A 461,373-nucleotide genomic window follows, 5' to 3' on the forward strand; every position below is an offset into this window, starting at 1 on the left:
GGGCATGCTGGCCGGATTCTACCGGGGGGCGCTGGAAACGGTGGTGGGGGTGATGGTCGACGCTATTCTTGCATTTCCCGGGATTGTGCTGCTCCTGGCGATCACATTTTATCTGGGGCAGGGGCTGATCAACATTATCATCGCCCTGGCGGTGTTGACGATCCCGGTCTTCATCCGTGTGGCCCGGGCCAGTACCCTGAAGTTCTCCCAGCAGGCGTTCGTACACAGCGCGCGCATGCTCGGCCAGGGCGATATGAGTATTTTGCTGCGGGAAATATTGCCCAATATCATTTTGCCCCTGGTGGTCTATGGACTCCTCGTCGTTGCTTACATGATCGTTGCCGAGGGGGCGCTGAGTTTCATCGGGCTCGGCGTGCCGGCCCCGACGCCGAGCTGGGGCGGCATGATCGCCGAGGGCAAGGAGGTTCTGTCGCTGGCACCGCATGTCAGCCTGCTGCCATCGCTGGTCATGTTTGTGACGGTGCTGTCCTTCAACCTGATCGGCGACCGGCTGCGCGCAATCATCGATTTCAGGCAGGGGCAGTTATGAGCACGCGCAATGTTTCCAGCGACCCGCCTTTACTGAGCATCCAAGGACTGGGCGTCCGCCTGCCCACCCGCCATGGCGATGTGCGCGCCGTTGACGGGGTGTCCCTGACCCTGGCGCGCGGCAGAACTTTGGGGCTGGTCGGTGAATCCGGATGCGGAAAGAGTGTATTGTGCCGGGCGCTGATGGGCCTTTTGCCGGATGGCGCAACCCTCACCCCCGAGGCGGAAATCGTTTTTGAGGGCCAGGATCTGGCCGGGCTGTCGGAATCGGCCTATCGCCACATCCGCGGACGGCAAATCGCCATGGTGTTTCAGGACTGCCTTTCCTCCCTTAATCCGGTCATGACCATCGGCCGGCAGATTGCCGAAACACTGAGGGTCCATCTTCACATGGACTCGCGCACGGCCCGCGACCAGGCCATGGCGCTTTTGGATCAGGTCGACGTACCGGATCCGAAACAGCGTGTGGATTACTACCCTCACCAGCTTTCCGGCGGCATGCGTCAACGGGTGGCCACTGCCATGGCCATTGCCTGCCAGCCGGTGTTGTTGATTGCCGATGAGCCCACCACCGCCCTTGACGCCACGGTTCAGGAGGAACTTCTCAATTTGCTGTGCCGGCTGCAGGAACAGCGCCAGATGACCATGATTCTGGTGACGCACGATCTGAGCATGGCAGCCCGGCGGGCCCATGAGATCGCGGTCATGTATGCCGGCGGCATTGTCGAGAAAGCGCCGGCCGATCGATTTTTTGGCGGCATGCGCATGCCCTATAGCCAAGCATTGACGGATTGCATGCCGCGTCTGGATGCCCCGCCTCACTCCCCGCTGCGGTCCATCCGGGGGCAGCCGCCGGACCTGATACGGCCCATCCAGGGGTGTGCCTTCTCACCTCGCTGCGAGGTTGCGCACCCCCTCTGCTTCAGCAAACCGCCGCCGTTATTACCGGCGGCCGGGCATCCGGATCACTGGTTCGCCTGCTGGTATCCGCTGGCAAAAGGTGGGGCATGAAAGCAAAAATACCGATTTTAGAGGTCGTCGACCTTAGCGTCAGTTTCGATGTCGGCAGGAGAAAACGGCTGGATGCCGTGTGCGCGGTCTCGTTTGACCTGAAAAAGGGGGAGACCCTTGGATTGGTCGGTGAATCCGGGTGCGGGAAGTCTTCTCTGGCCAGGGCCGTGGTCCAGCTTCCCCGGCCCAGTGCCGGACGTGTTCTTTTTAATGGAGAAGATTTGGCACGGATCGGCAAAGGGCGCTTGAAACAGGTCAGGCCGCGCCTGCAATTGATTTTCCAGGATTCCATGGCGGCGTTGAATCCCAGGCGAAACGTCGGGCAAACCATTGCCATGCCGCTTGTTCTCATGAAAGAAGGGAATAACATTTATCGTCGATCCAAAGTGCATGAGATGATGGACGCGGTCGGGCTTGATCCGGATACCATCGATCATCGCCCCTTTCAGTTCTCCGGCGGACAGTGCCAACGCATTCAAGTGGCCAGGGCTTTGATGGCCCGGCCCGAGATTCTAATCTGTGACGAGCCGGTATCCTCATTGGATGTCTCGGTCCAGGCCCAGATCATCAATCTTCTGGAAAAGATGCGCGTTCGGTTCGGGCTCAGCATGGTCTTCATCACGCATGATATAGCCGTCTTGAAGCACATGGCCGACCGGGTGGCGGTGATGTATCTGGGCGAGATGTGTGAAATTGCTCCCAACGAAGCCCTTTTTGCCGCCCCCGCCCATCCCTATACGGCCGCATTGATGGCGGCGGTTTCATCATTTCCGGCAGACCGGGTACGGTGGCAAATGACACGACGCGATGCCAGGGTTCCGTCGGTGCTCGATCCACCGCCGGGGTGCCGATTCCATCCTCGTTGTCCCTGTTCCCGACGTGTTTGTACTGAGCGAAAACCGCAGTTGACTCGGATTGACGCAAAACGGCATGTGGCGTGTCACTTTCCATTGTCTTGACCCATTTTAGCATTTAAGGAGGTGGTCATGAGGGAGTGGATGATTCCCTGTTTTCTACTCGGGATCGTTTTATTTGCGCCTGGATGTGAAAAAAACGAGCCTTATCCGAAGGCAACCCCGTTGGTGGTAGAATTCTCATGGGAGGGAATGAAGCCTTGCGGGTGGGGCAATCCGGAAATTCATGTGGAGGGCATACCCTCCCAAACCCAATTTCTCGTCATCAGCATGTTTGATCATGCCTATAAGTATGACCATGGAACGGTTGTCATGCCGTTTACAGGTGACGGGAACATTACCCAGGATCGGTTCAAAGAAATCCAGGGGCCGTGCCCGTCCTGGACGCCCGGGCAGTATAAGATTACGGTCAAGGCCATTGACGATCAGGAAAAGGTTCTCGCCATCGGAAGCCATCAGCGACCGTTTCCGGAAAACGAGGAAAATCCGTAGATGCTATCATCCGAAAAAGGGAAGCAATCAAAATGCGACTACCCTAAAGGGACACCAAAAGTGACAAATCCGGCGGCATATACGGCGGATGAATCATAAAAACGAAAATGCGCGGTATCGGTCTGGTGGGTCAGGCCGGCCTGGATGTCGTGTACATCCTGCCCGATTTCTTTGAAGTACTGAATGCCCACCTGGGTGACCATGCCAGAAGGCATGCTCGAGCGCTTGATCAAGGTGTCCAGGTAGTCCAGATAGGCCGCGTTATTGACGTGGCCGTTGGGATCCAAATCCCCCGCGCGGGTTGTAATCGTCATCGTCTCCTTAAGGGGTGCGGCTTTGTCCACGGCAAAATCAATGGCTCCCGCACCGAGAACTTCTTCTGCCTCGGCCGTGTAAGGCGCTGATACCGCTTTGGGGATTTTGGTGATTCGTTTTTTGTTGAGATCGAAAAAGAGCCACTGGCTGGTCGCCGCGGCCACCTGCTCCTGATTGCAGAAGAGCTGATAATCCCTGCCGGCCCGAAATCCAACCGATCCCTTGTGCCAGGTACGCACGGTAAGCGGTTCCCGGTAGACCGGCAATCGCTGAATTCTCACGAGCATGCGGTTTAGAATCCAGACTGCACCGTCGGCCACCATCTTCTCATTACTCAATCCTACTGATTCAGAATGGTGCAGGGCCGCCCGCTGGAGCCGTTGAAACAAAACCGGCAATTTCATCCGAAAATCCGTATCCACGTCGTCGTATTGCACTGTTGTGGTTTGCTTGATTTTCATAGCTTTCCTTTTCAAACAGGCTCTTATCAGAAACGCACTACTTTTGCACCTTGCTGCCACACCCGGCTCTTCTTCAGCCATTGGTCACCGTCCACAGCGCGCGCCAGTTCCACGGCCAGATGGCGGATTTTAAGCCCCATTCCCTGGTTACGCCCCAGTCCGGAGATACAGGCCGGGCAGTTGGTGAGCACAAGCGTTTTACCTGCGGTTTCCTCCATCGCCGCTTTAAACGCATCTTTTTTGCGGGCGCGCATGGCTGCCGCGATATCCGGACGGCTCAGGGCCAGGGTCCCGGCCTCCCCGCAGCAATACGGGACAATAGTGGCCGGTTGTCCCAGCCGCTTGAGAAGGGCAGGACCTTCACCGTCCAGACTGTCGTGGCAGGGTGCATGATAGAGACAGTCGGGGGAAATGTCTGCCGTCAGGCCGCGGTCGATGAAAAGACGGCTGACATCGGCCATGGGGGCATCGAAAATGGCCGGGGCATTCATACCCACCAGCGCTTCCCGGCAGGTGCCGCAGCTCACCGCCACGGCAGTGAACTGAAAATGGCCGAACCGCTCGCGAATCTGGCTGAGGATGATGGCCACGCGCATGGCCTGGCTGCGGTGCAGTTCTGCTTTGGCGTTGACCTGGGCTGGAAAACCGCAGCATTGAAACGGTGGGGGCAGAATTACGCGAGAACCGGCATGGGTCAGAATGTGGATTGCAGCCAGGGAGATTTGTGAATAAAGGCGCTCGGAGCCGCAGCCGGGAAAGTAGAAAATCGTGTCCTTGGCTGGTTCTTCAGGCTCGATGATCACTGCCTGTCCGGTACCGCAGGCGGGCAGCCGACTGTAAAGGGTGCCCGATGGCACCGGCGGCATGGCCGATCGTAAAAGGGATGTTACGCCGCGACTGCTGGCTTTTCGCTTGCCGGGCAGCAGGTTCAGGGTCCAGGCTGCAAGGCGCTGCATGCGACTGCCCGCCCACAGGGCCGTGGGCCGTAAAACGGCATTGACCACCCGGGATTGGGTATCCAGAAATGCCAGGGCAAAACGGGTGGCTGGCGCGGTCTTGCGGTAGCGACGGTCGGTGAGAATCTGCCGCTCAAGCAGGGAAACAGCGCCGCTGTCGATGTCCACCGGGCAGGGCGGCTGGCATTTGTGGCAAATGGTGCAGTGATCGGCCACCTGGCCCAGGTATTTGAGGGCATCGAACCCGGTGGAACGAAAACGCTGGGTTTGGTACAGGATGGCTTCGATCAGGGCCACCACGGCCAGGTTCTTGTTGCGCGGATGGTAGAACAGATTCTCCTGGGGATGGAACACGCAGCAGGGTGTTTTGCAGCGTCCGCAGCGCACACAACCGGAGATCTGCTCGGCCAGGGCCTCCAGTTCCGCGTGGCGCAGAATGCTCGCCTCCAGTTCCAGCAGGTTGAATGACGGGGCGTACACCAAACCGGACGCCCGCGCATCTGCCAACTTGCCCGGATTCATGATCCCTTCCGGATCCACGCGCTGGCGGTACTGCCGCAAGGCCTCGATGCGCGCCTTGTCCAGGTATTTGAACTTGGTGAACCCGATGCCGTGTTCACCGCTCACCGACCCGTCCAGTTCCACGGCCTTGGCCATGACCGCATCGGCGGTTTCGGCGGCCCGGATCATCATCTCCCGGTCATTGGAAAAAACCGGAATGTTGACATGGATGTTGCCGTCGCCGGCGTGCATGTGGGTGGCGATGACGATCAGGCGCGAGCGGGTATCGGCGTAAATCTCTTCAATTTCCTGGTTGATTTTTACGTATCCGCTGAAGAGGTCTTCCAGCTCGGTCTTGAGCTGGCGGATATGAGTTTCCTCCTGCAGGTGATGCTTGCCGGCCAGCCGGATCCGCTCCAGGGCCGCCATGAACAGCTGTTTGGCGGCCGGCAGCTTGGCGGCCAGCCATTCGGGATCTTCCAGCGGCGTGGCGGTTTCCAGGTGCGTGCCCAGGCGAAATACCAGGTCCAGCTGATTTTCGCGCTGCTCTTCGGCATTGATATCATCGGCGAACTGGGCGAACTCGGCCAGAGCACAAATGGGCAGGACGATATCCTCGTTGAGCTTGAAGGACTGGGTCCGCCGGGCAATGGCCCCCAGCCGTTTGCGGTCCCGCCAGAAGCGCTCGGCTTCTGCATCATTTTCAGCGATAAACAGGTGCGTATTGGGGTAGTCGGCCATGAGCGTATCGAGTCGGTCAAGACCGCGCTGGATCTGAGCCTCGTCATGGCCCACCATGTCCACCAACAGTACGGCCTTGGGCAGGTCCTGGCGTGGGGCTTTGACCTTGTAGCCGATGGCGCGCACATAGGCATCGTCGAAATGCTCCAGGGCCATGAGGGTTTCTTCACCGCGGTTGGGAAACGCATCGCACATGGCGGCAATGGCCCGGCTGGCCTCGTCCATGTCCTCGCCGAAAAATTCCAGGCAGCAGGTGGCCTGAACCGGATAGGGGCGATGTAGAATAAAGCGTGCCGAGGTGATGATACCGTCGGTGCCCTCTTTCTGAAGCCCGGGTACACCGCCCAGGGCCTTGTTGGTGATGTCTTTGCCCAGGCCGGGCTGTCGAATGTCCAGACCGGTCAGGTCCACGGCGCGGACCACGGCGCCCGTGTCATCGATCACCTCGAAACGCAACCGGTCCCCAGGCAGAATGCGCCGCCAGGTAGGGGCCACGCGGCGGATCGTGTAAAGATGGCCGTCGGGCATGGCCATGGTGAAATCCAGCACATTGTCGATGGCCGTGCCCCAGAGCACGGCTTTTTTACCGCCGGCGTTTTCGGCGATATTGCCGCCGATGGTACAGGCCCAGGAACTGGTGGGATCGGTGGCAAACACAAATCCATGGCCTTTGGCATAGTCCATGGCCGCATTGGTGATTACACCGGTTTCCAGGTGCAAAACGGCCTCAGCCTCATCCGATGCCTGGCTGTTGTTCTGCTCGATGCCGTGGATGCGGTTGAGCCGTTCAGTATTGACGATTACACAGCCACCCGCCAGTGGCACGCTGCCGCCGGTTAGGCCTGTTCCGCCACCACGGGGAATGACCTTGAAACCGGCCGTGGCCAGGGCCTGGATCACCAACGGTACCTGAGCCTGGGTGGTGGGGCGGACCACGGCCACCGGCAGGCAAAGCCGCCAGTTGGTGGCGTCGGTCACATGGGCGTTGATGGTGAACGGATCGATAAAGACATTGTCGCGGCCGACGATGGGGGCCAATTGACGAACGATCCGACGTTGGCCGTCGCGAATGTTGCGGATGCCGGCATCGCTATCGGCCAGGCACCGGTGGCAGTCGTCGACCACCGGTGCGAGATCGGTGTGCTCGGCTGCCGCTTGTCGGACCATGTCCAGATCCTGCCCGATGGTACCAAAATAGTGGTGGTGAAAACGAGTGGAGGCAATCAGGTCGTGACGTAAAAACGGATTGCGCCGCAGCATGAACATATCGCCCAAAAAACGTGCCAGGGGGCGCTGCAAGGGCCCGCCCCGGTCAAGCAGGCGGCTTTTTTGAAGACGGTTAAAAGCGTCGTCGCCAATTAAAAGGCGAATGATCTGGCCATCATCGGCCGACGTGTAATTAAAAGGGATGATTCTTTCTTTTTTTGACATGTTGTGGACCACATATAGATCATATCGAAACGCCGGGTTGAAAAATTAGTATTATACTTCCATAAAAAAGATTCCAAAAAGGCGCCAGCGTCTAAGCTTAGTAAAAAACCGCTTCCAAATCACAATTCGAATCGTTTAGCAACTCTTTCAACTATTAAATGATAATGCCGATATTAAAAGAATCATGTATGCGTAAGTATTAATCAAGCAACGCCAAGGGGGAGAAAGACGGATGCAAGACGCAAACCAGGGAAAACGTTCCACTGATTTTGATCGTGAAACATACCTGAAGATACTGGTAACGATCGCACGGGCGGACAAGGATAATGGTCCTGCCGAATATGCCTACATCCGTAAACAAGCCATCGAGATGGGTGTAGACTACGAACTCGTGCTCAGAGATACCGACAATCAATTTGAAGTCGAGGCCCAAAAAGTGTCCCGCCTGACCGCGTTGCGCGTTCTTAAAGATGCGATCATGATTGCATCCATGGATGGCAACTTCAGCCTGCCTGAAAAACAAAAAGTTTACACCTACGCCGAAAAACTGGACGTTCCCCGGATCGATGTGGATAAACTGGAGGTGTTGGTGGGAGAGATGCGGGCGTTGGAAAACCGCTGGAACGATTTGGTCGCCGATCATTCGCATGAGTAACGGCACCATTGTCTCTCTTTCTCGACATCGTTAGTCATCTCAGCGCTTTTTGTAAAGCCGCGTTTATGCATGGGGCACAGGGGTATCGATTCCTTCAATCCCTGGATCCCTGGTTTTCGCTGCTGCTTTTCATTGCATGCTCCATGCTGATGGTTTATCGGCTCAACGTGCTGGAGCGCAAAGGGCTGGAAGGTACCGTGCTGGGGACCCTGGTCATGCCCTATGCATCCGGATTCCCCAACCTGATGTTCGCCTTTTCCCTGGGTCGCCAGGGAGGCAGCGGATCGGTGATTTTAGAGAACTGTATTGTCAATAACGTTACCAATCTGACCCTGCTGATTGGGTTGCCGGCCCTGGTGTGGACCCTCAATATCGTCCCCCGCCGTTCGGCCAAAGGCGGGCGCCGTCCCCCATCCAAATTGCAGCGCCTGAACAGCCTTAGTTTAGTGCTGACCATTGTCGCGCTTTTTTTCTTTACGGGGGCCCTATGGGCGTTGGGCCGTGACGGGCGGCTGGATTTTGGCGATGGTCTGGTGTTGGTGGGTATTTTTATCTTCTGGCAGGTGCTGCATGTATTCGACGTGCTCAAGTACAATATTCATAAGCGGCGCAGCCTGCCCTGGACCATTTGGGGCGATATCTTTCTGATTGTGCTTCTGGGTGCCGGCGTGTTGCATGGGGTCGACCGCCTCGTGGCCTGGGTCATGGCCCTTGGCCCTGGGTTTATCCTCTACGATCAGCTGGGGATGCTGAGCGGCTGCCTCATGGTTTTGCCCAATGCGACCCTGGCCGCTTACTATGCCTGGGCCGGCCGCGCGGACATTGTTTACAGCTCCCAGGTCGGCGACGGGCATATCTGTATTCCCATGTGTATCGGTCTGTTTGCCCTTTTTTGCGTGATTCAGGTCCCGGCCCAGATGATGATCGGAATTGTCATTATTTTGGCTGCCGGTTTGCTGCACCTTTTCTTTATTTCCGTCATGGGCCGCCTGCCGCGGTTCATGGGGGCCACGCTGACCCTTGCCTATGGGGTCTATTTTTACACCGGGTTCATGGGATAGACTTGTAACCTTATCGTAACCCACCTCTGTTATAATTATTTGACAATCATTTGGGGCGAATATCCGTCATTATTTAATTTGAAGGCCCGCTATGCAGCGCGTTGAAAAACAAATCCGAGCAGCATGCCTGTGCTTGACCATCGGCATGGGCCTCCTTTTGTATCCATTATCCGGGCGACAGGCTGCCTGGGCCGCGTCCTCCCGGATTGAAACCATGTCCATGGACGAGTTGAATCGGCTGATGGGTGGCGGACAGGGGATGTACCTGATGTTCTTCACCGCATCCTGGTGCGGACACTGTAAAACCATGCTGCCGACCCTCAACCGCCTGTACCAGCATTTTCACCAAAGTGGACTGCACTTTGTGGCCATCAGTATCGACGCCGGCGGACCGCAGGCCATGCAGCGGGTGTTAAGCGACCATCGGGTGGATTTTCCCGTTTACTGGGTGGGCGAATCCGCTGTCGATGCGCTCAGGTTGATCGGTATTCCAATGATTTTTTTAATCAAAAAAGATCATCGGGTTGAAAAAATACCCGGAACATGTTCCTATACATTTCTCGAAGCCAAAATTCAGGACTTGATCAAATGAAAAGATCCATCATCATTATTCTGGGGGTGTTGACCAGCATGATGATGGCCTGCACCAACACCCCTGAAGATCCCCTGTCCACCATTTTGTCCCCGGGGATTACCGATGACCAGGTGCGGGTCGGGTCTTCCCTGGCCCTGGGCGGACACGCCGGATACCTGGGAACCCAAACCCTGCATGGGGCCCTGGCCTATATTCAGCACGTCAACGATTTGGGCGGCATCCATGGCCGCAGGATTCATGTGAAGGTCTATGATGACGGCTATGATCCCCCCCGCTGTGTAACCAACACCCAGAAGCTGATTATCGAAGACAAGGTGTTTGCCCTTTTCTGCTATATGGGCACACCTACAACGGTCAAAATTCTGCCCCTGGTCGACGAGGCCAGAATCCCCGTGGTCGGCATGTTCACCGGCGCCAACGCACTCCGGGAACCCCACAACCGTTATGTGATCAATGTTCGTGCGTCCTATTACCAGGAGACCGGTGCGGCGGTGAAACATCTTGTCGAAGAACTCAAACTTGAACGGATCGCCGTCTTTTATCAGTACGATGCCTACGGATTCGACGGCCTGAAAGGAACGGAGATCGCCCTGCGCCCCTATGGACTGGTGCCGGTAGCCACGGGTACGTACATCCGCGGCACCCTGGATGTGGCGGAGGGCCTACGTAAAATCATGGCCAGCGGGGCCGAAGCTGTGGTGATGATCGGCACCTATGAGCCCTGCGCCAAATTTATCCGTCTGGCCAGCCAAAAGGGTTTTTCTCCTGTTTTCTATAATGTTTCCTTTGTGGGAGCCGACGAGTTGGCCCGGCTGCTCGGCGACGTTGATGAGAAAATTATCGTTACCCAGGTGGTGCCGCCGCCGGAGGTGTCCGAAACGCAGCAGCTCTGGGGTGCCCAGGAATATATCGAGCTGCTACGGCGCTACTATCCGGCGGATCGACCCAATTTCGTGAGCCTGGAAGGCTACATCAACGCCAAGGTATTGGTAGAAGGGCTCAAGCGGGCCGGGCGGGATCTGAACCGCGAAACCTTCATCAACAGCATCGAATCGATCCATAACCTGGATCTGGGCATTGACAACCTTTTGTCTTTCAGTGCCAGTGATCACCAAGGGTTGGAAAGGGTTTACTTTACCTACCTTCAGGATGGAAAATTTGTATGGCGCAACCACTGATCGACAGCATTAAAAATCGCAGCCTGAAGAATAAGATATTCTTCTCGGTCACGGTCGTGATTTTGCTGATCAGTGTGCTGATCGCCCTGTTCACGCGCTGGATTCTAATCTCCACGCTGACATCGGAACTCAAACTGCGCGGCCTGGGCATCGGTTACAGTATTGCTGAAAGCTGCAGAAGCGATCTGCTTACCGAAGACATCCCCCAGCTGACCAGCCTTATTTTCGATGCCCGGCTGGGCGCGCGCCGGGAACTGGTCGGCTATGTGTTCATTATAGATAAGCAGGACCGGATTCTGGCCCATACGTTTATCCGCGATTTCCCCGCACAAATCGCCACTGCCAATCGGATCGACCCGGAAAAAGACCACCGGATTCAGTTGATGACGATGGACAACGACAAGGTCTACGATGTGGCCGTGGCTGTCAACGAGGGGATCTATCGCATCGGCGCTGTGCATGTGGGACTGTACAAAAAGCACATTGATGTGCTGATCAACAAGCTGCGCACGACCTTTCTGGGGTTTGTGTCGGTGGTGATTCTCTTCTTCTTCATCATCAGTCATCATCTGGCCAAGACGATCACCCGCCCGATCGCTAAACTGACCCGGGTGTCCGACGAGATCAGCCGCGGCATTTTCGATATCGAACTGAAGATGGAAAGCGGGCTTGAGCGAAGCGGCGACAAGGATGAGGTCCGTCAACTGTCACGCTCTTTCATCAACATGACCAACCGGATCAAGGAATCCCAGGCCAAGCTTAAAGAATCGGACAACAAGTATCGCTCCCTGTTTGCCAGCGGTCCCAACCCCATTTTCGTGCTGGATCGCCAAAGCCTTAACATTCTCAGCGCCAACCCCAGCGCCGAGGAAACTTTTGGCTATACCCGGGAAGAACTGGTGGGGCGTCCGTTTACCGACCTGGGGCCGTTTGAGTTGAGTGCCGATCAGTTGCTGACGTTCTCCACCCAGCCGACCGGCCGCGTCACCAGCGTCAGTTCCAAGGTGCAGTATCTGAAGAAAAACGGCGAGGCGATCTATGTCAACGTACATGCCTGCCCGGTGCATTTCGAAAACAAGCAGGCGCTGATCGTGGCCACCACCGATATTTCCGAGATGGTGGAAAAGGACAGCCAGTTGATTCAGGCCAGCAAGATGACGACCCTGGGGGAGATGTCCGCCGGTATCGCCCATGAACTCAACCAGCCCCTTAACGCCATCAAAATGGGCAGTGATTTTCTGGAGATGATGATCGAAAAGGAAATGCCTGTGACTGAGCAGCAGCTCTTCCAGATCGTCCGTGAAGTGAGCAGCCAGGTCGACCGGGCGGAAGGGATTATCCGCCGGCTCAGGGATTTTGGCCGAAAAACCGATTTTACCAAGGAGAAGATTTTCATCAATGATCCCATCATCTCAGTACTGGACATCATCGGCCGGCAGCTTCGCCTGCAGAATATCGATGTCCAGCTGCAGTTGACGGAAAATCTGCCGGCCATACTGGCCCACCACAACCGCATGGAGCAGGTGATCTTCAACCTTTTAACCAACGCCCGGGATGCCATCAATCTGAAGGAAGAGTCAACCCTGCGCAACAACCAGCGCACCATTGTCATCAGAAGCTATACCGACAATGACCGGGTGGTGGTCTGTGTTTCAGATACCGGCATCGGCATCGATCCGACGGTCAAGGACCAGATTTTCGAAGCTTTTTTTACCACCAAAAAGATGGGCGAAGGAATGGGACTGGGGCTTTCCATCACCAACGGGATCGTTGAGGATTACGGCGGAAAAATCCAAATCGACAGCATTGAAGGCCGGGGGACCACCTTTCATTTGAGTTTCCCGATGGTTCCCTGAAGCGAAACCGGGCAGGAGTAAGCGTTCACAGGGCACCACATCTGCTTTGTTCCCGGGCACTTGAAGTACGACTAGTACGTCGGCGTGCCCGGCGCCGCCCATCTGCGGCACCCTGTAAACGCTTACAGGCCAGTATTTTACAATCAATTGGTCATTTTAGCCCCGTGAACATGTACGGGCAGGGAGTGTATGATGCAGGCGCACAAAGTTCTGGTAATTGATGACGAGAAACCGACCTTGAGCATGTTCCAGCTTTTTCTCAAGGCCTATGGGTACGACGTGCTGCTGGCCGAAAACGGTCTTCAGGGATTGGAGATGTTTGCCGCCGAGCGACCGGCGATAGTCTTCACCGACATCAAAATGCCCGGCATGGACGGTTTTGACGTGTTGGACCGCATCAAGGCCGAGGCGCCTCAAACCGAAGTGATCGTCATTACCGGCCACGGTGACATGGAGCTGGCCGTCAAGGCCCTGAATCACGAAGCCACCGATTTCATCAACAAACCCATTCACCGCTCCGCCCTGGACGCCGCCCTGCACCGCGCCGAAGAACGCATCCATGCGGCCAAGGCAGATACTACCGGCATCGACAGCCGCCAGGAAAACGATCTTCACATCATCGAGATTACGGGCCATGTCAGCGCCGCATCCGAACGGGAGCTGATGGATGCTTATGCCGGCGGGGAACCCAGCCCTAAAAGCAAGATTCTGCTGCGCTTTGATCAGAATACCACCATCAACGGCGCCGGACTCGGTGTCTTGATTCAATTGCTGTCGGAATGTCGCAAAAAGCACCAGGCGGTGGCGATCACCGGCATTACCGGAAATTTTGCCCAGATTTTTGACATGGTGGGCATCACCCAGCTGGCGGCGATTGCCGCCGATGAACAGGAGGCCAAAACCTACTTGAACGGTGAATGCAAATGAGGTGCAACCATGATGCAAGCAAGACGACTCATCTGGCTGTTTGGAATCGTTGCGGTGATTGCAGGATGGGGAGGCCCGGGGTTTTGCGAGGCGACCGCCACCCCCCGCAAGGGCGGGCAGCTGCCCCCGCTTACCCTTGGCGCACCGGCAACCCAGAAGGATTGTGATTACCTGGGCGTTGATGCCGGACAATCTTTTACCCTGGCCGATGTGAAGGCCGATTTTCTCGTTATCGAGATCATTGGTGTCTATTGCCCCCAGTGCCATCATCAGCGGCCGCACATCAACCGCCTGTATCATCGCGTTCAGAAGGATGCCCGGCTGGCGGCAACGGTCAAATTTATAGGGATCGCCGTCGGGGCCTCGGCCATGGAGGCGGCCTATCTGGTGCGCGATGCCCACATTCCCTATCCCATCATCATCGATGAATCCTTTGCGCTGCATAAACAGCTGGGCGAGCCGCGCACCCCCTTCAATCTGGTGGCCACCAGAGCGGGACAGGTGGTGTGGGACCACCTGGGCATCATCAAGGATATGGATGCCTTTTATGCCACCCTGAAATCCCTGGCTGGTCAGTAGACCGATGGACGCCTGTGCGCCAATGACCGCCACTTCCCTGGCCGATGACCGGCGGCGCTTCCTGCGCCAGGTCGTCCGCCAGGCCCAGGTGGAGTTCAGCCGTCTGGAATCACCCGCCAAGGTCATCGACAGCGTCCTGCTCACGGCCATGGGTGCGTTGGGGGCGGCGTGCGGATTCAGCAGCTGGTGCCGGTCGGGAGCAGAACGCCGTCATGTGGTCGGCCGCGGGCTGGATGACAAGACCCTTCTGGCCGTGGACCGCCGGTGGGACGATCTGATGGCCTGCTGCTTTGCCGCCGGAGACAATTCCCCTGACGCCGATTGCACCCGGGTTCGGATATTGCCGGTCAGTCCTGATCTTCCCCTACTGTCGTCTACTCCGGCGCTTTGCATTCTGATCGGTTGGCGATCGACCACCGATCTGGCCGGTCTGATGGGCATTGGGGAAGGCTTGAAGGGCGCACCATTTAGCGACAGCGATATCGATTTTCTCTACCACCTGGTGGACCATATGCTGATGGAAATGCGCGCCATGGCGGACAATGCCCTGCTGCATTCCCTGACCAACGAATTGAATCAGGCCAGGCAAAAGGCGGACGAGGCCAACCAGCGCAATGACGTCCTCAAGACGGAATTGGAGGAGGCCGGCTTCAGGCTCTCCGGATTCAACGATATCTTCCACGAACTCAGCGGCCTGACCGAGAGTACCAAGATCATGGATGCCTTCTTGCTGGTCATGCTGGGCATTTTCAGTGCCCGGAGCGGCGCTATTTTCTACGCCGACCCTGTTTCCGGGAAAACCCATGCCGCCTTGCGGGGATCCGGCGATAGCCTTGGCCCCGCTGGGCCGGACGAGGTTAGCAACCTGCTGGCGGCGATATTTGGGTCGAGTTTCGGCTTGCATGGCGAAACGGCGCAGGCGGCTGCCATGCCACCGGAGCAATTCAAGAGGCTTGATCGGTTTATCCCGCGCATCAAGCTGGGGGTGCTTTTTCAGATCGATGGACAGGCAAAGGGGGTGGTATGCCTGGGCCAGCGGCTGGTGGAACATCCTTACGAGGCCAATGACCAGAAACTGCTGCAGGTGTTTACGCACACCTTTCTGGCGTTTTTGAAAAACAGCCGATCCTTTGAGACGATTACCCATCTGCATGCCGAGCAGCAGCAAAAGACCATGGTTCAGGAAAAAACCGTCCAGGCGCTTTCCGAATGTCGTCTGGCCATCGATGGCATGGAAAAAGCCGGTGAGCGGATCAAGGCCGCCATCACCCGGGCCCTCAGGCGAACGACCCGGGTATCGGTTTTCGATATTGTTCTCATGGTGGTGGCCGGTACCATTCTGGGGGTGATCTACAATTATGCCAGTCCGTCGGGCATCCCCCTGGCGCCCCGTGTCTGGCAGTACCCGGAGCCGGCCAGTATCGACATTCATGACGCCAGAAGGCGGATGGATGCTGGAGAAATACTCATGGTCGACGCCCGGCCCACGGAATTTTTCAACCAGGGGCATATTCAGGGTGCGCTGAACCTGCCCCTGGCTCTTTTCGATTTTGTCTATATGATGCGCTTCAGCAAGATCGACCCTCAGCGGCCCATCGTGATCTATGGCCGGAACGTCAGCCGCCACTATGATGAGGAACTGGCGTTTCAGCTCGCCCAGCGCGGCCACGCGCATGTATTTGTGCTGCGCGGCGGATTAACGGCGTGGCGGGCCAGCGGGTTTGAGGTGGGGCCATGATGGCGACCTTCAAACGGATGCTCACCCACCCCCTTGTCGCGCTGATCCTGCGCCTTTATCTTGCCGGCCTGTTCATTTATGCCGGCATGGTGAAGATCAACTATACCGCCGAATTTGCCGAGACCATCGCCAGCTATCGCATGGTGCCCCACTGGGCCGTGAACGCCATGGCCGTCGCCATGCCATGGGTCGAACTGGTCAGCGGCATTCTACTCTTATGTGGGATCCGTGTGCGCTCGGCGATCGTGGTGATCGGAACGCTGCTGATCATGTTTACGGCCGGCATTGCCGTCAACCTGATCTGGAAGGCTCCCATTGACTGCGGCTGTTTTCACACCCTGGGGGATAGCATCAGCTGGAAAACCCTGGTGCGGGATCTGATTTGGGTTGTTATGGCCGTGCATGTCTTTTTCTACGACCGCTATTTTCACTTGGAATATAAACTCGACAGGATTGCCAGGGAGATGGAATGAAAACCAATCGCTCTCAAGCGGTGGCGATGGGCCTTGTTTTGTTGATCACATGCATGTCATTTCTATGTTTGCATTGTGACCGGCATGAGACCATCGTGGGCAAATACCAGGCGGTAGACACCGGCCAGCCGGACCGGCCGTCGGCCACGCTGGAGCTGCAGGCAGGCGGAAAGGGACTCTGGTCCATCGAAACGGACAACGCCCCATTCCGGTGGAGCTTGCACGAGAAGACCATTCGACTGCATACCCAGGCCGGCGGTATCATCCAGGGTGTCATCGACGGTGAGCGCATCCGTATCGATATGCCCGGCACGGGTGTGATTCTCTTCGAGCGCCAGGAGTAGTACCATCCATCCGATCTATGCGGTTGTGGGGGGATCCGCTTCCATCAGGTGGTGGTAACCTTTCTCGGCCGCCAGCATATCCAGATGCAGGGAGGCCGCCTGTTCCAATGGTGCATAGAAACAGCGGTCCATTTTGCGGACATCCACCACCTTCAGGTAGTGCCGGCACTGGCCGCAAAGATTGACCCGGTATTCGGGTTCGGCATCACTGAAAAAATACGACAGATTTTCGCTGTCGCTGTTGCTGCACAGCGGGCAGGCCATTCGTCTGACTGGCCAGCGATGCCCGCACAGGCCGCAGTGCAGCCATTGCCGGCCTTCATCATCCAGTTCGCCGATGAGGGGCGGCTTGCCGCAGATCGGGCAGCTGCTTTTGTCGGTCTGGTCGTCGGCCAGGCGGTCGGCGAGCTGTCGGGCACTCTTTTCCACACTGGGCCGGGCCGCCAGCTGAAAAAAAAGGCCCAGCATGTCTGCACAAACGCCCAGCTCAAGGGCCAGCGAAGCGATTTGAGCGTCCTTCAGAAGATATTGATCCAGGCTGCCATCGGCAACCACGCCGTCATCCATTGCCTTCAGCAGGGCCAGACCGGCATCTTTGAGTTTTTCTCCGGAAGATACCGCAATGCGGCAGATGATCCTCAGCAGTTTCCCGGCCGCCGGAAGATCCATGGGAAAGGCGGCCGGGTCGATAAGAGAAAAATCTTGGTTGAATTGCATGTCCAGGTGGGATTCGTCGATGCACATTGCCGGCGGGGATGTTTTTGCCGCTGCTTCAAGCTGGGCCCGGTAGACCGGACCGTAAAAACCGAGGATGGCGGCATAGGCCGGCCGCTGTTTGGAGAGACGGGCGACCGCCGCATCAATCGCGGCTACATCGATAATTGGACGGGAATTGGTCATACGAGAGAGCCCTTTTTCATTTTTCGGATGTTCTCGGTTGCGAGTTAAACGATGATGATGCCATGGTGGCTCCGTAGGGGCACCCCCCTGTGGGTGCCCTATTTATCAGGGCAGGCACGAAGGGCCTGCCCCGTCGAAAAACGAAATGCCATAACACCTATGCCAACTGCTGCATTGCCCGGGTAAACGGACGTATCATTTTTTTCAGGGCCATGGTCCGGGTGATGCCATGATTGCCGGTAGACGCCATGAGGTACTCGTAGTATGCGCTTGGCTTTTCGGCGATCAGATAGATCACGCCCACACTGTCCGCATCCACCAGCTGGGCGCCGGCATGCTTCTGACCGACCGTAGCCAATCGCTTTTCGGCCAATTCGAGCATTTTGTCCCGCTCACCGAAGTTCATGGTGCCGGTGGGACAGGTCTGTACGCAGGCCGGCAGCAGACCGTTGCTCACGCGATCGTTGCACATGTCGCATTTAGCCAGGGTGCCGTCGGCCGCCCGGCGCGGAATGTTGTACGGACAGGATTCGATGACATCGTCAATGAATAATTTGCTGGTGTTGGCCGTAAAAATGACCGCTCCGGTTTTCTCATCCTTGTAAATGGCGCTTTCATCCATGGCCGTGTCCACACACGGCGGCTCAATGCAGTGACGGCACTGCTCCGGGAAAAACAGCCATTTCAGCCGGCCGTCGATCTGGGCTTCCTCCATGCGGACCAGTTTATAGGTGGTGAAGGAGAGATCCTCTGGGTTCTGAAAGGTGCCCCGATTGGTCGTCGCTTCGGCCGGCAGGTCGTGCCACTGTTTGCAGGCCACCTGGCAGGCCCGGCAGCCCGTGCATCGGGTGGTGTCGATAAAAAATGCGTAACTCATGCCGTCCCTCCTTTTAGCGTTTCGCCACGTTGACCATGAAGGCTTTGGTTTCCGGAATACGGGTATTGGGATCACCGGCCGGCGGCGTCAGCAGGTTGGCGCTTTCCTCCTTGCCGTTGGACGGCCATCGCCAGCCATAATGCCAGGGAATGCCCACCTGGTGGACTGTCAGACTGCCGATTCTGAACGGCTTGAAACGCTTGGTGACAATGGCGCTGCACTCCACCTGCCCGCGGGCCGACCGGACCATGACGCGCTGGCCGTTCTGGATGCCTTTGAGCCGTGCCAGCTCCTCGCTTATTTCGACGAACATCTGGGGTTGCAACTCCATGAGCCAGCTTTGCGTACGGGTCATCAGTCCGGTTTGCCAATGTTCGCTGACCCGGTAGGTTGTGGCCACGTAAGGGAAGCGCGGATCGCAGGTGGCATGCGCATCGGCCGCAGTGGCGTAAATCGCCGCCGTGGGATTGAGCATCTGGGGGTTCATGTAGTTCTTCTCTACCGGGCACTCCAGGGGCTCGTAATGTTCGGGGAAAGGACCGTCGGCCAGTCCCGGCCCAAAAATCTGGCCATGGCCATGCTTGCGCATGATAAACGGATATTTGGTATCGTCCCGCCAGCTGCCGTCGGGGTTCTGCATGGGATACCAGCCACCGTCGGGCACGTCCCCCAGCCATTTTTTGGAGACATACTTGCCGTCCTTTTCATCTCCCCTGAAGTAAATCACCCAATCCCTGCGGTCCCAGGGCACGCCCTTGGCATCCACGGAGGCGCGGTTGTAGATGATGCGCCGGTTGACCGGCCAGCACCAGGCGAACTCGGGATAAAGGCCGATCTGGTTGACCGCGTCTTTGTGCTTGCGGCGGGCGGCCATGTTGCCCTTTTCCGTGTAGCTGTTGCAGTAGAGCCAGTTGCCCGACGAGGTGGATCCATCGGCCTGGAGAAAAGCAAAGCTGGGTACCAGGCTGCCTTTTGGATAGGTTGTGTCCTTGATGGTGACATCCTTGAGAAAATAGCCGTTGATCTCTCTGGCCACTTTATGCGGATCGTACACGCCGTTTGTAGTGTAGTCCCATTTCAGGTTGGCGATGGGCTCGGGAAAGACGCCGCCGTCCCGGTAGACTTCTTTTATCTTCTCTCCCAAGGCCAGGATGATGTCGCCGTCCGGCCGGCTGTTGCCCATGGGGTTGGGGCCCTGGTAGCGCCACTGCATCCAGCGGCCGCTGTTGGTGATGCTGCCCTCCTTTTCCACGGATACGCAGGCCGGCAGCATAAATACTTCGGTTTTGATGTCGCCCGGCGTCATTCCCGGCCCCTGCCAGAAGGATCCGGTTTCGTTGTCAAAGAGGTTGACGTTGACCATCCAGTCCAGCTTGCCCATGGCCTCGCGGATCTTGTTGGCGTTGGAACCGCTGCAGGCCGGATTCTGGCCCCAGGCGAAAAAGCCCTTGATTTTCTCCTTGTACATGGCGTCGAACAGATCGAACCATGAATAGATCGCCCCGTCGTCCACCTTTGGCAGCCATTCGTAACCAAAATCGTTCGCCGCACCGGCCTTGTCGCCGAAAAATGATTTTAGCAGGGAAACACTGTATTTGGGATAGTTTTGCCACCAGTTGGCCGACAGGGGATCATTGCTGGACGGGGTCCATTTCTCGTTGTAGGCGGCCAGGGTGGTGTTGGAGGCGCGTGGGGTCTTCAGGTAGCCGGGCCAGATATGCCATAACAGACAGTGATCCGTGGAGCCCTGAACATTGGATTCGCCGCGCAGGGCGTTGACGCCGCCGCCGGCCACGCCCATGTTGCCCAGGAGCAGTTGAATAATCGACATGGTGCGAATATTTTGCGTACCGGTGGTGTGCTGGGTCCAGCCCATGGCGTACATGATCGTCCCGGCCTTGCCGCGTGCACCGGTGGTGCTGTACACTTCATAGACCCGTTTCAGGTCCGCTACGGCGGTCCCGGTGATTTTGGAGACGGTTTTCAGATCGTAGCGTTGATAATGTTTCTTCAGCAGCTGGAATACGCATCGCTTGTGTTTGAGGCGGCGGTCCATCCGGGGCACGCCCTTCTCGTCCATCTCGAAGGCCCATTTGCTCTTGTCGTATTTTCCGGCGGCCGGGCCCTTGGCGCTTTTCTCATAGCCGGAGAAGAGTCCGTTTTTGAAATTGTACGATTTGCCCACAATAAAGGGGGCATTGGTGTAAAGCGATATGTATTCCTGGTTGAAGCGCCCGTTGTCCAGGATGTATTTGATCATGCCGCCCAGAAAGGCGATGTCCGTGCCCGAACGCAAGGATGTGTAAATATCGGCCTTGGCTGAAGTCCGTGTAAAACGGGGATCCACGCTGATCAGTGTGGCGCCGTTTTCCATGGCCTGGGTGACGTACTTGAAGGAAACCGGATGATTCTCCGCAGCGTTGCTGCCCATGATAAGAATGCAGTCGCTGTTTTTGATATCGATCCAGTGGTTGGTCATTGCACCGCGTCCGAACGACTCTGCCAGAGCCGCAACCGTGGCGCTGTGTCAAATGCGCGCCTGGTGCTCGATATACACCAGTCCCAGGGCCCGCATGAGCGCCTGATAGGTCCAGCACTCCTCATTGTCCATGGCCGCACTGCCCACCGAGGCGATGGCCGTGGTTCGGTTGACGGTCTGGCCCTTTTCGTTTTGCAGGGTAAAGCTGGCGTCGCGGGTCTTCTTGACGCGCTCGGCAATGTGTTCCAGGGCCCAGTCCCAGGAGACCGATTGCCATTTATCCGCGTAAGGGGCCCGGTACATGGGCTGGGTGAGCCGGTTCTCGTTTTCAACCAGCTGCTTCAAGGAGGCGCCTTTGGAGCAGAGCGCACCCCGATTGATCACGTGATCCGGATCTCCCTCGATATTGAGCACCCGGCCGTCATCCCGTTTGCTGGTATGCACGATGGCACCGCACCCCACCGCGCAATAACAACAGATGGTCGTGGTCTCCTTGGCATACTTGGTCTTCAGCATGCCGGCATGGGCTTTGACCGGTGCCAGGTCAAACCCCAGTCCGCCTACGGCCAGTCCTGCAGCCGTGGCACTGCTGATCTGGATAAACTGCCTGCGGTTGACATCCATGGTCCTCTCCTTTTCGATAACCGGTTTCTTTTTCCGAAAACGCTAGCATGGGTGCGGTTACACCAAAGATACGAGATGGATACTATCTGGGGTTACGAGGAGCGGGGACGTCAATCGGAGGGAAGGATTTTCTCATATAACCGGGTGGTTGCCGGATCGGGGGTAGTGTCCAGCTCTGTTGCCAATACTTTTGCCAGCGCGTGGTAGACTTTCAGGGCCGCACTGCGTTGGCCCTGCCGGACGTGCAGGCGCATCAACCGCTGATACGCCGCCTCGGTCAATGGATCCACCTGGATGACGGTTTTACAATAGCGTGTGGCCTGGCTCAGCTCGCCGTCCTGTTCAAGAATTCCGGCCGCCTCCATGAGAACGGCGATGAATTGATCCTTAAGGGCGGCGCGTCTGGTTTCGGCGCCACTCAGGTAAGGCTCTTCCGGCAGGAATTCGCCCTGGTAGATATCAATGGCGTCGCGGCAGGCGGCCAGACGCAGCGGATCATCGTCGTCATTTCTCAGCTGCCGGACCTTGTCGCAGGCCGCCAGGAAATCGTTGACATCCACACGGCAACAGTCCATGTCCAGGCTGATGCGGTTTTCCTTGAGCAGGATACAGGATGCGCCCGTACGCGAGTCGATGTCCGGGTCCAGAATTTTGCGCAACCGGTGAAGGGTTATCTTAAAGCGTTTCAATGCCGCCTCATAACCGCTTTCCGGCCACAGGGCATCCATGAGAATATCTTTGGGAATTTCCCGGCTGCCGTTCACAACGATCGCTTTGAGCAGAAGCTTCTGGCGCAGGCCGGACCACTGGGTGTCGGTTACCACCCGCCCGTTCTTGCGGACCTCGAATCCGCCCAGGGTGCGGATGTCGAGATGCGGTGGAAAGGCCCGGGCATTGACGGATTGGACTGGATTGGAAATGGGGGCCGTTTGACCGGATGACCTGGTGGAAAAACCGATGCGTAAACGAGACACCAACCGGCGGGCCAGCAGCGCGGTTTCCTGATTCTTGCTGTGAACGGCCGGTTCGCAGGCGGCCGCGATGTCACCCGCAGATAGAATGGAAAAGGCTTCATATCCTTTTGCCCTGGCAAGGTCCAGGGCCGATTCGCGGGCGCGTTTGGCACTCGACTGATTGGCAAGTACCGTTGCCACCAATGACAGGCCCAACCGTGCTTCGACCAGTGACAAATAGCTGGAAACGCGGTCGAAGAAATGGCAAGCCGATTCCAAGGCCTGCCGGGCGGCAGGCAGGTCGCTGAGATGGTAGGCCACCATGCCTAATATCAGGCGGCAGCGATAAAGGTGAACGCTTTCTTCCCCCAGGCTCTGGGTGATTATCGTAATGGCCTTCTCCGCCCATGTGCGGGCCTGCTCAAAACGCCCCTGATGATAAGCGTTGAGCGCCCGCAGACGAAAGGCAAGACCGCTGTAAAAGGGATTGGCGGCCAGTGTGGCCACATCCATCAGATGGCTGGCCGTGCGGCCCAGCATCTCGAAGCGCTGTTGATGAATGTGTAATAGCCCCGACAGATCCACGTGAATGGGGTAGAGAAAAAGCAGGCCGAAGCGGTCGATGGCTTCCTGATTGGCACCCTGCAGGAGCTGGGCCTGTTCCAGATTGCCCTGCGACAGGGCCAGTTTCATACGCACGATATTACGCAGGGCACGATACTCCGGGTATGCGGCAGCCACCAGATGGCTGATATGGGCCAGCGATTTTTCAGCCGCGGTAAATTCTCCACTCAACGTGAGTCCGAAAACATGGACAATGGTGGCGTTGACCGTAAGAATATCGTCTTGCAGGGTATTGGCCAGCAGCATGGCGTTACGGCAGGCGGAGAGCCCTTTTTGCAGATCGCCGGCACCAGTGATGTATCCAAAGGCTACCTGCATCCATAATGTGGCTTTGGCAAAGGGATAGTAATGATTTCCACTGACCTTTTCGAGCAGCGTCCAGGCCGTTTCCAACCAGCCTTTCAGGTCGGTTGCCGGATGGCCGGTGAAAATTGCCGCTTCGATGAGATAGGATAAGGCCAGCAACTGGCCCCGTTGATTGCCGATGGCGTTGAACTGATCAAAGGCGTTGGTAAAAGCCGGGATATTTTTCCGTCCACCGCGGATGCGCTTTCCCATCAATCGATAAAATGCCAGCCAGGGGTCGTTCTGAACCATGGCATCGGGTAGAACGTCGATCCATGCGGCCAAATCGGAGAAACGCCCCTGGGCGCAGAGCCCCATGGCAATTTTTTTGATTCCCGCCGCCGCTTTGCCGTAGCTTTGCGCCTGCAGGAAAAAGCGGATGGCGCTTTCAAAATCGGATTCCCTCCAGGCCAGATCAGCGGCCCGCATCAAGAGGGTCTGTTGTTCCGTCGTGCCGATCGTCGTATGAAATTGATCGAGCAGAAAATCGCGAAACAGTTGGTTGTAGCGATAGCCCCAACCGGTTTGGGCGTCAAACAGCGGGTGGATGAACAGATTGCGTCTCACCAGTGTGTCAAGGATTGCCTGGGTTTGTTCAACCGGCTTGTTTCCCAAGTAGCGGGCAATCGATTTGGGGGCGATGGTGTCGAAAATCGCCGAATGTACCAGAAAATGGCGTATGGGATCATCCAGACCGGAAAACACCGTTTCAGAAAAATAGGTCAGACGGTCACCGCGCATGGCGGCGGGGAGACCGCTGTCGATAAATGGCAGCCGCTGATCCTCAGGGATCTGGCTCAGGGCTTCCCATGCCAGGACCAGACCACCCGTCCAGCCGTCCGTAATTTGTCGAATTCGGGTCGCTTGGGCCGGTGCCAGGCACAGGTCATGCAGCTCAAGAAAAAACTGGGTGATTTCCTCGTTGCTAAACATTAACGCCGCATTATCCAGAACCAGCAGTTCCTGACGCATGCGCTGATCTTCCAATTCCAGCGGCGGTAGTCCCCGGGAGACGAGAATCAGGCAACTGGGCGGATAAATGACATCGCGAATCCGGTGGACCAGGGATAAGCTGTCTGCGTCTTTGGCAAGGCTGTCCAGACCATCCAGAACAAGTCGAACCGGAGCTTTGGCGATGACCGATTGGATGAACACGCCGGCCTGTTCTACAATCCGATCCGGACCGGATTCCGGTCCCAGAGAAATCCCCGGGGTTTTTAGAAATGACGAAACGTCCAATTCCGGGCGGGCGGTTTTAAGGGCCTGAACCAGCAAACGGAAAAAATTTGCCGGATCACTGTCACTCGCATCCAGATGCATCCATGCCCCGGTCGAACCGTCTAAACGAGCAATATTGGCGGCCAGCGTCGATTTGCCCTGGGCTGCCTGTCCGGTAATCAGGATGACCCGCGCCGTTGTCGCCCTTATGACCTGCTCGATCAATCGTGGACGGGGAATCGTCCGGGCAAGGTCCGGAAGAACGGTTTTTGAGATGATGCGCGTATTGGACATGGTATTTTAGGTCAGTGGTTCCATAAGGACTTACATCGATTCGTCATTATCGGCTATATACCACTTTGTATGATTGGTGCAAACAGCATGAATCGGGTGTAATTGTTTATTACCTGTACCCTAAAGATGTGTTATAGCAATATTTGATTCAATCACCCTGGGGAATGATGGTTGCCATGAATGCGACAAAAACGGTTCTGGTCATTGACGATGAAACAGCTACGCTGACCATGTTTCGCCTGTTCCTCAATGCCTATGGTTACACGGTAATGATCGCTGAAGATGGAAACACCGGCCTTGGTCTGGTCCGTGAGCACCGCCCGGATATCGTCTTTACCGACCTTAAAATGCCTGGCACAGACGGATTCGAGGTGCTCAAGCAGATTAAAAAAATGGCTCCGCGAACCGAGGTCATTGTCATCACCGGCCACGGCGATATGGACCACGTCATCCACGCCTTGAACCTTGATGCCACCGATTTTATCAATAAGCCCATTGGCCGAAGCGCACTTGATGCGGCGCTCAAGCGGGCCGAATCGCGGCTTTCGGGTGACCGACGGAATGCCTGCGCGTTAACTTTACAGTTTACTGACAACGTGGGAATTCTAACCATTGACGGCACTCTGTCAGGCGAGCACAAAGCTGAGCTGGCGACACTGCCGGAGCGCGTAACGGCGGCCGGCGCCAAGGGTATCGTCGTCTGCTTTGACGAGCATGCAGCCGTCAACGGTGCCGGCCTGGCTTTACTCACCCGCTTGATTAGCGAGGCAAAGTCCGCTGCCATACCGGTTTCCATCGCCGGGCTGTCGGAAAATGTCGAGACGATTTTCGACATGGTTGGGATCACCAAAGTTGCGCCCTGCGTCAAGACATTGGAAGCGGCGGTATTGGTCATTGACAAAGTGTCATCAGCGTGATTGCCTGTTTGTGGCTGTTGTGCGTCAGCTAAAAACAAGCTTGCGGTTTTGAATTCGAATCAGTATATAAACCAAGATCATCTCAGCAAGCAAGAGCATCGTTCACATCCATTCTAATACAAATCGTTTTTTTGTCGTAGCGCACCAACGAGGAGGCACTATGGTTGATTCCCAAAGCTGGGACTGGGACCCTGGTGAAAAGAAGATTTCAATAGGTTCTTGGAAAGACGAATATCAATGGGTTGAAGAACCGTATGTGAGCCCTGATGGCGAGAAAGTCGCCGCCATTGTCAATATTGACGAAGGAGAATTCACGGTCTGTGTGAATGGTCAGACCTGGGGAGAAACGGTTTTTGATAAAATATGGCATCTGCGCTTTGCTCCAGATGGCCGTCTGACCGCCATTGTCTCTGAAATGGGAGAATGGACCATGGCTGTGGACGGTGTGGCATGGGAAAACAAATTCGGCTATGTCTGGGAGCCCCGCTTCAGCAGTGATGGTGCCAGCATCGCCGCGGCCATTCAGCAGGACATGAAATATGCCATGGTGCTCAACGGCACGCCATGGGAGCAGATGTTCAGCAATATGACCTATTTTGCCCTGAGTCCGGATGGCCAGCACACCGCAGGGGCGGTTCAGGTGGAGAATGTGGATTCGGGTGAAATTCATAAATTCCAGGAGGGATCGTTTACGGCTGCCATGGATGGCAACCCGTGGGATGCCCGTTTCGTGAACGTCTGGAACCTGGCCATCAGTCCGGATGGGCAGCATCTGGCCGCTGAGGTGCGTCTGAACCTGTATGAATATACCATTGCCGTGGATGGGGTTGCCTGGCCCACGCGTTACACCACCGTCTGGGAGCCGGTGTTCAACCCCACCACCGGAGCGGTGGTCGCGCCGGTGCGGGAAAAAGGCCAGTGGACCATGGCCGAAAATGGAAACACCCTCTGGGACCAGCGATTCGTTCAGGCTTGGCACCAGATGTTCAGTCCCGACGGCAGCCGCCTGGCCGCCATCGTGGCGCCCAAATACGGCCGCTGGACCGTTGCCGTGGACGGCGTGGCCTGGCCGGCGACCTTTACCAAACTGGTCACCGATGTCGTGTTCAGCCCGGATAGCCGGCGCATCGCCGCCCTGGCCAAAGATGACGAGACCTTCCGTGTGGTGGTGGATGGCAGCCCCTGGTCGGATCGATGGGACATGGTCTGGAAACCGGTTTTCAGCCCTGACGGCAAGGATGTGGCCGCCAAGGTAGAGAAAAACGGTCAGTATACTTTTGTTGTCAACGACCGGGTCTGGTCGGGGTCCGTTGATGCCGCCTGGGAGCCGGTTTTCAGCCCCGACGGCAAGCACTTGATGGTGCGTACGATCGAATCCGGCGAGTACGTGCGCCGGGTCATGCCGGTCTCTGAGATTACCGGTTAACCGGTTTGAATCCGTATCATGATCGGCAATCACCTTGGGAGAGCAGATCACTGAGGAGATAATTTGATGCATAGCTTATACAACCTTGCAAGCGGACCACTGGCCTGGGTGGCCTTTTTGCTTTTCTTTGGCGGCAGCGTCTATCGGATTGTCCGGATGCTGGTGCTAGTGGCTCAAAAAGAGAATTTTATTTTCACGTATATGAGCTGGCGTTACAGTCTGCGGTCGATCCTGCACTGGATCACCCCCTTTGCCACGGTCAACTGGCGTCGCCAGCCGGTGCTCACCGTGGTAACCTTCGCCTTTCATATCTGTTTGCTCGCCGCACCGATTTTCCTGATGGCCCACGTCATGCTCTGGGAGGAATCCTTTGGCCTGAGCTGGTGGACCCTGCCGGATGCCGTGGCCGATTGGATGACCGTCATCGTTGTTCTGGGGGCCATTTACTTTCTGGTGAGAAGATTGACCCAGCCGGAAGTAAAGTTTGTCACCTCGGCCTCGGATTTCGTTATTCTGGCCATTGTGGTCGCACCGTTTATCACTGGTTTTCTTGCCTACCACCAGTGGTTCTCATATCCGCTGATGATGAGCCTGCATGTGCTGGCCGGTGATATCATGCTGGCGGCCATTCCCTTTACGCGCCTTAGCCATATGATTCTTTCGCCCTTCACCCGGGCTTATATGGGATCGGAGTTCGGCGCGGTCCGTCACGCCCGGGACTGGTAAGCCGCATTGCATGCTAAAGACGATGGGCCGGTAAATGTAATCGGCTTCAGCTAAAAAGGAGTTTTCAAGATGGCGGAACCGTCAAAAAAGGAACCCACCACCGTCGTGGATGATGGCATCGACGTCGGCATTTCGCGCCTTACCGTTGATAAAATCGAGTCGGTGATAAACAGCGTCATCAATGACGAGACCGGTGCCCGGTTGAAAACCTATGTGGACACCTGCATCCATTGCGGATTGTGCTCGGAGGCCTGCCACTACTATCTCTCCCATGACAAAGATCCCCACTATTCACCGGTGGGCAAGGTCAAGCAGACCATCTGGGTGATGATCAAAAAGAAGGGGCGCGTGAGTCCGGAATTTATCCGGCAGGCAGCCATTATCGCTCATACCCAGTGTAATCTTTGCAAACGCTGTGCTCAGTATTGCCCGTTTGGCATTGATATCGCCTATATGATGTTGGTGGTCAGACGCATCATTCACCGTCTGGGAGTCACGCCACTTTACATTCAGGACACGGCCCACAGCCATAGCGTGACCATGAACCAGATGTGGGTCAAAGGCGATGAATGGCCCGATACGTTGCAGTGGCAGGAGGAGGAAGCCCAGGCGGAGATTCCCACCCTGCGGATTCCTTTGGAAAAGGAAGGCGCGGACATTATGTACAGCGTCATTGCCCCGGAACCCAAGTTTCAGGCCCAGCTGATTTATCAGACCGCGGTGATCATGAACGTGGCCGGTGTCGACTGGACCATGCCCGCCTCTGTGGGCTGGGACAACAGTGACATGGCCATGTACACCGGTGACAATGAAATCATGGGGCGGGTCAAACGGGCGCATTTTGAGACTGCCGAGCGCCTCAAGGTAAAAAAAATCGTCATGGGCGAATGCGGCCATGCGTTTCGCAGTGTTTACGATATGGGCAACCGCTGGCTGGGATGGGCCATGCCGCCGTTTACCATCGTCCACGCCATCGAGTTCTATTACGATCTGATCAAGTCCGGGCGGATCAAAATCGCCAAAAAGTTCGATCGGCCGATTACCCTCCACGATCCGTGCAATGTGGTGCGGGGCGGCGGATTGCACGAGAAAGCCCGTTATGTGGCCCATGCCATTTGTGAAACCGTTGTCGAGATGCATCCCAACCGCGAGCACAACTACTGCTGCTGTGCCGGTGGGGGGGTGATCAATACCGGCCCCCCATTCAAAATGACCCGTATCGAGGGCAACCGGGTCAAGGCCGAGCAGCTTTTCGGGGCCAAAACCAATGGGGCCGAAGTGCTCGTGGCGCCTTGCCACAACTGCCACAGCGGGCTGGAAGACATCGTCCACCATTATGAAATCGGACTGGATATCAAATTCTTTGGGGACATCATCTACGAAGTCATGGAAAAGCCGGAGTGAGGCCAGGAGGAAGCATGAATATCGTCAAACGGATTGCCTTGCCACTAACGTTAATCGTTGGAATCGTTTTCATCCTGACCACGGCTTGGTCCCAGGACGAAATGACCGTTGTAGATAACTCGGTCTTCGACAATCCCCAACGTCCCGTTTCCGTGTTTGAGCATGACCTGCACAACGAAGCCGCCGGGATTGATGAATGCAACGTATGCCACCACGTCTATGAAGACGGTCAGCTTGTGGAGGATGAATCCTCTGAAGATATGAGCTGTTCCGATTGTCATGACCTTGAAACATCCGATGGCCAGCCGCCGCTGATGAGCGCCTTTCATGCCAATTGCAAGGGCTGCCATGAAGCAGAAGGCAAGGGACCGATCATGTGCGGAGAGTGTCACATCAAATAACGAATCGACGGATGATCGATCGCTTGACGTGGATACGGGGTGTTGCGTATATTTTAATTGAATATAGCATTCAAGATAATGTTTTTGGGCTGCGTTATCGGTCGTCGCGGTATTGATTATACAGCTTTCTCCCTCTGGCCTTGCCAAAAACATTATCTTAAACACTATAAAACGATGATGCTAACCATTCAGCATCCAAGGGAAGGTGGCTATGCCCAAGAAAATTCTCATCATCGACGACGATCCCATTGTCGTGAAATATCTGGAGGCCGTGTTCAGCGACAACGGCTATGAGACCTGCACGGCCAGCAGCACCATGGAAGGTCTGGACGTGGTGAAAAAGGAAAAACCCGACCTGATCACCCTTGACCTGCAGATGCCCGGTGAATGGGGACCCCGCTTTTACCGCAAACTGCGCAAGGACAAGGAATTACGTGAAACACCGGTGATTGTGGTCAGCGGCATCGATGGGGATCATGCCATCAAGGATGCCATCGCTTTTGTCAAAAAGCCTTTTGATCCGGAAAAGCTGGTGGGGATTGTAAAGAACACCATCGGGTAGGGTAAACGCCCGGCCGCCAGCCATGACTAAACGGCCGATGGCTGGCGGCTTAAAAGAAGACTCCCTTTCAATAAAGATCTTTTTGACCCGGCATTACTACTTGGTCAATTTTTGCATATTTTTTGATATGCTTTCATCAGTCGTACTGAATTCCCTAAAAATATAAACACATTTGAAAATCTTAACGATCTCACTTGTCGCGTTTTTTTTGATTCAGCCAGCCCAAGTCCTCTTTGCTGATGATTTTTATCTGGATAGTGAACGCAACAGCCGAACCCTGCGCTTTGAGATTGACAATGATATTGTCTGGAACGATGACAGTGGATTCACCAATGGGTGGAGCCTTCAGTATCATTCACATCGTTCAGCCCGTTGGGAGGACACCAATACGGTCGAGCCGGTAAAATGGGTGGGGCGCCATTTTCCAACGCTCAACGATGAAAATGCCATTGTCCGCATCAGTCACGGGATCGGTCAAAATATGATTACCCCCGGAGAAATCCAAGCGGAAATCCCCCAAGATGGTGATCTGCCCTATGCCGGTACCCTGACGTATACGCTTGGCTGGCAGAACTTTAACCGGCAGAAAGCCTCGAATTTTCAGATCTCTGTCGGTGTTCTCGGACCGGAGTCCTTTGCCGAGCAATTTCAAAAGTTCATGCACAATGATCTGGGTTTTGGTGAGCCCCCCAATGGATGGGATACGCAACGCGACACAGAACCGATCCTGAATTTAGGCTATCAGTATGCCTATTGTCTGGCGAGAATCGGCCGATATGAGAACGGCTGGGCGGGACAGCTGGCCGTGGCGCCGAGCGCCTCTTTAGGAAATCTTTTCACCGCGGCTGAGCTTATTTTGGCGGTGCGGTTCGGGTGGAATATGCTCGAGGGGTTCAATACCTATGCCGCCCCGCCCGGTCGCGGGTTTTTCCATGCCGCCTATCTTCCCAAACCCACATCGGCATCCCCCCATGCCATAGAATTCGTATTGGGGGGGCGGGGCACGGGCCTGGCCTATTCGGTCATTTACGATGGCAGTCTGATAACCGAGGACGATAGAGATGTGGACCGGAGGGGATTCTTCTTAACGGCTGGTTTCGGTATCTACTATCATTATTACGATTATCTGTCTATCAGAGCGACCATCCAGAAATCCTCCGATCTTCTTAAAACGGACGCCATTCCGGATCCTGTGCCGGGTAGAAACAAGACTGACGAGGATGTCTCATTTGGGTCTTTGATCATCGATTTTCATTTCTAAGCCGTTTTGATAGAGGCCGGTGCTGCTGAAAATCATCTATATAGTAAACCTAAACGGGGCGCTTACAATCTTCGCAGTATGGTGTATTTTTTTGAGACCAAACTAGTCTTTCTCCACACATATTACAGATGCTAATCTGTTCAAACTCCCAGGTATGACAACAAGAAAGACATATCCATTGGTCCTTCGTTTGAAGCACGCCATGAGAAGAACAATTGAGGCAATCAAATGGTCCCACATAATTCAAATCAGACCCACATTCTAGTGCGAGTTGTTTCCAGTGAGTGGTGTTATTGCAAAAGGCACAACTGTATTTTGGATCGCTATTCGGCAATAATGGGATTGCATCTTGTAGACACACAGGACACTTAAGTGGTTTGGCGTAAAAAGATTTTTTCAATTGGTTTAACAAAACGTCGTTGATTTCATTTTTTTTATCTCGAATAAATTTTAAATGCGTATCCATTATTTCACAAGTTTGGTCAAACAGGTTCGTTGAATACGAGTCATTGGAAAGATTCATGTGTTTTGAAATAAAATCAACGATAAATGGCCAAACCTCAACTAAATTGCTTGTAATTTGAACCTTTGACCCCCTAAATTTAGAATGTTCAATTTTATCGTAATCTTTTCGAATTTTATTTAAAATATAATCGTATTTATCAATATCCATTCCGCAAAATGCATATAACTTCTCTTTTAAATCCTTAAAATCTAAGGGGGCGTCCCAACCTGTGTCAACGTTGATTTTTGGGTGATGCGTATCCTTTTTATTACTATGGATATGGGACCGATGTTCGTCAGACAGCCTTTTTTCCAATAACAGCCTTATTCCACTCCATAGATGGAATACAGAATATTTTAAGGATATTATATCTGGTATTGTTTCATCGAGCCGATCCACTGCATCCAATAGATGAATCAAACTATTTTCCAACAAATTGGATTCCATAGTATCCTCCATTGATAAAAAATCTTTGAAGATCCGCTGAATAGGCTCAATTAATTTTCGTTCGAGTGCGAATACAGATGTATCAATTTTCAGTTAATCAAATTTCCAGGCAGGAATGTCGGTTTAAATTGCATATTCTATATCGCGTCGGCTTGCAGAGATACTACAATGCGTGGGTCGGGCGTGTCAAATATTGTGATAGACGGGATTTATTTCTTAGCATCTTGAATATTGCTGCCAAACTGATATGCTAGTTGAGTACCTCTCTAACGGCATAGTTTTTTGACTTAACTGAATAATACCGAGTCAAAAGTGCAAACGAAAACCAGAGAACAATATAACTCTCATCCACTCATCCAAACAAAGCTATTTATACCCCACTTTGGCCCGTTTGCGCGCTCGCAATCAAATGAGTGAGTTGCGGGTTACTGATCTGAGTTTTACCCATGACGAAACGGCTGCCTTTTTAAATGAAATGATGAAACTGGGGCTCACCGAGCAGGAGCTCGCCATTCTCGAATCCCGCACGGAAGGATGAATTGCAGGACTGCAACTGGCAGCGTTATCCATGCAGGGTCACAAAGACATATCGGCGTTTATAAAAACGTTTGCGGGAGATGAACGCCATATTGTGGATTATTTGGCAGAGGAGGTATTGAATCTTCAGCCGGCGCATGTGCAGGATTTCCTCCTGCAAACGTCTATTCTCAACCGATTATCAGGATCGCTCTGTGATTTTCTTACCGGTCAAAAAGGCAGTCAGAAAATATTGGACGACCTGGAACGCGCTAATCTGTTCATTTTGCCGTTGGACAACAAACGCTGCTGGTATCGGTATCACCACCTTTTTGCCGATTTGCTTCGCCAGCGATTGAACCAGGCACATCGCGTTCGTATACATGACCTGCACACCCGGGCCAGTGAATGGTATGAGCGTAATGAGTTTAGCGAGGAAGCCATAGAGCATGCGTTAATGGCCAAGGATTTTAAACGGGCAGTGCGTCTGGTTTTGGGACTTGCTGAAGTCATGTGGAAGCGCGCTAAACCGGCAAGGCTGTTTCGATGGTTAAAAGCATTGCCTGATGAATATGTCCTATCGAGCCCTACGCTTTGTATCATATACGCTTGGATACTTTGTGATAACGGTCAATACCAGGCCGCCGAACGGCTATTACAAACGGCTGAAAGGATCCTTGATTCCATTAATACTGGAAATACAGCAAACCCTCAAATTGAATCAAAAAGCCAGCCTTCCTTAACGGTTCGGGATTTGCAGGGTAGAATCGCTGCCGTTCGGGCATACATGGCGACCGGCCAGGGGGACGTGCAACGTATCGTGAACTTCTCTGAAAAGGCGCTTCAATTCCTCCATCAGAACGATGCAACATGGCGTGCCGGTGTTGCGATGTCCTTAGGTATGGCGCACACGATCAAGGGCGATAACGGTTCGGCCGTCAAAGCGCTTTCAGAAGCTGTGTCCGCAAGCAAAACAGCAGGCAACGGCTCTCTTTATCTGATCGCCAATATCTGGTTAGCCGTTCGCCTGAAAGATTATGGCCAACTCCCGCGAGCGATTGACATATGCAAGCACCTCTTCGGAGTCCTGGCTGAAGAAAAACTGACAAATACTGCAGCGGAAGGCGGATTGATCAGCATCTGGGGAGAAGTTTTATACGAATTGAATGAACTGGATGAGGCACTGCGCTATGAAAAAAAAGGTCTTCTTCTATTGGAGCAAGGACACCATGTTGGTGCCCGCGGTTGGGCCTATTTGTGTCTGCTGAAAATTTTAACCGCCAAAAAAGATTTTTCCGGCATCGAAGAATTAATTCGGGAAATAGAGAAACTAGAGCAGACATCTGATGTGCCACCCTGGATTACTCCCTGGACCGAAGCCTGGAAGGCACGCATATGGCTGATGCGTGGCAACTTGGACAGAGCCGTCAGTTGGGCGGAAGAACGCGGATTAAAACTGGATGACGATCTGAATCCTTTGCGCGAACCTGAATATATCATGTTTGCAAGAATTCTTATCGCCGATGGCCAATTGAATGATGCGATGGAATTGTTGGAACGTCTGAGCAAAGCGGAGGAAAAGGACGGTCGTATTCTGAGACAGATTGAAACGCTGATTCTGAAAGAACAAAAGAACATAAACGAAAGCTTAATCACCCTTGGGACAGCCTTATCTCTGGCCGAATCCGGAGGCTATATCCGCATTTTTTTAAATGAGGGTCCCCCAATCGCCCAATTGTTGGAAAAAATTCTCGATGGAAAAGCCGATGTTTCACGGGCATATGTTAAAAAATTACTGTCCGCATTCCGGGCGGAAAAAATCATTGAAGCAGAAGAGGGACTGGCTGAAAATTTAAGTGACCGGGAATTGGAGGTGCTGCGGCTCATCGCGGCCGGCCTGTCCAATAAAAAAATCACAGAAGCACTCTTTGTTTCATTGAGCACCGTTAAAACCCACCTCAGGAACATCTATGCCAAGTTGAACGTGCATAGTCGCACCGAAGCCATCGTTAAGGCGAAAACACTGGAATTATTATAGTGCCGATCATTTTACCCTCCTGTACCCTTACCTGAAAAATCATCCCTGAAAATCATCCTTTCGGACGATTACATCTCCCGCCCGACGTTATACGTTCATATACAAACAAGCGGTATTTTTCTTTGAAGGGGGCCTTTAGATGTCAACAGACAACGCTTGGCATGGTCCGGCGGACTATCAAATAAAGGTAAAAGGATGCCTTGGAAGCCAGTGGTCCGATTGGTTTGACGGCATGACAATTGAGCCTGAGGGGGCTTTCACAACCATAACGGGAAAAGTGCTGGACCAGCCTGCGCTGCACGGATTGCTCGTTCGCATACGGGATCTGGGCTTGCCTTTGATTTGTGTCAAGCGCGTTGAATGAGAAAGGAGACCTCATGAAAGACATGAATCATGAAAATATCAAACGACCTTTGCAAAACATTATCTTCCGCATCCTGACGTGCATACTCATTCTGGCTGCCGGTATTATCGGCATTAAAGGGCTGGCCGGCATGAAAAAACCGCCCGCCACAGCCAGAAACGAGGAGTACGCCCTGCAGGTGGAGGCCATCCGGGCGCAGCCGGCTGATGCGCCGGTGCGCATCACGGGATATGGAGAGGTCCACGCCCTTACCGTGGTGCCCATCTCGCCGGCAGTCTCCGGGACGATCGTAGAGACTCATCCCCGTTTGGACGAGGGGGAGATCATCCCCATGGGGGAAACCCTGTTTCGGATCGACCCCCGTAACTATGAGGCCGCTGTGAAAGAAGCGCGTGCAGTGGAAACCCAATGGGAAAACACCATTCGGCGCCTTAAGAAGCAGTTTGCGATCGATCGGCAGCGCCTTTGTACATTGCAGCGCAACCGAAAGCTGGCCGAAATGGAATTTCACCGATTGCGGGACCTTTTTCACAAAGATAAGGTCGGTACCCGTTCCAATGTGGAGAAAGCCGAAAAAGCCTTCAACGCGGCCATGGACCAGGTTGATCAGCTGAACCAGGCCCTGGCGCTGTATCCCATTCAAATCAGGGAAGCACTCAGCAGTCTCGCCTCGGCCCGGGCCCGATCGTCGCTGGCGGTTGCCAATCTCGAGCGCTGCACGGTGGCGGCTGATTTCGATGCCCGGGTGAAATCGGTATCGATCGAGAAGGGGCAGTATGTGGCCCCTGGCCAGAAGGCGCTTACCCTGGCCGATGATTCCACACTGGAGATCCATGTCCCCCTGGACAGCCGCGATGCCCGCCAGTGGCTGCAGTTTGCCGGCAGCCGTAAACGGGGGGAAACAGCCTGGTTCAACGGGCTGGTACCTGTGATCTGCAGCATCCGATGGACCGAAGCGGATGGCCGCATCACATGGCAGGGACGCCTGCACCGTGTGGTGCGTTTTGACCAGCAAACCCGCACCCTCACCGTAGCCGTTCGAATCGATTCGAATGATGCTGCCGTAAACGACGTAAAGGGTTTGCCGGTAGTGGAGGGGATGTTCTGCTCGGTGGATATTCCCGGAAAGACGCTCAACAATATCTACCGTCTGCCCAGCTGGGCCGTGAGTTATAAAAATACCGTCTACAAAATCCAGGACAGCCGCCTTACCACTGTACCTGTCACGGTGGCACGCGTTGACGGTGACACGGCGATTGTATCGGAAGGGCTCCAGCCGGAAGATCTGGTGGTTTCCACCCGGCTGGCCGATCCTTTGGAAAATATCCTCCTGGAAATTACCAATGTGGATACATTAAGGAGGTCGTCATGAAGCGCATTCTGGCTGCTTTTGCCGGCAATCGTGTTTTTGCCAACATCTTCCTGGTGCTGATTCTCATGGCCGGAACAATCGCGACCCTTTCCATGGTCCGGGAAAATTTTCCTGAATTCTCAGTCGACATCATCACGATTTCCGTAGCATATCCGGGCGCTGATCCCGAAGAAGTTGAAGAAGGCATCAGTCTCACAATCGAGGAATCCCTTGAAGGATTGGAGGGGGTCAAGCAGACCACCACCGAGTCCCGGGAAAATACAGGCGTGACCATCGTAGAGGTAAAAGCGGACTATGATACAGGCGATGTCCTGGAGCGGGTGCGGGCCAGGGTGGATGCGATTTCCACCTTTCCAATGGATGCCGAAAAGCCGGTTATCACCGAGCTCACCGTCAAGGAGCCGGTGGTGATCCTGTATCTTTCCGGCGATATGAGCGAACGTGGCATCAAGGAGTGGGCCGAGCGGATTAAAAGTGACGTTCAGCAGATCCCGGAGCTGTCGCAAGTCACGGTGTTCGGGGCTCGCGACTATGAGATTGCCATCGAGGTCTCCGAAGCGCGGCTGCGAGAATACAACCTGACCTTTGACCAGGTGGTAAACGTTGTGCGCCGCAGTAATCTTAACCTGGCCGGCGGCACCATTCGCAGCCAGGGCGAAGAGATCCGCGTACGGACCGTCGGTCGTAAATATACGGACAAGGAATTGTCTCAAATCGTGGTCATGGCCAGACCCGGGGGCGAAATCATCACCCTGGACCGCCTGGCCGTCATCAATGACGGTTTTACCGAAGACCCCATCAAAGCCCTGATCAACGGTGAACCATCTACGTGCATCGCCAAAGCGGCCTGCCGCCGCTAAAAGCCGCGGTGGAGGGGGCCTGTGAGGTGGGGATGCCGGTGACAGCCGCAGTGCTCACCACCATTGTGACTTTTTTGCCCCTGGCCTATGTGGGCGGCGTCATGGGAAAATTCATCGCTATCCTGCCCGCGGTGGTCATCGCCTGTCTGACCATTTCTCTATTGGAATGCATCTTTCTGCTGCCTGCGCATTTGAGCCATCTGCCGGATCCCAATATCAATCACCATAAATTGAGCCCGATCAGTCGCGCCATGGGCCAGATCCACGACCTGACCAACCGGGGCATGGAATGGCTCGTGGCCCGCATCTACGCCCCCTTTTTAAGCAAAGCCCTATACTGGCGTTACATTACGTTTTGCGCTGCTGTTGCCATCCTCTTTTTGACTTTTGGGTTGGTTCGCGGTGGATTTGTCAAGTTTGAAGTGTTTCCAGGCGTTGATGGGTATATCATGACGGCCAGCCTTGAATTTCCCGAAGGCACCCCGGCGGACGTCACCGAAGACGCCCTGCGCCGGGTGGACGATGCCCTGCTGCGACTGGCCGAAAAGACCGACACCCGAAGCGGCGAGCCATTGCTTAAGGATCGCATATTTCTGGTGGGCCAGACGCTGGAGGACATTCCGCGAACAGGCCCGCATTTAGGATCGGCCCAGGCCACACTGCTGCCTTCCCAGCGCCGCGGCATTCACTCCAAAGACCTGATGGTGGCGTGGGAAAAAGAGATCGGACCGATTCCGGGCGTCAAATCGTTGATCGTAGAAGGCCATCAGGCCGGTCCGCCGGGATCCCCCATCGAGGTATGGATCCAGGGTCACGAAATGGATGTCATCCTGGCCGCTGTCGACGATCTGAAAAAATGGCTGTCCCGCATCGACGGTGTTTACCAGATCCGCTCGGATTATGCTCCGGGGAAAAATGAGGTGCAACTGACGCTCAAACCCGAGGCCCGCACGCTTGGGCTCACTGTGGATGACCTGGCACGGCAGGTGTACGCCGGCTATTTTGGTGATGAAGCCGCGCGTCTGCAGCGTGGCCGGGATGATATCCGGGTCAAAGTGCGCTATACTACCAATGAGCGCCGACGCCTCACCTCTCTTGCGGCGGATGCGGATACGTACATCCCAGGGCCATGAGGTGCCGCTGACGTCAGTTGCCGATATCACGTTTGCGCCAGGCTACGCCACCATTGTTCGTACCGACGGTATGCGGCGGGTAGCGGTCAGCGCCGATGTGGATACCAGCCGAGCCAATGCCAATGAAATTTTCGCCGCGTTCAAGACCGATTTTCTCAAGGAGATGAAAAGCCGCTATCCCGGGCTGCGTGTGGCGCTGCAGGGGGAACAGAAAAAAACACGCGAAGCCCTGGCGAGTCTTTTCATCGGGTTTCCCCTGGCCATGGTAGGTATTTTTATCATCATCGCCAGCATGTTCCGGTCCTACGCCCAGACGTTTGTCATCATGTTCACGGTCCCCTTTGGCATCATTGGTGCGGTGTTCGGGCATATCCTACTGGGGTATAACCTTACCATGATGAGCCTTTTCGGCATCGTGGCGCTTGCCGGCGTGGTGGTTAACGATGCCATCGTACTCATCGAAAGGGTCAACGAAAACCTTGCCGCCGGCATGGCGTTTTTTGAATCCATCATCAAGGGTGGGGCGAGGCGATTCCGGGCGATTTTTCTGACCACCATCAGTACTGCGGGAGGTCTGCTGCCCCTGATTGCCGAAAAGGACTTGCAGGCGAAGTCCCTGATTCCCATGGCCTTATCTCTGGCGGCCGGGGTCATTTTCGCCACGGTGCTGACCCTGGTGCTGATCCCCAGCCTGATGGCGATTTTAAATGATCTGCGGCTGCTGTTGTATCGGCTGCATCGCGGAACCTGGCCCAGACGGGTTGCCGTGGAGCCGGCCCGGAATCGGAACCGTAAACTGAATGAGGCCATTTCAAAGCTGCACCAACCGGATATCAGCCAGAGCGAGTATTCCATTCGACAGGTGGAAGCTCAGTCGGGAGGTTTTTCATGAAAATATATCCTATGATCATTTTGCTCTCCATTTCCTGCAGTATCCCTTTCATGACGATTCATAGGGTTGAAGATAAACAGGCTGAAGCACGTGCAACACACGGTTTGACGGACGTATCTAGGCGGAAGGTCGAGTTCGACTATCTACGTGCATTTGTTATTATCCTCGTGTTGTTCGTTCATGCGTCTCTCGCCTACACCACATCTGCTTTCATCAATTTTGAGAATCCGATCGCGAACTCCAATCCGGTCGTAGACGAACAGCGCTGGATCGGATTTGATATGATTGTGGCGTTAAACGAAACGTTTTCCATGTCGCTGCTGTTTTTTGTTTCCGGCATATTTGTTTGGCAGAGTTTGGTAAGGAAGGGTGGCCGGAAATACTTTGGAGATCGCCTGAAAAGGCTTGGCCTTCCCTTTGTCATCGGTGTTTTTTTCCTGATTCCCCTGGCATACTACCCCGCGCTGCTTGAATTGGGGCGGATTACTGAAAAGGACACCAGCTATGGTGTATTTTGGCTCGGAATGGTCCGATCCGGCTTTGGAACTGCCGGCCCGCTCTGGTTCTTGTGGCTGCTACTGGCATTCAACTGCCTGTCTACCTTTTTGTACCGAGTAACTCCCCTCCTTGGAGGTGTTTTCAGAGGTCAGTTGAATATTATTCTTGGTCGCCCCGTAGCGTTTTTTGGTGTACTGCTTGGAATCTCAATAATTGTGTACCTGCCTGTTGCAATCATTTTCGGGCCGCTGCGGTGGATTGGCCACGGGCCCTTTCATGCACAGGCTGGCCGGATATTGCTTTACCTGGTGTACTTCCTAACGGGCACTGCGGTCGGGGCAATCGGCATTGACCGCAGTGTCTTCAAAACTGACGGCGCACTCGCAAAGCATTGGTGGGAGTGGGTAGCTGTTGGCCTGATGTCTTTTACCGTTATATTTTCCCAATATCGCCACAACTATTGCAACCCAATATCCAGTTCCTCACTGATCAAAAGCGATAATTCCAAGAATGACTTCCTTGTTGCATTGAGCCAATCTGATAAATCCATATTGTTTTGGGTCATCGCTTCGTGGATTTGAATCGAATCCTGTGATGGAATCATTCCCAGAAGTCTTGATAATGTGGCAATTTGCATTTTGATTCCCATTTTACGGTCTTCACTTTTTTCTTGTGCGTCACTCATTTTACGATTTCCTTTCTCTTTTTTTCCAAAGCATCCTTTTCCAACGCCGTTAGCGGGCCTTAGACGGATTTACCAAACAGGCTCTAAATTTATTTTCCATTCTTTCTGTATGGTTTGTAAAGCGTGCCGAAGCGTTTTCCAATAGGGGGGGCTTACTGGAGCGCTTGCGCAAAAACGAGTATGCTTTGAACGCGCTGACAAAGGGACTATTTTGCTGAATGAAATCGGTGGGCTGCCACCGGCTGCGCAGGTGAGACTGAGACTCCTGAGCGTTCTGCAGATCAGGGAGATTGAACGGGTTGGCGGGACAATGACGATTCTCTTGAATATACGGATTATTGCCGCCACCAATCGAAACCTGGAAGAGATGGTGAAGAAAAAACGATTTTGTGTGGGATGAAACAGGCCTCCCCGGCATGGACCCGATGTCCAGGCCGGGGATAAACGAGCCGATCCATGTGATGCGATGCTGCTTTCTTAAACGATAATCAAATCACCTTGTATGGGGTTTAGCCTGCGGTGACCGCAATCTGGCGTGGCATCGCTTTTTCAGCCTTGGGCAGCGTCAAGCGAAGCACACCGTCATCAAGCTTGGCCTCGATCTTCGATTGGTCGATTGCCTCTGAAAGTGTAAACTGCCTGGCATACCTGCCGATTTCAAATTCAACGATAACATTCTTCTCGTTGTCATCCTTAAAAGGCTTAACCTCTCCGGTAAGACTCAGCACGCTGTCATTCAGATCAATAGTGATGTCTTCGGGGGCCACACCAGGCATATCCGCAAGCAGCGTGATTTGACGTTCATCTTCGAAAATGTCTACCTCCGGTGTAAAGATGATGCCGGGTCTGGTCTGCTCCGCCGGGCTGGCGACCTCTTGCTTGTTTTTTACCTGAAGTTCTTTAAGGTCAGTCATTTCTCATCCCTCCCTTCAATAAAACAGTCTTTAATTGATTGTGATTTGCCTTGGTTTGGCTTTTTCTGCCTTGGGGATGGTTATGGTAAGGATACCATTGACCATTTTGGCGGCCACATTGTCAGCATCGACATCTGCGGGCAGTCCGATGACACGGGAAAATTTACCGGCATCGCGTTCTTTGCGATGGTAGCGGATCTTTTCTCCTTCAGCGGATGTTTTCCGCTCACCGGTGATGGTCAGGTTTTTTCCCGTAACGCTGATCTCCAATGCATCGGCCTTGAATCCGGGAAGCTCTGCGCGCACGTAAAAATTGTCCTTGTCCTCGGTCAGGTTGATTGCAGGGAATACCCTGGCCGGCTGCCAGGCCAAACCCGGCCTTCCCATCGCACGTCGGGTCAGTTGATCCATTTGACGGGACAGCCGATCGAAATCGGCGAACGGGTGTCTCCAGCCTACGGACGGAAAATCAAAAAGTCTTCTTGCAAACATGGTCTTTACCTCCCTTATTTTTCTGTTTTTAATTACTAAAAAATTTTTGAAATTAAAGTAATATAAAAAATAGTCTTGTCAAGGGCGTGGGGGCATTTGTTTTAACTTTTTGGCAAAATTGTGATGGCTGTATATAATGTTTAATGATTACAAGAAGATGGTGAGGATTAATCCTTGGGGTGAATGATCTGATTGGGCACTTTCAATAAGGAAGGGGGTTATGGAGATGGTTGCCTTTAGCGGAAAACAGAACCCAATAATCAGCGAGACCTCGGATCTTTATCTAATATGTAATGTCAATATAAGTAATGTTGACCTGATGAATCCATTAACAGAATAAAAGACAAAAACATAGGCAAACCTTTCTTTGAAGCATTTTATACGGAAAATGCATAAGGAATGGGCGGATGGTGTTGATATCCCTCCAATTCGAAATCATCCAGCGTGACCCAGGTTTCCAGATCGTCCAGTGAATTTATGTCCGGATTGATTTTCAATTTTGGTAGTGGGTAGGGCGTGCGTTTGAGCTGAATGTTTTTCACCTGATCCAGCTGGTCTTCATAGATGTGTGCATTGACGATTTTGTGATAGGCTTTGGCCGCTTTTTTGCCGGTGATCTGGGCCATGATCATCAACAACCAGCCTACCTGAACCTGGTTGAATCCGTGCCCAAGGGGCAGATCGTCCGAGCGTTGATAGCTGGTCAGATACAAATGCTCTCCCAGCAAACTGAACGTGTGGGTGTGCATACAAGGGGCCAGGCAGGCGCGGTCCAGCTCACCGGGATTGTAAAAGGTCATGATTTCGCACCGGTTATCGATGCCCTTGGACAAATCATCGACAATTTTACGTAACTGGTCGATTTTTTTGCCTTCTGGATTGTGCCATCCCCGGCCCTGCACCCCATAGCAGCGCCCCATGTCATCGTCGCCTTCGCGAAACGGGTTGGCCAGCCATTGGGCATTCTCATTGGCGTTGGCATTCCATGTATTGCATCCAAGCTCGCGAAACTGTTTGGCGCTCTGATAACCGCGCAGATAGCCCAGCATTTCGGCAATGGCCGGTTTCCAGAACAATTTTTTGGTGGTCAATACCGGTAAGGTGCCATCGCTGACATCATATTCAAGATCTACATTGATAACCGTTATACATCGTTTTCCGGTACGGGTGTTTTCGATCCAGACGCCTTCGTCGATGACCCGCCTGCAAAGCGCTAAATATTCTTTCATCGAAGATCAGACTCCCTGTTATCCAAGCTTCAGGTTAATCAGAAGGTGCCCTTAATTTTAGCGTAATTTATCCGATCTGAAAACCATTCAAAAATAACCAAGGAAAAAGGAATGGATCAAAGATTGCGACAAATCGGGCATTGGCAAAAAAAGGTTGATATGATCAGATCCATCATAATAAGTCACAATTGACGGATTCGTAAAAAGCCCGATATCAGGCGAATTGGCCATTTATGGATCGACACTGATTAGAAGGGAGCCATGCATGGACCTGAAAGGATCTCAGACCGAAAAGAACCTGCTACTGGCTTACACCGGGGAGTCCAACAACAGAAACATGTACTCCTTACTGGACCTGATAAAAAAGGGCCGTATATTTCAACGGGATCAGGCCGTGACATGGAAATGCAGGCTGTGCGGTTATGTGAAAGCAGATACATCACCTCCATTTAGTTGCCCCATCTGCGAATGCAGTCGTATTTTTTTTGAAGTCCGGGTTCAGGAGTTCTAGTACCATGAACAAATTCCAGGCCATGGCCCAGATCATGGCAATTTTGTGTGAAGACGCTCAGTTGAACCCCAAAAGCCCGGTTTACAAGATTGTCAGGCAAGCGGTTTCGCAGCGGATCGATATTTTTGGACCGGATGCAACGCTCGCTCGTGTCATCGATCGCAAACCCCAGATCCTGAACCAGATCAAGGTGCTGGCCCAGTGGCAGGCAAGGGGGCGATTATTGCCGGCCCTTGAATTTTGAAAATAACCGAAGCCATACCGGATGATCAGGGTCACCGCATTTGGATTTTGGCCTTTGACATTTTTTCATTTTCAACTCGATCGTTGCCGACCAGATCAGGTGACTCAAATGCGGGCACCCTGGCCGGATGATCTCTGTACGTTGACACACCCTATGGATTGCGGCATAACAACTGAATATACCAATTCCCATTTCGATTTTACCTTAATTGCAAATCATGGAGGAACCAGCATGAAACAGGGCCGATGCCCCAAATGCGGATCTACGAATATTTATTTTGCGAAGGATCTGCCACTTAAAAGCGGTCCCTTTGGCAGCAACTCGATTCCCGTCACCCTCACAGCCCTGGCTGCCCTGGATAACTACGTATGCGTGGACTGCGGTTTGGTTGAAAGCTATGTGGCCGACGAGAGTATGCTTGAAAAAATTGCCGATAAATGGAAACCGGTTGGCAGCGATGAGGATGCTGAATAGGTCCTAATCCGCAGGCAGATTGTAATACCAACCGCCTGCTTGCTTTTGCCCAAAAAGTGCTTTTTTATCGTTGTCTACCTTTAAAACAAAGGATTTCCCATATGCGTTTTCCCTTCTCCAGCAATCGGATCCGCGGAATTCGTCATTTCGGCCTCATTTCTCGGGTGCTGATCAAACATGGGATGGGAGAAATTGCCGACCGGATGAAGGGACGCACCACGACCCGGATCAAATCCGGGCTCCCTGATCCCGTCCGCATTAGGCGGACATTGGAAGAGTTAGGTCCCAGTTTTATCAAGCTCGGACAACTCATGAGCACCCGCGCGGACCTGTTTCCTTCGGAATATATCGACGAGTTGATCAAGCTGCAGGACCAGGTGCCGCCAGTGCCCTTTGATGGCATCCGCGAGTTGATCGAGACCGAACTGGGCGAATCCTTGCCGGAGTTGTTTGCAAGCATTGAGGAAACCGCGCTGGCTGCCGCTTCCGTCGCACAGGTGCACACGGCAAGGCTCAAGACCGGTGAAAAGGTGGCTGTCAAAGTGATCCGGCCCGGCATTGAAAAGCGCATTCGCAAAGACATTCAGGTGATGTATTACTTCGCCGCCCGCTTCGAGCGCACTTTCGACCTGGGCCGTGTGGTGGGGGCGGTAAATCTGGTCAAGGAATTCGAGCGCACCATTTTTCGCGAACTGGACATGCTTATCGAGGCCGGCAATATCGAACGTTTTTCGAAAAGCTTCCAGGACGTTGATGAAATATACATCCCCAAAGTCCACTGGGATTACACATCCCGCTCGATCCTTGTCATGGAGCATATTGACGGCATCAAAATGGACCGTGTGCAGGAGATCAAGGACCAGGGGATTGATCCCAAGGAAGTCGCCATGATCGGTTTGCGGTCTTTTTCCCGTCAGCTCATGGAGGCCGGTATCTTTCATGCCGATCCCCATCCGGGCAATACCCTTGTGATGTCCGATGGCCGGGTGAGCCTGGTTGATTTCGGTATCGTCGGCTACCTGGACGAGGAAACCATGATGCAGATTGCCCATCTGTTTCTCGGGTTTTCCGAGCACGATTACGACATGGTCATGGAAGCCTTCGAGTCCGCCGGTCTGGTCAATCCACGTGCCATGGATATGAAGAATTTTCGTACGGATCTCAAAGACATGGCCGAGCCCTTTTACGGCCGCTCGCTGAAAACCATTTCGGTCAAGGATGTCTACGATCAGGTGATGCGCCTGGTGTTCAAGTACCGTATCCGGCTGCCCCGCAATTTACTGCTGCTTTTTAAAACCTTTATTCAGACCGAGGCCCTGGGCAAGATTCTGGGATCGGATGCCAGTTTGTTGGAGGTCACCAAGCCCTATGCCACGCGGTTGCTGCAAAAAGGCCTCGAGGCCCACAAAGTGATCAAGAACGTGGGACGGGACGCCAAACTGTTCGGCGGTTATTTGCGCCAGGTACCCCATTTGGCCCACGGTCTGTTCAAGCGCCTGGCTACCGAAGCACCGCAGTTCGAAATCTCCCACGCCGGGCTGGAAGACCCCTCCAAAAAAGTTGAAAACAGCCTCAATCGCCTGACCCTTGGTATTGTGACCGCCGCTTCGCTGATCGCTGCATCCTTGATCCTTAACTCCACCCGAAAAATCCTCGTTTTTAAAGTCGATTTTTTTGGGCCGCAAACGATCTCGCTCACCGACCTGCTCGGCATTAGCGGGTATATCATTGCGACCGTGCTGGGCCTGTGGCTATTTTTTTCTATTATTCGATCTGGAAAAATGTAGCCCCTTGCACTGCTGAAGAATTTCCGCACAACTCAAGTCCTTGCCTGCCTTTACCGATATATTTTTCTACTAAAGCGTTGCCCATTGCTGTCCGGCGGATCAGCGATTTTGTTGCTCAAGTGGCCTCCGGCCTGCTTCATGTTGGATAAGGCTTCCTAAAACTGAAATGCCCCCTTTGGCGCGATCTGATATTCGCAATTTTTTATACCATGCTTGTCCACAGAATAGGCCAATCCAATGGTTTTTGATGGGCGATCGATACGCACAAATAGATCCAACCGTTACCATCCACCCAAAGGTGAATAAACAATGACGAAATCAGCATCCGATAGGACTCTCGATATCATCGGCAAAGGCTTGATGATGTTGTTTACCACATTCAGTTTGCTATTTTATCTATCCCGGCTGGGGATGGCTCAAACCCAGGATCTAACCGAGATGAGCATCGAGGAGTTGATGAACATCCAGGTGACCTCGGTCAGCAAAAAAGCCCAGCATCTGTCCGACAGTGCCGCAGCCATTTTTGTCATCACCAATGATGATCTGCGTAAATCCGGGGTGACCAGCATAGCCGATGCGTTGCGAATGGTGCCGGGACTCAACGTAACCCGTATCGATTCGAATAAATGGGCGATCAACAGCCGGAGTTCAACGAGTCGATTTTCCGACAAGCTGTTGGTGTTGATGGATGGCCGCAGTGTCTACACCCACTATTTTTCGGGTGTGTATTGGGAAGTCCAGGATATCATGCTGCAGGATATCAAGCGGATCGAAGTCATTCGTGGACCGGGGGCAACCCTGTGGGGGGCCAATGCGGTCAACGGCGTCATCAACATCATTACCAAATCGGCGGCAGATACCCAAGGTGCGTTCATGTCGGCCGGTGGCGGCAGCATTGAAAAAGTCTTTGCCGAGGCACGCTATGGTGGGCGAATCGGAACCGATTCCTACTATCGGGTATATGCCAAAGGCTTTGAACGCGGTGAATTTGAATTCATCGACGGTGAAGACGCCGGTGATGAATGGGGCATGCGGCAGGGCGGATTTCGGTTCGATTCCAGGCTAAATGCCAGCGATGGCCTGACGGTACAGGGAGACGTCTACGATGGGGATATCGACCAGAAGTTATACCTGCCCACAACAACCCCTCCTTTTATATCGACTGTGGACGATGAAACGGATGTGTCCGGCGGTAACCTGCTGGGTCGATGGCAGCGGACATTCTCATCTACCTCCGATCTAACCCTTATGGCCTATTATGACCGCAGCCGGCGTAAGGAGGCGTGGACCGATCAGGAGCGGGATTCATTCGACCTTGACATTCAGCATCACTTCAGGATGGGTGAGCGGAACAACATCATCTGGGGCGCACGTTATTATTGGACCAATGACGAATTCGGCAATACCTCGATCATTACCCTTGATCCAACGACGCGGACCGACGAGCTGTTCAGCGTTTTCCTGCAGGATGAAATTACCCTTTACAGGGACCGCCTGTGGCTGACACTGGGGTCCAAGTTTGAGCATAACGATTACACCGGCTTTGAGATGCAGCCCAGCGGTCGCCTGTTTTGGGCTGCTGCCGATGAACACAAACTATGGGCTGCTGTATCGCGTGCCGTACGGACGCCGTCACGCATAGAAAGTGATTCAACGTTGGTCAATGATGTTGTACCGCCTTCCAGCAGTTCGCCTTTACCCATCGCCTTGACACTGGTCGGCAATGAAAATTTCGAGGCGGAAGCGTTGATTGCCTATGAACTCGGATATCGATTCTTGCCCGATCCGGTATTTTCCCTGGACCTGGCCCTGTTTTACAATGACTATGACAACCATCGATCCGCCGAGACAGGCACCCCGACATTCCAAGGGACATATATCAAACAACCCGTGAATCTCGGTAATAACTATTCCACCCACACGTATGGCGGTGAAGCAGCCGTGGGATGGCAGGCGCGCAACTGGCTGAAGCTGGACCTGGCCTACAGCTATCTGGAATGCAATTTTGAGGACTCGAATCAATTGGGTCGGGCGCCCAGACACCAGATTTCCCTTCGCTCGGCGGTAAAGCTCCACGCCGATGTCGATCTGGACGTGTGGCTGCGTTACATGGATGATGCGACCACGGTCAACGTGGACGATGCGGATTATTTCTACGCCATCGATGATTATCTGACCCTCGACCTCAGGCTGGCCTGGCGGCCCATACCATCGCTTGAACTGTCTATTGTGGGACAGAATTTACTCGACAGCAACCACCTGGAATTCGTTCAGGAGGCCTATTCGAGGCCTACTGACGTGCCCCGCAGTGTTTACGCAAAAATTTCTTACGGATTTTAAGCATGTTGATGAAAAAACGAGGGCATACTGTGTGGATAGTGGGCCGGCTCCGTTTTTCGAGGCTGCTTTTATTTTTGCTCCTGTTTTGTTTTTTTGGCGCCGTGCCCGCCAGTGCCGGCAACATGGACCCCGCTGCGCTTAAGGCGGCGTTTGTTCTGAATTTTGCCCGGTTTACCACTTGGCCGGATGATGCGTTCAGGGATGACACCGCACCAATCGATTTGCACGTCTATGGCGGCCAAAAAACATGGCAAGCGTTTCGCAACATTGATGGACAGCAGGTCGGCACCCGTAAAATTCGCGTTCGATTGATGAAACCGACCGAAATGGTCGATAAATGTCATATCATGTTTTTTGATCATGATGTGGACCGTGATGACCTGACCACTGCACTTGCGGCAACAAAGCTTCAGCCGGTGCTGACCGTTGGTGAAACCTCGAACTTTATCAATCTTGGTGGAATTATAAATCTTTTTAGTAAGAGCGGTCGTTTGAAATTCGAGATCGAGCCTTCGCGGGCCAAAAGAGGGGGGCTTCGAATCAGCTCCCGGCTGCTCAAATTAGCGATCATATTGGATGACTGATCATGTCCGAACGTTTTTTCAAGCTGTCAAAACCTTTTTTTTCGATCAAGGACAAGCTGCTGATTCTGCTCAGCCTGACTGCCGTGGTGACCCTCCTGTTGGTGACCACGGCGCTGGTCATCAACGAAAAGGTCAGTTCCAGGGAAAGCATTGTTATTGAAATGCGTTCAATGGCGGATGTGTTTGCCCTGAATGTGGGGGCGAGTTTGCTGTTCAATGACGCCCTGACTGCCGAGGAGGATTTGTCCACCTTATCCGCCAGGGAAACCATCGTCGCCGCCATTTTATACGACAAGGATGGGCAGGCTTTTAGCCGATACGATTCTCCTTCAAGGGATGCTTCATTTCAAGTTGGCGCCTTGGTGGATCGCTATCCGGATAAACGCACGCGAATTCGCCATCTGCTATCGCCAACAGGACTGTCATTTATGGCCGACGGGTATTTGCATGTGATTCGGCCCGTGACGGTGAACAAAAAAATCGTGGGGGCGATCCATCTGATCGATAACATGCAACAGATGCATGCTCGGCTGAATTCCTTTTATCAGGTGGTGCAATATACCGTATTGGTTACGTTAATGGTTGTGCTGCTGTTGTCCACCCTGATGCAGAAAGTATTTACCCGACCGCTTTACAGCCTGGTTGATTCCATCGAAACGGTGATAAAAGAGAAAAACTATTCCGTCCAGGTCCCCAAACCTAGCAATGACGAATTTGGTATTCTGATTGACCGTTTCAACGACATGATCAACGAGATTCGCAAACGGGACCAGGAACTCAAAGATTACAGCGCTGATCTGGAAAAACGGGTTGAAGTACGCACTGCGGATCTTTCTGCGGCAAAAAATGAATTGGAGTCTATGGTTGTTTCTCTTGAATTGGCCAAAGCCGCCGCCGAAGACGCCAACCGGGCAAAATCCCAGTTTTTGGCCAACATGAGCCATGAAATCCGAACGCCCATGAATGGTGTGCTGGGTATGGCCGAGTTGCTGCTGCAGACTCCCCTTGCAGAAGAGCAGCAACGATTTGCCAATACGATTCAAAAATCGGGTGAGTTGCTGCTCAACATCATCAATGACATCCTGGATTTTTCCAAGATCGAGGCGGGTAAGCTTGAACTGGAAACGATTGATTTCGATTTGCGTCTTTTGGTGGATGATGTGACCCAGCTGCAGGCGTCGCGGGCCCATGCCAAGGGGATCGAGCTGGCCGTGGTGTTTCCAGAAGAGGCGGATGCCTACCTCAAGGGTGATCCGACGCGAATTCGTCAAGTGCTTACCAACCTGGTTTCCAATGCGATCAAATTTACCGAAAACGGTGAAGTGGTGGTCAGTATATCGACGACCCGTTTAGCGGATGATCGGGTGATGTTGGATGTGGCCACCCGTGATACGGGGATCGGAATCAGCCAGTCGGATCTTGAGCGGCTGTTTAAACCGTTCTCCCAGGCGGATGGGTCCACCACCCGCAAATATGGCGGAACCGGCCTGGGGCTGGCGATTTCATCGGAAATCATCACCCTCATGGGCGGCCAGATGGACTGCCGGAGCCAGCCCGGTGAAGGCTCCACCTTTTTCTTCTCTGTTGAGATGCCGCGTAGCGAAAAACACAAACAGCGTAATCCCGCGAAGGAAGTGGCCATCCTGGAGGGACGACGCGTGCTGATTATTGATGACAATGCAACCAATCGGAATATCCTCCTGCACCAGACCGCATCGTTGGCCATGAAGGGGGAAAGCGCGGACGGGGGGATGGATGGGATTGCCAAACTGGCAGCGGCCAAAGCGCATGAAACCCCGTTTGATTTGGTCGTTCTGGATATGGATATGCCCGAAATGGATGGTATGGCCGTGGCCAAGCAGATCAAACAAACGCCGGGGATCGCGGATACGGCCATGATTATGCTGACATCGGTAGGGATGCGTGGCGATGCGTCAGAAGCCAGAAAATGCGGGATTTCCGCCTATCTGACCAAACCGGTGCGCCAGTCCGACCTGATGGCCACGCTGGTGAACGTCATCAGCGGCAAATCAAACCGCCAGCCGCAGCCGTTGATCACCCACTATACGATTGCAGAGCAATGCCCCGGACTCGATTACCACGTGTTGGTGGCCGAAGACAATGCTACCAATCAGGAAGTTGTGCGCGGCATGCTCAAAAAACTCGGCTGCCGGGTAGACGTGGTGGCCAATGGACGGGAAGCGGTCGAGGCGGCCATGGCGCAGCATTATGACCTTGTTTTCATGGACTGCCAGATGCCGGTTTTGGATGGATACCAGGCCTGTCGGGAAATCCGTGGTCTGGAAAAAGAGAACAAAACGGGCCGGCATATTCCAATTATTGCACTGACGGCCAATGCGCTCAAAGGGGATAAAGAGAAATGCCTGGCTGCTGGAATGGATGATTACATGAGTAAACCCTTCCAGGCTGTTGCCATGCGGACCATGATTGAGCGGTGGGGCGCGGATGCGGATCGGGTGCCGGCCGATGCATTACCATCATCAGATCCCGGGACCGAGAAAACAGCGCAATCATCCGCCGAGGGGGGTGAAGCGGTGCAGCTCTCTGTTTTATATGCACTCAAGGAGCTCCAGATCGAAGGAGAACCCGATTTTATAAAAAAAGTGGTGACGACCTTTCTGGGGGGAGGGGATGAACAGATCGTTCTGCTGGAGAGGGCGCTGGCCCAAAACAAAATTGAGGACATCCGTTTTATCGCTCATCGATTCAAGTCCAGCAGTGCCAATGTCGGAGCGATGCAGCTGAGTGAGTACAGTCGTCAACTGGAGGCGGACTGTAGGCAGCATGCCGGTACGTCGGCGAAAGTTTTAGTACCGGCCATCGTGGCTGAGTACAAGCAGGTGAAAACGATATTGCAAGGAGAAATTGGCACCTGATGATCAAGAATACGCAACACAGACCCAAATCATTATTGCCGTCAACCTTTCAGGATATCGGTTGTCCAACCAGAATATCATCAACACGATCAGCGATGCTATTGCCGGCCTGCAGGATCAGAACCTGAATCTCGAGATCGAGATCACCGAAAACGTGTTGATGCAGGATGATAAGGACACCATCGCTACACTGCAGGAACTCAAGGACTTGAAACTCAGGATCGCTCTGGACGATTTTGGGACCGGCTATTCTTCGCTCAGCTATTTGACGTCCTTTCCCGTGGATACGATTAAGATCGACCGCTCCTTTGTTATGGGATGTACCACCGAACCGAAAAATTTGATCATCATCAAAGCGATTATTGCCATGGGGCACAGTATGGGCAAACGTATCGTTGCCGAAGGGATTGAAACCGAAACCCAATTTGAAATGATGAAAGAATTAGGATGCGATGAGGGCCATGGATATCTTTTTAAACATCCGATCCCGCCTGATGAATTTTCGGCACTGTTAGCCCAAGGCGTGCTCTGAGTCAAAGGGGGGCAATGCCTACTTTTGCCTAAACCGTTCAGACCGGCGGGCTTGCGATGTTTCTGGTTTCCTTTGAACGGTCATGGGGAAGGCGTTACAATGGGTGAACAACGAGACTCCATCAGGGAGCGAATGACTTGCTTTTGCTGCAGCGTTAGTTCATCGAAGCGTACCCCGATGCCTGCCGGATCACGGCGCACCACGGTCCCATGGATGGCGCAGGAACGCTCCAACACCGGCGAGGAAAGCGACATGACCAGCCGTTGGCCGACCTTGACGGATTGTTCCGTCTCAATATACGCGCCACCTTCGCTGATGTCGCGCATATAGCATTGATAGATCCAGTCGCTGATATCATAGTCCACACCGACGAGGCAGTCGTACCGGTCGTGTTTGCGCAGATTGGCACGTTGGCTCTGCTTTTCATCCACCATCCGTCCGCTTTCCAGCAGCAGATTCATAAGCGGGGTGGTCATTTCCCGTGTGACGTCCCTGGGCGCATAGTCGATATCGATCAATACGTTCTGCCATGTGAGAATATTCAAGGCTGCAGGCTTGGCCCGCAGTAATCCCATGCTGGCGGCCACCGGTTTGCCATCTACAATATGGATGGTTCCGACTTTGCCTTTGGCGGTCACCTGCAGGCAGCAAGAACGCCCTTCAAGCTCCATCATCTGTAGAAAAGAAGATAAGCTGATTCCCCGAATCTGGCCGCCATAATCGATCTGCAATTCGGTAAAAATGCGTTTGGTGAGCAAACTGATGTCCAGGGCCTGATCAAAATGAACAACCGACGGCATCTGCTTGATATTGGTGCGGAACATGGCCGAGGCGTTATTGGTAAGTACAATGACTCGGAGTTGTGGATGGCTTTTTGTAACCTTGGATAAAAGTTCAAACGTGTCCATTTCGGATATGTGCAGACCGGCAATCAAGATGTGAACGGTCTCCCGGGCCAGGATGGCAAGGGCTGCTTTACTGCTGGCCGCAGGGATGGTGGTCAGGAATCCGCCATGGCTTTTCAGCAAACCGACAAATGTGTGGAGCATGATTGCATCGTTGTCGACGACTACAATATTTTTCATCATAAACCAGCCTTTTGTTGATGGTGGCAAAGATGCACACAGGTTTTGCTTGTGCCTTTTTATTCGCGGAGGAAAAACGAACGGCGATGTGGTAAGCGGTCAGGGCGATCAGGACTGTCGGCACTTTGAATTGGACCCTACCAAAAGGAGCGTATCGCCCCTTTTGGCGTCGGATTGGTTACAATGGATAAAAACGATTCTGTCTTAATCCAGAGGGTTGGTCAAGCCCCTTCGGAGACGGCAAAACCGCTGGGGCCGATGCCTGTCGCCGAAGAAGTGCCGGCGATCTTCGCCAGATACACGTCGCCCAATTTTAAGATATGGTCTTTGATGTTGTCAAAGTAGTTGTAGTGCAGTTGTTCTTCATCGATGATTTGTTCAAAAAGCTTCATGCTGACACTGTCGCCGTTTTCGCGACATACCAGCAGAAACTGGTTATAGATGTCGATGGTGTCATCCTCAAGATCTGCATCAAAATGGAAAATGGTTTCCACCACCTGACCTTTTTCCACTTTCTGATCGAGATCCGAGGTCGGTTCCCCGCCCAACTCCTTGATCCGTTCGGCAAACGCTTCGGCGTGCCGCATTTCATCAATGGCGATCAGTTTGACTTTGGCGGCCAGCTCGCCATAGTCCATATCATCAAGGTTATAGTGCTGGTTCATATACTGAGAGATGGCGGTCAATTCCATGGCCCGGGCTTTGTTGAGCGCTTCAATGACTTTTTCCCTTCGCTTTTCTTTTGACTTGTTTGCCATTTGTCTCCTCCTGACGATTAATTGGGTTATAGGGGCATTGGGACCGCGCCCCTTAAAGGATGCTGTGCAGCACTTCATAGTGGTCAAAGGGGGGCATGACGCAGGCACCGGCAAACCCCTGGCGGGCAATGGCCAGCATTTCCCTTGCGTTGGCCGCGCCTTCGGCCACCGGATCAGTGGCGGCATGCATGCGTTGACGTAAGGCTTCCGGGACGGCAATGCCGGCCACCTTGGTATGCAGAAAATCCGCGTGCCGGGGGGTGCGCAAGGGCAGGATGCCCATGATCACAGGAATTCCCAGTCCCCCAATGGCACCAGCCAGTTGGTCCGCGCCGGCCCTGTCGTAGACCGGCTGGGTGACGACAAACTGGGCTCCGGCATCCACTTTGCGTTTGAGATGCGCCACCGCCTGTGCCAACCCATTGGTTTCTGGATGGGCATCGAAAACGACACCGGTGTGAAGGCCTGTCTCACGGGCCAATTGCACCAGTCCATAAACATCCAGATCACGGACCGTGGTGGTCTGCCCACGGTCCTTTAACGCTACGAAATCCCCTGTGGCCACCATTACCGTCTTGATTCCCAGCGCCTGGGCGCCCCATAGCTCTGCCTGGAGGCTCAAGCGGTTGTGGTCCCGGGTGGTGAGATGGCAGATGGCCGGTTTTTGGGTCCGCTGCTGGATCATTGCGCACATGGCCATGGCACTCATGCGGGGTTTGGCCACCGGGTTGGTGGCCACGCTGAACCCATAAACAGAAAGATTGGCCACCGATGCCAGGGCGTCCAGTATCGTTGATGGATCAGACCCGTTGGGGGGAACGACTTCAATGGTGACAACAAAACGATCGTCAAACATCTTATTCCTCTTTTTTTTATGTGGCGATCCAGTTTGCCGAATTGGCCGTCTGTCGCCGTATGCTTGTTTACGGTTTAAAGGGACAGGGGCAGCTGCAAACGAAATGTCGTGCCTTCAGTTTCGGATGAAGTAAAGCCAACCTTGCCGTTCAGGAAGGCCTCTCCGAAAAGCTTGATCGAATAAGTGCCCAATCCTCTTCCGGAGTAGGCTTTGGTACTGATATTGCGCTGAAACACACGGTCGATCACCTCTGGGGCGATCATCTGATGGTTCCACACAAAAAAGGAAAGCCCCGCGTCTTCGGGCGCTGCCCATATCTTGATGGCCTTGCCTTTGGTGGTGGCTTCCAGGGCGTTGACGACCATGTTGGTGAGGACGCGTACAACCAGGAAAAAATCCGATTTAAAAACAATTTTGCGGTGTTTGTCTGAAAAATCGATTTGCCGGTTTTTCGCCGCGGGATGCGATTCAAAGGCAATTTTAAGTTCGTTGAATATCTGATCCACGGTGATGGGTTGGGCATCGGGATGGTAATCGGCATCTGCCATTTGGGTGAGGTGTTTTTGCATTTGCACTTCCCTTGAAAGACGCAGGGAAAGCCGATGGATGCGCTCTACGATATCGCGGTTCGGATGCGTGGCTTCGTTGAGGAGAATTTCGCTGTTTCCCACCAGGCCGTAAATGATATTGCTCAAATCATGAAAAAAAACACGTCCCAACGCTTCCCATTGTTGCTGGTGAGTGATGTCCTGAACAAACAATAAGATGAACCGCCGATCATCAACCGCAATGGGGCAGGCGCGGACTTTTAGAAAAAGGTCCCGGGTGCTGCCATCAAGGTCCACCGTCATGGCGCACTCTTTCTCACTGGGCCTGTCGGTGGCAAGACAGGTGACCATGGCGATCGCGGCGCCACAGGTGGCGCAATACGCCGATGTCCCACATCCCCCTTCGTGGGCATCGCGATAGATACATTGCAGGGCCTCTCCCGGCCGAAGACCCAATGCGTTTTCAGCGTCGTGAATGCCCAAAAGCTTCAGAAACGCATCATTGAGGGCCAGGATCTGGCGGTGTTCGTTGAGCACGGCCAGCATGCCGCTGACCGTATTGAGCATCGCCTTGATGATCGGGTTGACGGATACAACTCTAATATCGGGGGTCAGGTCTTGGCGATCCAGTCGTTGTGCCGGGGCATAAAATGTTTCCATAAGCAAAGACAGATGGCGTTACCGCTATGCGTTGCTCAGCCTCGGGCGACCCGCCGATAACGGGGTGAGCAGGGGCTGGACGCGTTCAAATCGCTAAAATTCATCTCAATCTACCGTTTCAATGATTTCAGGTCAAGCACGGATTCACCCCAGGGCAGGGTAACCGCATTTGGGGTGACTGCTGTGGTCGGGAGCGATCGGGGCCCTTTGAAAATGAAGAAAAAATGCCAAAGACCAAAATCCAAATATCAATTGAAGGGTCGTATTGATTGAAAATTGGCATTCTATTTATTTTAAAAATAAAATACAAAAATGAATTCTATTGTTGTATATGTTACAATATTGTATGTATTATCGGATGGCTCCGTATCATTGAAAAATTAAAAAAAATGATTATATTTCAGTTGGTTGATCGGATTTTAGGTCGATGGCACAAAGTTTGATGATAGATATTTCCAGATCAACTACACAGAGGTGAAAAAATGATAGCAATCAATACAATTAACTGGAATAGTGAAATCTGGCGTAAAATTCTCAACAGTGTGGCGGGAAAATATAACTGCGGTGTCAATTTTACCATCCATGCCGGCCAACTGGATTTTGAAGGCGACCGTCACTGCGCGGAAGAAATCGTCAAGGAAGTGTTGGATATATTTGGCGGGACGAATTAGTTTAATATCAAGAAACGGCATCTTGCACCCGATTTCGGCGTTAGGCGGCAGATTCGAATCCTCGAAATATTAAACATATTCATCCGGTTCAAATCTGCCGCCCGCCTTGAACTCGGGCACAATCTATCATTTCTTGATGGAAACGGACTATAAAACCGAAAGGATTTTTCGTCTGCGCATCAAGCCCCCTTTTTCTGGCCTAGTTTATTTCCCCATGATCATCAACAAGGGAATAAACACCAGACCGGCCAGGGCCAGATGCAGGCCGTTGAGTATGCGCTGATACTTGTAGCGCGTCGACTCGTCGGTTTCTTCCGCGGTCAGTTTCTTAAACCGGCGATAATCATCGAGCCAGCCGGTCATCAGATCAACGGGATAGCCTTTTTCCTTTAACGTGATCTTGATCTGCTGAAATGCATGGAGGGTAAAAACGATTGCGCCAATGAGTCCGATTGCCAGCCAGTTCATGGTTATCGCCTCCTTGTCGATTGACTGGGTCGCTGTTTGTTGCCAGCAGTCTGCGTGTGAATTTTAATAACCTACCATAGTTTTGGATCCGAGACCATGGTTCAGTTTTTGCGGCTGACGCCGTCCGTGGTCTTTTTTTTGTGCTTGGTGCGATTCGTGGGGGCGGCCTGCATGGGATCATCCGGCCATACGTGTTTGGGATAACGGCCCTTGAGTTCTTTTTTTACTTCCGGATAGCTGTTTTCCCAGAAGCTGCCCAGGTCTTGGGTAATCTGAGCCGGTCGTCCGGCCGGGGAAAGCAGGTGCAGCATCAGGGGCTGGCGACCGCCGGCGATGGTCGGAGTGGTCGATACACCGAACATTTCCTGGATTCTTACGGCCAGCACCGGAACGGGGCCCGAATAATCGATGGGCAGGCGAGAGCCGCTGGGAACCGTGATGTGCGTGGGCGCCTGGGCCTCCAATGCCTGTTGTTGCTGCCGGTCGAGCAGACTGTTAAGGGCAAAGGCAAAATTCCGGGGAGACAAATCGCTGAGTCGGCTGATGCCATAAACAAAAGGGGCCAGCCATTTCTCAAGGGTCTCGGTCAGCATGCGGTCCGAGACATCCGGCCAGGGCCCGCCCGGCGCATCCATGCGGGCCAGCAATTGCACCCGCATCTGCCAGGTCCGCAACGAACGACGCCAGGGCAGAATCATGATTCCGTCTTTACGAATCCCGGCGATAAATGCTGTTAACACGGTTTCCGGATTCGGATCCGGCAGGGGCTCGGTATCCAGGGTCAAGGCGCCCAGCCGTTGCAGGCGTATGGCGGTTACGGCCTGCCGCTTTGAATCCCAGGCGATGGTTTCCTGCCAGTGGATTCGATCGCTGAACTGATCCATCAATTCATGCCGGTCAATGGCGGCGGCCAAAAAAATGCGGGCCTCCCGCCGTTGGCCATCCAAATGGGCCGTCACCAGGTATGGGCTTGTGCTCAAGGGCTCGGGTGAACCAAAAAAGGCACCCCGTCCATTTGTCAGCAGATAGCGCGCTTGACTGCCGGGCCGCTTTTGGGCGATCCGGTCCGGATAGGCCCAGGCCAGAACCAGGCCTGCATTGGACCGTTTTGCAGGGGAAGGGGACGCGGATCGGATGCCCAGCCGGTGTTGCAGTTGTTTGGCGATGATTTGTAAGGTCCGCAAGGCATTGTGATCCACCTGGGTGTCGGCATGGGTAAATGGCTGTTTGGCCCGATACGCCGCCAGCGCCTCCAGTCGAAGCCTCAGGTCGGCGTCCCGCTGGTGGCTGACAAAATGAAGCGGGTCACGTTCACCCATCAGGGCGGCGATGTCGCAGGCCAGGGCACCCATGCCTTTTTGTTGGGCGGTCAAGACCATGTGGGCCGTGCGCGGATGCTGGGGCAGGGTCGCCATGCGCCGACCATGGCGGGTGATTTTCCCTTGTCTATCAAGGGCGCCCAGATCCGTGAGCAACTGTCGGGCTTGAGCGAAGGCCGGGGTGGGGGGCGGGTCTAACCAGCCCAGTGCAGCCGGATTGTCCACTCCCCAGGCCGCCAGTTCCAGCGCCAGTCCGGACAGGTCCGCATCCAGGATTTCCGGTCGGTTATGGGCGGGCAGGGTCCGATGGACGGCCTCTGACCAGAGGCGGTAACAGATGCCCGGTCCCAGGCGGCCGGCCCGTCCCCGGCGTTGATCGGCCGATGCCCGGGAAACCGGCCGGGTGACCAATTGGCTCATGCCGCTCACCGGATCGAAACGCGGTGATCGTTGCAGTCCCGCGTCGATCACCACCCGGATCCCATCGATGGTCAGGCTGGTTTCGGCAATGGCCGTGGCCAGGACAATTTTGTAGCGACCTTTTGGCGGGCGGGCCAGGGCGGTATCCTGTCGATTGCGGGGCAGGGTGCCGTACAAGGGGGCCAGAATCCATAGATCAGGAAGATTGGCCGCTTCAAGTATTTTCACCGTGCGTCTGATTTCCGGTGCGCCGGGTAAAAATGCAAGCAGGCTGCCTTCCTGGTTGGCCACCGAATGGAGAACGGCGTCCGCCACGGCTCGCTGCGCTGGACAGGATGCCGATACTTCCACATAATGGGTGGCCACGGGAAACATGCGGCCCTTGCACTCGACCAGGGGGGTCCCACCCAATAAATCCGCCACCGGTGCCGGATCAAGCGTGGCCGACATGACCAGCAGGCGCAGGTTTTCGTTGAGTACGCCCTGAACATCCCGGCACAGGGCCAATCCAAGGTCGGCATCCAGGTTGCGTTCGTGAAATTCATCGAAGATCACCAGCCCCACACCATCCAGTGACGGATCATGCTGCAGCATACGGGTGAGGATGCCTTCGGTAATGACTTCAATGCGGGTCTGCGGTCCCACACGGCTTTCCAGGCGTACCCGATAGCCGGTGGTTTGACCGACCTTTTCACCGATCAGGGCCGCCAGCCGGTGGGCCGCGGACCGTGCCGCCAGGCGCCGTGGCGCCAGCATCAGTATCCGTTTGCCGGACATCCAGGGTTGGTCCAGTAAAACCAATGGCACGGCGGTTGTCTTGCCGGCGCCGGGCGGTGCGACCAGCACGACCGACAGATGCCGGGCCAACAGGTCTTTCAGCTGCCCGAATACCGACGCAACCGGTAATTGATCGATGATTTCAGAAAAATGTGGACGTTGCATAGTGATCAACGCATATCACAGACCTTGTCAAAATTCATGGGGGCGCTTGCTTAATAGTAATTTTGTGTTACTGTTGGCCCTGCCAGTGTTGAAACGTTTCAGACAGATATGATATCAGTAATCGCTTGGATTTTTTTCTTGTTCAATAAATAGCATTTCTATTTTCTAACCGTTCATTCAATGCGAAAAGAGGAGGGGATATGAGAAAAGGTGTAATACTGATCGGTTTGTTGGCAATCGTGGGATGTGTGCTTATCGGTGGAGTTGCTCCCGTTTGTGCGGCTGACCTGGGTCTGGTTGGGCTGTTGACCGACAAGCTGGGGGTCACCAATGAACAGGCCGAAGGGGGGGCTGGGGCGATATTCAGTGCCGCGTCCAAGAAGATGAGTGCTGATGATTTCACCAAGGTTACCGATGCACTGCCTGAGGTGACATCGCTGATGAGCAGTGCTTCCTCAAGTGACTCGGGATCAGGCAGCCTGGGCGGGTTGACCTCCATGGTGGGAAAAGCCAGTGGAGCAGTATCGTCTTTGGCCGGGCTGAGCGATACCTTCTCCAAATTGGGGCTTAGCAGTGATATGGTCGGAAAGTTTATCCCCATCGTACTGGATTATGCCAAGTCCAAGGGGGGCAGCACAATTTCCAACCTGCTAAAATCCGCCCTTCAATAATGATTGATTGATCATAGCGGGCCTGCCTGGACCCGGCTGATGCGTTCGAGCAGGCTCTCACAATTCTTCAATCTATGCAATTAGCTATTAGCTAAAAGCTAACTAACTGCACAGGTCGCAATTTTTAAAGCCCTGGCCGGCTGATGGCCCAACCACCGGAAGTTTCCAGAGAAAAATGAAAGTGCTATTGCATTGATGCTTCGGCAATTCCATGCCGCAGGGCAAGCTTGTGAAACATCTGGGTCAGTCCGGCACCCAGGGAGAAGACGGAGCCGATATCAAGATTCCGGTCGGCGGTATCATCGAAATAGATGTTCAGGCTTGACCCCAGTCCCTCTTCCGGGCGCCAGTAGCAGATCATGACCGGCACTTTGGGCAAGGGGTGCAGCACGACCGAGACATCGGATTGGAACTGCCGGTCAACCTGCTTGGCGGAGAAAAGGTGCACCACGTCGTCGAACAGATCGGTGTACACGTCGGCGATTTGCTTCATGGCCTCTTCGCAGCGTTTTTGAAACAGCGGATAACGATCCTTGCCGTTTTTCAGTTCCCGGAAGGAGACCCATTGCCCGCTGGGATCGATGCCCTGGCCGTTGATCACATAATCAAAAAAGGGCGCCGCGACCCATGGGTTGACGTGGATATCTGTATACAGGGTACCCTGTTTGTCAACACTGAAATCCTTGCCTAGTATTTTCAATGTCAGCCGATCGTTTTTAAACTGCCCCCCGATTTTTTCTGCCCGGGCCTGAAGATCGATGCCGGCAATCTGTTGCTTCATCATTTCCAAAAACGCTTCACGGTTCTCTTCGATGGGATTGGCCTCGGGCGTATGGCCACTGAACTGCGCAATGACCGCCGGGTCAAGCCGGGGGCAGTCGTCGATTTTTTTTTGTCCCCGGAACACGGCGCCGGCAAAAGCCAAACAGGTTTTTTCTCCACACTCACGGCAATTGGACTTGTCCAGCAGTTTGAAAACTTCCATGACATTTTTGGGTGCAGGCATAATCAACCTCTCAACATTTGAAACACGGGTTTTTTTGAAATACTATAAGTGCCAGTATGGGCTCTGTCACCCCTGGTGTAGAGGTTCTGGGTGCTACGATCCAGATTGGCCTGGTCGCCAAGCCCTCCAGGCGGAAATAGGCCGCCAGGCCGCCGGATAGGGGCGCCTGGCGGATCGTTACGGGGGTATTGAGGTATTTTGTTATTTTGATTTTTTCGCTGATGCTGGCGGCTTGGGCATTGGGGGGACCAGCAGGGACGGATCCAGGCGGGTTTCGAACCAGTTCATGCCCCAGTGCAGGTGTGGCCCGGTGGCTCTGCCGGTGGCGCCCACCTGGGCGATTACATCTTTCTGCCGGACACGTTGGCCCTCCTTGACCAGAATTTTATGCAGGTGCATGTAAACCGTGGAAATGCCGTGACCGTGATCCACGATCAGGGTGCCGCCGGAGTAGAACATATCATTGTGGACCATGGTCACCACGCCGTCTATGGGCGCCTTGACCGGGGTGCCGGTGGGGGCGGCGATATCGATGCCAAAATGGGGGCGTTTGGGCTTTCCGTTTAAAATGCGTTGGCTGCCGTAGACACCGCTGATACGACCGGTGACCGGCCAGATAAAGGATTGGGTAAAGTCGGTTCGGGGATCATCCGTTTGGCGTACCTTTTTCGCCAGTTTGATATCTTCCCAGATGCGATCCAGATCTTTTTTCGACGGTGTTACTTTCCTCTCTGGCAGCCCGTCGATCCGCTGAATCCGGTACTCACGCTGTTCAATGGACAGCGGATGCGTCTCAATCTCACCCGACGGATGGTGCACCGTCAGCATCGCTTTTGCTTTTGCATCCCGAGAAAATCCAATGACGAACACGCCTTCCGGTGAGACCCGGATCGGTTTATCATCAAAATGGACCGTTGACCCTTGCGGTACCTTGCCGACGGCCATGCCGCCCTGTTTGACTTGGCCCGAAAGCGTCAGGGCCTGTGCCAATAGGGGTAGAAAAAGTATGGAGATGGTAACCAGCGTAGCGATAATCATGCGTTGCATAAGTTGCCGGTATCCTTCCTGGATAGTCATTCTTATGTTCTTCACAGGTTTATTTTGTTATTTTGGCTGATGGACTTGAGTGTTGATCATACATGCTTTGGGCGCAATTGGGAAGGGATCCGGCTCAACGGTTGCTTTTCGGGGGGCGATACCCGTCAGGCACCTGCGGCTGGAAACTTTTCGGCAGCAGCATCGGCACCGATTTGCGATAGGACTGGTACGCATCGCCAAAACAGGCCACCAGGTCGCGTTCTTCATAATGGGCGCCGATGATGATCCAAATGCTCCACATAAGGTTGTGCAGCAGACGATCCACGGTGTACACCGGCCCCGACCAGATGATAATCAGGCTTAAAAAATAAAGCGGGTGGCGTACCCATCGGTAGGGGCCGCGTATGGTCAGTACCATCGGTGCAATTGTTGCGTTACGGTTAAAAACACCAAGGGCCGGCTTGATTCCCAGAGCGTCAAATTCATCCAGGGCCCGGGTGCCCCACCATGCGCCGCCGGCAGCCAGCAAAAAAATGCCTGCCATGGCCCATCGGACCCAATCCGGCGGTGACCATAGGGGGGAGGCGATGGGCTGCCAGAAAAATACAAGCACCAATAGGCAGGTCCCAGAGGCGCTGGCGTACAGGGCGCCATGGAATTCGGCACGGACGCTGCGGGTCAGCCAGAGACGAAACCGGCGCCTGACCATGATGCTGTGCTGAATGAAAAAAAGCAGGCATAAAAGCGCATCCGTCAGCAGGCCAGGGGCCGTGCCAATATGGGGCGTCAGCCGAATCCATGGTCCCCAGAAGATAAAAACCAGCCAGGCTGCCATGCCGCCGCCACCCAGTGTATAGGCACCGGCAACCAACAGCAGGGATGCGGCTTTGCCGGTGATCCACTGGCGGTCGGTGCCCACCGCTTTTTGAGCCTTGTCGATGGCCGAGAGTTTGCATGGGGTATCGTCATTCCGGGTCATATGACATTCCTTTGGCAAAAATATAATTCGCAACCCGGCCGGCTGCAATCAAAAAGAGAAGATGCTTTTCAAGGTATCGTGTTTAAGATAATGTTTTTGGCAAGGCCAGAGGAAGGAAGCCGTATTTTCATACTGCGACGACCGATAACGCAGCTCAAAAACATTATCTTGAATGCTATATTTTACCTGTGGCATGATGCCATGCCTGATGGAGAACCCTGACTGATCCAATCTGGTAGCTGAAACAAAAAGGAGCGTTAAATGGGCGAGACCGCCACACACCCGTTGTTCCGATTTCGTTGGTTGATTTTTTTCATTCTGGCCTCGGCCTATTTTTTCGTCTATTTTCACCGGCTGTCCCTTTCGGTGGTGGCGGACAGCCTGATCAAGGATTTTAACACCACGGCCGGCACATTAGGCGTGTTGGGTTCCATTTATTTTTATTGTTATGCATTCATGCAGTTGCCTGCCGGGCTGCTTTCGGATTCGGTGGGGCCGCGGCGAACAGTCACCTGTTTTCTGATTCTGGCAGCGGCCGGCAGCATCCTGTTTGGTCTGGCATCGAATATTGCAACCGCTGTTGTGGGGCGCATCCTGGTGGGGTTTGGTGTTTCCATGGTTTTCATCCCGACCATGAAGATTCTTTCCCAATGGTACGCGCCTTTTGAATTTGCTTCCATGGCCGGTATATTGAACGCCATCGGTGGGGCCGGCGCCATGGCCGCTACCTGGCTGCTTGCCCTCATGACCGAGATGTTCGGCTGGCGGCTTTCTTTTGAGCTGATCGGTGGATGCACCTTTTTGCTGGTCGGGCTGGTCTGGTTGATCGTGCGCGACCGTCCCCAGGACAAAGGCTGGCCGCCCATTGCCGAACTATCCAGTAAGCCCGGCAGGGTTGCCGCGCCGGTCAAAACCATCCCTTTGCTGGCGGGGGTCCGCCAGGTGCTGGGGAGTCGGTATTTCTGGCCCCTGGCGATCTGGTATTTTTTTGATTGTGGCATTTTTTTCGGGTTCGGCGGGTTGTGGGGCGGGCCTTATCTGATGCATGTGCACGGGCTTTCACGGGAGGAGACGGGCGCCGTATTGAGTATGATCGCCTGGGGGATGATCATCGGCAGCCCGTTTTTGGGCCTTGTTTCGGATCGTCTGCTGCAAAGCCGCAAAAAGCCGTTCATCGGATGTGCCACGGTCCTGGTACTGGAAATGGGGCTGCTTTACCTGTATCCCAACAGCCTGCCCAAGCTTGTTCTGTATGGCGTGTTTTTCGTTTTCTCCATCTGCGCCTCGGCCATCGTTGCCATCGGCTTTACCGCCACCAAGGAACTTTTTCCCGTGGAGATTGCCGGTACCTCGGTGGGAACCGTCAATCTTTTCCCTTTTCTGGGGGGCGCCATTTACATGCCCATGCTCGGCAAGATTCTGGATCTATACCCGCGCACGGCGTCCGATGCCTATGCCCTTGAAGGATATACCACCATGCTGCTGGTGCTGTTGATCTCGTCGATCATTGCTTTGGGGTGCACGCTGATGATCAAGGAGACGTTCAGGGGGCGGCAGTGATCTAAGAAAGACCGGCTCCCAGTGCAAAGCGCCGGAAGCCGGTCTGTTTGACTTTCAATTGAAATTTTATAGAAACTTATACTGCAGCCCCAGTGACACGTTCCATATGGTTTTGTCGTATTCTCTGCCCTGGCTGTCCTCGACCCCATCGTACATGATGTACGCGCCGCCAAGGGTAATGGCCCATCTCTGGGTCGGGCTCCACACCGCACCCGCGGCAACGGCATGGGCACCAAGCTTCGGCTCTTCGGGTTCGCTGATCTGCTCGTCATCGTCCAGGTCGACACGTGTCAGCATGTACCCGAGGCTGGCCTTCCAGCGGGGATTGAATGTATATTCCCCGGAAATCCCCAGATCCCAGCTGTTGCCTTCATCCGCGTAAGTATCGATGTCGGCGTCTTTTTCAAAATAATAGGTGTAGGTCAGATCGACTTTGAGGGGGGGCAGGAAACGATAGGAAACCCCGGTGCCCAGTTGGGCGGGAAGGTCAATGCGGCGTGTAGATCCGTCTGTCCAGCCCTTACTCGCAGCGACGCCGTAGTTATCCACTTTGACGTCCATTTCGTAATCCATTTTGGTGTTGGAAATGTAAGTCAAGGCGGCATTCAACTTGTCGTTGGGGGCAAAATTGACACCTACAATTCCGGCCCAGCCGTCGGCGTCTTCCTCCAGGTGAATTTGCGGGTTTAATTGGACATTTACTGCCGGTATCGTGATGGTTGCCCCGCCTTCGAATTCACGTTTACCGGTGGCGTACCGAGCTCCCAAGGCAACCGACCAAGCGTCATTGATGGAATAGGAGCCGCCAAGTGTAAAGCCGTAAACAGAGCTTTTTTTCACTTCAATTTTCATATCATCTACATTACTATTTGCCCCTGGAGCAACTCCTTCAGCAACTCCTGTAGCTATGTCAACAGTTCTCGCATTACCATCTTCGTAATCAAGTTTTCCACCACCGGCTGGAACCGTGAAGGCCAGAAAACCACCCCATTTTTTCTTTTTATAGATCGAAAAAACGCCCGGTGTGATGGACGGCTCGTCCTGGCTCAGTTCGCCATAGCCCGGCACAGTGTTGGTGTAATCCTTGTCGTAGTACATGACATCCACTTTGCCGTAAAACCCGTCCTCCATCTGCATGGACCCGGCGGGATTGTAAACGGCGATATCGGCGTAGTCCGTTGCCGCGGCACGGTTGAGTGTCCGCATGTAGTCGGCACTCTGATTATTCTTGTTGATGATCCCCCCGGCCATAACAGCATCAACCACGACTAACGACAATAAAACGGCTAAAATCGTCCCTGCTGCTTTGACAAAACGACCTTTCATTATGAATCCTCCTCCTTTGGTTATTCATGGTGCCTTTTAAATAACGGATTCAACCCACGAAAATGCTTTTGGTCACCTCCTTTTCATCGTACGCGGATGCAGTTGTCCAGGCTGCACATTCAGGCTCCAGCATGAGTGTTCAAAGGGCCGTCTTCAACAACGCCAACAATCTTTATCGTAATATTTCAGCCTTGTGAACCTTGTTAACATGGACCGCAAAAAATGAAAAGAGCATTCTATTTCTGAATTTCATTTGTTTTGTGAGGTCGCCAACGGTTCAGACGCGACTGCCGCTCCATCTGAGCTTGGCTTTGAGGACATCAAAGTAATTCTGGTCGGGAAGGGTGATCATTTGTACCGGCGTGGCGCTTTTGCTGATGACAATCGTGTCTCCCTGGTCGATCTTGAGCCCCACCTGGCCGTCACAGGTGAGCATCATGTCCGATGTGCTTTCGGCCAGCTGGATTTTGATGGTTACCGCGTCAGGAACCATCAGCGGTCGATTGGTCAGCGTGAAGGGGCAGATGGGAGTGATGAGAATGCCGGGCACCGAGGGATGGATGATCGGCCCCCCGGCAGCCAATGAATAGGCGGTGGATCCGGTGGGCGTGGCGATGATGAGGCCGTCGGCCCGGTAATCGGTCAGAAACTGACCGTCAATGTGGGTGCGAATGCGTGCCAGGCGGGCCAGGGCGCCCTTATTGATCACCACATCATTGAAGGCCGACCCGCGAGTGATTTCTTCACCGTTGCGGTAGGCTTGAACTTGCAGCCGCATCTGTGGGCGGGTGGTGAACTGGTTGTTTAAAATGGTTTCGGCAACCTCAAGCAGGCGATCCTCCGTGGTTTCGGCCAGAAACCCGACTTCGCCGAATTTGACGCCGATAATCGGAACCTGGCAGTCGCCGATCCATCGAACGGCACTGAGAAACGTTCCATCACCCCCCAGAACAAAGACACAGAACAGTTCCGTGGGTAAATGGACCGTTGTCGCTTGAGATTTCTTTTTTGCAGGGTCTGTGCTTTGGCGGCGCGTGACCGTGAGTCCTTTTTCAACCAGCCAGCCCTCGAATCGATCCGCCTGCCGGATGGCATGGGCTTCATCCTTGACCACCAGACCAATATGTTTTTTCATCGCGGGTCTTTTTTTCCTGCCTTTTTTTTCGGTAGTAATAAAAATGAAAAGGATTTCAAGGGAATTCCATTCCCACTCTCATACATGGGTTTGGTGCCAAGGGCAAGATCGATGACTGTTTAAAGCAACACATAACCCCTCTAAAGATTCGCATGACGAGCAAAAGAGGGTTTTCTTGCTGTCAAAACAAGTTGATTTGTGACTGCTGTTGATGTGATTATGTTTGACAACGGCAAAGACCCTTTTTAGAAAAGAGTTAGTTGTCCGTCATTTATAACAGTTGGGGATTTAAACAGTTGGGGATTTAAACAGATGGAGAAACCAGGAGGAGATATGATGCATCAAAACCAAAGGCGTTTGTTGAGATTGTTCATCGTTGTCATGTTATCGGCTTTTATGGTTGTAGCCTGTGGGCAAAAGGAAGAACAGGTCAAGGTTGAAGAAAAAGTCGAATTGCCACCGGTAAAAATCGCAGTGGTCGGCCCGCACAGCGGTGACTTGGCATCCTACGGAATTCCCACGACCCGAGCGGCTGAATTGGTGGTGGAGCGCCGGAATGCCCTTTGTGGAATCAATGAGCGAAAAATTGAGCTGGTCATCGAGGACGACGTCTGCAAACCTGAAATTGCAACCAGTTCCGCCACAAAAGTGACCGGAGAAGGCGTTCATGCGGTGTTGGGGCACATTTGTTCAGGCGCGACCAAAGCGGCATTGGGCATCTATAAAGACTCCAATCTTGTGGCCATGTCACCCTCGGCCACGAATCCCGACTTGACCCAAAGTGGTGATTATCCAAATTTTTTCCGTACCATTGCATCGGATGACGCGCAGGCCAAACTGGAAGTTGAATTTGCGCTGGGTACGCTCAAGGTCAGCAAAATTGCCGTGCTCCATGACAAGGGAGATTACGGAAAGGGATTGGCCGAGTTCGCAAAAACATTTGTTGAAGCAGACAGCCGCGGCGAAGTGGTCCTCTATGAAGGCGTCACCCCCGGTGCCGTGGACTATTCGGCGGTGGTCAACAAGATCAAGCAGACCGGGGCTGAAGCGGTTATTTTCGGCGGCTACCATCCTGAAGCATCCAAGATTGTCTCCCAGATGCGTAAAAAGTCCATGGATACCCTTTTTATTTCCGATGACGGGGTAAAGGATGATACCTTCATCAAAGTTGCCGGTGAATATGCTGAAGGCGTGTACGCCACCGGTCCCATGGACACGTCCAAGAACCCCATCGCCATTGAGGCGGTCGAGGCGCACAAAGCCAAATACGGTGATGATCCAGGGGCGTTTTTCCTGAACGCCTATGCGGCGTCCCTGGCGTTGATCAATGCCGTGGAAAAATCCTGTTCCACGGATTACAATGACATTGTCAACGTGCTGCGCAGCGAATGGGTGGCCACCCCCCTGGGAATTATCAAATTTGATGAAAAAGGCGATGCCATTGGTGTGGGGTTTGCCATGTATCAGGTTCAAAGCGGCGTTTATATCGAAATAAAATAGTTCTTTTACACGAGAGCCAGATTAGGGAACGGGGAGCCAGTAGCCCGTTCCCTAATTGTTTCTTTGGTCGGATGGCCGGGGCAATGACGAAAACATACCGGGCAGCCAGTGCAAGGAGATGACCGGGAAGATGAACGTAGATTATTTTATTGAAATGTTTTTGGGGGGGCTGACCCGCGGGAGTATTTATGCGATGATCGCCCTTGGCTATACCATGGTCTACGGTATTATCGAACTGATCAATTTTGCCCATGGCGAGATTTATATGATCGGTGCGTTTACCGGATTGATCGTTGTGGGGCTGTTGACCCTGGCCGGTTGGAACACCGTGGCCATTTTGGTCATCGCCTCTTTTGCCGCGGTGATCTGGGCGGCGTCTTACGGCTGGACCATGGAGAAAATCGCCTACAAGCCTCTTCGAAAAGCACCCAGGCTTTCAGCACTGATCAGTGCCATCGGTATGTCCTTGTTCCTGCAAAATTATGTCTTGTTGGCCCAGACGTCCGACTTTCTTCCCTTTCCCAACCTGATTCCCGATTTTGAATTTTTAAAACCGGTTGAACACATAGTGCGGGCGTCGGAGCTGGTGATCTACATCACCACGGCGATTGTCATGGTTTCTTTGACATTGCTGATAAAATTCACCCGGATGGGAAAGGCCATGCGTGCCACGTCCCAGGACCGTGAAATGGCCATGCTGGTCGGTGTGGATGTTGACAAGGTGATCTCGACCACTTTTGTCATCGGATCGGCTACCGCCGCCCTGGGGGGGATATTGATCGCTTCCCATATCGGCCAGATCAATTTTTACATTGGTTTCATCGCCGGTATCAAGGCATTTGTCGCCGCCGTTTTGGGCGGTATCGGCAGTATGCCCGGTGCGGTTCTGGGCAGCCTGGTGCTTGGCTGGACGGAAAGTTTTTTCACCGGCTACATTTCCAGCGATTATGAAGACGTGTTCGCTTTTCTGTTTCTTGTCCTGATTTTGATTTTTCGTCCATCGGGGTTGTTGGGACGCAAGGAAACGGACAAAGTATGACCTAAACGGGCCGATTCAAATTTTGGTATGCATGAATATCGGTAAGCATGGTAATACGATCGGTCATTAATGCCTCCCAAAATTTGAACCCCTGGCGGGGTTGCCGATCTCACCGCATCTCCGGCGTTAGATGCCTTCCCGCATAGGCGACTATAGCGGAAAGACATCTGCCTTGTATATGCGGCAAGCTCGACAATCGCCCCGTTTAGGTATGATGTTCAGGATCTAATGATGGTCAAGATGTGCAGAACATGTTGTCATCAACGGACGCAAGATGTAGTTTTGATGTCAAAAGGAGACTGACAAGATCTTATGACAACTTCCACTAAATCAATGGCCGCGAGTCTGTTTCACTGGGACGAAGTTAAAAAGTCACTATTGACCAGCCTTTGGTTTATGTTTCTGACATTTCCCATCATAGTCATTCGCGTCAACACGATTTACCAAACCGTTGAATGGCGTTGGCATCGCATGGTGTTTGTCGGTGTGGGCGTGTTTTTTCTCTCTTTTCTGTGGCGGTTTCTGATTAGGCGCAAGGAGGCGGGGATCAAAAAAGCCGAGGAGGGTGACACCCAGCGGCTGACCCTGTCCCAGCGATTGATTAAAGACCCCCGATTTGTCAGGCCGGGAATTGTTGTTGTCGCCATTGCTTTCCTGGTTTTTCCCTTGATTTCTTCTCTTTACCAAATTGATATCATGACCACGGCGCTCATCTATGTGGTGGTTGCCTTGGGGCTCAATATTGTGATTGGGTTGGCCGGTCTGCTGGATCTGGGATATGTGGCCTTTTATGCGGTGGGGGCCTATGCCTACGCCCTGCTCAACTATCATTTCGGCATCAGTTTTTGGTTGGCGTTGCCCATCGGCGGGGCCCTGGGCTTCGTTTTTGGTGTTCTGCTCGGCTTTCCCGTACTGCGTTTGCGGGGGGATTACCTGGCCATCGTCACCCTGGGATTCGGGGAAATCATCCGCTTGATTCTGGAAAACTGGAATGAATTTTCCTTTGGTCCCAGCGGCATCGCCAATATTCCGCGGCCCGGGTTTTTTGGCATGACCCTGTCTTTGCACCAGAACCACATCTACATCTATTATTTGATGATCGGGTTAGCCATATTCACCATTTTCGTCGTTCGGCGGTTGCAAGATTCCCGCATCGGTCGGGCGTGGATGGCACTCAGGGAAGACGAAGTGGCCTGTCAGGCCATGGGGATCAACAAAACCCGTACCAAATTGAGTGCGTTTGCCTTGGGGGCCACCTGGGCCGGTATGGGCGGCGTGGTGTTTGCGGCGAAGACGACGTTTATCAATCCGGCCAGTTTTACCATCTGGGAGTCGGTCATCATTTTGTGTTGTGTGGTCCTGGGGGGCATGGGTTCCATCGTTGGGGTGATTTGCGGCGCCTTTGCCTTGAAACTGCTGCCCGAATATTTCCGCGCCTTTTCAGAATACCGCATGTTGGTTTTCGGTATGGTTCTGGTGATCATGATGGTGTTTCGCCCCGGTGGCATCATCAGTGATGTCAGAAAAATTTATCTCTTTGAAGGTGGAAACAAGAACAGTGAAAAATAGTCCTTCGACGAAGCCGGTCTTGACGGTGACCCAACTGACGATGAATTTTGGCGGCTTGTGTGCCCTGGACCAGGTGGATCTGACCATCAGCGAAAATGAAATCGTCGCCTTGATCGGTCCCAATGGCGCCGGCAAAACAACATTGTTTAACTGTATTACCGGTATTTATACGCCCACCCGCGGCGATGTGGTGCTGACCGCCAGAGACGGGTCGGAAAGTCGCCTCAACGGGCTCAAACCGGACCAGGTGACCGCCAAAGGGATGGCCCGAACCTTCCAGAACATCCGGCTTTTTCAAAACATGACGGTGCTTGAAAATGTCATGATCGGCCGTCACTGCCGCATGCGCACCGGCATTCCGGGGGCTGTTTTGCGTCCGCCGCGGGCCAGAGCTGAGGAAAAAAAGGTCATTGCCGACAGTTATCAAATTCTTGAAAAATTCGCTCTGGATCGACACGTCAATGAATTTGCCAAAAACCTTCCCTATGGTGCCCAAAGGCGGCTTGAAATCGCCCGGGCCATGGCGACCGAGCCTATGTTGCTATTATTGGATGAACCGGCGGCGGGCATGAACGCCCAGGAAACCAAAGAACTGGACGCGATGATTGAACAGCTGCGCAGTCAAGAAAAGATTTCCATTTTGCTGATTGAACACGATATGAAACTGGTCATGAACCTTTCCGACCACATTTTTGTGGTTGACTATGGCAAAAAAATCGCCCAGGGCACACCGATGGAAATTCGTAAAAATCCTGCTGTTATCAAGGCGTATCTGGGGGAGGAAATCGATGCTTAGCCTCGTAGACGTTCATACCTATTACGGCAATATTCAGGCCTTGAAAGGGGTCAGTCTGGAAGTCAAGGAAGGCGAGATCATCACCTTGATCGGGGCCAACGGCGCGGGCAAGACCACCACCTTGATGTCCATTTCCGGGATCGTCCCCCCCCGAACCGGTGAGATTCGGTTTTTAGAGCAGCCCATTACCCGCATCAATCCCAACAAGATTGTATCCATGGGGATCAGTCAGGTGCCGGAAGGACGTCGGATTTTTCCTTATCTGACGGTGCTGGAAAACCTGGATATGGGCGCGTTTTTAAGAAACGATGCCGAGGGGATAAAATCGGATCTGGACTATGTGTTCAACCTTTTTCCCATCCTGGCCGAAAGGCGCAACCAGGCCGGTGGAACCCTAAGCGGTGGGGAGCAGCAGATGCTGGCCATTTCCCGGGCGCTGATGGCCAGGCCCCGGCTGCTGCTGCTTGATGAGCCGTCTCTGGGGCTGGCGCCCTTGGTGGTTAAACGGATATTTGAAATCATAAAAAAAATTAACCGCGAAAATAAAACAACGATATTTTTGGTGGAACAGAATGCCAACCTTGCGCTCAAGGTTGCCCACCGCGGATATGTGATGGAAAATGGGGAAATTACCCTGGCGGATTCGGCTGACCATCTGCTAGCCAATGAAGCGGTCAAAAAGGCATACCTGGGGATATAGCTGTCGTCCACCAAGAAATTATGTTCATTGTCCCCGGCCTCTCATTTTTTGAGCCTTATTCACTTCCTTTAACCCTTCTCAAACACTCATCGTCTTCTCTTTTCAATGGAAAATAATTTCATAGTATGGCATGAATGTCATGGTTATTAATGCGTGTCTACCATACGGATAGACGCCTGCTTACTTTTAGTTTCTGTTTAACTGACTGAAATTTAATGTATTGTTTAAGCAATAGTTGAATCTGGCACTTGGTTTGCTTTTCCCCTTCTGAGTTGGTTGCGTCAGGTCTTTGAGAAAAACTTGAGCGCCTTGAGAAAACCTGAATGGAAACCTGTGAGTAAGATACAAAAATTATGAATACCCAGTGCTGCTATCATCCTCCGTTTTGCCTGCTGAAAATAGCCATTGCTTTTTTGGTAATCGTTGCCGCTAGTACGGTTTTTTTGAAAAATATCGAACCACTAGAAAGATTTCCCCTGACCATCAGTGCCCCCACTGCCCAGCAGGCCTTGGACACGCTGTTCGATGTGCACAATGTGCCTAGTGAGCCGATTGTGTTTGTTCCCGAGGCGATGTGTATGGCGCCTAAGACGCAATGGGCGACGACTGATGCCTCTTGTGTGGAAACCGGCCCGGTAATTCCCGATGGTCTCACCCGAAAACAGAAAAGGCCGTTTCAGGGCATTATTGTCCATGCGGCAAAACGCTATGATGTTGATCCCGCTTTAATCCGGGCCATCATTTTTGCCGAATCGAGTTTCAATCCCCGGGCGACATCCAATAAAGGGGCCGGTGGGTTGATGCAGTTAATGCCATCCACGGCAAAAGCGTTAGGGGTCAAGGACATCTATGATCCGGTGCAGAACATCGATGGCGGTGTGCGGTACTTCAAGTCCCTGCTTGACCGGTTCGATGGCAACGTTCAATTTGCCCTGGCAGCCTACAATGCCGGTTCACGTCACGTTAGAAATTATGAGGGCGTGCCGCCTTTCAAAGCGACTCGCCGTTACGTCAAAAAAGTCTTGAAATTCCGCAGACAATTTAAAATGGAAACCGCTTCTCTCTCATCTCAACTGGCTCTGGGCCGAGTTTGATGGGCACACCAATCTGTGGTAAGGCACTTAACCCATGAAAGGTCCAATTTGTCATCCATCGGTCCGCAAACCATTCTGGAAAACCCTGTCCTTGGATCAGATGAGCCGTGAACAATGGGAATCATTGTGCGATGGCTGCGGGCGTTGCTGTCTCCAAAAATTTCAGGATGCGAAAACGGGCAAGGTGACCTACACCTGGGTTTCCTGTTATCTTCTGGATACCCAGGCGTGCCGTTGCACAAACTATGATCAGCGCACAACGCTCGTGCCGGATTGCCTGGTGCTGACCCCTGAACAAATTCCCCGTTTGCGCTGGCTGCCAAGAACTTGCGCTTACCGGCGACTGTCCGAAGGAAAAGAACTGCCCGCATGGCATCCGCTGGTTTCCGGTGACCCGGATTCCGTCCACCGGGCCGGGATATCGGTGCGCGACAAGGCCATCTCCGAGGTGTATGTTCATCCGGAGGACGTGGCGTTTTATGCCATCGGCTACCGCCTTTGATATCCGATTTTTCAACCGATGCGATCCTTTAATAGATATTTGGATTTTGGTCTTTGGCACTTTTTCTTCATTTTCAAAAGTCACCGATCGCTTCCGACCAAAGCCGTCATCCCAAGTGCGATTACCCTGGTATCGTTCACCTTGGGGCTTGACATCTGGGCGACCTATGGTAAAACCAAGCCAACTTTTCATGGTTTTTAATTAACTAATTGAAAATATTTATATTTATTTTTTACGGGTGGGATTGCGATCAGATCGCGGCCAAAACAGTAAAGCGATCTGAGGGATGGAGATGGCGATGACGAGTGTGCTCATTACGACCCTCGGTGGCCTTGGAATGTTTATCCTGGGCATGAAGATGATGACCGAAGGGCTCCAAATGACGGCAGGCAAACGGATCAAGGCGATTCTGAGTGCGGTGTCTTCGAATCGTATACTGGGTTGCTTGACCGGAACAGTGGTCACTGCCATGGTTCAGTCTTCTTCCGCCACCACGGTAATGCTGATCGGCTTTGTGACTGCCGGTCTGATGACGCTTCAGCAGGCTGTGGGAATGATTCTTGGGGCAAACATTGGTACCACGGTTACGGCGCAGTTGATCGCCTTTAAATTATCGGCACTGGCCTTGCCCGCCATCACCGTTGGTGTTGTGCTTAAATTCTTTAGTCAACAGAAGAAAACCCGCTACATCGGCGAGGTGATTTTAGGCTTTGGGTTGCTCTTTTACGGCATGACGGTCATGAAACACGGACTTGCACCGATTAAGAGCGATCCCACGTTTCTGGATTTCTTCACCCGTTTTGATCCCAGCAGTGCCGGCGGCCTGCTGTTATGTGTGGTGGTGGGTGCCGTCCTGACCATTCTCGTGCAATCCTCCTCTGCCACCATCGGCCTGACCATGACCCTGGCCAGCCAGGGGCTGCTTGCATTTCCGGGTGCCATGGCCCTGGTGCTGGGAGAAAATATCGGTACCACCATCACTGCCGAACTGGCCACGATTGGGTCCAACAACATCAACGCCCATCGAGCCGCACGGGCCCACACCATGTTCAATGTGATCGGTGTGTTCATGATGCTGTGTATCTTTCCCTTTTTTGTCGACTTAGTCCAGTTGGTGTCCCTGAAGCTCGGCGCTGGCCCTGTGGACCAGGTGGTCGAGGGGGATCTGGTCAATGTCGGTCGCTATATCGCCAACGGCCATAGTTTGTTCAATGTCCTCAACGCCTCGTTTTTTCTCTTGGTACTGCCCTGGCTGATCAAGGTTGCCATTTTGCTGTCGCCCAAGGAAGATGAAGAGGTCGATTTTTTCCGACTGCCTAATTTTGGTGACCGGCTGATTAACACCCCCATCGCCGCCATTGTGGAGACCCGTAGTGAAATCCTGCGCATGGCGGAATCTGCCAGTTACACCTTTCGAAAAACAGTGAAGCGACTCAAGGACAGGGATTACAAAAAACTGGCCAAATGGCGAAAAGTCGAAAATCATCTGGATGATATGCAACGGGAGATTTTGGCCTACCTCACCCGCATCTACCAGAGTGATGTAAGCGAGTCTGAAGCCAAGGAAATTTCCAGCCTGATGCGAATGACCAACAACATTGAGCGCATCGGTGATTCCGTTGAAAATATCGCTCAAACCATCGAAGATTTAATCGAGAGTAATCTTGCTTTCACAGAGACGGCCATGGTGGATCTGAATGCGTTGGTGGATAAGGTGGCCGAGTTCATGGACCTGATTACATCGGCCATGCGGCAGCGGCCGTCAAATTTCATGGTGCAGGCCGATAAATTGGAAAATACCATTGACGCCATGCGCGAAAAATTTCGCGATGATCATGTTCAGCGACTGCGATCATGTGAATGCGGGATTAATCAAGGGCTTTTATATGTCAATCTGCTGACCAATCTGGAAAAGATCGGCGACTATTTGTTCAACATTGCCGAAGCCGTGGCAGGCAAGAAATAACTTTTTTACGAATCCGTCAATGATTCAACCGCGGATGCTGTCCGATTGGATCCCCCAAACAAAATAGCGAATCCATTCAAACCCAAAAAGCAGCAATTCCCGGTCGCTGGCGCGACATTTTTTAACCAGGGCTTTTTTTACCCGATAGCGCTTCAGAAAACTGCTCTGAAAAACAAATTCCCTGAATCGGTCGATGTTGTAGGCAGCCATGAAGGCCATTTTACCCTTTGGGCTGTTCATTCCCGCAGGTCCCCACGGATCTCTTGCGAACAGCGCTTTGACCGCCGCCCAACGGGCCGTCATGCGATTAAACATGACCGCATCCTGATCATCTGCCCAGCTTGCAAGGGTCCAGGTTTGATCCTCATGGCGGCCCAGACAAAAATCTGGTGGCCGAAAAAAACTGACGATCTCCGGTGGGGATGATTGGCTCTTGAACAAGATGCCCTGTTCCACCGGAAACGTGCGGCATGTATCGGGGCGATCTGGATATACCGTGCATCCCTGATCACTCAAAAAAGGGCAGGTTTTGGCTTCATTGTCAGCCATCCGTAAAAGGACCTCGGGAAAAAAGTTTCCCTCACGCATGACCACATCCACATGGGTATCCAGAAACTGTTCAGAATCCATGTTTAATGCCTTCCTCAGACGAATGACATCATATGGATAAAGAAACAGGTTCAGGTTCCGGCAGCATCGGTTGAAACAGGCCAGGTCCTGATGGCAGGCAAAGGCAAAGGTGTCGTTCTTCTTAAGCGGTTTGCCCGGCAGTTGCGCAATCGTTTGCGGGTCAATTGATTTCATACTGTTTATCCGTGATGGCTGCCAGCATTTGGGCAATGGTGAGTTTGATTTTTTCTTGAAAACCGGTTTGCGACCGCAGTGTTCGTTCAAGCATGGCCATACTGCGGTACAAGGGGGTGCGGTCAAACGGAATATAATCGCTTTTGCCGTGTTCTCGACATTGTTCAAAAAAAGCGTCGCAGCCCGGATTTTTTTGGACACTGCCATTGGGGCGATGCAACTCGTGGGGGATGCCGTGCAGCCTGCAAATCATGGGGCGGTGGTCGTAAACAAGGCACAGGCCATCTTGATTCAGGGGGCACATGATTCGCGGCGCCTTACCTTGTCGGTCCGCCTGGGCCATCTGATCGATAACGGACAACGCCTGGCTGCGGACGGCCTGCCAGGTTGCACGGCCCAGCTGGCGTACGCCTTCAAGCAGGTAAAGGTATTCGATCAGGGTGTGATGGTAAAAGCGCGTCTGGCAGCAATTGTCCTGGCACCCCTTACAATGAAACCCATATTGGTCGGCCACGGCCGCATAGGCTTGATCCATTTGCTGAAAAAGCGCCGCCAGCCGGTCAAGCGCTGAAAGATAAGCGCTTTTGTTGGTAACGATCGATTCAATGGTCGGTGTCGAGATCATCAGCCGCTTGTATCACACAGTGGGGTTCGGAAAAAAGATTTTTCCATACAGGCTCAGCGCATGGCGATCGGTCATGCTGGCGATGAAATCGCAAACGACTTGTTCGCGGGGTTCGCCGTTTTTCAGGCAACCGGCAATACCCATACGCGTCAGTTCCGCTTCCAACACCATTTCGTCTTTTAGCAGGTAGGCGTAAAGCTCGGATAATATTTTTTTCGCCTTGATAAATTCCCGGTGAACACTGTTTGACCGGTAGACGTTTTCATAAAGAAACGCTCGCAGGGTGGTCATGGCGTCGAAGACTTCGTCGCTCATGGCCAGGTGCAGTTGCCCGCTGCTGGCTCGACTGGAAAAGATCAGGTCCCGAATCATGGTTGTGGCCCGTTCCTGATGGGTTCGGCCGATAACCCGGGTACAGACTTCAGGTACCTGCGTTTCACGGATCACCCCGCTGCGGATGGCATCGTCAAGATCATGGTTCAGGTACGCCATGATGTCGGCGATGCGCACAATGCGGCCTTCCATGGTGCAAGCCAGCTCTTCAGGGTCATCGGGCAGAATTTTTCCATACCCTTTGGAGTGCTTGACAATACCGTCGCGAACTTCGTAGGTCAGGTTCAGGCCCTGGCCATTGTTCTCGATCATGTCAACCACCCGCAGGCTTTGTTTGTGGTGAAAAAACTCCGGGGAATGAATCTCTTGCAGTACCGCTTCTCCACCGTGGCCAAAAGGGGTGTGTCCCAAGTCGTGTCCCAAGGCGATTGCTTCTGCCAGATCTTCGTTTAGAAACATCGCCCGGGTGATGGTCCTGGCGATTTGGGATACCTCCAGCGTGTGGGTCAGGCGCGTGCGGTATTCATCGCCGAGAGGGTTCAGAAATACCTGGGTTTTGTGCTTCAGCCGCCGAAAGGCATTACAATAAACAATTCGGTCGCGGTCCACCTGAAATGCGGTGCGAATCGGGCAAGGCGTTTCCGCCCGCCTTCTTCCCTGGCTCTGGGCGCTTTGACAGCCGAATGGGGACATGAAGTTTTTTTCGCGTTTTTCAAACTGCTCGCGTATGTTCATGGTACACCGGTTGTTATTTTGGTATCGATGTATTATTCTGGAGAAATATCTATTCACAGACAAAAGGCTTTGTAAAGTGCTATGTTGATTTGATTTAAGGAAGGTGGACAATGGGTGGCCATCATCTCGTATTGGGAAAAATAGAAGATTTTTTCACCGGGGAAACCCTGGATGATACGCACGACGAACGTTATCGCCAGAAAATCGCGCGATTTTTAGTGGTGGAAAAAGGATATCCAAAAGAAGATATCCAATCCCGTCGCCCATTGATTGTGGCCGCAGATACCCGCAAAGGTCGCATATGGGTAGATTTTACGGTTACAGTTGACGATCGACGGATAATGGTGATTAAATATGCGCCAGGTTCGCTGGTCACCCGCCATCGGCCGGCCCTGGCGATCAGTCGCTTGGTCGAGCCCTACCAGATACCGGTGGTTGTTGTGACCAATGGAGAAACGGCGGACATCTTGGATGGGGAAAACAGCATTTTGCGTACATCGGGTTTTGATCAAATCCCATCCCGGGCTGAACTGTTGCACAACGTACAACAGGCGGCCTATGCGTTTTCGCCGATTTCACCCAAACGAGCCGAAATGGAAGCCAGAATCGTTTATGCATTCGAAATTGATGGCGGATGTCCCTGTGACGATACCGCATGTAAGATCGCATGAGTTTGGATGGCGTAGTGGATAACGATGACGCACTGATGGCTGTTGCGCTTGATTTAGCCGAGGCTGCTTTGAAAAACGGTGATTTTCCGGTGGGGTGCGTGATTGCCGATGAAAATGCGGTCGTTGCCAAGGGCAGGCGAACGGGAACGGCCGATCGGACGGCCAATGAAATTGATCATGCTGAAATCAATACCCTGCGCTGGCTTTACCGGCATGCACCGGACATGGACCGCTTGCGATTGACCATTTATTGTACGATGGAGCCGTGTTTGATGTGTTTTTCCGCCATCATGCTCAGCGGAATCGGTAGGGTTGTCTATGCTTATGAAGATGTAATGGGCGGAGGAACCGGGTGCGATCGGTCCATGCTGTCGCCGCTTTACCGTGACAATCCGATAACGGTGACCGCCGGTGTCCGTCGAGAGCAAAGTTTGGCGTTGTTCCAGCAGTTTTTTTCCGAACCGGGCAATGCCTACTGGGCAGATAGCCCGCTTAGCCGTTATACGCTTGATCAACCCTTATCCTTCTGAGCCTTGGATTGTTGCTAACGGTTTTTCTTTGATTTTCCATTTTTTTTTCTTGCATTTGATGGTCGTGTTAGATATTGGAATAAAGTTTAGTATGGTATAGCTGTTTTATATTTTTTTCTGGCACAACCATCGGCCTTTACCGAAATGGCCGTTGGAATGATCTAACCCAACGTGCTGCACAGCAGGAGGTGAACGTATAGCTGGTCCCAGAAAACCAAACTTTAGTAGAAGACAGCCTGACACCACCCGGATTAACAAGAGTATCCGAGTGAGGGAAGTGCGCTTGATTGATCCGGATGGCAATCAAGTTGGCATTCTTCCGATTCATCAGGCCTTGGCCAAAGCCAATGATTTTGGTCTTGATCTTGTAGAAATTTCACCCAACGCCAAACCGCCGGTGTGCAAGATCATGGACTACGGTCGGTTCAAGTACGAACAGACCAAAAAACAGCAGGAAGCCAAAAAAAAGCAGACCACCTTTCAGATCAAAGAGATCAAGGTCCGGCCAAAAACCGGCGAGCATGATCTGGAAACGAAGATGGGGCATATTCGGAAATTCATCGACCGTAAAGATAAAGTGAAGGTTACGGTGATGTTTCGGGGGCGGGAAATTACGCTTTCAAACCGGGGGCGGGAATTGCTTCAACAGATCGCCACTGAATTGGAAGATATTGCCGTCGTAGAGCAATACCCCAAATTTGAAGGACGTACGATGATGATGGTGCTAGCGCCCCGGTAATTCCTTCTGGCCTATACCCATCGCACTGTATGGTGTTGGCTTCATTGGCCACAATTAAAAAGTGACGGGCTGATTATAATGCTGGCGTGAACGCAGGCGTTTCGTTCGCGCCATCGGTTTTTGAAATCTGGCGTTCAATTGCTCCGGCTGGTGAGCGATTTGTGTGTCAACACGTAATATTTTTGCCAAACGATTTATCTTTTGTTCAAGGAGAAAAAAATGCCAAAAATCAAAACCAACCGGGCGGCGGCCAAACGATTTAAAAAAACTGGCTCCGGCCGATACACGTTTTCAAAGTCTCATCATAGTCATATTTTGACCTCCAAGACCCGTAAGCGAAAACGGTCATTAAAAAAGATGCAATTGATAAAAAAGAGTGATATGCGGGAAGTCCGGCTGCTTTTACCCAACGGGTAAGCGATGGTTTGACCAACATGCGACAGGACAGGTTCCATCGATTCGGCCGACTATTAATATGCCGATAAAGCGCCGCTCCTGTTATCTTAAGGAGATGAAATCATGCGAGTAAAAAGAGGATTCAAGGCGAGAAGACGCCGCAATAAAGTGTTGAAACTGGCCAAAGGTTTCCGTGGGGGGCACAGCAAGTTGTTCCGAACGGCGGCGGACACCGTCGACAAAGCCCTTAATTATGCATACCGGGACCGTAAACAGCGGAAACGTCAGTTTCGCCGCCTGTGGATTGCCCGTATCAATGCGGCCGCAAGAATGAACGACATGTCATACAGCCGGTTGATCAGTGGATTGAAAAAGGCCGATGTCAACCTGGACCGCAAGGTGCTCGCCGATCTTGCAATATCCGATCCTTCCGGATTTGCCCAGATTGCCGCGCTGGCGTCACAGCAGGGGTAAGTCGGGGCATCCTTATCGCGGCGATTTGCCGTTTTGTGTCGGTACCTACCGCTACCCCTTCCCCTGTTACCGCGAGAATTACCGTTGTCGTCGTCCCGCTTCGGCGGGGCGATAGGAACGGCAACAATCCAAACCATTACAGAGCGACGATTGTGGAAAACACTATAGAACGGATTTATGCGGACGCCATGGACGCATTGGCATCAGCAACGGATGTCGATGGCGTAAACGAGTTGTCCATCCAGTACCTTGGTCGAAAAGGACGGGTCACCCATTTTCTGCGAAATATTTCCAGTCTCCCCGCCGAAGAAAGGCCCCTGGCAGGTAAACGGGCCAACGAAATCAAGCGTTCTCTGGAAAATGAGTTCAAAAAGGCGGAGGAGCGCCTGACCAGCAGCACGCAAACGGTGACCGATCGCATCGATGTATCCTTGCCAGGACGGGTGCCGGAAAAAGGATCGCTTCATCCGATCACTCAGATTACCAACCGCATCTGTAATATTTTCTCTCAGATGGGGTTTGATGTGGTCGAGGGGCCTGAGGTCGAAACCGACTATTACAATTTCGAAGCCCTCAATATTCCGAAGAATCATCCGGCGCGGGACATGCAGGATACCTTTTATGTGTCGGACAATGTGGTGTTGCGAACCCATACGTCACCGACCCAGCCCCGGGTGATGGAAAAACGCAAGCCTCCCGTTCGAATTATTGCACCGGGTAAGGTTTACCGATGCGATTCGGATTTGACCCATACGCCCATGTTTCATCAGGTCGAGGGGCTTTTGGTGGATCGTCATGTCTCTTTCTCCGATCTCAAAGGTACACTGGCCGCCTTCGTGCACCAGATGTTTGACGAGGAGACGACATTGCGTTTCCGGCCCAGTTTTTTCCCGTTTACCGAGCCCAGTGCCGAAGTTGACATTCGCTGCGTGATCTGCCGGGGAAAAGGCTGCCGCGTCTGTTCGCACACGGGGTGGTTGGAAGTGTTGGGGTCCGGCATGGTCCATCCGGCGGTATTTGAAAATGTCGGTTATGACACCAGCCAGTATACCGGCTTCGCATTTGGCATGGGGGTGGAGCGGATTGCCATGCTGAAATACGGCATTGATGACATTCGACGCTATTTTGACAATGATTACCGATTTTTAAGCCAATTCTAACGAACTCGTAAAAAGTCGCCGTTCGGACGGATTCGTAAAAAGCCCGAGATCAAGGCTTGCGAATCCTTAGGAATACCGCTATCGCGGGTGCCGAAGGCAGCGTACATAGGGTACTCCGCAGTGACGAAGGATACGCGTAACGCCGATATCGGGCTTTTTACGAATCCGTCAATTTTAACGAAAGTGCTTGCAGACCCATGAAAGTAAGTCTTAGCTGGCTGAAAGAATATGTGCCCATTCAAATGACGGTTTCTGATCTTGCCGATGCGCTGACCATGGCGGGGTTTGAGGTTGAGGCCGTTATCGACCGATATGCCTATCTGGAAACGGTCGTCGTCGGTAAGGTGAAAGCGGTCTTGCCGCATCCAAATGCCGACCGGCTGAAGTTGTGCCGGGTGGATCGTGGCAATGATACCGTTCAGGTGGTTTGCGGCGCACCCAATGTAACGGTCGGCATGAATGCGCCCCTGGCCTTGGTCGGGACCGCACTGCCCAATGGAATGCAATTGGAAGCGAGCGTTATTCGCGGGGAACATTCCGAGGGTATGCTGTGCAGTGAAATTGAATTGGCGTTGGGCGTGGACGGCTCCGGATTGATGCTCATGGATGAGGACTTGCAACCGGGAACGCCGATTGCGTCGGCCCTTCGGCTTGATGATTTCACGCTTGAAATCGGTTTGACACCCAACCGGCCCGACTGCCTGAGCATGATGGGGGTCGCCAGGGAAATTGCCGCCATTCAAGGGGTGAAGATGACTCTCCCTGCCTTTGACATGCCCGCTGCACAAGGCGACATCACTGCAATGACATCGGTGACCATCCAGGCGCCGGACCACTGCCCCAGATATTCCGCCTGCTTGTTGGATGGGCTCACCGTGGCCCCCTCACCCTACTGGCTTCAAGAACGATTGCGATCGGTGGATGTGCGTCCCATCAACAATCTGGTTGACATCACCAATTTTGTGATGCTTGAAACCGGTCAGCCCCTGCATGCCTTTGATTTTGACCATTTGGCCGAGCATCGCATTGTCGTCCGTACCGCCGGTCAGGGAGAGCCGTTCACCACTCTGGATCAGAAAGAGCGCCTGCTGGCCGATCACATGTTGATGATTTGCGACGGCCAGAAACCGGTCGCCGTGGGCGGCGTTATGGGGGGGCTGAATTCGGAAATCGAGGATACCACCACGCGCGTCCTTATCGAAAGCGCCTGCTTTGATCCGATCAGTATCCGCAGAACATCCAAAGCCCTGGGACTGAGCACGGATGCATCTCACCGGTTCGAGCGGGGGGTGGACCCGGATGGTACCCTTTTCGCACTCAACCGTGCCGCTAGTCTGATGGCCGAATTGGGGCAGGGCAATCTGGTGGATGGAATTATTGATGAGGATTACCGATCATCCGAACCACCGGTGCTTTCGCTGGATGTGGACGCCACCAATAACCTGCTGGGCACAAATTTGGACCGTGACCGCATGGGATCCTTGCTATCGTCAATCGAATTTGGTGTCGAGAAGGATGGTGACGCTGGCCTGACGGTGAAGGTACCGTCATTTCGTGTGGATGTCGCCCGGCCTCAGGATCTCATGGAAGAAGTGGCCCGGCTTTCCGGCTACAACCAGATTCCCACTACGTTTCCTTCGCTGCCCAGCGAAGGCGTGACCCCTTTGCCAATGATGGCACTGCGCAATCAGATCAGAGACATCCTCAGTGGGTTTGGGTTCTCCGAGGCGATCAATTACAGTTTTATCGGAGCCGATGCCTGTGATCGAATGCAGTTGGTGGAAGATGATCCACGCCGCCTGCACGTGCCCCTGCTCAACCCCATCTCAGAGGACCTGGCGGTGATGCGCACCAGTCTGATTCCTGGTGTGCTCGAGGCTGCCCAGCGCAATATTTCCCGGCAGCAAACCGAACTGCGCCTGTTTGAAATCGGCAAGGTTTTTTTCCCCCGGGAGGGCGAACTGCTGCCCCAGGAAAAAGAGATGCTTGTGGCATGTTGGATCGGTGCGGCTGACAAAGCGGCGTGGCATGCCAAGGAAAGGCCCTGTGATTTTTTTGATATCAAGGGAACGGTTGAAGGGCTGAGCCTTGTTTTAGGGATTGGCGGGCTCTTGTTCAAAGCCTTGCCTGACGACGGGTGCAGCGTTTTTCGCGCTGGTCATACAGCCCAGATCCTTCACAATGATGATGTCGTGGGGCAGGTGGGTGAATTGAATCCCGCCGTGGTCGATGCGTTTCGGCTCAAGCCGCCGGTGTTTGTTTTCGAACTGGACGTCGAAGTCTTGGCTCGGCTGCTTCCCGGTACCCGCCAGATGGCACCAATCCCCCGGTATCCATCCACAACCCGGGATATCACCATGATCGTCGATCAGGACGTGGAATCCGGACGTGTGTTGGAGACAGCGATTGGCTTCAAGGAAGCCTTGGTGGAAGATGTTTATCTGTTCGATGTGTTTGTTGGCGACCCCATTCCGGCTGGCAAAAAGAGTTTGTCATTCCGGTTCGTCTATCGATCTGCCGAACGGACCTTGGACGATGAAAGCGTGAACACGATTCACCAGGATCTCACCCATCGTCTGATTGCCGACGTCGGGGCGGCGCTTCCGGCATAAATGATGCTGAATCGCCGTTAGCACTTCCAGTCACAGAGATAATGCCGATGAAAGAAGATGCTCGCGGTGCAGTCGCGATACCCGACAAGTTTTATTTCAAGATCGGCGAGGTGAGTCGCCTCGCCGGTGTTCCAGCCTATGTCCTGCGATTTTGGGAAGGAGAGTTCAGGCAGATCAAGCCCAAACGGACCGAGTCTGGGCAGCGTTTGTATCGCCGGCAGGATGTAAAGCTGGTACTGAAAATTAAAAAACTGCTCTACGATAGACGATTTACCATTGAGGGTGCCCGTCAGCATTTGAAACAACAATCCAATCTTGAGGATGAAATCAACCGGGCACCCGCCCTGACGGATATCGCTGATATTCGTGCTGAGCTGATTCGCCTCCGAGATCTGATCGATGACTACCGCGGTTGACATGCAGGCGTCCGGGTCTGATGGGCGTGCCAAAACGAATTTTGTTTACAGAAATGGCGTTCATTTTTTTTATTGCTTCTGTTATTCTGCTGCCTGACTAGAAAGATATTGACATCGCGTGTTTTTTGCCGTAATGATTATGCCTTGGTGAGCGGGCATAGCTCAGTTGGTAGAGTACAAGCTTCCCAAGCTTGGTGTCGCGAGTTCGAATCTCGTTGCCCGCTCCATTTCATGTCCGGTTTCGTCTGTTCCGGTGATGCTGCTGGAATATAGGCTTTTTCGCCTGACGGGTTTTATGGACTGGTAGAAGACGGTATCCATAATCGGTTTGAAAATGGAAACGGGCTGTTCGCCCGTTTTTGTTTTTTTTGTTCGACGAGAATATGGTCAAACGTACGGGAAAACCCAAAAAGCGACCCCAACGGGAAGGTGTCCATCCATCGGTTAAGCAAGACCGAGAATGGCAGCAAGCCTTGGTGGCAACAGTGACCCGTTTGGCAGAGCCCCTTTGCAATCTTGAGGGCCTGGAACTGGTGCATGTTGAATACCAACGTGAACCTGGCGGGTTGACTTTGCGTTTCTTTATCGACAAACCTGGGGGGGTAACGCTGGATGACTGTGTCGATATCAGTCGCCAAATGGAAGATATTCTGGATGTCCACCTGCAGGATGTCCCACCTTACCGGCTGGAAGTATCTTCACCAGGCATTGATCGGCCCGTGGGCAAACTTGAAGATTTTATCCGTTTTGAGGGGCAGCATGCAAAGATTCGTGTCAGTACGGCTGTGAACGGTCGCAAAAATTTTACCGGCAGGTTATCCGGGGTGATCGGTGAAATGATCCAGTTGCAGGTCGACAAAGAGAAAATCAGTCTGAATTTCAAAGATATTACACGGGCACGGCTGATCAATTATAACGGAGAACACTGATGTTTATAGCAGATATCAAACGTGTGGTGGAGCAGGTAAGCCGGGACAAGGGCATTGATGCGGAGATATTGATTCGTGCCCTGGAAGAGGCGTTGCGTTCTGCTGCCAGAAAAAAATTCGGTAGCAAAGTCGACATTGAAGCGCAATACAGCCCCGACACGGGTGAAATCGAAGTCTTTCAATTCAAAGAGGTCGTCGAGGATGTAACCGAGCCGGATCTGCAGATCAGCATCAAAGAAGGGCGTAAATTAGACCCGGACTGTGAAGTTGGTGATAGTTTGGGCACCAAGATGGACACGTCTACCTTTGGGCGGATTGCTGCCCAGTCTGCCAAACAGGTGATCATACAAAAGATGAAGGATGCCGAACGCGACGCGGTTTATTCCAGTTACATTGACCGCAAGGGCGAGGTGATCAATGGTATCGTTCAACGTGTGGATCGTGGGAACATCATTGTTAACATGGGAACGACTGAAGCCATTTTGCCCACGCGGGAACAGATTCCACGGGAAAGCTACAGACGCGGCGATCGTATTCGGGCCCTGATTCTTGATGTTCTTTATGACACACGTGGGCCCCAAATTGTCCTTTCACGCACCCATCCGGATTTGTTGATCAATTTATTCAAAACGGAAGTGCCCGAAATCAGCGAAGGTATCGTGGAGGTCAAAGGGGCGGCCCGTGAGCCAGGAAGCCGGGCCAAGTTTGCCGTTTCTTCCCACGATTCGGATATCGACCCGGTTGGGGCCTGTGTCGGTATGAAAGGCTCTCGGGTGCAGAATGTGGTGCAGGAACTTCGCGGGGAGAAGATTGATATCATCACCTGGCATGTTGACGCTGCCAAATATGTATGCAATGCGTTGGCACCGGCCGAGATTTCCAGGGTCATCATTGATGAAGAAAACAAGTCCATGGAAGTGATCGTCCCCGACGAATTTCTTTCCGTTGCCATTGGCAAAAGAGGGCAGAATGTTCGTTTGGCGTCCAAACTTACCGGATGGCATTTGGATGTCAACTCCGAGACCAAATACAATGAAATGATGGAACTGGGATATGAATCGCTGGTCAATGTTCCAGGGGTCGGTGCAGGATTGGCGGATGCCTTTTTTGAAAAAGGCATCTATTCAGCCGAGGAACTTGCCGACGCCAGCGTTGATGAGTTGGTTGAAATTAAAGGGATTGGGCAGGAAAAGGCTGAAGTGTTGATTGATAGTGCAAGGCAGTACATTGCCGAGGCTGAAGAATCAAAGCACTTGGAGGCAGAAGCAGACGATGCGGAAAGCATGAATGCGGCGTCACCGCCAGCTGAAAAGGAGGCTGATCAGCCTGTGGTATCGTCGGCGAATGACACCGATACACCTGCAGCCTCCGATGCCGAATCGATAGAAGAGCAGTAGCGGATCCCGGCATGACTCAGATAAAAGGGAAATAACTGCTTAACACATGATTTGGGGGGGACTGGATGGCAAAAATCAGAGTATATGAGTTTGCCAGAGATCTTAACATGACGAACAGGGAACTGTTGGACAAAATCCGAGACCTTGATATCGAAGTGAATAGTCATATGAGCTCTTTGGACGAAGAAGTGGTGGCAAAAATCAAAACGGCGCTTTTCGGTGAAAGAGACGATCAGCTCGAAGAAAAACGCGTGCGGCCCACAGTTATTCGGCGTCGTAAGATTGCTACGCCGCAAGAGACAACCATCCAGGAACCCGTCGAAGAATCAGCCCAGGAATCAGTCAAGGAGTCTGTCGAGGAACCACCCAAAGAAGAGGAAGTGGAACTGGCACCGCCTGTAGAACCGGAATCCCCCCCACCGGTTGATGCAGAAGAAAGCGTTCCGGCTGTGAAGGCAAAAGACGTGCTGCCTGAAGAAAAGCCTGTTGTGAAAAAACGTAAGCCGGCTGACGCCGCCAAAATTATTTCAAAGCCCAAACCCAAACAGGAGCCGCCTACGGTGCCCGAGATCGCTGAAGAACCCGAGGTGGAAGCGTCTGCTACGGCGACCGATGAAACGGTGGATGCTGCTGAGGAAATATCGGCAGAAGCGCAGGCGGCCGATGTTACCGTACCGGAAACCAGTGCGCCAACGGAACTTGAACCGCCGGTAGACACGCCTGATGGCAATGCACCGCAGCCAGTGGATGAACAGAGCCCTCCAGCGGTTGAAGAAATCACCGAAGCGGAGACTGCAACTGAAGCGGTGGCCACAACCGAAGTGGAGACCAAAACTGAAGTGGAAACTACAACTGAAGCGGAGCCAGCCGTTGATGAACCGCCTGCCGTGACCTCTGAGCCTCCGCCTGCGGAACCGGTTGCTGAAAAACCGCCCAAGGCTGCTGCGGCAAAGACGAAAAAGAGTAAAAAGGACACCCCTGCCAAGATTATCAAGTTGCCAACCAAACCGATAAAATCACTGATCAAATCTTCAGAACAGGGGGATAAGCAGCGGCGTCCGTATCCACCCAAACCGGAAAATGGTGATGCGCCTGTTTCAACCAAGGACAAGAAGAAAAAAGGCTGGCGCAAGAAAGAGGTAAACGGAAACGGCGACGAGGCTCGTTTTCCCAAAAAGAAAGGCGGTTTCAGAAAAAAAGAGATCGTCGAAGGTGCTGCCCTTTACAGTGGAAAACGGGGGCGCAAAGGGCGCAAAGGTGGAAAACAGAAGTCTGTGCCCGTCGGCCAGAAAACACAAATCACCACGGCCAAGGCCATCAAACGGCGGGTTAAAGTTGACGAAACCATCATTTTATCCGAACTGGCCAAGCGAATGGGCATCAAGGCCAATGAAATGATCGTCAAGCTCATGGGGATGGGGGTCATGGCGACCGTCAACCAGACCATTGACTACGATACGGCGGCATTGGTAGCCGGTGAATTCGGTTATGAAGTGGAAAAGGCCTCCTTTGAAGAAGAGGTGATCCTCAAGAAAACAGAGACCGACGATCCTGACAAGCTCGTCACGCGACCGCCGGTGGTGACCATCATGGGGCATGTGGATCATGGTAAAACGTCATTGCTCGACGTGATTCGCCAGACCCGGGTGACCGAAGGTGAGGCGGGTGGAATCACCCAGCATATCGGGGCCTATCATGTGAAGACCGAAAAGGGCGTGATCGCATTTTTGGATACGCCTGGGCATGAGGCCTTTTCCGCCATGCGTTCGCGTGGTGCCAAGGTGACGGACATTGTTGTGCTGGTGGTGGCTGCCGATGACGGGGTGATGCCCCAGACGGTGGAAGCCATCAATCACTCCAAGGCCTCCGAGGTGCCGATCATCGTGGCCATCAACAAGATGGACAAACCGGATGCGGATCCGGATCGGGTTCAACGTGAACTCAGTGAGCACGGTCTCGTTCCGGAAGCTTGGGGGGGCGATGCGATCTTTGTTCAGGTGTCGGCCAAAAAGAAGACCGGTATTGATGAACTGCTCGAGATGATTTTGCTTCAGGCGGAAATTCTCGAGTTAAAGGCCAATCCGGACAAATTGGCCGGCGGCCATGTTGTCGAAGCCAAGCTGGATTCGGGCCGGGGACCCGTAGCGACCGTCCTTGTGCAGGACGGCACACTACGGGCCGGGGATTCCGTTGTCTGCGGTATGCACTACGGCAAAATCCGCGTTCTTCAGGACGACCTGGGGCGTGTGGTGGAATTGGCGGGGCCGTCCATGCCGGTTGAGATTGTGGGGCTGTCCGGTGTGCCCATGGCGGGTGATGAACTGGTTGCCCTGGCCGATGAGAAGGATGCCCGCCAGGTGAGTCAGCACCGTATCCAGAAACAACGCTCCAAGGAGTTGGCCAAGACCAACCGATTGAGCCTGGAAGGCCTGTTCGAAAAGATGCAACAGGGCGAGGTCAAGGATCTCAACCTGATCATCAAGGCCGATGTGGATGGCTCCATTGAGGCCTTGCGGGATTCCTTGGTCAAGCTTTCCAATGATGAGGTCAGCATCAATGTGGTCCATGCGGCCACAGGGACGATAACCGAATCGGATATTTTCCTGGCTGCTAATTCCAATGCCATCATTATCGGATTTAACGTAAGGCCCAATGCCAAGGTTCAGGAATTGGCCGCTGAAGAAAATGTAGATATGCGTTTTCACAACGTCATCTATAATGTTATCAAAGAGGTAAAGGATGCCATTGTGGGTATGATGGAATCCACCTATGAAGAACGGGTGCTGGGACGTGCCGAAGTGCGCCAGACATTCCACGTGCCCAAGGTGGGGACTATTGCAGGCTGTTATGTAACCGATGGCAAAATCCAGCGGGGACAATTGATGCGGTTGCTTCGGGATGGGATTGTGACATACGAAGGAAAGAACAGCAGTCTGCGCCGCTTCAAGGATGATGTCAAGGAAGTGCAGTCCGGTTACGAATGCGGTATCGGCATTGAAAATTATAATGACATTAAAGTCGGCGACGTGATCGAAAGCTACTATCTGGAAGAGATCCGGCCCGAAGTGGAGTAAGAAAAAGCAATGGTTGTCGGTGTGGGATGCATGATTTTCAGACTTCATGAGTGTCGATCCCTGAAAGAGAAGCGCAAAGTGGTCAAGGCTATCGTCGCGCGGATTCGTAATCAGTTCAATGCATCGGTGGCTGAGGTGGCGGACAATGACATCTATCAGCGAATTGTGATTGGTGTCAGTTTGACGGGTAATGACCGGAAACTGATCAATGCCAAACTGGACAAATTGTTTAATTTTGCAGAAGATCTTGGCTTGGCGGAAATGATTGACAGCCAGCTTGAAATAATCTCCATGTGAAGGATCGTTCTACCGGTTAAGTGTGAATGGGATGCTTTGCAATCGGGTTTAAGGACGGGTTAAAATATTGGTAAATCGATCATTTAATCGGGCGGATCGTGTGGCGGGGCAGATCCAGCGGGTGCTGGCCAAGCTCATCCAGAAAGGTGTTCGCGATCCACGACTGGCTCAGGCAACCATTACCGGGGTTGATTTGAGCCGGGATTTGCGCATCGCTAAAGTCTACTTTGCCATGCATGGCGGCGGTGACCAAGAGGCGATCCTGGAAGGGTTTCAAAGCGCCAAAGGGTTCATTAAGCGGGAGCTGGCAAGAGAATTGGGGCTTCGGTACATGCCGGATTTGAGGTTCTTTCACGATGGGTCCTTTGATTATGGCGCCCATATCAACCGGGTACTGAAATCATTAGCAACCGATGATGAAAAAAATAATCCAACAGCTGGCGAAAAGTGAACACGTCCTTCTGGCATCGCATATAAAGCCGGACGGGGATGCCATCGGTGCACTGCTGGCCATGGGGATCGCATTGGAAAAGCAGGGGTGCCAAGTGGTGCTCTTTAACGAGAGTTCCATCCCGGAGGTATATCGATTTTTGCCTGCCGTGGGGCGCATCCAAAAAAAATTGACCGACTGGCAGCGGTTTGATACCGCGGTTATACTGGATTGCGGTGTTCTCAGTCGGGTGGGATCGGCCGCGGATGATATTGCCACCATACCGGTGATCATCAATATCGACCACCATACCACCAATAATCGCTTTGGGCATTTCCATCTGGTGGATGTGAACGCCTGTGCGACGGCTGAAATTGTCTACCGGCTGATTCTGGAAATGAAGCTCGATGTGGATGTGGCCATGGCAACGGCGATCTATACCGGCATCCTGACCGATACCGGATCTTTTCGTTTTTCCAATACGAATCAGGCCGCTTTTTCCATTTGCGAAGCCATGGTGGCGGCAGGTGTGAAACCATCCACAGTGGCTCAACATGTTTATGGTGCATACTCCTTGGGACGAATCAAATTGCTCAATCTAGCACTCGATTCCATCGAAATATCCAATAACGGCTATTTGTCGATTATGACGGTGACCCGGGAGATGTTGGCGTGCACGGATACCCAGCCAGAAGACGCGGACGGCCTGATCAACTATGCGCGGCGAATTCGTGATGTGAAAGTTGCTGCGTTGATTCATGAGTTGGAAAACAATACCGCACCACCTCCCCGAAAGCAGTACCATGTGAGTTTGCGGTCGGATGGTAGCGTGGACGTTTCTAATATCGCCATGAAATTTGGTGGGGGAGGGCATGCCGGCGCAGCCGGTTTTTCCGTGGAATCGAGTCTGGTGGAATTAAAGCAGACGATTTATGATTTATCTGATGGTTTTGGCGAGTCATGCCATCTGAATTAAGCGGGATTGTTGTTGTCGATAAACCGGAGGGCATCTCGTCAGCCGGGATTGTAGCCCGGGTTAAAAAACTGTCCAATGCCAGGAAGGTTGGGCATGCGGGGACGTTGGATCCCCTTGCGACCGGTGTATTGATTTGTTGCCTGAATCGTGCTACGCGGCTTTCTCAGTTTTTGCTAAAGGGTGATAAAACCTATGCAGCCGATTTGGTTCTGGGCACGGTAACCGATACCCAGGATGCCACCGGAACCATTGTCGAACAGCATTCGTGGGCAGATGTCACCGAGGACGGCATTCGCACGGTAGCCGCAGGATTTTTGGGCAAGATCACTCAAATCCCACCCGTTTATTCGGCGTTGAAACATAAGGGGACGCCGCTATACAAATTGGCCCGCCGAGGAAAAGCGGTGGAAAAACCAGGCCGGTCGGTTTGGATCAAGCGATTGGAAATTCTTGCCATTGATCTGCCGGTGGTACGGTTTGTGGTATGCTGCTCATCCGGTACTTACGTTCGCACCCTTTGTGCTGACATTGGCAGGGCCTTGGGGTGTGGCGGGCACTTGAAGCGATTGCGCAGAACCGCTAGCAGTGGGTTCAGCGTCCAGGATGCCTGGCAGCTGGACCAGCTGGCCCAACTGCGGGAAACGGGCCGACTTGCCCAAGCCGTGATTCCCATGAATGCGGCATTGCCATTCATGCCGGCGGTTGTGGCGGATAAAGATCTGGCCAATAAAATAAAACACGGCATGCCGTTGGTCGTGGCCGACTTTGATAATCCGCTGCAAGAAGCGGATCAAGGCGTATTTAAGGTCGTCGATGAAAAAGGCTGCTTGATTGCCGTGCTGGGTGAGTCCCAGACGCCGGGTGGCTATAATTATTGTTGTGTTTTTTCAGCATAAAGGTGATAACCAACCAATCGTCGTTTGACGATTGGTTCATCCGGTAAGGAACCCATCAACCTTCGAACCGGTAACTATTTCCAATGCAGGAATTGATTCAAGGAGGACCAGAAAAGTGACATTTAACGCGGAAACCAAAAAAGAACTGATTGAAAAATACAAAAAGCACGATAGTGACACCGGTTCACCGGAGGTTCAAATCGGCCTGTTGACCCATCGAATCACCTATCTGACCGAGCACCTGAAGGTCCACAAAAAGGACCATCACTCTCGTCGGGGGTTGTTGATGCTGGTCGGAAAGCGCCGTCGGCTGCTCAACTATGTAAAACGAAACGATGTACAGCGTTATCGATCCATCATCGAAACTCTTGGCTTGCGGCGCTAGAGGGATTCGCCAAACAGCAATATACGATTGCTGTTCCAATACCGGTGTTCACCGCTGTTCTTTAAGGTTCATTGCCTCTTGTAAGATTTTAAGTGTGGTAAAAGATAGGTAATATCGGTAGTTTGCGTTTGGTTGGTGGATGGATGCCATTGCCAGCATTTATTGAGGAGAAGAACAACGAATGGAATATACATTTAAGGCGGATGTGGGAGGCAATACCTTTAGCATCCAGGCAGGAAAAGTCGCCAAACAGGCCTCCGGATCGGTGGTCGTTCAGTACGGCGATACGATCGTCCTGGTAACGGTGGTTTCCGCAAATGACGAGCGGGATACGGATTTTCTGCCGCTTTCTGTGGAATATCAGGAAAAAGTCTATGCTGCCGGCCGCATTCCGGGCAACTATTTTCGCCGTGAAATCGGAAGGCCCAGCGAAAAAGAAACCCTCACCGCCCGCCTGATTGACCGGCCCATCCGGCCGCTATTTCCCAAGGCCTATCGCTTTGAAACCCAGGTCATCGCCACGGTCCTGTCCATGGACCAGGAAAATGATCCGGATGTGCTGGCCATGGTCGGGGCGTCGGCGGCGCTGGAGATTTCAGACATTCCTTTTGCCGGTCCGATCGCCGCCGTTCGTGTGGCCCGCATTGATGGACAGTTCATTGCCAACCCCACCCTTGCTCAGATTGCCGACAGTGATATCAATATCATCATTGCCGGTTCGCGTACCGGTGTGGTCATGGTGGAAGGCGGTGCCGATGTGGCCAGCGAGGCGGACATGCTGGAGGCCATTTTCTTTGGTCACCAGGCCATTCAGCCATTGATCGATATTCAGGAACAGTTGAAGTCCGCCCTGGGGAAAACCAAACGCGATTTTGTTCCGCCTGAAAAAGACCCGGCGTTGGTTGAAATGATTACGCAGCAGGCCACTGCCCCCTTGCGCGAAGCGCTGGGCGTACCCGAAAAAATGAAACGGTATGCAGCCGTACGGGCGGCCAAATCCCAGATCATCGAGGCATTGGATGAATCGATGGCCGATCGACGGGAAGAGGTTGTTGCGATCCTTGGCGATCTGCAAAAGCAGATTTGCCGCGATATGATTCTCAAAGAGGGACGGCGTATTGACAACCGCCGGTTCGATGAAATCCGCCCCATCACCTGTGAGGTGGGGGTGCTGCCCCGGCCCCACGGGAGCGCTCTGTTTACCCGTGGTGAGACCCAGGTGCTCGGTATTTTGACTTTGGGGTCCGGTGGCGACGAGCAACGGGTGGAAACGCTCAGCGGGGAGGAGAACCGGCCCTTTATGCTGCATTACAATTTTCCCCCTTATTCCGTGGGTGAGGTCAAACGTGTGGGGTCACCCAGCCGGCGCGATATCGGCCATGGCGGATTGTCCACGCGGGCCCTGGAACGTGTGTTGCCGGATAAGGAAAATTTTGATTATACGATCCGAATCGTCTCGGAAGTACTGGAATCCAACGGCTCTTCGTCCATGGGAACGGTCTGTTCGGGGACATTGGCCATGATGGACGGCGGCGTGCCGATCAAGGCCCCGGTGTCGGGGATCGCCATGGGATTGGTCAAAGAAGGCGATCAGGTGGTTATTCTGTCCGATATCCTGGGCGATGAAGACCACACCGGCGATATGGACTTTAAAGTCACCGGTACCACCGAAGGTATCACGGCGCTGCAAATGGATATCAAAATCCATGAACTTTCCCGAGACATTATGGAAAAGGCGTTGGACCAGGCCAAGGTCGGGCGGATGCACATCCTGGATAAAATGCTGGAAGCCCTTTCCACACCGCGGGAGGACATTTCGCCGTTTGCGCCCAAAATTGTTTCGATTAAGATCAACCCTGACAAGATCCGCGATGTCATTGGTCCAGGGGGAAAGGTGATCCGGGCCATTCAAAGCGAAACCAATACTAAAATAGAAATCGATGATAGCGGGCTTGTGAAAATTGCCGCCACATCCGCCGAGGACGGCGAGGCAGCGCGACTGCAGATTGAATCCTTGACCCTGGAGCCCGAAGTGGGCGTCACCTACGAGGGGAAAGTGGTAAAAACCACAGATTTCGGGGCGTTTGTTCAGATCGTGCCCGGGACCGATGGGCTGGTTCATATTAGCCAGCTGGCTGATCGGCGCGTGGGCAAGGTCACCGATGTGGTCAAGGAAGGGGATATGCTCAAGGTCAAGGTCCTGGAGGTTTCCAAGGACGGCAAAATCCGTCTCAGTCATAAGGCCGTTCTGGAAGATGAGCGTAAAGCCAACGGTAAATAAAACCCTTCTGGATAACGGTGTCCGTATCGTTTCCATGGCGATGCCCCATGTTCGCTCGGTTTCCATGGGGGTCTGGGTTCACGTGGGTGCCCGTGACGAGACCGAGGCCGAAAGCGGCCTGTCCCATTTCATCGAACATATGATCTTTAAGGGCACGGTCAAGCGCAATGCCTTTCAGATCGCCAAAGAGTTTGATGCCATCGGTGGTCAGACCAATGCCTATACCTCCATGGAACATACCTGCTACCATGCCCGGGTCCTGGATACCCAGCTGGCCACCATGGTTGATATTCTCTCCGATATTTTCCTCAACTCGGTTTTCGATGAAGCGGAATTGGAGCGTGAGCGGCCGGTCATCTTTCAAGAGATCGGCATGGTGGAAGACAGCCCCGAGGAATTTGTTCATACCCTGATGGGGCCCGCCTTATGGGGGAGCCATCCTTTAGGGCGATCCATTCTGGGCAGCCGGGAAAACATCCTGACATTTGACAGCCAGACTGTTAAGGGGTTTTTCAAGCGTCTTTACCAGCCGGGGCGTATTGTCATCACGGCGGCCGGCAACCTGATTCACGATCAGCTGGTTGATATGATCGGCCCGGTATTTTCCGCCATCGCACCGGGCAACGGGTTTGCTCCTCGCAGTACACCTGTCGATGGCTCAGAGATTATCGCCATGCACCGGGATCTTGAGCAAACCCATCTTTGTCTGGGTATGCCCGGAATTTCGGTGGCCGATCCCCGTCGGTTTGCCTGCTCCTTGCTGAACACGATTCTGGGCGGAAACATGAGCTCACGGCTATTTCAGACGGTCCGGGAAGTGCATGGACTGGCCTATGCGATTTATTCGTTTTTAACGTCTTATGCCGATACCGGCATGCTGGGCATTTACACGGCCGTGGCCCCCCGGAACCTTAAAGCATGCATCAATCTGATTATGAAGGAGTTTAGGCGTCTGAAGCAGGAGCCGGTCGCCGCCGAGGTGCTTAGTGGGGCCAAGGAATATACCAAGGGCAACCTGCTCATGGCCGAGGAAAGCCCGGATAATCAGATGATGCGGCTGGCCCAGAACGAATTTTATTTCGATCATTTCATTCCCATGCAGACGGTTATCGACAAAATTGACGGCGTTACCGTTGATGACCTGATCCAGCTGGCAAGTGATTGCTGGGGAGCTGGACGGCCTGCATTGACGGTTCTGGGTTCCCAGGCGGATCAGACCGATCTGGCCGGATTGATCGATTTCTAATTATTGTCCTAAAAACGCCTTACCTGTGGGAGTCTTCAATGCTTTCGACGCCCAGTATCGATTTTGTCAAGCTTGACCCCGAAAAAAATAAGGACTTGCCACTTCCCCGTTACATGACGGCCAACAGTGCCGGGATGGACATTTGTGCCGCCCTGGAAACGGACCTTGTGCTGGATCCCGGGCGCATTTGTCTGGTACCCACCGGCTTTGCCATTGCCCTGCCCGAAGGCTTCGAAGCCCAGATCCGTCCGCGTAGCGGGCTCGCGGTCAATCACGGCATTGGGATTATCAATGCACCGGGCACCATCGATGCCGATTATCGTGGGGAGGTCAAGATCGCTTTGATCAACCTGGGGCACGAACCGGTGACCATCAAGCGGGGAGAGCGGATTGCCCAAATGGTTGTCCAGAAAGTCTATCAGGCGCAGATTCAACTAGTTGAACGACTCGATGACACCGACCGCAGCACGGGCGGGTTCGGTCACACAGGGCGCTGAAATGAAAGATTCGCTTGCCCCAGAGAACTCGTATGATTCCGGAGCAGGCGATCTCACCCTCACTGTACTGGCCAGTGGCAGCAAGGGCAATGCCACCTATATTTCCAACGGCCATACCGCCATCCTGCTCGATGCGGGTCTTTCCGGAAAGGCGCTTCAACAGCGTATGGCTGCCAAGGGTCTGGATCCTGCCGGTCTGGATGCCATCCTGGTTTCTCATGAGCACAGCGATCATATTAAGGGGGTGGGGGTTCTGTCCAGGCGTTTCGGGCTGACGGTTTACATCAGTGATGGGACCTGGCAGGTATCACGGAACGCGCTGGGAAAACTGGCCGATATGCGACCGTTTACCTGCGGGCATCCGTTTTCCATTGGCGATCTGGCCATTCACCCGTTCTCCATATCCCACGATGCTGCCGACCCTGCCGGTTTCACGATCAGTTGCAACGGTACCAAAGTCGGCGTGGCCACCGATCTGGGAATTGTTACCGGTGTGGTGCGAGACCACCTTGAGGCGTGTGATGCGCTCATCCTTGAGGCCAATCACGACCCGCAAATGCTGATCGACGGCCCTTACCCGTGGCCGCTCAAACAGCGCATCCGGGGTCGCAGCGGGCATTTGTCCAACGATGATGCGGCAACGCTTCTGGAAACGCTTTGCCACGACCGCCTGGCCCATGTGATTCTGGCCCACCTGAGTGAAGAGAACAACACCCCTGATAAAGCCAAAAAGATAATGGAGATGGTGATCAACCACAGCGATACGAAACTTCATGTGGCTTCTCAGGCGACCGGTTCACGCGTCCTTCGTTTAGGGTAATGGCCCGGTTTTTCGCTTTTGAATTGACTCCCCTTCCTCATTTCCTGATACAACGGATGCATTCACAATTATTCAAACGGCAAACGGATTAGTATTATGGCAAAATTGAGAACCGGACGCCAAAAATATTATGATTTTTTTTCCCATTTCTATGATTTGTTTATAAACCTGCATTCTTCCAATGATAGAGATGAGACGCGAACGTTTCTTGTTGATTCAGCGCTGTTGGAGAATAAAAGACGAGCGAAAGTGCTGGATATCTGTTGTGGTACCGGATCCGTTGCGCTCTCTTTTGCAACGCACTTTTCTGATTGTCTGGTCATTGGCTATGATTTTTCGCTTGGCATGCTCAAAAAAGCAAAAGAGAAAGACTCATTTGGCAACGTCGCTTTTATCAAAGGCGATGCCGCAGACTTGTCGTTTGCCGATGGGTGCTTCGATATTGTCTGTTGTTCTCATGCCTTATACGAGTTGAAAGGGCCGGCCAGAAAACAAGCCCTTTTGGAAATGAAGCGGGTGGTAAAACCAGCCGGCAGGGTGCTGATCATGGAGCATGAAGTTCCACGCAAGCGATTTATAAAACTGCTGTTTTACTTGAGGATGCTGATGATGGGGCCGAAAGACGCCCGCGAGTTTATCAAAAAAGGCGGCGCTGCATTTCAAGATATTTTTGAAGATGTTGCCTTGTCCCATACCCGTTCAGGAAAAAGCAAGTTGTTCATTTGCCGTAAATCCTTTGACGATTAAAAAAGAAAGAAGTCTATAATGGGAACATCAGAAAAGCGCCCCTTCAGGATGCGGCAACCATTGAAACAAAATTCGGGAAATTATCCGCAGAACTGGTCATGTTTTACAATGATGAATCATTGAAAAAAATTTTTCCCCTGAATGGTAAGCTGAGCGGTTACTGGGGTGAAAAAGACGAGTACGCCCTGGCTGAGGATATTGATCTACCGCTGTCCTGCGGGACAATCCGTGCCAAGGTCATTAATATCGCTTTTTATAAAAACGGTAATATCAAAAGCATCACCCTCTGGCCGCAGGAGACGATTGAGGTAAAAACACCCGCAGGAACAATGCGTGTCAGAATTGGGATCGCTTTTTATGAAGACGGGGCTGTCAAATCAGTTGAACCGGCTGAGCCCTGTGATGTTGAAACAAAGATAGGGAAAATATCGGCCTATGACAATGACCCCGAAGGCATCATCGGGGATACCAATTCTCTGCAGTTTGACAGCGACGGAGAAGTGACCTCACTGAGTACTACCCATAATACCATAACCGTTAAAAAGGCATCCGGTGAAACGGTCGTCTATACCCCTTCTGAAAAAGCAAGCCTTTGTTCTGATCTGTTAACCGTCACCGTTCCGCTTCAAATTGAATTGATAAATGGAAAGGTCCGTTTTAACAAAAGCGTTTCTGATGAATACGATATTTCGGAATGCTCTTTTGAAGTAATTAAATATGAAAAAAAAGTAGCAAGCCCCTTTTATGAGTGCAGTTAAGTTTTTTACTCATATCTCAAGCTTTGTATAATCCACTTTGGCGTTATGGCGCCGGTCCAGGGGTATCCGCTCAATCTGCCGGATTTCATCCAGATGGGCCCAGGCCAGCATGGCGGAAAGCTTTTGGGTATCGATGCGACCCCTTTCTCTTGCCTGGACCAGTAGAATCCGGCGGTCCTGTCTGCCGACAAGAGCCGCTACCTTTACTTGTGGATCGCTGCGTGCGGCGCATTCCACACTGAACGGATAGAGCGATCCGTGTTTATCTTCTATCAAAGCTCCGGCCCGGCCCAGTAGCCAGAGGCGGCCTGCTTTGTCCCACATGCCGCCGTCACCGGTGCGGTGCCAGATGGTGTCATCCACCCGGAATTTGGTTTCTTCATCCCCCACGCCGTTGAGATAACCGGGCAGCACATGCCCGCCGTTGACCACGATTTCTCCGGCCGCTTCCGGCCCAAGACAGATCTTTTCAAAAGCCGCGCTGTCCATGGGCTCGATGGGCCTGCTCCAATCGGCCCTGATGACCCTGGCTTTGATTTCCACCACCGGTTTGCCGGCCAGAAGCCCTTTGCCCTCGGTCATGGCCTTGCGGTCCGCATCGGTCAGCTCGTCGCGGCCGATGTGGGCGATGGGTTCGGCCTCGGTGGAGCCGTAGACGGTGATGATCCTGGCGCCTGAGAAAAAGCGGGCGAAGCGGTCGATCTGGTCGGGAAACACCGGGGCGCCGCCGGTGAAGATCCGCTGGAATCCGGTCACAGTGCGCTTCCTGTCACTACACCCGTCACAAAGCCTTTCGAAAAAAGCCGGGGACGCAGCCGAGGTGATGGGTTTCCATCTATCGATCTGGTCGAGCACGGGCCGCGGATCGATGGTCCCCGGGTATCTTAAGTCCGCCGCCGGAATCAGGGAAGTAATACCCGAGGCCAGATTGGCCAGCACGAATACCGGCAAGGTGGTCAGATCACAGGTCCCCGGCTGGTGCGAAAGGGTCCGGGCCAACACCCGGTGTTGATCCAGAAGAAATCCGTGGCTGCGTACGGCCGCCTTGGGCGCTCCGGTGCTGCCGCTGGTAAAGGTCATCAGGGCCGGGGTGTCGGCTGTGCAGGAGTAAAGGTCCGTCAAGGGCGGCAAGTTGTCTGATCGCTGCCAGGAGATGGCGCAGGGAACAAAATGGTTGAAGGAGAGTTTGCAGGGGATACGCCGCAGGCCGGGTGATACCAGCCGCAGCAGATGGGCCTTGCCGGTGGCAATCAGGGCCTTGGGCGGATGAATGGCCAGGCAGTGCTCGATCTGTTTTCTTCCGGAAGAAGGATCGATAAACATGGCCACCATGCCGATCCGGAACAGGGCCAGAAGGGTCACGTAAAGCGCTGCCGACATGGGCTGGAGGATGAGAGCGGCATCGCCGGCCCCAAGGCCCAGATCGGTGAGAAGACGCGACCCGCGCCCCGATGCGCTGTTTAACTGGGCAAAGGTCATGGCGCGATCCACGGCGTGGGCGCGATCGATGATGGCCGGTGCATCCGGCCGGACATCGGCCTGTTCCAGGAGAATCCGGGCGATATTCATACCAGTTCCTTTGAGAAAAGCGCATAGCGCCGCATGACGACGGTGCTTCCCTGTCCCAGGTTGGTGGATCGGTTGGCAGCGTGCATCAGGGCGTGGACGGCACGCCGGTAGCCCAGCTTGTGGGCGTTGGAAAGCGCCGTCTGAAAAAGCAGGCGGCCCAGCCCGGCCAAAGCCCTGTCCGGCCTGATGGCGATGGTTTTGAGGATCACCTGATCGATACGCTGGCCGCGTTTGGCCTGGAGCGCATCGGGCAGGGCGAACATGAAACCCACTGTCCGACCTTGCTGCTCGGCCACCAGGGTCAGTTCCCCGTGCAAAAACGACTTGATCCCGCCATACATGGCCATGAATTCCTTCCGTTCGATGGGCGAGTAGAGAAAATTTTTACGGAAACTTTCAATACTCAACTCGAAAATCCCGTCCAGTTCCCGATCCAGGTGATCCGGGTCGATGCAGCGGATGCAAACGCCCTGGTCTTCCATGCGCCGGGAGATCTCTTCCGCGCGCGGATCCTGGTAATTCAGATCGGTGTTCAGTGTAGAAATATAGTCGGCCAGGATGCTGAAGCCGTTTTTTTCGAACTGACCGGGCCATGCATCCGGGTTGTCCGGCTCCAGGAAAAAAGGCGGCGCCTTGCCCCGCCAGGTGATAAATCGGTACCGGCGCCAGGTGGTGCCGTCCAGGGGGCCGACGGCCAGGGTGCAGCCGTTCTGGGAAAGATCGGTGCTGGCACGGTTCAGGAGCTTTTCGGCCACCGGATCGCTTGCAGCGGCATAATGGCCGATATAGCCCAGCCGGTGATCGTTGTGTGTGGCAGTCGCTTTCCACCACAGGGAACAGCGGCCGAGCACCTGTCGGCCGTCATCGACCGCCAACCAGTGGGCGTCCGGTCGGTGCAGGGTCAGCTGTGTGGCCGTAGTCCGGCTGACGGCCGGGTGGAGCGTGAATTGGGCCATCTCTTCCGGGGATTGGATGTTAATCAGTTGCATGGGAGAACGCTTTTTTGTTGTCATTTGTTAAAGATAAACGACTGCACCGGCTACAGAGATAAACAGTGCGATCGACCCATAGCCCAGCCAGCGAATCCGCCCCTTGGGGTCCTGCCCCAGAAACGGACTGAAAATCAGATGTACACCGGCGGCCAGCGCCAGCAAAGGCAGCGCGGTGAAAACTGCGATCAAGGTCTGTGCAAGCGGCAAATCGTGCAGGGTGCGCGACAGATAGGGCAGAAAATAGGCCGGTGCAAAGACCAGCCAGCTGCGAAGTACCGCCCTGCCGCCCTGCTGCCGGATATCCCGGTAAGGGCTGGTATAGCCCAGTTGAAGCATGCCGATGATTACCGAATGAACCGCATAACAAAGGATAAAGCAGAACAGAAATTCAGGCCGGGCACTACGGGCGGCGGCCAGCAGCCAGACGATGCCGGGCGCGGCCACCGCAGCAATGGCCCGCACCGAGTGGACGGGATAGCGGTTTTCTTCGCTTTGGGGCCACAGCCGGGTATAGGTTATCAGCAGGATCAGGGAAACGGCCAGATAGGGCCAGCCGCCGACCATCCAGTTCATGTAACCCGTTAAAAGGGCCGCCAGCAGCGCGCTGCCTTTAAGGGTCGTCTGCCGCCGCCAGCAGTAGATGAAAACGCCAAGCAGCCCCAGGGCGATCAGCCGGTATAACAGATTTTGCCCGTCCAGTTGCCGGTAGCTCTCGAGCAAGCCGTAGCAGCCTACAGGGATGAACAGGTTGTCCAGTCCGCCGACACTGATCGCCTCGAAGAGCATGACCAGAAGGCCGATCACCAGAGCACCGATGATGACTTTGCCGGCCGGGACATCGGTCATCATCAGCACCGGCAACAGGGTGCTGCCGAAGGCGGTGAGAAAAAAAGCCAGCGAGCCCTCGGCACTTTTGTGACCCTCGGACGTGGAATAGGGATGACTGCCGTACCGCACGCCGATGATGGCCGCCACGGCATCGGCCAGGGTCAGCACCAGCATGGGCACCACGTAAAGCACTGGAATCTCTCCGGCCAGGATAAAAAGCAGGGCCACGGCCAGTGGAAAGTAGATTTCTCCAAGGGAACTGCGCGCAACGCCGTGGAGCGCCCCACCGAAACCTGTCTTCAAGGGCCTGATCCATTTCATTGCCAAAAGGCCGACTACGGCAAGCAGGGCCAGCAGTACAACCGGCCACGTATCGCTGAAAATCCATGGGAACCCGAGGGTGATCAGGCCCATGCCCATATGAACCGACTTGCGCTGCAGTTCCGGATGGAGGTCAAAGCGGGTGCCCGCCCACCGGACCCCTGCCATCAAAGCCAGAAGGGTCGCCATTACCAGCACGATGCCGAAAAGAGGATGGCTCATCGGATCGCTTCTACAATAAACGCGTTATAGAAAAAGGCCTTGTCCTTTAAAAACAACCTGTGGGCCAGTTCGTCCAGGGGCTGCAGACGGTCTGCCATGGATGCCGGGCGGTGACGCGGGGCCAGCATGTTCCAGTAGGCCAGGCGGCCGCCCGGCCGCCCGGACCGGCAGATTCGATCCAGCAGTCGGTGATAGTTCTCCTCTGCCATGTACTCGAAAATATCGCTCAGGTTGAAGCGGTCGATGACGTTCTCACCGGCCTGATCCAGGTACTGCTCGACCGAGAGCAGATGACACTCGATGCGGTGGAGATTTTCACGGATCGTCTGAAAGTGTTCTTTGCGCAAGGCACGTGGCAGGGCCGCGCCATGGCATCCGGTGAGAATCCAGTGCAGATAGGGATTGTCTGCCGGATTCAACTCGGTCAGGGCATGGCGGGTGCGGAACAGAATCCGGTCGGCCACCCGTCCTTCTACATAGCGAAAAAAACTCGGGTCCCGGCCTAATCGGCCCATGACAAAACGGGAGAAGAAAACCTGAAACAGCAGCCGCCAGCCGATTGTATTCCATTTTTTTTCATAAAAATGCAGCCGGGTTGCCCGGCCTCCGCCCTGAAGCAGCCTTTGGATGGTGGCGCGGCGGTGGACCAGTGGCAGCACCCTGCGGCTGAAAATGGCAAAGTAATGCTCGAATTTGCCGGCGCCCCCAATGCCCGCATCGATACTGGCCCCATGGGCATCCCAGAAGCGCCTGGCATCGATTGAGAGAATCGGCCGGCAACGCCGGTAAAGTGTACGGCGCCGGCGGCTGGGGCGCGAACCGATCAGCTCCAGCAGTTCCGGGTAATCAAGGGCCTGATAAGCGGCCATGCGCAAGTCAAGGCAGGCCATCTGAGCCGGATTCAGATCCAGGACGATTACCCGGCCGGCGCCGGCCGCCACAAGGGCCAGCGCATTGTCCCCGGCCGAGCCGATGGACAGGCAGGTATCGCCGGGCTGAACGTTCAATCCTTCGACCAGGATGTCGGCGTCCTCCCAGCACTGGGCATAGCGGATCGCGGAAAAGTCGGCGTGGCGGGCCGCCTCACTGGTCTGCATGAATGTCCTCCAGTCGGTTGACAACACCGGTTTCACCGTCCATCTCCACCAGATCGCCGTCGCTCAGCCAGGTGGTCACCCCGGCCAGGGAGACAATGGCCGGAATGCCCATTTCCCGGGCTACGATGGCCGAATGGGAGAGCAGGCTGCCGCGCTGGACAAGCAGTCCCGCAGCGGCCGGAAACAGCATGACCCAGCCGGGGTCGGTGCGCTCGGCCACCAGGATTTCACCCTGGCGCAGCCGAGCCCCCTTGGGATCATGGATCACCCGAACCCGGCCGCGCACCTTACCAGGACAGCAGCCCAGGCCCCGGGCTGTATCACCGCTCACCGTCTCGGCGGGTTGGCCGCTGGCCTGATAGGTGTGGGCGTGGTTGACCATGCCAAAGGTCTCGAAGCGATCGGCCGGCGCTTCGGCCGTCTGCCAGCGGCCAAATTCCTCCCGGCGCAGGGCGGCCAGTTTTTTAAGATCGGTGGTGGTGGCGGTGCCTTCGATAAAGCCAAAAATCTCATTCTTTTCCAACCAGAAAATATCCCGGGGATCGTCCAGGATGCCGTTGGCATGAAAGCGTTGCCCCAGTTCCACGAAGATACGCCGGACCCGGCCGAACAGGCGGGTGCGCTCGAAACGCAGGTTCTCCCGGTCGCGCACCCGGTCCCGGGCCTGGGCCAGCACCCAGTAGTACAGCATCCGGTGGAGGGGCCGGCGGGATAATCGGCGGGCTACGTTGCGCTCGGCCCGTCTGCGGATGGCGCGTTCGTCAATACCTTTAGCGTCATGCCCGCCGGCAATACGGCGGGCGAATTCACCCACCGAGCGGTACAGTATCATGGGGTCGTCGTGCAGGGTGGCGCTTTCCAGCTTGAGTTCGTCCAGACAGCGATCGCCGAAGCGGGCCATGTACCCGTCGACCCGGTTTTTCAGTTGGCCGTGGCCGGACAGGGCTTTCTCGATAGTCTGCCTGTCGGCAGCGGCCAGGGCCTCGGTGAGCGCCGGGTCTTTGGCTGCCATGCGGGCCATCTCTAGAATCCGCTGGGCCGGCTCGGCACTGATCATGCCACCCTGGCCGCTGATCAGATCGTTCTGCAGGCTCTCGCTCTGTTTTTCCAGGCCCTTTTTGCAGCACCAGCGGGCCGTGAGTTTCTGCAATAGTCCGTAAAACAGCATGGCGAAAAAATCGTTGATCAGCGGCGCATCCCAGCGGGTGAGCAGTTGCGACTCCAGCATCCGGTAAGCGCTGCACAGCTCGTCAGGGCGAAGGTCTGATAGGGGTGGATGAGAGGGCGCCAGGGCGCGTTCCAGACGCCGGTAAAAGGCGCGGATGGTGCGCGGCATCCGGTAGAGATTGATCAGCAGACCGGAAATGGTGCGCAGCAGGTTCAAGGCATCCTGAATCGGACCGACCCGGTAAAGGGACAGGGCATCGGCCAATACCTCCTCAGGGATTTTTTCCCTTACCCCCATCATCTGTTCCATGAACCCCTGATTGAGGCGAAAGCCCGGAAAAAGGGCCAGCAGCCGGTACCAGTTGATCAGGTTGTAGTAGACCCGGCCGCGCACCAGGCCCAGCATGCGTGGAAAAATCTGCTGGCAGGCCTCGACCGCCCGGGCCGGAACGGCCATGATCAGGCAGAACTGGCGGTAGACTTCACTGTAGATGTGGCTGGCAAAGCTGAAGGTCAACGGGGTGGTGATCCCGCCGTAGCTTTCAGCAATATTGCTGTTGTCCCAGATGTTGATTCCGCCGTCCGGATCGAAAAGGGCGGCCAGCCCGGTAATGGGCCGGGCCTGGAGCAGGTACACCTGATCATTTTGAATGGCCCATTCGATGTCCTGGGGGCAGCCGAAATAGCGGGCCGCCCGGCGGGCCAGTCCGGCAACGGCGCGGGCCTGTTGGTCGGTCAGGCAACCGGTGCGTTTTTTCAGGGGGTCATGACCGTCAGCTGCATCCTCTTTTTCATCCGAGCCGGTCAGGGCCCGTTCGATGACCCGGCTCTTTCGATCCACCCGCCAGGTATCGGCGTCGATTTCGCCGGACACCAGCGCCTCTCCAATACCCGGCACCGCGCTGACCACGGCAATGCCGCGCCGGCCGGTAACCGGATCGGCACTGAAGGCCACTCCGGCTGCATCGGCATCGACCATCCGCTGCACCAGCACCGCCGGCGGCGTAGGCGCGGGGGTAAGGTTCATCTCCCGGCGATAGGCCAGCACCCGGGGGCTGTAGCCCGAGCGCCAGACATCCGCGATCCGTTCCGGCACATCATTCAATGCAACGAACAGATAAGAGGAAAGCTGGCCGGCAAAGCTGTGCTGGCTGCCGTCCTCATCCACGGCCGAGGAACGCACCGCCACGGCTTCAGCGTTGGGGCAAAGCCGCGAGAGCGCCCTGGAAACATTGGCCGTAACCCCATCGCCAGGCCTCAGATCGGCCAGAATCGTCTCAATATGGGCAGCGTCCGCGCCGGTCAACAGGTTTTGGGCATCAGGCGGCAGACTGGCCGTGAACGCGTCCGGGGTGACCACAAACCAGGGCGGCACGGGCAGGCCGGCCGCGCTCATTTCGGCCAGGGCCGCGGCCTTGCCGCCCAGCATGGCGCGGGAAGGGTGAGCGCCCACGTCTTCCGGGAAAAGGATCTGTTTCATCCTGCACCGCCCATCGCCCGTAGCACCAGGGGCAGGGCCCCCAGGCTCAGGTACATGACCAGGGTCCAGACGCCGGAGATGAGCTCGATGCGCCTGCCCCGGCCTGGATCAGGTTTTGAAAGAATCCCTGCGGTTTCCAGCCCGGCCCAGATCAGAAGCAGCAGCAGGAGCACGGCCACGGGTTTTTCAAAACTGATCAGCCGGGCCCCGCAAAAAGCGCACAAGGCGGTCAACCCCATGGCGGTCAGCCAGGCCGCCAAGGCCTTGGGAGGCCCCCAGAGAACACTGTAGGTTTCAACGCCTTCTTCCTCATCCGCCGGCGTCCGGATCTTGCGGCCGATCTCGATGACGATGCCGTTGAGGTAGCTGACAGCCAGAAACCAGCCCAGGCCGCGGTGCCACCCCCCGCCTTGGGGCAGCCAGTCGCAGGCCGTGGCATAGATGTCGAAGACCGGCATGATGACCATGTGCGAGAGCATATAGAAGATCGGGTGGCGTTTCAGCCAGGCATGCACAAAAAACTCCTTGCTCATCAGGGCCAGCCAGGTCCAGGCCACCATCAACCAGAGCGCCAGACGGATGTCGAGCAAAAGGGAACCGATCAACTGGATAGCCGCTGCAAAAGCACCGATGCAACCCAGTTCGCCAAGCTTGACCAGGCCCCGCGGCACGGGCCGGTAAGGCCGCCAGCGGGCGTCATCTTCGGCGTCCTTGAATTCATCGGCGATGCGCAGTTGCAGAAAAAAAAGGAAGGCCGTCATAAAGGCCACCAGGGCAGCTGTGGGGGCGAGTCGATGCTGGCCACGCAAAAGGGCCGAGTAGCTCATGGCCGACAGGCTGAAGGCCAGGATCAGGGGGCCATGGGCAAAAACCGGAAAGCGTTCCCGCTGGTAAATCCACCACCGGTTAGCCATGGGGGGTCCCCCGCTTACGAGCCAACTTTTTGTGGGCCCGGGTGAAATGGCCGGCGGCCAGCGCACCGATAATGGACAGTTCACCGGCCAGGACCAGCCCGGCGCACACCTCGGCCAGGGCACGGGCCTTCCCGCTTCCGGACAATCCCATGAGCGCCAGGCACGCCTGCTGGCTGGGCAGTCCGGTGCCGCCCCCGACCGTACCCACCATCAGATTGGGCAAGGTTACGCTGGCGTAGAGACCGTCAGAGCGGGTTTCGAAACGGGTCAATCCCACGGCCGACTCGGAGATACAGGCCGCATCCTGGCCGCAGGCGATATAAAGGGCCGCCAGGCCGTTGGCATAATGACCCTGCACACCAATGGTGCCCGACAGCACCCCGCCCATGGCCGACATCCGCCAGTAATTGGTCATGTGCTGCGGTGTGGTGTGCAGGTAGCGTTCGATCAGATCGGCGGCAATGGTGGCCTCGGCAGTGACATGCCGGCCGCGCACGTTCTGAAAACTCAGCGCGCTGGCCTTTTTGTCACCGGACATGTTGGCTTCCACGAAACTGTACTCAGGATGCACCGGTGACTCTTCGTTAATCAGGGCGCAGGCGGCCTCGGTGGCGATGGTGGCCATGTTCTGGCCGGACGCGTCGCCGGTCTGGTATTCGAAAAGCAGGTAGACATGGTTGCCCGTAAGCTGAATGCGCAGGTCGGACAAGCTGCCGTGGCGCGTGGTGGCCTCGGCAGCAGCCCGGATGCGGTCCTGGTTTTCAAGCACCCAGGTAACGAACCGGCCGCTTTCCCGGGCCGTGGCAAAGGCGAATCCTGGCGCCCGGACAACGCCCTCGGCCAGCAGCAGGGCGCTGCAGCCGCCGGCCCGGTTGAGCAGTGTGGCGCCCCGGTGGTAGGAGGCCACCAGGGCCGCCTCGGTGGTGGCCAGGGGCAGATAGTAGTCGCCTTTGGCAAACAGCCCGTTGACCCGCAACGGGCCGGCCAGGCCCACCGGCAGCATGACCCTGCCGATATAGTTTTCGATATTGCCTTCATAAACACTGTGGTCGACATCACCGCCGGACGGCAGCAGCACGTCCCGAATGCCCGGCGCGCAGGTAATACGCTTCCAGCGCCGCTCAACCGCCCGGTCGGTGATGCTGATGCCTGCAGCCACACTGACCGGCGGATCGTCTGTTTGGGGCGCGAGCCGTTCCAGCAACTGCTCGCCACCTTGTTCTTGAAACAATTCCTGAAGAAAAATGCGGGCCTGATTCGAGCCTCGTGGCATCACGTTCCTCCTGTGAGCAACATTAATTTGTCGCGATGCCATGGTCATCGACCCGATCCATCGAATTCTTAAGGAGAAATACCGATGGATCAGGTCACACCCACGTTATCGGGTGCTGAAAAGGCTGTCCGCGGCAACAAATGTGTAGCCCAATGCCTGTATGCCTTCGACCACTTCTTGCAAATAGTCGACGCCATAATCCGGGTGGTAGAAAAAACTGGCGAAGCCGTCACGAACGACAAGTGCTTTTTCCGCGTGGCGGATCAAGTCCTCCGGAAACAGCGGCCGATAGCCTTCAAACGGATCGGGCTCGATATTGCAAATGTTTTCAGGAATGACTTTGTACCCATACACATCCTTGTGGATCAGGTATGGGAAAAACTGTCCCAGTATATGGGGCTTTTCTCCCCGATAGGTGTTGTAAAAGCTTTTACTGAAGCCGATAGGGTGGGTTTGATCGCCAACCTGATTAAAGTAAACCAGGCGGCCATAGTGAATCGGAAAAAGCTCACTGATACCTTTGTAAGCATTCTCGCTTGCCAGATAATGCGGGGCCTCCCAGCAAAAAGGGGACAGACCGGCAAGCTTGAGTGCCGATTTGGCCTTGCGCATACGAAGGCGGTTTTGCAGTTTTGTGTCAGGAGAAATGGGTGAAACATAGTCAAGGGAGTTGTCAGCATTGAGGATCACGCGATAAAATTCAAAATCATCACCGGAGATCCCGTTGTAGGGGTTCTCGAGACAATCGCGTTGGTGGGTATAGCCGTGAGCAATAATCGAGGCCTTGTGATTGCGGTACAGCGATTTTAGAAGCCGGCCGTTTTCCGATAAAGCCAGTGGTGGGTCAAAGATCAAATTGTCTCGATACTGGGCAATGGTCGCCACTGAAAAGGGAATGCCTGCCCCGCTTAAATAATCGGTTACCGCCTGCAGTGCGTCGGCATCGGTATCACTGCTGACGTCTTCCAGTCTGACCAGCGCCCGGTGTGACGTGTCGTGATTAGTATCAAGCACGTCGTGCAAGACATCGGCAAAGGCCAGATAGCGATCCTCTTCACAAAGATACATGAAGGGCAAATCACCGATGAACCAAAAATTATTACCTTGGGTGATATATGGGGTGTTCTCCGCGGATGAGAGGGTGGAATAGGCCCAGGCAAAAACGGTCGTGTCTTCGCTATCAACAATCGACAGGGCGTTGAGTTCCGTGCTGCAGGCATAGCGACCATCGCCTTCTTCCACGCAGCCGGTCAGATCGGCGCCTGGATTGGCAAACGGCACCACGCCTTTGTATAATTCCGTGTCTTTGTACAGAACCCGATTGTATTGATTGTTGACCACGCCGATGGGGATGAAACCGAATTTTTCGGCGAACGCATTGGGCGTTTGGGCATCCATTTTTGATTGGAGGTACAAAAGGTTGTAGTTCAGCCAAACCACAGGGGCCGTTGCCGTGGCGCAATCGGCGAGGAAATCGTCATAATTCTGCCACTCTGTAGAATCTGCGGCATAGTAACTTTGCTCATCAAACGTCGCACCGATGTAAAAAGTTGCCTGCTGGTTTTGGATATCACCGGCGGAGTACTCACAAACCGGCTTTTTTTGTATCTCCAGGTTAAAGTGACCCAACAGGTTCTCCAGCAAAATAGCATGTTCCTTTCCGATGTGATCGTAGGGGCCGGCACTGTCGTAGAGAATTAAGATTTGATTGTCGGTTCCATGATGATGGTGACGGGCGTGGGCACTGACAGCGATGGTCATGACAGCAAGCAACCAAAACAATGGCAACATCCTGAAATGGCCGGGTAACAATCGATCTGCGATAGTCATTTACTTTTCTCTCCTTTTGCGGTTTGAATGAAATACGTTCTGCATGCAGGCAGCAGTGAACTTTTCGGCCTAAACCATGAATATCGGACTGGTCTTAAGATCATTGGCTGATTGTCTTGCCGGGTATTTCTGGATCAAACGTAAAATCATTGTTTTCCATATCCAGTGGTCGGTGGTGCCGCCAATTGTCGATGGCTCTGACGATTCTGAGTGCGGCTTTGCCGTCGCCAAACGGATTCCGTTCGGGGATCATGCGTTCGCGTGATACAGGATCTTCAAGGATGGTGGAAGCTTGCGCGATAATATCATCTCGCCCGGTCCCGATCAGACGACCGCAGCCGCCTTCAACGACTTCCGGTCTTTCGGTGACTTTGCGCAAAATAAGCACCGGTGTACCGACGCATGGTGCTTCTTCCTGAATGCCACCAGAATCCGTAAGAATTAAATAGGCGCGACGCATGACGGCAATCAAATCCATGTAGTTAAGGGGCGGAACCAAGAGTACGTGGGGGTGATCGCCTAAAATGGCATGGACCGTTGAACTGACATTCGGATTGGGATGCACCGGAACAATAAATCGCAAATTGGAGTACCGATCGGCCAATGTCCGCGTCGCACCGCAGATTTCTTTCATAGGCGCCCCCCAATTCTCACGACGATGGGCGGTCAGCAGGATCAATCGGCAAGCCGGTTGAATGAAATCCGCCAAGTGCTTTTGAAGATCCACCGGTGATGTGGCCAACTCGTGTACCGCATCGACCACCGTGTTGCCGGTCACGATAATATGGTTTGGATTTGCATTTTCGTTGATCAGGTTATGTCTGGCTCGCTGCGTGGGGGCGAAAAGCAGCCGGCATAATGGATCGATCAGCCGCCGATGGGCCTCTTCGGGAAATGGATTTTCAAGATCGTTGCTTCTCAGTCCGGCTTCGACATGGCCGACTGGAATTTGTTGGTAAAACGCTGCCAGTGCCCCGATGAAACCGGTGGTGGTATCACCGTGCACCAGCATTAATTCAACGGGCTGTGCTTTTAAATAGGCGCTCAACGCGTCTAAATATCCGCTGGCCTGGCCGGAAAGACTGTAATCGTCAAAATGCCGGACCAGCACGTCTTTGGATTCAAGGCCAAACGCCTTCAATGCGGATCGGCTGAGATCTTTCTGCTGACCAGATAAAAGAACCTGAGGCGCGTAATGCTGAGAATTTCGCAATGCCTTTACGACAGGGGCCATTTTTATGGCCTCGGGCCGAGTGCCAATCAGGATGGCAATTTTTGATTGCTCTTGTTTCATCGACAGTTATCCTCCATTTTTTATTTTCTATTGGTGTATTCCAGGAACGGGAGATTTTTTCATTATGTCTTATTGGCAGAATGCTCTGTCGATTTCCCAGTCCCTGTATAATTTGCGGCTCTGTTGATCGCCGTCTGATTTAAGATAATCGGGTGCTGAAAAAACAGTAATGGGCAAGGTGCTGTATTGTTGGGCCAGAAAGATCTGCTGTGATACCCGAGAAAACTGGGCGGACTGAAGCGCATGGGGCTGCTTTGAATTATTTTTTGTGAATTCAAATAATTCGATGATGACACCGAAACGATGATCAGCATCCTCAAGGTGGGAGTGAAAATGGTTTAAATATGTTTCTAACTGATCAAGGGACAGTTTGCCCGCCCCAACGCCATCTTGAAACAGAACCCCATCAATGCCGGTGAATTTGAGCGCGGTATTCCAAAATGTGGTCAAATCATCGGGGGGGCAGGCCCCATTGGAGAATCCAGAGATCAATACCGGCCAGTCTTTATGCGCCTTGTGAAGAACCAAGCGAAGATCTTTCAAGTAGGCGAACAGAAATTGTTGGCGCAGCGGATCCCGCCAGTTGACGTCATCGATCTCGTCACTGATATACCAACCCTGTATGATTTTGTCCTGTGCGTCGATGGCCTGCAAAGACTGCAGCAAATACGGAAGCCTTTGTTTGATCTTGGACAAGCGCATGGACAAATACTGCTTTACGCCACCGGGTGATGCATCAATGGCTTCCCAGAAACCGGGATCATAATCAAGTCCCAGCCAAATTCGTTTTTGATGTTTCAAAGCGGCTCTTGTAAAAGCTTCAAGGCAAGGTGCATTTTCATATCCTGGCCTTGAATCAACATGAAAACTGATGTCATCATACGAACTCCATTGAACAATGATTTCATCGAACCCCAAATGCTCGATTTGTAAAAACCATTGGTCCCAGTCTGTGGTCGTTCGTTTGGCATCATCTCTCCATAGTTGAACGAATGTTCGATTTGTATCGGCGGTCAGGCAAGCAGAAGGGGGCGTACAGGCGATCAACGCCTCCATCAGAAAAAGAACGCAAAACAGTGGATAGATAGAAAATCTTTTGGAATCATGATTTGTCTGCATATACGATGTCCTTTTGGCTGTGCCGCATCCAAAAAGGGACGGTAAGCACAAATAAATATAAGGTTAGAAAAAAGAAAGGCGCAGGCCCAAAAGCGTACTCAACCCCAGGTTGTCGTTATCCTCATACACAACGTACCCTAAGCGGAACAAAAGCTCGGCTTCCCGCTGATATCCCCTGTAATGATCCAATCCGCCAAGCCGTTGCCAGGAAAAACCGATGCCGGTCTGAATTTGAGCAAAATCCTCATCACTGCTCAGGATGGCGTTGCCTTGCAGATATCCGAACAACAGATAAAACCGATTATCCTTGCCGGACAAGTCATTCCCCAGCCGTGTTTCATGACTGATAAACCAGGAGTCGTCATTATCGAACGCCTTGCCGATATCGGTATAGACCTGTCGATAGGATAAATAATCGAGAATGGATGGCCCATCCTTTGCGTGGCTGTGCTTAGACGGCATATGCGTTGCTGAATGCGCGATGCGAAGCAGCAGGTGATCATCAATTTCATCCCCCAACCCAAATATTTGTTCGGCGGACAGGATGACGTTGGTCTGTTTCAAGGGTTTATATTTCACGCCTAACCCGGCCTGCAGGGTATCCTTTTCAGGACGAATGCTATCGGATCGATTCGGCCACATGACGCGTCCGAAGAGGGTCAGGATGCGGCCGGCATCATAGCCTATCCGGGGAGGCCGAAATCCGAGCTCTACCATTCCGATTCCCATATTGAACCATTGCGATGATGATGGCAGTTTTAAAACACCATCTTCATCGTTTAATGAGTAAAAGCTGTCTGCGATCAAGAATTCAAATCGGCGATCGATTTCTGCGATCTGGCTACGCATGCTGGCCAATACGGATTGTTGTTGTGCGTTTTTTCGGGGATCGCCATTACCGTCGGACAGCACCTTATCCACCCCGTTGACAAGGTTTTGATAGGCCAATTCGTTCTCTCCCATCCGTGCATAGGCAAATCCGAGATCCGCCGATGTCTCATAGCTATCCCAACCATTTTTTTTAAGGCGCTCAAAGAGCATGGTCGCTTTTTCGTTATTCCCCAGTTGGATATTGATGTAAGCAAGGCGCTTGATGATGCGTGGATTTTGGGGCCAGATTTGAAATACTCTCTCGGTATGTGTTTCGGCGCCTTTCAGATCGCCTTGGGCGACCAAAATATCGCTGATCTGGCAGTGATAGAATGCTCTGGGTTGTATTTCCGAAGCTTTTTGCCATGCCATTTTACTTTTATTCAGTTCTCCCATTTCCCGCCAGGTATGAGCGGTTGTCTCATACCAGGAGACTTGATGTTTGGCACTTAATCGTTGAACTGGAAAATTATGGATGATTTTTTCAATAGCTTGGAAATTGCCCGCTTTTTTCCATGCCTGGATTTCGTATAAGCGATACATGGGCGTATCCTCATATCGATACGCCTGATTCCAGGCCAAGGCTTCCTTGGTAAACTGGCCGGTTTGTCCGAAAGCAGCGGCGAGCGCCGCATACGCTTTTGATCGTTGTTTGAATGAAAGATCGCTGCGTTCAACCGTTAGATTGAAGATCTCTATTGCCTCGTGGGGTTTTTCATGGCTGGCCAGAAAAACGGCATAAGCCATTTGATGTTGGAAATCTCCCGTGAGGATGGCCAATTGGGCCAGCGAAGACTCTTTTTGCTGTTGACCATTCCCGGAACCGGTAAGGGTCGATCTTGTCGCCAGGTAGTACACCCACATGGATCTTGAACTCTGGTCATGCTTGTTTCTTTGATAGTTATCCCTGGCCAATGGAAATGATTGTTCTAGCAGGGTACTGGCCAATTGGAATGCTTTCTGGCCGGCAAGGTCGTGGATCAAATCCAGCATCTGCTGCAACGCCTGGGTATGGTCAAGTGTGACTTGTCGGGGGGCAAAAAGAAGGGGCATGATTTTGTCATGCTGTTTGCTTTTTGCATAAAGACGAGCAAGAGACAAACGCCGATCATCGTTTAGATTATTTGCCCCTAATTTTTCATAACATTGGATAGCCAGATCAACATACCCTAATCGCTGGGCCAGTTGGGCCCGTTGCAAATAATAGGATTCATGGTCTGGTTCTGGCGTACCCGGCTGATCAAACAGCGCTTTATTTTGTGTGTCTGACAGCAGTTGAAAGGCTGCTTTTTCATCTTGCATTTTTTGAAGTAGAACAGCCCCGGCCAAGATTGCCTGGCGGTGTTCGTTGATGCCTGGTTGGCTATCCATTACAATCTGCCACTGTGTGTAGGCCGCCTGCCATTGCTGCAGTTTCTCAAGCAGTCCAGCGCGAAAGATCATGTCCGCTATTGTGGGGGGCTTGCTTTGCATCAGCTGTTCGCACCATTTCAAAGATGCTGCATACGCTTTGCGTTGGTACGTTGAAAACATCATTTCAGCCATGGCCCGCCAGCGGTCGTTATCGGTAAGACCTGACCCCTCAAGCGCCGTCTTCCAATCGGTCTCTGCCTGCATATTGTGTTTCAGGTCTTTACGGGCCAGCGCGCGAAGAATTAAGACCGGACCAAAACCTGGCGCGTGACTGAGGAATTCAGTCGCGGCGATTTCGATGCGTTGGCTATTTTTCATGACGTCCAGTAACACCAAGCGATCCCATTGCATCAAGAGGTGGCCTGGATCCTTTTCCAGATAGGTGTCATAAATGCTTATCGCTTCGGCAAATTTGTGTTCATGGCATAAATCAATGGCGCGCTGGGCATATGGATAACTGCGGCGGGAACGCCATATCTCCTTCCAGTAGTGATCCGGCGGCGTTATCTCTTTAACGCGCTGTCGATACTGCCAATACAGGATTGATGCAGGGACGTTGATGGCATCTTTGATGTCGCCATGGAAGATCGATGCGTCCATTTCCACATTGCCATAATAGATCCCTTCATTGGGTGATGCATAACAAGCAGCATGTCCGTGCAACAACAGCAACAGATTGATAATTAGTAAAACCAGTGTCATCCTGGATGCATCGATTGGAAAAAAGAGAAGGTTGGTATTTATGATATTAAAATGGTAACGATAACGGGTGTTCATATTAATGCTTGTTTCAAATAAGGGTCGATGTTAGCCGTAACTTTCTGTCGAAAGCTCAGGGTGAATGGGGCGATGCGGGTTCGCTGGGGCTGATTCGGTTTGGGCATTGCCATCAATAGGGACACGATCCAATGAGACGCTTTCAGAAGGAACAAAGAACTCTTCCGGAAAATCATGCGTGGTCTTATCCCAACCAATGGGTTGTCCCTTGAACTCGTGATAAAAAAATATTTTAATGGCTCGCGTGATGGCCAGGTAATTGATCAATGCGCCCCATACATAGCGCAAGGGTAGCATTGGCAGCGCGGACCACCCATATATCGTATATGTCCAATAATACCGCTGTATAATCCGTATCCCGGTTATGAAAAGATTAAAGTACACAAGATGCCAGATTAAACTGTCGTGCGCCAACAAAGGCGCAAATTTGTAGCCGTCTAATATGAAGGTATGATAAGTTGTCAGGGTTGAGAACAAAAGCAGGCAAACAAAGCCCGCTGCAATGGCCTGGGCGAAGAAAAGCATTTTGCGATCACGCCAGAACAAATAGCGAATACGCCAATTTCCGCGCCACTGATAATTCTTCCAGCCTTGGAGCGAAATGCCAATCGTCCAACGTGTTTTTTGTCGAACCGCTGACCAAAACCGGTTTGGGAAATACTCACGTGTTGAAATGATTTTATCGATATTCCAATAACGTGTTGCTTTTTTTGATTTGGGCGGCTCGCCAGCCTGATCGTCTTCTATAATGATGCTGGCGGAAATCTGTTTGAGTCCGATCTTGTGCAACCGAATAGAGAATTCATAATCCTCAGTCAGGGTGTTTGTCCGAAATACTTCATCTTTGGCGTTGAAAGCCAAAACGGCTTTTCGCGAATAGGCCGTTCCCACACCTGCGCCGGGAACAAGGCCGGCCAGCTTTTCACGGACACGAATCTCTTTACTTTGAAATTCCGCAAACTCATCCATATAATGGCTTGCCGTCAGTTCATGCCATTTTCGCTTTAATGAAAAAACCGGTATCTGAACCAGATCATACTCATTCAGGAAATGGTTGAAGGTTTTCAGACTCAGTTCGTGAACAATATCTTCCGCGTCCTGAAGGATAAACCCCGCAAACGCAATGGAGGCTTTTTTTTCAAAATCAAATATCGCTTTGACAATGCTGTTCAGGCAATCGGCTTTGCACGTTGGCCCTGGAAGTGGGGTGACAACTGGGTGAACGCGCTTGTTTTGCCGGGCCAAGCGTTTTGCTTCCGCTTGGGTCTCGTGATCATTGGGATACGTGCCAATAAAGATATGATAATTCTGATAATCTAGCGTGCGCAGAATATTTGATACTGACTTCTCGAGTACGCCACTTTCTTGCCAAGCAGGAAGCATGATGGCAAGGTAGCCTTGAGGAGAACTGCACAATTTTCTTCTATTCACGATTTGAGGGCCATGTTCTTTTCTTTTGATGCCAAGAAATAAATAGAAATAGATATCGATGAAAAAATCATCAATTGCTGAAATCGCAAATATAAAAGCTGACACGACAAAAATAAGTTGAGCGCCAAAAAACAGTATTATTGTTATATCTGTGTTGAGCATTATAACTCCGGTAGCTCCGTCATGGATTGAGAACATGCCTCGCTGGGCAGCAATTCACCACAGCCGATAGCCGTCATTTAGGCAAAAACTAACCAACAGCAACGGCAGTAGCCTTTGCCTTTTTAAACAATCATGTTGTTGGGAATCAGAAGATGGTTAGTTCCCATCTCTTTTTTGCAACGGTGGTTCTCACTTTGTAATTGCAGGTCAACAGGTGTTTTTACAATATGAGAGCAGAGATGTGCAACAGTATGAGAACGAGAAAAAACTCCTATAGCAAGAAGCGTGCAAGTTTCTTAATTGCCCATGTAATGGGCCTTGGCTGGTAATTCGTTGAGATGGTTGTGAAATTTAATTGCTAATTTGTATGTAAATAAATACAATGTGAGAAAAAAAATTCACACATCTTCACAATGCGGAGAGATGAGAAGTGAGTAATGAGAAGGGGATCGCACAATAATGACGGTTGTCAGTCGTTAGAAGACGAAAGTTGGCTGTTAATAAAATCGATAAATGTTTTGCTCAGCGGCGAGAGACTCCGGTTGCGATGGTAGGTCAAATAAAAAGAGCGCTTCAGGTTCAGGCCGTCAATGGAAAGCGATTTTAGTTTGCCGGCCGCCACATCCTCGGTGACCGCGATCGATGAAAGAATCGTGACCCCGATTCCGCTTTTGACGCCCTGCCGGATGGCCTCCGTACTTCCGATACGGGCCACGATGTTCAAATCGTTGACGTTAAACCCGGCTTCAGAAAAGCTGTTCTGAATCGATTTCAAGGTGCCCGAGCCGTATTCGCGGATGATAAACGGCTCGCTGAACAGCTGACTGGCGGTGATTCGCTTTTTTCCCGCCCAGCGGTGATCGGCAGGAATGACCAGTCCCATCTCATCATCCACCAGCCGGGTTTGCACCACGTTGGTGCTGTTGGCCACGGCACCGACCACGCCTAATTCCAGATCTCCAGATGAGATGGCATCGATAATCTGCTGCGTATCAGCGATGGTCAGGCTTATTTTTACCTCCGGGAACCGTGAGGTAAAGGCACCGACAATATCCGGTAAAACAAATGCGCCAGGGATCGTACTACCGCCCAAATCCAAACTGCCTTTTATTTTGCCTTTGAATTCGGCCATGGCGCTTTCCGTTTCATCGCGAAGGGCCATCATGCGCTTGGCGTAGCGATAGAGCAGGCGACCGGCCTTGGTCGGCAGGGCTTCTTTGGCCAGGCGATCAATCAGACGACAGTCGAAATGATCTTCAAGATCCTTGATATGGCTGGAAACGGTGGGTTGGGACAGATGAACTGCCCGTCCAGCCCGTGAAAAGCTTTTCAGGTCCACCACTTTACAAAAGATTTGCAGTTGCCATAAATCCATGACTTAAATTCCAAATTTGGCTTTAATCCGTTTGTCTACGCACGGCGGCACCATGTCCGAGATATCCCCTCCAAATCGGGCCGCTTCTTTGATAATCGAAGAACTGGTGAAAATCCAGCGCAGGCCCGTCATGAAAAATACGGTTTCAACCTCGCGATTGAGCTTTCTGTTCATCAGTGCCAGCTGAAATTCGTATTCAAAGTCGGAAACCGCCCGCATACCGCGCAGGACCGCATGGGCGCCCCGTTGATGGGCGTAGTCGACAAGCAGTCCATCATAGGTGTCAAACTCGATATTGTCCATGCCGGCCATGGACTCATTGAGCATTTCCAGCCGCTCATCAATGGTAAAGAGCGATTTTTTGCCGGGATTGATCAAAATAGTGACAATGATACGGTCAAACAGTTTCAACCCTCTTTTGGTGATGTCAATATGGCCCAAGGTAACGGGATCAAAGGATCCAGGATAAATAGCGATTCGTTGCATGACAGCTCCCAGCGATAAAAATCAGGTTGGTGCGAAACTTAAAGACGATTCTATTGAACATGAGCAAGTTGTTCTTCGCGCCGTCCTATACCATTTTATCCATAAAAGAAACAAGGGTCTTGCCGAATCTTCGTTGATCGGTGAGCGTCAATGGCGCCGGGCACATGTCCAAGGGCTCCTGGACACTGTGCTCAATGACAATGCGAGCCGTTGGCGCCAGGGCACCACAGGCCAGAAGAGCGGTCATTGCCGGGACAACGGCGTTGGACTTGTAGGGGGGATCCATGAACACCAAATCAAACGCTTGCGGCATCGATAACAGACACGTAAGACCGTTGGAAATATTCCACTGCAAAACGCGGGTGCGATCGCTGATGCCCAAATTGCGGATGTTGGTGCGAATGGCGGTCAGGGCCGCTTTGGCCTGGTCAATGAAAACTGCGTGGGTTGCCCCGCGGCTAAGCGCCTCAATGCCAAGCGCGCCGGTGCCGGCAAAAAGATCCAGCACCATGGCGGATTGGATGCTGTTGCCCAGAATATTGAACACCGATTCTTTGATCCGGTCGGCGGTGGGCCGGGTGGAAAGGCCCGCCGGGGCCACCAGTCGGCGCCCTTTTAACATACCACTGATCACTCTCATTCGGCCTTTCCATCAAGCAGAGACTGAATATAGGCCGGCTTTACACCAATGGCGTCGGCTGTTTTTTCGATATCCGCATCGTGAGCCGCCAGTTTTTTACGCACATATTCCGCTTCAAAAGCGATACGGGCCTGATCAAAGCTGTCGATGGAAAACAGCGCGCTGCCGGTATGTTTGGTTTCAAGCAGATTGGCCGGCAGATCCTTGCGGGTGATGGTATCATGTTGAACCATGATCACCAGACGTTCGATCAGATTTTTCAGTTCGCGCACATTTCCCGGCCAGGTATATTTTTTAAAAATATCCATTGCATCATCGGCGATGGTTTTTTGTTTTTCACGGTTGCTGGCGGCGGCTTCGGCCAGAAACGTTTCCACCAGGATCGGTATGTCATCGGTCCGGTCGCGAAGGGGCGGAACGTCAATGGGAACCACATTGAGGCGGTAATACAGATCCTCCCTGAAGTTGCCGTTGTTGATTTCCAGTTCAAGATCCTTGTTGGTGGCGGCAATGACGCGAACGTCCGAGGTCAGCTCACGTCCACCGCCCACACGTTGATATTTTTTTTCATCAAGGATGCGCAAGAGCTTGGCCTGCGTGGACAGGTTCATGTCACCGATTTCATCCAAAAAAATGGTGCCGGTGTTGGCCAGCTCGAATTTTCCTCGCTTTCTGGCACTGGAACCGGGAACCGCCCCTTTTTCATGGCCGAACAACTCGCTTTCGATCAGCGATTCGGGTACGGCGGCACAGTTGACATTGACCATCGGGGATTCGGCGCGGGGGCTAAGCTGATGCAGGGTCCGGGCCACAAGCTCCTTGCCGGTACCGTTTTCACCCTTGATCAGCACCCAGGAATCGGTCGGCGCCACCGTGGCGATTTGCATTTTCAGCGCCTGGACCGGTTTGCTGTTACCGTTGATGGAGTGGCGCTCGATGATTTTTTTGCGCAGGTAGCGGTTTTCTTCCTCCAGGCGACGAAAGTTGAGGGCGTTGTTAATGGCAACAATGATTTTGTCGATGTTGAGCGGCTTTTCAATCAGGTCAAAGGCACCGAGTTTGGTCGCTTTGACGGCGGTTTCCACATTGCCGTGACCCGTGATGATAATGACCGGCAGGACGGGATGGGCCTTTTTGATTTCCTTTAAGGTCTCAATGCCGTCAATTCCCGGCATCCAAATGTCCAGTATGACCAGATCCGGTGCCTCGGCGTCGATGATCTTTAATGCCTCGTAACCGTTGTCGGCGGTCAGTACCTCGAACCCTTCATCGGTGAGCAGGCCGCCTAAGGACTGCAGTATGGAGGGTTCGTCGTCGGCAATCAGGATGGAGGGGAACATGCACATATCTCCTTTCTCATACGGGCAGCTCGATTACAAACTTGGCGCCCTTGGGCAGGTTATCCTGTACCCTTATCATACCGTGATGATCGGTGACAATGGAGTTGACGATGGTCAGTCCCAGCCCCATGCCGGCTTTTTTCGTGGAAAAGTTGGGTTCGAAAAGCCGGATTTTGTGAGTGTCGGTGATTCCGGTGCCATCGTCGGCTACTTCCAGCCGAACAATTTTTAAAATGGGATCATAGACGGCTTTGATGGAAATATGGCCCTGGTTGCGGACCGCGCTCACGGCATTGTCTACCAGGTTGATCATGGCCTGTTTGAATTGTTGGCGGTCCAGGCTCATCTGGGGAATGTCTGCGGCAACGTCAACGTTGAAAACCACATCCGGATGGCCTTCCCGGTAGAGCGAGACCGTTTCCTCGATAATGGGGGCCAGATGGCAGGGTTTGGGGTCGGCCGTGGGAAAGCGGGCGAACGTGGAAAATTCGTTCACCAGATTGCGGATCAGTTCGACGTGGTCAATGATCATCTGCGTGCACTCATCGAACACGGCTTCATTGATATCCTCGGAATAGCGCCGTTTGAGGCGTTGGGCCGACAGGCTGATGGGGGTGAGCGGATTTTTCACCTCATGGGCGATGCGCCGGGCAACCTCCCGCCAGGCGGCCATGCGCTGGGCTTTTTCAAGCTCTGTCAGATCATCGAAGACCATCACAAACCCGATGGTATTGGCCTGGTCATCTTTGAGTGCATTGACATAAACGAGAAATGTGCGGGGCTGGCCGTCAACGGTAACCCGCATGGGAATCTCCAGGGTCTGGTCACGCACGGCCAGGACCTGTTCCATGATATCCTCGGCAAACTGAAGATGCTCGGTGGTCAGCAGCGCCTGGTAATGGTTGCCCAGGATGTCGTCGGCAGCAAGCTTGAGCATGCGTTCCGCCGATTTATTGAAAGTGGTAATCAACCCCTCTTCATCGGTTGAAATAACCCCGGCGGAAACATTTTTGAGCACGATTTCCATATATTGGCGCCGCGATTCGATTTCCTGATTCTGCTCCCTGAGCTTTCTGGCGGACAATTCCAGCTGCTGGCGGCCGGAGCGCAGGTCCCGCGTCATCTTGTTGAATGCCTCCACCAAACTGCCGATTTCATCATCCGAGGCGATGGAGGCGTCAATGGAAACGGTCAGGTCCCCGCCGGCCACCTGCCGGGCACCGTCGGCCAGGTCCATGATGGGGATGGTAATGGTCTTGGCCAGGTAAAACCCAAACCACACCGCGCAAAAAATAACCAGCAGGGCCACGATGGAAAGGGTGATATAATATGTAATCTGAATGGGTTTTTTGAGCAGTTTAACCTGTTGATATTCGTCGATTCCCCGTGAGATGGACTCCATGTTTTGGGTCAGATCCGGGGGAACATAGTGCCCTAAAACAACATAGGCGGTGGCCTTTTCCGGCGACTCACCAAAGGGGACGGCACCAATCGTTCGCAGCAGTTCGCCACGGTCCAGGGGATCGATGAGCCGGCGTACGGCCGATCCACCGGCTTCCCTGACGAATGCGCCGGTCGGTACGGCACTGATGGCCAGATTCCGGATATCTTTTCCAAGCGCATAGGCCATGCGGTTGTAATTGGCGGAATAGACCTCAATCGCATCGATATCGAATTCACGCTGAACAATTTGAATATAATGGGTGAGGTCCTTGTGTTTTTCCGATTCAAACAGCTTCTTACGCTCTATCTGGTAAGAGATCCGTTCAAGGAAGAAGCGGTGGCGGATTTCGTTCTCCCGGTAAAATTTTTGTCCCACGAGAAGCGATTTTTCCAGGGCCAGCTCAACCGGCACGTTGAACCAGAATTCGATGCTATTGGTAATAAAGTTGATGGAGAAGAAAAAAAGAATGATCGTCGGCAACAACGACAGGGCCACAAAGGCCATAACCAGTCGGGTTCGCAGCCGGGAGCCCATTACTTTGCGGCGTCGGGAATAGAGCATTTTCACCAGATTGCGAAAGACTAGAAAAATCAGAAGGATCAAGAGCAGCAAATTGATGTTGATCAGAATGAACATCAAAATGGTGTTGGATACCGGGATGTCGGCACCAAAGGTGATAATCCGGTTCTCCACCAGCGTGAGCAGGGCCACCACCACCACCACGATCACACCGATCACCGCTTCGCGTTTACGACGCTTGAAATCTTCCTTGGAGAGGATCGTTTTGGGCTTTGAGCTACGTTTGCCGAATATCATCAAAAAGTCAGCACGAGATGGTTAATAAATAAAGTCAATGGTATACCAGTCGGTTTCGAAATCCCAGAGGGAGAGGAAAAAAAGGACGTAATGCAGGTAATACGGCAGTGTCACCCGACTGAGCTTGGCCTTGGCCTGAATCTGATATTGCTTGCCCTTTTCGAGTTGATCGAGTGCAATCACCTTCAGACTGTCGATTTCACTCATTAATTTTTTTGCCGCATCAAAAGATTGGACCACCACCGGGCTGTTACTGTCCCACGAACGGGAAACGGCATATTCTTTTTTCAGGCTGTTGTACTTGATGGTATGGGTGATGGTCAAATCGGCCATTTCTTTGTCGATCCACATCGTACGGCTGCGATGCAAGTTCACGAAAAAAAGGAAGGTGGCCGGCAAACCGCGGTTGATCGCATCCTCCATTTTTTGGGTAAAGGCCCCGTCAACCGACAGGTAGATCAACAGATCGTCCCGGGTATTGGTGACGATGATGTTGGTCAGCTTGGCATCCTTGGCCATGGCCATCCCATGGACGAACACAAGCATCAGCCCCAACAGAAAAAAACCTATAATCCGAATACCGGATCGGTTCATCGGTGTGCCATTTACGTTGTAAGGTTGACTAAATAAAGGAAAACAATAAGAAAATTAATATAACGAACCGATCTGAAAATGGCAAGGTGTTTTACAGAGGCTGAGGTCAGGATGCTCCCGACGATTTCGGGCCAAGGGTATAGGTCTCCCAGGATTCTTTTTCCTTGAAAAATTTTTCCAGGAAGGCATGGTTGAATGCATGGCCCGATTTGTTGGTTACGATGTGTCCCATGATGGGCATGCCAATCAGAGAAAAATCACCAATACAATCCAAACATTTGTGACGCACAAATTCATCCGGCCAGCGCAGGCCGTCTTCATTGAGTACGCGGTCGCCGTCGATGATGACGGCATTGTCCAGAGAACCTCCCCGGCCCAACCCATACCGTTTCATCATTTCCGCTTCCTGAAGGAAACCGAAGGTGCGGGCTGAACAGATTTCTTTGGCGAAGGTTTCGCGATTGATGACGTAGTCACAGGTTTGACTGCCAATTAGCGGATGGTCGAAAACGATGGTGCAGGTGATCCTGAATTCATCGGCCGGATGGATGGCTACGGATTTGCCGTTTTCGGACAGGCTGATGGGGCGGGTGACCTTGAAATAACATTTGGGACCCTCCTGGCAGCGGATGCCGGCAGATTCGATCAGTCGGGTAAACGGGCCGGCGCTGCCATCCATGATTGGCATTTCATAGCCGTCGACTTCGACGATGACATTATCAATGGACATGCCGGCCAGTCCGGCCATTAAATGTTCAACGGTTGAGACGATGCAGCCTTCGGCTCCAATCACCGTGGCCAGGCTGGTGTCTACGACATTATTGAAATGGGCCGTTACCCCGGGCTGGCCGGGAAGATCAACGCGGACAAAACGGATGCCATGATTGACGGGGGCGGGCCGCACCGTCAAGTTGACCGTTTTGCCGGAGTGAACGCCAATACCGGAGCAACTGACCGATTTGGTAATGGTTTGCTGATGATTAAGCATGATTAAAATGTATCCCCAAATGGAAAGCGTTTCCTTCTGAAAGCACCGCAAACCACAATATTTGTTCGATGTTGAGGATTTCAATCATCCTCATGGTTGTATCGATCTGCCGCTTGTTTATATCAACCACCGCCACGGCACCCTATTTTCAATTAAACTGCAAATAATAATCATGTGATTTTGTTTTGACAACAAAAATATGGCTTTTGAATAAGATTCATTCATTGTTGGTTGTCTGTTTCCTGCATTAAAGAATATCTAATCAATTAATATATTAATAGTTGACACGTAAAATAAGTGTGTTAAGTACAATCGTGTTGTAGGGGGGATTGATCTGCAAAAAGTTGCCGCTTTCAGGTTGCCAGCATATGCAATCATTTTTAGTATGAGTGCTGTTTTTTTTTATTTGTTTACAATAAGTTACATTAAAGTTCAGTAAAAGGAGGAGTCATGTTCACCAAAGCGTTCGTTCCGTACAAAGGGTACTGGAGTTCACCGTTCAGTCGTTGGCAAGGAATGTTGGCGAACCAGGATTCGATTGACCTGGCTGCAGCGGCCACTAAAAAATTCTTTGACCTGCGCGGATATTCGCCGGAGCTTTTCGACGGTATTGTTTTTGGCACCACCATTCCTCAGAAACGCTGGTTCTATGGCTCTCCTCATTTTGCATCGCTGATGGGCAACCCCAAAATCAGTGGGCCGTTGATGGCTCAGGCATGCGCCACCTCCACGGTATCACTCAATTATGCGGCCAACAATATCGAAACCGGCGGCTATGAAACGATGCTCGTGGCCACGACGGACCGTATGTCCAATGGCCCCAATATCCTTTGGCCCAATCCGGTCGGCCCCGGTGGCCAGCCGGCGTTTGAAAGCTGGGTGATGGATGGGTTTGCAATGGATCCCATGGCCGAAACCAGTCCCACCGGCACAGCCGAAAACGTGGCCAAGAAACACGGCTTCACCCGTGAGCAGTCCGATGCCATGGCCATTGCCCGCTACAACAAATACACCGATGCGCTGAAAAACGATCGCGAATTCCAGAAACGCTACATGCTGCCGCTGGATATCCAGATTTCCAGAAAAAAGACCGTCGTCTTCGAAGAGGACGAAGGCATTACCCCCTGCACCGAAGAGGGTATGGCCAAGCTTAAGACCAAACCCGGCAACGTGATCACCTTTGGCGCCCAGACCCATCCGGCCGACGGCAATGCCGGTATGATCGTTACCACCAAGGAGAAGGCCGAAGAACTTTCCGCCGATAAAGGGGTCACCATTCAAATCATCTGCTACGGTGCCGCGCGGGCGGAAAAGGCCCATATGCCCGAAGCCGCCACGTTTGCCGCCCAAAACGCACTCAAAGCAGCCGGCCTTTCCATCTCCGACATCGCAGCGGTGAAAACCCATAATCCCTTCACCATCAACGATCTGGCCATGCAAAAGATTCTCGGGGTCGACGAAAAGATTTTCAATAACTATGGGAGTTCCATGATTTTCGGTCATCCTCAGGGACCCACAACCATGCGCATTTTCGTCGAGCTGATCGAAGAGCTGGTGATTTTAGGCGGCGGATACGGCCTTCTGTCCGGTTGCGCTGCCGGTGACAGCGGGGCGTCAATGATCGTTAAAGTCAATTAGTGTTTTCATGGTCTGACATTTAAGGAGAATTGATTATGGCACAAGAAAAGAAACTCTATCCATCCTTTCTGAATCCGTATCTGATCGAACCGACCATTTCCCTGCCCGATGAAATGGCCGTGGTCGGCGCCGGTCATATCGGCCCGGATATCGCTTATTACTTACGTTCCGGTCTGCCGGATAAAAAACTTTATCTGGTCGATGTGGTTGAAGAGCCGCTGAAAAAGGCCGAGGCGCGCTTCAAAGGCTACGCCGACAAGGCGGTGGCGAAGAAAAAGATGAAGCCCGAAGTGGCCGAGAAGGTGCTGGCCAACATCGTCTACACCACGGACTACGATCAGTTGAAAAACTGCGGGCTGGTCATCGAGGCGGCCACCGAAAACCTGGCGCTGAAAAAGAAAATTTTTGCCAACCTGGAGGCCGCCACCAGCGAGACGGCAATCCTGACCTCCAACACCAGCGGTATCCCGGCCAATGAGATCTTCTGCGACATGAAGCATCCGGAGCGCAGCACCATCACCCACTTTTTCGCCCCGGCCTGGCGCTCTTTGCCCGTGGAAGTCATCAACTGGGAAGGCGCCTCGGACGAGCTGATCAACAACCTGTTGTGGTTCTTTGCCAGTACCGGCAAGGCCCCGATGGTGACCGACAACGTCTATTCGTTCCTGCTCAACCGCATTTTCGAAAGCTATACCAGTGAGGCGGCTTTTCTGGTGGACCGGGCCACGGCCAAGGAAGTCGACCATGTGGCTGAAGCCTTTGTGGCCGCGGGACCGTTTTTCGTGCTCAACCTGACCGGCGGCAACCCCCTGATCTTTGAGTCCCAGACCCGGCGTATGGGTGAGAACCCCTGCTACCAGCCGTCGCACCTTTTGCATTCGGTGGCCCAGTGGACGGTCAACCGTCCGGGGACCAAGGTGGACGTACCCGATGAGCAGGCCGGGTGGATCAAAGACCGCCTGTTGGGGCTGATCTTCTCCCAGTGCTTCGACATCGCCGATCGAAAGGTGGGTACGCGTTCGGACCTCAACCTCGGCAGCGTCATCGGCCTGGGCTTCAAAAAGGGCGTATTTGAACTGATGGCCGACCTGGGCGAGACAGAAGTCCAGCGTATCGCCGATGCCTTTGCCAAAGAGCGTTCGGGATTCCCACAGCCCACGCGTCCTATCGCCGAATACACCGATTTTCCCCGCGACATCCTGGTCGATGACAAGGACGGCGTGCGCATCATCACCATGCGCCGGCCCCAGGCGGCCAATGCCTTGAGCGCCTACAGCTGCGACGAAATTCTGGACGAGCTGAAAAAGGGCGAAGCAGATCCGGCGGTCAAGGGTTTCATCATCACCGGATACGGCACCAAGGCCTTTTGCGCCGGTGCCGATATCGGTGGCTTCATCGCCACCCTGGGTGACCATGCGGCCGGCGCGGCTCTGGCGCGACGCAACAGTAAATTGATCGAGTACATGGATCAGATGGATAAGCCTGTGGTGGCGGCCGTCAACGGCTTGGCCATGGGCGGCGGTGTGGAAGTGGCCATGGGCTGCCACAGCCGTGTGGCTGACAAGAAGGCTTTTTTCCAGCTGCCCGAGATCACCCTGGGCATCCTGCCCGGCATGGGCGGGGCGGTGATGCCTTACCGCAAGTGGCCCCAGGCCGCGGAAACCTTCCACGGTATGGTCGGTGAGGCCAAACGCCTGACCTGCCAGGAGGCTGTGGAAATCGGCATGGTCCAGACGGTTGCGAGCAGCTTCCCCGAGCTGATTGATGCCGCCATGGCCGAGGTCGACCGCCTGGCCGGTCAGATCCCCCGCGCCGCTTCCGGTGCTGTGAGCATCCCTGAGTTTACGGTTCCGGATGAACCCAAGGCCGGTAAGATGCCGCTGAGCAAAGAAGCCCTGGGCATCATCGCCCGTTTGATCAATGAAGGCGCCGCTGCCGACAGCCTCAAGGCAGCCATGGAGATGACCTACGAGCGCTGCGGTGATATCTCCTGCATCGATGCACCCAAAGAAGGTGTTTCCGCTTTCATGGAAAAAAGAAAGCCGAATTTCGTGAAATAATCGCTTTCTTCTTTTTCTGCAGGTCTTAAAAAAGAGCTTCATCCCCTTTGGTTGGGGATGAAGCTTTTTTAATTGACATCTGCTAAATTATAATACACAAAAGGCTTCAAGTCGAAATTAGCTCGGATGTTGCCAATGAAAACCTTCGATTTTTCAATCATCAAAACCCTCCGCATGAAGTGGGGACTGACGGCCGAAGAACTGGCCGCCAGAGCGAAGATCACCCGGGCCACGGTGGCCAAGATCGAATCGGGAAACGGCAACCCGACCATCGAAACCCTGGGGGCGCTGAGTCGTGTTTTTCAGCTATCCACCAGCGACCTGATTCGGATGGCCGAGGGATCCCCTTGTGAGGCGGGCGAGACCCGACCGTTCGTTCAATCCGGTCTTCACGGGACGCACACCCAGTTTCCCCATTTTGAGATTTTTCATCTCAAGGCCAGGGCCGGACAGTGCCATGTCTCGCAAGCCGGGTACCATGATAACACCGCGGAGGTGTGTCTGGTGGTTGCGGGCAAGCTGCGGTTGAGTGTGCAGGGTGAATCCCATGAACTGACGCCGACAATGGCCATTCGCTTCAAAGCCTTGCATGAGCACCGCATTGAGATCGCAGAAGATGCCGAGTTTTTTTTGATCCACCATAATTTGTATTAGCATCCCTTTCTTAAAGGGCATCAATTCAGGCCACGAAGGTCTACCCCCTGTTTTTGAGGCGGGCCTTGGTGGTTTTTTGTTTTTGATTAAACAGGAAAGGATTGGTCCTATGGAATTCAAACCATTCATGCGCGAAGGATTCATGCCCCTGCCGGTGGCCTTGATCTCCAGTGTAAGCGCCAATGGGATCCGAAATATTGCTCCGTATTCATGTGTTATGCCGGTGCTGCGGCCACTGGATTTGATCTGTCTGGCCTCGGCGGCCAGACGAGACACCCTGACCAACATTCGTGATACCAAACAGTTTGTGGTCAACCTGGTGGGTACTGACTTTTCAGATAAAGTGATTCCCACGGCGCGGTTTTCCCCGCCCGAAGCCGACGAGTTCGACCTGGCCGGACTTGAAGAAAAACCGTCGCAAAAGATCGCGGCGCCGGGTATTGCCGGCAGTTATGCCTGGATGGAATGCGAGCTGTTCAAATTTTACGAAGAGCCTCAATACACGTTGATTATGGGGCGCGTGGTCCGTTTGGAAGTGGCGGATGCCATGCTGACCGACAGCGGTGATCTGGACGTGTCCAAGGCACGGCCACTGATGATGACCGGAACCCGCACGGGCATGAATTTTTCCACGGTTACGGATATCGATGCGTTTGAACCGTTTGGAGCGATGTTTCCGGACGGCAAAGACCCACTTGCCAAGACGTATTAATTGTAATTGTGCCATGTCGACCTTTTCGATTTCGATTCTGATTACGAGCACGAAGAACGCCAATGCCCGTCGTGCTCGTGCTCAGCGCAGCGGTGCTCGTAATCGATCATCATTTTTTACTATCGATCGATGAAATTCCCGCTGAACACCTCCAAAATTACAATTGTCGGACCAATCTTCTATGGTTGTGGTCCAGTATAAAGTTTGATAAATTTATAAGTTAAACTTGATACCGGATCATTTACGACATAGCAACGCCCAAGCAGACACATCCAACGGATCGTGATCCATATGGAAAACAACCGGCAGCCTTATCCCATCCTTTTGGCCGAAGATGATCCTATCTCACGGCGACTTTTCGAAAAGACGTTAACCAAAGAAGGCTTTCAGGTAACGACCGTGGAAAACGGCCGTAAGGCGTTGGAGTTGTTTCGCCAGCAGTTTTTTCCGATTGTGCTGACAGACTGGCAGATGCCGGAAATGGAAGGGCCCGACCTGTGCCAAGCCATCCGTAAAGAGAACCCGAGCCGGTATGTCTATATCGTCATGCTCACCTCCAAAGGGTCCAAGGACGACATCATTTCCGGGCTTGGCGCCGGTGCGGACGACTACGTGACCAAGCCTGCCCACCATGCCGAGTTGGTGGCGCGTCTTAAAACCGGTATTCGGATTCTGGAACTGGAAAAATCACTTAAAGATGCGGTGGATGAAATTCATTTGATGTCCATCACGGATCCACTTACCGGTATCTACAATCGTGGCTATATCAATCAGCGATTGCCGCAGGAAATCAACCGATCCATTCGATACCACCGTGAACTTTCGCTGGTCATGTGCGACATTGATCATTTTAAGACGGTCAACGATACCTATGGGCATATGTCAGGGGATATTGTGCTCAAAGGGTTTGTCAAGAGCTTGACCGGCTCCATTCGCCAACAGGTGGATTGGGCCGGACGCTACGGCGGGGAGGAATTTTTGGTCGTGCTTCCGGAAACCGGTCTGGAAGGGGCCATGGTGCTTGCCGAACGAATTCGCAAAACCGTTGAAACGACCCCTATCCAAACGTCCGGTGATGCCATCCAGATTACGGCCAGCTTTGGTGTGACCGGTTTTTCAGCCGCCGATTGGAAGCACGCCATGAGTCCGGAATTGATTCTCCAGATGGTTGATAGCCTGCTCTATGAAGCCAAAGACGAAGGACGCAACCGAATTAAAAGTCGCCCACTCTTATTTGCTGATCAATAGCTTCTCATTACGATCCAATTCCGCGCGTACCGCCAGTCCGATTTTTTCCAATGTGAACGGCTTTTTTACGTAATCACCCGCGCCAAGACGCTGTGTCTCGTGAACCCGTTCGGTTTCGGCGTATCCGCTGGCGATCACGGCGCGTTGATTCGGGACGATTTTGATAATTTCCCGATAGGTCTCCAACCCGTCCATCCCGGGAGGCATGATCATATCCAGGATCAGCAGGTCATAAGTATCGGTATTCATCAACGCGACCGCTTCCTCACCGCTGGTGGCCGTGGTTACCCGATACCCCAGGCGCTGCATCATGCGCGCGGTCAGCGATCGTTGTTCAACAGCATCGTCAATCACCAGTATGGACTCCCCTTTTCCGAGATAATCCTCGACACGCACCGATGTCTCAGACTCAATCGCCGTTCTGGAAGCGGGAAAGTAAAGGGTAAATGTTGTCCCTGATCCTTCTTCGGTCTGGACATTGATGAACCCATTGTGATCTTTGACCGTGCCCCACACCACCGACATGCCGAGTCCAGTGCCACTGCGGCCCAGTATTTTTTTTGTATAAAATGGCTCGAAGATTTTATCCAGGTCCGATGCCGGCATGCCAATGCCCGTATCCGACACCTCCAAAACGGTGTACTCACCTTCAGGGATTACTTCAAACCCGTTGCGGACGCTGTCAAGATAGGCGTCTCGGGTGGAGATGGTGATTCTTCCACCCGCGGGCATGGCATCCACCGCATTGGTCACCAGGTTCATTACGGTTTTGCTGATGTGGGTTTCGGATCCGACAAGGTTGAAAATCCCTCCGGATAGATCTGTTTTCAGATCAAGATTGGGTCGCTGATCCATCAGCTGCCTGTATTCAGGTGAGGCAATGAAATCGTTGATGATCGAATTGAGGCGGATCGGTTTTTTAACGGCTACGCCGCGGCGGGCCATAGTCAATAGATCTTGTACGATTTCAGCTGCTTTTATCCCGGATTTTTTAATCGTCAAGAGCGGTTCATACAATGGACTGTCAGGTTCGATGTCCAGCAGCAGCAGGTCCGGGTAGCTGATAATACCGCTTAGGATATTGTTCAGATCGTGGGCCACCCCACCTGCCAGGGTGCCCAGGGATTCGAGTTTGCGGGCATTCTGGAGCTTGGTCTCAAGATTTTGTTTTTCTTTTTCATATTTAATTCGCTGGGTGACATCCCTGGCCGCCCCTTGAACCGCAATCGGAAGTCCATTTGAATTGCGGACCAGATTGTTACGGTACTCTAAAATCACCGTCTCTTTCGAGCGGGTCTGCAATTTCAAGTACCCCTCATCCGAGCCATGGGTAATGATGCGTTTCAGGTATTCATCGAATTCGGGGTGATACTTGTCTGCAATCAAATCTCGGATATTGATACCATTAAAATTCTTTTGCCCCCAGCCGTACTCCGGTTTGAAGGGGATGTTGGTTTCTAAGATGTTGCCCTTAAGATCATGGATACATAATAGATCAGATCCATTTTCGAACAGGTTGCGATATTTTTTTTCCGATTCGAGCAACACCGCTTTCTGAGATTCCAGCGCGCGTTTGGACGCGACGAGTTGTTGGTTGGCGATTTCCAGCTCATTGGCCAGGCGCTTGATTTCATCATATTTATTCTGAATCAGCCCATTGGCCTGGGCCAACTCTTCAATGGCCTGGTGATACTCTTTCCGCCTGCCGAAGAGCCGTTTGAAAAATGATTTCCGTTGAGGGATCCAACGAACGCGATACACACAAGCGTTGCAATTCTGAGGGGGATGATCCGGCCATCGTCGATGACCGTATTTTTCCTTTTTTACTTGGCATTTGACTTCTTCGACGTTGGCCATGGGCAAACCAAATAGCGTGGGGATGCCTGCCAGCACGGCCCGGGTATAATCACAGTCAAAGCGCGTCTTCTGATTGCTCTCATCGTACCGGTCCTCTATGACCACCGATGACTCGCCGATCTCTCGAATGCGAACATTGCCATTATTTTTAAGGAAGCGATTAAAGCGCGGCGCCTGGGCGTAAACCAGTTTGGGATTGCCGATCAGGCGGGCAATACGATCAAGAATGCCCAGGGATTGAAACCGACCGGCAGCCAGCGCCATGTGATAGACTGCATTGTCGTCACCCAGCAGCTTGATCATTCGCTTGTAGAGAATTTGCAAAAACGCATGGGATACCCAATTGTTCGTATCGGATAAATACCCTTCATCCAGTGCCAGGCCATGCAGAAGGTTGCCCAAATTACCGTTGTTGTTTTCCCTGACATACATGAGCAATGTCTGGGTGAGTCGGCAGCTAATTTCTTTGGGCATTTTAAGGGAGAGATCTTTATTCATCAGCGCTTTCCAGATTCAGTTCAGTTAATCTTGCGCATATTTGACTATCACGGCGTCGGCGTCAAGTCTCAAGCCGTTGCAGCAGAACTTTCTGGTCAGATCCAATATCATGTTTGCAATGTTCCATGACTTGGTAGTTCAAGCAGGCGATGCAAGGGGAAATGTCAAATGAGGGGTGTTCATGATTTCTTTTTTTCCCCATATATGCCGTCGAGCACTTTTTTCAAATAGCTTCCCTGGGTTTTAAGGATCTTTGAACCCCGGGTAATTTTGCAAAGGCTGATTTTGTGTTCGGCGGCAATTTTGCGTTGGGTTTTTCCTTCATATAGGTCTTTTAAAAGCTGCCAGCGCAGAGTGAGCGTGCCGATTTCGCTAGGGGTAAATATTTCCTGGAACAGGACTTCCATTTCCTGGGGGTCCTGGGTGCGGGCGAAAATATCGATTAGTTCCTTGGTGGTGCTGTCCATGAAGCGGCCTTTGGAGAAGCGGCTTTGCACCCGTTGCTGATTTAAGCAAAAAGGGCTTGATTTTGCCAGGTCCCCTTTATACGGTTAATATTCTATACCTGTTACTATGAATAGGAACATAGAGAAAAACGTTTGCAAAGGAAAGGGAAAAGTGAATGAAAAGGCTATGCCGAACGCTAATGATCGTATGGGTTGTCGCCGTTTTGAGTGGGGGTGCGGTACCCGCCCTGGCCGCGGATACGGTTTTTATCGGCGTTTCCAAGATTGTTGCCCATCCGGCATTGGACGCCATTGAAAAGGGCGTTCAGGAGGTGATCCGTGAATCCTACCCGGATGCCCGATTCGATCTGCAAAATGCCAATGGCGAAATGTCCACGGCATCCTCGATTGCCCAGAAGTTCAAATCCGAGGGCGTGAGCCTGGCGGTGGGTATCGCCACACCCACGGCCCAGGCATTGGTCAACACACTCAAGGATTGCCCGGTGATTTACAGTGCGGTCACCGATCCAGTGGGGGCGGGACTGGTCCACTCCACCGAAAAGGGGGAAGTCAACGTGACCGGCATCTCCGACATGACCCCGGTCAAGGCACAGATCGAGATGCTGAATCGAATCAAACCGATCAAAACCCTCGGGCACGTTTATGCCAGCAGTGAGGCCAACGCCGTGAGCCTGGCCACCATTGCCCGGGACGTATGCAAACAGATGGGCATCCGGTTCGTCGAAACCACGGTCTCCAACTCGGCCGAGGTCAAACAGGCCACCCAAACCATCGCCGGACGGGTGGACGGCATTTATATTTCCAACGACAATACCGTGGTTTCCGCCTTGGCCGCCGTGGCCAGCGTGGCTGCCAAGCACAAGATACCGGTCATGTCCGCCGACCCCAGCAGCGCCCAGACCACGCCGGTACTGGCCGCCTGGGGATTTGATTACTACAAGATGGGACGTGCCACGGGCCGGTTGGTGGTTCGTATCCTCAAGGGCGAGAAGCCGGAAGCCATCCCCACGATCTTCATGACCGATGCCAGTGATGTGGATCTGTTGATCAACCTGGACTTGGCCGATCAGCTGGGGCTGACGTTTCCCGATGATATCATCGCCACGGCCAAAACGATCATCAAGAACGGCAAGCTGAGTAAAAAATAGCCCTGTTCAATCCGGCAAAAAGGCGCAAAACCGCCATGCGTCGGCTTTTTGCCTTTTTCGCCGCCGGTAACCCCTCATCTTAGCGCCTGATCCAGACTTATCAAACAGGCGCTTACCCGAAGACGGATCCATCATGCTCGAAGGCATCTTTGTTGAAGGACTGATTTACGCCATCATGGCCCTGGGCGTGTTTTTCACCTTTCGAATTCTCGATTTTCCCGATCTTACCGTGGATGGCAGTTTCCCCATGGGGGCCGTGATCATGGCCGCCTCGCTGAGCGGTGGAATCGATCCGGTCACGGGGCTGCTGCTGGCATTTACCGGCGGGCTGCTGGCCGGCTTTGTCACCGCCACCATCCACAACCAACTCAAGGTGCCGCATCTGCTGGCCGGTATTCTCACCATGACCATGCTTTACTCGGTCAATATCCGTATTCTGGACAACCGCGCCAACCTGCCGCTGCTGCGCATGGATACAATCCTCACCCAGGTGACCGCCGCCACCCGAGGCGTCATTCCGGCGGACTGGACATCCCTGATTTTCTTCCTGCTGGTCGTTCTTTTGATCAAATTCGGCCTGGACCTTTTTTTTCACACGGACATGGGCTTGGTGTTCGGTGCCCTGGGCAACAACGAGCAGATGGTGCGCGTCCAAGGCGTCAATCCGGCTACCCTGAAGCTGATCGGCGTGGGGCTGTCCAACGGCCTGGTGGCCCTGTCCGGCGCCTTTGCGGCCCAGTACCAGGGCTTTGCCGACGTCAACCTGGGGCAGGGCATCGTGGTCTCGGGGCTGGCTTCGGTGATGCTGGGCGAGTTCATCATCAAGTCGAACCGCATCGGCCTTCTGACCCTGCGCGTGATCCTGGGGGCGATCCTCTTCAAGGCCATCATGTATCTGGGACGCTTTTACGGCTATACCATCAACATGACGCCCAATGACCTCAAGCTAATCGCCGGCATTTTGATCATCGCCTCCCTGGCGATCACCAACTACCGCCGTATCCGTGGCAAGGGAGGGACCGCCGCATGATTGAACTGGAGAAATTGAATTGCACCTTCTTTCCCGGTACGCCCAATGCCAAGACCGTCATCCGTGACCTGGACCTAACCGTTGCCGCCGGAGAATTCGTGACCATCATCGGCAGCAACGGTGCCGGCAAGACCACCTTGTTCAACCTGATTGCCGGCAGCCTGATGCCGACCGCAGGCCGCGTGCGGATCGACGCTGCGGATGTCACGGCCCAGCCCGAGTACAAGCGGGCCCGGACCATCGGGCGGATTTTCCAGGACCCCCTGGCCGGTACGGCGTCCAACATGACCCTGGAAGACAATATGATGATTACCTGCCGCAAGGGGTTCAAGTGGCCGGTGATCAGTCTCAACCGCCGGATGCGGGCCTATTTCCGCGAACAGCTGGTCGATTTGAAGATGGGCCTCGAATCGCGGATGAAGGAGAACGTCAGCACCCTGTCCGGCGGCCAGCGCCAGGCCCTGACCCTCCTGATGATGGTGCTCTCCAGACCGGCCATCGCCCTCCTGGACGAGCACACCGCCGCCCTGGACCCTCGTAATGCGGCCATTGTGATGGACCTGACGCGGCGTTTTGTCGATGAACACCGGCTGACGACCCTGATGATCACCCACAACATGAACCACGCCATCGCCTTCGGTTCCCGCCTGTTGATGATGGATGCCGGCGACGTAGTCATCGATGTTTCCGGAAAAGAAAAGCAGCGCCTCAGCGTGTCCCGGCTGCTCGAGATGTTCGCCGACGTTCGGCACAAGGCTTTCGAGAGCGATGCGGTGCTGCTTTCCGGGGCGGTTCGGGGCTGATTGATCGTGGATGGCCGTAACAGGGTGCCCGCATTTGGAATCTCTTTTCTATTTTTTCTGAATGCGATGGTGATGAATGTCAATCGTTCCGGTTGTTTTGGCCACCATCATTGGATATACTATAAAGGTATGGTTCTTCTATCTTGTTGGGTATTGGCTATCGATTATGGATCCGTCAGCCCCGCCAAACCGAAAAAGGGATATCTCATCGGAGTGGTTCCGCGCACTTGTGGAATCCGCATTGGATGGTATTGTGACCATGGACGACAAAGGACGGATTATTGCCTTCAATCCGGCGGCGGAAACCATTTTCGGTTATCGCAGTCAGCAGGTCACGGGGCACCTGGTTTCGGAGAAGCTCATCCCGCCGCATCTGCGCAGCAGCCATGAGAAGGGATTGGCTCATTTTCTTTCCACTGGGCGCAAGAAGATTATCGGGCGCCGGTTGAAGCTAACCGCCATGCGGGCGGATAAATCTGTTTTTCCTGTTGAACTTGAAGTGATTTCCGTCAGTCCTCAGACGGCGCCGGTGTTTATCGCCTATGTCCGTGACATTTCCGAGCGGGAAAAGTTTGAGACGGAGCTTCGCCAATACACGCTGACCATTAAAAAAACGCTCGTGCAGACCATTCTTGCCATATCCCGGACCGTAGAAATACGAGATCCTTTTACTGCCGGCCACCAGCGTCGGGTGGCCCATCTGGCCGCCACCATGGCGCAGGCGTTGCGCTTATCCCAGGAGCGTATCGAAGGCATTTTTCTGGGCGCCTTGATTCACGATATCGGTAAAATCGCCGTCCCTTCGGAAATTTTATCCCGTCCCGGAAAACTTCTCGATGAAGATGTCAAATATCTGAAAATTCATTGCCGCAAGGGATACGAGATCTTGAAGCCCGTCAATTTTCCATGGCCCGTGGCTGAAATCGCGTTTCAGCACCATGAGCATTTGGACGGGTCCGGGTATCCGCAGGGGTTGCAAAACGGAGAGATCTTGTTAGAGGCCCGTATCGTCTGCGTGGCGGATGTTGTGGAATCATTGACCGCCCATCGGCCGTATCGCCCCGCCTATAAGATTGAAGAGGCCCTGTCGCTGATCAACCAAAAGGCCGGCAAATGGTATGACCCACGTGTTGTCAATATTTGCACGCAACTTTTCGCAGGGGGATACTGCATCGATACAATCGATTTGGATGCGCTGACATGGTTGACCGCTACACCTTGAATGATCCTTCTGGATAGACCCTGTCGTTTGCAACAATCGGGAACATGTCAACAAACGGTAACGGCCAAGTCTACCGGTTGGTCGATAAGGGTTAGGAAGAAGCGCGAATCAGGATGGGTGGGATGGCCGTCGACCAGCATGGATTGGATATGACGCAGTAGCGTATCGTTATGGCGACCGACAATGCGCTCAAGGTCTGTTCCATCAATCCGAACCCCTCTTTGCAGAAGGAGGCCACCGATTTCCCTGGCCACCATGTTAAACAGCTTCACGCGGATCAGGCCGTCTGTCTGACTATGGCTGCCAGTTTGTGCGGACTGGCTAATATCCTTACGAAAGGCGGCGTACCACCCATCTTTGCGCATCGTGGCTCCCAAAAGACCGGGCATGGCGGCGCTCAGGGCCAGGACCGCGCCGTCCTGGATTACGGCCGTATCCACATTGTCGACCGGCCTGGCATTGAGAAACAAGGTCTGGATGCGCTGCTCGAGATATGTTTCGGGCAGTCCCAATTGACCGCAGAAGAAATCGCGGATACTGCAACCGGTGCGTACCGGGATGATCACACCTTTTTCAAGAAGTGGAAGAAAAAGCAATACGCCGGGTTCTTCGATTATCAGTCTAATGTCGTACACAATCGTTCCTTCCTCAGAGGCCATGGCCCATGGTGGGCATCAAAACAACCGGGGAGATCCGTAATGGATCTCCCCGCAGATTTCTAATGGACAGGTGCGATACCCTACCAGTTGTACAGCGTATCCAACTCTTCGTCCTTGACGCCAAATGTGACATTGTGCGGTGTCAGCGCTTCTTTCTTGAAGTATTCGGGCAGCCGATCGTCTTTGGCCGTGAACCCGGCGGCAATGTTGAACTCGCGCTCATTTTTCAGAATGGATTTGCCCAGGGCAGTGACATCATCGGCGGTCAGCGGCTGGCCGGTGAAAGCGCCGATCAGATCGACCAGGGCATTGAACGTATCGGGTTGGTCGAGGATGGCAAAGGCGATGAACAGGCACATGCCGGTGGCATCGATGGCTGCGGTGGCGATTTGCAGGTTGCGGGACAGTTCCACTTGGCCTTCCGGCTTTAGTGCGTCAACGCTGCCGCCCACACCCAGCAGGTTGGTGGCCACGGCGTAGCCGGCGGTATGGTCGGCGCCCATGGTCGAGGTGGCGTAGGTGACGCCGATTCCCTGTACGGCCCGCGGATCATAGGCCGGCATGGACTGGCGTTTGACCACGGGAACCCGCTCGACGCCGAAAACCTGGCCGGCTACCGCGGCACCATTGCCCAATATTCTTCCCAAGGGGGTGCCGTCACCGACTTCCTGAAGCAGGCGGATGGCGCCCTGGGCATCGCCGAATTCGGCCAGCCCGGCTTCCATGGCCACGCCGATGGTGGCGCCCATCTCAATGGTGTCCAGACCGAAATCATCATCCATGCGATCCAGCTGGGCCACGACATCCAGGTCGTCGATACCGCAGTTGCCGCCGTGGGCCCAAACGGTTTCGTACTCCGGCTGTTTGGTGACGTAGTTGCCGTCCTTGTCATAGAACGTCCCTGAGCACCGGATGACACAGCCCCGATGACAACCGTGGGTGGCTGATCCTTCGCCCCCGCGTTCGTTTTCCAGCGCTGCCTGGGCCTCGCCCGAGAGATTGGCCGCACCCTCAAACTGTCCCTTTTGGAAGTTGTTCGTGGGATAACCACCGGCTTCATTGACCACATTGGTGAGAACGTTGGTGCCGAAGGTGGGCAATCCCTCGCCGGTCACGGCGTGCTTGCGCAGCCCTTCGGCAAAGGCCTTGTTGGCCGCCTTGAACTTTTCCGGGTCGGCCGGCTTGCGCATGGAACACCCCGCATCATCCAGCACGATGGCCTTGATGCCTTTGGCGCCCATGACCGCCCCGACACCCCCGCGTCCGGCATGACGGGTCGGGCGCTGTTCCATGTCGGTGACCGCAATGGATGCGGCGCTCATTTTCATCTCACCGGCCTGTCCGATGGTAATAAAGGCCACCTTTTCACCATACTGGGCTGCCAGTTTCTCCACTGTGGCATAGTTGCCCTGTCCCTTGATATCAGCGGCCGATTCGATCTTCACGCCATCCTTATTAATAAGGACCTTATAGAGACTGTCGTCGGCGGGTTTGCCTTCGAGAATGATCGCGGCATATCCCAAGCGTCCCATCACCTGGGCGGCCTGGCCGCCGGCGTTGGCTTCTTTGATTCCGCCGGTGAGCGGGCTCTTGCAACCCACGGACAACCGGCCGGAGATGGCGGCGGCAGATCCGCTGAGCAGACCCGGAGCGATCACCAGTTTGTTGGCGTCTCCTAATGGATGGCAGGTGGGAGGGATTTCCGCAGCAATAACAGCCGATGTCATGGCCCGCCCGCCTAAACCGGCATAGGCCCCCAGGCTGTCCGTTTGAAAGCTCGGCCCTCCTGCCGTGCTCATGTTGATTCGCAAAATTTTTTCCATGGTGTTCCTCCTGTCCCATTAAGGCGATTTATGCCTTTGGGTGGTCATAGTAAATCTGTTTGTGCACTTATGTTAATTAAAACATTATGTGATGTAATTATTGGGAATCCTGGGTAATGTCAAGAAAAACAAAAAGTAATAAGTTATCTGTTTGGAGGAGGTATGTTGTTGATATAAGTAGGTTTTTATGCTTTTATGTTGGTCATATTTGATTTTTAAAATATCAAAGAAGCTATGGATCAAAAATAACTATAAGCGATGAAAAACAACAACCCGAAAACCACCGAAAGAAGATCATGACAGCGGTTTTCGGGTTGGAGGTCGTTCGTGCCCATCCACTTCGTGGATGAACACGCGTTAACCCTTGGGGCCTTAATGGGGACGACTAACCGTGGTTGCGCTCGAATGTTTTCATAAAGTCCACCAGGGTTTCGACCGCGGACAGGGGGGTCGGATTGTAAATTGATGCCCGGCATCCGCCCACACTGCGGTGACCTTTGAGTCCACCCAGCTTGTTTTGCATGGCTTCGGCCACAAAGGTTTTTTCCAGTTCTTCCGACGGCAACCGGAAGGTCACATTCATCAACGAGCGGCTGTTCTTTTCCGCTGTGCCGCGGTAGAATTCGCTCTGATCCATATAATCGTAAAGCAGGTCGGCTTTCTGGCGGTTCAATGCCGCCATTTTGTCCAGCCCGCCGATGGTTTCTTCGAGCCATTTCAGCACCAGCTGCACCGTATAGATGGAAAAACAAGGCGGTGTGTTGAACATGGAATTCTTTTCCGCAAACGTGGTGTAGCGCAGCATGGTCGGAATGGTTTGCGGGACGCGGGACAGCAAATCCTCACGAATGATCACCAGGCAGACACCGGCCGGCCCCATATTCTTTTGTGCGCCAGCATAGATCAACCCAAACTTTTCCATGTCCAGGGGCCGCGAGAAGATGTCGGAACTCATGTCTGAGACGATGGGTACCCCGCCTGTATCCGGGAACTCTGCCCACTGGGTGCCCTTGATGGTGTTGTTGGAGGTGATGTGGGCAAAGACGGCATTGGGGTTGAACGCAATCGATTCTGGAATATAGGAAAAATTCTGGTCTTCGGACGAGGCCACAACCTTGATGGACTTGCCCTGAATCTCGGCTTCCTTGATGGCTTTGGTCGACCATGTGCCGGTGTTCACATAATCGGCCGTGTCGCCGTCACCCAGAAAGTTCATGGGCACCATGCAAAATTGCAGGCTGGCACCGCCCTGAACAAAAAGTACGCGATATCGATCGTCCAGTTTGAAAATCCGTTTGACCCGTTCGACGGCATCGTTGATTACCTCATCGAACCACTTGGACCGGTGACTGATTTCGGTGATCGACATGCCGGAATCGGCAAAGTTGAGAAAAGACGCCTGAATTTCCTCCAATACCGGCAGGGGAAGGGCCGCCGGCCCGGCGTTGAAATTATAAATTCTGTCCGCTTTCATTTTACTAACCTCCATGTGAATAAGTCCCAAATGGTGCCGCCACACATTTTTTTAAGCGGACACCCATTACAAAGCATCCTATTTCTACAGATAGCAGCCCATCTGTCAACCGGTAAAATGAATTAATGAAGGGCAATCGCATTTGGATTGTTTTGATAATCCCAATCCCAATCTGGATCGGCATCGCTATCGAGATGAAACGATACATGGACAGACAGGCCTGATGGTCGCCGACTTTTAATCGATAAACAAGGGCACACTGTTATATGTTTTCGATTCCGAACCCGATAGCGATAGCGATGCCGAAGAACCTGACTTCCATGCGATTGCCCTGCATCTTATCCGGGTTCTATTGACAAATAGTGCTCAGCCACAATAATGAAGGCTACCCATTACGCAGAAAGGACATGATTTCATGCAGATTTATCACTATCCATCTCCTGCGGCCGAAAAAAAGATGAAATCCATCATCGACCGCACGATTGATTTCAGAAAAGCCGATGTTCAGACCGTGACCCAAATTCTGGGCGAGGTCAGGAAAAATGGTGATCAGGCCCTAGTTGAATACTGCCGGAAGTTCGATGCACCGCAGATGACCACGGATGCCCTGGCCGTCACACCTGAAGAAATGGCGGCTGCCAAGCAAAAAGTCGACCGGTCCTTCACGCGGGCGCTCAATCGCGCCGCCGCGCAAGTCGAACGCTTTCACCGCCAGCAGTTGCCCAAATCCTGGATTGATACCGGGCGTCCCGGCACGCTCGTAGGGCAGATGGTCCATCCGGTGGATGCGGCCGGCATCTACGTGCCGGGCGCCAAGGGGGGCACCACCCCGTTGGTTTCCTCCGTACTGATGGGCGCGATTCCTGCCAAGATCGCCGGTGTGTCCAACATCGTCATGGTAACACCACCCACGGCGGACGGGACCGTGGCGCCCCATCTTCTGGTGGCCGCCAGCAAAGCCGGGGTCGATGCCGTATATAAAGTGGGCAGTGCCTGGGCCATTGCAGCGCTGGCCTACGGCACCCAGACTATCCCCCAAGTCAATGTGATTGTCGGTCCCGGAAATATCTTTGTGACCCTGGCCAAAAAGATGGTGGCCGGTACGGTGGGCATCGATATGATCGCCGGGCCCAGTGAAATTCTCGTTATTGCCGACAACACCGCCGATCCGGATTTTACTGCCGCCGATCTTCTCAGCCAAGCCGAGCACGATCCCCTGGCCTCGGCAGTTCTGGTCACCGATTCCCCGCAACTGGCCGAAGCGGTAGCCGAGGCGGTCAAGACACAGCTGGCGGCCTTGTCCCGAGCGGACATTGCATCCCAGAGCTGGCGTGACTTTGGCGCCATTATGGTCGTAGACGACCTGGATGCCGCCATTTCGCTGGCCAATCAAATCGCTCCTGAACATCTGGAGCTGCAAGTCGCCGATCCCATGGACCTGGCCCCGCGGCTTCATAACGCGGGGGCCATATTTTTAGGGCACTATACGCCGGAGCCGGTAGGAGATTATGTGGCCGGTCCCAACCATGTGCTTCCCACAGCCGGTACGGCGCGTTTTTCTTCCGCCTTGTCGGTAGATAATTTCATGAAAAAGACAAGCCTGATTCAATATTCACCGGCGGCGTTTAAAAAAGAGGCCCGGGATATCATCTGCCTGGCCAATGTCGAAGGGCTGGGTGCCCACGCCAATGCCATCCAGGTGCGTTTGGATAAAACCGCTTCCACACAAAAAGGCTGAAAACGGATATGGAAACGATCGACTTGCGTTCGGATACCATTACCCGGCCGACGCCGGCCATGAGAAAAGCCATGGCCGAGGCCGAGGTAGGGGATGACGTGTTTAAGGAAGACCCCACGGTCAATCGACTGGAAGCAATGGCGGCCCAGCGCATGGGGAAACCCGCCGCGCTACTGGTCGCTTCCGGAACCATGGGAAACTTGGTGGCCCAGCTAGCCCACTGCGGCCGCGGCGATGAAACCTTGTTGGGGGACCAGTCGCATGTCTTCTTTTACGAGCAGGGCAGTGCATCCGCTCTGGGGGGCATTCACCCCAGGACCCTTGCCAACAATCCGGACGGCACCATTGCTTTGGAGAAGATCGAGGCGGCCATTCGCCCCGACGATGTGCATTTTCCTTCATCGCGACTGGTTATTCTCGAAAATACCCACAATCGTTGCCAGGGCACGCCGTTGTCACTGGACTACACGGCGGCCGTGGGTGACCTGGCCAGACGGCATGGGTTGAAACTGCACATTGACGGGGCCCGCATTTTCAATGCGGCCGTGGCGCTGGGCATGAATACGGACCAACTGGTGGCTGCGGCAGATTCGGTGACCTTTTGTTTGAGTAAAGGACTGGCCGCCCCCGTGGGGTCGATCGTCTGCGGGAATGAAGCATTTATCGCCCGGGCCAGGAGAGTTCGCAAATCGCTTGGCGGCGGCATGCGCCAAGCCGGCATCATTGCCGCGGCTGGTTTGGTGGCGCTCAGCGAGATGGTCGATCGGCTGGCCGAGGATCATGCCAATGCCCGGACCCTGGCCTTAGGGCTTTCCCAGATACCCGGCTTGCGGATTGATCCCGATGCGGTCACCACCAATATCGTTTACGTTGAGGTGGAGAAAAAAGGCCTGTCCGCCCCGGCCTTGGCTGCCGATCTTCAGGCCGAAGGCGTACGTGTACTACCCACGGCACCCCATCAGATCAGAGCCGTGCTGCATTATCATATTACCCGTGCCCAGGTAGATCGGGCATTGGCGATATTCAGCCGCCTCATGTCGAACTGATACCTTGTTGATGAAATCGGGGAAAACGATCTTCTGCACCACCCTGCTACTTTGCAGACCTTTTCGAGATGGGTAGAAAAGATGCTTTCAACACTTGGTGACTTCCAGAATGTCTCTTTGAAAAGCTTTTTTTTGTATAAATAACAATAGGTAGTGTTCTTGCTAACGTCCTGTCTCGGGTTGGCTCAGGCAGAAAAAGGCAGCCTGCGGGTTCTCATGAACCATACCGGCTGCCTTTTCAACATCATGACGAGGATCATCAGACAGCGTCTCTTAACTTCTTCCCCGGTTTGAACTTTACAACGTTGGCAGCTTTGATCTTAATGGCTTCGCCGGTTTGCGGATTGCGTCCCTTGCGAGCTTTGCGCCGCACTTTCATGAAGGTGCCAAATCCTACCAAGGTCACTTTACCGTCTTTTTTCTTCAGCGCCTTGCCCACATTGGTGGTAAATGAGTCCAATGCAGCGGACGCCGCGACTTTGGTAATGCCGGCATCCAAAGCCATTTTCTCAACCAATTCAGCCTTAGTCATCATTTCCTCCTTGTAAAATGGGTGTAAACAGTCGACCAAATACTTACGCTTATAATTCGGCATTACAGCAATTTTGAAACCGTGTCAACAGCGAAACCGCATGAAACAAGGGTTTGTGGGAAGAAAATGCATTTTAATGCTTAAAACTACGCTGTTTGGTGTAGACCATGGCCACATTTGCCTCGTTGCAGGCCTCAATCGACTGGTAGTCATTGTTCGAACCACCGGGTTGAACCACTGCGCTGATGCCTTCGCGGATGCCCACATCCACCCCGTCCCGGAAGGGAAAGAAGGCGTCGCTGACCATGGATGCGCCGATCAGCCCGCCTTTCTCATCCGCCACGCGGGCATCGATTTCGGCCTTGCGATCCTTGTCCGTCAGATCGTTGTAGGGAATCTGCCAGGCCTCGAAACAGTAGCGGTCGGCCAATTTACGGTAAGCCTTGTCACGGGCGATTTCCGCTACGCCGACACGATCCTGTTCACCGGTGCCGATACCCACGGTGGCCAGGTCCTTGACATAAAGAACCGAATTGGACGTGACGCCTGACTCGACCAGCCAACCGAAAAGTAAATCCTCGTACTCCTTATCGGTGGGCATACGCTTGGTTTCATAGACTTTTCCGTCAACTTCACAGCGGGCCGGTTCAAGGTCTGCGCGCGACCGGGCCTGGGGGACAAAGGACCACTGGGCGATGATGCCGCCGTCGATCAGGCTCTTGAATTCAACACAGCGTTTGCCGACGAATTCCTGCAATCGCTCAATATTGCCGATACGGATGATGCGCAGGTTCTTTTTACGGGAGAAGATGTCCATTACCCCTGACTCGAAGTCCGGTGCCACGACCACTTCTGCGTACTGGTTGCAGACGGCTTCGGCGGTGGCTTTATCCACGCTGCGGTTGAGGGCGATACAGCCGCCAAAGGCCGCCACCCGATCCGCCAGGTTGGCTTTGACGTAGGCGTTTTCCAGGCTGTCGGCCTGGGCGACGCCGCACGGGTTGTTGTGTTTGACAATCACTGCAGTGGGCCGGTTGGTAAAATAGCGCAGGATGTTGAGAGAATTGTCGGCGTCGGTCAGGTTGGTTTTCCCCGGATGCTTGCCGGACTGAAGCAGTTCGATGTCCGAGGCCAGATACTGGCCGGGCTGAATCGTTTCGGTTTCACCCAATATCAGATTGCCGTTGACCATCCGGTACAAGGCCGCTTCCTGACCGGGATTCTCACCGTAACGCAAGCCCTTTTGAACGCCGTCGATGGTCCAGGTCACCTTTTCATAAAACAGGGTCTGGCGCTTCTCCTGGTCTACGAAACTGACCTCCATTTGGGGGGGGAAGTGGTCATCCATGATGGTGCGGTACATCTTTTTCAGATCATCAGCCATAATACTGCTCCTTTGGTCAGTTCAAGGTGCAAATCAATACGCGTGAAAGCGCTGGTTTCACGCGCTGCACAGTAAGCTTGATAGTGTTCGTTGACAGTAAAAACGCATCTACCCATGGGGTGTTCATTCTGGTTAGAGGCATTTCTCAGAATGTGTAGGCGTTTTTGACCGCTTCAACGTCGGTATCGGCCAGATATCTGGCGATGGCCGTATCGTAGGCGGCCGTGTGATCGAAGGCTTTGCAGGCCAGCCGGTAGCGCAGGTCGAGGGATATGCTGCCATTGCCGGCGGCCATCTCATCGGCAATGCGACCATAGTCGTCCGGGTCAACGACCGATGCCACGCGGATGAAATTCTTGGCCGACGCACGGATCATACAGGGGCCACCGATATCGATGTTGCCACGGGCGTTTTCCGGCGTAATGCCGGCTTTGGCGATGGTTTCCCGAAATGGGTAGAGGTTGACTACAACCATATCGATGGGCAAGCTGTCGGTTCGTTTCAGATCGGCCTGGTGTGCGTCGTTGTACGTTTCGGTGAGAAGTCCAAGATAGATTTTAAAGTCCAGGGTTTTGACCAGCCCGCCCTGGGTTTCCGGTTGACCGGTGTAGTCGGAAACCTGGGTGAGACATCCTGCCGCCTGATCCCCCAGAATCTCTTTTAGTTTGGCGAAGGTGCCCCCGGTGGAAAAAATCCGCGTGTCCGGATTGGCGGCCAGCAGCCGGGGAACAAATGTCTCGAGCCCGCTTTTATCAGACACACTGATCAGCACGTGGTTGATTTTGACTTGATTGTCAATTTTTTCTACAACGTTCATTGTCATTCGTTTTTACCTTTCTCCTTTATATTCTTCCAGAAAGCGGTTGAAAAAATCGGTCATGAATCGATGTCGCGTATCGGCCAACCGGCGGCCGGTGGGGGTGAGGATGCGTTCCCGGATTCTGGACAGCTTGACCACGTATTCACGATATCCCGTATCATTGACGGAGTAGGCCGGTGATTGGGCAACATCCACCTCCGGGCTGTGCAATCGGGCGCCCAGTTCCCCGGCGAACAAAAAGGCCCGGGCCACCCCGATGGCGCCGATGGCATCCAACTTGTCCGCATCAAAGAGCACTTTTGCTTCCAGTGTTCGGGGACCTTCCCCCCGGCGGAAGCGATGGGCGGCAATGCAGTGGATGATATTCTTCCGGCGGTTGGCGTCAAGGGGCATCTCGGATAGTATTTCCCGGGCCATGATGGCACCGGTCTCGGCATGGCAGCGTTTGCCGTCAGTGCGGTCCTGATCGGCGCGGCCGATGTCATGCAGGTATGCGGCGGCTTCGACGACCAGCAAATCCGCGCCTTCGGCGATGCCGATGCGCCGACACAGGCGATGCACGCGCAAGGTATGGTCCCAGTCATGGCTTCCTCGAACCTGAGAAAAGTGGCCCCGGGCCTGTTCGCGAATATGGGACAACAGGGGCAGAGCGTCGTCCGGCAAGGGGGCCGCGGCATAGGTACGGCAGGGGCGATGGGTCATGAATGGTTTACCGTCCTTTGATCGTCTACCGGCAAAAGCCGGCGCAGCGGATCACTGCGTTGATGTTGGGTCGAAAATTACCGGTTGCTTGGCCGTTTTGGGTCATTCAAAGGCCATGACACCTTCCCATCGTTGATACTCCGTGTCGGTGGGCAGACCAAGCGATGCGATCAAAGCGATAATCTCCGGGTCGTTGAACCGCAGGTAGGGGTTGACCGCTCGCTCATCATCCAACGTGGAGAAAACATGACGTTTGTCGTAACGGGCAGCAACGGCATCAATGGCTGGATTGTCCGGTGTCAGGTGGCGCGCAAAGGCCAATGACGCCTCGACATAGTCATGGCCGGCGTAGATGCGCGTGGAGCCGGGGTAACCCATCAGCATCCGGATGGAATGATAAAATGCGTTCAGATCTTCCGAGAAACAATAGCCCACCGTGCCGTTGAACAAGGTGTCGCCGGTAACCAGAAAACCGTCGGCGGCAAAGGTGACCGAATCTTCGGTATGGCCCGGTGTGCGGCGGACGATCACCGCTTCACCGCCCAGATCAATCGTCTGTTGGTCGGCAAACCGGTGGTGATCGAGAAAGGTGGCAGCGGATGCCGCAACCAATCGCTGGGTGCCCGCCGTGTGATCTTCGTGACCATGGGTATTGGTCACGGCGGTAAGGGATAGGCCGTGTTGGGTAACATAGGCAAGTATTTCATCCACGGCGCCGCCGTCGATGGCCAACGCTTTTGCATTGGCAACCAACAGATACCCCAGATTGTCGCCACCATAAAAAAATTGTTTGATTTTCATTCGTTTGTTTTACGCAGATCAAGTGGAAGAATGATACGACTTGCTGCAATCGGCATGTCCATGATGCGTTTGCCAGTCGTGCGATTAGATTAAATGTTCACCGTCGCCAAGTCAACAGTTGGTCGACCCGTTTTGGCATGTCTTTGATATTGATTGGGTCAACATTGGCCGGACGGCAAGGTGAATAATGAAAAATCAAATATAATATTAAAAGGTAAGGCGCATCACCGGGCAGCCTTGAGAAATCGTCGGGGCCCTGAGCGAGGCAGTGATGGGCCAGGACTGCGGTCAGGCGGATTTGAGACTACCCTCCACTTTCCTCCACCATTATTGGCATCCCATTCGCTGGTATTTAACTTTCAAAAATTATTAGTAAAATTTTGTATTCAGGCTTTAATTTTCCCTTGACACCTTGTAAATTTTATATTTTTATTTATTATAAGTGGATCAAAGTGGATGAAAATGGTGACCAATGTTCCGAGGCAGCTCATTTCATACCATTGATAAAAAAGGGCGGATTATTATACCGTCCCGTTTTCGGGATATCATTGCAAATACCGGCCAGGATTTGATCATGATTACGCGTATGGATAGCTGCCTTTTTGCCTATTGTATGGATGAGTGGACCGAAATTGAAAATAAAATACTTCATCTTCCCCAAAAAAGCGACTTCATGCGTCGTTTTCAGCGCATTTTCATCGGAAGCTGCCAGGAATGCAAATGTGACGCCCAAGGGCGGGTGCTGATTCCACCAGCCCTGAAAAAATACGCCGAACTGGATAAAGAGATCGTATTGGTCGGCGTGATCGACCGTTTCGAAATCTGGTCCAAGCAAAAGTGGGATCACGAAAACGAACAAATGGATATTGATCTGGGCGATGAGCAGGTACGGCAGGAGATTGCCCAACTGGGGCTTTAACGCATGTCAGTCTATCATGTCACCGCCATGCGCGACCAAGCGGTGGCAATGCTGGCGTGCCAGCCGGGCAAAATCATTGTGGATGGCACCTTGGGAGGATGCGGTCACGCCCGGCTGATCTGTGAACAAATTGTCCCTGGCGGGACCTTCATCGGTATCGATCAGGACCAGGATGCCATTGATCAAGCCCATCGCGTGCTTCCCATCGGTGTTCCCTGGATCCACATTGTCCACGGCAATTTTGTGGACCTTCCGTTGTATCTTTCACAACTAGGCATTGATGCCGTGGACGGCATTCTTATCGATATCGGACTTTCCCTGCATCAGATAGAAGCCAGTGGGCGCGGGTTCAGTTTTAACCGTGACGAGCCGTTAGACATGCGCATGGATGCGCGTAATGCGACAACCGCAGCCGACATGGTCGCATCCATGAGTGAGCGGGAACTGGCGACGGTCTTCAGCCGATATGGCGAAGAACGTTGGGCGATGCGCATCGCCCGCCACTTGGTGGCAACACGTAAGGTGACACCGATCACCACCAGCGGTCAATTGGCCCGGCTGGTGGTCGAGGCGGTTCCGGCCGCAGCAAGGCGTCGGAAAATTCACCCGGCCACCAAGGTGTTTATGGCGTTGCGCATTGCGGTAAACCGGGAGCTGGATGTGCTCGACCGTTTCCTGGAAACGGCCGTGGATCTGCTTAACCCCGGTGGGCGCCTGTGCGTGCTGGCTTTTCATTCGCTGGAAGACCGGATTGTCAAACGCCGGTTCCGGACCATGGAACGACCGTGTACCTGTCCACCGTCGTTTCCCCAATGTGTCTGTGGGCGGCGTCCCACGGTCAAGGTGTTGACCCGCAAAGTGGTCCGGCCATCAGCGAAAGAGATTCAGCGCAACCCCATGGCACGCAGTACGCGGCTGAGAGGGGTGGAGAAATTATAATGATTGGATTGGTCAGTGCCCCGCCCCATCAGCGGGCCGGGCAGAGCGAAAAAAAGGTCATGGGCGCGAAGAATAGAAAGGTGCCGCCGCCCAGAAAAACCCATACCGGTCTTTGGATCATACTCATGGTCTTCTTGTTCGCTGAAGCCCTGCTGTATGCCTGGTGCCGGGTGCAATGCGTCAATGCCGGCTACGGCATCGATCATGAAATGCGCAGACAAGAGGCGCTGCTCAAGCAGTGTAATTCGTTGAATATTGAAATGGCCCGGCTCAAGTCGCCGGAACGGATCGAAGCCATTGCCCGAACACGGCTGGGGCTGGTGATGCCGGATTCTCATCAAAGGGTAATGTTACCATGACCACTACCTCCATTCATCGAACACGGCTAAGGGCTGGCATCGTCGGCATTCTGTTTACGATTGTGCTGCTCGTTATCAGTGCCCAGGCAATCCGCTTGCATGTGTTCGAGGGCGCCTGGCTTTCCGAACGGGCCGCCAGGGAATACGAACGCAATATGGTGGTCGAAGGCAAACGCGGGGCCATCACCGATCGCAACGGTAACCCCCTTGCCGTCAGCATTGAAAGCCCTTCCATTGCCGCCTATCCCCGTCGGATCAAGGATCGTCAGGGGACCGCGGCACAGCTGGCCCAGGTGTTGGGGCAACCCGCCGACAGCATCGATGAAAAGTTGAATCCCAAGCGATCGTTTGTCTGGATCAAGCGGCAGGCGTCGCCCAAGCAGGCGGATCAAGTGAAGGCCCTGGCCCTTGACGGTATCGATTTCATTCCCGAGCATACCCGTGTCTATCCAGGCAAAACCCTGGCCGCCCAACTGGTGGGGTTTTCCGGTATTGACGGCCATGGATTGGAGGGCATGGAGTTTTACTTTGATGCCACCTTGAAAGGCACGCAAAAGGAAATCACGGTTCTTGAAGATGCCTTGGGACGCCGTTTTGAAGGGGCTGAAATACCGGCCCATCTGGGACAGGGCAACAGCGTCGTACTCACGATCGACCGCGCCATCCAGCATATTGCCCAGAAAGCGCTGGAAGCGTCGGTCTCTGAATTTGAAGCGGCATCCGGTATGGCCGTGGTCATGGCGCCGGCGACCGGTGAGGTGCTGGCCCTGGCGCACTATCCTTTTTATAATCCCAATCGCTACGGGCAGTTCGACCGAGAATTATGGCGCAACCGGGCCATGACCGATTCATTCGAACCCGGTTCGACGATGAAGATGTTCAGTGTGGCGGCTGCCATTGATAGCGGGACCTGTTCCCCGTCGACCATTTTTTATTGTGAAAACGGTGAGTATCGTATCGGCCGCAACATCATCCATGACACCAAGTCCCATGGATGGCTGTCCCTGCAGCAGATTGTGAAGTACTCGAGCAATATCGGCTCGGTCAAAATGGCTCAAAAGCTGGGGGCTCAGCAATTGTATGCCTACCTGAGCGCTTTCGGTTTCGGTCAGCGCTCCGGCATCTCCTGTCCTGGAGAAACGTCCGGTAGTCTGAGCGCGTTCAATACCTGGTCGACCATCGACACCGGGGCCATTTCCTTTGGGCAGGGGGTTTCTGTTTCGGCCATCCAGCTGATCACGGCGGCATCGGCCATCGCCAATGGCGGCGTACTCATGAAGCCGCTCTTGGTCAAGGCCATCGTTGATCGCAACGGCCAGGCGGTTGCAGCGTTTTCTCCTGAAACGGTGCGGCGCGTGATTTCCCCACAAACCGCGGCCACCATGCGACAAATTTTAAAATCCGTGATCAGCGAAGGGGGGACCGGTGTCAATGCCGCGCTCAAAGGATACACCGTGGGGGGCAAAACCGGCACGGCCCAGAAAATTGACAAAAGCGGTACCTATGCCAAAGGGAAATACCTTGCCTCCTTTTTGGGGTTTGCTCCGGTGGACCAGCCGGAATTGGCCATTCTGGTGGTTGTGGACGAGCCCAAAAAAAAGGACTACGGCGGCATTGTGGCTGCACCGGCGTTCCGCCAGATCGCCCTGGAAACCTTAAGTTATCTCAACATCCCACCGGGACCCGACGCCGACCGGTTGCGCGTGTCCCGGGGAAACCGAGCCAACGGATGAAACTTTCAGTGCTCATGAAAACCTTAAGCGGCATCGTCACCGACCAGCGGTATGCGGATGCCGACCCGGAGGTTACCGCCCTGTGTTATGATTCGCGGCGGGTCGTTCCCGGCGCCTTGTTTGTGGCCGTCGCGGGGTTTTCCGTGGATGGGCACCGGTTCATTCCCGATGCTGTGGACCGGGGTGCTGTGGCCGTGGTGTGCGGCAAGCCGGTCCAGGCCGATGTGGCGGTGGTCCAGGTCAGCGATCCGCGAGCCGCGTTGGCCAGGTTGGCCGTACAATTTTACTTCCGCCCCGCCGACCAGATGACACTGGTGGGGGTGACCGGTACCAGTGGCAAGACCACGGTTACCTATTTATTGGAAGGTATCCTGGAAAAGGCCGGCTACCGGCCCGGGGTGGTGGGAACAATCAATTACCGGTACGCCGGAAAGGTTTTTGACAACCCGGTGACCACGCCCGAATCCGCTGATTTGCAGCATATTTTCCGGCAGATGGTCAATCTTGGCACCACCCATGCGGTCATGGAGGTCTCTTCGCATGCCCTGGATCTGTCGCGGGTTGACGGATGCCGTTTCGATCTGGCCGTGTTCACCAACCTGAGTCACGATCATTTGGATTATCACAAGGATATTGAGGACTATTGGCGCTGCAAGCGCCGGCTGTTCGTCGATTATCTCAAGCCGGCCGACCGCCGGCAGGCGGTGCGTGCCGTGGTCAATGCGGATGATCCCAAGGGCAGGCTGCTGGCAGAGATATTGGGGGCGGCGGCTTTGCGCAGTGCGGCCAAAGGCGTTGGTGACATCACCATCCAACAGGCAACACGGGATTTAACGGGGCTGCGCGGTATTATTCGCACACCCCGGGGCGATATTGAATTTAATTCTCCGCTGGTGGGGGATTTCAATCTGGACAATATTCTCAGTGCCACGGGGGCGGCCCTGGCCCTTGGCATCGCGCCGGCCGCCATCGCCGCCGGTATCCATGCCAGCGGGTGCGTGCCCGGGCGCCTGGAACGGATCATGGAGGGCGGCGAGCGCTTCGTTTTCGTGGATTACTCCCACAAACCGGACGCCCTGGACAATGCCCTGGGCGCCCTTCGTAAACTCACCCGCGGCCGCCTGATTACCGTGTTTGGCTGCGGTGGGGACCGTGATCCCAGTAAACGGCCGGTGATGGGAGAAATCGCCGCCCGGCTCAGTGATCTGACGGTGGTGACCTCGGACAATCCCCGTTCGGAAGATCCGCTTGCCATTATCGACCAGGTGGAAGCCGGGGTGCGCAAGGCCGGCGGGCAGCGAATAAAGATCGGTGAAATACAGCGTTCCCGTCAGGGCAGCGAATACCTGGTGGAACCGGACCGGCGGGCCGCCATCCGGCTGGCTATTAAGGCCGCCCACGAAGGCGATGCCGTGCTGATTGCCGGCAAGGGGCATGAGACGTATCAGATCCTGGCCGATCGGACGATCCACTTCGACGACCGGGAAGTGGCTCGCGAGATTTTAGCCGATATGCACAGCACCGGAGGGCCGCCATCATGACGCCTTATGCATGGACAGCGGCGGACATTTTGCAAGCCACCGGCGGGACCCTTTTATCCGGGGCGCCTGAGACGGCATTTAGCAGTATCGGCATTGATTCGCGCAGCATTGTCGCGGGTCAGCTTTTTGTGGCCATTGCCGGTGAAACCCATGACGGGCATCGTTTTGTGACCGATGTGCTGGGTCGCGGGGTGGCCGGCGTGGTGGTGGATGCCGCCCAGTTGGGGCGGTTGCCCGTGGATCAGATGACGGCCCACGGCCGGGTATGTGTGAGTGTGAACGATACCACACGGGCGCTGGGAGACATGGCACGCTTCAACCGCCGGCGGGGAGCGCTTGCGGTTCTGGCCGTGACCGGGTCCAATGGCAAAACATCGACCCGTACGCTGATGGAAACGGTTGTCGGTCAGCAGTTGACGACCCTGGCCACCACCGGCAACCTGAACAACCACATCGGGCTGCCCCTGACCCTGTTCCGGCTTGCACCGGATCACCAGGCGGCGGTACTGGAACTGGGCATGAATCACCCGGGAGAGATCCTTTACCTGGGCGGCATCTGCGAGCCGGATGTGGGCGTGATCACCAATGTGGGACCGGCTCATCTGGAGGGGCTGGGCAGCCTTGCCAATGTTGCCCGCGCCAAGGCAGAACTGCTGGCCACCATCCGGGCCGGCGGCACGGCTGTTTTAAACGCCGATGATCCGTTGGTGGCGGCCATGGCCGATGGGTTCGCGCACCGGGTGGTCTATTACGGTACCACCGCAAAAGCTCAGGTACGAGCTGAGAATATCGTGCTCACCGATGCGGGAACGGCTTTTACCTTGATCACACCGTCCGGCAGCCTTCCCGTAACCCTGGCCACGCCGGCCCGCGTGATGGTATTCAATGCCCTGGCCGCGGCAGCCGTCGGTGAGGTCGTGGGGATTGCCCTGGATCGGATCAAGACCGGGTTGGAGGCCTTTGTCCCCCAGGCCGGACGCATGGGCATTCGCACATTAGGCCGGGACATCCGGCTCGTGGACGACAGCTACAACGCCAACCCCGCCTCCATGGCGGCCGCCATCGAGACCCTGGCCCGCATGGGCGGCCAGCGCCGAACCATTGCCGTTTTGGGGGATATGCTGGAATTGGGCGACCAGGCCGAGGCACTGCACCGACAAATCGGCCGGGCCGTGGGTGATCACCGGATTAACCGGCTCTATGTGACCGGTGCGTTTGCACAGGATGTGGCCGACGGGGCCCGGCAGGGCGGCATGGCCCCGGATCGAATCGTCAGCGACGCTAAACCCGCCCTTACCGATCAGCTCGCAGCGGATCTTGAGACCGGCGATATCGTGCTGGTCAAAGGCTCGCGGGGAATGGCCATGGAGACCGTGGTTGAGGCCGTTTGCGATTGGGCGGACGACAAATAATTTTTTCCATGCCGGCAGGCACACTGGCCGATGGCGTTCGTATATATAAATAAGGAATCATCGATACCTCATGATCTATCACCTTTTATACCCGCTGCATACCAGTGTGGCGGTGTTCAATGTGTTCCGATACATTACTTTTCGGACCATTTATGCCAGTCTGACGGCATTTTTGATCTGTTTTTTCCTGGGGCCCTGGGTGATCCGCCGGCTTTCCATGTTGCAGGTGGGGCAGTATATCCGCGAGGACGGTCCTCAGGATCATCAAAAAAAGGCCGGCACACCGACCATGGGCGGTGTACTGATCATTTTTGCCGTGGTCGGATCCACCTTGCTGTGGGGCGATCTGACCAATCCCTATGTGTGGATCACCCTTTTGGCGACCCTTGGATTCGGGACGATCGGGTTCGTCGATGACTACCTGATGCAGGTGAAAAAACGCAACTTAGGGTTGACCGCCCGTCAGAAACTGCTCCTGCAGGTGATTCTGGCGCTTCTGGTGGGGGCTTTGGCCTTTTGGGTGCCTGATTTCTCAACCCAGATCAGTGTCCCTTTTTTCAAACGGCTGACGCCTGACCCGGGATGGGGATATATCTTTTTTGCGGCGTTTGTCATCGTTGGTGCGTCCAACGCTGTCAATCTGACCGATGGTCTGGATGGCCTGGCCATCGGACCGGTCGCGGTGGCTGCCGGAACCTACATGATTTTTGCCTATGCGGCCGGCCATGCGCGCATTGCCGAGTACTTGCAAATCACACCGGTGGCGGGTTGCGGAGAAATCACCGTTTACTGCGGGGCCCTGGTCGGTGCGGGCATGGGATTTTTATGGTTCAATGCCTATCCGGCGCAAGTGTTCATGGGCGATGTGGGATCGCTTTCCATGGGGGCCTCACTGGGCACCGTGGCCGTGATCACCAAGCAGGAAATTCTCCTGGTCCTGGTGGGCGGCTTGTTTGTGATCGAGGCGCTGTCGGTGATTTTTCAGGTGGGCTTTTTCAAAATGACCAAAGGACGGCGTATCTTCCGCATGGCGCCATTGCATCATCATTTTGAATTAAAGGGGTGGCCGGAGCCCAAGGTCATTGTCCGTTTCTGGATTATCGCCATTGCCCTGGCGTTGATCTCCATGAGTACATTGAAACTGCGCTAACGGTAGGGGACATTCATGAATTATTCGAACAAGCGTATCGTGGTGGTTGGACTGGGACGGTCCGGTGTGGCCACGGCACGCTTTCTGACCCACCGGGGCGCCCGGGTGACGGTAACGGATCGCAAGGGAGCGGACGCACTGGCCGACAGTGTCGCCGCCTTGGCCGGATTGAATCTGACCCTGAAGCTGGGGGGGCATGACCCAACGGATTTTGAGACCGCCGATCTGGTGGTGCTCAGCCCCGGGGTTCCCCATATTCAGCCGGTACTGGAACCGGCCTGGGCCAACGGCACGCCGGTGATCGGAGAAATGGAACTGGCGGCCGCTAACATCACTGAGCCGGTTATTGCGGTGACCGGCACCAACGGAAAGACCACGACAACGGAGCTACTGGGACAAATGTTGAAGAACAGCGGAAAAACAGTGTTCGTGGGAGGCAATATCGGAACCCCGTTGACCGACTATGCCGACGGGCTGCATGGAAAAGCCGATGTAGTGGTGGCCGAGACGAGTAGTTTCCAGTTGGACACCATTGTTGATTTCCGGCCGTCAACCGCTGTGATGCTCAACATTACCGATGATCATCTGGATCGATATGCCTCTTTCGAGGCTTACGCCGAGTCCAAATGGCGGATTTTCGAGAATCAACATCCCACGGATGCGGCCATTTTCAGTGCCCTGGATGCCACGGTGACGGCGATGCTGGCAAAGCATCCGCCCAAAGCCCGGCGACAGATGTTTTCGGACCAGGCGGTGGTTAATGGGGCGCAGATTTTAAAGGACAAGATCCTGCTGTTCGCAGAAGGCCGGCCGGTGGGGTCCTATGCGTTGGATCAGACCGCCCTCATCGGGCCCCATAACCGTGAGAACATTGCCGCCGCCTGCCTGGCCGCTCGGGAGCAGGGGGCCACGGATAGCGGTATCCAGCAGACCATCGATACGTTCAAGGGACTGGCGCATCGGCTGGAGCCGGTGGGGACGGTGCGCGGGATCCGGTTCGTCAACGATTCCAAGGCGACCAATGTGGATGCCGTGAAACGCGCCCTGGAGTGTTTTGACCGACCGGTGGTGCTGATCATGGGGGGCTTGAACAAAAAGGGCGATTTCAGCAGGCTTAAATCCCTGGTCCATCACCGGGTGAAAACCCTGGTGGCCATGGGGCAGGCCAAAGACGAGATCATCACGGCCCTGGCCGGTGATCCCGGCCACGGTATTCTCGAAGCCGATTCCATGGAGCAAGCGGTGCAAAAGGCCTTTGACGCGGCGGTGGACGGTGACACGGTATTGCTTTCACCCGCCTGTGCCAGCTTTGACATGTTTACCAGTTACGCCCAGCGGGGCGAACGATTTAGGCAAATTGTGGAGCGAATGCGATGAACACGGCAGCCAAGCGCAACCGGGATACGACCCAGCCCGTGGCCTATGACCTGGGGTTGTTGTTTCCTGTGCTGCTTTTGGTGGGCATGGGCATTATTATGGTTTACAGTGCCAGTTCCGCCCTGGCGCTTCAACGATTTGGCAGTGACTACTATTTTCTCAAACGCCAGGCCATGTTTTCCCTTGCCGGTATCGTCGTGCTGGTGGGCTTCAGTTACATCCCTTTTCGGCTTTACCGGCTGTTGACCTATCCGGTCCTTTTGCTGGGGATCGGCATGCTGGTGGCGGTGATTTTCAGCGGATGGGGGGTGAGTGCCGGTGGCTCCACCCGCTGGCTGCAGTTCGGTCCGCTTCGTTTTCAGCCGGCCGAGCTGGCTCGCATGGCGCTGGTCATCTATCTGGCCTATTCCATGAGCAAAAAGGACGAACTGCTACGTGATTTTTATGTGGGCTTTTTGCCTCACCTGATTGTTCTGGGGGTGCTGCTCCTGCTGCTCATGGCCCAGCCGGATTTTGGCTCGGTGGTGATTTTTGCCGCCTTGACCTGGATTATGCTTTTTGTCGGCGGATGCCGTCTCAGCCATCTTTTAGGCGTGATTTTGCTTTTCCTCCCCCTGATCTGGCTTCTCATGAACCAGGCCGAGTACCGGGTCAAGCGGCTGATGAGTTTTTTGCATCCCTGGGAGCATTCAAGCGATGCGGGCTATCAGATCGTGCATTCGTTCATGGCCTTTGGTACCGGTGGTATCACCGGCGCGGGGATCGGCAAGGGGTATCAGAAATTGTTTTACCTTCCCGAACCGCACACGGATTTTATTTTTTCAGTGATCGGAGAAGAGTTGGGGCTGATCGGGGTGATGATCGTGATTATCCTTTACGGCATTATGCTGATGCGGGGCATTCGCATTGCCCGGCATGCCCAGGACCCTTTTGGCGCCTTCCTGGCCATGGGCATTACGGTGGCCATTGGTCTGCAGGTGTGCATCAACATGGGCGTCACCCTGGGGCTTTTGCCCACCAAGGGGTTGGCATTGCCGTTTCTCAGTTACGGCGGCACCAGTCTTTTAATCAACATGGCGGCGGTGGGAATCATGATGAACATCGGGGCGCGCGATGCCAGATACTGAAGCCAATACGGCCTGGCGGCCGCTAAGCATAGTCGTTGCCGGTGGGGGCACGGGTGGACACCTGTTCCCCGGCATTGCCGTGGCCACTGTTTTTGTCCACCGCAACGACCAGAGCCGGATTTTGTTTGTGGGCGCCGGCAGACCCCTGGAGAAAGCGGCCCTGGCCCGGGCGGGCTTTGTCCAGCGCGTCATCGCCATCGAAGGCATCAAGGGCCGGGGGATCTGGCCCAAGATGCGGGCCATGCTGAAAATTCCCGGCGCGGTCTGGCACTCGCTGGGCATCCTGGGCGACACCCAGGCCGATCTGGTGGTTGGCCTGGGCGGGTATTCCGCTGGCCCGGTGGCCCTGGCCGCCTGGCTCAAGGGCATTCCGGTGGTGCTGTGTGAACAGAACAGTGTTCCCGGTATGACCAACCGGATGCTGATCCCGCTGGCCAAGCGGATTTATGTGAGCTTCGATGATACCAAAGGCACGGTCGGGCTGCCTAAAAAGCGCTTTACCGGCAATCCAATCCGCCAGGAGATTCTGGATGCGCGCAGCCTGCCAGCAGGCGAAAAAGACCGTTTCAGCGTCCTGGTGGTGGGGGGCAGCCAAGGGGCGCATGCTATCAATCTGGCGTTTATGGAGGCCTTGCCGCATCTGAAACGAAAAGACCGTATGCGGATTGTCCACCAGACCGGTGAGGCGGACCAGGATAAGGTTGCCGCAGCGTATCAGGCAGCAGACGTGGATGCCGAGGTCAAGGCCTTTTTCCACGATATGGCGTCCCGCTACCACGCGGCGGATCTGGTGGTCTGCCGGGCCGGGGCCACTACGGTGGCCGAGTTGACGGCTTTGGGCAAGGCGGCATTGTTTATCCCGTTTCCCTTTGCCACGGACAATCATCAGGCGCACAATGCACAGCGCCTGGTTGACCAGGGGGCGGCCATGCTGGTGCTGGAACGTGACCTGAGCGGACCGTGGCTGGCCGGGCAACTGGACGCGCTGGCCGCCGCGCCGCAACGGCTGGAAGAAATGGCGGATCACGCCAGGGCGCTGGGCAAGCCCAATGCCGCCCAGGCCATTGCGGATGACTGTTATCAATTGCTGGACAACACATCCTAAACCCAAGCACTTTCCATGTTCAGGATCGATGGAACGCGGACCATATTAATATGTATCTGAAAAAATACCATATCCATTTCGTTGGCATCGGCGGTATCGGCATGAGCGGCATCGCTGAGCTGCTTCTCAACCTGGGGTATCAGGTTTCCGGTTCCGATGTGAAGGCCTCGGATATCACGGCCAACCTGGCACGGCTGGGGGGCGATATTCATATCGGCCACCGGGCCGAGCAGATTGCCGGTGCGGATGTGGTGGTGGTGTCCTCGGCCATCGATCTGGCCAACCCGGAAGTGGCGGCCGCCCGGCAGGCGACCATTCCGGTGATCCCGCGGGCCGAAATGCTGGCCGAGCTGATGCGCCTCAAATACTCCGTGGCCGTTGCCGGCGCCCATGGCAAAACATCGACCACCTCCCTGGTTGCCAATGTGCTGGCTGGCGGCGGTCTGGATCCCACGGTGGTGATCGGCGGCAAGCTGAAAAGCATCGGCCGCAACGCGGTGTTGGGCCAGGGAGACTTTATCGTGGCCGAGGCCGATGAAAGTGACGGCTCATTCCTCAAATTTTCTCCGGCGATTGCCGTGGTGACCAATATTGATCGCGAACATCTTGATTTCTACGCTGATCTGACTGCGATCAAAAATGTCTTTCTTGATTTTATCGACCGGATTCCCTTTTACGGCCTGGCGGTTCTGTGTCTGGACAATGAACCGCTCCAGGATCTGTTGCCCCGGATCAAAAAGCGCTTTACCACCTACGGCCGGAGTGCGCAGGCGGATTACCAGGCCCGCGATATCCGCTTTGGTGATATGCAAAGCCACTTCACGGTGCTCTACCGCGAAGACAATTTAGGGGAGTTCAACCTCTCCATGCCGGGCATGCACAATGTCTACAACGCCCTGGCCGCCATTGCCGTGGGGCGTGAACTCGACATTCCCCTGGCCGCGATCAAAGAAGCCCTGTCCACGGCCGAAGGCGTGCAGCGGCGTATGGAGATCAAGGGACGGATCAACGACCTGGTTGTGGTGGACGATTACGGCCACCATCCCACGGAGATTCAGGTTACCCTCCAGGCGGTAAAGGACAATTGGCCGGACCGACGCAAAGTGGTGGTCTTTCAGCCCCATCGCTATACCCGCACCCAGTCCCTGATGCCGGATTTTGTGAGATCGTTCAATAACAGCGACGTTCTGGTGGTGCTGCCCATTTATGCGGCCAGTGAATCCCCCATCGAGGGGGTCACCGCAAAAGCCCTGGGTGACGGGATCAGAGCCCATGGGCACCGCAACGTGGATTGCCTGGAAAGCCTGGACGCCTGTGTCGCGCACCTGGAAACGATCCTGGCCCCCGGTGATTTGTTGCTGACCCTGGGTGCCGGTGATGTTTACCGCGTCGGTGAGATGCTCCTTAAGCGGCGATCCAGATAAACAGCAACGATCACGAATTCGAAATCCCAACAGGCGTACACCTATTCAGAAAAAAACAGAACCAAAGACATAGAGACCGGAACATGTAACCCAAAAGAACCCAAAGCCCGGGATGAATCATTGAAATCAACCCGCAAGAATCGCTTTAAGAAAGAGAATGCCGCCCGGCGGACGCGCCTGCGGGGGAACGTGCGCTGGCTTGTCAAGGCGGTAGCAATCGGCCTGGCCCTGATTACGGCCAGTGCCGGGTTTATTCTCGTGCATGATTTTTTTGTGCAAAGTTCACAATTTTTTGCTCAGGACATCGAGGTCCGTGGCAACCAGCGGCTGAGCCAACAGCAGGTGATGAAAATCGCCGAGATCGACGCGCAAACCAATATCCTTTCACTCAATCTGACGACAACACGCAAGCGCTTGTTGGCCGATGCGTGGATCGCCGATGCCACGGTCAGCCGAAAGATTCCTTCGCAGATTACCATCTCCATCCGCGAAGAACAGCCCCTGGCTCTGTTGGAGATGGACGATGACCGGGACTTTTTACTCAATACCGACGGTCGGGTATTCAAACGTGCGGTCGAAACGGATGGGGACCGGCTGCCGCGTGTCCAGGGATTGACTTTTGGTGACCTGCCCGTTGTCGGCAAACCGGACACGGAAGCGTTTAGTGCGGTGATGCGCCTTTTGCGCCTGACCTTTGAGAAAGACAGTGCCCTGGCGTTTGCGGGGTTGCGCTGGATCCATATGGACCGTGAGATCGGCGCCACCGTTTATACCGCCACCGGTGACCGGACCATTAAGCTGGGATTTGGTCAATATCGGGAAAAGTGCGATGCTCTTGGGCGTCTGATGGCGCGGATGAAAAATGACAGCCGGTTGATCCACTCCCAGGTCATTGATCTTTATGATGTCAATCGAATTGTGATTACCCTGGCGCCGACCGGTGCATCTGACTCGGGTCAGGAGGAGGTGTAAGTTGCACGGATCAAAAGAGAGCAATATCGTCGTTGGCCTGGATATCGGCACCACCAAGATCTGCGCCGTGGTGGGTGAGGTATTGGGCCGCGAGATCAACATCATTGGCATCGGCACGCATCCTTCCGTCGGTTTGCGCAAAGGGGTTGTGGTCAACATTGAATCCACCGTGGATTCGATCAAAAAAGCCGTGGAAGAGGCCGAATTGATGGCCGGTTGCGAAATATCGTCGGTCTACGCCGGCATCGCCGGCGGCCACATCACCGGATTCAACAGCCGGGGGATTGTGGCCATCAAGGGGCCGGAGATCACCCCGCAGGATGTGGAGCGGGTGATTGACGCCGCACGGGCAGTGGCCATCCCCATGGATCGAGAGGTTATCCATGTATTGCCCCAAGAGTATATTGTTGATGACCAGATCGGTATCCAGAATCCGGTGGGGATGGCCGGGGTTCGTCTGGAGGCCAAAATCCACATTGTTACCGGTGCGGTGACCTCGGCCCATAATATTGTCAAGTGCGCCAACCGGGCCGGGCTGGATGTTTGCGATATTGTGCTGGAGAGTCTGGCCTCGGGGGAAGCCGTGCTGACCGAGGAGGAAAAACAACTGGGTACCGGCCTGCTCGATCTTGGCGGCGGAACCAGCGACCTGGCGATTTTTTCGAGCAAAAATATTCGGCATACCTTTGTGCTCGCCCTGGGGGGAGACAACCTGACCAATGATATCGCCATTGGAGTACGGGCCCCCCTGAACGAAGCCGAGCGCATCAAACGCAAATACGGAACCTGCATCGCGGCGACCATCAATCCAGAGGAAACCATTGAAGTGCCGGGGATGGGGGGGCGCCAGCCCCGCAAGCTGCCCCGGCAGGTATTGGGTGAAATCCTGGAACCGCGCATGGAGGAAATTTTTTCTCTGATTCACCGTGAGATTTACCGCGCCGGTATGGAGAACATGATCGCCTCTGGGATGGTGCTCTCCGGTGGAACCTCGCTGCTTGATGGGGCCACCGACGTTGCCGAATCCATTTTCGGTGTACCGACGCGGCTAGGCACCCCTTCCGGCATTGGTGGGCTGACCGATGTGGTCAACAATCCCATGTACGCAACCGGTGTGGGATTGGTGATTTATGGGGCCAAAAAAGAGCCGCAAAAGAAATTTCGTATCCGAGACAAAAATATCTTCAACAGTCTGATTGGCCGGATGAAACGATGGTTCAAGGATATTCTCTGAATCTAAAAAGGGGCAAAGGATGAATCAAACATGGAGACAAGAAATGGAAATACGCGTCAATCAAGGCGTAGCGGCAAGCGCCGATATAGGCAACTTAAGCAAAGGGGGAGACCATGACTGAAATGTTTACCTATGTAGAAAATGACCGTTCGGCCAAAATCAAGGTGATTGGTGTCGGGGGGGCCGGTGGCAATGCGATCAACAACATGATCGCCAGCAACCTCCAGGGCGTGAAATTTATTTGCGCCAATACCGATGCCCAGGCCCTGGACATTTCCCAGGCCGAGTCACGCATTCAGCTGGGTGCACAGATCACTGAGGGCCTCGGGGCCGGAGCCAATCCCCAGGTCGGTCGGGATGCGGCCCTGGAAAACGCGGAAATGATCAAGGAGATCCTGGCCGATTCGCACATGGTTTTTATTACCGCCGGGTTTGGTGGGGGAACCGGCACCGGTGCGGCACCGGTGATTGCCCGATTGTGCAAGGAAATGGGCATCCTGACCGTGGCCGTCGTCACCCGGCCGTTCTCCTTCGAGGGCCGCAAACGGGCCAAGCAGGCCGATGAGGGCATCCTGGAGCTGAGGAAGTCTGCCGACACGGTGATCACCATCCCCAATGACCGGCTGCGCGGACTGGCTTCGAAAAATGCCAAAATGGTGGATATGTTCAAGAAAGCCGATGAGATTCTGCTGCATTCGGTCAAGGGCATCACCGATTTGATCATGATGCCCGGTCTGGTCAATCTGGATTTCGCCGACGTAAAAACCACCATGAGCCGGGCCGGTATGGCCATCATGGGCATCGGTATCTCCAGTGGCGAAAATCGTGCCCTGGAAGCGGCGGAGCGGGCCATCTCCCATCCCCTTCTGGAAGACATCAATATTTCCGGCGCCAAGGGGGTCCTGATGAACATCACCTCCAACAGCGATCTGACCATGGAAGAGATGACCGAAGCATCCGAGCGCATTTATAATGAGGTCGGTGATGATGCCGAGATTATCTGGGGCGCGGTGATCGACGACAGTGTCGGTGAGGAGATGAGTGTCACCGTCATCGCCACCGGCATTGGTGAGACCGAAAAAGAAATTCAAAAACCCATGGTTTCCAAAATTATTGATCAGAACTATGACCCGACCTATGGCGGAAAGGTCCGTGACATCACCCCGGCGGATCTGACCCAGTCACCCGATCTGGAGCAGCCGACGTTCATCCGTCGTCGTCAGGCGGTCAACGAAAGGCCGGGTAATGAGCTTTACCGAGAATACAAAGGGATTGTAATTGACAACGATGATCTGGATGTGCCCACGTTCCTGCGCCGCAAAGCTGACTGATCCGCTCTTAAACGGTTAGATCCCAAAAGACAAAATTACTGCTGTATCAACGATAAGCAATGATGGTGGCCCTTAAAAATGGTGGCGCTTAAACAGTGTTGCTGGGTACGGTCTTGATTGAATTAATTTTTAAGACGGACCCATTGCATGGCGCGTCCTCCGGCCATATTTTAATGTATGGCAAAAAGAACTTACCCCATGGCCGGAAGAAGCGGTCCGAGAGAGCGCGGTGTGATTCGCAAAACCGCGGCCGCCGGATTGAAAGTCGCTTTGATTTATCCCAATCACTACTATGTTGGGATGAGCAACCTTGGCTTTCAGACTGTTTATCGCTTGATCAACAATATCGATTCGGTTGTTTGTGAACGGGCGTTTTTACCGCCGCCGGACGGTGGTAAGACACATCGGGTGTTGACCGTCGAGTCGCATACGCCCATACAAGACTTTGACGTTATAGCATTTTCAATCTCTTATGAGAATGATGCACCCGCTGTTCTTTCTATCTTGGAGACAGCAGGACTCCCTTTGTCGGCCGCCCAGCGTGGCACCTCCCTCCCCCTTGTGTTGGCAGGGGGAGTTCTGTGTTTTCTCAATACCGAACCCCTGGCGCCGTATATCGACCTGTTCCTGTTGGGTGAAGCCGAAGCGCTGATTCCCCGTTTTTTCGATGAGATCGATCTATCCCGACCCAAACGGGAGATGTTGCTCCGCCTGGCCAGGCGCCTTCCCGGCGTCTATGTCCCCGCTTTTTACGAGCCGCGATACCATGCCGACGGCACCCTGGCCGCCATGGCTCCCACTGCCGACGTGCCTGCCACCGTTAAACGGGTCATGGTGCCGGACATTTCCAGGCTGCCCACGGCCACTACGATTCTGACCCCGGATACCACATTTGATGATACCTATCTGATCGAGGTCTCCCGCGGCTGTCCGCATGGATGCCGCTTTTGCAGTGCCGGATTTGTGTACCGCCCCCCCCGTTTCCGCCCCCTTGACCTGCTGGATCGCCAGGTGGATGAAGGGTGCGCGCTGACGGATCGCATCGGTCTGGTGGGGGCCGCGGTTTCGGATCTGCCGGGCATCCGTGAGCTGTGCGGCAAAGACCGAGGCCGTGATATTCATTTTGGGTTCAGCAGCCTGCGGGCCGATGCCCTGGACGGTCCCCTGATCGAGGCACTCAAGAAAAGCCGGGTCAAAACCGCCACCATTGCGCCGGATGCAGGTAGCCAGCGCATGCGGCAGGTGATCAACAAAGGGGTTGATGAGGCCCATGTACTGGCTGCCGCCGAGATGCTGGTGGCGGCCGGCATCCCCAATTTGAAGGTCTATTTCATGATCGGCCTGCCCACCGAAACCGAGGACGATGTGGCGGCCATTGTCGATCTGGTCAAGCGGATCAAGCACCGTTTTCTTAAAACCAGCCGGGGCAAGGGGCGCATTGGAGAGATTACCGTGAGTGTCAGTTCCTTTGTTCCCAAACCGTTCACCCCGTTTCAATGGGTGGCCATGGACGAGGTCAAGACCCTGAAACGCAAAATCAGCATGATCAAGAAAGGGCTTAAACGCACGGCCAATGTCAGGGTGCATGCCGACGTGCCCCGTTGGGCCTACGTGCAGGCGCTGATCGCCCGGGGAGACCGCAACGTGGCCGATATTCTACACCTGGCCCACCACAACCAGGGCAACTGGCCCCAGACATTCAAGGAATCGGCGGTCAATCCCCACTTCTATGTGCACCGTGAGCGGGATTTTGATGAGCTGTTTCCCTGGGATTTCATCGATCACGGAATCGATAAAGCCTACCTGCTCAAGGAATACCGGCGCGGTATGGCCGGCAAAAACTCGGCGCCGTGTCCGGCCGATCCGGCCAAATGCAGCCTCTGTGGCGTCTGCAAGGATCTGCCTACACCCTAATTAAATTTTAAGGTCACCTGCCAGATTGGGCCCGCCTAATCCAAAATCCGTTTCAAGCTTTTGGGTTTTCGCGCCTTCCATCGTTGTACAGGGCTATAGCTATTTTTTCGATAATGCCAATTCCCACACAACGAATATTGACTTCCCTCATGATTCCATGGACAATCAAAATATGGACCGTTCTTTGGCTCCCCATCGTTGAATCTAACATGAAAGGAGACCCCCATGAATAAAAGTGCCATTCACATCAGACTGATGAATGCCGAGGATTTTGACGCCGTGGTGAAAATTGACGCAAAAGTCCTCAATGCGTCGCGGCCGGACTATTACGAAGCAAAATTCGAGAAGTTATTCAAATCCATTGATTATCTCCCCACATCGCTCATTGCCGAGGACGATGAAGGGACCGTTGTCGGGTTTGTGATGGGAGAGTTGTTCATGGGAGAATACGGCATTTTCCAGCAGGAAGCCAAACTGGATACCATCGGCATTGATCCCGATTACCAGAAAAAGGGCATCGGCAAATTGCTCATCGAAGAATTTCTGGATCATTGCAAGCGTATCGGGGTGAAAAAGATGAATACCCTGGTCAATCTGGACGACGCCAAAATGATGCATTTTTTCAGCCAGAATGAATTTAATCCGTCCAAGACCATCAATCTGGAACGTAATCTCTAATTATTGATAGATCTTTTTCAGCTCGTTGGCCGCCTTGACGGACAGATCCGAATCCACGGCATATTCAATGGATCCTTTTAAAGCCAGAATGGCATTTTTGTAATCGCCGAGCAGTCGGTAGGTTTTGCCCATTTCGTACAAAACAAACGGATTTTTCGGATTGGTCTCGGCGACATGCTCGAAGATTTTTCGGGCTTGGTGCAAGCGGCCGGTGGCAAGATAAACCCGGCCCAGGTGCATCTGGGCCCGGGAAAAGTCCGGCTGGATCTCCAGCGCTTGATTCAGATAGGATTCGGCTGTTTTGTAATCGCCTTTGTTGTAATAGGCCCAGCCTAAGTTGGTTAATGGAAAGTGGGGTTTGGTATACAAGACATCGCCCATGAGCGCCTCGAAAATGGGGATGGCCTTGTCCCATTGTTCCAGCCCCAGGTACGCACTGCCCAAATTGTTGCGCGCCTCAGGATAATCGGGTTTCAGCGCCAGGGCTTTTTCAAAGTTTACAATGGCCAGCTGATAGTTCTCCTTTTCGATGTAGATCATACCAAAGTTGTTGTAAATAAAGGGATCGTCTGGATTCAGCTTCTGTGCCTTGACTAGCTCCTGCATGGCCAGGGCGGTGTTCCCCTCACTGAGATAGATTTCGGCCAGTTTGATTGAGGCATTGGCCCGTTTTTTGTCCTGGGGGGAAACGCCCATGCTTGCACACCCATAGACCAACACTGCGGCCAGCAATAAAGAAAACGATCTTTGAAGTTGCCATTTTGTCATCGCATCATACTCCTTGCTGGATACTACCACTTATCTTAAGTGGTGTTGGGGACCTTTTTAAAACCTGTCAGGGGGTTTTTGAGTCGGCGGATGTGTCAATCTGCGCCAACTGAACCCCTTGATCTTGAATGAAGTATTTGATCAAATCAGGAATTTGCTTTTCAAAAAACAGCCGGTTTGCCCCCCTTGACGTAGGGATAAGCAGGCCATTGATGGTAATGGCCGCATTGAATTCAGCCGACCGATTGGCGCCATAAAAAACAGGCGAGCGGGTATAGGCAAGCCCTGCGGCGGCCAGTAATTGCTGGAGGATATCGACGGATGGGGCTTTTGCGTCAATCTGAATGATATTCAGGCCGGTTTTCTTGATGGCCTTGATCGCATCACCATAAAGGTCTCCGTAGTCAATCAGTATTTCTCTGCCTTTACCGAAAGAAAAGAGATTTGACAGGGCCTTGACCTGAATGCCGGCATAAGGGAAACTGATGCTGGTGTTGGGTGAGTAGTGAAACGCCATCGACCGGGCGAACGATTCTACCAGCGTCCGCTGATCACTGCCATCAATGCGGACCACATTGGGCGACGCATGCATTGAAAAGTCAGCGGCCGGGTTGTCCGGGGTCGCTGATGCATTGGTGAGGATTTCTCTGATGATAATGTGGTTTTGGTCCAGGTAGCGTACAATGGCAGCATGGGTTCGCTGGACGGCTGATGTGATGGGGGTAATACAGACGTGTTGAGGCACGCTGCCATCGCCGGATGCGCCACTTTGAATCCATTTGGCGGTGATGCCGATGGATGCGGCCCCATCTTCAAAGGCAAGCCGGTTGGTGCCCGCACCATTGGATATGGATGACAGGACCGCCTCGAAGATTTCTCCGGCGGAGGCGTTTTCGGGTATCTTGACCACCTTGACATTGTCCCAGTATTCCTGGATCAAGGGCAGATCCACATTCATCACTTGGTTTTCGGTGGATAAAATCACTTTCGATCCATTTTGAAGATCGATCATGGGAAAGCGGGACAGGTCCAGCTCAAAATCCTGGCCCTGTTTCATGGGCAGGAAAAAGGTCCCTTTTTCCAAGAGGCGGCCGCCCATGGTGGTCGCGGCTTCTGCGGCCGGCCCGCGGCTATTTTGTGTCGGGACCGCTGTTCTTGTGACCCCTGCTGACGCTGCCGGAGCGGGGCGGGTAGTGGTTTGAGGGGGCTCCTGGCGCTGGGCCAGGTTGCCCTCGGCATCGAACAGATTCGCGTACCATTGTTTTTCCCGGATGGATGGATCGGGCATGTAAATTTTTTGACCGGCATAAATACGGTTCATGTCATTGACGTGCGGGTTCATGGCCTGAAACAGTTTCAGCCCCTGATTGTAGGTCAGATTCCCGTAACGGCCGCCGAATTGTTTGGCGATCAGCTGGGAGACCGTGTCTCCCCGTTTAATGGTATACGTCTGGGTGTGTTTTTCGAGCATTTCCCTTGGATTGTTGATCATCACGAAGGGAATCGTGACCACGCCGGTGGATTGTCCTGGAAAATTGCCCTGGACGAGTTTTTTCAATGGAATATCAACGATTTGGCCGGGACGGATGCGATCGATGTCCTTCACGTGGGGATTGAGGCGGGAAAAAATGCCTAGGAATTCTCTGAAGTCTTCATGGGCGATTTCTCCTTTTTGACGGAAGATTTTAAGCACCCAATCACCCTTTTGGACCTGATAAGGGTCACAGAGAATGTCCCAACCGCGGTCATAGCGCACCACATAATCCTTGAGCAGCATGGCGCCGTGCGGGCCTGAATGGGCAAAAAACAGATATGCCATCAGTATCGACCAGAAAATCCCATACGTCTTGGGATGACGCCAACCGAGAACGGATTTCATTCGCATGTTTTGTCTGCCTGTTTTTAAATTTCTCCTAAGGTTGCAAGAGAATGTTGCAAGAGCCGGAGAGATTTACAAGCCAAGGCGCCAGAACTGACGCCGCAGCTACTTTTTTTATCGGCAGTTTCCATCCATAGATGAGCACTTTGCTTTTTTGGACGGACGCGATGTCGCGATGAGGGGGCCGGTCTGAGCGGTTTCAGGCCCATTTTACCGGACCCTCATTAAATGCAATGCGTTCAGGTTTTCTTTTTCAGTCCTAGCGTGTCAGCAATTTCTTGGGATACGGCATTCACAAATATCCTGAATGCGTCTTCGTCCAACGGCTTGCCCGGAGCCGGTACTTTTTCAAGATGCTTGGGGTGAACGTATTGGGGATGGTTGACCAGCTCTGGTTTGGAGCGAACGTTGAATTCATCCGGAAAACTGCCTTGGAAGTACATATCCTGGAATCCGGAGAACTTGAGTGCATGGGCCGTGGAATCCACAATCGCCGTTGCGTTTGAATCCACAAGTCCGCGCGTTAGTGCCACCTGCAGACCGGCCAGGGACTCACCGCCATGGGTGCAGGCAATATGGCCGTTGCGGTTGGCGGTCAGCTGCCAGTCCATGATGTCCTGCTCGGTGACTTCAACCACATGGACGCGCTGCTGTCCGGCCGTTTGGTTGTAACGTTCCACCAACTGGATGACCCGGGGCATGGATACCGGATTGCCGATCATGGCCGCCTGGGCCACACTGGGTTTGACGGTGACGGGTTTGAATTGACGTGATGGTCCCTCGGGCTGACGGTAGTACCGGTACACCGGATTGGCATGGATGGACTGCACGCCGATGATTACGGGCAGGCTGTCGATGATGCCGATCTCAAAAAACTTCAGAAAACCGTTCATTACCGCGGTGATGTTGCCGGCATTGCCGATGGGCACGACCACGATCTTATCGCTCATCGCATAGTCGAAATCTTGAGCGATCTCATATGAATAGGACTCTTGCCCCAGAATCCGCCATGCATTTTTGGAGTTGAGCAGGGCAACATTGTACCTTTCGGAAAGGGCCTCCACGACTTTCATGCAATCGTCGAAGACCCCGGGAATTTCGAATACATCGGCGCCGCTGCCCAGCGGCTGTGAGAGTTGCTGCGGGGTGACCTTCTTGTGGGGCAACAGCACCGCCGATTTAATATGGGGTTTGAGATAGGCGGCGTAAAGGGCGGCCGCCGCGCTCGTATCCCCGGTGGATGCGCAGATGGAGAGTACCTCGCCCACCTGACCGCTCTGGATTAAAAAATTGATGTAACTCAGGGCGCTGGCCATACCCCGGTCCTTGAAGGACGCACTGGGATTCTGGCCGTCGTTTTTAAAGAAAAAGCGTATTCCGGCCTTTTCCTGGAGGACCGGGCTGGCTTCGACCACGGGAGTATGCCCCTCGCCCAGGTAAACCACCGCATCCAGGGGGATCACCGGCCCGAGGAACTCATGGTAGCGGTAGATACCCTTGAGCGCGGGGATTTTGAGCATGCGCCGATAGTCGAGAATCTGTCGCCAGGTGTCGCCATCAATGGCTTTGAGCCGGTCAAACTGACGGTCGTGTAAAAGCAGTACCTGGCCGCAATCCGGACAGGTGTAAAGCAGTGAGGTAATACCGTGCTCAGCCTGACACCCCAGGCAGCGATAGATCATATCGCCGCCGGGTTCGGGAATCAAATGCGGCCGGATGGTTTCCGGAAATTGATCGATATTCACGGGGCTATTTTATCCGTTCCACCCATAAAGGGTCTGAGTGCGTTGGGAATGACGACCGAGCCGTCTTCCTGTTGACAATTTTCCAAAATCGCCGCCAGGGTGCGGCCCACAGCCAGTCCGCTGCCGTTTAAGGTATGGACCAGCCGGGTTCCTTTTTTGCCTTTTTCTTTATACCGAATACCTGCCCGGCGGGCCTGAAAATCTTCGAAATTGCTGCACGAAGAGATTTCCCGATAGACGTTCTGGGCGGGCATCCACACTTCAATGTCATAGGTCTTGGCGGCCGAAAAGCCCAGGTCGCCGGTGCACAGGGTGATCACCCGGTATGGCAGTTCAAGACGGCGCAGGACGGTTTCCGCATTATCCAGCAGGGCTTCCAGTTCATCGTAGGAGGATTCCGGGCGGACGAATTTGACCAGTTCCACCTTATTAAACTGGTGCTGGCGGATCAGTCCCCGGGTATCTTTGCCGTAGGATCCGGCTTCGGATCGAAAACAGGGTGTGTAGGCTGTGTAGTAGACCGGCAACGCTGCTTCATCCAGAACCTCGTCCTGGTGGATGTTGGTGACCGGAACTTCGGCCGTGGGGATGAGATAATAGTCCAGCCCCTCGAGTTTGAACAGATCCATCTCGAATTTGGGCAACTGACCCGTACCGGTCATGGTTTTGCGATTAACGATAAACGGCGGCAGAACCTCCTTGTAGCCATGCTCGGTGGTGTGCAGATCCAGCATGAAATTGATCAGTGCCCGTTCCAGGCGGGCGCCCATTCCCAGATATAGCGGAAAGCGGGCACCGGCAATTTTGGCGGCACGGCTAAAGTCGAGGATCCCCAAGTTTTCGCCGATGGTCTGGTGGTCAAGGGGGGCACCTTCGAACTCAGGGGGCGTGCCCACGGTTTTGACAACCGGATTGTCCGTTTCATCCTTGCCCACCGGCACGCTGGCATGGGGAAAATTGGGCATGCCCATGATCATTTCGCTGATGGCCGCCTCGCTGGCCCCCAGCTCTTTTTCCATTTCTTTGATGATTTTGGAGACGCCTTGCATCTCTTGGATAATGGTGTCGGCATTCTCGCCGTTGCGTTTCATCTTGGCAATCTGGTCGGAAACGGCATTGCGCTGATGGCGAAGTTTTTCTAATTCGGCCAGAACGGCTTTACGCCCGTTGTCAAGGTCCTGAAAGCGCAGCCAGTCAACATCAGTGCCTCTGTTTTGCATTGCTTGTTGGGCCAATTCCAAATTTTCTCTGACCCGCTTGATTTCCAGCATATCTATCCTTATTATTCAAAATCGTGTTTATACGGGGCCATACATCGAAACATCAAGTAGTGGTATTGTTTTGTTAGGCGTGGTGAACGGCTAAACCACAATGAAAAAGCGAACACCGAAGGCAAAAATCATTCAAAACTCTACCCCAAGTGGTCCAATTAGTCAATAATGATTGCCTGTTGAACGGTCATCGGTAAGCGGCTGACAACACGTTTAGGGACGCTTAGACAGGGCAATGATAAACGACCAGGATTGTGACCTGTGGCAAGAAACAGAAAGATGGAGATGGGAATGGACGAAGTCCGGCAGAAAAAACAGGAAATCAGGAATGAAATATCAACCTTCTTCGATTCGCTTCCCGCTGATCAGATCGAAGCGAATACCCATATTATCGAGAGCAGGCTGTTTGAATTCGCCAACTTTCTCGAATCCAAGATTGTCATGCTTTATTTGAATGCCGAAAACGAAGTCGCCACCGATAACATCATCAAACGGTCGTTCGAATTCGGCAAAATCGTGGTCTTGCCCGTTTTTGACGCCGCTAAAGGGATAATTCAATTGATGAAGATCGACAATCCGGACAAGGACCTGGTTACCGGTACCCGGGGAATGCTTGAGCCGAATCCGGATAAATGCAAAGCCGTGCCCATGGATTGTATCGATATTGCGGTTGTGCCTGGTATTGCCATGGACGAAAAAGGCGGACGCATCGGGCCGGGTGACGGCATGTATGACCGGATCATTCCCGATTTGCCCATGACTACCCGTAAGGTCGGGCTGGTGTTCGAAGGCCAATTGATACCCCAGGTGCCTATGGAATCCCATGACAAGCATGTCGATATTATCATCACCGAAAAACGGGTGATCTATAAGATCTAGTGCCGGCGACACGATTGCACCGGTGAACAGCGCTTCCTTTATTGGGGGCGCTTTTTTTGTTCCTAACGGCTAACGGCTAATTGCTAAACGCTTTACGCTGTTCTCAATTCGCTGTGATGTATCTAACTTCTTGACCTGGCAAGTCTTCATTTGGTAGACGTGAACAAGGAGAAAAGTGCCCATGAAATACCAGCGACTGAGAAATGAGATGGTGACCAAGCAGATTATTGCGCGTGGTATCAGTGATCCGCGTGTGCTGTCGGCCATGCGCAAGGTGCCCCGACATCTGTTTGTCAGTGAAGCCATGATGGATCAAGCTTATGGCGATTACCCGTTGCCGATTGGGGAACAACAGACCATTTCCCAACCTTACATTGTTGCCGAAATGACCCAGGCGCTTCAGCTTACGCCGGAAGACCGGGTTCTTGAAATTGGAACCGGTTCCGGTTACCAGGCCGCCATTTTATCTCATATCGCCTTCCGGGTGTATACCATAGAACGCATTTACTCCCTTTATGTCAGAACCCGCAAATTGTTTGATCAATTGCGCTACCACAACATCGTTACCCGCTATTCCGACGGTACCACGGGGTGGAAGGAAGAAAGTCCCTTTGATGCCATCATTGTCACCGCCGGTGCGCCGGAGATCCCGTCCGTGCTGGTCAGCCAGCTGGCCGTGGGGGGACGCATGGTGATTCCGGTGGGAGATCGGCACAGCCAGGATCTGATCAAACTGGTCCGTGACCCGCATGGCATTCATCAGGCCAATCTGGGGGGCTGCCGGTTCGTCAAGCTTATCGGTGAACATGGATGGAGAGATCAGTAAGTGATGCGACGGATTTACGACTGGGTCCTGCATTGGGCCGATACGCCTTATGGAACGTGGGCGCTGTTTTTACTGGCATTTGCCGAATCCTCTTTTTTTCCCATTCCCCCTGATGTTTTACTGATTGCCCTTTGTGTGGCGCGGCCGGAGCGATCTTTCCGATACGCGCTGGTCAGTGCCGCCGGATCGATCCTGGGCGGCTGTTTGGGATATCTGATCGGCTGGCAGTTCATGACCGGGGTGGGCAACCGGATTGTGGCCTTTTACGGGCTGACGGGAAAAGTGGCCTACATCGAAACACTCTATCAGACCTACGACGCCTGGGCCGTGGGCATTGCCGGCTTTACCCCCATTCCGTACAAGGTGTTCACCATTACCGCCGGCATGTTCAAGATCAACTTTGTGGTCTTCGTTCTGGCCTCCCTGGTATCCCGGTCAGCTCGTTTTTTTATTGTGGGCGGGTTGATTTACCTGTTCGGCCCACGTATTCAGCGCTTCATCGACCGCTATTTCGACCTGTTGGCGGTATCGTTCACGGTTTTGCTGGTGGCTGGGTTTGTGCTGATCAAGTACCTTTTTTAAGGGGTCGAGGATTCAAGGATTCGAGGGGTCAAGGGAAGGACAAAGGAAAACATTCCCCTCGTCCCCTTGAATCCTCGAATCCTCGACCTCTTGAACCCTAATCGGGTCTCGCCATGAAAACAACCCTCGAGTTTATCGGCATTGTTTTCGCCCTGTTCTCCGGTATCAGTCTGCTGCTCTACTTTTTTCAGGAGCGGATGATTTTCTTTCCCCAGCCGACAGCTTCCGGTATCGAAAAGTCCTATGCCTCCCATGCGTTGACGCTGCGCCACGGCGAGGTCGACCTCAAAGGATGGTTGTTCAAGGATCGGATTGGTCCGGATCAACCGTTGATCGTTTACTATGGCGGCAACGCCGAGGATATCACTTTAAATTTTTATAGCCTCGATCGATTCGCCACCGGTTCCTTTCTGTTCATGAACTACCGGGGATACGGCGGCAGTGGGGGGCGTCCCACCGAGCGGGACCTATGCGAGGATGCCTTGTTTATACTGGACACGGTGATAAAAAAGGAAGGCATCGATCCGGACCATGTGATTCTGATGGGCCGCAGCCTGGGATCGGGGGTTGCGGTTTATGTGGCTGCCAGGCGCAACGTGGGCGGGATCATCCTGGTCACCCCGTTCGATTCCCTGACCCATGTGGCTCAGATTCATTACCCGATTTTTCCGGTGCGGCTGCTGCTCAAGCACCGGTTCGATTCGGCGTCGATCGCGCCAACCATCACCATCCCGGCACTGTTTGTCACCGCTGCCAACGACCAGGTGGTGCCGACCCGTTTGGCCAGCCAGCTTGAGCGTCTGTGGGGCGGGCCAACCACTAATGTGACGGTGGCCGGTACCGATCACAATACCATTGAAACATCTCCGGTTTATTGGGAGGCCATCAATACCTTTCTTCGCTCGGGTCGTCGCGCTGACGACCATTGACGGCAGAACACAAACGGTGTATAGCCGAGTATCGCAATTAAAACCGACCGGTTTTACTTTTTTATACCCAAACCTGCGGAGGCTTCCATGACGATCCTCAAGCACCTTTTTTCCCCCATCGAAATCGGGCGGATGAAAGCCAAGAACCGGCTGCTCATGTCGGCCATGAGTATCAATTTTGGCGTGGACGAGAACAATTACGTTACCGATCAGTTGACCGAATATCTGGCGGCCCGGGCCAAGGGGGGCGCCGGGATGATTCTCGTGGGAGGGGCCGGTGTCCATCCTACGGGGCTGGAACTGCCCGGCCTGCCCGCCCTGTGGGAGGACGGTTGTATCCCGGCCATGCAGAAAATGGTTGAACGCGTTAAATCCTACGACGTCTGTTTTGGGGTTCAATTGATGCATGGCGGGCGGCAGTCCTACCATGACCAAAAAGTGGCGCCCTCACCGATTCCGGCCCTGGCCGTGGTCAAAGGCGTGCCCAAGGAATTGAGCCTGGCCGAAATTGCCGAACTGGTGGCAGCTTTCGGTGATGCGGCCCGGCGATGCCGGGAAGCCGGTTTTGATTTTGTCGAGGTCCACGCGGCCCACGGTTACCTGATCAATCAGTTCATGGCCCCCAATTCCAACCATCGCACGGACCAGTACGGCGGCAGTTTTGAAAACCGCATCCGGTTTTTTCTGGAACTGTTGGCCGACATCAAGGCCAAGGCCGGTGCGGATTTTCCCGTGGGGCTGCGCATCAATGGCGAGGACTACGTGGATGGCGGGTGGACCCTTGACGATGCCCTGCGCCTGGCGCCGATTTTAGAGCAAAACGGCGCCGATTACCTGCATGTATCGGCCGGTGTTTACGGGTCCAAGCAGTTGACGATCCCCTCCATGTATGTTCCGCATGGGTGTTTCATCTACCTGGCAGAGGCCGTGAAACAGGTGGTGGACATTCCGGTGGTGGCGGTGGGTCGGATCAAAAGCCCTGAAATGGCCGATCGTCTGCTTAAAGAAGACCGGGCGGATGTGGTGGCCATGGGGCGCAGCCTGATTGCCGACCCCATGCTGCCTCAAAAAGCCCAGACCGGACAGCTGAATACCATCCGGCCCTGCATTGGCTGCTGCCTGGGCTGCATTCACGCTGTACTGGCATTGGAGCCCGGCGGATGCGTGGTCAATCCCGATGTGGGACGCGAGTATTTAATGGATGCCGATGAAAAGGCACCGGCTGCAAAGCGGGTGCTGGTGGTGGGGGCCGGGCCTGCCGGTATGGCTGCGTCGCGGCTGGCCGCCGTGCGCGGGCACATGGTGACCCTGGTTGAGGAAAAAGGACATGTTGGCGGGCTGCTGCGGTTGGCCGCGCGTGTGCCCGGGCGCGGTGAGATCATGGACATCATCAATTTTCTAAACGTTGAAATCGAGCGTTTGGGGATTGCCCTGCGGCTTAACACCCCCTTCGATGAAGCCTTGCTGGACGAACTGAACCCGGATGTCGTGATTCTGGCGTCGGGAAGCCTGCCGGACATGCCCATCATCAAAGGCTTGTTTACTACCGGGATGGACCTTTGCACGGTCACTGAAGTGCTGGATGGCAAGATCACCGGTGATCGGGTGATCATTCTGGGCGGCGGCCAGGCCGGTTTGGTGACCGCCGATTTTCTGGCCGACAAGGGACGCGAGGTCGTGGTTTTAAATCGCAAGCGCCACTTTGCCGACGAAATGTCCAGCAATGATCGGTTCTACCTGCGCGAACGCTTGAATGAAGCGGGGGTGCGTCTGTTCAAACAGGTCAGCGTGAAGACTTTTACCGGCGACGGGGTTCAATTTACCACTGCCGGCAAGCCCGAGACCCTGGACGCATTCGATACCGTGGTGGTGGCCGAAGGCATGGCGCCGGTCCGTGATGCCAAAAAAATGCTGGCGACCTGTAAGGCGGAAGTGCATATGATCGGCGATGCCAAGGAGCCGCGCAATTTGATGCTGGCTATGAGCGAGGCCGAGGAGATCAGTCGGTCAATCTGAATTGAGCGATTAGCTGTTAGGGGTTAGCGGTTAGCCCTTAGCTGATAGCTGATAGCCCACAGCTAAAGGCGAATTTCTGCTCATCGTGCGCTTTGACACAATTGCACGATGAGCATTTTTTTTGCCTGCGCCCTTAACAAGCATTCGAATGGATCGGTTTCTCGATTGTCGTCATGTTGGGCGCATGAAGTAAATAACACTTGAGCTCGGAAGAAGAGATCGATTATCCTTGGGTAGTATTCACCTGGAAGAGCTGCAAGGGATAACCATGACAAGAACAACGATTTTGATGCTTCTATCAACTATTTGGCTTTGCATTGTCCATTCTGAAAATTTAGAGGCCAAGGATCTGGTGGCCGGCGTGGGCAATTTATTACCCCATGTCGTGGTGGATGAAAACGGCCAGCCTAAAGGCGGGTTCGTCGATGTCGTCAAAGCGATCGACAAGGTTTATACGGCGGGTACGATTTCCATTAGCGTACTGCCTACAAAAAGATCTCTGGCAAGTTTAGCCAACGGTCGTATCGATTTTCATATTCCCTACATCCCCAATCCCCGTGTTCCGGAAGAAACCCTGCCCTTCATCTTCGCCTCGGAATCGGTTGTCGATGTCGCCTTTGTGCTCTATACCCGGTCTGATGTAAAGGTGCCGCCAATGGACAGCTTAGGCAGACTTCACATTGAAACCTTAAGGGGCGCTGAACCCCACTTCGCATTCAAGATTTCAGGAATCGACAGTTTCAGACAAGGGATTTCAAGAGTCAGTCTGGGACGATCGGACGGCTTCATCGGGGAACAGGATGCCTGCGACCTTTTCATTCGGCAGAACAAAATAAAAAACATTCGCCGCACCTTGTACGCCAACTGGAAATCTTCAATCATCATTGGCAAAGGCCCCGAGAGTGTAACAATCGACCGGATCCTATCCAGCGCTTTACGCAAATTAAAACAAAACGGGGAATTGCAGAAAATCACCGCTACGATTCATCGTCCTTTCGAGGACTGGCAGCCTTATTTAGCAAACTGGTGACTTGTCAAGGGCGCGGGATCTGCGTAGGGTAAACCCGTCCTTTTAAAATAATCCGTCGTGACGGCGGCAACGATTCCGGGCAACACTACCATCATGGGGTCGAGCTGGTGCGCGACGAGGGCGTATCGCTGTTTTCGGCTGTGCTGCCAGACCATGCGTTTGAAGGCCTTCACAGCCTGCCGGGAACAACAGGTTCCCTATCTCGTGTCCACTGGCAACGCCAGTTCATTGTGGTGGAAAACAGCCACCCCTTCGTCTTCCTGGAACAGGTCGCACAATTGTTTGCTCATGGCGAATTCCTGCTCATCGTCGCTTCCACACAATCCCACAATGATCCGATAAACAGAATTGCAGCATCTTACTTGTCCTCTTTATCTTGCAGGGCGCACAGCTTGTGCGTACACAGGAGTGACCATGAAAATAAAAAACGTGGGCGGCGTGATCGTTGGCCTGGCCCTGCTGCTTTTTCTGGCGGAGCTCGTGCCGGCGGCCGACAAGGCCATGTACAACGTGTTGGCGGTGATGAGCTACGGGCCGGATTATGAATTCGTTCAGGAAGTTCGGCATGGGATCGCGTCGGCGCTGTCCGATACCTGCCGGATCGAGTACGTCTACCTGGACACTAAAAAGAATATCGCCGGCGGTCCGCAAAAAGCCAAAGCAGCGTTTGAGTTGTTCCAGACGCTCCGGCCGGATGGCGTGATTGCCGCCGACGACAACGCTCAATCCATGTTTGTGGTTCCCTATCTGAAAGACAAGGTAAAAACACCGGTGATGTTATGTGGGGTCAATGCCGACCTCGAGAAATATGGCTATCCGGCGCCGAATGTATCGGGAATTTTGGAAAGACTGCATATTGCCGAAACCATTGCCTTTGCCCGGCAACTGGTGCCGTCCATTGAAACGGTAAACGGTATATCAACGCGACGGTGATGAAGAAAATGGGCATCAAGACCAAACCAATCCTCTTGAAAGGCACCACGCTGGTCCAGACGGTGCCATAGGAGCCGGCAGTTCGTGAGCAATTCAACAATCGGAAAATCTGGCGTACGGTCCTCATTCAAGTTCTCCGATGTGCGCATCCGTACCAAGCTGCTGGCCATCATCAGCGATCTTAAGACATACAAAAAAGGGCTGTTGGCCCTGAATGCGGTAATGGTTGAACTGAAAAAGCGCATATTCGATGTTGAGCATGCCAAACGCCAGGCAACCGACATACTGGAAAAGTTTGACAGGGATGTCGTCCAGGCGATCAACGCGGCCAATACAAAGGTCCTGCGTACCCTCCGGATTGCCGAAGCGTCGCTGATAACAATTTCCCTGGTGCTTATTGTCGCCTTGATTGTGCTGACCACACTCTTTTTTAAAAGCATTATCAAAAAACCCATGGACGATATCCGCGATGGCATCAAGGCATTTCGTCAAGGCAATCTTGACGCACGCATCGATCTTAATCGCAGGGACGAATGGCATCTTATCGAGGACGCGTTGAATGTCATGGCTGCGGATCTTTCCACATCCTACGCGGACCTTAAAAGGGCGCAAAGCCTGGTCACCAACATCATCGATTCCATGCCGTCGGTGCTGGTGGGGGTGGATCAGGAAGGCCGGGTGACCCAGTGGAACCGTCAGGCCGAGAAAATAACCGGGCTGAGCGTTAATCAGGCCCAATCGCGGCCGCTGGCCGACGTGTTTCCCATGTTGAAGGGCGAAATGGACCGCATCCGGATCTCCATTCGCGACCGACAGGTGCTCCACGATTCAAAGATCTCCCGCCCATCTGAACACGGCATCCGCTACGAAGACGTCACCATCTACCCCTTGGTGGCCAATGGGGGGGGAAGGGGCGGTGATCCGGGTGGATGACGTGACCGAACGGGTGCGCCTGGAGGAAATGATGATCCAGAGTGAGAAGATGCTTAGCGTGGGCGGCCTGGCGGCGGGCATGGCCCACGAGGTCAACAACCCTTTGGCCGGTATCCTGCAGAACGCGTCGGTCTTGGAAAATCGACTGATGAGCGATCTGCCGGCCAACCAGCAGGCCGCCGAGGCTGCCGGTATCAGCCTTGCAGCGATCCGGCACTACCTGGAACTGCGCAAGCTGCCCGGCATGATCGAGAGCATCCGCGAATCCGGTAGCCGGGCCGCGGCCATCGTCAAAAACATGCTCGGTTTCGCCCGCAAGAGTGACCGGCGGGTTTCCAGCCAGAATCTGGGCAAGCTTCTGGACCAGACCCTTGACCTGGTCCGAACCGACTACGACATGAAGAAGCGTTACGACGTCAAACAGATTCATATCGAGCGGGATTACGACCCTTTGGTGCCTTCAGTGCCTTGCGAGGCCAGCAAGATTCAGCAGGTGTTCCTGAACATCCTCAAAAAGGGGGCCGTGGCTATGGCCGAGGTAAAAGATGCGCCAGCCCCGCCGGCGTTCGTGTTTCGGGTGCAAAACGACGACGCCTGGGTACGAGTGGAGATCCAGGACAGCGGCCCGGGCATGAACGAAAACACCCGGCGCCGGATCTTCGAACCTTTCTTTACCACCAAGCCGGTGGGCCAGGGCACGGGCCTGGGATTGTCGGTCTCCTACTTCATCGTCACCGAGGATCACGGCGGTGAGATGAGTGTGCATGCTGCAGAGGGCGGTGGCACTCGTTTTGTGATTCGGTTGCCTAAGTGGGGGGGATGGGTGATCAGTAATCGGTAATCGGTAATCGGTAATCGGTAATCGGTGGTCGGTGGTCGGTGATGGAGTGATAGGGTGATAGGGTGATAGGGTGATAGGGTGGTCGGTGAAGCGTGTAGGGTGGGCATCGCCCACCATCAACCTTGATGCCTGCACGTCATCGCCTATCGCTCTCATGCTTTGCATGGGAGGGCTAAAATCGATAGAATACCTTAAGCTAACAGCTAACAGCTAACAGCTAACAGCTAACAGCTAACAGCTAACAGCTAACAGCTAACAGCTAACAGCTAACAGCTAACAGCTAACAGCTAACAGCTAACAGCTAACAGCTAACAGCGCGAGCGTGGCTGGCCCAACGCAGAGGAAGGCAATCGTTAACCCAAAACGTCGGCATCTATGCGGTACGCCATCGCCTGCCTGTAATAAACGAGAGAGGCTGAAAAGAGATTACCATGAGCTTGTCTGATTTCAGCAAGAAGCAAGGCAAAATGAGCGCTGCCGGTGCATGCGTCATCGAAAGCAAGGTCGGCCAACTGCCTGATCAGTTGGCTGCCATCGGTTTGACGCCAACCTTCATTGCCGCTTATATCTCACCTTATTTGGATATCGACCAGGTCGGAAAGTTAATCTTCAGCCGTTTTCCCGATGTTCCCAAAATAATTTGCTCTACGGCAGGAGAACTTTTCGCTCAAAAGGGGAGCTTGTATTGCAAGATTGGTAGCTATTGGGATCGGGTCGTCGTCCAATGCTTTGATGCCTCCATCATCGCACAAGCTGAAGTGGTGAGCCTTCCCCTTGGCTGCGAGGATCTTCGCCGGGGGAAAATTGAAATCAGTTTGCGTGAACGGGTCGAACGGCTGAAAAACCGGATCCGGAACCTCGATATTTCCATGGACATCGACCATCGTGATACATTGGCCTATATCATTTTCGATGGCCTGTCCGCATCCGAATCCTTTTTTATGGAGGCCCTGTATGACTCTGGGCGTTTCCCGTGTTTATTTGTCGGTGGATCTGCCGGCGGCAAGCTTGATTTTCAGAATACCTGGCTGCACGACGGCTGGAATAGGTTTGAAAATCATGCGTTGATTGCTTTTCTGAAAACACCTCCGGGGATACGATTCGGCATCATGAAGGGTCAGAATTTCGTTCCTGAGAAGGTCTCTTTTTCTATCTTGTCTGCATCGGTTGAACATCGCTATGTCAGTCAGATTATAGATAAGAAGGGGCGGATCATCAGTCTGGTTGACGCGCTTTGCGACACATTTCAATGTCAACCCTCAGCGCTTGAGGCATTGATGGATGAGTATTCCTTTGCTATCTCGGTTGGTGAGGCGTTGTTTGTCCGGTCGGTATCGGGGATCGATATTGATATGGAAACGCTCCACTTTTACTGTGACATTTCCCCAGGCGAGGAGTTGCTGCTGATCAAGAAAGGAGACTTTGTTCAACGTACGATTCGTGATTTCAAACGGTTTATGGAAGGCAAACCCGGTGCGCCGATTGCCGGTATTCTCAATGACTGCATCCAGAGACGGTTGTTAAACGAGAATCAGCTTTCGGAAATGGGGGATGTCCTGACGGGCAGTGCCATTGCAGGCTTTTCCACCTTTGGTGAAATACTTGGCCTTTTCCTCAATCAGACCTTGACCGGAATTTTCTTTTTCCAAGTACCAGAAGGGAAACCGTTTAGGGATGAATATGTTGACAATTATCCCTTCCACTTCGGAGAATTCAAGGCGTTTTTTTTGAAACGCCAGATTGCCAAATTGAACGGTCTGTCTCAAATTGTGGTTCGGCAGATCGAGGATTTTAAAAAGAATCAGTACGGGAGCCGGCTTGATTCAACCGGAATGGATCCTACCATGGCAACGGTGTTTGATGGGCTGAATGATCTGAGCCAAGCCTTGAGCGAGGCAGACGCCCACCGGCGTTTGGCCAATATTACCGAGCAAAAGAAGGCGGAAGCAAACCTAAGGGCCAGTGAGGAGCGCTACCGAGCCTTCTATAACGAAACGCCATCCATGTTTTTCACCATCAATGGCGAGGGGATCATTACTGCCGTCAATGATTTCGGCGCAGATCAACTCGGCTATGGCAAAAACGAATTGCTGGGAAACTTTTTCTCGAATCTTTTTTGCGAAGCGGACAAGGATGCTGCACGTGACGGAATCACAAGCTGCCTGCAGACGCAGAAGCGGATTTTCCATTGGCAGCTACGGATGATACGCAAAAATGGCAGCCAGATGTGGATTGAAGAATTCGTACGGTCAGTCAGCGGGCCTGACGGAAAAGAAAATATCCTCGTTGTCTGCCTGGATATCACCCAGCGCAAACAACTGGAAGAATCCCTGCATCTTACCCAGTTCATTTTCGACAAGGCCCCCATCGGCATTTGGAGGATGGGAAAAAACGGTGAAGTCCTCGACGTCAATGAACAGGCCTGCAACAGCCTCGGTTACAGCCATGATGAAATTTGCCGCATGAAGATCTTCGATGTCGATCCCAATTTTGACACAAATGCCTGGGTGGACAACATTGCTACACCAAAAGCGGCCGGCACCACTACCATCGAAACCCTGCACCAGCGCAAAAATGGTGAGATCTTTCCGATCCAGGTCATCCAAAACCTGATGCGGTTCGAGGACCAGGAGTTTCACGTGGCCTTTGTGCAGGACATTACCGAGCGCAAGAAGGACGAAGAAGAATTGCGCCGTTTAAGAAACTACCTTTCCAATATCATCGACTCCATGCCCTCGATTCTTGTTGCGGTGGACGGTGAAGGCAACGTGACCCAGTGGAATCATCAGACGCTGAAAGTCACCGGCTTGAGTTTCGAAGCGGCCCGCTCCCAGCCGTTGGCCAAGGTCTTTCCCTGCCTGGCGGATGAGATGGCACGCATTCAATCGGCCATCTTCGAACGCCGGGTGATCAGTTCCCGTAAGTCGGAGAATACAACGCGTTATGAAGATATCACCATTTTTCCGCTGGTGGCCAACAGCGTGGAAGGCGCGGTAATCCGGGTGGACGACGTAACCCAACAGGTGCGCCTGGAGGAGATGATGATCCAAAGTGAGAAAATGCTTAGTGTAGGCGGCTTGGCGGCGGGCATGGCGCACGAGATCAACAACCCCCTGGCCGGCATCGTGCAGAGCGCGTCGGTTCTGGAAAACCGCCTGCTGGGCGATCTGCCGGCCAATCATAAAGCCGCCGACACCGCCGGTACGACCATGGCGGCCATCCAGTCCTACCTGACGCAGCGCAAGCTGCCCGACCTGATCGGCAACATCCGTGAGTCCGGAAGCCGTGCCGCGGCCATCGTTAGAAACATGCTCAGCTTCGCGCGCAAGAGCGAAAAAGTGGCTTCCAGTCAAGACCTTGGCACGTTGCTCGATCAAACCCTCGACCTGCTCAGGACCGACTACAACATGAAAAAGCATTACGACTTCAAAAAGAGCCGCATCCAGCGGGAGTACGACTCGGCGGCACCTCCCGTACCCTGCGAAGCCGGAAAGATCCAGCAGGTATTCATGAACATACTTAAAAACGGCGCCGAAGCTATGGCAGCGGTTGCCGATGCACCCGACCCGCCGACGTTTGTGTTGCGGGTGCTAAACGACGACACATGGGTACGGGTGGAAATCGAGGACAACGGCCCGGGCATGGCCGGGGACACCCGGCGGCGAATCTTTGAACCCTTTTTTACCACCAAGTCCGCAGGCAAGGGAACTGGCCTGGGCCTGTCGGTGTCCTACTTCATTGTCACCGAGGATCACGGCGGCGAGATGGGAGCGCATGCGGCCGAAGGGGGCGGTACCTGTTTCGTTATCCGGCTGCCCAAGGAGGATGATGATTCGTGATGGGTTGATTAGTGATCAGGTGAAGCTTGTAGGGTGGGCATTGCCCACCATCAACTAAGGCGATTTCTGTAAAAGAATATCCCATCTTGCTTGTCTTTTTTCCCGTTTTCTGCGTTGGCGGCCAAGGCCGAATACGTAAAGTATGCAACCTTGACGCCGCCTTGAAGACGAAAAAAAATCCTGCGCAATATGGGGACATTCTTTTCCGCCAATCGCCTAAAATGGGCGATTAGCGGTTAGAATTTATCAGTATCAGCTAATTGCTAACCGCTAATCGCTCAATTGGTTAGACTTTGAACTGATCCACCATCTGCTTGAGGCTTTCGGACAACTTGGACAGTTCCTGGGCGGACAGGTTGACCTGGCTGCTGCTGGTGGACATCTCGTTCATGGAAACGCTCACATCGGCGATGTCCTGGGAAATTTGGACGGTAATGGCGCAGGATATAAAAAATCCGGCAGTGGCGGCAAGGATGAGAGCAAGGACCGCAACAATGACAATCGTACGAGCGACGCCGCTGCTCTGGGATAGCACTTTTTGACCGAGGGAATCGGATTCTTTGACAACCATGTTATAGACCGCTACCAGATCGCTCTTCATGGTATTACCAACAGGGTTGAGCGTGGTTTCTATCAGATTATTGCTTGCTTTGACATGGTCGACAGCCGTTTTGAAATCTGCCAGATAGCGTTGCGCTGTTTCAAAAACCCTTTTGCTGAGCGTTTGTTGATCTTCTTGCACCAGGCGGTCTTTGATGGTTGCATACTTATTTGCGACTTCACCGAATTCAGCCTCGACTTTATCTATATTTTCCTGTGCGTTGTCTCTAAAATACTTTGAAACATGAAGCCTGCCGAGCAGCAGATTACACAGCGCCTATCCGGCCACATAAGGCACTTCCAGGTTGCCCTCCTCCTTGGCGGATTGCATGATCTGGGTGAGATCCGCTTCCATCTGTGTCCCTTCGGCGCTCAGGTTGTTTGCAAGAAGTGCGCTACTCTCGGTGATATGTTGTTGAATCTTCGTAAATGCTTCGTCATAGTCACGAAGATTCTTCATGAATGTGTGCACCACTTCGGTTCGCTCGCGATTGCCGACCAGGTGTTTTTCAGCCGTTTCCAATACACCGTACATGGTGTCATAAAGTTTTTTATATTCGGAAACCGCATTGGGATCCTGATTGATGAAAAATTCTTTGATATAACCCTGAGACTTTAACGGCCGCAAGCCTGGTAATATAACTGTTGCCCCCCCACCTTGAGTACAAGGCAAGATTTCAGCAAAGGGTTTACCCGCCAAAGGATACGTGAGAAAATTAATCGTCGCGCACATCAATTCTCACTGTTTTTGCACCATAAGGCCGGTGATGAAAAAAATAATACATTGTGAAAATCAGTTGGATCATTGGCAACAGGGTGTCGGCCGTGATCGCAACGGGCTGTTCAACACACCTGATAAGCGTGGTTTGGAACAGCTTTACCACTCAACCGGGCCCTTTTTTTTCGGCGCCATCCGGCTATTTCTGATTGCCATGATCGTTTTGGGGATCCTTTGGATCAGTTGTGATGCCAAGCGCCCCTTTCGAATCGGCTTTGTTGCGACGATATCCGGTCGTGTGGCCTATCTGGGCCTCGCCGGTCGCGATGCCGTTCAACTGGCCGTGGATCAATGCAATGCAAGGGGAGGAATTCACGGCCGCCGGGTAGAGCTGATCATCCAGGATGATCAACAAAATGAAGATATTGTAGTGGAGGCCGTGCAGGCGTTGATCCAGGCGGATGTTGAGGCCGTTATCGGCCCCATGACCAGCAATATGGCCATGGTCATTACCCCTTTCTTAAATGAATCCCGGACTATCGCCGTCAGTCCCACCGTTTCCACCGGACGGCTGTCCGGCAAGGATGATTATTTTTTGCGAGTTAATCCGGCGACTGACGAAACGGCAATTCATAGTGCCGAGTATCAGCTCCGATCCGAAGGCGTGCGTAAATTTCTTGTCATCTACGGCAAGGGTAACCGCGCTTACAGTGAAGGCTGGTTGAAAATTTTTAAAAAGCGGTTCGTTGCCGGTGGGGGGCAAATCACGGCTACCGTTGCATTTGGAAAAGGCGAGCATCAATCCTTTTCGGAAATCGTTCACGCAGCGTTGGTCAATGATTTCGACGGTATTTTGATTATTGCCAATGCCATGGACTGCGCCCTGATTTGCCATCAGATCCGCAAAAGTGATCCAGACACCATTATCACGCTGGCGGCCTGGGGCGCCACCGAACGCTTTATCGAACTGGGGGGCAGGGCGGTGGAAGGCGTGACAGTGGTCCAAAATTTTAATCGTGACAGCCTTGATCCGGCTTATCAACGGTTTCGAAAGCACTATCTTGAACGTTTCCGGCAGGAGCCGGGATTCCCCGGCGTTTATGCTTACGATGCGGCCCAGGTCGTCTTAACGGCGCTGGATAACCGAAAAAAAGGCCAGCATCTAAAAGTGAGTATTCTTTCCATCGGCGAGTTCAATGGGCTGCAAGGCAAAATCATCTTCGATGCCTACGGCGACGTAAAACGTTCCAATACCTTCATCAGTGTGGTCCGTAACCAGAAATTTGTTGTTGTGGAGTAGTCTCATGAAATCGCTCTATCCGCTGAAAGGCTTTTTATCCCTGAATTTTGCTGCCGTAGCGGTTCTGCCAATGATTACGATTGCTACACTGCTATGGTTTTTTGTGATGCCGACCATCCAGGCGCGGACGAGAATCCAGCATCAGGCCATGGCGCGCTGCATTGCCGGTCAAATATCGGCCTATCTGGAAGGCGGGCAGCGTCAGCTGACCGCCCTGGCCGGGTATCTTCCCCGTCACATGGTTGCGACGGATACCCAGACAGTTCGCCTGCTGGATGCCCAGTGCGGCAATGGTGAGTTTTTTGAAACCCTGTTTATCGCTGACCGTACGGATGCCGCCATTCAAACGATCGGCCTGGCCCAATCGCGCCGCCCGAGTCGTATCGATTTTATCGGTTTGGATCTTTCCGCCCGCAGTTTTATCAACAAAGCCAAAGGGGCAAGGCGGACGACCTGGTCGGAAACGTTTTTGTCCACCGTCAGCAGCCGCATGGCGGTGGCGCTGACGGTTCCCCTGGCCGACAGCTTTATTACCGGTGAGATCACCCTGGACAACCTGTCCGAGATCATCAGCCATCTGCCGGTGGAATCCGGATTTCGCACCCTGGTGATCGACGGTCAGGGAATGATTGTGGCCGACTCCCAAAAGCGACGCTGGGGAGAGACGTTGAATGTCAATTTTTCTGACGGGGCCATGGAAAGGCAAGCGTTTCCCATGGATTTTGAGCTGGATGGCCAGCATATGTTGGGTACGCTGGTGGAAATGGACGCCATCGGCTGGAAAGTGCTTGTCGCCCAGCCGCTTCGCAACGCCTTTCAACCGCTACGGGAAACATTTGGTTTGATTGGTCTGGGGCTGGCCGTTGCACTGGGCCTGGTCTTGTCCGTCGCCGTGCTTATCGCCGATAAGGTCACTGTGCTTTTTACGGCCTATGCCGATCGGGCGGAGGCCGTTGCCGGTGGGCGCTATGACCTTCAATGGCCGCCGGCCAGGGTCAAGGAGTTTGCCCGATTGGGCAAAAGCCTCAAGCGCATGGCTGAAAAAATCAGCAAGCGCGAAAAGGCACTGGTCGACAGTGAAGAACAGCTCAAAGAACTCATTTCCAACGTTCCCGGTGTGGTGTACCGATACGTGCCGATCCCCGAGGCCCCTGAATCCCGCTCGCTATTCAGCGTGGTGCGGGAAAAGACCATCGAGATCTTCGGGTTGGACTCCGGACAAGAAAATTTCTTCAAGGCGTTTGTGACCCACCTGCCCGAGGATGACCGGGCTGGCTTTGTCAGGTCCGTGAAAGCGTCGGGAGACGCCTTGACGCCCTGGTATTATGAAGGACGTTTTATCAAACCCTGCGGCCAAACCATTTGGTTCGAGGGCCGCAGCGTGCCCCGGCAGGTTGGCGACACGATCGTTTTTTACGGGATGCTTACGGACATAACCGAGCGTAAGAAAATGGAATCAAGGTTGCGCCTGACCCAGTTCATTTTCGACAAGGCCCCTATCGGTATCTGGCGAATGGGAAGAAAAGGTGAGGTCCTCGACGTGAACGAACATGGCTGCGCCAGCCTCGGTTACACCCGGGAGGAGCTTTGCCGTATGACGATCTTTGATTTTTCTCCTGGATTCGGACCCGAGGATTGGACAAACGGTACGGCCATCCTAAATGAGGTTGGCACCAAGACCAGCGAAGTGTTGCACAGGACCAAAAGCGGCGACATTTTATCGATTCAGGTCGTGGAAAACATGATACGTTTCGAGGACCAGGCGTTTCTTGTGGCCTTTGTCCAGGATATTACCGAGCGCAAAAAGATGGAGGAAATGATGATCCAAAGTGAGAAGATGCTTTCTGTCGGCGGCCTGGCGGCGGGCATGGCCCACGAGGTCAACAATCCCCTGGCCGGTATCCTGCAAAGCGCGTTGGTTCTGGAGAATCGTCTGCTTGGGGATTTGCCGGCCAACCAGAAGGCCGCTCAATCCGCCGGTATCGCCATGGATGCCATCCGGCACTACCTGGAACTGCGCCGGCTGCCCAACCTGATCGGAAACATCCGCGAATCCGGGATCCGTGCCGCCGACATCGTTAAAAACATGCTCAGCTTCGCCCGTAAGAGTGATCGGCGCGTTTCGAGTCATGACCTGAGCGCGCTCCTGGACCAGACCCTGGAACTGGTCCGTACCGATTACGATATGAAAACGCACTATGACGTTAAACAGATCCACATCCGGCGGGAGTACGACCCGGCGGTGCCGGTCGTTCCCTGCGAGGCCAGCAAGATTCAGCAAGTGTTCATGAATATCCTCAAAAACGGTGCCCAGGCCATGGCCGGGAGCACGGATACTTCGGCCCCGCCTAGTTTCGTGCTGCGGGTAAGTGATGACGGAGACTGGGTGCGGGTGGAGATCGAAGACAACGGCCCGGGCATGGATGAATCGATTCGCCGGCGCATTTTCGAACCCTTTTTCACGACCAAGCCGGTGGGCCAGGGCACAGGGCTGGGGCTGTCGGTCTCCTACTTCATTATCGCCGAGGATCACGGTGGTGAGATGCGTGTGCAGGCGGCGGAGGGTGGGGGTACCTGTTTTGTTATTCGGTTGCCAAAGGGGGGTGGTGATGGGTGATGGGGTGATCGGTGATCAGTGATCAGTAGTTGGTAGTCGGTCAACAGTCGGTTTGTAGGTCAGGTTCATTTGTTAGCGATTAGCGGTTAGCAGTTAATTGCTAACCGCTAATCGCTCAATTGGTTAGACCTTGAACTGATCCACCATCTGCTTGAGGCTTTCGGACAACTTGGACAGTTCCTGGGCACTCAGGTTGACTTGGCTGCTGCTGGTGGACATCTCGTTCATGGAGACGCTGACATCGGCGATGTCTTTGGATATCTCACCAGATACGGACGAGCTCTGGTTGACGTTTTCGTTGACTTCCTGGATGCCTTGGGAGGCCTGGGCTACGTTGGTGGCGATGTCCCGGGTGGCGGCGGACTGCTCCTCCACGGCCGTGGCGATGGTGGCCACCACGTCATTGACGTCGGTGATCACCTGGGTGATCTCGCTGATCTGCCCCACGGTGGTGGATGTGGTGCCCTGAATGCCTTCGACTTTTTCCTTGATATCTCCGGTGGCGGCGGCGGTCTGCTTGGCCAGCTCCTTGATTTCGTTGGCCACCACGGCAAAGCCCTTGCCGGCCTCGCCGGCCCTGGCCGCCTCGATGGTGGCGTTGAGGGCCAGCAGGTTGACCTGCTCACTGATGTCGGTGATGGTCTCGATGACCTTGCCGATGTCGTTGGCCGCCTCGCCCAACTGATCCATGTTGGTGGAGGCGTTGGATGCCTTGTGGGCGGCTTCGTCGGAGATGCCGCGGGCTTTTTCGGCATTCTGGGCGATTTCGCCGATGGTGGCGGACATCTGTTCGGCGGCGGTGGCCACCATGTTGGTGTTGGTGGCGGACTCTTCCATGGCCGCGGCCACGTTGGTCATGTTGGTGGTCATCTCCTCGGCGGCGGCCGAGACGGTGTTGGATTTATCCGAGACAGTGGTGATGCCCTGGGTCATCTGCTCGCTGATGGCGGACAGTTCTGTGGATGATGAAGAAAGGGTTTCCACACCGCCGGCGATATCCTTGATGATGCCCTGCAGCTTTTCGATGAAGACGTTGAACCACTTGGCCAGCTCGCCCACCTCGTCACGGCTTTTGACTTCAAGGCGCATGGTCAGATCGCCTTCGCCCTGGGCGATGTCCTTGAGGCCGTCCACGGCGGCGTTGATGGGGCGTACGATGGCGCGGGCGGAAAACAGGACGATCACGCCGACGATCAGCGCGGCCACTAGGGTGACGATGATGTTGGCGTTGCGGATGGCATGGGAGGCGGCCAGGAACTCATTCTGATCCTGGGTGGCGCCGATGGCCCAGCCGTTGATGCCCACGGGCGCGAACCCGGCGATTTTGCGGATGCCCTGGAATTCATAAGCTTCCACACCGGTTTCGCCGGCTTTCATCTTCCGAATGATGGCGTCCATTTCCGTGATGCTGGAAAAATTTGTTTTGAGAATGTTTTCAGGCTTGGGATGGGCAATGCAAAGGCCGGTGGCATCGGCCATCCAGCCATAGCCGGTTTCGCCGATTTTGCGATTTGCTACCACTTCGCTAAAATAGTCCGCATTGATCACCAAACCGAATATACCCAGGAATTTACCGTTTTCGGCTTTGATGGCCGTACATGCCACGACGATCGGCTTGCCGGTGCGTTTCGAGAGAACCATGTTGCTCAGCACTGATTTGCCTTCCTGTCGTGCTGCCTGAAAATAATCCGTATTACTGACATTGATGCCTTTATATTCTCCGCCGCCTTCCAGAACCCCGGTATACAGCTCACCGTCGGCATTGGTGATGAAAAGTCCCTGGTAGTGATTGCCCATGTTGCGAAATTCAACAGCCAGATCGGCAAATACGTCTTCCACCATCGATTTGCTGGCCTGGGCGCCGGAATGGTCGACGGCTTCACTTAGCTCAAGAATTTCTTTCTGGTTGGCCAGAACACGGGCTTTTTCCATTTCAGCCTGGATGACATTGCGGGTCAGTCGGGCCAGATCCGTGGCAATTCCATGGGCCTGCTGCTTGGATATGCCCATCAACGCGGTTTGGGCCTTGGAAAACGAAATGTATCCGACCACGATCAACGGAATCATCACGGCGGCGACACCCCCGAAAATGAGCTTGGAAGAAATGGACTGCAGGTTTATTTTCATGTTCATGCTCCTTGTACATTGATAACGTTAACGTTGTTTATGGCAAAACAGGCTCAGATTGCGAAGGATCTGACTAGCGGCTTGTTCGGCCTTGGCCATGTTGACCAGGTCGGACTTGACATAGTCGGGCAGATTCGTGTGCAACAGCATTTCGAGTCGGCTGTTGATGATTGCCAGGTGTTTGTCGATGGCATGAAGGTCATCCAAAATCACTTTTCCGATGGCATCGGGATTTTCCTGGATGTGCATCAATGTTCCCTCCTGGCAGGTTTTGGGGACGGCAGCTGTCTTTTGCAGCCAGCGTTCAGCCACAATCGTTGTGTCTGATTCCGTTATCGACGGTAAGGGATTGTGCTTAACAATGGAAAAAATGGTGCAAAATGGGGGGGGGAACCCCCTGTTTGAAGTGGGCTTATCCGGAAAGGGATGCCAGGTAGGTTTGAAGGTTGATCTTTTTATTGGTTAACCCGAACTTTTCGCGAATGTTTTTACGGTGCCACTGAACAGAACTAGGGGACAATCCCAGCATTTGGGCGATGGCCTTGGTATCTTTGCCGCTGCGGATCAGGTCGGCGACTTGAACCTCGGTAGGGGTCAAATCCTGGTATTTCCAGAACACGGTTTTGGAAAAGCGGGAGACAACATCTTTCAGATTGGTTTCAATGATGTTCAGGTAAGCGCTGGCATCCGTGTTGATTTTGCAATTCCCAAGCGCTTCGATGTAGGGAAAGACAAACCGTTTCAGGTTGACCAGCATGTTCTCTTCCACGGCCCGTTTTTCGATCTCCCGATGATCCAGGGAGGCTTTTAGTGCCTGGTTGACCTTTTCCAGGTAGCGGCTCTTTTCGTCCAGTTCTTTTTCGCGTTCCTGAAGGGCCTGGATCATCTTTTTCCGCTCGGTGACGTCACGAACAATGGCCAGGATATGGAACATGTCACCGATCATGAACTGGGTCAGGCTGATATCGGCATCGAACGACGTGCCGTCTTTGCGGACGAAATGCCAATCAAAGCACTGACGTTTGCCCTGCCGAGCGAGTTCTTCCCGTTTTTGAATTTCATCCATGGACGAGCGTCCGTCGGGTTGGATTTCCGGTGAATGCGCTATGGGCGACTCGCCGATCATCTCTTCGCGGGAGGCGTGGAACAGATCCAATGCCTTTTGGTTGCAGTCGATCAGGATGCCGTCTTTGAGGACAAAAATGCCGTCATTGGCTGATTCGAAAAGCTGACGATAACGGGTCTCATTGACGCGAAGGTCCTGCTTACCCGCCTCCAATTTTAGGCGGGTGTGTCCCATTTCGCCTATCATTTCGGATAGTTGTTTTAGATAGTGCAAAAACGCTTTGACCCGGTCTTCGGAAAAAATAGGGATATCCTTTGCTGCCCTGGTAAAGGCCGCTTCATTAAAGTCCCATTTGGCCGCTTGCTGTTTAAAGCCTGCCATGGCCTCCGCATCGGGTGGCTCGAGAAGAAATTGGCCGGTGAACAGGCTGGCAACATGGGTATGATCGATGATCATTGGGGTGGCGCCATTGAATAGTCCAAAGGGGCAACGGTGAACAATGGGATTCTGCCCGTCCATCAATTTGGCACGGAGGCGGGCTTGATTTTTAAGACAGACCGAGGCCGATTGAGAATGCCGTAAATAAAAATCAGTGCAGATTTTTTGGTAACCGACATCGGCACAGATTTTTCCATTTAGCGAAACAATGGACACGGCGATCCCGGTTGCCGAATAAAAAGCCTCGAAGAGTCGGGTCAGGCGCTTCAAATCAATTATTTTATTTAATTCCAAAGGCATATTTTATCAACTCACTGGTATCTAATTTCAATTATTTAACAAAGTAATTCTAACACGTTCTTCGGTTGCCGTGTGGTTTTCTTGAACAACCGTAATGCTAAAAGCAGACATCGCTGAAAAAATAGTGTCGAATGGCTTTTTAATAATCCGGTTATCTGGAAAGCTCAAGTTAGAGACGAAAAGCTCCCGACAATGTTGTTTTGTGAAAGTGTTAAGTTTCAAGTGTTAAGTGGTGGATCGGATCTGATTTTATATAGGAATCGATAGGATGCCTTTCCTTAACACTGGTCCATATATCAGTTGAATTCATTCTCCTATGTTGGAACAGATATCAGCTGGAGCTTTCCGGATAACCGGATTTTAATAAAATGTCGGCGGTTGGCCGGCACCCCATAACCCTGGAAAAATAGCTGGATTCATGGTTAACGGTCGTCATATACTAAACATACGGTTACCCTTAATCTCCCATCAGAGCACGGTTAACGTCTACCGATCCTTCAAGGAGGGCTCTCAATGAACCGACGATGCGTTCTTTTCTCCCCCATTCACATCCTTGCGGTTGTCACGATGATATATGGTATTTTTTTTGGCGCTTGTCATTCCAATCAGCCGGTACGAATCGGCTTCTTAAGCAGCCTATCGGGGCGCACGGCGGATATCGGTATTGCTAGTCGGGATGGGGTTCAACTCGCCGTGGCGCAATGCAACGCGGCCGGCGGTATCCACGGCCAGACGGTAGAACTCATCATTAAAGACGATCAAGCGCATGCTGAACCCGCCGTGAAAGCCGTTGAGGAACTGATTGAAAAGGACGTCGCTGCCATTGTCGGCCCCATGTCAAGTTTTATTGCCAAGGCCATTGTGCCATTGTTGAATGCATCCCAGGTGGTTGCCGTCGGGGGCACCGTCACCACCCCGGACCTGTCCGGCCTGGATGACTATTTCTTCCGTGTTTGCATAACCGCCGGAGAACATGCCCATCGAAGCGCCCGTTACCAGATCGATTCCAAAACCATGCGGCGCATCGCCGTGGCGTATGACGGCAGCAACCGTTCGTTTTCTGAAAACTGGCTGGAAAGTTTTAAAAAACCATTTACTACCGATGGCGGAGAAATTCTGGCCGAGATTGATTTTCAAACAGAAGACGGGCGTTCTTTTTCAAAAATCGCCCATGGTCTGCTGGCGGTGGAACCGGATGGTATTCTGATCATTGCCAACCCCATGGATTCGGCCTTGTTGTGCCAGCAGATCCGCAAATCCAACTCGTCTGTAAACATTACATCGTCAAACTGGGCCGCGACTCAGCGTTTCCTCGAGATGGGCGGCAAGGCCGTGGAAGGCGTGACCTTGCCCATTGCTTTTGACTGGAATAGCCCAAGTCAGCCGTATCAAGCATTTCGGAAAATCTATCTTGAGCGATTCAAGCGGGAACCCGATTTCCCGGGGTTTTATGCCTATAATGGGGCCCAGGTGGTCTTAACGGCCCTGAAATCCCAAACATCCGGCCAACTGCTCAAAGACACCATTCTTTCAATTGGTGAGTTTGACGGGCTGCAGGGTAAAATCAGCTTTGATGCGTACGGCGATGTCAAACCCTTGAATATCTCTATCCGGATCATCTGTAACCAGACATTTGTGGTTTTGGAGTAATCCCATGAAATCCCGCATCCCTTTGAAAGGCTATCTGTCTTTGAATCTCGGCGCGGTGGCGGTTTTGCCGGTGATTACCATATTCATCCTGGCCTGGTTTTTTATGATGCCGGCCATACAGATGCGCACCACCATCCAGCATCAGGCCATGGCCCACTCTATTTCAGGGCACATCTCGGCCTATCTGGAGGGCGGCGCGCGTCAGCTTACCGCCCTGGCCGGATATATTAAGAACCGGCGGGGGGATTCAGATCAGCGTGTGGTTGACCTGCTGGACGCCCAGTGCGGGGATGGATCGATTTTCGAGGCCTTGTTTATCGTCGACAAGAAAGATGTTGTTGTCAAAATGGTGGGCCTTGCCAAATCGAAGCGTGCCAACCGTGTAGACTATATCGGTCTGGATTTTTCCGGTCGCCGTTTTATCAGCGCCGTGAAATTGATAAAGACGGCCGTCTGGTCGCAAACGTTTCTCTCCACCGTCAGCAGCCGCGTGGCAGTCGCGCTGATCGTGCCGCTGGATGATGGGGTTATCGTCGGGGAGATCACCCTGGGCAACCTGTCCGAATTTATCAGCCTTTTGCCCCTGGAATCCGAATTGGTTACCCTGGTGATCGATGCAGGGGGGTTGATCGTGGCCGACTCTCAACGACGGCGGGCGGGACAGGTGTTGAATGCCGAGTATCCTGCCGCAACTAAACCCGCCGGCGATACCCTATCGGCCTCCTCGACGTTTAAAATGGATAGCGTTGAAATGTTGGGAACGGTAGTACAGATAGATGCGGTGGGTTGGAAAGTCCTGTTTGCTCAGCCGGTCAAAAAGGCCTTTCAACCGCTTCGGGACACATTTGTCCTGATTGGTTTCGGCCTGGCCATTGCACTGGGGCTGGCCTTGTTCATCGCCTGGCTGCTGGCCGGCAATCTAACCGACCTTTTTGCATCTTATGCCCACAAGGCACAAGCCATTGCCAACGGACACTACCACCTGCAATGGCCGGTGGCCAAGACACGGGAGTTTTTTGAGTTGAGCCAGAGCCTGCAGCGCATGGCCGAAAAGATCAACCGGCGTGAAAAATTGCTGGTAGACAATGAAAAGCGGCTCAGAGACCTCGTTACCAATGTTCCTGGTCTGGTGTATCAGTACAAAGCGGATCCCAATGCGCTCGGATCCAGTTCGCTGACCAGCGTGGTGCGGGAACGGAGCGTTGAGATATTTGGCCTGAATGCCGAAGAAGAAAATTTCTTCAACCATTTTGTCACCTGCCTTCCCGAAGCGGATCAGTCCCGTTTTGTCCTGTCCGTGAAAAACGCCCTTGAAGCAGCCAGTCCCTGGTACTACGAAGGTCGGTTCACCAAACCTTCCGGAGCAACAATCTGGTTTGAAGGCCGTAGCGTGCCCCGGCGCATCGAGGGCGAGCTTGTCTACTACGGTGTGCTAACGGACGTCACCCGGCGCAAGGAGATGGAATCCAGTCTGCGGCTGGCCCAATTTATCATCGACAAGGCCAATGTCGGCATCTATCGCATCGATCCGGATGGCCGTATCATAGAAGTCAACCAAAAAGCCGCCGAGCTTCTTGGCTACACCAAAAAAGAGCTGGAAGCCCTGAGCATGGCTGATATCGACACCTTGGTGGCCCGGAAATCCTGGGGGGGGGAGAATTGGCGGAAATTAACTGCACTGGGGATGCGAAATCTCGAAGCACAACACCGCAGGAAGGATGGGGCCGTAATTCCCGTCGAGGTTCACAGCAACCTTTTGGAATATGAGGGTCGGCAGTATGCCATCGCCTTTGTCCAGGATATCAGTGAACGCAAACGCATCGAGGAATCCCTGCGCCTGACCCAGTTCATTTTCGACAAGGCCCCCATCGGCATCTGGAGAATGGGGTCGGTGGGCGAGGTCCTCGATGTCAATGAACAGGGCTGCGCCAGTCTTGACTATTCCCGGGAAGAACTCTGCCGCATGACCGTCTTCGACTTCGCGCCTGGATTCGGCACCGAGGATTGGGAAATCTACACTGCCCAGCTGCATGAGATGGGAACCATGGACATCGAAGCCCAGCACCAGCCCAAACGTGGCGACATCTTCCCGATCCAGGTCATCAGTAAGCTCATGCGCTTCAAAGGACAGGCGTATCATGTTGCTTTTGTTCACGATATCACCGAACGCAAACGCATGGAGCATGCGTTGAAGGAGAGCGAACAGCGGTTGGATTTGGCTCTGTCGGGGGCCAATGAAGGCATCTGGGATTTGCGCGTTCTAAAAAATGACCTCTACCTTGACCCCCGCTACTATACCATGGCCGGATACCTACCCAACGCGTTTCCAAGCACATTCGACGAGGTCATGAAGCGCATTCACGAAGACGATGCTGAGCAGGTGAAGCGGATCCATGAACAAAATCTATCCGGTAATCGGGACGTGTTTGAAGTGGAATTCAGGTTTCTGCGTCAAGACGGCAGCTACATGTGGATTCACACCAAAGGAAAGGTTGTCGAACGGAATGAAAAGGGAGCGCCCACCCGCATTAGCGGTACGAACGCCGATATCACCGCGCGAAAACATGCTGAAGAAGCCCTGCGCCGGTTGCAGAACTACCTTTCCAATATCATTGACTCCATGCCCTCCATACTAGTCGCCGTGGACCTTGACGGCAATGTGACCCAGTGGAATCATCAGACAGAGCAAGCCACCGGTTTGAGCGTTGACGAGGCCCGACGCCGGCCCCTGGCCAAGGTCTTTCCCCGCCTGGCCGGTGAAACCCAGCGAATTAACGCCTCCATCCGTGAACGCCGGGTGATCAGCTCTCCCAAAGTTTCCTACAAGCTGAACAATGAAACGCGTTTTGAAGATATCACCATTTTTCCCCTGGTGGCCAATGGGGTGGAAGGGGCCGTGATCCGGGTGGATGACGTGACCGGGCAGGTGCGTATGGAAGAGATGATGGTTCAGAGTGAGAAGATGCTCAGCGTAGGTGGGCTGGCGGCGGGCATGGCCCACGAGATCAACAACCCGCTGGCCGGCATTCTGCAGAACGCGGCGGTCCTCGAGAACCGACTCCTGAAGGATCTCCCCGCCAATCGCAAGGCTGCCGAGGACGCCGGCATCACCCTTTCCGCAATCCGGCACTACCTCCAACTGCGCAAGCTGCCCAGCATGATCGAAAGCATCCGCATGTCCGGCGGCATGGCCGCTGACATCGTCAAGAACATGCTCAGCTTTGCCCGCAAGAGCGAAAAAGTCCTTGTCAACCATGATCTTGGTACCTTGCTGGACCAGTCCGTTGATCTGCTCAAGACCGATTACGACATGAAAAAGCATTATGATTTCAAACGCATCGAGATTGTTCGCCAGTACGATACCACCGCCCCGCCGGTTCCTTGCGAATCCAGCAAGATTCAGCAGGTATTTATGAATATCCTGAAAAACGGTGCCGAGGCCATGGCCGAGGTGACCGATGCTTCCGACCCGCCGATATTTATCCTGCGGGTCCGAGATGACGGCATATGGGTACGGGTAGAGATCGAAGACAACGGGCCGGGTATGAATGAGAAGACTCGCCGACGCATTTTCGAGCCCTTTTTTACTACCAAACCGGTGGACAAGGGCACTGGACTCGGCCTGTCGGTCTCCTACTTTATTATCGCTGAGGATCATGGCGGTGAAATGGCGGTGTATGCAGCCGCCAAGGGCGGTGGCACCTGCTTTGTGATCCGGCTGCCCAAGGGGGGCGGTGATCGGTGATCAGTAATCAGTGATCAGTAGTCAGTAATCGGTAAAACGATCGAATCCTGAGCAGACAAAGGAGGAGTGCCTCATGAAGCGTCATTTTACCATCTGTCGGGTATTTTTGGTGATCTGGATCGTTTTCTTCAGTCTGGGTGGAATCACCTGCGGAGGGTCAGGTCCCATCAAGATTGGCTTTGTGGGTGACTTCTCCTCGGTGTCTGAAGCATACACCGACAATGCTTTCCTGGCTGCCCGCATGGCGGTCAGTGATTGGAACGCTGCCGGGGGGCTTCTTGGCCGGCCTGTGGAAATGGTTCACCGCGACGGCGGCAATGATCCTGAGCGCCATTACCGTCATGTGATTGAACTCGCGGGTGACGAGGGCATCGTGGCCGTCTTCGGCGGGGCGTCCAGCCCCTGCGTGTTAAAGGCGTCGGCGGCCTGCCGGGAAAAGGGGGTTCCCTATCTCGTGTCCATCGGCAATGCCCAGTCCATCGTGGGAGAGAGCGGCCATCCATTCGTTTTCCTGTTCGAGCCCAATTCACGGATGGAGTCTTTGGGATTTACCATCTTTGCCACCCTGATGCCCTGGAAACGGTACGCCTGGATCGGTGCGGACTATAGCTGGGGGCGGGGGATTCTGGGCTTTTTTAAGGCGCACGTCCAACAGATCGGTGCTCCCATCGAGTGGACGGTGGAAATCTGGCATCCCTTTGGAGAGGTCGCATATGACCAGCATGTCGCACAGTTGATTGCATCCAAACCGGATGCGCTGGTGGTGGCCACTTGGGGAGAAGATTTGCGACATTTTCTGCGTGCAGCCAAATCCCGGAAACTTTTTGACAAAATGCCGGCGTTTGGGTGGTTTTCCCTGATTTCGGATGCGTCGGAGCGCACACTTCCCGAGGGAATCTGGAATATTTCCCGCGGACCGTGCAACTACCTGGCTGAGAAATATTCACAGGCCAGTCGTTTCCTGGAACACTTTTCCCATCGATACCAGCACTATCCCCTGGATTTTACCGTTTGCTGTTATGATTCTTTTCTGGCATGGCACCAGGCGGTGTTGAATGCGGGGTCGGCCGTACCGGACGCCACGGCCAAGGCTCTCAAGGGGTTGCGTTTCAAAGGGCTCAGAGGCGACAGTTTCATCCGGGCCGCGGACGGCCAGATGAATTGCCCGGTTTTTTTTGGCCGCCTGGTGTATCGTTCCGAGTACCCCGTTGCGGTGATCGAATCGGTGATCGAAATTCCGGCGAGCAAGACCTGGATGTCAGAAGTTGCGATACCGGACAGCGCGTCCGATAGTCCGTGAGGCAATGGCGTCCGCCGTCAGTATAAAGACGCCAACTACCAGTATGGAAAAAAAATGCGTACAAACCGAAAAATAATCCTGCTTGTGGCACTGGGTGCCGCTGCCGGCCTGTTGAGCTTTCTCATCAGCCAGTACTTTGCCGGCAGAACCCATAGCGACCTGCGACTGTTAACCCAGATTCAATCCCTGGCGCCCCGCGTCGAACATCTGCGTTTGCTCAGTAAGGCATTCGTTCAGAACGGGGATGCGCGCCAGTGGCAGGAAATTACAGACAATCTGCAGTCCTTGAGCGTCGACATCGCCGCCGGGTCCCATGCTTTTCTTCAGTGGCAGAAAGAGATTCAGACGCTTAAAACCCACCTTGCCACCTATCGTCGGCTTCTCAATCAGGTTCACGAACCGGCACTGGCGCTCAACGATGAGAAATTGAAACTTCAACGCATCGGCCTTTCTTTTACAAAAGAGATGGAGTCTCAGATTCTTACGCCCTATCAGGAAGAGGCGGGCCTACGGCTTTATGCTGGCCATCAGATCGATCCGTTTAAAAACAGAGTCAAGGATGTCGCCAACGAAATGATTCGGCTTCACCTCCAGCAGCAAATGATTTTACTTGAGCTGATGGCAAATTGGGACCTTGGCGCATACCAGCGTAAAAAAGAGGTCATCGCCAGGGCCATGGACCGGCACAAGACTCAATTGAAATACATGCGTGTGCTCATGGGCGGCCAACCCGGGTTCGATACAACCGTTGCCTCCCTCGATAAAAAAATGGATCAACTGGTTGAACAGGAGAAGATTATCATCGGGTATTTTACAACCCTCACCGGCCTCAACGGTGGTCTGATCGCCACAGGCGACCTTCTGCTCCAGGCCAGCAAGGCGCTGACCACCAAAATAATCGTCGCCATTTCATCGACTGACAGACTCAACCGGCGGCTGAGTTGGGCGCTGTTGGTCTTTATCCTGAGTGGAATCGGTGTCGTCGGTGCGCTGCTCGCCAGGGACGTCATCCATTTTGTAAAAGATTTGCAGGAAAGCCGGGAGACGCTCAAAGAGAGCCAGAAATCCTTGCGTCTGACCCAGTTTATTTTCGACAAAGCGCCCATCGGCATCTGGAAGATGGGGGTGGATGCCGAGATTCTTGACGTCAATGAACAGGCCTGCGACAGCCTCGGTTATTCAAGGGAAGAACTTTGCCAGATGACCGTTTTCGATTTTGCTCCCGGATCTGATCTTGAAGGGTACATAAACAATAAGGCCCAACTGGTTGAGGCTGGAACCGTGACCGTTGAAGGCCTGCACCAGCGCAAAAATGGCGAGATTTTTCCGGTCCAGGTAATCAGCAACCTGATGCAGTTCGAAGGGCAGGAGTATAATGTGGCCTTTGTTCAGGACATCACCGAGCGCAAACGCAGCGAAGAAGCACTGCGGGAAAACGAGCAGTTGCTGAATAATATTCTGGAATCGATGAATGAAGGCCTCCTGGTGCTGGGCAAGGATTTCAAATGTACGATTTTCAACCGCGCATTGGGGAAAATGGTTGAGTCGAAAAAATCGGACGCCATCGGAAAAATTCCATGGGAATCCTTTCCGGTGCTCAAACACACGCCCGTGGAAGAAAATATCCGCAAAACAATGGCCGGTGAACCCGCCGGAACCCTTGAAATCCAGCTTCCATTGCCCAGCGGCAAAATGGCATGGTTTCGGGATAGCTTTTCGTGCCTTAATAATGCCGATGGCCATATTGTCGGCGTGGTCGGGGTGGTCAGCGATATTACCCAGCGAAAGCATGACGAAGCGGAAATGCGCAGTCTTATTCACCAACTACAAGATAGCGAAGCCCGTTTTAAAGCGCTTCACAATGCTTCTTTTGGCGGCATTACGATTCATGACAAAGGACTCATCCTCGAATGCAATCAGGGACTGTCGGAAATTACTGGTTATTCAGTGGATGAGTTGATTGGCATGAATGGGTTGTTACTGTTCCCTGAGAAATCCAGAAAAGTGGTGATAGAAAAGATCGATTCCGGCTACGAAAAACCATATGAGGTCGTCGGCTTGCGCAAAAACGGAGAAGAATTTCCCGTGCGCCTGGAAGCTCGCAATATTCCATACAAAGGCAAACAAGCCAGAACGGTGGAATTCAGGGATATTACCGAGCAGAAAAAAGCGGAAGAAGAGCTTCGTCACCTGAAAAATTACCTTTCCAACATTATCGATTCCATGCCCTCGGTTCTGGTGGGTGTGGACGGTGATGGCCGGGTGACCCAATGGAACCGCCAGGCCGAGGTGGTGACCGGGGTCAGTGTGAACGATGCCCAATCACGATATCTGGTGGATGTATTCCCCAGATTGAAGGGGCAACTGGACAACATCAAAGCGGCTATCCGGGAACGCCGGGTGCTTCAGGATTTAAAGGTCCCCAGGGAAAAGCAGCATGAAACGCGCTATGAAGACGTGACCATTTTTCCCTTGATTGCCAATGGCGTCGAGGGCGCCGTGATCCGGGTAGACGATGTGACCGGGCAGGTGCGCCTGGAAGAAATGATGATTCAAAGTGAGAAAATGCTCAGCGTGGGCGGCCTGGCGGCGGGCATGGCCCACGAGGTCAACAACCCCCTGGCGGGCATCCTGCAAAACGCAGCGGTTCTGAAGAATCGTCTGCTGGGCGATCTACCGGCCAACCAAAAGGCCGCTGAAGATGCCGGTACGACGCTGGCGGCCGTTCATCAGTACATGGCCCTGCGCAAGCTGCCCGTCATGATCGAGAACATCCGCGAATCCGGGAGCCGCGCCGCCGCTATTGTCAGAAACATGCTCAGTTTCTCCCGCAAAAGCGACCGGCTTGTTTCGGATTATGATGTGGGCGAACTCCTGGACCAGACCCTGGAGCTGGTCCGGACCGACTACGACATGAAAAAACACTACGACGTTAAACAGATCCGCATCGAGCGGGCGTACGACCCTTCAGTGCCGCCCGTGCCCTGCGAGGGCAGCAAACTCCAGCAGGTGTTCATGAATATCCTGAAAAACGGCGCCGAGGCCATGGCCGAGGTGACGGATGACGAAAGGCACCCTTTGTTTGCGTTGCGGGTGCAAGACGATGGCGCCTGGGTGCGGGTGGAGATCGAGGACAACGGGCCGGGCATTGACGAAGCGACCCGCAGGCGGATTTTCGAACCCTTTTTTACCACCAAGCCGGTGGGTCAGGGGACGGGGCTCGGTTTGTCGGTCTCCTACTTCATCATTACCGAGGACCACGGCGGTGAGATGCATGTGCGGGCTGCGGAGGGTGGCGGCACCTGTTTTGTGATCCGGCTGCCCAAGGGGGGGAGTGATCGGTAGTCGGTAATTGGTAATCGGGGAGCGGAGGAGGGGAGGTGGAGGGAAGGGGGAAGGGGGAAGGACGAGGAACCGAAGAACAAGAATCGGTCTAAATGCGGTTACTCTTTATCGTGACATTTCAAACAGCGCCACGATGAGGCGAATTAAGAAGGGATCACCATGGGCTTATCAGATTTCAGCAGTAAACAAGGCAGAAATAACGATCCAGGCGTAACTGTCGTTGAAAGCAATGTGAATCAACTGCCGGATGATCTGGCAACCATCGGTATGGCGCCAACCTTCATCATCGCTTATGTCTCACCGTATTTGGATGTCGGCCATGTCGCGGCTTTAATTTTCAGCCGCTTTCCCGATGTTCCCAAAATGATCTGTTCCACGGCAGGGGAGCTCGTTGCCCGAAAAGGGAGCTTGTATTGCGAGGCCGGACGCTATTGGGATCGGGTTGTAGTCCAGTGCTTTGATGCCTCCATCATTGCGCAAGCTGAAGTGGTAAGCCTTCCTCTGGACTGCGAGGATCTTCGCCAGGGGAAAATCGAAATCAGTCTGCATGAACGCGTAAAACGACTGAAACATCAAATTCGCAACCTGAATGTTGCCATGCAGATCGACTATCGTGATACACTGGCTTATATCCTTTTTGATGGCCTGTCCGCATCCGAATCCTTTTTTATGGAGGCGTTGTATGACTCCGGGCGGTTCCCATGTTTGTTTGTCGGTGGATCTGCCGGCGGCAAGCTTGACTTTCAGAATACCTGGCTGCACGACGGCCGGAATCGGTTTGAAAATCATGCATTGATCGCCTTTCTCAAAACAGCTCCGGGAATCCGTTTTGGCATCATGAAGAGCCAGAATTTTGTTCCTATGGAAGTCTCATTCTCCATATTGTCGGCATCCGTTGAACATCGCTATGTCAGTCAGGTTATAGATAACAAGGGGCGGATCGTCAGTCTGGTTGCCGCCCTTTGCGACACATTTGAATGTCAACCCTCAGCACTTGAGGCGCTGATGGATGAGTATTCCTTTGCCATCTCGGTTGGTGAGGAGTTATTTGTCCGGTCGGTATCGGGGGTCGATATTGAAATGGATACAGTCCATTTTTACTGCGATATTTCACCCGGCGAGGAGTTGCTGCTTATCAGGAAGGGAGACCTTGTTCAAAGCACGATTCGTGATTTCAAGCAGTTTATGGAAGAAAAGCCCGGTGCTCCGATTGCCGGTATTCTGAATGACTGCATCCAGAGACGATTGTTAAACGAGAGTCAACTCCCAGAAATGGGAAACGTCCTGACGGGGAGTGCCATTGCAGGCTTTTCCACCTTCGGTGAAATACTTGGTCTTTTCCTCAATCAAACCTTGACCGGAATCTTCTTTTTCCGGGTAACCGAAGGGAAACCGTTCAAGGATCGCTATGTTGACAATTTTATTTTCAACCTTGGAGAATTCAAGGCCTTTTTTCTGAAACGCCAGATCGCCAAATTGAATGGTCTGTCTCAAATTGTGGTTCGTCAGATAGAGGATTTTAAAGCAAACCGGTACGGGAGCCGGCTTGATGCAACCGGAATGGATCCAATCATGGCAACGGTGTTCGATGGGCTCAATGAACTGGGAGACACGTTGAGGGCGGCAGACACTCACCAGCGCTTGATGACGAACCAGATTGAGGCGCAGTTAAGGGAGAGCGAAAAACGGTTCCGGTTGCTGGCCGAGTCTTCACTGACCGGGATCTATCTTATTCTATCGGGCCGATTCAGTTATGTCAACGATGCGTTTGCACATATATTTGGCCTCAGCGTCAGTGAGATCATTGGCAAGCTTGGCGTGACAGATCTGGTCGCTCCGGAAGATCGTCGGCTGGTAGCCGAAAACATCCGTCGACGCCAGGCCGGCGAAGTGCAATCGATGCGCTACGCATTTCGTGCTCTTCGCAAGAATGGTTCAATTTTTCATGTGGAAGTCTACGGCCGACGCATCAAATACAAAGGCAAAGTCGGTGTCATTGGCACATTGATCGATATTACTGAACAAAAAAAGGCGGAAGAAAAGCTTCGGGCCAGTGAGGAACGCTACCGGGCCTTTTACAATGAAACGCCATCCATGTTTTTTACCATCGATGATGAGGGGATCATCACCGCCGTCAATGATTTCGGCGCCAATCAACTTGGCTATGCCAAAAACGAATTGTTGGGAAACTTTTTCTCGAATCTCTTTTACGAAGACGACAAAGATAGCGCGTGGGACGGGATCGCAAGTTGCCTGCAGACGCCGTGGCTGATTTTTCACCGGCAGTTACGAATGATCGGTAAAAATGGCAGCCCGATGTGGATTGAGGCATTCGTGCGGTCAGTCCGCGGGCCCAAAGAAAATGTCAATATCCTCGTGGCCTGCCAGGATATCACCCCGCGTAAGCAACTGGAGGAATCCCTGCGCCTCACCCAGTTCATTTTTGACAAGGCCCCTATCGGTATCTGGAAAATGGGGACGGGAGGCGAGGTTCTCGATGTCAATGAGCAGGGATGCAACAGCCTCGGTTACAGCCGTGATGAACTCTGCCGCATGAAGGTCTTCGATTTCGATCCTAATTTTGACACCAAGATTTGGGCGGACAACATTTCTACACTAAAAGCAGCTGGAATCACTACCATCGAAACCCTGCACCAGTGCAAAAATGGTGAGATCTTTCCGATTCAGGTCATACAAAACCTGGTGCGGTTCGAGGACCAGGAGTTTCATGTGGCCTTTGTTCTGGATATTACCGAGCGTAAGCAGAACGAACAGGAACTGCGGCGGCTACGCAACTATCTTTCCAACATTATCGATTCCATGCCGTCGGCCCTCGTGGCGGTGGACCGTGACGGCAACGTGACCCAGTGGAACAATAAAACGGAGCAGATAACCGGGTTGAGTTTCGAAAAGGCTTGGAATCAACCCCTACCCGATGTTTTCCCCCTCCTGGCCGGTGAGATGGAGCGCATCAGGACCGCCATCCGGGAGCGCCGGACGATCTATACGCCGAAAGTTTCGCGCAAGATCGCGCAGGGAACCCGTTTCGAAGATATCACCATTTTTCCGCTAGTAGCCAACGGCGTGGAGGGCGCGGTCATCCGGGTGGATGATGTGACCGAACGAATACGCCTGGAAGAGATGATGATTCAGAGCGAGAAGATGCTTAGCGTGGGCGGCCTGGCGGCGGGCATGGCCCACGAGGTCAACAATCCCCTGGCCGGCATCCTGCAAAATGCCTCGGTCCTTGAGAACCGCCTGTTGGGTGACCTGCCGGCCAATCATAAGGCTGCTGAAGCGGCTGGCATCACCCTTTCTGCCATACGGCAATACCTGGAAATGCGTAATCTGCCCGGCATGCTTGAGAATATCCGAGAATCAGGGAGTCGTGCCGCCGCCATTGTCAGGAACATGCTCAGCTTTGCCCGCAAGAGTGATCGGCGTGTTTCGACTCATGATTTGTGCGTACTCCTGGACCAGGCCCTGGAACTGGTGCGTACCGATTACGACATGAAGAAGTGTTACGATGTCAAACAGATCCGGATTACCCGGGAGTACGACCCGGTTGCGCTGCCGATCCCTTGCGAGGCCAGCAAACTCCAGCAGGTATTCATGAACATCCTGAAAAACGGCGCCGAGGCCATGGCCGAGGTGAAGGATAAAACGGCTCCACCGGCGTTTATCCTGCGGGTCCGGAACGAAGATGTGTGGGTGCGGGTGGAGATCGAGGACAATGGCCCGGGCATGGACGAAAAAACCCGCCGGCGCATTTTTGAGCCGTTTTTCACCACTAAGCCGGTGGGTAAGGGCACGGGATTAGGGCTTTCGGTTTCTTACTTCATCGTCACCGAGGATCACGGGGGAGAGATGAGTGCGCATGCCGCCAAGGGCGGTGGCACCCGCTTTGTGATCCGGTTGCCCAAGGGGGGCGGTGATCGGTGATCGGTGATCGGTGATCGGTAATCGGTGGTCGGTGATGGGGTGATGGGGTGATGGGGTGATGGGGTGATGGGTGATGGGTGATGGGAGGTCGGAGGTCGGAGGTCAGAGGTCAGAAAAATAATCTGCGAAAATCTGCGTAATCTGTGGATCGTGATGAGTGGGCATTGCCCACCATCAACATCGACACCTGCACGCCATAGCCTATCGCGCTAATGGCAAGCATCCGGGGAAAGGAGAAGAACCCATGGAAAGCGTAAAAGCTAAAAAAAGACCGATACCGGATCAATTGCGCTCTGAATGGCGGATGCTGCTGATCGTCATCATTGTGGGGTTTCTGATCAATGGCTGCACGGATCCGGAACCTAAGGTCTATCGGGTGGGCGTGGTATGCGGTGCGGACCTGTTCCTTCCCGTGATTGATGGCTTGAAATCGAAGATGGCAGAGCTTGGCTTCAAGGAGGGCGAGACCATCGTTTACGAGATTTACAGCTTTAACAATGATCCGGAGGGTGAGCGCCGGGCCGCTGAAACGCTTGTCGCCGAAAAGGTCGATCTGATCGTCACCGTACCCACCCAACCGTCGGTCAAGGCCCATCGGGCCATTCAAGGCACGGATATTCCTCTGGTGTTCTCTTACGCAGGTATCGAGGGAATCGGTTTGGTGGAGAGCGTGCCCCGTCCCGGTGGAAATGTTACCGGGGTCAGGTTTCCCGGCCCCGAGCAAATCTGTAAACGGCTGGAATTGATGCAGGCGTTTTTGCCGAAGGTCAGGCGGGTATGGATCGGCTATAATCAGAACTACCCCACGATCGGCCCAGCACTGCAGGCCTTGCGTATCCTATCCGCGTCCATGGGGATCACACTTGTCGAGGCTCCGGTAACCACGCTTAGAGAACTGGAGTGGGATCTCGAACGAAGAGCTCGTGAAGCGGACCCGGGTTTGGACGCCATCATTCTCATGCCGGATACCTTCAACCACTCATCCGCCGGTTGGGAGGTGATCCGTACCGTTGCCAAAAAGCACAAAATTCCCATTGGGGGGTCATTTTTCTACACGGCCGAGCAGGGCGCTCTTTATTGCAATGGCAATGAGATGGTGACGGTCGGCGAGTTGACCGCCCCCCTGGTCAGCAAAGTACTGAACGGCACACCGGCGGGGATGATACCGGTCGTGAGCCCTGAGCAAGTACTCACCATCAACCTCACGGTTGCCCGGGAGCTTGGGGTGGAGGTGCCCAGGGGGTTGTTGAGCATGGCCTCACAGATCATACGATGATCTATTGTCTATCTAATTGTACAGGTCAAGAACATGGAATCAAAGAACGCCGCATCTTCCAGAAATCTGGGGACGACATTGACACTGGCATTCGTTACAATGAGTGTCGCTGCACTGCTTTTCTCCGGTTTCGTCGGTATCATTTTTCTGATCCAAACCCAGAAGGAGGCCGTCGCCGGCAAGCAGCATGTGGTTGCCCGTCAGGCCGCCGACGCGGTTGCCGGTTTTATTCAGGATAAATTTATCGTCATGGAGGCGGCCGTCCGATTGACCGGCTCGGCCCGGGAGCGGGAAAACGCTCTGCAGGCGCTGCTCGGCATGGAACCGGCTTTCCGCCAACTGCTGCTTTTAAATACAGAAAATGAAGCGCTGTTCAGAGCATCCCGCATGTCCCAGATTGAATCCGGAAGGCTTGACCAACAACTGGGGGCTGATCCCTTCAGAAGGGTATCCGCCGGACAGCGGCATATCGGTGCGGTCTATGTGGATCAGGTAACCAGTGAGCCCCTGGTCATTTTGTCCGTGCCGGTGACCACCCTTTTGGGTGATCGGTTGGGGGCCTTATTGGCCGAGGTTAATTTGAAGTTCATCTGGGAGTTGGTGGATCGGCTCCGGGTGGGGGAGACCGGCCACGCCTATGTGGTGGACCGCAAAGGGCGTCTGATCGCCTTCGGTGAGACGGGCCGTGTGCTGCGCGGTGAAACGTTGGACCACCTCAGCGATGTTGCGGCTTTTATCGATCAACCTGAAAAAAAAGAAAATATCGACGTCCATACCTTTGTTGGCATTACCGGCAAAAAGGTGGTGGGTACCTATGTCCCCTTGGGCGATCCGGATTGGGCCGTGATGACAGAGCTGCCGGTGATGGAAGCGTACCGGCCGGTCATCCGTAATGGGTTGATATCCATTATCGTATTGCTGTGCATATCCGCCCTGGCCGGTTGGTTGGGCATTCTTCTGGCCCGTCGGCTGGCCACTCCCATTGTCGATTTGACTCGAACAGCCGACCGCGTCGCCGATGGTGAATTGGATGTCAGGGCACAAATGAACGGCCCCACCGAGGTGATCCATCTGTCGGCGGCATTCAACCAGATGACCCGGCAATTGAGGGGGATGTTGGACCAGGAGGCCGAACGAACCCGAACCCTGGAACGGGAAATTTCCAAACGCCGGCGAACCGAGAAATTCATGCGCATCACCCAATTCAGCTTTGATCATGCCAATATCGGAATCTACCGGATCGCTTCGGACGGCCGCATTTTAGAAGTAAATCCGAAAGCTGCTGACCTTCTTGGCTATACCAGGGAAGAGTTAAGGACCCTTTCCATCTGTGACATCGACACGTTGGTTACCCCTGAAAACTGGGACTTGATATGGCGGGAATTAGTGGATGCGGGGACGTTCTTCTATGAGAGACAACACCGCCGTAAGGATGGGACCCTGATTCCGGTTGAAATATATAGCAACCTTTTGGAATACGAAGACCGGCAATATGCTATCGCTTTTGTTCAAAACATCAGCGAACGCAAGCAGATGGAACAGGCGATCAAGGATAACGAAGAGCACCTGAAAGATCTCGTCTCTAACGTTCCCGGTGTCGTGTATCAATACAAAGCGGATCCCAATGCACTTAGGACCAATTCACTTACCAGCGTGGTGCGGGAACGGACCGTTGAGATTTTGGGACTGGATAGCGAAAAAGAAGAATTCTTTAACCATTTTGTTGCTTGTCTTCCCGAGGAGGATCAGCCTCGGTTTGTCAAATCCGTGAAAGATGCGTTCAAAGCGGTCAGCCCATGGTACTATGAAGGGCGATTCACCAAACCGTCGGGAGAAAAAATCTGGTTCGAAGGGCGCTCGATACCCCGTCGGATCAAGGGCGAGATTGTTTTCTACGGTATGCTCACGGACATCACACGGCGCAAGGAGATGGAATCCAGTCTGCGGTTTTCCCAGTTTATATTCGACAAGGCCGCCATCGGTATTTTTTTGCTGGGGAAGAATGGTGAATTTTTAAATGTCAACGAAGAAGCTGGCCGTTTCCTCGGTTATTCACGGGAAGAACTCTGCAAAATGAGTGTTTTTGACATCGACACACAATTCATGCCCGAGGAATGGACCTTGCACATGGCAGACCTGCGCATCCATGGGGTCAAGACAATTGAGACCCTGATTCGGCATAAAAACGGGAAGGTATTTCCGGTTCAGGTGATCGACAATGTCATGACCTTCGAGGACCAGGAATTTCATGTGGCCTTTGTCCAGGACATCACCGAACGGAAGCAGGCGGAAAAAAATCTGCGTGAAAACGAGCAACTGCTTGGCAATATTCTTGAATCAATGAATGAAGGTGTTTTTGTGCTCGACAGTGAATTTAAAAATAAGATCTACAATAAAAGCATGGAAATCATAACCAATGTGCCACGGGAGGCGGTGATCGGCAAACGTCCCTGGGAAGCGTTTCCACATATTAAGAATTCACCAATTGAAGAAAAAATTCGAAATGTGATGAAAGGTGAGGTGGGAATAGCAGTTGAGGTAACCCATCCACATAATCCCACGGTTTGGTCCCGTGACAGTTTTTCCCCCCTCAAGGATACCGATGGCCGGGTTATTGGCGTGGTGGGCGTGCTAACCGAAATCACCCGGCAAAAGGATGACGAAGAGAAACTGCGCCGTTTGCGAAACTACTTATCCAATATTATTGACTCCATGCCCTCGATCCTTGTGACGGTGGACCGTGACGGACACGTAACCCAGTGGAATCACCGGGCGGAGCAATCCACCGGTTTGAGTTTCGAAACAGTTCGCTTCCAACCACTGACCAACGTGTTCCCCCGCCTGGCGGGCGAAATGGAGCGTGTGCACACCTCCATCCGGGAGCGTCGGGTGATCAGCTCCCCCAAAGTCTCCCATAAGGTGGAAAATGAAACCCGCTTTGAAGATATAACCATTTTTCCCCTGGTGGCCAACGGGGTGGAGGGCGCCGTAATTCGTGTCGATGACGTGACCCAACAGGTGCGTCTGCATGAGATGATGATCCAAAATGAGAAGATGCTATCCGTAGGCGGCCTGGCGGCGGGCATGGCCCATGAGATCAATAACCCCCTGGCCGGAATTCTTCAGAACACGTCGGTCCTGGAGAACCGTCTATTCGGAGATTTGCCGGCCAATCAAAACGCTGCTGAAGCCGTCGGTACGACCCTGGAAACCATCCGGCAATACCTGGCACTTCGCAATCTGCCCGAAATGATCGGGAGCATCCGTGATTCCGGAAACCGTGCCGCCACTATCGTCAAGAATATGCTCAGCTTTGCCCGAAAAAGTGAAAAAGTTGTTTCCAGCCATGACTTGGGACGCTTGCTGGACCAAACCATCGATCTGCTCAAGACCGATTACGACATGAAGAAACACTACGATTTCAAACAGATCGAGATCATCCGCCAGTATGATAAAACGGCCGAACCGGTCGCTTGCGAAGCCAGCAAGATCCAACAAGTCTTTATTAATATCCTGAAAAACGGTGCTGAAGCCATGGCCGAGGTGGCCGATTCACCCAAACCGCCGAGATTTATTTTGAGGGTCCAAGATGACGGTGCGTGGATGCGCGTGGAGATCGAAGACAACGGCCCGGGCATGGATGAGAAGACCCGCCGGCGTATTTTCGAGCCCTTCTTTACGACCAAGCCGGTGGGCAAGGGTACAGGACTAGGCCTGTCGGTTTCCTACTTTATCGTCACCGACGATCACGGAGGAGAGATGAGCGTGCATGCAGGGGGTAGTGGTGGCACCCGCTTTGTGATCCGGCTGCCCAAGGGTGACCAGTGATCAGTGGTCGGTGATCGGTAGTTGGGGAGTAGAGAGTAGAGATGGGGGGATGGGGGGATGGGGGGATGGGGGGAGAAACGGACGCTGGATGAACGGTGGTCGGTGATCGGTAATCCGTAGTCGGTGAACAGCCGGTTCATCGGTCAGGTTCAGCTGTTTGCAATTGGCTTTTTGCATCCAAAGGTGGAGGCCGCTTTATCCAACAGCTAATCGCTAACAGCTGATATCGTGAGTGTGCAACGAGGCTAACCATCCCAGAGAAAGAGGAACCATAATGAAATTATCGATCGGTTTTTTAGCAGTCATGATTGTGTTGGTCACAATGGCAGCGTCTTCGACAACTGCTGAGGAAAAAGCGACAATGCAGCCTGTTGCATCAAAGGTAAAAGCCATGGTCGAGGCGGCCCATGCTTATGTCCGGGGCCATTCAGACGATATGGCCACCGTCCAACATGCCCTTCAAACCAATCCGGAATTCATCAACCCCGACAAAAACCTTTACGTTTTCATTCACTGCTACAATTTCATAAAAAGAGAAGCGATTTGCTGTGGGCATGGGATTCGTTCCGAACTGCTGGGCAAGAACATGTGGCATCTGAGGACGCCCAATGGCAGGCTGCTTTTCCACGAGATTGCCCACATGATCGAGAGAGATGGAGAAGGCTGGATCGAGTATGATTGGTTGAACCCATATACAAACAGCTTACAGACAAAGGTCTCTTACGTGAAGGGCATTTTTTTGAAAGACGGGCAGAAAGCCTGGGTTGGATGTGGGTTTTGGAAAGAAAACTAACTTGAGCAGTTAGCCATTAGCTTTCGGCTCTAAGCGCTTAGATAGAGGGAAGGCTTCCGACATGACGATACGAAAAAAGATTTTTGCAACGGGGACGGTGGTATTTTTTATCTTCGTAATACTGGCCTCGATGAGTATCTGGACCCACCGGGAGGTTTCTTCCAATCTACATTTTCGTGACGCGGTGGATGAAAAACTGGCCGATATCCGGGAGTTCGCAAAGTGGAAGAACAGTTTGATCCGATTCATTTCCGACGTTGTGGCTTCCGGCCATGTCCCGGCTTTTATCCGGGAACAATTGAATCCGCCATCCGTTCCGCTAAGGGCCGAACACGAGAGCCTGGCAACATCCGGACAACGATTAGTCGACCTGATTGCAAAGAAAGAACAAGCATCCAAAGACATCGATCAGGCTTTCAATGCCATCAGAACGCAAATCAATGACCATTACTATAAACTGGATGAAAAAATTGCAACCGTACTGGCCCTTGCCCAAATGGATCAGGTCCTTGGCGTGGACACCTCTGAAAAGCGTGCGTTGGCACCGTATGTTCTGAAAAACCTCAATCAGTTGACCCTGATTGCCATGAACGGCCTCATATCCAGGCGTTTGCCGGAGGAAGGCAAACGCCTGGTTGCGAAAAATCAACGATTCGTCGCATCTCAACTGCAATTGATCGACCCGGACGGCAGTATTGAAACCCTTTTCGCCGAGCTGTTTGCCCAAATCCAATCCCTCGACAGATTGATTATCGAATCAGACGAGACCCTTTCCCGCTTTGAAAAACAGATCTCACAAGCTAAGGATGATTTTGATCTGGCCGTCAGCAGTACCGAAACGGATGCCATTGTCATGGGCGTTCAGTCCGATCTGGATCGTGCCAACCAGAAGCTGGCGCGGGCCAGCCAGCGCAGCCTGGTAACAGTTGTTGTTTTTCTTTTTATCGTTCCGTTATTTTTAATAGCCCTGGGTATTTTCGGTCTGAATACGACCATTGTGGGCCCCATTGCCAATTTAATGAACGCCATGAAACATTTTGAAGGCGGACGATTTGATGTTACGGCCCCGATCAGCGCTCAGGATGAAATCGGCCAATTGGCCCGGGCCTTCAATGTGATGGCGGCGAAGATCAAGGAAAGCCAGGAACGTCTGGACCTGGCCTTGGCGGGGGCCAACGAAGGCATTTGGGACTGGAACGTGAACGAAGGCACCGTATTCTTCGATTCCCGCTATTACACCATGGCTGGGTACCGACCCAACGAATTTCCCAGTGTATTCGAGGAGTGGGAAAAACGTGTTCACAGGGACGATGTCAAGAGGGTTAAATCGGTCATCGACCAATATATGGCAGGGGATCTGGAACTCTATAAAGTGGAGTTCCGGTTTCTACGTAAAGACGGCAGCTATATGTGGCTTCAGGGAAGAGGGAAGATCGTTGAGCATAACGATGCGGGTGAGCCGGTGCGCTTTATTGGAACCCACGCGGACATCACCGATCGCAAACGGATGGAGGAAGCACTCGAAAAACGGATTGTGGCCTTGACACAACCCCTGGAGGATGTGGAAGGGATTGTATTTGAAGATCTGTTCAATCTGTCTGACATTCAGCGTCTTCAGGACCTGTATGCCGAGGCTTTTGGTGTTGGCGCCCTGATTACTTATCCTGACGGCACGCCGATCACCAAGCCAAGCAACTTTACAATTCTATGTGGCGAGATCATTCGCAATACCGAGAAAGGACGTAAAAACTGTAATTATTCCGATGCGATGATCGGGCGACACAATCCCGATGGCCCCAACATCCAGCCGTGCCTGAGCGCCGGCTTGTGTAACGCAGGCGCCAGTATCACCGTCGGCGGGCGTCATATTGCCAACTGGCTGATCGGCCAGGTTCGCAACGAAACCCAAAAAGAAGAAGACATCATGGTCTACGCCCGTGAGATTGGTGCAGACGAAACCGCCTTTCGCAATGCTTATCGTCAGGTGCCCACGATGTCGGAGGAACAGTTCGAGAAAGTGGCCCATGTTCTTTTTGCAGTGTCTGAGCAGCTTTCCATGTCAGCCTATCAAAACGTTCAACAGGCACGGTTTATCGCTCAGCGCAGGCAAGCTGAACAAGAATTGCAACAATTGCGGAACTACCTTTCCAATATTATCAACTCCATGCCATCCATTATGGTAGCCGTGGACCGTGGCGGCCAGGTTACCCAATGGAATCACCAGGCGGAGCAGGTGACCGGGGTAAGTATTGCCAAGGCCCAATCCCGGCCGCTTGTGGATGTCTTTCCCCGGTTGATGGGAGAAATGGAAAATATAAAAACGGCCATCCGGGAACGCCGGGTGCTTCGTGACTTGAAAATCCCTCATGAACGTCAGCATGAGATGCGTTATGAAGACGTGACGATCTTTCCCTTGATTGCCAATGGTGTTGAAGGCGCGGTGATCCGGGTAGACGATGTGACCGATCGGGTACGTCTGGAAGAGATGATGATCCAAAGTGAGAAGATGCTCTCCATTGGCGGTCTTGCGGCCGGCATGGCCCACGAGATAAACAACCCCTTGGCCGGTATTTTGCAAAGCGTGTCGGTTTTGGAAAAACGACTACTGGGAGACCTGCCGGCCAATCACAATGCTGCCGAGGCCGCCGGTACGACACTGGCAGCTATCCGTCAATATCTGGGCATACGTAAACTGCCGGGGATGATAGAGAACATACGCACCTCCGGCAGCCTGGCCGCCGCCATCGTCAGGAACATGCTCAGCTTCGCGCGCAAGAGCGAAAAGGCCGCTTCAAGTCATGATCTGGGCGCCCTGATGGACCAAACCATTGAGTTGCTTAAAACCGATTATGACATGAAAAGAAACTACGATTTCAAACGGATCGAAATTGATCGCCAGTACGACGAATCGGCTGGCCCCGTCTCCTGCGAAGCCAGCAAGATTCAGCAGGTGTTTATGAATATCCTGAAAAATGGGGCCGAGGCCATGGCTGAGGCGGTGAATGCCTCTGCTCCCTCAAAATTTACCTTGCGGGTGAAAAATGACGACGCCTGGGTCAAAGTGGAGATCGAGGACAACGGACCGGGCATGGATGAAAAGGTCCGTCGGCGTATTTTCGAACCTTTCTTTACCACCAAAGCGGTGGGTAAGGGCACGGGGCTGGGGTTGTCGGTTTCTTACTTTATTGTCACCGAAGATCATGGGGGAGAGATGAGTGTGCATGCAACGGATTATGGCGGTACTCGCTTTGTGATCCGGTTGCCCAAGGAGGGGGACGGTGAGCAGGGGGCAGGGAGCAGGGAGCAGGGAGTGGAGATGGGGTGATGGGGATCATTTTTCTTCACGGCAGAGCGGGGTGCTGAGTGGCACACCGGCGGGGACGATCCCGGTGGTGAGCCCCGAGCAGGTGCTTACCATCAACTACACGGTTGCCCGGCAGCTGGGGGTGGATGTGCCCAAGGGGATGTTGAGCATGGCTTCGCAGATCATTCGATAATCTGAAGGAACACATAAAAGGTGCGGGCCGAAATCTGGCCGCACAGGTCAAAAAAATGGAACCAACACGTACCACCGTTTCAAGAAATCTGGGGACGACATTGACGTTGGCATTCGTCGCTATGAGTGTCGCCGCACTGCTCGTTTCCGGCGTTGTCGGTATTCTTTTTCTCATCCAAACCCAGAAGGAGGCCGTCGCCGGCAAGCAGCATGTGGTTGCCCGTCAGGCCGCCGACGCGGTTGCCGGTTTTATTCAGGATAAATTTATCGTCATGGAGGCGGCCGTCCGATTGACCGGCTCGGACCGGGAGCGGGAAAACGCTCTGCAGGCGCTGCTCGGCATGGAACCGGCTTTCCGCCAACTGCTGCTTTTAAATACAGAAAATGAAGCGCTGTTCAGAGCATCCCGCATGTCCCAGATTGAATCCGGAAGGCTTGACCAACAACTGGGGGCTGATCCCTTCAGAAGGGTATCCGCCGGCCAGCGGCATATCGGTGCGGTCTATGTGGATCAGGTAACCAGTGAGCCCCTGGTCATTTTGTCCGTGCCGGTGACCACCCTTTTGGGTGATCGGTTGGGGGCCTTATTGGCCGAGGTTAATTTGAAGTTCATCTGGGAGTTGGTGGATCGGCTCCGGGTGGGGGAGACCGGCCACGCCTATGTGGTGGACCGCAAAGGGCGTCTGATCGCCTTCGGTGAGACGGGCCGTGTGCTGCGCGGTGAAACGTTGGACCACCTCAGCGATGTTGCGGCTTTTATCGATCAACCTGAAAAAAAAGAAAATATCGACGTCCATACCTTTGTTGGCATTACCGGCAAAAAGGTGGTGGGTACCTATGTCCCCTTAGGTGATCCGGATTGGGCCGTCATGACTGAACTGCCGGTGATGGAAGCGTACCGGCCGGTCATCCGTAATGGCTTGATATCCATTATCGTTTTACTTTGTATATCGGCCCTGGCCGGCTGGTTGGGCATTTTTCTGGCCCGTCGGCTGGCCACCCCCATTGTTGATCTGACCCGAACGGCCACTTGTATTACCGACGGGAAATTGGATGTAAAGGCGCAAATGAGCGGACCTGCCGAGGTGATCCAACTGTCGGCGGCATTCAACCAGATGACCCGGCAATTGGGGCTCATGCTGAACGGGGAGGCGGAACGTAGCCAGGTTTTGGAACTGGAAATTGCCGAACGCAAACGAATGGCGCAGGCGTTAAAAGCAGGTGAAGCGCGGCTTAACAATCTCACCGCTAATGTTCCTGGGGTGGTGATCCAGTTTCGCACCACCCGGGACTACATCTACACCAACGAGTTCCTCAACGCCAAGATTACCGATATTTTTGGGATCGAACAGGATTCAGAGACCGTCCTGGACCAATTTTATGCCTGTATTCCCGATACGGAAAAAGAGGCTTACGCCGCATCTATGCGCGAGGCCATCGATACTGTCGGCCCCTGGAATTACGAGGGCCGCTTCAACAAACCCAGCGGAGAGACTATCTGGTTTTCCGGGCGCGCCCTTCCCCAAGTCGAGGGGGACACTATTGTTTACTACGGCGTTTTGTTGGACATCACGGAACGCAAAAAAGCCGAGGAATCTCTGCGCCTGACCCAGTTTATTTTTGACAAGGCGCCCATCGGTATCTGGAGAATGGGGGCGGCGGGAGAAGTTCTCGACGTCAATGAACAGGGCTGCGCCAGTCTCGGTTATTCGAAAGAAGATCTATGCCGCATGACTGTCCTTGACTTCGATCCCCATTTTGACACCGAGGATGTCTGGACCCGCAATAGAGAGGCCCTGGAAAAGCTCGGGACCACGACCATCGAATCCCAACACAGGCGCAAAAGTGGTGAGATTTTTCCGATTGAGGTCATCCAGGACCTGGTGCGTTTTGAGGACCAGGAACTCCACGTGGCCTTTGTTCAGGACATCACCGAGCGCAAGCGAATGGAAGATGCATTAAGGGAGAGCGAACAGCGTTTGGAAATGGCCCTGTCAAGTGCCAATGAAGGCATCTGGGACTGGCGTATCGATGAAGATATTCTTTATCTGGATTCGCGCTATTACACGATGGCCGGTTATCGACCCAACGAGTTCCCATGTGACTTCAATGAGATCCTGAAGCGTGTTCACCCGGATGATCTGGCAGGGGTAAAATCGTTCAAAGACCAATATCTGGCCGGAAAACGGGATGCTTTTGAGGTGGAGTTCCGGTTTCTGCGCAAGGACGGCGAGTATATGTGGATTCAGGCAAAAGGCAAAATCGTCGACTGGGACGAAAAGGGGGCTTCCACCCGTTTTGTCGGTACCAATACCGACATCACCCGGCAAAAGCAGGATGAAGAAGAACTTCGCCGGCTACGTAACTACCTCGCCAATATTATCGACTCCATGCCTTCGATTCTTTTGGCGGTGGACCGTCAGGGTCGGGTGACCCAGTGGAACCGTCAGGCGGAAAAGGCGACCGGATTGGATTTTGAAGATGCTCGGGCCCGGCCGCTGGCCAAGGTATTCCCCCGCCTGGCCGATAAAATGGAGCGCATTCAGACATCAATCGCGGAGTGCCGGGTGATCAGCTCCCCCAAGGTACCCCGCAAGATGGAGCATGAAATCCGCTATGAGGATATCACCATATTCCCGCTGGTAGGAAGTGGCTTGGAAGGCGCGGTGATCCGGGTGGATGACATCACTCAGCAGGTACGTCTGGAGGAGATGATGATCCAGAGCGAGAAAATGCTTTCCATCGGCGGTCTGGCCGCGGGCATGGCGCACGAGATCAACAACCCTCTGGCCGGCATCGTGCAAAGCGCGTCGGTTATAGAGAACCGCCTGCTGGGCGATCTGCCGGCCAATCATAAAGCCGCCGAAACCGCCGGCACGACCCTGGCGGCCATCAAGGCATACCTTGCGCTGCGCAAGCTGCCCGACCTGATCGGCAATATCCGCGAGTCCGGGAGTCGTGCCGCTGCCATCGTCAGAAACATGCTCAGTTTTGCGCGCAAGAGCGAAAAAGTGATTTCCAGTAACGACCTCGGCGCACTGCTCGATCAAACCCTCGAATTACTCAAGACCGACTACGACATGAGAAAGCATTTCGACTTCAAACAGATCCGCATCCAGCGGGAGTACGACCCGGCGGCAGCTCCGGTACCCTGCGAGGCCGGGAAGCTTCAGCAGGTATTCATGAACATCCTGAAAAACGGCGCCGAGGCCATGGCCGAAGCGACGGATGCAACCGCCCCTCCGGCGTTTATACTGCGGGTGCAGGACGACGACACCTGGGTGCGGGTGGAGATCGAAGACAACGGACCGGGTATGGACGAGCAGACCCGCCGGCGGATTTTTGAACCTTTCTTTACCACCAAAGCGCTGGGCAAGGGCACGGGTCTGGGCCTGTCGGTGTCCTACTTCATCATTACGGAGGATCACGGCGGCCAGATGAGTGCGCATGCGGCTGAGGGGGGTGGCACCTGCTTTGTGGTCCGGCTGCCTAAGGGCGGGGCGGGGAATCGGTGATCGGTGATCAGTAATGGGTCATCGGGGAACAGGGTGAGCGGGGAGTAGAGATGGGGTGACGGGGTGACAGGGAGACAGGGTGATCGGTAGGAGGTAGTAGGGGAGAGTAAAGACTGGGAGACTGGGTGGTCGGTGAGCGGTTCGATTGTGTGAAAACAGGAGAAACCATGAAAATAAAAAACGTGGGTGGCGTGATTGTTGGCCTGGCCCTGCTGCTTCTGCTCCCAGGGCTGGCGGCGGCGGCCGACAAGGCCAGGTACAACGTGCTGGTGGTCATGAGCTACGGGCCGGATTATGAATTCGTTCAGAAAGTCCGGGAGGGTATAGAGTTGGTGCTGTCCGATACCTGCCGGATCGAGTATTTCTACATGGACACCAGAAAGAATCTGGGCGGCGGCCCACAAAAAGCCAAAGCGGCATACGCCTTCTTAAAAAAACGCGTTCCGACTGTGTGATTACCGCCGATGACAATGCCCAATCCATGTTTGTGGTCCCCTATCTGAAAGACAAGGTGACAACACCGGTGATGTTCTGCGGAGTCACTGAGTCACCCGATAAATACGGGTACCCGGCCTCCAATGTATCCGGTATCCTGAACGAATTACCATCAGCCAGAGCCTGGCCTTTGCCAAACAGTTGGTCCCTTCCATCAGAACCTTTGGCTATATGACCTACGACAGCCCTACGGGCCGATCGATTCTGGAATATTTTCAACATGAGGAATATACGTTGCCGGTGGAACTGGCCGCTGCCCGGTTTCCGAAAACCCTTGCCGAAGCCAAAGCGATGGCCAGGGAACTGAGCTCGATGTGCGATGTTCTGTTTGTGCCGACCATGCACGGAACAACGGACGACAACGGCACCTTCCTTTCCGATAAACAAGTTGTGCCCGTTCTTGTCGGCACGTTTGCCAAACCAGTTGTTGGTGACCACAAGTATAATATTCGATGCGGGATGTTGTGCGGGATGGCCCAAAACACTCAGGAGCAGGGATTCACCGCGGCTAAAATGCTGCTCAAGGCCATGGGCGGGACCCCGGTATCCGAGATTCCCGTCACCCGCAACCGACAGGGCAAGCCAATCATCAATGTGACAGTGATGAAAGCGTTTGGCATCAAGCCCAAACCCATCCTCTTGAAAAATACCGAGCTGGTCCAGGTGGTACCATAGGCGCCGCTGGGGGTGGTTATCCGATAGCTTAAACCTTGAACTGATCCACCATCTGCTTGAGGCTTTCGGACAGCTTGGACAGTTCCTGGGCGGACAGGTTGACCTGGCTGCTGCTGGTGGACATCTCGTTCATGGAAACACTCACACCGGCGATATCCTTGGAAATCTCGTCCGACACCGTCGAACTCTGGTTGACGTTCTCATTAACTTCCTGGATACCCTGGGAGGCCTGGGCCACGTTGCTGGCGATATCCCTGGTGGCCGCGGACTGCTCTTCCACAGCGGTGGCGATGGTGGCTACCACATCGTTGACATCGGTAATCACCTGGGTGATCTCACTGATCTGGCCCACGGTCATGGATGTGGTGCCCTGAATGCCTTCGATCTTTTCCTTGATATCTCCGGTGGCGGCGGCGGTCTGCTTGGCCAGCTCCTTGATTTCGTTGGCCACCACGGCAAAGCCCTTGCCGGCCTCACCGGCCCGTGCGGCCTCGATGGTGGCGTTGAGGGCCAGCAGGTTGACCTGCTCACTGATGTCGGTGATGGTTTCGATGACTTTGCCGATGTCGTTGGCCGCCTCGCCCAGTTGATCCATGTTGGTGGACGCGCTGGCTGACTTGTGGGCGGCGTCGTCGGAGATGCTGCGGGCCTTTTCGGCGTTCTGGGCGATTTCGCCGATGGTGGCGGACATCTGTTCGGCGGCGGTGGCCACCATGTTGGTGTTGGTGGCGGACTCTTCCATGGCCGCGGCCACATTGGTCATGTTGGCACTCATCTCCTCGGCGGCGGCCGAGACGGTGTTGGATTTATCCGAGACAGTGGTGATGCCCTGGGTCATCTGCTCGCTGATGGCGGACAGCTCGGTGGACGATGAAGACAGGGTGTCCACGCCGCCGGCGATATCTCTGATGATGCCCTGCAATTTTTCGATGAAGACGTTGAACCACTTGGCCAGCTCACCCACCTCGTCGCGGCTTTTGACCGTAAGGCGCATGGTCAGATCGCCTTCACCCTGGGCGATGTCCTTGAGGCCGGCCACGGCGGCGTTGATGGGGCGTACGATGGACCGGGCGGCAAACAGGACGATGACCCCGACGATCAGGACGGCCACAATGGTGACGATGATATTGGCGTTGCGGATGGAGTGGGAGGCGACCAGGAATTCATCCTGGTCCTGGGTGGCGCCGATGGACCAGCCATTGATGCCCACGGGTGCGAACCCGCCGATTTTGGGCACGCCTTTAAAGACGTATTCTTCCACCCCGGTCTCGCCGGCCTGCATGCGTCTGTTGACCGTCTGCATCTCTTTAATGCTCGACCCGTTGAGCTTCAGGACCAGTTCTGTTTTGGGATGGGCAAGTACCAGACCATTCTTATCGATCATATACCCATATCCCGTCTCACCGATTTTGCGATTGGAGATCAGGCCGGTGAAATATTCGGCGCTGATCACGGTTCCCAAGACACCTATGAATTCTCCTCCCGCTGACTTGATCGGGGCGAACGCTGCAGTTGCCGGTTTTCCCGTGGCTTTGGACATAATCATCTCACTGATGATGCTGTTGCCGGAGGTTTTTGCTGCCTGGAAAGCAGGATTTTTCGAAAGATCAATCGCTTTGTATACACCGCCGCCGGACAGCACGCCCGTATAGATCATGCCCCTGGTATCGGCAACGAATATACCCTGATACTGATCACCCATCACAGAAAATTGTCTTTTCAAGGATCGGAAAGCCTGGTCAGAAATCTTTTTGGAGGCTTCAATCCCGGATGTTTTCACCGCAGTCGCGGCATCGACGATGGCTTGTTGGACAGCTATGGATTTGGCACGGTCCATCTCCATTTCAAGGATACTTCGGGTCATCCGAGCCAAGTCTGATGCAATGCCCTGGACTTGGTTTTTTGACATTCCCAGCAGCGCGGTATGTGATTTAGAGAAAGACAGATAGCCCACAATAACCAGTGGAATCACTACGGCAATGACACCACCAACAATCAGTTTTGATGCGATCGTTTTCAGCTTGTCGTTCATTTCAGAAAGCTCCCATGGATATTTAAAAAACGGTTAGTAATGGAAATTGAAACATGTGTTACCGATCATAATTGCCAGGACCTTAAAGGGAATGGCTGTAATTTATTAATAGTTAATATGTTATTGAACGTAAGATGATATTATCGTCCATTGGGCGGGTTACTTTAGCTGAACGGACCGTTTCAACCTTCGGTAATGTTGAGATTCCCTATATAGACAATCTATTACACAATCATTACCTTTCAAAATCTGAAACGATCCGCTTATTCAATGAAAAACCAAAACCGGTTTTCTCACTGATTGGTGTTAAGAGGGGATTGGCAGGGCTGTTGGCTTAAAATGCAAAGCGTATCGCGTTCGGCGGGGATATCTCCACCGGTGATCAAGCCATCAGGGGCGGCTCTTCACCATCCCTGTGGACGGTATCAGAAGAAAACGCCGGCAGACAGACGGCAATGTATTCGGCACCCCCCGCTTCCGGTGTGCTGTAGCGCACCCACTTACCGGCAGGGGCAATCACCGCCTCGCCAGCCCGAATTTCCAGAATCCCGTTCGCCGATTCCACCCGCAGCATGCCATTGAGCACCACGGTGTATTCGTCGAATTCCGGGCATTGCCCCGGTTCCTTCCATCCGGCGGGGGCCACCATTCGGGCCACACTCACCGCATCGGTATTGGAATTGACCCGTCCGATGTATTCCTCGATGCGTTTGGGCTTGGTGCCGGCGGCCTCGATGACGCTGGGATGGCTGATTTTGGTTGGCATCTGGAAGTCCTTTCAGGGGGGCGGTTTAAGGTCTAACCTAACTTTCGGGGTTAGCAGAGAAGCGGATTAAACAGCTTTTGTATAATCCGACTGTGTTCTACACGACATCCATAGCGATAAAGAAAAAGATTTCAGATGTTCTCTGGCAATATAAACCAATCGATCTTATGCGGTCTACTGCTAATGTCAGGATTCGAAGCAAAGATTCACGGAATGAAGTATCTTGAATTTTTTCGCAACAGGCATAAGGCAGATAAATTGGGTTAAATGCTATTGCCCCAAGGGCAAACCCACGGCCTGGATGGTTCGGTTACCCATCCATTCTGCAGTGAATCGTTAAGGCCAGCCCACAAAAAAAGCCCTGCAACCGTAATGGCAACGGTTGCAGGGCCTTTTATCCGGCTATTGCTATAAAGTGGATTACACTCGGAAGCGGCCCACCAACGCTTGCAGATTTTCAGCCATCTTGGACAGTTCTTCCACGTTGATGTTGACCTGGCCGGAGGAGTTGGTGATTTCCTGAACAGACTGGTTGACTTCGGCGATGTCTGAGGATATGGAGCCGGCCACGGTCGAGCTCTGACCGACATTTTCATTGACATCCTGAATCCCCTTGGATGCCTGGGCGACATTGCCGGCGACCTCCTGGCTGGTGGCCGCCTGTTCTTCCACGGCCGTGGCAATGGTGCCGACAATTTCGTTGACCTCATTGATTACGCTGGTGATCTGGCCGATCTGATCCACCGTCGACTTGGTCGAGCCCTGGATACCGTCGATCTGGGATTTGATCTCCTGGGTGGCCTCGGACGTCTGTTTGGCCAGTTCCTTGATCTCGTTGGCCACGACGGCGAATCCCTTGCCTGCTTCACCGGCGCGGGCCGCTTCAATGGTTGCATTCAGGGCCAGCAGGTTGATCTGCTCGGAAATATCGGTGATTACTTCGGTGACCTTGCTGATCTCCTTGGCCGCCCGACCGAGCTGTCCGACTTCCTCGGAGGCCTCATTGGTCTGGGTGACGGCCGAATCCGTAATCACGCGGGCCTTCTCCGAGTTCTGGGCGATTTCCTGAACCGTGGATGTCATTTCTTCGGTGGCCGCGGCAACCATGTTGACATTGGTGGCCGCCTGTTCACTGGCCGCGGCAACACTGTTCATGTTGGCACTCATCTCCTCGGCTGCCGCCGCGACACCGCTGGACCGGCCGGACATGGATTCCGCGCTGTCGGACAGCTGGGTGGCGATTTCGGAAAGATTGGACGACGCCTCATTGAGGGTACCTGTATTGTGGGCCACATCCTTGATCACGCCCTGGAGCTTGTCCATGAACACATTGAACCAGCGGCCCATGTCTCCGATTTCATCCTGGGTAGCAACTTCCAGGCGTTTGGTCAGGTCGCCTTCACCTTCGGCGATGTCCTTGAGCATGTCCACGGTTCCCTTGATTGGACGGGAGATGCTGCCCGAAGCGTACCACAACAGCGCGACGGCCAGGACGCAGGTGATCAGGCCGGCCAGAATTTGCATGTACATATTGCGGCTACCCTGGGCGGCGATGTCTTTGTCCAGGGCGATGGCATCGGCGAGCACCGCGTCTTCCTTGACTCGGATCAATATGGACCAGGGCCTTCCCGTGCGGCCCAGCTCGATGGGCGCGATCACTTCGAACTGCTTTTCCTCGGTATTCAGTCTGGCGTTAGCATGACCCGCCTGAATTTCTTTCAGGACTTGTTCCCAAAAACCTTCCATCAGGCTTTTAAAATGCTTGCCGACCATTTCAGGCTTTTCGCTGTCGGCAACCACCAGGCCGTCATAACTGACGATGGTGATTTCACCCTGGCCGCCGTATAACTGCTTGTCCACGTCCTCCGATAGTTTCTGCACATAGTCCAGATTAAAGTCCGTGCCGGCCACACCGTAGAATTTACCGTCCACCAGAATGGGGACCGAAAGGGTGGTCAGCCAGACCTGTTTGCCCTGGACAATGTAGGGGAATGGATCCAGCACGCTTTCCTTGTGGTTTTCCTGGGGGCCGATGTACCAGCCGCCCTTGAGCACGCCATTGGGATGACGATCGCGCGTGTCGTATTCGACCAGAGGCTGGACGGCGATGTTGCCGCTTTCGTCGCGGTTCCAGTAGGGCGTGAAGCGGCCGGTGGCCGCATTGTTGCCGTCCATGCCGGTTTTGAAGGAATCGTCCATTCCATCCAGGGCATTGGGTTCCCAGCAGGAATAGGTGCCGTTAAAGTTCGGGTAGGTCTTGAGTACCTTGAGCAGAATGGCGTTGATCTGATCCCGGCCCAGTTCCAGTCCGCCGCTATCACGTGATTTTGACACCGTGAACACGTCGGCCATGGTTCGGGCCGCGTCCAGGGCCACATAAAACTCACTGCGGATTTTTCCCGCGTTGTCTCCGGCCAGGCTCTTCATGGCTTCCAGGGTCTGGTTTTTGATTAGGTCCGAGACCCGGGTGTTGACCATCTCCTGGGTCGACCTGGCGGAAAAGATGCTGTACCCTACCAGGAAGGCGGATGAAAGAATCAGGCAGATACCCGCAATTCCAGCGATTTTAGTTCTAACCGATTTAAATTTCATATATAGATTCTCCTTTTGCCCCTCTTGTACTGATTTTACTATGACGTTTGGTTTGGTGCCGTTGGCAGTTTGATGAACCCGATATCACCATGCATGTGGCCTGAGTTCTATTATCTACCATCTCGAAATATTCTTAAGCCAAGAATAAGAAAAATCTTTCTATTTTTCGGTATTATATTAAATTCTTTGGGAAGAAATTACGGGAGGTTTTATCTTTTCCTGATGCGGACCCTATAATGCTGCTCCAATCCCCACAAACCACAGGTGACAAACAACAACCAAAACTCATTCAATCAGGCAGACCAGGTGATCGTGCTCGCCCCGTTCGATCTGGAACTGGTCATGATGTTTTTTCAATAGATCGGCGAAACTGCGGCAGCCGTAATTGGATTCGTCGAACGTGGGGTCCAGTCGTTTGACGACCGGCCGGATGGCGGCTTTGAGTACCCACTTGTCGCCGTTGCGAAGGGATATCTGTTTGATCGCCTTGCTGATCAGTTCCGCGGCATCCTTGATGGTGGCGGCCTCATCGTCTTCGCACGTGTCACATTGCGGTTCCAGAGCAAATGTCTCGTAATATTTGAAATCCGAACAGCTGTTGGCCCAGTGGCGGTTTGTGGCGTTCCTGCACCCCACACCGATCAGATCCTTACCGGCGGCTTTCAGTTTCTGGGCCAGGGGAATAAAATCACTGTCTCCACCGACCACCACGATGGAGGAGATATGGGGAAAGCGCAAAATGTCCTCCACTGCGTCCAGGGACAACTTGATGTCCGCTCCGTTTTTGGCCAACGGACCCGGCGGAAAGAGCTGAATCAGCTCGACTGCGCATTTGAGCAGGCTTTGGCGATAATTGCTGAACCAATGCCAGTTGCAATAGGCTTTGTTGATGGCCACATTGCCGTAGGTGGTGGCAAAGTCGTAAACGCCTTGCACATCAACCAGGATATCCTGTTGCCGGTTTCGGTTGCCCGGTCTCGGGTAGCTGCCGCTGCCGTGCAGGGTGTCGAAAATGCTGGCATGCAGGTTCTCAAAATCCCAATAAATGGCGACTGCTTCCTTGGTCATAAGGGCCTCATGGGGTGAGGGTTGTCGGGGGCGGAAGAAGAACATACACTGTTTTGTTTGTAATACCTAAATTTAATGGCCTTTGATATTGTTGTCAATTTTTTCAGGTGGGCTGCCACATTGTCGCAACATATGGGGTTGATCATCCGCAATTATAATTATGCCATGTCGAATTTTCCGATTACGAGCACCGCATAGCTTAAGCACGAGCACGACCGACGGGGATTGGCATTTTTTCGTGCTCGTAATCGTAATCGACCGATGGAATTCTCGCTGAACACCTCTAAAAATTACAATTGCTGGTTTAAGATAGAAAAAGTTGCATTACCTTTCCAGGCATGTTTTTAATAGCGCCATTTTATTTTTCAGAGGAGATAACACACTGAACGCCGACTCATCCCAGACTGCCATATCCTCGCCCTTTCAGGTGAACAACGTACGCCAGTTCATTGCGTTTCGGGTGTTTTTCAACTGCCGGTTTTATTATCCGGTGTTTACCGTGCTGTTTCTTGATTTCGGGCTCAGCGTGGCTCAATTTTCCATCTTGAATGCCGTGTGGGCCGCTACCATCGTGCTAGCCGAAGTGCCCTCCGGGGCCCTGGCCGACATTGTGGGACGTAAGCGCTTGCTGGTGTTCGCTGCCTGCTCGATGCTGGTCGAAATGGTGATATTGTGCGCTGCCCCGCAGGGCAATGTTAACCTGCTGTTCGGCTTTTTTGTGGTCAACCGGGTGCTCAGCGGCCTGGCCGAGGCCGCTGCTAGCGGCGCCGATGAGGCCATTGCCTATGACGCCTTACAGGACCTGGGGCTGGCCGACCAATGGGGGCATGTGCTGGATGTTCAGATGCGCCTGCGGTCGGGGATGTTTATTTTTACCATGACCCTGGGCGCCGTGGTTTACGATCCGGATTTGATGACGCGCATCGCCGGTTTTTGTGGATCGGCAATCACCTTTGCCCAGTCCGACACATTGCGTTATCCCATATATTTGACCCTTGTCCTGGCGGTGCTGACCCTGGTGTCCACCCTTCGTCTGGACGAAGTCCGCCCGCCGGCCGCGACCTCTGTGGCCGACGACAGGGCGCCTGCGGGGTCGGTCATCGAGGCGTTCAGACTCACATTGGACAGCGGGCGCTGGATCCTCAAAACACCGTTTGTATTGGCGGTCATTCTTTTTGGGATGCTTTTCGACGGTATTTTGCGCATGGTAATCACCCTGGCCAGTCAATACTATCGCATGGTGCAACTGCCCGAGTCGAGTTATGGTGTGATCGGATCGGTGATGGCCGTCACCGGTATGTTCATCCCGCGTCTGGCGCGCTGGATCGCGGAGAATCGATCGCCTGCCACCTGCCTGTGGACCACCGCCGCCACGGCCCTGGCCGGATTGACCGGGATGACTTTTTTCTGGCCCATTTTAGGGTTGGTGCCGGCGCTGGTGGCGTTTTCAGCCCTTTACATGGTCGGTTTTTATGTCAGCTATTTCGTCAACCAACAGACCGTATCATCACGGCGGGCCACCGTACTGAGTTTCAAGGGGCTGGCCTACAACCTGTCCTATGGCGGCATCGGGATCATTTACGCCGCGCTTCTGGAATTAAAAAAACGCGGCCTCCAGGGTATCGATGGGCTCACTGAAGATGTGGAGAATTGTGTTTTCATGAATACCTTTGACTGGTTTCCCATTTCCCTGGGTATTGGCCTGGTGGTGATGGCCGCAGCCGTGATGATCCGGCGCAGGAGGGATCGATGAGCACCGGTGGCGGGCCTCCGGTTCCCCAAAAAGGAATGCTCAAGGGCGTATTGCTGACCCTTTTGGCCACATTGTGCATTGTGCTGATGAACGCCTGCGCCAAAATGAGCAGCGCCGTGCACAGCCCGGTGGAAATGATCTTTTATCGCGGTGTCGTGGCCCTTTGTCTGTTGGTTCCCTATATGCTGACCACCCACCCGCTGTCGATCTTCAAGACGCGTCGGATCGGCGCCCATCTTTATCGTTCCGCCGTGGGCAACATCGGTGTGGGGCTGGTTTTCTGGGCTTACGCCCTGATGCCCATGGCCAACACCACGGCCCTTTTGTTTGCCGCCCCGCTTTTTGTCACCGCCCTGTCGCCCCTGCTGCTCAAGGAGCATGTGGATGCCGGGCGATGGATTGCCGTTATCGTCGGATTTGGCGGGATTTTGCTGATTGCCAGGCCATCGGCGGGATTGCTGGCCGATCCGGCATCCCTGGTGGGGCTTGGGGGGGCGCTGTGCATGGCGTTAGTGGACATGGCCCTGCGCAATCTGGGAAGCTCCGAGAATCCGTTGACCACGGTATTTTATTTCATCCTGGGCGGGGTGATTCTGTCGGCCCCGTATACCCTGATCTACGGGCACCTGCCCGAGGGCCGGTTGCTGCCCTGGATTCTCGGCATCGGGGTCTTCACCGCCATCCAGCAACTGGCCAAAACCGCGGCCTTTCGCTATTGTGAAGCCTCTTTTCTGGCGCCGTATACCTACACGTCCATGGTTTGGGCCCCCCTGATCGGCTGGCTGTTGTGGAGGGAAATCATCACCCTGCCGGTAATACTGGGAACCGGTGTGGTCGTGGCCAGTAACCTGTTTATTCTCAGGCGGGCAGGCGGGAATGTGTGCGAATCATTTCCCCAAGTCCCGAAAAGTCCGTATTGACATTGGAAAAGTATTTCCTTTATTCTGCCTGTTATCGGTTTGATGCCGACCTTTCCATTTTATTCATCGTATGATCCCGCTGGAGGCTGACCGTAAGGCGCATGGTGTTCATCTTGCACAGAAAAGCACAACAGGGCCGCTGTCAATAACCGATCGATCGCATTGTCACATTAACGCTTATCCGCCCATAAATAAGTCAAAGGTCATTGCATGGTTCAATCCGAGGCCATATCGCAGTTGCCCGCACCCGGCACCCAGGAGTTGCATTTCACCGGCGATACACTCACCTTTCACCTGAAGGTGCCGGCGTCATGGAAGGGGCAGGCCTGGCTGCGTACCACCCTGGGACATGCCCGGTCACTGCGCAGAGAAATCCTTCGTCAGGTGGAGCATCGTGAAAACCCATTGGGTCGCTGCTGGTACGACATCCCCATGGCGGCCCACGGCCAGGGGCGTTACAGCCTGACCGTGGGACTTACCGAGGTGGGCCATTTTGAGGCCAAGGGGTATTTCCTGAGCCCGGGCAGCGCCGATCCGCTGTGGCCGCCGGGAACCAACACCGCCATCAATGTGGCCCCGGCGGATGCCTGTTGTGCCAACATCATCTACAATGCCTTTGTGCGCCAATTCGGTCCCAACAAAAACGGCGGCATGGCCATGGCCGATGCGGTGATCAAAACGCTGGACGAGGCCCGCTATACGGTTATCCCGCCCTCGGGGACCTTTCGGGACCTGATCGGCGAGCTGGATTTTATCATCGGCCATCTGGGCTGTCGCATTCTTCAGCTCTTGCCTATCCATCCCACCCCGACCACCTATGCCCGCATGGGGCGTTTTGGCAGCCCCTACGCCGCCCTGAGTTTTACCGCCGTGGATCCGGCCCTGGCTGAATTCGACCCCAAAGCCACGCCCATGGAGCAGTTCATCGAACTGATCGATGCCGTTCATGCCCGGGGCGCGCGCCTTTTTATCGATATTGCCATCAATCACACCGGCTGGGCCGCCAGTCTGCATGAAACCAACCCCCAATGGCTCGCCCGGGAGCCGGACGGCCAGATTGAAACCCCCGGTGCCTGGGGGGTGGTCTGGGCCGACCTGACCCGCCTGGACTACCACCACCAGGACCTGTGGCAGTATATGGCCGATGTTTTTCTCACCTGGTGCCGCCGGGGTGTGGACGGGTTCCGCTGCGATGCCGGCTACATGATTCCGACCCCGGCCTGGCGCTATATCATCGCCAAGGTCCGCGAGCAGTTTCCGGATGTGATTTTCCTCCTCGAAGGGTTGGGGGGCAAGATTTCGGTGACCCGTGAGCTGCTGGGCTGGGCCGATTTCAACTGGGCCTACAGCGAATTGTTCCAAAATTACGATCGGGGGCAGATCGAGTACTACCTGCCCGAACCCCTGGAGATATCCCGGACCGAGGGGACCGCCGTCCATTTTGCCGAGACCCACGACAACCAGCGCCTGGCCGCCACCTCCCCGACGTATGCGCGTATGCGCACGGCGCTGTGTGCTCTGCTTTCCTGCCAGGGCGGGTTTGCATTTGCCAACGGCGTGGAGTGGCTGGCCACCGAGAAAATCGACGTTCACGGCTCCCCGTCGCTCAACTGGGGCGCGGCGGACAACCTGGTGGATCATCTCAGGCGCCTTAATGCCCTGCTGGTTGCCCATCCGGCGTTTTTTCATTCTGCCCGGGTGGAGATGATTCAGACGGGGGCGGGCAATTGCCTGGTCGTGGCCCGTCGATGCGAGCCGGATGGACAGGATGTGTTGGTGCTGGTCAACCTGGACGCCGAAGCGGCCACCGAGGCGGTCTGGGCGCTGGATCGGTCGCCGGTGGGGCGGTCGGGATTGATCGATCTGATCAGCGGCGAGACCGTGGATCTGGATGGCGACGATCAGACCGGGCGCCTGTTGCTGGCCCCCGGGCAGGTGCGCTGTCTGACCGATGATAAAGCGGCCATGCCCCGCATTGTCCGAACCGAGCGTCATTTCCCACGCCTACCGGATCAGGCCGTGCGTCAACGGTTGCGGGCCAAGGTATTGCAGGTCAGACGCTTTTACCACGGCATCGGCGATTTGGGCGGCTGGGATGTGGACCAGGCCTGCGCCCAGCTGTTGACCTCACCCATGGATTTTTGCCGCCAGATGAATCCTGCCGGTACAGCCCCGAGAACCGTTGTCTGGCAATTTCCCGTTGACCTTCGGCGGGATGTGATGATTCCGCCCCAGCATTTTCTGCTGATCCGCGCCAGCCATCCGTTCCGGGCATCCATCGATGAAAACCAGACCGCCATGGCGGTAGAGGAGAGCATGGTGGATGCGGCGGGCAATCCATTTGTGCTTTTTTGTCCGCTGCCGGTGGCCGGCCGCCACAAGCCGCGGACACTCAAACTGTCCTGTTATGATCCCGACGGGTGCGTGCATTATGATGCGCCGCTTTATTATCTGACCTCGGCGGATCGCGTGCAGGTCAGAAAAATCTTTACCCGGCCACGCCGCAGCCTGGCCAGCATCCATATGCTGGGCACCAACGGCCGCGGGGCCATGGCCCGTATGCATGCCCATTGGGACCGGCTGCCCAGCCGCTACGATGCTCTGCTGGCGGCCAATTTGAGTCCCTCGGTGCCCGAGGATCGGCGTATTCTGCTGACCCGCATGCGCGGGTGGGTGGTGTTCCAGGGCTTTTCCCAGGAAATTGGTCGAGATTGCCTGGATGCGTTCGGGTTTGATTTTGACGGGTTCGGATGCTGGCAATACCACATCCCATCGGGGCAGGGGCAACATGTGGTGCTCAGCGTGGGCATCCGCATGATTGCCGGGGAAAATGCCATCCAAATGGTATGTTACCGCCACACGGCAGGCGGTCAGCAGGACCGGCTGGCCGATGATCGGCTGGTGACCCTGATTCTGCGACCGGACGTGGAAGACCGCAATTTTCACGAGGCCACCAAAGCCTATACTGGGGCCGAACATCTGTTCCCGTCCGCCGTGAACCCCCAGGAGAAGGGATTTATTTTCCATCCCCATGCGAACCATGCGCTGGCGGTATCGGCCCGGCGGGCTGATTTTGCAGTCGAGCCGGAATGGCATTACATGGTCCATCGTCCCCAGGAGGCCCAGCGGGGCCAGGACCCGGCTTCGGATCTGTTCAGTCCCGGCTATTTTTCCGTATCGCTGGCCGGCGGACAGGACGAGGTCTTCAGCGCCCGGGTTGTGGAAAAGGCGGGCACCGCACCGGATAAGAAGGACGATGGGTTACAAAATGATGGGCTGCAAGATGATGGGCTGCAACAGCGGGTGAGCCGGTTTTTTGAAACCACGGCCGCGTGGGAGACGCCGGTCACGGCCCTTAAAAAGGCCCTGGACCAATACATCGTCAAACGCGACCAGTACAAAACGGTCATTGCCGGTTACCCCTGGTTCCTGGACTGGGGGCGGGACACCCTGATTGTGGTGCGCGGCATCATCGCCGCCGGTCGGCACCAGGACGCCCTGACCATCATTCAGCAATTCGCCGCCTTTGAAAAGGACGGTACCATCCCCAACATGATTCGCGGCATGGACACCGGCAACCGCGATACCTCCGATGCCCCCTTATGGCTGTTTCGCGTATGTGACGAACTGGGAGCGGTAATGGGGCAGGAATTGATGCTGGCCACCGACTGCGGTGGACGGTCCTTGAAAGCGGTGCTGCTGGCCATTGCAAAAGGGCTGATGGACGGTACCCCCAATGGCATTGTCATGGATCCGGACAGCGGCCTGCTTTTCAGCCCCGCGCATTTTACCTGGATGGACACCAATTTTCCGGCCGGTACGCCGCGCCAGGGCTATCCCATCGAGATCCAGGCCCTGTGGCAGGCTGCCCTGGCCTACCTGGCCCGTGTGGACAAGCCGGCGGCCCGAAAGGCATGGAAGGCCCGGGCCGTCACCGTGCGGGAGTCCATTACCCGCCTGTTCTTCCGTGAGGAGCTGGGCTATTTTGCCGATTGCCTGCACGCCGATGCAGGGGTGCCGGCAACGGCGGCAACCGCCGATGACGCCCTGCGACCCAACCAATTGTTTGCCCTGACCCTGGGGGCGGTGACGGAGAAACGCATTGTCGAGCAGGTGCTTTTCGCCTGCCAGGAACTGCTCGTCCCCGGCGCCATCCGCAGCCTGGCCGACCGGCCGGTCCAGCCGCCCCTGTTGATTTACCACAACGGCGACCTGGTCAATGACCCCCAGGCGCCTTATGTGGGTGTGTATGGTGGAGATGAGGATACAAAGCGCAAGCCGGCCTACCATAACGGTACGGCCTGGACCTGGGTGTTTCCCAGCTTCTGCGAAGCCTGGGCCGACTGCTTCGGTGTGACCGAGGGTGAAACCGCATTGGCCTGGCTGGCCAGCAGCAGCCGGTTGATCAACAACGGGTGTGTGGGCCATGTGCCGGAGATTGTGGATGGCGATGCCCCCCATGTGCGTCGCGGTTGTGATGCCCAGGCCTGGGGCGTGAGTGAGCTTTTGCGGGTGTGGATGAAGCTCGAACAGATGCGCGCCTGACTGAATAACCCCTTGATCGAGGAGGCGCTCCATGAGTTTAAAAAAACAGTATCTAAAAAAAAATGGGCAGTGTAAAGTGACCTTCCGGCTTCCCAAACTAGCGGCACCGGAGGCAAAAACCGTTCATGTGGTGGGCGAGTTCAACAACTGGAGCACCGTTAAAACCCCCATGCAGCGGCTGAAAAGCGGTGAATTCAAGGTTGTGGTTGCCTTGACGCCGGGTCGTGATTATCAGTTTCGTTACCTGATTGACCAGACCATCTGGGAAAACGACTGGAAGGCGGATAATTACGTGAAAAGTGATTATGGAGACTGTGAGAACTCTGTGGTCACCGTGTAGCCTCGCAAGCCGATTTGGGATTGCCCGCTTCCATGCTGTTTTGTACACACCCGGTGGCAATGGTTGAGTAACCTATCCAGGCGATGCGACAATTGAGAGCCTGTTTGAGAAGTCTGGATCAGGCCCGATAACAAGGCGGAAAATGGCTCAAAAGCGGAGCATATATGGTATATGTGAGCATTTTGAGACACTTTCCAACGCCGTTAGCGGGCCTTAGACGGATTTATCAAACAGGCTCTGAGGCAACGCTGCCTGTGACTTTGCCAAGGAGTTCGATCAATGAGATCAATACAGACATTTCAAGTTTTTCCGGATATTCCCCAGCCGCTCACTTTCCTCGAGACGCTTTCACGCAATCTGTGGTGGAGCTGGAACCAGGACGCCATAGAACTGTTTCGGCGCGTCAATCCCAAAGAATGGGAGGCCTGTGGCCGAAATCCCATTGTTTTCGCCACCCATGTTTCTCAGGACCGGTTTGAGGAACTGGCCTATGACGACAGCTATCTGGCGCATCTGGCAAAGGTGCGGGAGCGTTATGAGAATCGCGTAATATCCGAGTCCAACGGTGAAAGCCCCTGGGATGATGGAGAACTTGTGGCCTATTTTTCAATGGAATTCGGCATCCACGAGACCCTGCCCCTGTTTGCCGGTGGGCTGGGCATCCTTGCCGGTGACCATTTAAAGGCCGCTTCGGGAATGAAAATGCCCCTGGTAGGCGTCGGCCTGTTGTACCGCGAAGGGTATTTCCGTCAGTACCTGGACAAGGATGGCTGGCAGCAGGAGGCCTATCCGGAAACAGATTTGTATCATTTGCCGTTGTCCAAGCAAAAAGATAAAAAGGGCAACGACCTGGTTGTGCAGCTCAATGGTATCGGCCGGGATATTCTCGCCCAGGTCTGGAAGGTGCGTATCGGGCGGATACCGCTATACCTATTGGACACCAACCTGCCGGAGAATTCACCGGAGATTCGAGACATTACCGCACGGCTGTATTCCGGTGAGCAGCATATTCGCCTGGCCCAGGAAGTGCTGCTTGGCATTGGTGGGATGCGTGCATTGGAGATGCTCGATATCCTGCCCACGGTATGCCACCTCAACGAAGGCCATTGTGCCTTCGTGGGCATTGAACGATTGCGGCAGATCATGGATCACTATTCTATCGATCTGAAAACAGCCCAGGCGGTGGTGCCGCGGACCACCGTGTTTACCACCCATACGCCGGTGGCCGCCGGCCACGATGAATTCCCGCCGGCCATGGTCAAGCCTTACCTGAAATCCTTCGAACCCGTTTTTAGTATGTCGGCCGATGAATTGGTGGCCCTGGGCCAATCCGATGGCGCTGCGCCTGACTCGCCGTTTTCCATGTTCATTCTGGGGCTGCGCAGCGCCCAGTACATCAATGGCGTAAGCAAGCTGCACGGGAAAGTGGCCCGCCACATGTGGTCCCATATATGGCCCACCCGGTCGGATGATGAGACCCCCATTACGCACGTGACCAACGGGGTTCACATTCCCACTGTGCTGGCGCCTGAGATCAAGCTGCTCTTCGAGCGTCATTTGGGGCCCCAATGGAATATGGGGTCCACGATTCCGGAAAATGTTGCTCGTATCGACCATATTTTCGACGAAGAGTTGTGGCAGGCCCATGAGATGTGCCGTTCGCGCCTGATCCGGACCGTGCGGGAACTGATGCACAAACAGTACGGGCGTCGTAACGCCCCGCTGAACATCATGAAGGCCGTGGAATCGGTGCTCGATCAGGATACCCTGACCATTGCCTTTGCCCGTCGCTTTGCCACTTACAAGCGGGCGCACTTGCTGTTCCAGGATCCCGACCGGCTCGAAGCCATTATCAACTCCAAGGACCGGCCGGTGCAGTTTGTTTTTGCCGGCAAGGCGCATCCCAAGGACAACGAGGGCAAAGGGATCATCCGCTCTCTGGTGGATTTTGGACGACGCACCAATCTGCGCCACCGGTTTATCTTTCTCGAAGACTATGACATGCATATCGCCCGTTTCCTGGTTCAGGGGGCCGATGTATGGCTCAACACCCCTCGGCGCCCCATGGAAGCATGCGGCACATCGGGCATGAAAGCGGCACTCAACGGTGTGCTCAACGTCAGTATCATGGACGGCTGGTGGTGCGAAGGCTATAGTTCGGAGCGCGGTTTTCGGATCGGCAACGGTGAGGAATATCAGGACCATAACTACCAGGATACGATTGAGAGTCAGGCACTTTACAACATCATCGAAAATGAGGTGGCCCCGATTTACTACGATCGTTCTCCGGGGGGCACACCATCGTCCTGGCTGAAGATGATGAAAGCGTCCATGAAAATGGCCATGGCCGATTTCTGCAGCTTGCGTATGATTTCAGAATATGAAGAGCGGTTTTACCTGCCCGCCAGCCGGCGCTTTGAGGAACTGGTGGCAAAAGACGGTGCCCAGGCGCGCAAGCTCAGCGATCAGCACCGGCGCTATCTGGATAAATGGCAGCAAATCCGGGTGTCCGCACCGGTCCGCAGTTCAAAGGGGCCTTTTCGGGTCAACCAGTCTTTTGAGGTGACCGCCATGGTGCAGACCGGAGAACTGCTGCCTGAAGAGTTGAACATCGAGCTGTATTATGGCAAAATGCGGCATCTGGACCGCATCGACGAGCCACGGGTGAAGATGATGCAGGTCAAAGAGGAGCGCTCGGCCGGTACGTATCTTTACAGCTGTAATCTGCCATGCACGGATTCCGGGCGATATGGATTCACGGTCCGGGTGACGCCCAATGCCGACGCCTGGATTCGATATCGGCCAGAACTTCTCACATGGGCATGACCCTCAATGCTGAAAAAGCCGGAGGCCACCAGATCCGGCGTTGCCAAGGGATCGCGGTAGACGACTACAGCCTTCACCCTTGGCGCCTTGACTCTGTCGCCCTCCGGCTTTTTCAGCATTGGGGTGAAGAGTGCTCATTCAGTTCTTCAACTTGAGCTTCGTGGAGAACCGGATAATTCAGTTTGGGTAGTATAATTTAGGAGGTGTCTATGCCATCGGCCAAACGGAACCCACGCGTGTTGATCATTACACCGGAAGTCACCTATCTGCCTGACCGCATGGGAAACTTCTCTCGGTATCTCACGGCCAAGGCCGGTGGATTGGCGGACGTGTCCGCCGCCCTGGTCAGCGCCCTGTTCAACGAAGGGGCTGATGTGCACGTGGCCCTTCCGGACTACCGGGCGATTTTTCACGATCGATTGGCCCCGTTTCTGGAACGGGAGCATCTGACGATTCGTAGTGTCATGCCCGACGACCGCGTGCATCTGGCCCAGGACCGGGCGTTTTTTTACCTCAACCGGGTTTATTCGGCCCACGGAGGTGAGAATACCAAGCTCTCACTGGCTTTTCAGCGCGAAGTGATCAACAATATCGTGCCCCGGGTTCGGCCGGATCTGATCCACTGCAACGACTGGATGACCGGACTCATCCCGGCCATGTCACGCCAGATGGGGATTCCCTGTCTGTTTACGATCCACAACATCCATACGGTCAAAGCCACCCTGGCCCATATCGAGGACCGCGGTATTGATGCGGCCTATTTCTGGGACCATCTCTTCTTCGAAAGATTTTCCGCCTCCTATGAAGAGGCCTGGGAATCCAATGCGGTTGATTTTTTGAGCAGCGGTGTGTTTGCCGCCCACTTTGTCAACACCGTCAGTCCCCGGTTTTTGGAGGAGATTGTCGAGGGCCGCCATGGATTCGTGGAGTGGCCGCTGCGTCAGCAGCTGAGCAATAAGTTTTATGCCGGATGCGGAACCGGTATTCTCAATGCCCCGGATCCGGGCTTCAACCCCCAAACCGACAAAATGATCTACCGCAATTACACACGTGACGACCACCCGGATGGGAAACGGGAGAACAAGCTTCACCTGCAGGAGACGTTAGGCCTGACCCGGGACATGAACGCACCGCTGTTTTTCTGGCCGTCGCGCCTGGACCCGATCCAAAAGGGTTGCCAGCTTCTGGCCGAGGCTTTTTACGGCATCATTTCTGATTACTGGGATCAGAATCTGCAGGTGGTTTTTGTCGCCAACGGCGATTATCAACAGGTGTTTCGTGATATCGTCAATCACCATGGATTCCAAAGCCGGGTGGCGGTCTGCGATTTCAATGAGAATTTGGAACATCAAACCTATGCGGCGGCTGATTTCATTCTGATGCCGTCCTTGTTCGAACCCTGCGGTCTGCCTCAGATGATCGCGCCGATTTACGGGGCCTTGCCGGTGGCCCACGATACCGGCGGCATCCATGATACGATTGTCCATCTGAACGCCCACCAAGACACCGGCAACGGCTTTCTTTTCGAAACCTTTGATGCGGCCGGCCTCTATTGGGCGGTGGCCCAAGCCATGGATTTTTTTAGGCTTCCGGAAACGCAGAAACGGATCCAGATCGAGAGGATCATGCAGCAAAGTGCCGCTTCCTTCAACCACGCCAATACGGCCCGGCAGTATATCGATCTATATGAGAAGATGCTGGAACGGCCGTTGATCAATTGATGCTTTAGAATTACTACAAAACGCGGCCCATTTCGTCAAATTCAATCCCCATTTCGGCTTTTTCCGATTCGGTCATAAATTCGATCGACACGATCTCAACCGGCTCGTCGTCATTACCGTTGGTGGGAACGATGGTTACACTTACCCAATGCCCCTTGTCGAAACCGAGGGTGACGATGATTAAAACATCGCAGGCCGTCACTTCATAGGCATCGGAACGAATCCATTGGTAAACAAACTTAGAGAAACCCTTGAATCGTTTGTTGAACCACGCTGAAGCGTGTGCGATCGGTACCGGCAGGGTGCAGACAATATAATAGGTTTTATCGTTTACCATCGTTCGGCAGTGTTGATCATTGTCTTGTGTAGTCTGCCGCATGTTTTCCTGAGCGAAGGTAATTAAGGAACGGATGACTTCAGGCGTAAAATGCTGATCGACAAACGCATTGTATCGGGCGCCCAGGATTTTGATCTGGTCGAGGTGTTCCATCAGCGCCTCGTTCAGGCGCGTTTCATCGTCCGCGCGGATGACAACAGAGGGATCCAAGTCCTCTTGCCTCAAGGAAAGGTTGGTGACCGTAAGGGATATTGTATTCCCACTGATCAGATAATCCGGTCGTTCGAATTTAAACTCTCGATCGGCAAATCTTATGCGGTCGCCGCTTTTTATTAATGTGGGTTGTCCTGGTTCTATTTTGCGGTCGTTGAGACGTGTTCCGTTTGTGCTGCGCAGATCCTCTAAAAAAAAGAACTTATTGCGATACTCAATTTTTGCGTGCATCGTTGAAACCGTTGATTGCGACACCACAAAATCATTGTGTTTGTCCCGGCCTATGGTGACCCGGGATTGGTTGAAATCCTTGATCAGATTTCCAGGGTGATCCAGATCTTGCAACTGCCATTGAGGAATCTCCTGCTCCGAATCCACCGCCACTGCAGCGGGGGGGGGCGATGCTTCAGGCCTGGCCTGAGACGTTTTTATCGATCTGCGGGTATCTTGTTTTTTGCCCGGCAATCGTCCGAAGAATTTTAAAACCAGGAAGGCCAGAATCACAATCAACCCGACGAGAATGAGTATCCAGGATAAAGACGGCTTGGATCGGCTTTGATCCCCGGTCACTGGCGCAGACGTTGCGGGGGGCTTGGCGGCAGGCGCCGGTTGTTTTGCAGCACTGGTTTTTACGGTTGCCTTGGGCTTGGGCGGCGTGGCTGCGGAAGGTGAGGGGGGCTTTGGCACAGATTGGGGGGGCGCAGTCGGCGTCACAAGCGGCTGCTGGGTGATGAACTGCGACTTGATATCCTCAAGAACACTGTCGATGTCCTCGGGACGGGCTATCTGGTAATGGTTTCCCCCGGTTTGCCTGGACAGGGTCTGGGTCAGGTTATGGTCGGCGTTTTCCGTGAAAGCAATGCCATAGATCCGTACCTTTTCGTCACGACATTTTACCGTGAGATCATTTTTCAACCATTGTGAAAGTCGCCGGTCTTTCTTCTTATCGCCTGTATCCACAATGCCATCGGTTATAAAAATGATACCGCGTTGAGAGGCTGGATCTTTTGATGCTTCCAATTCCTGCAACGCCCATGCGATCCCGGCGGCGCTGTCGGTGAATTGTCCCCGGTAGTCGATTTGTTCCAAACTTTGTATCATCCGTTGGCGCGTTGCATAGTCCGCCACCGGCTCCAATGGGGCCAGAAGGTGGGCCTGTTGATCGAACATCACCAGGCCCACCCTAGTGGCCGTGGGCAGCCCCTCCAAAAAAGCCTTGACGGTTTGGGGCATCATGAACTGGGGATCATTTTTACGCATGCTACCGGAATTATCGACCACGAAAAACAGGTCGATCCCCGCTTCTGGCCTGGTTGTTGCCACGCAAGGATCCTGGAACAGGAGCAAAAACGAACAAATGAGAAAAATGATAATTCGAGACCAGCCGAAAACCATCGGGGACGTGTGTGTCATATTGCATTCCTCTTGAATGATCTTTTTGACTGAGCCGTCAACGGTACAAAACGGTAACCAGTAGCATAGTACAATCAGGCAAAAAAGGAAATCCCCTGGATGCGTGGTCCCTTTTTTGCGCGAACCCTAAGGATCGGGGCAACCCGCCGTGGCAAGTTGACACGACTTGCCAGGGCGTTTGGAAAAAAATCAGTTGCTGCGGCTCAACCGCTCAATCGCCATACGGATGCTGCTTTGCATACGGGAGATCGCCTGCGCCAGATCTCCCACCTCGTCATTGACCGGATCGACAATGTGAACATTGATCTCTCCTAAGCTGATCCGGTTGGCCAATTTGGTCAGCCTGATAATTCTTGATGTCAGATAATGGCCGTAGAAAGTTGAGATCGAGCCTACCAGCAACGTACTAACCACAATGATGATGATAACGGTTTGGCGAGTGGAATCTGTGGCTTCAGACGTTATTTCTTGCAGCCTGGCTACCGGTTGGGTGAATTCATCAATATAGGTTGAGGCAACGATATTGTATGGCGTTCCTTCGATAGGAACACCGACGCAATATTTTTCCCGATTGTCGAACCATAGGTAATATCCTTGAGTAATATGCGGCTTGGACCGGACTGCATTCCAGCGTTCCCATTTGTCCCCCAGTCTGGTCTTCATGGCGTCGGTGATGTCCACTCCAATCAAATTTTTGTTGGGATGGATCCAGATATACTCCGGCTGGAATTCTGTTTCTCTCTCAACAATGATGGTATAGCCGGTTATACCGACTTTCTGCATAACGATATTGACAAATTCAGGGATTCTGTTGAAATCTTCTTTTTGTAATTCGAAATGGGAGTCCAGGTACAGTTTTGTTTCCCGTGCCACCGATAAACATTTCTCCAAGATCATCTCTTCCGCCATTTGGGTAACCATTTTCGAGCCTTCATCACCGGTCAGGGTAGCCATCTGGTTGAGTTGGTCGATAAACAGGTATCCGGAGATGATGATTAGCGTAATTGGAAAGACGAAAAACAATGCAATTAATTTCCGCCTCAAACCCAAAATCCGGGGCTTGCCGGGTTCCTTTTTGTCAGCTTCTTTCTTGATTTTGTCCTTGTTTTTGGGTTGGCTGAGAATCATTTTGTTGCCGCAGGCAACACACTTGGAGGTAACAATTTTGCCCTTGAGTTTTGAAGGGTCAATCTGATACATCTTTCCACATTCTTTACAGGTCACTATCATGATTCGCCTCTTCGCCAGAAATTGTCAGTTCTCTATTCCAATGCAGTTCCACTTTACAATGCGTTTTCACATGGATTAACCCGTATCAGGCAGCCAAAGGACCACTTGGCCATTATTGACATTTAATTTATTGAAAGCATATTTTCAAGACAATCTATAAATTCTCGTAATAAATATATATATTTAACCGATAAAATACGAAAGGCGTGCGTGAAACTTCAGTTATCCGTCAGGCATTCGAAGCTCATGGTATCGACAGCGGCCCATACGCTGGACAGAGCGCGCCTGACCCGGAAAATGTCGGCCATCTTGCAAAAGAAACTGACCCTTGTGGTTGCCGGTGCCGGGTACGGCAAGACCACCCTGGTCGCCCAGTGCATCACCGAGATTAAAACTCCGGTCGTCTGGTACAGTCTCGATGAAACCGACAGCGACCTGCCCATGTTTTTGCGTTATCTGATCGAGGGCATCCGCCTTCATTATCCGGATTTTGCCAGCGGGATTCTACGGGACGGGTTCGAACAGCATCTTTCGCCGGCTCATCTGGACACCTTTCTAACTGTATTTCTGACCGAGATTGAACGGACCACCAGTGATGCATTGGTAGTGGTTCTGGACGATTATCACCTTTTGGATGCCGATAGTCCCGTTCATGCGGCTTTGAGTTTTTTGCTCAATCGATCCGCTGCGGGGTTGCACGTGGTCATCATCAGCCGCAGCGAGCCGCCCCTTTCCATCACCCGTCTGCGTGCCATGCTGGCGGTGGTGGATGTCGGTGAAGCGGATCTGGCTTTTGACCTGGAGGAAATTGCCCGCCTTTACCAGACCCAGTTGAAGACATCCATCAGCCGGCGAGATATGGCCACGCTTCATGAAACCACCGGCGGCTGGGCCGCCGGACTGGTTTTGTTCCATCATGCGGCCCGGGGACGATCCGCCAATGCCATCGGAAGCGACTTGCTCGCCCTTGGCAACTCCAAGGATTATATTTTCAGCTACCTCAAAGAGAACATTTTCGACCGGATCGAGAAGGATCAGCGGGACTTTATGATCAAGTCTGCTACTTTCGACCGGCTTTCCCCCGACTTGTGCGATATCATCTTTGGGCGCCGGAATTCCCGGCAGATTCTAGAGACCTTGTGCCGGGACCACCTGCTGACCTTTAAAATCGAGGATGAAAAGGCACCATACCGCTACCATCATCTGCTTCTGGAATTTTTGCGTCACCAGTTGGGAGAGACTGTCAGCGCAGATGAGATTAGGCAGATTCACGTGGATGCCGGACGGGCCATGGAAGAAATCGGCGATCTGCCTGGCGCCATGCATCATTATCTGAAAGGCAATCAGCTAAATGACATCTGCCGTCTGGCCGACAACATGATGATGCAGGACGTCATGGCGTGTTCATTTTTGTATATGGCCCGTGTGCTGGAAAAACTGCCGGCGGATTTACTGCGTAAAAATCCCCGGTTGGTCTATTTTCAGGCCAAGTTGGCCTCGGTGCAGGGGCGTGTTCAGCCGGCCATCGGCGGGCTGAAGCAGGCCCTTGTACAATTTCGGGTGCAAAAAGATGCCACAGGCATATCCAATTGCCTGAAAGATCTCGGGTTTCACTACTATCTCACCGGTGATATCAGGCGGGCCCGCAAACAGATGGCCATGCTCTGGGGCCGGCCCCACCCGGATCCCTTCTTTCCTCTGGAAGTGGCCGGCCAGTTGATTCTCTTTTGCGCCATTCTCGGTGATTTCGACGCGGCAGACGATTACTATGATAAGGTTCAGCGCTTTACGGCAGGCGCGCCTCCGGTGCAAAAAGCCCTCGCTGAATATTGGTTGAATCTGTGCTACGCTTACCGGTGGTACTACGCCGGGAAGTTTGAAAAAGCCTATCGCATCAATGCCAATGCCTTGGACGGTTTCAATCACAGCGGATTTGTTGTTTTTTTACCGCTTGCATATTTTCAGGCCGCGCTGACTTCATTTTACCGGAATCATCACCAGACCGGCACCGACTATGCAGAAAAAGGACTGCACGTGGCTCGTCAGGTGGGCTTTAACGACAGTGTCTATGCCTGGCTGCTTTACAGCCGCGCGCTCAACGCATTGGCCGGCGGTGATGCGCAGCGAGCCATGGATGACGCCCGTCAGGCGCTTCACATCTTCAGCAGCCATGGCAATTCATGGGGCCAGGCGTCGGTGTATGAAATAATGGCCATGGTTTACCAGATCCAAAATGATGTCGCACGGGTGAAATCCTATTTGCTAAAGGGGCTGGACATCATTGACGGACGCGGTCTGGTCGTCACCCGGGCCGCGCTGACCCTCAGGCTGGCCCAGCTCTATGTCGACCAGGACGACCATGTCGCTGCCTGCCGACTCATCGACGATCAGGGGTGCCGCTTTTCGATCAACCGGTTTCATCAATTTCTTGTACACCGGCTCCGGGCGCAGATCGCCGCCGCTGAGAACCGCCACGGTGCGGCCGCCGATCACTTGGCCGAGGCGCTGGGGATCGCCCATGAAAATCAATACGATGTTTGGGTGTTGCAGGGAAACGACCGGGTGCTGGCGATCCTGGCGGACTGCCATGGGAAAGACGTCATGAGGCCTTATATTGAAAAAATAGTTGCCGCGGCGGATTCCGGCATTCAGCAGCAATTTGTGGAACATACGCGGTCGCGGGCACGGATCGATGTGGCAGCCGATGTCATGCCGCTGGACATCCGCTGCCTGGGGCCGTTCAAGGTGTTTTTGGGAAATCGTGAAATTCCTGACAAATCCTGGCGTAGCGTCAATGTCAGGCGGCTGTTTCAATATCTGGCCCTCAAAAACCAGCAGGGCTTCATCCCCAAGGATGTTCTTTTGGAACTGCTTTGGCCCGGAGAAGATCCGCAAAAAACCAACCGGCGTTTCCATGTGACCATGACGAGCCTGCGCAAAGTCCTAGAGCCGGATCTGAAGCGGGGGGAGGCCTCAGGCTATCTTCTGAGGCAAAGCGATGCTTACCGCCTGAATTGTGGCCAGAACGGTCGGATCGATTTCATCGACTTTCTGGAACAATGCCGACATGCGCAGGCGGCTGCCCATCCGCCAGATGACGATGGCCTGGCGTTTCTGCTCAGCATCGCGGCGCTGTACGACGGGCCTGTATTTCAGGAAGAACCCTACGTTGACTGGTTTATCGAGGATCGGGAATGGGTTCAGGCACAATACCTGGAATTGATCGCCACCATCGTACGGGCATACGAGGAAAGAGAAGACTGGGAGGCCTGTATCCCATGGGCCAACAGCCATCTGGCCATCGACCGGTATGCCGAACCCATTTATCGGGTTCTCATGCGATGCCATTTTTATCTGGGCGACATGGCCCGCTCGATCTCCACCTTTGAGCGCTGCGAGCAAATGATTACTACGGATCTGGATTGCCCGCTCAACCCCAGAACCACGGCGCTTTACCGAAATCTAATCGCCATGACTCAAAATTGACGGATTCGTCTGAACGGCGACTTTCTAAGCGTTTATCAAAAACATTATCTTGAATACTATAGATACCAATCGGAGACCCGATGCCGGTCGGCCCGGGTCTCCACACGACCATCCTTATCCGGCGGTTACCGTGATCTGTCGGGGAATTGCCTTTTCCGCCTTGGGTAGGGTCAGGCGCAGCACCCCGTCCTCGAGCCTGGCTTCGATCCTGCTCTGATCGATCACTTCGGACAGCGTGAATTGCCGGTAGTACCTGCCGATTTCAAATTCGATGAGAACGTCGGCTTCATTTGCCTCTTCAAACGGTTTGACTTCACCGGAAATGCTCAGCACATTGTCGCTAAGATCAATCGTGACATCATCGGGGCTTACACCTGGCATATCCGCCAGCAGGGTGATCTGCCGCTCGTCTTCGAAAATATCCACATCCGGTGTGAAGACCAGGCCGGGCCGGGTTTGCTCGGCAGGGCTGGCCACCTCGTGTTTCTCCTTGACCTGAAGTGCTTTGGAATCAGCCATTTTTCATTCCTCCTTCAATGAAAAAGTGAAACCATAAGTAATGGGTTATGGGTAATGGGTAATGGGTTATGGGTTATGGGTAATGGTTAATTGACTGCAATCTGCCTTGGTTTGGACGCTTCCGCTTTGGCAATGGCCACCGTCAACATACCATTTAGCATTTTGGCTTCAACCTTGTCGGCATCGATGTCTCCGGGCAGGCTGATAATTCGCGAAAACTTGCCCGCCTCACGCTCCCGGCGGTGATACCTGACACTTTCGCCTTCCGATTCAATGGTGCGTTCGCCCGTGATGGTCAGGTTCCGGTTCTGGACCTGAATGTCCAGCCCATCGGCCTTGATGCCGGGAAGCTCGGCACGGACATAGTACTTGTCCGTGTCTTCGGTGAGGTTGATCGCCGGGAAGACCTTGGCGGACATCCAGGGCATCGCCGGCCGGCCGAGAACGGCGGTGGACAAGCGGTCCATCTGGCGGGACATGCGATCCAGCTCAGCAAACGGATGCTCCCAATTCATTGACGGATAACCAAACAGTCTTCTTGCAAACATGGCTCGTTCCTCCTTTGTTGATGGGTTTTTACGATCAAACCAATGGCCCTGATTCTGATTCCTGAAAAACAAATTATTTAATTAATTTTGACTAAATAGTAATGTTATAATAAAAGCTGTCAAGGGGGGATGATGATTTTTTTAATAACCATTTAAAATTCTGTAATTATTGATATAAAATTTAATATTAAGAAACTTTGTAGGTGAACTTTGAAGAGCCCGTAACCCATCTGGTGTCAAATTGAGCAATTTCTCCTATAAAGATCGATTTATTAACATAATCATTTAGATATAAAATTTTTGATAGGCTTCTTGGAAATGAAAGTTCTTGAATTTTACCATTTATGTAATAATATAATAATTACTAAATAATCATATAATCTAAAAGTAATATATAAGGTGTGGCTTATGGAAGAAATGAATATTGAAAAGGAACGCAATTCACTTCCGCGATCAGGTAACCTAAATGATCTGTTGGGAAAAAAATCGGTTCGGGCCACGTTCAAACTGCGCCCGGAGGCCATCGAGATGTTGAGCATCCTGGCGGCCCAGTTGGGTATTAAGCAAAAATCCTTGTTTGATTACCTGATGGAAGATGAGGATGCGCTGCACGCCATTGCCCAGTCGCTGCCGTCTGACACCGCTGAAAATGACAACCGTATTCAAAAAACGTTTGTGGTCAGCAAGCGGTCCTTAAGCACGCTGGAGGTTGTTACCAAACACGCTGCAGCATCACGTAATGACCTTATCGAACAGTCGATTCAACGGTTGTTGCCTGTTTTTGAAAAAGAACACGAGCGACAGGACAGGCGCGAAGACGCTTTTAATCGTATCGAGAACCATTTTAAACAGGCGAATTTTCTACTTGGTGAAATAGAGCAGAAGATAGGTAAGGACGACATCCTGTATTCGCTGCTTGAGCCGGTAATGGCCCAATACGCAAAAGCATTCGCTGATATCAAAAAATGGGTTGAGAAAGGCAAGCGGATATCGACGCTCTCTGTTGATGCGTTGAAACAGGGGCCACCGGAGCATTGAATTCAGATGTTAACGCCCTGATATAAAAATGAAAGGTGATTGACTCATGAATAAATACAGCATTAATCATAGGTGGAACAAACAGAAGCTCAAAAATGGTTTGCATACCATTTAGCCAGATGACGTCGATTCTTTCGTCCGTTGGTCAGCTTCTGTTGATTTTGAATCTCCCATTGATTCTGCTTTCCGGTCATCATTTTCCCTGGGTCGGAATACTGGTTCTGATGGTTGCACCGACACTGGCCATGATGTTGCATCTGGCCCTGTCACGGACCCGGGAGTTTGATGCCGACCTGGGTGCTGCAGCACTGACGGGAGACCCACAGGGGCTGGCCTCGGCACTGCTCAAAATTGAACGATATCAGCAAGGGTGGATGGGAAGGCTGCGCTGGTTGGGCCGCAGTGGTCCCTATGACTCGATCTTGAATACGCATCCGGCGACCCGGGGTCGTGTTAACCGATTGATTGCGCTTGGGCAAAATACACCGATAGATCGATCAATTCCGTATCATCGCCATGAAGCGGCATTGGGCTTTTACGGGTGGCCGAATCGAATCGCCAATTTGACTGGATAGCAGACAAGGCTGGTCATGGCCAAGCGGTCAGGCTTGATTTTTCCTGTCCATTGCAAAAGGAAAGGAGGTTTAAAGTGGCCAAAAGTTATTTTGCAATTCTCGAGATTACATCGAATGCAACCCCAAGTGAGATCCATTCTGCCTATCGCCGGCTGGCCAAAGCATACCACCCGGACCATTATGACGGAGGCAGCGAACCGTTTCAACAGATCCAGGAAGCTTATTCGGTATTGGGAAATCCAGCCAGACGAAAAGCATATGAAAAGACACTCGTCAATGTCCGGGTCAGAAAAGCACCGGACATCGGACCAACCGTTAAACCGGAGCCCCTGATTCCTGAGAAAGAGCCTGTCCATATGGGAGACATTTCGCCGGTTCGTTCATTTGAGACATTCTCGCCTTCCTTTGAAGCGGCAATATCTGTCGCGTTTCCGCCGGGCCTGATGAAAGACCACTCGGTGGTCATTCCGCTGGATCGGTTTGGCATAAGGAACCTCCATTGCACGGTGCTTTTTCGTCCCAGAGACATGGATTAAGGCCCGCATTATCATTGCCTGTTGGAGGCAGGTCGGATTGATCCCCATTAATTCCTGATTAATTCATCTCCGCTATGAATAGCCGTTCAAACGCTACTGGTTCTTTTTTCGCAAGGCGCAAATAACCAAAGGAGGCGATCATGCTTGAACTGGCGTTAAAGGGCGGCAGGGGGTATTGGCAGTGGTTGGGGGTTCTGGGGATCGTTATTCTGGCCGGTTTCTGGTTTTATTCGTGGCAGCTGGATGTTGGCCTGGGCCTTACAGGACTGTCGCGGGACGTCACCTGGGGGTTTTATGTGGCCCAGCTGACTTTCCTGGTCGGCGTGGCTGCCTCGGCGGTAATGCTGGTGCTGCCTTATTATGTGCACAATTACAAAGTGTTTGGCCGCATCACCATCATCGGTGAATTCGTGGCCGCCGCCGCCATCTGCATGTGCATGCTGTTTCTGTTGGTCGATCTCGGGCAACCCATGCGCGCATTGAACGTATTTCTCTATCCCACACCGAACTCGATCCTTTTCTGGGATGCGAACGTACTGGTAGGGTATCTTGTCTTGAATATCATCGTGGGGTGGAACGTTCTGGAAGCCGAGCGCAACGGCGTGGCACCACCGGCATGGCTGAAGCCGCTGATTTTCATCTCCATTCCCTGGGCCTTTGCCATTCATACGGTAACAGCGTTTATATATTGCGGGCTGCCCGGCCGGGGGCTGTGGCTGACCGCTATTCTGGCCCCACGTTTTCTGGCCTCTGCTTTTGCCTCGGGTCCTGCGCTGTTAATTCTGCTCTGCCTGCTGTTAAAAAAAAGCACCGGATTCGACGCCGGCCGGGAGGCCATCAGGGCCCTTGGCAAGATTGTTACCTACGGTCTCCTGGCCAACCTGTTTTTTCTCGGATGTGAAGTGTTTGTGGTGTTTTATTCAAAGATCCCGGCGCACATGGACCATTTCGTTTACCTTTACGCCGGGTTCAAGGGCCATGGCGGGTTGGTGCCCTTTCTGCAGGCCTCACTGGTGCTGATGATCGTGGCGGCAGTCCTTTTGGTGATTCCCGCAACCCGAAACCGATTTGACATTTTATGTGTATCCTGCGTTATGGTTTTTATCGGCACCTGGATCGACAAAGGGCTGGGGCTGATTGCCGGCGGATTCATTCCATCTCCGTTGCACGAGATAACCGAATATGTGCCTACCAGACCGGAATTGGTCATCTCTGCCGGGGTATACGGAATCGGCGGGTTGCTGATGACCGTTTTGCTCAAGATCGCTGTTGGGGTAAAGCGTGAAGTAGGGGGGTCGTGAACGCTGGTGGTAACTGAAAAAATGCAAGATCTTTATGAATTGAGGTGGATATCGTAGGTCGGGTCGAGCGCAGCGATACCCGATAATAGACAGCTTGGGCGCTTGGCGTTTCACAAGTGCCGCCATTATAAACCTATTGGGTTTCGTGCCTCAACCTAACCTATGATGTTAAACGCAGCTTTCAAACCGGCAGCTATATGCCACCATTATCCACCACCAGGATGTCCTGGCTGCCTGCAAAGGTGTCGCCGTTAGTGGCCAATCCGACAAGTGTGAGCGTATTGTATTCATCGATATCCAGCTGGAGTTTTTTTACCTGGTTCATGACGAACTTGGCCACGAAGTTACCTCGCAGATCGGATTTCCAGCTATTGATGGCGATGTCGTTGAGGTAAACCGTCGATGCCTGAACCACTCCATAGGCAATGTCTGTATGCACCGTCACCACCTGCCCGTTGTTCTGCATATTCAGCACATTGGGGGCCACGTCAATGGTGATGTCAAAGGCGTTGCCATCGGCCGCCATGAACACAACCGCCAAAAACACCATGCCCAGAGCGATTTTGTTAAGCCGTGCAAGTGACATTTTTTTTCCTCCTTGTGTTTAATTGAACATTTATCCACAACGGCCAACGGTTGGTTGGTGGATATGTTAAACCGCATGGAAACTTACCATGCCTGGCCAATTCAAGCTGCGGATCCGGACGAATAGCAAAGGGAGTCGCGCAGAGAGAAACACCGCTGCGCGTCTGTCAGGAGAATACGGCATTTTCAAACCGACATGGACCTGGCAATTAGACTTTATGCTTGGTTAACGCTTGATCGGAGAAAAGGTTACAAAGAAAGTTGTTTTTTATAATATTGTTTCGCCGTTTGAGTAATCCTGGCGATGAAGGCGGTTTTGGCTTCGGTGTAAGCGACACGATCTTTTGGATGCTGCCTGGACAGCTTTTGTTTAAGCCGGCCGTACTCATTGGCAATGGGGGGATGATCGATCAGGTAGTCCCGGAACAGTAACCTGTCCCAGTGCTCAAAATCCGCTTTGATCATGTGAATATGGTGGGTCCTTTTTCCTCTTTCAGCACCCGGGCGATTTTTTGTTCGAGCGTTTCCAAAGAAGCCCTCTTATGGTTGAATTAAAAGGATGCAAAGAAACACCAAAATCGGTATCGGTATCGCTATCGAGAATAAACGATACATGGACCCACAGACCTGATGGACACCAACTTCCAATCAATAAACAAGTGCACACTGTAACTGCTTTCGATTCCGATACCGATAGCGATTCCGATCCCGATGAACCTGACTTTCATGCGGTTACCCTGAGACAACACGGCCTAAATATGAATTGCTCATGTTCAGTATCGTAGGTCGGGTTGAGCGTAGCGACACCCGATAACAGACAGATCGTATCCCGCCTGAAATCTGTTGGGTTTCGTCCCTCAACCCAACTTACAATGGTAAGGCATGGATTCTCGCAAATAATTCTCAGTTTACCCGCTTATCCCGACTGCCCCACTCCTTTTCGCGCAGCACGTACTTTTGGATTTTGCCGGTGGAGGTTTTGGGCAGTTCGATGAATTCCACTGCCTTGGGCGCCTTGAAGCGGGCCAAATTCTCTTTGCAGAAGGCAATAATCTCTTCAGCCGTGGGTGCTTCGCCGGGCTTGGGGGTAATGAAGGCCTTGGGCACCTCGCCCCATTTATCGTCCGGCATGGCCACCACGGCTACCTCCATCACCGCCGGGTGCCGGTAGATGACGTTTTCGACTTCCACGGTGGAAATGTTTTCCCCGCCGGAGATGATGATGTCCTTCTGACGATCCATGATTTGGATGTAATTATCCGGGTGCATGACGGCCAGATCGCCGGAATGAAACCAGCCGCCCCGAAAGGCTTTTTCCGTGGCTTGCTCATCTTTGTAATATCCCAGCATAACCACGTTGCCGCGCATGACCACCTCGCCGATGGTCCGGCCGTCGCGCGGCACCGGTACGCCGGTATTGATATCCACCACATCCAGAAACTGGCAAACCGTGTAGGCCACGCCTTGACGCGAGCGGATGGCCGCCCGCTCGGCCGGCGGCAGGTCGTTCCAGGGCGCCTGCCAGGCACAAATGGTATAGGGACCGTAGACTTCGGTAAGCCCATAAACATGATTGATATGGGCGCCCATGTCCTCCATCTGGCTGATGATGGTCGGTGACGGTGGTGCACCGCCCACGGCGATTTCCAGCGGACGTTTCAATTTGACCGATTTAAACGCCGGGTGGTTGACGATACCGATCAGTACGATCGGTGCGGCGCACATGTGCGAGATGTTTTCAGCTTCGAACTGGTTCAGGATTTCCTCGGGGTCGACCTTGCGCAGGCAAACATGGGTGGCGCCGGCGGCGGTGACCGCCCAGGGAAAGCACCAGCCGTTGCAGTGAAACATGGGCAGGGTCCACAGGTAGACCGACTCGCTGTTAAGGCCCATTTCCAAACAGTCGCCCAGGCTGTTGAGATAGGCCCCGCGGTGATGATACATGACCCCCTTGGGTTTGCCGGTGGTTCCGCTGGTGTAGTTGATGGTGGCTACGGCGGTTTCATTTTCGATGTCCATGGGCACGTCCGCGTGGCTTCCGGTTTCAAGAAAACCCTCGTAGTCCATTCCGTCAAGGGGGCAGGCCTGATCTACATCGCAGATGTTGACGTATGTCTGGACACTGGTGATGTCATTTTGTACCGGTAGTACCAGGTCGGCAAACTCGTTGTCCACGAAACAGACAATGCTGTCCGAATGGTTGAGAATATAGGCCACCTCCGCCGCAGACAAACGGATGTTCACCGACACCAGGGCCGCCCCGATCAGCGGGACCGCGAAATGGGCTTCCAGCATGGGCGGAATGTTGGGTGAAATGAAAGCCACCTTGTCGCCGCGTTTGACGCCGATGCCTTTAAGGGCGCTGGCCAGCCGGTTGACGCGCTCGTAAAACTGGCGATAGGTATAGCGCTTTTCCCGATGAACGACGGCTGTTTTATCAGGGTAAACCTCCACGCTGCGCCGGATAAAATTCACCGGGGTCAACATTTCATAATTGACGGACGGATGATCCATGGTTTTTCTCCTCTCCTATTCGGGGTGATTGCACGAATCTTACTATGAGCCATCTATAGCCAATGCCAACTGAAAGCGTAATCGGATCAGACTTGAAATAAGCGGAAGGGAAGCTCCCATTTTCAGATAGGGGGTTTGCGTCTGTTGAGGGTAGGTAATCTACCTATTTATTGGGGATGCAGGGGGGCCTTAACCCCTTCCTTCTCCACCCACAAGACTGCATAGCGCACCAATTCAGCGGCATTCTTCAATCCCAGCTTCTCTTTGATGCGCTCCTTATGCGTCCCGATGGTCTTGACGCTAAGGTGCAGGCGATCGGCAATTTCGGCTGAGGTCTTGCCACGGCCGATCAGGTAGAATACATCCAGTTCACGGCGGGTCAGGCAACCGAGGGGCGAGCCGGCCAGCTTGGTGGGGCTTTTCTGGAATTTGTTGAGGATGGTGGCGGTCATACTATCGCTGAGAAAAATATTGCCGGCCAGAATGTGGCGGATGGCGGTGATCACCGATTCGGATGTCTCTTTTTTATTGATGTAACCCCGAGCGCCGGACCGCAGACACCGCTCGGCATGGATCTGTTCATCATGCATGGAAAGGACCAAAACGGGCAGAGACCTGTGCTGGGTTTTAATACACTGCAAAAGATCGAACCCGTTGCTCTGTTTGAGAGACAGGTCCACGATTACCAGATCCGGTTTGAGGGTATCAATGGCCTGGCAGGCATCGCTCACGTCTTCCACCGCGCCGCACACCTGAAGATCCGCCTCCTGCTGGATCAAATCGACCAGGCCCATCTGGAAAATAGGATGATCCTCGACGATCAGAATACGTTTGGGAGAATCCATTTTATTGTCAAATGATGGTTTCATGTGTCCTGCCTGTTGACCATTTCCGGATGGGCACGATCCAGATTAAGGCCGCTGGATTCCATTTCGCTCATCAAATCCTGGCCCTGGTGCTCACCGGTTTTGGCGACATTGGGGTTGAAGGTCAGGCTCACCACACAACCGGCATTACCGTCTGGCCGGGCATCCAGCACGGCACCGATTCGCCGGGCCCGATAATGCATGATGCGGATGCCCATGCCCGTTCGCTTCAGACTTTTGGGCAGCCCCTGGCCGTTATCGCGGATGGTGAGTTTGGCCGAGGCGCCGGTGCGGGTCAGGCTGAGGGTGATCTGCTGCGCATTACCGTGCTTGACGGCGTTATAGGCCGCTTCCCGGGCAATGTAGTAAATATGCGTGGCCACCTTGTGATCCCGCAAGAAGATCTCCTCATCATAGGCGAGGCTGCAGGATACCCCGTAAATTTCCTGAATGTCACGGCAAAGCTCCTCCAGGGTCAGCTCTAGTCCCTGCTCGGCGATATTGATCGGGCACAGGCCGTGGCTGATGCGGCTTGCCTTGCGGATGGCATCCTGAACCAGGTCCCGAATTTTGTCAAAGGCGGCCAGGTCCACGCCCGCCAATCCGTTGAGTCGCTGGCGCATCACCTTTTGCATGACTTCGATGCCCAACAGGTGGGAACACAGATCATCGTGCAGATACTGGCCCAGCTGGCGGCGCTCGCGCTCACTGATTTCGATTACTTCCAGCTCCAGGCGGTTGGTCTCGGTTCTATCATCCACGGCAAACAATACGCATCGGCGCCCCCAGATATAGACTGTTTCGGCATTGATCACGCCGGTGCGCATCCGGCCATCGGTGTTGACGAAATCAATGTTCATATCGCGTACCCGGCCGGCGTGGTCGATCAGTCCGGTCAGTCGTTCCAGGGTGGTAGGGATGTTGAATATGGGCAAGGCGGTGATGCGGCTGTCCTTGACCGCGGCGGCGTCACAACCGATCAACGACAGAAAGCTCGGGTTGGCGTCGATCAGCCGACCGGTCTGGCGGTCGACAATAAACATCCCGCTGGGACTGGCGTGGAAGGCCTTGGAGAAGAGTTCCTCACTTTTTTTCAATAATTCGGCGGTCTGGCGCCTGTGGGCGACTTCCTCCTGGATTTCGTGGCTGTAGGATTCAAGCCGGTCCATGAAGCGGTTGTAATAGACGGCCAGGTTGCCGATTTCATCCCGGCTGACCACGTCCATACGGCCGGCAAAATCGCCGTCCGTAGCCCGCGCCAGCCGGTTTTCCAGTTGCCTCAAGGGGCGGGTGATGCCGCCGGCGATGGAAAAAGTGGTCGGCAGGACCAGGGCCAGGATGAGAAACACCGTGGTAAACACAATATTGCGGACCGATTTGAGCGGTGCGTAAAACTCTTCCAGGTAGCAGGTGGAGGCCACGATCCAGTCGTAATCCGGGATATAGTTGTAGATCACGATTTTATCCCGAAATCGGGTTTCGCCTGGATTACGCCAGCCGTACACCAGTTTGCCGTTTTTGGTTTCACTCTGGTGGCGTACCAGATAAAGGCCGTCGGCATCCCGGGCGTCCCACAGATTTCCGGACAATACCGGGTGAACCACCACCTCCCCCTGACTGTCGATCACGTAACTGTAGCCGGTTTTGCCGAAATTGAGCGAGAGAATGCTGTCCTTGAATTCCGAGATGTCGATCAGTTCCCGAAATTCTTCCCGATAAGTGGAAACCGAAATAATCCAGTCCCACGGGGCGAAAAAGGTCATGTACAAGGCCTTTGGCCGGGGGATTGCCTCACCGGGATTTTTCCACTCATACTCTAAGTAGCCCTCCTTGCGCCGGATCTGCTCCTGGATGAATTTGAATTCCGAGAAATTAACGCCTGCCACGGCCGGCTTGGGATGCTCGACGGCCAGGCCGCTGGAATCCACGCAGTAAATATAACCGGTTTTACCGATGGTCTGGCTGAAAAGAATCTGCCTGAGGGCTTTTTTGGCCTTGACCTCGGTCATTTCCCCGGCCTGAACCGCGGCATAATAGTCGGCCACAATGTCCAGGTTTTTTTCCGCCACGGCCCGCAGGTAGTTTTTAATGGACGCCTTGGCCGTGGTTTTGACCATGTTGAGAATGGCTGCCGTTGCATTGGAGAGCTCGTTTTCGATATTACGTTCGATGGTCTGGCTGACCTGATAGTAGACGACCACCCCCACCAGCACAACCATGACAAAGGCCATGAACGAATACACGTAAAACATTTTCAGCCGAATCGGTAGATCCTGAAAGCGCTTGACAATGGATTTCATGGCCGCCTGATGGTTTGTTGCCCGATTTGGGTAAGATCTAAAATGACATCTGCATGCTTGAAAATCTTTACTGAATCTTTATTTTTCTCTTACACATTCCTTAAGCGGGTACCTTATTATCTGCTCATGATCAACCCCCAAAAGGAGGTGTACAATGAAAATGACAATAATTGCCATCCTGGCACTGACAGTATTTTTTTTCTTTTTCAGTTGCCAACAGGGCAGCAGCATGGACGATAAAATGGAGCGCCCCATGAACAATACAACGGTTAACACGCGCAGCGCCGTATTTGCCGGCGGCTGTTTCTGGTGCACGGAATCGGATTTCGAGAAAGTCGACGGTGTGATCGAGGCCATATCCGGTTACACCGGCGGTACGCTACACAACCCGACCTATAAACAGGTTTCGGCCGGCGGCACCGGCCATGTGGAGGCTGTTCAGGTGATTTACGACCCGCAGAAGATATCTTACGCCGAGCTTCTGGACGTCTTCTGGCGGCACGTGGATCCCACGGATGCAGGCGGTCAGTTCGTAGATCGCGGCAGCCAGTACCGCAGTGTGATTTTTTACGCCAACGATGAAGAGCGCCAACTGGCCGAATCCTCCAAAAAGGCCCTGGCCGCCTCGGGCCGTTTTGAGCAATCCATTGCGACCGATATCCTGCCCCTGGGCGAATTTTTCGAGGCTGAGGAGTATCACCAGGATTACTATAAAAAAAATCCGCTGCGTTACAAATGGTATCGTTCCGGCTCGGGCCGTGACCGTTTCATCGAGCAAACCTGGGCCGATGTGGAAAAAATGACCAAGCAGGCCGTTATGGACCCGTCCATGGTGGACGAGAAAAAAAAGGGGCCGTACACCATCCCCAGCGACGCCCAGCTCAAGGAAAAGCTTACCGACATGCAGTACCACGTGGCCCGTGAAAGCGGCACTGAACCGCCGTTTGATAACCCATACTGGAACAACCACGAGGCCGGCATCTATGTGGACATTGTTTCCGGTGAACCCTTGTTCAGCTCGACGGATAAGTTTGACTCAGGCACCGGTTGGCCCAGTTTTACCCGCCCCCTGGAACCGGGCAACATCGTGAAAAATAAGGACACCACATTTTTTATGGTGCGTACCGAGGTCCGCAGCAAATTTGCCGATTCGCATTTGGGGCATGTGTTTGATGACGGCCCCCAGCCCACGGGACTGCGCTACTGCATCAATTCGGCTTCCTTGCGGTTTATCCCGGCCGGTAATCTTGAGCAAGAGGGATATGGTCAGTATCGTAAGTTGTTCGAAAAGTGATACGCCGCGCGGCGCCCCTCAAGCGGACCGTGAATCCTGGGGCGCTGTGCAGTGATATCCACTTTAGATATAGGTGATCAAAGACGGATCATTTCGCGCTTCCAGGTGTGCCACACAATTGAACAGCACCAGCCACAGTCGCTCCTGTTCGTAGCGCAGAACCGTAATCGACGTGTTGCGCAGCTCATAGCTCAAACGGATCGTCTGCTCGCGGCTGGTATCCAAGGTGTGGCGCAGGGCAACGGCGGTGGGACCGCCGGAGGTAAACACCGCCACTTTTTGGTTCTCCCCGACGCTGCGCACCAGGTTGTCGATGGCCTGTTTGATGCGCTGCCTGAACTGCCGGGCTTGTGCTTCACGCTCGCTTTGATCAGCGGGAAGCATTTCCATTTTCTGGGCAATATCGAAAATGCGTGAGATCGCGCCATGGTGGGTGTGAATCTGTTTCATCTGCTCGGACAGGTCAGGGTCTTCCTTGATCACCGCATAAAGGCGATTCATCAACTGATCAGAATGGCCTAATTCATTAAAATCCGCATCAATGGTAATGTCATGCGCGCCATACCCATTCATTTGCTGCAGGGCAATGGTCGCCGTCTGCACCTGCCGTCTAAGCGTACCGGAATAAACGGCATCAAACCGAATGCCGTGGTTATGAAAATATTGGCCTAGAAATTCGGCCTGCCGCTCCCCCAAGGGTGAAAGGCAGTCGTAGGCCGGTTGGCCGAATGATGCCTGACCGTGCCGAATCAAATAGATTTCAATCATATTCTCACCTTTTAAACGGCACTGGCTCCGCCATCCACCAACAGTGTCTGGCCGGTGATGAACGCAGCCCCTTTGGAGCACAGGAACAATACCGGATGAACCACATCCTCGGTTTCAGCGATCCGGCCCATGGGAATGTCTTTGACGATTTGATCGAGAAGCTTGGCATTGGACCAGAATGGCCGGGAAAACTGGGTGCGCACCATACACGGCGCAACCGCGTTCACCTGAATGTTAAAAGGGCCCAATTCCTGGGCCAGGGTTTTGGTCATCATCTCGACGGCCGCCTTGGCGATTCCGTATATGCCCATCAGTGGCGCGGCACGGTGAGCAGCAAGGGAGGTGATATTCACGATCCGGCCTGATTTCTGCTGCTGCATGATCCTGGCCGCCTCGCGCGAGCAAAGCCACGTGCCGGTCAGGTTGGAGTCGACGATTTTCTTGAACAATGCCGGTTCGGTATCCACGACACCGGTGGCCAGGTTCATGCCCACGTTGTTGACCAGGGCGTGAATGCATCCGAATCGTTCGACCACTTGGTCAAACAGACGTTTGACATCGGCCTCCCTGGCAATGTGTGCAGCAATGGCCAGCAACCGATTACCGCCATCCAGTTCGGCCCTGGCTGCATCGAGTCCTTCCTGTTTTCGGCCGCAGATCGCCACGTTGGCGCCTTGAGCGAGCAGATGTTTTGCCAGGTCCAGCCCAATCCCCCGGCTTCCACCGGTCACCACAACGACGTTGTCCTCCAATCCGTATGTTAGCTGCTGCATCATGTTTTCCTCGCTTGGTTTGTATCAACCTGTTCCCACTTTTGAATAAATGGAAATGGCCGTACAAATCGATAGGTTGCTGTCGCTTCGATAAGTGTATTTTGACCATGCACAAGAACGGATACATACAATCCCATTTCTTTTCAAGCGCTATTGTGCCCGTTAAATGCAGCTGACATCCGCGTAGAACAGTCATTACAAGTTCCCATGGCCATGTTCGCCCGTGTTTCCGGGATGGCGATAAACAGGAAGAATGACCATGTGTTAGATAATGAATTGAATTTATAATTTTATTAAAGTTTTTCAAATCCAGGTCTATAGTTAAATTAGAATCTGGAATGATACTGAACTCAATCTGCACAGGGAGGAACTGAAATGCTTAACCGGTTAACTGTAAAAGGTCGGATGTACATCATCAATGTCGCGATCCTGGTGCTATTCATCACCATGATCATGTTTGCCATCTACAACAAAAATGCAGTCAAGGAATTGGGTATTCACAAAACCGGTGAGGTGATGCTCGAAGACCAGAAGGCCCGCATTCAGCTGGCGACCCATTCCGCTGCCCTGATGATCGCCTCGGCGATCGCCGGCATCAATGACCACAATCAGCAGACGTCCACCATCCGTAATATGGTGGACGCCATTATTTTTGAGAAAGACCGCTCCGGCTATTTTTTCGTATACGAGGGAACGGTTAACGTGGCTTTCCCTGTTAAAAAAGAATCGGTTGGCAAGGACCTAAGCCAACTGACCGATAAGAATGGGGTCAGGGTGATCCAGGAGCTGCGGGATGCGGCCAGGGGCGGGGGGGGATTCGTCGAGTACACGTGGCCCAAACCCGGCGCCGGCGATCAACCCAAAATTTCCTTCGCTGAAATGATTCCGGGAACTCAGATGTGGATCGGTACCGGTGTCTACCTCGACAACATCGCCGCTTACCAACAAACAATGGCCGGAGAGATCGACGCATTGGTAGCCAAACGGACCACATCGATGGTTGTTGTCTCCGGGGTGATTTTCGTGGCCATCATTGCCTTGTGTCTATTCATTGCTTTCGGCATTGTGCGCTCACTTAAAGAGATGATTGTCAGTTTCCAGGATATCGCCGAGGGTGAAGGGGACCTCACCAAACGCATTCAGATTCAATCCAGGGATGAAATTGCCGAGTTGGCCGGATGGTTCAATACCTTCCTGGAAAAGTTGCAAACCATGATCAAAAAAATTGCCGCCAACTCGGTTCATGTTGATGGTTCCTCAACGGAATTGGCAGAAATTGCCAACATGATGTCTGAACGTGCCAGCGACACGTCCACCCGTGCCGATAACGTGGCTGCCGCAGCCGAGGAAATGAGCGCCAACCTGAACAACGTGGCCGCGGCCATGGAAGAGTCTTCCACCAATACATCCATGGTAGCCACTGCCTCCGAAGAGATGACCGCGACAATCAACGAAATCGCCCAGAACGCTGAAAAGGCCAGGACGATTGCCGACCAGGCTGTGCACAAGGCGGGAGAGGCCTCCGGTCAGATGGACGAGTTGGGCAAGGCCGCCATGGGCATCGGCAAGGTCGTCGAGACCATCACCGAAATTTCCGAGCAGGTCAACCTGCTTGCCCTCAACGCCACGATCGAGGCGGCCCGGGCTGGTGAAGCGGGCAAGGGATTTGCCGTGGTGGCCAATGAGATCAAGGAACTGGCCAATCAAACCTCATCGGCAACGCTCGAGATTAAAGATAAGATCGAGCATATTCAAGGACGTACCGATGTCACGGTGAAAGGGATCGATGAAATTTCCACGGTGATCAACAGTGTCAATGAGATCGTGGCGACCATGGCAACGGCGGTGGAAGAACAGTCCGCAGCTACCCGGGAGATCGCCACCAACATCGCCCAGGCCTCACAGGGCATTCAGGAAGTCAATCAAAACGTCAACCAGAGTTCAACAGTAGCTGCTGAAATCACGCAAGATATTACCGTGGTCAATCAAAGTTCGGGAGAAATCGCCAATAGCAGTGATCAGGTTAAAGTCAGCGCCGAAGATCTTAAACGCATGGCCGCGGAACTGAACACCATCGTGGGCAGTTTCAAAGTCTGATCATCACCGTATATCGTAAAAAAAATTGGCCTACCGGTTTTTTATAACTATGCCATTTGAACCTCGATGCGCCGCGGGGCTGCTTTTTCGACTTTGGGCAGGGTCAACCGCAGTACACCATCACTGAGCTTGGCATCGATCTTATCCTGGGCAATCACTTCAGAAAGAGAGAACTGGCGATAGTAGCGACCGATTTCGTATTCTTCGTACACCGGCTCGCCAGGAGGCGTTGCCTGGGGATCGACTTCTCCGGTCAGGGTCAGGGTATCGTCACGCAGGTCCACGTTCAGGTTGTGGGCTTTTACCCCCGGCATGTCCACCATCAGGGTAATGGCCTGATCGGTCTCAAAAATATCCACATTGGGGGTAAACACCGGACCTGGCTTGGTCTGTTCGGCAGATGCGGTGACTTCCTGTTTTTCTTTGAGTTTCAATTCTTTGGTGTCTGACATGATCTTTTCCTCCTTCATCATAAGGGCCTTATTGAATATTGATCTGTCTGGGTTTGGCTTTTTCCGCTTTGGGTACGGTAACAGTCAGCACACCGTCTGCCAGTTTGGCCTTTACCCCTTCCGCATTCACGTCGCCAGGCAGGGCGATTGCACGCGAGAAGTGTCCGGCTTCGCGTTCACGACGGTGATAACGAACATCGGTGGCCTGTTCAGTGATTTTCCGCTCACCGGCCAGGGTCAACTGATTGTCGGTGACACTAAGATCAAGGTCTGCTGATTTTACACCGGGCAATTCTGCGCTGACATAGTAAGCGTCCTTGTCTTCATTGATATTGATCGATGGAAACACACCCGCGCTGGCATGGCCGGCCGGCTGCTTACGATATGCCTCCATAAGCCGGTCCATCTGGCGCCGCATGTTATCCAGTTCGGAAAATGGTGATCCGAAGCGACGGGTAGGGGAACCGAAAAGTGCTTTGTAGATCATGGTCAAACCTCCTTGGTTGCGGGTCGTTATCGCTTTCTTGTGGGCGATCGTGCATTTCTGATTTGACCAAACGATATTAATGGATTCTCCGATGTCAATATTGTGGAAATATTTTTTTATTGCATTATTTTTTTGAATAAATAGAGTATGGGTAATTATATTGAACCGCACGAATGGAGATTTCCCATGGCTGACAGCAAATTTGAAAACAGAAAGAATTCGTTGACCTTCATCACCAGTTCGGGATTGCGGGGCAGACAATCCGTACGTGCCACTTTCAAACTATCCGCCGGTTGTATTGAGGCGATCAGCATTGTCGCCGCTCAACTGGGCATCAAACAAAAATCATTGTTCGACCATCTGGCCCAGGATAGCGACTCCCTGAATGCCATTGCCAAAGAAGTCCAAAACGCCAGGATCATGGCAGAAAATCGAGTGCAAAAGACCTATGTGATCAGCAGGCAGTCCCTTGTGCTGCTGGATGAAATTTCAAGGGCGTTTAATGCACCCCGTGATGCGCTGGTCGAGCTGTCGGTGCGGCGGTTACTGCCGGTGATCGACAACGAGCAGAAAAAATACGAAATGCGCAAGGCCGCCTTTGCCGGTATCCAAAATCATTTAGAGAAGGGGCGGCAGATGTTGGACAAAATGGCGGACCAGCTGGGAGAAGATGACCCGATTGTTGCCAAACTGGCATCGGTGATGGATGCCTACGCGGTTGCCGCAAACACCATTGGTACATTTTTGGAACGAACCCAGGGCATTGAGGCGTTTGATCCAGCGTATTTGAATCAGATGGAAGTCAAGTATGAGCCTTGATCGTTTCGTCATACCCCTGTGTTATCGTCCCCGATTGAGCGTCTCAATCGGGGATTGTTATTTTTAGGAGGGGATTGTTGGCTTCACCTAAAGGATTAATCAGAAAGCACCGATACATAACCACAATCCGTGGCGAGCATGGTTTCAATTTTTCTAATAGGGGAGTTTCAGCATGATCAAACTCATCGATATACTCACGGTTGCCGGTGCGCAACTAAACAGCTATAAAATTCATTGCGCGACAAGCAAGGAAGACCCACCTTTGCAGGCTTTTTTCGAAGGCCGGTTCAAGGCCTGGCAGGAGTACCAGACCCAGCAGAATTTCAAATGTGACGAAATCATTTCGCTGATCCAATTAAAGGAGGACCACTGGCTGTTCGTTGGTATCTATCAGGTGCTTGGGGTCAAGCACAGAAAACATGGCGATAAAAGCTGGTATGAATATGGTACCAAGCCGTTTCCCGGCCTGGACCACCTGGTGGGTCGGGTGATCGTTCAGTTCCGCAAACGATTTAGCGCTGCTTACCTGATCGGCCCGAAATATATCGACAAGCTGCTGGTTGCCGGAATTCGTGATAAACGGATGGTGGTTTCCGATTTTACCGGTTACAACAGCGTTAACATTTCGTTTCGCATCCTCAGAACCCTTGTCAGAAAAAACATCCCTCAATGGAAAGATGCCTTGAGCAATGTTGGCGGGATTTATTTGATCACGGATACCCATACCGGTAAGATGTTTGTGGGCAGCACCGGTACCGGGGAGTCGATCTGGCACCAGTGGGTGTCCTTTGCCATCAACGGCCACGCGGAGATACGGCCCCTTCGCCGTCTGCTAAGCCATGAAGAGGGGGATTACCAGTTCAATTTCCAGTTTTCAATTCTCGAAATCTGTGACCTGAACAGCAGCAGGGATTATGTTTTGGGCCGTGAAGAGCATTGGAAACAGGCGCTTTTGTCCCATGTCTTCGGTTACAACGAGAAATAAAGAAAAACCGTCTTTAAAACCACCCGCCCTAAGGCTTATCGTTGATTTGAAAATCGCATTGGGATAAAGTCGATTTCGTTAGCCAGTCTTCCCTTATAACCTTTTCTTTTGGCCCGTTCCATGGATAGCCGTCCCAGCACCGGTGGCCGGCTAGTGTTGCCCGACTGACCCGTTCTCCTTTTCGACACATCATGGGAAGACCCTGGCCGTGCGATTTTAAAGCCGATAGCCCATCTGTTTTTCATTATCAAGGAGCATTTTAGCATGGTTAACAATCCCCATCCAATCAGCGATCGTGAAGGCAAATCCGTCATATCCGCATCAACGCTCAAATCCGACATTCAGCGCCATATCCGCTTCACCATGGGCCGTGATCCGGTTAAACCCAATCGTCATGCCTGTTTCATGGGCCTGGCGCACAGTGTTCGCGATCAGCTCATCGAACGCTGGATTCGTACCCAGCGGTCCCAATACGATACCCTGGCCAAACGGGTCTATTTTCTGTCCCTTGAATTCCTGCCCGGCCGTTTTTTGATGAATTACCTGATCAGTCTGCAAATGGTGGATCAAGCGCGTCAGGCGGTTGAGGAAATGGGCTTTGACCTGGATGAACTGGAGGATGAAGAGTGGGACGCGGGCCTTGGCAATGGCGGCCTGGGGCGGCTGGCCTCCTGCTACATGGATTCACTCGCCTGCCTGAACTACCCTGGCTACGGATATGGTATCCGATACGATTACGGCATCTTCCATCAGACCATTGAGGACGGTTGGCAGCGTGAACAATGCGATAACTGGGCCCGCAGGGGAACCCCATGGGAAATTCGCCGTGGGGAATATCTGATTCCGGTACGCTTTTACGGGCATACTGAAACCTATACCGATGCCGCCGGCCGGCAATGCTATCGCTGGATGGAGGGTGAAGTGGTCATGGCCATGGGCTGTGATATCCTTGTGCCGGGGTTTGGTGATGAATTTGTAACCAACATGCGATTGTGGAAAGCGCAGTCCAGTCGGGAATTCAACCTGGATGAATTCAACCAGGGGGATTATGTCGGCGCCGTGGAGGCCAAGGTGCAAAGCGAAACCATCTCCAGCGTGCTCTACCCCAGCGATGAATTGGAACAGGGCCGGGAGCTGCGCCTGAAGCAGCAATATTTTTTTGTGGCCGCCACCCTGGCCGATATTCTGCGGCGATACCGTAAGCTGGGCCGGCATTTTTCGGAATTGCCCGATTTCGTTGCCATTCAACTCAATGATACCCACCCGGCCATCGCCATCCCCGAACTGATGCGGCTGCTCATGGACGACGAGGGGCTGACTTGGGACGAGGCCTGGCCGATCTGTGAAAAAACCTTTGCCTACACCAACCACACGGTCTTGCCCGAAGCGCTGGAGACCTGGCCGGTAGCGCTCATTCGCCGGATTTTGCCGCGACACACGGATATTATTTTTGAAATCAATCGACGTTTTCTGGATGGATTGCCCGCCAAACAAAAAAAGGACCACGAGCTGGTAAGTCGTGTATCACTGATTGACGAATCTAACGGGCAGCGGGTGCGTATGGCCAACCTGGCCATTGTGGGTAGTCATACGGTCAACGGTGTTGCCCAGCTCCACAGCCAGATCCTCAAAGATTACCTGTTTAAGGATTTTAACACGCTTTTTCCCAAGCGCCTGACCAATGTCACCAATGGCATTACCCCCCGGCAGTGGCTGGCCCAGGCCAACCCGACGCTGGCCGATCTGATCAACGACGCCATTGGCCCGGATTGGATTACCGATCTGGCGCAGCTGAAAAAACTGGAACCCCTGGCAGAGGATGCCGAATTCCGACGGCGCTGGATCAAAACCAAACGGGACAACAAAAAACGGCTGGCCCGTTACATCCTGCGTAAAATTGGTTTGGGCGTCGATCCGGATACGCTGTTTTCGGTTCAGGTCAAACGTATCCATGAATACAAGCGGCAACTGCTCAATGTGCTGCACGTTATTACCTTGTACCATCGCATCCGGGCCAATCCTGACGCACCGGTGGTACCGCGCACGGTCATTTTTGCGGGTAAAGCGGCGCCGGCCTATCATCAGGCCAAACGCATCATCAAGCTGATCAATGCCGTTGCCGCGAAAACCAACACGGATCCGGATGTGAAAGGGAAGCTGCGGGTGCTGTTTCTGCCCAATTACTGCGTGTCCCAGGCGGAGAAAATCATTCCTGCGGCCGACCTTTCCGAGCAGATATCCACGGCCGGCATGGAGGCCTCGGGTACGGGTAACATGAAGATGAGTCTCAATGGGGCCCTGACCATCGGCACCCTGGACGGGGCCAATGTGGAAATCATGGAGGAGGTCGGCAAGGAAAACATCTTCATCTTCGGCCTGACCGCGGACCAGGTCGCGACCCTGCGCAGCGATGGCTACGACCCGCGAGCCTATTATGACAGCGATGCCGAACTGCGCCAAACCCTTGACAGCATCAGCCGTGGAGATTTTTCTCCGCAAGATCCCCACTTGTTTGATCCGATCGTGGAATCGCTGCTGCAAAAAGGGGATTTTTATATGCTGCTGGCCGATTTTCGCCCTTACGTAAGCGCTCAGGAACGTGTCAACCGGCTTTTCGAGGATAAAGCGGCGTGGGCCGTAAAATCAATTCTCAATACCGCCCGTATGGGAAAATTTTCCAGCGATCGATCGGTCACGGAATATGCCAACAACATCTGGGGCCTGAAACCGCTGGAGCAGTAAACTGGCAATTGAATAGTTTATGGTTTGTTGTTGACGCTTTTTTTTCAGGAGGTGACCCGATGCCAAACGATTCAACCCCATTGTCGGCCGCCACCGCGGTTTCAATCGCCCGCCAGCCCATATTCAATGCGGACCGCTCGCTGTGGGGCTATGAGCTGTTTTGCGTGGGCGACGGCGTGACGACGAAATTCGAATCCGCTGCCGTCGAGGTCGCCGCCAGTGCATATATGGCCCTTCAGCAGATCCTCACGCAGGGTCAAAAGATCCTGCTCAATTTCGATGAGATGGAAATCATCGATAATATGGCTTATGCACTGCCGCCGGAACGGGCTGTGGTGCAGGTCGATGAACAACTGTACTTGAGACCGACCATTGCGCAGATACTGACGCGTCTTAACGCCGATGGGTATCTGATTGCCGTGTGCGGATTCAGTGGCAAACGGCAATTCGACGCGCTGTATCGGCTGGCCGACATCATTGGCGTTCCGGTGGTTGGTCGGGAAAAAGCGGATGTTTCCGAGCTTCTGACCAGCATTCAGGGGGTCAATGCCCGCCTGCTGGCCCGACGGGTGGATAATGCCGCCCAATTCGATATGTGCCGGGAGGTGGGCGTGACACTCTTTGAAGGGGCCTTTTTCAAGCAACCGGACACGATTACGATCCACAAAATGACCTCGAATAAAGCGGCTCGCCTTCAGCTTTTAAAACGGATCGAGGCGCGTGATCCAGACATCGATGATCTGGCGGAAACCATCCAGGCGGATGCCGCCGTCAGTTTTCGTCTGCTCACCTATCTGAACTCAGCGGCGTTCGGACTTTCCCAGAAGATCAAATCCATTCAGCATGCCATCCGCCTGTTGGGGTGGCCAAAGCTGAAAAACTGGATGCGGGTGGTTCTGATCAACGATATGAGTGAATCGGACAGCGCGGCGGACCTGCTCCAGCTCTCTGCCCAGCGGGGCAAATTTTTGGAACGGGTGGCGATCGACCATGATTTCTGGGGATTTGATCCGGAGAGTCTGCATCTGTTGGGGTTGTTTTCGCTTTTGGATACCATGCTGGGGACCCCCATGAGCGAAATCGTGACTTTTTTGCCCATTGAGAACAAACTCAAAGGGGCGCTGACCCGGGAACCCGATAATGAATATCAACCGCTGCTGCGCCTGGCCCAATATGTAGAAGAAGCCAGATGGGAAGATGCCAGGGGCATGATGCAGCAATTGAACCTGAACCCTGAAAAAGTGATCGCGGCGTTCAATGCCGCCGTGGACTGGGCGGATCAGCTGATGACCGTGGATGGCAGCTGATAGCGCATAGCTGATAAGCTCACAGCTCACAGCTTATACCTTAAACCATACCAAGCGCCGCCGTGCGACCGTTACCTGTTTATTTTCACCCACAACATCCTGGCGGTCGATTCACCAATATTTTTCCATTGCGAGGGGATTTCATTGGTCAGATAAACTACGTCACCGGTGCCTGCCTTGTAGGTCCGGTTGCCGATTTTCATTTCAAGGCTGCCGTCGAGCAGATATCCCATCTCCTGTCCCTTGTGAACAAAGAAATGGGAGGGGAGTTTCTTCTCTGCCGGGATTTCGATCAGGTAGGGTTCGGCGTCGGCATCAAAATCTGCCGGGCTCAGACGGTGGCCCTCCACGTCCCGTTTGGGCAAGTCCGCCAAACTGACCCGGGTCCCGGCACCGGAAAAAATGACCTGGCTGGTCGTGTCGGATTGGTCCTGGAAAAACGTCGCCACCGGAACGCCCAGCACCTGGGCGATTTTGAACAGGGCCGGCAGTGACGGATAGATGGTGCCGCTTTCGATCTGCGAGATGGTGCTGGGCGTGACCCCCACCAGCGCAGCCAGTTCTTTCTGGGCCATTTCCTGCCGGCTGCGAATTTGTTTTACCCGTCCGCCCAAATCGATGGTACCCCCTTTGCCGGTTTCCACCTCAAAGGAAATGGCCATCCCATCGTTCCAGTAGACCAGGGGGATATTCAATGCATCGGGCTTGCGTTTATGTGCTTTCAGGATGGTCAGGGCTGACTTGCCCCGGCGCACGGAAAGATCAATGGCCACCTGGGCGATGTGATTGATATTGGCCCGCAGTCGGTCCGAATGGGCGCCTTTTTCCATGATCCAGTAGGCGATGGTATCCAGTTCATACAGGCGCGGACAGGCATGGGAATAAAATTTCAAGATGGCGTCTTCCCCGCCCCACAGGTCCTGCATGCCGGTCAGGGAATCAAAGACGAAACGCACATCGCCGCTCATGGTGCTGTGCAGGTGGTAGAATGCATCGGATACCACCTCCGGGTCCCCGGGCTCGTTGATGCGCACGATCTGGTACGGCCACTGGGCGCCGTCTTTTTCGTAAAACTTGCTGAACACCTCGCTGCCATCGCCCTTGCCATGGGTAAAGCAGTCCAGGATGGTCAGGTGCTGATTCTCCGCCAGGGGACCGAGGTCTTCCAAAAGGGTGCGGGGGGATCGATCAAAGGTGATGTAAATCAGGGGCTTGTTTTGATTCTGGGATTCCTGGATGAAATTCAGGCTGAAAATCGACGCCAGAGAGCCGGCATCGTCGTACCAGACGACGTTGTCACCGATAAACAGCCCGCCTAACTGCCGGTCAAGCTGACTTACACCCGAGGAAACACGCGTTCTTTTTTTAAACATGAAACTTACTCGATCTGACAACAACCTAAACTGGGCGATTCAAATTGTAGGGGGTAATAATGACCTATCGTATTACCCTGCTTACCCATTTTCATGTATACCAAAATTTGAATCGCCCAGTTTAGGAGCAATTTATCCGGTTGATTCATTTGGTATCGGTGAGTACGATACACCACCTGTGGGAGATGGTAAAAGAAAAAACGGAAGTCGCAGTACAATTTAACCGTTTTGTTTTTTCCATTGGGGTCCGATAATACCCTCGACCGGTGATGCCGGATCGGGCTCAAGGCGCGATTCAGTATTGATCGCTGCCAATGTGACTAAATCAATAAAACTGCCCTGGCTATCGTCTTGGCAAGATGAAACCAAAAGGAGTCGGGATGGCTTTGAATCCCTTTGATCTGCCGGAGTCCATGTTAAAACAGATCGTTTCCACCATGTCACCGGAAGCGCTGCGCGGGCAACTGGCCCAGATGGCCGATTCCATGGGGGACGCGGCCTTTGGTACCCGCATGGCCCAACAGATCGTGGCGCGCACCCGGCCAGAGCAGGCCATCCCCGAGACATATGCCCATTACCGGTCCCTGGTCCGCGATGGCATCGAATTTTTTCTCAGCCAGATTAATCGTGAGCGGCTGCTTGACCTGGTGGTCAGCCAGTTGTCCATGGATATAGAAACCTGCTGCCAGCAGCGACTATTGGCCCTGGCGCAAGCGTTTCCCACCCTTCACAAACTGGGCCAGCTGATTGCCCGCCATCCCGACATTGATCCGGCTGTCCGGCAGTGGCTGATCGGTCTGGAAAATGGTCTTTACGGAACTGATCCGGCTGAGCTGATGGGGCGGATTCACGAGCAGCTGGGACCCGCCGCTGAAACGGCTGATGTTCAAGTGGCACCGATTATTCTTTGCGAGGCCAGCGTAGGCGCCGTGATTCCTTTTCAGTGGCAACCATTGGCGGATCGCAACCCCCAGAAGGGCGTATTCAAGGTGCTGCGCCCCGGCATACGGCGCCATCTGAACGAAGAGCTGGATGTGCTGCAAAAAACCGCTGCATATTTCCACGCCCATCGGACACGTTACCCGCTCAAGGATTTTCGTTTCCTGGAAATCTTTGATGATGTACGCGATATGATGATCCACGAGATCGATCTGGCGACCGAACAGCGTTTGTTGGAGGCGGCTGGACGGTTTTATGCGGATATGCCGGAAATCCGTATTCCACGGCGGTTGCCCCTGTCCACCCATGCCATGACCGCCATGGATTTTCTGGACGGTCCCAAGCTTGCCGACGCCGACCTGACCGAGCCGCAGCGAAAACGGATGGCCGAGGCACTGTTTACGGCAGTCGTTTTGAAACCGCTGTTTTCACGGCGTGATGCGGCCCTTTTTCACGGCGACCCCCATGCCGGCAACATCCTGGCGGTGTTCATTCCCGATTCCATGGATCCGGCCATCGGGCTGGTCGACTGGAGTCTGGCCGGTCATCTGGACCGTCTGGACCGGGTTAAAACCGTGCGCCTGATCCAGGCGATTCTCAAAAAGGATTTGACCGGGATGGTCAATGCCATCCGTGCTCTGACCGCCGGCGCGTCTCAGCCCACCTTGATGCCCCGCCGGCAACTGCGTGATCTGGTCCTTGGATGGATGCACGAACCGGCAAATGAGCGCCTGCCACTGATCAAACAGGCCTTCCGGCTTCTGGAATTCCTGTCCATGGAAGGGCTGGTGTTTCCTGCCGATCTGATGCTGTTTCGAAAGGCGATTTTTACCTTGGAGGGTGTACTGCACGACCTGTGGCCGGCGTTTGACATGAACGCTGCCGTTGCCCGGCATATGATGGCCCTCGTCCAACAGGAGTTTCCCTTACGGCTGGGCAACCTGTTCTTTCCCCTGGCCGACAGGCCCGAAAACTACATGAGCCTGGTTTCCAACCAGGACCTGCATGCCCTTGCTGCCCACCAATATGTTAATACGCTGTTTGCATACAGCCAGCGGTTCATGGGGCTTTTTATTGGGTGGGGACGCGCTGCCAGCATGCAATAATTAAGCATCTCCAAAGTTACATGCGATTACCCTGGATCCAATGCTGAATTGTATTGACACATCCTGATATCGCTATTAAGTTCATGTACATAAAAAGATGAACATGTGCTTTCCATAAGGGGGGGGGCGAATATGATCAAAGTATCTGCAACCAAATTAAGAAATAACCTGTTCACGTACCTGGATTTGGCGGCAAAGGGAGAGATTATCTTAGTTCACCGAAATAATAAGGAAATCGTTCGAATCGTTTCCACCCTGCAGCCCGATTGGCGGGACAAGATGACCATTAAACCAAAGATTTTAGTTGAATCTCAGGAATTTATAAAACCGGTTGAAGAGATTTGGGAAGATTACGTGTGAATAAAGACGCCTATTTGCTTGATACCCACGCGTTGGTTTTTTGGGCTAACAAGGAATCTGTCTCACCGAAATTTGTCAAATTTTTTGATAAACAGGCACAGATTGGCCGGTTGTTCATCTCCTCCATATCCTTTTGGGAGATTGCACTGTTGGTGAAAAAGGGAAGACTCGGCCTGAATGATATCCATGCTTGGAAGAATGAGGTCCTAAATTACACAAACCTTCAATTGATTGAACCCTCGGTGAATGAAATGATCGACGCAACCCTTTTGCCGGATTTCCATAAAGATCCCTTTGATCGCCTTTTAATTGCCCAGGCAAATCAAAGAGGTTTTTTAATCGTCACAAAAGACGGTGAGATTGCAAAATACCCGGTAAAAACCTTCTGGCTTTAAGAAGAAATTTTCCTTAGCACTTGTAAGAGTGGGCCATGCCCGCGAAAAAAAGAAATAGATCCAAATGCGGTTGCCCCGGCAGCAACATCAAAATATTGACATGTTCTTGCCAATCATATTTAATTGGTTCATTGATTTTTCACTGTTGAAGCGCGTAGTTACGGAATTGAGAGTGTGGAAACCAAAAAGAACCAAGCGACGCTGGAACTAAGCCATTCACTTAGCGATATTTCCGATTATCGCGACTTATGGCAGATCTTCCAGTCCACTATTAAAAAAATCCGGGTGGTTTTCCTGGACCGCCGGCTGCGCATCATCGACCTGCCTTTATACACCACCATTAGTACAACCAACGCAAAAGTGCAGCGACCATGAACCTGAAAGCCAAGATCCCCGAAGCCGTTGTCGAACTGAGTGCTGCCGCCGTGAACCTGAAAGATTACAATGAATTCCCTCTGGTTGTCGAAGAAATCCTGGGCAAGTACCTGTACGTGGACTGGGTGGGATTCTATACCGCATCGGTGTACGGCACGGCGACATCGGTCACCACCAATCCGCATTTGCCGTTCGACTGGAATGAAAAGTACATGGAAATCGCCCATCTCGATCCGTTTCGCAAGCGCGGAATGTTGACCCGGACCGGCGATGTGATCATTTCCAGTGAAGACCGGAATCCGGACGATGAAATCGAAACCTATTGCTATGATTTCGCCAGGCGATATGCGGATACCGCCCACGTCATGAGCCTGACGGCGATCAGGAATAATCAGATGGTGGCGGCTATCAACCTAAACCGGCATGAGATGCGAAAGACTTTCACCGGGGAAGAGAAATACTTTTATCAGGCTGTCGCGCCAGTTCTTGGCCTGGCGTCAAAGCATATTCTGATCTGTCAGCAGCATGCCATGCGGCGGGTCGCCTACGAGAAACTGATTGGCGAAAACCGGTTTGCCGTCATCATGAACGAGCATCTTATCGTGCTGGACTTTCTGCCCGAGACTCGACGGTTATTGCGTGATTATTTTGGCCCCATGGCATGCGATCCATTGCCCGACTCTTTGATGCGATGGATCGAAACAGACATCGCACCTTCCTGGAAACCCGGTCAGTTGGTGGGGCCCTGGAACCAACGCTTTCCCGGAATCAAAGGCACGCTGGCTTGCACGGCTTTTGCCGTCAAGGGGCCGTCGGACAGGCCAATGGTGTTGATCAGTTTTCAACCCCACGGCGAGACCGAAGATTTTTCCCTCCTGGAACGGGCCGGATTAACCCATCGCGAAGGTCAGGTGCTGAATTATTTGCCACTGGGCTACACCAATCGTCAGATCGCCATGGCCATGGGGATCGGCGAAAACGGCGTCAAGCAGCACCTCAAGCGGTTGTCCCGGAAACTGAACGCCGCCGGTCGGGCCGAGCTGCTTTATCGAGCTTTGACCCTGAAACAAAAGCTACAAATTATTGCCGGCTGAGTCCGGGCAATGGGGGAAAAGGCATCTTCATCATTGCTGATACGATTACATTAAAAAGGTACCCGTTTGGGTACTATACAAAAAATATCCCCCTTGTTAACGAATATCTCGAACTATAATCGGTATGTTGCGGAATTGTAACAACCATATTGATCCGAAATAAAATGTAAGAGCCAGTTGTTATTGTGTCTAAATCATTAAGGCACAAATTATCAATGATCCTCGGATCAACCTCCCTATTCTAGATTTATTCAGGTTTCTATCAAGAGTCAATAGTGACAAGATGCGCTTTTACTTGCAAATTGCAAAGTCTATCTTTTTTTACTGCTTTTTTGTTTGTACGGTATCATTATGTATGGCTTGCCTCGATGAAAACTCTGATAAAAAGGATATATCGGTCGAACCCGGCCTTGATACTCCCGAGGAAATCGCCCAATTTATTTATATTGAGCGAAGGGATAAGCTGGATGGCGGCATCTCCGGAATTCGTCGATGTACATATATCAACCAGAATGGTACCGTGCAGACGTTCGAATTTGATGAAAGCCTTATGATTCAGAGAATGCGGGGCGCTCAAGTCCACACCAGAGATCTGTTCGAATTCATTGCGCGCTCGAAATGGGTCCAAACGCTACGCCAGCATTCTACCAGTAGTGGATTGGCTGAAGCGGACAACCCAACCACCGCCCCACCGGTGAATCTTTTTTGCCTCTCTATTCCTTACACGGAGAAAATCATCTGCAAGCAATACCCTGAGGGTCTGCACAACGCGGATCCCGACCAACTGATCAATAAAATCTCCGAGAAAGTAGCGAATACTGCCATGGCTGACTTGGAAAGTGGGACTTACATACAGTTAAGAGAAATCGGCTTTGACGAGTATGCAAATGAAATTTCTGAGGGTCAATTTAATATAAATCGCCTTTACCGAGACAGACTTTTAAGAAAAATCGTCAAACACCCATATCAATTATTTCGCTTGGAAGAAGAAGATTTGATGATAGTCCGAAACCTGTTTGGACCGGATGTTATCGGGAAAGCCGAATTTTTTTTTAAAATTGGTAAAAAACCCTACAAGACACTCTTTTTTGTTTATCAATAACCAAATCACAATGAAATGCAGCAAAGGAGGATTAGTCATGCAGGGATTGAAACCGTTTAGCTCAGTTTTTAGAAAGTGGTGCATTTGTATTGGCGGTTGCGTTTTGATTTTGATGCTTGGCGTTGGAGCAATGGCAGCTTCATCTCCCTATTCGAAATCAAGGAATGTACCCAGCTATGGACCGCTTGATTATTCTATCGCCGCAACCAGTGCAACAACGGTTTTCGATGTCGTTATATCGCTCTACAATGATCCCAGTGGAGATGATGACCCGGATAACGATACCGGCAGTGAAGAACAGTCGGATTATGAAGCGATAATCCGGCTATGGGCCGATGCTATCTATGAACAGACCAATGGCAGTCATAATTTAGGTAAGGTCCGGATATTCCGCAACGGCAAGCAGGGCGCCAGAGCGGATGTTGTTTGGAATGCAAGCGAATGGCCCAGGGCCAATATTTCCGGCTTTGGCGTAGATGGTAAACGCATCATGTTCGGTGATATTTTTCCAGAAGGCAGAGGACAGGGCCAGGACTACGACATGCTCGCCAATCCAAAGGGCGCGGGGTACACATTGGGCCATGAGTGGGGCCATTACGTTTATGGACTTTACGATGAGTATGAAGGGAAATCCTATATTACCTGGTTTACCAGCCCCCGCAAGGGAGATTCGCCGGTCATCCCCGCCATAATGAATAGGCAATGGAATGCGGTCAATGGGGATATGGACTGGCTGAACCACAGCACATCTGATAACTATTCAGCAGACACCGCGCAAGGGCGGACATATGAAGCCAGCTGTTGGGAGGTTCTGGTCAGGGAGACAACAGACGATCCCAAGGGATTGTTACGGTTATTGCTCCCCGAGAGAACCCATTACACATCACTGGTCGGATTTGAGCCGACGGCTGCCGATGGATGGATCAAAACCGAGCTTCCTGCTCAACAGGATCAAGCGCGGGCCAATCTCAAAATCATCTGGATGCAGGAAGATATCGAGATGAATGTGGTGATCGACAGATCAGGGAGTATGATAGGAACGAAAATCAGCAACGCCAAGCAAGCTGCCAGTGCATTGGTTGACGTGGTCGAAGACGGCCATACTGCCTTGGGGGTGATGACGTTTGCCAGTTCTTATAACCAACTGCAGGCGATCACGGCGATACCTGATCCGGGCGATACGGTAAAAAGCACGATCAAGGCAGCAATCGATGGGATATCTGCCGGGGGGACAACATATATGTTCTCCGCCGCCAGTCAGGCGCTGACCAATTTAAAGGCCTATCAAAGCAACAATGGGACCAATGCCAACCAGGTTGTATTTGTTTTGTCCGATGGCGATACGTATGACACTTCCATGGAGACATCGGTCACCGAAGAATATTTGGCAGCGGATGTTCCTGTGGTAACTTTTGGCTATGGGTCCGGATTGACGGCAAGCGGTATTCAAACACTCCAACGGTTTGCGTCAAACACCAACGGTCTCTTTTTCTTTTCGCCAACCTCATTGAGCGATATTCAGTCTGCATTCCTTGCTGCCAATACAGCTGTTTCCGATTCAGTTAGTATTGCGGGAGAGACCTCGGCAGTGCCTTCGGATGGAACGATCCAAACCTTCGATTTTGAAGTCGACAGCACCCTGTCGTCCTTTACCATTGTCGTCAGCTACACCGGCAATGTCAGCGACCTCACGATGGCATTGAAGGGCCCCTCAGGCTCCGATGTGGAAACTACATTTTCAGCCACAGCAGAATCTGGGGCGACCAGTGCCGTGGCGACTATCGACGAGATGACCGTCTCCACGGAAGGAAACGGTACCTGGACATTGGAAATGATTAGTACCACTGGTTTAGATATCGAATCCACGGTTAATATAATCGCTATCCCATCAACCGGCAGAACCTATGATGTTACCGTAAGTTCAATAGACGGGGGAAGGGTGAGCTATCCGAATCCCATCGTGCTGACCGCCACGGTCAGTCAAGGGACGCCCATTACCGGTGTCAATATGACGGCCATTATGGAGGCTCCATCGGGGGCGGAAACCAGCATCAATATGAACGACGAAGGAGAAGGCGGTGATGCCGATGCAGGGGACGGAGTCTACTCTGCAGTGGTTGGATATCCAGAAGGGAATGGAATCTATTCCTTTAGAGTGAGTATCGACAATACGGCCGGACAGGCAACGACCACAACAACAAGCTTCCAGCCAACTCACTTCTTTTCTCCCGACTTGAATGGGGATATGCCAGAAGCACCGGCGGCAACGTCGATCACTGAAAAATTTGTTCGAAATGCAACGCTTCAGGTAACGGTAGATAGTGTGCAAAGCGATGATCATTCCGACACCCTACCAGGAACGGAGATACAAGCCGACAACACGAGCACGCCGGGTATGATCGATTTCGCCGGAGACGTGGACCTATTTGAGATTAAACAGATTGATACAAGCGCGGATTTGGTGGTCCGGGTTTTCAATATCGGCTTGGATATGGAACCGGAAATCAGCGTTTACATGTCGGATGGCTCAACCTTGGTAACGAGTGCCGATCTGACGACGACGGCAGCAAGCAAGACCGGATATCTGTTTGTCGTTGTCGGCAATGCAGACATTGATCCGACCGGTGAAATGGTTGTCAGCGTAAATCATCTTGATGGCACGGCGGCAGCGGGAAGTTATGAAATCAGTGCGGGGCCTGCCCTTTCCAGCGACCACAGCGCTGCGTCTCCCCCTAGTGTGACCACCGGGGCAGCGTCGGATATTGGCTCTGGCTCCGCAACGATCAGTGCTGCCATCAACCCGAATGGCAGCACGACAAACTATTATTTTGAGTATGGAACGGATACAAACTATGGGTCGACGACTGATACCACCGATGCCGGCAGCGGTAACTCGGATGTTAATGTAACGGCCAGTCTTTCCGGGCTGAGCGATAGCACCACCTATCATTTCCGTGTCGTTGCTACGAATGAGGCGGGTTCCGTAACCGGCACCGATGAAACCTTCACCACCGCCTCGGATGATGACGACGACGACGGTGGTGGCGGCGGTGGGGGGTGTTTTGTGACCACTTTGCAGGGACGGTAACGTTGGATAGGGAAAAAGGCCAGTTACCGACAAAGAAAAAGGGGGTTGGGTTGCCCCATCACCCATTTACATATTGAATGTTAACAAAGGTTAATTGTTCCATCTAAACGACAGGGACCACTGACAAAATGGTCCCTGTTTTTTTGTCTGTCCGGGATTGAAGACCTGAAATTGTTGTCTAACAAAACAGAGGCCCCTATAAGTACTCTGCCGGCTCCTGGAAGTTCTTCTTGCCGACGGGGATATCGATGACGACCCGGTTGCCCGGTACCGAACGGGTTTCGATGGTCAGGCGGCCACCGAGCAAGCGGGCGCGTTCCTGCATGCGCCTGAGCCCCAGGCTGTTGGCGGGTGTGATCTCAATGGCGCGGTCATCAAAGGCAACATCTCCCCCCTCATTTTCCATTTGCAGCAGAATCCGTTCATCATCGAAATTCAAGCGAACTTTGGCCCGCTCGGGGATTGCGTACTGGACGAGATGATCGAGTCCTTCCTGAACGATCCGGTACAAATTGATTTCCGTATCCATGTCGAACCGACGATCGGTAAAACCGGCGCAATCCACATCCACCGGCAGCGCATGCTGGGCCGAAAAATCCTGGCAGTACGCGGCCACCGACCGCTCAATGCCGAAAATATCCAACATCTGTGGGTGCAATTGATGGGTCATGGTTCGGATATTGTGCAGTATGGTCTCCAAGCCTTTGGTGAAGGCGGCGGTTTTTTCGTGCCTTTCTTCGGGCAGGGGCGGCTCGTGGTCAAAGATGTCGGAGGCGATGATTTTCAGGGCAACCAGGTCCTGCGCGACCTTTTCATGCAGTTCGTAGGCAATTTTGTGCCTTTCCCGCTCCTGGGTGCGCATCAGTTCCTGGTTGAGGAACCGGATTTGTTTTTCCATCTGCAGGCGTTTTCCCACTTCCTGCTTGAGCTTTCGATTCTTGGCGCTCAGCGCTGCCTGAAAGCGCCGCAATTCAATCTGGGTCTGAATCCGCGCCAAGAGCTCCGGGATTCGAATCGGTTTGGTGACATAATCCGCAGCGCCGGCCTTGAAACCATTGACGATATTTTCCGTGTCAGCCAAGACGGTCATAAAAATAACTGGAATGGAACGGGTTTTCTTTCTGGCTTTGAGGCGTCGGCAGGCTTCAAAACCATCCATGCCCGTCATGACAACGTCCAATAAAATCAGATCGGTGGTGTTCTGTTCCGCACGGGCGATGGCCGTTTCCCCGGAGGTGGCGATGATCGTGTCATAGCCTTTATCCTCAATGCAGGAGCGTAGCATGTCAATGATCAACAGGTCATCGTCGACAACCAGGATCGTTCCCTTTGAAGGTCTTGCACCCATGGTCATCTCCATTGATCGATATCGGCGGCAATGGCCGCTTCGTCATAACTGCGAATATGCTTGCGGATCACCTCGCAAAACACCGCGAAATCTCGGTCTTTACCTTCCAGGTCGTTGATGATGCGTTCGAGCTGGGAAAATCGTCCCTTTAAGGCGTGGTGCCGGATGCTCTCCAGAAAATCATCCGGTGGTATTTTTTGCGGTTCACTCAATGGTTGGGGATCGGGAGCTGTCTGAACACCTTGTGATAACAAAAAAACGTTTATGGCGGCAACGGTCTGTTGAATACGTTTTTCAAACTCGGCGAGTTTTTCCAATGCGATGTCGATTGGCTGTGTGCCCACGACCCTCTGCAATTCGGGCGCCATTTCATACAGGGCTTTTGCACCAGTCTGTCCCGCCGCACCCTTCATTTTGTGGGCCAGCCGCATGGCCCCTTTACGGTCCTGCTTGGCCAGGCACTGGCCCATCGATTCTGTAAAGCCGCTGCAATCGGTAACAAACTGCTCAAGTATCCTTAAATATATCCATAGTTTTCCCGCCAGGCGCGTCACGGCCCGGTCGACATCCAGCAAATTCGACGCCTCCGTGTGCAAAGGGGGCTTTTGCTTGTATTGATCCGCCATCACATCACCACGATGAAGGTGCGTGCAGTGCCGATCAGCGTTTCTTTTTTCAAGGTGCTTCTACGAAACCAAAATTGAAGTGTCATACAATTGGATTCTCCGCTGCGTGTGGCCGACCTGGGGCAATGTCTGGCAAACACTTGCAATATGAATATGGCAAACTTCCACATATCATAGTATTGATTGGTTGCTGGGCCAAGTGGAATGTGGCCTGTCCATTCGTTTGGCCGTCTTTTTTATGTAACTTTGGGCGTTACATGGGGGCATCAAACGGTTTGGCATAACCGGTCAGTTCCACATATCCGGCACCACTGACAGTTGCATCCCCTTGTGTCCCCTTTGCCTTTACGCTGCCCTCCCAATAGATTACATCCGTACTTTGCGGTGTGCGCATTTCCTGGTTTTCAAGGCTGGCCTCAATGGTCAGGTCCATTGCCAGGCAAGTGATGGATACCCGCCATTTTACCGGGTAACGTGCACCACTTTTGGGGCTGGTCCAATAGGCGATTGGTTTGATTTGCAATTCTTCAAGTTTCAGGTGCCGGGCCTGTCCCGATGGCAGGACGATGGTGCCACTGGAGACAGGATTCATTGTTCCATCGGTCTGCCGCATCAGGTAAAGCATGATTTCGCGTTGGTCGTCCAGCTGAATGCTGAACCAGTCCCAGCCGGCGATGCCCGGTGCCAGGGGGGCGGAGCTGAACTCGTGATCCATCCAGGCCGTTCCTTGGGTTGTGTATTGCTTATCCGAGACGGTCAGGTGGCCGGTGGCGTCAAGGCGGGTGAAAGAGTAGTAGCAACTGGACTGTTCCGGTGACCGTCCCTTGCGGCTGTATCCCTTGTCACCATGGGTGACCGGCGGCTTGACCGGTGTCAGGTTCAGGTCAAACGAAAAATTCATTGTGTCGGCCATGAGGTGATGACCATTTGGTTTAATAACCGCCTGCCAAGTGTTGAGATGGATGGTGGTGGTCGCATCTGATTGTTCGGCACCGGCAAGAGCGAGGGCGGCGCGGGCTGTTTGTTCGGCCTGCAGGTGACGACCGTCGTCGATGTCGGTGAGGGCGGCATGGGCCAGATAGATTTGATCGGTACGCCAATCCGAGGCGGGGTTGGGCCATTTGCCTCGGTTTGCGGGTGGCTTCAGGGCGCTGCGGAAAAACGTGAGCTGGAAACCGAACCGATGCCCATCGGCGTCAGTCAGATTGCCAGTGTAATACCACCACTCGGTCCGGTAGGCCGGGTGAGGGCCGTGATCTTTGGGAAAAGCCAGATGGCAGGGACCGGTAATCTGCTGGTATCCGTCGTCAGCCGTGGCTGCGCAAACAGTGATGAGCATAGTAAGCAGGATGATTCCCAACAGGCGATGTCGTGGTTGTGGGGGAAGGGTGACCATACGCTCCAATATCCTATGCAATGAAAAATGAATGGCGTTTCATTCCAATTGATGAATACATCAAATCGAATTCGGTCTTGCAAGCGAAGTTTTCCAGAATACGCTACCCGGAAAACAGGTGTTGACAACTGACTTTTCGACCCATTTACATCCGACAGGATGCATAAAAAATGCAAGGAAAGAAAAATATGCAAGAAAATAAAACGACAACCGTATCAAACGAGAATGCCATCCTTTTTGCGGTTTGCGTTGCTCAGTTTTTAACCCCCTTCATGATGTCCTCCGTGGGGGTGGCGCTGCCGGCCATCGGCCGTGAATTTGCAGCGACCGCTGTGCAGATAGGGTTGATCGAAACCGTCTATGTGCTGGGCACTTGCCTGTTTCTTTTGCCCTCGGGAAGATTCGGAGATATCTATGGCCGAAAAAAGGTTTTTGTCACCGGGTTTGTGGTTTTTACCGCAGCCACCGCTCTGGCGGCAAATACCGCGTCGATCAACGCCCTGATCCTGATGCGGTTTTTGCAAGGGGTCGGATCTGCGCTCGTTTCCGGAGCCGGACTGGCCATTGTCACATCGGTTTTTCCCGCCCACAAAAGGGGCCGGATTCTGGGGATCGTCGTTGCCTGTGTCTATTGCGGCCTTTCTTTTGGGCCCACGACCAGTGGATTGATCATTTCCCACTTTGGCTGGCGGTGGATTTTCTATGTTACCGTACCGGTGCAGCTGGTTGCCCTATGCATCACACTCATCAAATTAAAAGGGGAATGGGCCGACGCCAGGGGCGAGGCATTTGACTGGATGGGATCCGTCATTTACATCGTTGCTCTGTTTTTCTTAATTTATGGTGCGGCCAGGCTGGAAGCCGATGCCTGGGGAAAAATTCACATGCTGGCAGGCGGTGCCGGCATCGGCGTCTTTTTGATTGTGGAATATTATTGTTCGTCACCCGTGCTGGATGTAAGCCTGCTGGTGTCTAACAAGGTATTTGCATTCAGCAATATTGCCACCATGATTAACTATGCCGCATCATTTGGTGTCATTTTCTTTTTCAGCTTGTATCTTCAGGTGGTAAAAGGGCTTTCCCCTCAGCACACGGGATGGATTCTTGTCTGCCAGCCCGTCGTCCAAGCCGTGCTTTCACCCATTGCAGGACGGCTGGCCGATAAAATTTCGCCGGCAATCATTGCCACAGCCGGTATGATCATTACTGCCATCGGCTTGGCCGTGGCAGCGTCGGTTGACCGCTTCACAGGTATTCCCTTGATTATCGGCATGCTTTTCCTGTTGGGAACTGGATTCGCTTTTTTCTCTTCACCCAACATGACCACCGTGATGGGAAGCGTCCACCCGCGGCATTATGGGATCGCATCCAGTTTTGTATCGACCATGAGAACCATGGGAATGCTTTCCAGTATGACCATTATTACCATCATTTTTTCTGTGAACATGGGGCAACAACCAGTGTCGGCCCAAAGCCAGGAATTGTTTTTATACTGCATGCATTATGCCTTCCTGATCTTTTGTGGGTTGAGCGTGGCAGGGATTCTGTTTTCTACGGTCAGAATGAAAAAGTCTGAAACAGAAACAATCAAACCACTAACGGCTGCCTCCTCGCAGCAACATGGCCGGTGAGCTGCTCAACGCCAGATTCACCGCGGGCAGGGCTGCCAACAGGGCCGTCACGAAAATCAGCGGCAGGGCCCAGAAAAGGGACGACCAGTCGATCCGGTAAAGAAAGGTCCAGCCGAAGGATTGCCGGTTGACAACGAAGATCAACAGGACCGAGAGGATAAACCCGCAGGCTAGACCGGCGGCCTGACCTGTTATGACGATCAGGCTGGCTTCCCAGACGATCATGCGCCGCAGCTGGCCTATGCCGGCGCCCATGGCACGGATCGTGTTGATCTGCACCTGGCGCTGGAGGACCAATACGACCAGGGTGGTGGCAATCCCCAGGGCGGCCACCACCAGAGCAATCAACAGCAGCACCGTCGTGATGGCAAAGGTTTCATCGAAAATCTGCAGAATCTCCCGGCGCAGGTTGACGCCTTCGGTCATGTCAAGGGTATCCCCGCAACAGGCCAAAAGCATTGATTTTACGTGATCCAGATTTTTTCGCAAATCAGCGTCAGGGCCACTAAAATTGACCTGCACCCCGCTCCATGATCGGTCGTCGAAGCGCTGTTGGTAATGACTCAGCGAGTAGACGACAATGCCTCCCTGGGTGCGGTAGTCTCGAAAAACGCCCAGGATCGGTACATCCAGACGCTTCCCGGCAATGGTGACGACATAGCGATCCCCTGGGCCCAGGCCGGTCTGATTGGAGAAGACCTCCGAGACGGCCACCCCTTTTCCGTCGATCAGATCAGCTTCGATCCGCGGGATGTCACCCCCCATCCAGATGTAATGGTTGCGAATTGTATAGGCCGCATGATCGATGGCCTCGAAAAGATGCAGATGGCCGGCCACGCGAAGTTCCATGCGGCGCATGGGAGATCGTGCAACGGGCCCCGGAAGCCCTCGAACCGCGTCTGCAGCTTTTTGGGGCAACAGGTTGCGGTGATGGTTGAGGGCGTCGAGTCTGGGCCGGATGTAAAGATCGCCGGCAAGACTTTGCTCTACCCACAGGGCCACGGTGCTGCGGAAGCTGTGAATCATCACCACCAGGGAGGTGAACAGGGCCACGGCCGTGATCAGGGCGCCGACGCTCACAGCCGTCTGCACACCGCTTTGTCTGAGGTAGCTTGCGGCAAGAAAGGCTGATGGGTCGCGGCGGTGCAAAAGTCGCCGGGCCAGCAGGCGGCCGAATTGCCGCAGCAGCCCTGGCGCCAGCAGGGAGAATCCCACAAAAAGCAGCAGTGCTGCCAGATAACCGGGCAGCGAGACCGCCGGGAGGCTGGGCAGCCGGGAAACAGGATAAGCAATGGCCAGCAAACCGGTTCCGATGACGGCCATGCGCCGGACTGACTGTGGCTGAAGAAGTGACGTGGGCGCCACCTCCAGGGCTTCGCGGGGCGCCACCCGCATGGCTTCCCGGGCCGGCTGCAGGGCGGCCAGTGTTGCTGCGGCAAGGGTCACGCCAAAAGAGAGCAGGATTTCCCACGCGCTCAAGGTCAGGCGATCCACATGCACGTGCACAAAAAGCTCGGAAACCGTGCGGCTTACACCCGGCAGCAGGTATGGCACCAGCAGGCTGTTGATGGGCAGGGACAATAGCCAGCCGATAAGGCCGACCAGGGCGCCTTCGCCCATGAAGAGACTGAAAACAAGGCCTTTGGCCGCACCGGTGGCGCGCATGGCCGCCAACTCGCGCCGACGGGCGGCAGCGCCCAGGGCCACCAGACTATAAACGAGAAACATGCCCACGAAAAGCGAGATAAAACTAAGGAAGGTCAGACTGAATTGGTAGGCCCGGATCATGCCCTGACCGGTTTCACGGGTCTGCGTGGGGGCCTGCATGACCACGTTGGCGGGCAAAAGCGATTGTAATTGGGTGCGGGTCCCGGCTGGTGGATTCGGCACTAGCTTCAGATCGATGCGGTCGGCCTGGCCGAAAAGGCCGGTGAATTCCTGGAAGGTGGCGATGTCACACAGGGCGATACGTCCGCCTTCCACCAGGGCCAGGCCCTTTGAATCCAGAATGCCCAGCACGTTGAATGTTGCCGTACGAGTCGGGTGCGTCAGGCGAATCTGCGCGTTGGTCCGCCAGCCAAATGTCTCGCTTAATTTTTTCCCGATCAGCAGGCTATACGGCCTTGTGATCAATCCGGTCCAGTCGGCGGTTTGGTCTTTACCCGTCGATGTGGTTTGCCAGTCACGCAGGCCGCGGTCCAAAACCGGGTCTAAGCCGATCAAAAGAAACGGTGCTTCACGGCCTGCCGGCTGGACGTAGGTGGTCAGAATCGGCGATGCGCGATGCACCGCCGGGTGACGCATCAGCTTGGCCACCAGCGTGTCGGGTACCCGGCCGCCGGGCTGCACCAGGCAGATATCGCTGCTGCCGGTGATTCGATCCATACTGCTTGAGAAGGCGTCCAGGGTGGCATGCACGGATAGCCGCACGCTGGTGAATACGGCCGCTCCCAGGGCGATGCCCAAAAGCACCGCAATGGCCCGGATCGGGTGGCTGCGCAGGTGCCGCAGGCTGAACCAGACAAACAGACGCACCGTTTCCCGTATCTGCCTGCCACTTACTTTCACGAGACAACTCGCCCGTCTTTCAGCCGCAGCATCATGGTGGCGTGGGCATCGGCCAGGTTGCTGTGGGTGGCCACCACGACGGTCCGCCTGAACCGGCGGTTGAGATCGGCCAAAAGCGCCATGACCTTGCCGGCATTACCCGAGTCCAGGTTCCCGGTGGGTTCGTCGGCCAGCACCATGGCCGGATCATTGATCAAGGCCCGGGCAATGGCCGTGCGCTGCATTTCACCGCCTGACAGCTGATGGGGCTGGTGATCGATGCGTTTGGTGAGACCAAGCCATTCCAAAAGCGCTTTGGCTTTAGGGCGAACCTGATAGTAAGCCCGGCCGGCCAACAGCGCCGGCAGGCAGACATTTTCCAGCACGCTGAGGGTGGGCAAAAGGTTGAAGGCCTGAAAGATCACGCCCACCGTGTTTCTTCTGAATTCGGTCAATTCGGTTTCGCTGCAGCGCTCAAGGTCATGGCCGGCCACGGTCAACTGTCCGGCCGTCAACCGGTCCAGTCCCGCCAGCAGGGACAGCAGAGTGCTTTTACCTGATCCGCTGTCACCTTTAAGCACCACCAGCTGGCCGCTGGGAACCGTCAGGTCGATGTCCCTGATCCCGGTGACCTGCACCGTGCCGATCTGGTAAATACGGGTCAGGCCGCGTGCCTGAATCGACTCGGGATTTTCATGGGGCAGGGCCGTGGCCGTTGGTACATGGGGTTTGATAGAAGGGTTTGATTCCATGGAAAAGCTGTCGCATCAAGCGGGTGTCGTTGAGGTTGATGATGGAATGCCGCCGACTGAGCCCTGACTATAATCGAAACCGGCGTTGCGTGCAACACCCCCCCCTTGATTGCGATTTTAATTGAAGCAGGTGCCGGGCGGTGGCTGCCGGCGGTGGCGGTGTCGGGCCATCCATTCATATTTGGCCAGGACCAATTTGAAGTTTTCCTTCCCGGAAAGCTCACGCAAGTACAGATCCGAGAGGTACCAACGCTGAGAAAATCGGCCCACGGATCTGAAAATCTCACGATTTTCGGTGACCATCAGGTCAAAGGCCCTGCGTCGCATGCCCAATACCTGTGAAGCCATCTCGAATGGCGTAAAACCGTGGTAGGGGTTGCCGTACTCATCGCGCCGGTGGGACGGTCGCAGGATCTGTTTTTCAAGATCGATACCGTCTTTTTGGCAAAGCAACTGGCTGGTCCGGCCGTTCAGCACATCAAGCAAGGGCCGGACATGCAGACCCTGCCGGGATCGGGGTAGAACCGACAGCGCCAGGGTCGGTTTTTGCCGGATTATTGCATCACAAGCATCAAGAATTTTGCGGACCCGCCAGTTGGCAATGTACTTGGCGTTGCCCTGCTCGTATGTCCACAGGCTTCGGCCGAGAAAGTATTTGGCGCCGCGTCCGCCATTGTCGATGACAAACTTCAACGCTTCTCGAATGTCTGCATACAGGGTGTAACCGTTTTTTCCGCCGAGCACAGACGCCCGCAACCGGTCCATATCCATCCTGCTGTCCGTTTGGAGAACGTTTTCAGTGGCCTTTCTCAGCGCTTCGGCATGCTCGGCGATGTGTATCGGCACGCTTTTGAGTGCTCCGGATTCATACCGGGTAACGGACTGCTTGAGTACCGATGTGGGGTGCAGGTCCAGTTTTTCTTGCAGATAAACCAGCGTCGGTCGAATCTGGGTATAGGGCACGCGGCTGGCGGGAGACAGTGCCGAAAATTCATCCAGCCACTGTTTCAGAAGTGGTTCATCAATGCCTGCCTGGGCGAATTTTTGCTGCATGGTGTGTACGAGTTTGCCGTTGACGGCCTTGATTTTGCCGTTGAAAAGGCGATGGTCGACTTTATGGGATGCCGGCAGTCCATGAAGCTCTCGAAAAAGATCTGCGCGCGTTAACCCGTCATTGAGATAGAGCCATAAGTCGACCATGTTTCTGAACATCCGGCCATCGACTTTCAAGGGGGCCTGGGCGGGCGGCGGGCCGCCAAAAAGTCTCGTATAGTGGCGATAACTGACCGAGCGCACCCGCCGGTGAATAATATTATAGATCAGCATGTAGGACACGCCCGTACGCTTGGCCAGAACCGGCACCGATTGAGTGCCGTTGACCTGGAAAAGACGTTCAAGGTCTGTTCCCGATAACGTAATTCGGGGTTTTGGGGAAACGTTTCGGTTCCGATTGGTATTCATTGCTGGGCCCATCCTACCGTTTTGGCTGTACGGGTCATTCATCCCTTTATCCGTCAATGGCCAGGGATATTTGTCTATTTTTTGTCTAATATTTAACACTCCTACAGTAATTGCCGAAAAGGGTTTGTCAATAATGATAACTGGCTACAATTGTATGGAATTACATAACCGGTGGGCGTCACTGGAACAGTATTAGACAATATGTTGACAACCAGCGTGGCCATCCTACGCTTATTCCCGGGCACCCGATTATCACTCCTTTTCTTGCCTCCCTCTGCCGGTCTGGGTGGCGCTGTTTTGTCCTGACATGCCCCGCCGAATCCAATCAAGATGGACGGTGATCAGTTGTAATTACTTTTTGCCATTATGCTAAGTTATTATAATTAAATACAAATTTGTCTCGTAAATGGCCAAAAATTTTCAAATTTGTAATATTTAATCTGCCGTCCATGCTCAATTATCGAAAATTCATTGTCGAATTAGTATGTTAACAACGACCTACAAAAAGGTATGTAGTGTGCATGTCAGTGCCCGGTTGACACAATTGTTGCGGATTTTTAACTGATCCGCCGGTTTTTGCGGTGTGTTGTGTCATCTCCCCCCGCCATACTCATTTTTAACAGTCGAAAAGGAAAAGAGGAGGATTGATGAGGTTTTTGTTAAAAATTGCAATTTTGGCATTTTCGGTTTTTCTTTCCGCCGGCGTTGCCTTGGCCGCCGATCCAACTGTCGTGGACACGGGAACGACGGCCTGGATGCTCATCTCCACGGCACTGGTGCTGCTCATGGTGCCCGGACTGGCCATGTTCTACGGTGGCCTGGTGCGGACAAAAAATGTTTTGGGGACCATGATGCACAGTTTTGTCTCCATTTCGATTATCGGTGTACTGTGGGTGGTTTGCGGGTACGCTCTGACCTTTGGCGACAGTATTCTGGGTGGATTCGTGGGCTGGAGTGGCGATTACTTTCTGCTTCGGGGGATCGATGAGACCATCACCAACGGCGTACCTGAATACGTGCTGGCCATGTTTCAAGGCAAATTTGCCATCATCACACCGGCACTGATCAGCGGGGCCCTGGCCGAACGCGTCTATTTCAAGGGCTATACCCTTTTCATTGTTCTCTGGTTTCTTTTCATATACTGCCCGCTGTGTCACTGGATCTGGGCGGCCGACGGCTGGCTGTTCAACAGCGGCGCCAGTGGTGTGATCGATTTGGCCGGCGGACTGGTGATCCATGTTTCCGCCGGGATCAGCGCCCTGGTGGTGGCTATTTACCTGGGACCGCGCAAGGGGTATCCGAAATCCTCCATGGCACCCAACAACCTGGTGATGACCATGATGGGGGCCGGCCTGTTGTGGGTGGGGTGGTTCGGTTTCAATGCCGGATCCACGGTCCAGAGCGGTCTGGACACGGCCAGAGCCTTGACCATGACCCAGGTGTCCGCGGCCAGTGGCGCCTTGACCTGGATGCTGATCGAGGCCTTTGCCTTCCAAAAAGTCACCTCTCTGGGCTTTGTCTCCGGAATTCTGGCCGGCCTGGTGGTGATTACGCCTGCCGCCGGGGTCGTGCAGCCCGGTGGCGCCATCATTTTGGGTGCGCTGTCCTCGGTCATCTGCTACCTGGCGCTCAACGCCAAACTCAAGCTGGGGTATGACGACAGTCTGGATTGTTTCGGTATTCATGGCGTCGGCAGCGGATTGGGGGTGTTGCTGCTCAGCTTTTTTATCCGTGACAGCTGGATGGCGGCGGCCAGGGAAAACATCGCTGGATGGTCCAGCTGGGATCAACTGTTGGTCCAATTGAAAGGCATGGGGGTTACAATCACCCTGGCGGCCGTGGGAACGTTGATCATTTGCCTGTTGATCGAGAAGAGTATCGGTTTTCGAATTGATGAGCAGGGTGAATACGACGGCCTGGACAAATCCCTGCACAGTGAAAACGGGTATGGGCTGATTTTCCCTGAATCCAGGTAGTGTCCATCCAGAAATGGCTAATTTGCCCGATATCGGCGTTACACCAAAAATTTTATCCTCGGAATATCACTCATATACCTGTGGTAAAATTTTTGGTGCGCCTTGATCTCGAACAAATTTTCCTATTTCTGGATGGACACCATGTCGTTATTATTCAGAAATGGCGAATTTGCCCAAATTGCGGATGTTGTAAAAAATTCCGGGTAGTCACTTGATATTGATGAAAAAAATCTCAAATTAAGGTATATTGAAATTGCCGTTACAGCGATCAACCCCAACAATGGAGGTGAACATGCGTGAACTAAAGACCCTCACCCCTGAAGCCTTACCCGCTGCTCTTGAGAAAGCCCATCAGTATCGACTGCTTAGTGAACCGTATGAGTCGGAAAGCATTTGCATGGACATTCTGGCCGTTGAGCCCGATCACCAGGAAGCCTTGTATACCTTGATACTGTCATTGACGGACAAGTTTGCCTACGTCGGGTTGGAGCCGTCATTCGATCAGGCCATGGATGCCACGACCCGGTTGAAATCGGCAAATGACAGAGCCTACTATACCGGGCTGATCTACGAGCGGCGGGCCAAATACCATTTTCGCCAGGGCGACCCCGATGCAAAGGCCACGGCCTATGCCTGGTTCGATAAGGCCATGAAAGAATATAATCAGGCCATGAATGGTGGCGTTGCGGAACATCAGGATGCGGTATTACGGTGGAATTCGTGTGTCCGTTTCATCGGCAGCCATTCGGAGCTTAAATCCTTTGATGCCGATTAGAACAGGGCGGGCATCATCATTCACCGGATAATAACGAAGCCGGCCTGCCACGCTACTCATGGCAGGCCGGCAAAGGCAGTCAGCCAACCGTAATCCCTATATGCTGAAGGTACGGGGCGAGCCGGGGCATCTTTCACCAAGTACTACACCACGGTCACCAGGTCGACGTCGCAGTCTTCGTTATGCGATGGGGATAATCCGTCCATCTCGGTTTCAATGGTTTCATCAACCACTGCCTGGCCCGTAAATGCGGCGGCAATGGCTTCATCGATCTGGTCCACCATCACAATCTCAACATCCTTGACAACCTCTTCGGGCAGTTCATCGAGGTCTTTTTGGTTTCGCTTGGGCAGCACGATTTTTTTCAGACCGGCACGATGGGCCGCCAGGGCCTTCATCTTTATACCGCCCACCGGCAGCACCCGGCCACGCAGGGTGATTTCCCCCGTGATGCCCACATCACTGCGCACCGGCTCACCCCGGAACAGACTGACCAGGGCCATGACCATGGCCACACCCGCTGACGGACCGTCCTTGGGCAGGGCACCGGCGGGGACGTGCACGTGCACATCCGTATTTTCAAAGGCTTGCGGATCGATGCCCAAGGGCACGGCTTTGCTGCGCACATAGCTGAAGGCGATTTCGACGCTTTCCTTCATCACATCGCCCAGCTGGCCGGTCAAGGACAGACGTCCCTTGCCGGGCATGCGGGTGGCTTCGATGTAAAGGATATCCCCGCCAACGGCGGTCACCGCCAACCCCGTGGCGATGCCCGGCAGGGTAATGGCTTCGGTTTGCTCGGCTTCGAACCGCTCTTTTTTCAGGTAGTCACGGACCATTTTTTCGGTCACCACCACGTGGGACCATCCGTTTTCGGTTAATTGAACAATGCCCTTGCGGCAGATGGCGGCGATATGACGTTCCAGGTTGCGTACACCGGCCTCGCGGGTGTAGTCGTGGATGATCTTGAGTAGCGCATCCTGCATGAACGTCACTTCTTCGTCTTTCAGACGATGGGCGGCCAGCTGGCGCGGAACCAGATGCCGTTTGGCGATCTGAAGTTTTTCCAGGGCGGTATAGCCGTCCAGGTTGATGATCTCCATGCGGTCGCGCAAAGGCCCCGGAATGGTGTCCAGCTGATTGGCCGTGGCAATGAAAATGACTTCGCTCAGATCAAAGTCAACATCCAGGTAATGGTCGCGGAAACTGTTGTTCTGGGCCGGATCCAGCACTTCCAGGAGGGCACTGCTGGGATCACCCCGCCAGTCCATACCGACTTTATCGATTTCATCGAGCATGAACACCGGGTTACGTGTACCGGCGCGTTTGACGGCCTGGATGATCCGCCCGGGCATGGCGCCGATGTAGGTGCGGCGATGGCCACGAATTTCAGCCTCATCCCGGACACCCCCCAGGCTCATGCGCGTGAATTCTCTGCCCAGGGCCCGGGCCACGCTTCGGCCCAGGCTGGTTTTACCCACCCCCGGGGGGCCGGCCAGGCAGAGAATAACGCCTGTGGCACTGTTATCATCCTGCTCGGTGGAATCCGGCTGACGGCCTTGAACCAGGTGGCGCACCGCCATGTACTCGATCAAGCGGGACTTGACATCCTCCAGGCCGTAGTGGTCTTCATCCAGAATCCTGCGTGCAGCGGCAATATCGCCGCTTTCCTCGCTCAGGGTCTGCCAGGGCAGATCGATCAGCCAGTCCAGGTAGGTTTTAATCATCGGATACTCGGCTGACTGGGGCGGCATGTTTTGCATCCGCTCAAGTTCCCGGGTGGCTTCTTCGCGGGCTTCATCGGGCATCTTGGATGCGTTCAGCCGCTGGGCGTATTCATCGGCTTCCGAACCCGGCTTTTCATTCTCATCGCTTTCACCCAATTCCTCTTTAATGGCCTTGAGCTGTTGCCTAAGAACAAAATCCCGCTGGGATTTGTTCATTTTTTCTTTGACTTCGGATTGGATTCGCCGGCCAATGTCCAGTACTTCCTTTTCTTGAGACAAATGCAAGAGCAGTTCCCGCATCTTCTCGCTCACGCTGTCCATCTCGAGAATGGCCTGACGTTTTTCCATGGGGATGTCCACGTTCAGTGCCGTCACATAGGCCAATTGGAGTGGATTCTTGATCTGATCAATCGATTCAATGACCTCTTTGGACGCCTTGGCGGTCATTTTCAATACGGATTTGACCATATCCACCAGTTGCCGCTGCAACGCCTCCATCTCCAGACCGGTTTCCAAGGTTTCCGGCGCGTAGTTGACACTGGCCGTTAAATGAGGTCCATCCGGATGCCATGTGTCCACTTTGAACCGATGCAGGCCGCTCATCAGTGCCATCATGACGCCTTCTTCGTTCTTCTTGACATGCAGAACCCTGGCCATGGTGCCTATCTCGTAAAGCTGGCCGGGAACCGGGTCCTCTACCTCCGGATCCTTGACGGTTAGAAGGCCCACAAAGCGGTCGGCCTCCATTACCGATTCAATCATTGGCGCGGATTTGAAAGAAATCATGAATGGAACCTGCATTTGGGGAAACGCCACCATATTGCGAACGGGAAGAATCGGTACCTTGCCGCTGAATTCCTCACCGGAACCATGATCTTCCGGATTCACCGTGTTGCTGTCTTTCATTTCAACGTCTTTATTCATAATCTTATCCTATCGTTTGGGTCGTGCTCAGCGTTCGTTTTTCAAACAGGATCTTAGACAAATCTTAAACACAATATTTACAAAGGCAACCAAGTTTGACAAAATAGATACCGGACATATTTTTAACACTTTTTTCTCCTTGCGCTTCAAACGGTGGTGGGCTGTATATCCTGGCGGCTGACTCAAATGGAAAGGATCAATGGGGTGGGGGTGACACCGGGGGGATTTTCAATCGGGTATGTGAGCCAGCAAACAGGCCTGTCCTCCCATGTTATTCGGGCCTGGGAACGTCGCTATGCGGCAGTGAGACCCAAACGAACCAACAGTGGAAGGCGCATCTTTACCCAATCGGACATCGAGCGGCTGAATCTGTTCAAGCAATTGTTGGAACAGGGACACAGAATCTCGTCCATTGCCGGCCTGGATCAAGGTACGCTGGTCGAACTGACCGGAACTGCGATGCAAAATCAATCATCGCCGTCATCCCGTTTTGGCGCGGGCGCATCGCCGGCCGTCAGCGATCCGGCTGAGCTGGTGGATGGGTGTCTGGATGCCGTGCGTCAGTTGGACGGGAATCGGCTGTTTCAACGGTTGCAGGAGGGGGTGCTTCAGTTAAGTCGTCAGGCCCTTTTGGAAACCGTTGTCGGGCCGCTAATGAAACAAGTGGGGCACGAGTGGGTTGAGGGGACGCTGCGTATTGTTCATGGCCACCTGGCTGCAGTGGTGGTTCATGCGCTGCTCAATGGGATGCTGACCACTTGTCTGGGTGAAGGTGATGAAAAGCCTTGCATGCTTGTCGCGACCCCGGCAGGTCAGCGCTGCTACCTGGGGGCCCTGGCCGTGGCGATCATTGCCCAGGATCATGGCTGGAAGCCGACCATGCTGGGGTTTAACCTGCCGGCCGAAGAAATCGCTGCCGCCTACACCATCATAAAGCCCCGGCTGATTGCCCTGAGTATCACCAGTCGTGTGGATGATGCGTTCACCACCAGCGAACTCAAGCGGTTGTGCGAGATGATCGACAGCCGTTGTTCGATCATTATCGGCGGACAGGCCAGCCGTTTCTACCACCGCTATATTCATTCACTGGGCTGTGGGATGTGTACCACAGCCAAAGCAATGATGCGTCAGCTTCACTAGTCCCGAAGTCCCGATTTTTCCCAAAACAAAACATTCAGTTTTCGGCTTGTTCCTGCTCGGTCTGCAAATCGACAATACCGGTGACAAACAGGGACCGGATTTCCTGTGCCATGGGGGGTGCATCAGAATTCTGAGGCAGTTCCGATAGTTGAGCAAAAATTTTGGGAATTAGCCGTCTGTCACGATAAATGCCGAAGGTAATCCCTTGCACCTGTTGTTGTGAAAAATGGCCAAACGCCGATTTGGTGATCAGAATGCCGCCGCCCTGGGCAATGGCCGAGAGATGATACGCCTGATCCGCCGCCCCGCCGGGTAGCATAAAGGCCATGCTGGCGGTAATATCCTCGTGCGGGAGAAAATCCTTACCACTGCTGATCCCCATGTTAAGGCGAATGTCGGCAAACCATCCATCATTGCCTTTCAGCGACGCCTCGATTGTGCGAACTGTTTTTCTCAGATCAATAGCACAGCGGATGGCATCATAGGCCGGATCCGTACCCGCACGCTGAGGAATGATATACTGAACTTCTGTGCCGCTGCGTTTGGCACGCTGTCCACCGTAAGAATTGACGATGCGGTCGCTCTCATTCCAGATGCGGTTGATCAACTGATAATAGGTTTCCGGTAAAAGCGCATGCACCAGTCTCTGGGAATTCTCGAGCCTTGCCGAAATGACGCTGAAGGGTGTTTTTTCTTCAATGGATTTTGCAGTTGACGGGGTATTGGAAAACGGTTTGTCGACCAGGTCATAAAAAAAAGTCTGCCAGTATTCTTTTTCAAAAACAAAAAGGGCGCCCGTTGACAGTGTGATGGCATATAAGCGCATGTTTTGCATGCGGCCCTTTTCATCTTCGAAGCGAATCGGGCAGCTGTCGATGCGGGGACGACCGTTTTGGGGACGTTCCATGAAAAATTTTGGATGTTGGAGCCCTTCCAGATTCAGTGATACCGAAGGGGCCATGCGTTTGAAAATTGTCGCCGGTGTCATGTCTTCCAAAAACCGATAGATAAAGGAAAACAAGGGCTGCCAATTGAATACTAGTTCTTTCAGAGAGGCCCTGAGCAGAATGTCGAACACGCTACCAGACGGATCAATGTCCATTTCATCGCGGATGGTTTCAAACAGGTCGTCATCTTCGGCAATGGTGACCCATCCGATGCGCATTTCCTGATCCACAAAAAGAGCAGATCCTGTGATGGCATCAGCAGGAATGGAAAAATCAGGTGGAGATATGTCGGTGACGCTTTCCTCGATTACCGGTTCAGTTGATTGCACCGTCGAGACGGGAAACGGTTCCACCGGAACATACTCAGGCTCATCGGCCCGTCCGAATCGCCTGGCAATGGTTTCGACAGATTCACCCTCATCCCGAAGCAATTTCAACATGGTCACATGTCCCAGGATGCTTTTGGAAAAATAGCTTTTTTTTCGGTTTGCATCATGAAGGGTCGGCTTGACCCGCATCAAGGATTTCGGCAGCATATCCATTTGAATGAACTGGAGCAGATCATTTTTGGATATGCCGGTGGCGTCGATCAGCTCTTTGGCCGACAGCCAATGGTCATCTTCTTCATAAAAATAGGACTGGGTCTCGGGGATTCGCATTGCGGTTTGTAGAGTCATTTTCCTTTTCCATCTAGCGTCCGCGGCTTGGTTCACTGGCCTGCGCGCGTCTTCTTGTCACATCCGGTGTTGGCATTTCACAATTGCTACAGTCGACTGCTGCTAAACAATGGCAATTTCCTGGGGTCAACGTCCACTCCCCAAATGATCAGGGTAACCACATATACAACCGATCAAATACGGTTTCCCTGCCCAAATGATATTGGACCAAAAAAAGTTACACAATTTTCATGCCATTTTATTTATTTCGGATTGGTTTACCCAACGATGGAAGGCGATGGACGCAATCGATAGATGGCCCTGGGACGATTTTTATTCCATCTGCCAGGGTTGTTAAAAATGCTTTTGAACTTGGTGGTGAACATTTGTAACCATTAAAAAATATTGGTTTTTTATTGTTGATTAGAGGGTGCTGCGGGGCTGGAAAGATCGGTTGCAGAACCGGGCGCTGCACATTGGGGTAAGAAGCATTGGGTGTTTTCGGCAATGATGACCCGGGGGCAAAAAAGGCTGATCGTCAAAGATGCAAAAAAGAAAAAACCAAGACCAGATTTCCATTTTTACGGGAAATCTTTTGAAAATGGGAAAAAATGGGTTGAGCTGATGTTGCTCCCCGATCCTATCCTGGATTGGCATCGACCATCTGCGCTTGTACGGCGGTAATAGCAATCAGATCCACCACGTTTTCCACATCGGCGTTGCGCTGAAGGACGTTGAAGGGGCGATCAATGCCCATCAACAGCGGGCCGACAACCTTGGCCCCGGCCAGCCGGTTCATCAGCTTGTAAGCGATATTGCCTGAAGTAAGGTCTGGAAAAATAAGTATATTGGCTGCCTGTCCCAATTGATTGAAGGCAAAGTCTGTATTGAGGATACTGTCCATCACGGCTGTGTCGGCCTGCATTTCACCATCCACCAAAAGGTCCGGCTTAATTTTGCGCACCTGTTCAACGGCCTGGGCCACAAGCTGGGTCTGTGCATTGCGGACACTGCCGAAATTGGAGTAGGAGAGCATCGCCACCCGGGGCTGCATGTCGAAAAAAATCGCCATTTCACTGGCCAGGATGGCAATTTCGGCCAGGTCCGCCGCATCGGGATGAACATTGACCGTCGTATCGGCAAAAAGCAGGGTGCGGTTTTTCTGGATGACCAGGTAAAGTCCGGAAACACGTCGGATGCCGTTACGCCGCGGAATCACCTGGAGTACCGGCCGGATGGCGTTGGGATAGGTCTGGGCGATGCCGTGGACCTGACCGTCCACCAGGCCCTGGCTGACCAACATGGCGCCGAAAATATACGGATTGTTCAGTTGCCACCGGGTTTCGTCAAGGGACCACCCTTTACGCCGGCGTAGCCGGTAAAGGGTGTCGGTGAAATGCTTTGTCTGATCATTATTGCGATGGTCCAGAGTCTCGATGCCGGAAAGGGGGATTCGAAGGGATGCGGCCATTTCGTTGATACGGGCGGCATCACCCAAAAGCAGCGGCTGGGCGATGCCTTCCTTGGCCACATGGTAGGCGGCACGGATGATTACCGGGTGATCCCCTTCGGGCAGCACAATGCGCATTGGGCGGCGCTGGGCGCGAAAGATAATTTTGCGCATGATCTCACGCTCCGGTCCCAGGCTGGCTTCCAACTGCTGGATGTAGGCCGAACGCTCGGGCAGAGCCGCCCGTGCCACACCGGTGGCCACGGCGGCTTCGGCCACGGCCGGCACCACCTTAAGCAGCACGCGGGTGTCCAGGGGTTTGGGGATAATGTAGTCCGATCCAAAATGGATCGGCTGTCCGCCGTAAGCCCGGATCACCGCATCGGGAACGTCTTCGCGGGCCAGCTCGGCCAGCGCGTGGACGGCGGCCTCTTTCATGGCCTCGTTGATCTGTGTGGCGCGAACGTCCAGTGCCCCCCTGAAAATGTAGGGAAACCCCAGCACGTTGTTGACTTGGTTGGGAAAATCCGATCGGCCGGTGGCCACGATGGCATCGGGCCGGGCTGCTTTGGCGGCATGGTAATCGATTTCCGGATCAGGGTTGGCCAGGGCGAATACAATGGGATTGGCGTTCATTCGTTTGAGCAGGTTGGGGGTAAAGGCACCCTTTACCGACAACCCTACAATCATGTCCGCGCCGATAGCCGCCTCTGCCAGTGTGCGTGCATCCGTCTGGCTGGCCAGGGCCGCTTTGTATGGATTCATACCGGCGGCCCGGCCATGGTAAACAGGCCCCCGGGTATCGCAGAGGATCAGGTTTTCCGGTCGGATGCCCATTTGGATGTAGAGTCGGCTGCAGGCGATGCCGGCCGCCCCGGCGCCGTTGACCACCACGCGTAGCTCCTCAAGGCGCCGGTGAGTGAGGGCCGCCGCATTGAGCATGGCCGCCGCGGAGATGATCGCCGTACCGTGCTGATCGTCGTGAAACACAGGAATACCCATCTGGACTTTGAGGGTTTCTTCGATATAGAAACAGTCCGGTGCCTTGATGTCTTCCAGATTGATTCCGCCAAAGGTGGGCTCCAGCAGACGTACCGTGCGGATAAACTCATCCGGATCGGTGGTGTCGACTTCCATGTCAAACACGTCGATATCGGCAAAGCGTTTGAATAGCACGGCTTTGCCTTCCATGACCGGTTTACCGGCCAGAGGGCCGATGTGTCCCAAGCCCAGTACGGCTGTGCCGTTGGAGATGACGGCAATCAGGTTGCCACGATTGGTGTAATCGTAAGACGCGTCCGGGTTGGCCTGGATGGCCCGGCAGGGTGCCGCCACCCCGGGGCTGTAGGCAAGGCTGAGATCGCTTTGGCTGAAAAAGGCTTTGGTCGGAACCACTTCGGTTTTGCCGGGGCGGGGTTCACGATGATAACGAAGAGCGGCTTCATCATTGGGCATGGTGCCTCCATATATATGATGTCGCCGTTGGCGATCATCCGATAAGATACAATCCGATGGTAATGACCCCCACCAACCAGCAGTAGGGGGTAAAACGGTGTAATTGCCCCCGATCCACCACACGCAGAAGAATCACCAGGGCTAACCAACCCACAAGTGCCGATGCCACCGAACCCACAACGATGGTTCCCAAAGGGATGCTGGTTTGCAGTTCCGGCTCATCCATTCCCAGAACCAGCGCGCCGACAATGGCGGGAATGGACAGCAGAAACGAATAGCGGCCGGCGACCTTGCGGTCCAGACCGAGGAATAATGCCGCTGAGATGGTCGATCCGGAACGGGAGATTCCGGGTAGAATCGCCAATCCCTGAACCACTCCGATAATCAGGGCATCCATGAACGTGGCGTCTGTGATTGAGCGTCCTTTTTTGCGGACCAGGCGGGTCAGCCAGAGCACTGAACCGGTGACGATCAGCATGCATCCGACGATGGCTGTAGACCCGAAAAGCTGATCCGTGATTTCTTTGAACAGCAAACCGATGATCGCCGTGGGGATACTGCCGACCACGATCAACAGCGCCATGCGTACCTGCGGATCGGTCCGGAACAGCCGCAAGAGGCCGCCGGCCGGTTTAATCTGGCCGGGAATCCGGACCAGGGCAATCAGAATCTCGACAATCTCGCGGAAAAAAACAACCAGTACAGCTGCTAGGGTACCAACATGCAGACAGATATCAAAAAGCAGCTCTGGTTCCTGGAGCCCAAACAGATTCTGAAACAAAACCAGATGGCCTGAACTGCTTACCGGCAGAAATTCGGTCAACCCCTGAACAACACCTAAAACGATCGCTTCGACAGTATTCAACGCTTCTCTCCATTTCTAATTATAGCCGCGACACCATACACTGTCGCCCCATCGTTGTCCATCGGCCAACCAGGGAATAATTCAAAAAATAGTCATGAAATCTTTGTTTATGTCCGCCCAATTCAGTTTTTTGCCCATTTGTGGATCTGCTCAATCCAATGTGCCATCTGCAGCGTTACTCCCGATGATTCTACATTGGGGGTTTTAAAAAAACTTCTTAAAAAATGACCCCCAAAAGCGCAGGAAAATACAGGCTCATGCGTTTATTAAAAAAAAGCCGCTTGATTGGCAAACACCAAGTTACATGGATCAGGAGGAACGCGTGAACTGTAAAAACTGTACGAACCGGTTGAGTGCCTGGGTGGACGGTGAATTATCCGTATCCGAGGCTGAGCGGATCACCCGTCATCTTAAGGCTTGTCCGGCTTGCAGGCAACATGCTTCAGAATTACGGGAGATGAGCGCCGCCTTGGACCGCTTGCCGTCCCTAAGGGCGCCGTCCGCCTTGTCGCGACGGACACTCAAGGCTTACCGGATGGCCATGGAAAGACCGGGCATGGCCGATTGGTGGCAAAGCCTGAACCTGGTCATGCGCAGTGCGGTTTGCGGTGTGGCCTTAGGCGGCCTGCTTTGCGGTGCGGTGCTGGGCACCAGCCTTGTCACACTTGCGCCCACCGGCAGTGCCGGCCCCTATCAAATGCTTAACGCCAGCGAAGGATTCTACCCGTGAGACTCTTCCATAAACGTCTGTTGATTTTGTTTTCGGTGGCGCTTAATATCGGGTTCGTGATCATGGCCATCGTGATGATGGCTCAGCACCATGGGGCATCTCGCAACCGCTCCTATCGCGCGATAGTTGATATTGTACAGCAATTGAACTTGCCCGAGGACCAGCAGCGCACCGTCTTGAAGACAATTGAGCAGTTCAGAGAGACATTGGATCAGCATAATCAGAATCTGAAAGCGGCCCGTAGCAACATTGTTCGCCGGTTGGCGGTGCGCGGCCCTGTGGACCGCAGCCAGCTTCACCCGTTGACCAATGCCATAGGGGCTGAGGAAAAGCTTAAAAATGAGGCTTTTGAAGCCCACTTTATGGACCTTAGAAACCAACTGGGCAATGAAAAGGGCGCTGAGTTTTTTAGCCTGCTGCTGGCGCATTTTGACACCAAGGACAAGACTCATCATCCATGATCTTTCGTTCCAGTCACCGCCGCCTGAGCGACGCCGATCTGGTCGCCGATGTCGCCCAGGGGGATGAACGCGCCTTTGCTGAGTTACTGCATCGCCATCAGAATGCCGTTTATGCATTCGCCTGCCGCATGCTGCAAGACCCCCAGGAAGCCGAAGATGTGACCCAGGAAACCTTTTTACGACTGTATCAAACATCAAGGCGCTATCGACCGACAGCTTCCTTGAGGGCATACCTATTAAGAATAACAAAAAATATATGCATCGATCATTTCCGAAAAAAGCGTCCTGAATTGATGGATGACCTTCCCGATCCCGCCACCCCCCAAACCCCCCAGGACCTTCTCGAGGGGGCCGTCACCACAAAATACTTGGAAAAAGCCATCGACCGGTTACCGGTCAATCAACGCACCGCATTGCTCTTGCGCCACACCGAGCAGCTTTCGTACAGCCGGATCGCCGAGGTCATGGACGTATCTATTGGTGCCGTCGAGTCTTTATTGGTGCGTGCCCGCCGAACACTGAAACAGCGTCTGGCCGACCTTCAGGAATGAAAAATCAGCTTTGTAACATTTTTTTGCGCAGGTTTTTGGTGTGCCGGTCGTTATAGATGGCAAGTCGCGATACAAGGCGGCCAAGAATACCTGACGGAGAGACCATGATTCGATTGCTTGTTATCATCATTACCGCTTTTAGCGTTGCCGGTTGCACCCTGTTTCAGCCGGCAGTCCGGCCGGACACGCCCATTGCCCTGCCGGATCACTACGCGTTATACACCACCGATGATCCCGGCCCCGGCCGATGGTGGGAAGCCTTTGGCAGCGACAGCCTCAACCGTTTAGTGGAAGAGGCCTTGACTGGTAATTTTGACGTACGCACAGCCTGGGCGCGGTTGCAGCAGGCCGAGGCCGTGGCTCGCCAGGCCGGTGCTGACCTTAAACCGACCATTGACGGTGTGGCCGGTGCCGACAAAAATTGGCAGCAGACCAGGACCGACGATGCCGGTACCACCCACACACAGACCAAAACCTTCAGTGCCGGACTGACCGCCGCCTACGAGCTCGACCTGTGGGGACGGCTGGACGCCCTGCGCCAGTCCGAGGTGCTGGAATTTGAAGCGGTTCGCGAAGACCTGGACGCCGCTGCCGTGACTGTATCGGCAGCGGTGGTGGGCGCCTGGATCGACATCCTTTCTTTACGTCGTCAGATCGATATTCTGACCGAACAGATCGATATCAACCAGCGCATGCTGAAATTGCAGGAGCTGCGTTTTGTCAATGGCCAGGCCAATGCCCTGGACGTCTCCCAACAGAAAGAAGCCCTGGCCGCGGCCAAGGCCAAGCTGCCCATGCTGCAGCTCGATGAACAGGTGCAGCGCAACGCTCTGGCGATATTGCTGGGTCGGGCCGACAGCCACAATCTGGCCGTTGATGAGGCCACGCTGCCGGATCTGATTCCACTGCCAAAGGCCGGCCTGCCGGTCGATCTCTTGGCCGCCCGCCCAGATATCCGTGCCGCCGGCCTGCGGCTCAAGGCGGCTGACTGGCAGGTCAGCGCCGCTCGTGCTGATCGCCTGCCGGCCATCGTTCTGTCGGCCGATGCGGCGTTTTCCAGCGATGCCCTGGATCTTTTGTTCAGCAACTGGATCACCACCCTGGCGGGCAGTATTACCGGTCCCATTTTTGACGGGGGCAATCGGGCCGCCGAGGCGGACCGCACCCGGGCAGCAGCCGATGAAGCCCTGGCCGCCTATGCCCAGATCGTGGCCGAGGCCATCGGGGAAGTTGAGGACAGCCTCGTCACCGAGACCCGGCAGACTGAATACATAGTGCTTTTGCAAGAACAGTTGGGCGCCTCACAGACCACCTTGCGGGCCGCCCATTTGCAATACATGAACGGACAGGACAATTATCTGGATTACCTGACCGCCTGGACCAGTGTCCAGGACCTGCAGCGCCAGCTGGTGGATGAAAATGCCACCTTGATCAAGAACCGGGTGACCCTGTACCGCACGCTGGGCGGTGATTGGACCGGCACGTTGCTCGGTGAGCGCGCACCGCAAAAGACGCCGTCGACGACATCATCCTCAAAATCATCTTCAAACGGATAAAGACGACCCCATGGAGTCAGTTGATATGACAGAGACCAAAACCAAAGCATCCTTTTTCATCAAAGTCGGCAAATTCCTGATCCCGCTGCTGCTGCTCGTGGCCGGTGGTGCGGCCTATTCCTACTTCAAGGCCACGGCGCCGGTGATGCGGCGCGCCACGCCCCAGCGGCAGGTGACTGCTGTTGATGTGCAGACCGTTCAAAAGCAGGACGTGCGCACGGTCGTTTCGGCCATGGGCAGCGTTGTCGCCGCCCGCCAAGTGACCCTCAAGGCCCAGGTGGCCGGCACCATTATGTCGGTTTCATCCCGGTTCATCCCCGGCGGGTTGATTCCCCAAGGAGCCGAGCTGCTCTCCATCGATCCATCCGATTACGAGGTGGCGGTGCAAAAGGCCCGTAGCGCCCTATCCGATGCCAAGGCGTCCCTGGCCATTGAGCAGGGCAGCCAGACCATTGCCCGCGAGGAGCTGCGTCTGATTTCCGATCTGTCCACCGACGGCGTGGCGCAGACCGACCTGGCCTTGAGAAAACCCCAGCTGCAGCAGGCCCAGGCTGCCGTGACCAGCGCTGAGGCCGACCTGCGCCAGGCCATGCTGGATCTGAACCGCACGGTGGTCAAGGCACCCTTCAACGCCATGATCATTACCCGGGACGTTAACGTGGGTACCTCTGTGGGGGCCCAGGAGAGCCTGGTGGCCCTGGTGGGAACCGATGAATACTGGATTGAAGCGGTCGTCTCCCTGGATCAGCTTTCCCTGATCGATATGGACCATCCAGGCGGTTGCCCGGCCCTCGTGCGTTCCCAGGCCGGTCAGGGACAGTGGCAGGGCCGGGTGATTCAAATCGCCGGTAAACTCAATGCCACCAGTCACATGGCCACGGTGATCATTGCTATCAAGGATCCATTGGGCGCAGGCGCGAATCTTGCGGCGGGCCGGTTGATGATCGATGATTACGTGAATGTGGATATCACCGGCCGACAGCTTGAGGGGGTGATCGAGCTTCCCCGGTCCGTTTTGCAGGACGGCAATACCGTATGGGTCAATACGCACAACACCCTGGATATCCGCCCGGTCAGCCTGGCCTGGAAAAGTGTTGACAAGGTCTACTTAAAAAGTGGGGTGCAGCCGGGCGAAGCCGTGGTGATGTCGGCCCTGTCCACGCCGGTTCAGGGAATGGCGTTGAAGATTGCCGGTGCTGATGTGCACGAGCCGAAAAGTAACATGGCCGGGAAGGGGGATATCCAATGAAAACAGAATCCAACACCCGCCTGAACCACGGCCCCCTGGCCTGGATGGCGGGCAACTCAGTGGTCGCCAACCTGTTGATGTTCGTGTTTCTGGTTGGCGGGCTGATTATGGGCTGGCATATCAAGCAGGAGGTCTTTCCCGATTTTGTCATCGATAAGGTGGAGATTACCGTGGCCTATCCCGGAGCGAGCCCGGAGGAGGTCGAAAACGGTATCGTGCTGGCCATCGAGGAGGCCATCCAGGGCCTGGAGGGGATCGATGAAATCAGCTCCACAGCCACCGAAGGCAACGCCAGCATCACAGTGGATGTGCTCGAGGGTGCCGATGTGACTCGCCTGTGGCAGGAGATCAAGGCCGAAGTGGATCGCATCGATACCTTTCCCGACGAGGCCGAGCAGCCCCAGGTGGCCATTGCCGATCACAAGCGCGGGGTGCTGACCCTGGCCCTTCACGGCCAGGTGGATGAATTGACCCTGCGCACGGCGGCGGATACGGTGCGTGACGCGCTCCTGACCAATGATCATATCACCCAGGTGGAACTGACCGGGGTCAAGGATTACGAAATCCAGGTGGAGATTTCCCAGGCTACTCTGCGGCGCTTCGGCATCACCCTGGCCGATGCGGCGGATGCCATTGCCGCGGCCTCGGTGGAGCTGGGGGGCGGAAGCCTGAAAACCGAGGGCGGCGATATCCTGGTGCGGGTCAAGGACCGGCGCGATTATGCCGGCCAGTATGCCCGGCTGCCCCTGTTGACCCAGGCCGACGGATCGCAATTGCTGCTCGGCGACGTGGCCACGGTGCGTGAGGGGCTCGAGGACGCCAACACTTGGGCTGAATTTGACGGCCATCCGGCGGTCATGATCGATATTTACCGGGTGGGGGACCAGACGCCCACCGAGGTGGCTGATGCCGGCCGGGCGGTCCTGGCCGATCTTAACCAGATCCTGCCCGAGGGACTTGCGCTGACCGTTTTGGAAGACCATTCGGAGGTGTTTAGCCAGCGCGCCGAACTGCTGGTCAAAAACGCCTTTCAGGGGTTGATTCTGGTTTTTATTTTTCTGGCTCTGTTTTTGGAAACCCGGCTGGCCTTCTGGGTCAGCTTGGGAATTCCGATTTCATTTCTGGGGTCATTTGTATTTTTGTCGGCAACGAATTTTACCATCAATATCATCAGTATGTTCGCCTTTATCGTAACCCTGGGGATCGTGGTCGACGATGCCATTGTGGTCGGCGAAAATATATACCACTGGCGCCGCAAGGGGCTTTCGCCACTATCGGCCGCCGTGGCTGGTGCCCGGGAGGTGGCCCTGCCGGTGGTCTTTTCCGTATTGACCAACCTGGTGGCGTTTTTGCCGATCATGTTCGTGCCCGGTTTCATCGGTAAGATTTTCAAGGTCATTCCCCTTGTGGTGATCGCCGTGTTCGGCGTTTCCCTGATCGAGAGCCTGTTTATCCTGCCGGCCCATCTGGGACACAGCCGCAGGCAGGGAGCGATATGGCCGTTGAATCACCTGGAACGCTGGCAGGCTCGCTTCAGTGAGGCCTTTGAACGGTTTGTGCGCCGGCGTTACGGGGCATTTCTGGATCTGATGATCCGGCAGCGCTATGCGGTGCTGGCCCTGGGTCTGGCCCTGATGCTGGCCCTGGTCGGGTATGTGACCTCGGGGCGCATGGGCATGGAGATATTCCCGCGCAGTGAATCGGATTTTGCCTATGGGTCCGCCACCCTGCCATACGGTAGCGCAGGGGCACGCTTGAAAAGCGTTGAAGCCCACCTGGTGGACTCCGCCCGGGCGGTAATCGCCGAAAATGGCGGTGTCGATCTGGCCAAGGGGGTGCTCAGCACGGTCACCGACAATACGGTGACCGTGCGGATTTTCCTGACGGCTGCGGACCGGCGTCCCCTTGCAACATCCCGGGTGATCGCCCTTTGGCGTCAGCGTGCCGGGACCATGACCGGATTGGAGAGCCTGCGTTTCGAATCCAACATGGGCGGACCCGGATCAGGCAAAAACCTCACGGTAATGCTCAATCACAGCGATACGGATATTTTGGATGCGGCCGGTGAAGAACTGGCCGCCCAACTGGCCCAGTTTTCCATTGTGCATGATATCGACGACGGGTCGGCGCGGGGCAAACGGCAGTTCGATATCCAGCTAAAGCCCCTGGGCGAGCGCATGGGCCTGACCTCCCAGGCCGTGGCCCAGCAGGTGCGTTCTGCCTTCCAAGGGGCCGAGGCCTTGCATCAGCAGCGCGGCCGCAATGAGGTCACCGTGCGGGTCAGTCTGCCGGAACGTGAGCGGACCACCGAGGCCACTTTAGAGGATCTGATCCTGCAGGCGCCCGAGGGCGAGGTCCTGCTGCGCGATGCAGTGACGATGACCGCGGGCCGGGCTTATACCTCGATTGGGCGCACCAACGGGCGCCGGGACATCGAGGTGACCGCCAACGTCACCCCGCCGGCCCAGGCGGAAAATGTCATGCGCGAACTGCGTGCCACCATTCTGCCTGATCTGGTCGGGCGTTACCCCGGACTGGCTTACAGTTACGAAGGCCACCAGGCCCATATCCGTGAGAGCCTCGGCTCGCTGGTGACCGGTTCGCTGCTGGCCTTGTTCGGTATCTACGCGCTGCTGGCCATACCGTTTAGAAGCTACAGTCAGCCGCTGATCATCATGTTCAGCATCCCCTTCGGAATCATCGGTGCCATTTTGGGCCATATTCTGATGGGGTATGCCCTGTCGCTGAACAGTATTTTCGGCGTGGTGGCCCTGTCCGGGGTGGTGGTCAACGACTCGCTGGTGTTGATCGATCTGGCCAACCGCAATGTCAAATCCGGCATGGGGCATAAAGACGCCGTGCATGCCGCCGGCATTCAACGCTTTCGGCCGATCCTGCTGACCACGGTCACCACTTTCGGCGGCCTGATGCCCATGATTACGGAAACCTCTTTTCAGGCGCGGATGATGATTCCCATGGCAATATCCTTGGGATTCGGCGTGGTCTTCGCCACCCTGATTACCCTGGTGATGGTGCCCTCGCTGTATCTGATTGTCGAGGATGTGACCCGATTGGTGCGGCGGCGTGGCACCGACGTCCAGTCTGCGGGGCATGGAAGAAAGGCGCCTGTGGCCGGACCGGCTACGAATTAGAGCCCATTTTTGATAGGCTGATTTGCCCGCCGTTCTGCTGAGGAACGGCGGGTAATTTTGTGGTTTTAATTAAAATACAAATTTTAAAAAATATTTTAAAAAAAATGTTTGAAATAACAAGGCACATTGTTATAGTAGGCGGAACTTGATTTCGAGATTTGCTGTTTTTGTGAAGGACCGTGGCATTGCACTTTTGTTAACTGCCAGCCCGTCAATAGAACATGGAGAAAATGAAATGATAACAGCGCAACACATACGAAGATGCAGGAAACTGATTCTTAGTGGATTGATCATCCTCATCCTGAATGGCGCCTGTCCTGTCGGCGCTCAAGTCCCAGGGCAGGTGCCACCACCATTGGTGGAAGTGGCCGTGATCAGCGAGGCGGCCGTCAACCCGCCCATGACCCATGTAGGCCGAGTCGAGGCGATTCAATCGGTGGATGTCCAGGCCCGAGTGCAGGGCTACCTGGAACAGGTCAAGTTTAGCGAAGGCGGCCGGGTCAAAGCCGGTGATTTACTTTATGTCATCGAACAGGCACCTTACATGGCTCAGGTCAATGCCGATAAGGCCAAGACCGCCCAGGCCCAGGCCGCATTGAACAAGGCCCGCCAATACCGTGAACGGCTCCAGAACGTGAGATCCGGTGGGGTTTCCAAAACCGATCTGGAAACCGCCCTGGCCGATGAAGAGGAAGCCCAGGCCCAGGTGGACCAGGCCATTGCCACCCTTGATGTGTCGCGCCTCAACCTGGACTACACCACCATCAAAGCACCAATCAGCGGTCGTATCGGTGTCTCCAATTTTACCCAGGGCAATCTGGTGAGTCAGGAGTCGGGGGCTTTGGCGCGCATTGTCCAGTTGAACCCGATCCGGGTGGTCTATTCGGTCAGTGAAACCGACCGCGTGGATGTGTTGCTGAGCATCCAGGACCAGGGCAAAAGTTTCAACGATGCCAAAACAGATATCGTACCGCGCCTGCGCCTGCCCAACGGTACCCTGTACACGATTCCCGGCCGGATCGAATTTGCCGACAACGAGGTGGATCGCAACACCGGTACGGTTGCGGTGCGCGCGGTTTTTGCAAACCCTGACGAACTGCTCCTGCCGGGCCAGTTCGTTACCGTGGAGCTGAGCCTGGCCGACCCGCAAAAAATGCCCATGGTGCCCCAGCGCGCCGTCCTCGAGGACCGTCAGGGCCAATATGTGTTCGTGGTCGATGCCGACAACCGGGCCCAGCGGCGCAACATCACCACGGGGGTGACCGTGGGAACAACCTGGGCCGTCAAGAGCGGTCTGATGGCCGGTGAAACCGTGGTCGTATCGGGTGTTCAGAAAGTCCGTAGCGGCCAGACCGTTAATCCCCAGCCTGCTATCCAGCAATAAGCCGGAGGTCTGATCATGCTTTCCAAGATATTCATCCAGCGCCCGCGCCTGGCCATGGTGGTCTCTTTGATCATCATTTTTGCCGGGCTCCTGGCCATCTTCAATATTCCGGTGTCCGAGTATCCGAACAAGATCGTGCCTCCTGAAATCCAGGTCACTGCGGTCTATCCCGGTGCCAACGCCGAAGAGGTGGCCGCCTCGGTGGCCTCTCCATTAGAAGCCCGCATTAACGGGGTAGACGACATGCTTTACATGTCCTCCACGGCCACCAACAGCGGCAGCTATTCCCTGTCAATCTATTTTGCCGTGGGCACCGATCCGGATATCGCCCAGGTCAACGTGCTCAACCGTGTTCAGGAGGCCCAGTCCAGCCTGCCCAGTGAGGTCATCGAACAGGGCATTTCCGTGCGCCAGCGCTCATCGGATATGCTGGGTGTGCTGTACTTCTATTACAAGGATACCAGCCGCGATGTACTGCCCCTGGCCAACTGGGTCTCGATCAACGTCAGCGATACCCTCAAGCGGGTGGAGGGAGTTAGTGAGGCCAGCCCCTTTGGGTCCCATGATTACAGTATGCGCATCTGGCTGGATCCCACCCGGCTGACTGCACTGGGGTTGACTGCCGATGACGTGATCAGCGCCATCCAGGAGCAGAACCTGCTGGCTGCCGCCGGCTCCATCGGTACCGCACCCATGGCCAAGGGGCAGCAGGTTCAGTACACCCTGAAAGTCAAGGGGCGCCTGACCGATGAAGCGGAGTTCCGCGACATCGTAGTGCAGACCAACGCCAAGGGGGGCATCGTGCGGCTGGGTGACGTGGCCCGGGTCGAACTGGGCAGCGAGAGCTATGCCTCCGAGGATACCCTTAACGGCCAGCCCGGTGTTCCCCTGGCCGTTTATCAGACACCGGGCAGCAATGCCCTGCAGACCATGGAAAACGTGCGCGATGCATTGAAGGCGCTGGAATCGAGGCTGCCCGAAGGGGTCGGCTATGATGTGGTCTATGACTCGACCAAATTCGTTTCCGCCGCCATTGAAGAGATCGTACTGACCCTGTTTATCACCTTCGTGCTGGTGGTGGGGGTGACCTACATCTTCCTCCAGGACTGGCGGGCCACCCTGATTCCGACGCTGACGATTCCGGTGTCACTGATCGGTACCTTTGCCCTGCTTATTGCTATGGGCTTTTCGGCCAACACTATCACTCTGTTTGCCCTGATTCTGGCCATCGGTCTGGTGGTCGACGATGCCATTGTGGTGGTGGAAAATGTCCAGCGGGTCATGGATGATGAAGGCCTGGACGCACGCTGCGCAGCCGAACGCAGCATGGAGCAGGTGACAGGCCCGATCATTGCCACCACCCTGGTGCTGCTGGCCGTGTTCGTGCCGGTGGGCTTTTTGCCCGGTATTACCGGCCAGATTTACCGGCAGTTCGCCGTTACCATCTGCGTGGCCGTGCTGCTGTCGGCGGTCAACGCCTTGAGCCTGAGCCCGGCCCTGTGCAGCCTGCTGCTGGGCAAGCCCAAAATGGCCCGACGCGGTCCTCTGGCCTGGTTCAACCGGGCGCTCAACGGCTCACGCAACGTTTATGTGGCCGTTTCCGGCTGGCTGGTGCGCAAGGTCGTCGTCGCTCTGCTGATCCTGGCCATTATCGGCGTGGGCGTGTGGCGACTTTTCGGCATCGTACCCACCAGCTTTCTGCCCGAGGAGGACAAGGGCTTCATGATCGTGGACGTCCAGTTGCCCGACGGCGCCGCCTTTGCCCGCACCACCGAACTGGTGGACGATCTGTCCCGGCGTATCAAATCCATCGACGGCGTCGATTTCGTGATCGGCGTGCGGGGCTTCAGCCTGATCAGCGGCGCCGGTGAAAATGCCGGTATCGCCTTTGTGGGCCTGACCCCCTGGGACGAGCGGACCACGCCCGAATTGCAGATCAAGAGCGTGCAGAATCGGATCCGCGGCATGGCGGCAACCATTGCCGGTGCCAACATCAACGTGTTCGTGCCCCCGGCCATCCAGGGCCTGGGCATGTCCGGTGGCTTCAACCTGGAGCTGCAGGCCCTGGAGGGGCAAACGCCCCAGGAGATCGACGGCGTGGCCAAGGGGCTGATGGTGGCCCTTAATCAAGATCCGGCCATTGCCTATGCGTTTACTTCCTATTCGGCCAACGTACCCCAACTGGCCGTGAACCTGGACCGTACCAAGGCGCGTATGCTCAAGGTGCCGGTCAGCCGGGTTTTTGGGGTGCTGCAGGCCAACCTGGGCTCGCGCTATGTCAATGACATCAACCTCACCGACCGGGTTTTTCAGGTAAAGGTGCAGGCCGATACCGCTTTCCGCGACACCGCCGAGGATATCACCCGCTTGTATGTGCGCAGTGACGACGGCAACATGGTGCCCCTGTCCAGCCTGATGACCGTGTCCACGGTTCTCGGTCCCCAGTCGGTGGCCCGCTTCAACCAGTTCTCCTCGGCCAGCTTCCTCGGTGCGGCCCTGCCTACGATCAGTTCCGGTGAGGCACTGGCCACGGTCGAGCGTATCGCCAGTCAAACCCTGCCCAAGGGGTATGGTTTTGATTGGTCCGGCATGAGCTATCAGGAGAAGAAAATCGGCAATGAAGCGACCGTCCTGATGGTGCTGGCGCTGCTTTTCGGCTATCTGTTTCTGGTGGCCCAGTATGAAAGCTGGACCCAGCCCCTGCCGGTCATCATCTCCATCGTGGTTGCCGTGATGGGGGCCCTGCTCGGCCTTTTGATCAGTGGTCTGGCGCTTTCCATCTACGCCCAGATCGGGCTGGTGCTGCTGGTGGGCTTGGCAGCCAAGAACGCGATCCTCATCGTGGAGTTTGCCCGGGAACAGCGGGAAGGAGGCTTGACCATTTATGAAGCGGCGGTAACCGGTGCGCGCATGCGGTTCCGCGCCGTATTGATGACGGCCTTTTCGTTCATCCTTGGGGTTTTTCCCATGATCATTGCCACCGGGGCCGGTGCGGCCAGCCGGCGCGCCATCGGTACCACGGTGTTTTACGGGATGCTGGCGGGTACGCTGATTGGAATTTTCCTGATCCCGGCGCTTTACGCAGGGTTTCAGACCATGCGCGAGGCCACCACCCGGCGATTCAAAAAACAGTATTCTGCTGATCCCTGTACCCAGGAGGTACCCAATGAATAATTTGATCCATTACCCCACAAACCGGTGGCTGCGGGCCATCGCCATTTTATCGCTGGTTGGCCTGGTCGCCGGTTGTGCCGCCGTCGGTCCCGATTATGTGGCACCTCAACCGCCATTGCCGGACGATTGGCAGACCCAGTTAGAGGACGGACTGCGGGCCGAGCCGGTGGATTCTGCCCAGCTTGCCCGCTGGTGGGAAACCCTTGGGGACTCCCTGTTGACCGACCTGATCAACAAGGCCATGACCGCTAACCCGGATCTCAAACAGGCTCTTGCCAGGGTCCGCCAGTCCCGGGCCAGCCGGGCGATGACCGGTGCGGACCGCTTCCCCTCCCTGGATGTGGGCGGGTCGGTGACGACCAACCGGGTCAGCAGGGACAGCAGCAATACGGCGTCGGGCGTTGAGCGGGACTGGTATGAAGCGGGGTTTGATGCCGGCTGGGAAATCGACGTGTTCGGTGGTGTGCGCCGCAGCGTGGAGGCGGCTGATGCGGATCTGCAGGCCGTGCAGGCCGACCTGGACAATGTCCGGGTAACCTTGGCCGCCGAGGTGGCGCGCAACTACATCGAGGCACGAACTTACCAGTACCGCCTGGACGTGGCCCTGGCCAATATCAGGGCCCAGGAGGAAACGGTCGATCTGATCGAGTCCCGATTTGAGGCCGGCCTGAGCAATGAGCTCGATATCCAGCAGGCCCGTTACAACCTGGAAGATACCCGCAGTCAGCTGCCCACCCTGCGCAGCGGGCTGGCGGCGGCAAAGAACCGTCTGGCCGTGCTGGCTGGCCAGACCCCGGGCAGCCTGCATGGAAAGCTCGAGGCGCGGCAGCCCATCCCGGTACCGCCGTTGACCGTGGCCGTGGGCGTGCCGGCCAACGCCCTGCGCCGGCGTCCGGATATCCGCAGCGCCGAGCGTCAGCTGGCAGCCCAGAGCGCCCGCATCGGTGTGGCCACGGCCGACCTGTATCCGAAATTCCAACTGCTGGGCACCATCGGCCTGGAATCCATCCAATCCGGAGACTTTTTCGACAAGGCCAGCCGGTTCTGGAGTCTAGGGCCGTCCGTATCCTGGCGGATTTTCGATGCTGGTGCCATCCGCCGCAACATCGAGGTCCAGAATGCGATACAGGAACAGTATCTGGCCGCCTATGAGGGTGCCGTGCTCGGTGCCCTGGAAGAAGTCGAAAATGCCTTGACCACGTATGCTGAAGAGCAGGTTCGCCGCAGCCATCTCAAACAGGCGGTGGCCGCTGCCCAAAGCGCCGCGGACCTGGCCCAGGATCGGTATGCCGCCGGCCTGGTGGATTTCTCCAATGTTCTCGACGCCCAGCGCAGTCTGCTGTCTTTTCAGGATGCACTGGCTCAGAGTGAGGGGACTGTAACGACCAATTTGATTACGCTCTACAAAACCCTTGGTGGGGGATGGGAGCAAAGCAGCAACACTGGTCAAGCTTCTTAGAGCCTGTTTTGGAAGTCTGGATCAGGCCCGATAACAAGGCAGAAAGTGGCTCAAAAGCGGAGCATATATGGAATATGTGAGCATTTTGAGACACTTTTCAACGCCGTTAGCGGGCCTTAGACGGATTTACCAAACAGGCTCTTAGCAGTTCGGGCCGCGTTAATAAATAGTGACACTACAATCAAATGGGGGACGAATAAGTCATGCCGCTCCCCCTATACAATCAAGTTCCTGCCTCGATTCATGTTAAAACACTATTTCTCAACTTCTTTTCTCTTTATTTACCCGTTTGAACAGTCCCTTCAAGAAAACCAACGATTCGTTAATATTGAATGTATTCACAGATGTTTGTAATTGTGGAGTTACATTCATAATTTCGTTAATGGCATGTCCTTTGCTCAGACAGAATGTGATTTTTTATTCTCACACGATGTTTCTTTTTAAACAGAGCAGGCATCTTCTATTAAGGTCTTTAAATAGGCGTTTCAAAGATGATGGATCATTGTCGACATTGGTAAAATTTTCCCTGTTTGATCCTAAATGAGGAAATTGTTGCCGGTTCGTTTTGATGCATTATTAAATAAAACCTTATGCGAAGAAGGTTGCTCATCAATCTTGTAGAGGAAAAGTCGAATGAAAATTATTGTAATTTTTGTAATGACTGCAATGATCGCTGGATGTGCCTCTCCAATGCCGAAACCCCGCTTTGCCAAACGTGCCATGAACACAGAGAAGATAATCAATTATGATCTGGATATTGATGCGCAATTGGACAGTCTCGCCCGCCAGACCACCATTCAGCTTTTATTTGGGCAACTTTCTTTGCAAAGCAAGTCATTTTTCTGAAAAATGGTCTGGTGGCTGCTTTTATCATGGAGCATATTTTATCACTTTGCCATTTGATGAGCATTACCCTTTTTATTCTGGGGGTGGTGGCTTTGTTTACAGCTGTTTTTTACCTTAAACGCTAACTATATAGAGATGAGGACCTTGAATACAAATGGCTCTTATTGGATTTTACCGTTGGAACCGCTACGCTTTTAGAAGGGATGACATGTGAAGTGGGCATCGCTGGCCTTTATGGGGATGCCGAAGATAATGGGTATTCCAGCGATGTTGGAACGATTGCATTCACTGGAAAGGTTGGCTATGATTTTTAATCACATTTGGTTTGACAGGTATTGGATATCTCTTTTAGTTAATCCTTTTCGATTGTAGTTGCGTTATTGAAAACTGATTGGCAATTAAATCGCCTGATCAGTCACTGATTATAGAGAATGTGTCATGGAACCCTTCAGCGTAAAGCGTTTTTCCGATCTGCACGGGTTGCTCGATTCCATTTACAACCCCATCCTGGCCATCGATACCCAAGGGACCATCATTTTCTGCAATCCGGCCATGGCCACCATCGCCGGAGGTACCCTGAAGAATATCATCGGCCGCCGGGTGGAAGATGTGGTGACCCACTCCCGGCTGAGGCGCATTATCGAGACCGGCCGGGCCGAGTCGGTGCAGAAGATCGAAATCGCCGGCCGGATCTACATTTCCAACCGCTCGCCACTGATGGTGGCCGACGCCTTGGCTGGTGCCGTGGCGGTCCTGCAGGATATCTCCGAGCTGGCCAGTGTGGCTGACGAACTGGAGGCGACCAGACAGCTGAGTGAAGAGTTCCAGGCGATTATCGAATCCTCTTTTGACGGTATCTTTGTTACCGATGGTCAGGGGAAGGTGATCCGACTGAACAAAGCCTACGAGCGTATCACCGGTATCAGTCGCCATGATGTGGTTGGTCGCACCATGCAGGAACTGGTGGATGAGGGGGTTTACAACCAATCGGTGACACTTAAGGTGCTGTCCAGCCAAAAGCCCGAGTCCCTGGTACAGACGATCAAAACCGGTAAGACCGTGATGGTTACCGGAACCCCCATATTCGACGATGACCGGCAGGTTCGCCTGGTGGTGACCAGCGTGCGTGACGTGACTGAACTGCACAACTTGCAGAACAAGCTGATGCGTGCCGAAAAACTGCGCAGCATGTATGAAAACGAGCTGGAGCAGCTTCGCCAGGGAACGGACAATGCTGCATCTATCGTGGTCCGTTCCAAAAAGATGCAGGCGGTGCATAAAATGGCCCTGCGGCTGGCCAATGTCGACACGACCATCCTGGTGCAGGGCGAATCCGGGGTGGGCAAAGAGGTATTCGCCGACATGGTGCATGCCAACAACCAGCGCCGCGGGCGGCCGTTGGTGAAAATCAGCTGCGCGGCCATCCCGGAGCAGCTTCTTGAATCCGAGCTGTTCGGGTACACGCCGGCCGCATTTACCGGGGCCAGTCCCCAGGGCAAGACCGGCGTGTTTGAAGCAGCCGCAGGCGGTACCATTTTTCTCGACGAGATCGGTGAAATGCCGTTGGGGTTGCAGGCCAAACTGCTGCGCGTCCTGCAAAGCAAGGAGGTGGTGCGCCTGGGCAGCAGCACCCCCATTCCTGTGGATGTACGAATTATCGCCGCCACCAACCGGGATCTGCGGGACATGGTCCAGCGCGGTGAGTATCGATCGGACCTGTTTTTCCGGCTCAGCGTGGTGCCGGTAACCATTCCCCCCTTACGCGAGCGTAAGGATGCCATCCCCAATCTGATCTATCACTTCCTGGATCGCTACAACCAAAAGTATGGGTTCGGCAAACAAATTGATCCCACCGTCCTGCGCCGACTCTATGATTATGATTGGCCCGGCAATGTGCGCGAGCTGGGCAATACCGTTGAGCGGTTGGTGGTGACCACCAGCGGTGACATCATTACCCCGGCCGACCTGCCTGATAAATTCAAGACACCCGACACTATGGGGGAAGCCCCGGTGATGCTTCAGGGTACACTCAAAGCCACGTTGAACGAGGTCGAACGTAAGCTGTTGGCCGATGCTCTGGCCCTTCACGGCAGCACGCATAAAATGGCCCGGGCCCTTGGGTTGAACCAGTCCACGGTGGTGCGCAAACTGCAGCGCTACAACCTATCCCCTGGTAAAAGCGGTGACAGGCACCAAGGATCGCGGTAGAAGTCCACAGTCTTCACCTCTGGTGCTTTGGCTATATCGCCCTCCAGCTTGTCAACATTGGAAAAAATGATGAAAAATTGCATCAATGCTTTTTTGCATCGTTTTTTATATTATCCATTGATATAAAAAGGTTATCATTCTATTGGTCTAAAATCGATGCGAAAAAGCATCGAATTTAGCCTTCCTAAAAAAATCCACAAATGCGCTTTGCCTCTCGTTTGATAGGATTTTCTCCTCTATTTGGCATTTTTTTTCTATTAGGTAATTTCTTTTATTTCAATGCGTTGAACATCGACGCGGTGCTTACTGCGGATACTCTTCCAACCGGTTGAATGCGCGCCACAAAAAAATTGGCACTGCTGATGCTAAGCTCCCCTCCAACACTGTTTGATTTTTTCGGTGACCCTTAAGGGCGTGTTTGAGAACTCTGGATGGGGTCTCAAACACATTCTTAGCCGGCGACGGTTGCCATATCGTTAGATCCATTACCTTGTATGCAAAACGGAGGAACACCATGCCGATGATGACTGGCGAGCAGTATGAAGAGAGCCTGCGCAAACTCAATCTCAACGTCTATATGTTTGGCAAGCGTGTCGATAACCTAGTCGATGATCCCATTATCCGGCCGTCCATGAATGCGGTCAAACTGACCTATGACCTGGCCCATCAGCCGGAATACGAGGATCTGATGACGGCCACCTCGCATATCAGCGGCAAGACCATCAATCGCTTTACCCATATTCACCAAAGCACGGACGACCTGGTCAAAAAGACCAAAATGGGGCGTCTGCTGGGCTCTTTGACCGGCTGCTGCTTTCAGCGCTGTGTGGGCATGGACGCCATGAATGCCCTGTCGATTGTCACCTATGACATCGATCAGGAATGCGGCACCGGGTACAACCGCCGGTTCCTGGACTACCTGGCTTTTGTTCAGGAAAACGATCTGACCTGTGACGGGGCCATGACCGATCCCAAGGGCGACCGCAGCCTGCCACCCCACAAGCAGCCGGACCCGGACATGTTTATGCACGTGGTCGAAGAACGCGAGGACGGCATCGTGGTGCGCGGCGCCAAGGCCCACCAGACCGGCGCGGTCAACTCCCACGAGATCATCGTCATGCCCACCATCAGCATGCGTGAAGAAGACGCCGATTATGCCATCAGCTTCGCCCTGCCGGCTGATGCCGAGGGCATCACCTACATCATGGGCCGTCAGAGCTGCGACACCCGCAAGCTCGAGAAAGGCACCATCGACCGTGGCAACGGGCTTTACGGCGGCCACGAGTCCTTAGTGGTTTTTGAAGACGTGTTCGTCCCCTGGGAGCGGGTCTTCATGTACAAGGAATACACCTTTGCCGGCCGGCTGGTGGAGCACTTTGCCTCCTACCATCGTCAGAGCTACGCCTGCAAGGCCGGGGTGGGGGACGTGCTCATCGGTGCCACCCAGACCGCGGCCGAATACAATGGGGCGGCCCGAGCCAGCCACATCAAGGACAAAATCATCGAGATGAACCACCTCAACGAGACCCTTTTCTGCGGCTCGGTGGCCTGTGCCTGCGAAGGGCACCCGGAGCCGTCCGGCACCTATCTGGTCAATACCCTGCTGGCCAATGTCTGCAAACAGAATGTCACCCGTTTCCCTTATGAAATCGCCCGTCTGGCCCAGGATATCGCCGGCGGCCTGATGGTGACCCTGCCTTCCGAAGCGGATCTGAACTCGCCCGAGGTGGGCCATCTGGTGGCCAAATACTTCAAGGCCAACGGTGCGGTCACCACCGCGCAGCGCATGCGTATCCTGCGGTTGATTGAAAATCTGACCCTGGGCACGGCGGCCGTCGGGTATCTGACCGAGTCCATGCACGGGGCCGGCTCGCCCCAGGCCCAACGCATCATGATCGCCCGCCAGGTGAACATGGCCCATAAACAGCAGGTTGCCAAGAAACTGGCCGGCATCGACGAGGCGTGAAGCCGGTTTTTCGGATAGGGCTCAAGTACTGCGGCGGCTGCAACCCCGCCTATGATCGGGTGGCCCTGGTGAAAGCCCTGGCCGCCCGCCTGGCCGGTCGGGTCTGTCTAGTTCCTTTCAGTGACCCGTCGGCCCGGGATATCCTGATCGTGGCCGGCTGCCGGAGCGCCTGCGTGGACCTGGCTCCCTTTGCCGGGCGGCGGGTTCACCTGATCTCCGATGCTGCGGATCTTGAACCGTTGATCAGTAAGTTAACCGATACAGCAAGAGGATCTAATCAATGAGTTGGCAATCATCATACAAACATAAAATCGTCACCGCCGAGGAAGCGGTGGGTCACATTCAATCCGGCAATCGGGTCGTGGTGGGCCATGCCTGTGCCTCTCCGGAAGCCCTGCTCTCGGCGATGGTGGAAAACAAGGATCAATACCGGGACGTGGAGATTGTGCACATGGTTTCCATGGGGGCCTCCGCCTACTGTCTGCCGGAAAACAATCCCCATTTCATTCACAACTCTATCTTTGCCGGGCCCACCAGCCGGCAGGCCATCAACCAGGGCCGGGCGATATTCACCCCCTGTCATTTCAGCCAGATCCCTAAGCTGTTCACCGACAGGATCCTGCCGGTGGATGTCACCCTGTGCATGGTTTCGCCGCCCGATGAACACGGCATGTGCTCGTTCGGCATCTCGGTGGATTACACCAAGCCGGCGGCCGAAAGTTCGCGACTGGTGATTGCCGAAGTGACCCCGCACATGCCGCGCACCCTGGGCGACAGTTTTATCCATGTGGATCAGATCGACTGGATCGTCGAAACCGATGCCCGGCCCACCATCTTGAATCCGCCGACCATCACGCCCACCGACGAAGCCGTGGGCGGGCATTGTGCCGAACTGATCCGCGATGGGGATTGCCTGCAGCTGGGCATTGGCGCCATGCCCGATTCGATCCTCGGGTTCCTCGGTGACAAGAAGGACCTGGGGGTGCATACCGAGATGTTTTCTGACGGGGTGGTGGATCTGGTGGAGGCCGGGGTGATCACCTGTAGTCGAAAGAACCTGCACCCGGGCAAAATGGTGGCCACCTTTTTCATGGGCACCGAGAAACTCTACAGTTTTGTCCACAACAATCCGCGCGTGGCCATGTACAGCGTGGACTACACCAATGACCCGCGGGTAATCGCCCAGAACGACAACCTGGTCTCCATCAACAGCGCCCTGCAGGTGGACTTTTCCGGGCAGGTGGTCAGCGACACCATTGGTTTCAACCAGTACAGCGGCACCGGCGGGCAGCTTGATTTCGTGCGCGGGGCCACCTGGTCCAGAGGCGGCCGCTCCATTCTGGCCTTTCACTCCACGGCGGCCAGGGGCAGTATCAGCCGCATCGTGCCCTGCATCGACCGCGGGGCGTCGGTCACCACCCCGCGGGCCGATGTGCACTATATCGTCACGGAATACGGTGTTGCTGATCTGCGCGGCAAAAGCGTGTCCCAGCGGGCCAAGGCCCTGATCGACATCGCTCACCCGAATTTCCGGGAAGACCTGCGGCGTGAGTTCGAAAACCTGTACCTGAAAGACAACCCGTTCCTGCGGCCCATGCCCGAGGGCCGACGGTCCGGTTACTGGCCCCATGAGCATGACGGGGATTATCTGAAACAGCTGGCTGTCTGAAAAATGGATTGAACATGTGCGTCTGTCTGTTCTATTTTGCTGGGTTGGAAATGATTGCCGAGCATGATGGGACATAACCTGTTACTACCTTTGGGAGGAGAACGATGAGCCTGAAACGACAACACGGCGGCGTCCAGCCTGGCATTAACATGGGGCCCTTTACCCTGCGACTTCCTTTTCTGCATTATCGATTTGAATTTGCCGATTACCTTCAGGGGCTGTTAATGTGTACGGTCTGCCTGGCGATCATTCCGGTGCTGACCGGTAAACTGGGGATGTCTTTCGAGGTGGCCCTGGCCATCGTGATCCTCAACGGAACCCTGTACCTGGCCCATGTTACCTTTGGTGATCCGGTGGTGCCCGGCTGGGTCACACCCGCTGTACCCTTGTTGATCGCCTACGTGGAGGCCTTTGCGCCTGGGGTCGAGCGGATGCAGGCCCTGATATCATTCGAATTGACCTTTGGTTTGTTTTGCGTGGCCATCGGCGCCAGCGGACTGGCCCGCAAGGTGATCCGGCTGATTCCCAATGCCGTGCAGTCGGGGATCCTGATCGGCGCCGGGTTTGCTGCAATCATGCTAGTGTTCAAGCCCGGTAAAGGATTAAAAAGCTTCGATAATTTTCCCTGGACGGTGGTTATCTGCATGGGGCTGGCCTTTTATCTGCTGTTCAGTGAGCATTTCAAGAAGATCCGGCACAAGAACAAATTGCTTTACTACCTTTCCAATCTGGGCATGATGCCGGCCCTGGCACTGGCCATTTTCGTCGGGCCCCTGACCGGCGAGCTTTCCTGGCCCACCTACGATGGCAGTATTTTCACCGAGCCGGATTTCGGCGCGCTTTTCAGCCAGTACACGATTCTGGGCACGATTCCCATTCCCCCGCTGAAAATGTTTATTACCAGCCTGCCCATGGTCATCAGTGCCTATATCGTGATTTTCGGCGATGTGATCCAGACCCAGGCTCTGTTGGAGGATGCCCAGAAGTACCGTCCGGACGAGATGATCGACTACAATCCCAACCGGTCACACATGATTTTTGGCGGGCGCAACGCCATCATGAGCGTCATCGGTCCGGACATTTCCATGTGCGGTCCCTTGTGGGCGGCCATGCAGGTGGTCATCTGCGAGCGTTACAAACACGGTCCCCGGGCCATGGATTCCGTATTCGGTGGCGCGGGGTCCTTTCGTATGGGCACCTGGACCGGTTATTTCCTGGCGCCGATCACGTCCACGGTCAAGCCGATTCTGGGGGTGGGTTTGGCGTCCACCATGCTGATCCAGGGGTATGTGAGTGTGCGTGTGGGTGTGCTCAAGTCGCGGTCGTTCAACGACCTGGGCATCGCCGGCATTTCCGGTGCGATCCTGGCCACCCGTGGTGCGGCCTGGGGGCTGGGGGCGGCCATCCTGCTTTGCCTGATGATCTACCTGGGCGGCAGAAAAGAAAATGCCTACATCAGCGAAGAACCGGTGTTCCCGGGTAACTCGCCGGAGAAGATCCAGCGTGAGGTCGAAGCGGCCCTGACGGCAAATGATGAGCCCGAAAGATCGCGGTCTCCTCGGGTGGCGCAGGAACCGGCGATCGGTTAACCGGATTGTTTCGTTTATTTTTTTATCGGCTGTCCCCGTTGCTGCTTATCGTGCATGGCGGGGACAGCCCACAGACGTCAAAGGACTCCCATGGCAATCGTAATCGGGCACCTGGCTCAAAAACCGTTACGTAAAGAATTGATCACCCTCATGCTGCTGCTGGCCGCGCCACTTCTGGTGGCAGTCCTGATGCTGGAATGGACCGGTGGCAGTGATTCTCCCGCCATGGCCGCCAGTGTCGGTACCGCGCTGCTCTTGTTGACGCTCGTGGCCTACTGGCGTCTCAATCCCCTGGTCATGCAGCGCATCTTCAGGCCGGCGGTCTTCAAACGGCACATTGCCCGTGATAACGCGGTGATCGACAGTCTGACCCGGCTGGGCAACGATTGCGTGGTGTTCAACAACCTGATTATCGAACTTCTCAGTGTAGAGCATCTGGTGGTGTCTACCCGCGGCATCTTTGTGATCAGCAAAGTGCGTCAAAACGGGCCTTTGCGCATTGAGGATAATATTCTGTTCGCCGGCGACAAGCGCCTGGAACGGCTTTCCGGCAACGCCTGGCGGCTTTGCCATCTGTTGTCGATCATCCTGAAAAAATGGTTCAAGATCGATCATTTGCCCCAGCCGGTGCTGTTGGTCGATCACCAGCAGGGCGGGCCTTGTGAATACGATGGTATCGCCATTGTCACCGATCGGGAATTGCCCGATTACATCCGTCGGTCAAAACCGGTGCTGACCACCGAGACTGCCGGCGGACTGGTTCATTTTCTCAAACGCCGTTATGCCGGCCTGGTTTGATGGGCAGATTCCGGACCCGGTTATTTGGGGCTCCGGGCCGATGAAAAGGCATTGACATTCTCCATGACAGGATTAGAATAAAAGTAGAAACAGTTAAACGCTACCGTTCTTTCTGGCGTGTATCCTCCCACTTGGTTGCGCAAGCCATTTATGCGACCGCAAACTGTACCATCTTACTTTTTGATTTTATCAAGATTGCTACCCGATCGTTGTCGTTTATTTATTCCCAAAATTTGAACTGATCGGTTTTGTTCATGATTCAATATGGGCGGTACTCGCACACCGGCGAACCGTCAGGCGCACTTGTCCGAAGCGGGTGGCTGTAAGCGGGTTGCCAACAGCAATTGCTTCGTCTCTGTGCGTGCGGGTACCTGCCCATTCCAGTAAGCTTTTCACCTTCCGGACATTCGTTGGCGACAACGTGCATACGAATACCGGGACTGGGATGGCTTCGGAATAGACCGTAATCCTGAACAAAGGAGGCGTGCCATGAAAGCAGGGATCTATTTTACCGGGACTGGACCGATTTTGCTCCTGACCACTTACAATGAATTAAACGATCCGATGCTGATCAGCAAACTGGAGCAAAAAGGAATCAAAAAGTTTATTGCCTATGAAGTCCCCGAAGCGGTAGTCAAGGAAAAGTATGGCATGCATTTTAATGTCATCATGGGGGATTTGAAACAAACCGACGATCTGCGTGTGCTGGACTATGACGGCCATCATGTATTTCACAATTTCTCTCTGTCCGAGCTGGGCGATCCCGTTTTTCATGACTAGGAAGCGTCAATGCTGAAGGCGGTCTAAGGTGTCATCGCAACATAATATCGTCTTTTCACACCTATCTTCTCAATCGTTTTTCTTTGCCCCTTCCTCGCCCCGGCATCATTGCGGCTGACGGATGATCGGTGGCATTCATCCGTCAGAAAACGGTCCCATCCGCAAGCCCCGGCTCCAGCCGTGTGCATCTATTTTTACTTTTTCAGGATTTACACCCTTCAACCAGAGAAAACATGCCTTTGCTTTATAAATCCCAGCGCGCACAGGGCATCGAGCAAGATGGTGATGCCGCGCAGGTCGGCATCGATCGTTTCTGCAACCGCATCAGCCGTGAGCGGTTTTGGGGTGAGAAGCGTAAACAGGTCCAGCCTAACGGCTTGGATGTAACAAACGAATTATTGACACTCGACTTGTTTATGGACTAAATTCGGACAGAATCTCTAAGGAGGTGGCTTATGACATTGGCCGATCAAATCAAACCAATCAGCTATCTGAAGACCCACGCATCGGAAATCGTGCGCAATCTGGCAAAACAGCAGGGGCCTATGATTATCACCCAAAACGGTGAGGCCAAGGCGGTTGTCCAGGATATCGCAAGTTACGAAAAGACCCAGGAAACCATGGCGTTGCTTAAGATTCTATCGCTTGGTGCGCGCCAGATTGAAGAAGGTAAAGTCCAATCCGCTGCCGATGTCATCGATCGTCTTCGAAATCGGCGGGAGCCCGGCTGATGGGATTCTCGGTTTTTTTGACCGATGATGCTGCGCTTGATCTGGAAGATATTTACGATTATATCGACCAGCATGATGGGCGAGGCAGAGCGGCTCATGTTCTGGACCAGATCGAGAAGGCCTTTCGCAGTTTGTCCGAAAATCCCCTTCGCGGTGCCTACCCGAAGGAACTAATCGCCCTGGGATTGCGGGAGTTCCGTCAAATTTTCTTCAAACCATACCGTATCATCTACCGTGTCATTGAAAACAACGTCTATGTGCTCTTGATTGCCGATGGGCGCCGTGACATGCAAACGCTATTGCAGAGTCGGTTGTTGCAGGCATAACTTGTGTCCACTTGAAATAACCGGAAGAATATCGACCAATTTTGTTTCTTCACTAAAATATACTAAAATTATTGACCTTTCTATAAACCCCACCTAAAAATTGTTTTTAAGATAGTTCTCTTTATTTTTTGCCACGGCCCTAAGAGCCTGTTTTGGAAGTCTGGATCAGGCCCGATAACAAGGCGGAAAGTGGCTCAAAAGCGGAGCATATATGTAATATGTGAGCATTTTGAGACATTTTCCAACGCCGTTAGCGGGTCTTAGACGGATTTACCAAACAGGCTCTAAGACAACCAAACTCGTTTTGCGATTATATTTACTGTCTGAAATCAGCAAGTTGCTGAATCTCTCAACATGGAGGACTGGATGTCACCTACGCCAGAGCAGGAAGCACGAGTTAAAATCGATGAAATGCTCGATAAAGCCGGTTGGGATGTACAAGATTTCAGCAAGGCCAATATTCAGGCTAAGCAAGGCGTGGCGATAAGAGAATTTCAGTTGGAAAGCGGACACGCAGTTGCGGACTATCTCCTTTATGTTGATGGCAAGGCCGCTGGCGTAATTGAGGCTAAAAAAGAAGGCGCCACCCTATCGGGTGTTGAATCCCAATCTGATAAGTACAAAAACGGACTCCCTAGCTTGTTTCACCCTACAATAATTTCAAGTTTACGGAAGAGTATATTGTTCAGCGGCTGACCAGCAATACCCTCGATACAACTGCCCGGGTTTTCATCAGTACCATCCAGCGTCTGTATTCCATGCTCAAAGGACAGGAATTGGCCGAAGAGGACGATGAACGTTCTACACAAGGATTGGAGCAGTTCTTTAAAAAGACTGAACAGGTCATCGATGAAGTCAGCCAGGATCAGGTGATCGACGCCGGATTTGATGCCGATGCACTGGAAAAGGCCAAGGGGATGGTGAATTCCTTCAAGGATTTTATCGACGCCAACAAAGATGAGATCACCGCCCTGCAAATCCTCTATAATCGGCCATATAAAGCCCAATTGAGCGCTGAGGAACTCCAGGCCCTGGCCGATGCCATTCGCAAACCGCCCCACCATTTATCCGAGGACCGTCTGTGGCAAGCATACGCCGCTGTTGAAAAGGACAAGGTTCGCGGGGTCGGCGCCAAGCATATTTTGACCGACCTGATTTCCCTGGTTCGGTTTGCCCTTGATCAGGATAACGAGTTGGTTCCGTTTGCCGAGCGCGTGGAAGCCAATTTCAAAGCATGGTTGGCCCAGCAGGCCAATGCAGGCAGGGAATTTACTGTAGATCAGCTGAAATGGTTGAAAATGATCCGTGATCACATTGCCGGCAATCACAGCATCGGATCCGAGGATTTCGAATACCCGCCTTTTATTCAAAATGGCGGTTTGGGCGGTTTCTATGATATGTTCGGAGACCAGTACGCTGAAATCCTGGACATGTTAAATACCGATTTGGTCGCTTAAGATGGCCAAAAAAGAGCTGTCAACGACAGGGCACCACTCCTAAAAAACATTGGAATCCATACAATTCTGATTTTTATTTTGTAAAAATACATAGTATAGTATGTAAAAAATACAAAATAATAACAATTGGGGCATTATTTGAAAGATTTTTTAGATCGCAGCGAAATCGTTAATGTACTCACTGGATTCAATCCCTGGTGGAGTGAGCGCCAATGTTTCGTGCCGCCTTTTCGACGCCTGGCATTTGAGGCCTGCCGAGGCTATCTGGAAGACCAAAGCCTGAAAAGAGCCGTGCTCCTGTCTGGACCGCGCCGGGTAGGTAAAACCACCGTGCTTCAGCAGATGGCCCTGGCCTTGGTCCAGCAGGGCAACGATCCAAAGAGCATCCTGTACCTGAGTTTGGACCATCCCCTTTTGAAATTGCTCTCTTTAAGGGAAATCCTGTCCTTATTTCATGAAAGCACATATCCAGACGGCCAGCCAGCCACCCTGCTTTTGGATGAAATCCAGTACGCACCGCAGTGGGAAACCGAGGTCAAACTGCTGGTCGACCACAAGCCCCAGTACCGGATCTTGGCCACCGGTTCCGCATCGGTGGTTCATCGGGACCGTCTGGCCGAGAGCGGAGTCGGCCGCTGGATAACGGTTCCGATCCCAACACTATCTTTTTTTGAATTCGTCAGCATGCGAGGCCAGCAGCCTGAAGGCATCGCCCCGGATCTGCGTGTCAGCAGCATCTTTTCATTTTCAACCGGCGATCTTTCAGCCCTGGCAGCCCAAATGCGCCCCCTGCAACCGCTTTTTCAACGCTATCTGTTGGTTGGTGGATTCCCGGAAACCGCCAACCAGGAAAACATTGATCTTTGTCAGCGGTTGCTTCGCGAGGATGTGGTGGAACGGGTGCTTAAACGGGACATGACCGCGCTCTTCGGTGTCAGGAATATCAACGACCTCGAAAAGCTTTTCATTTATCTATGTCTACACTCCGGTGGGATTCTGGCCCACCAGGCCTGCGCCCGGGATCTGGGAACCACCACCACTACCGTGGCCAACCATCTGACCTTGCTGGAACAGGCCAATCTCATCTATCGCCTGCCGCCCTCCGGACTGGGTGGGAAGCGGGTGCTCAAGGCCCGTAACAAATACTATCTGGTGGATGCGGCCCTGCACAATGCCGTGCTCCTGCGAGGTGAGGAGATCTACACCAACCCCGAGGAGATGGGAACCATCGTGGAGACAACGGTGCTGCGCCACCTGTTTGCCTACTATTATCGGGATACACCGGAAATCGTCTATTGGAGGGATGCGGCCACTCAGAAAGAAGTGGATATCATCGTGCGCAGCCCGGCCTATGTGTTGCCGTTTGAAGTCAAGTATAAAGCAAAGCCGCAGTTGGATGCGAAAAGCGGACTCGGCATTTATTGTGCGTCTGAGAATCCGAGGCAGGCGTATCTGGTTACGCAGCGCGAGGCGGATTTTGCTGTGGCAACATTGACGGGAATGGATACGACTGTCTTGAAAATTCCGGCGTATATTCTGTGCTATTTATTGGGGCAGTCAGAGAGATTGTTGTGGGGTTGAGTCTAAAACCCAGAAAAATGACACAGAGGTTGCCTGATGCCCACTTGCTGGATTATTGCCGGTTTAACACGCATCTGAACGAAAACCAAACCACCCAAGTTCAACTGGCCGACGCCATTGTTGAAAACGCGGTGCCATAATCAGTGATCCATCTTTGATTTAATGAATTCTTGGATAAATACGGTTTCAGCGATGACTGAATAATAGGGGCCTGTTTTTCCGGCCTTTCCCGAGCCGAGGTTGGTCGGATGAACCAGTTGATCAGCAATGCGGCTAGTCAACACGTACGAAGCCCCATTTCACCCCAGACAGAAAACGTATCTGTAGGCCGGGGAAAAGTGGTGATTGTTGTCACTATCCCTAAGGGGATCGACAAACCTTTTTGACAACCGCATCGAGATCGTCAGCCCCGGCCATCTGCCGAACAATCTGACGGTGGAAAAGATCCTGGCCGGTAATTCGAACATCCGCAATCCGATCCTTGTTTCCTATGTCGCCAAAGGCTTGTTGCCTTACCACGGCTTGGGGTCCGGCATCAAACGCGCTTTGGATGCCTGGCCGCAAGTTGATTTCATTGATGACCGTGACGGTTGTCTCTTTATTGTCAAAGTTCACCGGAAACCGGTCGAGAAGATGGCGCCGGATTCAATACCAAAAAAAACGTCGGGGAAAACGTCGGGGAAAATTCTTGATGCTTTAGTGCAAGACAAAAATTTAACCATACCGGAACTGGCTCGCTTGATCGGCGTGACCGAACGTTCCATCGAAAGAAATATCCGTAAACTGCAGGACCAGGGTCTGCTTCGACGAGTCGGCCCGGCCAAAGGGGGACATTGGGAAGTGATCGAATAGTAAAATAGATTTCTCGTCATCTATGTTGAACTCCTTAAGTTGACGGGTATACACTCCAGCGTGGGAATTCCTGCCTGATTAGGTGGAGAGCAATAAGCGCGCCCACGCCGAGCATGGGAGCGAGGCGGAGCCACCTCAGTCTTTCGACAAATTAGATGATTTCGTACCTCATTGTAATTGTTCTCTGATGGAGATTGAATTGGTATGCTACATATTTTTGTTGACGCCGACGCATGTCCGGTAAAAAACGAGGTCTATCGCGTTGCCGGGCGATATGGGCTGAAGGTCACCCTGGTGGCGAACAATTGGATGCGGACGCCCAAAGATTCGCGGATTACTCTCCAGGTTGTGAAAGACGACTTTGACGCGGCCGACGATTGGATCGTGGAACAGGTGCAGGCCCATGATATTGTTGTCACCGCCGACATCCTGCTTGCCGGCCGATGCCTGGAAAAAGGGGCGCTGGTGTTGGGGACAACGGGCAAGCCGTTTACTGAGGACAATATCGGTGACGCCATTGCGGTTCGGGACCTTCTGGCCAATCTTCGTGGCCCCGGTGAACAAACCGGTGGCCCGGCGCCCATGACCCAGCGGGATCGATCCCGTTTCTTGCAGAAGCTTGATGACATGATCCAGTCCGTTCGACGGCATGGATAAGCAGGCAAACTAAAAAAGGCCGCAACCTTTCAAGGTTGCAGCCTTTTATTTTTATATGGTGCCGAAGGGGAGACTCGAACTCCCACTGGGGAACCCCAACTAGACCCTGAACCTAGCGCGTCTACCAATTCCGCCACTTCGGCACGTTTCAGATTGATTTCAAAACAAAGAGGCACTGAGTATAGCTTTTTTGTTTTGGTGTCAAGGTAAAGATTCCTATGGCCCAAATAAAATCTCATCGTTTTATCCGTTCAGTTCAAATGCCACATATTTAATCGTCTCTCCTTGTGAGCGCGCAGCCTGCTCAAAGGCGGACGCCACCTCCCTGGCGCCGATGCGGCCATTATCCGTTGCATGGAGATTGTCCAACGCCACCACCACACGTCCCCCCCAACGATCAACCGATTCACACGTGTAATCGAAAAGCAGGTTGCTGTCCGTTTTCAGGTGCACTTTGCCCCCGGGCGCCAGTAACCGGGCGTAGGTATAAAGAAATCCGGGGGCGGACAGCCGCAGGTGGCGGGTGCGAAGCTTCGGGTGCGGGTCGGGAAAGGTCAACCAGATTTCGTCAATGGACTGTTTGGTGAAAAACGCTTCAATCATTTCAATGCGGGCCCGAAGAAATTGCACATTTTCGATCCCCATGGCAATGGCTGTTTCAGCACCGACGCAAATCCGGTGGCTCTTGCGATCGACACCCACGCAAAGGGTGTCCGGGCTGGCGGCAGCGAATGCAAGGCTGTGTTCGCCTTTGCCGCAACCCAGCTCCAGTACCCGCCTCATCCCATCATAACGGCGTTCGAGCCAGGGAAACGCGTCGGAGGATGGATTAAAATTGCGCTCTGTGATGGTCACATTGGGCAGACTTTTAACACGCTGGTATTTTTCACGTTTATTTTTAGGCATTGAATTGTTGCATTCCTGATAAAGGGTCACTCCACGATCGTTGACGGTGCGATGATGCAATCGGGATGGGAAAATACTAAAAATCCATGGACAATGAAACCGTCAAAATGTAGTGGGGGAGGAGGGAGATAAATCTATGAACAATCACACGGTCAAAACGTGCCCAAAATGCGGCCAGAAGCTACGCATTCCCAATAATCTTGGTGGGATGCTGATGGCCTGCCCCTCATGCGGTCAAAAAATGTATTCCGACTTCAGGTTCAATCATTCCGGCAACCGGGATCGCCGGAATGTACTCGCAACCATTTTCGAGATGCCGGATACGCTTTTAAGCCGCATCAGGCGATTTTTTACATCCAAATGAATAACGTTATCATCATTTTGATCATTATCGGGGCGCTGCTGTATCTTGTTTTTCCCCGCGATCTGATTCCGGATTTCTTGATCGGGTGGGGATGGATCGACGATCTGGCAGTGTTGTACGTGCTCTGGCGCTATTATCGTCGTATTAAGCTACTGCAACAGACGGGGAATCGGTCTGACCGACCACACAGCAAGACTGCCGGAGATGAACAATCCCGTGCCGCCGATTCTGAAACGCGGTCCCCGAAAGACCCCTATACAATCCTGGGGATCACGCCCGGTGCCACGCAAGAAGAAATCAAAGCGGCTTACCGCCGACTTGCCGGCCAGTATCACCCGGACAAGGTGCAGCACCTGGGCAAGGAATTCCAGGAACTGGCCGAAAAGCGTTTTAAAGAAATTCAGCAGGCGTATGACGATCTCATTTTCAAGTGAGACATCCGGGCTGCGGCCTGACCGTGTTCAATTGACATTGGGGGGGCTTGACACCGTCGGTAACCAATTGGGATTTGTGCTCAAATTCAGTTGTCCGGATAGGGTGCGCAAGTCTAACTTGCCATTATTGATCAGCCAGCAGTGGCCTTTACGACTACAATTTCGTTTTTTACCCCCCGTACGCCATCTATTTCTGAAATTACCATTCCACAATTGCTTTTGAGTGTTTCTGAATCGCATGTCCCGCCTAAGGTGACAACGCCTTTGTCGACATGGGTTACCACGATATAGCTATTGCTTCCCCGCTGCAATTCCATCAGGACTGCTTCCGTCTGGTATTGCAGGGAAAGGGCTGCGAGCTTGCCGGATCGTTCGCCGGGAACGTTTTTGAATTCCTCAAAAGCGACGGCATGCATGATCATCTGTGCCGCCGAGGCAATGGATAAGGTGGTGGTGTTGATGATAAAGTCATAATAGTCCGGATCATTCCAATCCGCATGGAAAAAGGACTGGATGTACCCTGAGGAGTCCCGATCCTTATGCCTGAGCATTTTTTCACCGTTTTTCTCATTATCTCCGTCGCGTTCCATCAGCCGCTTCAACCGAATATCGAAGGGGGCAACGATTCTCAGATGCAGCACTCCTTTAAAATGCTGTAGCAGGATCTGAGCGCCTCTGCCGAGAATGAGCGTATTGTCCGCTGCGGCAAAACCGTAGATTACGGCCTTCATCATGCATGAAAACTTTTCGTGCTCGATAGCCAGCAAATCCCAGATGGACGGCTTTTTTTCATCAAACCGCTCTATTTGATTGGCTGGAAGGCCTAACCCTGCAAGCGCATTGCCAATCTTTTGCTTGTCAATGAAGTTGTACCCCAGGTCATCGGCTACCTTTTTCGCGATTTCATCACCAAAGCTGTAGCATTGCCTTGAAACCGTTATGATTGCCATCGCCGCCTCCTTTTTTCCTGATTTCGTTGTACCGGCATGACCGGTGAATCTGTAAAGACAGCGCGATACTGATATTGATGAGAGAGAAGATAATATACCAAGCACTAAAGAATTGAAGTGTTTATGTATTTTGAAGCTTATCCGGTTTTGATTTGTTTCGTCAAATAAAAACAGGCGAATTGTCAATTGGTAGTAACCCAGTCGGTTGTTACGGCCTGGACCTGTTTCCGGTGCCGGCAATTTTTTGCAAACCGAGTCCTGAACCACCACCTGGATGAATAAGCTTTCATTAAATGGTTGACATTCACCAAAGGAGTGACAAAAATGTATAGTGATGGGAAAAACAAACTTTCCATCTTTTATCCTCCTCCTTGAAGTCGGGGCCTACCCAATGGGTCCCGGCTTCACTTCATTGGAATGATCCGCAAAATAGATCAGTCGTTGACTTGTAAAATTGTTTTCAAAGCATCTCATTTTCGATAAAAGGGGCTGAATGAAAATCGTATTGATGACCTGTGGCTCCAGGGGTGATGTGCAACCCATGATCGCCCTGACGTTGGCAATAAAGGCTGCTGGACATGATGCCCTGCTGGCCGGACCGCCCGAGAAAGCGACATGGGCCGATCACCTGGGATGCCCCTATGTCCCGCTGGGCAGTGATCTGACCGCTTTTACCGACACCCTGGACGGCGTTCAGGCGCCGCTTGATGTGCTGCGCCTTAACCGGCAGTTCCGCGGGGAGGTGAACGCGCAGTTCAAAACCATACCGGAGATCATTGGCGGTGCGGACCTGGTGGTCGGCTCATCCGCGATCTTCGCCCTTTCCAGTATTGCTGAACATAAAAAGATAACTTACCGTTACATTGCTTTCACGCCGCAGTTACTGCCATCGGCGCATCATCCCCACCCGGCTTTCAGGCGGCAGGGCATGCCCGCATGGTGGAACCGCGCCGGCTGGCATCTGGTGAGGGTTCTGGATCGGTTCAATTTCGGCGCGCTGGTAAACGTCCATCGTCGCCGTTTGGGACTGGCACCGTTGAAAAATTTTCAGCGTCACATCCTTGGGCCATCCGTGATCGTGGCTTCGGACCAATCCATTGCCCCCATTGCCCCAGATGTCACCCAATCTGCTGTTCAAACGGGGTATTTGCATTTAACCCAACCCAAAAAAACATTGCCGGCCCTCGACCAGTTCCTGGCTGGCGGTCCCTCGCCGGTGTATTGCGGATTCGGCAGTATGCCAATAAAGGATCAGGTCCGTCTGGTGCCGAGCATCGTCAAGGCGATCAGGCGGGCCGGCCAACGGATGGTTCTGGCCCGGTTCTGGGATGATCCCTTACCCGTGGACGCTGCAGACGATCTGTTTTATATCCGAAAATATCCCCATCTGGATCTTTTCCCCCGCATGGCCGCGATCATCCACCATGGCGGGGCCGGGACAACGGCCACGGCCGCCGTCAGCGGCGTGCCCCAGATTATCGTGCCCCATACGCTGGATCAGTTCTTTTGGGGATACCGGATTTGGAAAGCGGGAGTGGGGCCCAAGCCGATCCCGCGTTCCCACCTGACGTCCAACCGGCTGGCCGCTGCCGTGGACCGCTGCCTGAAAACGCCACGCTACCGGCAGCACGCTGGGCGGATTGCTTTGGCAATCCAGCGCCAGGACAGCCTGTCCGAGGCGGTGGATGCCCTGGTCAATGGCCTATGGATCGGGACGAGACGGCGATGATAACCGCTTAATGCCCATAAGAGAGATTAATATGGAAAAACCATCCCAATCGGTTATCGATGCCCATGCCCATTGCGGCGTCATCGATCGCAGCTGGCCCCAGTCTTTTGCGGACTATGCGCGGCAGGCCGCCGGCACGGATATTAAGGGCGTGGCCGTATTCTCGCCGGTGATGGAAATCTACGACCGCCATGACTACGCCTTCGTCGATACGCCGGCCTGGCAACAGCGCCGCAGGGAGAGCAACGCCCACCTGCTTTCCCTGGCGTCTGAGCCAATGACGATTTATCCCTATTTTTTCATCTGGAACGATTTTGCCGTGGACCAGCTTACAAGTGCCCACTGCGGGATCAAGTGGCACCGCCATCATGGTGAGCCGGTCTATGCTTATGATGATCCCCGGTGCCGCTTGGCCCTGGATGAGATTCGGCGCCGTCGGTTGCCGGTGGTGCTGGAAGAGGAACTTGAGAACACGATTCGTTTTATCCGTGATCTGGCGGTAGGCATTACAGTGATCATTCCGCATCTGGGACTGCTCAACGGTGGCTTCCAGCTTATTGCCGCAGCCGGCCTGTGGAACCAGGAGAACGTGTGGGCCGATACAGCCCTGGCCGACCGGGAAGAAATTCAGGAATATATCCGATCCTACGGCCACCACCGACTGATGTTCGGCTCGGATTTTCCCTTTGGTGATCCATATGCGGAACTGGATAAAATCCGTCGCCTGAACCTGGTCCCGGCGGTGGAGGCGGCGGTGTTGGGCGGGAATTTTATCCGTTTGCAGGCCCGGGTGCATCGCCTTTAGTCTGTGCCCATCCAGTTTCTGGATGGACACCAGTTTAATTGCCAGCCTGATAGCGCTTGCAGCAGACCTTGCCGGTGGAGAACTGGCAGGCAGCGCAGGCCGGAGACCCGTCCGCGGGCAGGGTGCGGCGATCATCGACTCGAAAGGGACGTAAAATATCAAAGGCCTCGGCCAGCCGCTGCCGGTCAACACCGGTGGCGATACCCTGTTTTTCCAGGGCGGCCACCACATCGTCGGTGGCCACATTACCGCTGGCGCCCGGGGCGTAGGGGCAACCGCCCAGGCCGCCCACACTGGCGTCAATGGTTCGGATACCGGCCGACCAGGCAGCCAGAACATTGTCCACGCCCCGGCCGTAGGTGTCGTGAAAGTGCCCTGCAATGCGCGATACCGGCAGGCGGCCTGCGAGCAGATCCAGAAGGCGCTTGACTTCATCCGGGGTGGCTTTGCCGATGGTGTCTGAAATAGCCACTTCGTCAATGCCGATGTCCACCAGACGGTCCACCACGTCAAGCACGGCCTGTGGTTCAATCTTGCCTTCAAACGCGCACCAGAAGGCGGTGGACACGTAGCCACGTACGGGCAGGCCGGCATCGCGGGCCTGCGCTACCACTGGTTGGAAACGCCGGATGGATCCTTCAATGGTGGTGTTGATATTTTTGCGGTTGAAGGTTTCGCTGGCGGCCGTGAATACCGACACCTTGTCTACCCGTGCGGCCAGGGCCTGCTCCAGCCCTTGCCGGTTGGGCACCAGGACCGAGTAGACCACACCCGGTTGGCGGGTGATACCCGCTAGTACCTCGGTAGCGTCGCTCAGTTGGGGTACCCAACGCGGCGACACAAAGGCGCTTACCTCAATTTCTCCCACACCGCTTACGGAAAGGGCATTGATGAAGGTAATCTTAGCTGCCGTGGGAATCGGTGCGGTTTCATTTTGCAGCCCATCGCGTGGGCCGACCTCAACGATTTGCATGGGAATTGACCTTTGCCTTTTTGTAGCCGGTAAATGGTTTTTCATGGTTATTTTTCGGGCCGTTCAAAGATTCGGCTTTTTACGTGTCCACTATTTCATTACTATATAGCAGTGGGGGTGAATTGTCAGGCTTCCCGCAGCATAAACTTACAAACCATCATGAAAGATACCGATGCGTGTCCTGCTGATTTCAGCCAACACAGAAAAAATCAATATGCCCACCCTGCCCATGGGACTGGGTAGCGTGGCAACGGCCTTGGTTGAGGCCGGCCATACGGTTCGGTTTCTCGACCTGATGGGCAAGGCGGACTGGCAGGTCCTGCTCCGCAGGACCCTGGACGAGGCGGCACCCGGAGTCATCGGTATTTCCATCCGCAATATAGATGATCAGGCCAGTGCCTCGCCCCGCTTTTTGCTGGAACCGGTCCGAGCGGTCGTGGGATGTTGCCGAACCCATACCCAGGTGCCCATTGTGCTGGGGGGCGCCGGCTACAGCATTTTTCCCCAGGCGGTGTTGGACTACACCGGTGCGGACATGGGCATCCAGGGGGATGGTGAAGCCGCGGCGGTCATGCTGCTTAAGCGGCTTGAACGATCGACCCCGTCCATGGATGTGCCCGGTCTGGTCATTCGGGACAAGGGACCCCAGGCTCCGCCGGAAGGGGTGCGTGATCTGGACCGGTTTGCGTTTCCCGGACCGCAGTGGTTCGATCCCCGGTTTGCCCGCAATCCGGACTACTATCTGCCCATCCAGACCCGGCGCGGCTGCCCGCTGAATTGCAGCTACTGCTCGACGTCAACCATTGAGGGACGCCTGATCCGCAAACGCTCGCCGGCAGCGGTTATCGAAACCCTCCGTCGCTGGTGCAGAGCGGGATATTCCCGCGTATATTTCGTTGACAATGTTTTCAACCTGCCCACACGATATGCTCAAGACCTGTGCCAGAGCATCGCAAAGGCGCACCTGGACATCCGTTGGCGGGCGATCCTCTATCCCGGCCGTGTGACCGCAAGCCTGGTCCGGTCCATGGCACGGGCCGGCTGCCAGGACATTTCCCTGGGATTTGAAAGTGGATCGGCGCCGATCCTGCGCCGCATGAACAAACGTTTCTCATTGGATGATATCCGCAAGGTGAATCGATGGCTGACCGATGCCGGCATCCATCGCATGGGTTTCTTATTGCTGGGGGGACCGGGGGAGACGCGCCAGACGGTGCTGGAGAGCCTGGAATTTGCCGATCGGCTGAAACTGGATGCCCTCAAGGTGACGATCGGTCTGCGGATTTATCCTTATACGCAATTGGCTCGCATTGCTGCGCACGAAGGCGTTATTCAGCCTGATAATGACCTGCTCCGCCCCGCCTTTTATATTGCCCGAGGGCTTGAGGGGTGGCTGCGCGAAACCGTCAGTGCATGGGCGGCCCAACGGCCCCATTGGATGATGTAAGCAATTGAAGAACGATTCATACCGTGATTCCGAACCCGCCGCATCGCCCGGCGAATTGTGCACGTGGCGGGAATCCAACTGCGCCCTGGCCCAGCTTTTGGCCAGACATCGACATGCACTTAAAGGGGCTATCGCCACGGCCGAGACAATCGGTCGCAGTATCGATGAACTGACGCCCCTGATGGTTGCTCTGTGTCGGCGAACCTGCCGGTTCTGTCCAGAGCCCTGCTGCATCACCAACACGGTTTGGTTCGATTTTCAGGATTTGTTGTTTTTTCACCTCACGGGTGCACCCATCCCCGATTGTCAGGCTGTTTCAGAGCCAAAAGAGGCCTGTCCGTTTCTGGGCCACCACGGGTGCAGCCAGCCCCCCCGCAATCGACCATGGATGTGTATCCAGTATCTGTGTCCGGCCCAGCGTACAATCCTTGAGCGGCAGCAGCGGACCGTATGGATCGGTCTTATGGATAAAATTGAATTCATTAAACGCCAGCGGCGCCTGATGGAAACGGATATTACCCGTTGCATCAAAAGCACTCACCGGATAAAAGCCAAACGGTAAGAAATCAGAAAATCCGAAGGAGATAACATGGCCGCTTTTTCCCGCTATATCGGAATCGACTACTCGGGTGCCGAAACCCCCGAGGCCAGCCTCAAGGGCCTGCGGGTCTATATGGCTGACCGGCAGACATTACCTGTCGAAATCGAACCGCCGCCCAGCCCGCGCAAGTACTGGACAAGGCGCGGGCTCGCCGATTGGCTGGTTGATCAGCTCGGTCAGGACCCGCCGACCCTGGTGGGCATTGATCACGGCTTTTCTTTCCCCTTACGCTATTTCGAGGTTCACCATCTACCACCCGACTGGCCGGCCTTTCTTGAAGATTTTCATCAGCATTGGCCCACCGATGAAGACAGCACGTATGTTGATTTTGTTCGTGATAGCGTCTGTGGTGACGGGGCGTCGCGAATGGGAAACGCGCGCTGGCGCCGGCTTTGCGAAGAACGCACGGGAAAGGCCAAATCGGTGTTTCACTTTGACGTGCCCGGGTCGGTGGCCAAATCCACCCATGCCGGACTGCCCTGGCTGCGCTTCATACGCCGCAATCTGGGCATGCAGGTTCATTTCTGGCCCTTTGACGGGTGGGCAATTCCTTCCGGGCGGTCGGCGGTGGCTGAGGTCTATCCATCCCTGTGGAGCCGGGATTATCCCCGTGAGGGTCGCACCGCGGATCAGCATGATGCCTATTGTGTTGCCGCCTGGCTGCGCCAAACCGACCAGGCGGGGGGGCTGGACGAATTCCTCCATCCGCCCCTGACCCCGCCCATGCAAACCGTGGCCCGGGTTGAAGGATGGATTCTTGGTGTCCTTTAGTGGTAGGCTTGACCCCTCAGTGAACCGCCAATCCACCGGTATTGCCGTGTTGGTGCATTTTGCCTAAATTATAGTCATTAAAATTAGGTAAATTACCAAATCAATCCAAGGAACGAAAAACGCATATTTTTCACTTATTCGCTTTTTGCATCGATTTCCGGTATAAAAAACAGTTTTCTCTCTCGTAATAATCATAAAGTAATAATTCTTGCAGAGAAAAAAGTGAGGAAAACGCGATGGAAGAGCATGTGAATGGTGTGCCGCAGGCTGAAAGTGAAACGTCGAAGTCGAAAACTCAAACCGGCGGGCAGGCATCGCTTCTGAAAATACCGGGAACCGATAAAGAAATTGACATTGGAACAATTAAACCATTCACCATCCACTGGTCGTTGATTATACTCGGTTACCTTCTTGCGCTGCTGGCCTTCACCCCGCTTGTAAAGGCAGCCATTGAGGCTTTCGACAATGCATCCTACATGAAATGGGTGACATTGGGAATCACCGTTATCGCGTTTATACTCTCTGTATTTCTTGTTTATAGAATTTGTTTTTCAGCGGAAAGCCGCGCCTATGGTGGCCAGGGGGTTCCTTGGGTTGGCCATTGTTCTCTTTCTTGTCGAAGCCACCGGTTTTACCGCCATGTACAGAAATCGTGTACCCAACCTTTTCTCTTGCTTCTTCACTCAAGAGCTGGGCCTCGGTGAAGCCCAAACGACATTCACCGATCCATCCGGCCATTCGTTGACCACGCGAATCACTACAAAACAATTTAACGCCCAAAAAAGCAGCGAGACGGCGAGTTTCTATACCATGGCGCTGCCTTATATCCCGCCGTCAACGGACAAGAATGACAGCGATAAAAAGATCGATCGTTCATATCGGCTCAATCTTTCCGTCAAGGACGATCAGGGCAAGGACGTCCTGTTTCTCTCACCCACCGACTTTGACCTGTTTCAAAACGGCGTCCAACAGGAAAATTACACACTGGATTTTGAAATCGGCGGTGTCAAAACCGGTCAGAACGTGATTTTGATTCTGGATCACAGCATTTCCAAGGGACCGGTGATGGATCAACTCAAACTGGCGGCCAAGGCCTTCATCGACTTGAAAAGCCATCGGGACAAGATTTTATTGATTCCCTTTGGTAGCAGCCCCGAGCCACAACCGGTATCGAGCGACAAACAGGTGCTCAAAGATCAAATCGATACCATGCCCAATGGTGGCGGCACCAATCTGCTGACATCGATCCTTGAGGGTTTCCGGCTCAGCGAGCAGTTGAAAGGGCCGACCACCATGGTTGTGATGACAGATGGCAAGGCCGGTGACAAAAGCAGGAAAAACATGGATGCATTGATGGATTGCCTGAAACGGCAGCAAATCCGGATCTATTCCGTGGGACTGGGAGAATCTCAAAAAATCGATGAGAATTTTCTGAAAAATATGGCCAAAGAAGGTGGGGGAAAATATTTTCAAACCGATGATGCCAGCCAGTTAAAACGCATTTACCAGAGCATTGGCGCCGAAATGCAATCCAAATACACATTGGCTTACTAGCCTCAAATACCGCCACCGGAGGTCAATATCACTGCGCCTGACGACGGCGGCCTGGTTATTTCTTCAACCCCTTTCACGGCCCAGGTCCCTAATCTCGAGCCGGCCGGCGTCGAGACACTGACGTTTTATGTGGATGAGACCGTGATTGCCGAACAACACACGTCAGACCCGCGCAGCTACTCGGTTCCCTTCGAACCCGCCCGCTTCGAACCAGGGCTTCACAGTCTCAAGGTCGTGGCCCGGGCCCAAAGCGGGCAACAGGCGCAGGACAGCATTGAAATCGATATTCAACCGGCAGTGGAATTGACCCTTGTCTCTCCAAGAGCCGAAGCCCGTGTCGGGGAAACAGCGGCCATCGAAGCTGATCTGATTATACGCAGTGATCATCCACCGGCCTCGGTCCGTTTTACCGTGGATGGTCAAGAGATCGGCACGGTGGCTGCAACGCCTTACGCCGTCAGCTGGGAGACTCGCTCTTTTTTTGCGGGGGAGCATGAAATTATGGCCCATAGCATATTGGCCGATGGCACCGCTGTGCAGGATACCCTCAGGGTTATGGTGGTCAAGGAAATGAGCATTGCTTTTGCTAATCCAGACAACTGGCAGGAGCTTGGCGGCAACGTACCGCTGGCGCTAACGATCTATAACGAAGATCCTGAAGATCCGGTCGCCCAGGTGTGTTACACCCTAAATGATCAAGCCCTGGGTCACGCGGGGCAGTACCCGTTTGATTATCAAATGGATGCCAGCGGCCTGGCGCCGGGAAACTATACGATCCGGGCTGAAGCCGAAACCAGGAGCGGAAAAGTCGCCCACGCCACGGTGCGCGGAACGGTGAGTACGGGCTATCTGGTGGTCGGCCGGCGGGGGGAAGACTCTGAGACCGCCGATACGAGCGCCAAGGCCAGGTTCTTCTTTGCCCCCCGTAATGTGGAAATCATCCTGGATGCGTCCAACAGCATGTGGGGCCAGCTTGCCGAAGGGTCCAAAATCGATATCGTCAAACAGGTGCTGGCCAACATTGTGCCCATGATTCCCTCGAAGACCCAGGTTGCCCTTCGGGTGTATGGCAGTGGGTCGCCGGTCAAGCGGGGGGACTGTAAGGACTCGCAGCTTCTGATGTCCCTTTCACCATTGAATCGTGAAAAACTGTTGAAACAGATCCGGTCCATCCTGCCCAAAGGTAAAACCCCCATTGCTTACAGCATCAACCAGGCACCAAAAGATCTGGCTGACGCCTACGGTGCCTGCGTCGTGCTACTGATTACCGATGGCATCGAAAGCTGCGACGGTGATCCGGTTGCAGCCGCCGCCATGCTGAAAAAAAATGGCATCAAAGTCCGACTGCATGTCATCGGTTACGATGTGGGCAGCGACGCCGACCGTGCCACGCTGACGAGTATCGCCCGAGCCGGCGGCGGGGCTTTTTTCACAGCATCCTCGGGCGCTGAGCTGGCAGATGCCATTGTGGAAGCCGCAACCATCGATTTCCGGGTTGTCGACAGCCGCAAAAAAACCGTATTGAAAAGCGTTGTGGGCAGTCAACAGCATCAATTGAAAATCGGAACCTATACGGTGATCATCGACCTGGATCCCCCGCAAGAATTATTATCCATCCAAGTCTCAAGGGATCGGACCACGAAAATCACGATGATACAAAACGGTGATGAAATCAGGTATGAGCTGATTGATTAGCGTTGCGGACGGATTTGCTATCTCAACCCTAGTGTTGCAACCGTGGGATCAAGACAGAAAATAGTATTATTAAGGGAAAGGTTCGTAGACCGTGTCTTGGATGCGGTGGGTAGGGAGAAGGTCTTTCCAAAATGGATGCACCTTCTCACTCGACCCACCCTCCATAGTCTCAACCAGTGGGCTTTCCCCACATGATTTTTTATAAGCGCTTTTGGGGCACTCTAAAAGCGCCGTTGTACTGAAAACGATTGCGAATCGGTTGCGCTACTTCTTTTTTGTAATCAGATTATTTGACCCGGTCGAAACAATGTCCGGTTTTTCTCCTCTGGACGCAACCGTCCACGTTACCCGGTTTCCGCTACCAAGGGCACTGATGGCACCGACCCGTTCTATTTTGGCATGGTTGTCTGCACCGATTATAATTAGTGTATCGCAGGTACCTTTAAAACGAACGGTATTGCCACTGCCATTGATACTTAGTTCGGTGCTTTCTCCCTGGCATGTGATGGTATTTTCACTTCCATTAATGACCACATTTTCGCCATTACAAGACAGATTAAAGGTCTTATCATTGTCGTTGATAACATGCTCTTTCTCAGCTGAACTTTTTGCCAACAGACCTGCAGCCCCACTGCCACCGGAAATAGCTTTGGTGCCTGGGACCGAAACGCCCCCATTGGCATCTACGTTAACACCGGGAGCGGCAACGGATCCATCTGTTTTGACTTGAACGCCCGGTAACCTGTCTGAATCATTAGCCGATACAGTTGAGCAAAAATAAAGGCAAACCAATAACATCCCTGTCCATCCTACACGACCTCTCCGCATCTTCAGCTCCTTTTTTAAGGTTGAAAAAATAGTGATGAGTAATTGCTCAAATGTTCTGGTGGTATCAGCTTGGGTAAGGGCTCGCGCAAAAATAACTTCACATTTTCAGCGCCCATCCATCCCGCTCAGCGGTGTTGCGAAAACACGGAATATGCCTGATATTCCTTTGTCTTCGCGCCTTGCTGAGCGGGCGCCTGAACACTGACAATTTGCGAATTTATTTTTGCGCGAACCCTAAATGAAACGGCCTAACTCTTAACCAAATAAAAAGCGATAGTCAATGTTGTCGTCCAAAATGTTTATGAAAATCATGCTGATAGAGGGTGGCTGAAAAATTTCCAAAATGACAGCACGATGGCGATGAGAGAATAATGATTTATAATTAAATCATAAGAATATGATCTATTTTGTAGTGGACTGCACCGGAGGTTGAAACCAAAAGTGATAACCAGATATGTCTCATAGAAGGTGGGCATGGCCATTGGCGATTTTTCTCAGTCTTTTTTATGCAGCGGTGGGGTACAAGGATGAGATGAACAGATAAAGCCGAGAGAAAAATAGAGAACTTTCTGAAAATTGCAGCGCTTCAATTGCTGGGGCGCCTGTACCCTGGCGGCACTATGCCCCCCCTTTTTTTTGCAACAGCCTTAAGGGTGACAGCGCCAAGGTGCCAAGGGCAAAGGCCTGTTTTTTATCGCAACTTGCCAAACGATCGAAAACGTGGCAAAATATTTCAAAAAATAATTCATATTTTTGCAGAAATAGCCCGCGCTACCCATATACCGCTCGACACTCACGCCTGTGCTCCTTGAAATTTTATGATTTTTACGCGCTTGCTTAATTTTAGTTCGCCAAAGATTTTTTCAACCCAAGAACCAAGGTGGATTAAATGTATGATCTATTTATTGAAAAAATAAAAGAAATCGATCATTTCCTGTCCAATATGCAGGAAAGCGATGACAAAAAGGTAATGATTGACAGGGTCAAGAATTTAAAAGCGGCAATGCACAATCTATTCGAGCAAGCCGATGATTTACAAGGTTTTTTAAAGGAGTTTTCCATAAAGGTATCCACTGAGGAAGACCGTAAATTCCTCAATGGGTCTATTGATATGTTGTATGATTTAAAAGTCCTTTCATCTGGACTGGTCGGCATGGAGCAGGTGCTGATGAGCTCTGGAATGTACAGGGGGCATGATAGCCAAATGTAATATTACGGAACATAAGCTCGAAAGAATAGGTCACTGTACAAAAGGCGCTATGTATGGGCATGCGTGTGAATGCCCCGCTGGACTACTCTTCCAACTTCTTCGTTCATTCCACCGCTCAAGGATCCACCACTTCGGCTCTACCGAATACATTTTTCAGAATCAGCGTAAGATTAGAAAAACGATGGGTTGGGGGGTGCTGGCCGAAGTATTTTAGTCGTGTCCGGGGGGCTTTTGAAATCTGCATTGACACCCCCATTTTTTCTTCTATAAATCAAGAAAAATCCAATCAAAACAATAGATAGCAGTTTTACGACTTGTATGTCTTTTCCAGCCTGCGTGTTGACACTTTGTAAATCATTTGTCTCTTGACCATTGGCATTCGGTGTGATTGTTGAATCAGAAGCTGGTACCGGCTGAGTGGATACTGTTGGGAAAGGCAGTTGAAATAAGCTTTGATCATCGAATTCAGCATTAAGCAAATAGTCGGATTGACAGGCTAATAGAAAAAAAAGAAATCCTATTATTCTGAGAAGATCGTTTTTCATGAGTTTCTCCTTGATATTTATCTTTACCAAGTCGGTAATACGAATGACACTGGCTGAATTAATCAATCAAACTATTTTTTATCACACCTCCAGTTTTCCAATGGCCGTTTGTAAATGCGTTTTGATTTACAAACTGTATAGCTAATGAAATAAGCATTTTGTATGCCAACATGTAAAAAGTCTGGTAACCTATGGCTATAAATGAATTTTGACGAAACGTGGAGCAGGGGATAATGCTATTCTGTGATAGTGACTATGTAGTAATTTACATAGTTGGATGTGGTAAAATGTGAAATAGACTGCTATCTGATCAATTAAGCGGATTTATGTTTTTGCTCCCAAAATATCTCTATTTCTGGTAAAAGTATACTTTTAAACGTGAATAAAAAGAGAGCTTGAATGATAAGGTTGTTTTTATGTTTGGTATTAGAGGCGGAAACAGATACTTGGTAATTTGCTGGCGTTCTTTTTTAATTGTGATCATAACCATCGTGATTACGGCCTGTGCAAAAGAGAGTACGATCTCCGGGAACACGCCAGCCCCGCAAAAAGATGATTTCCTCAACACTGTAATCCCTTCCATCCCGTTTACCATTCAGTCGGGAGCATTTCGAAGCTCACTACGCGCAGAACGCATGACCAATGGATTGCAGGAAAAAGGACTGGACGCCTATTTTTATGAGGATAAAAGCGGTTTCAGCAAGGTGCGCTTTGGACGCTTCAATTCAAGAGCAGACGCATATGAGCGTGCGCGTGCACTGAAAGCCGAAGGCGTCATCGACACCTTCTACATTCTCAAACCCTTCAAAAAGTCCAAACCAACGCATAAGCAGTCTCTCAAAGAATCTTATCGTAAAGGATTGGAAAAAAGGTTGGTTGAAACCGCTAAAGGGTTTATTGGAGTGCCATACCGCTGGGGAGGAACAACGGCCAAAAATGGTTTCGATTGCAGCGGATTGACCATGACGGTATATCGCTTGAACGGATTGGAACTGCCCCGTAAAGCCTCGTCCCAATATCGGACAGGAAAGCCTGTATCCAATCATGCGCTCAAACCAGCGGATTTGATTTTTTTTGCCACAAATGGAGATGATCAGATTTCCCATGTAGGAATTTATAGTGGTAAGGGCAAGTTCATCCATGCTCCCGGTCGTGGCAAGTATATTCGAAATGCTTCTTTGTCCAATGCTTATTTTAAAAAACACTATCGAGGGGCGAGAAGATATTTTTAATTGTCTTTTGCCTGCGCCCTCAGGTCGTGCTTGCTTTCCCCCCAGGTTGCAACGCTGGGGGGTTAGTTTTCATCTCCGATCTTTAGCATTTTTTACAATCAGACGATATCGAATTCCCGTGATCCAAGCACCGCCGTCTGTTATAGTGACAAGCTGATTTCATGCCATGTTGAATCGGATGTTGTAGGGTATCGTATGAATCGCCCGATCCGCCAGTCGCCGAAACCTGTTGGACCTGACCAGACTCATGCTCAACTTGTACAGCCATTGATAATAGATTGACGGCATCACATTCACAGTTCTAAGTTCAAAAAGTTCTGCTTCGGCCCAGTAATACAGATGTAACCTGTTCAATCGGTATGCTATGTTTCTTACTGGCAACAATATGGCTTTTTTTAGACGTTTCATAGTCCACCCCCCGGTGTGACAACAGCTATCCCGCTACATCGATTCCCATGTCACATCCTAAATGTTCATCTTTGTTTTCACAGTCGAAATTCTTTTCCCGGGTGTCAACGTGTCCTTCACTATCGTCTGTCCAGTAATCCTGAGTTTTATTTTCGGCCATGGTATCACCTCATTGGTTTTATCGTTGTGGTATTCCCTTTTTGCTTGAATAAAAGGTACAGCATCAAGAGAAAAGTGCAATGTGAGCCGGTTGAGCGTGTGGTGGTAGGTAGATACTATCAATATGGGATGCGTGTGGTAGTGTCCGGTCTGTGGTGACTGCGGGGACATCATTAACTGGCGAGGGACAATGAGGGATCTAAGGGGCACTGAATCCTATTATTTGTACATCCAGCTTAATCTGGCCCGCAGGCGCCACAACCAATGCTATTCATTTGTTCTTTTTCATATTCTTCAGCTCTTCCAGAATGTCTTCCGTGCTTTCGTCCCCGAGATCGCTAATCTCATAGTACGCTTTGGTCTCTTTGACAGGCGCTTGAGGATCAGGAAAAGAAATTTTCTTTATCGCCGGTGATGATGCAGGACGTTTCTGGATTTTTCGTGTCGGTGGGTTCGTCACCCGCACTCTATTTTCGGGCTTTAGCGTGCGCAGGAGCGCGGTCGGGTCGGCAGCGCCACCATCTACCGGAAGGTCTGGGTCATTTTTTTCCTGACCGGTGTACCAATCGGTCCGATTGTCCATCCATGTGCGATAACGGCCAAATGACCACATTCGCTCCTGGGCGCCGGTTTGAATGACATCACCCAATTTATGGTATTTGCCCTCTCTGACAACCGATTTGGCCGTTAAATTGCCCAATAGAATTTCGCATTCAGGCACCCGCAGATTTCGTTCAGGCATAAAAACGAGCCGCTGGCAGACAACGGCTTGCAGCGTATCGGCCAACTGCGCGCGGATGCTGTCCTGAATTTCAGCCGGAAAGGCGCAGACAATACGCTGCAATGCCTCGGCCACGGTTCCCGAGTGAACCGTGGCAAAAACCAGGTGACCCGTCTCTGCGGCACCTAACGTCTGATGCATCACATCAGGCTCCCGCATCTCACCCACCATCAGAACATCCGGATCCTCACGCAGGGCATCGATCAGCCCCTGATAAAAAGAGGGGGTGTCGCGCCCGACCTCGCGCTGCCGGATAAAGGCGCGCTGCATCCTAAAAAGATATTCAATGGGGCTTTCAATGGTGAGGATGTGCTTGGATTGTTTCTTGTTGATTTCCTGAATCAAGGCCGCCATGGTGGACGATTTGCCGCTTCCCGTGGGACCGCTGATTAAAACCAGGCCATGGGAGCATTCTGTAATCGCCATCAGATCCGGATGGAGATTCAATCTTTTCAACGTCGGCTCAACCGTTGAGAAAACGCGTATGGCCATACTCAAACCGCGAAACGTTTTAAAGATATTGATGCGACAGCGTATGCCGGCAATATTGGCGGACAGGTCAAAAGAGCCTTGATCCACAAACCGGGGCCACCCGGCCTCACCGATCAGCTTACGCCCGATGCTTTCTATCATGTTTGCATTTACAGGATCACCACGCCGAATCAACTCTCCACCAATACGCATCATCGGTGGCAAGCCGGCCTCCAGATGCAGGTCACTGGCTCCTGCGGCTCTGGCCGACTTGATCAACGCACCAAGCATTTCCTCTCCTTCCAGCAGTTGCAAAGCGATTTTGGTTAATTTATACGATTCCCGTTCCTATGTGTGCAGCACTATGCGTATAACGTCACCCGGGATGGTATTTCAAGGGGATTGCCGGGCAAATTGCACCTTTTTAGGATAAAGAGAAAAATTGTTCCATTGACAATGGCTGAGAATCCCCCAATTAGATCGGCAACCACGAAACCACAAATCTCCTGTTCGGCTGCTTCATTGTGTATGGTGGAGGTGTTTGCCTTGTTTTGATGCAATAAATTAATTGTAAAATGATATAAGGTGGTTATATCCCAACAGCATTCCTTTATGCTTCATTTTGATTCGATGCTTTCCTGCATTGTTCCGGTAAACCATTTTTGTGAAAAATACTAACCGTCATGAATGAATAGAAATAATTCTAATGGCATGTGGATTGCTTGTTAAGCTGCTAAGAGCAGTCATTCAACTTCTGGCATTCCATGCGACAGAGGTTACGGAGGTAAACAAAATGAAACGATTAACGAAAGCTGTACTGTTTCCGGTAAGGATTATCGCCTATCGTTTGAATCGTGTTCGTTTGTATTATTGGGCCGATCGAAAGTTGTATGAGTTGCATGCCGTGTGTGTCATGCCGTTTTGGTATTATCAATGGCTTTACCATGCATGTCTATGGGGAGTGAAGTTTCAAAATTTTAGATGCCTTGCCTACCGGGCGATCCATACGATTCCCTATCAGGTCCGGTTTCAAATCGCGTAAGGCAGGCATTAATCGTTTTGACATGATTCCATTCAATGGGTTCGAACGCTTTTCCGGATAAAGCTTTAGGAAAGATCTGAGAGTCCGATTGAGAAGTCTGGATCAGGCTCTGAGGAATAGCCAAATCGTACCGCAATTTGTGGTAAACGGATGACCCACCGCATACAGGAGGCAGAAAGGATGGTAGCCGATGGCCATGAACTTTAAGATTTTTCAGCTTAAAAGCAAGTACAGCGTTCATCTTAGCCTCAATGGAGACTTTGACGGTAGCTCGGCCCACGAGCTGATCAACACATTGCAGTCATACGGCGCGGAAGTTCACCAGGTTTTCATTAATACCAATGGATTGACATCGGTCCATCCTTTTGGTCAGGTTGTGCTCTATCGCAATCTGCCTGTTATGCGCGGTGGTTCCCAGAACCTTGTTTTTCTTGGCGATCATCGGCGGCGACTTTCCAGACCGTGGATCCAGTAAACTCAATGTTGCCTGCCCCTTAAGGACGACAGGACCAAGGCGCCAAGGGCGAAGAAAGGCGGATATATACAATATTGTGCGGACCATTTTGCTGAATCGTGCAGGATAGTCGAATTTTTTTCCTGCGCCCTTATAATCACCCGATTTCAGTAAGGAGAAAAATCGAGATTGTTCGCCATTATTTTTCGCTCCAACCGATCGGCCTTCTATAACGTATCCCTACCTTTTTGACCAACGGCAAATCGTCCATCCTCCTCCTGGTCTGATTCAGACATACCTTACTCCCATTCCTAAAAAAACGGGAGTCCTTTAATTGTATGGTAATATATTGATAATATTTATAATAATCTTTTTTAACGGTGGCAAGGTAAGGATTTTATCTGTGCACCCGATTCCCAATAAGACTTCATATCTCTTGTGCATAAACAAAGATAGACTTAATATTGATACATGCTCGACCAATCCACATGTTCAAATCCGATCTAACGAATTGTTCATAGATAAAACCGTCGAAAAACGCATTTCCCGCTGCAGATGCTGAAAAAGACAACAGGTTGACTGAGATCGTGCCGGAGACGATGCCATTCTGGAAGCCGGGCAAAATTTCGGTGTCATGCCTTTTCATTTCATTAAGATGAAATAAACCCAAAAAGGAGGATGGTCCTATGAAAAAACTGGTATACATTTTTATTGCAGTGTGTCTGGCCATTTCTGTTTCATCAACTGTTTATTCCATTGAAGAAGGCAGCGTTTTTACGATTAAACTCCGAGAATGGTTTCCGGGAATTAAGACTGGAGGTATGACAGTCGGTGCTTTGGCTTCTGGAAATTTTTTTGACAGTGACGGCAACAACGCTGGTTGGGTCAATATATCCTGGAACCATGATGGTCTCGGGATTGAGGAATGCGGAAAAACAACTACTCTGATAAGAATAAAGATTGTGATGAATTTCTATGATGGTGGGCGGTTAGTTCTGGTTGGACCAGCTGATGGCACCGTAGGTGCCTTTTGGGGCTATGATGATCCTGATCCAGAATGTTACGATGGAAATTGCCCCATATTCAGCTACTCAGATTTTCTCGACCCCAATTTAACCCCTGCTGATGCGTTGGAGTCCTGTACAGTAGGGAATCCCAATGCAGCATATATTGCACAAGTCCCTGAATTTCCGGTTGTTCGTCAGTGGTTTGGCTCCTACGGGACAAGATTCCGTAGAGGGCATGTGAAAGGGTTTCTCGACCACACGCCGATAGTAAGCCCTGCAGTGGTTGGAGAGCTGGTTCTTTATTAGATTATGGCAACAAAGGCAAAAAGAAGATTAGTCGAAGTGGAATCGATCTCACCGGTACCGACCTGTAAGGTAAGAAAATCTTACTTGACAGGGTAGATAAAATACGAAAAGAAAATGAGCTTAACCTCGGGATGAGGCGAGCAAGGCGCTACGATAGTAATGGGATAATCAGGTAAATCAATGTGCCGATGATTTGTCTGCTCTTTTGTGGGAGATTTCAAATGAAAACACATTATATCAAGGCCCTAACGACAATTATTCTTATTGCATCTTCGCTGATCATTCTTCCAACGCACCAGGCCGTTACAGCAGACAAGCTGTTGACGGAAAAGTCACCATCGGACAGCGGCGTGATCAGAGCGTTCGGGGTATCAGCGCCAAATCAGAATAAATTTAATGCGATTACGTCGGCTAAAGCGATTGCCCAGGCAAATTTATTAAGCAGGATACAATCGACGTATATCGATCGCATTGTACAATCGAAGGGCGATGAAATTATCGAAGAAACCATTCGAACCCGTGTTCAAGGCGTAATCGTCGGCGCATTTTCATGCGGCTCAACATACCATGCCGACGAAGGATATGCCGAAGTTTGTCTCGAAATTAAGCTTAACGGCGAAGGCGGGTTATATGAAGCGCTCTATTCGCCGATCTCGAAAAATGCCACCAGGCCACAGGAAGCGACCAATGGTCAATGATGCAGCTCGGATGATCGTCGGTCAGACTTGTTGTTGAGCCCCCAACGTGCCCGTCCAAGGCACGTTGGGGACTTTTTTCAATTTTTGTCAGTTGGTTAATCTGGTGACCCGCACTTTAATGGGTGACGCCGGGTCAAGTCTCCCAGCAATCCGTCTGCGGTTGTGGCAATTGATAGCTCAATAGCGTCCGAATATGTCTGTCAAACCCGCCTTCCTCCTGGTCCTCGAGTTTTTGGACCTCCTGTCTTATCTTCTCGACGATATCCCTATTTAGTACAACATCCAACGGCGTTTCCCGGGGGTAGGACCGTTGGATCAGTGAAAATGCCTGCTTTTGCTCCCGGCTCAAGGAAAGATACCGGTCGATCTCTTCGATCATCGCCGCTTTTTTCTGATCAAGACGCCCATCCACTTGCATCAGGAGGTTCATACTAAAATCCCCGCACCGGAAATGGGTCGGCATTTCATCCAGGTTTTCCAGGAGCAGGCGAATCTCTTCGACCACTTCCTCGTCGTTCATGGGTGCAAATGTGCCGTTATCGATCATCTTTTGCATCGGCGATAGGGGATGCGCGGCAAAGGTTCGCACCCGAATGTATTCCGGACGGATTTGATTTAGCAGCCGTGCTGTTTCTAATGCGTGCTCCCGGCTTAACTCTTTTCCCCCAACCCCCGGCATAATGTATTCGGACAAGGAAATGTCGGACGCCACCACCTTGCGTCCTCCCTCAAGGATATCCTCCGGCTGATTTCCTTTATTGATGAGCTTGAGAACTGCCGCCGAGCCGCTCTCCATGCCCGAATGGATCCGGCGCAGGCCAGCCTTGGTTAACCGCCGGTAGTCATCCTGACTTTTCAGTTTCATCGACTTTGCACGGGCATAGGTGGTGATTCTTTCAACGTTTGGAAAAATTTTTTTGATATAGGTCATAATTTCTACCAGCTCGTCCGCCGGTAGAATCAATGTGTCGGCGTCTTGAAGAAAGGCAGCGGTAAACCGGTGGGCATAACTTTTATAAGCTTGCGCCATCATGTCAATGTCTCGCTTCACCTCCTCGACCGGTCTTCTGGAAAACTTCTTGCCTTTGAAAGGCGGACAAATATGGCACCGGTTCCATGGACAATTCCGCGTCACCCGGACAAGCAAACTCGACGCTTCATTGGGCGGTCGTATAGCACCTTGTTCAAACATGCGATCACTCCTGATTCGTTGTCAATATATAAGTCATGTAGAAAATCCTCGATAGAGAGTTTTGGTTCCCTTGGAATTTCTCTGCCTCTTTTAGCAGCATTCTTGCCTTTTTCCAACCGCCCACCCTACGAATCAGCCTACCGCCAATTATTGGTTACTCTTCCACAACCTGATAAACATTGTTTGCCAATGGGCTGGTGAAATAGATCGCGCCGGATTCAGAAACGGCAATGTCGGACAGCGGGCTGGCCGCAGGGCCTTGCGGGCTTGATGCCAGAATGTTGGGTGATAATGTCTGGTTCGCACTTAAGATCGGTGGCGATTGTTGCGGTTGATCGAATCGATCAAACATAGCGGTATGGGTGCCAAGCCACCTTCCATGTGGCAGGACGTTATCAACCGATACACAAAGAGATGAAAAAAATAATAAAACGTTCGCTCGATTTTATTTCATCTCCGATCCTAAATAGTGCCCATCGAGAAATAGGCAAATTTGGTCGAGATCAAGGCGCCCGAAAAATTTAACCACAGGCATATGGTTGATATTCCGAGGATTAAATTTTTCGCGTAACGCCGATATCGGGCAAATTGGGCATTTCTGGATGGGCACTAAATAACAACGGCTGGTATGATCTGTAGGGCAATCATAAGGTCTGATGGTACTTGGTACGGTCGCTTTCAATCCCATGTTCAAGCAGATCGATGTTGAAAATATTTCCCATCGGCATGGAATAAAAAAGGGACCCCCTCAACTTTCTGAAGGAATCCCTTTATAAGTTAAATAACGAGGCGTTAGACCTTTGTCACGTTGGCTGCTGCAGGCCCCTTGGGGCCCTGCTCAATGTCAAACGTAACCCGGTCACCTTCGGAAAGAGATCTGAATCCTGTAGAATTGATTGCCGAATGATGAACAAAAACATCAGGCCCATCTTCTTGCTCGATAAAACCAAAACCCTTGCTGTCATTGAACCATTTCACGATACCACTTGCCATACTAAAGTTCTCCTTAAAAAAATAAAAAAATGTTTCAAACTCAAGGTGTTATATCGGCAATTAGACAAACCCCTGATCGGAAACAAGGCCGCCAACACCGGAGGCCCTTTGTAATTGGTCCATAATACAACATGATTTAATGATAGCAAGTTATTTTTTTGGTAACTTTCTTCACTTCAGGTTGGATTTTGACCATTTTTTATTTCATTGTGGTGATAAAGCAACCACCACCGCCGCCACTATCGTCGGCATTATCGTCGCTATTGTGGTCACCAGCGGAGCCTTCTACATAAACTTCATCAACATTTGCTTTAAAATAGCCTGATTCGCCCGGATCAAGATAGAGTCTTGAGCGCAAGGCTCGATGTTCACCATGCGGCGTATATTGTTCAGTGGCTATGTCATAGGTGATTGTTTCACCATAGCTATAGCACGAAGAGAACCATCATCTTCCATCTGCAGACGAAGTTGGGCAAAGACGTCACCTTCATAACCTGGAAAATTGATATGCGCCAACAGATCGATTGTTTGCCACCAGTCGGAGTGTCCGTTTTAAAACGGTCGATTCAGTCAATTCGAAATGGGGGGCTTAACCGACAGGAACGGTGATATCGTTTTCGCTTCTTGTGTTTCTTCTCTAATAGAAGGGCCCGAGAGCAAATTTTTGACTTTATTAACCAGGGTCGCATTGGAAAAGGGCTTGGTTAGGTAGTCATCGGCACCCAACGTTAATCCCTTGGCAATGTCCATTTCACTTTTCCGATCTGTTAGAAAAATCACTTTTATTTTTTCCCATTCAGGATTCAACCGTATAATTTTACACACCTCAAAACCACTGATGCCAGGAAGCATGACATCCAGGAGGACTAAGTCAGGAATATTTTTTCGGATCAACTCAACCGCATCTTCTCCCGTTCGTGCAGCCAAAACATCATAACCATTTTGCTGCATTAAGAACTCCAGAGGAACGACGATGCTCGGTTCGTCATCTACAATGATTATTTGTTGAGTCATGCCTTACACCTCTATCCCGCGTGATCACTCGGATTGACCATTGCTTCAGCACTGGTTTTTGAATCAAATAGAGCTGTGATGGTTTTGTTGAACAATCGCAAAACAACGCTTTGGGAATCCTTTAACCTCAAGTCCGAATGGTATGGTATCTGTGTGTCCGGCGTTATCGGCCGTATGGCAAACCAATATAGACTTATTAATTTGCCTGTCAAGCGGTTTTTTTTGCAATGCACAATAGAAGCACAGCAACGTATTGATCGCAGGTTCCGTTGTTTGTGACCCTTAAAAAAATCAATTTTATGCCGATAAACCGATCGCTTGCGGCGGGGGCACCCATTTAATTTATTTAATTATAGTTGTTGCGGTGCAGCACGTATTGTGGCAGAAACACACGAAACGTCTTGCTGATTAGGAAAGGAGCGCAGATTATTTTTTTGATCCCAATTCCGTAAATCAAAAAAGATATTGACAAGGCTATAAGTACATAATATGTAGGACCAAAAATGTAGGACCAAAGTAATTCGTTCCATTGCTTTTGATCAAGTCCAGCTATACTACATCAAATCTGGAAGTTTTATCTCGTATATAAATAGTATGGAGCATCTTTCCGTTTCGTGACGAATTATTTTATTGCTCTGGGAGTATGAATTTATTTTTTCGAAAACACAATAACTTGGAGTGCAGCCGAATCAACGCTAAATGGCGTTATACCGATTTGTCGGCAATCGCATAACCCTATATGTTTATATAAATTTCTCTAAGCTTTTTCCTTTTCCCATGTGACCTGTTGCGAACCTGTGATGTCCCGAGGATTATGCTGCAGTATTTTTTTGTTCCAATCGACATTTGACTATCTTAATTCACATATAGTTCTGTTGCGCTGAGAGCCTGTTTGAGAAAAGGCGCCTCTTTTTTCAGCCGTAATGAAGTTCGCCATTTCATTCAGGAAACGGCGAAGGGACAGGAATATTTCCATTACTTTTTTTTAAAATACAGCTTTCATTAGGGAGGAATGGTAGAAGATGAAACAGCTCACCGGGGCAGACGAGATGTGGTTCTCATTGGAATCATCTAACACCCCCATGCTTATCAGTGATGTTCATATCTATAATCCAGCTGCAGCCCCTGGGAATAGCGTATCCCAAAAAGACATTTTAAACTACATAAAGGAACGCTCAGATTGCCTGCCGATGCGCGAGAAACGATATCCCGTGCCTTTTCTCGCCGACTACTCATATTGGGTAGAGGATGAAACGTTCGATTTGAAAAACCACATTCATTTCAGTACGCTTTCCAAACCAGGAACATGGAAGCAATTTTGTTCTGAGGTTGAGCGCATCATTTCGATACCATTAGATATGTCCCGGCCTCTTTGGGAAATGCACGTAATCAAAGGATTAAACAAGATAGACGGTGTTCCAAAGGGTTGCTTTGCCATGATTCATAAGAAGCATCACGGTCAGTTTGATGGATCATCAGAGTGTGATCCATACACTTGATCCGGCAACGACGGAACTCCCACCCAAGCAACCCATCGCTGCAGATAAAACGCCTGATCAATTGGATCTTTTCTGGCAAACCATTCTCAGAAACACGATGATTAAGCCTCTTGAACGGATGAATTTTTTCTGTCGGGTACTGCCCAACCTTCAGGAAGCAATGAGCGCAGCCATTTCAAATGCACTGAAAATGGGCACGGCGGTCCGAACAAGATTCTCAAAAGCAATCCCATCGTTGTCCCGCGTTGTCGAGGCCAAAACTTACTCCATGTAAGATATTCAACAGTTTCGGAAACTCGTACCTGGAACGACAGTCAATGATGTTGTCATAACAATTTTCTCCGGGGCGCTTAGGAAATACCTCATGCATCACAATGAACTTCCGAAGGCGTCGCTTCGCGGACTTGTTTCCATCGCAGTCCGAAAAGAAAAGGAGATTGGGACCGCGGGAAACAAGGTCTTTTCTATGGTTACCGTTACCCATACCGAAGTGGATGATCCGGTCGAACGCCTTGCAAAAATACACGAGGCAACCAATGATTCAAAAACGTTCACCAATGCCATCTGAGGCAGAGCGATGAATGAAATGCTTGAGTTGGCGCCTCTGTCGATGATTGATTACAGCATTCAATTTTCTCAAGGCATTAAACTGGCGAACTACAATGCACCGTTATACAGCGGTGTGGGCATCAGCAACGTCCCTGGTTCTCGTGTACCGCTTTATTTTTGCGGGGCACAACAGATCCGATGCTTCAATTGGGGATTTCTAATGGATGGAATGGGGCTTTTACTGGCTGCGGGTAGTTATGGCGACGAATTGGTCTTCTCGGCATTGAGCTGCCCTGAGATGATGCCGGATCCGGACTTTTTTGCGGATTGTATTCAAAAATCGTTCGACGAACTCAATGGTGCAACAATGAAACACACGGATAAACCCCCAAAGAAATAGCAACACCCTGAAAAAGGGTTTTAAACTGTTGCGGTTATTAAATGTGCAAATGGCCCTGCTATCCGTTCGACGACTCGCGCGAGGATCCGACAATCGATTGACCTGAACGTTCTGCCCTCTGTTGATATTGAAAGCTAACAGCGGCGAAAAGGAATGCCCTATTAGCCGTAACCCGTAACCCGCAAACCGCATCACATCGGGACATCATTTTGTATGTATAAATGCTGACCGGTCGGACGGTCATGTCGGTTTATCTACATATCATCATCGCAAGGAGGCAGAAAATATTATGGAAAGACATGCATGCTGGCAACAAATTTGGCCGGAAGGAGTGCCGCGTCACAATGATGTGAAAAAACCATTTACCGAGTATTTTTGGGATCGGGTATCCGAGCAGCCGGATGCCGTGGCTCTTGATTTCTATGGGTATGAGATCCGCTACGGCGAACTGAACAAACTGATAGACCAATTTGCCAATGCTCTGATTGACAGGGGATTGGCCAAGGGCGATCGGGTTGGCGTTTTCATGGATAAATTGACAGCGGTTCATTTTATTCTCGCCGAAGTGTGTGGTAATCGTCTTTTTGAGGGTATAATTAAATCCATTATCTATCTGACCCACCGAATCGTCAAAACGCTGTTGGCAGATTTGTTGAGACTTCACGGTGTCGGAGAGCATGACGACATTGTTGAGGCGGTTTTGAAAGGTGATCCGGAAGCCGCCGCAACGGCCATGGCCCTCCACGGGAAAAAATTCGGCGATGTATTTCTTGAATTGGAGCGGTCAGAAGGCTGGATATGGGGCTCACCGTCTGAGAAGCCCACCGATTAAACCCCTTTTTTAATAAAGTTTGAGTACTCTTTCTGGCGAAAGGACAACAATGCCAAGTTTGCGGAGCTGGTTTTGCCGTTTAATAATTAAAAAAGTGATTTCACCAAAACTGAACAATTTGCAATCCATCGATGAAACCAGAAATTTCATGGAAAAGATGGCCAAATATTCGAAACTTCCACCAGGCACACAAATCGAAAAAATCACGCTAAATGGGATCGCTGCTGAATGGATTTATACAAATACGGCACATGAAGAAAGGGTTGTCTTATTTTTACATGGTGGCGGCTATAACCTTTGCTCCATTAATACGCATAGAGAATTGGCATCATACATTGCACGGGAAAGTGGTGCAAAAGTACTGCTCATAGATTATCGCCTTTCCCCGGAACATCCTTTCCCGGCTGCTTTGGAAGACGCTGTCTCTGCATACCACTGGCTACTTGGCAATGGACTGAGCGGAAAAAATATTGCCATTGCCGGCGACTCAGCAGGCGGTGGATTGACCTTGGCTACAGCAATTTCGATACGTGATGCGGGAGATCCGCTACCATCATCAATAGCATGTATTGCCCCATGGACAGATTTATGCATGACGGGCGATTCAATCCAAACAAAGTCAAAAATAGACCCTTTAGTAAAGATTCATTCCGCAAAAATCTGGGCAAAAAACTATATCGGTGATAATGATCCCAGTGATCCACGCATTTCCCCGTTATATGCGGATCTAAATATTTTCCCGCCATTGCTGATTCATGTGGGCACTGACGACATGTTATTAGACGATTCAAAACGCATTGCGCAGAAGGCTGAAGAATCGGGAGTCAATGTTGAATTAAAGATTTATGAGAAAATGTGGCACGTTTTTCATTTACAAGTAAAAGCCATGCCTGAGGCAAAAAACGCTATCGCTGAGTTTGGCGCATTTATAAAAAAGCATTTTGATGATTGACTGCTCAGTCTTCCAATTTCACCTCGACCTTGCCTGGGTACCATAAAGGATCGTATCCGGGGCTTTGTTTGATAAAATGTTGCATTGCACAATTTTTCTATTGACATATCATATCTGGTGATTATTATCAGATAGCTAAAACGATTGTTGTGTTTTATTGCAACGCGAAATATATATCAAATTTTTCAAATGAAAGGCGCGCTGAAATGATTTACAGCCAAATCGCGAAACAGACCGTTACTTTCCAAAAAACCGCTTTTGCCAACTGGTACAACGCCGTGACAATCATCCAAGACCAGTCCGCCATGGCCATGGACGCGATGATGAGCCAGGCCAGACTGCCAATGTCGGAAGCGGCCCATAAGGCGTTTAAAAGTTGGGTAAATGCCTATCAGGAGGGATTCAAACGCTTTCACGCTTTTATTGAAAGCAGCTTTTCCAGCATTGAAAAAAACTTTGTACCGGAGGTAAAGGCCACACCCGACAGATCCTTGAAGCTGCTTACCGAAGAAAAAAAGGCCGCTCCGGCAAAATCTCCAAAGCCGGTTGCTGTAGCAAAAAAGGCCGCGCCTGCTAAAAAAAAGGACCAGTCGCAAAATAACTCTTGAGCAACTCTATGAGTAGAGATCCGTGAAATTAGCAACAGAACAAAATTTATCGTTAAACCTATCAATGCAACCTCAAAGGAGAAAAATGAAATGATGGATTTTACAAACATGATGGCCCCCAAAAAAATGATCAAACAGATGGTAGAATTCAACAAAGCCACCTTTGAAAATTCATTCAAAGGGATCGCTCTGTTTCAGGAACAGGTTGAGCAAATGTCAAAAACAATGCTTGATCAGGCCACCTGGATTCCTGACGAAGGGAAGAAGACGATTGACGGCATGGTAGAGGCCTATAAAAGCAATATTGACAGTTTCAAAACAATAATTGATGACAATTTCAAGAAAGTAGACGAGTATCTGTCCGTTTGATCAGGGGGAGTACTTAGAGCCTGTTTGAGAAGGTTCAATTGACGCTCCCTGCGGCATAACAGCAGATAAGATTGGAAACAACCACAACAGGCGATCTTACAGCGGCCCCTGGAAAAACGACAGGGGCCGTTTTAAAAGCCAAGCCCCATAAGCCGTTACAAAGTCGCACTGATCCATAAAATTCAAAGATCCTCACTCGCCACCTCCGTCGGCAAAAGCACGTTTTCGATATTTCTCGATCAATCCTCGAGTTTTCATCTCTTTATGGTTTCTCAACGTGTCTGAAACGTCCTGACAGAGGCCACTTCCGGATAGCAACAACCAGACAGGTACTGCCAGCATTGTTACATTGCCGATAAACCGATTGAAGCGAAAACGATCTTTCACCTCCAACCTCCGTTATAGGTAACTATTTATGGCACCTCACGAAGCCTTGCCTCTGTAGCGGATCAGACCTTCCTGTGCCACCGAGGCGACCAGCAGGCCGTCCCGGGTGTAGATGTCGCCGCGGCACAGCGCGCGGGCGCCCTGGGCGACGGGGCTGTGCATTACATAAAAAAGCCAGTCGTCCATACGGAATTCACGGTGAAACCACATGGCATGGTCCAGGCTTGCGATCTGGATTTCAGGCTGCCAGAAACTGTATCCGTGGGGGTAGAGGGCTGTCGGGATTAGCCCGTAATCCGATGCGTAAGCCAGCATGTACTGGTGGACGGCCGGATCGTTGGGAAGCCGATCAATGGTTTTGAACCACACCTGACGAGCGGGAGGAATCTTTTTCGGAGCAAAAGGGTTCATGGTTTTCACGGGGCGGATTTCGATGGGTTTCCTGCACAGGACGATTTTCCGAATGGATTCCGGAATCCGGTCCGCATTGGCTTCGGCCAGCTCCATTTCCGAGGCCAGGCCTTCGGGGCCGGGAAAGGATGGCGAGTCAATCTGGTGCTCGAAGCCTTCCTCCGGCTCCTGGAAAGATGCGGCCATGTTGAAGATTGCCTTTCCATATTGAACGGCCACGACCCGCCGGGTGTTGAAGCTTTTTCCGTCCCGAATGCAGTCCACGGTGTAGACGATGGGTTTGTTGACGTCCCCCATGCGCAGGAAATAGCCGTGGAGGCTGTGGGCGCGGCGGCCGGGGGGAACGGTCCGGTATGCGGCCGACAGCGCCTGACCGATCACCTGTCCGCCAAACACCGTTCCCCATCCCAGATCCTGGCTCTGCCCCCGATAGATATTCTCCTCGATCTCTTCGAGTTCGAGGAGTGTAATCAGTTCCTGCAGCACGTTTTTTTCGATGCAGACCGTCAATGCCGTTCTCTCTCTTGAAGTTTTAAACCGAAAGCATGCATCATGCCACCGCCATGGGGCAAAAGCAAATGATTTCAGGAAGGAAAAAGAATGGCGGGATATTTTATGATTTTTATGTAAACAAAAAAATAATCATTATAAAACAGCTGGTTATAAAGGGATCCAGGGATCGGTTGGCCTGGATATTCCAGCGTCCAATCGGCATGGATATTATTTTTCTGCGCCCTTAGCACATGGTGGAGACTGTCAATCCGCCTTCCCAAATAAAAAAGGATTCCCTCAAACGTCTGAAGGAATCCCTTTTAATCTAAAATAAAAAACGAAGCGCTAAACCACTGTCACATTCGCTGCAGCAAGCCCCTTAGGGCCCTGCTCAATGTCAAAGGTGACCCGGTCGCCTTCGCTGAGAGACTTGAATCCGGTGGCGTTTATTGCTGAATGATGTACAAATACATCAGGTCCATCTTCCTGCTCGATAAAACCAAAACCCTTGCTGTCATTAAACCACTTTACGATACCACTTGCCATACTAACTATCTCCTAAAAAAATAAAAAAATTGTTTCAAACTCAAGGTGCTATATTAACAAATAGACAAACCTTAAATATGAAACAGGGCCACCAACAACGGCAGCCCTTTATGATGATTGCACTATATAGCATGTCCTATTTTTAGCAAGTGAATTATTAACTTTATTTTGAAAATTTGAATTGTGCAGTGGTCTTTTGTACTTTATTCAGCTCGCTTTAATGCCCATCTCACTACGACCTAGTGTCCTTGATGGTAGTAGGAAAAGGAAAATGTGAAGAGGCAAGAACATCAAAACAATTCTTTGTCGCCAAACGCCTTAGACTTCCAGGCCAACATCATCTTCTGTTCCGTTCAAGGCCCGCTGCTTCTTCACATACTGAATAATACAGCAAGTACCATGCCATATATAAAATATTCATTGAGTTTTTATCTTTTTGCCCAATTTTTAGATGGTTATCTGGATGCCAGGAGGTAGTGGCGAATTACCGGTGATAGCGGTTGTGAATTGAAATACCCACTTCTTGGGAATTATAGTTACTTACACCTTATTTCCCTACCTGTTGCCTTCCTCCGCCAACCGTTGAAAATCGAACGGTAATGGTGAACGCTTAAGCATCGATCTATTTACCCGCATTCATTTGACACCGGCAAGGCGCTGCGGTGGGGCCCGGCCGATTAGATTCAGTTTTATAATTGGGTCCAGGGCATTCTTCTCTTGACGAAAAAACCATTGATGAGGTTTATTGCGCTTTGCCTCGTCCGTTTGCAGAAGGCTGCCTGATGCTTTTATCTCAAAATATTTTCTACCGTCGTATAAGTTTATCCGACCCTTCAGGCTGCCCAAACAATGGGCCCCACCTTCCAAAAACGGAGGGGCAAGGGGCACACAATGCCTTAAACGGTATGACAACGCTACAAGAATTCGGAGAGGCAATGTCGGATTTCAGTATATGCAAACAGATAATTGAGAATATCTCAAAGGTTGTCATTGGCAAGCAGAAGACCATTGAATTGCTATTGGTGGCGCTGCTGGGCGAGGGCCACGTTTTGATGGAGGATGTCCCCGGCCTCGGCAAGACCCTGCTTGCAAAGGCGCTGGCCTGCAGCATGGGCGGTGATTTCAAGCGGGTGCAATTTACGCCGGATCTGCTGCCTTCTGATATCACCGGCTTTAACATATACGATCATCGAAACGGAAATTTCCGCTATCAGGCCGGTCCTGTGATCACCCATGTGCTGCTGGCGGACGAAATCAACCGCACCATTCCCAGAACCCAGTCCAGTTTGCTGGAGAGCATGGAGGAGCGCCAGGTTACCGTGGATGGGCAAACCCACCATTTGCCCAGACCTTTTTTCGTTATGGCCACCCAAAATCCAATTGAACTGGAAGGCACCTTCCATCTGCCCGAAGCTCAACTCGATCGCTTTCTGATAAAGGTCGAGTTGGGATATCCAGATAAAGATGAGGAAATTGCCATCCTCCAGCGCTTTCAGGAGACCGATCCATTGCTTACACTGGAAGCCGTCGCCAGGCCGGACATCATCTGCGGGTTGCAGGCCGCATGCCGTAAGGTCCATATTTCCGGACCGGTGCGGGAATACATCACCGATATGGTCAGGGCCACGCGAGAAAGTCCGGCCTTGCGCTTCGGGGCCAGCCCCCGCGGAACCCTGGCATTGATGCGTGCCGGACAGGCCCTGGCGGCACTAAGGGGGCGTGATTACGTGTTGCCTGACGACATCAAATATCTGGCCGTTCCGGTCCTGGCGCATCGACTGATGCTTCGGGAAGATGAACGCCTGCGCGGGAGCAGTCCTGTCCATCTTCTGAAAGAGATCGTGGCGCAGTGTCCGATTCCAGATCCGTTGCCACGTTAGGGTCTTGCGGGGGCGCTGCATGTCTTTACAGGAATATCAACCACCGTCCATTTATACGACCTTATTTATCCAGTTTTTTGTCGGGTTGTTTTTTTTTATCGCTCTGTTGAACGGTCAGCGGGACCTGGCCCTGCTGACGCTGATTGTCCTGGTGGTGATGACCTGTGCCAGACTCTGGAGCCGTGCCAGTCTGAGAGGCCTTTCGATCCGCACCAGCGTCGATCGCACAACGCTTTTCCCCGGCGATGAACTTCGGGTGCGCGTCTGGGCCAGGAATAAAAAATGGTTGCCGGTTCGTCTGCACATGGAAATATTGGTGCATGGCGATTCACCATCCATTGAGACCCTTTCTGATTTGAAAATCGAATGCGGGCTGCTCTGGTATCAGCAGGTAAACTTTCAGTGGAAACGGAAAGTCAGCCGGCGGGGTGTTTTTCAACTAGGGTCGACCCGTTTGACCGCGGGGGATTTTTTTGGCTTTTTTCTAAGTGCCCAAAAAAGGGCGTATTCGCCCATTGAGATTGTCGTCTATCCAAGGATTGTTCCTTTAAAGCCCTTTTCCTTTGTCAGAAAGGATTATTTCGGCCTTCCCGGTGCCAATACCCCTGTCCAGGATCCCATTTATATCCTCGGTACCCGTGATTATCAGTGCATGCAGCCCGCACGCTATATTCACTGGAAAGCCAGTGCACGCCATATGCGGCTTCAGGAAAAAGTGTTCGAGCCTTCTGCCCAGACCAAGGTCCTGCTGCTGCTGGATGTGGCTTCCTTTGCCGATCAACATGCTCATGAAGCCTTTGAACACAGCATTGAAGTCCTGGCATCCCTGGCCGTTCAATGTGAACGCAACGGCTACGCTTTTGGGTTTTCGACCAATGGCCACGTTGGCAAAAGTGCCGTACGGCTGTCCGTATCCCACGGCAACCGTAAACTGTCTGCTGTTCTAACGGTTTTAGCTCGCCTCCGCATGGAAGGCACCCTTTCGCTGAGTGAGTCCTTGTGCATCGATGGCGCCATTCGCCGGGCGGGTAGCGCGGTGTGTTTCGCATACCAGGACAACGCCGACATTCAGGCTGTCCGGGACTTTTTCAGCCAACGCAGAATCCCCATGGACGCAGTGGTGTGCCATCGCCAAGGTGACATTGGCGCCAAAAACGGCAGGACCTTTGTCCTGGATGAACTTACCATCGGAGCCGGATGTCAGTGAAGGAAAAAGGGACGATCGTGTTGACGGTTACACGTGCCGGTATGGAGCTCTGCTGGCTTTACGGGTGGGTTGCCTTTGTCGCGGCAGCGGTATTGAACCGTGGATTTCCGTTGCTCGAGTCGGTTTTTACCTTTTTTCTGGCCGCCATAATCATGCGCACGCGATGGCCTGGCCTTGGAAAATGGCGGATTCTTTTTATTCCCTTGCTTCATCTGGCCGGCCTCTTGTTGTCTGCGGCAATCATTGTCTACGCGTTTACCGACGGCCGGCACCCCTTTCTGGGCGTGGGCTGGTTGGCGGCTACCATCCAACAGACCCAGGGGGTTGTGGAATGGTTGAGGCTGGGCATGATTGGTTGTTTGGGGGGCGGATTTTGGATCGGCGGACTTTGCTTTGTACGCAGGCCTGCGACTTCTCTGGGCATCGGCAGGCGGTTCGATTTCGGCATCACCGCCTTTCTGGTCCTTTTTATTTTCCATCTCCTTCTGGTTTACCGGGGAGACATCCATGTCGACGATCCGTACAGTGAAATGCTCATCGTTCCCTTTTTCATTTTCAGCCTGCTGTCCATTGGAATCGTCAATCAGCGCAGCAGCGCGTCAACGATTTTTTTGCCGGGCTTTCACTGGGTCGGTGTCATCTTCAGTTTCTCGCTTTTTGCAGTCTGCCTGGTTGCAGCCGGCTTTTTTTTGGCGTTGCCCTTTTTCACCGTGGCTGCAGAGGCAGGTTATTCCGCCCTGAAAACAGCCGCCGGTCCGTTAGGCCCGGTGATTGTATCCATCTTGCGTTTTCTTTTCAGCCCCCGTAGCATGCAGGTGGATCCGCCGGGCCAGTCAGCGCCGACAGACAACGGTTCCGTGAGCGGAATCATCGAAACCGGCGCTTCCCACGGCTTCCTCCACAACCTGATGGCCTGGGGACTGACCAGTGCCATCGGCTTGCTGTTGCTGATCGGCGTATGCATGGGACTATGGTATTTGTGGCGTCGGTTATGGCATCATTTTTCCCGGACGCCGGAATGCGAGCCGCGGCAAGAGACCTTTATTCAACGCCTTTTTCAGGTCTGGCTAAGTCTGTGCCGGATGGCTGAGCGTCTGCTGGACTATTTTAGCGGATCTAACAGTAACATCAGGCTGTTCGATGCCCTTGTGGGATGGGGGCGCCGCAGCGGCATCCCGCAGTTGTCCGGTGAAACCCCCCTGGAATACAGCCAGCGCCTGATCCGTGCGTTTCCATTGCTCCACCGGCAGTTTGACCTCATCGTAGAGGCTTATCACAAAGACGTTTATGCTGCGTCCAGCATCAACATTGAGCATTTCAGGGCTGCCCAGGCCGCCTGGAGGGACCTGCGCAGCCCACGCCACTGGCTGATGCGTATAAAAACTGCATTTTTTGGGGGTCATTCGATGCGCTAACCCACGCATCCGCAGTACCAGCATCGACTGCCGGTTTTTTCAGTACAATTTCTGACTCTTTTTTTGACAACCCCAATTTTATTGGACCTTTGGACGCTCTTAAAATGCGGATAATTTCTGCAGGATTGAAATAACATTCAATTGGACTTTCGAATCAATAGCCCCAATCTTTTTGATAAGTCGTTTTTTATCTATCGTTCGGATCTGATCTAATACGACTTGCCCTTGCTTAATGCTCTCTTGCCATAACAGAAACGGGGTTATGATGACATGGATGCTCGGGAAATCATTAAAGAGCAGATTGGTTTTGTGGCGATTACAAAAGCCTGCGATCCCATAGCCTGTTTTTCACGTTTTAATCATGCCGTTTTTTGATCAGAAAACCAACCAACAGCTGAACGGCAAGGACACCGACGGTCAGCATTAGCACCCATATCAACCGTACCAGCCAGACAATATACTCCTCATCGCTGAGGCTATGCGCGTATTGCGCCACCGGCAGGATAACAGCTACAACGGAAGCCAGGATGAATGCTTTGACCACCAGCCCAAGTATACGCCCCAGCTTGTCCCTGGTATTTTTCATGATCCAACCATCTTTTTATCGCGCCATTTTGATAATGGTACCAACCTTTACCATACTGAGATGAAATCCCTGTCTTTACCCTGCCAGTGTCTCCGAGTAATCGTATCCCACCGGTAATGGCGGTTTTTCCCCAATACCGCCATGGCCATCTTCACCTTGGGCAAGGCAATCTGGTGGGATGCCACCATCGGATAGATGGAAATCACGTCGTAAATCGGGGTCAGATGAAAGCGGCCGCCGGGACGAAGAAAAATGCTGAAAATTTTCGACACGATTCCCGGAGTAGGCCCGGGTTATCAGGGGCAGGGACAGGGACAGAGGCCTTGTGTTGCCACTGGCAAGCCATGCCGCATCATAGCGGAAAGAGATGATCCCGTTTGCCCTGCGGCTGAGCCAGCCCACGGGAGAACCATTCATCAGGACCTGAAGTCGGGCTACCTTTGTCGTCACCACTCATCTCCCGCGTCCTGGCCCGCATTGCCGCAAGCCTTATCGTCCAGGGCTTTGGGCTCAAGAATCATGCCGACCTCCAAGGCGGAAAAAAGCCTGGACAGGCTGTCCACCCGGATGTTGGGATTGCCATTTTCAATCAGTGAGACCCGTTTCTGGTCAAGTCCGACCCTGGCGCCCAGCGCCGCCTGGGTGATGCCCTTTTTCTTTCTCAGCTCCCTTAACACGGCCCCCAGCCCCTCGGGGGAGACCACGATCTGTCGCATATCATCCTCCAGATAATTATGTCGTAAACGACATAATATCAGTATAAGTCGAAAACGCTATATTTTTGTTGTATGTCGTTTTCGACATGTCTTGGAAGCCTTCAAACCGCATCGTGTTTTTATATGCCTCATCCCAGACGCTATTTCCGGGGCGCCCATTAAAGGGCTTGTCCATTAAAAAACACCTCTCTGAGGAAAGGTCCTCTACTGGGCATGCTGAAGTAAAAGATCCCTTGCCGTGGCACCAACGACAAAAAAGGGAATCTCCATTTTCCAGAATTGTTTTATCAATTCGATATTGCCCTCTGTGGTTTTTCGCAATTTATGTTGAATAATTAATTTGCCGGGCATTTCACCACCGTAAATGATCACTTTGGTGGGCTTGAGCTGCTTTGTGAGTTTTGCCGCAGCGACCTCTCCACCCCAGCAAATATTTTGTTCCAACAGATCGGCTGTTTTCCACCACTCGGGATTGTCGGCTTTAAACCGGTCGATGACAAGTTTGGGCCGCAGCTGATCCGTCTTCCTAAAATGCGATCCCAATTTTGACGCGCATTTTTCGCGCTTAAACACTTCATGTCGGAACAGATCCTCTAAATCCTTTATTTTGGTCCGCGTATTATGGCTTGGTGAGTTTGACAGAAATTAAAGATGTGTTCTAGATTGATAAACTCGGGAAGCAAATTTTTAAAGGAGTTTGGTATGATTCGAACCGAAAAATATTTTATGGGGCTTGTTATATGTTTGTTCCTTTTCCCTTTTGCGGCAATAGCTGAGCAACCTCGGTCCGATTCCACGCTGATCAGTCAGCTTCGCTTGAGCGCTGATCTGAATTTCTGTGGTGAACCTGTCCCCATTGATGATGCCGATGTGCGCGAACGGATGGAGAAGGAGTTGTTGTTGTCCCTATGGGATCGTGATCAGGTTATATTGTGGTTGAAACGGTCCCGTCGCTACCTGCCTGCTATTGAAAAGCAACTTGCAGAGGCCGGAGTCCCTGATGATCTGAAATATATGGTTATTGCAGAAAGTGCCATGCGCCCCCATGTCGGATCGCCTAAGGGCGCGATGGGGTTCTGGCAATTTATACCGGAAACCGCCAGGCGTTACGGGCTGCTGGTCAATGACAAGATTGATCAGCGGCGTAATCTTACTGCATCTAGCACGGCAGCTATCGCCTATATGAAAGAACTCCATCAGGAATTTGGCAGTTGGAGCTTGGCTGCGACGGCTTTCAATATGGGGGAGGAAGGGCTGCGTGCTGAAATTCTGGCGCAGGAGGTGGATAACTTTTATCGCCTTTACCTGTCCCTTGAAAGCCAGCGTTATCTGTTCCGCATTCTGGCGGCAAAGCAAATTATATCGGCCCCTGAACGTTTCGGTTTTTACCTGTCTGAAGACGATTATTACGCGCCCCGTCAGTATACCAGCGTCAGTCTGACCCTGTTTGAGGAAACCAGCCTCACCGTTGTGGCCAAGGCGGCGAAAAGCGATTTTAAGCATATTAAGGATCTCAATCCTGAACTACGTGGACATTATCTGGAAGCGGGAACCCATACGATTAATATTCCCGAAACTGCCCCGACCGATTTCGCAGGTCGTTTTGAGGCTCTGCACAAGGCCTGGCAACAATATCGGCGTGAACGTGTCTATGTGGTTCAGGCTGGGGATAACTTGTCGCTTATTGCCGAGCGTTTTGAGGTGCCGCTGGCCGCACTGTTAATCTGGAACAGAATCTCTCTTAATGCGACTCTGCATCCGGGAGATCGTTTGGTGATTATGCGTCATGGTGAAGGGGGTCGTCAGGTTACCGAATAAAAAATGAAGGAGGCAAGAGTCTGTTGTTATTGCATTTTTTGGTCGCCCATTAAAGTGGGGGGCAAGTTAAAAAACACATTCCCCTACGGAAAAATATGAATTTGGGGATGAAATTATGCATTCTTTAAACCGTCCCCGACTCCCCTGATGTAGTTTGGGCATAAATAGTGGGAAGTGCGGATTTTGTATAGGATGCAATTTGCATGGGGTTGGAAAGAAAGACAGAAATCGTATTTCATGGCACTGTATTAATGAGAAATTATTTTAGCACCGCTGGAATAAAGATTGCTCATTGCCATGTAATCACTTGGTGCTTGGGCGATTCTATCCTTTAGAGATTCAGAAATTGGCTTTATAATCTTGCTTGGAACTCCAGCAGCCAGGTAGTTGGCCGGTATCTTCTGGTTTTCAAGGACAACTGAACCAGCCGCCACAAAAGCATATTGACCAATACGGGCACCACTCAACACTGTCGCATTCATCCCGATAAACGCCCCCTTTTCTATGTGACAGCCTTCAATCACTACTCCATGAGCAAGCGTTACATCCGCTTCCACGATCGTATTGGAACCAGCATTGACATGGATCACTACATTATCTTGGACACTGGTTCGCGGACCGATCGAGATTTTGCCTTCATCACCGCGAATAACAGCTCCAAACCAAATACTTGCTTTTTCACCGATTATGATATCCCCTGCGATCACTGCGTTAGGAGCCAAATAAACGTCATTCCCGATTATTGGTCGTTTCCCATTCAATTCTATGATCATCCTTAACCAATCCTCTTTTGACAGAAATAAGCCACAAATCACTATCCACCAGCCACATATAAGCCCTATCTGATATCTCGAAAAGAAGGGAACTGTCAATTAACAGCTGGAAAGTTTCTAAATCTTCAAAGATTTCAAATTTATATCTGGATAGAACCTGCTCTGTAGATATAGTTAAAAACCAATCCAAATCGTATCACAATTTTCAGGCGACCTCATCACCCCAACAGGTCGCCTTTTTTATGTCCAAACGAAAGGAATTCCATCATGCCAAAGTCCGTAGAACTCTGCCAACTCGTAGCCTGTTCCATAAGTCACACTAACTGGGATATTCCCCGCATTCGTGATGGTGATCAGTGGCGGAACATTAACAATGCCCATCTGGTCGAAAACCAGTTCCATCTCAATGGACACGATCATTACGAAGACGCTATTTACCGAGCAAAGCAAATTATGGAGGCGTGTGGATGGAATACCGACCTCACCGACGCCAAGGAGCAGTGCCACGAGCACCTGTATTACCAGCATTACCGGTTGAAGTACTGGAAGCGTTCTTGAACCATCTGAAACAAGCATAGAAGGCAGTTGCCGATTTTTTCCGCCGGCCGCTGCCTCTTTTGCGTCTATGGAGGCCCCTATATGAAAACATTCAATCCCAACCATACTAACAATCCGTATGTTCAACTGCAACTATTCCCTGCAGCCTTGGACCCACCCAAAACGAAATTCATTGCCGTTTATCGGATATCGCTGGTCAAAGAAGAATCCGTATTTTTTGGAAATGTCCGGTTGTTTAATTCCAAACAGGCTCAAGCTCTGATTCAGAACCTCATCCAAACGAAAGGACAGGCCGATAGAGAGCAATTCGTGGTTGCCCTGCTCAATGCTAAGAACGAAATGATCGGGCTCAATATCGTGTCGGTGGGAATGCTCTCCTCGGCTCCTGTCTCACCTCGTGAAGTCCTGAAGCCGGCGATCTTGGCCAATTCTGCAGCAATGATTCTGGCCCACAACCATCCTTCCAATGACCTGGAACCGTCTCCCGATGACATCCACATTACCAGGAAAAAAATCCAGGCAGCGAGAATTGTTGGCATTCAGGTTCACGAGCACTTGATCATCAACATGGACGATGACCGGTATTACAGTTTTGCTGAGCAGGGCATTATCAGCCGAATGTATTCGGAGATCGGCTGATATTTCGCCCCGCCTTCATCCCACCGTCAATACCTTCCACGTAAATTATATGGATCGTTTTTGTCCACTAACCTGGTGGTAAATGTTCTTCCATCCCGTTCAATCTTTGGAATTACGTTATCAATATTGATGCCTCTGTCGTTGAGGACGCCACCTTGATGGAGCTTGGGCTTCATTCCCTTCGGCCATTTCTTTTTTCGTTTTCCCATCTTTCGTTTCCCCTTGTGTATTGGTTCATTAGCAATGCTGGAGCCTTTGTGGCCGATGAAAAATACAGACGGCCGGCCAGTTCTCTTACTTATTTGGCGGTCAAATAAATGGGGGGATTCGTCAGTCGATGGGTTGTTTTTCTTATAGCCTTATTTACAAAAATGGTAGTGGCTGCAGATGGAATACAGCAGCCGTTATTAAAAAAATAGTGTAAAATTATGCAAACATAGAGGGGGGTGAGCTTCATAGCTATCTTTTTCTCAAGAACACAAAAGATCGAAGTGGAAACCAATAGCAAGACATGTTAGACTTCCAACTTTTATAGACTTATCCAGTTTAGGATTCTCTAAAATCCAAGCGAAAGGTTCAATGAGTGCAATATCAATTAGTAGAAGACATAATGACATCAGGCTAAATAGCTCGTCCGTACTATCCTTGAGGGCTTTGGCAATCCTGCGCTCTTCCTTCTCTTTTCGCCATTGCTCTTTTTGCGCCTCCCACTCCCGACGCTCTATCTCAGCCTGCCGCTCTCCTTCTGCGACAAGTTCTGCGACCTTCGGCGCTGCTTTCTTAATGTCTTTAATGATGACATTTATTTTTTTATCCAATTTATCGGCTTTGGTTTCCCGCCACTGCTTGACCCATTTGGCCCGCCAATATGGTGAGTAAGCTTGAAGACAATAATCTGCCGGTTGGATAGTCTTTGTGAGTGGTCCAACTGTGATCAATTAGTTGGTTAAGCACATGCTCTAAACTTCCAGAATAAGCCGTTTTCTGGGAAGAGGCTTTGACGTGCTACCACCGGCTACACTATCCTAAAAAAGCGTTTGCCAACAAAGGTGGTTTTACGGCGATATAAATCAAAACACGGGGAATTTTGGGTGATGAAATTATGCGTTTCTTCGACGAGAGATAAAAAACGCATAATTTCATCACCGTTATATAAAAATGCTTGCCGAGTTGAATGCCCCGTCAGCGGCTACGTCAAGTGACAATCAGACATTGACTGGCATAGAGACCAACACGCTCAGAATAGCCAGGCTCAGGTTGCTGATGATTTCGGCCAACGTCGTTTTTTGTTTTCAAACGCCTGGATAGCTATCTGAGCCCACTTACTGTGGGCTGAAGAGAAAGCATCATAAACGTTGAATCCAGCCAAACCCCCTCGACTAATTTTTATTCTACCATTCGAAATTCACCGTCTCATTGGGCCAACTTGATAAAAAGAATATAAGTATGAAAAGTCATCTGATTGCTCATCGGTTTTTTGAGCTTCACGGCGAATCACTTTCGGGTCATCAACAACAATATCAAAAATTCCGTTAACAAAAATTGAAATTTCGTTTTCACTATTTGCATTTTCCAATTTTTCATACAAATCAGGAGATGCGTCATTAATAAATATCGGATTGCTATTTTGGGTGATGATTCCGCGTTGGAAATCGTCAGCAAAAATTACAAACAAAGAGATATATGGCATTTTTCTCCCTCGTATAACCAAGATAGGGTTTATCTCATACATCGACATTAGTATCGACCCCACCCAGAAAAAATTAAGAGAAAAACATTTTAAACAGGCAAGAAAAGGCATGGCCAATCTGCTACAGCTTATTTTTGAGGGTATTGAGAGATAATTTATCTATGCATGCCTTTGAAATGTTACTGAATTGTTATTGTCTCTGGATTTATTTATTAAAATATCTTTTTGCATGATTCTTGAGTAGAGAAATCCGCATTGAGAGTATGGTTGTCCAAATCGTCTCCATGCAAAATACACAAATGAAAATTTTGACAAAAATTGTCAACTGCATGCCGATAATTGTCAAAAAAAATCATGCGCCCAGCACGATGTCAACGTTAGCATAAGGTAGTTCGCTATTAAATTAAGCGATTTATAATGGCATGGTTTGTGCTTAGTTCTATAAAAAGCAAATATATCTCATTTAATATTTCAATATATCTCGCTGCCGTAATTTAATCAAATTTATGAGAAATTTTTACTCTATATAGAAAAACAGGTCAGTCAAAAGGGAAAAAATAAACGATTGTTTAATGGGGTGCTTGCTCACAATTTAAATGGTTATCTCAATGCCAATTGATATCGTTACCAAGCCTGAACAAGAGATTTCATCCAGCGAAATTAGACTTAAGGTCAATCCACTGACACTCTCCTTTTGTGATGAATTCGAGCATCTCGAAGATCGCTTTCATCATCACTATTTCAAGGCAAACCTTACCGTTTTAAGAATTATCCATGTAATCGCCATTTTATTTTATGGGCTAACGGGCATTCCGGAAAACATTCTTTTTCCCGAGGCGCTGCCGGTATTATGGGCCATACGGTATTGTGCCGTTATTCCAATATTTTTTATAGGGTTGGGGTTTTCTTTCACCAGGTATTATGAAAAATGCTGGTATTTGATTTCCGCAATATACATTCTGGCCACCGGCTGCGGATTCATTTTGATGATCATCCTGGGCCCAAAACCACAAATATACGCCTATTACGTGGGAATCATCATCTGTCTGTTTTTCGGATATACATTTGCGCGCGAACGGTTTTTACATGCCACCATTGCCGGGTGTTCATTGGTGGCGATCTACTTTTTATCCTCTGTTTTCATCGTCGATACACCACCGAAAATCCTCCTTTTCAACATGATGTACATGTTCATTGCCAATTTTCTGGGAATGATCATTTGCTGCTCAATAGAATACACAGCACGCAGAGATTTTATCCTCGTTCATCTATATAAGGACGAAAAGGAAAAAGTTGCAGCAGCGAATCGTGACCTGGAAGAGCGTGTCAATACACGAACGATGGATTTGACACAAACCAATCAACGCTTAAAGGAAGAGATAAAAGCGCACCGCATTGCCCAACAACAAAAAGAAGAGCTTGAGGCAAGCCTGAGCCGTGCCCAAAAAATGGAATCGCTTGGAACGATGGCTGGCGGTGTGGCCCACGACCTCAATAATATACTTACCGGCGTTGTCAGTTACCCGGATTTGTTATTAACGGACGTGCCAAAAGACAGCTCTTTCAGGGATGCTTTATTGACCATAAAAAATTCAGGAGAAAAAGCGGCAGCCATCGTTCAGGATTTGTTGACCCTGGCAAGGCGTGGTGTGGCGATCTCCACTGTCGTTAATCTGAATTCCATCATTGAAGATTATTTTAAAAGCCCGGAATTTCTAAAATTACAATCCTTTCATCCAAATGTCGAATATAAGATCGACCTTTCTTGCGATCTTAAAAATATCATGGGATCCGGCATTCATCTTTCCAAAGCGATAATGAATCTTGTTTCAAATGCAGCCGAATCAATGCCGAGTGGTGGGACCATTGAAGTGACGACTAAAAACGTTGAGATAAACAGCCCGATAAGCGGTTATGAAGACACACGATACGGAAGCTACAACCTTGTTACCGTATCCGATACGGGTGTTGGTATCGCCATGGAGGAGATGGACCGTATCTTTGAACCGTTTTACACCAAAAAAGTCATGGGACGCAGCGGAACGGGTCTGGGTATGGCAGTGGTATGGGGGACCGTTCATGATCATAACGGATATATTGAAATCAAAAGTAAACTGGGAAAGGGATCAACGTTTATGCTTTATCTTCCAAAAACCGATCGGCAGCAATCCGGTGCAAAAGAAAGTATTTCCTTAAAACAAATCCATGGCAATGGTGAGTCCATATTGGTCGTCGACGATGTGAATGAACAAAGGGATATCGCCCGTCAAATCCTGACCAAGCTGGGCTATTCGGTTACGACCACTTCCAGTGGAGAAGATGCGGTTAACTATATGCGGCAGCACACGGCCGATCTTGTCATCCTGGATATGATCATGGATCCCGGGATCGATGGCCTTGAAACATATCGGCAAATTCTCGAATACCATCCCATGCAAAAAGCAATCGTTGCCAGTGGATTTTCAGAAACGTCGCGTGTGGAGGAAATGCTGCAGTTGGGTGCAGGTGAATATGTTCGCAAACCATATACATTGGAAAAAATCGGCATGGCTGTCAAAAGCGCTTTGGATAATTAACTACTTAATTTCTAATTAGATCGGATAATCCATCATGAAACTGAATAAAACCACGATCCCTATTGCTGTAATTGGAATGGGATGCCATTACCCGGGAGCAGATTCACCGGCGAAGTTGTGGGTCAATGTTCTCAGTCGCCGCCGTCAGTTCAGGCGGATTCCAACATGCCGTCTTCCCCTTGAAGAGTACTATCATGAAGACAGAAAATCGATCGATAGAACCTATGCCCGAATGGCTTCGGTAATCGATTGTTTCACGTTTGACTGGGCCGCCAGAAGGATTCCCCGCCTTGCTTATCAGAGCACGGATATTGCCCACTGGCTGGCTCTCGAAACGGCTTTGCAGGCAGTTGCCGATGCCGGTTTTAAAAAGGAAACGCTTCCTGGCCGGCGCACCGGGGTGATCGTCGGAAACAGCCTTACGGGTGAACAATCCCGATCATACAATCTGCGGCTCAGGTGGCCATACATCCGCAAAGCCTTTCTGACAATCGCCCACCAGCGGAAAATGGCGTTTGATGAGATCCAGGCGATGGAAAATGAACTGGAAGCCAGCTTCAAATCAGCATTCCCACCGACGAATGAGGATACATTGGCCGGCGGTCTATCCAACACGATTGCCGGGCGGATATGCAATTATCTGGATCTTGATGGCGGTGGCTATACCGTTGACGGTGCCTGTTCATCCTCCTTGCTGGCCATTGCAACCGCCGCTACGAAGCTGGCTACCGGCACGTTGGATCTGGCACTGGCAGGCGGGGTCGATATCAGCCTCGATCCATTTGAGATGGTCGGATTTTCGAAGACAGGTGCGTTGACATCAGGAGAAATGACGGTCTACGACAACCGGGCAAGCGGGTTCCTACCGGGTGAGGGGTGCGGTTTTGTTGTTTTAAAGCGTTTTGATGATGCAAAAAAAGACGGTAATTCCATCTACGCAGTGATACGCGGCTGGGGGATCTCATCGGACGGCAGCCATGCGGCCATTACCGCCCCCAGTGTCCAGGGCCAATCCCTGGCGCTCAGACGTGCCTATGAGCATACAGCATATGGGGTGGACCGCCTGCATTTCATCGAAGGCCACGGAACCGGGACATCCGTAGGTGATCGGGTCGAGTTGGAGGCGATCGGCGCTGTTCAGAATGGCGACCGCAACGAGGAATCCAGTTCTCACCGGTTGTGTGGGATTACATCGTTGAAGTCAATTCTTGGTCACACCAAGGCCGCGAGCGGCGTCGGGGGGTTCATCAAGACCGTGATCTCGGTCAACCGCCGCATCTGTCCACCAATAGCAAACTGCCGCTATCCCAATCAGGCCTTCGAGGCGTCTGCACGTCATCTTTTCCCTGTTCAGATCGGCCGCCTTTTGCCGGACGCTGAAGTCATACGGGCGGGGGTATCGGCAATGGGGTTTGGTGGCATCAACACCCACATGACATTGGAATCCGTTGGTCAACCCGATTCCAGATTCAAGCCGGCAATCGATGAACGCGCGTTAATGGCCTCTGCTCAGGAAAATGAACTGTTTGTTTTTGCCGCCGAGACCGTCTCCACATTGCTCCTGGAATGTCAAACTCTTGAAAAATCGGTTGACGGTATCAGTTATGCGGAAATGACAGACCTGGCCGCAGCCCTTGGACGTCAAGCGGATTCAAAACAACCATTGCGGGCCGCGTTTATCGCCGGCAAGCCGGATGAGCTGGTTGAAAAACTCGGAAAACTGAGAACGATACTTGAAACCCACCCGCCCGAAGCCGGGCAGACCTACATGGACCCGGCGGCTCAAATCTGGCTGGCCCGTGTGGACAGCGAGCCGCGAATCGGGTTTCTCTTTCCCGGCCAGGGCTCCCAGAAACTGAATATGGGCCGGGTATTGGTTGAGCGTTTTGAGTGGGCCCGTGAACTCGTCCAGCTGGCAGACCGCCTGTCCGATGAATTCGGTGCGGAAAAGCTCAGCCGGATCATGTTTCCCCCGACCGATCAGGCCCGTGACGCCGACCAGGTCAATTCATGGTCCCACGCGCTTGCGCTGACCGCAAACGCTCAGCCGGCCATCTGCCTGGCATCGATCCTGTGGTGCCGGTTTTTAAGAGAATTGGGTGTCATCCCATCGGTTGTCGGCGGTCACAGCCTTGGGGAGGCAACGGCTTTTTATGCTGCCGGTGCTTTGGATGAACAAACCCTTCTGCGCTTTGCCTATCAACGGGGAAAAGCCATGCGTACCCGTCAGAAAGACTCCGGTGCCATGCTCAGCATGCGATGCACGCGTTCCCAGGTTGAAGATTTACTGGAAAAAATAACCGATGGGTACGCTGCCCTGGCCAATATCAATGCCCCCAGTCAAATGGTCGTCGCCGGTGAATTGAACGCCATTGAGCAATTGACCGACCTGGCAAAAACAGCAACGGTGCCCGCGCAGCGGTTGCCCGTTTCCAATGCGTTCCATTGCCGGTTAACATCTCGCGCTGCGCAAAAGCTGTCCCGGCTGACGATCCTGCCGGCATCCTTGTCGGATTCCCCGGTCCGCATATTCAGCAGCGTTAATGGACAGTCGGAAATTTCAGCCGGACATGATCTGCACATCCATTTCGTGCGGCAGGTAACGACCCAGGTGAATTTTGTGGGATTGGTAGAAAATATTGCGGAGCATTCAGATATTCTCATCGAGGTTGGACCGGGCCGGGTACTGTGCGGTCTGGTCGATGCGATTATTCCAGACGGCCGAATTTCATGCCTGCCGGTAGAGTCATCTCCTTTTACCAGTGACGATTTGAATCGCTTGCTTGCGCAGCTTTACGTCAGTGGCCAGACAATCGACTGGGAGGTGCTTTACGCCAATCGGCAGGTGGAACCATTTATTCCGCCGGCTGATCGGGTCTTTATTTCCAATCCATGTGAAAACCTGCCGGTTGTGGACGCGGCCGCATCTTCCGGCTACCGGACAACGGGGCCGCTGCAAGCGGCAGCGCCGCCGCTTGATCTGCCCGGGTTGTCACAGGCAGCGCTTCAATCCTATTTGCAGACCAGGGGGCAATTCTTAAGCGATTTGATTAAAATCGACATGCAGCATTCCCTCTCAGATGGTAGCCCTGAAAAGCAGGACACTTCGTCGCCATTGCTGTCCGATGACGCTTCTTCCGTGCCCCATGCGGCCGCTGACAACCGGACGGATGGATCAGACGAGGAAATCCTGTACGCCATGGTTGAAGAAACCACAGGGTTTCCCAAAGAGACCTTGACGCGTGCGCTGCGTCTATTGGACGACTTGAATCTGGATTCGATCAAATCCGGGGATCTTATTGTCAGATACCTGGAAAAATACGGTCTTTCCAGTGATATCGACACGGCCAAATGGACCAATGCATCGCTGGGAGAAATTATCGATCTGGCCGCGCGCAGGCATCTGGACAACGCACTGCCGGACAACAAAGATGACCATTTAAGTCCGTCTGATATACTAAAGGTGCTTATCGACCAGATCGCTTCGGCAACCCATCGCCAGCCTGCGGATATCCCGGTTGATGCACTGATGGGGCCGGATCTGCAGTTTGATGTAGAGCAACTGCAGCAGATTCTGGCCTCGGCGTCAAAGGCACTTGAACTGGATCTTAATTTAGATCTGCCCCAACTGCTGGGCCGAAGTGCGACCCAGATTGCGGATATCTTTTCACGCATGATCGATGTCGGCACAATGACCAGTCCGCTGTCGAAAATAAAGCTGCCCCAGACGGCGGTACGGGAAATGCGTGTCGACATCATTGAAAGTGAGCGGCCGGAATTGCCGGCCTGGTTCGGTAAGCGTGCAGAGGATAAGTGGGCCAACGCCAGGGTGCTGATTATCGCCGACAAGCTCGATGATACGTTGGCTCAGGATCTGCGGGATCAACTCCTCGGGCTGGGCGCCAACGTACGTGTGGCAACATTTGGCCTGGTTCAAGAAAAGGCTTTCAGTGATACAATAGACAGGTTCTCACATTTTATCGCTCTTTTGCCTCGTCTGGCTATCGAGAGGACAATTACCGAAAAGCGCCTGATGCACATCATCCGGCGCCTGTCCTTCGCAGCGGTCCCACCACCGGCCAGCCATGGTCCCCGACGGCGAAATTGCATCGTATTTGTCCAGTTCGGGGGCGGGTATTTCGGAACGCATTCCGATGCTGCCTTTCTCGATCAATGCTGTGCCACCGCCCTGGCAAAAAGCGTCTATCTGGAACGCGACGACTTGAAAATGCGGGTGATCGATTTTGATTCCAGAACCGATACAGCCCTGATCGCGGGAAAAACCATTTTGGAGATCCAAGGCCCTCAAAATTTTGTCGAGGTCGGGTATGATCGGCATCTTATCCGACGTACAGCCGTCGCCAACGTCATCGAACCCGTTCAATACACACCGGACCTGTTATCCTGGTCCGCTGAGGATGTTATCCTGGTCACCGGCGGGGCGAAGGGGATTACCGCAAAGTGCGCGTTGGCCCTGGCCTGGGCGGTAGGCGCGAAAATGGCGCTGCTTGGCAGTACGCCGCTAAAGGTTTTTGAATCTGATGACCGCGACCATGATTCGATTCATCAACTGCTTCGAGAATACGATAAGCAGGGGCTGACGGCCCGATACTATAGCTGCGATGTCTGTGACAGAAATGCGGTCGCGCGAACAGTCAAGCTAATTCAAAATGAGATGGGACCGATCACAGGCGTTATCCATGGTGCCGGCCACAATCTGCCTCGCCGTTTCTATCAGGTCTCGCCCGAGGATGCGCTCAAAGAAGTGGGCCCCAAAGTCGTCGGTATGCTGAATCTGCTTGCCGAACTGGGTAAGCAGCCGCCCAAGCGAATCGTTGGATTGACATCTATTATCGGCATTACCGGCATGCAGGGCAATGGCTGGTATGCCTTTTCAAATGAAGCCCTGGATCTCATCCTCAGGCGATTTGCGGCCCGTCATCCGGAGACCAGAACCCTTTCAGTGGCATACAGTATCTGGCGCGACGAAGGCATGGGCGCCAGACTGGGCAGTGTCAAGGCCTTGAGCAAAAAGGGAATCGACGCCATTCCGACCGACGAAGGCGTTCAGCGATTTGTCCGCCTTTTTCTTTCAAAACCGGGGACCCATCAAGTGCTGGTTACCGCTCGTATCCTGCAATTGGATACCTTGGGAAAACCGGCCATGCTTCCGTTCAAAGGGGCCCGCTTTCTTGAAAAACGGGTGCATTTTATTCCCGGTTTCGAATCCGCTTTTCTCGTCCACCTGACGCCGGATGAGGATCTTTATCTACAGGATCATTGCTTTAACGATTCATATCTGTTCCCAACGGTCTTCGGCCTGGAAGCCATGGCCCAGGTCGCCGCCAGTCTGACCGGTATCAGCGAACTCAATGGTGTCCGGATAGAAGACCTTCTGCTGAGGCGGCCAATCATCGTGGATCCTGAGAAAGGCGCGGATATCATCATCTGGGCCCAGTCAGAGGAAAGGGCTGTCATCGACGATAAGCTGGCGGTCAAAACCGGCATATTCAGGGTGGGGGCAGATTCAGACGCTGCGTCCTTTTCGGCCACATTTATCATGGATGCAATGGATCCTTCCGATGAGAAACAGATCGATATTCCATCGGAAACGCTGGAAATGAATCCATCAACAGACTTGTACCGGGAAACGCTGCTTTTTCAGGGACCGCGCTTCCAGCGTATCCGTAACGTCCATCAGCTCGATCGGGAAGGGGATGCATCGGGGATGGTAGTGCTGTCCACCGCGCCGCCTGATCCGAATTCTGCAGCACGTGCATTTGCATCACCGGAGAACCAGTTCTTTATCCTCGGCGATCCTTTTCTGCGTGACTGTCTGCTCCAATCCGCAGCATTGCTGGTTCCGCAGGATACATCGCTTCCCGTTTCCATACACAACTGGGATATCTACGCTCAGACTCACGTTTCACCTGAGAAGGAGCGGGTATTCGTCCGCAACCGGCTTCAACGTATTCAGGACCAGGATATCGAAACGGTTGTCGATTCCCTGGACGCGTCAGGGCGGGTACTGGAAAGGCTTTCCGGATATCACCTGAAAATCCTGAAGCATCATGACGACTATCCGACGGTCGCCGATTTACTGCGCCCCGATGACCGTGACACCCGGCAGTTGCAGGAGCGGTCAGCCGATTTCTCAAATCGCCTGCATCTTAAAACACCAGACATTTATGTCTCTTTTCTCCCTGGCCTGCATGACCTGCCCAAAGACCAGCGGCGGGAGGTGGAGCGTTCGTTTCTTCTCCGGACACTCGAAAACTGGGCCGTGGCCAATGATGCGGATCCTTCACGGATCAACCTGCAGTGGAATCCATCCGGAAAACCGGTGGCCGGCATAGGCGGTAAAACGCTGGATATTTCCCTGTCCCATGACAACCAGTACTGTCTGGTTGCCATTGGATCCTGCGACCTGGGATGTGATCTTGCACCGGTCACCCACCGGACAGCCGATCAGTGGACCGGACTGTTGGGGCCATTTGCCCCAAAGGTGGTTGACGCAAAACTCACCGGCGATGAGCTTGATCGCAGAGGTACAGCGCTCTGGGCGGCCAGAGAGGTGCTGCAGAAGCTGGATGTCCAGGAAACCATATCCATTGAGCTCGAGGCATCCGCCAATGACAGTATCCTTTTTGCTTGCACGACAGATAAAGGGGTCATCAAAATTCTAACCTTTGTCGTGACGTTGACCCGTGGCAGGGAGAAGATCGTTGCCTTTTCCGTAACGGAACCAGCCGTGGCAACGGTGGCCAGCAAGCCCCGACACATTGACTATAAAGGCTATGAAACACTGCTGGATGGACAGCATTACCAGATCATGGAAGGCGGGCCACAGGGGCAGGTCGTTTTTGTTTACCGTTTTCCGGTAACCTTCATGCCCGCCGGGCAATTAAGCCGGCATGTCTACTATTCTCATTATTTTTTTTGGGCCGGGACGGTCAGGGAAACCTCTGCATGGCCGGTGCTGAAACAGATCGCCGATCAATTCTCCACGGGTGAATGGGGGGGCGTTACCAACCATGCGGACTTGAAGATTCTGGGAGAAGCGACAACACAGGATCTGATCGAAGCCAGGCTCTGGGCGTCAGGCAATGGCGGCCCTCATGATTCAGTGCTGGACCTGACTTTTGATTTTCGCAAAGTGCTCCCTGACGGCGGGTACGAACGGCTGGCATGGTTGGAACAACAGACGACCTGGGTCAGGATCCTCGATCACGGCGCCGCTAAAGTGGAGCCGTATCCAGAATATTATGGATCGTTTTTAGAGGAAATGCTGCCCCGTTTCGATGCCCCGAACCAGCCTGAGCCCATTGCCGAGCCGCTTCATTTCCTGCACACCAATGGGAATGAGCGCCATCTGTACCAGGCGCCTGCCGGACCCGAGGTGAAACCGATCCTGCATGCCCAGCTGATGGACACGACCCTTGAAGACGCCAACATTGTCGGGAATATCTATTTTGCGAACTATTATGCCTGGCAGGGAAGGGTGCGCGATAATTACTTTTACACGCTGATACCGGATTATTTCCGGGGGACTGGAGAAAAGGGCGAACTGATTTGTTTGAACTGCAGGGTGGATCACCTGCGCGAAGCCATGCCGTTTGACCGCATTGAAGTGCGTATGGCGCTCAAATCCTTGAAAGAATGTCGCGCTTCGCTTCATTTTGAGTATTTCAAACTGGGAGTAAATGGGGATGCCCCGCTGAAACTGGCCACCGGCAGACAGGAGATTGTCTGGGTCCACCGAGACGCAATGAAAAAACCAGTCGTGTCTCCTTTTCCATCAGCCATCAGCGAAGCGCTGCAGATGGCTATTTCAGTACAGGCTTAAAGCGCGCGGTTTTAAATGAAAGACAGCACGATGGGATCGAAACTGCCATCAGAATATTATCGGACCGGTATTTTGATGCGCAGACAGGGCTGCACTACAACTGGCACCGGTATTACGATCCTGCCATTGGACGGTACCTGCGCGTGACTCCGGTTTGGCGAATCCAACGTCATTATGAAAAAAAGACAGGGCCCTGATCATTCAGGGCCCTGTCAATTAGAGATTTGGAAGAAGAGGAGTTACAAATAATATCGGCATCGGCTGTCAAAACTTAAGGCTGTTTTTACCATCCCTCCTATGGTTCTTTCCACTTCTTAGCGCGTCGTTCTGTCGCCCCCGGTCTTGGGCCCTGGGCCCACGTCGCCCATGCTGGGTTTCCTGAATCCATTGTGTGCGCGTATCCCCTTCAGGCTTGAGCTGGACCATTCTGGAAAATTTGGCCACCGGTCCATGGATGGCGGAAGGAGTCCCGACTGTGGTTTTTTTGGGCGACGGTGGAAAACTACTGGAAAATTGTGGGGAAGAATACAAGGGAGATCTGGAATAGTGTTGCCGTTTTGTTGGGTCATACAAAAGTACATATCACACGAATATTGTTACCATCTGGGCTTCATGTTGCCTGTACATATACAAGTTGTCGCCCGAATGCAGATATATTGTGAATCAAATAGAGGATGACCATCCGGTAATATAGTCATCATTTTTCGGTAAGGATGGCATGCTACTGTACAATCAAAATAACGGATACTCCGCTGACCATGTCCAGGCTCCGGAGAGTCCGATAACATAAATATCATTTTTTCATCTTATTCTCCTCTTCTCCGGGCCGCCTTTTGGTGGTCCGGTATTTTTTGTGATCAAGAAAACTTGGCAGATAAAGCCAGTCAGGATTTTTTATCTGGTAAATATCTTGATTTTTTTATTAATTCATTCGGAGAATGGCGTTCTGATTGTCTGACACAACTTTCCGAATCTGTTCTTCTTTGGATTCTAAAAAATCAATAATAGAAGATCGATTGGAATCGTCCCAACGTTTCTGATCTATTTTTAGAAATATTCTGGAAGTTCCCGTATCAATAATAAAGTCGTATGATTCTGTTATCGAATTTTCGCGATAATCAATATCATATTCATTATAACCAGTGTTAAAGAAGTCCAGAACAGTTTCTTTTTTTGTTGCAGCCATATCTTTCCACCTCTGCAATTATTTCTATTTATATAATGAATTAAGATCGTTATTTCTAATCATGATTCAATAATCAATCAATTTAGAAACACTTTAGATAACTCCCCTTCAAAAAGCAGAGCCCCCTCAGAGGCTCTGCTTTTGCCACCGCCTGATCGGCGGATTGATTTTTTTGCCTTCGTTGTCGAAGCTCTGCCGTTTATCATGCTCTTAGATCTTACAGGAGGTGCCTGATGTCCGGCCGGCTATACATCTGTTGATGAAGTAACCCAGCGTTATAAGAGTAATTGCAGTTCCAATCATAGGGCACCTTCCTTTCATCTATCCCGCCACATCGATCCCCGGATCACAACCCAGATGCGGATCTTTGTTTTCACATTCGAAGTTTCTTTCGCGGGCATCTACATGTCCTTCACTGCTCTCGTCTGTATAATCCTGAGTTCTGTTATCTGCCATATTATCACCTCATCGGTTGATTGTTTAGTTATTGGTGTTTCCTCTTGTTTTCAACCAAAATATACAGCATCGACGCAATTAAGCAATGTGAGCCGGATGGTTGGATGGTGGTAGGTGAAAACTATCATTTAGGTGGAGATTGTAATTGGCGCCGTGATGCTCTAAAATCGTTGCTGTTGCACAAGAATCAGAATTCTTGTTGGTGGTTAAAAACATTCCCGACATAACATGATGACCCAAAATAGATTTGAAGACGCCTTTCGGGTAAATTACATTTCTTGCATGTCAGTGCTCAAAATTTCTCATGAATCGATCTGCAGATAAGCCGGATAGCGATATTGCAGGTGTCCTTTTATTGCGTTCGGTGATCAGGGGGCGATGCCATCATTTTCTGATTTTCTCTGGATAATGTTCTCATTATTCATTGAATGTCACAATGATAATTTGCATGTACCAATGGTACTGAAATGAGAAAATATTACGCGGTTCACAATTTGCATGTTATCGTTGGGTCTCCATCACGAACAGTTGTATCAGTCACAAAAAAAGTAGAAAGATAGACTGGAGAGAAATTGCCTTTTTCTTATGGGGTAATTTTGCTTCTGGCCTGGGCGATAAATCTGTTTCTGTTCTCAACAATCAAAGAGGAATGAAAGGAATCTGTCCTTATGAGAGAAGGAAAAATGAGAAGTTTAAAAGCGGTGAGGAATATCGTGCTGATGTTCTTACTGATCCTTCCCTTGGGGCTTGTGGACGCACTTGCCGCCGAACCAGCCGATGACTACCTGTCCGCCAGTGGCGGCGTTCTGTATGATGACGCTGGCAATACCGTCAGGCTGACCGGCATCGCCTGGTTCGGTTTTGAAACGTCAAACCAGGTGTACCATGGTCTATGGAGGGTCAACATGGAGGACACACTCGATACCGTGGCTGACAATGGATTCAACCTGCTTCGAATCCCCCTGTGTGTCCAGCTGGTCAACCAATGGCGCAATGGTACCGGCGCTGACCCCGGCAGCATCAACTACAGCGTCAATCCCGACCTTCAAGACCTCACCAGCCTGGAGGTACTGGACGCATCCATTGCCTACTGTAAACAAATCGGGCTGAAGGTCATGCTGGATATGCACCGGGTGGTCAACACGCAAATGTTGAACACCTGGTATACGGACGATTATCCATCCAGCGACTTCGAAGCCTGCTGGCAATGGCTGGCGCAACGATATGCCGATGACGATACGGTCATTGCGGTAGACCTGTTCAATGAACCGCATGGCTCACCCGGAGAGTCCGACATGGCAAAGTGGGATGACACCACGGACCAGAACAACTGGAGATACGAAGCCGAGAAGGTGGCCGATCTGATCCTGGATGCAAACCCCAACCTGCTGGTGGTGGTCGAGGGGGTCGAGGCCACTCCCAAGGATGGGTACACTTATGCCAATACAAATGGTGCCAATTACGACTTCAACTGGTGGGGCGGTAATCTGAGACGCGTCGGGGATTATCCCGTCGATCTGGGAAACCGCCAGAACAAGCTCGTCTACTCACCCCATGACTACGGTCCCGGCGTGTATGCCCAAACCTGGTTTTATTCCGGGTTCACGCAAGATACACTCATTGCGGACTGCTGGGAACCCAACTGGCTGTATATTGCCATACAGGATATGGCGCCCCTTCTTATCGGGGAGTGGGGCGGAATCATGGACGGTGGAGACAACGAAACATGGATGAAGGCGCTGTCCGATACCATCGCCCAGTACGAACTGAACCATACATTCTGGTGCGTCAATCCCAATTCCGGTGATACCGGAGGGATTTTGCTCGATGACTGGCAGAGTGTGGATGCCACGAAGTATAACCTCATCGAGCCCACCCTCTGGCAGGACGCCGATGGCAAATTTATCGGGCTTGACCATGAGGTGAACCTGGGCGCAGATGGAACCCATGTCGGCGCCGCCGCCATCCCTTCGGATGATGATGACGATGATGTTTCCGTAACCGGTGTATCCGTCAGCCCGACAAGTACATCGATCAAATCGGGCGCCACCGCAGCCCTTACCGCCACCATAACGCCGAGCGATGCCAGTGACACCAGCGTTTCCTGGACATCGAGTGATACGTGTATCGCCACCGTAAGCACCAGCGGTGTGGTGACCGGCGTATCGTCCGGTAGCGCTTTGATTACGGTTACCACCCAGGATGGGAGTTACGAGGCAACCTGCACAGCAACGGTCACCGGATCAGAGTCAGACGACACAACATCGGCGCCCTGTTCGTCACCAGAGGCAGCGGCATTGCCGCTCGTTATTGACGGAGCGGGTGAATTCTGCCGGGTGACATCTGGCAGCATAACGAACATCAATTCATGGAACATGGAACGGGTGGAAATCAACGGTGTCGACTACACCAACACGTGGTCGAATCAGATGCCGGACCGAATCGACGGGAACTACTATATATACTATGTGGGTAAATACGACTGGTCTCATCTTGAAGTCAACGGCAGCGGGGGGAGCAGCGACAGCGATAACGATAATGAGCAGACACAGGAGTACACCCTGATCATCGAGGGCCGTGGCGATGGCTCGACCATTCCTACGATCGGCACCCATGCTTATGCAGCCGGTACGGCGGTCAGTGTCACGGCGACGCCTGCAAACGGAGCGACGTTCACCGGATGGAGCGGCGCCGCCACCGATACGACCAATCCTGTTACCATCACGATGGACGCGGACAAAAGTCTGATCGCCAATTTTTCTGCAGACGACACAGGTGATGATTCCGGAGATGAGACAGAAGATGATAGTGAAGATGACTCAGCAGATGACATCGATCTTCCGGATGCGTGCTCCGGATCATGCAATGCGGCAACGCCCGTTTCTCCAACGATTACCAGCGATGGTGGGCTTGGTAATGTGACCATGTACAGCACCGCGGCCAGCCAGGGAGGGGCCTGCAACTACGGCACAACCGATATCATGAATTACGCAGCCATCAACGTTAACGTGCTCCCTGATGACGCCCAGGGCCAGTGGCAAGGGGGCAAGATCTGCGGGCAGTGCGCGGAAGTGACCGCACTGACATCCCAGGGCCTCCAGACCGTGGTTGTCCGCATTGTGGATAAATGCGCAGATGAAAACTGCGGCATAGACCTCGGCGGCGATGCCCCTGCGACCATTATGCTGGACGACAGTGGACGCTACACCGGGAAATGGCGATTCGTCTCCTGTGATGGGCATTCAGGTGTTTCTGATGGAGACCCTAGCCTCGATGTGCTGCAAGGCAGCAATGCATGGTGGTCTCGCGTCCATGTACGCAATGGATCCTCAGCCACCGACACCATCGCGTGGCAGGAGGTTGACGGTACGGCGAGCGGCACCCTGCCATTTGCCACCAATCCGGAAAATGCTTTCGAAGTACCGGTCGATGGCGTTCTTCAGTCGGGGATGTCAGCCGTTCTGATCACGGTGCATTATGCTGACGGAACAAGGGCGACGGTGACGCTCACGCCGGATGAACTGGCAACCCCGTCTGCATCGTACCCGCTCGACTGATGGGATACCGAAAACTCATCGTCGTGAACGTCTATAGGGATGCCTGTATATATTGGTTATTTACCAATGAATGAGGCGGGATAAGCAGGTGTGGTAACGGTTAGGAATTGACCCGTTTTTCTGTCTACAATCGATAGTGGTGCGTTTTAGGTTGCAATCAGCTGGCAACTTCCTGCTCCAGCCGTTGAAGAATTCGGTCCGTGAGTTGACCGAATACCGTTGAACTATTATGTGCTGCCACGCTTCGGCAATTGCCCGATTCGGAATATCCCTTTTTTGGATATCGAAGCCTTTATCGCCGGGTTGAAATGCTCGAACAAGCGGATCAACAATATCCTTGTGCCCGTGCGATCGGTTTTCAAGATTGCACTCAGGGCAGGGCATATCGACAAGGACCCCATGACCTTGGTGCAGAATCTGAAGATCGAAAAGGCCGAAATCCAACCCCTGTCCATGGAGGAGGTCTGCCTCTTTTTGGATAAGGTGCCGCTGCGATACCGCCCATTTTTCCAGATCGCCTTTTTCACTGGGATGCGTTTTGGTGAGATGGCGGCCTTGAAGTGGCGGAACGTGGATTTCCGATTGAGCGTGATCAAGGTCCGCGAAACCCTGGTACTCTGTGAAGAAGGACGACCCAAAACCGCTGGCTCGGTTCGAGACATCAAGATGCTGCCGCCGGTAGTCGACGCATTACGGGAACAACGCAAGGCAACCATGGGAAAATCGGAATACGTGTTCCTGAATTTTTATGGTCGCACGCTCTTTCACCATTCGGTGAATATCCATGTCTGGAAACCGACTTTGGAAAAATGTGAGTTGGCGCCCCGGCCGCTGTACCAGACACGTCATACGTTCGCCACGTTGATGCTCGATTCAGGGGAGCAACCCGGCTGGGTGGCCCGCATGATGGGGCATGTGAACCTGAAGATGATTCACGAACACTATTATTCGTATATCAAGAATTATCAGCGTGACGACGGAGCAGCGCTCATGGCCAATGTGTATGCTCCCAGCGTCGAAAAAGAAGGGGATAATTTGCCGGATCAGGAGGTGTCAATTGCACTCTCTGGGGTGAAAAAGTGATCCCAAAGTGATCCCATAACGCAAAACAGGGACTTGGCCATTTTTCCAAATCCCTGAAATAACATAATAAATTGTAATCACAAATGGTGGAGGCGGCGGGAGTCGAACCCAAGACACCACACAACTGACGCGGATCTACAAGCGTCTGGGCCACCTCCGGGCCACATCTCCCCTCTAATTTCCAACCCACTGGACACACTCTACACAGCCTGACATAAGCTTTAAATAGTATCTCAGCACACTGCACTACATGAAAATCAAGTGCAGTAAGTGCGGAACCCAGTGGGAATATAAAGGCAAATCTTGGTGCGCTGCGACTTGCCCGAAATGCCACAGAAAAAACACAATTTTCATATGGCAGAACCTTAAGTACGCTAAATATATCAAGTGTCTATACTGCGGTCAAGAATTCCCTAAGAAAAGAAAAAGTTCAAAATATTGCAGCTCCCTTTGTCAAAATAGAACTATTGCCCCAAAAGGTGGTAAAGCCTGCCAAGCGAAACACGACTTCAGCGGACTTAATAATGGGCGATGGAAAGGTGGCATAAGCAAAAACCACTATCATTACAAAATAATACAAGATGAGCGCTATCCTGACCGTGTACGAGCAAGAAAGCTTTTTCATAATGCGAAAAGGCATGGGAAAATAACACCACCTGACCGATGCCAGCGCTGCGGTAAGAAATCCAAGCTCCACGCCCACCACAAAGACTATTCAAAACCGCTTGATGTCGAATGGTACTGCCGACCGTGCCACCGCCATCTCCACGGCGGGGCGCATTGATAAATATCTTAATTATTTAATATTTGATTTGAAGGTGGGATCACTTTCGATTTTGAATAATAGCTGGTCAATATCAACATCATCAACTAATACTTTTGATCGTGATAATATCTTTCCGATACTTTTTAAAACAGTTTTCTTTTTTTCTTCTTTGGTGGGTATTTGAACCTCAAGCGCCATTTTCTTAATATCTTCAGCATTTAATCCAGAAACATTAATTTTTTTGCTTTCAATTTGTTTTTTTAGTGCAGTGACTACATCAGGTTGAAACCAAGCATACTGACTTTCTAAAATACTATTTACAATTTCTTTGAATTCTTCTTTGGTCTTATAATCAGGTACCCAATCCATAGTACCTACTCTGGAATACAAATTACCAACAAGCCAACCTAATTTTGCCCGGAACTCCTCTGTCAATTGAAGGTGCTTTGCGTCAAGGCATTTGTCATAATGGTCGTTAGCTCGAAGTGCGATTGAAAGCCTTAAAAAAGCACAACAAGGCTCAGGGAATTTCAAATCATCGTCTTCATGCAGATAGAAAAATTCTTTTTGATTATTGTTAAGCAATTGTGTGGTAAAAGACTCTATTGTGTTCCTTCGATTAGATCTACAAATACCAGATTTTATTTCGAATTCTTCGCTCTGAATTTTTTTAACCTCTCGATTCAAAACAACGTCAAACGGTCTAACGGATGCAAGCGTAATATATTTTGCAGAGCAGGTTTTACCGTCCCTACGAACCAAGTCACAAGATTGGGTCAGGACGATGAAATAAATGTAATCCGATTTAAAATAATGAGGATGGTACCGCTTTAATACAGAAGAGATATCTTCAGTTACTCTTAGAACATCTCCCTGACAAAGGTTTGATTTATCAGGATCTTTGACATAGGTGAAGTGGCAACTCATGATTAGGTCGCAGTCCTATATCAATCGTTTTTTGTAGACACTTCCTGATATTTTCCAGACAATTTGTTGTTGATCTTGTAATTACTTTCTTGCCTGGACATTTTGGAGACATTTATTGAGAACGAAACTGAATAATCGGAACCTTCTGTCACACCTCGTGCAACCTTCATAACAGTTGGAGGATATGGTGAGCTTCCGGTAACTTTGCTTGATTGTGCACGAAAAGTAGGAACATCAGATTCATTTTTGTAAGTTACTCCAGATCTACTGGAAAAATCTGATTTTGATGATGTATGTGCTTTATCATTCATGATTCACCCTCTTCGTTGTCATCAAGTTCCAAACCGTAGAATTTATTTAAAATATCCAGTGATTGAGTCTTCTTAGATATAATAAGATCATCAGTTACCAACTCAGCTATCTGAGCAGGCCCTGTGACTTCGTAATGGTAATTGAAATCGAATAAAACTTTGTCTTGAGTATATATAATATTAAGATTTAACACATGATTTTCAAATGAAAACTGTCGTTTGATCTCAGTCTTATTTGTAGATAGCCCAGCCTCAGCGCATCTATCTGAATCAGCTAAATCGAAGAGTTCAAGCATATCGAAATTATGGCTTTCCTCTTCGAATACAATATTAACCCCCAACGCTGTGACCGGTGTGTGCTCAAGAATTGTTACTAATGATCTTACACATGAACTCATCCGAGCCAGTTTTTCATCACTATGTGGCTCTTGGGCCATAAATTGACATTTATGAACGGCAGGTAGAAAAAAAATGTTATCTGGCGACTTGTATCTTGGTGCTAATTCAGGCCTGTTGATTGGGAGCTGGACCTCAAGCTCTTCATTATTGAATATTTTTTCTGCAACCCATTCCGGTGTTAATATATATCGGTTCCATTTTCCAACTATGATTACAGACAATGAATCCCCGATGATTTTCATCGATACAGGCCTTTTTAGTTATTTTATCAGCATCTTGGATGGCATAACTCCCCTGCCCATTATTTCAATAAAACTATAGTTGGTCAAGAAAAATGCGTATCCATGGTTTGTTATCGTCGGAATGATGTGAAATCTTTAGACAAGCGTCATATAGCACAATCGTTTACATAACACCATAAAATCCATTGATTGAGTCGAGACGGACTAACAAACAAAAAAGGGCACCGTACTTTACGGTACCCTGGACGCGGGGGATTAGATGTATGTGTGAAGGCATCTGCCTGTTGTGACGCTATGATAATGCCCCATCGCCAATCGTCAACCTCTCATTTGAAAAAATTGAGTTTAAACTCAACTAAATAATTGATATAATTAGTTATTTCTCCTTGACACACATCCCCACATAAGTGCATCCTCACAATACCGGATATGTGTAAATCCACACAAAAAATATAAACCCCGGATGCTCAAAGGAGGATGCATGATAACAATTGCAGTCGCAAACCAGAAAGGCGGTGTCGGCAAGACCACTATCAGCTTCAACCTGGCGCACATTCTTGGAGCTAAACACCGGGTGCTTACCATTGACAACGACTCCCAGGCGCACCTTACCCGCTCGTTTCTTGATAAATCAGAGCTGAAAGCCAACATCCACGACATCTATGAAGGCCAGACAGTCACGCCCCAACAGATCACTAAAAACATCGACCTGATAGGCGCAGACGACTCACTTGCCAAGATATCTGATGGCGACCTTGAGACCATCATCATGCTAAAGCATGCGATTAGCACCCAATCACATGATTACGTGCTGATTGACTGCTTGCCATCGTCCGGTTTTGTGCAGATGGCAGCGCTCACAGCTGCTGATTACGTCCTGATCCCGGTGACAGCCGCTTATTTCTCGCTCATGGGCATGGTGGACTTCATCAGCACCGTTGAAAAGGTCCGCAAAGTGACCAACCCCAACCTCAAGATCGCCGGCATCGTCATTAACCAGCTGAGCGGCAGGGTGACAAACCTTGAAAGGGACATGGAAGCGTCCTTGCGCAAGAAATACCCTGGCCTGACATTTAAGACCCGACTCAGCAAACGGGTAGCAGTGGGCGAATGCGTCACCACCCAAAAACCAATCACCCAATATGACCCGAAATCAAAGTCCGCGAATGAATTCAAAGCACTGGCAAAAGAGCTGATGGCAAGGGTGAACGGAGGGAAATGATGGCAAAGAAATTCGACAGCGCAATCGACAAGATCCTGGACCCGCAGGTAAGTGAACCCACAAAACCAGAAACCCCCAAAACCACAGATACACAAAGTCCCAAATCCACAACACCACAAGCACACATTCCCACAAATACACATTTACACAAAGCCACAAACTCACAAAAAGAACCGACCGAGCGCCTTGACGCAATGATCCCCCAGAGCTTGAAATGGGCGATGGAAGATCTGGTCAAAGAGACCAACCGAACCCGGAAACGCGGGAACAAGACCAGCATGACCGCTGAGATCACTAAGGCGATTGAGGCGCACCTTAAGAGAACTTAGCTGCTAACACTGGAGCAATTCCAATATTAGATAGGTGATCTGCAACAAAATTCGTCGCATACCTATCTCCGCTGATCATTGCTGATTTCATATCTTCATACCATTTGTCGCGGTTCATTGAGATGCCAAGCTCCGACCATAGTGCTCGAATATCAAAAACTCTCCAGCGTCCGGATTTGTGCCGAATTGCCCACCAATATGATGTGCCACCATCACGATCATGGTGGTTGGCGAGCTGATATGTTTTTCCTTTAAAATTAAACTCAACTCTGATTCTACGATCAACAAAATGGCTAACTATACTATTATGCTTATGAATTTTCACCTAACACCTCCAAAATCGCAAATTATTTATAGATGCTATACCCACAGACATTTACGGAATTACTTCTTAGGTGGTCCCGGCTCAGGTTGAGATTGCTCTAAGAATCGAACGTCGGCATGCGTTGCACCGTATTGACGATGTTCTATGGTAAGCGCGAGGCTTCGGCCTTGCCTTACTCACTTTCTACCGAGTCCAAAATCGTAAATTATAAATAGATGCTATGCCCACAAAAACTACGGTTATAGCTTTTCGATGTAGGGCTGGCTTTGCTGGTCTATGTCACAACAAAGAAAGGCCGCCCAACCGGGTAGCCTCTCTTTACGTTGTTCCTCTTGATCATTGCAGCTCGACCTTCCGGGCTACGATCTTGGTGTAATAATTCTTTTTGCCGTACTTATCCTCGACAACATCAGTCTGAAGCCGACCCTCGACCCGGACACGATTGCCTTTACGAAGCGTGCCTATGCACCATTCCGCAAGCTTGCCAAAGGCAGAGACCCGGTGCCAGTCGGTGCGCTCATTCCATTCACCGTCCCGACCCTTCCAACTGTGCTTGGTGGCAACCGACATCGACGCAACCTTAAACCCATTGCCCTCGTACTCAGACGGGTCATTTCCAACGTTGCCAATAATCCTAACATCGTTCGTATCTGCCATTTTATTTCCTCCTGGTAAGCACCTTGACCAGACCGATAACGCCGATGATAACAACGCAGAGTGCGGCCAGGGAATGGATCTTGCCGCCCCGCCCAAACCCGAAGTTCGAGTCAAGCGATCCCAAAGCATCACCGGCAATCTCGGCAACAGGCATCGCAAGGTAAGCCAGAAGGGATATCCCGCCCATGATCAAAACCCCAATGCCAATGATCCAGAATATCCAGCCGACTATTTTGCCCCTGGTGTAATCGTCGGCCATCATGCACCCGCCTTTCTCTTGGCAGGTCGTCTGGGGGCAGGCTTGTGGGAATCCATGTACCGCCGCCATTCAAGCTCAACTTTGTCCAAAGCCCGCTCCACAAGCTTACTCTCATTGACAACAGCAGACTCCCGGATCTTGGTTATTACCTCGATTGCCTTTGCCATATCCTTTAATTCCTGTCTTGTGGCCATCATCCGCCTCCTTTGCGGCCCCACAGACCGCAGTGTTTTTCAGCCCACCGAAAGCCGTTCTCGGTGAGGATGTAATCATAAAAAAAGAAAGCCACGCCGCACACCCAAAGCACCAAGTCAAAACCAACTGACCCGGTGATGCTCCCGATCTGGCTCATGAGTCCAAACCAAACCCCGCTCAAGAGCACCACCGCAGTCAGAAACGCACCGATACGCCGTGCCCAACTGCTGTATCCGACCTCTGATGGCGATGACGGTGGCTGTACCTTGGGTCGAATCGGAACCGGACGTGGGATGTCACTCTCAAACCTGTTCATGACAGCCTCCTGACCGGGAGCGGACGCGGAGCCATGTTTATGATGTCATCCACAGTCTCCTGCGGCTCATAAGTGATCTGATTGACCGGCTGATAAGAAATGGCAGTCTGTTCCGATCGCATTACTTTAGTTGCAACAGGATCGCCATGAACCACTGCTGCCATCAAAGCGAAATAATCACGACAGTCCGGACAGAAGCGGTAAGCTACCTCACGCCGATTGTGCCGGAACATATTGATGGTCTGATGATCAAGCTCGCAGTTGCAGATCCCGCACCTGGTATCGTCAGCCGGGTTGATGAACGCTTGGTACACACTTTCTTTGGTGTGCCTTGGAGTAAGTCCTCTGGGATACATCTCTCCATGAGAAAGATGCTCGCCTGTAAAAGGACACTCTTCACGCCGAACTCTGCTTGGCGGAATGATCTGAACCTGAACCGGGAATCGATCATTTACACTGATGCCGTACTGATCCAAACCCCTGCCAATAGTCTTACCAATCCTATTGTTGTCACACATAATCCTTCTCCTTTCACTGAATGCTTACTGGGTGGCCGTTCTTGTCCAACAACTCCACCCTCTCAAGACCAGGTATCGAGGATCGATACCCGGAGTACCCATAACTGATGAAAAACTGTCGCTTCTTGACAAACACCAAACCCACATTGTTGTTCAGGCAATACAACCGCTTTTCCTCTGCACTCCTGCCAGGGATGGAATCGTAATCCAAAAACGGCGTGTTCCTGTTTATGTAAAGGCGAAACACGCATCCCTGATCACGGGCATACTTAGAGGCCAAAGCAAAATCGAAAGTGGTATAGATCCCTGCTCCAAAATCACCGGGCAAACCTACTATGAACCCTTCACGGAGAACTGATTCAGCATTGCTGTATGAGGGCGTGCCGTGGAACACGACCCAATGCCTTTGCTTTTTGGGAGCAGGTGCAGGCCGCACGGCACCATACGAGGCCTGACCCTGATGCACGTACCCGACTTGAGCGTTGTCAGACCGAATGGCTAACATCACCGCACCAAACCCACATGCAGCCACAAAGAACCAAAAGATCGCCGCAGGGTCAGACTCACCCCCGGTCTGTGCTAACATGATGACCGACCCAAGGATCGCCCCAGTCCCGATTACCATCACGATGAAATTCATCATCCCACTAACTCCTTTCCTTTTGCCCCCTCACCTGGTATAAAGATCTAAACCTTTATTTTTTTTAAAATGAATTTTTCCCTTGGCTGCTATCTACTACACGCCTTCCAGAACCCTCCTGTTCACCACTTTTTTAAAAAAATCCTAACTTCTCGTAATTACGCCTAAATTTTTTAGACATTTTCCGAAAACTATATATATGAGCTTGTCCACTATTGTGGACATGACAAAGAAAAAGCCCACTTCATTTATAGGAAGGGTTTCCGGTTTTGGATCACCCCAACGGAAACACATAGAGATCCCGAAAGATAAAAGAGATGAGTTTGAGTCAGGCGATGCTGTCTTTGTCGAAAAGATTGAGCGATGATGCTTTTTGCATGCGCGAAAAGACCCCGGCCTTCCCACTGCACCTATTACGGGAAGGCCACTTACCAAATACTATTGGGTGAGCGAAATGGAGAGTAGGTAGCTAAGCCAAGGGCACTGAACCTGGATGCGAAACTGTTCGCAAAGATGTCTTTGGGAATGTAATCTGTGTGTACGCCTATGGTGTAATTTCATAACAAGAATCGGCAAAAGGTGCATAATACTGAAGAATCATGAAGGATTGTGAGGTGCCATACCATAACAACTGACGCATTACCGGAGTTCGAGGCGGATGACTTCAATAGTATCGAGATCGACCAAATCCCTGCAGAAAGGGTGAATGCATACATAGACCGCTGTCTGAATGATAGAGAGTTCCGGGAGCTGGCAATGCACCAATATGGCTCTTTTGTACTCGGCGCATCCCGTAACCTGTTGCACAGATCCGGCCAGCTTCTCTCAGACCTCGGTGCACTATCAGACTTTATCGACCAACCGGAATCAGCACCCATCGATTGGGCTGAATTGAAACGCCAGGAACGGACAAACAATCTCAAAATATGGTGGGAAAAAAAGAAGCGCCGAAGCGAGTTGATGCGATCTCTCGCAAAACTCTACAAAAAAGGCAGAGGGTCAGAGACGTTGGTTCAGGACACGTTTGTGATAACCGAACTTGCAAAAGTGTTCAATTCGCAAGGTCAAAAACAGCTTGACTTCGATAAACAGCATAAGGAGCTCGCCGAAAAAGGATTCGCAACTCTCCTTCCATGGCGACATATCATTTTCGAACAAATCCAAGATGGTACAAATTCATTCGAAGGGTTAAAACCGATTATAAGCGACTCCCGTAAAGACCAATCTCTGCGCTTCCAATTTCTAATTGAACTCACTCATAACCAATACATTGAGATTAAACAAGACAAAGCCTTTGGGGAGATCAGAATCGAACCGAAGAATGAAATCAACCCAAACATCATTCTCAAAGACCAGTCCGGCAACCACTCAACTATTGATTGGCTCTCCTCAAGCAAAGCCAAACAGAACCTTGCACTCAAATACCTCAAAGAAAATAAGGTCATATTGTATGGGTGATATGAGATGCCATTCAATCCAAATCCGTTCACAGAGTTCCAATTAAAACTGCTCCGGGGAATTAGGGAAAAACTCATCGAGATCCGGAATCCAGACAAGGAAGTGCTCGATGACAAAGACTTCAGCTATTATGTTGAAAATTCCAAAAAGTTTGGTCCCATCCCAAAGCTACGTTTCAAACCAAACGCTCAAGCAATCAAACACGAGATCATGACGGCAGCAGGATACAAACCGATTGCTAAGAAATCATCACACAAAGAAAGAATAGAAGCCGGTGCCACTGCGTTTAACAAACACTGGGATTCAATGATGGCTGGCCTGATCAAAAGCACAAAACGCATAGCAATTATCAATCAGACATTTGTTGAAGAAGGGCAACTGATAGCCGAGATCATTCGATTGATCCAGATGTCAATTACAACCAAAAGTCACAATAGGATAATTCATAACCCAAACAATACAAAGGAGGAGTCTTATATAGACCAAATCAACAACACACTATGATATTTAGTGTTCCCGCCTGCGAAGGCGATGTCTATGGAGCGTGATTTCAACACACACAAACCCTCTATCGACAAATCACCCCATCACAAATAAGACACTCGCACCGGAGTACTTTTATATCCGGTGTTTTCCACCCCTTGCTATATATAAAACAAGACCATCGAAAAACCCGTACCGCAGATAATCTGCATCATACACTGAAAGTATTTAAATAATAGTGCCATTCCACGGAAGTGTGGAATCATGATTTTGCGTCCAGGTCCCATGTCGGATTTTGGACAATTTTGGAAATCAGCCCATCCAAATTGAAGAGCTGATTTCAATAAAATATGTAGCTGGTAGTCAAAGAATGCCCCGCAAACGAAAACCTAAACCTGATCCAGAGCCATACCTGCGGTTGATCATGGGGATCTCCATGAACAACCGCCTGCTGACAGTCGATGAGTCCAACCGCCTTGACTTCGCAGTCCTACTCATAGAATACATCGCAACAGGCGACCGGGAGACACTCACCCCCATCATCGACCAATTCCGGGAAGAGAACGGGATCTCAAGATCCCTCTGCTATAAGGTCAAGCAAAGGCTCCAGGAGCTTAACCTTATCCGAAAGGAGCGAGACCCTTTTTCCCACCGGATGGTTTATATTGTCAACATGAACCGCTACGAGAGAGACCTAAGAGCCCTTTATGGATTCAAATCCCAGGTAAAAGTGTGGAAGAGATCATTTTAGAAATTTTATTTAAAGTTGTTTCACAATGCACTTAGCTAATTGTAATCACAATGAAATTACGGTAGGTATGCAATACATTTTAATAGCAGTAAGTGCAAGTTGGCCGAAGACTATCATTTGAAATGGCTATATGCATCTGCCCACTTTAAATATCCCACCCATTTTGATCCTTCGTGTCCTTTCGGCAGGCATGTGTAAATCAATTTTTTTTGCCGGCCGGCATAATTTTTAAACTGAGGTTTTGATCGTGAGTGTTTGATTTGGCGGGATAGTTGAGGTCGTGCAACAGGCAGGGCACAAGCACCCTGCCTGCAATTAGGATACGGCTTCAGAAATGGCTTGCTTGTAATTCCAGGGCGTCCATTGTTCGGGGTGGCGTTTTACCTCAGCCGAGTTCTCACTGATTGCAACCAGGTAATCAAATGGGTTGGCGCCGTTCAGTTCGCTGGTATGGATCAAGCTCATAAACAAATCGCCGACCTTGGCCCCTCTCTCTGTCCTGTAAAACAAGGCGTTTTTCCGATTCAAGATGGCCTTTTTCAAGGCGCGTTCACAGGTGTTGTTGTCCAAAGGGGCTCCGGGGACGCGCAAAAACAGGGTCAACGCATCCCAATGGTTGCACATATACTTGATGGCTTGCCCGAGACCGGCGTTTGGTTCCACCGTTTTTTCCTCGAACTGCTTATCGAACCATTCTCTAAGGTCATCCATCAAGGGACCGCTAAGGTTCTGATGCAATTCGAGCCGCTGATCGTCCGACAGGTTTTGCGCCCTGGCATCGGCATCGTTTTTATACACTTTGGCCAATAGGTTCAGCACATGGGTGCATTCGTCCGGGAAGTTATCGTACACATCCACGAAGCGCCGCCTTCCATGGGAGATGCAGTTGGCCAAAAGCGTTTCAAAATCCTTGGGTGCATTTCTCGACAGCGCATCGCACATCTGGATCGGGGGGCCGAGATCAGCCTGGCGCCTGGCAAGCAGATCTGCCAGGTTTTCTCCGGCATGCTTCTTTCCGGTAAAAAACAACCCGATGTTGTGATCGTGCAGAACCGCCACCATGCCGCTGGTAAAAATTCCTTTTCTTTTGTCGTCCCGCTTTTCGTTGACCACGGAAAGGATTTTCATGGTGGTATCGTCGTTGTGGATCACTTTTGCACCGGCTGCCTGTCTGATCAGTTCATCAAAGACCGGAAAGACATGCCAATAAAAATCCCTGACGATATCCCATTGGGTGGATGCCGGCAACGGTATACCAACACTGTTCTGCAGATTTTCCAGGCGATAAAAAGGGAACCCGTTGCCATATTTTAACAGGGCGATCATTGCACCGGCGGAGGCATCATATTTTTCTTCACCGACATCCTGTGGGGCTTTGGCCGTAAAAACCTCTCCACACAAATTACAGCGCAATTTTTCCAACTCGTATACCGTTGCCGTCAATGGCGAGGTGCCGGTGACACGAATCAGTGGTCCTGGCTGTTTGCAGACATAGACTTTGCCCTTGAGGCAAAGGGGGCACGGATCTTTATGTTTGAGTTCTCCATGCGGTACCGTGACTTTTTCGGCTCCGGTAAAATCATCCGCCCCATTTCGGCCATGGCCTTTTTTCTTTTCCTTCGGTTTTGCATCATCGGCTTTTGGTTTGCGTTTTTGGGTTACATCCTCGGTCTTTTCCGTAGATGCACCGAAGATCATTTTCAGCAACCGTTTGATGGAGACGGCTTTTTCATCCACGCTGTGGCTCAGGACATGAATCGTCTCGCCCATGGCCTCGATGGTTGCATAATCCTCGTCCAGCAGGTTGCGCGATTTGACCCGCTCGATCAGTGCGTCCAGTTGTTCGGCCGAAAGTTCGATGGGCGGTGGGGTCATGCGCTTGCTCCAGCGGTAAGGTATGTCCTGAATCGCTTGTCCAACGGATATCCCCAGACGGCCTTGATGGATCGGTTGGGACGGTGGGTCTGGTCATTCTTCCCACGGCCGGTGGTATCTCCCAGATAGGTCCAATTGGCGGCCTTATAGCACGTACCGGCAAACCGCTCTGTGTCCACAAAGGTCTCCAGGTAATAAATGGGATGATGATATACCGCTTGCCAATCACTGGGCAGGATGCGGTTCATCCGTCCCAGAATATGGGAAGCCAGATGGGGCACGCGAACCCAGGGAAGGATCAAGAACCGGCTGTTGTAGGCCATAAAGCGCAAGTTGGCCGTGCGCTGGGGTTGAGACCAGCCGATAAACTGGTCGCGGCAGCCGATATGCCTGGCGGCCGACGACCAGGACAGGCACGCAATGGGCCGGTCTTGGGAGTAAACGATGTATTTTAAATGTTCGCCGACCGGCTGGGTGTAGCCCAGATAATGGTACTGGGCCAACAGACTGTTGAACAACTCTTCGGCGTCGGTACGTCGAACCTGTTTAAACAAAAGCGGTTTGATGGCAGACAGCTTGCCTTTTATCGGACGCTGGTCAATGGCGATGGTCTCAGGTGCCCGTCGTCTGGCCAAGGGATTGTTCGGTGTCATTTTCTTGGCCGGCAATCGAATGTGCCCGGCCCGATGAAGGGCGAGCATCAAGCCCCGGCAGACCATGTCGCGAAAGGCGCCGTTGGCCTGGCGCCAATCCCAGGCCTGGCAAAGTTTGACGGAAAGGCGCCGTCGACTGTCCGTGGGGTTCCGGTCGATCAGTTGTTGAATAAATGCCGCATCCTGTACGGTAACGATTCTACCGCGGTATGTAAGTATCGGTTCCATGGTCGGCGTACATAGCAGAATTGCTACTGGAACGCAAGCCCTACGTACAAATTTTTTTCCAATGCGGTGCGACAGTAACGGTGGCCAGATCCCCGTTCCAAATCAACAATTGCAGCTGATGAACATCGAGCCGGCGCAAAATGGCATCCGTACTTTCGGGCCACCAGGTAAATCGACCTTTGGATAGCCGCTTTTGACAAAGCCAAAATCCTTGACCGTCATACACGAGAATTTTTAATGCAGTCGCCCGTTTGTTGCGAAAAACAAACACGGCACCGGAAAACGGGTCCGATTGGAGATGCTTGCGGCACAGCCCGGCCAGCCCATCAATGCCTTTCCTGAAATCAGCCGGCTCCACGGCGATAAGAATCCGCATCTGCGGCGTGATGGCGATCATGAATCAATTGCCAAAAAAGCTCTGCCCATTTCCACCAAATCAAAAGCGCCGGCTCCTTTTACATGCATTCTCATAACTGAACCGTCACTTTTTATCATTTCGATAGTCGATTCGATAAAAGGAGCGGCTGGGGCTTGGAATTCTATAAAGGGGGTAGGCAAAGTATGGGATGGGCCTTCTTCCGTTGTGTTCGCGTTTTCAACTTTGCTTTTTAAGGTCGTGTAATTGACCCGCAGGGTCTTTGACAGGTGGCATATCGAATATTCGTCCGACAGCGCAATTGCTGCATTCCAGAGGCTTTGGGGAATACGGGTGCGTTTTTTCCTTCGCTGGCGCCAGGATTCGAAACGCTGCCGGACCTGTTCTAAGGCGGGGGCGATGGCAGAAACATCTGTTGGATTGGTATCGTCGTTCATTGGCTGTCCTCCTCATCTCTTTGCGACAGCCAACAGATACCTCATTGTTCAGTTTATTTCATGCACGCTTGCCGGAAGGACACGATCCTTCAAATTAACTCCGCTCGGACTTCAAAAAGCTTGCTGTGCTCCGCAATGGACAAGAAATTGATTTTTTAACTCCGAACCTGTTTTTAACAAATTCCGATTAGGGCGTATGTCCGGTAGGCGGAAATCCAGGATTTTCTTTCCCCCTATTGTCGACTGGGGCAATAAGGTAAAGAAAGAAGATCAAGCCTTTTTGGAAAGGATGTCGCGCCCATGATGCCAACGTACGCCCATCAGAAACAGTTACAAGAAGCCCGGCTCGATACGAAAACGTTGGAGCGGCTGTTTGCCAATCTGATTACCGATGGTACCAACTGCTCGCCTTTCGAGTCGGACATTATCGTCGAAAAAGCCAAGGAGGTTTTTGCCATTGGCGACCATGCGGAGGGTAATGTGCTCCACCCCGGACAGATGGTCTGGACGGCGGTTGATATTGCCGAACCCCCTGGTAAACCGCTCAAACAGTGTCAACTCAAGCGGATTGTCATAACCCATATCAATTCCACCGAGGATGCCGAGGTACGTCGCTCATATGGTCCATCGGCCAAGCGCCGCCAACAAATCCTGCGCATGAGTGTTGAAGCCAAGGACCAGGGTGCCCTGTTAACCCAGGAAGACCTGGCTGTCATCCTTGATACTGACGTGCGAACCATCCGCAGAGACATCCAGCGGCTTCGTAAGCAAAACATTTTTGTTCCGACCCGGGGACAACAAAAAGATATCGGACCGGGAGTGACCCATCGGGTCCAGGCCATCACGATGTTCCTGGAAGAAAAAGAACCCGTGGAGATCGCCCGGGCCATCAAACACTCTTTGACGGCCGTGGAACGTTATATCGACACCTTCTGCCGCGTGGTCTATTGTCAGCGCAAGTTTCGAAACAACCTGAAGACCGCCCTGGTGGTCGGTGTCTCCGTTGCCACGGTCAATACCTATCTCGGTCTGCATACCGATGCCTGCGAAGACCCGGCCTACCGACAACGTATTGAGGAAATCGAAGCGCGCGGTCGGATCTATTACAAGGCCGTCGATTTTAAAAAAAACCATGGGCAGACCAAAAGGAGGCCGATATGAAATCAGGCAAAACACCCCTTGCCAATCAATTCGGTCCCCTACAGAAAAAGACATTTGGCTCGGCACTCGCTCTGTTCTTTCAGGACCAGTGTCCCCAGTTGGGCGGTCAGTTGACCCGGCAAGTAATCGTCAACAAAATCCAGGAACTGGTCGAGCATTTCTATCCGCCCAACACGCACCTGCGAATGGGCCAGGTCATGTGGCCGGCCGTGGACGAGAACGAAAAGGCCGCCTATGGTAAAACCATCGAAAAGACCCGCCTCAAACCGGTCTTTGTCGATATGATCGCCCCGGAAGATATCCAGGCTTTCCTTGAAGGCGAAAAAGCAAAAATCATCCGCCAACGGGCAACCGTTCGTATATTCAATCAGGCCAAGGAACAACAGGCCGTGCTGACTGGTGTAGATGTTGCCACCATGATGCGATTGAGCCCGGCGACAATTTCAAACTATGTCAGGGGATGGGAAAAAGAACACCAGACCCTGGTTCCCCGGAGAGGTACGATCCATGATATGGGCCGTTCCATTACCCATAAAAAACAGATCTGCTACAAGGTCGTCGTCGAAGGTAAAACCGTTGAGCAAACCGCCCGTGAGACCAACCATTCTCCGGAAGCCATAACTCGCTATGTCAAAGACTATAAACGAATTCTGGCCTGCCTGAATAAAGGATTAACACCTCAAGACACAGCCTTTGTTGCCAAGGTCAGCAAAAATCTGGTCTATGAGTACATGAACCTGATTGCCGAAAATCAACTTGATATCAAAGAACAGTACGGTATAAATGAAAGTGAGGACTATGATGATCTACCTTTTTAAACCTTCAGGACACTTTCACCTACCGGACATTCGCCCTTATTTTGACTTGAATCAAAGACATATTTCTCAAAAAGAGCCATGATTAGTATTATGAAAGATAAATCTTTAAAAATTGAAGCCCTACGCAAACGGCTTGATCAGGTGGAAGCAGAACTTGCCGATACTTTGCAGCGCATGCCGGCTCACGGGATCAAAACGAGCTTTATGGCCGGTTTACTGGATCTGGAGGATGAGCGCGATCGCCTAATGGGTGAAATCAAGGCGCTCACGTCAGGTTCACCATGAAATCGATACCGGCCGATGTTCCCAGTCGACGATGGATGGACCGGCGAATTGCCTTTTTCGGTAAACACTACAGCTTTCATGCGGACCGGCTCGTGGATAATCTTGGCCGGGGCCCCGCTCGGGCCATCGCCGAGCTGATCTACCACTATCTGACGGCGCCCCAGCCTATGTCGGTGGCTTCAGATGATGCGTGGTATTCGTTTCGTGAGTTGCGCGGCGCCGGACCGCTAACCGTCAATTTCGCAAACAACACCCATAAAACAATCACTGCCACGTTCGGAGGAGATCTGTCGGCTTTAGATCTTAGCGCTGCCAAATTGACCGGGCTGTTGGAATCTGGCCAAGGGTTTGATCGGCGATATAGATTTCATGCTTTTCCCGAAGTGCCGCTTATTTTGAACTACAACGCAGCGGACGACCTCTTTCCTGCCCAGGCGGGTCTCTTATTCCACCGCTCGACCCAAAACTTGTTCGACATCCGCGAACTATTCACCCTGGGAACCTATCTCACTGGCCGCCTGATCTCGAGTGCCGGCCATTCGTGATTGTATGTTTTTATCGAGATGGAAATTGACCCACGATGAGGTTTTATTCAACTCCCATCTACGCGGGGGGACCCTGTCTTGCAAAAAGGTTGCAAGGCTGTTGACGTGTGCAAGACGCTGGTAGGCTCGGACCCAGATACACAATTGATCCGGGTATACTTCACAGCGCCCCTCAGTACTCCCGCCGCAGGGACCATTGCGAGTGTGTTTGGGACAACCGGATTCTGGACAGAGAAAGCCGATGTGTTGGATAGCGCAGTCACCACAGCTTTGGCACGATAAAAATGTCTTTTTTAGCGGATCTTCCAGACACCTTTTCAAGACCCAGGTCTTGTTGTACTTCTCCAGAACTGATGCCAGACTTTTATAGACCGGCGCCATGGTTGCGGATTGATTGAAAAATAGATCATGTGCGGAATTGAGCATTTTGTAGGGTATGTGATCCAGCAACATCTCTTTCAAAGACGCTTTTTCTTTCTTGATTCCGCCTGGAAGCGCTTGTGCATCAGAATCCTCGGAGTTTTTCTTTTTTCCCTGTACAAACTCACCCAAATAATCGGGCCAAGCGTCTTGAAGTTGGTCCATACGGTCCAAAATAGCGGCGACCGTTTTGAAACTCCGGTGAACCCCGCCTATATGAATGCCCCTGAACCCCAGGCCTTTTAAGATTGCTCCCAACTTGGCAGCACGCTCCACCGCTTTCTTTAATCCTTTGCGGGGTTCCTGCCACTCGGAAACAACTTTATTGAAAAGCTCGTCCGACACAAAGACGCCGGGGACCCGGCCACGATTCATGGCTCGGGCGGCCCGCGGACTTAACAGGTAAACGGATCCGATGATGGGGATGTGAGCATTTTTTCCGGTATGGTACTGGATGAGGTCTTCAAAATTCTGCGCATTATAACCCAGCTGGGTGATAACAAATGACGCACCCGCATCGATTTTTTTATCCATCTTCCTGTACTGCGCGACCTGTTCGGCCTTCAAGCTTTTGAAAGGCGACACCGCACAACCAGTGAAGAAGGGGTCCGGATCACCGGAGCTAGCCATCTTTCCACTCAGGCTTTTGAGCATGCCGGTCAGCAGGACAGAATCCAGATCAAACACTGGCGTTCCACGGCCGCCATATCCCTTTCCGCTGTAGTCACCGGTAAGGGCCAGGACATTCTTCATACCCATGCGTGCCAGTTGCAGCGCACGACTTTCCATGCCCATTCGGTTCGTGTCCCGGCAGGTAAAATGGACAATGACATCCAGCCCGAGCTTGAAAATTTCATATCCCAACACATCTGGGCTCAAGGACGGATTCCCGCCGGGATTATCCGTAATCGAAACGGCGGAGACACGCCCATCGGCAAACGCATCACTGGCGATCCCCAAGAGCGTTTCTGTGCTTCGACCAAAAGATTCCCGTGCCGGAACCAGTTCCAAGGTGACAACAAAGTTTTGAGGTGTGGTCAAGTCTTCCTTGAAGATTCTAAGCACAGTCTTTTCCTCTGGGAGTTGTTTTAAAGCATGGAACATCTTCAAAGCATGCCGTAACATGCCTGTATCGGATGATACCAATGTCAAAGGTAGTACAGATTATAGGTGAAGTCTCCTTTAAATCATTGATCCAAGTCAAAACCCCAACTGAAGTGTTGAACGAAATTGCTGTAGTTTTCCCTTTAGCCAGACAATCCCGATAAACAGCGTTGGCACCCAGGCAAGGGTGAGAAAACTCGAAACCAAAAGTCCGGCGATGGCCACCACAGCCAGCGGAGAAAGCCGTTCCAGTCCCACAGCGGATTGTGCCGCCACCGGCAACATGCCGGCAACGGTGCTTAGTGCTGTCATCAGGATCGGCCGCGTCCGGCGGGATATGGCCTGTTCCATAGCCACCTGAAGTGTTTTTCCTTTTGCTCTGGCCGTTTCGATAAAATCCACCAGCAAAATGGAGTTGTTGACCACTATGCCGGCCAGAAGAATAAAGCCCATAGCTGCCGGCATGCAGAAATGGCGTTCAAGCAGCAGCATACCCCAAGGAACGCCAATAAATGCCAAAGGAATCGCACTCATGATGATAAGGGGACGCAAATAAGAGGCGAAGGTGACCACCATGGAAAAATACAAAAACAATATCGCCAGGCCCATGGCCAAGCCCAGTTCTGAGAAACTCTCCTTCATCTGCCGTATTTCGCCTTCTTGGGTGATGTGGTATCCGGCGGGAAGTTGGATGTCCGCGAGCACGGTCGCCACCTGGTCTTGAAGGTGGGTGATCGCAGTCTTATCCCTATACCCGCGAACATTGATTACGGGCAAAAGGTTCTGGCGGGTGATCCGGGACTGACGAAAAACTGGTTGAATGTCGGCAATGTCTTCGAGGGGAACCGCACCCTTCGGCCCGACGACCTGAAGGGTTTCAAGGTCGGCCAGCGCAGCCATGTCGTCCGGCTCGAACCGCAGTCGGACGTTATATCCATCTTGAGCAGCAATACTGAAACGGGATGCCACTCGTCCCGTGGTCGAGGTTGTCAGCATGGCGGATACATCATTGGGTGACAATCCGTAATGGGCCAGCCGGGCCTCATCTAATTTGATGGCGATTTCCTTTTTGGACCAGTCCCATGAACGGGAAACGGTCGTCAGTCCACGGACCGTGTGAAGTCTTTGCTCAACTGTGCCGGCCAGTCGATCGAGCAGGCGGGGGTCGGGGCCGGAGATCATGACGTCAACAGGGGCCGCAATAGAGGACAGGGGGGTCGCACCGTAATCATAGACGTCCACCCGTTTGAGGCCCGGAATTGTTGAAAACGATTGCCGAAGGTCGGCTTCGATTTCCCAGATGGATGCTTCCCGTTCAAACCGATTCTGAAAATGGACCGTGATCAACCCTTCCTGGGATGTCCGGTCTGCACTGAAGCTAATCACGCCCGGTTCGGCCCCGCCCACTGCGGCCATGCGGACAAAACCCGGGACCGCCAGAATGTGTTTTTCCATTTGCGCCACTACCCGTTCGGTAACTGAGATCGGGCTGTTGGGCCAAACTTCAAAATCAACCTTGACGATGCCCGTGTCCATGGGGGGCATAAGATCCCGACCGGCTATAGGCATCTGTCGCAAACTGACCAGGAGCAGACCCAGCATCAAGACAGGCAGAAGCCATCCCCATTTTCCTCTGGACAGCCGGAAGCAGTGAACAAAAAAACGTTGCATAGGCAAAAGCCAGAACTTCGAAATTTTTTCGATAATCCGTTCCAGCCGGTTTGCACTTTGCCCCGTCTTCATAAGTTTCGGAGCCAGTAGTGGAATGACGGTTACGGAGACGATGTATGATGAGAACAAGGCCAACGACAGCACGACAGCAAGGGGACGTAGAATTTTCTGGGAATAGCCGCCCACGAACATGATGGGGATCAGCACCACCAGCGTTGTGGCCGTGCCCGCGAAATCCGCGAGAAAAATTTCCCGGGTGCCGTCAACCGATGCTTGAAACAGTGACTTGTCCCCCGGGGCCGCATGGCGGTCGATGTTTTCGATCACAACAATGGCATCGTCCACCAAAAGTCCCACAGCCAGAATGATGGCGGTCATGGTGACAATATTGAGTTCGTAGCCGATGAGTTTCATGCCGGCAAAGGTCATGAAAAATGTGAAGGGGATGGATACAGCAGCCAGTAGGGTGGTGCGTATGCGAGCCATGATTAGAAAGATTACAAGGACCGTCAAGATCACGGAATCCCGAAGCGCGCTGATCAGATTGGACACAGAGGTGTCGATTATTTCGCCCTGGGTGTCGGCGACTTCGACCATCAGATCCGGAAACATGGCCCTGATTTCCGGCAAGGTCTTTTCAAGGCTCGACAAGGTTCCCGTTACCGATTTTCCCTCCCCACGCAGGATATTCAGCCCGATGGCGGGTCGGCCGTTGCCCCGGAAAAAGGATCGTCTTTCTTCTACGGTGGTGATGACTTCTGCCACGTCCCGGACATACACAGCCCCGTTTCGGCCGCCGTCGGCGAGAACGATGTCTGCAAGGTTATTGCGCAAGGCTCGCTCACCTCGAATAGAGATCACCTGCTCTCCGGAACGGGAAAGAAGCATGCCACTGGGAATGTTACGGTTGCGTTCGTAAACCGCTGCCGCCACCTGATCCGGGGAAAGTCCGTATCGGGCGAGACGGTCCCGTTTGATCGTCAGGCGGATTTCAGGAAGATGCCCACCGAACACTTCCACATCCGCGATACCCGGCACCCGCAGTAGCGCTTCCTGGATTTCATTATCGCAGATCTGGCGGACCTTGGACAACGGCATCAATGATCCAGGTATCGGAGAAACCGCAAGCGTCTGCACCGGTGCGGTTGAATCGCTGACTCGGTAGATTCTCGGAGGCAGCAAGTCAGACGGTAAGCTTGGCAGAATCCGATTCAAGGCCGCATTGACGTCTGTTACCGCTGCGTCCAGTGATTTAGCGTAGTCAAATTCTACCGTGACGGCAGCGGTTTCATCCCTGATGGTAGATTTTACGGATCGAAACTGATCCAGGGCCGCCATCTCTTTTTCCACTTGGCGGGACACCTTGACTGCCATGTCCTCGGCGGCGGCCCCCGGCCAGCTGAGCAGTACCGATACCCGGGGATAATTGGAATCCGGAAACAGGTTCAGCGGAAGGGTGTTGAATCCCACCACACCAAAGGTCACGCTTAATAGTACCAGAGCGATAACGGCATGAGGTTTTTTCAGATAAGCGTCCACCCAGTTCACGGAGCACCTCCGGGAACCGGGAAGACACGTACACCAGGCCCCAGCGTCAGCAGCATGGATTCCGGGCCGGCGGCAAGGGTGCTTTTTGCCGTTAAAGGCCCATCCAAAACGGCACGGGTGCCGGAGCGCCCAAGCACGGTAACGACCACCGGAGCAACTGTCATGTCGTCAGATATGATATACGCCAGCGTTTGTGCCCCGGTTTCAAGAAGGCAGTCCGCATCCACAATCCAGCCCGTGGGTTCGTCCACAGTCAAATCCACCCCCACCACTCCGTAACTGGGCATGCCGAAAGGCCGGGCCGACAGTTTGATTTCCACCGTTGCCAGATGACCAGACACAATGGCAGGATGAACGCGGTCCACGGTCATTTCCAGGGTCTTGTCTCCTTGCGTCAATCGGACATGGGCGTTGTCGGTAAGGGTTGCTCCTGTCTCCTGGGGTACCCGGACCAGAATTTTGTATCCCCGATCCGGATTTTCCACCCGGAAAACAGGCGTTCCGATCGTAACCAGGTCGCCTGCCTCCTTCATGCGTTCGGTAACGACTCCGTCGAAAAATGATTTCAGACGGGAGAATGACAGGGACACCATTGCCGCCGACAGCTCCTGTTCCAGGCGTTGAACGCGGCTTTCAGCCAGGTTTACCGCCAACTCAGCTTCGTCCAAAGTTTCTTGGGAGACGGCCCGGTTCAAGGCCAGCTCCTGTCGTCGGCTGTGTATGGTTTTCTTTGTGATAAGGTCCTCCCTAGCCCCGGACAATTCCGCAACCAAGGCATTTTTCTGCGCCTGTGAAAGTCGTGTGTCAATCTCCGCCCCCACCTCGCCTTTGCGAAGCCGGTCTCCCACATCTTTATGAAGCGATGTGATATAACCCGTGGTCTGAGCTGACAGCACTGCCTCGGCTTCAGGTTGGATGGTTCCGATATAGTGTCGTGTCACGGATAGACGACCCCACTGCCCAGACTTGGTGAAAACAGCTACGGGCCGCTGGAGGGGCGTGGGCTGATTTGCGAGCTGGGCTTTGCGGTGGCGTACCAGGGCGATAGCGGCCAAAATCAGGATGGCAACCAAAATCGTTGTAAGTGACCTGATAAAAAGTTTTTTCATATCGAACGAATCAACTTCCCCATCATTTTTAGTAACTCATTTGCACCAAAAGATATTCTATGCGTATAGATTTTGATGTCGCATCAATCGAACTGCGATGATTGCGTGCATAGGCGTGATCAAGATGGGCACACGTGGTCGTCCCCGGGGGGACAACCACGCAGGCCCTTCATGGTTAGTTGCCGGCCATCATGGCAGCGATATCCTCCTCGACGGTACCGATGGGTTTGATGTCGAATTTCTCCACCAGCACATTGGCCACATTGGGAGAAAGAAAGCCCGGCAATGTGGGACCCAGCCGAATCCCCTTAACACCGAGAGACAGAAGGGCCAGCAGCACGGCAACGGCTTTTTGCTCGTACCAGGCGATGTCATAGGAAACGGGAAGTTCGTTGATGTCATTCAGCCCGAAGGCCTCTTTGAGCTTCAACGCAATCACGGCCAGCGAATAGGAATCGTTGCATTGACCGGCATCCAGCACGCGGGGAATGCCGCCGATTTCGCCCAGGTTCAACTTGTTGTAGCGGTACTTGGCGCATCCAGCGGTCAGAATTACCGTATCCTTGGGCAGGTTTTCGGCCACCTCGGTAAAGTAGCTGCGGGATTTCTGGCGTCCGTCGCATCCGGCCATGACGACAAACCGTTTGATGGCACCGGATTTCACCGCATCGATAACCTTGTCGGCCAGGGCCAGCACCTGGTTGTGTGCGAAGCCGCCTACGATTTTGCCGGACTCGATCTCCTCTGGCGGTGCGCATTGCTTGGCTCCTTTCACGACGGCGGAGAAATCCTTGGCACCGCCTTGCGGCCTTTTGGCAATGTGTTTGGCTCCCGGATAGTTGACTACGCCGGTGGTAAACAGTCTATCCAGATAGGTGTTGTTCTTTTTGATCGGGATCAGACAATTGGTGGTCAACACAATGGCCCCGTTGAAGGATTCGAAATCCTTGTTTTGGTGCCACCACGATCCACCGTAGTTGCCGATAAAATGGTCGTATTTTTTGAAGGCCGGGTAGCAGTTGGCCGGCAGCATCTCGCCGTGGGTGTATACGTCCACGCCGGTTCCCTCGGTCTGTTTGAGCAACTCTTCCATGTCTTTCAGGTCATGGCCGGAAATCAGGATGCCGGGGTTTTTCCCCACGCCGATGTTCACCTCGGTGATTTCAGGATTGCCATAAGCCTTGGTATTGGCTTCGTCCAGCAGGGCCATGGTGTTGACAGCGCATTCTCCGGCCTTCATGACCATGCCGACCATCTCGTCCGTCGACAGCTCTTTGGTTGTGGATGCCAGCGCTTCCATCAGAAAACCATATATGTCGTCCTTTTCATGGCCGAGAATCGCGGCATGATCGGCATAGGCGGCGATCCCCTTGCCGCCGATGATCAAAAGCTCTCTCAGTGACCGTACATCCTCGTTCTCAGCAGCCGTGATGCGAACCTCGTCGGACAAGGCCTTGTCCATGATGGCCTGTTTGTCGGTCGCCGCCCAGACCGCGCAATCCGGAAGCGCGTCCGGAAGGTCGCCGCCAAGTTTTTCTTTGACCGCGTCTCTGACATCGAGGGCCTGCCGGATTCGGTCGACGATTACGTCATCATCCCAGGCCACGTTGGTAATGGTGGTGAAAAGCGCTTCACAGATGAAGTGGCCGGCCTCTTTGTCCACCGTGCCCTTCTCCTTCAGCTTTTCCCCGTAAACCGCAATGCCCTTGCAAACGTAAATGAGCAGATCCTGTAGATCGGCAGTTTCTTCGGGCTTGCCGCACACACCTTTCACCGTACAACCTTGATTTTTTGCCGTTTCTTGACATTGAAAACAAAACATAGACTTCCTCCTTGATTTGAATGGTGGGTGGAAATGGTTGATCTTATCGAAACCCGTTTTCTTTATGCTTTTGCGCAATGCTGTCGGCCAAGCGGTCCAGGGAAGCGAAATCCGCTTCGGCCGGAAGCCCTTTGCAAAGTACCGGGTCGATCACCTCGACTTTCAGATTGGGAATCATTCCGGCAAGTGTTTCCACGGTCTTTCCTCCCCATCCATATGAACCGATAATGGAGAGAAACCTGACTTTTGGTTTCAACGCATTGGCCAGCAATGCCGCATACGCAGCCAAGGGATGAGGCCCGGCCAGCACCGTCGGCACCCCCACGACAATCGTAGCCGCGTCGACAAGCGCCATTGCGAGCTTGCCGATGTCGGTTACCGCGAGGTTGAACAGTTCCACGCGAATTCCCCGCTCGACGAGGGCGGCGGTGAGATGGTCCACCATTTTTCGCGTGCTTCCGTGCATGGAGACAAAGGGTAGGACGACCAGATTGTGTGGATCGCCGGCCACCCAATCCTGATAGGCATCCATGATCCAGGACGGCCGATCGTAGATTTGGCCGTGGCTCGGAGCGATCATCTGAATGTCATACCCGTTGAGTTTTTTCATGTTTTTGGCGATGATGTTGCGGAAAGGCATCATGATTTCGGCAAAATAGCGTTTGGCCGCCTCATGCACCCGTCCCTGGTCGGTAACGAAAAGATCGCTGGTGGCGATGTGGGAGCCGAAAAAATCGCAGCTGAAGAGAATCTTGTCTTCCTGCAGGTAGGTCACCATGGTTTCGGGCCAGTGGACCCATGGGGTGTGAATGAATTCCAAGGTCTTATCTCCGAGAGACAGCGTTTCACCGTCTTGGACGGTGACGAAGGCGTTTTCGGGAATTTTCAAAATATCCATGAGCATGCCCTTGGCCTTGGGCGTTGCCACCACCTTGGCTTGCGGAAACCGCTCCAGCACCTGCGGTATCGTTCCGGAATGGTCCTGCTCGGCATGGTGGGAGACGACAAAGTCGATCTTGGGTACATTGTCGAGCTGTGCCGTCAAGACCTCGGCCATGGGCGGGTCGACCGTGTCCAGCAGGGCGGTTTTCTCGCTGCCTTCTATCAAATAGGCATTGTAGGTTGTCCCATCCGGAAGCGGGATGAGGGAGTCGAAAAGCCGCCGATCCCAATCCACGGCTCCCAACCAGTGAATTTTCTCCATGATCTTTCTTTTTTGCATGATCAAATTTCCTTTCATGGTTATGGGGCGATTTCTCCAGCTCAAATCAATAATTGACAGTCTATAAAAAACCAACTCGACTAACGATTGGCCACATTTAAGTCGGTTGTTCACCGATAATAGGACGGGCCATGTGTGAAATATTTTTCTATTTCAAGCAATTGTTTTTGTCTTTGCGCTGGAGCAAACAAGTTCTACGAATCGTAAATAATTTTTCTTTTTTAATTTTCTATCCTTTGGCCCAAAGTCGGAATAAGAATGCCACCTCATTTCTGGGGTTGCTTTAAAGATATATCCAAGAGTTTTACAGACGTATTGGCGGTTTTCCAACCATGCTGTTCCCCTGAAGGTATAAAGTAGGTCTCATTGGGATTGAGCAGTCTACTGTTTCCGCCTATAAACATTTCAATTTGACCCTCCAAGACAATACCGCACTGATCAAAAGCATGTTTATGTCCGGTATCTTCATGATTTGCATCGATTTCCATGCAAACCATGATCAAGTTTTCCCCGAATTCAGCCTTGCTCATTATACCCGGCCTGAAATTCTCCAACTTTAAAGTGCTCAAGTTCCAGAAGCCCATTTTATACTCCTCGTTTTATGATGAGATCGAGGATCTCATCGGGGTTCACTGCACGAATGATCGCCTCTTGGTGCGAATTTTTTAAAAAACCCTCTTTTTCAGCAGTTTCCAACATCAGCTCAAGCGGTTCGAAAAAACCGTTAACATTCAACAACCCGAATGGTTTGGCATGAAACCCCATCTGCTGTAATGTGTATACTTCAAAAAATTCCTCAAAGGTGCCAATTCCTCCAGGCAGCGCTACGAATCCATCTGAAAGTTGCACCATGAGGTGTTTTCTTTCATGCTTGGTTGGCAATACATGCAGCTCCGTCAATCCTTGATGGAATTCTTCCCTATCTTTTAATGCCTGAACAGTCACTCCGACTACTTTCCCACCAGCAGCTAAGGCGCTGTCAGCAAGCTGTTTCATAAGTCCGGTACAAGAACCGCCATAGACACAGGTTAGGCTGCGCATGGCCAATTCATGCCCCAACGCACCCGCTGTTTCCATATAGGCTGGATGGCTACCGGTGCTTGATCCGAGAAAACACAGATTGAATTCATTACACTCCTTTAAAAGCCCTCATGGCCAAATTGAGGAATGATACAATTATGGTACTTTTTCATGATTTATTTTGCCTCAAAACCAGAATTCAGGGTATCGGCGATCTTTTGAAATGTTGTTGACCATCAGGGCAATGGTCAGCATCACACCCGCCCCCAGGCCAACAGGGACGATCGCATAAAGGTACCCGAGATTATGCACGGAATCGCCTCCGATTACCGCGATCAAAGCGGTCGCACCTCCCGGTGGATGAAGTGTTTTGGTAAGGTGCATCAGGGCAATGGACACGGATACGGCCATGGCTGCGGCGAGCCACGGCTGCCCGCCCAAATATTGATAAGCGGCAACCCCCACAATAGCCGAGAGCACATGCCCGCCGATCAAATTTCTGGGCTGGGCTAGCGGGCTGCGGATGGCGCCGTACACCAGCACGGCCGAAGCACCGAAGGAACCGATGATCATGATCAGGGCGCTTTGATCCAAAACCCTGAAATGAAGCAGACCCACGGCGGCAATTCCGAGAAAACTGCCGATCCAGGACCATAAGATTTCGATCAGACCGACCCGGGGAGGGCTTTGCGTATGCCCTCTCATTTTATTGAAATAGTTCATCTATTCTCCTGCTTACCCGAGCATGCAAAAGGAACTGACGAGGTCCGAACGGGTGACGATACCGACAGCCTTCCCATTATCTGCGACGACCGGGAGGCGATTGATGTTTTTTTCCATCAGCAATACCGAGATGTCGCCTATAGTGACCTCCGGCTTCGCCGTGATCGCAGGTTTCGTCATTATATCCCCTGCGCTTCGGTTCAACATGGGAGTTGCCACACACCCTTTGTTTTTCAGGCAATGGGCGATTACCTGCATAAAGGAGTCGCTTTTTCCGGCGCCCATTTTCCGTAAAAAGTCCTTTTCCGAGATCACCCCGATGACCTTTTCGCTATCATCCACAACCGGGACTCCCGAGATACCCTTTTCGGCCAGTAGGGTGGCGGTTGCCATCAAATCCTTGTCCGCTCTGACCACGTGGACCGGACAGGTCATTACATCGGCGGCTTTGAATGCCTGCATCATTCTGTCCTGCGCAAGAGCATAGGCCACCCGGAAGACTTCTTTAAAATCGGCCGGGGTGATGTCGATATATCCCTGTATGGATCGCATGGCTTTCATCACATCGACATCGGAAATATCGACGGGAGCACACTCTCGAAGGTTTGCTGAACTCACAGTGCACACTCCATTTTGTTTGGGTTTGGCGGTCGCATTAGAACATCACATTCTTTTTGCCGCCGAAATAGCGCATGAACTGGGCCCGTTCATAAACAGCCGGATCGGTGCTTTTCTCTTGGCTCAGTTTACCTTTAAAGTCGGCAAGCTCGCTGTATTTCCAGTTTGTCATCCAGGTTTGCAAACCGTCGACCAATTGCTTCAGGTACTGCGGACCGTTCTTATAAATGCACGATGCCACTTGGACGGCCCCGGCCCCGGCCAGCAATTGTTTGATTACCGCTGCTGCATCATGAACACCGGTGGAAGCGGCCAGGTCGCAATTTGCTTTATTCGCCATGATGGCGATCCAGCGCAGGGACAGGGACAGGTCGGAAGGAGAACTGAATACGAAAGAGGGTTTGACTTCCAATTTATCGATATCGAAATCGGGGCTGAAAAAGCGGTTGAACAATACCAGGCCCTTGATGCCTGTTTGGGACAGCCGTTGAATCATAGGGCCCAGATCACTGAAGTAGGGACTAATTTTCAAAGCCACCGGTACAGAAACCGTTTGGGTCACCTTTTCTGCAATCTTAAAATAGAGCGCTTCTTTTTCTCCTTTCGAGTGTTTGAAATCGGTGGGCGGAAAAAACATATTCAGCTCCAAGGCATCGGCTCCGGCCTTTTGCAGGTTGACGGCATACGAGAGCCATTCCACTGAATGAAAAAAACAGTTGATACTGGCTATCACCGGAATATCTACAGCGGCTTTGCAGCCTTCGATCAATTCAACGTATTTTTGAAGGTTTTTTTCGCGGATTACGTAGTCATAATACGCAATCGGATTGCGCTGGCCATCATAGTCGAAGTATTGAGGTTCGCCGTATTTCGTTTTGGCGGTTCGGATGAAATCGGCGTACTCATACATCACCTCCTCTTCAAAGATCGACTTGAGTACCACCGCGCCGGCACCGTTTTCGGCCAGATCCTTGACCTGTTTTACGGAACCGGTCATCCCCGAACTGCCAGCAATGATGGGCGTCGGCATCACCAGCCCCATGTAATTGGTTGTCAGATCCATACGCCCTCCTTTCACTCACTTTGGTTTTTTATGCAGCGGCATTTTTCTGTGTGCCGGCGTCAACGAATCCGCCGAACCGTAAACTATCCTGCAAAGTCCCGTCATAGATATTTCGTTTTCAACACGTTCGACATTCGGCTTACCGTAACAAAAGCTCTCTCAACCGTGCGCTCCCGATCCGGATTGACCAGACAGCACGTTGCTGGAGAAATCAAACTTCTGGCAATCATTCGTTCTTTATCGACTCCTTTGCCCCACAACACGCGCCAGACATTTTCGAGGCGCTCTATCATGGAATGCATGTCCTCTTTTTGAAAGGTCTCGAATCCCGTGGGTACGATTCCCCAAACAATGACACCATCCCTTTCCAGGAACTTTCTGATAGCCGTGGCATAGGACGCGAAGATTTCTGCGTTGGTGTAGACATCCAGGGAAAGCACATCCAAATCCAAGTTCAACAGAAAATCCCAATCGGGGTTGCCACAAAGGTGGATGCCCCGCGGTCGATCCACCTGGGTGAAGAATTGATCCAGGTCGCTCTTGGCTTTCATATCTCCATATCCGGCCATAGCAGAAAACAGGAATTGCAGCCCCGGTTCATCAACGAACATAAAGGCATTGGCATTAAGCTGTTTAAGCCGGGCCAATTGAACGTTTATCCGCTTGGCCATGAATTCGAGCATGAACGGCCTGACGGTATCGTCAAAAAGAATGGGTCTCTCATCTTGATCGATAATATTGAATCCAAAACTGATGGGGCCTTCCAACTGCCCCCGGATTGCGGATCGATCCGAATGATCCAACGCCAAAAAGCGGTGATAGACCGCCGAATAGGTTTCGCTGACGTCAAAAAGGGTCGGGTCGTCAAATCGAAGCAGCGTTCCTTCTATTTCCTCGGCAAACTTATCCATGGAGAAACGCAAGGTCCGTTTTTCGATGTCCAGTACGCTGCCTGGAAAATGCTCGGCCGCCTGGACATACATATCCTCGTAATAGCTGTAGTTGGGCAGTTGGGGCCAGAAAGGGATGTCCAGGGACAAGGCCATTTCGAGAGCCCGGTCAACGTCCGTGTGTGGCATCACCGCCATGGCGGTGGTCTGCAGGTCTCCGGGTATTTTGGGTGCCATTGGATATCCTTTCGCTCGTTTTATATTCAACTCAACGGTTAGTCTTCCCAGCCATTACGTTGTCGATCACCTTTTCCAAGCGGGTCATTAATTTTTTTTTATCGAGGTTATATTCTTTGGCAACATCGGAAAGGTTATGGAATGCGTCTGCGGGACAACCCACACACATAAGCCCCAAATCAACGAATGTATGCAGCAAATATGGATGCTGATCCAGCAACTCCTTGATGGTGCTGGATTCCGATATATTGATTCCCATGATCGACATTTCCTTTTCGCATGCTGATCGGTTCATGTATCAGGCCACAAGCCCAAGCAGCATCACGGCAACGATTCCGGCAATAAATGCGAAGAGCGATTGTTTCCCGGCTACACTTCGGGCCGCCGGCATCAGCTGATCAGCGGTGATATAGATCATCAGGCCTGCTGTAGCCCCTACCATTATCGACATGGTGTTAGAGGAAATCTGTCCGATAAAATATTTTACTAAGAGATATCCAAATACGATGGGCAGGGCGCTAAGAGATGACATGACAAACGATTTCAACCGATTGCCGTACGTGTAATAGTGGGGCGCGGATGTACAGATCCCTTCAGGGATGTTGTGAATGGCAATGGCTATAGCGATAACCACCGAATCACCAATATTGGCGGTCGCCCCCACCGCGATGGCCATCCCCTCCGGAAAATTGTGCAGGAAAATAGCCAGGATCAGAAAGTTGGCCGTTCGGCCCAATCGGCATTCGTCTTCGGCACACAGGGCGCAGTCGTGAACGTGGGGAAATAGACGGTCGAGAAAAGCCATGATCGAAGATCCGATCATCACTCCCGCCACACATGTCATCGTTGATCCCAGGCTGATGCTCTCGGGGATCAGGTCCAAAAAGGAGATGGACAACATAATCCCCGCTGCAAAATAGAGCATATTGTGAATATATTGTTCGGAAGGCTTTCTCCATACACCAATAGCGGATCCAATGACCGGACCGGCTGTCGATAGTACTACCAGTATGCTTTCCTGAGACATGGCACCCTTCCTTTTCCTCAAAGAAGCCGAACTCTTGAAAACGGTTTCCAATATTCTGCCCGTGGACTATTTTGGAGCGAATTTATCAGGAAGGGGAGGTCGCGTCTTTGCGCTGGCGCAAACAACAAAAATTATTTAATTAAGCCTATGGATGACGGAAAGCATATGCCAATGGGAATGGTGATCAGTGAATTTTAGCCCGCTTCAGCGAAGGCAACCAGTGCATGAGGGTCTGTGACGACAATCTTTTCGCGTCCCGATTTGATCCAATTCTTCTTTTCCCAGCCGCTGAGCGTACGGCTGACCGTATAAAGGGTGGTGCCGGAATAATCGGCGATATTCTGTCGGCTCAATGGAATCTCGATCAGAATGCCATCTTCTTTTTTAACACCCTTCCAACGCATCAACCGTAGCAAAGATCGCGCTATCCTTCGATCGACCTGTTCCGTGCAAATCTCTAGATAGCGTTGTTGGACATCCTCGATGCGCGCCAAGACGATACCCAAAAAATTGATCGCAATATCCGGGAATTTACGCATCAGCTTCATCATCGTGGGATGATCCCAACCAATGACTTCAGTTGCACCAACGGATTGTGCGGTAACCGGATAGACCCCGTTTCTAAGAGCCACCACAGCCGCGGTCAATTCTCCAGGGCCTACATATCGAATGATCACCTCCTTGCCGTGCTCGTTAAGCTTTGTCAGCTTTAGTTGGCCTTGCATGACCAGGTAACATCTGGAGGCGGGAGATCCCTGATGAAAAAGGATTTCGTTGGGGCTTAGCTGTTTTTTGATGCCGATATGGATTGCCCGATTGTGCTGATCTTCGGTTAATCCTTTGAATACATCCGCTTGGTCAATGCTTTCCATTATGGAGTATTTTCCCAGTTTTTACGTTGGCTGCAGCGGGTTCAACCGAGCTATAAAAACAGCTACTGTATTCTTTTAAAGTGACTTTCTCTTGAAATGCACTTGATATCCTCGTTCAATGGAAACGGATCTGGCCTGAAAAATTAAGAAAATAGGCTTTTCATTGAATGATGAAACACTTTATAACATAAATAATGGTTATGAATAATCGATTTGTGGGCATTTTGAAGGTTGTCGATTATTACACCCATTCAAATGGATAAATAGTCGGTCGCTATTATCGAGATTGCAGGTATCATCTATGACAGCCAAACCATCAAAAAAAATGGCGGATTCACGTTCGGTACAAAAAGATCCGAATGTTTCGGAAAAATCGTGCCGACCATTAACCATATCCACCGCACCAAACGCCCTGTCCGAGCGGATCAAAGAGCTGAACTGCCTTTACGGTATCTCCAATTTGTTCGAAAATCAGGATGTTTCCCTGCCATGGATCATGCAACGTGCTGTGGAACTCATCCCGGCAGCCTGGCAATATCCTGAATATGCCTGTGCGCGAATCCGATTGGAAGGGCAAGACTACGCCACCCGAAATTTCAAAGCGACAAAGTGGCGGCAGAATACAAAAATCGTACTGAACGGCCAACATGTCGGTGATGTAGACGTCTATTATTACAAAAAACCTCCCCTGTGTGAAGCTAACCCGTTTTTAGAGGAGGAAAAACACCTGTTGAGAGCGATCGGGGAGCGGCTGAGCAAGGTGTTGTGGCTGAAACGTTCAGAAGAGGCACTAAGGGAAAGTGAAGAACGTTATCGCGTGCTTACCGAACAGGTGGCCGAAGGGGTCGCCCTGGTCCAGGACAACCGTTTTCGCTATGTGAATCCGGCTTTCTGCAAACTGTTTCACATATCGATGGCCGAAGAGATCCTGGATAGGCGCGTAACGGATCCACGCGCTGGAAATGCTGCTGAAATCGCCCAAAGCTACCGCGCCGTGGGCGACATAGAAATTGATGCCAAAGTCGAGGAGTTGATCCAGCTTTCTCAGCCGGGCAGGCTCGCCTGGATCCAGGTTTGCCACAGCCCCATTGCTTTCAAGGGGCGGCCCGCGCTGTTGTCGACCTTCAAGGACATTACGGAGATCAAAGAACAGCAGATGGCTGCGCAACGAATGGCGGACCAGCTGGACAGCGAAAACCGCGTTCTGCGATCGTCCCTCAAAGAGAGGTACCGGTTGGGTGACATCCTGGGGCGGTCAGCGGCCATGCAAGGTGTTTATGAACGGATTCTGAAGGCGGCCGCAACGGATGCCAGTGTTGCCATATTCGGTGAATCCGGATCGGGAAAAGAACTGGTGGCGCATGCCGTCCACAATCACGGTGCGAGAAAAAACCACAGATTCGTCGCCGTGAACTGCGGTGCCGTCCTGGAAACTCTGTTCGAACGAGAATTTTTCGGACACCGTAAGGGCGCATTTTCCGGTGCGCACGCAGACGCTCCGGGATATCTGGATATGGCCGATGGCGGAACATTGTTTCTGGATGAAGTTGGTGACCTGACCCTTGGGATGCAAGCCAAGATGCTGCGGGCGATCGAAGGCGGCGGCTATCGGGCGTTGGGCAGCACGGATACGAAGTCGACCGATTTGCGCATCATATCGGCCTCCAATACGCCGTTGGAAGATAAGGTCAACAGCGGCCATATGCGTAGCGATTTTTTTTATCGCATCCAGGTGATCCGGATTCAGTTGCCGCCATTGCGCCAACGCAAACAGGATATCCCTTTGCTGGTGGAGCACTTTCTGCGGCGGATCGAGCTGCCTGCCGGCATGGACAGGGTTCCTGGACCGATTATGGATACGCTCATGGAATACGACTGGCCGGGCAACGTGCGCGAACTGCGCAATGTTCTTCAACGGTTTGTAACCCTCGGTCACTTGGAATTCCTTTCCCCCTGCGAACAATTCGAGCCCTCGCCGCTGCCGGCTGAGATGGACCTTCGGTCGGCCACCCGACAGCTGGAGCGCAGCCTGATTGCCAAGGCGTTGAGCCGGACCGGCGGCAACCGCACAAAGGCGGCCAGGCTGCTGGGCATATCGCGAAGAGCGCTGTTTCGAAAGCTCCCTCCCGCCTGAGTGCCAAAATCGCCCATTCGGGCGATTCCGCCCGCACAAATTTTCTCTAGTTAATTCGGATACAAACCACTCAAATTCTGATTGTAGCGGGCGATTGTGGCCCACTATCAAATTCTTACACCAGTCCTCTTAAATAAAAATTTAATTTAAAATCATATAGTTACGCGTTTCTGTGAATTTGGCATTCTTGTTGCTCAAATGCAGGCGAAGGTAAATTGATTTGCCGGCAAACGCCTGGTCAACGATTTTTAATATTGGTTAGCGGAGTCCAATTGCATGGAACTGGCACAAAACAGAGTTTCCGGGAAAATCTTCGTCATTCTTGACGACACCGAAGGGAAGAATTTTTTGGCGGTTACTCCCGATGGAAAAATTAAATGCCTGGAACGAAGCCTCTTCTTTTTCGGCAGGGAAATAAATCATGAAGAAACTGAACCGGAGAAACTTTTGAGCGACACGCAGTTGTCAATCTACGAAGCGTATTTCGGTGAAACCGTTAAAAATTGAATTTATCACTTTAAAAGAATGGCTTGATGAACAAAACGAGCTTCAATGAAAGGAGTTTTTCATGAAACAGGATCCTTTTGGCAACCTGATGGATTGGGGGACCGTGTTGGACATTTTCGAGGAATTGGCCGACTCCGGGAAACTGGTTGAATGTCAGCCGGGCCTGATCCGGATATTACGGTTCAAAGGGAACTGGCGACTTCGCGAGGAAGTCCTCAAGCGTGTCGGAGAAATTCAGGCCCCCTCGGAGGACCTTTTCCGCCAGGTTCTATCCATCCTGGCCGATGACAACATCTATTACGACGCCCGAGTCATTGCCGGCGACGCCCTATGTGCAATGCTCAAAAACATTCATGCGGCTTCTTATGAGGAACTGTCCACGGCCGTGAAAAAATTAATCGAAAAGCTGATGCAGACACCGCAGCCGCCATTTTTCGGCGAGGCAGTGGAACGACTTTATGACGAGATCGCCGCGCCAAGCATGTTGGAGAACTAAGGTCACTGCCAGGGATAAAGGAGATATCCATGAATAATAATCGAAAAAAAGATCCTGCGATGAACGGTGAATATCGGCCTTCAAAAGATACAGGTCCGTCTTCTAAGGAGCAGGGCATATGTCTGAACTGCGAAGATCGGCAGGTTTGTTGTTTTACGGACGCCGGCAAAAACGTGGTGTATTGCGAAGAATATCTCTCGGATCGACCGGATGAAGAAAAAAGGAACCGTTCTTCCAATAATTTTGGAACGCGTCCCTGTTTCGGAATCGACGATTTTATTCCTTTATGACGGATCACGGCGGGGTGTTGCCACTGATGGATAGCGTCTCGACAGATCCACCCATTTCTAAATTCTTTTATTGAGAGGTCAATGATGCGAATCGGTATCCCGAAGGAGATTTTGTCCGAAGAAAAAAGAGTCGCCGCCACACCGGAAACCGTAATGAAATACATCGAACGGGGATTCGAAGTGGTCGTCGAAGCATCGGCAGGAGAAGGCATTTCCATCAGCGATGAAGAATACCGGATGGCCGGGGCAGACATCATCGCCGACACGGCGCGCCTGTTTGAAGAATCCGACATTATTCTAAAAGTCAAGCAGCCCGTATTCAACCAGAAACTGGATACCCATGAAGTCAATATGCTTCGAGACGACGGCATCCTGATCACTTTTCTCCACCCGGCAACTCCCGAAAACCACGATATCGTGAAGCGGCTTCGGGACAAAAACATCACCGCCCTGACCATGGACGGCATCCCGCGCATTTCGCGTGCGCAGCGCATGGATGCCCTTTCTTCCATGAGCACCGTCACCGGATATAAATCGGTGATCATGGCGGCTGACAAACTGCCCACCTTTATCCCCATGATCGGCACGGCCATCGGCACCATCAAACCGGCTACATTTCTCATCGTCGGCACCGGCGTGGTAGGGCTTCAGGCCATTGCCACGGCCAAGCGGCTCGGTGGGGTGGTCAAGGCCATCGATATCCGCAAGGATGCCTGCACCGAGGCGGAAAGTCTGGGCGCCAAGGTGGTGGATTTCGACATCCCCCAGGAGCTGGCCATCGGCAAGGGGGGCTACGCCAAGGCCTTGGAAAAAGAGTGGCTCGAAATCGAGCAGCGCACCATCGCTCCCCACCTGGAAGGTGCCGATGTGGTCATCTTGAGCGCACTGGTGCCGGGAGAAATCGCTCCGATCCTGGTTACGGAAGACATGGTATCCAGGATGAAACCCGGCTCGGTGATCATGGATGTATCCGTGGACCAGGGGGGAAACTGTGAAGTGACGGAACCCGGGCGGTTCAGCCGGCGGCTGGGCGTGCATATCTCGGGCATACAGAACATCCCCGGCAGGATGGCCGTCCACGCCAGTTGGCTGTATGCCAACAACATGTTTCACTACGTTGACAACCTTTTCAAAAACGGCGTCGAAACGCTTGACCTCGAAGACGAGATTGTCAACAGCTCTCTGGTCACGCACCGTGGCACCATTCATCACGAAGGCGCCTTAAAGGCCATGCGGACGAATCTGTCCAATTGAGTCGATTTCAGGGGAAAAAGAAATGAAAGCCGCCTGGATTTTCATGGCGGCTCTTCAATGCCGGACCCCGCCGGTGGATATTACTGCGCGGGGACAGAGGAAATCCGATGCTGAATTTACTTTTGATGTTGGGCGTCTTCGCGGCGGCCTTTATCGTTGGCTACCTGTTGATATCCAAGGTGCCCGCATTGCTGCACACGCCATTGATGTCGATGACCAATGCCATCTCGGCCGTCACCATACTGGGAGCCGTGATTCTGTTTTCATTTCCGACGACCGTCTCTGAAAAAATCTTAGGCGGCGTGGCCATTGTAACGGCCACGTTCAATGTCGTCGGCGGTTTTGCTATTACGGACAGAATGCTGAGACTTTTCAAGGAAAAACGAACAATATCGAACGTACAATCGAGAGAATTCACCGCTGATCACGGCAGGGTGCGCAAACGGCCGAACGATCGTTTTCTATCCATTTGGTGAAGATTCGCCGCAGCGTGCTGTGGAGCGTCTCCAATAACCCGTAAACGAAATCCATCGTGCTATGACACTTACTATCGACTTTTCAGTTATTTTGATTCTGATCGCGGGTATATGGCAGTTCCGGGCGCCCCGCCGAGCAAAGACCGGTAACCTGACCGCGGCATTTGCGCTGATGTGCGCTTTTTTCTTGGTTCTATACCGCAACGGGATATTGGACGCAGGTGTCGTTATCCTGTCTCTGCTGGGGGGAGCGATCGCCGGGTATGCGGTGGCACGTGCCGTCAGCATGATCCAGATCCCGGCCATGGTCGCCTTTCAACACGGCGCAGGCGGGGTAGCGGCTTTCCTTGTATCTCTGGTTGAGTTGACCCGCAGCTCCCACGCGCTGGAACCGGTGAGCGAAATTTCGGGCTTGTTGGGAATGACCATCGGGGCGTTGACGTTCAGTGGCAGCATGGTAGCCTCTGCCAAATTATCTAACAGAATGAGGCAAACCCAGCAAATCCTCCCCGGTCATCAAATGTTGTTGTGGTGGAACATTGGCGGCCTGTTTTTTGTTGGAGGGTTATCCTTTTACATCACCTCCGAACTGGTGTGGGTTGTTTATTTGATCCAGATCCTCCTTTCCGTTCTTTTCGGCATCTTGTTTTCGGTCCGTATTGGCGGCGCCGACATGCCGGTGCTGATTTCCTTTCTCAACGCGACCGCAGGCTTGGCGGCTTCTTTTTGCGGGATGGTGATCGGAAATCAGCTGCTGATTGCTTTCGGTGCAACGGTCGCGGCTTCTGGTTCCATTCTCACGCATGTGATGTGCAAAGCAATGAACCGAAACCTTTTCAGGGTATTTTTTCCTAAAACGGTCAAAAAAAATGGAGCGGTGGGCAAAAAAGCATCGACTGTCGCGTCTCCACCACCACACGCTGCTAACCATTCCGATCCTGAAGAGATAAATGCACAAGAACCGTTCACAAAGGCCATAAACATTATCAAACAAGCCCACTCTATCATTATTGTTCCCGGATACGGTATGGCCCTGGCAAAAGCACAGACGGAGGTCGTCGAGCTGGCCAATCGATTGATCGCCGGCGGGAGCACCGTTCAATATGCCATTCACCCGGTCGCCGGCCGCATGCCCGGGCACATGAATGTGCTGCTGGCTGAAGCCGGCGTAGACTACGACATGCTGGTGGAGATGGAAGCCATCAACCCTGAATTTCAGTCCACGGATCTGGTGCTGGTCGTCGGGGCCTGCGATGTGGTCAATCCCGCGGCCATCGATGTCGAGGGGACTCCGATATCCGGCATGCCGATCCTGATGGCCCACGAGGCCAAGCATGTGGTGTGCTGCAATTTCGATGAAAAACCCGGTTATTCCGGGGTTGAAAATCCGCTTTATTCCAATGGCAACACGATTTTGCTGGCGGGAGACGCCAAGAAAACCGTCCAGCGCCTCCTGGACGCGTTGACCGAAAAACAGTCCGTTGAGATGCCTGCCGATAAAACCGATCAGGATCGCACCCCCGACGCCGTCCAAGCGCTTTCTCGAGCAAAACGAATCGTCATTATTCCGGGGTACGGTATGGCGCTGGCCAAGGCCCAATTCGATATTGTGGAACTGGGGAATATTTTACAACAAAAAGGCGCACAGGTGGATTACGCGATCCATCCGGTTGCCGGCCGCATGCCCGGGCATATGAACGTGCTTCTGGCCGAGGCCGACGTCGATTACGAAAACCTGATCGAAATGGATGAGGCCAACCCCGGATTTGCCGAAACGGATGTGGCCATGGTCGTCGGTGCCTGCGATGTCGTCAACCCGTCAGCCATCCAGCGGGAGGGGACGCCGATTTCCGGCATGCCGATTCTGATGGCCCACGAGGCCAGAACGGTGATTGTCTGCAATATGGACAAAAAGCCAGGCTATTCAGGCGTAGAGAATCCGCTCTACGACAATGAGAATACCATCATGCTGCTCGGGGATGCCCGGCTGACGGCCAAAAAACTGATCGAAACATTCCAGGCAGAGGGAGGGTGACATGACGATTCGCTATTTGGAGGACTCAAAAAATGTGCCCGGGGACCCTAACGACAAAGCTTCTTCATCCCGGCTCGACATCAAACATGTTCATAATTTAAACGAGCGGACCAAAGAATTGGATTGTCTGTATCGAGCTATCAACCTTTTGGGGATCGCGGAACATGGATCTCTGGAAAAAGCGATCCAGCAGGTTGCGGACCTGATACCGAGCGGGCTGCAATTTCCAAAAGTTGCCTGTTCCCGCATAGTGATCGGCGAACAAGAATACAGGTCCGAAAGATACGTTCACAGCCGTTGGCTGTTGATCGCGGATATCCTTGCCGATGAAGAGAATGTCGGCTCCCTTGAAGTGGCCTATGTAGAAATGCGCCCTGATAGTTTCAAGGGGCCGTTTTTGGAGGAGGAAGTCTTTCTTTTGAATGCGGTTGCCTGCTTGATTGGCCAAACGATTTATCGGAAAAAATTGATAGACGAAAGAAACGAGCATTTCAAACATCTTGAAAGGATATATCAAAAAGTGCTCAGGGGGTTTATTCCCATCTGTGCCTCATGCAAAAGCATCAGAGATGAAAAAGGGGCTTGGCACCAGCTGGAAGCTTACGTACAAAAACGAACCGAAGCGACTTTCAGCCATGGTATCTGCCCGGAATGTTATAAAAAGCTTTATCCTTATCTCTCAGGTCGGTAGTAGGCAGCTTTGTTCTCGTTATCCTTACTATTTTGTCAGTAGAAGTTCAATCCGAAACGAAAATAGAATTCCCAACGGATTCTTTGATTCGACAAGGAAGAGGGTCTATAAATGGAGAAGATGAAGGTAAGGGAATTGATGCGTCCAACTGATGAGTTTCCTCGTATTTCCAACCAGGCTACTTTTATGGAAGCGGTGGCTGCATTGGAAAAGGCTGATTTGGAATTCAAATCAGGCAAAGCACCAGAAAGAATACTATTGGTCTATGACGGGGCGGGCAATATCGTTGGAAAATTATCCCCCATGGACGTTGTCCAGGGCTTGGAGCCAAACTATGCCAACATCGACGACCTTAAAGCAACTCCTTATTACCAACTGATTCGGATGTGGCACAGACCACTTGGTGAACTTTGCAAAAAAGCTTACAGCGTCAAAATTCATACTTTTATCAAGATGCCTACTTCTGACCATATCGTAAAAGCCGATGATAAAATGGACAGTGCTTTTCATCTTTTTATCGTCAATCGCCACGATTCTCTATTCGTTCAAGACGGATCGTACCTTGTAGGTTTGATTCGATTTTCAGATGTCTACAAGAAAATCAGAGAGATCATTACCTCTTGTCCTTCTCCGACACAGGATAGCAGCAGGGACGTTTAATCACATTGTAAGTTTGGTGAATGCATAATTTTCCCAAAATGACAAATAGATTATGCGATATCCGCGACTACGTGCTGGAAAACGGTGATGCTTTCGTTGCTACTCTTCATAGGGTATTAGTGCTGGTAAGAGCTCTCAATCGGGAACGGATCGGTCACTCCAAAAGCTTGGTAAGGTAGCCCTTTAAAGGAAAGTTCATTTTAATCAGAGGAGCGTCGCTTAGTGCTTCAGAGCGCGAATAAGTAACGGAGGTACAATGCATCTGAAAGGAATTAAAAAAGATCCCTCGAGCACGCAACCATCCTATACGGTAAAAGCAAACTCAAAAATATGTATAAAAGATGTGGATAGCGGAGAAGTGTTCCGCTTTTGCCTCGTTCCGCCTGAAGACCACGATGCGAGAAATGGTAAAATCTCGATTTTGACGACCTTGGGTGCCGCCTTGATATGCAAAAGCGTTGGAAATATGATCACCTGGCAGGCGCCATCTGGTCTAAGAAGATTTGAAGTGCGATCTGTTTTTCGATCAGAACGAATTTGACGATTGTGCCGGTATGGCAGCTTCGGAAGGTTTGCCATTGAATTGGCGTCGGTAACAATCCATACCGATAAGAATTGTGCACTATGTTCATAGCATTGCAGAACCACTCAACAAACGGAGGTACAACATGGCTATTCGTAAGCAGGCTTTAAAGAGCAAACCCGTGTGCAAGGTTACGTTTAATATCCCGGAGAAGATGGCAGACGCGGCAACTCAGGCTCATGTGGTGGGCGAGTTCAACGACTGGTCGACCTCGGCGACACCAATGAAAAGATCTAAAAAAGGTGCTTTTAGTGCTACCGTTGAGCTGAAAAAAGGCCGGTCGTATCAGTTCCGCTATTTATTGGAGGAATCCCGCTGGGAAAACGACCCGGATGCCGACGGCTATCTGCCGACCCCTTTTGGGGACAGCCAAAATTCGGTGATCAATCTGTAGGGTCTCCTTACCCGTCATTATTTTACTGGGTCGCTGGTTTTTGCCTTCAATGCCGCCTGGTCGGATTTGGAAGGCATCGGCAAAGGATTGTCGGGGGCTCTGTTCTAATCGGCATGGGCGATAATGGATCGAATGAAAAATAGATTATAGCTGGATGTTCCCACATTGAAAGGCAAATCCAAAGGCTATGTTTGATCCGCATATTCTCCTGACGGGCGTTATCATTTTTCTGGCTAGAATCTGCGATGTGTCAATGGGTACTATCCGAACCATCGTTACCGTTCAAGGAAGGACCGGTATCGCGTTTGTTCTGGCCATTTTTGAGATTACCATCTGGGTGACCGTGGCCGGCACGGTGATCAATCAGATTGCCGACAAGCCACTACTGGTCATTTTTTATGCATTCGGATACGCAACTGGAAACGTGGTTGGAATCAGGGTGGAGCGCATGCTTGCTTTTGGAACGACGATTCTCCGAATTATTACCCCTAACGCAGGTCCTGCCATCGCATCGCACCTGAGAGAAAAAGGGCAGCCGGTTACAGTATTCCGAGGAGAGGGCAAACATGGACCGGTCAACGAACTTTATATTGCCTGCCGACGACGTGATCTCAAGTGGATTCTGCCAGACGTTCAGTGCATCGACCCGAAACTGTTTTACGTAATCGAGCAGGCACGGGATATGAGCAAAATATACCGGCCGGTCTTTTCGCCGCTTGGCGGTTGGCGAGCGATCAGTAACCGTAAATAGTTGTATCATATCGACATCAATAGTCAAAAAGGCTGAAGAGGGTATGCTAAATCGTCGCGAGGGAAAACCTTATTACATGATCTCCTCACTGGCACGCGGCCTACGAATGATCGAACTGCTTGCTGAAAATGGACAACTGACTGCCAGTGAGTCCGCTCGTATGATGGGGTCGAGTCGTAGCGTAGCGCATCGTTTTTTAGCGACGCTTCACAAACTTGGCTATGTTCGTCAAGACGAACGTGCACGGTATGCCCTGTCCATGAAACTGTTTGAACTAGGCAGTCGAGTTATCAATCATAGCGAGATTTTTACCACCGCGCGCCCGTTCATGCAGCGTTTGGTTCAAAGTCACGGCGAAACCGTCAGCCTCAGTATATTGGACGGACAAGATATGGTGATCATCGACACGCTTACAGGAAGGAAATTGTTCAATTATCATTCGACAGTTGGTAGCCGCACGTCAGCCAGTAGCCATGCCATGGGAAAAGTAATTCTGGCCTTCAGGAATCGGGAAGACCAAGAGGTTTATGCCGATGCCGTTCATCTTGATTCGTGTCTCCCCTGTACAACCAATGATTCTGGTGCCTTTTTGTCCGAACTCGACGGGATAAGGCGCGATGGATATGCAACGGACGACGAAAAATGGGCCGTGGGCATCAGGTGTGTCGCCGCACCGGTATTCAATCATACCAACGAACCCGCTTATTCAATCGGTGTTTTCGGACCGACAAATCGAATGACGTCTGTAGTTATTTCAAAATTGTCCTTTGATCTCATCCAGAGCTGCCGCGTGATCTCCAAAAAGCTTGGCAGCAGCCGAGACTGAGTCGCCCTTTTCATCAACGATCTGTCTTTTATTAATGAACCGCTGGAATCACTTCCAGTGTTAATTCCTAAGGCTTAAAGAAATCAGAGAAGAGTACTGGCGCTTAAGCAAGGTTCCCGATGGAGCCGGAGGAAGCATTTATCAGAGGCAGAGCAAAAGAACGTCTGATAATAGCATATCTTGATTGTTTGACAGCCTGTCGTACGGCCTGTTCGATATCCATGGTTGATCGATCAACAGGCGGACGCGGTTTGATACACGCTGGGGAAAAAATGGGTATCGCGACTGACATTATACTGCTGATCGTTGCAGCATTTTCTTGCGGCATAATCCTGCAACGACTCGGCCAGCCGTTAATTCTGGGCTATATTGCGGCCGGGGTTGTCTTGGGACCGCACACCGGGGGTATTACGGTCTCGAACATTCACGAAATTGAATTGCTTGCCGAGATAGGCGTGGCCTTGCTTCTGTTTGCATTGGGACTTGAGTTTAGCCTCAAGGATCTCAAGCCGGTTAAAAAAGTGGCGTTGATCGGTACGCCCCTCCAAATGATCCTTACCATCTGTCTTGGGTTATGTATAGGCAGCTTAATGGGGTGGGATTGGAAGTCATCACTGTGGCTCGGGGCATTTATCTCTCTTTCGAGCACCATGGTGATCCTCAAGACGCTCATGAACCAGGGCTGGATAGGCACTCTTTCCAGTAAGGTGATGATCGGAATGCTTATCGTGCAGGATCTGGCCGTGATCCCCATGATGATTATTCTTCCTCAGCTGAATAACCCGGCAGTGGGTATCCATGCCATCGGCTTCTCCGCGGTCAAAGCGGCTATTTTTATCGCCGGAATGATATTGCTCGGGACCCGGATTCTGCCTCGACTCATGACTCATATCGCCAATTTGGGTTCGAGGGAACTCTTTTTGCTCGCCATCACTGCCATCGGTTTGGGCATCGGTTACTTAACGCATCTGCTGGGGCTTTCTTTTGCCTTTGGGGCATTTGTCGCCGGTATGGTGTTGAGTGAGTCCGACTATGGTTATCAAGCCCTCAGCGATATAATTCCGCTTCGAGATCTTTTTGGGCTTTTGTTTTTCACCTCGGTTGGCATGTTGTTGGATCCCGCCTTTCTGGTGAATCATTTCAGCCAGGTTGTTATTTTGGTGCTGGCCGTGGGCATTGGCAAGGGCATCATATTTGCGCTCATCGTTCGGATTTTCAAGTATGGTAACGTGATTCCTCTGGCCGTAGGACTGGGCTTGTTTCAGATTGGCGAGTTTTCGTTCGTCTTGGCAAGGGTAGGGGTATCATCAAACTCGATCAACCATGATTTATACACGTTGATATTGACCGCCACGGTCTTGACGATGGTACTGACCCCATTGGTTTCGGGTCAAACGGCAAGGCTCTATGCGTTGAAGAAGCATTGGATGCGTCATGAACCGCTTGAGTCGGCGAGCATTCCCGATATCGGGCTTAAGAACCATGCAGTTATCGCCGGTGGCGGCCGTGTCGGTTTTCAGGTTGCACAGGTCTTGCAGCGTCTGGGATTGCCATTTGCGATCATCGAACTGGACCACCGGCGATTCGATCAAGCCAAGGTCGCCGGCTTGGCCGTTGTTTATGGCGATGCCAGCCAGGAAATTGTTCTTGATGCAGCGGGGATAAAAGATGCCGCCATTTTAATTCTGACCATACCTGGACTTGTGGCGGCCAAATCGACAGTGGTTCAGTCCAAACGGTTAAACGGGCACATCGGAATTGTCGCGCGTGCACCCGGGCCGGATTACTTAGATTTTTTCAAAGACCTGGGGGTTGTGGAAACCGTTCTTCCGGAATTCGAGGCGGGCCTTGAAATGACACGCCAGGCCCTTCTCCACCTCAGCGTTCCGCCGACCGAAGTTCAACGTCATACGGACACCATTCGTCAGGAACGATATGCTTCCATGTTGGACAACAATGATAATTATCGCTTATTGACCCAACTTCGAGGTGCCGAACAACAGTTCGATTTGCAATGGATCCGTCTGCCTCGGGAAAGTCGGATGGCCCATCGGACGATTGGAAAGAGCGAAATACGAAAAACAACGGGGGCATCTGTCGTCGGAGTTGTCCGGCAAGGTGAGTTACGACCCAATCCCGATGCCGACTTTGTTTTAGAACCCGGGGATTTAGTCGCAATTATCGGAAATGACAGGAGCAGAGACATATTTTTTCAAGTGGCATCGTCTCCGCTATGTAGTGGATAAATCAACCATTAACCGGTGTTTAAGGAAAAAAGATTATGCAAAACCGCACGATTTACATCACCAAGTTCGACCTTGAACGGCTTGAAGATCTTCTCGCTGCAGCTGGCGAATTCAGCTATCGGGATCGTTTGGATCTGGAGGAGCTCGAAGCGGAAATCCAGGAAGGCACCCTAGTTGATTCCAAAAATGTTCCTCCAAATGTCGTCACCATGAATTCCCGGGTGGCATTGATTGACATTGACGAAAACAAGCCGATGATTTTCACCCTGACCTTTCCCAGGGATGCTGACATTGACAAGGGCAGGTTGTCCGTCCTGTCTCCAGTCGGGACAGCCATCCTCGGGCACGCCGAGGGCGACGTTATTGAATGGCGTGTTCCAGCCGGACACCGTTGCTTTAAGATTGAAAGGATACTCTACCAGCCTGAAGCCGCGGGTGATTATCATCTTTAGCACAACCGAATCTTGGAATTGCAGTGTCCGGTGATCACAATAATGTAGAACCTGTTTTGTCGAACGAATATAGAAACACGCACCAACCAATGGAATAAAGACTATTAACAATCGCATGAATATTCAAACCAAACGAGTCTACGATCCAGCCGAGAAGATCGATGGAAACCGCGTCCTTGTGGACCGGGTTTGGCCCAGGGGGCTGTCTAAGGAAAAGGTCCAAGCCGATCTGTGGCTGAAAGATGCCGCGCCGAGCACCGCTCTTCGAAAATGGTTCGCCCATGACCGATCAAGATGGGAAGCATTTAAAGAGCGTTATTTTGCGGAGTTGAAGGACCAACCGGAGGTGTTGGCAACGCTTTCGGAACTTGCACGAAAGGGACCCATCACACTTCTTTTTTCTGCCAGGGATGCCCGTTGCAACCAGGCCGTTGCCTTGAAGGCTTTTCTTGAGTCAATTTTAGTCCATGATGGGTCATTGAAATAATTCACAAACACAAGGAGGTTCCTATGTCAAACACTTGGCTCAGTACTCTGAAGACAGATTCCCCCCAGGAAGGATTTGAACTTGCAATTAAACTGTCTCGAATGGGTGTCAAGTACACTCAACCTTCCGATGAAATCAGAAAGAGATTAAGAGAAGATTACGCCAACAATGCCGACAGTTTGATTGCAGCATCACAAGTCGTGGCAGTCAACTTTCAAACGATAGCCGCAGCGAATAAGTATTGGAATAGCGGTTCATAGCTCATCTGATTGTTGATTAAGGATATTTGGTAATGGGAGTCGATATCCTGCAAAACACTGCCGTCCAAGCGCTTGTATAAGCAGAAAGTATCGTCTCCTGACAGTCTACGAAGCAAAAAAAGTGATCGTCTACAATGTGGAGGAAAAAGCCCGGTTATTCGGGCGTCGATAATCCGCATTACGATAACGAGAAAACCATCAAGCTGCCCGGGGATGCTCGGCTGACGGCCAAAAGACTGATCGATCCATTCCAGGCAGAGGAAAGGTGATATGATAACCCAAACCAACGATATCCATGGCGCCCTTTCAGTGACTCGGGGATCCCAAATTGTCGAACTGGTGGAGCAGGTCAACTTGGACATTCGCGGTCTCTACCAGGCGGTGATCGATCTGGCCTCCGAAGGCCTGATTACCTCCAGCGCCATCAATATGGCCGCCGGCATCCTGCTGAAGGATCTGGGACTGCCTAACTATTTTTTCGAGAATCTACAGCAGACCTCCCTGAAAGGCATGCTGGCCTCGATCGCGACTTCCATGGCCGTTAACAAGGACCGCGTTTTTCTGACCGGCCGGGTCGCCAACATCGACTTTTCCCTGGAGCATGAAAATGCCCTGCAGAAAGTCAGGATCGCCACCCAGGAGACCCGGGACAGCATGGAAACCATGCTGAACGAGTCCATATCCGGACATCGCCGGGAATATTATTACAACCCCGAAAGCCAATACTATACGTACATCGCCCGCCCGGAAACCGTGAAAGACTTCGACCGAAAGGAGTTCAAAAAGTCCCGCTTTCTCTTTGACCTGGCCGGGGATTACCACGCCACGCCGGAACCGACACGCATGCGCTATAAAAGGTTTCTGGAGGAAATGGAACGGTCGGCCTTACCGTTCATAGAAGTGTTCAACCTACCCGAAACGGGCGAAACGCGGTTGATGTTCAATTCGGATTTTGAAGATCCTCAAATTGCCATTTTACGAAACATCTGCCAGGATCACGGCTTCGAACTGAACCGGGCCTATTGGGAGCCGTACCTGGGCAAGGCCCGCACCCCATCGTCGATCTGCTCGATCTACCTTCTTGGAGAACTGTCCCAGAAAAAAGAAGCCGCCCTGCTCACGGATCTTGGCGCATTTTTGTCGCTGAGCGTCAATGGTATCACCGAACTCTACGCCAAAAGGCATTTATCCTTCAACGAAATGCTGTTTGCCATCAATGCGGTTGATTTCACGCACATGTTCATTTTCCAGGAACGCGAAAACGGGACGGATCGAGAAATCCTCCAACGTCTCGACAGCCAGGATTACCGGGAAGCCTTTGCTTCAAGGATCCACAAATCCAACAAATCCACCTACAGCTTTAAAATCATCATCGAAACGGTAAAGGCCAATCCGGACCTAATCAAAGAGCTTTACGGAATGTTTGCCGACCGGTTCGATCCATCACACAGGAATCGAATGACCGATAAGCGGATCGAACAGGAATTCCAGGCGTTCAGAAAAACCATCGCCAGCCGATTCATCGATTTCCGTTTGGGCTATGACATTTTTCTCTTCATGTTCAAGTTTGTCTCCGGTACGCTTAAAACCAACTTCTACAAGCCGCAAAAGCGCAGTTTTTCTTTCCGGCTGGACAACCGGGTCCTGGATCCATTGGTTTTCGATCAGTCCGTTTACGGTGTCTTTTTTGTCAACGGCCATTATGCCCGCGGCACCCACCTCAGGGCGGAAGACATTTCCAGGGGAGGGGTGCGCATGATCCGGACCACCCCGGAAAACCACACCGCCGAACTGGACAATGCGGTGCTCCTTAACTTCGCTCTGGGCCCCAAGGCGCAACGCCTCAAACACAAGGATATCTGTGAAAGCGGCGCCAAAGGGGTGGTCATTCCCCACCCGTTGTACGCCACAGGCTATGGCCTGGATGCCCTTTTCGATTTCACCGAGGGGATCATGGACCTGATGCTTGAAACGGACGGGATCGTCGATTACTGCGAAAAACCGGAGATGCTGTTCTTCGGCCCTGATGAAGGCACCGCTTCATTCATGGATGCGGTTTCCTACCGCGCCCGCGAAAGAGGATATAAACACTGGCGAACGATTACAACCGGCAAGAGCTTCGGCATCCCCCACGACACTTACGGACGTCTTGAAGGCGGCACGCTTTTCGGTCTGTTTGACTGCGGAGACAAGGGCACCGGACTGAAAGTCGAGGGTCAATCCGATTTGACCAGCCTGGATATGGATGAAATCCGCGAACGGATCGGCGGCAAAATCGATACCAGCGGCATGACCACCACTTCCGTGGTCACTTCGTTTCGCACCCTGATCGAACATTATGGCCAGCGGGAAGAGGACTTGAATCTCATGATGACCGGCGGCCCGGATGGCGACTTGGGCGCCAACCAGATTCAGTGCTACAAGGGAAAAATCTGCCTGATCGTCGATGGCGGCTCGGTCCTTTTCGATCCGGATGGGTTGAACCGCGACGAGTTGTTAAAAATCGCGTTCAAGCGACACAGCCGCCCCAGATCCAATTCGTTGGCTTTCCCTCCTGAAAAACTGGGCCCAAGGGGTTTTATGGTTCCGATGGCCGCGAAGCGGTGTACCCTTCCGGATGGTGCTTGGGTCGAAGATGGTGCGCTGTTCCATCGGACTTTTCTCACGAATCCGGAAAACCGCAGGTATATCGAAGAGGCCGATATCCGTGCCTTCATTCCTTGCGGCGGTTTCAAGGACACGATCAATCACGGCAATGTCAAAGGCTTTCTGGAAAACTTCCGGGAACTGGCCTTTATCGTCGAAGGCGCCAATGTCTTTTTCGACGATGCGGCGCGGCGTCATATCGCGGCCCACTCCGCCGTCAAGCACATCAAGGACAGCACAGCCAACAAGGGCGGCGTCTTTTCAAGCTCGATCGCCGAAGTTCTCGCCGCGTTTTTACTCGGGGACCAGTATGAAGAAAAACTTCTCGATAACGATGAAATCCGTTGGCGTCTGATTAAAGACATCATGGACCTGGTAGCGAAATATTCCCGGTTGGAAACCAAGGTGCTGATCGAAATCTATGAGCAAAACCCCAAAACACCTCTGTTTACACTTTCCGAACGGACGAGCGAACAAATTTTTGCCCTTCAGGAGGAAATCCAGGCCGATTTGAACGCCGTCCTCGAAGACCGGGATTTGGTCTGGAATACGATGCTTCACTATATTCCATCCATTCTGGTTGAACAGTTGGGCCGGGAAACCATCGAAACGCTGCTGAATGATAATGAGCTTGAAGCGTACCGTAACGCGATAATAACAAAGAAACTGGCTTCGTTGGCCTTTTACAAGTTCGGTCTCGATTGGGAAGAGTACTGCAGCTCCTTTCGAAAGGATTCGATGGAGTCTCTCCGCCGGGTTGTCTGAGGGGATTGTTTTCCAATGGAAGGTCTGATTTCGAAAAAATTCACAAAAAGAATGGACACTCGCGCAAACTTGCGAATAAAATGATTTGACAACACATGCCAAATCTTATTAAGTGAATCTATATTCACATCGATTGTCCTGATGGTAAAAAAAAGGTTTAAAACTGCGATCCGCCATGAACAAATCGCTGAAGCGGCGCTGGACATTGTTCGTTCGGACGGCGTCAAGGGGCTGAACGTCGCTGCGGTAGCAAAAAGGGTGGGATTTGTCCCTTCAGCGGTCTACAGGCATTTCAAAAACAAAAGTGAAATTGTCGACGCGGTATTGGATCTTATCCGGACCCGCCTCAATAAAAACTATCATGATGTGATTCAAAGTGATTTGGAACCGGTTGAAAAGCTGAACATCGTTTTAAACCGACATGTTGAGCTCATCGGCGGCAACAATGCGATTCCTCGAATAATTTTTTCGGAAGAGGTCATCGGAGGTATGCCGGAAAAGCAGCAGCAGCTTTACGGCATTATTCAAGATGTCATTCAAAATGTATCCTTGATTGTGGAGGAAGGACAGAAAAAAGGATCCATTCGAAAAGACATTCCTGCTGAAAATATTGCTGTTTCTTTTTTGGGAATGATTCAGCCTGCCGCGATCATCTGGAATCTGAGCGAAGGCGAATTCGATCTGGTTCAGCACAGCAAAAATGCCTGGATGCTGTTTCTGGATGCCATCCGGGAATCGGTCCGGAAAAATGAGTAACATGCAATAAGTGGGGGCGCCATGAAAAAATATATGATCGCAGCGATCCTGATCGGTGTCGGTATCGTCATTGCCTTCCCTTTGTTCAGCATGACCTACTATACCATGGTGCGAACCTCGACGCCCGAATTCTGCGCCAGCTGTCATGAAATCAAACCGGCGGTGGTGGCCTGGCGTTCGTCCACCCACGTCAACAATCCCCAAGGATTCGTAGCCGACTGCATGGACTGCCACCTGCCTGCCCCTCATAAAACCTTCGATTTTTTCTTCGCCAAAACCCTGCACGGCGCCAAGGACGTGATCAAGCACTTCATCATCGACGAATACGATCGGCAAAAAAACCGCGAGGCTGCTTACGCCTCCTTCGACAATGCCCAGTGCCAGAAATGCCATCGCAACCTGCTGGGCATGCCCCATAAACGCGGTGCCATGCTGGCCCATCGCACCGTACTTTATCCCCGGCCGGGATATGAGAAAAAATGCGTCGACTGCCACTATGACCTGGTGCACAACGACCAAGTGACCGTCATGTACAAGCAATACAGGCAAGTGCCTTATCAGGCTAAGGGATTGAGAAAACTGTAGTCCTTTTATATCCATAACCGTTTACCTGTTTGTTTAACCGAAAGGAGGGTCACCATGAGGCGACGACAATCGGCTGTCCTGTCAGGCATCGCCATGGCGCTGCTGGTGCTGGTCGCGGTGCAATTGCCTGCCTGGGCACAGCCCAACTACGCCAAGGTGAAGGAGTACCGCATCGAACGCAGCGTTCCGCCCGAGGCCGTGGCCTGCATCGAGTGCCACAAGCAGACCCAGCCCGGTTTATTCGGCGACTGGGCCAACAGCCGCCACGCCAATGCCAACATCACCTGTCTGGACTGCCACCTAGCCCAGCCCGGCGATCAGGACGTGGCCAAGGACCACGAAAAATATTACGGCCGCAGCGATCTGCCGTACGGCGAACAGAAGTACAAGGTTCCCATCGCAACGGTAGTCACCCCCAAAGACTGTTCCCGCTGCCACCCGGACGAGGTGACCCAGTACAGCAAGAGCAAGCATGCCAACACCATCGAGATCATGTGGAAGCTGGACCCCTGGCTGAACAAGGGTATGAACTCGGACAACGAACGCAAGACCGGCTGCTACCACTGCCACGGGACGGTGCTGGCCATCGACGAAAAGGGTAAACTGGACCCGACCACCTGGCCCAACGTGGGCGTGGGGCGGCTGAACATGGACGGCAGCAAGGGTTCGTGCACCTCCTGCCACAGCCGCCACCGCTTCGCGGTCTCCGAGGCCCGGCGGCCCGAGGCCTGCGATTCGTGCCACCTGGGGCCGGACCACCCCCAGATCGAGATTTACGAGGAGTCCAAGCACGGAACCATCTACAATGCCTTCGGCGACGAGTTCAATTTCAAGGCCGCCGCTGGGACCTGGTCGCCGGGCACGGACTATCGGGCACCCACCTGCGCGGCCTGTCACATGAGCGGGAGCGGCAAGGTCATGGGCACCCACGACGTCACCGAGCGGATTTCCTGGGAGACCCAGGCCCCGCTGACCGTGCGGCCGGCCGACTTCAAGCCCTTTCCCGCGGGCAACGACTGGCAGGTGGAACGGGAGAAAATGAAGAACGTCTGCCGCGCCTGTCACGGCGACAGCTGGATCGACGACTTCTACCAGGGCTTCGACAAGGCCGTGGAGGAGTACAACGAGGTTTACTTCAAGCCGGCCAAGGCCATGCTGGACGATCTGTACGGCAAGAACCTGCTGGACAAGACCAAGTTTTTCGACGAGCATCTGGAACTGCAGTTCTACGAGCTGTGGCACCACGAAGGCCGGCGGGCGCGCATGGGCGTTATGATGATGGCCCCGGACTACGCCTGGTGGCACGGCTTCTATGAATGCAAGTCCCGCTTCAACGAATTCATGGAAGAGGCCGACCATTTGATCGCCACGGGCAAGAAGGCCTACGTTTATCCGAAGTACCCCAATGCCACCGGCGACACGACCCGACCGCCGAAGATTTTCGGCAAATAGTCCAACAGTCAGACAAACCGAAAGACTCCGTTCCTGTTGCCGGGGACGGAGTCTTTTTTTGAAACGAGGGAGGCAGCGATGCAATGGACGGCCGAGGCCGAAGCGGCACTGAAGAAGGTTCCGTTTTTTGTCCGTAAAAAAGTGAAGTCCCGGGTGGAAAAGGAAACTGCCGCGGAAGGCAAGACGGTGGTTGACATCGAGGCCGTCAAGACCACTCAGAAACGATACTTGAGCGGTATGGCCGCCGAAGTCAAGGGCTATCAGCTCGATACTTGCTTTGGTTCCAACGGATGTCCGAACCGTAGTGTGATTTCAGAGGATCTACTCAAGCGCCTGGAGCAGGTTCTGCAGGAAGCGGATCTGCTCTCCTTTTTAAAAGAACAGGTGGGGGACAATCTCAAGTTCCACCACAAATTTCGAGTGTCCGCGGCCGACTGCCCCAATGCCTGCTCCCAGCCGCAGATCAAAGACATCGGCATCATCGGTGCGGTGACGCCGGCCATTACTGAGGAAACCTGCAGCCAGTGTGCTGCATGTGTCGAGGTTTGCCCGGACGATGCGATCACCATCAATGAGACGGTTGCCATCGACCGTGATCGCTGCATGGCCTGCGGCAAATGTATCGTTGCCTGTCCGACCGGTACCCTGGGCGAAAAGGCCAGAGGCTATAGGGTATTGCTGGGCGGCAAGCTGGGAAGACAACCGCGGTTGGCCAGGGAACTGCCCGGTATTTTCAACGAGCGAGAGGTGCTTGACATCGTTGATGCCTGTCTGGTGCTCTACAAAAAGAAGCGTCGCGGCGGCAAACGCTTTGCGGCAGTTCTGACCGACACTGATTTCGACCAACTGTCCAAGCGATTTTGGAAACAAAACTGGCCTGGTTTTCAAGCAAGAAAAGTGAACAAGTTCTTTACGTCAGGCGCTGGAAAGATACCGTAATCTTCTCCTGCTTGAGATTGTTTTTTTAGAAGACGGATTTTTCGAGTTCCGTTTGACCCCAAATCGATTTCACTAAATAGACACTGATGTTACGTGGCAACGGCTGACCCAGAGGAGAAAATCAATGAAAATTGACTTAAGTCATACATTCCGTTTTTCTAAACCAATACACTCCGATCTATAGCATTCACAAATGATCCGTTCTGCTGTTCGCTAAATATAGAGACCAAAGCCTTTTCAATTGTAACCAGCTAAACTTACATTTTTTTCAAATTTGTACAATTGGATCCGTTCTTGCTCGAGTGTCGATCAGACTATCTTAACCCCCACTAAATGGAGGTGCAAATGTCGGAGCGCCGCTTCCTTTCCACCCTTCGTTTTTTCCGTCCCAAAGGTGAAATCACCGGTTGCAGGGAAAAAAAGACCAGGGACTCCTGGGCCGAAACGCGATGCGGTCAGCGCGAATGGGAGGATCTGTACCGCCGCCGCTGGCAGTACGACAAAAAGGTTCGCTCCACCCACGGGGTCAACTGCACCGGATCCTGTTCCTGGGATGTCTACGTCAAGGACGGCATCCTGGTGTGGGAAACCCAGGCCACGGATTACCCTGCTTGCGGGGATGGGTATCCCAACCACGAACCCCGGGGCTGCCCCCGGGGCGCCACCTATTCGTGGTACACCTACAGCCCGGTGCGTTTGAAATATCCGCTGGTCCGATCGAGCCTGATGGGCATGTGGCGCGAGGCCATGGAGCAGTTCGGCGACCCGGTCGCTGCCTGGGAAAGCATCGTCAACGATGATGACAAGCGCCGACGATATCAGCAGGAACGCGGCAAGGGTGGTTTTATCAGGGTCTCCTGGGACCAGGTCGCAACGATGATCTCTGCGGGGCTGATCCATACCATAAAAAAATACGGCCCGGACCGCATTTTCGGGTTTTCCCCCATTCCGGCCATGTCCATGGTGTGCTATGCCTCGGGTTCCCGTTTCCTGTCGCTGATCGGTGCCTCCATGATCAGCTTCTACGATTGGTACTGCGACCTGCCGCCCGCCTCTCCACAGATCTGGGGCGAACAGACCGATGTCCCCGAGAGTGCCGACTGGTTCGAATCCTCCTATTTCATCGTCTGGGGCACCAATTTGCCCATGACGCGCACCCCTGACGCCCACTTCTATAGCGAAGCCCGCTACCGCGGTGCCCGGGTGGCGGCGGTGGCTCCCGATTATGCCGAGTACGTCAAGTTCGCCGATACCTGGCTGCCGGCCAAGGCCGGAACCGATGCAGCTTTGGCAATGGCCATGAGCCACGTCATCGTCAAGGAGTTCTACATCGACCGTCAGGTTCCCTATTTCATGGAATACGCCAAACATTATACCGATCTGCCGTTTGTGGTGGTTCTCAAGGATATGGGTGAGAACAGCGCTCCCGGCCGTTTTCTGCGTGCGGCCGACCTCGATCCGGAAGCCAACAATGCTCGATGGAAGACTGTGGTGGTCGATGGGAATGACGGCAGCTTGCGGGTGCCCAACGGCAGCATCGGATTTCGCTGGAACGAGGACGGCCGCTGGAACCTGAACATGAAAGACGACAGCCGGCCGATCGATCCGCTGCTAACCTTCGCCGAACAATCCGAGGGATGGCAGGAGGTTTCCTTTCCGGTATTCGACGCAACCGGCACCGGGGTTCGAAAGGGCATTGTTCCATTTAAAATGGTTGCCGCCAAAACGGGTCATCTGAAAGTGGCGACGGTTTTCGACCTGATGTGCGCCCAGCTGGGCGTGCCGTCCAAACACGCTCCCTCGACACCTGCGGACTATCCAACCGACTATACCGATGCCAAACCATACACGCCAGCCTGGCAGGAAACCATCACCGGCGTACCGGCGGACGATGCCATCCGGGTCGCCCGCGAATTTGCCGACAATGCCGAAAAGACCCGTGGCAAATCGATGATCTTTCTGGGCGCCGGCACCAACCACTGGTACCACAGCGACATGATCTACCGCACCATCATCAACCTGGTCACGCTGTGCGGCTGTCAGGGCGTCAACGGCGGCGGCTGGGCCCACTATGTGGGTCAGGAGAAGGTGAGGCCCCAGGCGGCCTGGTCGCAGGTGGCCTTTGGTTTGGACTGGCGGCGGCCGCCGCGACTGCAAAACGGCACGTCGTTTTACTATTTTGCCAGCGACCAGTGGCGCTACGACGGTCAACGGCCCGAAAGCGTCCTGTCACCCCTCTCCGAACGGGCAGCACTGCCCCACATGGCCGACTACAATGCCATCGCCGCCCGACTGGGCTGGCTGCCCTCCTATCCGCAGTTTGATCGCAATCCCATCGACCTCATTCACGAAGCCGTGGCCGAGGGCGCCGCCACGGATGAACAGATCATTGCCTATGCGGTCGATAAGCTCAAAACGGGTGATTTGCGGTTCGCCGTCGAGGATCCGGACAACCCGGCCAATTTCCCGCGGGTGCTGTTTCTATGGCGGGCCAATCTGCTGGGGGCCAGCGGCAAGGGCCACGAATATTTTCTCAAGCATCTGCTGGGCACGGAAAGCGCCGTACTCAACACGGACAGCGACTTGCGCCCTCAAGAGATCCAATGGCGCGATCCGGCACCGGAGGGCAAGCTCGACCTGTTGGTCACGCTGGAACTGCGCATGTCCACCAGCGCCATGTACGCCGACATCGCCCTGCCGGCCGCCGGCTGGTACGAGATGCACGATCTGAACACCACCGACATGCACCCGTTCATCCATCCGTTCAACCCGGCCATCGATCCGCCCTGGGAGACCCGCACCAACTGGGAACAGTTCAAGACCATCGCCGAGAAATTCTCCCAGATGGCAGCCGATCATTTAGGCGAGGTCAAGGACCTAGTAGCCACGCCCCTGATGCACGACAGTCCCGGAGAAATCGCCCAGCCCGACGTTCGGGACTGGCGCAAGGGTGAATGCGAACCGCAGCCGGGCAAGACCATGCCCAGCCTGACCGTGGTGACCCGCGACTACCCCAATATCTACCGCATGATGACCGCCCTGGGTCCTTTGGCCGCGTCCGCGGGCGTTGGTTCCAAGGGTATCCTGTGGAAGGCTGAGGAAGAAGTCGAGGCGTTGAAAGCTTCATTGGGTTGCGTGACCGACGAGGGCGTCAGCCGGGGACAGCCCACCATGCAGACCGCCAAGCAAGCCTCCGAAACCATCCTGATGCTGGCCCCGGAAACCAACGGCGAGACTGCGGTCAAGGCCTGGACCGGGCTGGAAAAACGCACCGGCCTCTCCCTGAAACACCTGAGCCTGCGCCGCCAGGGCGAGCGATTCCGATTCGACGACCTGACCGCCCAGCCGCGCAAGATTATCACCTCGCCGATCTGGAGCGGCATCGAATCCGAGGAGCGGCGCTATTCCCCCTTCGTGATCAACATCGAGGAGAAGGTGCCTTTCCGCACCCTCACAGGCCGGGCCCAGTTCTATCAGGATCATCCGTGGATGCTTGATTTTGGGGAACATCTCCCGGTCTACCGACCGCCCATGGACATGACGAGCATGGAACCGAGCAGCGTTGCCCGCGAACCTGAACGGGAACTCGTTCTCAACTACCTGACGCCCCACTCCAAATGGTCGATCCACAGCACCTATTCAGACACGCTGACGATGCTGACGCTGTTCCGCGGGGGTGAGGCCATCTGGATCAACGACGAGGACGCCCGCAAGATAGCGATCAAGGACAACGAATGGCTCGAGTGTTTCAACGCCAATGGGGTCGTGATGGCCAAGGCCGTGGTGAGCCCGCGAATACCGACGGGCAAAGCGTTCATGTACCACGCCCAGGAGCGGCTGATCAATACGCCGGGGTCGAAGCTGTCCGGCAAACGCGGCGGCACGCACAACAGCGTGACCCGCATCGTGGTCAAACCCACCCACATGATCGGCGGATACGCCCAGTTGAGCTATGGCTTCAACTATTATGGGCCCATCGGGTCCCAGCGTGACGAGACCATTATCGTGCGCAAAGCCGGGGAGGTGAACTGGTATGAAGATTAAAGCGCAATATGCCATGGTGTTGAACCTGGATAAATGCATCGGCTGCCATACCTGCAGCATTCCCTGCAAGAATGTGTGGACCAATCGCGACGGCGCCGAATACATGTGGTTCAACAACGTGGAATGCAAACCCGGCATCGGCTATCCGCAAAAGTGGGAGAACCAGGATATCCACAAGGGCGGCTGGCAGCTGAAAAGAGGACGACTACAGCTCAAAGCCGGCGGACGCCTGCACAAGGGGATCAATATCTTTCACAACCCCGACCTTCCCACCATCGATGATTATTACGAACCGTGGGATTATGATTATGCAAGACTTATCGACAGCCCCAAGCGCAGGCACCAGCCGTCCGTGCGTCCTCGCAGCCGCCTGACCGGCGAGCCGATCAACCTCAAGTGGGGACCCAACTGGGAGGACGATCTGGCCGGTCTGGCCGAAACCGGCGCCGGGGATACCAATTTCAAGAATCTGGAGATCGAGACGTATCTGCAGTTTCGCAACGTGTTCATGTTCTGGTTGCCGCGTCTATGCGAACACTGTCTCAACCCGGCCTGCGTGGCCTCCTGTCCGTCCGGGGCGCTTTATAAGCGTGAGGAAGACGGCATCGTCCTCGTGGACCAGGAGCGCTGCCGGGGCTGGCGCTACTGCGTATCCGGCTGCCCGTACAAAAAGGTTTACTTCAACTGGAAGACCGGACGGGCGGAAAAGTGCGTCTTCTGCTATCCGCGCATTGAAGCCGGTCTGACTACCCTGTGCGCCCACAGCTGCGTGGGGCGTATCCGTTACGTGGGCGTCCTGCTTTATGATGCTGATCGAATTAGTCCGGCAGTAAAGGCACCATCCGACCAGGCGGTCTACCCAGCCCACCTGGACATCCTGCTCGATCCCAACGATCCCGAGATCGAACGTGCCGCAACAGCCCAGGGGATCGCATCGAATGTGCTGGCTGCAGCCAAGCGATCACCGACCTATGCATTGATTAAAGAATGGCGCCTGGCCCTGCCGCTGCATCCCGAATTTCGGACCCTGCCCATGGTGTGGTATGTGCCGCCGTTGAGTCCGGTCAGCAGCCAGGTAGCGCCTGTTCAGGAATCGGAGACCATCGATCGCCTGCGCATTCCCATGGCCTATCTGGCCAACTTGCTCACCGCCGGTGATGAGGTGCCAGTTAGGACGGCGCTTAAACGCCTCTCGGCCGTCCGTCAATATATGCGGACCCAACGGGTGGAAAAGCGGTCCGATAAATCGCTGCTCGACTCGGTGGGGCTGGACGAAGACACGATCCAAACGATGTATCGTCTGCTGGCGTTGGGGCGACTGGAGGACCGTTTCGTTCTGCCGACCCGGCCCGTGCAGGATGATGTTAATTACGCCCGGCAGGGATGCTGCGGATTTGGCGACACCGTTTGACCGGGCAGGCAAAGGAAGACTGTAAAATGAACGATCATTGGACCGATTGGCTGCACCTGCTTTCCGTGTTGCTGAACTATCCCGACGAGAAGCTGTTTGACGGCCTGGATGAGATTGTTTCCGTCACCGGCCATTCTCTCCCGGCGGACGTCAACTCAGCCATCCAGGCGTTTGTAAACGATCTTAACACCTACAGCCTGATCCAGGTGCAGGAAAGATACACGGCAGCCTTCGATATCGATCCGACGATGACCCTGAACATGACCTATCATACGCATGGTGACAATGAAAAGCGAGCCGTTGCCCTGGCTCGCCTGCAGCACCATTACGAGCAGGCCGGCTGGGAACGCATCACCGGCGAGTTGCCCGATTATCTGCCCATGATGCTGGAGTTTCTCTCGATCTGTCCCGATCCGGTTCACACCGAACTGGCCTGGCAATGTCTGCGGGGCATTCGGCCGCTGTTGACCCGTCTGGGAAAAAAAGCTCCGGTCTATGCGGCCTTGTTGCAACCGATTGTCCGTATTGCCGAAGAACGCGGCGTGCCGGTCGCCAATGGTGAGAATCCCCCCGGAGTGAATGCGTAAACCGCAGGAGGAGAACCATGGACTTTTACTATACGCTGATTTTCACGGTTTTTCCCTATCTGTGCCTCACCACCTTCGTGGTCGGACATGGCTATCGCTACGTCACCGACCGTTATGGGTGGAACGCTCGCTCCAGCGAGTTCCTGGAAAAAAAGGCCCTCTTCCCCGGAACGGTTTTATTTCACTGGGGCATCGTGTTCACCTTCCTGGGTCATGCCGGCGGCCTGCTGATTCCCCAGCGGGTCTTTGATCTTTTCGGCATCGACAGCCAGGCACATCTGACGATCGCCTACTGGAGCGGTTTGGCGGTCGGACTGGCGGCATTTTTCGGTGTGCTGCTGCTGTTTCGGCGGCGCCTGACGCATCCGCGTATCCAATCGGTCAATCGCACCAACGACACCATCACTATTGGTGCATTGTTCGTTGTGATCAGCACCGGGTTGTTCAATGTCATATTCGGACATTACAACGTGCTGTATAGCGTCGCTCCGTGGATCCGGGGCATCGTGACATTCACGCCAGATGCCATGTTGATGAAAGGTGTTCCGCTCAGCTTTAAAATTCATGTAATTGCGGCTTGGGCGCTGCTCGCCTACTCGCCCTTCAGCCGGTTGATTCATATCTGGAGCTTGCCGCTGACCTATTTTTTCAGGAGTCACATCCTGTTCCGTCGTCGGGTGCCAAGCCAATAAAAAACCGGTGGTTTCATCCTGACTGAAACGTGGGGAGGTGCACTGATGAATGACAACGTCTGCTATGCCAAATCCAGCCCGCGTGAAGCCTTGACTTGGTCAACAGTAGCCTTTTTCGGGGGTTTTGCAGGTGTATCCGCGTTTGGTCCGATCATTCCCACCCTCAAGCAAACCATGGCCATGAGTCCCTTGTTGATGGGGCTGTTGGCGGCCAGCCCGGCACTCACCGGATCCTTGTTGAGGATACCTTTTGGCGCCATGGTGGATCGTAGCGGTGGTAAAAAGCCGATTCTTATCCTCTTGTCCCTGGCCGTTCTCGGCGTTGCCGGAATCACCTTGATGTTCGGCCTGTTTCCATCGCCAGCACCTGTTCATTTTCCGTTTTTCCTGCTGTTCGGGATCCTATCTGGCTGTGGAATCGCTGTTTTCTCGGTGGGTATTCCGGCCGTATCGTACTGGTATCCGCAGAAAGCTCAGGGGTCGGCGCTGGCCATCTATGCAGGACTTGGGAATCTTGCTCCGGGACTGTTTGCCATGTTGTTGCCATCGATGGTGGTTTGGCTGGGATTTACCGTCTCCTACGTGGCTTGGTTGGGATTCCTGATAATCCTCACTGGGCTGATCTTCAAGTACATGCAGGATGCACCCTACTTTCAATACCGGGAAATGGGCATCGACATCGATCCAGAGGCCTTACTTCTTGCTTGTGGAGAAGAACTGCTTCCTTCGGGCAAGGCCATGGAGTCGATTCGTAAGGCGGGCTCCGACTGGCGTACGTGGATATTGACCTACTTCTACTTCATTACCTTCGGAGGCTTCATCGCCTTGACCGTATGGTTTCCAACCTACTGGTCGGAGTCGTTCAGCATAGGGCTGGTTCAGGCAGGGATGCTAACCGCCATATATTCCCTGTCGGCCAGCCTGCTTCGCGTCTTGGGCGGCTATGCCGCGGACCGTATCGGAGGTGAGAAAGTCACGCTGCTATCCTTCGTGGTGATGATAGTTGGCGCCCTGTTAATAGTTCTGTCTAATCAGTCGCTTAGCGTAGCGGTGGCGGGGATGTTGCTTATGGCTTTAGGCATGGGGTTTGCCAATGCCGCTGTTTTCAAGCTGGTGCCGAAATATATGCCGGCCGCGGTCGGCGGTGCTGCGGGAATTGTCGGCGGATTGGGTGCATTCGGCGGATTTGTCATACCCCCAGTGATGGGGATATTCGTAAAATACAGCGGCCCTGCTGGATATGCCCAGGGATTCAGCGTATTTTTAGGCTTGGCCCTTTTGGCTGTCGGGTTCGTTACTATTTTGAATCTTCAGACACCGATCAGTGAAAAGACCGCCAACCCAGCTTCCAACCAATAAGCTTGTATTTTAGCTTGAGTGTAAAATCGAAAGGAGTTTATCATGGATATTGCGACACGGTATTTAGGTCTTCATCTAAAAAGCCCCATTGTTGCCAGCAGTAGCGGATTGACCGATTCGGTTAAGAAGGTGAAAACGCTTGAGGAGTGCGGTGTTGGCGCCGTTGTTCTGAAATCGATATTTGAAGAAGAGATCCTTTTTGAACATGAAGATATTATGAAGGAGGCCGAAGCGGCAGGTGTGAACCTGGATCAGTTCGATTATTTGGACTTTCAATTAAGAGGCGAGAAGCTGAATAAATACATTGAGTTGATCAAAGAGTCCAAAGCAGCGACGTCGCTTCCGATCATTGCTAGCATCAATTGCGCCTATTCACACGAGTGGATCTCTTTTGCCGAGCAGATCCAGGGGGCTGGCGCGGATGCGATCGAGCTCAACATGTTTTTTCTGCCGTCGGATTTTTCCCGGTCCGGTCAGGAACAGGAAACCATGTACTTCAAGATTATCGAAAAATTGCTCAGCACCGTCTCCATACCGATTGCGCTGAAGATCAGCTACTACTTTTCCAACCTGGGCCAGATGATCCAACGGCTGTCGAAGACCGGGGTGTCCGGCCTGGTTCTCTTCAACCGGTTTTTCAGTCCGGATATCGATATCGACAAGCTGACCATCAAATCCTCCTTTGTCCTCAGCTCGCCGGAGGAGTTGGCCATATCCCTGCGTTGGATTGCCATTATGGCCAACAAGGTCGACTGTGATCTTGCCGCTTCGACGGGGGCCCATGATGGTGCCGCCGTGATTAAACAATTGCTTGCCGGGGCTAAAGCCGTTCAAGTGGCGTCCACCCTCTACAAGCATGGGACGGAATATATCCGTGATATGCACGATACGCTGAACGCGTGGATGGAAAAGCATGGTTACAACAGCCTTGCAGACTTCCGGGGAAAAATGAGCCAGGAAAAAGCGAGCAATCCGGCAGCCTATGAACGGGTTCAATTCATGAAATATTTCAATTAAAGGAGGCCGGCCATGAACACGCCACCCAATAATGCAAAGCCCAAAAACCGCAATTTCCGATCATCCATATCCGTATCCAGCAAAGAAGTCTGCCAGGATGAAGCCTGCATCGGCAAAGATGTGAATCCGGCAACCGCAACACCTGCAGAAGCTGCCCACACGGATAAAGGCAACCCAAAACGATCTGGGACCAGCATGTCTGTCAGCGGGAAAGAAGCCTGCTCCGAGGAAGCATGCATCGGACAAAAATGAACCCGGATAAAACAAGCCATTCAGTCACGCTTTGGATTGGAGTTCGCAACCGGAGGGGGGCGACGAAACCGAAATGAGCGTATGGTTTTGCAAGAATCTCGGTGATGCGATGTTGGCCTTTCAGGGCTTGAGCCGAGTCAAGGATGCCTTTCAGTCGGCATATGCTAACGCCGATTGTCCCGATAACGCGGCGGTTTTCCTTCGTCATGAATCGGGGCGACTTCATTGTGAAGCCAAGGTTTACTTTTCTCCTGCATCGGCTCATATCGCACAATCACTTGGGACTGAGTCATGCCAGAAACCTGTGAAAGATGGCTTGAGCCTGTTGGTGGGGTCTCCTGGCGCCTGGTCGGTGCTATTTCCGGAGGGTGACTGAACACCGATTGATGATAAGATTACATGTGTTGAGCCTATACCACCAAACCCATCGACACAAAAACGATGATACCCTCAAACCAATACGACAGGTCTAATTGGTTGAGTACCACCCAATTTTTGCTCTGCGATGAGTGAGGCCACACCGACGGGAAGAACAGAAAAGATCAGGACCACGGCCAACGGGTTCAAGGCGACGATGGCCAGATTTGCGAAACAGCGGCGGCGCTTGGATGTCAGAAGGTTCTTAGAATGTGAAAACTTTATCGGCATCCATGGCAATTTCATATAAATCGTCCATCCAACCGATCGGGCATGTTCCGGATCCCACCAGACCGTGGGATTTCATGCAGACGCCTCAGACATAGAAATCGCCTTCGAACTGATTGATCTGGCCCATGACATCGAAAGGCTCACTGCCGGCCTGTTCGAAAAGAACCCCTTTGCCGAGCATGAACACCCTGACTTCATCGCCTTTTTTAACGGCCACATTGGCAAGCCGCATGGCATTATAGATCGTTTCCCCATCATCGGATGAAATTATAAACAATACGTTCATAGTTCTCTCCGGAAATCTACATGGATAGGGTTCAAATTTTTTCTCTAATTTTTTAATCCAAGCCTTTTGGCAAGATTGTGAAGATTACTGCGATGCATGTTCAAATCTCTTGCCGCTGCGGCCCAGTTGCCATTGTTCTTGTCGATGGCTTTTTGAATCATCCTTATTTTAAGCGCCCTAACCGCATCGTTGAATGAAAAATCCTTCGTAAAAACAGTTTTTTCTTCAGGTGGTTGCGGCCTTTCCGAAAGATGCGCCGGGACAAAATCGCCGCCCAAATGGGATGGATAGATGACCACCGGATCCCCTCTGGTAACGTCGAAGGAAGCTTTCAACACGGCCCGGGAAATAACATTTTCCAGTTCTCTTACGTTTCCCGGCCAATCATATTGCGTCATCGTTTCATATGAATCGGGGTTTATCCTGACAGGCCCCAATCCCAAACGACGCTGGATGCGTTCGCAGAAATGCCCGGCCAGCAGGGGGATATCCTCTTTACGCATCCTTAGTGCTGGGACGTTTAGGGGGTAAACGTTCAATCGGTGAAAAAGATCCGCCCTGAAGCGTTTGCTTTCGACCTCCTGTTCAAGATTTCGATTCGTGGCGGCAAGCAGTCGCACATCGACCCTCGATGTCATATCCGATCCAACGCGCTGAATTTCACCTTCCTGGATGGCCCGCAACAGTTTGGGTTGAACCGATAGCGGCAACTCTCCAATCTCATCGAGAAAAAGCGTGCCCTCGTTGGCCAGTTCGAATTTTCCTGCACGATCTCTACTCGCACCGGTAAAAGAACCTCTGGTATGGCCGAACATTTCGCTCTCGGCAAGCGTCTCCGGCAAGGCGGCACAATTCAAATATAACAGGGGAGCCTCTTTCCGATTCGAAGCCGCATGAATGGCCCTGACGACCAATTCTTTGCCGACACCCGTTTCCCCCAAGACCAAAACGGTAAAATCGGAACGGGCCACCAGATCGATCTCCCGACGCAAATGTTCCATTACGGAGCTGCCGCCGAGAATTTGCGTCCCCTGGCGCAAATGAATGTCCTGCATCAAATCACTGGCAATCTGACCCTGTCGTTCGGCACTTTTCTCCAAAGCATCGATCAGGTTGGCCGTTTGCATTTGTGCCCCGGCCAACGCGCCCATGGCTTTCAAAAAGCGGGGATCCATGTCGTCGAATGCCTTGGGATCGAATGCATCAGCGGTGAGCACACCAATGAGTGCATTGTTCACACGTAGCGGGCAGCCCAGGCACGCGTGGATATGGCTCAATGCACCGGCATCCGCAGACAGCAGACCATCGAATGGGTCAGGGAGCGTGTTGTCTGCCGGAAACCGCACCGGTTCATCAGAATTGCAGATGATGTCTAATCTTGGGTGCGTGCTCCTCGCAAATTGCCTGCCCATGGCGTCCGGAATAAGTCCACGGGCGGCGACCGGAACCAACAAGTCCCCATCCACCCGCATCAGTGCCGCAGCGTCATAGGGAAGGAACTTTGCCATAGCACTGAGCAGCCTTTCGTAGCGGTCCTTTGCGCTCATCGCTGCTGTGAGATCGACAGCAATGGAAACCAATGGTTCGATCATATCCATGTTATACTTTATACAACGATGTTATCACAAACACAACAGATAAGTCGTTTTCATTATTACAACATCCAATATCAACTTGTTGATATATATATATTAATAAATTCATGGCACGCCCGTTGCTCAATAAAGGAGCAAACGAACTAAACTTCCTGAATCTACAAGGAATGGAAGGAGGAGCCATGAACGAGACCAAACGACTTTGGATTATCTTGGGTGCAGTGATTTTTTCCACCTTGTTCGTCCTGGGTTGGTTCGGACGCGAATTGTACCGCAACGTGCCGCCTACCGGTTGTTCCGGGGTCGGACCAAGCTACATTCGCAATTGGCGTGCTTTTAGACCGAAAATAGGCCCGTTTTTAGGCCTTAAATCCATGTTTTTGGGGGTGAAAAGGGCTATTTAAGAAATCATCCGATAAAAAGTTCGGAAACAGTAAATTTGAGCGAACAGCCTGCCTTGGGATGTGTTCAATCCGATTATGGCAAAAGGACTTTTAAGGCCGGAACGATAGCTGGAAAATCACTTTGTATGGTTTCCCAAACGATTTTTGTATTGACGCCAAAATATTCGTGAGCCAGAAGGTTGCGCATATCTCGTATTTCTCTCCAAGGGATGGCGGGATTTTTCGCGGTAA

At 52.9% G+C, this 461,373-nt stretch carries 394 protein-coding genes, 2 tRNA genes and 2 pseudogenes (2 of these 398 running past the window's edge); 248 read left to right on the forward strand and 150 right to left on the reverse strand.

Annotated elements, in window-relative coordinates:
* The 4 genes in view from Dvar_RS02615 to Dvar_RS02630 are tightly spaced (at most 27 nt apart) and all read left to right on the forward strand, a layout consistent with a single transcriptional unit that may run on beyond the window.
* Nucleotides 1-550 carry the 3' portion of an ABC transporter permease gene (locus Dvar_RS02615; protein ID WP_419660176.1) on the forward strand. The gene continues 374 nt to the left of window position 1, outside the view, so only the last 550 of its 924 coding nucleotides appear in the window; its start codon lies beyond the left edge, outside the window; it ends in the stop codon at nt 548-550.
* Nucleotides 547-1,560 (forward strand): ABC transporter ATP-binding protein, encoded by a 1,014-nt coding sequence (locus Dvar_RS02620; protein WP_419660177.1) that lies wholly within the window; start codon nt 547-549, stop codon nt 1,558-1,560. The genes Dvar_RS02615 and Dvar_RS02620 overlap by 4 nt, the downstream gene beginning before the upstream one ends.
* Nucleotides 1,557-2,519, forward strand: coding sequence for an oligopeptide/dipeptide ABC transporter ATP-binding protein (locus Dvar_RS02625; protein ID WP_419660178.1), 963 nt, complete (start codon nt 1,557-1,559; stop codon nt 2,517-2,519). The genes Dvar_RS02620 and Dvar_RS02625 overlap by 4 nt, the downstream gene beginning before the upstream one ends.
* Nucleotides 2,520-2,546: 27 nt before the next feature.
* Nucleotides 2,547-2,966, forward strand: a complete 420-nt coding sequence (locus Dvar_RS02630; RefSeq protein ID WP_419660179.1) for a hypothetical protein — start codon at nt 2,547-2,549, stop codon at nt 2,964-2,966.
* Nucleotides 2,967-3,004: 38 nt separating this feature from the next.
* On the opposite strand, the gene Dvar_RS02635 is transcribed toward Dvar_RS02630, so the two are convergent.
* Entirely contained in the window at nt 3,005-3,742 is a 738-nt protein-coding gene (locus tag Dvar_RS02635) for an acyl-[acyl-carrier-protein] thioesterase (protein WP_419660180.1), read from the reverse strand.
* A gap of 26 nt (nt 3,743-3,768) precedes the next feature.
* Nucleotides 3,769-7,371: a DUF3683 domain-containing protein gene (locus Dvar_RS02640; RefSeq protein ID WP_419660181.1), complete on the reverse strand. Its 3,603-nt coding sequence runs from the start codon at nt 7,369-7,371 to the stop codon at nt 3,769-3,771.
* A gap of 232 nt (nt 7,372-7,603) precedes the next feature.
* Here Dvar_RS02640 and Dvar_RS02645 point away from each other — a divergent pair, with 232 nt between their 5' ends.
* The 10 genes from Dvar_RS02645 to Dvar_RS02690 all read left to right on the forward strand — a co-directional run bounded on the left by Dvar_RS02645 (nt 7,604) and on the right by Dvar_RS02690 (nt 16,777).
* A complete protein-coding gene (locus Dvar_RS02645; RefSeq protein WP_419660182.1) occupies nt 7,604-8,026 on the forward strand; it encodes a hypothetical protein in 423 nt (140 codons plus the stop codon).
* A 65-nt stretch (nt 8,027-8,091) separates the two neighbouring features.
* Nucleotides 8,092-9,087, forward strand: a complete 996-nt coding sequence (locus Dvar_RS02650) for a hypothetical protein (protein ID WP_419660183.1) — start codon at nt 8,092-8,094, stop codon at nt 9,085-9,087.
* 91 nt (nt 9,088-9,178) lie between these two features.
* Nucleotides 9,179-9,679: a TlpA disulfide reductase family protein gene (locus Dvar_RS02655; protein WP_419660184.1), complete on the forward strand. Its 501-nt coding sequence runs from the start codon at nt 9,179-9,181 to the stop codon at nt 9,677-9,679.
* On the forward strand, nt 9,676-10,860 hold the full coding sequence (locus Dvar_RS02660; protein WP_419660185.1) for an ABC transporter substrate-binding protein: 1,185 nt from the start codon (nt 9,676-9,678) through the stop codon (nt 10,858-10,860). Before Dvar_RS02655 ends, Dvar_RS02660 begins: the two co-directional genes overlap by 4 nt.
* A complete protein-coding gene (locus Dvar_RS02665; RefSeq protein WP_419660186.1) occupies nt 10,845-12,716 on the forward strand; it encodes an ATP-binding protein in 1,872 nt (623 codons plus the stop codon). The genes Dvar_RS02660 and Dvar_RS02665 overlap by 16 nt, the downstream gene beginning before the upstream one ends.
* Nucleotides 12,717-12,905: 189 nt before the next feature.
* Nucleotides 12,906-13,643, forward strand: a complete 738-nt coding sequence (locus Dvar_RS02670; RefSeq protein WP_419660187.1) for a response regulator — start codon at nt 12,906-12,908, stop codon at nt 13,641-13,643.
* Between the two features lie 9 nt (nt 13,644-13,652).
* Nucleotides 13,653-14,222, forward strand: a complete 570-nt coding sequence (locus Dvar_RS02675) for a TlpA family protein disulfide reductase (RefSeq protein WP_419660188.1) — start codon at nt 13,653-13,655, stop codon at nt 14,220-14,222.
* A 22-nt stretch (nt 14,223-14,244) separates the two neighbouring features.
* A complete protein-coding gene (locus Dvar_RS02680) occupies nt 14,245-15,960 on the forward strand; it encodes a rhodanese-like domain-containing protein (RefSeq protein WP_419660189.1) in 1,716 nt (571 codons plus the stop codon).
* A complete protein-coding gene (locus tag Dvar_RS02685) occupies nt 15,957-16,433 on the forward strand; it encodes a MauE/DoxX family redox-associated membrane protein (protein WP_419660190.1) in 477 nt (158 codons plus the stop codon). The genes Dvar_RS02680 and Dvar_RS02685 overlap by 4 nt, the downstream gene beginning before the upstream one ends.
* Nucleotides 16,430-16,777, forward strand: a complete 348-nt coding sequence (locus Dvar_RS02690) for a hypothetical protein (protein WP_419660191.1) — start codon at nt 16,430-16,432, stop codon at nt 16,775-16,777. Before Dvar_RS02685 ends, Dvar_RS02690 begins: the two co-directional genes overlap by 4 nt.
* Before the next feature lie 15 nt (nt 16,778-16,792).
* Here Dvar_RS02690 and Dvar_RS02695 read toward each other — a convergent pair whose 3' ends face one another.
* The 4 genes from Dvar_RS02695 to Dvar_RS02710 all read right to left on the reverse strand — a co-directional run bounded on the left by Dvar_RS02695 (nt 16,793) and on the right by Dvar_RS02710 (nt 25,091).
* A complete protein-coding gene (locus Dvar_RS02695) occupies nt 16,793-17,677 on the reverse strand; it encodes a formate dehydrogenase accessory protein FdhE (protein WP_419660192.1) in 885 nt (294 codons plus the stop codon).
* Nucleotides 17,678-17,834: 157 nt separating this feature from the next.
* On the reverse strand, nt 17,835-18,554 hold the full coding sequence (locus Dvar_RS02700; protein WP_419660193.1) for a 4Fe-4S dicluster domain-containing protein: 720 nt from the start codon (nt 18,552-18,554) through the stop codon (nt 17,835-17,837).
* 13 nt (nt 18,555-18,567) lie between these two features.
* Nucleotides 18,568-21,657 carry a formate dehydrogenase-N subunit alpha gene (fdnG, locus tag Dvar_RS02705; protein WP_419660194.1) on the reverse strand — a complete coding sequence of 1,030 codons (3,090 nt, stop codon included), beginning with the start codon at nt 21,655-21,657 and terminating at the stop codon, nt 18,568-18,570.
* Between the two features lie 110 nt (nt 21,658-21,767).
* A complete protein-coding gene (locus Dvar_RS02710; RefSeq protein ID WP_419660195.1) occupies nt 21,768-25,091 on the reverse strand; it encodes a BTAD domain-containing putative transcriptional regulator in 3,324 nt (1,107 codons plus the stop codon).
* Nucleotides 25,092-25,267: 176 nt separating this feature from the next.
* Here Dvar_RS02710 and Dvar_RS02715 point away from each other — a divergent pair, with 176 nt between their 5' ends.
* From Dvar_RS02715 to Dvar_RS02745, 7 genes are all read left to right on the forward strand, one after another.
* Complete coding sequence (locus Dvar_RS02715; protein ID WP_419660196.1) at nt 25,268-26,008, forward strand: response regulator; 741 nt, start codon at nt 25,268-25,270, stop codon at nt 26,006-26,008.
* Nucleotides 26,009-26,168: 160 nt separating this feature from the next.
* Nucleotides 26,169-27,434 carry an electron transfer complex subunit TmcD gene (tmcD, locus tag Dvar_RS02720; protein WP_419660197.1) on the forward strand — a complete coding sequence of 422 codons (1,266 nt, stop codon included), beginning with the start codon at nt 26,169-26,171 and terminating at the stop codon, nt 27,432-27,434.
* 66 nt (nt 27,435-27,500) lie between these two features.
* Nucleotides 27,501-28,160, forward strand: coding sequence for a TmcC family electron transfer complex membrane anchor subunit (gene tmcC, locus Dvar_RS02725; RefSeq protein WP_419660198.1), 660 nt, complete (start codon nt 27,501-27,503; stop codon nt 28,158-28,160).
* Nucleotides 28,161-28,229: 69 nt separating this feature from the next.
* The gene (gene tmcB / locus Dvar_RS02730) at nt 28,230-29,564 is read left to right on the forward strand and encodes an electron transfer complex ferredoxin TmcB (RefSeq protein WP_419660199.1); all 1,335 of its coding nucleotides are present in this window, start codon (nt 28,230-28,232) and stop codon (nt 29,562-29,564) included.
* A gap of 14 nt (nt 29,565-29,578) precedes the next feature.
* Nucleotides 29,579-29,965 (forward strand): acidic tetraheme cytochrome c3 TmcA, encoded by a 387-nt coding sequence (gene tmcA / locus Dvar_RS02735; protein WP_419660200.1) that lies wholly within the window; start codon nt 29,579-29,581, stop codon nt 29,963-29,965.
* A gap of 211 nt (nt 29,966-30,176) precedes the next feature.
* The gene (gene divK, locus Dvar_RS02740; RefSeq protein ID WP_419660201.1) at nt 30,177-30,527 is read left to right on the forward strand and encodes a DVU0259 family response regulator domain-containing protein; all 351 of its coding nucleotides are present in this window, start codon (nt 30,177-30,179) and stop codon (nt 30,525-30,527) included.
* A 208-nt stretch (nt 30,528-30,735) separates the two neighbouring features.
* A complete protein-coding gene (locus Dvar_RS02745) occupies nt 30,736-31,788 on the forward strand; it encodes a lipid A deacylase LpxR family protein (RefSeq protein ID WP_419660202.1) in 1,053 nt (350 codons plus the stop codon).
* A 49-nt stretch (nt 31,789-31,837) separates the two neighbouring features.
* Here Dvar_RS02745 and Dvar_RS02750 read toward each other — a convergent pair whose 3' ends face one another.
* A complete protein-coding gene (locus Dvar_RS02750) occupies nt 31,838-32,740 on the reverse strand; it encodes a hypothetical protein (protein WP_419660203.1) in 903 nt (300 codons plus the stop codon).
* Between the two features lie 409 nt (nt 32,741-33,149).
* Here Dvar_RS02750 and Dvar_RS02755 point away from each other — a divergent pair, with 409 nt between their 5' ends.
* The 9 genes and pseudogenes from Dvar_RS02755 to Dvar_RS02795 form a co-directional block, all read left to right on the forward strand.
* Entirely contained in the window at nt 33,150-33,278 is a 129-nt protein-coding gene (locus Dvar_RS02755) for a hypothetical protein (RefSeq protein ID WP_419660204.1), read from the forward strand.
* 30 nt (nt 33,279-33,308) lie between these two features.
* Nucleotides 33,309-35,294, forward strand: a complete 1,986-nt coding sequence (locus Dvar_RS02760; protein ID WP_419660205.1) for a LuxR C-terminal-related transcriptional regulator — start codon at nt 33,309-33,311, stop codon at nt 35,292-35,294.
* 139 nt (nt 35,295-35,433) lie between these two features.
* Nucleotides 35,434-35,658, forward strand: a complete 225-nt coding sequence (locus tag Dvar_RS02765) for a hypothetical protein (RefSeq protein WP_419660206.1) — start codon at nt 35,434-35,436, stop codon at nt 35,656-35,658.
* Between the two features lie 13 nt (nt 35,659-35,671).
* Complete coding sequence (locus Dvar_RS02770; protein ID WP_419660207.1) at nt 35,672-37,030, forward strand: efflux RND transporter periplasmic adaptor subunit; 1,359 nt, start codon at nt 35,672-35,674, stop codon at nt 37,028-37,030.
* On the forward strand, nt 37,027-37,890 hold the full coding sequence (locus Dvar_RS02775; protein ID WP_419660208.1) for an efflux RND transporter permease subunit: 864 nt from the start codon (nt 37,027-37,029) through the stop codon (nt 37,888-37,890). Before Dvar_RS02770 ends, Dvar_RS02775 begins: the two co-directional genes overlap by 4 nt.
* The gene (locus Dvar_RS02780; protein WP_419660209.1) at nt 37,860-39,023 is read left to right on the forward strand and encodes an efflux RND transporter permease subunit; all 1,164 of its coding nucleotides are present in this window, start codon (nt 37,860-37,862) and stop codon (nt 39,021-39,023) included. Before Dvar_RS02775 ends, Dvar_RS02780 begins: the two co-directional genes overlap by 31 nt.
* 1 nt (nt 39,024) lies before the next feature.
* Nucleotides 39,025-39,915, forward strand: a complete 891-nt coding sequence (locus Dvar_RS02785) for an efflux RND transporter permease subunit (RefSeq protein WP_419660210.1) — start codon at nt 39,025-39,027, stop codon at nt 39,913-39,915.
* Nucleotides 39,912-40,994: an acyltransferase family protein gene (locus tag Dvar_RS02790; protein WP_419660211.1), complete on the forward strand. Its 1,083-nt coding sequence runs from the start codon at nt 39,912-39,914 to the stop codon at nt 40,992-40,994. The genes Dvar_RS02785 and Dvar_RS02790 overlap by 4 nt, the downstream gene beginning before the upstream one ends.
* Nucleotides 40,995-41,255: 261 nt before the next feature.
* Nucleotides 41,256-41,498, forward strand: a pseudogene (locus tag Dvar_RS02795) (sigma 54-interacting transcriptional regulator); the annotation flags it as partial.
* 109 nt (nt 41,499-41,607) lie between these two features.
* On the opposite strand, the gene Dvar_RS02800 reads toward Dvar_RS02795, so the two are convergent.
* The 3 genes from Dvar_RS02800 to Dvar_RS02810 all read right to left on the reverse strand — a co-directional run bounded on the left by Dvar_RS02800 (nt 41,608) and on the right by Dvar_RS02810 (nt 43,733).
* Complete coding sequence (locus tag Dvar_RS02800) at nt 41,608-42,012, reverse strand: Hsp20/alpha crystallin family protein (RefSeq protein ID WP_419660212.1); 405 nt, start codon at nt 42,010-42,012, stop codon at nt 41,608-41,610.
* A 30-nt stretch (nt 42,013-42,042) separates the two neighbouring features.
* Entirely contained in the window at nt 42,043-42,504 is a 462-nt protein-coding gene (locus Dvar_RS02805) for an Hsp20/alpha crystallin family protein (protein WP_419660213.1), read from the reverse strand.
* A 377-nt stretch (nt 42,505-42,881) separates the two neighbouring features.
* Entirely contained in the window at nt 42,882-43,733 is an 852-nt protein-coding gene (locus Dvar_RS02810) for a thymidylate synthase (RefSeq protein ID WP_419660214.1), read from the reverse strand.
* A gap of 337 nt (nt 43,734-44,070) precedes the next feature.
* Here Dvar_RS02810 and Dvar_RS02815 point away from each other — a divergent pair, with 337 nt between their 5' ends.
* The 8 genes from Dvar_RS02815 to Dvar_RS02850 all read left to right on the forward strand — a co-directional run bounded on the left by Dvar_RS02815 (nt 44,071) and on the right by Dvar_RS02850 (nt 53,102).
* Nucleotides 44,071-44,244 (forward strand): rubredoxin-like domain-containing protein, encoded by a 174-nt coding sequence (locus Dvar_RS02815; protein WP_419664059.1) that lies wholly within the window; start codon nt 44,071-44,073, stop codon nt 44,242-44,244.
* 4 nt (nt 44,245-44,248) lie between these two features.
* The gene (locus Dvar_RS02820) at nt 44,249-44,488 is read left to right on the forward strand and encodes a hypothetical protein (RefSeq protein ID WP_419660215.1); all 240 of its coding nucleotides are present in this window, start codon (nt 44,249-44,251) and stop codon (nt 44,486-44,488) included.
* A 231-nt stretch (nt 44,489-44,719) separates the two neighbouring features.
* Nucleotides 44,720-44,962, forward strand: coding sequence for a hypothetical protein (locus tag Dvar_RS02825; RefSeq protein ID WP_419660216.1), 243 nt, complete (start codon nt 44,720-44,722; stop codon nt 44,960-44,962).
* 101 nt (nt 44,963-45,063) lie between these two features.
* The gene (locus Dvar_RS02830; protein WP_419660217.1) at nt 45,064-46,749 is read left to right on the forward strand and encodes an ABC1 kinase family protein; all 1,686 of its coding nucleotides are present in this window, start codon (nt 45,064-45,066) and stop codon (nt 46,747-46,749) included.
* Between the two features lie 309 nt (nt 46,750-47,058).
* Nucleotides 47,059-49,089 carry a TonB-dependent receptor plug domain-containing protein gene (locus tag Dvar_RS02835; RefSeq protein WP_419660218.1) on the forward strand — a complete coding sequence of 677 codons (2,031 nt, stop codon included), beginning with the start codon at nt 47,059-47,061 and terminating at the stop codon, nt 49,087-49,089.
* A 74-nt stretch (nt 49,090-49,163) separates the two neighbouring features.
* Nucleotides 49,164-49,673 carry a YfiR family protein gene (locus Dvar_RS02840; protein ID WP_419660219.1) on the forward strand — a complete coding sequence of 170 codons (510 nt, stop codon included), beginning with the start codon at nt 49,164-49,166 and terminating at the stop codon, nt 49,671-49,673.
* A gap of 2 nt (nt 49,674-49,675) precedes the next feature.
* Nucleotides 49,676-52,570 (forward strand): response regulator, encoded by a 2,895-nt coding sequence (locus tag Dvar_RS02845; RefSeq protein ID WP_419660220.1) that lies wholly within the window; start codon nt 49,676-49,678, stop codon nt 52,568-52,570.
* The gene (locus Dvar_RS02850) at nt 52,560-53,102 is read left to right on the forward strand and encodes an EAL domain-containing protein (RefSeq protein ID WP_419660221.1); all 543 of its coding nucleotides are present in this window, start codon (nt 52,560-52,562) and stop codon (nt 53,100-53,102) included. Before Dvar_RS02845 ends, Dvar_RS02850 begins: the two co-directional genes overlap by 11 nt.
* Nucleotides 53,103-53,182: 80 nt before the next feature.
* Here Dvar_RS02850 and Dvar_RS02855 read toward each other — a convergent pair whose 3' ends face one another.
* From Dvar_RS02855 to Dvar_RS02870, 4 genes are all read right to left on the reverse strand, one after another.
* Complete coding sequence (locus Dvar_RS02855) at nt 53,183-54,190, reverse strand: PilZ domain-containing protein (protein ID WP_419660222.1); 1,008 nt, start codon at nt 54,188-54,190, stop codon at nt 53,183-53,185.
* Nucleotides 54,191-54,408: 218 nt separating this feature from the next.
* On the reverse strand, nt 54,409-54,945 hold the full coding sequence (locus tag Dvar_RS02860; protein ID WP_419660223.1) for a bacterioferritin: 537 nt from the start codon (nt 54,943-54,945) through the stop codon (nt 54,409-54,411).
* A 52-nt stretch (nt 54,946-54,997) separates the two neighbouring features.
* On the reverse strand, nt 54,998-55,801 hold the full coding sequence (locus Dvar_RS02865) for a methylenetetrahydrofolate reductase (RefSeq protein ID WP_419660224.1): 804 nt from the start codon (nt 55,799-55,801) through the stop codon (nt 54,998-55,000).
* Between the two features lie 74 nt (nt 55,802-55,875).
* A complete protein-coding gene (locus Dvar_RS02870) occupies nt 55,876-57,009 on the reverse strand; it encodes an ATP-binding protein (RefSeq protein ID WP_419660225.1) in 1,134 nt (377 codons plus the stop codon).
* Between the two features lie 482 nt (nt 57,010-57,491).
* On the opposite strand from Dvar_RS02870, the gene Dvar_RS02875 reads away from it, so the two are divergent.
* On the forward strand, nt 57,492-57,680 hold the full coding sequence (locus Dvar_RS02875; protein WP_419660226.1) for a hypothetical protein: 189 nt from the start codon (nt 57,492-57,494) through the stop codon (nt 57,678-57,680).
* 204 nt (nt 57,681-57,884) lie between these two features.
* On the opposite strand, the gene Dvar_RS02880 is transcribed toward Dvar_RS02875, so the two are convergent.
* Nucleotides 57,885-58,148 (reverse strand): hypothetical protein, encoded by a 264-nt coding sequence (locus Dvar_RS02880; protein WP_419660227.1) that lies wholly within the window; start codon nt 58,146-58,148, stop codon nt 57,885-57,887.
* Nucleotides 58,149-58,249: 101 nt separating this feature from the next.
* Nucleotides 58,250-60,829, reverse strand: a complete 2,580-nt coding sequence (hrpB, locus tag Dvar_RS02885; protein WP_419660228.1) for an ATP-dependent helicase HrpB — start codon at nt 60,827-60,829, stop codon at nt 58,250-58,252.
* 200 nt (nt 60,830-61,029) lie between these two features.
* Between hrpB and Dvar_RS02890 the strand changes: the two genes are divergently transcribed.
* Nucleotides 61,030-61,500, forward strand: a complete 471-nt coding sequence (locus Dvar_RS02890; protein WP_419660229.1) for a DUF2780 domain-containing protein — start codon at nt 61,030-61,032, stop codon at nt 61,498-61,500.
* Nucleotides 61,501-61,684: 184 nt separating this feature from the next.
* Here Dvar_RS02890 and Dvar_RS02895 read toward each other — a convergent pair whose 3' ends face one another.
* The 3 genes from Dvar_RS02895 to Dvar_RS02905 form a co-directional block, all read right to left on the reverse strand.
* A complete protein-coding gene (locus Dvar_RS02895; RefSeq protein WP_419660230.1) occupies nt 61,685-62,506 on the reverse strand; it encodes a DUF3786 domain-containing protein in 822 nt (273 codons plus the stop codon).
* 201 nt (nt 62,507-62,707) lie between these two features.
* The gene (locus Dvar_RS02900; protein WP_419660231.1) at nt 62,708-63,553 is read right to left on the reverse strand and encodes a M23 family metallopeptidase; all 846 of its coding nucleotides are present in this window, start codon (nt 63,551-63,553) and stop codon (nt 62,708-62,710) included.
* Between the two features lie 124 nt (nt 63,554-63,677).
* Nucleotides 63,678-64,523: an NnrU family protein gene (locus Dvar_RS02905; protein WP_419660232.1), complete on the reverse strand. Its 846-nt coding sequence runs from the start codon at nt 64,521-64,523 to the stop codon at nt 63,678-63,680.
* A 261-nt stretch (nt 64,524-64,784) separates the two neighbouring features.
* On the opposite strand from Dvar_RS02905, the gene Dvar_RS02910 reads away from it, so the two are divergent.
* Nucleotides 64,785-66,083, forward strand: coding sequence for an MFS transporter (locus Dvar_RS02910; RefSeq protein WP_419660233.1), 1,299 nt, complete (start codon nt 64,785-64,787; stop codon nt 66,081-66,083).
* A gap of 66 nt (nt 66,084-66,149) precedes the next feature.
* On the opposite strand, the gene Dvar_RS02915 is transcribed toward Dvar_RS02910, so the two are convergent.
* Both Dvar_RS02915 and Dvar_RS02920 read right to left on the reverse strand, forming a co-directional pair.
* Entirely contained in the window at nt 66,150-67,409 is a 1,260-nt protein-coding gene (locus Dvar_RS02915; protein ID WP_419660234.1) for an OmpP1/FadL family transporter, read from the reverse strand.
* A gap of 277 nt (nt 67,410-67,686) precedes the next feature.
* Nucleotides 67,687-68,544, reverse strand: a complete 858-nt coding sequence (locus tag Dvar_RS02920) for an NAD(+)/NADH kinase (protein WP_419660235.1) — start codon at nt 68,542-68,544, stop codon at nt 67,687-67,689.
* A 333-nt stretch (nt 68,545-68,877) separates the two neighbouring features.
* On the opposite strand from Dvar_RS02920, the gene Dvar_RS02925 reads away from it, so the two are divergent.
* From Dvar_RS02925 to Dvar_RS02960, 8 genes are all read left to right on the forward strand, one after another.
* Nucleotides 68,878-70,044 (forward strand): branched-chain amino acid ABC transporter substrate-binding protein, encoded by a 1,167-nt coding sequence (locus Dvar_RS02925; RefSeq protein ID WP_419660236.1) that lies wholly within the window; start codon nt 68,878-68,880, stop codon nt 70,042-70,044.
* A gap of 130 nt (nt 70,045-70,174) precedes the next feature.
* Nucleotides 70,175-71,083 carry a branched-chain amino acid ABC transporter permease gene (locus Dvar_RS02930; RefSeq protein WP_419660237.1) on the forward strand — a complete coding sequence of 303 codons (909 nt, stop codon included), beginning with the start codon at nt 70,175-70,177 and terminating at the stop codon, nt 71,081-71,083.
* Between the two features lie 312 nt (nt 71,084-71,395).
* A complete protein-coding gene (locus tag Dvar_RS02935) occupies nt 71,396-72,652 on the forward strand; it encodes an ABC transporter permease subunit (protein WP_419660238.1) in 1,257 nt (418 codons plus the stop codon).
* Between the two features lie 40 nt (nt 72,653-72,692).
* Complete coding sequence (locus Dvar_RS02940) at nt 72,693-73,448, forward strand: ABC transporter ATP-binding protein (RefSeq protein ID WP_419664060.1); 756 nt, start codon at nt 72,693-72,695, stop codon at nt 73,446-73,448.
* Complete coding sequence (locus tag Dvar_RS02945) at nt 73,441-74,148, forward strand: ABC transporter ATP-binding protein (RefSeq protein WP_419660239.1); 708 nt, start codon at nt 73,441-73,443, stop codon at nt 74,146-74,148. The genes Dvar_RS02940 and Dvar_RS02945 overlap by 8 nt, the downstream gene beginning before the upstream one ends.
* A 353-nt stretch (nt 74,149-74,501) precedes the next feature.
* Complete coding sequence (locus tag Dvar_RS02950; protein ID WP_419660240.1) at nt 74,502-75,242, forward strand: lytic transglycosylase domain-containing protein; 741 nt, start codon at nt 74,502-74,504, stop codon at nt 75,240-75,242.
* 34 nt (nt 75,243-75,276) lie between these two features.
* Nucleotides 75,277-75,744, forward strand: a complete 468-nt coding sequence (locus Dvar_RS02955) for a YcgN family cysteine cluster protein (RefSeq protein WP_419660241.1) — start codon at nt 75,277-75,279, stop codon at nt 75,742-75,744.
* A 298-nt stretch (nt 75,745-76,042) separates the two neighbouring features.
* The gene (locus tag Dvar_RS02960) at nt 76,043-77,710 is read left to right on the forward strand and encodes a Na/Pi cotransporter family protein (protein ID WP_419660242.1); all 1,668 of its coding nucleotides are present in this window, start codon (nt 76,043-76,045) and stop codon (nt 77,708-77,710) included.
* A gap of 24 nt (nt 77,711-77,734) precedes the next feature.
* Here the strand turns inward: Dvar_RS02960 and Dvar_RS02965 are convergent, their stop codons facing one another.
* From Dvar_RS02965 to Dvar_RS02975, 3 genes are read right to left on the reverse strand one after another with little or no spacing between them, the layout of a single operon-like run.
* Nucleotides 77,735-78,514, reverse strand: coding sequence for a YkgJ family cysteine cluster protein (locus tag Dvar_RS02965; protein ID WP_419660243.1), 780 nt, complete (start codon nt 78,512-78,514; stop codon nt 77,735-77,737).
* Nucleotides 78,501-79,139 carry a hypothetical protein gene (locus Dvar_RS02970; RefSeq protein ID WP_419660244.1) on the reverse strand — a complete coding sequence of 213 codons (639 nt, stop codon included), beginning with the start codon at nt 79,137-79,139 and terminating at the stop codon, nt 78,501-78,503. The genes Dvar_RS02965 and Dvar_RS02970 overlap by 14 nt, the downstream gene beginning before the upstream one ends.
* Before the next feature lie 12 nt (nt 79,140-79,151).
* Entirely contained in the window at nt 79,152-80,207 is a 1,056-nt protein-coding gene (locus Dvar_RS02975) for a deoxyguanosinetriphosphate triphosphohydrolase (protein ID WP_419660245.1), read from the reverse strand.
* Nucleotides 80,208-80,317: 110 nt separating this feature from the next.
* Between Dvar_RS02975 and Dvar_RS02980 the strand changes: the two genes are divergently transcribed.
* The 23 genes from Dvar_RS02980 to Dvar_RS03090 all read left to right on the forward strand — a co-directional run bounded on the left by Dvar_RS02980 (nt 80,318) and on the right by Dvar_RS03090 (nt 101,938).
* Complete coding sequence (locus Dvar_RS02980) at nt 80,318-80,878, forward strand: type I restriction enzyme HsdR N-terminal domain-containing protein (RefSeq protein ID WP_419660246.1); 561 nt, start codon at nt 80,318-80,320, stop codon at nt 80,876-80,878.
* A 14-nt stretch (nt 80,879-80,892) separates the two neighbouring features.
* Complete coding sequence (locus Dvar_RS02985; protein ID WP_419660247.1) at nt 80,893-81,408, forward strand: nucleoside deaminase; 516 nt, start codon at nt 80,893-80,895, stop codon at nt 81,406-81,408.
* Between the two features lie 250 nt (nt 81,409-81,658).
* Nucleotides 81,659-82,147: a translation initiation factor IF-3 gene (infC, locus tag Dvar_RS02990; protein WP_419664061.1), complete on the forward strand. Its 489-nt coding sequence runs from the start codon at nt 81,659-81,661 to the stop codon at nt 82,145-82,147.
* 219 nt (nt 82,148-82,366) lie between these two features.
* Nucleotides 82,367-82,564, forward strand: a complete 198-nt coding sequence (rpmI, locus tag Dvar_RS02995; RefSeq protein WP_410287348.1) for a 50S ribosomal protein L35 — start codon at nt 82,367-82,369, stop codon at nt 82,562-82,564.
* Between the two features lie 102 nt (nt 82,565-82,666).
* The gene (rplT, locus tag Dvar_RS03000; RefSeq protein ID WP_419660248.1) at nt 82,667-83,017 is read left to right on the forward strand and encodes a 50S ribosomal protein L20; all 351 of its coding nucleotides are present in this window, start codon (nt 82,667-82,669) and stop codon (nt 83,015-83,017) included.
* A 152-nt stretch (nt 83,018-83,169) separates the two neighbouring features.
* A complete protein-coding gene (gene pheS / locus Dvar_RS03005; protein WP_419660249.1) occupies nt 83,170-84,177 on the forward strand; it encodes a phenylalanine--tRNA ligase subunit alpha in 1,008 nt (335 codons plus the stop codon).
* A 197-nt stretch (nt 84,178-84,374) separates the two neighbouring features.
* A complete protein-coding gene (gene pheT, locus Dvar_RS03010) occupies nt 84,375-86,789 on the forward strand; it encodes a phenylalanine--tRNA ligase subunit beta (RefSeq protein ID WP_419660250.1) in 2,415 nt (804 codons plus the stop codon).
* 47 nt (nt 86,790-86,836) lie between these two features.
* Entirely contained in the window at nt 86,837-87,205 is a 369-nt protein-coding gene (locus tag Dvar_RS03015; protein WP_419660251.1) for a MerR family transcriptional regulator, read from the forward strand.
* Between the two features lie 151 nt (nt 87,206-87,356).
* A tRNA-Gly gene (locus Dvar_RS03020) sits at nt 87,357-87,432 on the forward strand.
* A gap of 156 nt (nt 87,433-87,588) precedes the next feature.
* Nucleotides 87,589-88,134, forward strand: coding sequence for a ribosome maturation factor RimP (gene rimP / locus Dvar_RS03025; RefSeq protein ID WP_419660252.1), 546 nt, complete (start codon nt 87,589-87,591; stop codon nt 88,132-88,134).
* Nucleotides 88,134-89,531 carry a transcription termination factor NusA gene (gene nusA, locus Dvar_RS03030; protein WP_419660253.1) on the forward strand — a complete coding sequence of 466 codons (1,398 nt, stop codon included), beginning with the start codon at nt 88,134-88,136 and terminating at the stop codon, nt 89,529-89,531. The genes rimP and nusA overlap by 1 nt, the downstream gene beginning before the upstream one ends.
* A gap of 65 nt (nt 89,532-89,596) precedes the next feature.
* Complete coding sequence (gene infB, locus Dvar_RS03035) at nt 89,597-92,605, forward strand: translation initiation factor IF-2 (RefSeq protein WP_419660254.1); 3,009 nt, start codon at nt 89,597-89,599, stop codon at nt 92,603-92,605.
* Between the two features lie 9 nt (nt 92,606-92,614).
* On the forward strand, nt 92,615-92,902 hold the full coding sequence (locus tag Dvar_RS03040) for a DUF503 domain-containing protein (protein ID WP_419660255.1): 288 nt from the start codon (nt 92,615-92,617) through the stop codon (nt 92,900-92,902).
* Nucleotides 92,903-92,969: 67 nt separating this feature from the next.
* Nucleotides 92,970-93,353, forward strand: a complete 384-nt coding sequence (gene rbfA, locus Dvar_RS03045) for a 30S ribosome-binding factor RbfA (RefSeq protein ID WP_419660256.1) — start codon at nt 92,970-92,972, stop codon at nt 93,351-93,353.
* On the forward strand, nt 93,316-94,308 hold the full coding sequence (locus tag Dvar_RS03050) for a DHH family phosphoesterase (RefSeq protein ID WP_419660257.1): 993 nt from the start codon (nt 93,316-93,318) through the stop codon (nt 94,306-94,308). Before rbfA ends, Dvar_RS03050 begins: the two co-directional genes overlap by 38 nt.
* On the forward strand, nt 94,293-95,204 hold the full coding sequence (gene truB, locus Dvar_RS03055) for a tRNA pseudouridine(55) synthase TruB (RefSeq protein WP_419660258.1): 912 nt from the start codon (nt 94,293-94,295) through the stop codon (nt 95,202-95,204). The genes Dvar_RS03050 and truB overlap by 16 nt, the downstream gene beginning before the upstream one ends.
* A gap of 115 nt (nt 95,205-95,319) precedes the next feature.
* A complete protein-coding gene (rpsO, locus tag Dvar_RS03060) occupies nt 95,320-95,589 on the forward strand; it encodes a 30S ribosomal protein S15 (protein WP_419660259.1) in 270 nt (89 codons plus the stop codon).
* 181 nt (nt 95,590-95,770) lie between these two features.
* Nucleotides 95,771-97,870: a polyribonucleotide nucleotidyltransferase gene (gene pnp, locus Dvar_RS03065; protein WP_419660260.1), complete on the forward strand. Its 2,100-nt coding sequence runs from the start codon at nt 95,771-95,773 to the stop codon at nt 97,868-97,870.
* Nucleotides 97,845-99,116, forward strand: coding sequence for a M16 family metallopeptidase (locus tag Dvar_RS03070; protein WP_419660261.1), 1,272 nt, complete (start codon nt 97,845-97,847; stop codon nt 99,114-99,116). The genes pnp and Dvar_RS03070 overlap by 26 nt, the downstream gene beginning before the upstream one ends.
* Before the next feature lie 38 nt (nt 99,117-99,154).
* Nucleotides 99,155-99,613 (forward strand): dUTP diphosphatase, encoded by a 459-nt coding sequence (dut, locus tag Dvar_RS03075; protein WP_419660262.1) that lies wholly within the window; start codon nt 99,155-99,157, stop codon nt 99,611-99,613.
* 1 nt (nt 99,614) lies between these two features.
* Nucleotides 99,615-100,433 (forward strand): MBL fold metallo-hydrolase, encoded by an 819-nt coding sequence (locus tag Dvar_RS03080; RefSeq protein WP_419660263.1) that lies wholly within the window; start codon nt 99,615-99,617, stop codon nt 100,431-100,433.
* 96 nt (nt 100,434-100,529) lie between these two features.
* Nucleotides 100,530-101,180, forward strand: coding sequence for a class I SAM-dependent methyltransferase (locus tag Dvar_RS03085; protein ID WP_419660264.1), 651 nt, complete (start codon nt 100,530-100,532; stop codon nt 101,178-101,180).
* Nucleotides 101,181-101,278: 98 nt separating this feature from the next.
* Nucleotides 101,279-101,938 (forward strand): hypothetical protein, encoded by a 660-nt coding sequence (locus tag Dvar_RS03090; protein WP_419660265.1) that lies wholly within the window; start codon nt 101,279-101,281, stop codon nt 101,936-101,938.
* A 9-nt stretch (nt 101,939-101,947) separates the two neighbouring features.
* Here the strand turns inward: Dvar_RS03090 and Dvar_RS03095 are convergent, their stop codons facing one another.
* The 19 genes from Dvar_RS03095 to lpxC form a co-directional block, all read right to left on the reverse strand.
* A complete protein-coding gene (locus Dvar_RS03095) occupies nt 101,948-103,507 on the reverse strand; it encodes an AMP-binding protein (protein ID WP_419660266.1) in 1,560 nt (519 codons plus the stop codon).
* Nucleotides 103,504-104,496, reverse strand: coding sequence for an N-acetyltransferase family protein (locus tag Dvar_RS03100; protein WP_419660267.1), 993 nt, complete (start codon nt 104,494-104,496; stop codon nt 103,504-103,506). The genes Dvar_RS03095 and Dvar_RS03100 overlap by 4 nt, the downstream gene beginning before the upstream one ends.
* Before the next feature lie 27 nt (nt 104,497-104,523).
* Complete coding sequence (locus Dvar_RS03105; protein WP_419660268.1) at nt 104,524-105,870, reverse strand: diacylglycerol/polyprenol kinase family protein; 1,347 nt, start codon at nt 105,868-105,870, stop codon at nt 104,524-104,526.
* On the reverse strand, nt 105,867-106,967 hold the full coding sequence (locus tag Dvar_RS03110; protein WP_419660269.1) for a DUF3419 family protein: 1,101 nt from the start codon (nt 106,965-106,967) through the stop codon (nt 105,867-105,869). The genes Dvar_RS03105 and Dvar_RS03110 overlap by 4 nt, the downstream gene beginning before the upstream one ends.
* Complete coding sequence (locus Dvar_RS03115) at nt 106,954-109,614, reverse strand: PEP/pyruvate-binding domain-containing protein (RefSeq protein WP_419660270.1); 2,661 nt, start codon at nt 109,612-109,614, stop codon at nt 106,954-106,956. The genes Dvar_RS03110 and Dvar_RS03115 overlap by 14 nt, the downstream gene beginning before the upstream one ends.
* Nucleotides 109,611-110,528 carry a UbiA family prenyltransferase gene (locus tag Dvar_RS03120; RefSeq protein ID WP_419660271.1) on the reverse strand — a complete coding sequence of 306 codons (918 nt, stop codon included), beginning with the start codon at nt 110,526-110,528 and terminating at the stop codon, nt 109,611-109,613. The genes Dvar_RS03115 and Dvar_RS03120 overlap by 4 nt, the downstream gene beginning before the upstream one ends.
* Nucleotides 110,521-111,801 (reverse strand): hydroxymethylglutaryl-CoA reductase, encoded by a 1,281-nt coding sequence (locus Dvar_RS03125; RefSeq protein WP_419660272.1) that lies wholly within the window; start codon nt 111,799-111,801, stop codon nt 110,521-110,523. Before Dvar_RS03125 ends, Dvar_RS03120 begins: the two co-directional genes overlap by 8 nt.
* A 105-nt stretch (nt 111,802-111,906) precedes the next feature.
* Nucleotides 111,907-113,631 carry a DUF2334 domain-containing protein gene (locus Dvar_RS03130; protein ID WP_419660273.1) on the reverse strand — a complete coding sequence of 575 codons (1,725 nt, stop codon included), beginning with the start codon at nt 113,629-113,631 and terminating at the stop codon, nt 111,907-111,909.
* Nucleotides 113,632-113,731: 100 nt separating this feature from the next.
* The gene (gene wecB / locus Dvar_RS03135; protein WP_419660274.1) at nt 113,732-114,925 is read right to left on the reverse strand and encodes a non-hydrolyzing UDP-N-acetylglucosamine 2-epimerase; all 1,194 of its coding nucleotides are present in this window, start codon (nt 114,923-114,925) and stop codon (nt 113,732-113,734) included.
* Between the two features lie 69 nt (nt 114,926-114,994).
* Entirely contained in the window at nt 114,995-116,044 is a 1,050-nt protein-coding gene (locus Dvar_RS03140) for a DUF4434 domain-containing protein (protein ID WP_419660275.1), read from the reverse strand.
* 63 nt (nt 116,045-116,107) lie between these two features.
* Nucleotides 116,108-119,029, reverse strand: a complete 2,922-nt coding sequence (locus Dvar_RS03145; RefSeq protein ID WP_419660276.1) for an NfrA family protein — start codon at nt 119,027-119,029, stop codon at nt 116,108-116,110.
* Nucleotides 119,030-119,134: 105 nt separating this feature from the next.
* A complete protein-coding gene (locus Dvar_RS03150; RefSeq protein ID WP_419660277.1) occupies nt 119,135-120,697 on the reverse strand; it encodes a glycosyl transferase family protein in 1,563 nt (520 codons plus the stop codon).
* Between the two features lie 469 nt (nt 120,698-121,166).
* The gene (locus Dvar_RS03155; protein WP_419660278.1) at nt 121,167-122,072 is read right to left on the reverse strand and encodes a selenium metabolism-associated LysR family transcriptional regulator; all 906 of its coding nucleotides are present in this window, start codon (nt 122,070-122,072) and stop codon (nt 121,167-121,169) included.
* A 3-nt stretch (nt 122,073-122,075) separates the two neighbouring features.
* Nucleotides 122,076-122,558 (reverse strand): pantetheine-phosphate adenylyltransferase, encoded by a 483-nt coding sequence (coaD, locus tag Dvar_RS03160; RefSeq protein ID WP_419660279.1) that lies wholly within the window; start codon nt 122,556-122,558, stop codon nt 122,076-122,078.
* An 85-nt stretch (nt 122,559-122,643) separates the two neighbouring features.
* Nucleotides 122,644-123,198: a 16S rRNA (guanine(966)-N(2))-methyltransferase RsmD gene (rsmD, locus tag Dvar_RS03165; protein WP_419660280.1), complete on the reverse strand. Its 555-nt coding sequence runs from the start codon at nt 123,196-123,198 to the stop codon at nt 122,644-122,646.
* Nucleotides 123,195-124,538 carry a sigma-54-dependent transcriptional regulator gene (locus Dvar_RS03170; RefSeq protein WP_419660281.1) on the reverse strand — a complete coding sequence of 448 codons (1,344 nt, stop codon included), beginning with the start codon at nt 124,536-124,538 and terminating at the stop codon, nt 123,195-123,197. Before Dvar_RS03170 ends, rsmD begins: the two co-directional genes overlap by 4 nt.
* Before the next feature lie 16 nt (nt 124,539-124,554).
* Nucleotides 124,555-126,798, reverse strand: a complete 2,244-nt coding sequence (locus Dvar_RS03175) for a sensor histidine kinase (RefSeq protein WP_419660282.1) — start codon at nt 126,796-126,798, stop codon at nt 124,555-124,557.
* 21 nt (nt 126,799-126,819) lie between these two features.
* Nucleotides 126,820-127,392, reverse strand: a complete 573-nt coding sequence (locus tag Dvar_RS03180) for a DUF4390 domain-containing protein (protein ID WP_419660283.1) — start codon at nt 127,390-127,392, stop codon at nt 126,820-126,822.
* Between the two features lie 106 nt (nt 127,393-127,498).
* The gene (gene lpxC / locus Dvar_RS03185) at nt 127,499-128,380 is read right to left on the reverse strand and encodes a UDP-3-O-acyl-N-acetylglucosamine deacetylase (protein WP_419660284.1); all 882 of its coding nucleotides are present in this window, start codon (nt 128,378-128,380) and stop codon (nt 127,499-127,501) included.
* A gap of 450 nt (nt 128,381-128,830) precedes the next feature.
* Between lpxC and Dvar_RS03190 the strand changes: the two genes are divergently transcribed.
* The 5 genes from Dvar_RS03190 to Dvar_RS03210 all read left to right on the forward strand — a co-directional run bounded on the left by Dvar_RS03190 (nt 128,831) and on the right by Dvar_RS03210 (nt 134,692).
* The gene (locus Dvar_RS03190; protein ID WP_419660285.1) at nt 128,831-130,018 is read left to right on the forward strand and encodes a thiolase family protein; all 1,188 of its coding nucleotides are present in this window, start codon (nt 128,831-128,833) and stop codon (nt 130,016-130,018) included.
* Nucleotides 130,019-130,053: 35 nt separating this feature from the next.
* Nucleotides 130,054-132,078 carry a 3-hydroxyacyl-CoA dehydrogenase/enoyl-CoA hydratase family protein gene (locus Dvar_RS03195; RefSeq protein WP_419660286.1) on the forward strand — a complete coding sequence of 675 codons (2,025 nt, stop codon included), beginning with the start codon at nt 130,054-130,056 and terminating at the stop codon, nt 132,076-132,078.
* 135 nt (nt 132,079-132,213) lie between these two features.
* Entirely contained in the window at nt 132,214-132,732 is a 519-nt protein-coding gene (locus tag Dvar_RS03200) for a helix-turn-helix domain-containing protein (RefSeq protein WP_419660287.1), read from the forward strand.
* Nucleotides 132,733-132,841: 109 nt separating this feature from the next.
* Complete coding sequence (locus tag Dvar_RS03205) at nt 132,842-133,444, forward strand: flavin reductase family protein (protein WP_419660288.1); 603 nt, start codon at nt 132,842-132,844, stop codon at nt 133,442-133,444.
* 291 nt (nt 133,445-133,735) lie between these two features.
* Complete coding sequence (locus Dvar_RS03210; RefSeq protein ID WP_419660289.1) at nt 133,736-134,692, forward strand: diguanylate cyclase; 957 nt, start codon at nt 133,736-133,738, stop codon at nt 134,690-134,692.
* Here the strand turns inward: Dvar_RS03210 and Dvar_RS03215 are convergent.
* Both Dvar_RS03215 and Dvar_RS03220 read right to left on the reverse strand, forming a co-directional pair.
* The gene (locus tag Dvar_RS03215) at nt 134,675-137,047 is read right to left on the reverse strand and encodes an ATP-binding protein (RefSeq protein ID WP_419660290.1); all 2,373 of its coding nucleotides are present in this window, start codon (nt 137,045-137,047) and stop codon (nt 134,675-134,677) included. The genes Dvar_RS03210 and Dvar_RS03215 overlap by 18 nt on opposite strands.
* Nucleotides 137,048-137,226: 179 nt before the next feature.
* The gene (locus Dvar_RS03220) at nt 137,227-137,514 is read right to left on the reverse strand and encodes a Trp family transcriptional regulator (RefSeq protein ID WP_419660291.1); all 288 of its coding nucleotides are present in this window, start codon (nt 137,512-137,514) and stop codon (nt 137,227-137,229) included.
* Nucleotides 137,515-137,669: 155 nt separating this feature from the next.
* Between Dvar_RS03220 and Dvar_RS03225 the strand changes: the two genes are divergently transcribed.
* The 4 genes from Dvar_RS03225 (at nt 137,670) to Dvar_RS03240 (ending at nt 141,717) form a co-directional block, all read left to right on the forward strand.
* Nucleotides 137,670-138,662, forward strand: a complete 993-nt coding sequence (locus Dvar_RS03225; protein ID WP_419660292.1) for an ABC transporter substrate-binding protein — start codon at nt 137,670-137,672, stop codon at nt 138,660-138,662.
* Nucleotides 138,663-138,795: 133 nt separating this feature from the next.
* Nucleotides 138,796-139,692: an ABC transporter permease gene (locus Dvar_RS03230; RefSeq protein ID WP_419660293.1), complete on the forward strand. Its 897-nt coding sequence runs from the start codon at nt 138,796-138,798 to the stop codon at nt 139,690-139,692.
* A complete protein-coding gene (locus Dvar_RS03235) occupies nt 139,689-140,495 on the forward strand; it encodes an ABC transporter ATP-binding protein (protein ID WP_419660294.1) in 807 nt (268 codons plus the stop codon). The genes Dvar_RS03230 and Dvar_RS03235 overlap by 4 nt, the downstream gene beginning before the upstream one ends.
* Before the next feature lie 166 nt (nt 140,496-140,661).
* A complete protein-coding gene (locus Dvar_RS03240; protein WP_419660295.1) occupies nt 140,662-141,717 on the forward strand; it encodes an HD domain-containing phosphohydrolase in 1,056 nt (351 codons plus the stop codon).
* A gap of 47 nt (nt 141,718-141,764) precedes the next feature.
* On the opposite strand, the gene Dvar_RS03245 is transcribed toward Dvar_RS03240, so the two are convergent.
* The 3 genes from Dvar_RS03245 to serC all read right to left on the reverse strand — a co-directional run bounded on the left by Dvar_RS03245 (nt 141,765) and on the right by serC (nt 145,673).
* Complete coding sequence (locus Dvar_RS03245; RefSeq protein WP_419660296.1) at nt 141,765-142,352, reverse strand: hypothetical protein; 588 nt, start codon at nt 142,350-142,352, stop codon at nt 141,765-141,767.
* A 104-nt stretch (nt 142,353-142,456) separates the two neighbouring features.
* Nucleotides 142,457-144,199: an aldehyde ferredoxin oxidoreductase family protein gene (locus Dvar_RS03250; protein WP_419660297.1), complete on the reverse strand. Its 1,743-nt coding sequence runs from the start codon at nt 144,197-144,199 to the stop codon at nt 142,457-142,459.
* Between the two features lie 385 nt (nt 144,200-144,584).
* The gene (gene serC / locus Dvar_RS03255; protein ID WP_419660298.1) at nt 144,585-145,673 is read right to left on the reverse strand and encodes a 3-phosphoserine/phosphohydroxythreonine transaminase; all 1,089 of its coding nucleotides are present in this window, start codon (nt 145,671-145,673) and stop codon (nt 144,585-144,587) included.
* A gap of 415 nt (nt 145,674-146,088) precedes the next feature.
* On the opposite strand from serC, the gene hisD reads away from it, so the two are divergent.
* Together hisD and ltaE are read left to right on the forward strand one after the other, a co-directional pair.
* A complete protein-coding gene (hisD, locus tag Dvar_RS03260) occupies nt 146,089-147,411 on the forward strand; it encodes a histidinol dehydrogenase (protein ID WP_419660299.1) in 1,323 nt (440 codons plus the stop codon).
* Between the two features lie 8 nt (nt 147,412-147,419).
* Nucleotides 147,420-148,457, forward strand: a complete 1,038-nt coding sequence (gene ltaE, locus Dvar_RS03265) for a low-specificity L-threonine aldolase (protein ID WP_419660300.1) — start codon at nt 147,420-147,422, stop codon at nt 148,455-148,457.
* 259 nt (nt 148,458-148,716) lie between these two features.
* Here ltaE and Dvar_RS03270 read toward each other — a convergent pair whose 3' ends face one another.
* The 5 genes from Dvar_RS03270 to Dvar_RS03290 all read right to left on the reverse strand — a co-directional run bounded on the left by Dvar_RS03270 (nt 148,717) and on the right by Dvar_RS03290 (nt 152,696).
* Complete coding sequence (locus Dvar_RS03270; protein WP_419664062.1) at nt 148,717-148,989, reverse strand: HU family DNA-binding protein; 273 nt, start codon at nt 148,987-148,989, stop codon at nt 148,717-148,719.
* Nucleotides 148,990-149,122: 133 nt separating this feature from the next.
* A complete protein-coding gene (locus Dvar_RS03275; RefSeq protein ID WP_419660301.1) occupies nt 149,123-150,373 on the reverse strand; it encodes an IMP cyclohydrolase in 1,251 nt (416 codons plus the stop codon).
* 145 nt (nt 150,374-150,518) lie between these two features.
* Nucleotides 150,519-151,196, reverse strand: a complete 678-nt coding sequence (locus tag Dvar_RS03280; RefSeq protein WP_419660302.1) for a hypothetical protein — start codon at nt 151,194-151,196, stop codon at nt 150,519-150,521.
* Nucleotides 151,197-151,202: 6 nt separating this feature from the next.
* Nucleotides 151,203-151,895 carry an HD domain-containing protein gene (locus tag Dvar_RS03285; protein ID WP_419660303.1) on the reverse strand — a complete coding sequence of 231 codons (693 nt, stop codon included), beginning with the start codon at nt 151,893-151,895 and terminating at the stop codon, nt 151,203-151,205.
* A gap of 102 nt (nt 151,896-151,997) precedes the next feature.
* Entirely contained in the window at nt 151,998-152,696 is a 699-nt protein-coding gene (locus tag Dvar_RS03290; RefSeq protein WP_419660304.1) for a hydroxyacylglutathione hydrolase C-terminal domain-containing protein, read from the reverse strand.
* Between the two features lie 472 nt (nt 152,697-153,168).
* Between Dvar_RS03290 and mraZ the strand changes: the two genes are divergently transcribed.
* The 16 genes from mraZ to Dvar_RS03370 all read left to right on the forward strand — a co-directional run bounded on the left by mraZ (nt 153,169) and on the right by Dvar_RS03370 (nt 171,911).
* A complete protein-coding gene (gene mraZ, locus Dvar_RS03295) occupies nt 153,169-153,615 on the forward strand; it encodes a division/cell wall cluster transcriptional repressor MraZ (RefSeq protein ID WP_419660305.1) in 447 nt (148 codons plus the stop codon).
* A gap of 3 nt (nt 153,616-153,618) precedes the next feature.
* A complete protein-coding gene (gene rsmH, locus Dvar_RS03300; RefSeq protein ID WP_419660306.1) occupies nt 153,619-154,554 on the forward strand; it encodes a 16S rRNA (cytosine(1402)-N(4))-methyltransferase RsmH in 936 nt (311 codons plus the stop codon).
* Complete coding sequence (locus Dvar_RS03305; RefSeq protein WP_419660307.1) at nt 154,554-154,913, forward strand: cell division protein FtsL; 360 nt, start codon at nt 154,554-154,556, stop codon at nt 154,911-154,913. The genes rsmH and Dvar_RS03305 overlap by 1 nt, the downstream gene beginning before the upstream one ends.
* Nucleotides 154,910-156,646: a peptidoglycan D,D-transpeptidase FtsI family protein gene (locus tag Dvar_RS03310; RefSeq protein WP_419660308.1), complete on the forward strand. Its 1,737-nt coding sequence runs from the start codon at nt 154,910-154,912 to the stop codon at nt 156,644-156,646. Before Dvar_RS03305 ends, Dvar_RS03310 begins: the two co-directional genes overlap by 4 nt.
* Nucleotides 156,643-158,187, forward strand: a complete 1,545-nt coding sequence (locus Dvar_RS03315) for a UDP-N-acetylmuramoyl-L-alanyl-D-glutamate--2,6-diaminopimelate ligase (protein ID WP_419660309.1) — start codon at nt 156,643-156,645, stop codon at nt 158,185-158,187. The genes Dvar_RS03310 and Dvar_RS03315 overlap by 4 nt, the downstream gene beginning before the upstream one ends.
* Nucleotides 158,184-159,599, forward strand: coding sequence for a UDP-N-acetylmuramoyl-tripeptide--D-alanyl-D-alanine ligase (locus Dvar_RS03320; RefSeq protein WP_419660310.1), 1,416 nt, complete (start codon nt 158,184-158,186; stop codon nt 159,597-159,599). Before Dvar_RS03315 ends, Dvar_RS03320 begins: the two co-directional genes overlap by 4 nt.
* Nucleotides 159,600-159,669: 70 nt before the next feature.
* A complete protein-coding gene (gene mraY / locus Dvar_RS03325) occupies nt 159,670-160,749 on the forward strand; it encodes a phospho-N-acetylmuramoyl-pentapeptide-transferase (RefSeq protein WP_419660311.1) in 1,080 nt (359 codons plus the stop codon).
* A 15-nt stretch (nt 160,750-160,764) separates the two neighbouring features.
* Nucleotides 160,765-162,126, forward strand: a complete 1,362-nt coding sequence (gene murD / locus Dvar_RS03330) for a UDP-N-acetylmuramoyl-L-alanine--D-glutamate ligase (protein ID WP_419660312.1) — start codon at nt 160,765-160,767, stop codon at nt 162,124-162,126.
* The gene (gene ftsW / locus Dvar_RS03335; RefSeq protein ID WP_419660313.1) at nt 162,123-163,253 is read left to right on the forward strand and encodes a putative lipid II flippase FtsW; all 1,131 of its coding nucleotides are present in this window, start codon (nt 162,123-162,125) and stop codon (nt 163,251-163,253) included. Before murD ends, ftsW begins: the two co-directional genes overlap by 4 nt.
* Nucleotides 163,240-164,358, forward strand: a complete 1,119-nt coding sequence (murG, locus tag Dvar_RS03340) for an undecaprenyldiphospho-muramoylpentapeptide beta-N-acetylglucosaminyltransferase (protein ID WP_419660314.1) — start codon at nt 163,240-163,242, stop codon at nt 164,356-164,358. Before ftsW ends, murG begins: the two co-directional genes overlap by 14 nt.
* A gap of 50 nt (nt 164,359-164,408) precedes the next feature.
* The gene (murC, locus tag Dvar_RS03345) at nt 164,409-165,782 is read left to right on the forward strand and encodes a UDP-N-acetylmuramate--L-alanine ligase (protein ID WP_419660315.1); all 1,374 of its coding nucleotides are present in this window, start codon (nt 164,409-164,411) and stop codon (nt 165,780-165,782) included.
* A gap of 120 nt (nt 165,783-165,902) precedes the next feature.
* Nucleotides 165,903-166,754 (forward strand): cell division protein FtsQ/DivIB, encoded by an 852-nt coding sequence (locus tag Dvar_RS03350; protein ID WP_419660316.1) that lies wholly within the window; start codon nt 165,903-165,905, stop codon nt 166,752-166,754.
* A 1-nt stretch (nt 166,755) separates the two neighbouring features.
* On the forward strand, nt 166,756-167,988 hold the full coding sequence (ftsA, locus tag Dvar_RS03355; RefSeq protein WP_419660317.1) for a cell division protein FtsA: 1,233 nt from the start codon (nt 166,756-166,758) through the stop codon (nt 167,986-167,988).
* Nucleotides 167,989-168,110: 122 nt separating this feature from the next.
* Nucleotides 168,111-169,319 (forward strand): cell division protein FtsZ, encoded by a 1,209-nt coding sequence (gene ftsZ, locus Dvar_RS03360; RefSeq protein ID WP_419664063.1) that lies wholly within the window; start codon nt 168,111-168,113, stop codon nt 169,317-169,319.
* A 198-nt stretch (nt 169,320-169,517) separates the two neighbouring features.
* Nucleotides 169,518-171,233 carry a radical SAM protein gene (locus tag Dvar_RS03365; RefSeq protein WP_419660318.1) on the forward strand — a complete coding sequence of 572 codons (1,716 nt, stop codon included), beginning with the start codon at nt 169,518-169,520 and terminating at the stop codon, nt 171,231-171,233.
* Nucleotides 171,234-171,458: 225 nt separating this feature from the next.
* Complete coding sequence (locus tag Dvar_RS03370; protein WP_419660319.1) at nt 171,459-171,911, forward strand: GNAT family N-acetyltransferase; 453 nt, start codon at nt 171,459-171,461, stop codon at nt 171,909-171,911.
* Here the strand turns inward: Dvar_RS03370 and Dvar_RS03375 are convergent, their stop codons facing one another.
* From Dvar_RS03375 to serS, 4 genes are all read right to left on the reverse strand, one after another.
* Complete coding sequence (locus Dvar_RS03375; protein WP_419660320.1) at nt 171,912-172,679, reverse strand: tetratricopeptide repeat protein; 768 nt, start codon at nt 172,677-172,679, stop codon at nt 171,912-171,914.
* A gap of 67 nt (nt 172,680-172,746) precedes the next feature.
* Nucleotides 172,747-174,564, reverse strand: a complete 1,818-nt coding sequence (locus tag Dvar_RS03380) for a FimV family protein (RefSeq protein WP_419660321.1) — start codon at nt 174,562-174,564, stop codon at nt 172,747-172,749.
* A gap of 233 nt (nt 174,565-174,797) precedes the next feature.
* A complete protein-coding gene (gene thrC, locus Dvar_RS03385; protein ID WP_419660322.1) occupies nt 174,798-176,303 on the reverse strand; it encodes a threonine synthase in 1,506 nt (501 codons plus the stop codon).
* Entirely contained in the window at nt 176,300-177,574 is a 1,275-nt protein-coding gene (gene serS, locus Dvar_RS03390; RefSeq protein WP_419660323.1) for a serine--tRNA ligase, read from the reverse strand. Before serS ends, thrC begins: the two co-directional genes overlap by 4 nt.
* Nucleotides 177,575-177,835: 261 nt before the next feature.
* On the opposite strand from serS, the gene Dvar_RS03395 reads away from it, so the two are divergent.
* The 10 genes from Dvar_RS03395 (at nt 177,836) to Dvar_RS03440 (ending at nt 190,382) form a co-directional block, all read left to right on the forward strand.
* Nucleotides 177,836-178,453 (forward strand): 5-formyltetrahydrofolate cyclo-ligase, encoded by a 618-nt coding sequence (locus Dvar_RS03395; protein WP_419660324.1) that lies wholly within the window; start codon nt 177,836-177,838, stop codon nt 178,451-178,453.
* Nucleotides 178,454-178,634: 181 nt separating this feature from the next.
* A complete protein-coding gene (locus tag Dvar_RS03400) occupies nt 178,635-179,279 on the forward strand; it encodes a protein-L-isoaspartate(D-aspartate) O-methyltransferase (RefSeq protein ID WP_419660325.1) in 645 nt (214 codons plus the stop codon).
* A 3-nt stretch (nt 179,280-179,282) separates the two neighbouring features.
* On the forward strand, nt 179,283-179,861 hold the full coding sequence (locus tag Dvar_RS03405) for a YqaA family protein (RefSeq protein ID WP_419664064.1): 579 nt from the start codon (nt 179,283-179,285) through the stop codon (nt 179,859-179,861).
* A gap of 113 nt (nt 179,862-179,974) precedes the next feature.
* Nucleotides 179,975-180,790, forward strand: a complete 816-nt coding sequence (locus Dvar_RS03410) for an alpha/beta hydrolase (protein WP_419660326.1) — start codon at nt 179,975-179,977, stop codon at nt 180,788-180,790.
* Nucleotides 180,791-180,877: 87 nt separating this feature from the next.
* Complete coding sequence (locus Dvar_RS03415) at nt 180,878-182,806, forward strand: FAD-dependent oxidoreductase (RefSeq protein ID WP_419660327.1); 1,929 nt, start codon at nt 180,878-180,880, stop codon at nt 182,804-182,806.
* 268 nt (nt 182,807-183,074) lie between these two features.
* Entirely contained in the window at nt 183,075-183,836 is a 762-nt protein-coding gene (locus Dvar_RS03420) for a hypothetical protein (protein WP_419660328.1), read from the forward strand.
* Nucleotides 183,837-184,250: 414 nt separating this feature from the next.
* Nucleotides 184,251-184,769: a hypothetical protein gene (locus Dvar_RS03425; protein ID WP_419660329.1), complete on the forward strand. Its 519-nt coding sequence runs from the start codon at nt 184,251-184,253 to the stop codon at nt 184,767-184,769.
* 84 nt (nt 184,770-184,853) lie between these two features.
* Nucleotides 184,854-185,702: a PAS domain-containing protein gene (locus Dvar_RS03430; protein WP_419660330.1), complete on the forward strand. Its 849-nt coding sequence runs from the start codon at nt 184,854-184,856 to the stop codon at nt 185,700-185,702.
* Nucleotides 185,668-186,543, forward strand: coding sequence for a two-component system sensor histidine kinase NtrB (locus tag Dvar_RS03435; protein ID WP_419660331.1), 876 nt, complete (start codon nt 185,668-185,670; stop codon nt 186,541-186,543). The genes Dvar_RS03430 and Dvar_RS03435 overlap by 35 nt, the downstream gene beginning before the upstream one ends.
* 431 nt (nt 186,544-186,974) lie before the next feature.
* Nucleotides 186,975-190,382 (forward strand): PAS domain S-box protein, encoded by a 3,408-nt coding sequence (locus Dvar_RS03440; RefSeq protein WP_419660332.1) that lies wholly within the window; start codon nt 186,975-186,977, stop codon nt 190,380-190,382.
* Nucleotides 190,383-190,668: 286 nt separating this feature from the next.
* Here the strand turns inward: Dvar_RS03440 and Dvar_RS03445 are convergent, their stop codons facing one another.
* Nucleotides 190,669-191,124: a hypothetical protein gene (locus tag Dvar_RS03445; protein ID WP_419660333.1), complete on the reverse strand. Its 456-nt coding sequence runs from the start codon at nt 191,122-191,124 to the stop codon at nt 190,669-190,671.
* A gap of 135 nt (nt 191,125-191,259) precedes the next feature.
* Nucleotides 191,260-191,715 carry a hypothetical protein gene (locus tag Dvar_RS03450; RefSeq protein ID WP_419660334.1) on the reverse strand — a complete coding sequence of 152 codons (456 nt, stop codon included), beginning with the start codon at nt 191,713-191,715 and terminating at the stop codon, nt 191,260-191,262.
* A 34-nt stretch (nt 191,716-191,749) separates the two neighbouring features.
* On the opposite strand from Dvar_RS03450, the gene Dvar_RS03455 reads away from it, so the two are divergent.
* Together Dvar_RS03455 and Dvar_RS03460 are read left to right on the forward strand one after the other, a co-directional pair.
* Nucleotides 191,750-193,000: an ABC transporter substrate-binding protein gene (locus Dvar_RS03455; RefSeq protein ID WP_419660335.1), complete on the forward strand. Its 1,251-nt coding sequence runs from the start codon at nt 191,750-191,752 to the stop codon at nt 192,998-193,000.
* A 4-nt stretch (nt 193,001-193,004) separates the two neighbouring features.
* Nucleotides 193,005-195,617, forward strand: a complete 2,613-nt coding sequence (locus Dvar_RS03460) for an ATP-binding protein (protein WP_419660336.1) — start codon at nt 193,005-193,007, stop codon at nt 195,615-195,617.
* A 123-nt stretch (nt 195,618-195,740) separates the two neighbouring features.
* On the opposite strand, the gene Dvar_RS03465 is transcribed toward Dvar_RS03460, so the two are convergent.
* The 3 genes from Dvar_RS03465 to Dvar_RS03475 all read right to left on the reverse strand — a co-directional run bounded on the left by Dvar_RS03465 (nt 195,741) and on the right by Dvar_RS03475 (nt 199,548).
* Nucleotides 195,741-197,744 (reverse strand): methyl-accepting chemotaxis protein, encoded by a 2,004-nt coding sequence (locus Dvar_RS03465; protein WP_419660337.1) that lies wholly within the window; start codon nt 197,742-197,744, stop codon nt 195,741-195,743.
* Between the two features lie 27 nt (nt 197,745-197,771).
* Nucleotides 197,772-197,993 carry a hypothetical protein gene (locus Dvar_RS03470; protein ID WP_419660338.1) on the reverse strand — a complete coding sequence of 74 codons (222 nt, stop codon included), beginning with the start codon at nt 197,991-197,993 and terminating at the stop codon, nt 197,772-197,774.
* Between the two features lie 163 nt (nt 197,994-198,156).
* Nucleotides 198,157-199,548 carry a PocR ligand-binding domain-containing protein gene (locus Dvar_RS03475; RefSeq protein ID WP_419660339.1) on the reverse strand — a complete coding sequence of 464 codons (1,392 nt, stop codon included), beginning with the start codon at nt 199,546-199,548 and terminating at the stop codon, nt 198,157-198,159.
* Nucleotides 199,549-200,061: 513 nt separating this feature from the next.
* Here Dvar_RS03475 and Dvar_RS03480 point away from each other — a divergent pair.
* The 7 genes from Dvar_RS03480 (at nt 200,062) to Dvar_RS03510 (ending at nt 218,634) form a co-directional block, all read left to right on the forward strand.
* A complete protein-coding gene (locus Dvar_RS03480; RefSeq protein WP_419660340.1) occupies nt 200,062-201,198 on the forward strand; it encodes an ABC transporter substrate-binding protein in 1,137 nt (378 codons plus the stop codon).
* 4 nt (nt 201,199-201,202) lie between these two features.
* A complete protein-coding gene (locus tag Dvar_RS03485) occupies nt 201,203-204,943 on the forward strand; it encodes a PAS domain S-box protein (RefSeq protein ID WP_419660341.1) in 3,741 nt (1,246 codons plus the stop codon).
* Nucleotides 204,944-205,016: 73 nt separating this feature from the next.
* Nucleotides 205,017-206,243 carry an ABC transporter substrate-binding protein gene (locus tag Dvar_RS03490; RefSeq protein WP_419660342.1) on the forward strand — a complete coding sequence of 409 codons (1,227 nt, stop codon included), beginning with the start codon at nt 205,017-205,019 and terminating at the stop codon, nt 206,241-206,243.
* Nucleotides 206,244-206,297: 54 nt separating this feature from the next.
* The gene (locus Dvar_RS03495; RefSeq protein ID WP_419660343.1) at nt 206,298-209,588 is read left to right on the forward strand and encodes a PAS domain S-box protein; all 3,291 of its coding nucleotides are present in this window, start codon (nt 206,298-206,300) and stop codon (nt 209,586-209,588) included.
* A gap of 159 nt (nt 209,589-209,747) precedes the next feature.
* Nucleotides 209,748-213,530 carry a PAS domain S-box protein gene (locus Dvar_RS03500; RefSeq protein WP_419660344.1) on the forward strand — a complete coding sequence of 1,261 codons (3,783 nt, stop codon included), beginning with the start codon at nt 209,748-209,750 and terminating at the stop codon, nt 213,528-213,530.
* Nucleotides 213,531-213,774: 244 nt separating this feature from the next.
* Nucleotides 213,775-214,806 (forward strand): ABC transporter substrate-binding protein, encoded by a 1,032-nt coding sequence (locus Dvar_RS03505; RefSeq protein ID WP_419660345.1) that lies wholly within the window; start codon nt 213,775-213,777, stop codon nt 214,804-214,806.
* 33 nt (nt 214,807-214,839) lie between these two features.
* The gene (locus Dvar_RS03510) at nt 214,840-218,634 is read left to right on the forward strand and encodes a PAS domain S-box protein (protein ID WP_419660346.1); all 3,795 of its coding nucleotides are present in this window, start codon (nt 214,840-214,842) and stop codon (nt 218,632-218,634) included.
* Here Dvar_RS03510 and Dvar_RS03515 read toward each other — a convergent pair whose 3' ends face one another.
* A complete protein-coding gene (locus Dvar_RS03515) occupies nt 218,635-218,811 on the reverse strand; it encodes a hypothetical protein (RefSeq protein WP_419660347.1) in 177 nt (58 codons plus the stop codon). It abuts the gene before it with no gap.
* 97 nt (nt 218,812-218,908) lie between these two features.
* On the opposite strand from Dvar_RS03515, the gene Dvar_RS03520 reads away from it, so the two are divergent.
* The 6 genes from Dvar_RS03520 (at nt 218,909) to Dvar_RS03545 (ending at nt 227,608) form a co-directional block, all read left to right on the forward strand.
* Nucleotides 218,909-219,427, forward strand: a complete 519-nt coding sequence (locus Dvar_RS03520; protein ID WP_419660348.1) for a cache domain-containing protein — start codon at nt 218,909-218,911, stop codon at nt 219,425-219,427.
* 61 nt (nt 219,428-219,488) lie between these two features.
* Nucleotides 219,489-222,752 (forward strand): PocR ligand-binding domain-containing protein, encoded by a 3,264-nt coding sequence (locus tag Dvar_RS03525; RefSeq protein ID WP_419660349.1) that lies wholly within the window; start codon nt 219,489-219,491, stop codon nt 222,750-222,752.
* Between the two features lie 31 nt (nt 222,753-222,783).
* Entirely contained in the window at nt 222,784-222,924 is a 141-nt protein-coding gene (locus tag Dvar_RS03530; RefSeq protein ID WP_419660350.1) for a hypothetical protein, read from the forward strand.
* A 55-nt stretch (nt 222,925-222,979) separates the two neighbouring features.
* On the forward strand, nt 222,980-226,438 hold the full coding sequence (locus Dvar_RS03535) for a PAS domain S-box protein (protein ID WP_419660351.1): 3,459 nt from the start codon (nt 222,980-222,982) through the stop codon (nt 226,436-226,438).
* Nucleotides 226,439-226,605: 167 nt separating this feature from the next.
* Nucleotides 226,606-226,893, forward strand: coding sequence for a hypothetical protein (locus tag Dvar_RS03540; protein ID WP_419660352.1), 288 nt, complete (start codon nt 226,606-226,608; stop codon nt 226,891-226,893).
* 151 nt (nt 226,894-227,044) lie between these two features.
* Nucleotides 227,045-227,608, forward strand: a complete 564-nt coding sequence (locus Dvar_RS03545) for an ABC transporter substrate binding protein (RefSeq protein ID WP_419664065.1) — start codon at nt 227,045-227,047, stop codon at nt 227,606-227,608.
* 28 nt (nt 227,609-227,636) lie between these two features.
* Here Dvar_RS03545 and Dvar_RS03550 read toward each other — a convergent pair whose 3' ends face one another.
* The 4 genes from Dvar_RS03550 to Dvar_RS03565 form a co-directional block, all read right to left on the reverse strand.
* Nucleotides 227,637-229,640: a methyl-accepting chemotaxis protein gene (locus Dvar_RS03550; RefSeq protein ID WP_419660353.1), complete on the reverse strand. Its 2,004-nt coding sequence runs from the start codon at nt 229,638-229,640 to the stop codon at nt 227,637-227,639.
* A gap of 382 nt (nt 229,641-230,022) precedes the next feature.
* Nucleotides 230,023-230,406, reverse strand: coding sequence for a cupin domain-containing protein (locus Dvar_RS03555; protein WP_419660354.1), 384 nt, complete (start codon nt 230,404-230,406; stop codon nt 230,023-230,025).
* A 420-nt stretch (nt 230,407-230,826) separates the two neighbouring features.
* Nucleotides 230,827-232,998, reverse strand: a complete 2,172-nt coding sequence (locus Dvar_RS03560) for a methyl-accepting chemotaxis protein (RefSeq protein WP_419660355.1) — start codon at nt 232,996-232,998, stop codon at nt 230,827-230,829.
* Nucleotides 232,999-233,283: 285 nt separating this feature from the next.
* Nucleotides 233,284-234,066, reverse strand: a complete 783-nt coding sequence (locus tag Dvar_RS03565; protein WP_419660356.1) for an NYN domain-containing protein — start codon at nt 234,064-234,066, stop codon at nt 233,284-233,286.
* A 319-nt stretch (nt 234,067-234,385) separates the two neighbouring features.
* Here Dvar_RS03565 and Dvar_RS03570 point away from each other — a divergent pair, with 319 nt between their 5' ends.
* The 6 genes from Dvar_RS03570 to Dvar_RS03595 all read left to right on the forward strand — a co-directional run bounded on the left by Dvar_RS03570 (nt 234,386) and on the right by Dvar_RS03595 (nt 246,171).
* A complete protein-coding gene (locus tag Dvar_RS03570; protein WP_419660357.1) occupies nt 234,386-235,819 on the forward strand; it encodes an MFS transporter in 1,434 nt (477 codons plus the stop codon).
* A complete protein-coding gene (locus Dvar_RS03575) occupies nt 235,816-236,739 on the forward strand; it encodes a DMT family transporter (RefSeq protein WP_419660358.1) in 924 nt (307 codons plus the stop codon). Before Dvar_RS03570 ends, Dvar_RS03575 begins: the two co-directional genes overlap by 4 nt.
* Nucleotides 236,740-236,949: 210 nt before the next feature.
* Entirely contained in the window at nt 236,950-241,284 is a 4,335-nt protein-coding gene (locus tag Dvar_RS03580; protein WP_419660359.1) for an amylo-alpha-1,6-glucosidase, read from the forward strand.
* Nucleotides 241,285-241,315: 31 nt separating this feature from the next.
* On the forward strand, nt 241,316-241,624 hold the full coding sequence (locus Dvar_RS03585; RefSeq protein WP_419660360.1) for an isoamylase early set domain-containing protein: 309 nt from the start codon (nt 241,316-241,318) through the stop codon (nt 241,622-241,624).
* Nucleotides 241,625-241,903: 279 nt separating this feature from the next.
* Nucleotides 241,904-244,450, forward strand: a complete 2,547-nt coding sequence (gene glgP / locus Dvar_RS03590; RefSeq protein ID WP_419660361.1) for an alpha-glucan family phosphorylase — start codon at nt 241,904-241,906, stop codon at nt 244,448-244,450.
* Nucleotides 244,451-244,659: 209 nt separating this feature from the next.
* Complete coding sequence (locus Dvar_RS03595; RefSeq protein WP_419660362.1) at nt 244,660-246,171, forward strand: glycogen synthase; 1,512 nt, start codon at nt 244,660-244,662, stop codon at nt 246,169-246,171.
* Between the two features lie 13 nt (nt 246,172-246,184).
* Here Dvar_RS03595 and Dvar_RS03600 read toward each other — a convergent pair whose 3' ends face one another.
* Together Dvar_RS03600 and Dvar_RS03605 are read right to left on the reverse strand one after the other, a co-directional pair.
* The gene (locus Dvar_RS03600; protein ID WP_419660363.1) at nt 246,185-248,044 is read right to left on the reverse strand and encodes an FHA domain-containing protein; all 1,860 of its coding nucleotides are present in this window, start codon (nt 248,042-248,044) and stop codon (nt 246,185-246,187) included.
* Between the two features lie 279 nt (nt 248,045-248,323).
* Entirely contained in the window at nt 248,324-249,364 is a 1,041-nt protein-coding gene (locus Dvar_RS03605) for a HAMP domain-containing protein (RefSeq protein ID WP_419660364.1), read from the reverse strand.
* A gap of 210 nt (nt 249,365-249,574) precedes the next feature.
* Between Dvar_RS03605 and Dvar_RS03610 the strand changes: the two genes are divergently transcribed.
* A complete protein-coding gene (locus tag Dvar_RS03610) occupies nt 249,575-252,850 on the forward strand; it encodes a BTAD domain-containing putative transcriptional regulator (protein ID WP_419660365.1) in 3,276 nt (1,091 codons plus the stop codon).
* 114 nt (nt 252,851-252,964) lie between these two features.
* On the opposite strand, the gene Dvar_RS03615 is transcribed toward Dvar_RS03610, so the two are convergent.
* The gene (locus tag Dvar_RS03615; protein WP_419660366.1) at nt 252,965-253,369 is read right to left on the reverse strand and encodes an Hsp20/alpha crystallin family protein; all 405 of its coding nucleotides are present in this window, start codon (nt 253,367-253,369) and stop codon (nt 252,965-252,967) included.
* Between the two features lie 86 nt (nt 253,370-253,455).
* Nucleotides 253,456-253,917 (reverse strand): Hsp20/alpha crystallin family protein, encoded by a 462-nt coding sequence (locus Dvar_RS03620; RefSeq protein WP_419660367.1) that lies wholly within the window; start codon nt 253,915-253,917, stop codon nt 253,456-253,458.
* Nucleotides 253,918-254,334: 417 nt separating this feature from the next.
* On the opposite strand from Dvar_RS03620, the gene Dvar_RS03625 reads away from it, so the two are divergent.
* The 4 genes from Dvar_RS03625 to dsrP all read left to right on the forward strand — a co-directional run bounded on the left by Dvar_RS03625 (nt 254,335) and on the right by dsrP (nt 257,367).
* Nucleotides 254,335-254,955 (forward strand): hypothetical protein, encoded by a 621-nt coding sequence (locus tag Dvar_RS03625; protein WP_419660368.1) that lies wholly within the window; start codon nt 254,335-254,337, stop codon nt 254,953-254,955.
* Nucleotides 254,956-255,050: 95 nt separating this feature from the next.
* Nucleotides 255,051-255,530, forward strand: coding sequence for a M48 family metalloprotease (locus Dvar_RS03630; RefSeq protein WP_419660369.1), 480 nt, complete (start codon nt 255,051-255,053; stop codon nt 255,528-255,530).
* Nucleotides 255,531-255,604: 74 nt separating this feature from the next.
* Nucleotides 255,605-256,066 (forward strand): J domain-containing protein, encoded by a 462-nt coding sequence (locus Dvar_RS03635; protein WP_419660370.1) that lies wholly within the window; start codon nt 255,605-255,607, stop codon nt 256,064-256,066.
* Nucleotides 256,067-256,206: 140 nt separating this feature from the next.
* Nucleotides 256,207-257,367: a sulfate reduction electron transfer complex DsrMKJOP subunit DsrP gene (gene dsrP, locus Dvar_RS03640; RefSeq protein ID WP_419660371.1), complete on the forward strand. Its 1,161-nt coding sequence runs from the start codon at nt 256,207-256,209 to the stop codon at nt 257,365-257,367.
* 193 nt (nt 257,368-257,560) lie between these two features.
* Here dsrP and Dvar_RS03645 read toward each other — a convergent pair whose 3' ends face one another.
* The 5 genes and pseudogenes from Dvar_RS03645 to Dvar_RS03665 all read right to left on the reverse strand — a co-directional run bounded on the left by Dvar_RS03645 (nt 257,561) and on the right by Dvar_RS03665 (nt 263,632).
* A complete protein-coding gene (locus Dvar_RS03645) occupies nt 257,561-257,953 on the reverse strand; it encodes a hypothetical protein (RefSeq protein WP_419660372.1) in 393 nt (130 codons plus the stop codon).
* 248 nt (nt 257,954-258,201) lie between these two features.
* A pseudogene (locus tag Dvar_RS03650) lies at nt 258,202-258,441 on the reverse strand (GrpB family protein); the annotation flags it as partial.
* A gap of 414 nt (nt 258,442-258,855) precedes the next feature.
* Nucleotides 258,856-260,466, reverse strand: a complete 1,611-nt coding sequence (locus Dvar_RS03655) for a long-chain-fatty-acid--CoA ligase (protein ID WP_419660373.1) — start codon at nt 260,464-260,466, stop codon at nt 258,856-258,858.
* A 167-nt stretch (nt 260,467-260,633) separates the two neighbouring features.
* A complete protein-coding gene (locus Dvar_RS03660; protein WP_419660374.1) occupies nt 260,634-261,335 on the reverse strand; it encodes a response regulator transcription factor in 702 nt (233 codons plus the stop codon).
* Entirely contained in the window at nt 261,332-263,632 is a 2,301-nt protein-coding gene (locus tag Dvar_RS03665) for a cache domain-containing protein (protein WP_419660375.1), read from the reverse strand. The genes Dvar_RS03660 and Dvar_RS03665 overlap by 4 nt, the downstream gene beginning before the upstream one ends.
* Nucleotides 263,633-263,885: 253 nt before the next feature.
* On the opposite strand from Dvar_RS03665, the gene msrA reads away from it, so the two are divergent.
* On the forward strand, nt 263,886-264,926 hold the full coding sequence (gene msrA / locus Dvar_RS03670) for a peptide-methionine (S)-S-oxide reductase MsrA (protein WP_419664066.1): 1,041 nt from the start codon (nt 263,886-263,888) through the stop codon (nt 264,924-264,926).
* A 63-nt stretch (nt 264,927-264,989) separates the two neighbouring features.
* Here msrA and Dvar_RS03675 read toward each other — a convergent pair whose 3' ends face one another.
* Both Dvar_RS03675 and Dvar_RS03680 read right to left on the reverse strand, forming a co-directional pair.
* Nucleotides 264,990-265,694: a histidine phosphatase family protein gene (locus tag Dvar_RS03675; RefSeq protein ID WP_419660376.1), complete on the reverse strand. Its 705-nt coding sequence runs from the start codon at nt 265,692-265,694 to the stop codon at nt 264,990-264,992.
* 11 nt (nt 265,695-265,705) lie between these two features.
* Nucleotides 265,706-266,470: an SDR family NAD(P)-dependent oxidoreductase gene (locus Dvar_RS03680; protein WP_419660377.1), complete on the reverse strand. Its 765-nt coding sequence runs from the start codon at nt 266,468-266,470 to the stop codon at nt 265,706-265,708.
* 372 nt (nt 266,471-266,842) lie between these two features.
* Here Dvar_RS03680 and Dvar_RS03685 point away from each other — a divergent pair, with 372 nt between their 5' ends.
* Entirely contained in the window at nt 266,843-268,564 is a 1,722-nt protein-coding gene (locus tag Dvar_RS03685) for a methyl-accepting chemotaxis protein (protein ID WP_419660378.1), read from the forward strand.
* A 47-nt stretch (nt 268,565-268,611) separates the two neighbouring features.
* Here Dvar_RS03685 and Dvar_RS03690 read toward each other — a convergent pair whose 3' ends face one another.
* Both Dvar_RS03690 and Dvar_RS03695 read right to left on the reverse strand, forming a co-directional pair.
* Nucleotides 268,612-269,016 carry an Hsp20/alpha crystallin family protein gene (locus Dvar_RS03690; RefSeq protein ID WP_419660379.1) on the reverse strand — a complete coding sequence of 135 codons (405 nt, stop codon included), beginning with the start codon at nt 269,014-269,016 and terminating at the stop codon, nt 268,612-268,614.
* Nucleotides 269,017-269,044: 28 nt separating this feature from the next.
* Nucleotides 269,045-269,503 carry an Hsp20/alpha crystallin family protein gene (locus tag Dvar_RS03695; RefSeq protein ID WP_419660380.1) on the reverse strand — a complete coding sequence of 153 codons (459 nt, stop codon included), beginning with the start codon at nt 269,501-269,503 and terminating at the stop codon, nt 269,045-269,047.
* Nucleotides 269,504-269,689: 186 nt separating this feature from the next.
* Between Dvar_RS03695 and Dvar_RS03700 the strand changes: the two genes are divergently transcribed.
* From Dvar_RS03700 to Dvar_RS03715, 4 genes are all read left to right on the forward strand, one after another.
* The gene (locus Dvar_RS03700; protein WP_419660381.1) at nt 269,690-270,322 is read left to right on the forward strand and encodes a hypothetical protein; all 633 of its coding nucleotides are present in this window, start codon (nt 269,690-269,692) and stop codon (nt 270,320-270,322) included.
* A gap of 172 nt (nt 270,323-270,494) precedes the next feature.
* Entirely contained in the window at nt 270,495-271,307 is an 813-nt protein-coding gene (locus Dvar_RS03705) for a GIY-YIG nuclease family protein (protein ID WP_419660382.1), read from the forward strand.
* Between the two features lie 264 nt (nt 271,308-271,571).
* On the forward strand, nt 271,572-274,049 hold the full coding sequence (locus tag Dvar_RS03710) for a glycogen/starch/alpha-glucan phosphorylase (RefSeq protein WP_419660383.1): 2,478 nt from the start codon (nt 271,572-271,574) through the stop codon (nt 274,047-274,049).
* Between the two features lie 59 nt (nt 274,050-274,108).
* Nucleotides 274,109-275,356 (forward strand): EAL and HDOD domain-containing protein, encoded by a 1,248-nt coding sequence (locus Dvar_RS03715; RefSeq protein ID WP_419660384.1) that lies wholly within the window; start codon nt 274,109-274,111, stop codon nt 275,354-275,356.
* Between the two features lie 71 nt (nt 275,357-275,427).
* Here the strand turns inward: Dvar_RS03715 and Dvar_RS03720 are convergent, their stop codons facing one another.
* Nucleotides 275,428-276,729, reverse strand: a complete 1,302-nt coding sequence (locus Dvar_RS03720) for a helix-turn-helix domain-containing protein (RefSeq protein ID WP_419660385.1) — start codon at nt 276,727-276,729, stop codon at nt 275,428-275,430.
* 380 nt (nt 276,730-277,109) lie between these two features.
* Between Dvar_RS03720 and Dvar_RS03725 the strand changes: the two genes are divergently transcribed.
* From Dvar_RS03725 to Dvar_RS03755, 7 genes are all read left to right on the forward strand, one after another.
* Nucleotides 277,110-278,774, forward strand: a complete 1,665-nt coding sequence (locus Dvar_RS03725) for an AarF/UbiB family protein (protein WP_419660386.1) — start codon at nt 277,110-277,112, stop codon at nt 278,772-278,774.
* A gap of 132 nt (nt 278,775-278,906) precedes the next feature.
* The gene (locus Dvar_RS03730; protein WP_419660387.1) at nt 278,907-279,134 is read left to right on the forward strand and encodes a type II toxin-antitoxin system Phd/YefM family antitoxin; all 228 of its coding nucleotides are present in this window, start codon (nt 278,907-278,909) and stop codon (nt 279,132-279,134) included.
* On the forward strand, nt 279,131-279,529 hold the full coding sequence (locus tag Dvar_RS03735; RefSeq protein ID WP_419660388.1) for a type II toxin-antitoxin system VapC family toxin: 399 nt from the start codon (nt 279,131-279,133) through the stop codon (nt 279,527-279,529). Before Dvar_RS03730 ends, Dvar_RS03735 begins: the two co-directional genes overlap by 4 nt.
* A gap of 174 nt (nt 279,530-279,703) precedes the next feature.
* The gene (locus Dvar_RS03740; protein WP_419660389.1) at nt 279,704-279,904 is read left to right on the forward strand and encodes a hypothetical protein; all 201 of its coding nucleotides are present in this window, start codon (nt 279,704-279,706) and stop codon (nt 279,902-279,904) included.
* On the forward strand, nt 279,901-280,998 hold the full coding sequence (locus Dvar_RS03745; RefSeq protein ID WP_419660390.1) for a helix-turn-helix transcriptional regulator: 1,098 nt from the start codon (nt 279,901-279,903) through the stop codon (nt 280,996-280,998). The genes Dvar_RS03740 and Dvar_RS03745 overlap by 4 nt, the downstream gene beginning before the upstream one ends.
* Before the next feature lie 355 nt (nt 280,999-281,353).
* Nucleotides 281,354-282,100, forward strand: coding sequence for a hypothetical protein (locus tag Dvar_RS03750; RefSeq protein WP_419660391.1), 747 nt, complete (start codon nt 281,354-281,356; stop codon nt 282,098-282,100).
* Between the two features lie 37 nt (nt 282,101-282,137).
* Complete coding sequence (locus Dvar_RS03755; RefSeq protein ID WP_419660392.1) at nt 282,138-285,188, forward strand: VWA domain-containing protein; 3,051 nt, start codon at nt 282,138-282,140, stop codon at nt 285,186-285,188.
* Between the two features lie 196 nt (nt 285,189-285,384).
* Here Dvar_RS03755 and Dvar_RS03760 read toward each other — a convergent pair whose 3' ends face one another.
* From Dvar_RS03760 to Dvar_RS03770, 3 genes are all read right to left on the reverse strand, one after another.
* A complete protein-coding gene (locus Dvar_RS03760; protein WP_419660393.1) occupies nt 285,385-286,536 on the reverse strand; it encodes a response regulator in 1,152 nt (383 codons plus the stop codon).
* Nucleotides 286,537-286,538: 2 nt separating this feature from the next.
* Nucleotides 286,539-287,162 carry an Hpt domain-containing protein gene (locus tag Dvar_RS03765; RefSeq protein ID WP_419660394.1) on the reverse strand — a complete coding sequence of 208 codons (624 nt, stop codon included), beginning with the start codon at nt 287,160-287,162 and terminating at the stop codon, nt 286,539-286,541.
* A gap of 253 nt (nt 287,163-287,415) precedes the next feature.
* Complete coding sequence (locus Dvar_RS03770) at nt 287,416-288,558, reverse strand: lipocalin-like domain-containing protein (RefSeq protein ID WP_419660395.1); 1,143 nt, start codon at nt 288,556-288,558, stop codon at nt 287,416-287,418.
* A gap of 188 nt (nt 288,559-288,746) precedes the next feature.
* Here Dvar_RS03770 and Dvar_RS03775 point away from each other — a divergent pair, with 188 nt between their 5' ends.
* Nucleotides 288,747-290,189 (forward strand): MFS transporter, encoded by a 1,443-nt coding sequence (locus Dvar_RS03775; protein WP_419660396.1) that lies wholly within the window; start codon nt 288,747-288,749, stop codon nt 290,187-290,189.
* Here Dvar_RS03775 and Dvar_RS03780 read toward each other — a convergent pair.
* The 3 genes from Dvar_RS03780 to Dvar_RS03790 all read right to left on the reverse strand — a co-directional run bounded on the left by Dvar_RS03780 (nt 290,154) and on the right by Dvar_RS03790 (nt 294,949).
* Complete coding sequence (locus tag Dvar_RS03780; protein ID WP_419660397.1) at nt 290,154-292,757, reverse strand: ABC transporter permease; 2,604 nt, start codon at nt 292,755-292,757, stop codon at nt 290,154-290,156. The genes Dvar_RS03775 and Dvar_RS03780 overlap by 36 nt on opposite strands.
* Nucleotides 292,754-293,488, reverse strand: coding sequence for an ABC transporter ATP-binding protein (locus tag Dvar_RS03785; RefSeq protein WP_419660398.1), 735 nt, complete (start codon nt 293,486-293,488; stop codon nt 292,754-292,756). Before Dvar_RS03785 ends, Dvar_RS03780 begins: the two co-directional genes overlap by 4 nt.
* Before the next feature lie 117 nt (nt 293,489-293,605).
* Nucleotides 293,606-294,949 carry a hypothetical protein gene (locus Dvar_RS03790; protein ID WP_419660399.1) on the reverse strand — a complete coding sequence of 448 codons (1,344 nt, stop codon included), beginning with the start codon at nt 294,947-294,949 and terminating at the stop codon, nt 293,606-293,608.
* Between the two features lie 647 nt (nt 294,950-295,596).
* Here Dvar_RS03790 and Dvar_RS03795 point away from each other — a divergent pair.
* Nucleotides 295,597-296,925 carry an ammonium transporter gene (locus Dvar_RS03795; protein WP_419660400.1) on the forward strand — a complete coding sequence of 443 codons (1,329 nt, stop codon included), beginning with the start codon at nt 295,597-295,599 and terminating at the stop codon, nt 296,923-296,925.
* 292 nt (nt 296,926-297,217) lie between these two features.
* Nucleotides 297,218-297,700: a hypothetical protein gene (locus tag Dvar_RS03800; RefSeq protein WP_419660401.1), complete on the forward strand. Its 483-nt coding sequence runs from the start codon at nt 297,218-297,220 to the stop codon at nt 297,698-297,700.
* A 143-nt stretch (nt 297,701-297,843) separates the two neighbouring features.
* Here Dvar_RS03800 and lon read toward each other — a convergent pair whose 3' ends face one another.
* Nucleotides 297,844-300,351, reverse strand: a complete 2,508-nt coding sequence (gene lon / locus Dvar_RS03805) for an endopeptidase La (RefSeq protein ID WP_419660402.1) — start codon at nt 300,349-300,351, stop codon at nt 297,844-297,846.
* 186 nt (nt 300,352-300,537) lie between these two features.
* Between lon and Dvar_RS03810 the strand changes: the two genes are divergently transcribed.
* Nucleotides 300,538-301,491 (forward strand): MerR family transcriptional regulator, encoded by a 954-nt coding sequence (locus tag Dvar_RS03810; RefSeq protein ID WP_419660403.1) that lies wholly within the window; start codon nt 300,538-300,540, stop codon nt 301,489-301,491.
* Nucleotides 301,492-301,525: 34 nt separating this feature from the next.
* Here the strand turns inward: Dvar_RS03810 and Dvar_RS03815 are convergent, their stop codons facing one another.
* The 3 genes from Dvar_RS03815 to Dvar_RS03825 all read right to left on the reverse strand — a co-directional run bounded on the left by Dvar_RS03815 (nt 301,526) and on the right by Dvar_RS03825 (nt 306,864).
* Entirely contained in the window at nt 301,526-303,115 is a 1,590-nt protein-coding gene (locus Dvar_RS03815) for a hypothetical protein (RefSeq protein WP_419660404.1), read from the reverse strand.
* A gap of 619 nt (nt 303,116-303,734) precedes the next feature.
* Nucleotides 303,735-305,999, reverse strand: a complete 2,265-nt coding sequence (locus Dvar_RS03820; RefSeq protein ID WP_419660405.1) for an NADP-dependent malic enzyme — start codon at nt 305,997-305,999, stop codon at nt 303,735-303,737.
* A gap of 34 nt (nt 306,000-306,033) precedes the next feature.
* Nucleotides 306,034-306,864 carry an undecaprenyl-diphosphate phosphatase gene (locus tag Dvar_RS03825; RefSeq protein ID WP_419660406.1) on the reverse strand — a complete coding sequence of 277 codons (831 nt, stop codon included), beginning with the start codon at nt 306,862-306,864 and terminating at the stop codon, nt 306,034-306,036.
* Between the two features lie 322 nt (nt 306,865-307,186).
* Here Dvar_RS03825 and Dvar_RS03830 point away from each other — a divergent pair, with 322 nt between their 5' ends.
* The 17 genes from Dvar_RS03830 to Dvar_RS03910 all read left to right on the forward strand — a co-directional run bounded on the left by Dvar_RS03830 (nt 307,187) and on the right by Dvar_RS03910 (nt 330,436).
* Nucleotides 307,187-307,594: an anti-sigma factor family protein gene (locus tag Dvar_RS03830; RefSeq protein WP_419660407.1), complete on the forward strand. Its 408-nt coding sequence runs from the start codon at nt 307,187-307,189 to the stop codon at nt 307,592-307,594.
* Nucleotides 307,591-308,055 (forward strand): periplasmic heavy metal sensor, encoded by a 465-nt coding sequence (locus tag Dvar_RS03835; protein WP_419660408.1) that lies wholly within the window; start codon nt 307,591-307,593, stop codon nt 308,053-308,055. Before Dvar_RS03830 ends, Dvar_RS03835 begins: the two co-directional genes overlap by 4 nt.
* Nucleotides 308,052-308,606 carry an RNA polymerase sigma factor gene (locus Dvar_RS03840; RefSeq protein ID WP_419660409.1) on the forward strand — a complete coding sequence of 185 codons (555 nt, stop codon included), beginning with the start codon at nt 308,052-308,054 and terminating at the stop codon, nt 308,604-308,606. The genes Dvar_RS03835 and Dvar_RS03840 overlap by 4 nt, the downstream gene beginning before the upstream one ends.
* A gap of 104 nt (nt 308,607-308,710) precedes the next feature.
* Entirely contained in the window at nt 308,711-310,162 is a 1,452-nt protein-coding gene (locus Dvar_RS03845; RefSeq protein ID WP_419660410.1) for an efflux transporter outer membrane subunit, read from the forward strand.
* 25 nt (nt 310,163-310,187) lie between these two features.
* Complete coding sequence (locus tag Dvar_RS03850) at nt 310,188-311,411, forward strand: efflux RND transporter periplasmic adaptor subunit (protein WP_419660411.1); 1,224 nt, start codon at nt 310,188-310,190, stop codon at nt 311,409-311,411.
* Nucleotides 311,408-314,563, forward strand: a complete 3,156-nt coding sequence (locus Dvar_RS03855; RefSeq protein ID WP_419660412.1) for an efflux RND transporter permease subunit — start codon at nt 311,408-311,410, stop codon at nt 314,561-314,563. The genes Dvar_RS03850 and Dvar_RS03855 overlap by 4 nt, the downstream gene beginning before the upstream one ends.
* A 235-nt stretch (nt 314,564-314,798) precedes the next feature.
* Nucleotides 314,799-315,947 (forward strand): efflux RND transporter periplasmic adaptor subunit, encoded by a 1,149-nt coding sequence (locus tag Dvar_RS03860; protein ID WP_419660413.1) that lies wholly within the window; start codon nt 314,799-314,801, stop codon nt 315,945-315,947.
* A 15-nt stretch (nt 315,948-315,962) separates the two neighbouring features.
* Entirely contained in the window at nt 315,963-319,121 is a 3,159-nt protein-coding gene (locus tag Dvar_RS03865; protein WP_419660414.1) for an efflux RND transporter permease subunit, read from the forward strand.
* Nucleotides 319,114-320,580: an efflux transporter outer membrane subunit gene (locus Dvar_RS03870; RefSeq protein WP_419660415.1), complete on the forward strand. Its 1,467-nt coding sequence runs from the start codon at nt 319,114-319,116 to the stop codon at nt 320,578-320,580. Before Dvar_RS03865 ends, Dvar_RS03870 begins: the two co-directional genes overlap by 8 nt.
* Before the next feature lie 633 nt (nt 320,581-321,213).
* Nucleotides 321,214-321,426, forward strand: coding sequence for a hypothetical protein (locus tag Dvar_RS03875; RefSeq protein ID WP_419660416.1), 213 nt, complete (start codon nt 321,214-321,216; stop codon nt 321,424-321,426).
* A gap of 438 nt (nt 321,427-321,864) precedes the next feature.
* Nucleotides 321,865-323,634 carry a sigma 54-interacting transcriptional regulator gene (locus Dvar_RS03880; RefSeq protein WP_419660417.1) on the forward strand — a complete coding sequence of 590 codons (1,770 nt, stop codon included), beginning with the start codon at nt 321,865-321,867 and terminating at the stop codon, nt 323,632-323,634.
* 514 nt (nt 323,635-324,148) lie between these two features.
* Nucleotides 324,149-325,600, forward strand: a complete 1,452-nt coding sequence (locus Dvar_RS03885) for a 4-hydroxyphenylacetate 3-hydroxylase family protein (protein ID WP_419660418.1) — start codon at nt 324,149-324,151, stop codon at nt 325,598-325,600.
* Nucleotides 325,597-325,884, forward strand: a complete 288-nt coding sequence (locus Dvar_RS03890) for a hypothetical protein (RefSeq protein WP_419660419.1) — start codon at nt 325,597-325,599, stop codon at nt 325,882-325,884. The genes Dvar_RS03885 and Dvar_RS03890 overlap by 4 nt, the downstream gene beginning before the upstream one ends.
* The gene (locus tag Dvar_RS03895; RefSeq protein ID WP_419660420.1) at nt 325,881-327,269 is read left to right on the forward strand and encodes an acetyl-CoA hydrolase/transferase family protein; all 1,389 of its coding nucleotides are present in this window, start codon (nt 325,881-325,883) and stop codon (nt 327,267-327,269) included. The genes Dvar_RS03890 and Dvar_RS03895 overlap by 4 nt, the downstream gene beginning before the upstream one ends.
* Before the next feature lie 104 nt (nt 327,270-327,373).
* On the forward strand, nt 327,374-328,858 hold the full coding sequence (locus Dvar_RS03900) for a hypothetical protein (protein WP_419660421.1): 1,485 nt from the start codon (nt 327,374-327,376) through the stop codon (nt 328,856-328,858).
* Nucleotides 328,859-328,948: 90 nt separating this feature from the next.
* Nucleotides 328,949-329,656 carry a hypothetical protein gene (locus Dvar_RS03905; RefSeq protein ID WP_419660422.1) on the forward strand — a complete coding sequence of 236 codons (708 nt, stop codon included), beginning with the start codon at nt 328,949-328,951 and terminating at the stop codon, nt 329,654-329,656.
* A 489-nt stretch (nt 329,657-330,145) separates the two neighbouring features.
* Nucleotides 330,146-330,436 (forward strand): hypothetical protein, encoded by a 291-nt coding sequence (locus Dvar_RS03910; protein WP_419660423.1) that lies wholly within the window; start codon nt 330,146-330,148, stop codon nt 330,434-330,436.
* 218 nt (nt 330,437-330,654) lie between these two features.
* On the opposite strand, the gene Dvar_RS03915 is transcribed toward Dvar_RS03910, so the two are convergent.
* On the reverse strand, nt 330,655-330,819 hold the full coding sequence (locus Dvar_RS03915; protein WP_419664067.1) for a methyltransferase family protein: 165 nt from the start codon (nt 330,817-330,819) through the stop codon (nt 330,655-330,657).
* Between the two features lie 72 nt (nt 330,820-330,891).
* Between Dvar_RS03915 and Dvar_RS03920 the strand changes: the two genes are divergently transcribed.
* The 7 genes from Dvar_RS03920 to Dvar_RS03950 all read left to right on the forward strand — a co-directional run bounded on the left by Dvar_RS03920 (nt 330,892) and on the right by Dvar_RS03950 (nt 336,040).
* A complete protein-coding gene (locus tag Dvar_RS03920) occupies nt 330,892-331,167 on the forward strand; it encodes a type II toxin-antitoxin system Phd/YefM family antitoxin (RefSeq protein ID WP_419660424.1) in 276 nt (91 codons plus the stop codon).
* A complete protein-coding gene (locus Dvar_RS03925; RefSeq protein ID WP_419660425.1) occupies nt 331,167-331,493 on the forward strand; it encodes a type II toxin-antitoxin system RelE/ParE family toxin in 327 nt (108 codons plus the stop codon). The genes Dvar_RS03920 and Dvar_RS03925 overlap by 1 nt, the downstream gene beginning before the upstream one ends.
* Before the next feature lie 366 nt (nt 331,494-331,859).
* Nucleotides 331,860-332,189 (forward strand): type I restriction endonuclease, encoded by a 330-nt coding sequence (locus Dvar_RS03930; RefSeq protein WP_419660426.1) that lies wholly within the window; start codon nt 331,860-331,862, stop codon nt 332,187-332,189.
* A gap of 62 nt (nt 332,190-332,251) precedes the next feature.
* Nucleotides 332,252-332,950, forward strand: a complete 699-nt coding sequence (locus tag Dvar_RS03935) for a type I restriction-modification enzyme R subunit C-terminal domain-containing protein (protein ID WP_419660427.1) — start codon at nt 332,252-332,254, stop codon at nt 332,948-332,950.
* A 138-nt stretch (nt 332,951-333,088) separates the two neighbouring features.
* Nucleotides 333,089-334,531, forward strand: a complete 1,443-nt coding sequence (locus Dvar_RS03940) for an ATP-binding protein (RefSeq protein ID WP_419660428.1) — start codon at nt 333,089-333,091, stop codon at nt 334,529-334,531.
* Nucleotides 334,532-334,879: 348 nt separating this feature from the next.
* A complete protein-coding gene (locus Dvar_RS03945) occupies nt 334,880-335,383 on the forward strand; it encodes an ATP-binding protein (protein WP_419660429.1) in 504 nt (167 codons plus the stop codon).
* Between the two features lie 204 nt (nt 335,384-335,587).
* Nucleotides 335,588-336,040, forward strand: coding sequence for a YaiI/YqxD family protein (locus Dvar_RS03950; protein ID WP_419660430.1), 453 nt, complete (start codon nt 335,588-335,590; stop codon nt 336,038-336,040).
* 56 nt (nt 336,041-336,096) lie between these two features.
* Here Dvar_RS03950 and Dvar_RS03955 read toward each other — a convergent pair.
* Nucleotides 336,097-336,183, reverse strand: a tRNA-Leu gene (locus Dvar_RS03955).
* A gap of 100 nt (nt 336,184-336,283) precedes the next feature.
* Nucleotides 336,284-336,946, reverse strand: a complete 663-nt coding sequence (gene trmB / locus Dvar_RS03960; RefSeq protein WP_419660431.1) for a tRNA (guanosine(46)-N7)-methyltransferase TrmB — start codon at nt 336,944-336,946, stop codon at nt 336,284-336,286.
* Nucleotides 336,947-337,082: 136 nt separating this feature from the next.
* Between trmB and Dvar_RS03965 the strand changes: the two genes are divergently transcribed.
* Nucleotides 337,083-337,310 (forward strand): hypothetical protein, encoded by a 228-nt coding sequence (locus Dvar_RS03965; RefSeq protein ID WP_419660432.1) that lies wholly within the window; start codon nt 337,083-337,085, stop codon nt 337,308-337,310.
* Nucleotides 337,307-337,744, forward strand: a complete 438-nt coding sequence (locus Dvar_RS03970; RefSeq protein WP_419660433.1) for a DnaJ domain-containing protein — start codon at nt 337,307-337,309, stop codon at nt 337,742-337,744. The genes Dvar_RS03965 and Dvar_RS03970 overlap by 4 nt, the downstream gene beginning before the upstream one ends.
* A gap of 131 nt (nt 337,745-337,875) precedes the next feature.
* On the opposite strand, the gene Dvar_RS03975 is transcribed toward Dvar_RS03970, so the two are convergent.
* Nucleotides 337,876-338,694 (reverse strand): cytidylate kinase family protein, encoded by an 819-nt coding sequence (locus Dvar_RS03975; RefSeq protein WP_419660434.1) that lies wholly within the window; start codon nt 338,692-338,694, stop codon nt 337,876-337,878.
* Nucleotides 338,695-339,187: 493 nt separating this feature from the next.
* Here Dvar_RS03975 and Dvar_RS03980 point away from each other — a divergent pair, with 493 nt between their 5' ends.
* Complete coding sequence (locus Dvar_RS03980; protein ID WP_419660435.1) at nt 339,188-340,423, forward strand: glycosyltransferase; 1,236 nt, start codon at nt 339,188-339,190, stop codon at nt 340,421-340,423.
* A gap of 31 nt (nt 340,424-340,454) precedes the next feature.
* A complete protein-coding gene (locus tag Dvar_RS03985) occupies nt 340,455-341,228 on the forward strand; it encodes an amidohydrolase family protein (protein ID WP_419660436.1) in 774 nt (257 codons plus the stop codon).
* Nucleotides 341,229-341,262: 34 nt separating this feature from the next.
* Here the strand turns inward: Dvar_RS03985 and Dvar_RS03990 are convergent, their stop codons facing one another.
* Nucleotides 341,263-342,201: a hydroxymethylglutaryl-CoA lyase gene (locus Dvar_RS03990; RefSeq protein ID WP_419660437.1), complete on the reverse strand. Its 939-nt coding sequence runs from the start codon at nt 342,199-342,201 to the stop codon at nt 341,263-341,265.
* Between the two features lie 172 nt (nt 342,202-342,373).
* On the opposite strand from Dvar_RS03990, the gene Dvar_RS03995 reads away from it, so the two are divergent.
* The 6 genes from Dvar_RS03995 to Dvar_RS04020 all read left to right on the forward strand — a co-directional run bounded on the left by Dvar_RS03995 (nt 342,374) and on the right by Dvar_RS04020 (nt 348,269).
* Nucleotides 342,374-343,648 (forward strand): B12-binding domain-containing radical SAM protein, encoded by a 1,275-nt coding sequence (locus Dvar_RS03995; RefSeq protein WP_419660438.1) that lies wholly within the window; start codon nt 342,374-342,376, stop codon nt 343,646-343,648.
* A gap of 4 nt (nt 343,649-343,652) precedes the next feature.
* Complete coding sequence (locus Dvar_RS04000; protein ID WP_419660439.1) at nt 343,653-344,210, forward strand: hypothetical protein; 558 nt, start codon at nt 343,653-343,655, stop codon at nt 344,208-344,210.
* Nucleotides 344,211-344,237: 27 nt separating this feature from the next.
* Nucleotides 344,238-345,020: a hypothetical protein gene (locus Dvar_RS04005; protein ID WP_419660440.1), complete on the forward strand. Its 783-nt coding sequence runs from the start codon at nt 344,238-344,240 to the stop codon at nt 345,018-345,020.
* A gap of 236 nt (nt 345,021-345,256) precedes the next feature.
* A complete protein-coding gene (locus Dvar_RS04010) occupies nt 345,257-345,724 on the forward strand; it encodes a hypothetical protein (protein ID WP_419660441.1) in 468 nt (155 codons plus the stop codon).
* Nucleotides 345,615-346,574, forward strand: coding sequence for a vWA domain-containing protein (locus Dvar_RS04015; protein WP_419660442.1), 960 nt, complete (start codon nt 345,615-345,617; stop codon nt 346,572-346,574). Before Dvar_RS04010 ends, Dvar_RS04015 begins: the two co-directional genes overlap by 110 nt.
* Nucleotides 346,575-346,715: 141 nt before the next feature.
* Entirely contained in the window at nt 346,716-348,269 is a 1,554-nt protein-coding gene (locus Dvar_RS04020) for an Ig-like domain-containing protein (RefSeq protein WP_419660443.1), read from the forward strand.
* 264 nt (nt 348,270-348,533) lie between these two features.
* On the opposite strand, the gene Dvar_RS04025 is transcribed toward Dvar_RS04020, so the two are convergent.
* Nucleotides 348,534-349,067 (reverse strand): DUF3060 domain-containing protein, encoded by a 534-nt coding sequence (locus Dvar_RS04025; protein ID WP_419660444.1) that lies wholly within the window; start codon nt 349,065-349,067, stop codon nt 348,534-348,536.
* A 919-nt stretch (nt 349,068-349,986) separates the two neighbouring features.
* On the opposite strand from Dvar_RS04025, the gene Dvar_RS04030 reads away from it, so the two are divergent.
* Nucleotides 349,987-350,307 carry a hypothetical protein gene (locus Dvar_RS04030; RefSeq protein ID WP_419660445.1) on the forward strand — a complete coding sequence of 107 codons (321 nt, stop codon included), beginning with the start codon at nt 349,987-349,989 and terminating at the stop codon, nt 350,305-350,307.
* A gap of 170 nt (nt 350,308-350,477) precedes the next feature.
* On the opposite strand, the gene Dvar_RS04035 is transcribed toward Dvar_RS04030, so the two are convergent.
* Entirely contained in the window at nt 350,478-350,852 is a 375-nt protein-coding gene (locus Dvar_RS04035; protein ID WP_419660446.1) for a hypothetical protein, read from the reverse strand.
* 395 nt (nt 350,853-351,247) lie between these two features.
* Here Dvar_RS04035 and Dvar_RS04040 point away from each other — a divergent pair, with 395 nt between their 5' ends.
* Nucleotides 351,248-352,084, forward strand: a complete 837-nt coding sequence (locus Dvar_RS04040) for an NlpC/P60 family protein (RefSeq protein WP_419660447.1) — start codon at nt 351,248-351,250, stop codon at nt 352,082-352,084.
* Between the two features lie 433 nt (nt 352,085-352,517).
* Here Dvar_RS04040 and Dvar_RS04045 read toward each other — a convergent pair whose 3' ends face one another.
* Both Dvar_RS04045 and Dvar_RS04050 read right to left on the reverse strand, forming a co-directional pair.
* Nucleotides 352,518-352,652 (reverse strand): hypothetical protein, encoded by a 135-nt coding sequence (locus Dvar_RS04045; protein ID WP_419660448.1) that lies wholly within the window; start codon nt 352,650-352,652, stop codon nt 352,518-352,520.
* Between the two features lie 270 nt (nt 352,653-352,922).
* A complete protein-coding gene (locus tag Dvar_RS04050) occupies nt 352,923-354,194 on the reverse strand; it encodes a type IV pilus twitching motility protein PilT (protein ID WP_419660449.1) in 1,272 nt (423 codons plus the stop codon).
* A gap of 947 nt (nt 354,195-355,141) precedes the next feature.
* On the opposite strand from Dvar_RS04050, the gene Dvar_RS04055 reads away from it, so the two are divergent.
* From Dvar_RS04055 to Dvar_RS04065, 3 genes are all read left to right on the forward strand, one after another.
* Nucleotides 355,142-355,420: a hypothetical protein gene (locus tag Dvar_RS04055; protein ID WP_419660450.1), complete on the forward strand. Its 279-nt coding sequence runs from the start codon at nt 355,142-355,144 to the stop codon at nt 355,418-355,420.
* 665 nt (nt 355,421-356,085) lie between these two features.
* On the forward strand, nt 356,086-356,712 hold the full coding sequence (locus Dvar_RS04060) for a hypothetical protein (RefSeq protein WP_419660451.1): 627 nt from the start codon (nt 356,086-356,088) through the stop codon (nt 356,710-356,712).
* A 221-nt stretch (nt 356,713-356,933) separates the two neighbouring features.
* On the forward strand, nt 356,934-357,410 hold the full coding sequence (locus tag Dvar_RS04065) for a hypothetical protein (RefSeq protein ID WP_419660452.1): 477 nt from the start codon (nt 356,934-356,936) through the stop codon (nt 357,408-357,410).
* Between the two features lie 133 nt (nt 357,411-357,543).
* On the opposite strand, the gene Dvar_RS04070 is transcribed toward Dvar_RS04065, so the two are convergent.
* The 5 genes from Dvar_RS04070 to Dvar_RS04090 form a co-directional block, all read right to left on the reverse strand.
* Nucleotides 357,544-358,602: a radical SAM protein gene (locus Dvar_RS04070; protein ID WP_419660453.1), complete on the reverse strand. Its 1,059-nt coding sequence runs from the start codon at nt 358,600-358,602 to the stop codon at nt 357,544-357,546.
* 154 nt (nt 358,603-358,756) lie between these two features.
* Nucleotides 358,757-358,954 (reverse strand): hypothetical protein, encoded by a 198-nt coding sequence (locus tag Dvar_RS04075; RefSeq protein ID WP_419660454.1) that lies wholly within the window; start codon nt 358,952-358,954, stop codon nt 358,757-358,759.
* A 440-nt stretch (nt 358,955-359,394) separates the two neighbouring features.
* Nucleotides 359,395-359,595, reverse strand: coding sequence for a cold-shock protein (locus Dvar_RS04080; protein WP_419660455.1), 201 nt, complete (start codon nt 359,593-359,595; stop codon nt 359,395-359,397).
* A 199-nt stretch (nt 359,596-359,794) separates the two neighbouring features.
* Complete coding sequence (locus tag Dvar_RS04085) at nt 359,795-359,953, reverse strand: CFI-box putative sorting motif-containing protein (RefSeq protein ID WP_419660456.1); 159 nt, start codon at nt 359,951-359,953, stop codon at nt 359,795-359,797.
* Between the two features lie 212 nt (nt 359,954-360,165).
* Entirely contained in the window at nt 360,166-360,609 is a 444-nt protein-coding gene (locus Dvar_RS04090; protein ID WP_419660457.1) for a response regulator transcription factor, read from the reverse strand.
* 1,022 nt (nt 360,610-361,631) lie between these two features.
* Here Dvar_RS04090 and Dvar_RS04095 point away from each other — a divergent pair.
* From Dvar_RS04095 to Dvar_RS04130, 8 genes are all read left to right on the forward strand, one after another.
* Entirely contained in the window at nt 361,632-362,108 is a 477-nt protein-coding gene (locus Dvar_RS04095; protein WP_419660458.1) for a wax ester/triacylglycerol synthase domain-containing protein, read from the forward strand.
* Nucleotides 362,092-362,382, forward strand: a complete 291-nt coding sequence (locus tag Dvar_RS04100) for a hypothetical protein (protein WP_419660459.1) — start codon at nt 362,092-362,094, stop codon at nt 362,380-362,382. The genes Dvar_RS04095 and Dvar_RS04100 overlap by 17 nt, the downstream gene beginning before the upstream one ends.
* A gap of 90 nt (nt 362,383-362,472) precedes the next feature.
* Nucleotides 362,473-362,676 carry a hypothetical protein gene (locus Dvar_RS04105; protein ID WP_419660460.1) on the forward strand — a complete coding sequence of 68 codons (204 nt, stop codon included), beginning with the start codon at nt 362,473-362,475 and terminating at the stop codon, nt 362,674-362,676.
* Nucleotides 362,677-362,685: 9 nt separating this feature from the next.
* A complete protein-coding gene (locus Dvar_RS04110; RefSeq protein WP_419660461.1) occupies nt 362,686-363,057 on the forward strand; it encodes a WS/DGAT domain-containing protein in 372 nt (123 codons plus the stop codon).
* Nucleotides 363,058-363,346: 289 nt separating this feature from the next.
* Nucleotides 363,347-363,889, forward strand: a complete 543-nt coding sequence (locus Dvar_RS04115) for an FCD domain-containing protein (RefSeq protein WP_419660462.1) — start codon at nt 363,347-363,349, stop codon at nt 363,887-363,889.
* 49 nt (nt 363,890-363,938) lie between these two features.
* Nucleotides 363,939-364,841 carry an alpha/beta hydrolase gene (locus Dvar_RS04120; protein ID WP_419660463.1) on the forward strand — a complete coding sequence of 301 codons (903 nt, stop codon included), beginning with the start codon at nt 363,939-363,941 and terminating at the stop codon, nt 364,839-364,841.
* Nucleotides 364,842-365,146: 305 nt separating this feature from the next.
* A complete protein-coding gene (locus tag Dvar_RS04125; protein ID WP_419660464.1) occupies nt 365,147-365,449 on the forward strand; it encodes a hypothetical protein in 303 nt (100 codons plus the stop codon).
* A gap of 90 nt (nt 365,450-365,539) precedes the next feature.
* Entirely contained in the window at nt 365,540-365,818 is a 279-nt protein-coding gene (locus Dvar_RS04130) for a hypothetical protein (protein ID WP_419660465.1), read from the forward strand.
* 192 nt (nt 365,819-366,010) lie between these two features.
* Here Dvar_RS04130 and Dvar_RS04135 read toward each other — a convergent pair whose 3' ends face one another.
* The 3 genes from Dvar_RS04135 to Dvar_RS04145 form a co-directional block, all read right to left on the reverse strand.
* Nucleotides 366,011-366,205, reverse strand: coding sequence for a hypothetical protein (locus tag Dvar_RS04135; RefSeq protein ID WP_419660466.1), 195 nt, complete (start codon nt 366,203-366,205; stop codon nt 366,011-366,013).
* Between the two features lie 36 nt (nt 366,206-366,241).
* Nucleotides 366,242-367,126 (reverse strand): acyl-CoA thioesterase II, encoded by an 885-nt coding sequence (tesB, locus tag Dvar_RS04140; RefSeq protein ID WP_419660467.1) that lies wholly within the window; start codon nt 367,124-367,126, stop codon nt 366,242-366,244.
* Between the two features lie 327 nt (nt 367,127-367,453).
* A complete protein-coding gene (locus Dvar_RS04145) occupies nt 367,454-367,654 on the reverse strand; it encodes a cold-shock protein (protein ID WP_419660468.1) in 201 nt (66 codons plus the stop codon).
* A gap of 935 nt (nt 367,655-368,589) precedes the next feature.
* Here Dvar_RS04145 and Dvar_RS04150 point away from each other — a divergent pair.
* The 3 genes from Dvar_RS04150 to Dvar_RS04160 are packed head-to-tail and all read left to right on the forward strand — an operon-like array spanning nt 368,590 to nt 372,156.
* Complete coding sequence (locus tag Dvar_RS04150) at nt 368,590-369,534, forward strand: AAA family ATPase (protein WP_419660469.1); 945 nt, start codon at nt 368,590-368,592, stop codon at nt 369,532-369,534.
* 19 nt (nt 369,535-369,553) lie between these two features.
* The gene (locus Dvar_RS04155; protein ID WP_419660470.1) at nt 369,554-370,741 is read left to right on the forward strand and encodes a DUF58 domain-containing protein; all 1,188 of its coding nucleotides are present in this window, start codon (nt 369,554-369,556) and stop codon (nt 370,739-370,741) included.
* Nucleotides 370,732-372,156: a DUF4129 domain-containing protein gene (locus tag Dvar_RS04160; protein WP_419660471.1), complete on the forward strand. Its 1,425-nt coding sequence runs from the start codon at nt 370,732-370,734 to the stop codon at nt 372,154-372,156. The genes Dvar_RS04155 and Dvar_RS04160 overlap by 10 nt, the downstream gene beginning before the upstream one ends.
* Before the next feature lie 99 nt (nt 372,157-372,255).
* On the opposite strand, the gene Dvar_RS04165 is transcribed toward Dvar_RS04160, so the two are convergent.
* The 5 genes from Dvar_RS04165 to Dvar_RS04185 form a co-directional block, all read right to left on the reverse strand.
* Nucleotides 372,256-372,489 (reverse strand): type II toxin-antitoxin system PemK/MazF family toxin, encoded by a 234-nt coding sequence (locus tag Dvar_RS04165; protein WP_419664068.1) that lies wholly within the window; start codon nt 372,487-372,489, stop codon nt 372,256-372,258.
* A 22-nt stretch (nt 372,490-372,511) separates the two neighbouring features.
* Complete coding sequence (locus Dvar_RS04170) at nt 372,512-372,742, reverse strand: hypothetical protein (protein ID WP_419660472.1); 231 nt, start codon at nt 372,740-372,742, stop codon at nt 372,512-372,514.
* Between the two features lie 75 nt (nt 372,743-372,817).
* Nucleotides 372,818-373,192 (reverse strand): HipA N-terminal domain-containing protein, encoded by a 375-nt coding sequence (locus tag Dvar_RS04175; protein WP_419660473.1) that lies wholly within the window; start codon nt 373,190-373,192, stop codon nt 372,818-372,820.
* The gene (locus Dvar_RS04180; RefSeq protein ID WP_419660474.1) at nt 373,189-373,458 is read right to left on the reverse strand and encodes a helix-turn-helix domain-containing protein; all 270 of its coding nucleotides are present in this window, start codon (nt 373,456-373,458) and stop codon (nt 373,189-373,191) included. Before Dvar_RS04180 ends, Dvar_RS04175 begins: the two co-directional genes overlap by 4 nt.
* Before the next feature lie 204 nt (nt 373,459-373,662).
* Nucleotides 373,663-374,001, reverse strand: coding sequence for a type IV toxin-antitoxin system AbiEi family antitoxin (locus tag Dvar_RS04185; RefSeq protein ID WP_419660475.1), 339 nt, complete (start codon nt 373,999-374,001; stop codon nt 373,663-373,665).
* 159 nt (nt 374,002-374,160) lie between these two features.
* Between Dvar_RS04185 and Dvar_RS04190 the strand changes: the two genes are divergently transcribed.
* Nucleotides 374,161-375,276, forward strand: a complete 1,116-nt coding sequence (locus Dvar_RS04190; RefSeq protein ID WP_419660476.1) for a transglycosylase SLT domain-containing protein — start codon at nt 374,161-374,163, stop codon at nt 375,274-375,276.
* A gap of 248 nt (nt 375,277-375,524) precedes the next feature.
* On the opposite strand, the gene Dvar_RS04195 is transcribed toward Dvar_RS04190, so the two are convergent.
* Nucleotides 375,525-376,049: a gamma carbonic anhydrase family protein gene (locus tag Dvar_RS04195; protein ID WP_419660477.1), complete on the reverse strand. Its 525-nt coding sequence runs from the start codon at nt 376,047-376,049 to the stop codon at nt 375,525-375,527.
* A gap of 267 nt (nt 376,050-376,316) precedes the next feature.
* On the opposite strand from Dvar_RS04195, the gene Dvar_RS04200 reads away from it, so the two are divergent.
* Nucleotides 376,317-376,607: a hypothetical protein gene (locus tag Dvar_RS04200; protein WP_419660478.1), complete on the forward strand. Its 291-nt coding sequence runs from the start codon at nt 376,317-376,319 to the stop codon at nt 376,605-376,607.
* Nucleotides 376,608-376,688: 81 nt separating this feature from the next.
* A complete protein-coding gene (locus Dvar_RS04205) occupies nt 376,689-377,246 on the forward strand; it encodes a JAB domain-containing protein (protein WP_419660479.1) in 558 nt (185 codons plus the stop codon).
* Nucleotides 377,247-377,272: 26 nt separating this feature from the next.
* Here the strand turns inward: Dvar_RS04205 and Dvar_RS04210 are convergent, their stop codons facing one another.
* The 3 genes from Dvar_RS04210 to Dvar_RS04220 form a co-directional block, all read right to left on the reverse strand.
* Nucleotides 377,273-377,455, reverse strand: a complete 183-nt coding sequence (locus Dvar_RS04210) for a hypothetical protein (RefSeq protein ID WP_419660480.1) — start codon at nt 377,453-377,455, stop codon at nt 377,273-377,275.
* A gap of 261 nt (nt 377,456-377,716) precedes the next feature.
* The gene (locus Dvar_RS04215) at nt 377,717-378,184 is read right to left on the reverse strand and encodes a hypothetical protein (RefSeq protein ID WP_419660481.1); all 468 of its coding nucleotides are present in this window, start codon (nt 378,182-378,184) and stop codon (nt 377,717-377,719) included.
* A gap of 467 nt (nt 378,185-378,651) precedes the next feature.
* Complete coding sequence (locus tag Dvar_RS04220) at nt 378,652-378,936, reverse strand: hypothetical protein (RefSeq protein WP_419660482.1); 285 nt, start codon at nt 378,934-378,936, stop codon at nt 378,652-378,654.
* 608 nt (nt 378,937-379,544) lie between these two features.
* Between Dvar_RS04220 and Dvar_RS04225 the strand changes: the two genes are divergently transcribed.
* Nucleotides 379,545-381,512 carry a response regulator gene (locus Dvar_RS04225; RefSeq protein WP_419660483.1) on the forward strand — a complete coding sequence of 656 codons (1,968 nt, stop codon included), beginning with the start codon at nt 379,545-379,547 and terminating at the stop codon, nt 381,510-381,512.
* A 34-nt stretch (nt 381,513-381,546) separates the two neighbouring features.
* The gene (locus Dvar_RS04230; RefSeq protein WP_419660484.1) at nt 381,547-389,358 is read left to right on the forward strand and encodes an SDR family NAD(P)-dependent oxidoreductase; all 7,812 of its coding nucleotides are present in this window, start codon (nt 381,547-381,549) and stop codon (nt 389,356-389,358) included.
* Nucleotides 389,359-390,280: 922 nt separating this feature from the next.
* On the opposite strand, the gene Dvar_RS04235 is transcribed toward Dvar_RS04230, so the two are convergent.
* The gene (locus Dvar_RS04235; RefSeq protein ID WP_419660485.1) at nt 390,281-390,544 is read right to left on the reverse strand and encodes a hypothetical protein; all 264 of its coding nucleotides are present in this window, start codon (nt 390,542-390,544) and stop codon (nt 390,281-390,283) included.
* A gap of 321 nt (nt 390,545-390,865) precedes the next feature.
* Nucleotides 390,866-391,000 carry a hypothetical protein gene (locus Dvar_RS04240; protein WP_419660486.1) on the reverse strand — a complete coding sequence of 45 codons (135 nt, stop codon included), beginning with the start codon at nt 390,998-391,000 and terminating at the stop codon, nt 390,866-390,868.
* Between the two features lie 683 nt (nt 391,001-391,683).
* Between Dvar_RS04240 and Dvar_RS04245 the strand changes: the two genes are divergently transcribed.
* Both Dvar_RS04245 and Dvar_RS04250 read left to right on the forward strand, forming a co-directional pair.
* Nucleotides 391,684-394,557 carry a cellulase family glycosylhydrolase gene (locus Dvar_RS04245; protein ID WP_419660487.1) on the forward strand — a complete coding sequence of 958 codons (2,874 nt, stop codon included), beginning with the start codon at nt 391,684-391,686 and terminating at the stop codon, nt 394,555-394,557.
* 276 nt (nt 394,558-394,833) lie between these two features.
* Entirely contained in the window at nt 394,834-395,640 is an 807-nt protein-coding gene (locus tag Dvar_RS04250) for a tyrosine-type recombinase/integrase (protein WP_419660488.1), read from the forward strand.
* 796 nt (nt 395,641-396,436) lie between these two features.
* Here Dvar_RS04250 and Dvar_RS04255 read toward each other — a convergent pair.
* Genes Dvar_RS04255 through Dvar_RS04265 form a run of 3 tightly spaced genes read right to left on the reverse strand, consistent with a single transcriptional unit; the run spans nt 396,437 to nt 398,285 of the window.
* Nucleotides 396,437-397,333 (reverse strand): hypothetical protein, encoded by an 897-nt coding sequence (locus tag Dvar_RS04255; RefSeq protein ID WP_419660489.1) that lies wholly within the window; start codon nt 397,331-397,333, stop codon nt 396,437-396,439.
* A 20-nt stretch (nt 397,334-397,353) separates the two neighbouring features.
* Entirely contained in the window at nt 397,354-397,644 is a 291-nt protein-coding gene (locus Dvar_RS04260) for a hypothetical protein (protein WP_419660490.1), read from the reverse strand.
* Nucleotides 397,641-398,285: a hypothetical protein gene (locus tag Dvar_RS04265; protein WP_419660491.1), complete on the reverse strand. Its 645-nt coding sequence runs from the start codon at nt 398,283-398,285 to the stop codon at nt 397,641-397,643. Before Dvar_RS04265 ends, Dvar_RS04260 begins: the two co-directional genes overlap by 4 nt.
* 481 nt (nt 398,286-398,766) lie before the next feature.
* Here Dvar_RS04265 and Dvar_RS04270 point away from each other — a divergent pair, with 481 nt between their 5' ends.
* Together Dvar_RS04270 and Dvar_RS04275 are read left to right on the forward strand one after the other, a co-directional pair.
* Nucleotides 398,767-399,507, forward strand: a complete 741-nt coding sequence (locus tag Dvar_RS04270) for a ParA family protein (protein WP_419660492.1) — start codon at nt 398,767-398,769, stop codon at nt 399,505-399,507.
* Entirely contained in the window at nt 399,504-399,836 is a 333-nt protein-coding gene (locus tag Dvar_RS04275; protein WP_419660493.1) for a hypothetical protein, read from the forward strand. The genes Dvar_RS04270 and Dvar_RS04275 overlap by 4 nt, the downstream gene beginning before the upstream one ends.
* Here the strand turns inward: Dvar_RS04275 and Dvar_RS04280 are convergent.
* The 6 genes from Dvar_RS04280 to Dvar_RS04305 all read right to left on the reverse strand — a co-directional run bounded on the left by Dvar_RS04280 (nt 399,823) and on the right by Dvar_RS04305 (nt 402,749).
* Nucleotides 399,823-400,161 carry a hypothetical protein gene (locus Dvar_RS04280; protein ID WP_419660494.1) on the reverse strand — a complete coding sequence of 113 codons (339 nt, stop codon included), beginning with the start codon at nt 400,159-400,161 and terminating at the stop codon, nt 399,823-399,825. The genes Dvar_RS04275 and Dvar_RS04280 overlap by 14 nt on opposite strands.
* A 336-nt stretch (nt 400,162-400,497) precedes the next feature.
* The gene (locus tag Dvar_RS04285; RefSeq protein WP_419660495.1) at nt 400,498-400,818 is read right to left on the reverse strand and encodes a single-stranded DNA-binding protein; all 321 of its coding nucleotides are present in this window, start codon (nt 400,816-400,818) and stop codon (nt 400,498-400,500) included.
* A gap of 1 nt (nt 400,819) precedes the next feature.
* Nucleotides 400,820-401,146: a hypothetical protein gene (locus Dvar_RS04290; protein WP_419660496.1), complete on the reverse strand. Its 327-nt coding sequence runs from the start codon at nt 401,144-401,146 to the stop codon at nt 400,820-400,822.
* Between the two features lie 124 nt (nt 401,147-401,270).
* Entirely contained in the window at nt 401,271-401,588 is a 318-nt protein-coding gene (locus tag Dvar_RS04295; protein WP_419660497.1) for a hypothetical protein, read from the reverse strand.
* Nucleotides 401,585-402,106 (reverse strand): hypothetical protein, encoded by a 522-nt coding sequence (locus Dvar_RS04300; RefSeq protein ID WP_419660498.1) that lies wholly within the window; start codon nt 402,104-402,106, stop codon nt 401,585-401,587. Before Dvar_RS04300 ends, Dvar_RS04295 begins: the two co-directional genes overlap by 4 nt.
* A gap of 13 nt (nt 402,107-402,119) precedes the next feature.
* Complete coding sequence (locus tag Dvar_RS04305; RefSeq protein WP_419660499.1) at nt 402,120-402,749, reverse strand: hypothetical protein; 630 nt, start codon at nt 402,747-402,749, stop codon at nt 402,120-402,122.
* 753 nt (nt 402,750-403,502) lie between these two features.
* On the opposite strand from Dvar_RS04305, the gene Dvar_RS04310 reads away from it, so the two are divergent.
* The 3 genes from Dvar_RS04310 (at nt 403,503) to Dvar_RS04320 (ending at nt 405,438) form a co-directional block, all read left to right on the forward strand.
* Nucleotides 403,503-404,204: a hypothetical protein gene (locus Dvar_RS04310; protein ID WP_419660500.1), complete on the forward strand. Its 702-nt coding sequence runs from the start codon at nt 403,503-403,505 to the stop codon at nt 404,202-404,204.
* A gap of 6 nt (nt 404,205-404,210) precedes the next feature.
* The gene (locus Dvar_RS04315) at nt 404,211-404,708 is read left to right on the forward strand and encodes a hypothetical protein (RefSeq protein ID WP_419660501.1); all 498 of its coding nucleotides are present in this window, start codon (nt 404,211-404,213) and stop codon (nt 404,706-404,708) included.
* A 415-nt stretch (nt 404,709-405,123) separates the two neighbouring features.
* A complete protein-coding gene (locus tag Dvar_RS04320; RefSeq protein WP_419660502.1) occupies nt 405,124-405,438 on the forward strand; it encodes a hypothetical protein in 315 nt (104 codons plus the stop codon).
* 315 nt (nt 405,439-405,753) lie between these two features.
* Here Dvar_RS04320 and tnpC read toward each other — a convergent pair whose 3' ends face one another.
* The 4 genes from tnpC to Dvar_RS04340 are packed head-to-tail and all read right to left on the reverse strand — an operon-like array spanning nt 405,754 to nt 409,007.
* The gene (gene tnpC / locus Dvar_RS04325) at nt 405,754-407,313 is read right to left on the reverse strand and encodes an IS66 family transposase (protein WP_419660503.1); all 1,560 of its coding nucleotides are present in this window, start codon (nt 407,311-407,313) and stop codon (nt 405,754-405,756) included.
* A complete protein-coding gene (locus tag Dvar_RS04330) occupies nt 407,310-408,194 on the reverse strand; it encodes a DUF4338 domain-containing protein (protein WP_419660504.1) in 885 nt (294 codons plus the stop codon). Before Dvar_RS04330 ends, tnpC begins: the two co-directional genes overlap by 4 nt.
* Nucleotides 408,195-408,234: 40 nt before the next feature.
* Entirely contained in the window at nt 408,235-408,591 is a 357-nt protein-coding gene (gene tnpB / locus Dvar_RS04335; protein WP_419660505.1) for an IS66 family insertion sequence element accessory protein TnpB, read from the reverse strand.
* Nucleotides 408,588-409,007, reverse strand: coding sequence for a hypothetical protein (locus tag Dvar_RS04340; RefSeq protein ID WP_419660506.1), 420 nt, complete (start codon nt 409,005-409,007; stop codon nt 408,588-408,590). The genes tnpB and Dvar_RS04340 overlap by 4 nt, the downstream gene beginning before the upstream one ends.
* Before the next feature lie 300 nt (nt 409,008-409,307).
* Here Dvar_RS04340 and Dvar_RS04345 point away from each other — a divergent pair, with 300 nt between their 5' ends.
* From Dvar_RS04345 to Dvar_RS04360, 4 genes are all read left to right on the forward strand, one after another.
* A complete protein-coding gene (locus tag Dvar_RS04345; RefSeq protein WP_419660507.1) occupies nt 409,308-410,168 on the forward strand; it encodes a DUF1670 domain-containing protein in 861 nt (286 codons plus the stop codon).
* Nucleotides 410,165-410,986, forward strand: a complete 822-nt coding sequence (locus Dvar_RS04350; RefSeq protein ID WP_419660508.1) for a DUF1670 domain-containing protein — start codon at nt 410,165-410,167, stop codon at nt 410,984-410,986. Before Dvar_RS04345 ends, Dvar_RS04350 begins: the two co-directional genes overlap by 4 nt.
* A 90-nt stretch (nt 410,987-411,076) precedes the next feature.
* Nucleotides 411,077-411,271 (forward strand): hypothetical protein, encoded by a 195-nt coding sequence (locus tag Dvar_RS04355; RefSeq protein ID WP_155302299.1) that lies wholly within the window; start codon nt 411,077-411,079, stop codon nt 411,269-411,271.
* Nucleotides 411,268-411,816 carry a DUF3786 domain-containing protein gene (locus Dvar_RS04360; RefSeq protein WP_419660509.1) on the forward strand — a complete coding sequence of 183 codons (549 nt, stop codon included), beginning with the start codon at nt 411,268-411,270 and terminating at the stop codon, nt 411,814-411,816. Before Dvar_RS04355 ends, Dvar_RS04360 begins: the two co-directional genes overlap by 4 nt.
* Here Dvar_RS04360 and Dvar_RS04365 read toward each other — a convergent pair.
* The 14 genes from Dvar_RS04365 to Dvar_RS04430 all read right to left on the reverse strand — a co-directional run bounded on the left by Dvar_RS04365 (nt 411,757) and on the right by Dvar_RS04430 (nt 427,162).
* Complete coding sequence (locus tag Dvar_RS04365; RefSeq protein ID WP_419660510.1) at nt 411,757-413,301, reverse strand: methylenetetrahydrofolate reductase C-terminal domain-containing protein; 1,545 nt, start codon at nt 413,299-413,301, stop codon at nt 411,757-411,759. The two genes, Dvar_RS04360 and Dvar_RS04365, sit on opposite strands and share 60 nt — an antisense overlap.
* Nucleotides 413,302-413,436: 135 nt before the next feature.
* Nucleotides 413,437-416,559 carry an efflux RND transporter permease subunit gene (locus Dvar_RS04370; RefSeq protein ID WP_419660511.1) on the reverse strand — a complete coding sequence of 1,041 codons (3,123 nt, stop codon included), beginning with the start codon at nt 416,557-416,559 and terminating at the stop codon, nt 413,437-413,439.
* Nucleotides 416,556-417,668, reverse strand: a complete 1,113-nt coding sequence (locus Dvar_RS04375) for an efflux RND transporter periplasmic adaptor subunit (protein WP_419660512.1) — start codon at nt 417,666-417,668, stop codon at nt 416,556-416,558. The genes Dvar_RS04370 and Dvar_RS04375 overlap by 4 nt, the downstream gene beginning before the upstream one ends.
* 175 nt (nt 417,669-417,843) lie before the next feature.
* Nucleotides 417,844-419,490 (reverse strand): hydroxylamine reductase, encoded by a 1,647-nt coding sequence (gene hcp, locus Dvar_RS04380; RefSeq protein WP_419660513.1) that lies wholly within the window; start codon nt 419,488-419,490, stop codon nt 417,844-417,846.
* A gap of 43 nt (nt 419,491-419,533) precedes the next feature.
* On the reverse strand, nt 419,534-420,712 hold the full coding sequence (locus Dvar_RS04385) for an FprA family A-type flavoprotein (RefSeq protein ID WP_419660514.1): 1,179 nt from the start codon (nt 420,710-420,712) through the stop codon (nt 419,534-419,536).
* Between the two features lie 266 nt (nt 420,713-420,978).
* Nucleotides 420,979-421,296 carry a cupin domain-containing protein gene (locus Dvar_RS04390; RefSeq protein ID WP_155302306.1) on the reverse strand — a complete coding sequence of 106 codons (318 nt, stop codon included), beginning with the start codon at nt 421,294-421,296 and terminating at the stop codon, nt 420,979-420,981.
* A gap of 1 nt (nt 421,297) precedes the next feature.
* Nucleotides 421,298-421,789: a TIGR00730 family Rossman fold protein gene (locus Dvar_RS04395; protein ID WP_155302307.1), complete on the reverse strand. Its 492-nt coding sequence runs from the start codon at nt 421,787-421,789 to the stop codon at nt 421,298-421,300.
* A 129-nt stretch (nt 421,790-421,918) separates the two neighbouring features.
* Entirely contained in the window at nt 421,919-422,455 is a 537-nt protein-coding gene (locus tag Dvar_RS04400) for an HPP family protein (RefSeq protein ID WP_155302308.1), read from the reverse strand.
* A gap of 12 nt (nt 422,456-422,467) precedes the next feature.
* The gene (locus tag Dvar_RS04405) at nt 422,468-423,073 is read right to left on the reverse strand and encodes a CBS domain-containing protein (RefSeq protein WP_155302309.1); all 606 of its coding nucleotides are present in this window, start codon (nt 423,071-423,073) and stop codon (nt 422,468-422,470) included.
* Nucleotides 423,074-423,110: 37 nt separating this feature from the next.
* Nucleotides 423,111-424,136: a dihydroorotate dehydrogenase-like protein gene (locus Dvar_RS04410; RefSeq protein ID WP_419660515.1), complete on the reverse strand. Its 1,026-nt coding sequence runs from the start codon at nt 424,134-424,136 to the stop codon at nt 423,111-423,113.
* A 101-nt stretch (nt 424,137-424,237) separates the two neighbouring features.
* A complete protein-coding gene (locus Dvar_RS04415; protein WP_155302311.1) occupies nt 424,238-425,263 on the reverse strand; it encodes a hypothetical protein in 1,026 nt (341 codons plus the stop codon).
* Nucleotides 425,264-425,294: 31 nt separating this feature from the next.
* Nucleotides 425,295-425,522, reverse strand: a complete 228-nt coding sequence (locus tag Dvar_RS04420) for a DUF1858 domain-containing protein (protein ID WP_170302099.1) — start codon at nt 425,520-425,522, stop codon at nt 425,295-425,297.
* Nucleotides 425,523-425,561: 39 nt separating this feature from the next.
* Nucleotides 425,562-426,290, reverse strand: a complete 729-nt coding sequence (locus Dvar_RS04425) for a ZIP family metal transporter (RefSeq protein WP_155302313.1) — start codon at nt 426,288-426,290, stop codon at nt 425,562-425,564.
* Nucleotides 426,291-426,484: 194 nt separating this feature from the next.
* Complete coding sequence (locus tag Dvar_RS04430; RefSeq protein ID WP_419660516.1) at nt 426,485-427,162, reverse strand: Crp/Fnr family transcriptional regulator; 678 nt, start codon at nt 427,160-427,162, stop codon at nt 426,485-426,487.
* Between the two features lie 301 nt (nt 427,163-427,463).
* Between Dvar_RS04430 and Dvar_RS04435 the strand changes: the two genes are divergently transcribed.
* From Dvar_RS04435 to Dvar_RS04465, 7 genes are all read left to right on the forward strand, one after another.
* Nucleotides 427,464-429,296 (forward strand): sigma-54 interaction domain-containing protein, encoded by a 1,833-nt coding sequence (locus Dvar_RS04435; protein ID WP_155302315.1) that lies wholly within the window; start codon nt 427,464-427,466, stop codon nt 429,294-429,296.
* A gap of 276 nt (nt 429,297-429,572) precedes the next feature.
* Complete coding sequence (locus tag Dvar_RS04440; protein ID WP_155302316.1) at nt 429,573-429,803, forward strand: hypothetical protein; 231 nt, start codon at nt 429,573-429,575, stop codon at nt 429,801-429,803.
* A gap of 61 nt (nt 429,804-429,864) precedes the next feature.
* The gene (locus tag Dvar_RS04445) at nt 429,865-430,299 is read left to right on the forward strand and encodes a hypothetical protein (RefSeq protein ID WP_155302317.1); all 435 of its coding nucleotides are present in this window, start codon (nt 429,865-429,867) and stop codon (nt 430,297-430,299) included.
* A 29-nt stretch (nt 430,300-430,328) separates the two neighbouring features.
* Nucleotides 430,329-430,589 (forward strand): hypothetical protein, encoded by a 261-nt coding sequence (locus tag Dvar_RS04450; protein ID WP_155302318.1) that lies wholly within the window; start codon nt 430,329-430,331, stop codon nt 430,587-430,589.
* 81 nt (nt 430,590-430,670) lie between these two features.
* Nucleotides 430,671-431,843 carry an NAD(P) transhydrogenase subunit alpha gene (locus Dvar_RS04455; RefSeq protein ID WP_231715659.1) on the forward strand — a complete coding sequence of 391 codons (1,173 nt, stop codon included), beginning with the start codon at nt 430,671-430,673 and terminating at the stop codon, nt 431,841-431,843.
* A 107-nt stretch (nt 431,844-431,950) separates the two neighbouring features.
* A complete protein-coding gene (locus Dvar_RS04460; RefSeq protein ID WP_155302319.1) occupies nt 431,951-432,319 on the forward strand; it encodes an NAD(P) transhydrogenase subunit alpha in 369 nt (122 codons plus the stop codon).
* Nucleotides 432,320-432,380: 61 nt separating this feature from the next.
* Entirely contained in the window at nt 432,381-434,354 is a 1,974-nt protein-coding gene (locus Dvar_RS04465) for an NAD(P)(+) transhydrogenase (Re/Si-specific) subunit beta (protein ID WP_419660517.1), read from the forward strand.
* Nucleotides 434,355-434,451: 97 nt separating this feature from the next.
* Here the strand turns inward: Dvar_RS04465 and Dvar_RS04470 are convergent, their stop codons facing one another.
* Nucleotides 434,452-434,844: a hypothetical protein gene (locus Dvar_RS04470; RefSeq protein ID WP_419660518.1), complete on the reverse strand. Its 393-nt coding sequence runs from the start codon at nt 434,842-434,844 to the stop codon at nt 434,452-434,454.
* 312 nt (nt 434,845-435,156) lie between these two features.
* Here Dvar_RS04470 and Dvar_RS04475 point away from each other — a divergent pair, with 312 nt between their 5' ends.
* From Dvar_RS04475 to Dvar_RS04580, 22 genes are all read left to right on the forward strand, one after another.
* Nucleotides 435,157-435,705 carry a hypothetical protein gene (locus Dvar_RS04475; RefSeq protein WP_155302322.1) on the forward strand — a complete coding sequence of 183 codons (549 nt, stop codon included), beginning with the start codon at nt 435,157-435,159 and terminating at the stop codon, nt 435,703-435,705.
* Between the two features lie 256 nt (nt 435,706-435,961).
* A complete protein-coding gene (locus Dvar_RS04480) occupies nt 435,962-436,246 on the forward strand; it encodes a GreA/GreB family elongation factor (protein ID WP_155302323.1) in 285 nt (94 codons plus the stop codon).
* A 127-nt stretch (nt 436,247-436,373) separates the two neighbouring features.
* Entirely contained in the window at nt 436,374-436,682 is a 309-nt protein-coding gene (locus Dvar_RS04485) for an isoamylase early set domain-containing protein (protein ID WP_155302324.1), read from the forward strand.
* A 187-nt stretch (nt 436,683-436,869) separates the two neighbouring features.
* Nucleotides 436,870-437,433: a DUF2179 domain-containing protein gene (locus Dvar_RS04490; RefSeq protein WP_155302325.1), complete on the forward strand. Its 564-nt coding sequence runs from the start codon at nt 436,870-436,872 to the stop codon at nt 437,431-437,433.
* Nucleotides 437,434-437,509: 76 nt separating this feature from the next.
* A complete protein-coding gene (locus tag Dvar_RS04495; RefSeq protein WP_269433811.1) occupies nt 437,510-438,259 on the forward strand; it encodes an IclR family transcriptional regulator in 750 nt (249 codons plus the stop codon).
* 272 nt (nt 438,260-438,531) lie between these two features.
* On the forward strand, nt 438,532-440,505 hold the full coding sequence (locus tag Dvar_RS04500; RefSeq protein ID WP_155302327.1) for a cation:proton antiporter: 1,974 nt from the start codon (nt 438,532-438,534) through the stop codon (nt 440,503-440,505).
* A gap of 35 nt (nt 440,506-440,540) precedes the next feature.
* Nucleotides 440,541-440,957: a nucleoside diphosphate kinase regulator gene (gene rnk / locus Dvar_RS04505; RefSeq protein WP_155302328.1), complete on the forward strand. Its 417-nt coding sequence runs from the start codon at nt 440,541-440,543 to the stop codon at nt 440,955-440,957.
* A gap of 115 nt (nt 440,958-441,072) precedes the next feature.
* Nucleotides 441,073-441,444, forward strand: coding sequence for a DUF488 domain-containing protein (locus tag Dvar_RS04510; protein ID WP_419660519.1), 372 nt, complete (start codon nt 441,073-441,075; stop codon nt 441,442-441,444).
* 23 nt (nt 441,445-441,467) lie between these two features.
* Entirely contained in the window at nt 441,468-441,704 is a 237-nt protein-coding gene (locus tag Dvar_RS04515; RefSeq protein ID WP_155302330.1) for a hexameric tyrosine-coordinated heme protein, read from the forward strand.
* Between the two features lie 134 nt (nt 441,705-441,838).
* On the forward strand, nt 441,839-441,973 hold the full coding sequence (locus Dvar_RS04520) for a hypothetical protein (RefSeq protein ID WP_419660520.1): 135 nt from the start codon (nt 441,839-441,841) through the stop codon (nt 441,971-441,973).
* A gap of 1 nt (nt 441,974) precedes the next feature.
* Complete coding sequence (locus Dvar_RS04525) at nt 441,975-445,115, forward strand: NAD-glutamate dehydrogenase domain-containing protein (RefSeq protein WP_419660521.1); 3,141 nt, start codon at nt 441,975-441,977, stop codon at nt 445,113-445,115.
* A gap of 141 nt (nt 445,116-445,256) precedes the next feature.
* Nucleotides 445,257-445,871: a TetR/AcrR family transcriptional regulator gene (locus Dvar_RS04530; RefSeq protein WP_155302332.1), complete on the forward strand. Its 615-nt coding sequence runs from the start codon at nt 445,257-445,259 to the stop codon at nt 445,869-445,871.
* Between the two features lie 21 nt (nt 445,872-445,892).
* A complete protein-coding gene (locus Dvar_RS04535; protein ID WP_155302333.1) occupies nt 445,893-446,456 on the forward strand; it encodes a NapC/NirT family cytochrome c in 564 nt (187 codons plus the stop codon).
* 54 nt (nt 446,457-446,510) lie between these two features.
* Nucleotides 446,511-447,908 (forward strand): multiheme c-type cytochrome, encoded by a 1,398-nt coding sequence (locus Dvar_RS04540; RefSeq protein WP_155302334.1) that lies wholly within the window; start codon nt 446,511-446,513, stop codon nt 447,906-447,908.
* A gap of 78 nt (nt 447,909-447,986) precedes the next feature.
* The gene (locus tag Dvar_RS04545) at nt 447,987-448,847 is read left to right on the forward strand and encodes a 4Fe-4S binding protein (RefSeq protein WP_419660522.1); all 861 of its coding nucleotides are present in this window, start codon (nt 447,987-447,989) and stop codon (nt 448,845-448,847) included.
* A 345-nt stretch (nt 448,848-449,192) separates the two neighbouring features.
* Nucleotides 449,193-452,891, forward strand: a complete 3,699-nt coding sequence (locus Dvar_RS04550; protein ID WP_419660523.1) for a nitrate reductase subunit alpha — start codon at nt 449,193-449,195, stop codon at nt 452,889-452,891.
* Nucleotides 452,881-454,302 carry a nitrate reductase subunit beta gene (gene narH / locus Dvar_RS04555; RefSeq protein WP_155302337.1) on the forward strand — a complete coding sequence of 474 codons (1,422 nt, stop codon included), beginning with the start codon at nt 452,881-452,883 and terminating at the stop codon, nt 454,300-454,302. Before Dvar_RS04550 ends, narH begins: the two co-directional genes overlap by 11 nt.
* Before the next feature lie 26 nt (nt 454,303-454,328).
* Nucleotides 454,329-454,889, forward strand: coding sequence for a nitrate reductase molybdenum cofactor assembly chaperone (gene narJ, locus Dvar_RS04560; protein ID WP_155302338.1), 561 nt, complete (start codon nt 454,329-454,331; stop codon nt 454,887-454,889).
* Between the two features lie 17 nt (nt 454,890-454,906).
* Entirely contained in the window at nt 454,907-455,581 is a 675-nt protein-coding gene (gene narI, locus Dvar_RS04565) for a respiratory nitrate reductase subunit gamma (RefSeq protein WP_155302339.1), read from the forward strand.
* A gap of 45 nt (nt 455,582-455,626) precedes the next feature.
* A complete protein-coding gene (locus Dvar_RS04570) occupies nt 455,627-456,940 on the forward strand; it encodes an MFS transporter (RefSeq protein ID WP_155302340.1) in 1,314 nt (437 codons plus the stop codon).
* A gap of 42 nt (nt 456,941-456,982) precedes the next feature.
* Complete coding sequence (locus Dvar_RS04575) at nt 456,983-457,957, forward strand: dihydroorotate dehydrogenase-like protein (RefSeq protein WP_176603280.1); 975 nt, start codon at nt 456,983-456,985, stop codon at nt 457,955-457,957.
* A gap of 12 nt (nt 457,958-457,969) precedes the next feature.
* Nucleotides 457,970-458,209 (forward strand): hypothetical protein, encoded by a 240-nt coding sequence (locus Dvar_RS04580; RefSeq protein ID WP_419660524.1) that lies wholly within the window; start codon nt 457,970-457,972, stop codon nt 458,207-458,209.
* A 622-nt stretch (nt 458,210-458,831) separates the two neighbouring features.
* Here Dvar_RS04580 and Dvar_RS04585 read toward each other — a convergent pair.
* Nucleotides 458,832-459,143 carry a DsrE family protein gene (locus Dvar_RS04585; protein WP_419660525.1) on the reverse strand — a complete coding sequence of 104 codons (312 nt, stop codon included), beginning with the start codon at nt 459,141-459,143 and terminating at the stop codon, nt 458,832-458,834.
* A 44-nt stretch (nt 459,144-459,187) separates the two neighbouring features.
* On the reverse strand, nt 459,188-460,741 hold the full coding sequence (gene norR / locus Dvar_RS04590; RefSeq protein WP_419660526.1) for a nitric oxide reductase transcriptional regulator NorR: 1,554 nt from the start codon (nt 460,739-460,741) through the stop codon (nt 459,188-459,190).
* Between the two features lie 179 nt (nt 460,742-460,920).
* Here norR and Dvar_RS04595 point away from each other — a divergent pair, with 179 nt between their 5' ends.
* Complete coding sequence (locus Dvar_RS04595) at nt 460,921-461,142, forward strand: hypothetical protein (RefSeq protein WP_419660527.1); 222 nt, start codon at nt 460,921-460,923, stop codon at nt 461,140-461,142.
* A gap of 73 nt (nt 461,143-461,215) precedes the next feature.
* Here the strand turns inward: Dvar_RS04595 and Dvar_RS04600 are convergent, their stop codons facing one another.
* Nucleotides 461,216-461,373: the 3' end of a DUF86 domain-containing protein gene (locus Dvar_RS04600; RefSeq protein ID WP_419660528.1), read on the reverse strand. It continues 178 nt past the right edge of the window; the window shows 158 of its 336 coding nt (coding positions 179-336); the start codon falls outside the window, past its right edge; the stop codon is at nt 461,216-461,218.

This window comes from Desulfosarcina variabilis str. Montpellier, from assembly GCF_048565275.1.
In the GTDB taxonomy this organism is placed as follows: domain Bacteria; phylum Desulfobacterota; class Desulfobacteria; order Desulfobacterales; family Desulfosarcinaceae; genus Desulfosarcina; species Desulfosarcina variabilis.

What these genes read in the sequence shown, in the direction of transcription:
- Dvar_RS03965 (WP_419660432.1), top strand. Translation starts at nt 337,083, where the DNA reads ATGAACAATCACACGGTCAAAACGTGCCCAAAATGCGGCCAGAAGCTA.
- serS (WP_419660323.1), bottom strand. Translation starts at nt 177,574, where the DNA reads ATGCTGGAAATCAAGCGGGTCAGAGAAAATTTGGAATTGGCCCAACAA.
- rsmH (WP_419660306.1), top strand. Translation starts at nt 153,619, where the DNA reads ATGTCAGTCTATCATGTCACCGCCATGCGCGACCAAGCGGTGGCAATG.
- Dvar_RS03765 (WP_419660394.1), bottom strand. Translation starts at nt 287,162, where the DNA reads ATGGCGGATCAATACAAGCAAAAGCCCCCTTTGCACACGGAGGCGTCG.
- Dvar_RS02905 (WP_419660232.1), bottom strand. Translation starts at nt 64,523, where the DNA reads ATGACCCGGAATGACGATACCCCATGCAAACTCTCGGCCATCGACAAG.
- hcp (WP_419660513.1), bottom strand. Translation starts at nt 419,490, where the DNA reads ATGTTTTGTTTTCAATGTCAAGAAACGGCAAAAAATCAAGGTTGTACG.
- Dvar_RS03555 (WP_419660354.1), bottom strand. Translation starts at nt 230,406, where the DNA reads ATGCCAACCAAAATCAGCCATCCCAGCGTCATCGAGGCCGCCGGCACC.
- tmcA (WP_419660200.1), top strand. Translation starts at nt 29,579, where the DNA reads ATGAATATCGTCAAACGGATTGCCTTGCCACTAACGTTAATCGTTGGA.
- Dvar_RS02710 (WP_419660195.1), bottom strand. Translation starts at nt 25,091, where the DNA reads ATGTCCAATACGCGCATCATCTCAAAAACCGTTCTTCCGGACCTTGCC.
- Dvar_RS03130 (WP_419660273.1), bottom strand. Translation starts at nt 113,631, where the DNA reads ATGACTATCGCAGATCGATTGTTACCCGGCCATTTCAGGATGTTGCCA.
- Dvar_RS04305 (WP_419660499.1), bottom strand. Translation starts at nt 402,749, where the DNA reads ATGATGAATTTCATCGTGATGGTAATCGGGACTGGGGCGATCCTTGGG.
- Dvar_RS03425 (WP_419660329.1), top strand. Translation starts at nt 184,251, where the DNA reads ATGAAAATAAAAAACGTGGGCGGCGTGATCGTTGGCCTGGCCCTGCTG.
- Dvar_RS04025 (WP_419660444.1), bottom strand. Translation starts at nt 349,067, where the DNA reads ATGTTATTGGTTTGCCTTTATTTTTGCTCAACTGTATCGGCTAATGAT.
- Dvar_RS04125 (WP_419660464.1), top strand. Translation starts at nt 365,147, where the DNA reads ATGGCCATGGACGCGATGATGAGCCAGGCCAGACTGCCAATGTCGGAA.
- Dvar_RS03070 (WP_419660261.1), top strand. Translation starts at nt 97,845, where the DNA reads ATGAGCGTAAAGCCAACGGTAAATAAAACCCTTCTGGATAACGGTGTC.
- Dvar_RS02680 (WP_419660189.1), top strand. Translation starts at nt 14,245, where the DNA reads ATGACCGCCACTTCCCTGGCCGATGACCGGCGGCGCTTCCTGCGCCAG.
- Dvar_RS03405 (WP_419664064.1), top strand. Translation starts at nt 179,283, where the DNA reads ATGCGACGGATTTACGACTGGGTCCTGCATTGGGCCGATACGCCTTAT.
- Dvar_RS04375 (WP_419660512.1), bottom strand. Translation starts at nt 417,668, where the DNA reads ATGAAAAAACTTTTTATCAGGTCACTTACAACGATTTTGGTTGCCATC.
- Dvar_RS03975 (WP_419660434.1), bottom strand. Translation starts at nt 338,694, where the DNA reads ATGGCAATCATAACGGTTTCAAGGCAATGCTACAGCTTTGGTGATGAA.
- Dvar_RS03315 (WP_419660309.1), top strand. Translation starts at nt 156,643, where the DNA reads ATGAAACTTTCAGTGCTCATGAAAACCTTAAGCGGCATCGTCACCGAC.
- Dvar_RS04095 (WP_419660458.1), top strand. Translation starts at nt 361,632, where the DNA reads ATGAAACAGCTCACCGGGGCAGACGAGATGTGGTTCTCATTGGAATCA.
- Dvar_RS04530 (WP_155302332.1), top strand. Translation starts at nt 445,257, where the DNA reads ATGGTAAAAAAAAGGTTTAAAACTGCGATCCGCCATGAACAAATCGCT.
- Dvar_RS04495 (WP_269433811.1), top strand. Translation starts at nt 437,510, where the DNA reads ATGATCTCCTCACTGGCACGCGGCCTACGAATGATCGAACTGCTTGCT.
- Dvar_RS03575 (WP_419660358.1), top strand. Translation starts at nt 235,816, where the DNA reads ATGAGCACCGGTGGCGGGCCTCCGGTTCCCCAAAAAGGAATGCTCAAG.
- Dvar_RS03865 (WP_419660414.1), top strand. Translation starts at nt 315,963, where the DNA reads ATGCTTTCCAAGATATTCATCCAGCGCCCGCGCCTGGCCATGGTGGTC.
- Dvar_RS04255 (WP_419660489.1), bottom strand. Translation starts at nt 397,333, where the DNA reads ATGAGTTGCCACTTCACCTATGTCAAAGATCCTGATAAATCAAACCTT.
- Dvar_RS04080 (WP_419660455.1), bottom strand. Translation starts at nt 359,595, where the DNA reads ATGGCAAGTGGTATCGTGAAATGGTTCAATGACAGCAAGGGTTTTGGT.
- Dvar_RS02620 (WP_419660177.1), top strand. Translation starts at nt 547, where the DNA reads ATGAGCACGCGCAATGTTTCCAGCGACCCGCCTTTACTGAGCATCCAA.
- Dvar_RS03565 (WP_419660356.1), bottom strand. Translation starts at nt 234,066, where the DNA reads ATGACCAAGGAAGCAGTCGCCATTTATTGGGATTTTGAGAACCTGCAT.
- Dvar_RS04055 (WP_419660450.1), top strand. Translation starts at nt 355,142, where the DNA reads ATGAACTTTAAGATTTTTCAGCTTAAAAGCAAGTACAGCGTTCATCTT.
- lon (WP_419660402.1), bottom strand. Translation starts at nt 300,351, where the DNA reads ATGAATAAAGACGTTGAAATGAAAGACAGCAACACGGTGAATCCGGAA.
- Dvar_RS04180 (WP_419660474.1), bottom strand. Translation starts at nt 373,458, where the DNA reads ATGCGACAGATCGTGGTCTCCCCCGAGGGGCTGGGGGCCGTGTTAAGG.
- Dvar_RS03995 (WP_419660438.1), top strand. Translation starts at nt 342,374, where the DNA reads ATGCGTGTCCTGCTGATTTCAGCCAACACAGAAAAAATCAATATGCCC.
- Dvar_RS02975 (WP_419660245.1), bottom strand. Translation starts at nt 80,207, where the DNA reads ATGAACATACGCGAGCAGTTTGAAAAACGCGAAAAAAACTTCATGTCC.
- Dvar_RS03375 (WP_419660320.1), bottom strand. Translation starts at nt 172,679, where the DNA reads ATGACAAAATGGCAACTTCAAAGATCGTTTTCTTTATTGCTGGCCGCA.
- Dvar_RS04420 (WP_170302099.1), bottom strand. Translation starts at nt 425,522, where the DNA reads ATGGGAATCAATATATCGGAATCCAGCACCATCAAGGAGTTGCTGGAT.
- Dvar_RS04150 (WP_419660469.1), top strand. Translation starts at nt 368,590, where the DNA reads ATGTCGGATTTCAGTATATGCAAACAGATAATTGAGAATATCTCAAAG.
- Dvar_RS03515 (WP_419660347.1), bottom strand. Translation starts at nt 218,811, where the DNA reads ATGCAAAAAGCCAATTGCAAACAGCTGAACCTGACCGATGAACCGGCT.
- Dvar_RS04385 (WP_419660514.1), bottom strand. Translation starts at nt 420,712, where the DNA reads ATGCAAAAAAGAAAGATCATGGAGAAAATTCACTGGTTGGGAGCCGTG.
- Dvar_RS04450 (WP_155302318.1), top strand. Translation starts at nt 430,329, where the DNA reads ATGAATAATAATCGAAAAAAAGATCCTGCGATGAACGGTGAATATCGG.
- Dvar_RS03180 (WP_419660283.1), bottom strand. Translation starts at nt 127,392, where the DNA reads ATGAACCGATCCGGTATTCGGATTATAGGTTTTTTTCTGTTGGGGCTG.
- Dvar_RS02765 (WP_419660206.1), top strand. Translation starts at nt 35,434, where the DNA reads ATGTCAACAGACAACGCTTGGCATGGTCCGGCGGACTATCAAATAAAG.
- Dvar_RS03930 (WP_419660426.1), top strand. Translation starts at nt 331,860, where the DNA reads ATGTCACCTACGCCAGAGCAGGAAGCACGAGTTAAAATCGATGAAATG.
- Dvar_RS03380 (WP_419660321.1), bottom strand. Translation starts at nt 174,564, where the DNA reads ATGCGAATGAAATCCGTTCTCGGTTGGCGTCATCCCAAGACGTATGGG.
- Dvar_RS04075 (WP_419660454.1), bottom strand. Translation starts at nt 358,954, where the DNA reads ATGTTTGATCGATTCGATCAACCGCAACAATCGCCACCGATCTTAAGT.
- Dvar_RS04270 (WP_419660492.1), top strand. Translation starts at nt 398,767, where the DNA reads ATGATAACAATTGCAGTCGCAAACCAGAAAGGCGGTGTCGGCAAGACC.
- tnpB (WP_419660505.1), bottom strand. Translation starts at nt 408,591, where the DNA reads ATGATCGCCATCACGCCGCAGATGCGGATTCTTATCGCCGTGGAGCCG.
- Dvar_RS03215 (WP_419660290.1), bottom strand. Translation starts at nt 137,047, where the DNA reads ATGAATAAAGATCTCTCCCTTAAAATGCCCAAAGAAATTAGCTGCCGA.
- Dvar_RS02895 (WP_419660230.1), bottom strand. Translation starts at nt 62,506, where the DNA reads ATGCCTGCACCCAAAAATGTCATGGAAGTTTTCAAACTGCTGGACAAG.
- glgP (WP_419660361.1), top strand. Translation starts at nt 241,904, where the DNA reads ATGAGATCAATACAGACATTTCAAGTTTTTCCGGATATTCCCCAGCCG.
- Dvar_RS03435 (WP_419660331.1), top strand. Translation starts at nt 185,668, where the DNA reads ATGGGGGGGGAAGGGGCGGTGATCCGGGTGGATGACGTGACCGAACGG.
- Dvar_RS03540 (WP_419660352.1), top strand. Translation starts at nt 226,606, where the DNA reads ATGAAAATAAAAAACGTGGGTGGCGTGATTGTTGGCCTGGCCCTGCTG.
- Dvar_RS02920 (WP_419660235.1), bottom strand. Translation starts at nt 68,544, where the DNA reads ATGAAAAAACATATTGGTCTGGTGGTCAAGGATGAAGCCCATGCCATC.
- norR (WP_419660526.1), bottom strand. Translation starts at nt 460,741, where the DNA reads ATGGATATGATCGAACCATTGGTTTCCATTGCTGTCGATCTCACAGCA.
- Dvar_RS03270 (WP_419664062.1), bottom strand. Translation starts at nt 148,989, where the DNA reads ATGACTAAGGCTGAATTGGTTGAGAAAATGGCTTTGGATGCCGGCATT.
- Dvar_RS04395 (WP_155302307.1), bottom strand. Translation starts at nt 421,789, where the DNA reads ATGGAAACAGCGGGTGCGTTGGGGCATGAATTGGCCATGCGCAGCCTA.
- mraZ (WP_419660305.1), top strand. Translation starts at nt 153,169, where the DNA reads ATGTTCCGAGGCAGCTCATTTCATACCATTGATAAAAAAGGGCGGATT.
- Dvar_RS02770 (WP_419660207.1), top strand. Translation starts at nt 35,672, where the DNA reads ATGAAAGACATGAATCATGAAAATATCAAACGACCTTTGCAAAACATT.
- Dvar_RS02660 (WP_419660185.1), top strand. Translation starts at nt 9,676, where the DNA reads ATGAAAAGATCCATCATCATTATTCTGGGGGTGTTGACCAGCATGATG.
- Dvar_RS04435 (WP_155302315.1), top strand. Translation starts at nt 427,464, where the DNA reads ATGACAGCCAAACCATCAAAAAAAATGGCGGATTCACGTTCGGTACAA.
- Dvar_RS03680 (WP_419660377.1), bottom strand. Translation starts at nt 266,470, where the DNA reads ATGATGCAGCAGCTAACATACGGATTGGAGGACAACGTCGTTGTGGTG.
- Dvar_RS03500 (WP_419660344.1), top strand. Translation starts at nt 209,748, where the DNA reads ATGGGCTTATCAGATTTCAGCAGTAAACAAGGCAGAAATAACGATCCA.
- Dvar_RS02970 (WP_419660244.1), bottom strand. Translation starts at nt 79,139, where the DNA reads ATGATCTCGACACCGACCATTGAATCGATCGTTACCAACAAAAGCGCT.
- tmcC (WP_419660198.1), top strand. Translation starts at nt 27,501, where the DNA reads ATGCATAGCTTATACAACCTTGCAAGCGGACCACTGGCCTGGGTGGCC.
- Dvar_RS03875 (WP_419660416.1), top strand. Translation starts at nt 321,214, where the DNA reads ATGAAAATTATTGTAATTTTTGTAATGACTGCAATGATCGCTGGATGT.
- Dvar_RS03845 (WP_419660410.1), top strand. Translation starts at nt 308,711, where the DNA reads ATGATTCGATTGCTTGTTATCATCATTACCGCTTTTAGCGTTGCCGGT.
- Dvar_RS04580 (WP_419660524.1), top strand. Translation starts at nt 457,970, where the DNA reads ATGAACACGCCACCCAATAATGCAAAGCCCAAAAACCGCAATTTCCGA.
- Dvar_RS04520 (WP_419660520.1), top strand. Translation starts at nt 441,839, where the DNA reads ATGTGGAGGAAAAAGCCCGGTTATTCGGGCGTCGATAATCCGCATTAC.
- Dvar_RS03155 (WP_419660278.1), bottom strand. Translation starts at nt 122,072, where the DNA reads ATGGATTTATGGCAACTGCAAATCTTTTGTAAAGTGGTGGACCTGAAA.
- Dvar_RS03615 (WP_419660366.1), bottom strand. Translation starts at nt 253,369, where the DNA reads ATGGCTGATTCCAAAGCACTTCAGGTCAAGGAGAAACACGAGGTGGCC.
- Dvar_RS04290 (WP_419660496.1), bottom strand. Translation starts at nt 401,146, where the DNA reads ATGGCGGCGGTACATGGATTCCCACAAGCCTGCCCCCAGACGACCTGC.
- Dvar_RS03980 (WP_419660435.1), top strand. Translation starts at nt 339,188, where the DNA reads ATGAAAATCGTATTGATGACCTGTGGCTCCAGGGGTGATGTGCAACCC.
- Dvar_RS03115 (WP_419660270.1), bottom strand. Translation starts at nt 109,614, where the DNA reads ATGAAACAGATCCTTTTCCCGGAAGACGTGGGCGCTCACCCTTCCCGC.
- Dvar_RS02950 (WP_419660240.1), top strand. Translation starts at nt 74,502, where the DNA reads ATGAATACCCAGTGCTGCTATCATCCTCCGTTTTGCCTGCTGAAAATA.
- rpmI (WP_410287348.1), top strand. Translation starts at nt 82,367, where the DNA reads ATGCCAAAAATCAAAACCAACCGGGCGGCGGCCAAACGATTTAAAAAA.
- Dvar_RS03520 (WP_419660348.1), top strand. Translation starts at nt 218,909, where the DNA reads ATGAAATTATCGATCGGTTTTTTAGCAGTCATGATTGTGTTGGTCACA.
- Dvar_RS03795 (WP_419660400.1), top strand. Translation starts at nt 295,597, where the DNA reads ATGAGGTTTTTGTTAAAAATTGCAATTTTGGCATTTTCGGTTTTTCTT.
- Dvar_RS03140 (WP_419660275.1), bottom strand. Translation starts at nt 116,044, where the DNA reads ATGCAGACAAATCATGATTCCAAAAGATTTTCTATCTATCCACTGTTT.
- Dvar_RS04090 (WP_419660457.1), bottom strand. Translation starts at nt 360,609, where the DNA reads ATGACTCAACAAATAATCATTGTAGATGACGAACCGAGCATCGTCGTT.
- Dvar_RS04415 (WP_155302311.1), bottom strand. Translation starts at nt 425,263, where the DNA reads ATGGCACCCAAAATACCCGGAGACCTGCAGACCACCGCCATGGCGGTG.
- Dvar_RS04105 (WP_419660460.1), top strand. Translation starts at nt 362,473, where the DNA reads ATGCATCACAATGAACTTCCGAAGGCGTCGCTTCGCGGACTTGTTTCC.
- Dvar_RS03105 (WP_419660268.1), bottom strand. Translation starts at nt 105,870, where the DNA reads ATGAGCCATCCTCTTTTCGGCATCGTGCTGGTAATGGCGACCCTTCTG.
- Dvar_RS03605 (WP_419660364.1), bottom strand. Translation starts at nt 249,364, where the DNA reads ATGATAGTGACCTGTAAAGAATGTGGAAAGATGTATCAGATTGACCCT.
- Dvar_RS04115 (WP_419660462.1), top strand. Translation starts at nt 363,347, where the DNA reads ATGGAAAGACATGCATGCTGGCAACAAATTTGGCCGGAAGGAGTGCCG.
- Dvar_RS04060 (WP_419660451.1), top strand. Translation starts at nt 356,086, where the DNA reads ATGAAAAAACTGGTATACATTTTTATTGCAGTGTGTCTGGCCATTTCT.
- Dvar_RS03645 (WP_419660372.1), bottom strand. Translation starts at nt 257,953, where the DNA reads ATGTCACTTGCACGGCTTAACAAAATCGCTCTGGGCATGGTGTTTTTG.
- Dvar_RS03305 (WP_419660307.1), top strand. Translation starts at nt 154,554, where the DNA reads ATGATTGGATTGGTCAGTGCCCCGCCCCATCAGCGGGCCGGGCAGAGC.
- Dvar_RS03420 (WP_419660328.1), top strand. Translation starts at nt 183,075, where the DNA reads ATGACAAGAACAACGATTTTGATGCTTCTATCAACTATTTGGCTTTGC.
- Dvar_RS04485 (WP_155302324.1), top strand. Translation starts at nt 436,374, where the DNA reads ATGGCTATTCGTAAGCAGGCTTTAAAGAGCAAACCCGTGTGCAAGGTT.
- Dvar_RS02650 (WP_419660183.1), top strand. Translation starts at nt 8,092, where the DNA reads ATGCATGGGGCACAGGGGTATCGATTCCTTCAATCCCTGGATCCCTGG.
- pnp (WP_419660260.1), top strand. Translation starts at nt 95,771, where the DNA reads ATGGAATATACATTTAAGGCGGATGTGGGAGGCAATACCTTTAGCATC.
- serC (WP_419660298.1), bottom strand. Translation starts at nt 145,673, where the DNA reads ATGAAAGCGGACAGAATTTATAATTTCAACGCCGGGCCGGCGGCCCTT.
- coaD (WP_419660279.1), bottom strand. Translation starts at nt 122,558, where the DNA reads ATGCAACGAATCGCTATTTATCCTGGATCCTTTGATCCCGTTACCTTG.
- Dvar_RS04330 (WP_419660504.1), bottom strand. Translation starts at nt 408,194, where the DNA reads ATGGAACCGATACTTACATACCGCGGTAGAATCGTTACCGTACAGGAT.
- Dvar_RS02645 (WP_419660182.1), top strand. Translation starts at nt 7,604, where the DNA reads ATGCAAGACGCAAACCAGGGAAAACGTTCCACTGATTTTGATCGTGAA.
- Dvar_RS04130 (WP_419660465.1), top strand. Translation starts at nt 365,540, where the DNA reads ATGATGGATTTTACAAACATGATGGCCCCCAAAAAAATGATCAAACAG.
- Dvar_RS02760 (WP_419660205.1), top strand. Translation starts at nt 33,309, where the DNA reads ATGCAGGGTCACAAAGACATATCGGCGTTTATAAAAACGTTTGCGGGA.
- Dvar_RS04360 (WP_419660509.1), top strand. Translation starts at nt 411,268, where the DNA reads ATGAAATCGATACCGGCCGATGTTCCCAGTCGACGATGGATGGACCGG.
- Dvar_RS02810 (WP_419660214.1), bottom strand. Translation starts at nt 43,733, where the DNA reads ATGAAAGAATATTTAGCGCTTTGCAGGCGGGTCATCGACGAAGGCGTC.
- Dvar_RS03870 (WP_419660415.1), top strand. Translation starts at nt 319,114, where the DNA reads ATGAATAATTTGATCCATTACCCCACAAACCGGTGGCTGCGGGCCATC.
- Dvar_RS03195 (WP_419660286.1), top strand. Translation starts at nt 130,054, where the DNA reads ATGGCACAAGAAAAGAAACTCTATCCATCCTTTCTGAATCCGTATCTG.
- Dvar_RS03580 (WP_419660359.1), top strand. Translation starts at nt 236,950, where the DNA reads ATGGTTCAATCCGAGGCCATATCGCAGTTGCCCGCACCCGGCACCCAG.
- Dvar_RS02635 (WP_419660180.1), bottom strand. Translation starts at nt 3,742, where the DNA reads ATGAAAATCAAGCAAACCACAACAGTGCAATACGACGACGTGGATACG.
- Dvar_RS03150 (WP_419660277.1), bottom strand. Translation starts at nt 120,697, where the DNA reads ATGCTCAACACAGATATAACAATAATACTGTTTTTTGGCGCTCAACTT.
- Dvar_RS02815 (WP_419664059.1), top strand. Translation starts at nt 44,071, where the DNA reads ATGTACTCCTTACTGGACCTGATAAAAAAGGGCCGTATATTTCAACGG.
- Dvar_RS04155 (WP_419660470.1), top strand. Translation starts at nt 369,554, where the DNA reads ATGTCTTTACAGGAATATCAACCACCGTCCATTTATACGACCTTATTT.
- Dvar_RS02845 (WP_419660220.1), top strand. Translation starts at nt 49,676, where the DNA reads ATGTCCGAACGTTTTTTCAAGCTGTCAAAACCTTTTTTTTCGATCAAG.
- Dvar_RS03495 (WP_419660343.1), top strand. Translation starts at nt 206,298, where the DNA reads ATGCGTACAAACCGAAAAATAATCCTGCTTGTGGCACTGGGTGCCGCT.
- Dvar_RS03080 (WP_419660263.1), top strand. Translation starts at nt 99,615, where the DNA reads ATGAAAGATTCGCTTGCCCCAGAGAACTCGTATGATTCCGGAGCAGGC.
- Dvar_RS03450 (WP_419660334.1), bottom strand. Translation starts at nt 191,715, where the DNA reads ATGTGCGCGACGATTAATTTTCTCACGTATCCTTTGGCGGGTAAACCC.
- Dvar_RS03210 (WP_419660289.1), top strand. Translation starts at nt 133,736, where the DNA reads ATGGAAAACAACCGGCAGCCTTATCCCATCCTTTTGGCCGAAGATGAT.
- Dvar_RS02945 (WP_419660239.1), top strand. Translation starts at nt 73,441, where the DNA reads ATGCTTAGCCTCGTAGACGTTCATACCTATTACGGCAATATTCAGGCC.
- Dvar_RS03120 (WP_419660271.1), bottom strand. Translation starts at nt 110,528, where the DNA reads ATGGCTAACCGGTGGTGGATTTACCAGCGGGAACGCTTTCCGGTTTTT.
- Dvar_RS04570 (WP_155302340.1), top strand. Translation starts at nt 455,627, where the DNA reads ATGAATGACAACGTCTGCTATGCCAAATCCAGCCCGCGTGAAGCCTTG.
- Dvar_RS03455 (WP_419660335.1), top strand. Translation starts at nt 191,750, where the DNA reads ATGAAAAAAATAATACATTGTGAAAATCAGTTGGATCATTGGCAACAG.
- Dvar_RS03860 (WP_419660413.1), top strand. Translation starts at nt 314,799, where the DNA reads ATGATAACAGCGCAACACATACGAAGATGCAGGAAACTGATTCTTAGT.
- murC (WP_419660315.1), top strand. Translation starts at nt 164,409, where the DNA reads ATGTATCTGAAAAAATACCATATCCATTTCGTTGGCATCGGCGGTATC.
- hrpB (WP_419660228.1), bottom strand. Translation starts at nt 60,829, where the DNA reads ATGCAACGTCCACATTTTTCTGAAATCATCGATCAATTACCGGTTGCG.
- Dvar_RS03660 (WP_419660374.1), bottom strand. Translation starts at nt 261,335, where the DNA reads ATGAAACCATCATTTGACAATAAAATGGATTCTCCCAAACGTATTCTG.
- Dvar_RS04470 (WP_419660518.1), bottom strand. Translation starts at nt 434,844, where the DNA reads ATGCTCGTTTCTTTCGTCTATCAATTTTTTCCGATAAATCGTTTGGCC.
- rsmD (WP_419660280.1), bottom strand. Translation starts at nt 123,198, where the DNA reads ATGAGAGTGATCAGTGGTATGTTAAAAGGGCGCCGACTGGTGGCCCCG.
- narJ (WP_155302338.1), top strand. Translation starts at nt 454,329, where the DNA reads ATGAACGATCATTGGACCGATTGGCTGCACCTGCTTTCCGTGTTGCTG.
- Dvar_RS03710 (WP_419660383.1), top strand. Translation starts at nt 271,572, where the DNA reads ATGGTTAACAATCCCCATCCAATCAGCGATCGTGAAGGCAAATCCGTC.
- Dvar_RS04005 (WP_419660440.1), top strand. Translation starts at nt 344,238, where the DNA reads ATGGCCGCTTTTTCCCGCTATATCGGAATCGACTACTCGGGTGCCGAA.
- Dvar_RS04120 (WP_419660463.1), top strand. Translation starts at nt 363,939, where the DNA reads ATGCCAAGTTTGCGGAGCTGGTTTTGCCGTTTAATAATTAAAAAAGTG.
- Dvar_RS04445 (WP_155302317.1), top strand. Translation starts at nt 429,865, where the DNA reads ATGAAACAGGATCCTTTTGGCAACCTGATGGATTGGGGGACCGTGTTG.
- msrA (WP_419664066.1), top strand. Translation starts at nt 263,886, where the DNA reads ATGAACAATACAACGGTTAACACGCGCAGCGCCGTATTTGCCGGCGGC.
- Dvar_RS03290 (WP_419660304.1), bottom strand. Translation starts at nt 152,696, where the DNA reads ATGAAAATCAAACAATTTTTTTATGGTGGCGACAATCTGGGGTATCTG.
- Dvar_RS03400 (WP_419660325.1), top strand. Translation starts at nt 178,635, where the DNA reads ATGAAATACCAGCGACTGAGAAATGAGATGGTGACCAAGCAGATTATT.
- Dvar_RS02670 (WP_419660187.1), top strand. Translation starts at nt 12,906, where the DNA reads ATGATGCAGGCGCACAAAGTTCTGGTAATTGATGACGAGAAACCGACC.
- Dvar_RS03665 (WP_419660375.1), bottom strand. Translation starts at nt 263,632, where the DNA reads ATGAAATCCATTGTCAAGCGCTTTCAGGATCTACCGATTCGGCTGAAA.
- Dvar_RS03790 (WP_419660399.1), bottom strand. Translation starts at nt 294,949, where the DNA reads ATGAATACCAATCGGAACCGAAACGTTTCCCCAAAACCCCGAATTACG.
- Dvar_RS04205 (WP_419660479.1), top strand. Translation starts at nt 376,689, where the DNA reads ATGAAAACATTCAATCCCAACCATACTAACAATCCGTATGTTCAACTG.
- Dvar_RS04190 (WP_419660476.1), top strand. Translation starts at nt 374,161, where the DNA reads ATGATTCGAACCGAAAAATATTTTATGGGGCTTGTTATATGTTTGTTC.
- Dvar_RS03690 (WP_419660379.1), bottom strand. Translation starts at nt 269,016, where the DNA reads ATGTCAGACACCAAAGAATTGAAACTCAAAGAAAAACAGGAAGTCACC.
- Dvar_RS02870 (WP_419660225.1), bottom strand. Translation starts at nt 57,009, where the DNA reads ATGGAAACATTTTATGCCCCGGCACAACGACTGGATCGCCAAGACCTG.
- Dvar_RS02825 (WP_419660216.1), top strand. Translation starts at nt 44,720, where the DNA reads ATGAAACAGGGCCGATGCCCCAAATGCGGATCTACGAATATTTATTTT.
- Dvar_RS03815 (WP_419660404.1), bottom strand. Translation starts at nt 303,115, where the DNA reads ATGACTCTACAAACCGCAATGCGAATCCCCGAGACCCAGTCCTATTTT.
- Dvar_RS03465 (WP_419660337.1), bottom strand. Translation starts at nt 197,744, where the DNA reads ATGAAAATAAACCTGCAGTCCATTTCTTCCAAGCTCATTTTCGGGGGT.
- Dvar_RS03770 (WP_419660395.1), bottom strand. Translation starts at nt 288,558, where the DNA reads ATGGTCACCCTTCCCCCACAACCACGACATCGCCTGTTGGGAATCATC.
- narI (WP_155302339.1), top strand. Translation starts at nt 454,907, where the DNA reads ATGGACTTTTACTATACGCTGATTTTCACGGTTTTTCCCTATCTGTGC.
- Dvar_RS03440 (WP_419660332.1), top strand. Translation starts at nt 186,975, where the DNA reads ATGAGCTTGTCTGATTTCAGCAAGAAGCAAGGCAAAATGAGCGCTGCC.
- Dvar_RS03525 (WP_419660349.1), top strand. Translation starts at nt 219,489, where the DNA reads ATGACGATACGAAAAAAGATTTTTGCAACGGGGACGGTGGTATTTTTT.
- Dvar_RS02980 (WP_419660246.1), top strand. Translation starts at nt 80,318, where the DNA reads ATGGGTGGCCATCATCTCGTATTGGGAAAAATAGAAGATTTTTTCACC.
- Dvar_RS03985 (WP_419660436.1), top strand. Translation starts at nt 340,455, where the DNA reads ATGGAAAAACCATCCCAATCGGTTATCGATGCCCATGCCCATTGCGGC.
- Dvar_RS02960 (WP_419660242.1), top strand. Translation starts at nt 76,043, where the DNA reads ATGACGAGTGTGCTCATTACGACCCTCGGTGGCCTTGGAATGTTTATC.
- Dvar_RS04070 (WP_419660453.1), bottom strand. Translation starts at nt 358,602, where the DNA reads ATGTTTGAACAAGGTGCTATACGACCGCCCAATGAAGCGTCGAGTTTG.
- Dvar_RS03250 (WP_419660297.1), bottom strand. Translation starts at nt 144,199, where the DNA reads ATGGAAAAAATTTTGCGAATCAACATGAGCACGGCAGGAGGGCCGAGC.
- Dvar_RS03745 (WP_419660390.1), top strand. Translation starts at nt 279,901, where the DNA reads ATGAACCTGAAAGCCAAGATCCCCGAAGCCGTTGTCGAACTGAGTGCT.
- Dvar_RS03595 (WP_419660362.1), top strand. Translation starts at nt 244,660, where the DNA reads ATGCCATCGGCCAAACGGAACCCACGCGTGTTGATCATTACACCGGAA.
- Dvar_RS02855 (WP_419660222.1), bottom strand. Translation starts at nt 54,190, where the DNA reads ATGATGAAAAATATTGTAGTCGTCGACAACGATGCAATCATGCTCCAC.
- Dvar_RS04355 (WP_155302299.1), top strand. Translation starts at nt 411,077, where the DNA reads ATGAAAGATAAATCTTTAAAAATTGAAGCCCTACGCAAACGGCTTGAT.
- Dvar_RS04265 (WP_419660491.1), bottom strand. Translation starts at nt 398,285, where the DNA reads ATGAAAATCATCGGGGATTCATTGTCTGTAATCATAGTTGGAAAATGG.
- Dvar_RS03885 (WP_419660418.1), top strand. Translation starts at nt 324,149, where the DNA reads ATGCCGATGATGACTGGCGAGCAGTATGAAGAGAGCCTGCGCAAACTC.
- Dvar_RS02925 (WP_419660236.1), top strand. Translation starts at nt 68,878, where the DNA reads ATGATGCATCAAAACCAAAGGCGTTTGTTGAGATTGTTCATCGTTGTC.
- Dvar_RS03280 (WP_419660302.1), bottom strand. Translation starts at nt 151,196, where the DNA reads ATGACAATGAACGTTGTAGAAAAAATTGACAATCAAGTCAAAATCAAC.
- Dvar_RS03655 (WP_419660373.1), bottom strand. Translation starts at nt 260,466, where the DNA reads ATGGATCATCCGTCCGTCAATTATGAAATGTTGACCCCGGTGAATTTT.
- Dvar_RS04220 (WP_419660482.1), bottom strand. Translation starts at nt 378,936, where the DNA reads ATGCCATATATCTCTTTGTTTGTAATTTTTGCTGACGATTTCCAACGC.
- Dvar_RS03240 (WP_419660295.1), top strand. Translation starts at nt 140,662, where the DNA reads ATGGATCCGTCAGCCCCGCCAAACCGAAAAAGGGATATCTCATCGGAG.
- Dvar_RS02675 (WP_419660188.1), top strand. Translation starts at nt 13,653, where the DNA reads ATGATGCAAGCAAGACGACTCATCTGGCTGTTTGGAATCGTTGCGGTG.
- Dvar_RS04540 (WP_155302334.1), top strand. Translation starts at nt 446,511, where the DNA reads ATGAGGCGACGACAATCGGCTGTCCTGTCAGGCATCGCCATGGCGCTG.
- Dvar_RS02910 (WP_419660233.1), top strand. Translation starts at nt 64,785, where the DNA reads ATGGGCGAGACCGCCACACACCCGTTGTTCCGATTTCGTTGGTTGATT.
- Dvar_RS03700 (WP_419660381.1), top strand. Translation starts at nt 269,690, where the DNA reads ATGGCTGACAGCAAATTTGAAAACAGAAAGAATTCGTTGACCTTCATC.
- Dvar_RS04230 (WP_419660484.1), top strand. Translation starts at nt 381,547, where the DNA reads ATGAAACTGAATAAAACCACGATCCCTATTGCTGTAATTGGAATGGGA.
- Dvar_RS02640 (WP_419660181.1), bottom strand. Translation starts at nt 7,371, where the DNA reads ATGTCAAAAAAAGAAAGAATCATCCCTTTTAATTACACGTCGGCCGAT.
- Dvar_RS04345 (WP_419660507.1), top strand. Translation starts at nt 409,308, where the DNA reads ATGATGCCAACGTACGCCCATCAGAAACAGTTACAAGAAGCCCGGCTC.
- Dvar_RS04545 (WP_419660522.1), top strand. Translation starts at nt 447,987, where the DNA reads ATGCAATGGACGGCCGAGGCCGAAGCGGCACTGAAGAAGGTTCCGTTT.
- Dvar_RS03585 (WP_419660360.1), top strand. Translation starts at nt 241,316, where the DNA reads ATGAGTTTAAAAAAACAGTATCTAAAAAAAAATGGGCAGTGTAAAGTG.
- Dvar_RS02690 (WP_419660191.1), top strand. Translation starts at nt 16,430, where the DNA reads ATGAAAACCAATCGCTCTCAAGCGGTGGCGATGGGCCTTGTTTTGTTG.
- Dvar_RS04500 (WP_155302327.1), top strand. Translation starts at nt 438,532, where the DNA reads ATGGGTATCGCGACTGACATTATACTGCTGATCGTTGCAGCATTTTCT.
- Dvar_RS03230 (WP_419660293.1), top strand. Translation starts at nt 138,796, where the DNA reads ATGCTCGAAGGCATCTTTGTTGAAGGACTGATTTACGCCATCATGGCC.
- Dvar_RS04460 (WP_155302319.1), top strand. Translation starts at nt 431,951, where the DNA reads ATGCTGAATTTACTTTTGATGTTGGGCGTCTTCGCGGCGGCCTTTATC.
- Dvar_RS03510 (WP_419660346.1), top strand. Translation starts at nt 214,840, where the DNA reads ATGGAATCAAAGAACGCCGCATCTTCCAGAAATCTGGGGACGACATTG.
- Dvar_RS04475 (WP_155302322.1), top strand. Translation starts at nt 435,157, where the DNA reads ATGGAGAAGATGAAGGTAAGGGAATTGATGCGTCCAACTGATGAGTTT.
- Dvar_RS03760 (WP_419660393.1), bottom strand. Translation starts at nt 286,536, where the DNA reads ATGGGTGCAAGACCTTCAAAGGGAACGATCCTGGTTGTCGACGATGAC.
- Dvar_RS02805 (WP_419660213.1), bottom strand. Translation starts at nt 42,504, where the DNA reads ATGTTTGCAAGAAGACTTTTTGATTTTCCGTCCGTAGGCTGGAGACAC.
- ftsW (WP_419660313.1), top strand. Translation starts at nt 162,123, where the DNA reads ATGAACACGGCAGCCAAGCGCAACCGGGATACGACCCAGCCCGTGGCC.
- Dvar_RS03970 (WP_419660433.1), top strand. Translation starts at nt 337,307, where the DNA reads ATGAATAACGTTATCATCATTTTGATCATTATCGGGGCGCTGCTGTAT.
- Dvar_RS03715 (WP_419660384.1), top strand. Translation starts at nt 274,109, where the DNA reads ATGCCAAACGATTCAACCCCATTGTCGGCCGCCACCGCGGTTTCAATC.
- Dvar_RS03090 (WP_419660265.1), top strand. Translation starts at nt 101,279, where the DNA reads ATGTTTTACAATGATGAATCATTGAAAAAAATTTTTCCCCTGAATGGT.
- Dvar_RS02755 (WP_419660204.1), top strand. Translation starts at nt 33,150, where the DNA reads ATGAGTGAGTTGCGGGTTACTGATCTGAGTTTTACCCATGACGAAACG.
- dsrP (WP_419660371.1), top strand. Translation starts at nt 256,207, where the DNA reads ATGCTTGAACTGGCGTTAAAGGGCGGCAGGGGGTATTGGCAGTGGTTG.
- murD (WP_419660312.1), top strand. Translation starts at nt 160,765, where the DNA reads ATGAATTATTCGAACAAGCGTATCGTGGTGGTTGGACTGGGACGGTCC.
- rplT (WP_419660248.1), top strand. Translation starts at nt 82,667, where the DNA reads ATGCGAGTAAAAAGAGGATTCAAGGCGAGAAGACGCCGCAATAAAGTG.
- Dvar_RS04195 (WP_419660477.1), bottom strand. Translation starts at nt 376,049, where the DNA reads ATGATCATAGAATTGAATGGGAAACGACCAATAATCGGGAATGACGTT.
- Dvar_RS03685 (WP_419660378.1), top strand. Translation starts at nt 266,843, where the DNA reads ATGCTTAACCGGTTAACTGTAAAAGGTCGGATGTACATCATCAATGTC.
- Dvar_RS03800 (WP_419660401.1), top strand. Translation starts at nt 297,218, where the DNA reads ATGCGTGAACTAAAGACCCTCACCCCTGAAGCCTTACCCGCTGCTCTT.
- Dvar_RS02685 (WP_419660190.1), top strand. Translation starts at nt 15,957, where the DNA reads ATGATGGCGACCTTCAAACGGATGCTCACCCACCCCCTTGTCGCGCTG.
- Dvar_RS03205 (WP_419660288.1), top strand. Translation starts at nt 132,842, where the DNA reads ATGGAATTCAAACCATTCATGCGCGAAGGATTCATGCCCCTGCCGGTG.
- Dvar_RS03490 (WP_419660342.1), top strand. Translation starts at nt 205,017, where the DNA reads ATGAAGCGTCATTTTACCATCTGTCGGGTATTTTTGGTGATCTGGATC.
- rimP (WP_419660252.1), top strand. Translation starts at nt 87,589, where the DNA reads ATGGTCAAACGTACGGGAAAACCCAAAAAGCGACCCCAACGGGAAGGT.
- Dvar_RS04525 (WP_419660521.1), top strand. Translation starts at nt 441,975, where the DNA reads ATGATAACCCAAACCAACGATATCCATGGCGCCCTTTCAGTGACTCGG.
- narH (WP_155302337.1), top strand. Translation starts at nt 452,881, where the DNA reads ATGAAGATTAAAGCGCAATATGCCATGGTGTTGAACCTGGATAAATGC.
- Dvar_RS03840 (WP_419660409.1), top strand. Translation starts at nt 308,052, where the DNA reads ATGATCTTTCGTTCCAGTCACCGCCGCCTGAGCGACGCCGATCTGGTC.
- Dvar_RS04455 (WP_231715659.1), top strand. Translation starts at nt 430,671, where the DNA reads ATGATGCGAATCGGTATCCCGAAGGAGATTTTGTCCGAAGAAAAAAGA.
- Dvar_RS03505 (WP_419660345.1), top strand. Translation starts at nt 213,775, where the DNA reads ATGGAAAGCGTAAAAGCTAAAAAAAGACCGATACCGGATCAATTGCGC.
- Dvar_RS02800 (WP_419660212.1), bottom strand. Translation starts at nt 42,012, where the DNA reads ATGACTGACCTTAAAGAACTTCAGGTAAAAAACAAGCAAGAGGTCGCC.
- Dvar_RS03880 (WP_419660417.1), top strand. Translation starts at nt 321,865, where the DNA reads ATGGAACCCTTCAGCGTAAAGCGTTTTTCCGATCTGCACGGGTTGCTC.
- Dvar_RS04490 (WP_155302325.1), top strand. Translation starts at nt 436,870, where the DNA reads ATGTTTGATCCGCATATTCTCCTGACGGGCGTTATCATTTTTCTGGCT.
- Dvar_RS03275 (WP_419660301.1), bottom strand. Translation starts at nt 150,373, where the DNA reads ATGGCTGATGATCTGAAAAAGATGTACCGCACCATCATGGATGACCAC.
- Dvar_RS03755 (WP_419660392.1), top strand. Translation starts at nt 282,138, where the DNA reads ATGCAGGGATTGAAACCGTTTAGCTCAGTTTTTAGAAAGTGGTGCATT.
- Dvar_RS04550 (WP_419660523.1), top strand. Translation starts at nt 449,193, where the DNA reads ATGTCGGAGCGCCGCTTCCTTTCCACCCTTCGTTTTTTCCGTCCCAAA.
- Dvar_RS02820 (WP_419660215.1), top strand. Translation starts at nt 44,249, where the DNA reads ATGAACAAATTCCAGGCCATGGCCCAGATCATGGCAATTTTGTGTGAA.
- Dvar_RS02665 (WP_419660186.1), top strand. Translation starts at nt 10,845, where the DNA reads ATGGCGCAACCACTGATCGACAGCATTAAAAATCGCAGCCTGAAGAAT.
- Dvar_RS02835 (WP_419660218.1), top strand. Translation starts at nt 47,059, where the DNA reads ATGACGAAATCAGCATCCGATAGGACTCTCGATATCATCGGCAAAGGC.
- Dvar_RS02625 (WP_419660178.1), top strand. Translation starts at nt 1,557, where the DNA reads ATGAAAGCAAAAATACCGATTTTAGAGGTCGTCGACCTTAGCGTCAGT.
- dut (WP_419660262.1), top strand. Translation starts at nt 99,155, where the DNA reads ATGCTTTCGACGCCCAGTATCGATTTTGTCAAGCTTGACCCCGAAAAA.
- Dvar_RS03630 (WP_419660369.1), top strand. Translation starts at nt 255,051, where the DNA reads ATGGTTTGCATACCATTTAGCCAGATGACGTCGATTCTTTCGTCCGTT.
- Dvar_RS03675 (WP_419660376.1), bottom strand. Translation starts at nt 265,694, where the DNA reads ATGATTGAAATCTATTTGATTCGGCACGGTCAGGCATCATTCGGCCAA.
- Dvar_RS02930 (WP_419660237.1), top strand. Translation starts at nt 70,175, where the DNA reads ATGAACGTAGATTATTTTATTGAAATGTTTTTGGGGGGGCTGACCCGC.
- Dvar_RS03485 (WP_419660341.1), top strand. Translation starts at nt 201,203, where the DNA reads ATGAAATCCCGCATCCCTTTGAAAGGCTATCTGTCTTTGAATCTCGGC.
- Dvar_RS04240 (WP_419660486.1), bottom strand. Translation starts at nt 391,000, where the DNA reads ATGGCAGATAACAGAACTCAGGATTATACAGACGAGAGCAGTGAAGGA.
- Dvar_RS04285 (WP_419660495.1), bottom strand. Translation starts at nt 400,818, where the DNA reads ATGGCAGATACGAACGATGTTAGGATTATTGGCAACGTTGGAAATGAC.
- Dvar_RS02865 (WP_419660224.1), bottom strand. Translation starts at nt 55,801, where the DNA reads ATGTTTGACGATCGTTTTGTTGTCACCATTGAAGTCGTTCCCCCCAAC.
- Dvar_RS03370 (WP_419660319.1), top strand. Translation starts at nt 171,459, where the DNA reads ATGAATAAAAGTGCCATTCACATCAGACTGATGAATGCCGAGGATTTT.
- Dvar_RS03850 (WP_419660411.1), top strand. Translation starts at nt 310,188, where the DNA reads ATGACAGAGACCAAAACCAAAGCATCCTTTTTCATCAAAGTCGGCAAA.
- Dvar_RS03460 (WP_419660336.1), top strand. Translation starts at nt 193,005, where the DNA reads ATGAAATCGCTCTATCCGCTGAAAGGCTTTTTATCCCTGAATTTTGCT.
- Dvar_RS04170 (WP_419660472.1), bottom strand. Translation starts at nt 372,742, where the DNA reads ATGAAAAATACCAGGGACAAGCTGGGGCGTATACTTGGGCTGGTGGTC.
- Dvar_RS03225 (WP_419660292.1), top strand. Translation starts at nt 137,670, where the DNA reads ATGAAAAGGCTATGCCGAACGCTAATGATCGTATGGGTTGTCGCCGTT.
- Dvar_RS02655 (WP_419660184.1), top strand. Translation starts at nt 9,179, where the DNA reads ATGCAGCGCGTTGAAAAACAAATCCGAGCAGCATGCCTGTGCTTGACC.
- Dvar_RS02700 (WP_419660193.1), bottom strand. Translation starts at nt 18,554, where the DNA reads ATGAGTTACGCATTTTTTATCGACACCACCCGATGCACGGGCTGCCGG.
- Dvar_RS03920 (WP_419660424.1), top strand. Translation starts at nt 330,892, where the DNA reads ATGACATTGGCCGATCAAATCAAACCAATCAGCTATCTGAAGACCCAC.
- Dvar_RS02790 (WP_419660211.1), top strand. Translation starts at nt 39,912, where the DNA reads ATGAAAATATATCCTATGATCATTTTGCTCTCCATTTCCTGCAGTATC.
- Dvar_RS03750 (WP_419660391.1), top strand. Translation starts at nt 281,354, where the DNA reads ATGGCTTGCCTCGATGAAAACTCTGATAAAAAGGATATATCGGTCGAA.
- Dvar_RS03085 (WP_419660264.1), top strand. Translation starts at nt 100,530, where the DNA reads ATGGCAAAATTGAGAACCGGACGCCAAAAATATTATGATTTTTTTTCC.
- hisD (WP_419660299.1), top strand. Translation starts at nt 146,089, where the DNA reads ATGCAGATTTATCACTATCCATCTCCTGCGGCCGAAAAAAAGATGAAA.
- Dvar_RS03705 (WP_419660382.1), top strand. Translation starts at nt 270,495, where the DNA reads ATGATCAAACTCATCGATATACTCACGGTTGCCGGTGCGCAACTAAAC.
- Dvar_RS04430 (WP_419660516.1), bottom strand. Translation starts at nt 427,162, where the DNA reads ATGGAAAGCATTGACCAAGCGGATGTATTCAAAGGATTAACCGAAGAT.
- Dvar_RS03415 (WP_419660327.1), top strand. Translation starts at nt 180,878, where the DNA reads ATGACGATCCTCAAGCACCTTTTTTCCCCCATCGAAATCGGGCGGATG.
- Dvar_RS04480 (WP_155302323.1), top strand. Translation starts at nt 435,962, where the DNA reads ATGCATCTGAAAGGAATTAAAAAAGATCCCTCGAGCACGCAACCATCC.
- Dvar_RS02775 (WP_419660208.1), top strand. Translation starts at nt 37,027, where the DNA reads ATGAAGCGCATTCTGGCTGCTTTTGCCGGCAATCGTGTTTTTGCCAAC.
- Dvar_RS03365 (WP_419660318.1), top strand. Translation starts at nt 169,518, where the DNA reads ATGGCCGGAAGAAGCGGTCCGAGAGAGCGCGGTGTGATTCGCAAAACC.
- Dvar_RS04535 (WP_155302333.1), top strand. Translation starts at nt 445,893, where the DNA reads ATGAAAAAATATATGATCGCAGCGATCCTGATCGGTGTCGGTATCGTC.
- Dvar_RS04035 (WP_419660446.1), bottom strand. Translation starts at nt 350,852, where the DNA reads ATGAAAAACGATCTTCTCAGAATAATAGGATTTCTTTTTTTTCTATTA.
- lpxC (WP_419660284.1), bottom strand. Translation starts at nt 128,380, where the DNA reads ATGCTTAATCATCAGCAAACCATTACCAAATCGGTCAGTTGCTCCGGT.
- Dvar_RS02965 (WP_419660243.1), bottom strand. Translation starts at nt 78,514, where the DNA reads ATGAAATCAATTGACCCGCAAACGATTGCGCAACTGCCGGGCAAACCG.
- Dvar_RS04390 (WP_155302306.1), bottom strand. Translation starts at nt 421,296, where the DNA reads ATGGGCTTCTGGAACTTGAGCACTTTAAAGTTGGAGAATTTCAGGCCG.
- Dvar_RS03235 (WP_419660294.1), top strand. Translation starts at nt 139,689, where the DNA reads ATGATTGAACTGGAGAAATTGAATTGCACCTTCTTTCCCGGTACGCCC.
- Dvar_RS04045 (WP_419660448.1), bottom strand. Translation starts at nt 352,652, where the DNA reads ATGGCCGAAAATAAAACTCAGGATTACTGGACAGACGATAGTGAAGGA.
- Dvar_RS02860 (WP_419660223.1), bottom strand. Translation starts at nt 54,945, where the DNA reads ATGGCAAACAAGTCAAAAGAAAAGCGAAGGGAAAAAGTCATTGAAGCG.
- Dvar_RS03190 (WP_419660285.1), top strand. Translation starts at nt 128,831, where the DNA reads ATGTTCACCAAAGCGTTCGTTCCGTACAAAGGGTACTGGAGTTCACCG.
- Dvar_RS02750 (WP_419660203.1), bottom strand. Translation starts at nt 32,740, where the DNA reads ATGGAATCCAATTTGTTGGAAAATAGTTTGATTCATCTATTGGATGCA.
- Dvar_RS02955 (WP_419660241.1), top strand. Translation starts at nt 75,277, where the DNA reads ATGAAAGGTCCAATTTGTCATCCATCGGTCCGCAAACCATTCTGGAAA.
- Dvar_RS03775 (WP_419660396.1), top strand. Translation starts at nt 288,747, where the DNA reads ATGCAAGAAAATAAAACGACAACCGTATCAAACGAGAATGCCATCCTT.
- Dvar_RS03170 (WP_419660281.1), bottom strand. Translation starts at nt 124,538, where the DNA reads ATGTTCCCCTCCATCCTGATTGCCGACGACGAACCCTCCATACTGCAG.
- Dvar_RS03785 (WP_419660398.1), bottom strand. Translation starts at nt 293,488, where the DNA reads ATGGAATCAAACCCTTCTATCAAACCCCATGTACCAACGGCCACGGCC.
- Dvar_RS04510 (WP_419660519.1), top strand. Translation starts at nt 441,073, where the DNA reads ATGAATATTCAAACCAAACGAGTCTACGATCCAGCCGAGAAGATCGAT.
- Dvar_RS04440 (WP_155302316.1), top strand. Translation starts at nt 429,573, where the DNA reads ATGGAACTGGCACAAAACAGAGTTTCCGGGAAAATCTTCGTCATTCTT.
- Dvar_RS03910 (WP_419660423.1), top strand. Translation starts at nt 330,146, where the DNA reads ATGAAAGCAGGGATCTATTTTACCGGGACTGGACCGATTTTGCTCCTG.
- Dvar_RS04340 (WP_419660506.1), bottom strand. Translation starts at nt 409,007, where the DNA reads ATGAACGACGATACCAATCCAACAGATGTTTCTGCCATCGCCCCCGCC.
- truB (WP_419660258.1), top strand. Translation starts at nt 94,293, where the DNA reads ATGCCATCTGAATTAAGCGGGATTGTTGTTGTCGATAAACCGGAGGGC.
- murG (WP_419660314.1), top strand. Translation starts at nt 163,240, where the DNA reads ATGCCAGATACTGAAGCCAATACGGCCTGGCGGCCGCTAAGCATAGTC.
- Dvar_RS04200 (WP_419660478.1), top strand. Translation starts at nt 376,317, where the DNA reads ATGCCAAAGTCCGTAGAACTCTGCCAACTCGTAGCCTGTTCCATAAGT.
- Dvar_RS04425 (WP_155302313.1), bottom strand. Translation starts at nt 426,290, where the DNA reads ATGTCTCAGGAAAGCATACTGGTAGTACTATCGACAGCCGGTCCGGTC.
- Dvar_RS04595 (WP_419660527.1), top strand. Translation starts at nt 460,921, where the DNA reads ATGAACGAGACCAAACGACTTTGGATTATCTTGGGTGCAGTGATTTTT.
- Dvar_RS02875 (WP_419660226.1), top strand. Translation starts at nt 57,492, where the DNA reads ATGATAGCAATCAATACAATTAACTGGAATAGTGAAATCTGGCGTAAA.
- Dvar_RS03925 (WP_419660425.1), top strand. Translation starts at nt 331,167, where the DNA reads ATGGGATTCTCGGTTTTTTTGACCGATGATGCTGCGCTTGATCTGGAA.
- Dvar_RS02630 (WP_419660179.1), top strand. Translation starts at nt 2,547, where the DNA reads ATGAGGGAGTGGATGATTCCCTGTTTTCTACTCGGGATCGTTTTATTT.
- Dvar_RS03095 (WP_419660266.1), bottom strand. Translation starts at nt 103,507, where the DNA reads ATGAATATCGCCCGGATTCTCCTGGAACAGGCCGATGTCCGGCCGGAT.
- Dvar_RS04110 (WP_419660461.1), top strand. Translation starts at nt 362,686, where the DNA reads ATGAATGAAATGCTTGAGTTGGCGCCTCTGTCGATGATTGATTACAGC.
- Dvar_RS03905 (WP_419660422.1), top strand. Translation starts at nt 328,949, where the DNA reads ATGGCAATCGTAATCGGGCACCTGGCTCAAAAACCGTTACGTAAAGAA.
- rnk (WP_155302328.1), top strand. Translation starts at nt 440,541, where the DNA reads ATGCAAAACCGCACGATTTACATCACCAAGTTCGACCTTGAACGGCTT.
- Dvar_RS04575 (WP_176603280.1), top strand. Translation starts at nt 456,983, where the DNA reads ATGGATATTGCGACACGGTATTTAGGTCTTCATCTAAAAAGCCCCATT.
- Dvar_RS03695 (WP_419660380.1), bottom strand. Translation starts at nt 269,503, where the DNA reads ATGATCTACAAAGCACTTTTCGGTTCCCCTACCCGTCGCTTCGGATCA.
- Dvar_RS03935 (WP_419660427.1), top strand. Translation starts at nt 332,252, where the DNA reads ATGCTCAAAGGACAGGAATTGGCCGAAGAGGACGATGAACGTTCTACA.
- Dvar_RS04320 (WP_419660502.1), top strand. Translation starts at nt 405,124, where the DNA reads ATGAACAACCGCCTGCTGACAGTCGATGAGTCCAACCGCCTTGACTTC.
- Dvar_RS03560 (WP_419660355.1), bottom strand. Translation starts at nt 232,998, where the DNA reads ATGAAATTTAAATCGGTTAGAACTAAAATCGCTGGAATTGCGGGTATC.
- Dvar_RS03810 (WP_419660403.1), top strand. Translation starts at nt 300,538, where the DNA reads ATGGAAAGGATCAATGGGGTGGGGGTGACACCGGGGGGATTTTCAATC.
- Dvar_RS04235 (WP_419660485.1), bottom strand. Translation starts at nt 390,544, where the DNA reads ATGGCTGCAACAAAAAAAGAAACTGTTCTGGACTTCTTTAACACTGGT.
- Dvar_RS03720 (WP_419660385.1), bottom strand. Translation starts at nt 276,729, where the DNA reads ATGTTTAAAAAAAGAACGCGTGTTTCCTCGGGTGTAAGTCAGCTTGAC.
- Dvar_RS03145 (WP_419660276.1), bottom strand. Translation starts at nt 119,029, where the DNA reads ATGACACTGGTTTTACTAATTATCAATCTGTTGCTGTTGTTGCACGGA.
- Dvar_RS03015 (WP_419660251.1), top strand. Translation starts at nt 86,837, where the DNA reads ATGAAAGAAGATGCTCGCGGTGCAGTCGCGATACCCGACAAGTTTTAT.
- Dvar_RS02695 (WP_419660192.1), bottom strand. Translation starts at nt 17,677, where the DNA reads ATGACCAATTCCCGTCCAATTATCGATGTAGCCGCGATTGATGCGGCG.
- tnpC (WP_419660503.1), bottom strand. Translation starts at nt 407,313, where the DNA reads ATGACCCCACCGCCCATCGAACTTTCGGCCGAACAACTGGACGCACTG.
- trmB (WP_419660431.1), bottom strand. Translation starts at nt 336,946, where the DNA reads ATGCCTAAAAATAAACGTGAAAAATACCAGCGTGTTAAAAGTCTGCCC.
- Dvar_RS04275 (WP_419660493.1), top strand. Translation starts at nt 399,504, where the DNA reads ATGATGGCAAAGAAATTCGACAGCGCAATCGACAAGATCCTGGACCCG.
- Dvar_RS04065 (WP_419660452.1), top strand. Translation starts at nt 356,934, where the DNA reads ATGAAAACACATTATATCAAGGCCCTAACGACAATTATTCTTATTGCA.
- Dvar_RS03410 (WP_419660326.1), top strand. Translation starts at nt 179,975, where the DNA reads ATGAAAACAACCCTCGAGTTTATCGGCATTGTTTTCGCCCTGTTCTCC.
- Dvar_RS02880 (WP_419660227.1), bottom strand. Translation starts at nt 58,148, where the DNA reads ATGAACTGGCTGGCAATCGGACTCATTGGCGCAATCGTTTTTACCCTC.
- Dvar_RS03050 (WP_419660257.1), top strand. Translation starts at nt 93,316, where the DNA reads ATGATGAAAAAAATAATCCAACAGCTGGCGAAAAGTGAACACGTCCTT.
- Dvar_RS03620 (WP_419660367.1), bottom strand. Translation starts at nt 253,917, where the DNA reads ATGTTTGCAAGAAGACTGTTTGGTTATCCGTCAATGAATTGGGAGCAT.
- Dvar_RS03820 (WP_419660405.1), bottom strand. Translation starts at nt 305,999, where the DNA reads ATGCCCAATGATGAAGCCGCTCTTCGTTATCATCGTGAACCCCGCCCC.
- Dvar_RS02900 (WP_419660231.1), bottom strand. Translation starts at nt 63,553, where the DNA reads ATGCAACGCATGATTATCGCTACGCTGGTTACCATCTCCATACTTTTT.
- tmcB (WP_419660199.1), top strand. Translation starts at nt 28,230, where the DNA reads ATGGCGGAACCGTCAAAAAAGGAACCCACCACCGTCGTGGATGATGGC.
- Dvar_RS04400 (WP_155302308.1), bottom strand. Translation starts at nt 422,455, where the DNA reads ATGAACTATTTCAATAAAATGAGAGGGCATACGCAAAGCCCTCCCCGG.
- Dvar_RS03725 (WP_419660386.1), top strand. Translation starts at nt 277,110, where the DNA reads ATGGCTTTGAATCCCTTTGATCTGCCGGAGTCCATGTTAAAACAGATC.
- Dvar_RS02915 (WP_419660234.1), bottom strand. Translation starts at nt 67,409, where the DNA reads ATGAAAGGTCGTTTTGTCAAAGCAGCAGGGACGATTTTAGCCGTTTTA.
- Dvar_RS04295 (WP_419660497.1), bottom strand. Translation starts at nt 401,588, where the DNA reads ATGAACAGGTTTGAGAGTGACATCCCACGTCCGGTTCCGATTCGACCC.
- Dvar_RS03100 (WP_419660267.1), bottom strand. Translation starts at nt 104,496, where the DNA reads ATGCAACTGATTAACATCCAATCCCCGGAAGAGATGGCCCAATTCACG.
- Dvar_RS04310 (WP_419660500.1), top strand. Translation starts at nt 403,503, where the DNA reads ATGCACCAATATGGCTCTTTTGTACTCGGCGCATCCCGTAACCTGTTG.
- ftsZ (WP_419664063.1), top strand. Translation starts at nt 168,111, where the DNA reads ATGTTTACCTATGTAGAAAATGACCGTTCGGCCAAAATCAAGGTGATT.
- Dvar_RS03310 (WP_419660308.1), top strand. Translation starts at nt 154,910, where the DNA reads ATGACCACTACCTCCATTCATCGAACACGGCTAAGGGCTGGCATCGTC.
- Dvar_RS03470 (WP_419660338.1), bottom strand. Translation starts at nt 197,993, where the DNA reads ATGCACATCCAGGAAAATCCCGATGCCATCGGAAAAGTGATTTTGGAT.
- Dvar_RS03950 (WP_419660430.1), top strand. Translation starts at nt 335,588, where the DNA reads ATGCTACATATTTTTGTTGACGCCGACGCATGTCCGGTAAAAAACGAG.
- Dvar_RS03900 (WP_419660421.1), top strand. Translation starts at nt 327,374, where the DNA reads ATGAGCCTGAAACGACAACACGGCGGCGTCCAGCCTGGCATTAACATG.
- Dvar_RS03040 (WP_419660255.1), top strand. Translation starts at nt 92,615, where the DNA reads ATGGTTGTCGGTGTGGGATGCATGATTTTCAGACTTCATGAGTGTCGA.
- pheT (WP_419660250.1), top strand. Translation starts at nt 84,375, where the DNA reads ATGAAAGTAAGTCTTAGCTGGCTGAAAGAATATGTGCCCATTCAAATG.
- Dvar_RS04515 (WP_155302330.1), top strand. Translation starts at nt 441,468, where the DNA reads ATGTCAAACACTTGGCTCAGTACTCTGAAGACAGATTCCCCCCAGGAA.
- Dvar_RS03550 (WP_419660353.1), bottom strand. Translation starts at nt 229,640, where the DNA reads ATGAACGACAAGCTGAAAACGATCGCATCAAAACTGATTGTTGGTGGT.
- Dvar_RS03855 (WP_419660412.1), top strand. Translation starts at nt 311,408, where the DNA reads ATGAAAACAGAATCCAACACCCGCCTGAACCACGGCCCCCTGGCCTGG.
- infB (WP_419660254.1), top strand. Translation starts at nt 89,597, where the DNA reads ATGGCAAAAATCAGAGTATATGAGTTTGCCAGAGATCTTAACATGACG.
- tmcD (WP_419660197.1), top strand. Translation starts at nt 26,169, where the DNA reads ATGGTTGATTCCCAAAGCTGGGACTGGGACCCTGGTGAAAAGAAGATT.
- Dvar_RS03125 (WP_419660272.1), bottom strand. Translation starts at nt 111,801, where the DNA reads ATGCCACGAGGCTCGAATCAGGCCCGCATTTTTCTTCAGGAATTGTTT.
- Dvar_RS02890 (WP_419660229.1), top strand. Translation starts at nt 61,030, where the DNA reads ATGAGAAAAGGTGTAATACTGATCGGTTTGTTGGCAATCGTGGGATGT.
- Dvar_RS04260 (WP_419660490.1), bottom strand. Translation starts at nt 397,644, where the DNA reads ATGAATGATAAAGCACATACATCATCAAAATCAGATTTTTCCAGTAGA.
- Dvar_RS02715 (WP_419660196.1), top strand. Translation starts at nt 25,268, where the DNA reads ATGAATGCGACAAAAACGGTTCTGGTCATTGACGATGAAACAGCTACG.
- Dvar_RS03285 (WP_419660303.1), bottom strand. Translation starts at nt 151,895, where the DNA reads ATGACCCATCGCCCCTGCCGTACCTATGCCGCGGCCCCCTTGCCGGAC.
- Dvar_RS03220 (WP_419660291.1), bottom strand. Translation starts at nt 137,514, where the DNA reads ATGGACAGCACCACCAAGGAACTAATCGATATTTTCGCCCGCACCCAG.
- Dvar_RS03990 (WP_419660437.1), bottom strand. Translation starts at nt 342,201, where the DNA reads ATGCAAATCGTTGAGGTCGGCCCACGCGATGGGCTGCAAAATGAAACC.
- Dvar_RS04030 (WP_419660445.1), top strand. Translation starts at nt 349,987, where the DNA reads ATGTATGATCTATTTATTGAAAAAATAAAAGAAATCGATCATTTCCTG.
- Dvar_RS04145 (WP_419660468.1), bottom strand. Translation starts at nt 367,654, where the DNA reads ATGGCAAGTGGTATCGTAAAGTGGTTTAATGACAGCAAGGGTTTTGGT.
- Dvar_RS04210 (WP_419660480.1), bottom strand. Translation starts at nt 377,455, where the DNA reads ATGGGAAAACGAAAAAAGAAATGGCCGAAGGGAATGAAGCCCAAGCTC.
- Dvar_RS03480 (WP_419660340.1), top strand. Translation starts at nt 200,062, where the DNA reads ATGAACCGACGATGCGTTCTTTTCTCCCCCATTCACATCCTTGCGGTT.
- wecB (WP_419660274.1), bottom strand. Translation starts at nt 114,925, where the DNA reads ATGAAACAAGAGCAATCAAAAATTGCCATCCTGATTGGCACTCGGCCC.
- Dvar_RS03895 (WP_419660420.1), top strand. Translation starts at nt 325,881, where the DNA reads ATGAGTTGGCAATCATCATACAAACATAAAATCGTCACCGCCGAGGAA.
- Dvar_RS04315 (WP_419660501.1), top strand. Translation starts at nt 404,211, where the DNA reads ATGCCATTCAATCCAAATCCGTTCACAGAGTTCCAATTAAAACTGCTC.
- Dvar_RS03175 (WP_419660282.1), bottom strand. Translation starts at nt 126,798, where the DNA reads ATGATATTCGGCAAACGTAGCTCAAAGCCCAAAACGATCCTCTCCAAG.
- Dvar_RS03625 (WP_419660368.1), top strand. Translation starts at nt 254,335, where the DNA reads ATGAATATTGAAAAGGAACGCAATTCACTTCCGCGATCAGGTAACCTA.
- Dvar_RS04225 (WP_419660483.1), top strand. Translation starts at nt 379,545, where the DNA reads ATGCCAATTGATATCGTTACCAAGCCTGAACAAGAGATTTCATCCAGC.
- Dvar_RS03320 (WP_419660310.1), top strand. Translation starts at nt 158,184, where the DNA reads ATGACGCCTTATGCATGGACAGCGGCGGACATTTTGCAAGCCACCGGC.
- Dvar_RS03110 (WP_419660269.1), bottom strand. Translation starts at nt 106,967, where the DNA reads ATGCAGACCAGTGAGGCGGCCCGCCACGCCGACTTTTCCGCGATCCGC.
- ltaE (WP_419660300.1), top strand. Translation starts at nt 147,420, where the DNA reads ATGGAAACGATCGACTTGCGTTCGGATACCATTACCCGGCCGACGCCG.
- Dvar_RS03535 (WP_419660351.1), top strand. Translation starts at nt 222,980, where the DNA reads ATGGAACCAACACGTACCACCGTTTCAAGAAATCTGGGGACGACATTG.
- Dvar_RS04410 (WP_419660515.1), bottom strand. Translation starts at nt 424,136, where the DNA reads ATGGATCTGACAACCAATTACATGGGGCTGGTGATGCCGACGCCCATC.
- Dvar_RS02830 (WP_419660217.1), top strand. Translation starts at nt 45,064, where the DNA reads ATGCGTTTTCCCTTCTCCAGCAATCGGATCCGCGGAATTCGTCATTTC.
- Dvar_RS03200 (WP_419660287.1), top strand. Translation starts at nt 132,214, where the DNA reads ATGAAAACCTTCGATTTTTCAATCATCAAAACCCTCCGCATGAAGTGG.
- Dvar_RS04010 (WP_419660441.1), top strand. Translation starts at nt 345,257, where the DNA reads ATGGAAGAGCATGTGAATGGTGTGCCGCAGGCTGAAAGTGAAACGTCG.
- mraY (WP_419660311.1), top strand. Translation starts at nt 159,670, where the DNA reads ATGATCTATCACCTTTTATACCCGCTGCATACCAGTGTGGCGGTGTTC.
- Dvar_RS04350 (WP_419660508.1), top strand. Translation starts at nt 410,165, where the DNA reads ATGAAATCAGGCAAAACACCCCTTGCCAATCAATTCGGTCCCCTACAG.
- Dvar_RS03475 (WP_419660339.1), bottom strand. Translation starts at nt 199,548, where the DNA reads ATGCCTTTGGAATTAAATAAAATAATTGATTTGAAGCGCCTGACCCGA.
- Dvar_RS02940 (WP_419664060.1), top strand. Translation starts at nt 72,693, where the DNA reads ATGAATTTTGGCGGCTTGTGTGCCCTGGACCAGGTGGATCTGACCATC.
- Dvar_RS03730 (WP_419660387.1), top strand. Translation starts at nt 278,907, where the DNA reads ATGATCAAAGTATCTGCAACCAAATTAAGAAATAACCTGTTCACGTAC.
- nusA (WP_419660253.1), top strand. Translation starts at nt 88,134, where the DNA reads ATGTTTATAGCAGATATCAAACGTGTGGTGGAGCAGGTAAGCCGGGAC.
- Dvar_RS04160 (WP_419660471.1), top strand. Translation starts at nt 370,732, where the DNA reads ATGTCAGTGAAGGAAAAAGGGACGATCGTGTTGACGGTTACACGTGCC.
- Dvar_RS04050 (WP_419660449.1), bottom strand. Translation starts at nt 354,194, where the DNA reads ATGCTTGGTGCGTTGATCAAGTCGGCCAGAGCCGCAGGAGCCAGTGAC.
- Dvar_RS04465 (WP_419660517.1), top strand. Translation starts at nt 432,381, where the DNA reads ATGACACTTACTATCGACTTTTCAGTTATTTTGATTCTGATCGCGGGT.
- Dvar_RS02935 (WP_419660238.1), top strand. Translation starts at nt 71,396, where the DNA reads ATGACAACTTCCACTAAATCAATGGCCGCGAGTCTGTTTCACTGGGAC.
- Dvar_RS04300 (WP_419660498.1), bottom strand. Translation starts at nt 402,106, where the DNA reads ATGTGTGACAACAATAGGATTGGTAAGACTATTGGCAGGGGTTTGGAT.
- divK (WP_419660201.1), top strand. Translation starts at nt 30,177, where the DNA reads ATGCCCAAGAAAATTCTCATCATCGACGACGATCCCATTGTCGTGAAA.
- Dvar_RS04245 (WP_419660487.1), top strand. Translation starts at nt 391,684, where the DNA reads ATGAGAAGTTTAAAAGCGGTGAGGAATATCGTGCTGATGTTCTTACTG.